Here is a 456748-nt window from a genome sequence, read left to right as displayed (position 1 = left end):
GAGGCCGAGCAGCACGTAACCGATCTGACTGACCATGTGGAACGAGAGGATCCGGCGCATGCTGTGCTCGCCCACCGCCCCCAGGACGCCGACGACCATGGACACCAACGCCACGACGCCGATGATCCACAGGTAGTCCGCCGCGCCGCCGTACAGGACCGCGAACACGCGGATGAGCGCGTACAGCCCCACCTTGGTGAGCAGTCCGGAGAAGAGCGCGACCACCACCGGCGGCGCATCCGAGTAGCTGCGCGGAAGCCAGGCGTGCACCGGCACGACGGCGCTCTTCACCGCCAGCGCCACCAGGACGAGCCCACCCGCCACGGCCGCCGGGGACGATTCCCGGCCGGCACCGACGAGCTCGGCGAGCTGAACGGAGCCCGACACCCCGTACAGGAGACCGACGCCGGTCAGCAGCAGCGTGGAGGCGAGCAGGTTGGTGGCGACGTACACCCGGCTCGCCTTCAGGTCCCGGGCCTCGCCGCGCAGGGCGAGGAGCACGTAGGACGGCACGAGCATGACCTCGATCAGCACGAAGAGGTTGAACAGGTCGACGGTCAGCAGGGCGCCGTTGCCGCCGGCCGCGAGCACCAGGGCCAACGGCACGAAGAACGGGTGACCGTCCTGCCCGGTGGCCGCGGCCGAGGCCAGGCAGACCAGCACCACCAGCGCGGCGGCGCAGAGCATGAGGGCCGTGAACGTGTCGACCGCGAAGCCGATGGCCACCACCGGCGCCCACCCGCCGATCCGCACGGCGAGCACCGAGCCGTCCCGGACCATGACCAGTAGGCACACCGCGGCGACCAGCACGACGCCCGACACCACCAGGCCGGCCACGCGGCGCAACGCTCGACGCCTCGCGAACGCCAGCAACACCGCAGCGGTGGCCAGCGGCGCCACCACCGGTACCACGGCCAGGGATCCGATCACAGCTCGTCCTGCTCGCGTCCGTCGCCCGGCCGGGTCTCCGCCCGGTCGTCGGCCGGGTCTCGGCCGGTCCTGGCCAGCAGCCCCAGCAGGTAGATGGTGATGCCGAAGGTGATCACGATGGCGGTCAGGGCGAACGCCTGAGGCAGCGGGTCGGTGCGTCCCGGTCCGTCACCGGCGAAGGCAGGGGCCCGCCACCGTAGCCCACCGGCGGACAGCAACACCACGTTCACGGCGTGACCGAGCAGGATGAAGCCGATGATGAGCCGGAGTTGTGCCCCCCGGAGAAGCATGAACGTGCCGGCCGCGGCGAGCAGGCCGGCAAGGAGCGCCGCCGCGCTCACGGCTCTGCCCCGGCGGCCCGGCTGTCGACCGTGGACGCACCGAGCCGGCGTACCGCAGACACGGCGAGCGCCAGGACCATGAGGTAGACGCCCAGGTCGAACAGGGTCGCCGAGGAGAGCGACAGTGGTCCGGGCAACGGCAGGGTTGCAGGGCTGAGAAGCGGCCGGCCCGACCCCATCGGCGCCAGGCCGACGACAAGGCTCAGGAGCAGCCCTGACACGAGCAGTGGCCGGGCCCGCAGCCAGCCGAGCGGTGGCGGCACCGACCCGGTGTGGGCGATGTGCCCGAGCCCTACTGCGGTGCCCGCGACCAGGGCTCCGATGAACCCCCCACCCACTTCCTCGTGCCCGCGAGCGAACAGATGCGCCGAGACCACCAGCATCACCGGGCTGAGCACCCGGTAGGCGAAGCGGAAGACCAGATCCCGGCGGGGCGGAGCGGATCCCGCCCGCAAGGCCGGCGGGCCGAGCCGCAGCAGGGCGGCCAGGCCGAGCGCGACGACCGTGAGGACGACCGCCTCACCGAGTGTGTCCAACGCACGGAAATCGACCAGGATCACGTTGACGACATTGTGACCGCCGGTGATCTCCTCGGCCCGCTCCAGGTAGTAGCGCCCGGGCGGGGACGTCTCCCGGCGTCCGGTGAGGGCGGCCGTGGCGGCGGCGGCCACCACGCCGACTCCGACGGCGAGGACGGCGGCACCGGCCGAGCCCCGGAGTCGGGGACGGTGCAGTTCCCTGGGCCGCCGGCGCAGTGCGAGCATCATCACGATGGTCGTCAGCACCTCCACCAGCAACAGGGTCACCGCGACGTCCGGCGCGCCGAGGGTCACGAACCAGGCCGACAGGATCAGCCCGACGACGCCGGTCAGACTGATCGCCGCCAGCACCGAACGTGCGCCGACCAGCCCTGCTGTCACCAGCACGAGCAGCGCGAGCACGACCACGTCACCGAACTGCGTGAGGTTTCCCGTCGATGCCGGCAGGGGTCCGGCCAACGCGAGACCCGCCGCACCGAGCGCGACCACCAGCAGCAGGGGAACTGCCAGGAAGGGCCCGACTCGGCTGGTGCGGGCCGGGGCTGCGACCCACTCGCCGACGCGCAACAGCCACTGGTAACCGCGGTCGAACTGCCACCCGAACGGGCGCGGGGTGGGGGTGCGGAGGAGTCGCCGGTCGACGCGCCGTCGAAGCGCGAAGATCACCGTGCCGAGGACGAAGGTCAGCACCGAGAGCAGCAACGCAACAGTGACACCGTGCCAGAACGCGAGGTCGGCCGGTTCGCCCTGCGGTCGGGCGTTGTTCGCGGCGCGGACGACGAGCGGGCTGATCAGGCCGACCAGGGGCCCTGCCACGGTTGCCGCCACGGCCGCCACGGCCGCGGGTGCCAGAAAGGACCAGGAGGGCTCGTAGAGCGCCCGCTGACGGGACGGGCCGGCGAAGAGACCGTGTACGAGCCGCGCCGCGTAGGCGAAGGTGAGCACGGATGCGAGGACCGCCAGCCCCACGGCGGTCCACGCCGGCCAGGGAATGCCCGGTGCCTTGCCGAACGCCTCGAAGATCGCCTCCTTCCCGACGAACCCGATGGTCGGCGGCAGCCCGGCGAGGGACATGGCCGCCAGTGCGGTGATCATTGTCGTGACCGGCATCTTCCGGCGGAGGCCGGACAACTCGCGAAGGTCGCGGCTGCCCGCCTCGTGGTCGATGATGCCGACGAGCATGAACAGCGTCGCCTTGAACAGTGCGTGGGCGACGGTGTAAAGGATGGCTGCCGCGTCGGATTCCGGGGTTCCCAGCCCGATCACGCCGATCAGCAGCCCGAGCTGGCTCACCGTGGAGTAGGCCAGCATCGCCTTCAGGTCGTACTGACGCAGTGCGAGGAAGGCGCCGAGCACCGCGGTCACGAGACCGACGCCGACGAGGGTCACCCGCCAGGGCCAGTAGCCGCCGAACAGGGCGGAGAAACGCATGGCCAGATAGATTCCCGCCTTGACCATCGTGGCCGCGTGCAGGTAGGCGCTGACCGGGGTGATCGCGATCATGGCGCCGGGGAGCCAGAAGTGGAACGGCATCTGCGCCGACTTTGTGAAGACCCCCACCAGGATCAGCGCCCCGGCCGCCGCGGCGGGCCCGGAGGCCACCCGATCGGGCTCGGCGAGGATGCGCGTGAGATCACTTGTGCCGAGGCTGACCATCAGCACCACGAAGCCGGCGAGCAGGGCGAGGCCGCCACCGGATGTGACCAACAGCGCGTGCGCCGCAGGACGGGTCGCCGAGGGCTGGTTCTGGCCGATGAGGACGAACGACAAGATGGACGTGAGCTCCCAGAAGACGAACAGCACCAGGAGGTCGTTCGCGAGCACCAGGCCCAGCATCGCGGCCGCGAACAGGGTCAGGGTGACGTACAGGGTGGCGTGTCGGCCGGAGGCGCTCAGGTAGCGCGGCGTGTACGTCATGATCAGTGCACCGACCGCGAGGACCAGGAGCGCGAAGACCAGCGCGAGCGCGTCCATCCGGAAGGTGACGGAGATGTCCATGGCCGGCAACCAGCGCCACGAGATCTCCACAGCCTCGTCGCGCAGGATGGTGGGGAGGTGGCTGAGCAGCAGAGCGGCCCCGGCCAGGTAACCGACGGCAAGGAGGTAGCCGACATTACGTCCCAGCGGTCGGATGAGGGCGGGCACCGCCGCGGCCAGCCCGACCTGCCAGGCCAGGGCGAGCAGCAGGATCATGCGGGAGTGCCCGGGCCGTGCCCTGCGCCGAGCCTCGGCACCCGCGGATGCCGAGGACGACAGGGAAGGGACATGATTCCTTGATACAGGACAAAGGCGCCTTAAGGCCGTGAAAGTGGCAGGCGGTCCAGCCCATATCTCGGAGACGTCAGCGCCGGCCCGCCTGGCGCTCGGCCGTCAGGTCGGCACACCCCAGCTGACTCGCCGCCCGGTCGGCCGCTCGCTGCGCCGCAGCGAGGGAGCGGACCGGCAGGCGGGCATCGCGGGTCTCCCGGCGCTGGACGAAGTAGTGCACAGCGGCCCGGACACGCGCCCGGTCGGCGGCGCTGGAACGGGCGGTGGCCAGGATCATCTCACGCAGCCGCCGGGCCAGTTCCTCGGCCAGTTCGAGGTCGGGACCGTGCAGCCCGGCGCGGAGCGCGGTCAGCCGGCTGTCGACCTTTCGGAGGAGCAGGTCGGTGCCGGGCCCGAAGCCTCGTTCCTCGACGGTCATCCAAGCCTCCAGCCCACGCCGCATCGCGAGTGAAGTTACTTTATGTTGCACTGCACAAGCAAGCAGTTAAGTGAGACTTAACGGAAGAAACGCGCATTCCATAATCTGGCACCGTCGCCGGGACAGAACGCTCCGGCGATCGGCCGGATGTCACACCGGCGCGGCAGGATGGGATCGTGGCGGACGAGGTGACCCGGTCAGGCGGGGTGCTCAAGGAGTTCGGCGCGGCGACCCGGGAGTGGTTCACCGCGGCGTTCGCCGCGCCCACCCCGGCCCAGGAGGGCGCCTGGCGCTCGGTGGCCGCCGCTCGCAGTGCCCTCGTCGTCGCGCCGACCGGCTCCGGCAAGACGCTCGCAGCGTTCCTCTGGTCGCTCGACCGGCTCGCCAAGGAGCCGCCGCCGGCCGATCCCCGTCGCCGCTGCCGGGTGCTCTACGTCAGCCCGCTCAAGGCGCTCGCGGTCGACGTGGAACGCAACCTGCGCGCCCCGCTCACCGGCATCCGCCAGGCCGCCTCCCGGCTCGGCCTGGTCCCGCCGGACATCACCGTCGGGATGCGAACCGGCGACACCCCGGCCGACGAGCGCCGGGCGTTCGCCCGCACCCCGCCGGACATCCTCATCACCACGCCCGAGTCTCTGTTCCTGCTGCTCACCTCCGCCGCCCGCGACTCGCTGCGCGGCGTCGACACGGTGATCGTGGACGAGGTGCACGCGGTCGCGGGCACCAAGCGCGGCGCCCACCTGGCGCTGTCCCTGGAACGGCTCGACGCGCTGCTGGAGCGTCCCGCGCAGCGGATCGGGCTGTCCGCCACCGTCCGGCCGATCGACGTGTGCGCCCGCTTCCTCGGCGGCGCGCGCCCGGTCGACGTGGTGCAGCCGCCGGCGGACAAGACCATCGAGGTCAGCGTCCAGGTTCCGGTGGAGGACATGACGCGCCTCGACGAGCAGGAGCCGCCGGAGGACGACCTCGGCGGCCTCGCCCCCCGCCGCCCGTCGATCTGGCCGGCGGTCGAGGAACGCGTGTTCGCGCTGATCCGCGCACACCGGTCCACGATCGTGTTCACCAACTCCCGGCGCAGCGCCGAACGCCTCTGCGCCCGCCTCAACGAGCTGGCCGCCGAGGAAATGGAGGCGGCGTCCGCCCCGGAGGGCAGCCGCGTGGCCCGGGGCGGGGAGCCGGTGCGCGTATCCGATCTGCTGCCCGGCCCCGACGGCCCGCCGGCCGGCGACGGGCTCGACGACGCCGACGGGCTCGGCCCGCTGCGCGGCGGCGAACCGGTCGACGAGGGCCGGGCTCGGCGAGGGGCGCAGGCGTTCGGCGGGCCGGTGGGGCCGGTGCGCGCGCCGCGCCAGCCCGCGGAGGTGATGGCGCAGTCCGGCGCGGCGGCCGGGGCGCCGGCGGTGATCGCCCGGGCACACCACGGCAGCGTGTCCCGCGAGGAGCGCAAGCAGATCGAGGAGGCGCTCAAGTCCGGCCGGTTGCCCGCCGTGGTCGCCACGTCCAGCCTGGAGCTGGGCATCGACATGGGCGCCGTCGACCTGGTGGTGCAGATCGAGGCGCCGCCGAGCGTGGCGGCCGGGCTGCAACGGGTGGGACGGGCCGGGCACCAGGTCGGCGCGGTCTCGCGCGGCGTCGTCTTCCCCAAGCACCGGGGCGACCTGCTCTCCTGCACCGTGGTGGCCGAACGGATGGGTGTCGGGGCGATCGAGGAGCTGCACTACCCGCGCAATCCGCTCGACGTGCTGGCCCAGCAGATCGTCGCGATGGTGGCGCTGGAGCCGTGGCGGCTCGGCGACCTGGCGGTGCTGGTCCGCCGGGCGGCGCCGTTCGCGGAGCTGCCCGACTCGGCGCTGCACGCGGTGCTCGACATGCTCTCCGGGCGCTACCCGTCCACCGCGTTCGCCGAGCTGCGGCCGCGGCTGGTCTGGGACCGCGCCACCGACGTGCTGACCGGCCGGCCCGGCGCGCAGCGGCTCGCCGTGACCAGCGGCGGCACCATCCCCGACCGAGGTTTGTTCGGCGTGTTCCTGGCCGGCGCCGAGCGGGCCGCGCGGGTCGGTGAGCTGGACGAGGAGATGGTCTACGAGTCCCGGGTGGGTGACGTGTTCCTGCTCGGGTCGTCGTCCTGGCGGATCGAGGAGATCACCCCCGACCGGGTGCTCGTCTCCCCCGCGCCCGGCCAGGCGGCCCGGATGCCGTTCTGGAAGGGCGACCAGCTCGGCCGCCCGGTCGAACTGGGCCGGGCGATCGGCGCCCGGGTCCGGGCGCTGCTGCGGCAGTCCGACGCCGACGCGGTCGCGGCGCTGCGCGCGGGCGGACTGGACGACTGGGCCGCCGGCAACCTGATGAACTACCTGCGCGAGCAGAAGGCGGCCACCCGGTCGCTGCCGGACGACCGGACGGTGGTGGTCGAACGGTTCCGCGACGAGCTGGGCGACTGGCGGCTCGCCGTGCACTCGGTGCTCGGCGCGCGCGTCAACGGGCCGTGGGCGCTGGCGATCGGTCGGCGGCTGGCCGAGCGGTACGGCGTGGACGCCCAGGTCATGCCCTCCGACGACGGCATCGTGGTACGCCTGCCGGACACCGCCGAGACCCCGCCCGGCGCCGACGTGGTGGTGTTCGAGCCGGACGAGATCGCCCAGCTCGTCGAGGAGTCCGTCGGCACGTCGGCGCTGTTCGCGTCCCGGTTCCGCGAGTGCGCGGCCCGGTCGCTGCTGCTGCCCCGCCGTGACCCCCGCCGGCGGCAGCCGCTGTGGCAGCAACGCCAGCGCGCCGCGCAACTGCTCGACGTGGCCCGCGAGTACGCCGACTTCCCGGTCACGCTGGAGGCCGCCCGCGAGTGCCTCCAGGACGTCTTCGACCAGCCGGCGCTGGGCGAGCTCATGCGCGACCTGGCCGCACGCAAGGTACGCCTGGTCGAGGTGGAGTCCGAGCGCCCGTCGCCGTTCGCGAGGTCGCTGCTGTTCGGGTACGTCGGCGCGTTCCTCTACGAGGGCGACGCCCCACTGGCCGAGCGGCGGGCCGCCGCGCTGGCGCTCGACTCCGGGCTGCTCGGCGAGCTGCTCGGCCGGGTCGACCTGCGGGAGTTGCTCGACCCGGAGGTGCTCGCCGAGACCGCACGTCAGCTGCGCTGGCGCACCGAGCAGCGGCGGCCCCGCGACCCGGAGGACGTCGTCGAACTGCTGCGCGTGGTCGGTGACCTGAGCAGCGCCGAGCTGGCCGAGCGGGGCGTCCCGGAGTCCTGGACCGACGAGCTGGCGGCGGCCCGGCGGGTGCTGCGGGTCCGCATCGCCGGCGAGGACCGGTGGGTGGTCGTCGAGGACGCCGCCCGGCTGCGCGACGCGCTCGGGGTGGCGCTGCCCGTCGGGGTCGCCGAGGCGTACCTCGCACCGGTGGCCGATCCGCTCGCCGACCTGGTCGCCCGGTACGCCCGCACGCACGGCCCGTTCGCAGCCGCCACCTGCGCGGCCCGGTTCGGACTCGGCGTGTTCGTGGTGGAGCAGGCGCTGCGGCGGCTCGCTTCGGGCGGCCGGGTGGTCTCGGGCGAGTTCGCTCCGGACAGTGTGGGCACCCAGTGGTGCGACGCCGAGGTGCTGCGCCTGCTGCGCCGCCGCTCGCTGGCGGCCCTGCGCCGCGAGATCGAGCCGGTGCCGCCGCGCGCGCTCGCCGCGTTCCTGCCCCGCTGGCAGCAGGTCGGCTCGTCGGCCCGGGGCGTCGAGGCGGTCGCCGCCACCGTCGAGCAGTTGCAGGGCGTGAGCGTGCCGGCGTCCGCGCTGGAACGGCTGGTGCTGCCCGCCCGGGTCGCCGACTACTCCCCCGCCCAGCTCGACGAGCTGTGCGCCAGTGGCGAGGTGGTGTGGGCCGGCGCGGGCGCGATCTCCGGCGGCGACGGGTGGGTGACACTCGCGTACGCCGACGTCGCGCCGCTGCTGCTCCCGCCGCCGGACGAGGCGCTGACGCTGACCCCGCTGCACGAGTCAGTGCTCGACGCGCTCGCCGACGGGCAGGCGCTGTTCTTCCGCTTGCTGTCCGACCGGGTCGGCGCCACCGACGACGCCGGCCTGTCGGGCGCGGTGTGGGATCTGGTCTGGGCCGGTCACCTCACCAACGACACGCTCGCCCCGCTGCGGGCCGCGCTCGGCGCGGGCGGGGCGCACCGGTCCCGGCCCTCGGCGCCGCGCACCCGCTACCGCCGGCCGGGCCGGGTGGCGCTGCCCAGCCGGGGCGGTCCGCCCACCATGGCCGGTCGGTGGTCCCGGCTGCCCGAACGCGACCTCGACCCCACCCGCCGGGCCGCCGCCCTGGCCGATCTGCTGCTGGAGCGGCACGGCGTGGTGACCCGGGGCGCGGTCGTGGCCGAGCAGGTCACCGGTGGCTTCGCCGGGGTCTACCCGGTGCTGTCCGCGATGGAGGAACGCGGGGCGGCCCGGCGCGGCTACTTCGTCGAAGGGCTCGGCGCGGCGCAGTTCGCGGTGCCCGGCGCGGTGGACCGCATCCGCGCGCTCGCCGACGACACGCAGGGCGGGGGCGGGCCGACGGTCGTGCTCGCGGCCACCGACCCGGCGAACCCGTACGGCGCGGCGCTGCCCTGGCCGGAACGCGTGGTCGACTCCGGCGACGGCGCGGCACCGGCCACCGGCCACCGGGCCGGGCGCAAGGCGGGTGCGCTGGTCGTGCTCGTCGGCGGTGACCTGGTGCTCTACGTGGAACGGGGCGGCCGGACGATCCTCTCCTTCACCGACGACACCGACACGCTCGGCGCCGCCGGCAAGGCGCTCGCCGACGCGGTGCACTCGGGTGCGCTCGGCGCGATCTCGGTGGAGCGCGCCGACGGCGAGGCCGTGCACGCTTCCCCGCTGCGCGACGCGCTGACCGCCGCCGGTTTCCGCGCCACCCCGCGCGGCCTGCGCCTGCGCGGCTGACCGACCGGAGTTCCGGGAGCGGGAACGTAGGGTGTGCCGGTGGCCTCGATTCGGGTACGACAGGCGCGCGACGGGGACCGCGACGCGCTGACGGCGTTGCACGAGCGGGAGTGGGGCGGGCCGATCGTGGTGGTCCACGACACCCGCTACGACCTGCGGGACCTGCCCGCACTGGTGGCGGTCGACGACGACGGCGCGTTCGCCGGGGCGCTGGTGTACCGGGTCGACGCCGACGGGCTGGAAGTGGTGAGCCTGGCCGCGTCGGCATCCGGCAACGGCGCGGGCACCGCCCTGCTGACTGCCGCCGACGAGGTGGCCGTCGCTGCCGGGGCGGACCGGATCTGGCTGGTCACCACCAACGACAACCTGGGCGCGCTGCGCTTCTACCAGCGCCGGGGACTGCGGATCGTCGCGGTGGACGCGGGCGCGGCGGACCGGGCCCGCGCGGTCAAGCCGACGATCCCGCACGTCGGCGCGGACGGGATCCCGCTGCACGACGAGCTGCGCCTGGCGCGGCACCTGACCGGGGCGGGCAACCGGTGAGCGGCAACCCTCGGTGTGTCTCACTGACCACCGACTACGGCCTGGCCGACGGGTTCGTGGCGGCGTGCCACGGGGTGCTGGCCCGGCTCGCCCCGGCTGTCCGGGTGATCGATGTGACGCACCTGATCCCACCGGCCGACGTGCGCCGGGGCGCGGCGGTGCTCGCGCAGACAGTGCCGTACCTGCCGTGGGGCGTGCACGTCGCGGTGGTCGATCCGGGTGTCGGCACCGCGCGGCGCGGGATCGCGCTCGCCGCGTCCGGCGGGCTGCTGGTCGGGCCGGACAACGGGCTTCTGGTCCCGGCCGCGGAGGCGCTCGGCGGGGTGACCGACGCGGTGGAGCTGACCAACCCGGACTGGCTCGGCCCGGTCGTGTCCCGCACGTTCCACGGGCGGGACGTGTTCGCGCCGGTGGCCGCCCGGCTGGCGCTCGGCGCGCCGCTGGCCGGGGCCGGACCGCCCGTCGACCCGGGCGCGCTGGTCCGGCTGCCGGAACCGGTGGTGCGTGCCGAGCCCGGCGGCCTCAGCGCCGAGGTGCTGACCGTCGACCACTTCGGCAACGTCCAGCTCGCCGCGCCGGGCGCGCTGCTCGACGGCCTGCCGTCCCGGGTGCTGGTGAACGGCCACGAGGCGGTGCACGGCCGCACGTTCGGCGACGCCGAACCCGGCACCCTGGTGGTCTACGTCGACTCGGCCGCCCAGGTCGCCATAGCGGTGAACACCGGCCGAGCCGCCGACACCCTCCGAGCCACCCCAGGCAAGGTCATAACCATCACCCGCCCCTGACCCCTCCCCCTCCCCCTCCCCCTCCCTCCCGCGATCTTGCACTTGGTGCCCCGGCACAACGGGCGAATGCCGCCGAGGCAGGGCCGAAACTGCAAGATCGCGGAGGAGGGACGAGAGAGGGAGGACGGTGCCGTCAGCAGCGCGGGACCGTGCCGCCGTAGATCGAGGACAGGTACGCGTGGCTGACGTAGTTGCCGCCGACCAGGCGGTACCACCTCGTCGTGGTGCGGTACGTACCGGCGATCCGTTGCCCGGTCACGTAGCACTGCACCGGCACGTGGGCGTACGTGGCGGCCAGGCCCCGGCTCGCGTACGAGGTGCTCGCCCCGGCGCGCAGGTTCAGCGGCCCGGAGCCGACCACGGCCCGCGCCCCGCCACCGGTCCACAGCAGCGTCACGTCCACCCACGCGTTGTCGGTGAGCCGCAGCCCGTCCCAGAACGTCCCGTCGGCCAGGTCCAGCCCGGCCGGGTTGCGCACGGTACGGCCGAACTGGTCGCGCCCGCCGTTGTAGCCGTTCTGGTACGCCGCCTGCGCCTCCGGCAACCCGCGCGGCAGGTCCTTCCAGTTCTCCCGGACCGACGCCGGGTTCCACCAGTCGTCCCGGGTGTTCCACGGGCCGACGTCCCACACCGGGGCGTACTCGCAGCGGCTGCCGTTCGTCGTGCAGACCTTGACCGTGTAGTCGCCGGTGCCGCGCGGGGACAGGCCGCGCCGGGTGGGCAGCGCCGCGAAGTGGTCCCGGGTACGCACCGTGTGCCCGTTGGCGGTGGTGCCGCCGACCAGGCCGATCCGGGTCGCGTACACCCGGTACTTGAGCGCGGCGGCCGGCTGGACCGCTGTGGTGGCGACCCGGTCGGCGGCCAGGGTCAGGCCGGTGACGGTGGCCTCCGACGCGGCGTCGCTGGTGGTGAGCACGACGCGGGCCTGGACCCGGGTGACCGGTGCGTCGAAGACCGCCTCGGTGGCGTCGCGCCACTCGGTCCAGCCGCGGGCCCGCCAGCCGCGTACCTGGGCCACCGCCGTACCTCCGTCGCCGGTGCGGGCGGCGAACTGTGCGCGTACCCGGGTCGCGGGCCGGTCCAGGGTGCGCGGCGCGGAGATCAGGATGCCCTCGGCGACCGGTCCGCCGACGGCGGCCGGGCGGGTGCGCGCGGTGGGCCGGGGGTCGGCGAGCCGCAGGCGGCCGGACCGCCAGGCGACGTTGACGTCGTCGCCGTCGGCGACGGCGAGGTCGACGGACCAGCGTTCGGGGCCGGGCGCGGCGGCGCGGGACGGTAGGGCGGCTGGCGGGGGCGCGGCCGGCGCGGGTGTGCCGGGCAGTCCGGCGGCCACGGTGAGCAGGGCGGTCAGGGCGACGACGGTACGACGTCGTGAATGGGCCATCAGCATTCTCCTCAGAACCCCCTGATCGTGTCGTTTCCGCAGATCAAGTGGAACCTCAGTACAAATAGCGACACATGCGAATTCCGCTCGGACGGGGGACAATGGCCGGGTGCCCGAAGGCGACACCGTCTGGAACACCGCGCGCGTCCTGCAACGCGCGCTCGCCGGGGCCCGGCTCACCGGGTCCGACTTCCGCGTGCCGCAGCTCGCCGCCACCGACCTGACCGGCTGGACCGTGCGTGAGTCGGCCAGCCGGGGCAAGCACCTGCTGCTGCGCCTGACCCGCACCGACGCCGCTCCCTGGACGCTGCACTCGCACCTGCGGATGGACGGTGCCTGGCGGGCGTACGCCCCGGGTGAGCGCTGGAGCGGACGGCCGGCACACCTGATCCGTGCGGTGCTGCGCTCCCCCGCCGCGGTCGCTGTCGGCTATCACCTGCACGAGCTGGCGCTGGTGCCGACCGCCGAGGAGGAGTCGCTCGTCGGCCACCTCGGTCCGGACCTGCTCGGCCCGGACTGGGACGCCGGCGAGGCGGTCCGCCGGCTGGCGGCCGACCCTGAGCGCACCATCGGCGAGGCGCTGCTCGACCAGCGCAACCTGGCCGGGGTGGGCAACCTCTACAAGTGCGAGGTGCTGTTCCTGCGCGGCCTGTCGCCGTGGACGCCGGTGGGCGCGGTGCCGGACCTGCCCGGCACCGTCACGCTGGCCCAGCGGCTGCTGGCGGCCAACCGGGGCCGCTGGACGCAGAGCACCACGGGGGTGCTGCACCGGGGCGGGACCAGCTACGTCTACGGCCGCCGGGCCCAGCCGTGCCGCCGCTGCGGGACCGCCATCCGCAAGGAGGAGCTGGGCGAACGGGTCACGTACTGGTGCCCGGCATGCCAACCCGGCGTGGAACTTCCACGAAACGCCCAAGATCGGCCGAGATAGGGACGATTGGGTACTTCCGCCTCACCCCTGTGACGTCGCATGCTGCGGTGGACCGCTCACGGATCGTCAGTAGCGCGTACGCCCGCCACGCCGGGGTGTCGGCCGGCGCGCCCCGACCCGGGGAGAGCCATGGTGCTGTTCCGCCGCAGCCGGCCCGGACGCCCGGACCGCGCCGCCATCGCCGCCATCGCCGCCGAGGAAGCCGCGCCTGCCGGTTCCGTCGCAGCCGCCGTTCCGGCCGCCCGGGACGGCGGCGACGAGCACAGCCCGGCGCCGGCGAGCCTGGACCCGGCCGCCGTCCCGCGCCTGTTCGGCCCGGTGCCGAACACCGCCGCCAGCCCGCTGCCCACACTCGACCCGGACGGCCACCCGGTACCCGGCACCGGCATCCGTAAGTTCGTCGACCCGCTGCCGCTACCAGGGCAACCCGCCACCGCCGGGGTCGGCGCGCGCCTGCCCGTCGCCGTCCCCGACACCATCACCTGGCCGGGCTGCGACTACTACGAGATCGGCCTCCAGGAGTACGCGCAACGCCTGCACCGCGACCTGCCGGCCACCCGGCTGCGCGGCTACCGCCAGCTCAACCTGGGCACCGACGCGTCCGGGCACAACACGGTCAGCCCGCCCGGCCGCCCCTGGCACCTCGGCCCGATGATCGTGGCCCGGCGGGGCCGCCCGGTGCGGATCAAGTTCATCAACCAGCTCCCCACCGGACGGGCCGGCGAGCTGTTCCTGCCGGTCGACGAGACTGTCGACGGCGCCGGAACCGGGCCGCTGGACGGTCCCGCGCCGTACCCGCAGAACCGGGCCGTGCCGCACCTGTCCGGCGCGCAGACCGGGTGGATCAGCGCCGGCAACCCGTGGCAGTGGGTGACCCCGGCCGGTGAGATCACCCCGTACCCGGTCGGTGTGGGCGTGACGCCGGTGCCGGACATGCCGCCGCCCGGAGCGGGGGCCACCACGCTGTACTTCCCGAACGACCAGAGCGGCCGGCTCATGTGGCTGCACGACAACACGCTCGGCCTGTCCCGGCTCACCGTCTACTCCGGGCAGATCGCGCTCTACCTGCTCACCGACCCGGCCGAGGAACGGCTCGTCGACGACGGCGTGCTGCCCGCCGACCAGCTCCCGCTGGTGATCGAGGACAAGACGTTCGTCCCCGACGACACGCAGCTCGCCGCCCAGGACCCCACCTGGGACCGGGACCGCTGGGGCGCGAAGGGCAGCCTGTGGCACCCGCACGTCTACCAGCCGCGGCAGAACCCGTACCGGCTCACCGGCACCAACCCGACCGGGCGCTGGGACTACGGGCCGTGGACCCACGACCCGGACGGCGGCCACAGCCCGTGGGTCGCGCCGGTGCCGAACCCCCACCACGACCCCGACACCGACCCCGACGAGCCGCCGCTGGTACCGGGCGTGCCGCACCCGTCGGCGGTGCCCGACGCGTACGGCGACACCCCGCTGGTGAACGGCGTGGCCTACCCGTACCTGGAGGTCGCGCCGCGGGCGTACCGGTTCCGGATCCTCAACGCCTGCGCGGACCGCGCGCTCAACCTCCAGCTCTACCGGGCCGCCTCCGACGCGCCGATGTGGTCCGAGGACGGCAGCCCGTCCGACCCGGACGCCGGTGAGGTGCCGATGGTCGAGGCGGTACGCGCGCCGGGACGACCCGCGTACTGGCCGGTGGACGGACGCGACGGCGGGGTGCCCGACCCGGCCGCCGCCGGACCCGAGATGATCCAGATCGGCAACGAGGGCGGCCTGCTCCCCGCCCCGGTGGTGCTGACCAACCGGCCGGTGGACTACCGGTACGACAGGCTGGACCCGACGGTGCTCAACGTGGACGGGCACGCGCTGCTGCTCGCCCCCGGCGAACGGGCCGACGTGGTGGTGGACTTGTCCACTGTGCCGCCGGGCAGCACGCTCATCCTCTACAACGACTGCCCCGCGCCGCTGCCCCGGTTCGACACGCGCTACGACCACCACACCGGCGCGCCGGACCGGACCGGCGCCGGGGGCCTGCCGCCGACCCGCCCGGGGTACGGCCCGAACACCCGTACCCTGCTCCAGATCCGGGTCACCGGCACCCCGGCCGAACCGTACGACACGCGGCGGCTCGCCGACCGGCTACCAGGGGCGTACGCGCGCAGCCAGCCGCCGCCGATCGTGCCGCAACCCGCGTACGACGCCGCGATCGGCACCTCCACCCCGCGCCCCACCCTCATCCCCGCGCGGGCCGTCTCCGTCACGTTCACCCCGGCCGGCGCGACCGCCCCGGTCACGCTGCCGCTGGCCGTGAAGTCGGTCGGGCAGGTGTTCGAGGCCCGGCACGGCCGCGCGGTGGGACGGCTCGGCGTCGGCCACCCGGTCGGCGGGCCGCTCGCCCCGGCCACCCTGCCGCTGGGGCCGGCCGACCCGGCCACCGAGGTGCTGCACGCCACCGACCCGGCTGTGGCGGTCGGCGCGCCCGGCGACGGCACGCAGCTCTGGCGGATCGTCGGCGACGCCCCGCGTACCCACCCGGTCCACATCGAGGGCTGCGACGTGCAACTGGTCAACCGGGTCGGCTGGGACGGCACGGTCCGCCCGCCGGACCCGGGCGAGCTGGGCTGGAAGGACACGGTCCGGGTCAACCCCCGGGAGGACGTGGTGGTGGCGCTGCGTCCCGTCCCGCCCGCCCTGCCGTTCAAGATCGGCGACAGCGTCCGGCTGCTCGACCCGGCCCGTCCGGCCGGCGCACGGCTGGACGCCGGTCCGGTCTGTCCGGTCGACGGCCGCCCTGCCGTCGTGGTCAACCAGCTTGTCAACCTCGGCTGGGAGTACCGCTGGCAGACCCGCTCGGCCGGACTGCGCGACCAGGGCATGAGCCGTCCGCTGGTGCTGCGCGTGGCGCCCAGGGCGCCGACCGGGCTCACCGCCACCCCGGCGCCGGGCAGCGCCACCGCGCTCCCCGCCATCGCGCTGACCTGGACCGGCAACGGCAGCCGTCCCGTACCGACCAGCCACCGGCTGCAACGCGCCACCGACAGTGCCTTCACCAACGGGCTGACCGAGATCACTGTGGCCGCGACCGCCACCCGGTACACCGACGCCACTGTCACTCCCGGCGTCACCTACCACTACCGGATCCGGGCCGAGAACGCGGTGAGCTGCTCGTCCTGGTCCAACGCCGTACCGGCGGCGGTGCACCTGGCCGCGCCGGACCGGCTCACCGCGGTGCTGCCGCCGACCGCGCCGCTGCGGGTGGCGCTGCGCTGGGCCAACCATTCCTTCGCCACCGGGGTGGACGTGCAGCGCGCCACGAACCCGACGTTCACCAGCGGTCCGGGCACCACTGCCATCGCCGTGGGCGAGGTCCACGTGGACCCGGCCGTCACGCCGGACACCACGTACTACTACCGGGTGCGCACGACGTACCTGGGGGCCGCCTCCCCCTGGTCGACGGTGGCCACCGTGACCACCCCGGCCCGGCCGGTCGCGCCCACCGAGGTGAGCGTCACCGCGAGCGTGTCCGGGCCGGACACCGCCACCGTGACGGTGAGCTGGTCGGCGCCGACGCCGGCCGGGCCGGGTGCCGGGTTCATCGTGCAGCGCGCCACCGACGCCGCCTTCACCCGGGAACCGGTGACGTTCCACGTAACGGGCCGCGGCTTCACGAATACCGGCCTGGCCCGCGGCGCCACCTACCACTACCGGGTACGAGCCACAAACGTCGTAGGCACCTCCCCCTGGACCCCCCCAACCCGCACCACAACCCCCACCTGACCCCTCCACCCCCGCGCCCTCCCCCTTTCCCTCCCTCCCCGTTGATCATGAAGTTAGCGGCAGTTTCGGAGATCAACATCCCCGCCAACCTCATGATCGCTCCGGCCAGGTCGGCGCCGCCCTCTCCCCGCCGACGGGGTGAGGCGGGACGGGGGACCGTCAGGGGGCGCGGAGGGGGGTGCGGAGTTCGGCCAGGGCGGAGGCTACGCCGTGCAGCAGGTCGGTGGCCTCGGTCAGGCGCGCGGCGGCCGGGTGCTCGGTGTTCGGGCGGGCGTCCTCGGCCACGTAACCGGCGGCGGCCACCACCAGCCGCTCGTAGGCGGCCACCCCGTCCTCCAACTGGGCCACGAGCGTGGCGTGCACCTCGTTCAGCGGGCTCTGCGGGGTCAGCCTCGCCGCGCGCTCCACGCCCGCGAGCCGGGTCGCCAGCTCGCGCAGGGACCGGTCCGCTTCGGCCGCCTCCCGGACCGCCGGCTCGGCCAGCCCGGTCAGCCGCCCGGCCAGCCCGGCCAGGGTGAGCGCGGCCCGGTCCAGCCGGGCCCACGGCTCGGCCGCGGCGGTGCCGCGTAGCGCGAGGCGGGAGCGGACCCGGCGTACCTCGGCCACGACGCCCGGGCCGACTGGCAGCCGCTCGACGGCGGCGACCAGCCGGGCGCGGGAGCGGGCGGCGGCCTCGGCCGGGTCCAGGGCGGGCGGGGGCGGAACGGCGGCCAGCGCGCGGTGGTCGACCCAGCGCCAGGCGGCCACCGCGATCGCGCTGCCCGCGGCGCCGGCCCAGGCCGCGTCCGCCAGGCCCAGTCCGGCGTACGGGGTCAGCACCGCGGCGGCACCGCCGAGCCCTCCGGCCAGCACGCTCCACCGTCGCGCCGAGTTACGGAGCCTGCGCAGCCTGCGGAAGTGCCGGGCCCGTTCGTCCGCCATCGTGTCCGCCCCTCCGTCAGCCGGTCGTGGTCTCCCCGGTGCCGCGTTCCCGGCTCATGCTGGCCCGGATCTCGTCGAGCCGGGCGGCGGCGGCCGGGTCGGCCGGCTGCCCCACGGCGGGGGTCTCGGACCGGCTGCCGAGCTGCTCGCCGGCCATGCTCGACCGGATCTGCTCCAGTCTCGCCGAACCGGCCGAGTCGAGAGTGGCCTTCTGGACCTCCAGCATCCGGCCCTCGACCGAGTTGCCGGCCAGTTCGGCCCGGCCCATGGCGGTGGCGTAGCGGCGTTCGATCCGGTCACGGACCTCGTCCAGCGAGGGGGTGTTGGCGGGCGCGGTGAGCGACGACATCGACTCCAGCGAGCGGGCCACGCTCTCCTGCATCTTGGCCTGCTCCAGCTGGCTGAGCAGCTTGGTGCGCTCGGCCAGCTTCTGCTGGAGGATCATCGAGTTGTTCTCGACCGCCTTACGGGCCTGCGCGGCCGCTCCGAGCGCCTGGTCGTGCAGCGTCTTGAGGTCTTCCAGTGCCTGCTCGGCGGAGACCAGCTGGGTGGCCAGCATCTGGGCGGTCTGCTCGTAGCGACCGGCCTCGACCTCGTCGCCCTTGCCACGGGCCTGGTCGGCCACTGCGAGCGCCTGCCGCGCGTTGCCCTGGAGCTGTTCCACCTCGGTCATCTGCCGGGACAGCTTCATCTCCAGCTGGCGCTGGTTGCCGATCACCGCCGCCGCCTGCTGGACCAGCGCCTGGTGCTGGCGCTGCGCCTCCTCGACGGCCTGCTGGATCTGCACCTTCGGATCGGCGTGCTCGTCGATCTTGGCGCCGAAGAGCGCCATCAGGTACTTCCAACCCTTGACGAACGGGTTAGCCATCTCCGCCTCGTCCCCTCAGTAGCGTCGCGTCTACATCGTCCCAGCCGGACGCCACTCCGGCACCCGTACGCTCCTGATCAACAGTACGACGCGGACGCCAGCGTTGCCCATGACGCGACGGGCCGGGTCAGGCGGCGCAGACCACATCCCGCTCGGCGGGGCGTACGCGGGTGCTGCGCAGCGTGGCCTTGAGCGGCGAGTCCTGCCGGACCTGGACGGCGACGCCGCCGTCGGAGGTGACCTGCCGGACACCCCTGTTCGTCGCCTTGCGCACGGCGGCCGGGGCCACCGGGGCCGGCTCGTCGGCCACCGGCACCAGCACGCCGGGCATCTGCTCGGCCAGGGCGACCGTGTCGCTCACCTCGCGCAGCAGCTCGGACAGGCGGGCGCCGAGCGCGTCGCAGATCGCGGCCAGCAGCTCGCTGGAGGGTTCCTTCTGGCCGCGTTCGATCTCGGAGAGGTAGCCGAGGCTGACGTTGGCGGCGGAGGAGACCTCGCGGAGGGTGCGGTGCTGCCCCTGCCTGCGTGCTCGCAGCGCGTCACCGATCACCCGGCGTAGCAGGACCATCGCACCTCCCCCTGAGCGGGACCACCATCCCCGGCCGTCCGCGTCGCGCCGGACGCGGCGGACCGCTCCGGCGCCGACGGCGACCGCCGGAGCCTTCCCGCAACCGTACCCGTTGGTCGCCACGACGACATCCCACCCCGCCTCGGAAATCCGGGCGGATCGGCCGGTCCGGCGGTCCCGCCGCCGGGCGTGTCGGCGGGACGCCGGCTCACCGGTGGCCGGCGCCCGCCGCCTCGGCGGCGTCGGCGTCCTCGGGAAGCCGGATGCGGTCGGCGAGCAGGCGCAGCGCCTCGATCACCGCGGCCGAGCGGATGTGGTCGCGACCGCCGTCGAGGTCGAGCCGGCGCACCTGTGTGCCGTCCGGCCCGGCGACCGCCACGTAGACCAGGCCGACCGGCTTGTCGCCCTGCGGCTCCGGCCCGGCCACACCGGTGGTGGCCAGGCCCCAGTCCGCGCCGCACCGCTGCCGTCCGCCCTCGGCCAGCGCCGCCGCCACGTCCGGGTCGACCGGGCCGCGGTCGGCCAGCAGATCCTCCGGTACTCCGGCCAGCGTCGCCTTGAGTTCGGTGGCGTAGACCACCATGCCGCCCCGGTAGATCGAACTGACCCCGGCGATCTCCACGATCGCGGCGGCGAGCAGGCCGCCGGTCAGCGACTCGACGGTGGCCAGCGTCTCGCCGCACTCGTGCAGCCGGTGCACCACGGCAGCCGCCGGGCTGCCGGCGGGCCGGTGGTCTCTCGCGTCGGTGTCCATGCCCGCCCCCATTTCCCGCACCGCGCCGGCTTACGCGTCGGCCGACCGCATCGCCGGACCCGCCGACCGGATCGCCGGACCCGCCGACCGGCTCAACGGGCCGGACGGCGCAGCCGCAACGCCTGGGCGATGTAGTCGAACCCGGTGACCACGGTGACCACGACGGCCGCTCCCATGATCCACGGCCCGATCGCGGCGAGCGCCTCCGGCATCGGCCAGAGGTACCAGGTGATGGCCAGGATCTGCAGCGCCGTCTTGACCTTGCCGCCCCGGCTGGCCGCGATCACGCCGTGCCGGATCACCCAGAAGCGAAGCGCGGTGATGCCCAACTCGCGGGCCAGGATCACCACAGTCACCCACCAGGGCAGCCGGTCGTAGAAGGAGAGCAGCACCAGGGCGGCGCCGGTGAGCGCCTTGTCGGCGATCGGGTCGGCGACCTTGCCCAGCGAGGTGACGAGTTCGTACCGGCGGGCGATCCAGCCGTCGACCAGGTCGGTCGCGGAGGCCACCACGAAGATCACGCAGGCGGCCGTACGCCAGCCCGCGTGGCTCATGCCGGAGGCGACCACGGTGGCCACGAAGACCGGCACCAGCACCAGGCGGGCGGCGGTGAGCAGGTTCGCCGCGTTGAGCAGCGGTACGGGGGCAGCCGCCGTCGACTCAGCTCCCGTCATGTCCCGCATCGCCCCACGTGGCTTCCCCGCTCCATCAGGGCCCGCCGTCACCGTACCGCGCCGGGCGCCGCCGAGATCATCTCATCCGGCACGGCGATCAGGTCCACGCCCTCGGTCGCGGTGACCGTGGCCCGGACCAGGTCGCCGGGGCGCAGCGCGGCCAGATCCACGCCGCCGCCGACGGGCGCGACGAGCGTGGTCGAGCCGTCGACCTCGGGCGCCTGGTGGGCGGCCCGCCCCTCCACCACACCGTCGGCGGTCGAGTCCACGAGCACCTCCACCGTCGCGCCGAGGCGCTCCTCGGCGCGCTGCGAGCAGAGTTCGTCGGCCAGCGCGCTGAGCTTGTCGTACCGCCGCTTCACAGTGGCGGCGGAGACCTTGCCGGTCAGCCCCGCGGCCTCGGTGCCGTCCTCGTCGCTGTAGTCGAACATGCCGATCGCGTCCAGCCGGGCCTCGGTGAGGAACCGGACCAGCTCGGCCACGTCCTGCTTCGTCTCGCCGGGGAAGCCGACGATGAAGTTGCTGCGCGCGCCGGCGTCCGGCGCCAGCGCGCGGGCCGACGCCAGCAGCTCCAGGAACCGGTCGGTGGAGCCGAAGCGCCGCATCCGGCGCAGCACCGGCTCGCTGGAGTGCTGGAACGACAGGTCGAAGTACGCGGCGACACCCGGCGTGGTGGCGATCACCTCGACCAGGCCGGGCCGGGTCTCGGCGGGCTGGAGGTAGCTGGCCCGCACCCGCACGATCCCGTCGATCGCGGCGAGCTGCGGCAGCAGCTTCTCCAGCGCGCGGGGGTCGCCCAGGTCCTTGCCGTACGAGGTGGAGTTCTCGCTGACCAGCACCAGCTCGCGGACGCCGGTCTTGGCCAGCCACTCGGCCTCGGCGAGCAGCTCGTCCGGGGTACGCGAGACGAACGCGCCGCGGAACGCCGGGATGGCGCAGAAGGCGCAGCGCCGGTCACAGCCACTGGCGAGCTTCAGCGAGGCCACCGGGCCGGTGTCGAGCCGGTGCCGGAGCACCTGCCGCAGGTGCGCCGGGGTGTGCGCGTCGGTCTCCGGGGCGACCCGGGCCGGGGTGCCGTGCCCGGGTAGCGACACCGCCGCGTCGCGGCGCTGCACCGGGGTCAGCGGCAGCAGCTCCCGCCGGTCGCGGGGGGTGTGCGCACCGATCGCCTCGCCCGCCAGCACCGAGTCGAGCCGGGAGGCGATGTCCGGGTAGTCGTCGAAGCTGAGCACCGCCTGCGCCTCGGGGAGACTGTCGGCAAGCTCACGGCCGTACCGCTCCGCCATGCATCCGGCGGCGACCACCTTGGCCCCGGTGTCGGCCGCGGCCAGCAGCGTCTGGATCGAGTCCTGCTTGGCCTTCTCGACGAACCCGCAGGTGTTCACCACCACCACGTCGGCACCCTCACCGTCGGTGGTGACCTGCCATCCGTCGGCGTGCAGCCGGGCGGCCAGCTCCTCCGAGTCGACCTCGTTGCGGGCGCAGCCGAGGGTCAGCAGGGCGACGCGGCGCCCGTCGGATCGCGGGGTGGAGGAGGAGGCAGACACCATCCGAGGGTACAGGTGCAAGGAAGGGCCCCTTGTTAACGCCTGCGGTAGAGAAGGGTTCCCCTCTCACCGCCCCAGACGTGAGTGCGCCGGGGTGCGGGCCAGCCGGTCGAGGAGGAACACCTCGGTACCGGCCAGGCCGGTGGAGCAGAAGACCGAGATCTGGTCCGCGCCGGTCCGGCCGGGGACCGCGCCGGCCAGCACCGCGCCCAGGTCGCGCAACCGCCCGGCGTACGGCTCGACGGCGGCGAGCATCGGCGGGACGTACGCGGCGGCCTGCCCGGGTGAGTCGGTGACCAGCAGGTCGGCGGCGTCGAGCAGGTCGGTGCCGAACTCGTGCCGGTCGGCCTGCTTGAAGCCGACCGTGTTGACGTGGGTGCCGGGGGCCAGGTCGGCGGCGTCGAGGACCGGGACGGTGCTGGTGGTGGCGAGCACGACGACATCGCGGTCGCGTACCGCGGCGGCGGCCGAGCCGACGGCGCGGGCCGGCACGCCCAGCTCGGCGCGGACCCGCGCGGCGAACGCCTCCCGCCGGGCCGCCGAGCGGCTGTACACGGTCACCTCGCGCAGCGGCCGGACCGCCGCCGCGGCCCACACCTGGGTCCACGCCTGCCGCCCGGACCCCACCACGCCGAGGGTGGTGGCGTCCGCACGGGCCAGGGCGTCCACCGCCACGCCACCGAGTCCTCCGGTACGCCGGGAGCCGAGTTCCTCGCCGACGGCGATGGCGCGTACCGCGCCGGTGGTCGCGTCGTGCAGCACGACGAGCTGACCGCTCTCCGGGTGGCCGAACGTGTCGTACGAGCGGAAGCCGTACCACTGCCCGGTGAGGTGCCCGGCGGTGAGCACCATCCGGCCCCCGCCCAGCGGCGCGGACGCCCGGGGCGGGGCGACGAGCCGCCCGGCGTGCGCGGCCAGCAGCGCGTCCCGCATGGCCGCGACGGTGAGCGGGGCGTCCACGGCGGCCGCGACGTCGTCGTCGGAGAAGAGCAGGGTCATGGCATCCATCCTGCAACTTGAAGTTGACGTCAACTCCACCCGTGGTGGGCTTTCTCACCTCGCCGACGGCCCGGCCGGGGCGGTGCTACCGTCGGCCACGACGGCCCGCGGGCCGTCCCGGACGAGTGGTGGGCGTACCCGGTCAGGCCAAGACGCCCCGCGTGACCTAACCGTCGCCCGGCCCGCTCCCGCGCCGGGCCCGCCCGTCAGAGGTGATACCCATGGCCTGGATCGTGCTGGTGATCTCCGGACTCCTGGAGACCGCGTGGGCGATCGCGCTGGACCGCAGCGCCGGCTTCACCCGTCCGCTCCCCTCCGCCGTCTTCGCCGTCACGCTCGTCGGCAGCATGGCCGGCCTGGCGTACGCGCTGCGCGACATCCCGGTCGGCACCGGCTACGCGGTGTGGGTCGGCATCGGCGCGGTCGGTACCGCGCTGGTCGGCATGCTCGCGCTCGGCGAGCCGGTCAACCTGCCGCGCGTGGCCTGCCTGCTGCTGGTGGTCGCAGGCGTGATCGGGCTGAAGTTGTTCGCCTGATCGATGCCCCATCCGGTTTGGACGGTACGGCCCCCGGGGTACCGGATCTTCCGTTGACCGGTAGCGAGATCACACACGGAGGAACCCCATGGCCGACATCCACGCCAGCGCCCGTCCGCGCAGCAACGCCGCCCGGATCTGCACGATCATCGCGTTCGTCTTCGCCGCCCTCGCGATCTTCCTGTCCCCGCTGATCTTCGGGGTTCTCGGCCTGATCCTCGGCATCGTCGGCGCCGTCCTCGGCGACAAGCCGCTGGGCTGGTACGCCGCCGCCGCGAGCGTGGTCGGCGCGGTGATCGGCGCCGTGCTCGTCGCCTCGCTGCTGAACTGATCCGGAACCGCCGACGGCGGCCACCACCCTCGGGTGGGGCCGCCGTCGTCCGTTGCCGGGCCGTCAGTCCCCGTCGCCGCGCAGGCCGGCCAGGACCTCCTCCAGCTCGTCCGGCTTGACCAGCACGTCGCGGGCCTTGGAGCCCTCGGACGGGCCGACCACGCCCCGGGTCTCCATCAGGTCCATCAGGCGGCCCGCCTTGGCGAAGCCGACCCGCAGCTTGCGCTGGAGCATCGAGGTCGACCCGAACTGCGAGGTGACCACCAGCTCGACCGCCTGCACGAGCAGATCCAGGTCGTCGCCGATGTCCTCGTCGATCTTCTTCTTGCTGTCCTGCGCCGGGGTGAGCACGTCCGGGCGGAACTCCGGCTCGCGCTGGTCCTTGCAGAACTTCACCACGTCGGCGATCTCGCGCTCGGTCACCCAGGCGCCCTGGATGCGCTGCGGCTTCGACGCGCCCATCGGCAGGAACAGGCCGTCGCCGCGGCCGAGCAGCTTCTCCGCGCCGGGCTGGTCCAGGATGACCCGGGAGTCGGCGAGCGAGGACGTGGCGAACGCGAGCCGGGACGGCACGTTCGCCTTGATCAGGCCGGTGACCACGTCGACGGAGGGGCGCTGGGTGGCGAGGACCAGGTGGATGCCGGCGGCCCGGGCGAGCTGGGTGATCCGGACGATGGAGTCCTCCACGTCGCGCGGCGCGACCATCATCAGGTCGGCCAGCTCGTCCACGATCACCAGCAGGTACGGGTACGGCCGCATCTCCCGCTCGCTGCCCGGCGGCGCCTTGATCTCGCCGTTGCGCACCTTGCGGTTGAAGTCGTCGATGTGCCGGACCCCGTTGGCGGCGAGGTCGTCGTAGCGCATGTCCATCTCGCGGACGACCCACTCCAGCGAGTCGGCCGCCTTCTTCGGGTTGGTCACGATCGGCGTGACCAGGTGCGGGATGCCCTCGTAGCCGGTCATCTCGACCCGCTTCGGGTCGATCAGCAGCAACCGCACCTCGTCCGGCGTGGCTCTGGTCAAGATGGACACGAGCAGACTGTTCAGGCAACTCGACTTGCCCGCGCCGGTGGCGCCCGCGATCAGGATGTGCGGCATCTTCGCGAGATTGGCCACCACATAGCCGCCCTCGATGTCCTTGCCGAGCGCCACCACCATCGGGTGGTGGTCGCTCGTCGCCTCGCGGGAGCGCAGCACGTCGCCGAGCGACACGTTCTCCGGGTCGGTGTTCGGGATCTCCACGCCGACCGCGCTCTTGCCCGGGATCGGGCTGAGGATGCGCACGTCCGGCGACTTCACCGCGTACGCGATGTTGCGGGAGAGCTGGGTGATCCGCTCGACCTTGACGCCCGGGCCCAGCTCCACCTCGTACCGGGTGACGGTCGGGCCGCGGGTGAAGCCGGTGACGGCGGCGTCCACGTCGAACTGCTCGAAGACGCCTGTGAGCGCGGCGATCACCTCGTCGTTGGCCTTGCTGCGGCTCTTCGGCTTGGCGCCGCTGCCGAGCAGGTTGGCCGGTGGCAGCGTGTAGTCGCCGGCGAGCCCGGTGAGCGCGAGCTGCTCGGCGCGGGTGGGCAGCGGCGAGTGCTCCGGCGGCTCGACCGGCTTGCGGTTCGCCGGCACCTTCGGCGGCTTGCGCGGCAGCACCAGGGTCTCCTGGAGGTCGACGCCTGCGAGCTCGTCGTCCGGGTCCAGCGGCTCCAGCGGCGGCGGCATCCGCTTCGCCGGCCGCTTGCGGGCCGGCTTCGCCGGCGCCTCGTCCTCGGCGAACTCCTCGTCGGCGTCCGCCCCGGCCTGGTCGGCGCGCAGGCCGAGCCGCTCCGGGATCTTGTTGATCGGCGTCGCGGTGACCACCAGCAGGCCGAACACCAGCAGCAGGAGCAGCAGCGGCATGGCCACCCAGGCGGTCACCGCCGACTTCAGCAGGTCGCCCACGCCCGCGCCGATCAGGCCGCCGGCGAAGTCACGCTGGACCTCGTCGACCGGGTTCTGCCCGATGTGCAGCATCGCGGCGGTGGCCAGCATCATCGAGCCCCAGCCGACCAGGCCGCGACCGCGGTGCTCCGGGTCGGCCGGGGTCCGCATGAGCCGCCACGCGCCGACCATGAACAGCACCGGAAGGATTATCGAAATGGCGCCGATGAACAGGCGCACGGTGTCGGCCAGGTGCCGGCCCACCGGCCCGGCCCCGCCGCCCCAGATGCCCACCGCGCTGAGGATGGCCAGGCCGAACAGCAGCAGCCCGGCGCCGTCGCGGCGGTGCTCCGGATCCAGCTCCCGGGTGGACGCCGCCTGCCGCCCGGCCGCCCGGAACGTCCAGCCGACAGTGTGGGCCAGTCCCATCCAGACGGCGCCGGCCGCCCGGCCGACGAACGCGGCAGGGCTCGGCCCGGCGGCCGGGCGCCGCCGCGCCGGTTTCCGCGCCGCCGCCTTCTTCGCCGGTTGCCGGGCGCGGTTGTTCGTGGTGCCACGCGGCGACGCGCCGCGCCGCCGGCTCGCCTGAGAGGTACGGCCCGCCATAGAGTCACGGTAACGGCGGCACCCGGTGGATCGCCGCTTTTCCGGGTCGTGTCCGCGCGTCGCAGCACGGGTCGGACCGTCGTTTGTGTTATTCGCCTCAGAAGGGATGCCCGATGGCGTCGCCGGAGATCGAGGACGGTCCGGACGGTCCGCTGGCCGGACACCCGCAGGAGCTGCGCCCGCTGACCGGTGAGCTGATCGCCGCCGTGCTCGGCCACCGGGGGTACGCGGTGGCCGAGGAACCCGACGGCGCGCTGGTGGGCCGCTGGGAGCGGAACCTGATCTGGTTCCACCGCCGGGGCGCGGCCGGTGAACTGCTCCAGGTACGCACAGTCGTCGCGCACCACTTCGGCATCGAGCGCGTGCCCGAGCTGCACGCCTTCTGCAACAGGTGGAACCACGACCGGCTCTGGCCGAAGGCGTACGTGCACGTCGCCGACGACGGGTCGGCCCAGGTGTGCGGCGAGGTCACCACCGACCTGGAACGCGGGGTGACGCCGCACCAGCTCGACCGGCTCGTCGACTGCGGCGTGACCACCGGCTGCCAGCTCGCCGCCGCCGTCGACGAGCTGGCCGGCGGGACGCTCCGGTGACCACGGCACGCGACCGGGGGCTCGCCGCCGCGCTCGCTGACGCCCGGGACCGGCCCGACGGCGCGGAGCGCTGCGCCGAGCTGGAGCGGATCGCGTCCCGGGCGGACGCCACCGGCGACCCTCGTACCGCCCTGTCGGCGCGGTTCGCGCTGGTCGAGGCGTACCTGCACCGGGGTGAGCGGTGGCGTGCGGTGGAGCCGGTCCGGCGGATGCGTGCCACGCTGGCCCGGCACCCCGGGCTGCTGGACGCCCGCCCGGACGAGCTGACCCGGCTGCGCCGCCACCAGCGGCAGGCGGTGGAGGCGTCGTTCGGCACGCCCCGGGTGGGCCTGGACCAGGCCCGGTCCCTGTTGGACGCGCTCGCCGCCGAGCTGGGCGAGGACGCGACGCCGGTGGCGGAGCTGCGCTGCCGGCTCGCCGACCACCTCGGCGACGAGCCGGCCGCCCGGCGCGGGTACGAACGCTGGTCGGCGGCGGACGCGACGGACCCGGTGGGCGGCTGTCCGGGGTGCGCCCCGGCGCGGCGGGCCGACCTGCTGGCCGGCTGGGGCGAGCCGGACGCGGCACTGGCGGCGCTGGCACCGGCGCTGACCGGCTGGACCGAGCCGCAGGCGCCACCCACCCGGCGAGGGGAACGGCAGGCGGCCGAGGCCGGCGCGACGGCCTGCACCGACCAGCCCGAACGGGCGCTCGCCGTGGGGCTGTTGCCGTGGCTGCGTACCGGCGCGGTGACCCGGGCGGCCCGGGCGCACGTGCACGCGTACCGCCGGCACCGCAGTGAACGGACGGCGTTCCCGCTGCTCGCCGCGCACCTGCGCTTCTGCGCGCTGGGCGGCTACCTGCACCGCGGGCTGGAGATCCTGACCGAGCAACTGCCCGAGCTGGACCGCCCGGCCGACGACCTGTCCGCGATGGAGTTCGCCGCCGCGGGCGCGCTGCTGTGCGGCCTGTCCACCGAGGCCGGGTTGGGTGGGCGGCGCATCCACCGCCCCGGGCACGGCTCCCGGCCCGCGGCCGAGGTGGACGTGGCGACGCTCGGTACGCAGTTGCAGGCGCTGGCGACAGCGCTCGCCGGCAGCTTCGACGCCCGCAACGGCACCGGGCACCAGTCCGGCCGGATCGCCTCCTGGCTGGCCGAGCGGCCGCTGGCCGCGCCGGTGCCGCTGGCCGCCGAGAGCGAGTTCGACGAGGAGCCGGACGCCGATCCGGCCGAGCCCGGGCCGCCCGGGCCGGAGGAACCGGCACCGCTGGACGCGGCGCTGCTCGCCGCCGCGCTCGAAGCCCGGGGCGAGCCGTACACGGTGGAGGCGGACGGCACACTCGCCGGGCGGTGGGGCGAGGCCACGATCCAGTTCCGCCTCCTCGGCCGGCACGGCGACGTGCTGCACGCCCGGGTGGTGGCGGAGCGGCGGCTGCCGGTCGGGCGGCGCGCCGAGGTGTACGCGTTCTGCAACGCCTGGAACCACGACCGGCTGCTGCCCGCCGCGTACGTGCACGAGCCCGGCGACGGGACGCTCGTGCTGGCCGCGGGCGTCTCCACCGACCTGTCCTGCGGGGTGGCCCCGGCGCAGCTCGCGGTGCTGATGGCCGCCGCGATCCGCACCGGCGCCGCGTACGCCGAAGCGGTCGCCGCGCTGCCCTGAACCGCCGCACCGATCGACGGTGCCGCGGACGCGGCGCGGCCCCGACCACCGGGCGGTGGTGGTCGGGGGCCGCGGACCGGGGGCGGCGGTCAGCGGGCGGAGAACGCCAGCGTGTACTCGCCGGAGCCGGACAGCCCGACGACGCGGTACCGGTAGGCGCCGGCCTGGGTCTCGGCGGTCAGCCGGGCCGTGCCGGCGGCGGTGACCGCGCGGGCCACGGTGCGGAACGCGCCGCCGGTGAAGCGTTGCAGCTCCAGCACCACCCTCGCGCCGTCCGGCGCGGACAGGCAGGCCTCCTGAGTGCCGTCGGGCACCCGGTAGAAGCGCCCGTCCGGCTGGACCTGGGTCCGTCCGGCAGCGATCCGGCCGGTCCGGCTCACCTGGCCGGAGCACTCGGTGCCGTCGGCCGGCGGGGTGGGCTCGGCGGTCACCGGCGGCGTGGTCTCGCCGCCGCCGGCCGGTGGCTGGGTGGGCGCGGGCTGGTCACCGGCGGTGACGAGCGTCAGGTTGTTGCGCTGGAGGATCTCGTTGACCGGCTGGAAGAACGTGGTGCCGCCCCGGGTGCAGTCGCCGGAGCCACCGGAGGTGACGCCCTGCGCCTGGTCGCCGGAGAGCCACGCGCCGCCGGAGTCACCCGGCTCGGCTCAGACGTTCGTACGGGTCAGCCCGGTGACGGTCCCCTCGGCGTAGTTGACTGTGGCGTTCTTCGCCTGGATCAGGCCGCAGCGGGTGCCCGTGGTGGAGCCGGACCGGCAGATCGACGCGCCGACCGGCGCCTCGGTGGAGCCGTTCACCGCCACCGTGCCGCCGTCGGCGAAGTCGGTGATCACACCCTGCGGCGTCCAGTCGGCGTTCACCCGCACGAACGCCCAGTCGTCACCGGGGAACGAGGAGGCGGCGAACGTGCCCTGGGCGACCCGGTTCGATCCGGTGGTGCGGTCCCCCGGCCGGCCGCAGTGCCCGGCCGTGACGAACCCGCCGACCACGGAGAAGCCGACCGAGCAGCGGCCCGCGTTGTTGATCAGGTAGGCGTCGCCGCCCCGCACGTCGAACAGCGGGCGCGGGGCCTCGTCGGCGGTACGTACCCGGACCATCCCGGCCTTCGACCCCGCGGCGGCGGCGAACCGGCGGCCGTCGGCCTCCGCGCCCGGCCGGGCGATCACGACCACCGCGTTGCCGGCCACGTCGACGTACCAGCCGGCCACGTCCGGGCTGGCCTCGGCGCCCGCCGCGTCCAGCCGGGTCTTCACCGCGTCCAGCTCGGCGACGCCCCGGGAGACCCGCTTCGGGACCGCGCCCGCGGCCCGTACCCGCGCCTCGCCGGCCGGGTCGGCCACCGCCACGGTGAGCGTGGCGCCGTCCTCGCTGAGCCAGCTGCCGCCGTAACCGGCGCCGAGTTCCCCGCGCAGTCGGGTGACGGTGCCGGCCGCCCACCGCTCGGTCCGCAGCCGCGCGACCGCCTGGTCACGGGTCAGCGCCAGGTCGCGGCCCATCGCATCAAGGACCTCCGGGGCGACGCCGCCGGCCGCCGGGGCGGCCCGCCGGGGTTCCTCACCGGCGAACGACGGTACGGTCACCGCCGCCGTCAATCCGGCCGCCGCCACCAGTACGCCGATGGCTGTCATCCGTCTGCGGTCCATCCGCCACGCTCCTCCCGACCGGCGCAGGGGCACGCCGGCCATCGGGAGGTACGGAGACGGACGCCGATCGGATGAGTACGGTCACCACGTTTCGACGCGCCGTGTCGGGGCGTACCCGCAAAGCGACGGCGCCGGCCCACCGCGGACGGTGGACCGGCGCGCGGCGCGGTCGGGTCAGACCTCGACGACGGTCGGGACGATCATGGGCCGACGACGGTACGCGTCGTTGACCCAGCGGCCCACCGTGCGGCGGACGATCTGCTGGAGCTGGTGCGGATCGGTGATGCCGTCCGCGGCGGCCCGGTTCAGCGCCTCGGTGACCAGCGGGACCACCGGGTTGAACGCGGCCGGATCCTCGGAGAAGCCCTTCGCCGAGACGGTCGGCCCGGCGACCACCTTGCCGGTGACCGAGTCGACCACGACCGTCGCGGCGATGAACCCGCCGTCGCCGAGGATCCGGCGTTCGGTGAGCAGCGACTCGCTGACGTCGCCGACGGCGAGACCGTCGACGTAGACGTACCGGCTCTTGACCCGGCCGACCAGGCTGGCGCGGCCCTCGACCAGGTCGACCACGTCGCCGTCCTCGCACAGCACGACCCGGTCCGGCGCGACGCCGGACTCGATGCCGAGGCGGGCGTGCGCCCGCAGGTGCCGCCACTCGCCGTGCACCGGCATCAGGTTGCTCGGGCGGACGACGTTGAGCAGGTAGAGCAGCTCGCCGGCCGGGGCGTGGCCGGACACGTGCACCTTCGCGACGTCCTTGTGCACCACCACGGCACCGGCCCGGGCCAGCCGGTTGATCACCCGGTAGACCGAGGTCTCGTTGCCGGGTACCAGTGACGACGCCAGCACCACGGTGTCGCCGGGCGCGATGGTGATGTGCCGGTGGTCGCCGCTGGCCATCCGGCCCAGCGCGCTCATCGGCTCACCCTGCGAACCGGTGGACATCAGCACGATCTGCTCGGGCGGCAGGTTCGTGGCCTCCTCGATCCCGACCACCAGGCCGGCCGGGATGTTGAGCAGGCCCAGGTCGCGGGCGATGCCCATGTTGCGGACCATGGACCGGCCGATCAGCGCCACCTTGCGGCCGTGCTCGACCGCCGAGTCGAAGACCTGCTGCACCCGGTGCACGTGCGAGGCGAACGAGGCGACGATGATCCGCCCCTTGGCCTTCGCGAAGATCGAGTCGAGGACCGGGCCGATCTCCCGCTCCGGCGTGACGAACCCGGGGATCTCCGCGTTCGTCGAGTCGGACAGCAGCAGGTCGACGCCCTCGGCGCCGAGCCGGGCGAACCCGGCCAGGTCGGTGATCCGCCCGTCGAGCGGGAGCTGGTCCATCTTGAAGTCGCCGGTGTGCAGCACCAGGCCGGCCGGGGTACGGATGGCCACCGCCAGCGCGTCCGGGATCGAGTGGTTCACCGCGAAGAACTCGCACTCGAACGGGCCCAGCCGTTCCCGGCCGCCCTCCCGCACGGTCAGCGAGTACGGCTGGATCCGCCGCTCGGCCAGCTTCGCCTCGACGAGCGAGAGCGTGAACTGCGAGCCCACCAGCGGAATGTCCGGCTTGTGGGCGAGCAGGTACGGCACCGCGCCGATGTGGTCCTCGTGGCCGTGCGTGAGCACGATCGCCTGCACGTCGGCCAGCCGGTCCAGGATCGGGCCGAAGTCGGGCAGGATCAGGTCCACACCCGGCTGCTCGACGTCGGGGAACAGCACCCCGCAGTCGACGATGAGCAGCTTGCCGTCGTACTCGAAGACGGTCATGTTCCGGCCGATGGCGCCGAGTCCGCCGAGCGGGATGATCCGCAGGCCGCCCTCGGGCAGCGGCGGGGGCAGTTCACCCTCGATGTGCGCCTCGGTCACGCGTCACCTCATTCTGCGACGCCGTCGCGCGGCGTCCGTCGTGTCGTTGATTTCATTCGGGCAGGGGCAGGCCCGCCGCGGCGCAGTCGGCACGCAGCTGGGCCAGTTCGTCACCGGTGGCGTCGACGAGCGGCGGTCGCACCGGGCCGGCCGGGCGACCCTGCGCCCCCAGGCCGGCCTTGACCAGGATCGTGCCCTGGGTGCGGAAGATGCCGGTGTAGAGCGGCAGCAACTGCCGGTGCAGGGTGAGCGCCCGGGCGTTGTCGCCCGCCTCGAACGCCTCGATCATCTGCTTGGTCAGCGCGCCGGTGAAGTGCGTCGAGGTGCCGACCACGCCGACCGCGCCGATCGACAGCATCGGCAGGGTGAGCGCGTCCTCGCCGCTGTAGTAGGCCAGGTCGGTGCGGCTGAGCACCTCCGACGTGGCGAACAGGTCGCCCTTGGCGTCCTTCACCGCGACGATCCGACCGTGCTCGGCCAGCTTCACGAGCGTCTCGGTGGCGATCGCCACTCCCGCGCGGTGCGGGATGTCGTAGAGCATGACCGGCAGGCCGGTGGCGTCCGCGACGGTGGTGAAGTGACGCAGCAGCCCGGCCTGCGGCGGCTTGTTGTAGTACGGCGTGACCACCAGCAGGCCGTGCGCACCGGCCTTCTCGGCCTGCGACGCCAGCTCGACGGTGTGCCGGGTGTCGTTCGTGCCCACCCCGGCGACGATCCGGGCCCGGTCGCCGACCGCCTCGACCACGGCGCGGATCAGCGACTCCTTCTCCGCCTCCGTGGTGGTCGGGGACTCGCCGGTGGTGCCGTTGAGCACCAGCGCGTCGTTGCCCTGCTCGTCGACGAGATATTCGGCCAGCCGGGCGGCGCCGTCGAGATCCAGGCTGCCGTCCGGCGTGAACGGGGTCACCATGGCCGTCATCACTCGCCCGAACGGGCGCGACGCGCCCCGGCTCGGGGCGGCGGAGTGGTCGTGCGTCATGCTCACAACCTAGCGGACGGCCGCCGGTGGCCCGGCGGCGAAGGGCGAGGAGTCACTCCGCGTGCGGCGACGCTGCCACCTCGGTGCCGTCGGGCAGGGTGGAGATCACGAAGTCGGCGAAGACGTTCGGCGCGACACCCTTGAGCTGGCGCAGGCACTCGACGGCCAGCTCGCGGATCTCCACGTCGGCGTGCTCGGTGGCGCGCATCTTGACGAAGTGGCGCCAGGCCCGGTAGTTGCCGGTCACCACGATCCGCGTCTCGGTGGCGTTCGGCAGCACCGCCCGGGCCGCCTGGCGGGCCTGCTTGCGGCGCAGCGTCGGGTTGGGCTCGTCGGTGAAGCGGGCCTCCAGCCCCTCCAGCAACTCGGTGTACGCCCGCACCGCCGCGTCGGTTGCCTCGACGAACTTCTTGTGCAGCTCCGGGTCGTCGGCGATCACCGACGGCTCGACCATCGCCGCGTCCCGCTCGGGCACGTAGCGCTGGGAGAGCTGCGAGTAGGAGAAGTGCCGGTGCCGGATCAGCTCGTGGGTGAACGAGCGGGAGACGCCGCTGAAGTAAAAGCTCACCGAGCCGTGCTCCAGCACGCTCAGGTGGCCGACCTCCAGGATGTGCGCCAGGTAACCGGCGTTTGTGGCGGTGGCCGGGTTCGGCTTCTTCCAGCTCTGGTAGCAGGCCCGGCCGGCGAACTCGGCGAGCGCCTGCCCGCCGTCGGCGTCGGTGGACCAGGGCACCTCTTCGGGCGCCTGGAACTGGGTCCACGCGATCAACTTGACCTGGGGCTGCACCATCTCCGGCATTCCTGCGACTGTAGTGGCCGCCCGCCCGGCGGGGAAAGTCGGCCACGCTGACGTGACTCCCGGCACCGACAGCCGGACGAACACGGACCACGAGCAGATCTTGGAAGGAAAGCGCCCCCATAGGGGCCGTTTCATACCAAGATCTCGGAGCGCTCGGGTCAGATCAGACGTAGAGCGAGGTGAAGGGTTCCCACGGGAGGTTGCGGGCCACCGAGAAGACCCCCCAGGCGGCCAGGAACAGGCCGATGACCTTGGGGCTGAACCGCGCCTCGGGCAGCTTCCAGCCGAACGCCCGGTTGCCGGCCCAGGCGACGAAGAGCCAGGCCAGGAACGGCAGCGCGAAGACGAACAGGAAGTGGTGCCGGGCGGCGGCGGGCAGGTCGCCGTGCAGCACGAACCAGAGCGCGCGGGTGCCGCCGCAACCCGGGCAGTCCAACCCGGTGGTCAGCTTGAGCAGGCAGGTCGGCGCGGCGTCCGGGTCGCTGCGGGTCGGGTCGCTGATCAGCGCGTACGCGATGCCGAGGCCGACGCAGCCGAGCGCGGCCAGCGGCACCGCCCAGCGCGGGGCGCGGGCGTGCAGGCGCAGCACCATCCGGGTGAACCGGTCGGGCTCGACCGGCTGGTAGGCCACCGGGTGACCCCCCGGCCACGGCGCTCCAGGCGCTCCAGGCGGAGTGTGTGCCCCGTCGTGCGCGAACGAGAGCGCCGGGGCGTGCTCGTGCGCCTCCGCGTGCAAAGGCGTCCCGGCGTGCGCGTGGGCCTGCGCCTGTGCCGTCGGCTGCGGCCCGGCATACGGGTGCGGCTCGGCGTGCGGGTCGGGCGCGGTGGCAGGCCGGTCAACGCTCGTCACGCGCTCACCGTACACCGGCCACGCCCACCAGCGCGGCGGCCAGCGGCCCCGCCAGGTCGCCCGCGGCGGGCGGGGCGACCGCGTCCAGGCCGAGCCAACCGGCCAGCCGGTACAGCTCGGCGGCGAGCGCCACCGCGGTCTCCCCCGGGTCGGCGCCCGGCTCGACCCAGGCGGCGGGCACCAGCAGCGTCCCGGCCTTCCGGTCGGCCTTCAGGTCGACGCGGGCGGTGAAACGCTCGCCCTGGCGGAAGGGCAGCACGTAGTAGCCGTACACCCGCTGGGGCGCCGGGACGTAGATCTCGATCCGGTAGGTGAAGCCGAACAGCCGCTCGGTGCGCGCCCGCTCCCAGACCAGCGGGTCGAACGGGCTGACCAGCGTGTTGCCGCGGACCCAGCGGGGCAGCCGGGCGTCGGTGTGCAGGTAGGCGGGATGCCGCCAGCCCTGCACGGTGACCGGGGTCAGCTCACCCGCCTCGACCAGGTCGGCCACCGCCTGCCGCGCCCCGGCGACCGGGAGCCGGAAGTAGTCGCGCAGCTCCGGCTCGGCGGCCACACCCAGCGAGCGGGCGGCGATCGAGACGAGCGCCCGGTACGCCTCGGCGTCGCTCGGGGTGGGCGCGTCCAGCACGGCGGCCGGAAGAACCCGCTCGGGCAGGTCGTAGCGGCGGGCGAACGAGTTGGTGCGGTCGGCGGCGCTGACCTCCCCGGCCCAGAACAGGAACTCCAGCGCCCGCTTCACGGCCGACCAGTTCCAGCCCCAGTTGCCGGTCTCCCGTGGCGCGTCGTGCTCGATCTCGGCCGCGGTCAGCGGCCCCCGGGTGGCCACCTCGTCGCGGACCCAGGCGACCAGTCCGGGCTGCTCCTCGGCGATCCGGCGCATCCCGCCCCACGCCTCGTCGCGGGCCTTGGCCATCCGCCAGCGCAACGCGGGGTGCAGCCCCACCGGGACCAGCGACGCCTCGTGCGCCCAGTATTCGAACAGCTCACGCGGGCGGCGGTAGGCGGCGGTGTCCAGCAGGGCGGTCGGGTACGGCCCGAGCCGGCTGTAGAGCGGCAGGTAGTGCGCGCGCTGGAGCACGTTCACCGAGTCCATCTGGATGAGCCCGACCCGGTCGAGCACCCGACGCAGGTGCCGCCGGGTGGGCACGCCGGCAGGCGCCGGGTCGGCGAAGCCCTGGGCGGCCAGGGCGATCCGGCGGGCCTGGGCGAGGGAGAGCGATTCCGGTACGGCCATCGTCGGCGACCCTAATCGACAGGTACGACACCGGGAGCGGCGGCTGGACCGATCGCCCGTCGGGGCATAGAACGGACAGGTGCTCACCATCCGCCGGGAGGAACCGGACGACGCCGAGGCGATCGCCCGGGTGCACGTCCACGGCTGGCAGGCCGGTTACGCCGGGATCATGCCCGCGGAGGTGCTGACCCGGCTGAACCCCCGCGCCTGGGCGCAGCGCCGCCGCGACCTCGGCACCGCCGACCCGGAACACCCGTTCACCACGCTCGTCGCCGAGGACGGCGGCACGGTAGTCGGGTTCACCACGTTCGGGCCGTACCGGAACAACCAGGACCGCGGCGACCTCGACCCGGCGCACGGCGAACTGCTGGCGATCTACCTGGAACCGGCGCACTGGGGCTCGGGCGCCGCCCGGACGCTGCTCGCGGCGGCCCGCGACGGCCTGGCCGAACGGGGCTGGACCACGTACCGGCTCTGGGTGCTCGCCGACAACGTCCGGGCCCGCCGCTTCTACGAGCGGGCCGGGCACTCACCGGACGGCGAGGAGTCCACCTACCCGGTGCCGCTGTCCGGTGGCCGCACCCCGATCCTGCTCCGCGAGCTGCGGTACACCGCCGGAAGCTGACCCGGCCGGGGCCTCCCCGCCGAGCCGCTCGCCACCGGCCGGCGTGAGCCAGCGCCGGATCGGCAGCCCGAGCAGCAGCGCCAGGCTGATCCACACGTACGTGTTGCTGCCGAGGAATCCGTCCACGCCGGTGAAGTCCTTCTCCCAGGACCAGACGATCCGGCTGCACAGCAGCGCGTACCCGATCGACGCGGCGGCCAGCAGCAGACGGCGCCGGCGGCTGCGCGCGGGCGCCGCCATGCCGTTGTCGACGAGCAGGATCAACCCGGGCAGCAGCCAGACCAGGTGGTGCACCCAGGTGACCGGGCTGACCAGGCACATCACGGCGCCGGTCAGAGCCAGGCCGGTGGCCTCGTCGCCGGCGGCCACCGCCGCCCGCGACCGCCACGCCCACACCACGAGCGTCAGGAGTACGAGCACCAGCCAGGCGATCGTGCTCGGGTGCTGCGGGTCGAGCCGGGCCACCACCCCGCGCAGCGACTGGTTGGAGACGAACGCCAGCTCACCGACCCGGTCGGTGTTCCACAGCGCCTCGGTCCAGAACTCCCGGGAGGCGTCGGGAAAGAGACCGGCGGCCACCAGCGTGGCGACGGCGGCGGTGCCGACAGTGGTCAGCGCGGCCCGCCAGCGGCCGGTGACCAGCAGGTAGACGATGAAGATGCCGGGCGTCAGCTTGATCGCGGTGGCCAGGCCGATGCCCACCCCCGCCCAGCGGCTGCGCGCCGGCAGCAGCCACAGCAGGTCCACCGCCACCAGGAACAGCAGCAGCATGTTGACCTGGCCGAAGTTGACCGTCTCCCGCATCGGCTCGTACGCGGCGGCCAGGCAGAGCGCGACCGCGAGCGCGAACCAGCGGGTCCAGCCGGACCGGCGGGCCACCGGGTCCAGCAGCCGCCAGATCACCACGGCGCTCGTCACCACCGTCAGGGTCACGCTCACCACGATCGCGGCGTTCCACGGCAGGTACGCCATCGGCAGCATCACCAGCGCGGCGAACGGCGGGTAGGTGAAGCCGTACTGCGTGCCGGCACGCAGGAAGTCGTAGATCTCCCCGCCGTCACGCGCCCAGTACGTCAGCGCGCCGTAGTAGACCTGCAGGTCGAAGAAGCCGTGCCGCACCGCCGCCACGGAGAGGAACACGGTGACCGCCGCGGCGAGCGCCACCACGGCGACGACCTGCGCGACCGTCCGCCCGGCACCCTGCGCCACCGTCACCCTCCTCGCCCTGCGTAGGCTCACGTGCCATGGCTGCAGGCTACGTCCGTCCCGCGCGTCCCTCCGACGTCGGCGAGATCGCGCGCATCCAGCTCGCGACCTGGCGGGTCGCGTACCGCCGGATCCTGCCCCGGCACGTGCTCGACAACCTCGACGAGGCGTACCTCGCGCGGCGGTGGAGTGCGGCGGTGCAGGAGCCGCCCTCGGGCGCGCACCGGGTGCTGGTCGCCGTCGAACAGGCGGCGCAATCCTATCTGGTGGGGTTCGTCGCCTCCGGTCCGGCCGACGCCGACGCGCTCGCCCCGGACGAGCCGGCCGAGGCCCTCGGCTCGGACGTCGCGGCGGTCACGGATCTGCTGGTCGAACCCCGGTGGGGGCGGCGCGGGCACGGCAGCCGGCTGCTCACCGCGGCCGTCGACCACTGGCGCGCCGACGGTCTGACCCGGGCGGTGGCGTGGGCGTTCGACGCCGACGCGGCGACCCGCAAGTTCCTCGGCTCGACCGGCTGGGAGCCGGACGGCGCGGCCCGAGCGCTGGACGTGGACGACATGCTGGTCCCCCAGCTCCGGTTGCACGTGGCCGTCCCCGAGGACGCGGCGGCGGACCCGGAAGCGCCTCCCGCCGACCGATGAGTTTCCGCCCCCGCACCGGTCCGACCCTGGTAGGCACGACACAGGCCAGAGTGAGGAGCGGATCATGTTCGGCGACACGAAGGCGTTCAGCGGGTTCTCGGTGGACGACCCGGACCGGGCGCAGCGGTTCTACGCCGACGTGCTGGGGCTACGGGTTACCCGGGACGACGCGATGGGCGGGGTCCTGACGCTGCACCTGGCCGGCGATCGGCCGGTGCTCGTCTACCCGAAGCCCGACCACCGCCCGGCGAGCTACACCGTGCTCAACTTCCCCGTCCCGGACGTCGACCGGGCGGTCGACGAGCTGGTCGCGCGTGGCGTACGGCTCGAGCGGTACGACGGCATGCCGCAGGACGACAAGGGGATCATGCGCGACAACGGCCCCACCATCGCCTGGTTCACCGACCCGGCCGGCAACGTCATGTCGGTCATCGCGGAGGACTGAGCCGGTGAGCCGGCGGTCCCGGCACGGGGCGGGACCGCCGGCCGCCGCTCACTCCTTGTCCGCGCCCTCGTCGGCGCCCCGGACGAAGTAGCGCTGGAAGATCAAGAACAGTACCGCCACCGGGATGGTGGCCAGCAGCGCCGCACCGAGCTTCAGCGGATACTGGGTGCCCTTGCCGAGCGAGCCGCTGACCAGAACGTACGGAAGACGCCGGCGCCGTCGCGGCGCTGCTCGCCACCGAGGCGATGGCCGGCGGCTTCGGGCTGCGCACCATGTCCACCGACGACGCCGGGTTCAGCGCGCTGTCGTACCACTGCGGTTCGATCTGGGCGCACGACACCGCGATCGTGCTCGCCGGGCTGGCCCGCGACGGGCACCGCGCGGCGGCGCTCCGCCTCGCCGACGGCCTGCTCGCCGCCGAGGCGTTCGACTACCGCCTCCCCGAGCTGTACGGCGGCGACGACCCCACCCTGAAGGACCTGCCCACCCCCTGCAGACCACTCACCTCCCCCAGATCCCCAGATCCCCTTCCCCCGCACCCCGTCCCCCGTGCCCCCACCGCTCGAACGCGCTGATCATGAGGTTGACGGCCTCGTGGATCTCCCGGAATGCCGCCAACCTCATGATCGGCAGCTCGGTCGGTCACCGGAGTTCGGCCACCAGTTCGTCGTCCTCCATGGCGCCGGTGGGGTGGAAGCCGAGCGAGGTGTAGAGGGCGGCGGCGGGCTTGTTGTCGGGGTGGTAGCTCAGGCGGATCGGCTCACCCGCCTCGGCGAGCCGATCCGTGAGCGTCCGTACGGTGGCGCGGCCCAGGCCCCGGCCCTGCTCGGCGGCGTCGATCACCATGCCGCCGATCCAGCGCGACCCGTCGTCGTCCACGCCCCACATGACGTGGCCGACGACCGTCTCGTCGGCGTGGACGGCCAGCGAGTTCCAGACGTCCGAGCGCTCGGTGAGAAGCAGGTAGCGGGCGGCCAGCGCGGCCACGAAGGCGCGCTGGTCGTCGTGCGGCGCGACGTCCGCCACGGCCCGCCAGTTGTCGTCGTCCACCGGGCGCAGCGTCACCCGGCGGCCGGTGCGGTCGGAATGTCCGTAATCGATCATGGAGACAGCCTAGGTTCACGCCTCCGACCAGGCGAAACGGTTTCCGCGGAGGCCGGAGCAGGCCCGCGACGGGTCAGTCGAGCAGGGCGTCCAGGCCGACTGTCAGACCGGGGCGACGGCCGACCTCCCGGACCGCGAGCAGCACGCCGGGCATGAACGACACCCGGTCGTACGAGTCGTGCCGGATGGTGAGCGTCTCCCCGGTGGTGCCGAACAGCACCTCCTGGTGGGCGACCAGGCCCGTGGCGCGGACGGCGTGCACGCGTACCCCGTCGATGTCGGCGCCGCGAGCACCGGGCACCTCGTCGCGGGTCGCGTCCGGCGCGGGCCCCAGGCCGGCGTCGGCGCGGGCGGCGGCGATCAGCCGGGCCGTGTGGATGGCGGTGCCGCTCGGCGCGTCCAGCTTGCGCGGGTGGTGCTGCTCGACGATCTCGACCGACTCGAAGTAGCGGGCGGCGCGCGCCGCGAACTGCATCATCAGCACCGCGCCGATGCCGAAGTTGGGGGCGATCACCACGCCCACGCCGGGCCGGTCCGCGAGCCGGCCCCGCACCTCGGCGAGCCGTTGCTCGGTGAAGCCGGTGGTACCGACCACCGCGTGCACGCCGTTCTCGACGCACCAGCGCAGGTTGTCCATGACCGCGTCGGGGGTGGTGAAGTCGACGACCACACCGGCGCCCGCCCGCGCCACCGCGTCCAGGTCGTCGCCCTGGTCGACGGCCGCGACCAGCTCCAGGTCGGCGGCGGCCTCGACCGCCTTGCAGACCTCCGTGCCCATCCGGCCCCGGGCACCCAGCACACCGACCCGGGCCGCCGTCTTCTGCTGCTCAGTCACGGGCCACAACCTATCCCAGCGCCCGGCGCGTGGTCCGGCGGACCGGCGGGCCGCTCAGCTGGTGGCCGCGAAGCTGCCGGAGTCGAACGGGCCGACCACGGCCAGCGACATGGGCCGGCCGAGCAGGTCGGCGGCGAGGGTGTTCACGTCGTCGAGCGTCACCGCGTCCACCCGGGCCAGCAGGTCGTCCACCGGCATCAGGTTTCCGTAGAGCAGCTCCCCCTTGGCGAGCCGGCTCATCCGCGAGCCGGTGTCCTCCAGCCCGAGCACGAACGAGCCCTTGCTCATCCCCTTGCCCCGGGCCAGCTCGGCCTCGGTGATCCCCTCGGCGGCCACCCGCGCCAGCTCCGCGCGGGTCAGGTCAAGCACCTCGTCCACCTTGCCCGGCGCGCAGCCGGCGTAGACGGCGAACACGCCGCTGTCGGCGTACTGGCTGGCGTACGAGTAGACCGAGTACGCCAGGCCGCGCTGCTCCCGGATCTCCTGGAACAGGCGGCTGGACATGCCGCCGCCGAGCACGTTGTTCAGCACGCCGAGGGCGAACCGCCGGTCGTCGGTGCGGTCGATCCCCGGGCAGCCGAGGATGACGTGCGCCTGCTCGCTCTCCTTCGGCTCGACGAGCGTGGTGGCCGGCTTGGTGCGTACCGCCGGGGTGGCAAGGCGTTGCGGCGCCGGTGACGCCGGATCGGTGTCCAGCGGGGTGCCGCGCACCGCCTGCCGGACCAGCTTGACCACGGCGGTGTGGTCGAGGTTCCCGGCGGCGGCGATCACGATCTGCGGCGCGGTGTAGCGGCGGCGGTAGAAGCCCTGGATCTGCCGCCGGGTCATCGGCGTGACAGTCTCCTCGGTGCCGGAGATGAGCCTGCCCAGCGGGTGGTCGCCGTAGACGGCGCGGGCGAACAGGTCGTGCACCTCGTCGCCGGGCTCGTCGTCGTGCATGGCGATCTCTTCGAGGATGACGCCGCGTTCGGTCTCCACGTCGGCGGGGGCCAGCACCGAGTCGGCGACCAGGTCGCACATGACGTCGATGGCCAGCGGCAGGTCCTCGTCCAGCACCCGGGCGTAGTAGCAGGTGTATTCCTTCGTGGTGAAGGCGTTCGTCTCGCCGCCCACCGCCTCGATCTGCGCCGAGATCTCCAGCGCGCTGCGCTTGTTGGTGCCCTTGAACAGCAGGTGCTCCAGGAAGTGCGCGGCACCGGCCTGCGTGCCGGTCTCGTCACGCGAGCCGACCGCCACCCAGATGCCGAACGACACGCTGCGCATCGCCGGGACCGCCTCGGTGAGCACGCGCAGCCCGCTGGGCAGCACGGTACGGCGGACGGTGCCGCCGAGCGGGTCGTCGCTGAGCGTCCGGGTGACCGCGCGGGCCGCCGAACCGGTCGGCGCCACCCCCCGTCCCGTCGAGGCGACTGACGAACTCACGAGAACCTGCTCTCCGGGGTGACGAGGATCGGCGGGACGTACGACGGCTCCAGTTCGCGCAGGCGACCTGGAGCCGTGGGCCGGCCCGGGTGACGCGGACGTCACCCGGGCCGGTCGGTGGATCAGCTGTGCCGGGTCCGGCGGCGCGGACGGGACTCGCCGCCGCCCTCGCCACCCTCGGAGCGGCGCTCGCCACCCTCGGAGCGGCGCTCGCCACCCTCGGAGCGGCGCTCGCCACCCTCGGAGCGGCGCTCCCGGTCACCCCGGTCACGCGGGCCGCGGTCGCCGCCGCGGTCCCGGCCGGACGGACGGTCGCCACCCTCGGCGGCGGCCGGCGCCTCGGCGCCCTCCGGGCGGACCTTGTCCAGGTAGATCTTGCCGCGGGCGTCGATGTCCGCGATCTCGACCTCGACCTTGTCGCCGACGTTGAGGAAGTCCTCGACCTTCTCGACCCGCTTGCCGTCGCCCACCTTGGAGATGTGCAGCAGGCCGTCGCGGCCCGGCAGCAGCGAGATGAAGGCGCCGAACGCGGCGGTCTTCACCACGGTGCCGAGGAACCGCTCGCCGGCCTTCGGCAGCGTCGGGTTGGCGATCCCGTTGATCCGGTCCACCGCGGCCTGGGCGGACGGGCCGTTCGTGGCGCCGACGTAGATCGTGCCGTCGTCCTCGATGGAGATCTCGGCGCCGGTCTCGTCCTGGATCGCGTTGATGGTCTGGCCCTTCGGGCCGATCACCATGCCGATCTTGTCGACCGGGATCTTGACGGTGGTCACCCGCGGGGCGTAGTCCGACATCTCGGCCGGCGCCTCGATGGCCCGCTGCATCACGTCGAGGATGGTCTGCCGGGCCTCGTGCGCCTGCTGGAGCGCGGCGGCCAGCACGTCCGACGGGATGCCGTCCAGCTTGGTGTCGAGCTGGAGCGCGGTGACGAAGTCACGGGTGCCGGCGACCTTGAAGTCCATGTCGCCGAACGCGTCCTCGGCACCGAGGATGTCGGTCAGCGTCACGTACTGGGTCTTGCCGTCGACCTCGTCGGAGATGAGGCCCATGGCGATGCCGGCGACCGGCGCCTTCAGCGGCACACCGGCCGAGAGCAGGCCCAGCGTCGAGGCGCAGACCGAACCCATCGAGGTGGAGCCGTTGGAGCCGAGCGCCTCGGAGACCTGCCGGATGGCGTACGGGAACTCCTCGCGCGAGGGCAGCACCGGGATCAGCGCCCGCTCGGCGAGCGCGCCGTGGCCGATCTCGCGCCGCTTCGGCGAGCCGACCCGGCCGGTCTCACCGGTCGAGTACGGCGGGAAGTTGTAGTTGTGCATGTAGCGCTTGCGGTTCTCCGGGGACAGCGTGTCCACCATCTGCTCCATGCGCAGCATGTTCAGCGTGGTGACGCCCAGGATCTGGGTCTCGCCGCGCTCGAACAGCGCCGAGCCGTGCACCCGCGGCAGCACGCCGACCTCGGCGGTCAGCGGACGGATGTCGCGCGGGCCGCGGCCGTCGATGCGGACCTGCTCGCGCAGCACCCGGTTGCGGACCTCGGACTTGGTCAGCGAACGGAACGCGGCGGAGAGCTCCTTCTCGCGGCCCTCGAACCGGCCGGTCAGCTCCTCGGCGACCTTGGCCTTGATCCGGTCCAGGGCCTCCTCGCGGTCGGCCTTGCCGGCGATCTTCAGCGCCTCGGTGACGTCGGCGCGGGCCACGTCGGCCACCGCGTCGTACGCGTCGTCGGAGTAGTCCAGGAAGACCGGGAACTCGGCGACCGGCTTCGCGGCCACCTCGGCCAGCTCGCTCTGCGCCCGGCACAGCTCGCGGATGGCCGGCTTGGCGGCCTCCAGGCCGCTGGCCACGATCTCCTCGGTCGGCGCGGTGGCGCCGCCCGAGATCAGGGTCACGGCGTTCGGGGTGGCCTCGGCCTCGACCATCATGATCGCGACCTCGCCGTCCGGCAGGGTGCGGCCGGCCACGACCATGTCGAAGGTGGCCCGCTCCAGCTCCTCCAGGGTCGGGAAGGCGACCCACTGGCCGTCGACGTGCGCGACCCGGGTCGCGCCGATCGGGCCGGAGAACGGCAGGCCGGAGAGCTTGGTCGACATCGACGCGGCGTTGATCGCCACCACGTCGTACGGGTGCTGCGGGTCGAGCGCCAGCACGGTCTCGACGACCTGGACCTCGTTGCGCAGGCCCTTGACGAACGACGGGCGCAGCGGCCGGTCGATCAGCCGGCAGGTGAGGATCGCGTCCTCGCTGGGCCGGCCCTCGCGGCGGAAGAACGAGCCGGGGATGCGGCCCGCGGCGTACATCCGCTCCTCGACGTCGACGGTCAGCGGGAAGAAGTCGAACGACTCCCGCGGCTGCTTGCCGGCGGTGGTGGCGGAGAGGACGACCGTCTCGCCGAGCTGGGCGACGACGGAGCCGGCGGCCTGGCGGGCCAGACGGCCGGTGGAGAAGGTGATCTCGCGGGTGCCGAAGGCCCCGTTGTCGATCACCGCGGTGCGGGATTCGGTGCCGAGGTTGGTCTCGGTCATGTGCTGTGGTGCTCCTTCGCGTCGTCGGCCGACGACACGGGAACTGCTCAGGCGGCCGGTCTTCGATCGAAGCGCCCGGGGTGGCCGGCGTCGTGCCGGGATTCCCGGGGGCCACTACCGGAGACCGGTGCTGACCGGCTCCCTCTCGGGTGTCGCGCGGCCGGGTTCTTCGGTGGTACCGGAACGGGGGAGCGGCCAGGCGGCCACTCCCCCGTCAGGTCATCGGCGCAGGCCGAGCCGCTCGATGAGCGACCGGTAGCGGTTGATGTCCTTCTTCTGGACGTAGTTCAGCAGCCGGCGGCGCCGGCCGACCAGCAGCAGCAGCCCACGGCGGCTGTGGTGGTCGTGCTTGTGCACCTTCAGGTGCTCGGTGAGCTCCGCGATCCGCTTGGTCAGGACCGCGACCTGCACCTCGGGCGAGCCGGTGTCGCCCTCGGCGGTCGCGTACTCCTGGCGGATCTTGGCCTTGGCTTCCTGGTCGAGCGCCATGTTCTCCCTGTTTCGTGGGTCATTCGATGAGGTCCGGAGCGGTCGTGGTGACCGGTGCAACGGACCGGTTCCTCGCACCCGCGGCGTCGTGCAGGCACGCGAGGCCCCCGTCGGTCAGCCGACGTCTCCGCCAGCCTACCAGCCCTCGGGCCGGACGGCCGGTCAAGGTCGCCCCCGCGGGTCAGAGCACCGCCCGGCGGGTGCGCTCCACGTCCTCGGCGATCTGGGCCACCAGCGGCTCGATCGCGTCGTACGTCCGCTGCTCACGCAGGTGCGCCACGAAGTCCAGGGCCAGCCGCTCGCCGTACAGGTCGCCGGTGAAGTCCAGCGCGTACGCCTCCACCCGCCGCTCCCGGCCGGAGAACGTCGGGTTGGTGCCGATCGACACCGCCGCCGCCAGCGGTTCGCCGTCGCGGCGCACCAGGCGGGCCGCGTACACGCCGTCGGCGGGCACCGCCGCGTACCTGTGGGTCAGCAGGTTGGCGGTGGGGTAACCCAGCTCACGTCCGCGCTGGTCGCCGCGGACCACCACGCCCTCCACCCGGTGCGGGCGGCCGAGCGCCGCCGCCGCCGCGCCCACGTCGCCCGCGTCGACGCAGGACCTGATGTACGTGGAGGAGAAGACGGTCCCCGCCTCGGCGACCAGCGGCGCCCCCTCGACCGCGAACCCGAAGGTGCGGCCCAGCCGCTCCAGCAGCGGCACGTCACCCGCGGCCCGGTGCCCGAAGCGGAAGTTGTCGCCGACCACCACCAGCGCGGCGTGCAGGTGCGCGACCAGGACGTCGTGCACGAACGCCTCGGGTGGGAGCCGGGAGAACTCGACTGTGAACGGCACCACGCAGAGCACGTCCACGCCGAGCGCCTCGATCAGCTCGGCCTTGCGGGCCGGCTCGGTCAGCACCGCCGGGTGCGAGCCGGGGCGTACCACCTCGGCCGGGTGCGGGTCGAACGTCACCACCACCGACTTGACGCCCAGCTCCCGGGCGCGCGCCACGGCGTGACCGATGGTCGCCTGGTGCCCCCGGTGCACACCGTCGAAGACGCCGATGGTGACCACCGAGCGTCCCCAGCCGCCGGGTGCCGCCTCGTACCCCCGCCACCGCTGCATGCCGCTCCTCCCCCTGTCCGCCCGCGCGCCGTTCAGGCCGGGGCCAGCACGATCTCCGCGCGGGCCCGGCCGTCCCGCTCGCTGACGATAGCGATCAGCCCGCCCGCCGGGTCGAAGACGGCGTACGGTCCGGTGATGCCGGCCGGCGACAGCGGCCCGCCGTGGGACAGCACCCGGGTCTCGTCGGCGGTGGCGTCCCGGCGCGGGAAGAACCGCTCGGCGGCGGCGTCCAGCGGCAGGTTCACCACGTCCGGCGCGCGTTCCTCGAGCTGGTCGAGCGTGGCCGCCTCGGCCAGCGTGAAGCCGCCCACGGCGGTCCGGCGCAGCGCGGTGAGGTGACCACCGACGCCGAGGGCCGCGCCCGCGTCGCGGGCCAGCGCCCGGATGTACGTCCCGGACGAGCAGGTCACGTCCACGTCCACGTCCACCACGTCCGGGCTGTCCCGGCGGATGGCCAGCACGTCCAGCCGGGAGACGGTGACCCGGCGCGCGGGCAGGTCGACCGCCTCGCCGTCGCGGACCCGCTTGTACGCCCGCCGCCCGTCGATCTTGATGGCGCTGACCGCGCTCGGCACCTGGTCGATCTCCCCGGTGAGGGCGGCCAGCGCGGCGCGAATCCCGTCGTCGGTGACCGCGCCGGCCGGGGTGGTCGCGACCACCTCGCCCTCGGCGTCGTCGGTGACGGTGGACTGACCCAGCCGGATCGTCGCGGCGTAGCTCTTGCCGGCGCCGATCACGTACGTGAGCAGCCGGGTCGCCCGGCCCACCCCGATCACCAGGACGCCGGTGGCCATCGGGTCGAGCGTGCCGCCGTGGCCGACGCGGCGGGTACGGGCCAGCCGCCGGATGCGGGCCACGACGTCGTGCGACGTCATGCCGCCGGGCTTGTCGACCACGATCAGACCGTCTGTGCTCACGACCGCCAAGCCTGCCAGACGGCGGTGATCGGCCCTGCGGGGGATACCGTCCAGCTTCGGCCGGGTGTCAAGATCGTGCGCCAGCGCCCCGTCTGCCCGGGAAGTCCGATGACCGATCACCGTTCCGTCCCCGACCCCTACTCCGCCGCCCGGCCGCCGGAGGACACGCTGGGACGGGTGCCCGAGTGGCTGCGGCAGCCCGCGCCCGAGGTGCCGCCCGGCCGCGCGGACCGGCTGCGGATCGCGCTCGGGGGGCACTCCGGCAAGCTGCTCGGCGGCGCGGTCGTGGTGACGCTGCTCGCGTTCTTCGGGCTCGTCGGCGGCCTCGGCTACCAGGGCTTCCAGCGCTGGCGCGAGCCGGCCGCCGAACACCCCACGGTGAGCCTGCCGGTCGGTGAGCAGGCGTCCTCGTCGGCGTCTCCGCCGCCGGCGGCCGGTCCGTTCGACGGCACCCCGGCGGCCGGCTTCCCGGAGGGTGCGGCGGGGATCGCGCTGCCCCGGGCCAAGCGGACCGGCCCGTTCACCGAGAAGCAGGTGGCCGACACGCTGGCCAAGGTTCGCAAGGCCCTGGTCACCGCCCGGCTGGACCGGACGTTCTTCACCGCGAAGGATCCGGAGCGGCTGGTCCGGCAGTTCGCCCCGGACGCGCGGGCCGGTGTGCGCGACGACTTCCCCACCGGCGAGGCGGGCACCTACGCGACCCGGCTCGCCCCCGGCGCCCGGCTGACCGCCGACCAGCCCCGGGTCAAGGGCCGGATCAGCTACCGCGCGACGAAGGACCGGGACGGCATCCGCATCCTGGAGGTGACCACCAACTTCGTCTGGGCGTACGCGTTCCCCACCACCAGCCCCGCGCCGGGCGACGGCGTCGTGGTGGTGCACGACACGGTGAGGTGGAGCATCCCGCACCCGGCCGACGTGACCACCGCCTCCGCCGGGCTGTGGATCGAGCGGGCCGACTCGTACTCCTCCAACATCGACTGCGCCGCGCTGGACAAGGGCCTGCTCGCGCTCGGCAAGCCGTCGTTCGGCGGGCCGGCCGACCCGGACCCGGACGCGGTCTTCGACCCGGACAAGACGGTCGACCTGCCGGACACCTGCTGACCCGCCTGCCTCACCACGCCGCCCCGCTGTAGGAGCCTTCGATGAGCGACGCCCCGCCCCCGCCACCCCACCGTGCCCGGGTGGACCTGCCGGACTGGATGCGCAATCCGGAGCCGCCCCGCCGTACTCTCGGCCGCCGCCTGTCCGGCCTCGTCGACGGCGTACCGGCGCTGGCGGCGGCGCGGCGCCGGATGTGGGCCTGGCAGGGCCGGACCCGGTTCGGCGAGCGGCACCCGACGGTGGCCGCGATCGGGTCGTTCGTGTTCGTCGCGGTGACGGCGGCGCTGCTCGTGGTCGGCATGCTCTACCTCGCCTGGGCGATCCGGCAGGGGCGGATCTGACCGGCGCAGGCACGGGGCAGCGCGCCAGCCCTCCGGGTGCGATGATCATGCGCTGCCCGCCCCCTGCACTCCCTGGGACGCCTCATGAGCACCGAGAACGGAACCTCTCCCCCCGGCCCGGACCCCTACGCCGTCGCCACCCGGGGTGAGCAGGTCCAGCTACCGAGCTGGATGACAGGCGCGGACGCGCAGGTGCCGCTGACCCGGGCCGAGCGGTTCCGCCTGGTCTGGTCCCGGCAGCGCGGCAAGCGCCACGTCGCGCTCGTGGTGGTGCTCGCGCTGGCGCTGATCGGCGGCACGGCCGTGCTCGGCCGGGTCACGGTCGACCGGGTGCGGGGCGGCACCGCCGCCGCGGCCTCGGCCGAGGCCAGCCCGTCGCCGGTCCCGCTCAGCCGGGTGGGCGAGCCGCGCAACCTCTTCGCGGGCACCCTCGGCGCGGACTTCGCGGTCGGCGAGGCCGGGATCGTGCTACCGCAGGCCGCGGCGCGACCGCCGTTCACCGCCCGCGAGGTGGGCGCGGCGCTGACCCAGGTCCGGGCCGCGGTGATCCAGGCCCGGCTCGACCTGTCCATGATTCTCGGCGACACGGAACCGTTCCTGGCGCTTCTTGCGCCTGCCTCGCGCGCTCAGCTGCGTACCGACTTCGAGGACTCGTCGTTCCTGAACTACGCCACCCGGATCGGCTCGCAGGACAGCGCCGACGAGATCCGGGTCCGGGGTGAGATGCGCTACCGGACCGTCACCGGCGACGACGGCCGGCCGATCCTGCGGATCACCACCGAGTACGTCTGGATGTACGCGTTCGACGTGCCGCGGACGACGCCCGGCCGGGCCGGGATCGCCACCATCCGCGACCGGGTCGTCTGGGAGGTTCCCCACTCCGAAGGGCTGCCGGCGGCGAAGCGCGGGCTCTGGCTCGTCTCCGCGCAGGCGAGCACGAACAACGTCGACTGCGCCCGGCTGGGCGAGGGCTTCTTCGTGGTCGAGCCGTGGATGGGTGGCGCCGGTTCGTTCCAGCCCTGCTGACCGGCGTCAGCGCACCGCGCCGACCACCGCCCACGCGCCGGAGCGCGTCCGCAGCAGCAGGCCGGCCAGCCGCAGCACCACGAACAGCGTCAGCCCGGCCCAGATCCCGCCCAGCCCGAGGTCGAACGCGTAGGCCAGCCAGATCGCCGGCAGGAACCCGCCGAACGCGCACACGATGGTGAGGTTGCGCAGGTAGCGCACGTCGCCCGCGCCGATCAGCACCCCGTCGAGGGCGAACACCACACCGCCGATCGGCTGGAGCGCGACGAACCAGGGCCAGGCGGTCATGGCCTGCTCGCGTACCTGCGGATCGGAGCTGAACCACGACGGCACCAGCCCGGCGCCGGCGGCGATCAGCACCGCGAAGGCCACGCCGCACAGGCCGCCGAGCAGCGCGATGCGGCGGGCCAGGAACCGTGCGCCTGGCGCGTCGCCGCCACCGAGCGCGGCGCCGACCAGCGACTGCGCGGCGATGGCCAGGGCGTCGAGCACCAGCACCGTGAAGAACCACAGCTGTACGGCGATCTGGTGCGCGCCCACCGCGGCGGCGCCGAAGCGGGCCGCGACGGCGGTGGCGGACAGGAAGCTGGCCTGGAACGCGACGCCCCGCACGAGCAGGTCACGGCTGAGCACTAGCTGCTGACCGATCACCCGGGGCCGGGGCCGCAGCGAGACCCGCTCCCGCACGAGCGCCGCCGCGAACAGGACACCGGAGAGCGTCTGCGCGATCGCGTTCGCCACCGCCGAGCCGACCAGGCCGAGCCCGGCCGGATAGACCAGCAGCGGGCAGAGCACCGCGGAGAGCAGGTTCGGGCCGAGCACGAACAGCAGCGGGCGGCGGGTGTCCTGGATGCCGCGCAGCCAGCCGTTGCCGGCGGCGGCGAGCAGCAGGCCGGGCGCGCCCAGCGCCGCGACCCGCAGCCATCCGGCGGCGGCGTCGGCCACCTCGCCGGGGCCGCCGACGAGGGTACGCGCCAGCGCGCCGCCGCCGATGCCGATGGCGACCGCCACCAGCACTCCGGTGGCGAGGGCGAGCCAGGACGCCTGGACGCCCTCGGCCACCGCGGCGGCCCGGTCCCCCGCCCCGAAGCGGCGGGCCGAGCGGCCGGTGGTGCCGTACGCGACGACGGTGCCGACCCAGGCGGTGAGCGTCATGACCGTGCCGCCGACTGCGAGCGCGGCCAGCGGCACCCGGCCGAGGTGGCCGACCACCGCGGTGTCGACCAGGACGTAGAGCGGCTCGGCGGCCAGCACCACGAGGGCGGGTAGCGCGAGCGCGGCGATCCGCCGCGGCGAGGCGGTGACGGCGGGGGCGGCAGTGGTGCTCATCGCCGCCGATCCTGGCACGCTCTCAGTAAGGTCCGCAAGGCGGGCGACTACTTACCCGCACCGGCCAGGAAGCGGGCCGTGTCACGCCGCCCGCGCAGACGGCGTACCGGCAGCTCGGGGGCGTGCTCGGCGAGCGCGGCGAAGACCCGGGGCCGGGAGTCTCGGGGGTAGCGCCAGACGTGGCGCAGGGAGCCGAGATCGAGGCGTTCCGGGCAGCCCTCGGGCAGGTCGGGACGGGGTGCGGCGCGGTGCGCCCACCGGCGGCGCACGATCCGGGTCAGGCAGCGCGGCCGGGAGGTGTCGCAGAGCACCAGCAGGTCGGCGCGGGGCAGCCGCAGGTCGAGCGTGCTCGCGTAGTTGCCGTCCATCACCCAGGCCGGGCGGGCGGCGAGCGCGGCCACCGCGGCGCGGAAGTCGTCGACGGCGGGGGCGACCCAGCCGGAACGCCAGTGGTGCCGGTCGAGGTGGATCAGCGGCAGATCGAGTCGCCGGGCCAGTTCACCGGCAAGCGTGCTCTTGCCGGCACCGGAGCTGCCGACCACGAGAATGCGTCGCACCGGGCGACGGTAGCGCGGGAGCGGGTTCCCGCGCGGCGGTGACGTCGACGGCGGACCGCGCGCGCGGCCCGGCCGGCGTCACCGCCGAACGGCGTCCGTCACTGACGGGTGTCCATCGAGGTCTGCAGCGCGCGGCGCATCTGCTCGCGCGCTTCGTCGGTGGTGGTCTCGTTCTGCGGCTTGCGCTTGCTGGGCATCTGAGGTCCTTCCAGGGTGCGGACCGCCGGACGTGGCGGTCCTACGGGCGCCCGGCGCTCCGGCTCGGCGCGACAGCGAGTCGCGCCCGACCGGAGGTCGTCGGCGGCTGAGCGCCCGGCAGCGGTCCGGGATCACCGGAGCGGCTCGCCTGGCAGCGGGAGCCCGGGTCGGTCTGACCCTGGAGGGAGGCGGAGCCGGGTGCGGCACCACCGCCCGTGACCAGCGCCGCGAAGCGCCGGTCCCGCACCCAAATTAACGTTCACTTTCCAGATACTGCCCACTGTTCCCGAAATGCGGAAAGATCAACGTCGTCGTCCCGGCTCGGCGAGGGCGGTCAGCGGGCCAGGAAGTGCCAGCCCAGCCACCACCAGAAGCCGAACAGCCCGATCCGGCCGACCGGCACCGGACCCACCTCGTACCGCATCACGAACGCGCAGATGTCGGCCAGCGACGGGATCCGCGACCCCTCCCGGCGCGCGGCCCACTCGATCACGGCGAACAGCACGATCGAGACTGCGAACCCGCCGATCGCCAGAGCCCGCATCATCGGCGCACCAGTCCCCAGAACGCGGACAGCCACGCGAACCAGGCCGCCGAGCGGGCCAGGTTGTCCTCCAGCAGCGGATCGGCCAGCCGGGAGAAGGTGGGGAAGTCGTCACCCGCCGCCATCACGAACGTCGCCCCCTCGAAGACACCGAAGACGGTCACCGGGACCAGCCACCACAGCGCGACCGACGGCAGCCGGCGCGGCGCCGGGCGCCGGGGCACCCGGTTGTTCAGGCCGACCCAGATCAACCCCCCGCCGGTGGTGAGGATGTAGAGGTTCGCCGCGGTCGAGAAGGACGGCAACTGGCCGCCGACCAGGGAGAGGCAGATCAGCACCGGCACGGAGACGACCGGCCGGTCCCAGGCCCGGGGCGCCTCGACGGTGAGCTCGCGGGGATGATCCATCACCCGATTGTCCCCAGGGTGACGCACCGCGGAAAGCCCGGCACGCGTCGTGATCCCCCGAAAACGCGCCGATCGGCTCACACTTCCGATCGTCGCCGCACCGGATCGACCGGACCAGAAGGACAAATCGCCTTAACCGGGCGCCTCACGCCATCGGGGTCACCGCGCCGGTCGCCAGCTCGGCACGGATCCACCCGACCACCTCGTCGAGGGAACCCCGGCCGGTGAAACCGGCGGCGAACCGGTGCCCGCCGCCGCCGAGCGCCACCGCCACCCGGCTCACGTCCACAGCGCCCTTGCTGCGCAGCGACACCGCCCACTCGGCGTCGCCCGCCTGCTTGACCACGCAGCTCACGTCCGCCTCGGCGGTGCAGCGCACCGAGTCGATCAGCGCCTCCAGCACGTACGCGGGCTGGTCGTGGCGGACCAGGTCGTCGCGGGTGGCGTACGTCCAGACGAGGCCGTGCCCGGCGGCGGCCGCGGGTTCCAGCGTGGCCCGGCCGAGCACCTCGCCGAAGAGGCGGACGGCGCCGAACGGGCGGGTGTCGAAGACCCGCCGGGAGATGTCACCGGGCCGGATGCCGGTGGCGACCAGGCGCGCGGCCGTCTCGTGCACGGCCGGCGTGGTCGCCTCGAAGCGGAACGAGCCGGTGTCGGTGGCCAGCGCGACGTACAGCCCGGTCGCCATCTCCGCGTCCAGCGTCACACCGAGCCGGTCCAGCAGCTCCAGCGCGACCACGGAGGTGGCGGCGGCGTGCGGGTCGACCAGGCTGATCCGGCCGAACCCGCTGTTCGAGGCGTGATGGTCGAGCACGAGCGACGTGCCCGCCGTGTCCAGCCGGTCGGCCAGGTCGCCCAGCCGGGACTCGCTCGCCGCGTCGAAGCAGATCACCAGGTCCGGCGCCGGGTACGCCTCGTCCTGCGGCACCAGCAGGTCCACCCCGGGCATCCACCGGAACGGCTCGGGCACCTCCGGCGGGCCGGGGAAGGTGGCCTGGAGATCGCGTACGCCCAGCCGGCGCAGGCCCAGCCCGAAGCCCAGCATGCTGCCCAGCGCGTCCCCGTCCGGGTTCACGTGGCAGATCAGCAGCACCCGCGCGCCGGCGGGAAGATCGCGTACCGCCGCGACGGCGGCCGCCCACGCGGTCTCGGTGGGCCCGGCGGCCTCGGTCACCGGCGCTCGCCGGCGCGCGGCTCGTCGTCGCCCTCGTCGTCGGCCGAGGCGTCCTCGCCCTCCTCGTCGTCCTCCTCGACCCGGTACGGCTGGGCGTCGCCCGCGTACGAGGACGTGGCGGCCAGCCGCTGCACCTCGGCGTCGGCGGTACGCGCGGCGGCCAGCAGGTCGTCGATGTGCTTGACCTGGTCCTGCACGTCGTCCAGGACGAAGGTCAGCGTCGGCGAGTGCCGCAGCCCGAGCGCCTTGCCGACGGTGCTGCGCAGCATGCCCTTGGCGCTCTCCAGCGCCGCGGCGGTGCTCGCCTGGGCCGCCGCGTCGCCGAGCACCGTGTAGAAGACGGTGGCGTCACGCAGGTCGGCGGTGATCCGGGCGTCGGTGATCGTGATCATGCCGAGCCGGGGGTCCTTGATCTGGCTGCGCACCACCGACGCGACGAGTTCCCGGATGCGCTCCGCGTGCCTGCGTACCTTGGCCGGATCCGACATGTCCCCCACCTCCGGGATCACCTTTACCGATGACGACGCCGGATCACCAGGCGATCCGGGCCGTCGGCCGGAGACGGCGGGCGCGTGGGCGCCGCCGGGTCCGACCGCTCAACGCTGAAGAACACTACCCGCGCCCGGCCGGGCGTCGCGCGGCACGGCCGGGAGTGCCGCGCGACGCGCCGTCAGTCGTCCGCGCCGTGCAGACGGCGGCGGACCGACAGCAGCTCGGTCTCCGGGCGGGCGGCGACCAGCCGCTCACAGGAGTCGAGCACCTCGCGGACGTGAGCCGGCTCGGCGGCCACCACCGCCACCCCGATCTCGGCCCGGCCGTGCAGGTCCAGCGCCCCCACCTCGGCGGCGGAGACCTCGAACTTGCGCAGCGCGGCGACGATCGGCCGGACGTAGGACCGCTTGGCCTTCAGGGACCGGGAGTCACCCGGGAGCAACAGGTCGAACAGTGCGGTTCCGGTATACACGGCGAGCAACGGTACGCCGGGCGGCGCGCCCCGGCACGCGATTAAGGCGCCACCGCCACCAGCACGTCCCGCTCGATCGCCTGGTCGACCCGGTGCGCGAAGTCACCGAAGCCCGGACCGTCGAGCACCCGCAGCCCGGCGTCGGCCAGCACCGCCTCCGCCTGCGCCCGCGGCGCCACGTGCGTGTTCCAGGACAGCCCGAGGGCGCCACCCGGGCGCAGCAGCTCCCGCCACACCGGCACGGCGGCGGTGAGCAGCTCCAGCGGGCTGCGGGACAACCCCTGGTCGGTACGGCTGCCGTGCGCCACCCCGTACGGCACGTCGGTGACGATCACGTCGGCGCACCGGGGACGCAACGCCTCGCGGGCCCGGGTGGTGTCGGTGTGCAGCACCGTCACCCGTTGGGTGGCACCGGCCCGGTGCTCGTCCCGCGACGGCGCGAGCACCGCCTCGAACCGGCGGGCCACCAGCTTGCGGTCCCGGCGCACCGACGTCGAGTCGGTGGTGTGCTTGAGCCGCTTGCGGCGCAGCCAGGTACGCAGGAACGCCGCGTACGCGTCCACGTCCTTGCCGTCGCGCTCGATGCCGATGCCGTCGTAGCCGTACATCAGCGCCTGGTTGAGCGTGGTGCCCCGGCCGCAGAGCGGGTCCAGCACCACCACCGGCCCGTCCAGCATCCGCGGCGCGGCGGCGGAGGCGAGCACCGTGACGTTGAGCAGCAGCCGGGTGAACTGCTCGTTGGTCTTGCCGGAGTACTTCGGAATGGTGATCAGGTCGGAGTCGTACCGGGCCAGCGGGCGCAGCGGCACCGGCCGGAGCAGGTCGTCGCCGACCCGTTCGAACAGCGCGTACGCCGCCGACAGGTTCGCCAGGTGGGCCAGGTCCCGCTCGCCCAGCCCGGGTTCGGCGGTGGTGAACGTCAGGTACTCCACCCCGCCGATCCCGGTCACCTCCGGACCGGCCGGTACGACGCCGAGCACGCCGGAACCGGCGAACACGGCCAGTTCGGCACGGGCCAGCCGGGCCGCCGCGCCGGCGTAGACGCGGTTGGCGGACGGGGCGAGGAGCAGTGCGTACCGGATCACGCCGGAGATTGTCGCAGCCTGCGGAAACGGCGACGGCCGGGGCCCGAGGGCCCCGGCCGCCGGCCGGTCGTACGCGTGGTCGTCAGGCGCGCGGCTTCTCGCGCATCTCGAACGTCTCGATGACGTCGCCGACCTGGACGTTGTTGTAGCCGCCCAGCGTCAGACCACACTCGAAGCCCTCGCGGACCTCGGTCGCGTCGTCCTTGAACCGCTTCAAGGAGCTGATCGTGAGGTTGTCCGCCACGACCGCCCCGTCCCGCAGCAGCCGCGCCTTGGCGTTGCGGCGGATGAGGCCGGACCGGACGATACAGCCGGAGATGTTGCCGATCTTGGACGAGCGGAAGACGTCGCGGATCTCCGCGGTGCCCAGCTCGACCTCCTCGTACTCCGGCTTGAGCAGGCCCTTGAGCGCGGCGTCGATCTCCTCGATGGCCTGGTAGATGACGGTGTAGTACCGGATCTCCACGCCCTCGCGGTCGGCCATCTCGCGGACCTTGTTCGAGGCCCGCACGTTGAAGCCGATGATCGTGACCGCCTCGGACGAGGCGCTCGCGAGCATGACGTCGCTCTCGGTGATCGCGCCCACGCCCCGGTGGATGATCCGAAGCTGGACCTCCTCCGGGATGTCGAGGTTGAACAGCGCGTCCTCGAGCGCCTCCACCGAACCGGAGACGTCGCCCTTGAGCACCAGGTTGAGCGAGGTCTTCTCGCCCTCCTTGAGCTGCTCCATGAGCGTCTCGAGAGTGGCCCGGCCACGGGAGTTGGCGAACGACGCCGCCCGCCTCCGTGCCTGCCGCTGCTCGGCGATCTGCCGCACGGTGCGGTCGTCCTCGGCCGCCAGGAAGGTGTCACCCGCACCCGGCACCGTGGTCAGACCCAGCACCATGACCGGACGGGCCGGACCGGCCTCGTCGACCGGCTTGCCGTTCTCGTCCAGCATGGCCCGGACGCGGCCGTGCGCCCCACCGGCGACGATCGAGTCACCGGCACGCAGGGTGCCCTTCTGCACCAGCACGGTCGCCACCGCGCCACGGCCCTTGTCCAGGTGCGCCTCGATCGCGACACCCTGCGCCGGCCCGTCGATCGGAGCGGTCAGCTCCAGCGACGCGTCGGCGGTCAGCAGCACGGCCTCGAGCAGCTCCTCGATGCCGATGCCGGGCTTGGCCGCCACGTTGACGAACATGGTCTCGCCGCCGTACTCCTCGGCGACCAGGCCGTACTCGGTCAGCTGCTGGCGGACCTTGTCCGGGTTCGCCTCGGGCTTGTCGACCTTGTTGACCGCGACCACGATCGGCACCTCGGCCGCCTTGGCGTGGTTGAGCGCCTCGATGGTCTGCGGCATGACGCCGTCGTCGGCCGCGACCACCAGGATCACGATGTCCGTGACCTGGGCACCACGGGCACGCATGGCGGTGAACGCCTCGTGACCCGGGGTGTCGATGAACGTCACCGCCCGGTCCTCGCCCTCGTGCGGGACGTGGACCTGGTAGGCGCCGATGTGCTGGGTGATGCCACCCGCCTCGCCGGCCACCACGTTCGCCTTGCGGATCGCGTCGAGCAGCTTGGTCTTACCGTGGTCGACGTGACCCATGACGGTCACGACCGGCGCACGGCTGACCAGGCGGTCCGCCGCGACCTCGGCGTCGAGGTCGATGTTGAACTGCGCGAGCAGCTCGCGGTCCTCGTCCTCCGGGCTGACGATCTGCACGTCGAAGCCGAGGTGCTCACCCAGCAGCTGCAGGGTCTCGTCGGAGCACGACTGGGTCGCCGTCACCATCTCGCCCAGGTTGAACATCTCCTGGACCAGCGAACCCGGGTTGGCGTTGATCTTGTCGGCGAAGTCCGACAGCGAGGCGCCACGGGACAACCGGACGACCTGACCCTGACCTCGGGGCGCGCCCGAGGACATGGTCGGGGCCGACAGGTTGTCGAACTCCTGTCTGCGCTGCTTCTTGGACTTGCGACCGCGCGTCGGCCGGCCGCCGGGACGCCCGAAGGCACCCGCCGCGCCACCGCCACGGCCACGGCCGCCACCGCCGGGACGGCCACCGCCGCCGACCGGACCACCCGGACGGAAACCACCGCCGGGAGCACCGCCACCGCCGCCGGGGCCGCCGCGGTAGCCACCGCCACCGCCGCCACCACCGGGACCGCCGCGGTAGCCACCGCCACCGCCGCCACCACCGGGTCCACCGCGGTAGCCACCGCCACCGCCACCGGGACGACCGGCGCCGCCGCCGGGGCCGCCACGACCGCCACCGGGGCCGCCGGGACGGCCGGTGGTCGGACGCTGGCTCGGCATCGAGGCCGGGCTCGGCCGCGGCGGCATCGACGCCGGGCTGGGCCGCGGCGGCATGCCGGCCGGGCTGGGACGGGGACCGCCCGCACCGGCGGCCGGGGGCCGCTGCTGCTGGCCGCCCTGGATGCCGAACGGGTTGTTACCGGCGCCACGCGCCGGCGGACGACCGCCGGGCCGGGCACCGGGGCCCTGACCCTGACCCGGACCGCCGGGACGACCGGCGGCCGGGGAACCCGGACGCGGCGGCATGGCGTTCGGGCCGGGACGCGGACCCGGGCGAGCACCGCCCTCGGCCGGGGGCTCCCGGCGTACGGTCTCGCGCTGCTGCTGACGGGCGGCCTGGGCGGCCTTGACCGCGGCCTCCTGCTCAGCCTTGAGCGCGGCGGCACGCGCCTCGGCGGCCGCCACTTCGATGTCGTGCGCGCTCGCCGGCTTGGCGACCGGAGTCGCCGGCTGCGGCGGGCCGGGGACCGGGCCCTTGGGCTTCGGTCCAGGGGTCGGCGCGGCCGGACGCCGGGGCGGCATCGGCTTGGCCGAGACCCGGGGGGCACCCGGGGTCGGGGTGGGCGTCGGGGTCGGTGCCGGGCCACTGGGCGCGGCAGCCGGCGGGCCGGCGGGCGCCGACGAACCGGCTACGAACGCGCTACGCAGCCGCCGGGCGACAGGCGCCTCGACGGTGCTGGACGCGGACTTCACGAACTCGCCCATCTCCTTGAGCTTGGCGAGAACGGTCTTGCTTTCGACCCCGAGCTCCTTGGCAAGCTCGTGTACGCGGGCCTTTCCTGCCACTGCACTCCTCACTCCGAGGTCGTGCGGGCAGCACCCGCAGCGACCTCACTCGTGCACTTGAAGCCTGGTCATTTCTGGGACTTCATCGTGTGCTCATGTCGGTCGTCCTACCTTGCTAGCGACCCTCGACCGGTCGGGTTGACCGGTCGTCGGGGGTTGCGCGTCGACGTGCTCCGCAAGCGCACCGTGGTCGGGGACCTCGGTGAGGCGCAGTGCCCGCCCGAAGGCGCGGCGTCGCACCGCCTGCGCGAAGCAGGCCGGATCAGGGTGCATGTTCGCTCCCCGACCCGGCAGTCTGCGGGCCGGGTCGGGCCGGAGACTGGTGTGACCAGCCTCGTCACCAACCGCGACGATCCGCAACAACTCGCTGGCCGGCGCTCGTTTCCGGCAGCCCACACAGGTGCGCTCCGGCAGCGCGCGTCGTACCACTGAGAAAGTCTACCCCTAGCTTCCCGAGATCGCGCCGCCCGGCTCCGGTACGTGATCAGCTCCGCCCCGGCTCTGCGGTGGCGTGGCCTCCGCGTCGGACCGGATGTCGATGCGCCAACCGGTCAGGCGGGCCGCGAGGCGGGCGTTCTGCCCCTCCCGACCGATCGCGAGCGAGAGCTGGAAGTCCGGGACGGTCACCCGGGCGGTACGGGAGGCCAGGTCGACCACCTCGACCCGCAGCGCCTTGGCCGGCGACAACGCGTTGCCGACGAAGGTGGCCGGGTCGTCCGACCAGTCGATGATGTCGATCTTCTCGCCGTGCAGCTCGCTCATCACGGCGCGGACCCGCTGGCCCATCGGGCCGATGCAGGCGCCCTTGGCGTTGACGCCGGACGTGGTCGAACGCACCGCGATCTTCGTACGGTGACCTGCCTCACGCGCGATCGCGCCGATCTCCACGGTGCCGTCGGCGATCTCCGGCACCTCCAGCGCGAACAGCTTCTTCACCAGCCCGGGATGCGAGCGGGACAGCGTGATCTGTGGGCCGCGCATGCCCTTGGCGACGTGCACGACCACGCAGCGGATCCGCTCACCGTGCTCGTACCGCTCGCCGGGAACCTGCTCGGACTGCGGCAGGACGCCCTCCAGCTTGCCCAGGTCGACGCTGACGATGCCCTTCTCCCGGCGGGTCTCGTGCGCCTGCACCACGCCGGTGACCAGGTCACCGTCGCGGCCGACGTACTCGCCGAAGTGCACCTCGTCGGTGGCCTCCCGCAGCCGCTGGAGGATCACCTGCTTGGCCGTCATGGCGGCGATCCGCCCGAAGTCGTGCGGAGTGTCGTCCCACTCCCGGGTCACCGTGCCGTCGGCGTCCAGCTCCTGCGCGTAGACCGAGGCGGCCCCGCTCTTGCGGTCGATCTCCACCCGGGCGTGCGCCTCGGCGCCGTCGGTGTGCCGGTAGGCGGTCAGCAGCGCGGTCTCGATCGCCGCGAGGATCGTGTCGAACGGGATCTCCCGCTCGCGCTCCAGGGCGCGCAGCGCCGCGAGGTCGATGTTCACCTCTCCTCGTCCTCCAGATCTTCGTCGTCGTCGGTGTCGTCACCGAGGTCCTCGTCGGCCAGGTCGTCCAGGCGGTTGAACTCCACCTGGACCCGGCCGGGCCCGAGTTCGGCGTACGGGTGTTCGGCGGGGCCGGCGTCGGTCTCCAGCACCACGCGTTCGTCGTCGGCGGCCGTGATCCGGCCGGTGAGCTGGCGGTCCCCCGCGTCGCCGCGGACGGTGACCTTGACCAGCCGTCCGGCGTTGCGCCGCCAGTGCCGGGGCAGGGTGAGCGGGCGGTCCACGCCGGGCGAGCTGACCTCCAGCTGGTACTCGCCGGCCACGATGTCGCCGCCGGCCTCCTCGGCCGCGTCAAGCGCCGCCGAGACCGCGCGGGAGACGTCCGCCACGGCGTCCAGGTTGATCCCGCCGTCGGCGTCCACGATCACGCGGACCACGTGCCGCCGGCCGGCGCGGGAGACGGAGAGGTCCTCCAGGTCGTAACCGGCAGCGGTGACGACCGGTTCGATCACCTCGCGCAGCCGGTTGCGGCGGGCGGCGAGGTCGCCGCGGGGTGCGCCGCTCCGGTCCGTGCCGCGGGGCCCGTCGGACCGGCGGGGCCGCCCGGCGGGCCCCGTCGACCGGGTGGCACGGCCACGCTGCGTCATTGCGCGCACCTCTCCTGCTGTTGCCACGACCCGCGGGCCGTGTTGTCCCGGGCCGGTGCGGGCGATCGGCCCGCCATACCGGCGCGCCACCGGGGCGTCCGCGCCCGGTGGTTGCGCAGAGCGTAACGCTTGTGGCCGTCGACGGGCCCGGCGGCGCACCGAGACCCTGCTCCACGAGGCGGCGCGGATGGTGTTGACTCTGTCAGGTGGGGATCGGCAGAACACCATCCGACCAGGTCAGAACGGGGCATTCCCGGCGCTGGCTGCTGCGTGTCGGCGGGCTCGTGGCGCTCGGCGGTGCGACAGTGCCGCTGACCGGTTGTGATCTTTTCGACCGCGACAAGGAGCCGCCGGAGCCGGACGCGCTGGAGCCGCTCGCCGCCGAGGCGCTCGCGCTGGAGGCCCGCTACCGGGCCGCCGCCACCGCCGCTCCGGCGCTGGCCGACCGGCTCACCCCGATTGCCGACGCGCACCGGGCGCACGCCGAGGAGCTACGCCGCGTGATCGGCCGGCCGGCACCCTCCGGCGCTCCGGAGTCCGCCGGCTCGGCGAGCGCGCCCGCACCCGACGCCGCGCTCACCGAGCTGCGCCGGGCCGAGCAGGAGGGCCGGACGAACGCGGCCAGGGCGTGCGCCGCCGCGCCGGCCGAGCGGGCCGCGCTGCTCGGCTCGATCGCCGCCGCGCGGGCCACCCACGTGGAGGCCCTCAAATGAACGAACGCACCGAGCGGAGCGAGGGCCGTGAGTTCATGCCCGGTTGGCTCAGCGCGAACCCGACGACCGGCCCGGCCTCGGCGCTCGCCGACGCGCTCGCCGCCGAGTACGCGGCGATCTGGGCGTACGGGGTGATCGGTGTGCACCTGACCGAGGCGGCACGTACGGCCGCCCGTGCCGCCGAGGCGGCCCACCGGTCCCGCCGCGACGCGCTGCTGCTCCAGCTCGCGGAGGGTTCCGGGCAGGTGCCCGCCGACCGGGCCGGGTACGCGCTGCCCTACCCGGTGACGGACCGGGCGAGCGCGCTGCGCCTGGCGGTGGAGATCGAGGAGCGGACGGCCGGGCACTGGCGGTCCGCGCTGGCGCACACCACGGGCGCGGACCGGAACACGGCGCTCGCCGCGCTCACCGACTGCGCGTTGCGCGCCACCCGCTGGCGGCGTACGGCGGGCGTGACGCCGGTCACCGTTCCGTTCCCGGGCCGCCCGGCCTGAGCGCGACGCCGGTCACCCGGCGGAACCCTCCGGTTGCATAGCGCATACCAGGTATGCATACTCGCGGTCATGTCCATCCGTCACGGCCTGCTCGCCCTGCTCGAACGCGGCCAGATGTACGGCTACCAGCTCCGTGCCGCGTTCGAGGAGTCCACCGGGTCGACCTGGCCGTTGAACATCGGACAGGTCTACACCACGCTGGCGCGGCTGGAACGTGACGGCCTGGTCCGCCCGCTGCCGGAGAACGAGAGCGGGCAGCGGCCGTACGAGATCACCGACGCCGGACGGGCGGACCTGGCGCTGTGGTTCGCCACGCCGATCAGCCGCGCCGACCGGCCCCGTGACGAGCTGTCGATCAAGCTGGCGCTGGCGCTGACCACCCCGGGCGTCGACGTGCGGTCGGTGGTGCAGACCCAGCGCACCGCCACCATGCGCGCGCTCCAGGAGTTCACCCGGTTGAAGTACACGAGCGACAAGCCGGAGGATCTACCCTGGCGGCTGGTGCTGGACGCGATGATCTTCCAGACCGAGGCCGAGGTGCGGTGGCTCGACCACTGTGAGACGAGCCTGGTCCGGCACCGCCCGGCGCCGATCCGGGCGGTCGACCACCCCGAGGCGGTGGACCGGGCCGGCGACGAAGCCCGCCGGTGACCCGGAACGGGAGGCGCTGATGGACCCGATCGACGGGGTGCTGGAACTACGGGACGTACGCCGGACCCACGGCGCCGGTGAGGCCGCCGTGCACGCGCTGCGCGGCGTGAGCCTGACCGTGCGGGCCGGTGAGCTGGTGGCGGTGATGGGCCCCTCCGGGTCCGGCAAGTCCACGCTGCTGGCGCTGGCCGGCGGCCTGGACCGGCCCACCGGCGGCGAGGTGGTGGTCGAGGGCGAGGCGCTGGCCGGACTGTCCGCCCGCGGGCTGGCCCGGCTGCGCCGCCGCCGGATCGGGTACGTCTTCCAGGATCTGAACCTGCTGGGCAGCCTGACCGCCGTGGAGAACGTGGCGCTCCCGCTGGAACTGGACGGCACCGGCGTGCGGGCGGCCCGCCAGCTGGCGCTGGCCGCGCTGCGCGAGGTCGACCTGGAGGATCTGGCCGACCGCTTCCCGGACCAGATGTCGGGCGGCCAGCAGCAACGGGTCGCCATCGCCCGGGCTCTCGTCGGCGAACGCCGCCTGGTCCTCGCCGACGAGCCGACCGGAGCACTGGACTCCCAGACCGGCGAGGCGGTGCTGCATCTGCTGCGGCGCCGGGTGGACGCCGGAGCAGCAGGGGTGCTGGTCACCCACGAGGCCCGGCACGCCGGCTGGGCGGACCGGGTGGTCTTCCTGCGCGACGGGGTGATGGTCGACTCGACCGCCCCGCTGATCGGCGTCGAGCACCTGCTCAGCGGCAGCAGCCGGTGAGCGGCGGCCGCCTCGCCGCCGTACGCGGATCGTGGCGGACCGCGCTGCGGATCGCCCGCCGGGAGGCGCGGCGGTCCCGGCGGCGCACGCTGCTGGTGCTGGTCATGATCGCGCTGCCGGTGTTCGGCCTCAGCTTCGCCGCGGTCAGCTACGACATGGGTGACCTGACCCGCGCCGAGCGCATCGAGCGCCAGCTCGGCGGTGGCGACGTCGCGCTGCGCTGGGACAGCCTGACGCCGGTGACGCAGGACGCCTGGGGCGAGTCGGCCTGGCCGGTCGAGGGCGACTGGATCTCCCGGACCCGTCCGGCGGCCGCCGAGGAGGTTCGCGCGCTGCTGCCCGAGGGCAGCCGAACCGCCCGCACGCGTTGGTGGATGACGTTCTCGACCCGGGTCGGCCGGCACGTCGAGACGCTCGACGCGCGCGCCGTGGACCTGACCGACCCGCTCACCCGGCCGCTGGCGCGGGTCCGCGACGGCCGCCCGCCGGTACGCCCCGACGAGATCGCGGTCAGCCCGCCGGCGTTGCGCCGGCTGGAGACCCGCATCGGCGACCCGGTACGCGGCATCGACGGCACCACGTACCGCGTGGTCGGCGTGGTGGAGTATCCGGACAACCTCGGGGACGTGGTCACGCTGCCCGGGGTGACCCCGGACGGCGCGGGCGGCAGCGACACCTGGCTGGTGGACCTGCCCGGCCCGCTGGACCCGGGGCTCGTCGACCGGCTGAACACGCAGGGCGTCCAGGTCGTCGTCCGCGACCCGCTGCCGGGACGGCAGGAGTTCTCCCGCGGCATGAACATGCCGGACGCCGACGAGGCCGGCGTCGTCGGGGTGGTCGGCGGGCTGGGCCTGCTGGAGGTGGTGCTGCTGGTCGGCCCGGCCTTCGCGGTGAGCGTCCGGCGCCGGCGGCGGGATCTCGCGCTCGTCGCGGTGGCCGGTGGCGACGCCGCCCACCTGCGCCGGATCGTGCTCGCCGACGGGGTGGTGCTCGGCGCCGGCGGGGCCGCCCTCGGCCTGGTGCTCGGCATCGGCGCCGCGTTCGCGGGCCGGCCGCTCGTGGAGCAGTACCTGGTCGGGGCACGCCTCGGGGCGTACCGGATCTTCCCGGCCGCGCTGGTGGCGATCGCCGCGACGGCGGTGCTGGCCGGGGTGCTGGCGGCGATGGCCCCGGCCTGGACGGCGGCCCGGCAGGACGTGGCGACCGGCCTGGCCGGCCGGCGCGACGCGGCCCGGCCCCGCCGCCGCTGGCTGCTGGCCGGGGTGGCGCTCACCGCCGCCGGGACCGCGATCGCCGCGTTCGCCGCGGGCCGCACCTCGCAGACCGGCGTGCTGGCCGGCGTCGCCCTGGGCGAGCTGGGGCTGGTGTTGTGCACCCCGACGCTGGTCGGCGTCCTGGGCCGGGCCGGCCGGTTGCTGCCGCTTACCCCGCGGCTCGCGTTGCGCGACGCCAGCCGCAACCGGTCCTCGGCCGCGCCCGCCATCTCGGCGGTGATGGCGGCGGTCGCCGGAAGCGTCGCGCTCGGCGTCTACGTGGCGAGCGACGAGACCCGGTCGCGGGAGCTCTGGCAGCCCGGCCTTCCGCCGGGGAACGTGCTGCTCACCTACTCCGGTGACACCCCGGCGGTCCCGCCGCCGGCCGGGGTCGTCGCCGACCGGGCCCGCACGGTCCTGCCGGACGCCACCGTGGCATCCGTCGCCGTCCCCGGCTGCGCCGGCACCGTCCGGGACAAGAACGACTGCACCGCGTACGCGCTCGTTCCGCCCGAGCAGCGCTGCCCGTACACCTCCTCCGAGCAGGCCGTCCCCGACTCGGCCCGGCGGGATCCGCGCTGCGTCAGCCCTTTTCAGGAGCCGGTCGACGTCTACCTGCCGGCGCTCGTGGACAACGGCGGCGCGCTGGCCGCGCTCACCGGCGCGCCGGACGACGAGCTGGCCGCCGCGCGCCGGACGCTCGCCACCGGTGGCGTGGTGGTCACCGACCCCCGGCGGGTGGTGGACGGGCAGGTCCGGGTGGAGGTGAACGACAACTCCGGCGGCCCGCCGACCGGGCGGCTCCTGCCCGCGTACGTGCTGCACGGCGGTCTTCCGGTCGACCGGCTGGTCCTCTCCCCCGTCGCCGCGGGCACGCTCGGCCTGACCGCCGTGCCGATGGGGTACCTGCTGGACACCGCCGGCTCGCCCACCGACCGGCAGATCGAGCTGCTGACCGACGAGCTGTTCGACATCGTGCCCGTGTCGGCGCAGGTGGCGACCGCCGACCCGCCGTCGGACCAGCGCCCGATGCTGCTCCTGCTCGCAGTGGCCTCCGGGGTGATCACGCTGGGCGCCGCCGCGGTCGCCACCGGCCTCGCCGCGGCCGAGGGCCGCCGGGACCTGTCCACGCTCGCGGCGGTCGGCGCCGATCCCCGGGTACGCCGCCTGCTGTCCCTCTGCCAGGCCGGGGTCATCGCGGTGCTCGGCTCGGCGCTGGGCATCGTCGCCGGGCTCGGCTCCGCCGTGGTCGTCCTGGCCGCGCTCAACCAGCGGTACGCGGAGTCCTGGCCGGTGCAGCCGCCGTACCCGGTGACGGTGCCCGGCGTGACGCTCGCCGCGCTGGTGGTGGTGCCGCTGGTGGCGATGGGCGGCGCGGCGCTGTTCACCCGGTCCCGCCTGCCGATCGAACGCCGGCTCGACTGAGCCGGCCCGCCCGGCGCCCGGCCATGATCGACACCATTTCGCCGGAGTGGCGGCATCACGGTGGGGTGGATGCCACCACTTCGGCGAGATGGAGTCGACCTTGGGGCGGACTGACCGGACGAGGGGTGACGGGGCGCGGTATGGGCGGCACACTGGTCGGGTGTCCGCCCTGGGATCCCTCACCCGCCGTCTCGGTCACCAGCGTTGGTTCGGCGCCACCATGCGCCTGCTCGTCCCCGCCGACCGCCTGGTCGGCCGGATGACGAAGGGTCGCGTGGTCGCCTTCGGGCTCGTGCCCACACTGGTGCTCACCTCCACCGGCCGCCGCTCTGGCAAGCCCCGCAGCAACCCCCTCGTGTACGTCCCCGACGGCGACGCCTACGTGGTGATCGGCTCGAACTGGGGGCAGCAGCACCAGCCGTCCTGGACGTTCAACCTGATGGCCGACCCGGCCGCCAAGGTGGACGTCAAGGGACGCCGGATTCCGGTCACCGCCGAGCAGGTCGCCGGCGAGGAACGGGAACGGCTGTTCCAGCGGCTGGTGCAGGAGTGGCCCGCGTACCGCACGTACGTCGAGCGGGCCGGTGGCCGCGAGATCCGCGTGTTCCGCCTGGTCCCGAAGAGCGAATCGGCCACCTGAGCGCTCGCCGCGCCCCGCTAGAGCTAGAGCGCGTCGTAGACGTCGCTGCGGTGGCCGAGCTGCACGACCAGCACGATCAGTTCCTCGTCGCGGACTGTGTACACCACGCGGTAGGAGCCGACGCGGATGCGTAGGAGGCCCGGATGCCCGGCGAGCGCTTTGACACCGGCGGGCCGGGGTTCGGCCGCGAGATCGGCGATCGCGCCGACGAGGCGAGCCTGCACCGGACGGTCGAGCTTGCGGAGGAGCTTGGCGGCGGCGCGCTCAATTCTGACCGTGTAGCTGGACGGTGTACGCCCGCTCACAGGCCCAGCTCTTTCCGTAGGTCAGTGAGAGAGACCGGCGACTCACCAGCATCCAGACGGGCCAGGGCGGCTCGCGCGGCCTCTACGTCGATCGCGTCCTCGGCGCGTTCGATCGCCTCGGCGATGTCCGCCGGGACAATGGCAGCCAGCCGCTGCCCGCGACGAGTGACGTAGGTGATGCGGCCGGCGTAGTGAGCACGTGATACGACATCTGCGAGATTCTCGCGAGCGTCGGAGATCGGAAGCTCGGCAGCAGGCTCGGTCATACCTGAAGCGTACAGCTCGTACGAGTCGTACAACTGGAACTGACGACATTGCGGATTGGCGGTGGCCTTGGCCGGCGAACGAGACGCCGAGCGGCGTCCGGACGACCCACGGTGGCAGGTGGCCGAGCGGGTCGGTGACGCCGTCCTGCGGCGGTTCCCGGCCGACGTGCTGGCGGTCGCCGTACACGGTCCGCTCGCGCACGGCGACGACGACGGCGGGGACCGCGAGGTCGGCCTGCTGGTCGTCACCTACCGGCCGGGCGCCGGACCGCCGCCCGCCACCCGGCGGGTCGACGGGGTGCTCGTCGACCTCACGGTGGCCGCGGCGGACGACTACCTGCGCCGGGCGACGACGATCACGTCCCGCTGGCCGCTGGCCGCGGACCGGTACGTCACCACCCGTGCCCTGCACGACCCGACCGGATGGCTGCCGAAACTGCGCGACGAGCACCTGGCGCGGCTGGCACGGGCCCGGCCGGCGGAGTTCACCGGGGCAGCCCGGCAGGCGTGGTACCGGGGCAGCGCGGCGCACGCCCGCGCGTTGCGGCTGGCCGAGTGGTACGAGACGGATCAGGCGCTGCTCATGCTCGGCGAGGCGCGGCTGGCCGCCGCCACAGTGCAGGGGCTGTTCAGCCGCACCTACTTCCGCGACCCGGGGGACGCGGTGCGGCGTACCGGGCTGGCCGGGGCGGACATGACCGAGGTGGGCGCGGCGCTCACCCGCCAGGCCGAGGAACTGGCCGCCCGGGGGCGGCCGGTCGACGGCACCATCGACGACCTGCTGTCCGGCTGACAGCTCGCCGACGGCTGACGGTCGCGGACGGTTCAGCGTCAGCCGATGCCGCCGCCGACGCCGATCAGCGCGCCGATCAGGTAGGTCGCGCCGGCCGCCAGCGCGCCGAGCAGCAACTGCCGCAGGCCGCTGCGCCACCAGGCGCGGTTGGTGAACCGGGCCACGATCGCCCCGGCGACGAAAAGTCCCACGCCGCCGACGGCGAGCGCCAGCCAGAGGCTGGTGAAGCCGAGCAGGTACGGCAGCAGCGGCACCAGCGCGCCGACGGAGAAGCAGACGAACGACGAGATCGCGGCGGCCCACGGGCTGGGCTGGTCGTCGGGGTCGACGCCCAGTTCCTCCCGGACGTGTACGCGCAGCGCCTCCTCCGGGTTGGCGCGTACCGCCTCGGCGACCTGCGTGGCCAGCTCGCGGGGCAGTCCGCGGGCGACCCAGGCGTCGGCGAGTTCGCGGGCCTCGGCCTCCGGGTGGCGTTCCAGCTCGCGCCGCTCCTTGGCCACCTCGGCGGCGACCTGCTCGTTCGCGGACCGGACGCTCGTGTATTCGCCGAGGCCCATCGAGATGGCGCCGGCCACCAGGCCGGCCGTACCGGTGAGCACCACGCTGCGCGGGGACACCCCGCCGCCGCCCACACCGGCAATCAGCGCGATGTTGGTGACCAGCCCGTCCATCGCGCCGAAGACGGCCGGACGCAGCCAGCCGCCGGAGACGTCCGCGTGGTGCGCCTCGCGCAGCGCCGCCGGGGTCTCGGTCACGGCAGCGTCAGGATCTCGTAGCCGTCGTCGGTCACGACGATGGTGTGCTCGAACTGGGCCGTCCACCTGCGGTCCTTGGTGACCACCGTCCAACCGTCGTCCCACATGTCGTACTGGTAGGTGCCGAGCGTGATCATCGGCTCGACGGTGAACGTCATGCCGGGCTCCATCACGTCGGTGGGGCGCGGGCTGTCGTAGTGCGGCACGTAGAGGCCACTGTGGAACGCCTCGCCGATACCGTGCCCGGTGAAGTCGCGGACCACGCCGTAGCCGAAGCGCTTCGCGTACGACTCGATCACCCGGCCGATGACGTTGATCTGCCGCCCCGGGGCGATGGCCTTGATGCCGCGCATCATCGCCGTGTGGGTCCGCTCGACCAGCAGGCGGGCCTCCTCGCTCACCTCGCCCACGCAGAACGTGGCGTCGGTGTCGCCGTGCACGCCGTTCAGGAACGCGGTCACGTCGACGTTGATGATGTCGCCGTCCTGGAGCACGGTGGTGTCGGGGATGCCGTGGCAGATCACCTCGTTGATGCTGGTGCAGCACGACTTGGGAAAGCCCCGGTAGCCGAGCGTCGACGGGTAGGCGCCGTGGTCGCAGAGGAACTCGTGCACCACCCTGTCGATCTCGTCGGTGGTCACCCCGGGCTTGCAGTGCTCACCGGCGAGCTGGGTGGCCTGGGCGGCGAGACGCCCCGCCACGCGCATCTTCTCGATGGTCTCCGGCGTCTGCACGTGCGAGCCGCGCCACTGGAGCGGGCGCTTCTTACCCACGTACTCCGGACGCGGGATGTGGGCGGGAACCGCTCGCCACGGGGAGAGCGTGCCGGGGGTCAGCGGCGCACGGACGGTCATGGCGCAAGCCTATCGCCGGGGCCGGTGTGCCCCCCGCCACAGGCCCGCCGGGCAGGTTGTTGCCGCGCCGCAAACGCTGTGCCATTGTTGCTCCGTGGATCAAGGGGGCGCGGCGCCCGTCTTCTCCGTGACCGCGCAGGTCGACGGCGACCATCTGCGCGTCCAGGTGACCGGGGAGGTCGACATGGCGACCGCCGACACCATGTTCCAGACCGCGCTCCGCGAGCCCGCCAAGCGGCTCACGCTCGACCTGCGGGCGGTCACCTTCTTCGACTCGGCCGCCATCCACGCGGTGGTCCGGCTCGCCCAGCGGTTCCCGGACGCGTTGACAGTGCTGCCGTCCCCGCAGGTCCGCCGCGTGCTGGACATCTCCGGCCTGGGCGAACAGGACTGGCTGGCCGGCTAGTCGGTCAGCCGGCGGCGCAGCGTCAGTTCGGTGCCGTTCGCGGTACGGGTCACTGTCATCTCCCCCAGCGCCTGGATCAGCGCCAGCCCGCGTCCCCGGAAGCTCGACCCGCTCGACTCCCGCCAGCGTCCGCTGTCCCGGATCGTCGCGGTGACCGTACGGCCGGCGATCGTCACCTCGACCTCGATCGTCGGGTCCATCGGGTCGACCGGGTGCTCGATCGCGTTCGCCGCCGCCTCGGAGACCGCCACCGTCAGGTCGAACAGGTCGGTCTCGCCGACGTGGTGGGCGACGAGGAAGTCCTCCAGCCGCTTGCGCAGCACACTGAGCCGGGTCGGGTCGGCGGGCAGGCGCAGCGCGAAGCGGTTCAGCTCGGCCGCCTCCAGCGCGAGCACCGCCACGTCGTCGTGCCGGGACCGCCCGGCCACCCGCGCCATGACGGCGTCGACCAGGTCGGCCACGTGCCCGGCGCGCGCCGTCGCGTCCGCCCGCAACTGGCCCAGCCCGGCGTCGATGCCCGCGGACCGGTCCTCGATCAGGCCGTCGGTGTAGAGCAGGAGCCGGCTGCCCGGCGCGAGTTCCCCCTCGGCGGTCGGATAGGCCGTGCCGGGAATCGCCCCGATCGGCGGTCCGAGGGCCCGGTCGTGCAGGAACGCCACGTCGTTTCCTCGGATCAGCAGGGGTGAGGGGTGACCCGCGCTGGCGTACCGGATCCGGCCGGTGCGCGGGGAGAAGCCGAGGCAGACCACTGTGGCGAAGGAGCCGCTGCCGACGGAGTGGACCAGCCGGTTGAGCCGGGTCAGCGCCTCGCCCGGGTCGTAGCCCTCCAGGACGTACGCCCGCAGCGCGTTGCGGAGCTGGCCCATCGCCGCGGCGGCCCGCACACCCTTGCCCACCACGTCGCCGATGACCAGCACCAGGTCGTCGTCGGTGGTGGCCATCACGTCGTACCAGTCGCCGCCGACCTCCACGTCGGCGCTGCCGGGCAGGTAGCGGCTGGCCACCACCGCGCCGGGCAACTGCGGCAGCGTACGCGGCAGCAGGCTGTGCTGGAGCGTGGTGGCGATGTGGTGCTCGGCCTCGTAGAGCTGGGCGTTCTCCAGCCGTACGCCGATCAGCCGGGCCAGTTCGGCCAGCGCCGCCTCCTCGGTGCCGCCGCCCTCCCGGCGCCACACCCGCAGCTCGCCGAGCTGCTCGCCGGACGTGCCGGTGAGCGGCAGCACCACAGTCGGCTCGGCGGGCAGGTCGCCGCCGGCGTCCTCCTCGTGGCGTGCCCCGGTGGCGGTGACCCGGACGCGTCCGGCCTCGGCCAGGCGCAGCGCGTGCCGCGCGGCCACCCGGACCACCTCGGCGGTGGACCGGGCGGTGTTGATCTCCACGGCGGCGTCGGCGAGTGCCCGCAGCCGGCGGATGATCTGCCCGCGCAACTGACCCAGTTCGACGTTGGCCCGGACCCGGGCCACCAGCTCCTGGCTGGAGAAGGGCTTGGTCAGATAGTCGTCGGCCCCGGTGGACAGGCCGGCGACCTCCTCGGCGGCGCCGGCCCGCGCGGAGAGCAGCACGATCGGCACGTACCGGGTGGCCGGCGCGGCCCGCAGCGCGGTGACCAGCCCGAAGCCGTCCAGCCGGGGCATCATCACGTCGGTCAGCACCAGGTCGAACGGGGTCTCGACGGCCAGCCGCAACGCCTCCACGCCGTCCGGCACGGCCACCACCTCGTACGCCGGGGAGAGTAGCCGGACGACGTGTTCACGCAGGTCGGGGTTGTCGTCGGCGAACAGGACGCGGCCGGAGCCACCCGGCGTGCCGGACGGCTCCGGCAGCCCGGCGGGGCGGGCCACCTCGTCAGTCCAGAGCGCCGTCTCGGCGACGTACAGCCGGGCCTGTTCCGGTTCGCTCGGCGGCACCGGGGACAGCGCGGCCACGTGGTCGGCGGGCAGGTGCGCGTACCCGAACGGCAAGGTCACCGTGAACGTGGTGCCCCGCTCGACGACGCTGTGCGCGGTCACCGTGCCGCCGTGCATCTCGACCAGCTCGCGGACCAGGGCGAGCCCGATTCCGGTGCCCTCGTGGGTACGCGAGCGCGTACCGGCCACCCGGTGGAACCGCTCGAAGACCTGCGGCAGTTCCTCCGGCGCGATGCCGACGCCGGTGTCGGTGACCTCCAGCACGGCGGCCCCGTCGGCGGCACGCGTCCGGACCCGGATCTCGCCGTCGAAGGTGAACTTCACCGCGTTCGACACCAGGTTGAGGACGATCTTCTCCCACATGTCCCGGTCGGCGTAGACCGGTGCGGGCAGCGGCGGGCAGTCCACCACCAGGCGCAGCCCGGCCCGCTCGGTGGCCGAGCGGAACGTGCTGGCCAGGCGGGAGGTGTAGTCGGACAGGTCGGTGGGCTGGTAGCGGGCGGCCAGCCGACCGGACTCCAGCCGGGAGAAGTCGAGCACCGTGTTGACGAGCTTGAGCAGGCGCAGCCCGTTGCGGTGCATGACGGTCAACCGGTCGAGGTAGCGCTCGGGCAGCTCCCGGTCGGCGAGCATCTCCTCCAGCGGGCCGAGGACCAGCGTCAGCGGGGTACGGAACTCGTGGCTGACGTTGGCGAAGAAGTTGGTCTTGGCGCGGTCCAGCGCGGCCAGCTCGGCGGCCCGGGCGCGTTCGTGCTCGTACGCCCGCTGCTTGCCCACCGCGCGGGAGACCTGCGCGGCGACCAGGTCGACGAAGTCGCGGTAGTCGTCGGTGAACGGCAGCCGGCGGGACATCCCGAGCAGCAGCACTCCCGCCGGCTCGTTGGTGGCGGTCAGCGGCAGCAGGAGCGCCTGATCGGCGGCGTCCGGCGGCACCGCGCCGGGCAGGTCGGCGGTGGCGATCCAGCGCGGCTCGGTGAGCGGCCCGTCGCCGGGCGGTCCGGGCGGCGGGCCGGCGACGGTGGCCGGGTCCACCCCGGTGCAGCCGGCCGGCACCAGCGTCCCGTCCTCACCCTGGAACCAGACCGCGCTGAACGGCACGTCGGCGCGGTGGGCGTCGAGCACCCGGGCGACGGCGCCGCCCAGTTCGATCAGGCCCGGCACGTCGCCCAGCTCGTTGCCCAGCTCCGCGAGGACGCGCAGCCGGCGTTCGCCGAGCACCCGGCCGGTGGTCTCGTTGACGAAGCAGAAGATCCCGCTGACGGTGCCGTCGGCGTCGCGGATCGGGTCGTACGAGACGTCGAAGTAGACGTCCTCCAGGAAGCCGTGCCGGTTGATCACGAAGGGGTGGTTCTCGCCCCGGTACGGCACGCCGGTGCGGCGTACCCCGTCCAGCAGCGGGCCGAGCACCTCCCAGGTCTCCGCCCAGTGCCGGCGTGCGGCCTGCCCGATCACGGCCGGGTGCTTGTCGCCGATGGTCGGCCGGTAGGCGTCGTTGTAGAAGGCCAGATGGTCCTCGCCCCAGAACACCACCATCTGCGCGCGGGACGACAGCATGGTGCTCACCGCGTGGCAGAGCGCGGCGGGCCAGCTGTCCGGTGTACCGAGGGCGGTGGTCGACCAGTCGAACCCGCGCAGCCGCTCGCCCATCTCGCCACCGGCGGCGAACGCCGCGGTCAGCAGCGGTGGGAATGACGCCTCGCCGGCCGACGGGGACGAACGACCGTCCTCCCCGTCCCCCAGGGCCGAGCCCATGTAGCCTCCCGCTCCGGCCATGATCACGACGGTCGGCGATCTCCGCCGACCGTCCCCGCGTACTACCCCGACGGAGGAGCAACGTAACGCACCCGTACCGTTCGACGCTGCTTACCTCCGCCTCATCCTGGCGTAACCGACGCCGTGGGGCGACTCGGGCGGTCCTCGCCGGGTCGGCGGGACCGCCGATTCGGCTGCCCTCACCTACGGAACGCGGGTGTGTGATCTGGCCGACATCGCGGCCCGGACCAGCGCGGCCACCGGCCGCGGGTCGGCCTCGTTCTCCGGATGCCACTGCACCCCGAGCACGAAGCGCCGCGCCGGGTCCTCCACCGCCTCGATCACCCCGTCGTCGGCCCAGCCGGTGACCGACAGGCCGCCGGGGTCGGCCACCGCCTGATGGTGGTACGAGTTGACCCGGTCCACCCCGGCCATCACCTCGGCGGCCCGGCTGCCGGCGGCGAAGCGCACCGGGTGCGACCCGTACACGCCCGGCGCGGGGCGGTGCCCGTCGTGCCCGACCACGTCCGGCAGGTGCTGGTGCAACAGGCCGCCGTACGCCACCGCGAGCAGTTGCATCCCCCGGCACACGCCCAGCACGGGCAGGTCCGCGGCGAGCGCGGCGGTCAGCAGCGTCGTCTCCCCGGCGTCACGCTCCGGGCGGCTCTCGGTACGCGGGTCCGGCGGCTCGCCGTACCGCTCCGGGCCGACGTCCGCGCCGCCGGCCAGCAGCAGCCCGTCCAGCAGCCCCAGCACGTCCGCGTCCGCGTCGTCGGGGGGCAGCACCACGGCCCGGCCGCCCGCCGCGGTGACCGACCGGACGTACGCGTGCGGCACGAGCGTCGCCGGCACGTCCCGCCACACCGCCCAGCCGGCCGGTTCGACGTACGCGGTGATGCCGATGACGGGCCTCACAGTGCAGGCCTGGTTCGCGACTGCGGGGCTCGCAACCCCGGCTCACTCCTCGCGCTCACAGTGCAGGCCTGGTTCGCGACTGCGGGGCTCGCAACCCCGGCTCACTCCTCGCGCTCACAGTGCAGGCCTGGTTCGCGACTGCGGGGCTCGCAACCCCGGCTCACTCCTCGCGCTCACAGTGCAGGCCTGGTTCGCGACTGCGGGGCTCGCAACCCCGGCTCACTCCTCGCGCTCACAGCGGAGTGACGTACGCGCCGGTGATGCCGCCGTCGACGACGAACTGCGCGGCGGTCATGAACGAGGCGTCGTCGCTGGCGAGGAACGCCACCGCGGCGGCGATCTCGGTGGGATCGCCGAACCGGCCCATCGGCACGTGCACCAGCCGCCGGGCGGCCCGCTCCGGGTCCTTGGCGAACAGCTCCAGCAGCAGCGGCGTGGCCACCGGCCCGGGGCACAGCGCGTTTACCCGGATGCCCTCGCGGGCGAACTGCACGCCCAGCTCCCGGGTCATCGCCAGCACGCCGCCCTTGCTCGCCGTGTACGCGATCTGCGAAGTGGCCGCGCCCATCAGCGCCACGAACGAGGCGGTGTTGATGATCGAGCCCTTGCCCTGCCGGCGCATGTGCGGGATGACGTACTTGCAGCACAGGTACACGCTCGTGGTGTTGACCCGCAGCACCCGTTCCCAGGCGTCCAGGCCGGTCTCCAGGATGGAGTCGTCGTCCGGGGGCGAGATGCCGGCGTTGTGGAACGACACGTCCACCCGGCCGTGCCGCCGCACCACCCCGTCGAACAGGTCGCGGACCGCCGTCTCGTCGGCCACGTCGGCGGCGACGAACTCGCCGTCCACCTCCTGCGCGGCCCGGGTGCCGGCGTCGGCGTCGATGTCCACGCAGACCACCCGGGCGCCCTCGGCGGCGAAGCGCCGCACGGTGGCCAGCCCGATGCCGCTGCCCGCGCCGGTCACCACCGCCACCCGGTCGGAAAGCCGTCCCTGCACTGTGATCACTCCTCGGTGCCGATGAACACGTTCTTGACGTCGGTGAAGGCGTGCAGCGCGTCCGGACCCAGCTCCCGGCCCAGGCCGGAGCGTTTCATCCCGCCGAACGGGGTCCAGTAGCGCACCGAGGAGTGCGAGTTGACGCTCAGGTTGCCGGACTCGACCGCGCGGGCCACCCGAACCGCGCGCCCGACGTCCCGGGTCCAGATCGAGCCGGACAGGCCGTACTCGGTGTCGTTGGCGAGCCGGATCGCGTCCGCCTCGTCGTCGAACGGCAGCACCGAGACGACCGGGCCGAAGACCTCCTCCCGCCAGTGCCGGTCCGCCGGGGAGCCGGCGAGCAGCACGGTCGGGGCGTACCAGAAGCCGGGGCCCTCGGGGCACGAGCCGGTGAAGGCGACGTCCGCCCCGTCGACGTACCCGGCGACCCGGTCCCGGTGCGCGGCGGAGATCAGCGGGCCCATCTCGGCCGTCTCCCGGGCCGGGTTCTCCACCCGAACCGCCCGTACGGCCGGTTCGAGCAGTTCCAGGAAGCGGTCGTACACCCGGCGCTGGACCAGGATCCGGGAGCGGGCGCAGCAGTCCTGGCCGGCGTTGTCGAAGACCGCGTACGGCGCGGTGGCCGCCGCCTTCTCCAGGTCCGCGTCGGCGAAGACGATGTTTGCCGACTTGCCGCCCAGCTCCAGCGTCACCCGCTTCACCTGGTTCGCGCAGCCGGCCATGATCCGGGTGCCGACCTCGGTCGAGCCGGTGAAGCAGATCTTGCGGACCGCCGGGTGGGTGACGAACCGCTCGCCGACCACGCTGCCCTGGCCGGGCAGCACTGTGAACACGCCGTCGGGCAGGCCGGCGTCGCGGGCCAGTTCGGCCAGGCGCAGCGCGGTCAGCGGGGTCAGCTCGGCCGGCTTCAGCACCACCGTGTTGCCGGCGGCGAGCGCCGGGGCGAAGCCCCAGCCGGCGATCGGCATCGGGAAGTTCCACGGCACGATCACGCCGACCACGCCCAGCGGCTCGTGGAACGTGACGTCGAGCCCGCCGGGCACCGGGATCTGCTGGCCGGTCAGCCGTTCCGGCGCGCCCGCGTAGTAGTCGAGCACGTCGCGGACGTTGCCCGCCTCCCAGCGCGCGTTGCCGATGGTGTGCCCGGCGTTGCGCACCTCCAGGAGAGCCAGCTCCTCCAGGTGCGCGTCGACCTGGGCGGCGAACCGCCGCAGCAGCCGCCCCCGATCCCCCGGGGCCACCCGACGCCACGACTCGAACGCCACGGCGGCACGCGCGACAGCCGCATCCACGTCCGCCACGGAGTACCCCGGAACAACCCCGATCCCCGCCCCGTCAACCGGCGAGATCACCTCACCCACGCGCCCCCCTCCCCCTCTCACCTCGGCGATCTTGCAGTTGCCGCCCCGGCAAAAGCCGCGTATCGCCCGCACCGAGGGCCGCAAGTGCAAGATCGCGCGGGCTGGAGGGAAGGCGGCGGGCGTCAGAGACGTTCGAAGCCACGGGTCAGCTCCCAGTCCGTCACCGCGGCGTCGAAGGCGGTCAGCTCGACCTTCGCCTGGTTGGCATAGTGGTCGGCCACCTCGTCGCCGAACGCCGCCCGGGCCACCTCCGAGCGCTGCCACAGGTCGAGCGCGTCACGCAACGTAGTGGGCACCCGCTCGGCGTCCGGGTCGTCGTACGCGTTGCCGGTGCACTCGTCGGCCAGCTCCAGCTCGTTCTCGATGCCGTGCACCGCCCCGGCCACCAGCGCGGCGATCGCCAGGTACGGGTTGACGTCGGCCCCCGGCACCCGGTTCTCCACCCGCATCCCCTGCCCGTGCCCGACCAGCCGCAACGCGCAGGTGCGGTTGTCGGTGCCCCAGCGCAGCGCGGTCGGCGCGAACGAGCCGGGCTGGTAGCGCTTGTACGAGTTGATGTTCGGCGCGAAGAACAGGCTGAACTCGCGCATGGTGGCGAGCAGCCCGGCCAGCACCCGCTGACCGGTGACGCTCAGGTGCGCCGGCCCGTCCCCCAGCATCGCCGACGAGCCGGAGGCGTCGCGCAGCGAGAAGTGGATGTGGCAGGAGTTGCCCTCCCGCTCGTTCGGCTTCGCCATGAACGTGATCGACATGCCCTCCTGGGCGGCGATCTCCTTCGCGCCGTTCTTGTAGATGACGTGGTGGTCGGCGCAGCGCACCGCCTCGTCGTACCGGAAGGCGATCTCGTGCTGGCCGAGGTTGCACTCGCCCTTCGCGCTCTCCGGGGTGAGCCCGGCGCCGGCCATCTCGGTGCGGATGCGGCGCAGCAGCGGCTCGACCCGGGCGGTGCCGAGCAGCGAGTAGTCGACGTTGTACTGGTTGGCCGGGGTCAGGTCACGGTAGCCGCGCCGCCACGCCTCCTCGTACGAGTCGCGGTAGAGCACGAACTCCAGTTCGGTGCCGGCGTACGCGGTCAGCCCGTGCGCGGCCAGCCGGTCGAGCTGGCGGCGCAGGATCTGCCGGGGCGAGGCGACCACCGGGCCGGAGCCGTCCAGCCACTCCAGGTCGGCCAGCAGCAGCGCGGACCCGGGCTGCCAGGGCATCCGGCGCAGCGTGTCCAGGTCGGGGCGCATGGCGAAGTCGCCGTAGCCGCGTTCCCAGCTCGACATCGCGTACCCGTCGACGGTGTTCATGTCGACGTCCACGGCGAGCAGGTAGTTGCAGCCCTCGCTGCCGTGCGTGACCACCTGGTCGAGGAAGAAGGGCGCGTGGAACCGCTTGCCCTGCAATCGGCCCTGCATGTCGGTGAGGGCGAGCACCACCGTGTCGATCTCACCCTCGGTGACGGCGACCCGCAACTGTTCCAGCGAGAGCGGCGTTTGCTTCATCAGGGGCCTCCATCACCAAGGTCTACTGGCAAACCGGATCACCGTCAATGCCCCGGCGAGGCCGGGTGCGAAACCGAGGAGCGCACATGCGCCGTCGTACCGTCGCGGTCGTCGCCGCCGTCCTCGCGATCGTGCTGGCCGCGACCGACGCCCACGCCGACCGCCGGCCGACCGGCCGCCCGGCCGCGGACGGCCCGAACCTGCCGGTCCCCGCCGACGCGCACCAGCGCCCGGTCGCGCTCGACCTGCACGCCGGCTGGTCCGGCTACGACCTGACCCGTCCCCGCGTCGTCGCGACCGGGCTGGAAGCGCCGTGGGGGCTGGACTTCCTGCCCGACGGCAGCGCCCTGGTCGCGCAGCGGGACGACGGCACGATCCTGCGCGTACGCCCGGGTCGCCCGGCCCGGCAGGTGGCCCGCATCGCCGACGTGGCCGCGGGCGGCGAGGCGGGTCTGCTCGGCCTGGCGGTCTCCCCCGGGTACCGCCGCGACCGGTGGGTCTACGCCGCCTACACCACCGCTGCCGACATCCGGATCGTCAGGTTCCGCCTCGGCTCGTCGCGGCCGCCGCAGGTGCTGGTGAGCGGCATCGCCCGCAGCCCCGTCCACGACGGCGGCCGGATCGCGTTCGGCCCCGACGGCATGCTCTACGCCGGGATCGGCGACGCCGGGGTGGCCGCCCGCGCGCAGAACCTGACCAGCCGCAACGGCAAGATCCTGCGGATCCGCCCGGACGGCGGCGTGCCCGCCGGCAACCCGTTCCCCGGCTCACTCGTCTACAGCTACGGCCACCGCAACGTGCAGGGCCTCGCCTGGGACCGGCAGGGGCGGCTGTTCGCCACCGAGTTCGGGCAGAGCACCTGGGACGAGGTGAACCGGATCGTGCCCGGCGGCAACTACGGCTGGCCGCTGGCCGAGGGCGTCGCCGGTGACCCCCGGTTCCGCGACCCGGTCGTCGTCTGGCCGCCCGCGCAGGCGTCCCCGAGCGGCGCCGCGTTCACCAGGGGCACGCTCTACGTCGCCGCGCTGCGCGGCGCCCGGCTCTGGGCGGTGCCCGTCGACGCCGCCGGCCGCGTCGGCGTACCGGTGGCGGAGCTGGCCGGCACCTACGGCCGCCTGCGTACCGTCGAGGTCGCGCCCGACGGCGCGCTGTGGGTCGCGACCAGCAACCGCGACGGCCGCGGCACCCCGGCGGCCGGCGACGACCGCATCCTCCGCTTCCCGCTCACCCACCGCCGCCCCACGATCTGACCCCTGGGGTACGCGGACAGCCCGGCGACTCACATCGGCTGGACCCAGGCGGATCGCCACTGCGGGGACGGGTCCGCTCCGAGGCTCGTCCAGTACTCCCGCCCCTCGACGATCCGCCCGTCGCGCACGGTCCAGAACGACGCGACCCGGTGCACGCCCATTCCCTCGTGCGGCACCTCCACCTCGGACACCACAGTGTCGCCCGCTGCCACCACCCGCAGCACCCGGATCGACCAACCTTCCGGGTACTCGGCGTTGACCTTCACGTAGTTGTCGCGGCCGACGATCCGCTCGGCGCTGACCGGCCACTCGACCACCACGTCGTCGGCCAGCACCTCGCCGACGCCGGCCCAGTCCCGGGCCTGCATGCGATCCCACAACGCGCGTACCACAGCTTCCGCCTCCATGGCCGGATCATGGCAGCCTACACCGACAGCTACGACGGCTCGGCGGGCTCGGGCTCGGGCTGATCGACGGTGCGGCGCGGGCCGGTGAACCACTTGCGGGCCGAGGCGTACCACCAGATGGCGACGCCGAGCAGCACGCCGCCGACCGCGATGGGCGCGTAGTTCACCGCCGTCCAGCTGAAATCCGGGTTGCCGGGCACACCCGCCGGGACGATCGGCAGCACGAAGTAGACCGAGATGACGGCGATCTCGACCACCGCGATCCAGCCGAGCAGCTTGTAGCGCCGGCCGAGCGTCCAGGGGCCCGGGGTGAACCGGTCGCCCATCCGCAGCCGCAGGAAGATCGGGATGATGAAGGACAGGTAGAGCCCGATCACCGCGACCGACACCACCGCGTAGAACGCGACCGGGATGCCGCCGCGCTGGTAGAGCGCGGGCAACGTGAGCACCAGCCCGGCCAGCGTCGCGCCGATGATGGCGTTGACGGGCGTGCCGTTGCGGTTCACCCTCGACCACAGCCGCCAGCCGGGCACCGCGCGGTCCCGGCTGAAGGCGTACGCCATCCGCGACATCGACGTCACGCAGCTCATCCCGCAGAAGAACTGCCCGATGGTGGAGATGATGATGACGGCCTTGAAGAAGAACGGCGTCAGCGCCGACTCGAAGATCGCCCCGGAGAAGCCGCCCGCCTCGTTGATCGCGTCCACGTCGGTGGCCGCGAACAGGAACGCCAGCAGCAGGATCCAGCCGCCCACCGCGGAGTAGAAGATCGACCGCCACAGCCCCTGGGCGGCGGCCTTGGACGCGCCCCGGGTCTCCTCGGAGACATGCGCGCAGGCGTCGAAGCCGGTGATCGTGTACTGCGTGAGCAGGAAGCCCAGCGGCAGCACGTAGAACCAGAACGCCAGCCCGCCGGTGTCGCCGTCACCGAAGCCGGAGTTGTTGAACCGCTCGGTGAACACGAACTTGAAGCTCTGGTGGTCGTCCGGGACCAGAACCAGGATCAGCACCACAGCGGCCGCGCCTGCCACGTGCCACCAGACCGAGACGTTCTGGAGTACGTCGATGATGCGGTGCCCGTAGATGTTGATCAGCCCGTGCAGCGCGAGGATCACCACGAACAGCCCGAACGTCTGGTGCCCGGTGCCGGCCCAGCCGTCGAACAGCGCCGACAGCGTCAGGTTGAGGAACGTGGCGCAGCCGTAGTCGACCGACGCGGTCACCGCGACCAGCCCGATCAGGTTGAGCCAGCCGGTGAACCAGCCGTGCACCGGCCGGCCCATCTTCGCCGCCCACCAGTAGATCCCGCCCGCTGTCGGGTACGCCGACACCAGCTCGGCCAGGCAGAAGCCGATGATCAGGATGAACAGCGAGATCAGCGGCCAGCCCCAGGAGACCGCCACCGGGCCGCCGTTGTTCCACGCCTGGCCGAACGTGGTGAAGCAGCCGGCCAGGATCGAGATGATGGAGAACGAGATCGCGAAGTTGGAGAAGCCGCTCCACTTGCGGCGCAGCTCCTGCTTGTAGCCGAGTTCGGCGAGTCGTCGGGCGTCGTCGTCCATCGGCTGCTCGGCGGTCGGCGCGGGCGTCGTGGCCACTGCACACCTCCTCGAGGCGATGCTCGTGCGAGTGCTCGCAGTCTGCTCCCGGCCGATCAAGGCGGTCAATACGTACCCCGGTAATTGCGTTGTCGTCCGATCCCGCCCGAGGCATCATTGTGGGCGTGACCAGGCCCGACCCGACGGGCCGGCACCGGGCGCTCGGCAACGCCCGGTCCGCGGCGGCGCGCGGCGTCCACCTCTCTCTCACTGATGTACGGCGATCGGCCGTACCCTCCGGACGCCCCGCGCCGCCGCTCCCTACCGGCCGACGGTCACCGTCAGCCCGGGCGCGGCCACCTCCACCGGTCCGGCGAACCCGCGCCGCACGGCGGCCAGCGCCTCCCGCGGCTCCGTTCCCGGCCACAGGTGGGTGAGCAGCAGACGCCGCACCCCGGCCTCGGCGGCGTACCGGCCGACCTCGGCGGCGCTGGACAGGTTGCCCGCGTGCCGCTGCGGGATCTCGTCGGGATAGGTCGCCTCGGCGATCAGCAGGTCCGCGTCGCGGGCCAGCTCCACCAGCGCCGGGCTGTGTCCGGTGTCGCCGGTGTAGGCGAGCACCAGGCCCGCCGCCGAGAACCGGGCCCCGGCGTTCGGCACCCAGTGCGGCAACGCGAACGTCCGCACCTCGTACGGCCCCAGGCCCAGCGTCTCCCCCGGGGTGAATCCGGTCAGCCGGTGTCCGGGTTCGAGCAGGCCCGGCTCGTCGATCGCGAGCAGTCCGGCCAGGCTGCCCGTGGGGGCGTACACCGGCAGGGGCGGCCCGGACCGGTTCGCCAGCACCCGGGCGCGGACCAGCGGTTGCAGGTCCGCGCAGTGGTCGGGGTGGCCGTGGCTGACGTAGACGGCGTCGACGTGCTCCGTCCTCGTGAGCGCCAGCAACGGTTGCAGCGTCGCGTATCCGGGGTCGATCAGCAGCCGGAAGCCGTCGTGTTCGACGAGGAAGCCGGCGCAGGCCTGGTGGGCGGTGGGGTAGGCGCCGAGGCCGCCCAGGACGGTTGTCCGCATCCGGTCGACCGTACCGGCCGGGCGGTCGCCGGGTGGCCCGGCGACGGTCAGGCGAACAGCAGCCCTGCGACCCACAGCGCGGCGATCATCAGGCCGGCGGTGAACTCCAGGACCATCGACAGACCAGCCGCCTTGAGTGCCTGCACCGTGGCCGGCCAGGCGAGCCGGGTGTCGCCGAGCCGCAGCCGTTCGGCGCCGAAGATGCCGCCGACGAAGCCGATCGGCAGCCCGACCACCGGGATCACGAAGAACCCGACCACGCCGAGCAGCCCGCCTGCCAGCAGCGACGTGGTGGGCACCCCGGTCCGCTTCAGGTTGCGCCCCGGCCAGAGGTACTTGAGCACCGTGCCGCCGGCGGCGATCACCGTGGCGGCCGCGAGCACCGCCCAGCGGCCCGGCCCGGCGTCGCCGAACAGCGTCCACACCAGCACGCCGCCCCAGCACAGCGGCAACGCCGGCAGCCCCGGCACCACCACCCCGGCCAGGCCGGCGACGATCGCCAGCGCGGCGACCACCGACACCACGGCCTGCGAATCGGTGAGGCTCAACCGGTTCTCCCTTCCTCGCCTGCCGCGTCTGCGCGGGAGGTGTTAAGCGGGGCCCCCTCCTCTACCGGAGGCGTTAAGAGGGGGCCCTTCCTTACCCGCCCAGGCGGGCGCGGATGCCGTCGGCGGGCATGGGCGCGCCGAACAGCCGGCCCTGCCCGGTGTCGCAGCGCAGCGCCCGCAGCCGTTCGGCCTGCACCTCGGTCTCCACCGCCTCGGCCGTCACCGACAGCTCCAGCGCGTGCGCCAGCCGGACCAGCGCGTCCACGATCCGCTCGTCCCGGTGGTCGGCGACCGTGTCGGCGCCGTCGCCGCGTATCCCCTCGACGAACGGGCCGGCCAGCTTCACGCAGTGGATCGGCAGCCGCCGCAGGTATGCCAGGTTCGAGTAGCCGGTGCCGAAGTCGTCGATGGCCAGCCGCAGCCCGAGGTCGGCGAGCTGGTGCAGCGTCCGCAGCGGCTCCCCGGCGCTGCCCATGACGGCGCTCTCGGTCAGTTCCAGCTGCAACAGCTCGGCCGGCAGGCCGGTGTGCTGCAACGCCTCGGCCACCGTCTCCACGATCGCCGGGTCGTCGGCCTGCCGGGCGGCCAGGTTGACGCTCACCACGGGCGTGGTGTCCGGGTACGCGCGCCGCCACGACTCGGCGTCGCGGCACGCCTGGCGCAGCACCCAGGCGCCGAGCCGGACGATCAGGCCGGTCTCCTCGGCCAGCCCGATGAACCGGTCCGGCCCGATCAGCCCCAGCTCCGGGTGCTGCCAGCGCACCAGCGCCTCGACCGCCACCATCGTGCCGTCCAGCAGCGACACGATCGGCTGGTAGTGCAGCACGAACTCGCCCCGGTCCAGCGCGGCGGGCAGGTTCGCGGCCAGCGCGGAGCGGGCGATGTCGGCGGCGCTGCGCTCCGGGTCGTACACCGCCCAGCGGCCCCGGCCCTCCGCCTTGGCCCAGTAGAGCGTGGTGTCGGCGGCCTTCATCAGGTCGCCGACGCTCGTCTCCGCCGCCGGGCACTCCACGATGCCGATGCTCGCCGACACGGCGAGCTGCTGGTCACCGACGTGCACCGGCGCGGACACCGCGGCCAGGGCCAGCTCGGCGACCTCCACCGCGTCGTCGATGCCACCGTCGGAGTCGACCAGGATGACGAACTCGTCGCCGCCCATCCGGGCCACCAGGTGACCGCGCCCGGCCACGCAGTCGCTGAGCCGCCGGGCGATCACCTTGAGCAGCCGGTCGCCCAGGTCGTGACCGAGGCTGTCGTTGACCGCCTTGAAGCCGTCCAGGTCGATGAAGCAGAGCCCGACGCGCTGGTCCGGGCCGGCGCCGTCGAAGACGTCGCCGAGCGTCTCGAAGAACAGCGTCCGGTTGGGCAGGCCGGTCAGCGGGTCGTGCAGCGCCTGGAAGCGCAGCCGCTGCTGCAACTCGTACCGCTGGGTGATGTCCTCCACCATCGCCACGGTGAACCGGGGCCGGCCGTCGTCGTGCCGGATCAGCGACACCGCGAGATCGGTCCAGACCACGCTGCCGTCCTTGCGGTAGTAGCGCTTCTCCACCCGGGCGCTGTCCCGCTTGCCCTCGATCAGCTCCTTGTACAGCTCCCACATCCCGGCCGCGTCGTCGGCATAGGCCAGCGCCGACACGTTCATCCGCCGCATCTCCGCGACGGTGTAGCCGAGCATGTCCGCGAAGGACTGGTTGACCTCGATGATCTGCCCGTCCACCCCGGCGATGCCGATACCGATGGCGGCGCCGGTGAAGACCGCCCGGAAACGCGCCTCGCTGTCCCGCAGCGCCTGCTCGACGGTGTCCCGGGCCTGCCACGCGGACCGGGCGATCCGCTCCTGCTGGCTGAAGACCCGGTCGCGCAGCGCGCGGGCGAACCCGGCCGCGAACGCGCCCTGGAGCAGCGCGACCCGCTCGCGCAGCTCCGGTGACTCCGTCCGCGACGGCAGCACCCACTGCAGGAACCGGTCGCCGAGCGCCTGCACCGACCAGTCGAGCACGCCGGGCTCGGTGAGGTGCGCCTCGACCAGGGCACGCCCCACCTCCTCCGCCGGGCGGGCGGAGAAGGTGGGAGCGACCAGGGTCTCGCCGAGCCGCTCGGTGAGCGGCACCAGCAGGCGCTCGGTCTCGGCCGCGCTCAGCGGCACGAACCCGATGCGGCGCACCGCCCGAGCCCACTCGGCGGCGTACGCGGCGGCGCCGGGCCGGCTGACGTCTCCCCCGTCGCTGTCCGGGGTGCGCATGGGCTCAGCCGGCGGCGCGGTCGTGCCGGGCGACGCCGCCGAAGGCTCCGAACCGCTCCGGGTGCTCGTCCACGTCCGACGGGGAGTCGGGCCGCCACAGCGGCATGTGCACCACGCCCGGTTCGAGGATCGTCCAGTCACCGAAGAAGCCGGTGATCTCGGCCCGCGAGCGCAAGGTGATCTCGGTGGCGGTGCGCGCCGACAGCCGCTGCGCGTCCAACATCTCCTGCGGCTGGTCCTCGAACGTGGAGTGGGAGATGACCAGGTAGCTGCCGGGCGCGGCGGCGGCGCGCAGCGTGGCCAGGATGTCGGCCGGGCGGTCGGCGTCCGGCACGAAGTGCACCACGCCGGCGAGCAGGATGCCCAGCGGCCGGTCGAAGTCGATCAGGCCGCTGGCGCGGGCGTGGTCCAGGATCAGCTTCGGCTCGCGCAGGTCGGCCAGGATCGCGGTGGCCCGGTCGTTGCCGGCGAGCAGTTCGTGGCTGTGCGCCACGGCGACCGGGTCGGTGTCGACGTACACGATGCGGGCGCCCGGATCGGCGGCCTGGGCGACCTCGTGCACGTTGCCGACGGTGGGGATGCCGGAGCCGATGTCGAGGAACTGGTCGATGCCGGCGTCGAGCAGCACCCGTACGGCCCGGCGCAGGAACTCCCGCCCGGAACGCATGGTGGCGGCCAGGTTCGGCGTCATGGCTGCGATCTGCTCGGCGAGCTGCCGGTCGATCTCGAAGTTGTGCGCCCCACCGAGGAAGTAGTCGTAGACCCGGGCGGCGCTCGGCCGGCTCAGGTCGATCTCGGTGGGCAGGCTCTCCGGCGTCTGCATCGCTCGGTCCCCCAGGTCGTCGTCCGCCGTCGACGGCGGATCATGTGGTCCAGACCACTCTAGGCCGGTACGGCCAGGTACGGGAGATCCACCGGAGGCGATGCCGGCGGCCCGGGGTCAGTCGGCCGATTCCAGCAGCAGCGAGATGCCCTGGCCGACGCCGATGCACATGGTGGCGAGCGCCCGCCGGCCGCCGCGTCGGCGCAGTTCCAGCGCGGCTGTCAACGCCAGCCGGGCGCCGCTGGCGCCGAGCGGGTGACCCAGCGCGATCGCCCCGCCGCCGGGGTTGACGTGCTCGGCGTCCTCCGGCAGGCCCAGCTCGCGCAGCACCGCCACCGACTGCGCGGCGAATGCCTCGTTCAGCTCGATCACGTCGACGTCGGCGAGCGACAGGCCCGTCCGGTCGAGCAGCTTCCGGGTCGCCGGGACCGGGCCGATGCCCATGATCCGCGGCGGTACGCCGGCCGACGCGGCACCGCGTACCCGGGCCAGCGGGGTGAGACCGTAGCGTTCGACGGCGGCCGCGGAGGCGACGAGCAGCGCGACGGCGCCGTCGTTGACGCCGGAGGAGTTGCCGGCGGTCACAGTGCCGCCCTCGCGGAACGGGGTGGGCAGCGCGGCGAGCTTCGCAAGCGTCGTCTCGCGCGGGTGCTCGTCGGCCTCGACCAGCTTCGTCTCGCGCTTGCCCGCGGGCACCGTCACCGGGACGATCTCCTCGGCCAACCGGCCGTCGGCCTGCGCCTTGGCGGCCCGCTGCTGCGACCGGTAGGCGAAGGCGTCCTGCGCGGCCCGGTCCACGCCGAACTCCGCTGCCACGTTCTCCGCCGTCTCCGGCATCGAGTCGATGCCCCAGCCCTTGCGCATCAGCGGGTTGATCAGCCGCCAGCCGATCGTGGTGTCGTACACCTCGGCGGTGCGGGCGAACGGCGTGGCCGCCTTCGGCATGACGAACGGCGCGCGGCTCATGCTCTCCACGCCGCCGGCCACCACCAGGTCGGCCTCCCCGGCGACGATCGCGCGGGCGGCGGAGGCGAGCGCGTCCAGGCCGGAGCCGCAGAGCCGGTTGACGGTGCTGCCCGGCACCTCCTCGGGCAGGCCACCGAGCAGCGCGGCCATCCGGGCCACGTTGCGGTTGTCCTCGCCGGCCTGGTTGGCGCAGCCGAGGATCACGTCGTCGGTGCGCGCCCAGTCGACCGACGGGTGGCGGGCCACCAGCTCGCGGACGACGTGCGCGGCCAGGTCGTCGGGGCGGACCCCGGCCAGCGCGCCGGCGTACCGGCCGATCGGGGTGCGGACTCCGGCAACGAGATAGGCCACTGTCATCGCGCGTACGTCCTTCGGGGGTGGGAAGGGTCGGGGCGGGTCGCGGGGGTACCCGGGCGCCAGGATATCCGCGACCGGACCGGATAGGTTTGCCGCATGTCCGGGGCCCAGTTCAGCGCAGAGACCAGTGGCGGCGGCGCGTTCGTCCGCCAGCCCAACCGGTTCACCGGCCGGGTCACCCCGCACTCCACCTCACCCGAGGGCGGCGGGCCGGACGAGCAGGGACGCTGGCCGCTGGAAGCCGGCCGGTACCGGCTGGTCTGGTGCCGGGCCTGCCCGTGGGCGCACCGCGCCCGGATCGTGCGCGGCCTGCTCGGGCTGGACGAGGTGATCTCGCTGGGCACCGTCGACCCGATCCGGGACGAGCGGGGCTGGCGGTTCGCGCTCGACCCGGACGGCTTCGACCCGGTGCTCGGCATCGGCTTCCTGTCCGACGCGTACCTGTCCACCGACCCCGACTACACCGGCCGGGTGACAGTGCCGGCGCTCGTGGACACGCTCACCGGACGGGTTGTCACCAACGACTATCCGCAGCTCACGCTGGACTTCTCCACCGAGTGGCGGCGCTTCCACGCGCCGGGCGCCCCGGATCTGTACCCGGTCGAGCTGCGCCCGGAGATGGACACGCTGATGGCGGAGATCCACCGGGACGTCAACAACGGCGTCTACCGGTGCGGCTTCGCCACCTCCCAGGAGGCGTACGACGAGGCGTTCACCGCGCTGTTCGCCCGCCTCGACGCGCTCAGCGAGCGGCTGGCCGGGCGGCGCTACCTGATGGGCGACGCGATCACCGAGGCGGACGTACGCCTGTTCACCACGCTGGTGCGCTTCGACGTGGCGTACCACGGGCACTTCAAGTGCAACGAGCGCAAGCTCACCGAGATGCCGGTGCTGTGGGCGTACGCGCGGGACCTGTTCCAGACGCCGGGCTTCGGCGAGACGGTGGACTTCGACCACATCAAGCGGCACTACTACGCCACCCACGACATGATCAACCCGAGCCGGATCGTGCCGCTGGGCCCGGATCTGTCCGGCTGGACCACAGCGCACGGACGTGGCTGAGGGAACAGCCCGCCGGATCGCCGCCGCGTTCGCCGCCGTCTGCCTGACTGCCGGCGTGACCGCGGTGACGGTCGCGGTGGTCGCCGGTCCCGGTCCCGGCCCGGCCGGGTACGTGAGTGAGGCGGGCATCACGGACAGCGGGTACGCCGGGGCGTACCGGATGGGGATCTTCTCGGTGGCCGCGTCGCTGCTGCTGCTCGCCGGGGCGCTGCCACCGGGGTTGCGCGCGGCGGCCGGGCTGCTCGGCGCCGGCGCGGTGGCCACGGTGCTCTCCGGCGCGGTGACGTGCAGCGAGGGCTGCCCGCTTCCGCCGTTCGAGGCACCCACGGTGGCCGACCTGGTGCACGGCGGGGCCAGCATCGCGGCGACCGCCGCGGTGGTGCTCGCGATGCTCGTGCTGCTGTTCTCCCCGGGGGTGGACCGGGGGCTGCGGCGGATCGCCGCGATCGGCGCGGCGCTGGCGCTGCCGGTGGCCGCCGTGGTCGCTGCGGCGCTGCTGCTGGTCGGGCGCAGCACGCTGCTCGGGGTGTCGGAGCGGGTGCTGCTGGTCGTGGTCGCCGCCTGGGGACTGGCCTCCTCCGGCTACCTGGCTGTAAGGAGCCTCACCGGCAGCGGTCCTTCCGTCCGGACGCCGGACGGGAGTAGCGTGTCGCGACGATGACCAATGTCTGGTGCCTCACCGAGCGCCTGTACGTCGATCTGCGACGGCAGGCCAGCGGCGTCTGTCCGGCGTAGCTCCACGCCCCGACGCCCGCCTTCCCTCTCCAGACCTTGGACTCGTCCCCATGACCTCCGCCCTGCGCAGAATCCCCTTCTCCGTCCAGATCCTGCTCGGCCTCGTGCTCGGCGTGGCGCTCGGTTTCCTCGCCCGCGCCGCCGGCCTCGCCTGGCTGACCAGCACGCTCGACACCGTCGGCGGCCTCTTCGTCCAGCTGCTCAAGCTGGCCGTGCCGCCGCTGGTCTTCACCGCCATCGTGGTCAGCGTGGTCAGCCTGCGCGGCGTCGCCAACGCCGCCCGGCTGGCAGTCAAGACGCTGCTCTGGTTCGGCGTCACCGCGCTGATCGCGGTGAGCATCGGCATCGGCCTCGGCCTGCTCACCGACCCCGGCCGGGGCGTCAACCTGGACCCGGCCGGCGCCACCGCGCCGAAGACCACCGGCTCCTGGATCGACTTCCTCACCGGCATCGTCCCGACCAACCCGGTCGGCGCGTTCGTCGAGGGCAACGTCCTCCAGATCGTCTTCCTCGCCCTGGTGGTGGGCGCCGCCGCGCTGCTGGTCGGCGACGCCGCCGAGCCGTTCGTGGCGCTCAACCGCTCGCTGCTGTCGATCGTGCAGAAGGCGCTCTGGTGGGTCATCCGGCTCGCCCCGATCGGCACGCTCGGCCTGATCGGCAACGCCGTCGCCTCGTACGGCTGGGACCTGCTCGCCCCGCTCGCGAAGTTCACCACGGCCGTCTACGTCGGCTGCGCGCTCGTGCTGTTCGTGGTCTACCCGGTGCTGCTCGCGGTGGCCGGCAAGCTCAACCCGCTGCGCTTCTTCGCCGGCGCCTGGCCCGCCATCGAGCTGGCCTTCGTGTCCCGCTCCTCGGTGGGCACCATGCCGGTGACCCAGCGTTCGGTCGAGCGTCTCGGCGTCCCCCGCGAGTACGCCTCCTTCGCGGTGCCGTTCGGCGCCACCACGAAGATGGACGGCTGCGCCGCCGTCTACCCGGCGCTCGCCGCGATCTTCGTGGCGCAGGTGTTCGGCGTGAACCTGGGCGTCACCGACTACCTGCTGATCGCGTTCGTCTCGGTGGTCGGCTCGGCCGCGACCGCCGGCCTGACCGGCGCGATCGTCATGCTGACGCTGACCCTGAGCACGCTGGGCCTGCCGCTGGCCGGGGCCGGTCTGCTGCTGGCCATCGACCCGATCCTGGACATGATCCGTACCGCCACGAACGTGGCCGGGCAGGCCGTGGTGCCGACCATCGTGGCCGCCCGGGAGGGCACCCTCGACCGGGCCGCGTACGACTCGGCCGGCAAGCGCGACCTGATCGAGCCGGTCGAGACCGCGCGGCTCGACCCCGTACCCGCCTGATCCACACTCCAACGGGTGCGCCTGCCGAGAAGGAGGCGCACCCGTTGCCCCGACCGGAGGATCTTCGACAATGAGCGCCCTGTTCACCCCGCTCGCCCTGCGCGGCGTCACACTGCCCAACCGGATCGCGCTGGCGCCCATGTGCCAGTACAGCGCCGGGCCCGACGGCCTGCCCACCGACTGGCACCGCGTCCACCTCGGCTCGCGCGCCGTCGGCGGGGCCGGCCTCGTCATCACCGAGGCGACAGCTGTGGTGCCGGAGGGCCGGATCAGCCCGCAGGACACCGGCCTCTGGTCCGGCGCGCACGTCGACGCGTGGCGGCCGATCACCGCGTTCGTCACCGCCCACGGCGCGGTGCCGGCCGTGCAGCTCGCGCACGCCGGGTTCAAGGCGTCCACGTACCGGCCGTGGGCGCCGGCCCGCGGCGGCGTGCCGGACGCCGAGGGCGGCTGGACCCCGGTCGGCCCGGGTGACCAGCCGTTCGTGCCGGACTACCGCACACCCACCGCGCTCGACGAGGCGGGTATCGCGGCCGTGGTGGACGCCTTCGCCACCGCCGCCGGGCGGGCGCTCGACGCCGGGTTCGCCGCCGTGGAGATCCACGCCGCGCACGGCTACCTGCTGCACGAGTTCCTGTCCCCGCTGACCAACCGGCGCAACGACGGCTACGGCGGTGACCGGGCCGCCCGGATGCGGCTCACCCTCGACGTGGCCCGCGCGGTACGCGCCGCCGTCGGCGAGTCGGTGCCGGTGCTGACCCGGATCTCCGCCACCGACTGGACCGACGGCGGCTGGACCGCCGAGGACAGCGTGGTGCTCGCCGGGGAACTGGCCGCCGCCGGAGTCGACCTGGTCGACACGTCCTCCGGCGGCGCGGCGGTCCAGGCCTCCATCCCGGTCGGGCCGGGCTACCAGGTGCCACTGGCCGCCCGGATCCGCCGCGACGCCGGGGTGCCGACCGGCGCCGTCGGCCTGATCGTCGAGCCCGAGCAGGCCGAGCAGATCGTGGCCGGCGGCGAGGCGGACCTGGTGCTACTGGGCCGGGAGCTGCTGCGCGACCCGTACTGGCCCCACCGCGCGGCAGCCAAGCTGGGCGCCACCCCAACTTGGCCCGCCCAGTACACCCGAGCCTTCTGACCTTGCGCGTCGATCATGAGGTTGGCGGCGTTCTGCGTCCGATTTGTCGCCGCCAACTTCATGATCGACGGGGGAGTCCCGAGCGGTCAGCCGGCCAGGTGGTTCCAGCGCGGTTCCAGGTCGGTCCAGGCGCCCTGGTCGGCCACCGTGCCGTCGATCAGCACCACCACCCGGTCGGCCCGCACCAGCGCGGCCCGCTTCGCGGTCGAGCCGACCACTGTGACCCCGTGCTCGCGCAACGCCGCCCACAGCGCCAGCTCCGTGCCCACGTCCAGCGCCGACGACACGTCGTCGGCCACCAGCAGCTCGGTACGCCGGGCGAGCGCCCGGGCCAGCGCCAGCCGCTGGAGCTGACCGCCTGACAACCGGGTGCCCTTGTGCCCGATCAGCAGCCCGAGCCCGCCCCCGGCCGCGGCCAGGTCGTGTTCGAGCTGGGCGGTCGAGACCGCCCCCGCGGCGTCCACCTGGTGGCCGAGCGCGATGTTGTCGGCCACCGTGCCGGAGAGCACCCGTGGTAGCTGACCCACGTACCCGACCTGGTTGGGGCGCAGGAACATCTCCGGTTCGGTGACCGGGTCGCCGTTCCAGCGCAGCTCGCCCACGTGGTGCACGATCCCGGCGAGCGCCCGCAGCAGCGACGACTTGCCGGACCCGACCGGGCCGACGACCAGCACCAGCTGCCCGCGCTCGACGACCAGGTCGACGTCGCGGACGGCGAGCGTGCCGTCGGAGTGCAGCGCGCCGAAGCCGGCCAGCTCCAGGCGGCACAGCGGGCGCCGGGGCGGCGGCTCGGGCGCGGGCGCGGTGCCGGCGACCAGATCGAGGCCGGGCACCGGCGCCGCGTACACGGCCTCGCCGGTCATCGCCACCGTCCGCCTGGTCCACACCCGCGCCGACGGGTACTGCGACACCAGTGACGCGGTGGTCCACGCGAACCAGCGGGCCGCGCCGAGCGTGGAGACGGCCACGAGCGTGGCGCCGGCGGACAGCTCACCGGCCAGGTAGAGCGCCCACGCGCCGATCGGCAGCAGTCCGCTGGCGACCGACGGGGTGGACCGCGCCCACACCTGCATGGCGATCTCGCGCCGCTGCCGCTCGCTGCGGACCTCGTCCAGCCGGGCGAGGTGGCGCAGCACCGGGCGGGTCGCGCCGGCCAGCTTCACCGTACGGGCGGCGGACAGCGCGGAGACCAGCGCGGTGGCGAACGCGGCGCGCGCCTTCACCGTGCCGGCCGCGGTACGTTCCAGCCGGGGCCCGAACAGCGTCGCCGCCAGCCCGGAGACCACCATCGTGCCGACGAAGAACAACGCCGGTACGAGACTGCCCGTCACCAGCGTCATGGCGACCACGACGACCAGCGAGATGAACTGGTCCATCAGGTTGTCGGCCAGGCGCACCACCCGGTCGGTGTCGCCGCCCTGGGCCACCACCTCGGCCGGGGTGTGCCCGCTGACCCGGCGCGCGCCGGTCTGCCCGTGCACCAGCCGGGCGCTGATCCGCAGCATCTGCCGGATCCACCACTGCGGGAACCACAGGTTCGTCAGGTACGGCAGCGGCAGCACCACCAGCAGCGCGGCCACGATGCCCAAGGCCGGCAACCACGGGTCGCCGCCGCCGACCAGGTCGGCCCAGAGCCAGGGCAGGACCGCGCCGTCCAGGCCGAGCACCGTCATCACGGCGAACAGGCCGACCGAGAGCAGGCCGTACCGCGGGTCGTTGGTGCCCAGCCGGAAGATCTCCCGCATGGTCCGCGCGGGCGGCGACGGCGGCGCCGGTGGCGGGTCGGCGCGCGGCACGGCCGCCGGCCGGGTCGCGGGCGCGGCCGGGGTGGCGGGCGCGTCGTCCCAGGCGGGCACGTCGAGCAGGTCCACGCCGCCGCGCCGGGCACCCACCCCGGCGTACGCCCCGGCGTGGCTGGTGGCGAGCAGCTCGGCGAAACGGGCCGACTCACGCAGCGGACCGGCCTCCAGCACCGCGCCGTCGGCCATCACCACCACCTCGTCGCAGCGGCGCACCGAGGAGAGCCGGTGCGCGATGACGATGCCGATCCGGTCGGTGAGCAGCCGTTCGGTGGCCTCTCGTACCCGGTTCTCGGTGACCGGGTCGAGCCGCGCGGTGGCCTCGTCGAGGATCACCACGTGCGGGTCGCGGACCAGGATGCGGGCGAACGCGACCAGCTGCTCCTGCCCGGCGGAGAGCACGTGACCGCCGTCGCCGAGCCGGGTGTGCACACCGTCGGGCAGCTCGGCGATCCAGCCGGCCAGGCCCAGTTCGCCCAGCGCCCGCTCGGCCGCGGCCAGCAGCTCCGGATCGAACAGCGCCACGTTCTCGGCGAGCGTGCCGGCCAGGATCTCGGTGCGCTGCGGCACCACGGCGATCCACCGGCGCAGCTCCTCCACGTCCAGGTCGACCAGGTCGGTGCCGGCGAGGAACACCGTGCCGCGCGGTACCTCCACCGCCCGGGTGAGCACCTTGGCCAGCGTCGACTTGCCCGAGCCGGTCCGCCCGACGAGCGCGTACGAGCGCCCGCGGACGAAGTCGAGACGCACGTCGCGCAGCGCCGGCCCGCGGTCGTCCCCGCCGGCCGGGTAGCGGTAGGTGAGCCCGCGCACGGTCAGGTCGCCGTCGACCGGGGCGGCCCCGCCGTCCGGCTCCTGCGGCGATCCGGCAAGCAGTTGCACCCGGCCCCAGGCGCCGAACGCCTGTTGCAGGTGCGGCACCCAGCGGGCGATCTGCTCGACAGTCGCGCCGAACGCGACGGCCAGCAGCCAGATCGCGGTGAGCCGCGCGGCGTCCACCCGGCCGGTGGCCAGCGCCCACGCGCCGCCCAGCACCACGCCCACGACGCCGAGCCCGACCGCGCCGGCGGCGATCGCGGTGACCCGCGCGGAGAGCCGGAAGACCCGGACGCACCTGGCGATCACCTCGGCCGCGCGGCGGGCATAGAGGCGCAGCACGTACGGCCGGGCGAGGCTGGTGCGCACGTCGTCCTGCCCGTGCACCGCCTCCTCCATCACGGCCGCGAGGTCGGACCACGCCTCCTCCTCGGCCATCCGGGCCGGGGCGATCCGGGCGGTCGGGCGGCGCAGCGTCGCCGCGAGCAGCGCGGTGAGCAGGATCATGCCGATGCCCGCGGGCCACCAGACGATCAGCGCGCTCACCAGTGACAGGGCGCAGACCGCGAGACCCTGCGCCAGCCGTACGCCGGTGTTCCGCATCTCGGCGGCGACCTGGTAGACGTCGTTGTCGATCCGGTCGAGCAGTTCGCCGACCGGCGTGGTCTCCAGGGTGGGCAGGTCCTGGCCGAGCGCGACCCGGCAGAGCCGCCGCCGCACGTCGGCCGACCAGTCGGCGGTGAGCCGAGCCATGATCAGACCGATCAGCAGGTCGGTGACGACAGCGGCGACGAGCGCCACGGCCAGCGCGACGAACCAGCCGGACGAGCGGTGCACCAGCACCGGCCCGGCCAGCGCGGCGGCGGCCGCCTGGCCACCGGCGCCGAGCACGATCAGCAGCAGGACCGCCGCCATCCGCCGGGGCGCCGTGGCCCAGAGATCTCGGAGCAGGCGCATGGAGGGTCCTCCGGACTCGGATCGGTGGGGGCGGTGTCCCCAGCCTCGTCCTCACGGCAGCCCGGATTCAACCGAATTACCGGCCCTTGGTCAGGTCCGGGCGACCCGCCTGACGATGCCGAGCAGCGACTCCTGCACCTCGTCGATCGGCCGCTCCGGCGAGAAGACCAGCCAGTCCACGGCCACCACCAGCCCGACGCCGAACAGCGCCGAACTCGCGGTACGCACGTCCAGGTCGGCGGGCAGGTCACCGCTGTCCACCCCGGCCTGCACCGTCTCCGCGATCACCGCGATGGCCTCGCCGCGCAGCAGCCGCAGCGTCTGCTGCCACTCCCGGTTGGTCCGCCACATCTCCGAGAGCAGCAGCTGGGCGAAGGCGCGGTAGCGGCGGATGTACTCCAGCTGGGCACGGACCAGCGCGCCGAGCGCCTCCAGCGGCGGCAGCCCGTCGACGGCGGCCCGGAACTCGGCGGTGAGCAGGCCGATGCCGTGCCGCAGCAGTTCCTCGAACAGGACGGTCTTGGACTCGAAGTTGTAGTAGACGGTCCCCTTGGCCACGCCGGCCCGGGCCGCGATGTCGTCCACGGTGGTGGCCGAGAAGCCCTGCTCGGCGATGAGGTCCACCGCCGCCACGAAGAGGCGCTGGCGGGTGTCCTCGCGCCGGCGCGTCCGTCCGTCCGTCACCGGCTCATCCTCACATGGTCAGTTCGGGGTGCAGCTTGGCCGGGGTCAGGCGGCGGGACCGGCGGGCCGCGCCGACTGTCAGCGCCGTCGCGCCCAGCCCGAACGCGAGCAGCACCAGCGCCGCGGTGACGACCGGGGCGGTCGTACCGCCGTTGACGGTGTGCCGCAGGCCGTCCACCACGTACGTCATCGGCAGCCAGGGGTGGACCGCCTGGAAGAAGCCGGGCGAGGTCTGCACCGGGTAGGTGCCGCCGGACGAGGTGAGCTGGAGCATCAGCAGCGCCAGGGCGGCCAGCCGCCCGGCCGGGCCGAGCGCCACGCCGAGCAGTTGCATGATCGCGGTGAACGCCAGCGAGGTGAGAGCGAGCAGCCCGAACGTGGCCGGCCCGTGCCGCGGGTCGAGCCCGAGCGCCAGCGTCACCACCGTGTAGAGCACCGCGACCTGGGCCAGGCCGATCGCCGCGGCCGGGAGCCACCCGGCGAGCACGACCCGCCAGCCGGGCGCGCCGGACATCACGTGCCGCCGGTTGACCGGCCGCAACAGCATGTACGTGATCATCGCGCCGACCCAGAGCGCCAGCGACAGGAAGTACGGGGCGAAGCCGACACCGTACGAGCCGGCCGGGTTCTGCGAGTCGCGGATCAGGCCGACCGGGTCACCGAGGACGCCGGCGCGAGTGGCCGCGTCGTCGTACCCGGGGAGTTTCCGCTCCCCGGCGGCGAGCCCGTCGGCGAGGTCGCCGGCGCCGCCCTCCAGCCGGGTCAGCCCGTCGACCAGGCGGTTGCTGCCGCTGCCGAGCTGGGCCAGGCCGCCGTCGAGCTGGCGGGCACCGGTGGCGAGCCGGTAGAGGCCGCCGCGCAGCTCGTTCGCGCCGGTCGACGCGTCGCCCAGCCCGTCGCGGAGCTCGGCGCTGCCCCTGGCCAGCGTGGCGAGCCCGCCGGCCAGCTCGTTGACCTTCGCGCGGGCGGAGGCGACGTCGTCGGCCAGGTGCGGCGCGGCGGCGGCGACCTCGCGGGCGGTCCTCGCCACGTCGGTCATCTGCTTGCGCAACGTGGCCATGTCGGTCTCCTCCAGCGCGGCCACCACGGAGCGGGCCTGCGTGACGGCCCGCTCGGCGGCCTTGCGGGCGGCGGCGAAGTCCGGGTCGTCGGCCAGTTCGGGGTGTTCCTTCGCGACCGCGTCGAGCCGGTCGCGGACCTCCTCGGCGGTGGCGACCACCTCGGCGGCCTTGCCCGGCAGCGCGTCCAGGCCGGCGGCGAGCTGCTGCGCGCCGTCGGCGACCAGCGTGGCCGCCTTCTCGATCCTGTCGGCGTTGCGGCGCAGCACCGGCTCGTACGTGTCGGCGGCGGCGTTCACGGTGGCCGCCGCGGCCTTGGTCTCGGTGGCCGCGCGCCCGGCGCCGTCGGCGAGCTGGGCGGCGCCGGTACGCAGCTGGTCGAGGCCCTTGGCGAGCTTGTCCGCGCCCTGGACCGACTGGTTCAGCCCACCGGCGAGCTGCCCGGCGCCGTTCCCGGCGTCACCGAGCCCGTCGGCGAGCTTGTCCGCGCCCTGCTGGGAGCTGCCGAGCCCGTCGGCGATCCGCCCGGCGCCGTCGGCGGCGCGCCCGGTCTCGGCCTTGGCGTCGGTGAAGCCGATCAGCATCCGGTCGAAGTACGTGGCGGCGGTGCTCTGCGCGGCGGCGGCCCGGATCTCGCTGAACGCCGACCGGGCGAGCAGGCCGGAGAGGTAGTTGGTGGCGTCGTCGTTGACGACCTTCAGCTCACCCTGGCGGGCTGGGCGGTCCGGTTCCGGGCCGGCGGCGAGGCTGGCGGAGAAGTCCTCCGGAATGGAGAAGATCAGGTGGTAGCGCCCGTCGCGCAGCCCCTTCGAGGCGTCGGCCTGGTCGGTGACGGTCCAGCCGAACACCTTGCGGTCGAGCAGCTTCTCGGTCAGGTCGCGGCCGGCGTGCACCTCGCTGCCGTCACCGGCGGTGGCCGGGCGGTCGGCGTCGACCAGGGCGACCGGAATCCGGTCCATCTTCCCGTAGGGATCCCAGAACGCGTACAGGTAGAGCGCGCCGTAGAGCAGCGGGACGACGGTGAGCACGGCGAGGGCGGCGCGCGGCAGCCGGCCCCGGGTCATCCGGCGCAGCTCGAACAGGGCCAGTCGCAGGACACTCATGCGGGCACCTCGGCGGGCTCGGTGGGGACGGTCAGGGCGGGGACGGGCAGGGCCGGGTCGCCGATGCGGTGCACGGTGGCGGCGACTCCGGGTTCGACGGCGCGGGCGCTGGCGACCACCGCGTACCCCTGGCCGGCGAGGCGTTCCAGCGCGCCCCACATCCACTCCCGCTCGGGGCGGTCGGCACCGGCGTCCACGTCGTCGGCGACGATCAGGCCGGGGCCGCCGAGGCTGGCGAGCACCAGCCCGAGCACCTGCCGCTCGACCGGCGTGAGGTCGCGGCCGTACCGGTCGGGGTCCAGCGGCTCGTCGGTGAGCCCGGCGCCGGCGATGGCGGCGGCGTAGGCGTCGCGGCGGTCGGCCCGGCGGGCCCGGATCGCGGCGACCGGGACGAGCCGGCGCCGGCGGCGCGGCACCGGGCCGAGCAGCAGCAGCCGTTCGGTGATGTGCTCGGCGACGGTGAGTGTCGGGTCGGGCTCGTGCACGCCCGCCACCTGCCCGAGCGCGGCCGGGCCGCGGCGGCGCAGCTCACCGTGGTTGTGCGGGAAGCGCCCGGCCAGCGCGAGCAGCAGCGAGGTGCGTCCGCTGCCGGGCGGGCCGGTGACGGCGTGCAGCTCACCGCTCGCGGCGGCGAGGTCGACATCCCGGTAGACCCAGCCCCGGCGGGTACGCAGACCCAGGCCGCAGGCCTCGACGATGTTCATCACGACCCCGAATTCCGAACTGACTAGTCAGTATAAAAACATGCACAGCATAACGCCGCCTGTCCGGTTCGGGACGTCGGACGGGAGTGATCCTCAGAACAGCACTGTGGCGAGCGTGCCGACCGGGCGGAAGCCGCAGCGCTCGTAGACCCGGCGGGCAGGCAGGTTGAAGTCGTTGACGTAGAGGCTCACTGTGGGCGCGACCCGGGCCAGCGCGTCGCGGACCACGGCGGCCATCGCGGCGGTGGCGATGCCCCGGCCACGCCACTCCGGTGCCACCCAGACGCCCTGCACCTGCGCGGTCCGCCGGGTCACCACTGCCAGCTCCGCCTTGAAGACCACCCGCCCGTCGACGAAGCGGGCGTAGGCGCGGCCGGCGCGCACCAGCTCGGTCACCCGCCGCCGGTAGCCGCGCCCGCCGTCCTCGGCCAGCGGCGACACCCCGACCTCCTCGGTGTACATCGCCACCGCCGCCGGGAACAGCCGGTCGACCTCGTTGCCGCGCACCCGCCGCACCTGCGGGTCGGGCGCCACGGCGGGCAGCGCGTCCGTGGCCAGCAGCGGCTGGTTCGGGCGTACGTCCCGAGCCGGCCCCCAGTAGGCGGAGAGGCGGTCCCAGAGCCCGAGCACGGCGTCGGCGCGGCCCACGATCGAGGAACAGAGCCGCTCCTCGGCGCTCAGCTGGTCGGCGAAAGCGGTCACCGCCGACTCGGACGCGAGCACCGGGGTGAGGTTGCCGCCCAGCCAGCAGATCGACTCCAGGTGCCGGCGGGAGCCGTACCCGAGGATCCGTGCCTCGGCCCGCCACCACGCCAGCCCGCGTGCCGCGACCCGCTCGGCGACCTGCGCGCCGGCGTACGGGTCGAGATCGAGCAGCCGCTCGACCGCGCGGCGCTCCGACTCCCCCAGTTGGCGTACCGGCACCGTGAGCACGGCTACCAGCCTGCCAGATCCACCCCGGCGCGCGCGGGCCGACCGCGCACCTCCCGCACGGCGCTCAGCCCGCAGCCGCCGGCACCGGTTCGGGCACCGGCGGCCGGGTCCGGGCGGCCCACCGCACCACCGGCGGCACCAGCGCGCCGAGCAGCAGGAACACCACGCCGAGCACCAGCCAGCCGGGGACGCCCCACCCGATCGCGAGCGTGGTCACCACCACCGGGGCGACCATCGAGCCGAGTTGCATGCCCATCCCGTACGCGCCCTGGTACTGCCCGTGCGCGTGCGCCGGGGCCAGGCCGAAGGAGATGCCCCAGCCGGCCGCCGCGTGCCACAGCTCCCCCACGACGTGCACCAGCGCACCGGCCAGCAGCAGCGGCACCGCCACCGCGACCGACACCCCGCCACCGGCCGCGAACAGCACGCACGCGACCGCGAGCAGGCCGCCCGCCCGCCGGGCGGCCCGGCCCGCGCAGGCCAGGTCCTCGGTGCCCCGCGAGGCGCGCACCTGGAACAGGATCACCACCACGGTGTTGACGAGCAGGCAGGCGGAGATCAGCCACTTCGGGGCGGTGGTGTGCCCGGCGATCCACAGCGGCAGGGCGATGTTGATCAGCGAGAAGTGCATGGACATGAGCCCGTCCAGCACGGTGAAGGCGAGGAAGGGGCGGTCCCGCAGCGCGATCAGCCGCGGCCCGTGCGCCGGGGCGGGCATCGGCGGCACCGGCGGGAGCCGCAGCAGCACCGCTGCCGCCAGCAGGTACGTGGCGGCGTCGAGCAGGATCAGCGTGACGTACGCGCCACGGGTGTCGGCGGCGAGCGCGAACCCGGCCAGCACCGTGCCCACCGAGATCCCGACGTTGGTGACCGCGCGCAGGTAGGCACGGGTGCGGACCCGCTGGTCGGGCGGGACGGCACCGGCGATCAGCGCGCCCCGGGCGCCACGGGTGCCCGCGTCGGCGACCGCCATCAGCACGCCGACCACCAGGAAGCTGGTGAACGAGCGCACCGCGACCAGGGCGGCCGTGCACCCGGCCGAGGCGAGCAGAGCGGCCAGCTGGAGGCCGCGCGGGCCGAGGCGGTCGGCGAGGTAGCCCATCGGCGCGCTCGCCACGAGGCTGACCAGCGCGGTGAGCGTGAGCGCCACGCCGACCTGGGTCACCGAGAGCCCCACCGACCGGGTGAGGAACAGCGCGCTGGCGGTGAGCCAGGTGCCCCGCCCGACGGTGTTGACGAGCGTGGAGAGGGCGAGGGTCCGGGACGGGCCCGGTTCGGGAAGCAGGCGCACTCCGGCACCATAGCAAGACGTACGTACGGTTTTCAGCCCCGTTTACGTAATGTCTTGTCGGCGATGCATTGCCGATATATCGTTGATGCATCAGCGATACACCAACAGAAGGAGAACGACTGATGGGTTTCCATCGACGCATGCACGCCGTGCACGACGAGATGCGCCGCCACGGCGGCTTCGGATTCCCGCCCGTACCCCCGGGCCCGCCGCCCTTCTCCCCCGGACCGCACGGTCGCGGGCGGGGCCGTGGCGGCCGGGGACGCGGACGGCGGCCGAACGTGCGCGGCGCCGTGCTGGCCCTGCTCACCGAGCGGCCGATGCACGGCTACGAGATGATCCAGGAGATCGACTCCCGCACCGGCGGGGCCTGGCGGCCCAGCCCCGGCTCGATCTACCCGACGCTGCAACTGCTGGAGGACGAGGGCGTCATCGCGACCGCCGCCGACTCCGAGGGCGGGCGCAAGCGGTTCGCACTGACCGAGGCGGGGCAGGCCGAGGCGACCGGCGCGGCGCAGACCCCGCCGTGGGCGGAGTTCGCCGAGCAGACCGTCAACAGCTGGCACGACATCCGCGACGCCGGCGCGCAGGCCATGCAGGCGCTGCGGCAGGTGATGACCACCGGCACCGACGACCAGCGCGCCCGCGCAGCGCAGGTGCTCGACGAGACCCGGCGCAAGCTCTACGCCATCCTCGCCGAGTCCGAGTGAGCACCGGGCGGCGCGCCCCGGTCACAGCCGGCGCGCGGTGACGCCGTGCGCACCGGTCCGCGAACGCGCGTGCGGCCGCCCCCGATGCCGGGGACGGCCGCACGGCGACGCGGAGAGCGGATCAGTGCACTGTGACAGTGGCGCCACCCGGCACCAGGTCGCGCAGCTCCTCGGGGATCTCGGCGCCCATCTCGTCGGCGATCCGCAGCGCCTCCTCGATCAGCGTCTCCACGATCTGCGCCTCGGGCACCGTCTTGACGACCTTGCCCTTGACGAAGATCTGGCCCTTGCCGTTGCCGGAGGCCACGCCCAGGTCGGCCTCGCGGGCCTCACCCGGGCCGTTCACCACACAGCCCATGACCGCGACGCGCAGCGGCACCGGCAGGCCCTCCAGGCCGGCGGTGACCTCCTCGGCCAGCTTGTAGACGTCGACCTGGGCCCGGCCGCAGGACGGGCAGGAGACGATCTCCAGGCCACGCTCGCGCAGGCCCAGCGACTCCAGGATCGCGGCGCCGACCTTGATCTCCTCGACCGGCGGGGCGGACAGCGAGACCCGGATGGTGTCACCGATGCCCTCGGCCAGCAGCGCGCCGAACGCCACCGCCGACTTGATCGTGCCCTGGAACGCCGGGCCCGCCTCGGTGACGCCGAGGTGCAGCGGGTAGTCGCACTTCTCGGCCAGCAGCCGGTACGCGCGGATCATCACGACCGGGTCGTTGTGCTTGACCGAGATCTTGATGTCCCGGAAGCCGTGCTCCTCGAACAGCGAGCACTCCCACAGCGCCGACTCCACCAGGGCCTCGGCGGTGGCCTTGCCGTACTTGGCCAGCAGGCGCTTGTCCAGCGAGCCCGCGTTGACGCCGATCCGGATCGGCACGCCCGCGTCGCCGGCGGCCCGCGCGATCTCCTTGACCTTGTCGTCGAACTGCCGGATGTTGCCCGGGTTCACCCGCACCGCGGCGCAGCCGGCGTCGATCGCGGCGAAGACGTACTTCGGCTGGAAGTGGATGTCGGCGATCACCGGGATCTGCGACTTCCTGGCGATCGCGGGCAGCGCCTCCACGTCGTCCTGCGACGGCACGGCGACCCGGACGATCTGGCAGCCGGACGCGGTCAGCTCGGCGATCTGCTGGAGCGTGGCGTTGACGTCGGCGGTGAGGGTGGTGGTCATGGACTGCACCGAGACCGGCGCGCCACCACCGACCGGCACCGAACCGACCATGATCTGGCGGCTGGCCCGGCGCGGGGCCAGCGGCGGCGGCGGTACGGGGGGCATACCGAGACTGACAGCGGTCACTTCAGGCACTCACCTTGAGAAGAGCGTGATGGGGTTGATGACATCAGCGGTGACGGTCAGCAGCGTGAACGCGCCACCGATCAGGATCACCGCGTACGTGAACGGCATGAGCTTGAGGTAGTCGACGCGGCCCGGGTCGGCGCGGCCGATGCGCGCGTAGAGCCAGGACCGCGCCCGTTCGAACCAGGCGATGGCGATGTGGCCGCCGTCCAGCGGGAGCAGCGGCAGCAGGTTGAACACGCCGATGAAGAAGTTCAGCGACACGAAGAGCATGAAGAACACCAGCCAGGCGTTGTTCTCCACGGCCTCGCCGCCGAGCCGGCTGGCGCCGACCACGCTGATCGGGGTGTCCACGTCGCGCTCGCCGCCGGTGATCGCGTCCCACAACGCCGGCACCTTCTGCGGGATGCGCTGCATGGCCTTCGCGGTCTGCACGGCCATGTTGCCGGTGAAGTCGGCGGTGGCGCCGAACGCGGCGACCGGGCCGTACTCGACCCGGGTCGGGGTGGTGGGCGAGAGCACCACGCCGAGCGCGGAGACCGGCGAGGTGGCGCCCTGCGGGTCGTCGAGCGGCGGACGCTGCACCGCGGCCAGGTCGATCTTGGCGTCCTGCGACGTGCCGTCGCGCAGGTAGGTGACGGTGACCGTGCCGGGCGGGGTGGCGCGGACCACGTCGAGCATGTCGCCCCAGGTGGAGACCGGCTTGCCGTTCACCGCGGTGATCCGGTCGCCCTCCTTGAGCTGGGCCTTCTCGGCCGGGCTGGCCGGGTCGCCGGGCTGGCAGGCGCGGACCTTGTCCACAGTGACGCACGAGACGGGAGCGATCACCGCCGGTTCGGCCCGGTAGCCGGCCTCGGTGGTGGGGAACTTCGGGTTCGGCAGCCCGACCGACACCGCGATGATCCAGAGGGCGACCAGAGCCAGGGCGAAGTGGGTGATCGAACCCGCGGACATCACGATCGTCCGCTTCCACACCGGGTAGCGCCACATGGCGCGCTTCTCGTCCCCCGGCTCGACGTCGTCGTCCTGCGGGGTCATGCCGACGATCTTGCAGAAGCCGCCGAGCGGGATGCCCTTGATGCCGTACTCGGTCTCGCCCCGCTTGAACGACCAGAGCGTCGGGCCGAAGCCGACGAAGTAGCGGGTGACCTTCATCCCGAACGCCTTGGCGGTCAGCATGTGCCCCGCCTCGTGCAGGCTCACCGAGATGAGGATCGCCAGGGCGAACAGCACCACCCCGAGCAGATAGCTCATCGAGCTCCTTCCACCGACCCGACGATGATCTCCTGGGCGTGCGCCCGTGCCCACGACTCGGCGGCGAGCACGTCCTCGACGGTACCTGGTTCGCCGAAATCGGGAGCGTCCTCCAGCACCCGCTGGAGGGTGTCGACGATGCCGAGGAACGGCAGCCGGCCCGCGACGAACGCCGCCACGCACTCCTCGTTCGCCGCGTTGTAGATCGCCGGGCGGCAGCGCCCCGCCTCACCCGCCGCCTTGGCCAGCGCCACCGCCGGGAACGCCGCGTCGTCGAGCGGGAAGAACTCCCAGGTGTGCGCGCCGGTCCAGTCGACCGCCGCGGCGGCGGCGGGCACGCGGTCCGGCCAGCCGATGCCCAGCGCGATGGGCAGCCGCATGTCCGGCGGGCTGGCCTGGGCGAGCGTGGAGCCGTCGGTGAACTCGACCATCGAGTGGATCACCGACTGCGGGTGCACCATCACCTCGATGTCGGCGTACGGCACGTCGAACAGCTCGTGCGCCTCGATCACCTCCAGCGCCTTGTTGACCATCGTGGCGGAGTTGATCGTGACGACCGGGCCCATGTTCCAGGTGGGGTGCGCCAGCGCCTGCTCCGGCGTGACGGCGGTCAGCTCGTCGCGCCGCCGTCCCCGGAACGGGCCGCCGCTGGCGGTGACCACCAGCCGCCGTACCTCGCCCCGGGCGCCGCCGCGCAGGCACTGTGCCAGCGCCGAGTGCTCGGAGTCGACCGGGACGATCTGCCCCGGTCGTGCGACAGCGGCCTTGACCAGCGGGCCGCCGGCCACGAGGGACTCCTTGTTGGCCAGCGCGAGGGTACGCCCGGCGTGCAGCGCGGCCAGCGTCGGCGGCAGGCCCAGCGAGCCGACCACGCCGTTGAGCACCACGTCGCACGGCCACTGCGCCAGCTCGGTCATCGCGTCCGGCCCGGCCACGATCTTCGGCAGCTTGAAGTCGCCGGTGGCCCAGCCGCGCCGGCTCGCCTCCGCGTAGAACGCCAGCTGGAGATCCTGCGCGGCGGACGCGCGGGCCACACCGACCGCCTCCACGCCCAGCTCCAGCGCCTGCGTGGCGAGCAGGTCCACGTTGCCGCCACCCGCGCCCAGCGCCACCACCCGGAAGCGGTCCGGGTTGCGCTTGACGATGTCGATGGCCTGGGTGCCGATCGAGCCGGTCGAGCCGAGCAGCACGAGGTCTCGGGGAGTGGTCACCGGACCATTGTTCCCCAGCGCCCCACCACGGTTCGTCCCGGAGTGCCCGGCGGCATGATCCACTCCACTTCGCCGAGGTGGCGGCATCACAGGCGCCGCGATGCCACCACTTCGGCGAACTGGTGTCGATCACGCCTGCGGCGCCTCCTCGTCGAGCAGGTCGGCCGGGTCGACGCTGAACTCGAACGGCTCCCGCATCACGAACGTCGTACCGGCTGCCGCGGCGGCCAGCGGCCGGTACTCGCCCTCGACCAGTCCGTCGAGGGCGAGCGCGGGCACCCGGTTACGCAGGTCGACCCGGAGGAAGTAGGGCACCCCGGCGGCGGCGTACTCCTGCGGCCGGTCGATCACGCCCTTGCGCCGGTTGCCGGGCGACAGGATCTCACCGAGGAGCACAGCCTGGCCGATGTCGGCAGCGGATCGACCACGGCCCGAGGAGCGCAGCACGGCGATGTCGGGGATGAACAGATCCTTGCCGGAGACCAGGTTGATCCCGGGGTCCGGCTGCCCCGCTCGACCCTGCTCGCACACGTTGTCCGTCCCCACCACTGGGCCCCGTTGATCATGAGGTTGGCGGCGTCGGCGGTCCGATTTGTCGCCGCCAACCTCATGATCGCCGGAGCGGGAGCAGTTCCGCCGAACGGTCAGGCGGGGCGCTCCAGGACGAAGGTCTCCAGCTCGGCGCCGCCGTACCAGTCGGTGCGCATGCCTGCGTGCGTCATGCCGAGGCGCCGGGCCACCGCCATCGACGGGTCGTTCCCGGCCATCACCACCGCGTACACCCTCGGGGTGCCGGTGGCGAACTCGCGGGCCAGCACCGCGCGGGCCGCCTCGGTGGCGTAGCCGCGGCCCTGGGCGTCGGGGTGCAGGTGCCAGCCGACCTCGATGTCGTCGGTCAGGGTGACCCCGTCGCGTCCCGGTAGCGGCTTGAGCAGGATGCTCCCGGCCGCCGGTCCGCCGTCGCGCGGCTCGATCGCCCACAGACCCCAGCGGCCGGCGTACGGCGCCCAGCGTTCGTGCCACATCCGGACCCGTTCGAGCGCCTCGGACGGGTCGGTCATCCGCCCCTTGCCGCCGCCCAGCCAGCGCATCACCTCGTCCCGGGAGTAGATGTCGTAGATCCGGGCCAGGTCGTCGGGAGCCTCGGTCCAGTCCCGCAGCACCAGCCGGTCGGTCGTGGCGATCGTCATGCCGCCGGATCGTAATGCGTGGCGCGGGGTCGTACGGGGAACGAGAGGGCGATGGGCGACGGGTGGGAGCGGACCAAGCGGATCACGGCTGCGGCGTTCCGGCCGGTCCGCGGCCGGGACCTGTCGCTGCACGCCGCCGCGATCACCTTCTACAGCGCGATCGCCGTGGTGCCGGTGGCGCTGCTGGCGATCTGGCTGACCGGGCTGCTCGCCGGGGCGGACCGGGTACGGCGGCTGACCGGGTACGCGATCGACACGCTGCCCACGGAGATCGGCGCGCACCGGGCGGCGGCCGCGCTCGTCGAGGCCGGGCTGGGGCTGACCCCGCTGCTGGCACTGGCCTCGTTGCTGCCCGCCTCCCTGTACGGCGAAGGGCTGCGCCGCGCGTTCGTGTCGGTGGCCGAGCCGCGCGCCGAGTCCGGCGCGCTGGTCGGCTGGCGGGGCCGCCTGCTGCTGCTCCCGCTGCTGGCGCCGGCCCCGGCGCTGCTGCTGTCGATCCTGCTCGGGCTGCCGATGACCACCCGGCTGGTGCGCCAGGGCGGCTGGGTCGGCGCGCTCGGCGTGGTGCTGTCGTTCCTGGCGGTGTGGCTGGTGCTCACGCCGGTGCTGATCTGGGTGTTCCGGGTGGTCGGCCCGGCCTCCCCGGACTGGCTCGTCACGGTGGGCCTGGGTTCGTTCACGGCGGCGAACCTGTCCGGCTTCCTGCACGGTTTCGTGCTGTTCTGCTCGCTGCCGCTGGACCTGGGCGTGCCGTTCGGCGGCTTCGACGAGATCGGCGGCGGCGTGGCGGTGCTGCTCTGGCTGTACCTGTTCCACGTGATCGTGCTGTCCGGCTACTCGGCCACGCTGGCAGCGAGCCGGTGGCGGGCCGCCCGGGAGGCGGCCCGCGCCTGACGGCGGTCAGCGCCGGAAGGGGCCACGCACCTCGTACGTGATGCCCCCGGTGCCGGCCCGGGAACCGCTGGTGCCGCGCTGCGAGGAGAAGTAGAGGCGGCTGCCGTCCGGGGAGAACGCCGGCCCGGTGAGCTCCGACTCGGCCTGCCCGAGCAGCCGCAGGAACGGGGTCACCACACCGGCCGGCGTGATCACGTTGATCTCCATGTTGCCGCCGTCCTCGGCCACGTAGAGGTCGCCGCCCGGGGTGCCGGTGATGTTGTCGACGCCGGTCAGCGGCGCGGCTCCGGCCGGCACCAGCGAGTCGTCGTACGCGAGGTCGAGCCGCTGGTTCACCGCGTCGTACGCCCACACCCGGTTGTCGCCCTTGGTGGTGAACCAGCAGGTGTCGTCGGCGTACCAGCAGCCCTCGCCGCCGTCGAACGTCTGCGCCGCGCCCACCTGGTAGCGGGTGGGCACCGGGAACCCGTCGCGGTCCGGCAGGTCCCGCCAGGTCACCGGCCCGGTCACCTGACCGTCCGGGGCGCACAGCACCTGGACCTTGCCGGTACGCAGGTCGCCCCAGGCGTCCGGGACGAACCGGTAGAAGCAGCCGTCCCCCTCGTCCTCGGTCAGGTAGACCACCCGCCGCACCGGGTCGCAGGCCGCCGCCTCGTGCTTGAAGCGGCCCATCCGGGTCCGCTCCTCGCCGGACCGGCCGCCCTCGGGCCAGGTCTCGAAGACCCGGCCCAGCGGCACCTCCTCGCAGGACAGCCACGTCCCCCACGGGGTCGGCCCGCCCGCGCAGTTGACGTTCGTGCCGCCGAGGATCCGGTACGCGGCGGCGATGGCGCCGTCGGCGGCGAATCGCACCGCCGAGGCGCCGCCGATGAGCGGAACCTCCGAGTTGGAGACGTAGATCCAGCCGGCGCCGGACGGGAAGCAGGCGCCGCCGTCCGGCGCCGGGTGCCAGGTGTACGAGGTGCCGGCGACCCGCTGCCCGGAACGCGCGATCACCCGGCTGGTGAAGCCGGCCGGCAACTGGAGGCCGTTGGCGTCGGCGGCCAGCAGGTCGCCGTACGGGCCGGGGCCGGGCTGGGCGGGCTGGGCCGGGGCGGCTGCGGCGGCCCAGAGACCACCGGCGAAAGCGGCGGCGCCACCGGCGGCGGTGACGCGCAGGACGGTACGACGATCCATCGGGGATTACCTCCCGGAGGCGGTGGGTGTCCCGTCGACGGTAGGACGGAAAAGCATCGACAACTGCCACTATAGGGTGAACGCCCGGTGACGGCCGTCCGGCGTCAGAGCCCCTCGACGTACCGCTTGGCGTCGGCGAGCGACATCGACGTGTGCTCCCGCACCACCTTGATCGCCTGGATCTTCCGGCCCCGGTGCAGCAGCCGCGCGGCCTCGGCCCGCACCGCGTCGTCGACGCCCCGTCCCGGCACGGGGGCGCCGGAAGACCAGGATCCGCCGGCCGCCAGCGCGTCCACCGCCCGCTTCGCGTCCAGCAGCGACAGCCCGGTCTGTTGGCGGAGCACCTTGACCGCCTCGACCGTACGCCCCGCGCGGGCCAGCCGGAGCACCTCGGCCTGCCCGTCGCCGGCCGGGCGATCAGGGGCGACCAGGTCCCGGGGACGGTCGCGCCGCAGCGCGAGCACGAGGAGGAGCACCGCCACGACGAGCGTCACCGCGAGCGCGATCTGGACAGCCGGGGACATGCCCGGAACGGTAGCGCCCCGCCGCGAACCCTCCCGCCGGGGCCCGGCCGCGGATAGGCTGCGCGAGCATGAGCGAACGCACCGAGCGAAGCGAGGGCCGTGAGCGCATGCCCAGCCCGCACAGCATGAGCGAACGCACCGAGCGAAGCGAGGGCCGTGAGCGCATGCCCAGCCGGCACAGCATGAGCGGCGCGAGTGAGCTTCCGTCCCGCGCCGACGTCGTGATCGTCGGCGCCGGGCACAACGGCCTGGTCTCGGCGATCCTACTGGCCCGCGCCGGCCTGGACGTGCTGGTGCTGGAGGCATCCGGCGTGATCGGCGGGGCGACCCGCACCGAGAACCCGTTCCCGAAGGTGCCCGGGCTGCGTCACTCCACCGGGTCGTACCTGCTCGGGCTGATGCCGCCGGAGCTGCTGGCCACGCTCGACGTGACCATCCCGGTGCTGCGCCGCGACCCGCACTACTTCCTGCCCACCCCGGGCGGGCTCGGCTCGCCGTACCTGCTGGCCGGCAGCGACGTCGCCGCCGGCCGGCGGCAGCTCGCGGAGATGTTCTCCCCCGCCGACGTCGCCGCCGACGACGCGCTGCACGCCGAGCTGGCCCAGCTGCGGGAGGATCTCGCCCCGGCGTGGCTGGCCGAGCCGATGCCGGTCGAGGAGACCGCGGAACGCTACGTGCGGCCCGCGCTTCGGCAGGTCTTCGCCGACCTGGTACGCGGCTCGGTGGCCGACCACCTGGCCCGCTTCGACTTCCGTTCCGAGCTGCTGGTCAGCATGTACGCGGTCACCGACGGCCTGTCCGGGCTCAACGCCGGCCCGGACGACCCCGGAACGGGCCACAACTTCCTGGTGCACAACATGTGCCGGCTGCCGGGCGCCGACGGCACCTGGATGATCACCCGGGGCGGCATGGGCACCGTGTCCCGCACGTTCGCCGAGGCCGCCGAGCGCGCCGGGGCGCGGATCGTCGCCGACGCGCCGGTCACCGGGATCCGGCTGGCCTCCGGCGCCGCGGCCGGGGTGACGCTCGCCGGCGGCCGGGAGGTGGACGCCCCGGTGGTGCTCGGCGCCTGCGACCCGTACCGGCTGATGGAGCTGCTGCCCGACGGCGCGCTCCCGGCGGAGCTGGGCGCACGGATGGCGGCGGTCCGCCGCCCCGGCACCACGCTCAAGCTCAACCTGGCGCTGACCGGGCTGCCGCGCTTCTCCTGCCTGCCTGACGACGCGCCGAGCCCGTTCGGCTCGACCATCCACCTGCTGCCCGGCTCGGCCTCGCTGGTCGGCGACGGCGGCGAGTCGCCGATGGCGGCGCTGCGCGGCATGTGGGCGGACGTGCGGGCCGGGCGGCTGCCGGACGAGCCGACCATCGAGTGGTACCTGCACACCACAGTCGACCCGTCACTGTCCGACGAGGCGGGCCACCACTCGTCGGCGCTGTTCGTGCAGTCGGTCCCCTACGAGCCGGCCGGCACCACCTGGGACGCGGCGCTGCCCCGCTACGTGGAGCGGCTGATCGCGATCTGCGAGCGGTACGCCCCGGGCGCCGGTGACCTGGTCGCGGACGCGGTGCCGCTGCCGCCGCCCGGCATCGAGGCGCACTTCGGCATCACCGGCGGGCACATCCACCACGTCGACAACACCGTGTCGTTCACCGACCGGATGCCGTACGCGACGGGGGTGGACGGCGTGTACGCGGGCAGCGCCGGCTGCCACCCGGCAGGCAGCGTGATCGGCGCGGCCGGGCACAACGCAGCCCGGCGCATCCTCGCCGACCTGTAAGGAAGGGCCCCCTCTTAACGCCTCCGGTAGAGGAAGGGCCCCTTCTTAACAACCGCCTCAACAGCCGCTCACGGTGTCTCGGGCGACTCCTGGCCCGCGGGCGGAAGGTCGCCCGGCCCACGCACCAGGTAGACGCCGACCAGCAGCAGGTACGCCAGCAGGCTGAGCACCGGGTCGACGAACACGATCGCGAACGCGACCAGGTACAGCAGCGGACCGACGCGGAACCGGCGCGCCACCGCCCGCGCCAGCCTCGGGTCCAGGCCCGGTTGCAGCAGCCCGCGGCGGCGCGCCCACCACCAGCTCAGGTTGAAGAACAGCGCCTCACCGAGCACCACGCCCGCGTACAGCGCGGCGGTCAGCCGCTGGTCACCGACGGTGCCGCGCAGGTTGTCCGCCAGCAGGTCGGCGGTGAACGGGATCGCCGCCACGAACATCAGCAGCAGCAGGTTCAGCACCAGCAGCATCTGGTCGACCCGGCGGACGTAACGCCACATGTTGTGGTGGGTCAGCCAGACCTGACCGACGATGGCGAAGGTGATCACGTACGCCAGGTAGGCGCGCCACTCGTGCAGCAGCGCGGCCGGCAGCCCGTCGTCCTGCGGGGTGTTCGGGCTGAACGACAGCAGCTCGACGGCCATCAGGGTGAGCACGATGGCGATCACCGCGTCGCTGAACGCCTCCACCCGGGAGGCGTCGCGCGCCATCTCGTTGCCGCGCCCGAACCGGTACGCCGGTTCCCTGTCCGCACCCGTCACGCCGCCCCCTCACGACCGATGGTCGCGTGGCGGGGGCGGCGGACGGGGCGAAACCGTCAGATGGCCGCTTCTCCGGCCGGCGCCGGGTTCTCCGCGTCGGCGCGGTGCGCGCGGATCTTGTGCCCGACGCTGGTCAGGCAGCGCCCGCTGGCCAGGTCGAACTTCCAGCCGTGCAGCTGGCAGGTGAGCTGGTCGCCGTCGACGATGCCGAACCGGCTCAGGTCCGCCTTCAGGTGCGGGCAGCGCCGCTGCACCACCCAGCCGTCGAGCGTGATGTCCTCGGCGTCGACCGCCCGCTCGTGCTCGTCGTACCAGCCCTCGGCGTACTGGAGGCGCTCCTCGGACAGGCACTTGAAGAAGGCGTAGACGAACTCGTTGTACTGGCCGATGCGGGCGGCGGAGAAACGGCAGGAGAGGAAGAGGGAGTTGACCCAGTCCACCTCGCCGATGTGCAGCAGGTGCTCGATCAGCGCCCGCTCGGTGCGGAACCGGTAGCGGACCTTCTCGTCCGCGTACGGCCGGACCTCCTTGCCGGGGAAGTCCACCACGATTGATTCGACCTCGGCGCCGTCGTAGCCGACCAGGTCGAAGCGGACCGGACCGCCGACGCCCTTGGCCAGGTAGATCGACTCGTCCAGCAGCGGCTCGATCCGGCGCTTCATCTCGCCCAGCACGTCGACCTCGGGGTGCCGCCAGGACGCCTTCTCGGCCTCGATGACCGGGCGCTTGCGCTCCCGCATCTCCTCCAGGTGGGCGACCTTGTTCGCGAAGAACTCCTCCACCGGCACCGGGTGGGTGGTCGTCGCGCCCTCGGTGGTGACCTCGGCGACGCTGCCCGGCAGCAGGACGATGCCGTTGGTGCCGCCGACCTTCGCGTACTCGGCCAGAAACACCGACTGGTCGGGGAAGATGTTGCCCTCGTCGCCGAAGATGTCGTTGAACTGCCACAGCTCGTCGTCGAGGAAGCACGGCGGGCCGGCGATCGGGAAGACGTGGTCGGCCTTCAGGTCGTCGATGTAGCGCCAGGTGCGGTCGAACTGCCGGTCCCGCTTCTGCTTGCCGAACGCGGTCTTCGCCGCCTGCGGCAGCTCGTAGACCATCGGGTACCAGATCGCGCCGGAGAACTGGAGCATGTGCGCGTGCACGTGGCCCAGCTCGGCGAACACGCTGAGGTCGGTCGGGCGGGCGTCGTTCTGGTTGAGCAGCCGCACGCCGTCGTACTCGACCCAGAGCGAGGAGTCGCCGATCGGGCCGTCGGTCGGGCTGGTCAGCGCCTGGATCATGATCTTCAGACCGCCGGGCAGCTCCACCACCTGCTCGTTCGGGGCCTTGAGGAACTTGGTGAAGCCCAGCTCCCGGAACTCGTCCTCCATCTCCGAGGTGGGGAACTCGGGCAGCAGAACGGTGGCGTCCTTCGACACGAAGTCACGCAGGTGCTTCGCGTCGAAGTGGTCCCGGTGCAGGTGCGACACGTACAGGTAGTCGACCTGGCCGAGAGTCGCCCAGTCGAGCAGCGAGTTGTCCGGAAAGGGGAACCACGAGGCGAAGTAGGCGGGGTTGACCCACGGGTCGCACAGGATGCTGCCCGCGGGCGTGTCGATCCGCATGCTGGCATGCCCCGTACCGGTCACTCGCACCGCAGTCCTCCTCAAAAAGGCATCAAGGTGTACGTCAAGACGCTACCGGAGGCAGTGTGCTCGCCGTCCCGCGACGCCGGTAGTGGTCATCCGCCCCGACCGGTACGGGACCATCGACCCGGGCCGGGCGGGCCCGCCTGCTGTCGCCCGCCCGGGTCGTCCCCGGCACCGGAGGCCGGACCCTGCGCCGGGCCCGGTTGGGGGCGTGCCAGACTGATCGGAGATCCGATCGCGAGGGAAGGACCGACAGTGGCAGGAGACGAGCCGGTAACCGCGCCAGATCAGCACAAGCCCGGACACCGCAAGTCCGGACGGATCGGTGCGGTGCTGTCGGCGTTGGCCTTGGTTCTGATGGCGTTCTGCGGGATCGAGGAGGGCCGGGTGGAGCACATCTGGCTGTTCGGGATCGCCGGACTGCTGATCGCCATCGTCATCGGCGACGCCGTGCTGCGCCGCAACGGCCTGCGGTCCTGACGCGCGGCGCCCACGGTGGTGCGCGAAGGGCCCGCCCCCCTGGTGAGGGGGCGGGCCCTTCGTCGTCTCGCGGCCGGGGTCAGCGGCCGAGCAGGATGTCCTGCACGTCCTTGAGCGCGGCGTCGACCTCGGCCTCGAAGTAGCCGCCGGGCACCAGCCCGAAGCGCAGCGTGTCGAGTTCCTTCGGGTTCACCGGCATCGCGTTGCGCCCCTGCATGCCGCCGAGCAGCGTCTCGAAGAACCGGTCGACCTGGTCCGGGTCGTACCCGCTGCCGAACCGGCGGACCTGGAAGCTGCGGCGGATCTGGTCGACCCGGTGCAGGTCGCTGCCGGGCGGGCCGGCCATCGGCGGTCCCACCATCGGCGGACCGGCGACCGGCGGACCCACGAGCGGCGGGCCGGTCATCGAGGGGCCCGGGCCGTAGCCCTGGTCCGGCGGACCGTAGCCCTGGTCCGGCGGGCCGTAACCCGGGTCGGGCGGGCCGTAGCCGGGCTCCGGCGCGCCGTAGCCCTGCTGCGGCAGCGCCGGCGGACCGCCGGGGCCACGACCACGCAGCTCACGCTCGGGCATGCGGATCTCGGCGGTCATGTCGGCACGCCCGCGCCGACCGGCCTCGAACCCGTCGAACCGCTCCTCCTGGCCGTACCCACCGGGGCCGCTGTCCGGCGGACCGTAACCACCCGGGCCACTGTCCGGCGGGCCGTAGCCACCGGGACCGCTGTCCTGGCCGTACCCACCGGGACCGCCGTCCTGGCCGTAGCCACCGGGGCCGGGCGGCAGGCCGCGCGGGGGCGGGCCGCCGTGCCCCATCGGTGCGCCCGGGCCCATCGGGCCGGGGCCCCCCGGGCCGCGGGGACCGTCGTAGCCACCGCGCGGACCGTCGTAGCCACCGGCGAACGCGCCGGTCGGCTCGTCGTAGCGGTTGCCGTAGCGGTCGGCGGGCGGGCCGGGCTGGGCGGGCATCTGCCGGGGCGGCATCGGCGGCTGCGGGACCGGCGACATGCCCCGGTCGTCGCGCATCGGCGGGCCGAGCCGGTCGGCCATCCGGGGATCGCCACCGCGCCCGGCCGGTGCGCCACCGCGCTCCTCCAGCTCGGCGAGTTGCCGCTCGACCCGGTCGAGGTGCAGGTCGACCTGCCACTCGTCGTAGCCGTTGAACCGGACCCGGAAGACGACGTCGTGGACCTCCTGGGAGGCCACGGGCGCGCCGACCGGCTGGCCGTCGAGTGTCGCCTCGACCCGGTCCAGGAAGGCGTCGACCTCGTCGACCTTGTAGCCCCGGCGGAGCGCCTTACGCCGGAAACGCTGACCCTGACTCGCCACTATGTCTCCTGGTCTCGTACCGCTACGCCGTTGCCGCGCGTGAGTCGCCGTCCGTGTCCGCGGCGGCGGCGAGCTGCCCACAGGCCCCGTCGATCTCGCGTCCCCGGGTGTCGCGCACCGTTGTCGACACCCCGGCGTCGCGCAACCGCCGGACGAACTCCCGCTCGACCGGCTTCGGGCTGGCGTCCCAGCGGCTGCCCGGAGTCGGGTTGAGCGGGATCAGGTTCACGTGGGCCAGCTTGCCGGCCAGTAGCCGCCCGAGCAGATCGGCTCTCCACGGCTGATCGTTCACGTCCTTGATCATCGCGTATTCGATGGACACGCGACGCCCCGTCGTGGCCGCGTAGTCCCACGCCGCGTCCAGCACCTCGGACACCTTCCAGCGCTGGTTGACCGGGACGAGTTCGTCGCGCAGCTCATCATCGGGGGCATGCAGCGACAACGCAAGGGTCACCGAGAGGTCTTCGCTGGCCAGTCGGCGGATCGCCGGCACCAGACCGACAGTCGAGACGGTGATGTGCCGCTGCGACAGGCCCAGCCCCTCCGGCGCCGGTGCCACCAGCCGGCGGATCGCCGCCACCACCCGCGAGTAGTTGGCGAGCGGCTCGCCCATGCCCATGAACACCACGTGCGACAGCCTCGGCGGCGAGCCGGCCACCGCGCCGGAGGCGGCCACCCCGGCCAGGTAGACCGCCTGGTCGACGATCTCGGCGGTGGACAGGTTGCGGGTCAGCCCGGCCTGGCCGGTGGCGCAGAACGGGCACGCCATGCCACAGCCGGCCTGGCTGGAGATGCATACGGTCACCCGGTCCGGGTAGCCCATCAGCACGCTCTCCACCAGCGAGCCGTCGTGCAGCCGCCAGAGCGCCTTTCGGGTCGCGCCGTCGTCGCAGGCCAGCTCGCGGACCGGGGTCAGCAGCGTGGGCAGCAGCTCACCCGCCAGCCGCTCCCGGGCCGCCGCCGGCAGGTCGGTCATCCGCTCCGGGTCGCGCACCAGGCGGCCGAAGTAGTGGTTGGAGACCTGCTTGGCGCGGAACGCGGGCTCACCCAGCTCGGTGACGAGCGCCTGCCGGCCCGGCAGGTCCAGGTCGGCGAGGTGGCGGGGAGGCATCGCGGGCCGACGGCCGCGGGCGTCGGGGTCTACGGAGATCAGCGGGAGACTCGTCATGGCGCGTCCAGTCTGACACGCTCCCGGCCGGACGCACCCGGCCGTACGTGTCGAATCGCCCCCGGCCACCCGGCCCGCAGCAGGTCGCCGCCGTGACGCATGCCTCAGCTCACCACCGGGACGAGGACGGCGAGCAGCAGGTACGCCGCCGGCACGGCGAACAGGATCGAGTCGAGCCGGTCCATCAGGCCGCCGTGCCCCGGTAGCAGGTTGCTCATGTCCTTGACGCCGAGATCCCGCTTGATCATCGACTCGGCGAGGTCACCGAGCACCGCCGAGACCGAGATCGCCATCCCGAACAGCGCCCCCCACCAGGGGGCCACGTCGAACAGCGCCCACAGCAGCGCCGCGCTGCCCGCCGCCGCGGCCGTCACCGAACCGGCGAAGCCCTCCCAGGACTTCTTCGGGCTGATCGTGGGCGCCATCGGGTGCTTGCCGAACGACACGCCCGCGGCGTACCCGCCGGTGTCGGAGAGCACCACCGCCGCCAGCGTCACCAGCACCCGCAGGTGCCCGTCGTCGGGCGCCGCAGCGAGCATGGCCGCGAACCCGGCGAGGAACGGCACGTACACCGCGATCAGGGTGGCCGCGGTCAGGTCGCGCTGGTAGTTGCCGGGCCCGTCGCCCAGCCGCCAGATCATCGTGCCCAGCACCGTGACCAGCAGCCCGAGGCAGAGCGCGTCGGGGCCCGCGTACCAGGCCAGGCCCACGGTGATCACGCCACCGGCGACGAGCGGCGCCAGCGGCGGGTGGGCGCCGCTGCGGCGTACCGCGCGGGCCATCTCCCAGATGCCGATCCCCACAGCGGTCGCCAGCACGGCGAGGAACGCGGGCATGAAGAAGAACAGCGGCACCACGACCGCCGCGCCGAGAGCCACCCCGACGCCGATCGCGGCCGGCAGGTTGCGCCCCGCCCGGGACGCCTTCGGCGCGGTGGTCGGCGGACGCTCCGCGGTCGCCCGTCGCCGTCCCGGCCCGCGCCGGCCGGCCGGCGACTCGGGCGCGGGCGCCGGTTCGTCGCCTACCGCCGGGATCTGGTCGGTGGGCTCGTCCCGCACCGGCGCGATCTGCGCGGTCGGGTACTCGTCGTCGCGGGCGGGCTCACCCCACGGGCCATGGTGCTCCGCCCCGCCGCGCTCGCCGGCGGGCGGTCCGTCGTACCGGCCCGGGCCGTCGTGGTGCCGCGAGGTCGTCGGGTACGGCCCGGCGTAGGTGTCCGGACCGGCGTACGCGTCCGGGCGTGCCCCGGGACGCGCGTAGGTGTCCGGCTCGGCGGGGTGGGTGTGCGCGGCCGGGCCGGGCCGCCAGGGGCCGGGCTCCAGATCGGTGTCCGGCCAGGGCAGGGCCGGGGCGGCCGGGCGCTCCCAGCCACGCGGCTCGGTGTTGCCGTAGGGGTCGGGGTGGGACATCACGCACCGGCAGCCGGTACGAGAGCCACCACATGACGCAAGACCAAGACCATCCCCTACCGGCGTGAGACTTCCTGTTTACCGACCGAGGGCCGGGCGACTCCCGCCGTTCACCCCGTGGTGGTCGGGAATCGTGCCGAGCCTACTGCACCCGCCGCAGCGCCGAGGGTGGTGCGCCGCCGGGCACGACGACGGCACCGGGCCGCCGCCCGGACGGGCGACGGCGGCGCGGTGCCGTGCGGGGTACGCGCGTGCTCAGACCTCGAGCAGCTCGCTCTCCTTGTGCTTGACCAGCTCGTCGACGGCCGCGACGAAGCGCTGGGTCAGGTCGTCCAGCTCCTTCTCCGCGCGCCGGCCCTCGTCCTCGCCGACCTCGCCGTCCTTGACCAGGCGGTCCAGCTCCTCCTTGGCCTTGCGGCGGATGTTGCGGACGGCGACCTTGGCCTCCTCGCCCTTCTGCCGGGCGACCTTGATCATGTCGCGGCGCCGCTCCTCGGTCATCTGCGGCAGGACGATGCGGAGCTGGTTGCCCTCGTTGTTCGGGTTGGCCCCGAGGTCCGAGTCGCGGATCGCCTTCTCCATGGCGCCCAGCTGCGAGTTGTCGTACGGCTTGATGATCACCATGCGCGGCTCGGGCACCGCGATGGACGCCATCTGCGGCAGCGGGGTCGGGCTGCCGTAGTAGTCGATGACGATCCGGGAGAACATGGCGGCGTTGGCGCGTCCGGTACGGATGCCGCCGAACTCCTCCTTGGCGTGCTCGATGGCACGCTCCATCTTCTCCTCCGCCTCGAGGAGGGTGTCGTCGATCACCGGTCTCCTCGCCTCCTTCTGTCGCTCGTCGTGTGTGGTGCGGGTGCTGCCGTGGCAGAGGGACCGCTGCCGGTCCGGCGGGCCGGTCAGGCGGTGATCAGGGTGCCGATCTTCTCGCCCCCGACGGCCCGGACGATGGTGTCGTCGCCCTGGGCGCCGAAGACCAGCATCGGCAGGCCGTTCTCCATGCAGAGGCTGAACGCGGCGGCGTCGGCCACCCGCAGGTTACGGCGCAGCACCTCGGAGAAGGTGATCGAGTCGAGCTTGCTCGCGGTCGGGTCGATCCGGGGGTCGGCGGTGTAGACCGCGTCCACGCCGTTCTTGCTCATCAGCACCACGTCCGCGCGGATCTCCAGCGCCCGCTGGGCGGCCACCGTGTCGGTGGAGAAGTACGGCATGCCGGCGCCCGCGCCGAAGATGACCACGCGGCCCTTCTCCAGGTGGCGGATCGCGCGCAGCGGGATGTACGGCTCGGCGACCTGGGCCATCGTGATCGCGCTCTGCACCCGGGTCTCGATGCCCTCCTTCTCCAGGAAGTCCTGGAGGGCCAGGCAGTTCATGACCGTGCCGAGCATGCCCATGTAGTCGGCGCGGGCGCGGTCCATGCCGCGCTTCTGCAGCTCGGCGCCGCGGAAGAAGTTGCCGCCGCCGACCACCACTGACACCTGCACGCCACGGCGTACCACTGTGGCGATCTGGCGGGCGATGCCCTGCACGACGTCGGGGTCAACGCCGATCGCGCCGCCGCCGAAGACCTCACCGGAGAGCTTCAGCACCACCCGGCGGGACCGACCGGGCGGAGGGGCGGTCGGATCCTCCACCGCCAGGCTCCGGTCACTCACAACCTGCGTCATCCGCCCCGCCCCTTCTCCCCGCGCATCGCGCGAGCGTCGCGTACGTGCCCCTGCCGACCCTATGTGACGAGGAGGCCGCGGTGCCTGTCGCGTACACCGGCGGCCTCCTCGTCGACGTTCTCCCCTGTGCCCGGGCCGGACGGCCCGGTGCGGCGGCTCAGGCCTGGCCGACCTCGAACCGCAGGAAGCGGGTCACCTCGATGCCGGCGTCGGCCAGCACCTGCTTGACGGTCTTCTTGTTGTCGGCGACCGACGCCTGCTCCAGCAGGACGAAGTCCTTGAAGAAGGCGTTGACCCGGCCCTCGACGATCTTCGGCAGCGCCGCCTCGGGCTTGTTCTCCTCGCGGGCGGTCTGCTCGGCGATGCGCCGCTCGGACTCGACGGTCTCGGCCGGCACCTCGTCGCGGGTGAGGTACTTCGGCCGCATCGCGGCGATCTGCATGGCCACGGCGCGGGCGTCGGCGTCAGCCGCCTCGTCCGTCTTGCCGGCGAACTCGACCAGCACGCCGACCGCCGGGGGCAGGTCCTGGCTCTTGCGGTGCATGTAGACGGCGGTGGTGCCGTCCAGCTTGGCGAAGCGGTTGAGCACCAGCTTCTCGCCGATCTTGGCGGACTGCTCCTGGATCAGGTCGGCCACGCTCTTGCCGTCGATGCTGCTGGCGAGCAGCTCCTCGGCGTTGGTGGCGCCGCTGGCCACGCCGTGCTCGACGAGCTGCTGGGCCAGCGCGATGAAGGCGTCGTTCTTGGCGACGAAGTCGGTCTCGCAGTTGAGCTCGAGCAGCGCCTGGCCGGAGTGGGCGATCAGGCCGTTGGCGGCGGTGCGCCCGGCCCGCTTGCCGACGTCCTTGGCACCCTTGACGCGCAGGATCTCGACGGCCTTGTCGAAGTCGCCCTCGGCCTCGGTCAGCGCCTTCTTGGAGTCCATCATGCCGGCGCCGGTGAGGTCGCGGAGCTTCTTGACGTCCGCGGCGGTGAAGTTGGACATGACTCTCTCTTCGGTGTCAGTGAGGTGGTCTGGGGTGCTGGTTACCCGGTTCCGGGCCGGTTCTGCCCGGCGTACCCGTCGCGCCCCACCGCCGGGAACCGCCGGCGGTGGGGACGCGACGGCGAGATCACTCCGCGGAGGCGGTCGCCGGCTGCTCGGCGGCCGGCGCGGCCTGCTCGGCGGCGGCGGGCTGCTCGTCGGCCTTCTTCGGCTCCTCGAGCAGCTCGCGCTCCCACTCGGCCAGCGGCTCGTCGGCACCGACCTGGCCGGCCTCGGGCTTCTCGTCCGCGCCCCGGTTACGGCCGGAACGGGCGATCAGACCGTCGGCGACGGCGGCGGCGACGACCTTGGTCAGCAGCTCGGCCGAGCGGATGGCGTCGTCGTTGCCCGGGATCGGGAAGTCGACCTCGTCCGGGTCGCAGTTGGTGTCGAGCACCGCGATCACCGGGATGCCCAGCTTGCGGGCCTCGTCGACGGCGATGTGCTCCTTCTTGGTGTCGACGATCCACACCGCGGCCGGGAGCTTCTGCATGTCCCGCAGACCACCGAGGGTCTTGGTGAGCTTGATCTTCTCGCGGGAGAGCTGGAGCGTCTCCTTCTTGGTGTAACCGGCGGCGGTGCCGCTCAGGTCACCCAGGGCCTCCAGCTCCTTCATCCGCTGCAGCCGCTTGTACACGGTCTGGAAGTTGGTCAGCATGCCACCGAGCCAGCGGTGGTTGACGTACGGCTGGCCGACCCGGGTCGCCTGCTCGGCGATGGCCTCCTGGGCCTGCTTCTTGGTGCCGACGAACAGGATGCTGCCGCCACCGGCGACGGTGGTGCGGACGAACTCGTACGCCTTCTCGATGTAGTCGAGCGTCTGGCGCAGGTCGATGATGTAGATACCGTTGCGCTCGGTGAAGATGAAGCGCTTCATCTTCGGGTTCCAGCGCCGGGTCTGGTGCCCGAAGTGCACACCGCTTTCCAGCAGCTGACGCATGGTCACGACGGCCATGGTGGGTTACTCCTACGTTGTCCCTGGTTGTCCGTCCAGCCGGCGGCCGGACGCCTGGCGCCCGGTCGCCGGCCAGGGTGGGCCCGGTGATCAGACCGGGACCAGGGAGGCCGTCGCCCCACGGAGGAGACCGTGGAGAGGGCACGCGAGGTCGACCGCACGAGGCGGTCGCCAGTCGACCAGTGTACGCGCCCTCTCCGCTGCCCGGCCCCCGGGTGCGGAAGGCCAGCCCGATCCTTGATCGACACCAGTACGGCGAAGTGGCGGTGTCAACCTGTCGGTGACCCCGCCACTTCGGCGTAGTGGTTCAGCGGTCGTTCACCCGCTCAACCCGCCGCGAGCGCTGCGGCGAGGAAGAGGACCAGGCCGACGGTCAGGTACGCCGTCGGCGGGCGCAGCCAGCCCCGGCTGCCGTCGGCGAGCGCCAGCCCGCCGGTGCGCAGCCCGTACAGGCCGGTGCCGAAGATCGGCAGCCCGACCACCAGGAAGACGCCCACCACGACGTGCGACGTCGACACCGGGTCGCCGAACAGGCCGTGCAGCAACACCCGTACGGCCGGCACCTCCAGCACCAGCACCATCACCGCCAGCAGCACCGCCAGCGCGGGGCGCCGGGTCCGATAGACGCCGTCACCCGGCGGCGGACCGTCCGGTCGGGGCATGAGTGCCGGCATCGGGCCGGTCGGCATCTCCAGCGGATTCGGGGCCGCCGCCGGCTGGGCCGGGCCGCCCGGCCGCTCGCCGATCCGCAGCGACGTCGCCTCGCCGGGATTGAGCCGCGCCGCGGCCGACGGGTCCGCCCCACCACCGGTCGCCGGCGGCTCGCCCGAACGGCCGGTGTCCACGATCGGGTAACCGCCGAGCGGCCCCGGACGAGCCTGGCCGGCAGCGGCGCCGAGGGCCAGCGCGTTACCGCCACCGCGCGGGTCGGCGTTGTGAGCGGCCAGGCCGTACGGGTCGCCGCCGGTACGGGACACGTCGTCGGAGGCCGGGGCGCCGAGCGGGCTCGCTGGCACCGTGCTCAGCGGGTTGCCGCGCGCGGCGGTGCCGAGCGCGTCCACACCGCTGCGGGACACCGCGGCGAGCGAATCGTCTGCGGACTCGCGGGCCGCCCGCCGCCCGGCACGTGACCCGGGCAGCTCACCGGAGACCTCCGGGTCGTCCGGCCGCTGCGACCGCCAACTGCTCGTGTCGTCCACCAGCGGGTCGGCGGCGGAGTACCGGCCCGGCTCGGCGTACCGGCTCTCACCGGCGCGCTGCTCCGGCGTGCGGTAGTCGTCGTCGCGGTAGCGGGGCTCACCCGCGGCGCGCCAGTCCGACTCGTATCCGCGGTCGCCCCATCGCGACCCCTGCTCATCCTCGGGATAGCTCCGTCGTCCGTCCACGACCGGCACGGTATGCGACCGGCTCCAGCCGCGCCATTCGGGTCGGGCCGGGCCGCAACGCAGGTCACGACGGTGGCCGTCTCGTTGGGTGACGTTTACTCAGCGCACCGTCCCGGGGTCGTACGGCGTGAACGTCGGGGCAGCGTCGGGATAGGGGAAGTCGTCGGCGAACGCGGGCACCACCAACTCGCGGTTCAGCACCGCGAGCAGGAAGTGCGCCAGGCCGCCGTCGAACAGGTGCCACTCGCCGAAGTCCCTGGCGCCGTTTACCGCTGTACGCCATTGCTCCGGCGAGCCATCCGGTCCGCGAACCCAGTAGACCGTGTCGCCGTTGTCGGTCAGGGCGACCGCCAGCAACTGCTCGACCGACGCGGGTAGTGACTCGCCGCTCGACAGGTACTCCCGTAGCACGTCGGCGGCCTCGGCGATGCCGTACGACAGATCCAGCCGCGGGACCGGATGACCGGGCGTGAGCACCGCCAGGAAGTCGTCGAACTTGCCTGGACCGTACTGATCGACGAGATCCTTATAGTCACCCGGCAGTTCGAAGCCCAGCGACCGCTCCACCGCCGGCCAGTCCTGCGGGACCCGCCGGGCGGGAGGCGGGACCGATTGCACGAGCTGCTCGACATACCGATTCATCGGCGTCATACCTTCCCCATGAACCCCGCCTCACCGACCGCCGGGATTGATGAGGCTGACGTCCAACTCGAACCCCTTGTTGCCGTACGCCTCCACGCGAAGTCCGATCGGCGCGGTCTTTCCCGGACCGTAGATCCCTGTGACCGTGTACTGAACGATCTCCTTGTTCGCAAGCACGTGGTCGTGCACCATCTTCTCGATCTGGTCGCGCATGTACGGGCTGTTCAGCGGCTTCTGTTGAAGTGTGACGATGTTGTGCCTCTTCGCATGTCCAGTTCCCAGGCCGCCGAGCTTGTTACCAAGTAGATGGCCACGAGCCTCGTTGAAGGCGACGCCGTCGCCCGACCAACCCGGCGGCTCCCAGTCCCGGGACGCGGGCGTTCCCCGGCGAATCCCATCGGGATGCAGGACTGTGGACGCGAACGTCGCGCGACCCTGACCGTCCAGAGCACCGTAACGCGTGGTGCCGTCGTGGTCGTAGAGGTCCTCACCGCAGTTGTGTACGAGAACCGGCTCGTCATCGGCGAGCACGTAGTACGTGTGGATGTCGGCGACCGTCAGGTCGCGCATCTCCTCGTCGCCGGCGAAGTTGTCGACAGCGACGACGGTGACCTCGCGTCCAGGTCCACCACCACCCACGCCCGCGCCGGTGCCGTCACCCTCCAGCCGCTTGTCGTCGTGGACGAGCAGCCGGTGGCCCACGGCGAGCTTTGCGGCGTCCACCCAGGCGCCGTCGGTCGCGTCCCAGAACGGGTGGTGCTGCGTGGTCTTCAGCACCGTCGTCTTGCCGGTGCCGTCCTTGACGGTGACGTCGGTGAGGTCGCGGTCCCGGTTCTGGTGCAGGGCGGTGACCGGCTTCGCCGCCGTCCGCCCGCCCTCGGGATCGGTCGCCGCGACCTTGTCCCCCAGGGCGACGTCCTTGATCGCCTTGCTGGACCCGTCGGCCATCAGCACCCGGGTCTCCGGGTCGAAGCTGTGCCGAGTCCGACAGCCCGGCGACCCACCGGACGACGAAGCCCGCTCCTCCGCGCTCGAGCGCGGCCGCGCGGCCGGGTTCGGTCCGCCCGCGCCGTGCAGGTCATTGCCGCGACCCAGCGACGGCAGCTTCCCGCCGAGTCCCGGAGCCCGGCTGGCCCCGCCGGCGAGCATCTTGCTCGCGCCGCCGGTGAACTTGCTGATGCCGGCCGACAGCGCGCCGTCCAGGCCGCCCTCGATCATGGTGCCGGCCAGCCCGCTCCAGGAGAACTTCTCGTCACCCCGGGCGACGTCGACCATGTAGCCGGCGCCGGAGGACATGGCACCGGCGACCGCACCGGCCAGGATCAGGCAGCCGACGCCGGTGGCGCAGAGCGCGCCGACCGCGACAGTGGCGGCGACCGCCACCGCTGCCGTGGCGACGAACTTCCAGGGGTCCTTCTTGATCGCCGCCACTGTGGATTTCACGCTCGCCGCGGCGCGTTTGACCGTCTTCTTGGCGGCCTCCCGCACACACTTGGAGGTGCCCTTCTTCAAACAGCTCTTCGTGGCGTTGTAGGCGTCGGCGACCTTCTGGACCTTCTTCTTCGCCCAGCGTTTGGTCGAGTCCCAGGCGACCCGGCCGGCCTTCTTGATCTTTTTCTGGACCTTCTTGGCGCCCTTCTTGACGTCCTTCCAGGCCTTACCCGAGGCGACGTAGTGGTAGGTGTTCACCGTCGCGCGGTACGTACTGACGGCCGCCTTGTAGGTGTAGTTGACGACCTGTTGCGCGGCCGCGACCGGGCGGGTCACCACGTTGACGACGGATTTCCAACTCGGCAGGCCCCAGTGCCCGGTCGGGTCGGTGGTGGTGAGCGGGTTCCCGTCGCCGTACTGGAAGCGGTTCGCAGCGATGGAGTCCGGCACCGGGTCGTTCGCCGCGGTGTCCCGGGTGTCGAACTGCCCGGTCGCCGGGTTGTACCAGCGGGCCAGCATGTTGACCCGGCCCGTGGCCGAGTCGGTCCACTCGGACTGGTAGCCGAGGTTGCCGATCAACCCGGAGCCGGCGACGACGTTGCCCAGGGGGTCGTAGGTCCGGGAGCCGCTCAGCCCCGTGCCTGTGGCGGTGAACTGCCCCACCACGTCGTCGTGCTGGTCGGTCCAGGTGTAGACCGAGTTCGCGCCGTTTCCGGCGCCGGTGGCCAGCAGCTCGCCGTTCGTTCCGCGGGTGTAGGTGGTGCCGGAGTCCTGGGCCAGGTCGTTGCCGAGGCCGCTGTAGCGGAAACCGGGCTGGATCGCCCGGCCCAGCGCGTCGTAGGTGTAGGTGCTGGTGCCGGTCGCGGATTGCTGCGACAGCACCTGTCCGAACGCGTCGGCGACTGTGGTGAGGACGCCGCCGCCGGATGACGTCTGCCGGAGGGTGCCCCGCGCGGTGTAGGCGTACGTCACACCGTCGCTGGCCGTCGCCAGTTGGTTGCGGGCGTCGTACGTGAAGGTCCGGGAACCGGCCTGGGTCCGGTTGCCGGCGCCGTCGTAGGCGTACCCGATGGTGGTGCTGCCGTTGTTCCAGGACGTCAGCCGGTCGGCCAGGTCGTAGGTGTAGGTGTTCGAACCCGATCCGGCGAAGCCGGTGGTGACCTTCGACGTCTCGTTGCCGTTGTTGTCGTAGCCGTACGTGATGGAGGCCAGCGTCGTGGTGCCCGCGGCGTTCTTGAGTGTGTCGGTCTTGAGCCGTTGCAGGTAGTCGTAGCCGAGCGTCCGCACGTTGCCGGACCCGTAGGTCATGGTGGCGATCTGCGACATGACGTTGTAGCCGACCGTCAGGTTGACGCCCGTCGTGGTGTTGGCGGCGGTCCGCAGCCGGCCCGCCCCGTCGTAGCCGAACGTGGTGGCGCCGGCCGCGTCGCTCCGCGAGGTGACGTTGCCGTCGCGGTTGTACGCATACGAGACGTCGTCCTGCGGGCCGCTGATGGACAACGGGAGGCCGCGGTCGTCGTACGTGATGGTGTTGGTGCCGGCGGGAACCGACAGCGACGTGATCCGGCCCGCGTCGTCGTAGTCGAAGCTGCGGCTCGCGGTGGCCGCCTCGGCGCCGCTGCCGGTCTGATCGGTCAGCCGGCCGAGGTCGTCGTAGTCGTTGTGCACCCGCACACCGCCCGGCGCAAGCTGGTCGGTTACCCGGCCGGCCGCGTCGTAGACCAGGCTGAAGGTGCGGTCGGCCGCGTTCGGGAACGCCGAAGTGGCCGGCTCGATCTGGGACTCCGGCTTGCCCCACGAGTTGTACGTGGTCCAGAACGCCAGTGCCCGGCCGTTTGTGAACCTGGTGCGGTTGCCGGCCGCGTCGTAGCCGAACGAGGTCTGGATCGACGTGGTGGGTGTGGTCGGCTGGGTCTCGCCGGTCATCCGGCCCATAGCGTCGTACGTGAACGTGGTCGTGGTGGTGCGGGCGTCGGTGGCCGAGGTGAGGTTGCCGTTGTCGTCGTAGCCCGCCGACTGGGTGGTGAGCACCGCGTTGGCCGGATCGAGCCGCTGCACTCGGGTCTGCCGGCCCGCACCGTCGTACGTGACGACCTGCTTCGTCGAGTCCGGGTTGGTGGTCTTGACGACCTGCCCGAGACCGTCGTACTCCAGCAGGGTGACGTTGTTCGCGCCGTCCTTGACGCTGATCGTCTCGCCGGCGGAGTTGTAGCCGTACGAGGTGACCACGCCCTCGGGGGTGGTGGTCTTCTGCAGCCAGGGACCGGTGCCGTACGCGCCGGTGCCGTAGTCGTAGACGCTGGTGTTGGTGGCCGGGGTGGGCTGGCGGACCACCTCGCTGCTGGTCAGCGTGCGACCGAGCATGTCGTAGGTGGCGGTGGTCTTCGCACCAGTCGCGTCGACCGATTCGAGCAGGTCACCGACCTTGTCGTAGAGAGCGGTCGCGGAGCGGCCGGTCGGCCCGGTCACCTTCGTGACGTTGCCGAACATGTCGTACTCGAAGGCGGTGGTCTTGTCGAGCGGATCGGTGCTGGCGACGACCTGGCCCAGCTTGTCGTAGGTGGTCACGGTGCGGGCGCCCACGATCGGCGCACCGCCGCCGGGCGGCGTGTAGTCGGGCAGGATCATCTGGTGCGGGCGGCCCAGCGCGTCGACCCGGCTCTGGGTGACGTTGCCGAGCGGGTCCTGCACCTCGACCTGCTCGCCGAAGGTGTTGTAGCCGATCCGGCTCACCGGGCGGGAGTTGACCGTCTCGGCGCCGTACGACTCGGTGGTGACGGTGGGCGCGACAGTCTGGACGGCCTGGTCCGCCTCGTCGTAGTCGTAGTTGGTGACGTTGTTGAGCGGATCCTTGACAGCTGTGGTGAGACCACGTTTGTCCACCGTGTTGACTGTGGTCATCTCGTTGGTCCACAGCGCCGCAGCGGTCCGGCCGTTGCCGCCGTTGTAGAGGGTGGACACCTCGGCGGTCGACAGCGCCCGCTGGTACGCCTGCACGTTGTCGACCGAGCCGACGAACGTGCTGCCGCCGGTGCTCCACGAGTTGCCACCGATGGTCATTCCGGTGGCCGAGGCGAACGGGGTGGGATTGGTGACCGAGGTGCCGGCGACGTTGTTGACGTACAGCGACATCCGCTTGGTCGGGGCGTCGAACACCGCCACCATGTGCACCCAGGTGTTCGCGGCGACAGCGGTCGCCGACGTCGCCGAGTAGGTGGTCGACGGCGAGGCGACGTCGGTGGCCGGAGCGCTGAACGCCCACTTCGCGAGGCTGCTGTTGTACTGGAGGGAGAACGCGGCGTTCTTGGTGCCGCCCTGCCCGAGCGCGGTCTGGGTGGCGGTCAGGTTTCCGGCCCGGACCCAGGCCGACACCGAGTACGAGGCCGTGGTGTCGAGCACCTTGTTCGGGGTCTGCATGTATCCGGCGGTGGTGAACGTCGCCACGCCGCCGCTCGTGGTCACCTCGGATGCGCGGAACTCCATGTCGTTGTGCGACGGGGAGGAGTCGTAGCTGATGAACGGGCGTAGGGCGAGGAAGCCGGCGTTGTCGTCGTAGCTGGTCTCGTCGAGCTTCCACCAGCCGGCCGGGCCGCTGTCGGCGCTGCGGCCCACGCTGCTCGACGTGGGCCGGCCCATCGGGTCGTAGCCGGTGCGGGTGGTGCTCAGCACCGTGCGCTTCGCACCCGACATGGTGCGCGTCGCGGTGACGCGGTCGTCGCCGTCGTAGGCGTACGTGCTGACCCGGTCGACCCCGTCCGGGCTGACGGTCGACGAGACCACCCGGCTGGCCGGGTCGTAGAGGTAGCTGGTGGTGGTCGCGCCGTTGTTCTCCTTCTTGACGGCGAGGTTGCCGGCCTCGTCGTAGGTGTTCTCCTCCAGCACCTGGGTGGTGGTGCCGTCGGTCCGGCTGACCTTCTTCAGCTTGCCGTCGGTGTAGTAGTCGTACTTCGTGGTCCAGTTCATCGCGTCCGTCTCGGACGCCAGGTCGCCGTTGGCGTAGTAGGCGCGGGACAGGATCTGCGTGGTGGTGCCGTCCTTGCCGGTCAGCGTGGCGGTGAGGACCTGTCCCTCGCCGTCGTACGTGGTGCGCAGCCGCCTCAGCACGTCACCGCTCGGGCAGGGAGACGACGGCCCGGGGTCGGTGTCACAGGTCGTCTCGGTGGTCTGGTTGCCGTAGGCGTCGTACTCCTGGAGCGTGACGACGCCGACCGGGTCGACCACCTTGACCAGCCGGCCGCGCTCGTCGTAGCTGTTCGTCACGGTCCGGCTGGCGTCGCCGCCGGTGAGGTCCTGCTGCGTGCGGGTCAGCACGTTGCCATCGGCATCGAACGTGTCGAGGGTGCGCAGCGTGTGCACCGCGCCGGTCACCCGGTTGGTCACCGCCGGCTCGGTGGACTCCGTCACCTGCCCGTCGGCGTCGTAGCGGAACGTGGTGACCAGCCCGGCCGGGTAGGCGTCCGAGATCACCTTGCGGCTCGTCGCACGCCCCAGACCGTCGTACGCGAACTCGGTGACCAACCCTGCCGCATCGGTGATCTTGACGGCGTCGCCGGCGGCGTTGTAGTCGGTCCGCTGGACCGCCCCGGCGGCCGAGGTGGTGGTGAGCGGCAGTCCGGGCGGGGTGACGCCGCCGCCCACGGCGGGCGTGGTAGCCGTCGTGTACGTCATCGACACGGTACGACCGGCCGGGAAGTCGGCCACCGGCGGCGACACCATCGAGGTGCGGTTACCGGCGGTGTCGTAGGTGAACTTCGTGCGGTAGCGCTCGTCCTTGTCGTTGCGCGAGCGCGGATCCCTGATGTCGGTGATCTGGTCGTTGCGCGCGTCCGGCGTGAGCTGGGTGGTGGTCGCGTCGGGCCAGTAGCTGTAGTAGGTGGTGTCGCACTCGCTGAGCCAGTCGTCGTGCGGTCGCGCGCAGGTGGTCGAGCGGATCGTGTTGCCCCGCACGTCCTTGCCCGACTCGGTGAGCTGACCCAGCGGGTCGTACTCGACGGAGGCGAACCCGCCCACGTCGTAGCCGTAGCTCGTGGTGTTGCCGAGCACGTCGGTCTCGGCGATCAGCCGGTTGCCGTTGACCAGGTCAAAGTAGCGGGTGGAGACCTTGTTGCCCGGGTCCGTCACGGTCACCTTGGAGACCGGAGTGAGGGTCGGGCCGGTGGTGTCCGCCGTCGGCGAACCGACCGCCTTCGACGCCTCGTAGTGCGCGTTGACCTGGGCGGCGGTGAGCAGCTTGTCGTAGAACGCGAACTCGGCGATCTCCCCGGTGAAGTAGCTCGTCGCGCCGGACGATCCGGGCAGCCCCGAGGTGTAGCCGGTGCCGATGTAGGCCGGCCCACCGATTCCCTGGTATGCCTCGTTCTTGGTCGCCATGAGCTTGTTGTCCAGGAACAGCGCCTGCCCGCTGGGCCAGTGCTTGCCCAGCACGACGTGGTGCCACTTGCCGTCGTTGACCTTCGTGGAGCCCGAGGTCATCGTGATGGCGGCTCCGGTTTGCTCCAGGCCGCCGCGCAGCACACCGTCCGACCCGACGTACAACGCGGGGACGTTCGACGAGCCGGTCGGCGTGCTCTTGAGGCTGTACAGCACGCCGCTCTTGGTGGTACCCGCGGGAATCCGGAACCACATCTCCACCGAAGCGGGGAACTCCACAGTTCCGGCCGCGGTAGTGCCGGTGCCGCTGAGGTACGACGAGGTGCCGTTGAACCTCGCGCCGAACCGGTCCGGGAACGGGCTCGTGGTGTTCGGCTGCGAGGTGTCGAATGTGACGTTGTGGTACTGCATCGAGCCGCCGACGACCTCGTTCACCGCCTGGGCCGGGGCGTCGATGTCACCGAGGCGGAAGTAGTCGCGCGGGCGGGTGCCGAGGACGGCGGAGACGTAGCCCTGGCTGGACGAGATGCCCTGCGGCACACCGATCTTCCAGGTGCCGCCGTTCTCGTCGGTGACCTGGCCGACCCGGCCGGAAACCGGGTCGTACGTCACCTCCGCCTGCACCCGGCCGGCCTCACTGGTGATCTTCGACAGCGAGGGGGCGGCGGTACGGCCGCTGTTCCACATCGCGGCCACGGTGCTCACGGTCACGGCGGTGTTGAACATCGCCACCTCGGCGATCGACCCGTTGAAGAACGAGGCCGTCCCGGTGGTGTTCGGCTGCGCGGGCCACGCGCCGCCGAGGAACCCGGCGCCGACGTAGACGTTCGGCACGCCGCTGAAAGCCATGTTGATGGCGCCGGTCAGCGTGCCGGCAACCGCGCCGTCGAGGTACAGCGTCTGGCTGCCGCCGTTGCCGGCGAGCACCACGTGGTGCCAGCGGTCGTCGGTGACCACCGCCGCCGAGGCCACTGCCGACGCAGGGCTCACCAGGTACTCGCCGCGCAGCTTGCCGTCGGTGCCGATGTACAGCGCCGGGACGTACGCCTTCGTCGTCGTGGCGCCCGGCGTGACCAGATCGTCGGAGTAGCCGAGCAGCACCCCACCGGCTGTGCTGGTCTTGAACCAGAGGCTGACCGACTGGTACGACGCCTCGTTGATCGCTTTCTGCCGCAACTGCACGCTGGAGGTGGTGCCGTTGAACCCGGCCGCCGTCGCCGACGAACCCGCGAGCGGGCCCGGCGAGCCGAGGGTGACGTTCGTGTACGCGGCGTTGTCCGCACCGTCGTTCGACAGCACCGTGCTCATCGCGCTGGTCGCGCCGGCCGGCTCGTTCAGTCTCCAGTACGAGTACGGCCCGGCGTTGAGCGTGGTCGCCTCGTACTGGGAGGAGGTGGTGTAGTCGTACCGGGTGCAGTCGGTTGTCGTGCCCGGCGGGCACACCGCCGTCAGCAGATCCTTGTCATAGCTGTACCGCCAGGTCAGGCGGGTGGCCGCGTCACCGGCGGTCACCGGGTCGGAGGTCACCTGCGTGACGTGCGGATATCCCGCGTCGGCCGGGGTCGACCAGCTGACCGCGAGCGTCCGGCCGGACGAGACGGAGGTGAGCAGGTCGACCAGCCCGTTCGCGTCGTACCGCAGGGTCTCCGCCCGGCCGGACGCATCCGCGATCCGGGTCAGCCGGTAGACGCCACCGCCGACCGATCGGGTGAACTCGTACGCGGTGGCGTCCTTGTCGGTCAGCGAGTAGCCGCCGGTGATCGGCTTGAACACCGAGAATCGGCCGGACGGGGAGACGAAGACGCCGTTCGCGTTGCGCCCGAACGCGACCTCCTCACCGGAGGGATAGCGGACCGCGACGGTCTGCACCGCGCCGGAGGCGTCCGGTTGCTCCCGCACCTGCATGTCCAGCAGCGACGACCAGCCCTGACCGAACGCGCTGTCGGCCCGTACGTCCCGGCTGTTGTAGTCCCGGGTGATCGACAGTGCCGGGCCGGCGGTGGCGACCTCGGCGTCGCTGTCCGAGGTGGTGTAGTTTCCGGTGCTCGGCTCGAACCCCTTGCCGCCGTTCTGGCCGAGGTCCGCGCTGATCATCGGCTGCGGGACGGCCGTGGTGAACGCGTACGCCACCGGCGTGGCCGGCGCCGTGGAGGACCAGTCGTTGACCTGGACCGTGTAGGTGTAGGTCTTGCCCCAGGACAGCGCGCCGGCGGGTATCCTCCACACCCCGCTCGTCACCCACCCCGAGGCGGCCACCTGCGTGCCGGCGGAGTCCTTGACCACGAACGTGTAGCGCAGCCCCTTGTTCGGCCAGGCATCCGAGTCACGGCCGCTCGCGGCCAGCTCCGGGGTCAGCGTGGAGACCGTGTAGTTGTCCGCCGGGTACCGCACGTCGATCTGCGGCGCGACGTTGTCGGTGTAGGTGACGTCGATGAACGGCGTACAGGAGATCGTCCCGTAGGTGGAGTGCGCGCAGTTCAACGGCGAGTTCGCCGAGGTGAACCGCTTCCAGGCCGTGGAGTCGGTCTCGCTGGCCTTGATCGCCAGACCGTAGGTGCCGGCGCCGGTCACCCACTCGTTGATCTCGGTGGCGTTCAGCGGCACCGAGACCCACGTACCCACGTTCCGGATCTTGGCAGTGTTCCCGCAGGCAGCCGTGTTCGAGGGTGAGGCGTTGCCGATCGAGGCGGACAGGGTGGGAAACGTGCCGAACTTGACGGTGGAGGCGGCCCAGTTCTGCGTCACCCGGTAGACGTCGAACCGGCGGGCGACACAGCCGGTGCCGACGCCCTGGTAGCTCATGAAGACATTCAGGTCGGCCGCGCTGAGCCTCTTGCCCGCGTAGGTGCTGCCGAAGGTCGAGAACGGCAGCAGGGCCCGCGCCTTGCCGGTGGCGGTGCCGTTGAAGGTGCCGGCGGCCACGTTGTCCTCGCCGGAGCGCTGGGTCTCGGTGACGTCGGACTGCACGTACGTGTCGCCGGTCGCCGTCTTGATCGTGCCGGTGGACGGGTCGAGCAGCACCGGGAACTTCCGCTTCGGGTCGCGCAGCCACGCCTCGTCGATCGTGACCTTCAGCGCCTGCCCGGTGCCGTGCGGGACGAGGGTGTAGCGCACCGAGTGCGAGATCGCACCCGTGCCGGATGCGTCCACGCTCGCGTCCTCGAGGTAGCCGACCGGCATCCGGGCCGCCTCGGTGCCGTCCGCCCGGAGGAACACCGCGTCGCCGTCCTTGTCGATACCGGCGGTCAACCCACGCAGGCGCAGCGGGTAGACGTACTCGGTCGGCGCCTTCGCCGAGTGCAGGACCAGCGTTTCCTTGACGTCGGTTCCGGTCACGGCCATCGTGACGTCCACGTCCGGCAACGCGCGTTCGTAGGTGAGTTCGTTGCCGTTCACCCGGGCGGTGGGCGCGACGGCGCCGGCCAGGTCGAAGCCGAGGCTGCGATCGTCGTCGAGCGTCAGGTCGACAAGGGGTTGCCCGGGCTCACCGGCGGCGGCGAAGGTGACGCCGAGAGGGTGCGCCTTGACGGTGAAGCGCCCGTCGGGCCGCCGGACGATCGTCGGGTCGATGGAGCGCCAGGTGCCGTCGGCGTCGCGCCAGTTGACCGGCCGCTGGTAGACGCGCCGGGTGACCGACCCGTCGGCGTTCTGGAAGACGTCTGACGTGGTGGTCGACGCTGCAGGCAACCGCTTGCTGGTGCGGGGCTGGTAACCCTGCCGTCCGGGACCGGTCTGGCGCACCTGTCCGGCCGGCCGGTGGGGCTGGAAGCGGGGCAACTCCCCCTTGGCCCGCTCGCCGCTGGGCCGGGCGCGCTCGCGCGCCGTGGCGACGTAGTGCCCGCCGGGCGCGCGGCCCGCTTTCTGCTTCGGGGTGGGCGGCTCGGCGCCCCACGACGGACGCAGCGACAGCATGTCGGTGAGCCAACTGGTCGGCCATCCGTCTCCGGCGACCGGCGGCAGCGGCTCACGTGGTGCCGCGGTGAGCAGCGCCAGCGCCAGGACCAGCACTGTCGCGACCCGGCGCACGCCGTTTCGCACCGAGATCTGCCTGGCCGCCGTCGGGCGCAGGGCAGGATCGTACTGACCGCCCATGGCAGCCTCCCCCGTGGTCATCGAACCCAGCGGAAGCTTCCTGGACGTTCACTGAAAAAGCAATGGTCAATCTGGAAGATCATCGATCGGCGGCGGAGACCACCTGGCGCTCCACGCCCGCCGCCAGATCCTCGGCCGATTCGCCGGACACCGCCGGAACGGCCGGGTCCGGCGACACGCCGACCACGAGGTAATGCACGTCGGGGAAGCGCTTGTGCCCCGCGACCAGGGCCGCGACCGGCGCTGCACCCACCGCGACCACCATCCGGCAGCGCTGGACGCCGAGCGTGTTGAAGAACCCCTCGGCATTCTCCGGCGTCTGCTTTCCGACCACCGCCAGGTGCTGGATTTTGATCGAGGTGGCCGACGACGCCCGTTGCATCCCCTGCCAGCTGGCCGCCGCCTCGGGCCCTGCCAGACCCCGGTCGTCGGTCAGCATGCAGGCTGTGAACGCCCGGTACTGCCGTTCCCGGGGCGGCGGGGCGGGCTCGGGCCAGAGCAGCCACGCAAGCGCCGCGACGGCCAACAGGCCTGCCGTCACCACCGCGACCAACCGCCACCGTCTGTCCACTGCGAACACCGCGAGACTCCCTCCGCCGCGCCGGCTGCGACACCCGGCGGGAGCAAGATACGGCTCGCGGCCCCGGGCCGGGGCCCGGTCGCCCAGGAACAGGACCGTCGGTAACCTGGCGGCAGCGGGTCGCAGCCGCAGCCGTAGCACGTCGGGCGCATGATCGTGAGCCCGTCCACAGAACGGTCCTCGTCCACAGGCCGAACCCGCGCGTCCCCTCCGCCGGACCCCGCCGCACGCATCCTGGCCGGCATGACGAACCGGAACCGAGCCGTCGGGGCGTACGGCGAGCGGTGCGCGCTACGGCACCTGATCGAGACGGGCCTGCGCCCGGTCGCCCGCAACTGGCGCTGCCCCGACGGGGAGATCGACATCATCGCCTGGGAGGGCCCGGTCCTCGCCGTCTGCGAGGTCAAGACCCGCCGGAGCGAGCAGTTCGGCTCCCCCGCCGAGGCGGTCGTACCGGCCAAGGCCCGCCGGCTGCGCGGCCTGGCCGCCCGCTGGCTCGCCGAGACCGGCACCACCGCCGACGAGGTCCGCTTCGACGTGCTCTCCGTCCGGCTCCCGCTCACCGGCCCCGCCCGCGTCGAGCACCTCCGCGGCGCGTTCTGACATGGGGTACGCGAAAGTGCTGAGCGTCGGCCTGGCCGGAGTCGCCGGGCATCTCGTCGAGGTCGAGGCCGACCTGGCTCCCGGGCTGCCCGCCGTGATCATCTCCGGCCTGCCGGACACTGCGCTGCACGAGGCGCGCGACCGGGTCCGCGCCGCGATCGTGAACTCCGGCCAGAAATGGCCCAACCGGCGCATCACGCTCAACCTGCTCCCCGCCACCCTGCCCAAGTACGGCTCGGCGTTCGACCTCGCCATCGCGCTCGCCGTCCTGGCCGGCTCGGGTGAGCTGCCACCGGTCGCCCTGGACGCCACGGTCGTGCTCGGCGAACTCGGCCTCGACGGCACCGTACGCCCCGTCCGCGGCACGCTGCCCATGGTCGCCGCCGCCGCCCGCGCCGGGCACACCCGCGTCGTCGTACCCGCCGGCAACGCCGCCGAGGCGGCAGTCATCCCGGGCGTACGCGTGCACGCGGTCGACACCCTGCACCGGCTCGTCGCCCACGTCCGCGACGGCAGTCCGCTGCTCGCCCCAACCGCCCACGTCCCGGCCGGCGGCCCGGCCGGGCCCGACCTCGCCGACGTCGCCGGGCAACCGCTCGGGCGGCGCGCCCTGGAGATCGCCGCCGCCGGGGGCCATCACCTCGCGCTGCTCGGCCCGCCCGGTGCCGGCAAGACCATGCTCGCCGAGCGACTGCCGTCGATCCTGCCCGAACTGGACGACGAGGCAGCCCTGGAGGTCACCGCGCTGCACTCGATCGCCGGCCTGCTGCCACCCGGCGGCGGTCTGCTGCGCCGGCCCCCGTTCCAGGCGCCGCACCACTCGGCCACGGTGCCCGCGCTCGTCGGAGGCGGTTCCGGGCTGGCCCGGCCCGGCGCGGTGTCGCTCGCCCACCGCGGGGTCCTGTTCCTGGACGAGGCGCCCGAGTTCAGCAAGGGCGCGCTGGAGGCGTTGCGGCAGCCGCTGGAGAGCGGCCGGGTGCGGGTGGCGCGTACCCGCGGCGCCACCGAGTACCCGGCCCGCACCCAACTGGTGCTGGCCGCCAATCCCTGCCCGTGTGCGAAACCCTCAGGCGACGTGGACTGCGAGTGCCCGCCGCTGGCGCGACGACGCTACCTGGGACGGTTGTCGGGTCCGCTGCTCGACCGGGTCGACGTGCAGGTCCGGCTGACGGCGGTACGCGCGGCGGAACTGCTGAGCACCGGCGCCGCGCAGGAGTCCTCGGCCCGCGTCGCCGCCCGGGTCGTCGCCGCGCGGCATGCCGCCGCCGAGCGCTGGGCGGCCACCGGGCACCGGGTGAACGCCGACGTCCCCGGCCCGTACCTGCGCCGGCCGCCGTGGCACCTGCCCGCCCGGGTCACCACGGATCTACGCCGCCGGCTCGACACCGGTTCGCTGTCCGCGCGCGGCTACGACCGCGTACTCCGTCTCGCCTGGACCATCGCGGACCTGGACGGGCGGGACCGGCCCGGCCACCACGACGTCGCGGAGGCCATCCAGCTCAGGACCGGTGAGGTCGGGTGAGCGCCGACGACCGCCGGCTGGCGCGGGTCGCGCTCACCTGGCTCGCCGAGCCCGGCACCCGGTCGGTGCACGCCATGGTCCAGCGGATCGGCCCGGTCGCCGCACTCGACCTGCTGCTGTCCGGCGAGGCGCCGGAACGGACACTGCGGTCGGCCGTCGCGGCGCGCGCCGCCTTCGCCGACGCCCGGGCGGTCGCCGCGGAGGCGCTGGCCCGCGGCGAACGGCTCGGCGCCCGGCTGGTCACACCGGAGGACGACGAGTGGCCGGCCCAGGTCGGGGATCTGCGCCGGCTCGCGCTGTCCGGAGCCACCCGGCGGGTCGACGTGGAGACCGACCCTCCGCTCTGCTTCTGGGTCCGCGGGGCGTGGCCGCTCGGTGAGGCGCTGGCGCGCTCGGTGGCGGTGGTCGGCGCCCGCGCGGCCACCCCCTACGGCGCGCACGTCGCCACCGAGCTGGGCTACGGCCTCGCCGACCGGGAGTGGACAGTGGTCTCCGGTGGGGCTTTCGGCATCGACGCCGCCGCGCATCGCGGGGCGCTGACAGCGGGCGGGCGGACCGTCGCCGTGCTCGCCTGCGGGCTGGACCGCCCGTACCCGGTGGGCAACGCCGCGCTGTTCGACCGGATCGCCGAGACCGGCCTGCTGGTGAGCGAGTGGATTCCGGGCGCGGAGCCGCTGCGGCCCCGGTTCCTCATCCGCAACCGGGTGATCGCGGCGGCGACGAGCGGCACGGTCCTCGTCGAGGCCGCCGCGCGCAGCGGCGCCACCCAGACGCTCAACCGGGCGCTCGGCCTGCACCGCCCGGCGATGGTGGTTCCCGGGCCGGTGACCTCCGCGATGTCCGTCGGTGGGCACGAGGTGCTGCGGGAACGGCCGGAGGCCCGGCTGGTCACGAACGTCGCGCACGTGCTGGAGGAGGTGGGCCGGATCGGGTACGACCTGGCCCCGCCCGCCCGGGCACCGGAGCGCCCCCGGGACCGGCTCGACGAGGAGGCCACCCAGGTGCTGGAGGCGCTGCCGCGCCGCCGAACGCTCGACCTGGAGAGCGTCGCGGCGCGGGCGGGAGTGGACCTGCGTACCGCCATGCGCAAGCTGTCCATGCTGGAGGAACTGGCGATGGTGGTACGCCGCGACGGCGGTTACGCGCTCGCGCCGCCGCCGGCCACACGCACGTGAGCCCGTGTCAGTCGCCCTCGAACCGGATCTCGGCGTCGCGGCGGTCCGCACATCGGCGGACGAGCCGGGCCAGCCGGTGGACGTGGTCGACCTCGGCCGGCGCCCGGGCCACCTCGGCCAGGCACCGCAGCTCGGCGAGCAGTTGCGGCATCCGCCCGGCGCCCACGGCCAGCTCGCCGAGCGGGTCGACACGGTCCAGCAACGGGGTGCGGCCTCCGCCGCGTACCCGCTTGAGCAGGTCGAGCAGCACGTCCTGCGGGTCCGTCACGGCCTCGATCGAGGCGTACGCGGGCCGGCGACCACCGGTGCCCGCCGATATCTGCCGGTAGAGGACGGCGTCCACTCCCACTCTCGGCCCTCCTCGAACCGGCGTCACCGTCACGGGGACGCGTTCGCCTGATCGCGGCCGGATCGACTCCGTCGGGGCCGGCTCGGCCGCGCTGCCTGCCGGTCGCCGCACCGCAAGCGTGCCGCAGCACGAGTTTCCCCTGTCCAGAGCCGCTTCTGCCACCCCTCTCAGCGCGTCGGCGCGTATCCCACGCCGGAAGGACGCGGGCGACGTGGCGGACGGCACAACCCACGGACGACGGCCGACCCGCCGCGAAGGCGGGCGCGACGGCCGGGCGGCACGGCGAAGCGGCGGGCGGCGGCACGGCGACGGGCGGCGCTCCGGCCTTACGCTGGGACGGTGATCGCTGTCCGCCTCCGCCGCCACGACCGCGTGCGCCCGGACCGGGTGCCGCGGTGAGTCAGCGGCGGCGCGGCACCCGGGACGCGCACGAGGAACTGCCCGCGTCGATGCGCGAGGCGGTCGACGAATTCGCCGATCACCTGTCGCGGGTGCGCAACCGCTCCGTCCACACCGTCCGGGCGTACGTCACGGATCTCGTGTCGCTGCTGGACCACGCCGTCCGGATGGGCTGCGCCGAGCTGCCGGAGCTGGACCTCGCCGTGGTGCGCAGCTGGCTGGCGAAGCAGCTGACCATGGGGGCGGCGCGGACGACGATGGCGCGGCGCGCCGCGGCGGCCCGGACGTTCAGCGCCTGGGCGCACCGGACCGGCCTGCTCGCCGATGACGTGGCGGCCCCGCTGGCCAGCCCACGCGCACGGCGGGAGCTGCCCACCGTGCTGCGCGCGGACCAGGCCGCCGCCCTGGTGGAGGCCCCGTCGCGGCAGCGGCCGGGCCCGCCCGGGGCCGACCGCTCGACGGTCCACCCCGACGGTGCCGGGCTCGGACACGACCACGGAACGGCCGCCGAGGCGGTCGGCGACGGACCGTCCGACGCGGTGCTGCTGCGCGACCGGCTGCTGCTGGAGCTGCTCTACGGAACCGGGGTACGCATCAGCGAGGCGTGCGGCCTCGACGTCACCGACGTCGACCAGGGCCGCCGGGTCGTACGCGTACTGGGCAAGGGCGGGCGGGAGCGGTCGGTGCCCTACGGAGTGCCGGCCCAGCGGGCGCTCGACGCCTGGCTGCGCGACGGCCGCCCCGCGCTGCTGACCCCGGGCTCGGGCCGGGCGCTTCTGCTCGGGGCGCGGGGTGGACGGCTCAACCCGACCACCGCGCGGCGGATCGTTGCCGCGTGGGCCGGTGCCGCCGGGGTGCCGCGGGTGACGCCGCACGGGCTGCGCCACTCGGCCGCGACGCACCTGCTCGAAGGCGGCGCGGACCTGCGCGCCGTGCAGGAGTTGCTGGGGCACTCGTCGCTCGCCAGCACCCAGATCTACACGCACGTCTCGGTGGAGCGGCTCCGCGCCGCGTACCGGCAGGCGCACCCCCGCGCCTGACCCCCGACGGCGCGCGGGCGGCGTCGGCGAGCCCGGTCAGCGGGCCGAATCCGGCCGGCGCATGATCCATCTCGGGCTAGGATCGACGGATGACGGTGCCGCAGCCACCCGAGCCGATTCCCGGGGCTCGGCTGCTCTTCTCCCTCGATCCCTCCGTCAGCCACCTCAACCACGGCTCCTTCGGCGCCGTACCGATTGCCGTGCAGCGCGCCCAGCAGCGCCTGCGCGACGAGATGGAGGCCAACCCGCTGCGGTTCTTCACGCAGGGCCTGGTCGACCGGATCGCCCACGCCCGGCGGCACCTGGCCGCGTTCCTCGGCGCCGACCCGGACGGCACCACGCTCGTCGGCAACGCCACAGCGGGCGCGGCCGTGGTGTTGCAGTCGCTGGCGTTGCGCCCCGGCGACGAGGTCGTGACCACCGACCACGGGTACGGGGCGGTGGCGCTGTCGGTCGCCCGGGAGTGCGCCCGTACCGGGGCGGTGTCCCGCACCCTTCCGGTGCCGTTGACCGCCACCGACGAGGAGGTGGTCGAGATCGTCCGCGACGGGCTGCGCCCCGGGCGTACCAAGCTGCTGATCGTCGACCAGCTCACCTCGCCGACCGCGCGGCTGTTCCCCGCCGCGGCGATCGTCGCGGTGGCCCGGGAGCAGGGCGTTCCGGTCCTGGTGGACGCCGCGCACGCGCCGGGCATGCTGCCGGCCACCGTCGCGTCCGTCGGCGCCGACTTCTGGGTCGGCAACCTGCACAAATGGGCGTACGCGCCGCGCGGCACCGCCGTGCTCGTGGTGGCGCCGCAGTGGCGGGAGAGGATCCAGCCGCTCGTCGTGTCGTGGGAACAGGACAGCGGCTTCCCGATCCGGGTGGAGTGGCAGGCGACGCTCGACTACACCGGCTGGCTGGCCGCCCCGGTGGGCCTGTTCACGTTGCGCAGCCTCGGCGTGGACCGGGTACGCGCGCACAACGCGGCGCTGGCCGCGTACGGGCAACGGGTCGTCGGGGACGCGCTCGGTGTGGCGCCCGAGCGGCTGCCGGAGCCCGGCGGACCGGCGGTCGCCATGCGGCTGGTGCCGCTGCCGCCCGGTGTCGCGACGACGCTGGACGCGGCCCGGGAGCTGCGGACCCGGATCGCCGACCGGCTCTCGGCCGAGGTGTCGACCGCCGGCTGGAACGGGCGCGGCTACCTGCGGCTGTGCGGCCAGGTCTACAACACCCCCGACGAGTACGACCGGCTGGCCGTCCGGCTGCCCACGCTGCTTGCGCAGGGCTGAGCAACACACCCGGTCAGCCGTCGGCGGGAACGGCGTGCAGCGGCAGCAGCCGGACGCGGCCGAGCCCGAGCAGGGCCAGCGGATCGAGGTACTCCGTGTCGCGTCGCAGTCCCCAGTGCAGGCAGGCCGCCTCGGCGCAACCGGGATGCCCGGCGAGCAGGTCGCCGACCGGCGTGCCGGCTTCGACCGGGGTGCCGGCGGTGAGGCGGGAGCGGACCGGTTCGTACGTGGTGCGCAGCCCGCCGGAGTGGCCGACGGTCAGCACCGGCCGGCCGGCGACGGTGCCGGCGAAGAGGACGATCCCGGCTCCGGCCGCCAGCACCGACGCCCCGGGTGCGGCGGCGAGGTCGACGCCCCGGTGCCCGGACAGCCAGGGCTGCGGCGGCGGGTCGAAGCGACGCACCATCCGGGGCGCACCCGGCAGCGGCCACCGGAACCGCCCATCGGGCCCGCCCGGAAGTCCCGCAGCCGAGCCGCCCGCCGCCGAAGCACCAGAAGCCGGGGCACCCGCTGATGCGGAAGCATCCCGCCCGCGCGCAGGTACGGCCGGAGGCGGCCCGGCCGCGAGCGAGTGGACCCCGACCCGGGACGACGGCGGCGAGGGCCCGGCCGAGGACGACGGCACCACGGCCCGGGACGGCGTGAGGGCGCCGGGCAGGCAGCCGACGAGGAACAACACCACTGCGAAAGAGATCGAGGAACGCACGCGAGCACCCTGCCCACTCCGGGCACCGTCCCGCGTACCGCACGCGGCCGTCCTGTGGACGACGCACCGACTGTGGACGAGCGCCGGAATCGGGGCGGATCTGCTACGGCCCGGACGCCTATGCTGGCCGGGTGACGAAGGACTGGTACGCCTGGCACAACGACTACGACCAGCCCGAGTCCGCACTGGCCCGGCGGCTCGCCGAGGTGCGGCAGCGTGTCTCCGACGCACTGGACGCGGCGCCGCCCGGTCCGCTGCGCGCGCTGAGTCTGTGCGCGGGTCAGGGCCGCGACCTGATCCCGGTGCTGGCCACCCATCCCCGGGGCGCCGACGTGACCGCCCGCCTGGTCGAGCTGGATCCGCGCAACGCCGATCTGGCCCGCCGCGCCGCCGCCGGCGCCGGGCTCACCGGTGTGGAGGTGGTGACCGGGGACGCCTCGCTGACCGACGGATACGCCGATCTGGCCCCGGCGGATCTCGTGCTGGCCTGCGGCATCTTCGGCAACATCACCGACGACGACATCCGGGCCACGGTGCGGCACTGCGCCTCGCTCTGCGCCACCGGCGGCACGGTGCTGTGGACGCGGCACCGGCGCGAGCCGGACCTGGTGCCGGTCATCTGCGAATGGTTCGCCGAGGAGGGCTTCGAGCCGGTCGCGGTGAACAGCCCGGCCGACGGGGTGGGCGTCGGCGCGCACCGGTTCACCGGCACGCCCCGCCCGTTGGCGCCGGGCGAGCGGATGTTCGCGTTCGTGGGCTACGACGTGCTGGAGCGGACGGAGCAGCGGTGACCACAGTGGACGACGTCAGCCGTCCCTCCCGGGTGGCCGGGCCGGACGAGGCGATCAGCGCCGAGGAGCTTCAGCTCGCCGCGCGCAACCACGGCATCCCGCTGGAGGCGTTGCGGTACGACGTGACCCCGGCGGGCCTGCACTACCTGCTCATCCACTACGACATCCCGGACGTCGACCCGGCCGCGTACGCGCTGAGCGTGTCCGGCGCCATCGAGCGTCCACTGCGGCTGGACCTGGCGGCGCTGCGCGACCGGCCCCGGGTGACCCATCGGGTCACGCTGGAGTGCGCGGGCAACGGCCGGGCGCTGCTGCATCCCCGTCCGGTCAGCCAGCCCTGGCTGGTGGAGGCGGTGGGCAACGCCGAGTGGACCGGCACGCCGCTGGCCCCGCTGCTGCGCGAGGCCGGCCTGTCCGGCGACGCGGTGGACGTGGTGTTCACCGGCGCGGACCACGGGGTGGAGCGCGGCGTCGAGCAGGACTACCAGCGGGCGTTGCCGGTGGCTGACGCGCTGCGCGAGGAGGTGCTCCTGGCGTACGAGATGAACGGCGCTCCCCTGCTGCCGCAGCACGGCGCGCCGCTGCGCCTGATCGTGCCCGGCTGGTACGGCATGGCGCACGTGAAGTGGCTGCGCGACATCACTGTGACGACCGAGCCGTTCGACGGCTACCAGAACGCGGTGGCCTACCGGCTGCGGCGCGACGCCGACGACCCGGGCGTGCCGGTGACCCGGATCGAGCCGCGTGCGCTGGTGCGTCCGCCCGGGTTCCCGGATTTCATGTCCCGTACCCGGGTGCTGCGGCCCGGAGCGTGCACTCTGGACGGCCGGGCCTGGTCCGGCCACGCGCCGGTGACCTCGGTCGAGGTGACGACAGACGGTGGCGGGACGTGGGCACCGGCGGTCCTGGACGAGCCGTCCGGGGGCGAGTGGGCGTGGCGCCGGTGGACGATGAGCTGGGCGGCGACGCCAGGGCGGTACGTGCTGGGCGCCCGGGCGACCGACGCGTCGGGGCGCACCCAGCCGGTCGAGCAGCCGTGGAACCGGGGCGGGTTCGCGAACAACCTGGTGCAGCGGGTCGAGGTGGTCGTGCCGGCACAGTGATCCGGCGCTGGATCAGCTCCCGAACCCGGAATCTGCGGGAAGCGAGATGTCGGGCTTTTCGAGCTCTTCCACATTGACGTCCTTGAACGTCATTACTCGAACATTCTTGACGAAACGGGCAGGACGGTACATGTCCCACACCCAGGCGTCGTGCATCTCGACCTCGAAGTAGACCTCGCCGTCGGAGTTGCGCACGTGCAGGTCGACCTGGTTGGCCAGGTAGAAACGGCGCTCGGTCTCCACCACGTAGGAGAACTGACGGACGATGTCGCGGTACTCCCGGTAGAGCTGAAGCTCCATCTCGGTCTCGTACTTCTCGAGATCTTCCGCGCTCATCGCACTCCGCCTTCCATGACCACATCTTCCCCCACCGACGCCGGAGGTCGCGGCTGCTCGCCCAACGCCACGCCGACGGTACCCCCTGACGCGCCGCAGTGCCCCATCGGCTCGTCCGGGCGGCCGGCGAACGCGCCGGGCCCGAGACCCGGCAGCCCGGCCGCGGGCTCGGGCGGCGCCACGCCGGCGCCGTCGCCCGCCGGGCGGCGGGCGCGGGGAGGCCGGCCGTCCCGTCCGGAGACGGCGGCCACGTTCACGTACGAGAAGCGGTGTTCCCGGCAGGGCCCGAGCGCGCGCAGGGCGGCGCTGTGCTCGGCGGTGATGTAGCCCTTGTGCTCGGCGAAGCCGTAGCCGGGGAACCGCCCGTCCAGGTCCACCATGATCCGATCCCGGGTGACCTTGGCCAGCACGCTCGCCGCCGCCACACACGCGGCCACCCGGTCACCCTTCCAGACCGCCAGGCCCGGCACGTCCAGCCCGTCGACGCCGAAGCCGTCGGTCAGCACGTACTCCGGGCGGGTGGTGAGCGAGGCCAGCGCCCGGCGCATCGCGGCGAGGTTGCACACGTGCAGCCCGCGGGCGTCGACCTCCTCGGCCGGGATGACCACCACGGCGTACGCCAGGGCCCGCGCCACCACCTCGTCGTGGACCCGCTCGCGGGCGACGGGGGTGAGCAGCTTCGAGTCGGCCAGCTCGTCGATCTCGCCGCGCCGGCCCTCGGGCAGGATCGCGGCGGCGGCCACGAGCGGCCCGGCGCAGGCGCCCCGACCGGCCTCGTCGGCGCCCGCCACGTGCCGGAAGCCACGCCGTTGCAGGGCGCGTTCCAGCGCGTAGAGGCCACCGTCGCGGCGGACCACGGTGCGCGGCGGGGTCAGCATGCGCCGCCTCCCGCCAGCACGGCGCCGAGCCGGCCGGGCAGGTCCGGCGGGTAGTAACGCTCGGCGGAGGCGGCCAGTTCGGCGACCGGCCACCAGCGGTGCCCGTGCACGCTCGCCCGCTCGACGTCGTCGAAGCCGGCCGTGTCGACCTCCCAGCCCGTCACCCGGACCAGGTAGAACTGCTGCTCCTGGCGGTACCAGACGCCGTCGAACGGGAACTCGACCGTGTCCGACCAGACCGGCGCGCCCAGCTCGGCCGGGGCCATCCGCAGGCCGGTCTCCTCGGCCAGCTCCCGGGCGGCGCCGTCGGCCGGGGACTCCCCCGGGTCGAGCCCACCGCCGGGGGTGAACCAGTAGCGGTGACCCGGCCGGGCGGGATCACTGCCCTCGAAGAGCAGCACCCGGTCGGACGCGTCGACCAGCAGCACCCGGGCCGCGCGACGAGGGGTGTAGACGGTCACCGCACCAGCCTGCCAGACGCCTGCGACGAACGACCACGCTGTCCCGCCGCCGAGGCCGGGCCGGCGTGCCGGAGCGTGACGCGGGCCTGCTCAGGGATTGGGGATCCCGTCGAACTGCTCGGGGACGCTGAGCCAGGTCGCGCGGCTGACCGGCCAGAAGATGGTGAAGGCCCGGCCGACGACCTCGCCCTCGGGGATGGTGGCGACGTTGATGTCCTCGCCCGACTGCTGCCAGTGCTCCAGCGAGTCGCCGGACGCCTCCCGGTGGTCACCCATGACCCACAGGCGCCCCTTCGGCACGGTGATGTCGAAGTCCTGGTCGGCGGGCTTGTTGCCGGGGAAGACGAACGGCTCGTCGATCGGCTTGCCGTTGATGACCAGCCGGTCCTGCCCGCCGGTGCGGTCGCAGCAGACCACGTGATCACCGCCGACGCCGATGACCCGCTTGATGAAGTCCTCACCGTCGGGGTTGCCGCTCCACTCGGTGGGCGCCTTGAAGACGATCACCTCGCCCCGGTGCGGCGAGCGGAAGTCGTAGACCAGCTTGTTGACAAGCACCCGATCGTCGATCTTGAGAGTGTTCTCCATGGACGGCGACGGGATGAAGAAGGTCTGCAGCACGAAGGCACGCACCAGCACCGCGACCAGGATCGCCACGCCCAGGAGGATGGGCAGCTCCTTCCAGAAGGAGCTGCGGGGCTTCTCGGTCTGCTCGTCGATCACGGGAGGAGCCTACGTCGAAGGGTGCGGCGCGGTCGCCCCGAACCCGCCAGAACGGTGAGCGTCGCCGCGAGCGGAAGGATCAGGACGACGCCGCCGACCGGGTCGGGATCCACCGGCACCGGCCCCGCCGCCGGCGCGGCGTCCGCCCGGGGCACGCTCGTGAACGTCTCCGGTACGGGCAGGCCGGTCCACCGCTGCGACGGCCAAACGATCATGAAGGCGCGGCCGACCACGTTCTCGATCGGCACCGGCCCCTGACATCGGGCGTCCTGCGAGACCAGCCGGTGGTCACCCATCACGAAGATCTGCCCCGGCGGCACCACCACCTCGGTGAACTGCCGGGACCGGCACTCCTTCGGATTGGGCGGCAGCTCGGCCGGGGAGTCCTCGAAGACGTACGCCTGCTCGTCCAGCGGCACCCCGTTGACGACCACCCGGCCGTCGTCGCAGCACCAGATCTTGTCGCCCGGCACCCCGATGACGCGCTTGATGAAGTCCTTCTCGCCGGGGCGGCTGACGCCCACCAGGTCGCCGAGCGTCCGGCCGACCCGGCCGGCGAAGTCGGCCGGCGGCGCGGGCGCCTCCTGGGCGACCCAGCGGTCGGTGCCCCGGAACACCACCACCTCGCCGCGGACCGGGTCGCGAACGTCGTAGACGACCTTGTTGACGAGCACCCGGTCGCCGACGAGCAGGGTGTTCTCCATCGACCCGGAGGGGATGAAGAACGCCTGGAGCAGGAACGTGCGGATCAGCACGGCGAGGCAGAACGCCACGATCAGCAGCAGCGGCAACTCCTGCCAGAGCGGCATCTGGCGGCGGCCGCGACGGGCCCGCCGGCGCCAGGGATCGACGGTGCCGTCCTCGTCAACCATCTGCACCATGCCACTCTCCGGTCCGCGGAAACGACACTACCGCCCGGGAGCCTCCTCGGAGACCCCACGGGCGGTAGTGGACCGTTTCGCACCGTCCGGCTGCGCCCGTATCGACCAGGGTAATGCGGTCTGGTCGATACGACATCCGCGCAGCTCGGGCGGCGTGGCGTACGGGATTCAGTTCGCCGGCTGCTTCTCCCGCAGCTCCTTGATCTTGGCCTTCTTGCCGCGCAGCTCACGCAGGTAGTAGAGCTTGGCGCGACGCACGTCACCGCGGGTCACGACCTCGATCCGGTCGATGCCCGGGCCGTTGAGCGGGTAGGTCCGCTCCACGCCGACACCGAAGCTGACCTTGCGGACCGAGAAGGTCTCGCGCAGACCGTCACCCTGGCGGCGGATGACGACGCCCTGGAAGATCTGGACCCGGGACCGGTTGCCCTCGACGACCCGCGCGTGCACCTTGACGGTGTCACCGGCACGGAAGTCGGGCAGGTCGGTACGCTTCGACTGGGCGTCAAGGGCGTCCAGGATGTTCATCGCTGCGTCCTCGTGAGGCTCACGGCGCATCGTCAGTCGATGCGCGAACGGGTGATTCTGACCCCCGGGTGGTGACCGGCGAGGCCGGCCCCGGTCGAGGGTCCTCGCAACCGCCCACGGCGTGGACGGATGCGGCAACCCCTCTACTTTGCCACATGCCCCGGTGGCGAGGAAAATCCGCCCCGGTCCAGCGTCGCCCGGTCCCGCTTGCCGAGCGCCTCCGGGGCCAGTGCGCCGATCATGTCGGGGCGCCGGGCCGCGGTCCGCAGCAGTGACTCGTCCCGCCGCCAGCGGTCGATCCGGGCGTGGTCGCCGGAGCGCAGCACCTCGGGCACGTCCAGCCCGCGCCAGCTCGCCGGCTTCGTGTAGAGCGGGGCCTCCAGCAGGCCGTGCGCGTGCGACTCCTCGTCCAGCGACCCGGCGTTGCCGAGCACACCGGGCAGCAGCCGGGTGACCGCCTCCAGGATCACCAGCACCGCCACCTCGCCGCCGAACAGCACGTAGTCACCGAGGGAGACCTCGGTCACCGGCATCCGGGTCGCGGCGTGATCCAGCACCCGCTGGTCGATGCCCTCGTACCGGCCGCAGGCGAACAGCAGGTGCGACTCGGTGGCCAGTTCGTGCGCCAGGGCCTGGGTGAACGGGACGCCCGCGGGCGACGGCACGAGCAGCCGGGGCAGCGTGTGACCGTCCGGGCTCAGCTCGCCCGGCGCCAGCGCGTCCAGCGCCTCACCCCACGGCTCCGGGCGCATGACCATGCCCGGACCGCCGCCGTAGGGCGTGTCGTCGACGGTGCGGTGCACGTCGTGGGTCCAGGTCCGCAGATCGTGTACGGCCAGCCGCAGCGTGCCGTTCGCCCGGGCCTTGCCGATGAGCGACAGATCCAGCGGGGCGAAGTACTCGGGGAAGATCGACACGATGTCGACGCGCATGCGGTGGGCTCCAGCTAGAGGTCGAGCAGTCCGCCGGGCAGGTCGACGACGACGCGACCGCCGGCCAGATCCACCTCGGGCACGATCGCCTTGACGAACGGGACCAGCGCGGTACGCCCCTCCGGGCGCCGCAGCACCAGCATGTCGGACGCGGGCGCGTGGTCGATGCGGGCGACCTCGCCCACGTGCTCGCCGTCACGGGTGACCACGGCGAGCCCGACCAGCTGGTGGTCGTGGAACTCCTCCGGGTCCTCCGGCGGGGCGACGTCGGCGCTGTCCACGCCGAGCAACGTGTTGCGCAACGCCTCGGCGACGTCACGGTCCAGCACGCCCTCGAAGGCGACCAGCAGGCGGCCCTGATGCCAGCGGGCCGACTCGACGGTGAGTGCCGGCGGCACCCGCCAGGCGCCGGGCTCCGACGGGGTGACCCCCGGCTCGGTGGTCAACACCGAACCGGGGGCGAACCGTGCTTCGGGCTCGTCGGTACGCACCTCCACGGTGACCTCACCGCGGATGCCGTGCGGCTTACCGATCCGGCCGACGACGAGAAGCATCAGTACGAGTCGACGATGTCGACGCGTACCCCACGCCCGCCGATGGAGCCGATCACCTGGCGCAGCGCCTTGGCGGTCCGGCCGGACCGCCCGATCACCGTGCCGAGGTCCTCGGGGTGCACGCGGACTTCGAGGCGCTTGCCCCGACGGGAGTCGACCATGCGCACCCGGACGTCGTCCGGGTGGTCGACGATGCCCTTGACCAGGTGCTCCAGAGCGGGACGCAGCGGCATGTCAGGCCTGCTCGCCGGACTCGGCACCGGTCTGCTCCTCGGCCTTGGGGGCCTCGGCCTTCGGCTCCTCCGCCTTGGCGGCGGCCTTCTTGGCCGGCTTGGCCGGGGTGTCCGCCACGCCGGCGGCGGCCTTCGCCTCGGCCTCGTACGCCGCCTTGCGGTCGGCCCGCTCGGGGGCGACCTTCAGCGGCGGCGGGGCCGGCAGGCCCTTGAACTTCTGCCAGTCACCGGTCAGCTCCAGCAGGCGCTGCACGGCCTCGCTCGGCTGGGCGCCGACCGAGAGCCAGTACTGGACCCGCTCCGACTTGACCTCGATCACCGAAGGGTCTTCCTTCGGCTGGTACACACCGACGAACTCGATCGCGCGACCGTCACGCTTGGTGCGCGAGTCGGCGATGACGATGCGGTACTGCGGGTTGCGGATCTTGCCCATCCGCAGGAGCCGGATCTTTACGGCCACAGTTGTTTCGCTCCTGTTGCGATCTCACCGGCCCGTACGGGCGGTGTGGCGGGTGAGCGCCGACCGGCACAGTGGGGTTTGGGCCGGAGACTGCTCGGTGAACTGGCGACGCGCCCGGGTTAGAGGGCGCCGGACGCGCGCCGGATACCAGCGACCCATTCTGCCAGATCCAGCCCGGAACTCTCACACCGGACCCGGACATGACGCCCGGGGCGGGGCGGGCCGTGACGCAGGACACCGGTTCAGCGCACCGGCGGACGGTCCCATCCCGGCGGAAGTTCGTCCGGCGCGTCCCATTCGGCGGGCGGGGTGAAGTCGCACCAGGTGCCGTCGAACGGGAACTCCCCGGCCTCGGCGATCCGGATCACCCGCTCGCCCTCGGCGCGTACCGCCTTCTCGTCGGCCACCCAGTAGTGCTCCGGGAACGCCAGCCGCTCGGCGAACTCGTCCTCGTCCTTCCACTCCCAGCTCAGGTCCGGATGGACCACGACGTCGAGATCCTGGTCGACCATGTCGACCCCGGCCACCGCGCCGTCGTCCCAGCGGACGCCGGGCTCCTCCAGGTTCACGTACCAGTTCTGGAAGCGGCCCGCCGCGTCGCGGAACCACCAGACCGAGTGGGCCGCGCCGACGGGCAGGAACTTCAGCACCGGCGGGCCGTTCCACCGCCCCTGCGCGAGCCGGTAGGACGACGTCACCCACTCCGCGAACGGCACGGCCCGCATGCCCAGGCCGGCGGCGTTCACCTCGTGCGCGACCGCCGCCTCCCGCGCCACCCAGAGCACCAGGCCGCGCTCGTCGTCGGAGACCACACGGGCCGACCGGACCCACCCGATGCGGCCGTTGCGCACATTCCGGTGCATGATCAGCCGCCCCGGCTCGAACCGCACGCCCACCCCCGCCGTCGTGTTAACAAGGGCCCCCGCCTATGCAGAATGCGTTAAGAAGGGGCCCTTCCTTGCACCTCAGTACGCGCGGGCGAGGATCGCCACCAGGTCGGGCTCGTCCTCCGAGTCCGGCACCGAGCCGTCGGCGCGGACCAGGCAGCGGACCGTCACGCCCTGACCGTTCGCCTCGGCCTCGCCCTCGACGCCGACCGCCGACCACGGCACCCGCGCCCAGCCGGTGGCGGACGCCTCGATCGCCTCGGCCAGCGTCGACACCTCGACGGTGCGGGACCGGCGGAACTCCAGCGCCTGGTCGTGCAGCGCCCGCTGGTCGGCATCCAGCGCGGCCAGGACCGCGCCGACCACGTCGGCGACGGGCGTCGGGGCCTTCGAGCCGTCCGTACGCCGGACCACCACGGCGTTGCCGGCGGCCAGGTCACGCGGGCCGACCTCGACGCGGACCGGGTAGCCGCGCAGCTCGGCGTCGACGGCGCGGCGGCCGAACGCGGTGTCGGTCCGGTCGTCCAGCGCCACCCGCACCCCGGCGTCACGCAGCGCGTCGCACAGCTTGCCCGCCGCCTCGCTGACGCCCTCGCCGTCCTTGACGATCATCACGTACGCCTGGACCGGCGCCAGCTTCGGCGGTACCCGCAGCCCGTTGTCGTCGCCGTGACACATGATCAGGCCGCCGAGCATCCGGGTGGAGGTGCCCCAGGAGGTCGTCCACGCGTGCTCCCGGCCGCCCTCGGCCGAGGAGTAGCTGATGTCGAACGCCTTGGCGAAGTTCTGGCCCAGCTCGTGGCTGGTGCCCAGCTGGAGCGCCTTGCCGTCGCCCATCATGCCCTCGCACGTGTACGTGGCGGTGGCGCCGGCGAAGCGCTCCCGGGCGGTCTTGAGGCCGACCACCACCGGGATGCCGAGCACGTTGACCATCAGATCCTCGTACGCCTCGTGCAGGATCCGCCGCGCGTAGGCGCGGGCGTCGTCCCGGGTGGCGTGCGCGGTGTGCCCCTCCTGCCAGAGGAACTCGCTGGTGCGCAGGAAGATCCGCGGGCGCAGCTCCCACCGGACCACGTTGGCCCACTGGTTGAGCAGCAGCGGCAGGTCGCGGTACGAGTCGATCCACTTGGCCATGAACTCGCCGATGACCGTCTCGCTCGTGGGGCGCACCACCACCGGCTCGGCGAGCTGCTTGCCGCCACCGTGCGTGACCACCGCCAGCTCCGGCGAGAAGCCCTCGACGTGCTCAGCCTCCCGCTTGAGGTAACTCTCCGGGATGAACAGCGGGAAGTACGCGTTCTCCGCGCCGGCCGCCTTGATCCGGGCGTCCATCTCGGCCTGCATCCGCTCCCAGATGGCGTAGCCGGCCGGTCGGATCACCATGGTCCCCCGGACCGGGCCGTTGTCGGCCAGCTTCGCCTTGGCGATCAGATCCTGGTACCAGCGGGGAAAGTCCTCCGCACGGGGAGTGAGCACGCGTGCCATGACCGCACATCCTATGCGTCCCGTGACGAGCCGGCGCAGCCGGGCGCGCCCGCACTACCATCTGCCGTCATGCTCACTCCCGGCACCGGCCCGGCACCGGCGCTCGCCCCGCTCGCCGCCCGCTGGGTGGCCTGGGTGGCCGCCCACCGGCAGCCGGTCAACCCGCTCAAGGACACCACCGGCCGGCACGGCGGGCGTCACCAGCCCGACGACGTGTGGTTCCTCGCGGGCACGCAGGGCGGTGGGGTCAGCAGGCGTTGCGTGGTGCGGGCCGGCCACGACGGCGGGCGGTTCTGGGTCGAGGCGGACTACGAACTCGAGGTGCGCTGAACAGCGCCCGTAGACTTCGATCACCATGCCTAGGCCGAGGAATCTCACTCCGGTGCGCGAGTCGATCGTCGACGCCGCCCGTACGCTGACCGTCACGACCGGCTGGGCCGGGGTCCGGATGGGCGCCGTCGCGAACGCGGCCGGAGTGAGCCGGCAGACGGTCTACAACGAGTTCGGCACCAAGGCGGGCCTGGGCGAGGCGCTGGCCCGGCACGAGGTGGACCGGTTCGTCGGCCAGGTCCGGTCCGCGCTCGGCGAGCACGACTCCGACGTCCGCGCGGCCGCGTACGCGGCGATCCACCGCACCCTCGCCTCGGCCGCCGAGAACCCACTGGTCCGGGCGGTGCTGACCAGCACCAGGGGCGGCTCGGAGGAACTGCTGCCGTACCTGACCACCCGGTCCGAGCTGGTGCTCGCCGAGGCCGCGGCGGCGCTGCTGGAGTGGACCGGCGAGCGCCTGCCCGGCGCCGATCCGGCGGCGCTGGCGTTCGCGGCGGACAGCGTCGTCCGCCTGGTGGTGAGCCACATCGTGCTGCCCGGAGGCCCGGTGGACGAGACCGCCGACCGGCTGGCCGACCTGGCGGTGCGGCTGTTCCTGACGGCGGCGACGACGCGCTAGGCCGACGGCCCGCCAGGCCGGCCGCCCGCGACGACGACGGCCGGTCAGCGAGCGGACCGGCCCGTCAGCGGACGACCCGGCCGCGCAGCACGATCCGGCTGGGCGCCCGGACCACGCGCAGGTCGAGGCGCGGATCCTCCGGGTAGACCACCAGGTCGGCGAGGCCGCCCTCGACCAGCCCGGGGAAGCCGAGCCACTCCCGGGCCCGCCAGGAGGCGGCGGCGAGCACCTCCGAGGCGGACATGCCGGCCTGCTCGTGCAGCAGCAGCATCTCCTCGGCCGCCAGGCCGTGGTCGATGCCGCCGCCCGCGTCGGTGCCGACGTAGATCGGCACGCCCGCCTCGTGCGCGGCGCGCACCACCTCGGGGAAGCGGTCACGCAGGGCGAGCATGTGGTCGGCGTAGCCGGGGAACTTCGGCCGGGCCTGCTCCGCGATGTGGCCGAACGTCCGAATGTTGATCATCGTGGGGACCAGCGCAGTGCCCTGCCGGGCCATCAGGTCGATCAGGTCGAGGCTCAGTCCGGTGCCGTGCTCCACCGAGTCCACCCCGGCCCGCACCATGATCTCCACCGCCGACTCGGAGAACGTGTGCACCGCCGCGCGTACCCCGGCGGCGTGCGCGGCGGCGACCGCCGCGGTCATCGTGCCGGCGTCCCAGGCCGGCGCCAGGTCGCCCACTCCCCGATCGATCCAGTCGCCGACCAGCTTGACCCAGCCGTTGCCGGCCGCGGCCTGCGCGGCCACCGTCGCGGCGACCTCCGCCGCGCCGACCTCCACGCCGATGTCGCGCAGGTAGCGCTTCGGCGGGGCGACGTGCCGGCCCGCGCGGGCCAGTCGCGGCAGGTCCGGCTCGTCCTCCAGTTCGGGGTACGGGTACGGCGACCCGGCGTCCCGGATCGTCAGCACGCCCGCGTCCCGGTCGATCCTGGCCAGTTCCCGGGCCTGGTCGAGCGAGGTGATCGGGCTGCCACCGCGGGCGATGCCGATGTGGCAGTGCGCATCGGTCAGGCCGGGCAGCACGAAGCCGCCGTCGGCCACCGTCTCGGCGCCGGGCACCGGTTCGAAGGTGACCCGGTCACCGACCAGCCAGGCGTCCCGGACCTCGTCGTCGGGAAGGAACACACCACGCACGTGCAGAGCCATGTGCACAGTCCTACCCGATCAGTCCTCCTCGCCGGCGAGCAGGTCGTTGCGGCGCGCGGTCAGCGCCGCAGGTCGACCGAGACCTTCCAGGGCCGCTCGGCGACGAACAGGTCCTCGGTGTGCGCCAGTTCCTGGTACTCGCGGGCGGCGCCGTCGAGCGTGTACTCGGTGAGTGCGACCCGCTCGTGCTGCGGATCCACCACCAAGTAGGAGCGGACCCCGGAGCGGGCGTAGACCTTCGCCTTGTCGTACAGGTCGCGGAAGTGCGACGTCGGCGAGACGACCTCGACGGCGAGCAGCGCGTCCTCGACCGGGACCGGCGGCCGGCCGGCGTGCTTGCGCCGGATCACCACCACGTCCGGGCGCGGCTCGTTGCGGCGGTCGACCCGCATGGACAGGTCGATGCTCACCAGGAACTCCGGCGGGGCAGTTGACCTCAAGCGCGAGCAGGAGACGGACACACAGGTCCTGGTGCAGGGCGGTGGGCGACCGCACGATCAACCTTCCGTTGATCAGTTCGTACGGAAGGTCCTTGGGCAGTTCGCCCAGGTCGTCGACCGTCCACTCGTGCCGCTCCGGCAGGATCGGGGTGGCGGTCATTGACAGCTCCTCCCAGGGGGCGGCATCGCCCTAAGAGACTGCAATGTCGCCCGCCGTCACCGACACGCTAGCGAGGACCCTTGTCGCCGCCCTTGCCGAGCTTGTTGAAGTCGATCTTCGGGAGCTTGAACCCCGGCGGCAGGCCCTGCCCACCGGCCAGGTCACCCGGGTCCAGGCCCGGCGGGAGCTGCGGCATCCCGCCCGGGAAGCCGCCCGGCATACCGGCGCCGGTACGCGGCCGCCCGCCGCCCTTGGTGCCCTTGCGCTTGTTCTTCGGCGACTTGGTCGCCTTGCGCCGGCCACCACCGGGCAGACCCATCATGCCGCCCATCTGCTTCATCATCTTCTGCGCGTCGGCGAAGCGGTTGAGCAGCTGGTTGACGTCCATGACGGTGACACCGGAACCGCCCGCGATCCGGGCCCGGCGGGAGCCGTTGATGATCTTCGGGTTGGTGCGCTCGGCCGGGGTCATCGACCGGATGATCGCGGTGACCCGGTCGAAGTGCTTGTCGTCCAGCTCGGCGAGCTGGTCCTTCATCTGCCCCATGCCCGGCATCATGGCCAGCACGTTGGCGATCGGGCCCATCCGCCGGACCGCGATGAGCTGATCGAGGAAGTCCTCCAGCGTGAAGGTCTCCCCGCCCATCAGCTTGGCGGTCATCTTCTCCTTCTGATCGGTGTCGAAGGCCGCCTCGGCCTGCTCGATCAGAGTGAGGACGTCGCCCATGCCGAGGATCCGGCTGGCCATCCGGTCCGGGTGGAAGACGTCGAAGTCCTCCAGCTTCTCGCCGGTGGAGGCGAACAGGATCGGCTGGCCGGTCACCTCGCGGACGGAGAGCGCGGCACCGCCGCGGGCGTCGCCGTCGAGCTTGGACAGCACCACGCCGGTGATGCCCACGCCGTCGCGGAACGCCTCGGCGGTGCGCACCGCGTCCTGGCCGACCATGGCGTCGATGACGAAGATGACCTCGTCGGGCTGGACCGCGTCGCGGATGTTCGCGGCCTGCTGCATCATCTCGGTGTCGATACCGAGCCGGCCGGCGGTGTCGACGATGACGATGTCCCGGGCGGCGCGGCGCGCGTGCTCGATCGAGTCGCGGGCCACCTGGACCGGGTCGCCGACGCCGTTGCCGGGCGCCGGGGCGTACACCTCGACGCCGGCCCGGCCACCGAGCACCTGGAGCTGCCCGACGGCGTTGGGACGCTGGAGGTCGGCGGCGACGAGCAGCGGCTGGTGGCCCTGGCTCTTGAGCCAGCGGGCCAGCTTGCCGGCGAGCGTCGTCTTGCCGGAACCCTGGAGGCCGGCCAGCATGATCACGGTCGGCGGGTGCTTGGCGAACTGGAGCCGCCGCCCCTCGCCGCCGAGGATGTTGATCAGCTCCTCGTTGACGATCTTGACGATCTGCTGCGCCGGGTTGAGCGCCTGGGAGACCTCGGCGCCGCGCGCCCGCTCCTTGACGTTCGCGATGAAGCCCTTGACCACCGGCAGGGCGACGTCGGCCTCCAGCAACGCCATCCGGATCTCGCGCGCGGTGGCGTCGATGTCGGCGTCGGTGAGCCGGCCCTTGCCGCGGAGCTTGGTGAAGATCCCGGACAGGCGGTCACTCAAGGTGTCAAACACGCGAACATCCCGTTTGTCGTTTTCGGCGGGCACATGCTGCCGGGCCGGCGGTCCAGCCCACCGTTAGGGTAGCCCGCCGCCCGCACCCCCGCTCCGGCCCGCCGCCCACGCGCCCGCTCCGGGCGGGCGTAGCTCGTGGACGGGGCGCGTTAACAAGGGGCCCTTCCTCTACCGGAGACGTTAAGAGGGGGCCCTTCCTTACACGGCGGCGAGCGCGGCGGCCTCGATCCGGGCCCGTTCCTCGTCCGACGGCCAGCCGCCGACCAGATAGAACGCGTCCACCACGTCGCCGCCCAGCGTCGAGATCCGGGCCGCCCGCACCTGGGCGCCCGCCTCGTCCAGCGCGCAGGTGACCCGGTACAGCAGTCCGGCCGCGTCGGCCGCCCGCAGCTCCAGCAGCACCGCGTCGGTGGCCGCCTCCCGGTGCCAGACCACCCGCGGCGCGGCGCCCCGGCTGCGGGCGGCCAGGGCCCGGCCGCGCAGCCGCTGGGTGACCGAGACGTCGCCGCCGACGGCTCGGCGCAGGTCGGCGCTGAGCGCGATCGGGTCCGGGGCCAGCCCGTAGCGCGGCTGCACCCGGCACTCGACCAGGGCCCGGCCGTCGACGGTGGCGGCGTCCGCGGAGATCACCTCCAGGCGGTGCAGGGCCAGGCAACCGGCGACGGTGGCGAGCAGCCCGCGCCGGTCGGCGGCGGCCACCGACACCCGGTCCTCCCCCAGGTGTACGACCGGCAGCGGCCCGGCCACGAGCGCCGGGTCCGGGGCCGGCGGGGCGGGCACCACGCCGGTGTCCAGCGTGGTGCGTACCCGGCTCACCAGCTCGGCGATCAGCCGACCCTTCCAGCCGGACCAGGCGGCCGGGCCGGTGGCGGCGGCGTCGGCGCGGACCAGGGCGTGCAGCAGGTCCAGCGTGGTGGTGTCGCCGACCCGCTCGGCGACACCCGCGACGGTCTTCGGGTCGGACAGGTCGCGCCGGGTGGCCACGTCGGGCAGCAGCAGGTGCAGCCGGACCAGCGTGCCGATCAGCGCCGCCTCGGCCGGCGGCAGCCCGATCCGGGTGGCGACCGCCTCGGCCAGCGGCGCGCCCACCGTCGAGTGGTCCCCGGGCAGCCCTTTGCCGATGTCGTGCAGGAACGCGCCGAGCAGCAGCAGGTCCGGCCGTTCCACGTCGCGGGTGTGCCGGCTCGCCTCGTACGCGGTCTGGACCAGGTGCCGGTCGAGCGTGAACCGGTGCACCGGATTGTGCTGGGGCAGGCTGCGCATCCGGGTCCACTCGGGCAGCCAGCGGTCGATCAGCCCGTACCTGTCGCAGGTCTCCCACGCGGGCACCAGGCCGGGACCGGCGCCGAGCAGGGTGATCAGCGCGTCGCGGGCCGCCGCCGGCCAGGGCGCGGGCAGCGGCGGGCAGTACGCGGCCAGCCACTCGCAGGTGGCCCGCGCGATCGGCAGCCGGGTGGTGGCGGCAGCGGCGGCCACCCGCAACGACAGGCTCGGGTCGGGGCGGGCCCCGATGGCGGTGCGGGCGAGCACCAGTTCGCCGTCCTGCTCCACCACGTCCCGGGCGACCGGGCGGCGCAGCGGACGGCCGGGCGCGGCGCGGTGGCGGCCGGAGCGGAGCCGGTCGGCGGCCCGCCAGGCGTCGTCCAGGGCGTGGCTCACCGTGCGGGCGTCGCCTGCCACCAGCCGCAGCAGCGCGTCACCGTCCTCGGCGCCGAGCAGCCGCGCCACGCCGTCGCGTTCCTGGGCGACCAGGCGGTCGACCCGGCGGCCCACCTGCTGGTGCAGCGCGTCGCGGGTGTCCAGCAGCCGCCGGTGTGCCGCGTGCACGGCCGGCCGGAGCGCGTCGGTGACCCCGGCGGTGGCGATGGCGCGCAGGATGCCCACGTCACGCAGCCCGCCGGCCGCCTCCTTGAGGTCGCCTTCGAGCAGGAAGGCCAGTTCGCCGTGCGCCTCCCAGCGGGCGGCGGTGATCTCGCGCAGGCCGGGGAGCTGGCGGATCGCGGTGCGCCGCCAGTGGTCGGTGGCGGTACGCGAGAGCTGGTCGGTGAGCGCCGGGTCGCCCGCCACGTGCCGGGCGTCGAGCAGGCCGAGGGCGACCTTGACGTCGTCCTGGGCCACCGACAGCGCCTCGGCGACCGTGCGCACCGAGTGGTCCAGCCGTAGCCCGGCGTCCCAGATCGGATACCACAGCGACGCGGCCAGCTCGTCGATGCCGGGCACCCCGGCGTGCAGCAGCACCAGGTCGAGGTCGCCGTAGGGGGCGCACTGGCGGCGGCCCAGCCCGCCCACCGCGACGAGCGCGACCCCGTCCCGGTCCGGGAAGGCCCGGCACAGCCAGGCGTCGAGCGCGCCGGCCCGCGCGGCCCGGGCCGCCGCGCCGATCCCTGCGGGTACGCCGGCGACCTCGTTGACCACGGGCGCGCCGTCCCCGGTGGGTGCGGCGGCCGTGGTCAACGAGGTCACGTCGGCGGATCCGGCGATCAGAGGGCGTCGAGCCCGCGCTCGCCGGTACGCACCCGGACGACCTCCTCGACGCCGGTCACCCAGACCTTGCCGTCGCCGATCTTGCCGGTCCGGGCGGCGCCGACGATCGCGTCCACGACCTTGTCGACGTCCATCTCGTCGGTGAGCACCTCGACCCGGATCTTGGGCAGGAACTCGACCGTGTACTCGGCACCCCGGTAGACCTCGGTGTGCCCCTTCTGCCGGCCGTAGCCCTGGACCTCGCTGACGGTCAGCCCGGCCACGCCGAGGGCGTGCAGGGCCTCCTTCACCGCGTCCAGCTGGTACGGCTTGATGACCGCGGTCACCAGCTTCATGTCCAACCCCTCCATCCCAGGAACGTTAACCGGCGACCTTCTCGCTGACCGGCGCGGACTCGTCGGACTCGACGGCGGGCTTGCCGGCGCCGATCCCGGCCATCGCGAACGCGCCACCGCTGCTGCCCGTGGCGGGCGACAGGTCGTAGCCGCTCTCCGCGTGCTCGGCGATGTCGATCCCGTCGACCTCGGCCTCGGCGGAGACCCGGAAGCCGATCGTCTTGTCGATCACGAAGCCGAGGGCGTAGGCGACCACGAAGGAGTAGACGGTCACGATCAGCGCGCTCAGCGCCTGCTTGCCGAGCAGCGTCGCGTCGCCGCCGACGAGCAGGCCGTCGGTCTCCACGAGCGAGCTGACCGAGGCGGTGCCGAACAGGCCGATCCAGAGGCAGCCGATCCAGCCGCCGACGAAGTGCACGCCCACCACGTCGAGGGAGTCGTCGTAGCCGAGCCGGTACTTCAGGCCCACGGCGAGGGCGCAGACCGCACCGGCGACCACACCCAGCAGCACCGCTGCGGCCGGGGTGACGAAGGCACAGGCCGGGGTGATCGCGACCAGGCCGGCGATGGCGCCGGACGAGGCGCCGACCAGGGTCGGCTTGCCGTCGCGCACCCACTCCACCACGATCCAGCCGAGCAGCGCCGCGGCGGTCGCGACCTGGGTGTTGATGAACGCCAGCGCGGTGACCCCGTCGGCGGTCAGCTCGGAGCCGGCGTTGAAGCCGAACCAGCCGAACCACAGCAGCCCGGCGCCGAGGGCGACCATCGGGACGTTGTGCGGCTTCATGCTCTCGCGCGGCCAGCCGACCCGCTTCCCGAGCACCAGCACCAGCGCGAGCGCCGCCGCACCGGCGTTGATGTGCACCGCGGTACCACCGGCGAAGTCCAGCGCGCCGATGTCGCCGCCGATCAGCCCGCCGCCCCAGACCATGTGGGCGACGGGGAAGTAGACCAGGGTGGCCCAGCCGAACGCGAACAGCAGCCAGCCGGCGAACTTCACCCGGTCGGACAGCGCGCCGCTGATCAGCGCCACGGTGATGATCGCGAACATCATCTGGAAGGCGATGAACACGTAGATCGGGATGCCGGTCTCGCCCCACAGGTCGTTCTCGCCGACGAAGGTCTTGGTGCCCAGATACTGGCCCAGGTCACCCCAGAACCTGCCGCCCTCGCCGAAGGCGACGGTGAAGCCGTAGAAGAGCCACAGGATGCTGACGAGCCCGATGGACGAGAAGCTCATCATCATCATGTTCAGAACGCCCTTGGACCGGTTCAGCCCGCCGTAGAACAGCGCGAGACCGGGGGTCATGAGCAGCACGAGGGCAGTCGAGACAAGCAACCAGGCAGTGTTCCCGGTGTCGATCTCCACGCTGCCTCCTCTCGTTGTCGTATTCCTCCCTCCGACTGAGTCCTGGCAGCATCGCCCGTCAGCCGGTTGCGCGGAAGCTTTGTCGCCGGCTGTTTCCTTCAGCGACACCGCGCGATTTCCGACGCGTGACGGGTTGTTTCCGGCGTGTGAAGAACGCCGATCTTGGTCAGCGCAGCGCGTACTCCAGCTGGTGCCGCTCGTAGTCGAGCAGCCGCAGGTCACGCATAGGGCGACGCAGGTGGCCCTTGTGGACGATCCGGACGAACGCCGGCTCACCGGCGGCGGCCATCCGCCGGATGCCCTCGACGTGGTCGACGATGCGCTTGCGGATGGTCCGGATGAGCCGGTGCCGGTCGCGCGGGATCAGCCCGTAGGCGTCGGCGAAAAGCCGCAGCCGGCGCGGCCGGTCGGGGTGCTTCCAGCCGAGCGTGATCGAGTCCCGGTCGGAGAAGATCGGCACCCAGGTCCAGGCCGCGTACGCCACGTCGTAGATGCGGGCGCCGGGCGAGGCGAGGTCGAAGTCGATCAGCCCGAGCGTGCCGTCCGGCCGCCAGATCACGTTGTGCGGCGCGGCGTCGTGGTGGCAGATGACCTCGGTGTCCGGCGGGGGCGGGCCGAACGAGCGCCAGACCGCGCCGGGCGGCGGGGTGAAGCCGTACTGCGCGTCGTGGAACATCCGCAGCATGGTGGCCACCGTCACCAGGGCCTCGTCGGTGACCCAGTGCGGGGCCAGCGGGTACTCCCCGCACTCCCCCTCCAGGTACGACAGGACCTCCCGGTTGCGCTCGTCCATGCCGAGCGCCCGGGGCGCGCCGGTGAATCCGACGTACTCCAGGTGGCGCAGCAGCGCGTGCACGGAGGGCGTCCACGGGCCGGCGTTGCGCCGGACCGTGTCTCCCACACGGACCACGGTGCTCACGTTCCCGCCGTGCAGCGGGATCTCCTGCGAAGTCACGTACGGTCTCCCGAGGCGTGGCGACGGGTGGCTGGGGTCGCGCCACCCCGCGTAGGCGCGATCGTCAGTCGTCACGGGAGAGGCTACGCGTCCCGGGCGAGCGGCTCGGTGCCGAGCAACGCGTCGACGAACTGTGCCGGGTCGAACGGGGCCAGGTCGTCCTTGCCCTCGCCGAGGCCGACGAGCTTGACCGGGATGCCGAGCTTGCGCTGCACGGCGATCACGATGCCGCCCTTGGCCGTCCCGTCGAGCTTGGTCAGCACCACGCCCGTGACGTTCACCGCCTCGGTGAAGACCCGCGCCTGCTCCAGGCCGTTCTGGCCGGTGGTGGCGTCGAGGATCAGCAGCGTCTCGTCGATCGGGCCGTGCTTCTCCACCACCCGCTTGACCTTGCCCAGCTCGTCCATCAGGCCGATCTTGTTCTGCAGCCGGCCGGCGGTGTCGATGAGTACGGTGTCCACGCCGGTGTCGATGCCGCGCTTGACCGCGTCGAACGCGACGCTCGCCGGGTCGGCGGCCTCTGGCCCGCGGACCGTCTCGGCGCCCACCCGGCCGCCCCAGGTCTCCAGCTGGTCGGCGGCGGCGGCCCGGAACGTGTCGGCCGCGCCGAGCAGCACGCTGCGGCCGTCCGCGACGAGCACCCGGGCGATCTTGCCGCAGGTGGTGGTCTTGCCGGCGCCGTTGACGCCGACCACGAGCACCACCGCCGGGACGCCCTCCTTCGGCGCGGTGCGCAGTGCGCGGTCCAGGCCCGGGTCGAGCGCGTTGACCAGCTCGGCGGCGAGCAGCGCACGCAGCTCGTCCCCGGTCCGGGTGCCGAGCACCCGGGTCCGCTCGCGCAGCCGGTCGACGATCTCCCGGGTGGCGTCGATGCCGACGTCGGCGGTGATCAGGCTGTCCTCGATCTCCTCCCAGGTGTCCTCGTCCAGCCGGTCGCGACTGAGCAGGCCGAGCAGGCCCTTGCCGAAGACGTTCTGCGAGCGGGACAGCCGCGAGCGCAACCGGACCAGCCGGCCGGCCGTGGGCTCCGGCACCTCGACCTGCGGCACCTCGACCGGAGGGGCCGGCGGCGCCTCGACCACCACGCCTGTGGTGAGTTCCGCCTCCGGGGCCTCGACCGGCGGGCCGGCCAGGTCCTCCTCCGTCCGGGTGTCGACCTCCGTGCGCGGCAGCGGCGGCTGCGGGCGCCGGCGCAGCCGGGGCACCACGAGGCTCAGGCCGCCGATGATCAGCACGCCGAGCAGGGCGAGAGCGACGAGGAGGTATTCCGTCATGCCCGAAATCCTGTCAGATGCCGGCGACGGCGTCCCACTCACCGCCTCGGCACGCGAACAACCTGCGGGTACGCTCGCACCGGAAGGCGTACCGCAACCGCCGGCCGGGTAGGAAAGAGCCGCAAACGATCTTGTCGGAGGTGCGTCGTGCCCGGTTCCCGCCTGCTCATCGGCCCGCTGTTGCGCCGGGTCGTCGACACGCGGGCGACCGTCTGGGTGGAGACCAGCTCGCCCGCCGTGGTCACCGTCCGCACCGCCGACGGCGCCACCGGCAGCGCGCCCACCTTCTCCGCGTACGACCACCACTACGCGATCGTCGTGGTGACCGGGCTCACCCCGGACAGCCGTACGACATACGAGGTGCTGATCGACGACGAGGTGGCGTGGCCGCTGCCCGACTCGTCGTTCCCGCCCAGCGTGATCCGGACCCGCGCGCTCGACGACGCCGACCAGCCGGTGCGGCTGCTGTTCGGCTCGTGCCGGGAGACCACCCAGCACTCCACCGCCCGGAAACTGCCGCCGGACGCGCTGGACGCGTACGCCCGGCGAGTGATGGCCGCGCCCGGCGAGGCCACGCTGCCCGACCTGCTGGTGCTGCTCGGCGACCAGGTGTACGCGGACGAGACGTCGCCGACCGTGCGACGGCTGCTCAAGCGGCGCCGGAAGCGGCCGAAGGACGCCCCGGCGACGCAGGTGGTCAGCTTCGACGAGTACACCAAGCTCTACCTGGAGTCGTGGCGCGACCCGGAGATCCGCTGGCTGTTCTCCACCGTGCCGAGCGTGATGATCTTCGACGACCACGAGGTGATCGACGACTGGAACACCTCGCAGTCGTGGCGCGCGGCCATGCGCGAGCAGCCGTGGTGGGCCGAGCGGATCCGCAGCGGCCTCGCCTCCTACTGGGTCTACCAGCACCTGGGCAACCTGAGCCCGGACGAGATCGCCGCCGACCCGGTGTACGCGAAGGTGATGGCCGCCGAGGACGCCACCGGCGTGCTGCACGAGTTCGGCGATCGGGTCGACAAGGAGGCCGACCTGGCGCACGACACCGAGCGCTGGCGGGCCGTGCAGTACCAGTGGAGCTACGCGCTCGATCTCGGCCGCACCCGCCTGGTCATGCTGGACAACCGGTCGAGCCGGGTGCTCCAGCCGGGCAACCGGGCGATGCTGCCGCCGGGCGAGTGGTCGTGGTTCCTCGACCAGGCGCACGGCATCTACGACCATCTGGTGGTGGGCAGCTCGCTGCCGTGGCTGCTGCCGCCGGGCATCCACCACGTCGAGGCGTGGAACGAGCGCCTGGCCGACTCCGGCCGGCCCTGGGTGGCCCGGCTCTCCGAGCAGATCCGCCGGGCGCTGGACCTGGAGCACTGGGGGGCGTTCCGGCGCTCGTTCGAGGCGCTGGGCGAGCTGTTCGCGCGGCTGGGCAGCGGCACCGCACCGCGCACCGGGGCGCGGGTGGGTGCCGGGCCGGCGTACGCGCGACCGGCGTCGATCAGCGTGCTCTCCGGAGACGTGCACCACTCGTACGTGGCCCGGGCCCGGTTCGCCGACCGCGACGTCCGCACGCCCGTGTACCAGCTCACGTGTTCGCCGATCCACAACCAGGTGCCGGCCGTCATGCGCCCGCTGATGACGCTGGGCTGGAATCCCGGCCCGGCCGGGGCGACCCGGGCGCTGGCCCGCTCGGCCGGCGTACGCCGCCCCCCGGTGCGGTGGCGGAAGCTGGCCGGGCCCTATTTCGGCAACGCGGTGGCCACGCTCACCCATCAGGGCCGCCGGGCCGCGGTGGTGATCGAGGGGACGACCCGCGAGGGCGAGCTGCGACCGGTGGCACGACAGCAACTCAGCGACGACCACTGAGTACCCTCTGAGCGTGGACGAGACGCTGCGCGCCGTGGAGCACGAGTTGACCGCGTTGCTGCGCCGCGGCCGGGCGCTGTCCTGGGAGATCGCCCGCGAGGTCCACCCGAACCTGGAGCCCAACGCGTACGGCCTGCTGCTCTGGCTGCGCCGCTCGGGCTCGATCCGGCTCACCGACCTGGCGGTGAAGCTGGGCATCGGCAAGGGCACGTTGAGCCGGCAGATCGGCGGCCTGGAGGCGTTGGGCCTGGTCCGCCGCGACCCGGACCCGACCGACCGGCGGGCGGCCCAGCTCAGCCTCACCGAGGAGGGCACCCGGCGGTTCGACGCGGCCCGGGCGGCTCGGCTCGGACAGATAAGGCGTTCCCTCGAAAGCTGGCCACAGGAGGACGTCGCGGACCTCGCCCGGCTGATGCACCGCTTCAACGAGTCCTTCTGAGATGTAAGGAAGGGCCCCTTGTTAACGCCTCGCGAGGTGAAGGGGCCCCCGCTTAACATCTGCGCCCATGACCTGGACCGTGCCCGAGATCGACCGCCGCCACGAGCCCTTCGTCGCCGACGAGCGCACCATGCTCGAAGGCTGGCTGAATTACCACCGCGACACCCTGGTGCACAAGTGCGCCGGGTTGACCGCCGAGCAGTTGCGTACCCGCAGCGTCGAACCCTCCGGGCTGACCCTGCTCGGCCTCGTCCGGCACATGGCCGACGTGGAGCGCTGGTGGTTCCGCCACCACGCCGCCGCCCTGGACCTGCCCGACCTCTTCGACTACAGCGCCGACCCGGACGCGGACCACAACGACATCGCCGACGCCGACCCCGCCGAGGCGTTCGCCACGCTGCGCGCGGAGATCGAGGCGGGCCGGGAGGCGGTGGCGGACCTGCCGCTGGAGCACACCTTCGTCCACCGCCGGGGCGACACCCTCAACGAGATCAGCCTCCGCTGGGTGTACGTCCACATGATCGAGGAATACGCCCGGCACAACGGCCACGCCGACCTGCTCCGCGAGCGCATCGACGGCGTCACCGGGGCCTGACCCCGGCCGGGGCACCCGCCCGCAGCACCTGCTCGCCCAGCGGGGTGAGGCAGTGCCGCACCGCCGCGCCGTCCCGCCGCGTGGTGATCAGCCCGGCGGCCCGCAGGGTCGCCGCGTGCTCGCTGGCGGTGGCGGCGGAGACGCCGACCCGACGGGCGAGCTGGGAGGTGCCGAGGGCGTCGGCGGTCGCCGCCAGCACGGCCGCCCGGGTACGTCCGAGCAGGTCGGCCAACGGCGCCCCGGCCCCCAGCTCACGCCGTCCCGGCCGGATCGGGTAGACCAGCACCAGCGGGCCGCCCGGGTCCGCCAGCAGGTACGGCTGCGGGGCCAGGTGACAGGGCAGCAGGGTCAGGCCCCGGCCGCCCGCGGCCACCTCGACGTCGTCGGCGACCGCGCACCGGTAGGACAGCGCGTAGTGCTCCCCCGTCTCGGTCCAGGCGAGGTACGGGCTGAGGTCGCGCAACACCCGGTCGAGACCGCCGGCCGCCAGCGTGTGGCCGCGTACCGCCCGGTCGGCCCGTACCGCTGCCCCGATCTCCGACCAGTAGGGCGCGAGCGCCACGCCGTGGAAGGCGAGCATCGCGGCCCGCAGCCCGGCCCGGGCGGTGGGCTCCCCGGCGGCCAGCGGCGCCACCCGGGCGGGCAGCGCGCCGGACGCCACCAGCGGGCCCAGCTCGGCGGCGAGCACCTCGTCCGGGGTACCGGCGACCCGGTCCAGCAGGGCGTCGAGGTCGCCGTCGAACACCGGCGGGGTCACGAAGTCCGGCACCAGGTACGGCGTGCGGCACAGGTCCAGGTAGGGACGCATCTCGGGGCGCAACGCCGCCCGGGTCCGGGACCGCCACCCGGCGAGGCGCTCCGGTACGTCGGCCAGGACCAGCCGCTGGGCGGCCATCGCCAGCTCGACCAGCGCCGCCGGATCCGACCGCAGGACGGTGCGGCTCAGGTCGGCGGCGTTGAGCCGCAAGGTGGTCACCGGCGCACGGTAGCCACCTTTCGGCCCGTACCGAAAGGGGCTTCCGGGCGGGCCGGCACCGCCGAACGCTGCGTCGGGTGAAGACACTCCTCGCGGCGGCCGCCGCGGTCCTGACGGCGGTGACCGTCGGCGCGCCCCGGCCCGCCCCCACCAGCGTCCGTCCCGACACCTACGTCGTCTCCCGCCTCCCGGGCGTGCTGCCGGAGGGCCTCGCGGTCACCCCGTCCGGCACGATGTACGTCACGAGTTCGGCCACCGGCGCGGTCTACCGCGGCGACACCCGCCGGGCCGGGCTGCGCCCGTTCCTCGCCCCCGGCGCCGACGGCCGGACCAGCGCCGCCGGGGTCCGGGTGGACCGCCGGGGCCGGGTCCTCGTCGCCGGCTGGACCACCGGCACGCTCTTCGTGTACGCGCCGGACGGCACCCTGCTGGCCCGCCGCGCCGCCGCACCCGGCGCGGCCCTCAACGACCTGGCGGTCACCCGCGACGCCGTCTACGTCACGGACTCCGCCACCGGCACCCTGTGGCGCGCCGGGCTCGACGGCGGGCGCGTCGGCGACCTGGTCCCGTGGGTGCGCCCGAACGACTTCCCGGCCGACCCGGTCTTCCTCAACGGCATCGTGGTCGAGCCGTCGGGCCGGGTCGCCCTCGTCGCGGAGCAGGGCGGCGAGCGCCTGTTCCGGGTCGACCTGGCCGCCCGGTCCGTGACCGAGGTCGAGGTGAGCGGCGGCCGGATGGGCGCGGACGGCCTGCTGCTGGAGGGGGGCCGGCTCTACGGGGTGGTCAACGAACCGGACGGCACCGGCGGCACCCGGTTCGTGGTGAACCTGGCCCGGCTCGACGGCCGACTGCGCACCGCCCGGGTGGTCGACCGGTCCCGCCCGGTCGGCACGGAGCGGTCGCCGACCTCGGTGGCGCGCGACGCCGGCCGACTGCTCTGGGTGGACAGCCAGCTCTTCGCGCCCACACCCACCCCGCCGTTCACGGTCACCGAGGTGCCCGGCCTGCGGTGAGCGGCGCACCAGCCGGGCGGGACACGGGGCCCGTCCGGCTCAGTACGCCAGCGCCGCCCGCAGGTACCGCAGGTCGGCCGGGCCGCTCCAGCGGTGCGCGGACAGGCCCGCCACCCGGGCGCCGGCCACCGCCCGGTCCTCGTCGTCGACGAACAGCACCCGCCCCGGCGGCGTCCCCAGCGCCTCACAGGCGGCCTGGAAGTACTCCTTCGCCGGCTTGTGCACCCCGATGACCGAGGAGTTGACGATCACGTCCAGCTCCTCGGTCAGGCCCAGCGCGGCCAGATCGGCGTCGAGCAGGTCGGTGGCGTTGGTGCCCAGCCCCACCCGGATGCCCGCCGCCCGCACCTCGCGGACGAACGCCAGCACGTCCGGGTCGACCTCGCCGCGGTAGCTCTGCCACTCCTGGACGGCCGCACGCGCCCGATCCGCGCCGACCGCGGGGGTCAGCGCGTCGGCCACACTCATCATCCACTGGGCGTGGCTGACCTGGCCGGTCAGCACCGGCTGGAGCAGTCCCCAGGACATCGCGATCTCACCGAGGACACCCCCGGTCAGCCCGTACTCCCGCTCGACACCTGCGGCCACCGCAGGATCCCAGCGGCGCAGTACGCCGTCGAAGTCCACCAGGAGCGCCGTGGCGCGTTCCCGACTCACTCGCTCGTCACCTGTTCCTCGTCGTCGGCCCGGTTGAGCCGCTGGCTGATCACCTGGGTCACACCGGCGCGCATGGTCACCCCGTAGAGCGCGTCGGCGATCTCCATGGTCCGCTTCTGGTGCGTGATCACGATGAGCTGGCTCTTCTCCCGCAACTGCGCCAGCAGCGTGATCAGGCGGCCCAGGTTCACGTCGTCGAGCGCCGCCTCCACCTCGTCCATGATGTAGAACGGGCTGGGCCGGGCGCGGAAGATCGCCACGAGCATCGCCACCGCGGTCAGCGACCGCTCCCCGCCGGAGAGCAGCGAGAGCCGCTTGATCTTCTTCCCCGGCGGGCGGGCCTCGACCTCCACACCGGTGGTGAGCAGATCCTCCGGGTCGGTGAGCACCAGCCGGCCCTCGCCGCCGGGGAACAGCACCGTGAAGACCTGCTCGAACTCCCGGGCGGTGTCTTCGAACGCGCTGGCGAAGACCTCCAGGATCCGGTCGTCCACGTCCTTGACCACGGTGAGCAGGTCGCGCCGGGTGGCCTTGAGATCCTCCAGCTGCTCGGAGAGGAACTTGTACCGCTCCTCCAGCGCCGCGAACTCCTCCAGCGCGAGCGGGTTCACCTTGCCCAGCAGGGCCAGTTCCCGCTCCGCCTTGGCCGCCCGCTTCTCCTGCACCGGGCGCTCGTAGCGGACCGGCTCCGGCACCGGCCGGCCGTCCTTCTCGGCGAGCGCCACGTCCGCGTCGGTGGGCGGGACCAGCCGGTCCGGGCCGTACTCGGCGACGAGCGTGGCCACGTCCAGCCCGAAGTCCTCGGCGGCCTTGGCCTCCAACTGCTCGATGCGCATCCGCTGCTCGGCGCGGGCCACCTCGTCGCGGTGGACCTGGCTGGTGAGCCGTTCCAGCTCGGCGGCGAGGCGTTTGGCCGCGCCGCGTACCTCGGACAACTCGGCCTCGCGCGCGGCGCGCTCGCGGGCGACGGCGTCCCGGTGCTCCTCGGCCCGGCCGATGGAGACGGTGAGCCGGGTGAGCGCCTCGCGGGCGCCGCCCACCACGGCCCGGGCGATCTGGGCGCCGCGGGTGCGGGCCGCGCGCCGGGCCACGGCGCGCTCCCGCGCCGCCCGTTCGGCGGTGGCCTGCCGGGCCAGCGAGTCGGCCCGCCCGGCGATCGAGGCCACCCGCTCCTCGGCGGTACGCACCGCGAGCCGGACCTCCATCTCGTTCTGCCGTGCCTGCGGCACCATGGCGGCGAGCTGGTCCCGCTCCTCGGTGGAGGGTTCGGCGTCGATCGGGGTGGCCTCGGCCAGCCGCAGCCGTTCCTCCAGCTCGGCCAGCGCCGCGAGGTCCCGTTCCCGGGCCGCCTCGGCGCGTGCCCGGGACTCGCCGAGCCGATCGGTCTCCGCCTTCGCCGAGCGGGCGGCGGCGCCCAGTTCGGCGAGGCGGCGCGCGGCGGCGTTGCGGTGGCTCTCCGCCTCCCGCTTGGCGGCGGCGGCGTACTGCACGGCCTCCTTGGCGGCGGCCACCTCGGCGCGCGCCTCGGCCAGCTGTTCCCGCAGCTCGGCTGCGGTGCGTTCGGCGGTGGCCCGGTTGGCCCGCGCCTCCTCGACGGCGGCCTGCACCTCGATGAAGCTCGGCGCCTTGGCCGACCCGCCCGCCGCCGCGTACGCCCCGACCACGTCGCCGTCGGGGGTGACCGCGCGCAGCTCCGGATTCGCGGCGACGAGGGCGGACGCGGCGGCCAGGTCGTCGACGAGCGCCACGTCGCGCAGCGCCCGGTGCACGGCAGGGCGGATCTCGGCCGAGCACTCCACCAGGTCCGGGGCCCAGCGGGCGCCCTCGGGCAGCTTCGGGCGCAGCGCGTCGGCGGAGCCGTCCATGCCCGGTCCGGCGGGGCTGCCGACCAGCAGCCCGGCCCGTCCGGCGTCGGAGATCTTGAGCAGCCGCATCGCCTCGACTGCCTCGTCCACGCCGCTGACCGCCACCGCGTCGGCCAGGCCGCCGAGCGCGGCGGCGAGCGCCGCCTCGTCACCGGGGGCGACGGTCAGCAGCCCGGCGAGACTGCCGAGCAGGCCGGGCACCTGGTCGGCGCGGGCCAGCAGCTCCCCGGCGCCGTCCTTGCGGCGCAGGCCCATGGCGAGCGCCTCCTCGCGGGCCTTCCAGGTGGCAGCGTCCTTCTCGGCGGCGCGCTCACCGTCGGCCAGGCTGCGCACTGCCGCCTGGGCCCGCTCGTGCACGGCCACCGCCTCGTCGTGCCGCGCGTCCAGGTCGGCGTTGTCCCGGTCCGCCTCGGTCGACTGCTCGGCGACCGCGTCCAGGTCGGCCTGCGCCTTCTCGGCCCGGCCCAGAGCGTCGGTGTGCGCGGCGGCGAGGCGTTCGATCTCCTCACCCGCGCTGGTGGTCCGCGCCCGGGCGGAGTTGACCTGGCCGGTCAGGCGGGCCAGGCCCTCCCGCCGGTCGGCGATCGCCTTGGCGGCGGCGACCAGTTCCCGTTCGGCGGCGGCGAGCTGCCGTTCCAGCTCCTGCCGGTGCTCGACCGCCTCGGCCAGCCGGATCTGGTCCTCGGTGAGCGCCGCGCGCAGCTCCTCCTCCTGCTCGCGGACACGCCGCGACTCCGCCTCCAACTGCTCGGGGTCGCGCCCGGGGCGCTCGTCGTCGCCGGCGGCACTGAGGTGACGCAGCCGTTCCCGGGCCAGTTGCTCGATCGAGCGGAACCGCTCCTGGAGCGCGGAGAGGCGGTACCAGGTGTCCTGCGCCGCCGCGAGCAGCGGGGCGTCCTCGGCCAGCGCCGCCTCCAGCTCGCCGAGACGGCCCTGCACCTCGCCGTGCTCGCCCTCGATCAGCTCGCGCCGCTCGCGCAGCGCGGTCTCGTCGGCGATCTCCTTGTCCAGTGTGGTCCGCAGCGTGTGCAGGTCGTCGGCGAGCAGCCGCAGCCGGGCGTCGCGCAGGTTGGCCTGGATGCCGGCGGCGCGGCGGGCCACCTCGGCCTGCCGGCCCAGCGGCTTGAGCTGGCGGCGCAGCTCAGTGGTCAGGTCGGCCAAGCGGTTGAGATTCACCTGCATCGCGTCGAGCTTCCGCAGCGCCTTCTCCTTGCGCTTGCGGTGCTTGAGGACGCCCGCCGCCTCCTCGATGAACGCCCGCCGGTCCTCCGGCTTGGCGTGCAGCATGCCGTCGAGCCGGCCCTGCCCGACGATGATGTGCATCTCGCGGCCGATGCCCGAGTCGGACAGCAGCTCCTGGATGTCCAGCAGGCGGCAGGAGTCGCCGTTGATCTCGTACTCGCTCTCGCCGGAGCGGAACATCCGGCGGGTGATGGAGACCTCGGTGTACTCGATCGGCAGCGCGCCGTCGGTGTTGTCGATGGTGAGGGTGACCTCGGCCCGGCCCAGCGGCGCGCGCCCGGCGGTACCGGCGAAGATGACGTCCTCCATCTTGCCGCCGCGCAGCGCCTTGGCGCCCTGCTCGCCGAGCACCCAGGCGATGGCGTCGACGACGTTGGACTTGCCGGAGCCGTTCGGGCCCACCACGCAGGTGATCCCGGGCTCCAGCTTCAGCGTCGTGGCGGAGGCGAAGGACTTGAAGCCCTTCACCGTCAGGCTCTTGAGATGCACCTTCTCGATCCTCGTCCGGTGGCCGCCGTACCGTCGCCGGCTGCGCGGACCTGGTGAACCCGCAGACTAACCCGGGACCGGGGCGCCGCCGCCACGCGACCCACCCGCCGCACCGGCTGTCCGCATTCCACCCGGCCGTCGTGGGTGGAGCGGAAATACATGATCACAATTACCGGGCGCAATTCCAACCGGTTCCGCAAGATCGAGAATTGCGGCGGCGGCGACGAAAAGGGTCCGCACATGGCTGCGCGCCGGCACTTGAGTGTCGGCGCGCTTTTCGGTGTGGTGCGATTCAGTTTTCCGACAACTGGAGATCAGGTCAGCGCGGGCTCGGCCAGACGGAGGAGGTCATCGGCCTCCGCCGCTGCCGCCGCAAGCCGATCGTTGTCGGCGCGCAGACGCGTGATCTCGAACTCCAGTGCCTGAACCCTGGCACGCAGTCGGGTGACCTCGTCGAGCAGACGCCGGTCGGGCGCTGCACTTACGTGGCCGTAGAGGGCCTTCGCCATGCTGACTCCTTGATGTGCGCTGCCGGAAAGGCCGGCCAACGCGCGCCCATGATGTTCGCGGCTGCCATTCCCCCTGCATCGGGGCATGACTGGGCGCGACTGGCGACACCTACATATTGAGCCGAAACCCCCTCCTTCGTCAAGTTGACCAAGGCCGTAGATCATCTCCACGTCGGCCGGTCCACTCGCCGGGGGCTGCCACAAGGCGCGGACACGCTCTGTCCGGACACCTTTACTGTACGCCGGAAATGTGTGAACGACTCACCCTTGCCGCCGGCTTCGCCTTAACTCTTTCTTAGCCACGTTGCCGCAGCTTGGAGCACGCCCGTAGCGTCACTCCGGCCCGCAACCGACCCGTGGAGGGGACAGGCGTGTACCGCTGGAACGACCCGATCGAACCGGAGGACGCCCGCCGGCGTCCCGAGCCGCCGACCGACGAGGGTCCGGCGTGGCTCAGCGACCGGCCCGAACCGCGGTCGTCGTACCTGTACGGGGACGCCGCGCAGCAGTCGCCCGCCGGCCAGGCCGGCTACCACGGCCCGGCCGGATACGACGCCCAGCCGGGCTACCGCCCGGAGAGCGCCCCGCCCGCCTACGGAACGGCCGGCGCCTACCCGCCGCCCCACGACCGGTGGAACGGCCAGGAGCAGCCGGCCGGCGGCTGGGAGCAGCCCGCCGCGACCTGGCAGCCGGCGACCGACACCCCGGCCGACGACCGGCGGCGTCCGAAGCGGCGCCTGTCCCGGCCGCTCGTGATCGGCGGGGCCGCCGCCGCGGCGACGCTCGTGGTGAGCCTCGGCGTGGGCGCCGTCCTGCTGCCCGGAGACGACCAGGGCACGAAGCGCACCTCCGCCGACGCGCCGGTCGCCGCCGCGCCGCAGGCCCCCGGCGGGACCGACGAGGCGCCCGCCGACGCGCTCGCGCCCGAGTCGGCGAGCCCGTCCGCCGTACCGACCACCGCCGCGCCGAGCCCGACGAAGAAGGCCACCCCGAAGCCGAACCGCAGCACCGCCCCGTCGCGGCAGCAGGAGCGCAGCAGCGCCCCGAGCGGTGGCTCCGGGAGCACCAAAGCCACCGCCACGACCGGGCTCAGCGCCGAACTCCAGAAGGTCGTGACGATCGTCAACCAGGAGCGGGCGAAGGCCGGCTGCAAGGCGCTCACCGTCAACGCCAAACTGAACCTGGCCGCCCAGCGGCACAGCCAGGATCAGGCCGACCACCAGAAGATGGACCACAAGGGCAGCGACGGCAGCCAGCCCTGGGACCGGGTCAAGCGTGCCGGCTACAGCTACCGCATGGTGGGCGAGAACGTGGCCTGGGGTTACGAGACGGCGGCCAAGGTCATGGCCGGCTGGATGAATTCCGAAGGACACCGGAAGAACATCCTCAACTGCGGGTACACCCAGATCGGGATGGGTCTGGCGCGCAGCAACGGGCCGTACTGGACACAGGTCTTCGCCACCCCGAGCTGACCGCGCGTCGCGATCGGCCCGGCGCTCGTTGACCGGTCGGGGGCGGCGTCGGGCCGCCCGCGTCCGGGGAGCTGTCGATGCGGATCCGGCCGGTGTGGGCCGTGCCGCGCTCCCGGTCGGCCCGCGTCCGCCGACGTGGCCCGCGCCGGGGCGTGGCGCTCGCGCTGACCGCGCTGCTGCTCGCCCCGGTGCCGGCCTGCCGTCGGCCGGTCACGCCGCCCGGCGCGCCCACGCCCTGGCCGGCGGCGCAGGCCGACCGCTGGCGGTGGCAGTGGCAGCTCACCACCCCGGTGGACGTGACTGTCGACGCCGACGTCTTCCTCCTCGACCCGGTGGCGACCACCTCGGCCGAGACCGCCGCGCTGCGCGAGCGGGGCCGCCGCCTGGTCTGCCACGTCCGGGTCGGCACGTACGCCGCCGGTGACCCGGACGCCACCCGCTTCCCTGCCGCCGTGCGCGGCGCGGCGGTGCCGGGGCGGCCGGGGAGCCGCTTCCTGGACGTACGGAGCTGGGACGCGCTCGCGCCGGTGCTGGCCGACCGGTTCCGGCTGTGCCGGGGCAAGGGCTTCGGCGCGGTGGCGCTCGCCGACGCGGACGGCTACCGGCACCGCTCCGGCTTCCCCCTTCACTTCGACGACCAGCTGCTGTTCAACCGCCGGCTGGCGGGGCTGGCCCGCAAGCTGGACCTCTCCCCCGGACTGGTCGACGACGTGGCGCAGGTGGCCGCGCTGGCCCCCGACTTCGACTTCGCGGTCAACCAGGAGTGCGTACGCCGCCGCGAGTGCGCGAAGCTGCTGCCGTTCGTCGACGCCGGCAAGCCGGTCTTCCACGTCGAGTACACAGGTGATCCGGCGGACTTCTGCGTTACCTCGGTCGGCTACGGCTTCGCCTCGATCCGCAAGGACCGGCAGCTGGACGCCGGGCGGGAGCCGTGCGCGCTGCCGTGACGCCCCGGCGCCTGCTCCGCACGCACTGGTGCCGGGCAATCATGGCGTTGCCGATACGCTGCGTAACCGCCACGGCCAAGCAGATGACCCAGGAGCGTTATACCTGAGAGTCATCATTATGACTCTCAGGTATAACGATGAAGAGTGGATGCCGTCTCGGCGGCCGGCACAGGCGGTACCCGGATGTCAAGCCGCGACGGGCCTGCAGACGACACCGGGAGCGGACCGGACCGAGCCCCGGCCGGAGCCGGCCGGGGCGGGTCCGATCCGGCCTGGTCAGCGGATGCCGACCAGCTCCGGCGCCGGGGCGGGCGGCGGCTCGACCGCCGGGGCGGGCCGACGGCGGCGCATGAACCGCGGCGCCCACCAGTTCGCGTCACCCAGCAGCGTCATCACCGATGGGAGCACGACCGCGCGGATGATCGTGGCGTCCAGCAGGATCGCCGCCGCCAGGCCGATGCCGAGCTGCTTGAAGTCGATCATGCTGAGCGTGGCGAAGATGGAGAACACCGCCACCATCACCACCGCCGCGCTGGTCACCACCCCGGCCGACGAGGTGATGCCGTGCGCCACCGCCTCCCGGGTGGGCATCCCCCGGTCGACCGCCTCGCGGATCCGGCTGACCACGAAGACGTGGTAGTCCATCGACAGTCCGAACAGCACCACGAACAGGAACAGCGGCAGCCAGGTGACGATCGCGTCCATCGAGGTGAAGCCGAGCAGCCCTTCCGCCCAGGTGCTCTGGAAGACCAGCACCAGCAGCCCGTACGCGGCGCCGGCGGAGAGCAGGTTCAGCACGATCGAGGTCAGCGCCACCACGACCGACCGGAACGTCCACGCCATCACCAGGAACGTCAGCGCCAGCACGAACGCCGCGACGATCGGCAGCTTCGCCCAGATGTGGGCCGCATAGTCCTCGCTGGCGGCCACGCCGCCGCCCACCGCGTACTCCACGCCCGGGACGCCGCCGAGGGTGGCCGGGACCAGGTCGTCGCGCAGCTCGTGCAGCGACCGGGACGCCTCGTCGGAGCGGCTGGCGTGCGGCGTGGCCACCTCCAGCACCGACACCCGCCGGTCCGCCGACACCTGGATCTCCGGGCCGTCCCCCTCGGCCGGCGCGAAGAGCGGGTCGGCGGCGGTACGGCCGGCCAGGTCGGTGAGCGCGGCCCGCACCCGGTCGGCCTGCTCGGCGGGTGCCCGCACGGCGACCGTGTGGCTGGTGCCGTTGCTCGGGAAGGCGGCGGTGAGCCGGTCGTACGCCTGCATGGCCGCTGTGGTGCGCGGCACGTCCTCCGGGCCGGGGAACTTCAGCTTCATGCCGAGCACGGGCGCGGCGAGCGCGAGCAGCAGCGCGACCGAGATCAGCAGCGTGGCCACCGGCGCGCGCAGCGCCGGCTTGAGCACCGCCGGCCAGAACCGGGGCCGGGCCGGCTGCCCGTGGCGCGGAGCGGTGAGGCGCCACAGCAGCGGCACCCGCGGCCGGTCCACCCAGCGGCCCAGCTTCGCCAGCAACGCCGGCAGCACGGTGAGCGAGCCGATCACGGCGACCGCCACCACCAGGATCGAGCCGACCGCCAGCGAGGAGAAGATCGCGTCCTGGGCGAGCAGCAGACCGCCCATCGAGATGATCACGGCGGTGCCGGAGACCACCACTGCGTGCCCGGAGGTCTCCGCCGCGATCTCCACCGCGTCCAGGCCGGATCGGCCCTTGGCCCGCTCCTCCCGCTCCCGCCGCACGTAGAACAGCGAGTAGTCCACGCCGACCGCCATGCCGATCAGCAGGATGACGCTGGCGGTGGTGTCGGTGGCCGGTACCAGGTGCGAGGCGAGTGTGGAGAGACCCATCGCGGCGGCCACCGAGGAGAGCGCCAGCAGCACCGGCACCCCGGCGGCGATCAGCGCGCCGAACGCGATGATCAGGATGGCCAGCGTCACCGGCAGGCTGAGCAGCTCGGCGCGCTTGAAGTCCTTGCCGAGCGTGTCGTCGAGCGCCTTGTCGATCGACGGGCCGCCGACCTGCTCCACCCGGAGCTGCGGGTGCGCGTCCTGCACCTTCGCGGTGGTGTCCCGCAGCGGCTGCACCCGGTCCCCGGCGGTGCCCGGGTCGCCCGACATGGTGATCGGCACCAGCAGCGCGCTGCCGTCGCGCGACGGCATCGGCGTACCGATCGAGGCCACGCCGTCAACCTGCCGCAGCCGGTCCGCCGCGTCCTGGGCCGCGGCCTTCGCGGCGGCCTGGTCGAGCGAGCCCGAACGGGCGGTGATCAGCACGTTCTCGGTGGCCGGCTGGTCGAAGCCGCCACTGTCGACGATCAGCTGCGCCCGCCCGAACTCGCCGATCGCCTGGTCCTCGTCGGTGGCCTCGTTCAGGCCGGCGGCGCTGCCGCCCACGAAGCACACCGCCACGAAGACCACCCACAACGCGATCGCGCGCCACGGATGCTCCGCACTCCACCGTGCCAGCCGCACGGTCACCGGTCGCCTGCCCATGTCCCGGGTTCCACCCCCCTGAGGCCGGCCCCGTGCCGACCTCAGATGACGCTAGGCAGCAGGCGGGGCCCCGGCATCGGGGAACGGCCCCCGCTCGTCCCCGATCCGGCCGGCGGGGTCCGCGCGGCCGGAACCGGCCGCGCGGACCGGGCGGAAGAGGGCATCTCCGGGTACGCTCCGGCGCGTCTCCGGGGACCGTCCGGCGATGCACACCGGCGCAACCCCGAACCGGCTCGGGGTCATCCCCGGAGGGTGCCCCGGGGCCGCGGCTGGCATCGCGGGCAACTGTAGGACGACCGGTTCATGAACGCCTCGCGCCGGATCGGCGCGCCGCAGCGCGGGCAGGGCTCCCCCTCCCGGCCGTACGCGTTCAGCGACCGGTCGAAGTAGCCGCTCTCGCCGTTGACGTTGACGTACAGCTCGTCGAAGCTGGTGCCGCCCTGCTTGATCGCCTCGCCGAGCACGTCCCGGACGTGGCCGAGCAGCCGCAGCGCGGCCGGACGGGTCAGCGCGTCGGCGGGGCGGGCGCCGTGCAGCTTCGCCCGCCACAGCGCCTCGTCGGCGTAGATGTTGCCCACCCCGGAGATCAGTGTCTGGTCGAGCAGCGCGCGTTTGATCTCCGTACGCTTGCGGCGCAGCGCCGTTACGAACCCCTCGTCGGAGAACTCCGGGTCCATCGGATCGCGGGCGATGTGGGCGATCTCGGCGGGCAGCTCCGCCCCACCCGCGGACACGGACAGCCCGCCGAACGTGCGCTGGTCGACGAAGCGCAGCTCCGGCCCGTCGTCGGCGAACCGGAACCGGACCCGCAGGTGCAGTTCGTCGGCCGCGCCGACCGGCTGCAACAACAGCTGGCCGGACATGCCGAGGTGGCCGATCACCGCGTCGCCGCTGTCCAGCGGCAGCCAGAGGTACTTGCCCCGGCGCTGCACGCCGGTGATCGTCCGGCCGGCGAGCACGTCGGCGAAGTGCGCGCCGCCGGGCGCGTGCCGGCGTACCGCCCTGGGGTGGCGCACCTCGACCGCGGCGATCCGGCGGCCGATCACCCACTGCGCGAGTCCCACCCGGACGGTCTCGACCTCGGGCAGCTCAGGCACGGCCGGCGCCCGCCTCGACGTCCGTGGTGTCGGCCAGCGGGCTCGCCTCCTCCCGGGCCTCCGCCGCCGCCTGCGCCTCGGCCTGCTCGGTGAGCGTCCGCCAGGCCGACTCGGCCGCGCGCTGCTCGGCCTCCTTCTTGCTGCGCCCCTCCGCGCCGCCGTAGCGGTTGCCGGCCACCACCACCCAGGCGGTGAACGTCTTGAGGTGGTCCGGCCCGGTGCCCTCGATCCGGTACTCGGGCACGCCGAGCCCGAGCGCGGCGGTCAGCTCCTGGAGACTGGTCTTCCAGTCCAGCGCCGCGCCCCGGCCCGCCGACTCGGCCATCAGCGGATCGAAGAGCCGGTGGATGACGATGGCGGCGGTGTCCAGGCCGTACTGGAGGTAGATCGCGCCCAGCAGCGCCTCCAGCGTGTCGGCCAGGATGCTCGCCTTGTCCCGCCCGCCGGTGGCCTCCTCACCCTTGCCCAGCAGCAGGTACGCGCCCAGCCCGTCCGGCCCGAGGCCACGCGCCACGTCGGCGAGCGCCCGCATGTTCACCACACTGGCGCGCAGCTTCGCCAGCTGCCCCTCGGGCAGGTCGGGGTGGTTGTGGAACAGCGCTGTGGTGATCACCACGCCGAGGACCGAGTCGCCCAGGAACTCCAGCCGCTCGTTCGTGGGCAGGCCGCCGTTCTCGTACGCGTACGAGCGGTGGGTCAGCGCGCGCTCCAGCAGTTCCGGGTCGAGCGACACCCCGAAGGCCGCCTCCAGGTGGCCGACGGGAGCACGCCGCCGCTTGTCGTTGGTCATGGTGCTACCTCGGTGTCGTGTCGGTCAGGTGCGGGATCGTGCGGGATGTCGGCGAGCAGGTCGCGGGCCGTCCCGGCGGCGTCGCGGCGCCACAGGTGGGCGGCGAGCGCGATACCGGAGGCGACGTCCTCGGGGCCGGCCGCGCCGTGGCACACCACCACCGTGCCGCCCACTCCGAGCAGGGCGGCGGCACGCGGGGCGCCGCCGCGTGCCGGTGGACCGCCGGCCATGGCGTACGCGCCCTCGATGGCCTTCAGCAGGACGTTTCCGGTGAAGCCGTCGGTCACCACGACGTCGGCGCGGGCGCCGAGCGAGATGTCGTACCCCTCGACCAGGCCGACGTAGCGGCCGTCGCAGGGCAGCGGCGCGGCGGCGAGCGCGGGCGCGGCGGCGCGGCGCAGCCGGTCGCCCTTGCCCGTCTCATGACCGACGGAGAGCAGCCCGACGCGGGGTGCGGTGACGGCGTGGGCCACCGACGCGTAGGCGGCACCGAGGAGGGCGTGCCGGGCCAGCGTGGCCGGGCCGGGTTCGAGCGTGCCGCCGACGTCGAGCAGCACCACCGGCCCCTCGACGGCGGGCAGCGTGGCGGCGAGCGCCGGGCGGCGTATCCCGGTCCAGCGGCCGAGGCCGAGCGCGGCGGCGGTGACCGTGGCGCCGGTCGAGCCGGCGGAGACGACCGCGTCGGCGAGTCCGTCGCGGACGGCCTGCACGGCGGTGCGTACCGTGCTCTCGCCGCGGGCAGCGGTGGGATGGTCGGCCATGCCGACGGCGGTCCGCACCGGGCGGACCGTGACCCGGGCGCGCTGGGCCGGGTCGAGCGCACCGATCAGCTCGTCGGCCACCTCGATCGGGCCGACGAGCAGCAGGTGCAGGGCGGGATCCGTGCGTACCGCTCGCAGAGCGCCGTCAACCACGACGGCGGGAGCATCGTCCCCGCCGAGGAGGTCGACGGCGATCCGCGCGGTGCCCGGCTCCGACGGTCCGCCGGCCGTGAGCCGGTCGGCGGTGGCGGGAGCCGGGGCACCGGGCGAGAGCCTTGGTGCGCGCGTCACCCGACCGGTGGTCGGGGACGTCACTCGGCAGCCGGGTCAGACCTCGAGGACCTGACGGCCGTTGTAGGTGCCGCAGACGGAGCAGGCGGCGTGCGGCAGCTTGGCCGACTTGCACTGCGGGCAGGCCACGGTCGCCACCGCCGAGGCCTTCCAGTTCGCCCGGCGGGCGCGGGTGTTGCTGCGCGACATCTTGCGCTTGGGGACGGCCACGGTTCTTACTCCTCTGTACGGGTCAGTTGCGTCAGGCTCGCCCAACGCGGGTCGACCTGCTGATGGCTGTGGTCGGCCGGCAGATCGTCCCAGTGCACCCCACACTCGGGGCACAGGCCTGGGCAGTCCTCCCGGCAGAGCGGATTCGTCGGCAGCGCCAGCACCACCGCGTCCCGCAACGCCGGCTCCAGGTCGATCAGATCGCCCTGCATCCGGCCCACCTCGTCCTCCTCGGTCGTGTCGTCCGTGGTGCTGTTCTCGTACGCGTACAGCTCCTGGATCGTCACGGCCAACGAGTCGTCGATCTCGCGCAGGCAGCGCCCGCACTCGCCCTTGACGGGACCGGTGACGGTCCCGGAGACGAGTACGCCCTCGGACACCGACTCCAACCTCAGGTCGAGGTCGAGGTCCGCGCCCTCCGGCACGCCGATCAACTCCACGCCGAGGTCCGCCGGTGCCGGCACGACCCGCTTGTGCGTACGCAACGCGCCAGGTCGGCGCGGCAGTTCCCTCGTGTCGAGGACCAGCGGCGACCTGGGGTCGAGTGTGCTTGGCGAGTGTTTGGGCATAGTCAGACTCCGGCCGATGAGAGGCCGACAAAGAAGGTTACCTGCCTGGCGGCGGACCGTCGAACCGGGGGCGGACCTCCGGCTCGGCGGCAGCCGGCTGTCGGCGACCGGCCCGCGCGCCGCTCAGAAGGGTAGCGGGCGGTCCGCCTCGTCCCCGGCGAAGGTGCCGATCTCGCGCAGCGCGTGCATCTTGTCCCGGCCGCGCTCTATCGAGGCCAGCGCCCGGGTGAGGAACTGCTCGAAGTTCGCCAGCGCGGTGTCGACGTAGTCGTCCACCTCCTCGCGGAGACGCTGCGCCTCGGCCCGCGCCTCGGCGACGATCCGCGCGCCCTCGTGCTCGGCCGAGACGGTGATCTCGTTGACCGAGACCAGCCGGGCGTGTTCCGCCTCACCCTCGCTGATGATCCGGTCGGCCTCGCGCTTGCCGGCCTCCATGATCTTGTCCCGCTCCTCCAGCAGCGCGGCGGCCCGGCGCAGGTCCGCGGGAAGCTCCACGCGCAGCTCGTCGAGCGCGGCGATCATCTCGCCCCGGTCGACCATGCAGTTGTTGCGCGACATCGGGACGGAGCGGGCCTGCTCCACCATGGCGATCAGTTCGTCGATGCGATCGAGCGGGTCCACCGGTACCTCACTCCTGTCTTCGTCGGCCGCCCTCCATCATGCGGCCTGCGCCCGGTTCTCGGCGCTGCAGACATCATGTCGCGCCCGAGCCACAAGCACCTCACCCGCCCCACCCGGCGCGTCGCCTCCCCGGGACAGAGGTCAGGGGCGGAGGCGGGTGGAGAGCTGGGCTCGGACCAGGTCGGGGACGTGGGCGGAGATGTCGCCGCCCCACTTCGCCACGTCCTTGATCAGGCTGGAGGAGATGAACGAGTACAGCGGGTTGGTCGGCATGAACAACGTCTCCACGCCGGCCAGACCGATGTTCATCTGGGCCATCTGCAGCTCGTAGTCGAAGTCGCTCACCGCACGCAGGCCCTTGATCAGCACGCTCGCCTGCTGCGCGCGGCAGAAGTCGACGAGCAGGCCGCGGAACGACTCAACCCGGACGTTGTCGTACGAGGCGGTCACCTCGCGGAGCATGGCGATCCGCTCCTCGACGGTGAACAGACCCTGCTTCGACTGGTTGACCAGCACTCCGACGATCACCTCGTCGAACAGCCGGCTGGCCCGGCCGATGATGTCGAGGTGTCCGTTGGTGACCGGGTCGAACGAGCCCGGGCAGACCGCACGTCTCATGATCGGCGACCGTACCAAAGAGTGGTCTCGCCGTAACGTCTGCTGCGCTCGGGAGTGACACCTTCCACCCACGTGACCGGTCCGGTACGGCTGGACCGCTCGACGACCACCAGGGCGTCCGGGGCGAGCCAGCCGCCGTCGACCAGCGCCGCCAGCATCGCGGTGATCTCGGCGTCCGGCACCGCGTACGGCGGATCGGCGAACACCACGTCGTACGGCCCGTCGGTGGGCCCGGCCGCCAGCACGCCGGCGACCTTGCCGGTGACCAGGCGCGCGGCCGGCGCGGCCCGGAGCGCGGCGATGTTCTCCCGGATCACCCGCGCGGCCCGCGCGTCCGACTCGACGAGCAGCACGTGGGCCGCGCCCCGGGACAGCGCCTCCAGACCGACCGCGCCGGAACCGGCGTACAGGTCGGCGAAGCGCGCCCCGTCCAGGTCGACGTGGGAGTGCACAGCGCTGAACAGCGCCTCGCGGACCCGGTCCGAGGTGGGCCGGGTGCCTGCACCTGGTGGCGCGGCGATCCGCCGGCCGCCGAGCGTGCCGGCCACGATCCGGGTCACCGTCGCTCCCTGCGCATGCCCCGACGCTACGCGACGCCCGGCCCGGTGACGCGTCGGCCACCCGGCCGCGCGGCCCTCCCGCGTCAGCCCTCGCGCGTCAGCCTTTCTCCAGGTATTCGGCGCGCTCCTCGTCGACCAGCGCGGCGACCGACGCCGCCAGCGCCGGATGCCGGGCCAGATCCGGATCCTCCTCGACCAGTTCGATCGCCTCGGCCCGCGCGTCGCGGATCAGCTCCGTGTCGCGTCTCAGCGACAGCAGCCGCAGGTGCGAGCGCCGGCCGGACTGGGTCGCGCCCAGCACGTCGCCCTCCCGGCGCTGTTCCAGGTCGAGTTCGGCGAGCTTGAAGCCGTCGGTGGTGGAGGCGACCGCGTCCAGCCGCTCCCGCGCGGAGGAGCCCTCGGCCGCCTCGGTGACCAGCAGGCAGAGACCGGCGGCCGAGCCCCGGCCGACCCGGCCCCGCAGCTGGTGGAGCTGGGAGACACCGAACCGGTCGGCGTCCAGCACGATCATCACCGTCGCGTTCGGCACGTTCACGCCGACCTCGACCACTGTGGTCGCGACCAGCACGTCCAGCTCCCCGTCGGCGAACGCGCGCATCACCGCGTCCTTCTCGTCGGCGGGCAGGCGTCCGTGCAGTACCCCGATCCGCAGCCCGTGCAGCGGCCCCTCGGCCAGCAGCGGGGCCACCTCGGTCACCGCCAGCGGCGGGCGGCGGCCGTTGTCGTCCTCCCGCGGCGCCTCCTCGTCCGACACCGGCCCCTCACCGATCCGCGGGCACACCACGTACGCCTGGTGGCCCTTCGTGACCTCCTCGCGCAGCCGGCGCCAGGCCCGGTCGAGGAACGCCGGCTTCTCGGCGGCCGGGACCACGTGCGAGGCGATCGGCGAGCGGCCCTGCGGAAGCTGGGACAGCGTGGAGGTCTCCAGATCGCCGTAGACGGTCATGGCCACCGTGCGCGGGATCGGGGTCGCGGTCATCACCAGCACGTGCGGCGGCTGCTCGGCCTTGGCGCGCAGCGCGTCGCGCTGCTCCACGCCGAAGCGGTGCTGCTCGTCCACCACCACCAGGCCGAGGTCGTGGAAGTCGACGCCCTCGTAGAGCAGGGCGTGTGTGCCGAGCACGATGCCGGCGCGCCCCTCGGCCACCTCGGCCAGCGCCCGGCGGCGGGCCGCCGCGCCGAGCGAACCGGTGACCAGCTCCACCCGTGTGGCGTCGTCGGCGGCACCCAGCTCACCGGCCCGGCCGAGCGGGCCGAGCAGGTCGAGGATGCCCCGGTGGTGCTGGGCGGCGAGCACCTCGGTCGGGGCCAGCAGCGCGGCCTGCCCACCGGCGTCGACCACCTGGAGCATGGCGCGCAGCGCCACCACCGTCTTGCCGGAGCCCACCTCGCCCTGGAGCAGCCGGTGCATCGGGTGCGGACGGGCCAGGTCGGCGGCGATCTCCCGCCCGACGACCTGCTGGCCGGAGGTCAGCTCGTACGGCAGCCGGGCGTCGAACGCGTCCAGCAGGCCGCCCGCCGTCGCGGGCCGGGCCAGGGCCGGCGACGCCGCCGCCCGGTGCTTGCGCTGCACCAGCGTGAGCTGCACGGCGAACGCCTCGTCCCACTTCAGCCGGCGGCGGGCCCGGTAGAGCGCCTCCTTGCTGGTCGGACGGTGGATCTCGCGCAGCGCGGTGCCGATGTCGGCCAGGTTGCGGGTGGCCCGCACGGTGGCCGGCAGCGGATCCTCGGGCGGGGTGAACGTGTCGAGCACGACGCGGACGCAGCGGGCGATCACCCACGTCGGCACCGCCGCCGCCGCCGGGTAGACCGGGATCAGCGCCCCGGCGAACTCCTCGACCTCCTCGTTGGCCGCCGCCTCGCCCTCGCCGCCATCACCGAGCAGAACGTACTCCGGGCCGTTGAGCTGGCGCTTGCCCCGGAACTCGGTCACCTTGCCGGCGAACAGCCCCCACCGGCCGGGCCGCAGCTCCCGTTCCCGCCACGCCTGGTTGCCGAAGAACGTGCAGGTGAGCACGCCGCCGGAGCCGTCGCCGACGGTGACCTCCAGCAGGTTGCCGCGCCGCTGGCGCATCGGGCGGACCGCGGTGCGCTGCACCTGGGCGAGCACTGTGACCTGCTCTCCCACGTCGAGCGAGCGGATGTCGGTGTGCTCGCCGCGCTCGTCGTACCGGCGCGGGAAGTGGTAGATCAGGTCGCCCGCGGTGTGCAGGTCGAGATGCCCGGCCAGCGCCTTCGCGGTGCGCTCGCCGACCAGCTTCTTCAGCGGCGTGTCCACAGTGGCCGCCTCACCAGTCATTCGACCCCCACCAGGAGCGGATAGTGCGGCTGCCCGCCCTCGTACGCCTGCACCTCGACGAACGGCCAGGCACCCTCGACGTGTGTGCGGACCCGGTCGGCCAGCCCGGCCGGCGCGTCCGCGCCGCAGAGCAGCGTGACCAGTTCGCCGCCACCGCCGAGCATCCGGTCCACCACGGCGGTGCAGGTGTCGACCAGATCCTGCCCGATCAGGTGCACCTCGCCCTCGACCAGGGCCAGCACGTCACCCGGGCGGGCCGGGCCGGCGACGGTGAGCGCCTCCCGGGCGGCGTGACAGACCTCGGCGTACCGGCAGGCGCCGGCCGCCTCGGCCATCGCGATCACGTCGTCCTCGAAGCGCCGCTTCGGATCGCGTACGGCCAGCGCCGCGAGCGCCTGCACCGGCGAACGGGTCGGCACCACGCTCACCTTCACGCCGAGGCCGTGCGCCTCCCTGGCCGCCGCGCTCGCCACCGACTGGGTGTTCGGATCGTTGGGCAGCACCACCACCCGGGCGGCGCCGGTGGCCCGGATCGCGTCGAGCAGCTCGCCCGTGGACGGGTTGGCGGGCACCACCACGGCGCCCTCGGCGGCGAACAGCTCAGCGATGCCCGCGCCGGTGGCCACCACCACGGCGGCCCGTCCCTCGGACGCCCGTGCCTGCGGCCCCGGCGCCGGGGCGCCCTGGTCGGCGAAACGGGTCACGGTGATCCGGTGCGGGCGGCCGGCGACCACGCCCGCCTCGACCGCCGCCCCGATGTCGTTGACGTGCACGTGCACGTTCCAGGTGCCGGCGCCGTCCCCGACGACCGCCAGCGAGTCGCCCAGCGTGGACAGCTCGGCGCGCAGCCGGGCCACCGCCTCGTCGTCTGCGTCGAGCAGGTACTGCACCTCGTAGGCGTACGCGTCGGAGCCGCTCTCCCGCACGGCGGTGACCGGCGGGCGGCGGGCGGGCGGCGCGGGCGGCGCGGGCGGCGCGGGCGCCGGCTGCGCCGGGCTCTCCCCGGTGATTACCTCGACCAGCGCGTCCAGCAGCAGGCACAGGCCGCGCCCGCCGGCGTCGACCACGCCCGCGCGGGCCAGCTCCGGCAACTGCTCGGGGGTACGCGCCAGCGCGTGCGCCGCCGCCTCGGCCGCGGCCCGGGCCACGGCGCGCAGGTCGTCGCTGTCCGCCCGGCGGGCCGCGTGCGCCGCGGCGGCGACCACGCTCAGCAGCGTGCCCTCGACCGGCCGGGCGACAGCGGCGTAGGCGGCGGTGGTGGCGTCGGCCAGCGCGTCGGCGAGCTGCCGGCCGCGCACCGCGGGCGCGGCGGCGAGCGTGTCGGCGAGAGCGCGCAGGATCTGCGAGAGGATCACGCCGGAGTTGCCGCGCGCCCCGAGCAGCGCGCCCCGGGCCATCAGCCGCAACGCGTGCCCGTGCGGGGTGTGCCCGTCGTCGGGGAGGGTGCCGAGGTCCATGGCCAGGGCCTGCTGGGCCGAGGTGAACGTGAGCACCAGGTTGGTGCCGGTGTCGCCGTCGGGCACCGGATAGACGTTCAGCTCGTCGATCTCGCCCTGGTGGGCCCGGAGGGCGGTCAGCCCGCTCGCGCACCAGCGGCGCACCGCTGCGGCGTCGAGGGTCTCCAGCACGTCGGGAAGCCTACTGGCGCGCACCGACACGCGCCGGGGTCGTCCGCCGCGTGTCCGCCCCGGCCGACGGCCCGGCCGGCCCGCCGGTACGCTGGGTGGGCTCGCGAAAGGGCCGGTTGGGCGTACCGACTGTCATCGGGTAACCTGACCAGGTTGCCCGGGCAGCGCCTGGCGGCGACCTCATGAACGTTTCAATCCCAGGAGTATCCCGTGGCTAGCGTGTGCGACGTCTGTGGCAAGGGGCCGGGCTTCGGCCACAACGTGTCCCACTCGCACCGGCGGACCAACCGCCGCTGGAACCCGAACATCCAGTCGGTGCGTACCCCGGCCGGTGGTGGCACCACCAAGAAGTTGCAGGTCTGCACCTCGTGCATCAAGGCCGGCAAGGTCACCCGCGCCTGACGCGGCAGCGCCACCGCAACATCGTCGGTCGCCGGCGGATCCCTTCGGGGTCCGCCGGCTTCTGTCGTGCCCGGCTCCTGTCGCACCCGGCGACCCGCCGCACACCGGCTCGGTATCGGCCGACCCGCCCCCGCACCCCTGACCGACCGTACGGCGACCGGCTGGTACCGGCCGGTTAGGGTGCTGCTGCGCCGGCCGTCCGGTTCCGGCGCGAGCCGTGGGGAGGGTGACCGGTGGACCTCGATCTGGGTCGCGAGCAACTGGTGGTGGTGGGCGCGTCGTTCGGCTCGCTGAGCTGGTTCGACCAGGAGCTGCCGCCCGGCAGCGTGGTGCTGGTCGAGGAGCCGGACGTGATCGCCCGCCGCGACCTGGCCCGGTTCGCCGAGCGGCTGCCGATGATCGGGCGACTCGTCGCGGCCGAGTACCAGACCGGCTTCGACCCGGACGCCCTGCTCGCCCGCGAACCCGGCCTCGCCGACGCCCGGCTGGTCCTGCCCGGCCTGGAGTACGCGGTCGGCGCCACCGCCCGGCTCGCCGAGCGCCTCGGGCTGCCGGGCGCCGGGGCGGAGGCCGCCGACGTCTTCTCCGACAAGCACCGGATGCGGCTGCTCGCCGACCGGATCGGGCTGGCGAACCCGGCGTACGAGCTGGTCGACGACCCGGCCCGGGCGGTGGAGTTCGCGCAGGCGCACGGCGGCCGGTGCGTGCTGAAACCCACCCGCCGCTCGGGCAGCCTGGGCGTGCAGCTGATCACCGACCCGGCCGAGGTGCCGGCCCGCTGGGCGGCCAGCGCCGCCCCGCCCGACCCGGCCGAGGCCACCGAGCGCGGCCTGCCCACCGGCGTGCTGGTCGAGGAACTGCTCGTCGGCTCCGAGCACAGCGTCGAGCTGCTCGTCGCCGACAGCGAGGTGATCTTCGCCAACGTCACCGACAAGCGGATCGCCGGCGGGCGCTACCCGGTCGAGACCGGCCACACCGTGCCGTCCGCGCTGCCCGCCGAGGTGCACGACGCGCTGCGCGCCGCCGCGGTTCGCCTCGCCGAGGCGGCGGGCTTCCGCAGCGGCATGCTGCACAGCGAATGGATCCTCGCCGGCGGCGTGCCGACGCTGGTGGAGTGCGCGGCCCGGATGCCCGGCGACATGATCACCGCGCTCATCTCGATCGCCTACGAGCGGGACGTCATCGAGGCGTACCTGCGGATCCTGCGCGGCGAACGGCCGGCGCTGCCGGCGCGGGCGACCGGCGCTGCGGCGATCGAGTTCCTGATCGCGCCGCCGGGCCGGGTCACCGCCGTGGACGGCAGGCGCGACGCGCTGCGCGTGCCGGGCGTGCTCGACGTGCAGGTGGAGACGAAGGTCGGTCAGACCGTGCCGGAGCTGCTCTCCTCGGCGCACCGCAGCGGGCACCTGATGGCCTGGGGCGCCACCCCGGACGAGGCCGCGGACGCCGCGCGCCGCGCCGCGGACGCGATCCGCATCTCGGTGGGCTAGAGGGTACGGCCGTACGACAGGCAGCCCGGGGCGTCCTTGTAGAAGCCGAAGTTCGGGATCCGCTCGTAGCCCGCCGAGGTGTACATGGCGATCGCCTCGGGCTGCTTGTCGCCGCACTCCAGCACGATCCGCTTGCGGCCGTGGTCGCGGGCGGACCGTTCGACCGCGGCGAGCACCGAACGGGCCACGCCCCGGCCCCGGACCGCCGGGTCGGTGTACATCCGCTTCAACTCGGCCGTGTCGCCGTCCTCGCCGTGGCTGCGCCAGCCACCGCAGCCCACCGGCCGCCCGTCCAGGTACGCGACGAGGAACACGCCGTCCGGCGGGGTGAACTCGGCCGCGTCGACCGGGGTCTCGTCGCCGCTGCCGCCGTACCGGGCGCCGAGGTCGGCCAGCGCCGCCCGGATCAGCGCCTGCGACTCGGGCGCGTCGAAGCGCCGCTCCCGGATCTCGATCTCGCTCACCGTGCCAGGTTACGACCGGCTCCGGGCCCGGCCCGGCCCGGCGGCCGGGGTTCGGACGCAGATCACTCCGCTCTCCTGCTGTGCCTGCTACTCCGCTCTGCGGAAGTGGTCCCAGCCGCGCGGGCCGCTGTAGGCGGCGCCGTCGACGGTGACCCCGGCGCCGGCCGCCACCCGCCCCACCGGCTGCCAGCCGTCCGGCAGCGCGGCGTCCGCCGGGAACGTCGCCGCCAGCGCGTGGTCCTCGCCGCCGCCCAGGATCCAGGTGTACGGGTCGACGCCGAGCGCCTGCGCCGCGTCCCGCATCTGCCGGGGTACCTCGAACGCGTCCCGGCTCAGGTCGATCGCCACACCGCTGGCCGTGGCCACGTGCCCCAGGTCGGCCAGCAGCCCGTCCGACACGTCGATCATGGCGGTGGCTCCGGCAGCGGCGGCAGCGGGTCCGGCGGCGTACGGCACCTCGGGGCGGCGGAACGCCTCGACCAGCAGCCTCGGCGTGCGGAAACCCCGGGACAGCACGGTGTAGCCCGCCGCCGACCAGCCGGTACGCCCGGCCAGCGCCACCACGTCGCCGGGGCGGGCCCCGGAGCGGACCACCGGGGCGCGGCCGGCCAGGTCACCGAGCGCTGTCACCGCGATGGTGAGCGTCGGGCTGCCGGACATGTCCCCGCCCACCACGCTCGCGCCGACGAGCGCCGCCTCCGTGCCCAGCCCGTCGGCCAGTTCCTCGGCCCAGGCCGGGTCCAGCTCGGCCGGCATGCAGAGCGCGACGAGCAGCGCGGTCGGGGTGGCGCCCATGGCGGCGATGTCGGCGAGGTTCGCCGCCGCCGCCCGGTGCCCCACGTCCTGCGCCGACGACCAGTCCCGGCGGAAGTGCCGTCCCTCCACCAGCACGTCGGTCGAGGCGACCACCCGCCGGTCCGGCGCCGCCACCACCGCGCCGTCGTCGCCGGGGCCGAGCAGGCAGCTCTGCCCCTGTGCCAGCCGGGCGGTCACCCGGTCGATCAGGCCGAACTCGCCGACATCAGTGACAGTCATTCCGTCCCCTCGCTCCGCTGCGTCGTTCCGCACGTCCCACCCCTGTCCGCACCGGCGTGTGCTCGCTCACCGCGTCCGACCGGCGACCGATAGGGATCACGGCCGCTCAGTACGGTAGTTTCACCCTTCGGGTCGCCCGGAGGCGACGGACGGAGGTCGAGTCGTGGTACAGGCGTACATCCTCATCCAGACCGAGGTCGGCCGGGCGCGTGACGTGGCCGGTCAGATCGCGGACCTGGCCGGCGTGGTACGGGTCGACGCCGTCACCGGGCCGTACGACGTGGTAGTGCTCACCGAGGCGAACACCGTCGACGAGCTCGGCAAACTCATCGTCAGCAACGTGCAGATGGTGCCCGGCATCACCCGCACCCTCACGTGTTCGGTGGTGCGGCTGTAAGTGGACGAGAAGGACACCTCCCCCCGCCGGGACGGCGCCAGCCGCCGTGCCGCGCTCTGGGCGACGCTCGTCGCGGTGCCGGTGACAGTTGCGGTCGCCGGGTTCACGTTCGCCAAGCTGGCCCCGGAGCCGCCGGACGCCGAGCCGAGCGCGTCGGCGAGTCCCCGGGCGCAGTCCAGCGCGCCGGTCGAGATGCCCGCCCCCGCGCTGGCCGAACGCCCGACCGTGCTCTGCCGTGCCCTGATGTCGCAGCTCCCGGACAGCGTGCGTGACCTGCCGCAGCGCCCGGTCACCGCGGGCCCGGAGCAGAACGCCGCGTACGGCGAACCGGCGCTGACCGTGGCCTGCGGCGGCAGCCCGGCGGAGTTCCCGCCCACCGACGAGGTGTGGAAGGTCAACCAGGTCTGCTGGCACGCGGCCGAGGAGGCCGGCGCCACGGTGCTGACCACCGTCGACCGGGAGACCCCGATCCGGGTCCGGGTGCCGAAGTCGTACGAGCCGCCGCTGCAGTGGGTGACCTCGATCTCCGACACGATCGTCAGCTCGGTCCCCTCGGCGAAGCAGGTTCCCTCGGGCTGCTCCGCCTGAGGTCCGGCCCCCGGTCGGGGACCGGCGCGGCGGTGCAGGCGGTCAGCGGCCGGCGCGGCGGTGCAGGGCGGTCCGGATCAGGCGGTTGACCAGCTTCGGGTACTCCAGCCCGCTGGCCGACCACATCCGCGGGAACATCGACGTCGGGGTGAAGCCCGGCATCGTGTTGATCTCGTTGAGGTAGACGTCCATCTGCGGGGTCACGAAGAAGTCGACCCGGGCCAGGCCGGAGCAGTCGAGCGCGGTGAAGGCCCGGGTGGCGTAGTCGCGCACCTGCCGGGCCACCGGCTCGGGCAGGTCCGCCGGTACGTCGTACTCGCAGACCTCGTCGGCGAAGATGTACTTGGCCTCGAAGTCGTACCAGTCGCGGTCGCCGATCATCCGCACCTCGGCGAGCACCGAGGCCTCGGGCGCGCCACCGGCCTCGCCCTCCAGCACGCCGCACTCGATCTCGCGGCCGACCACCGCACCCTCGACGAGCACCTTGCTGTCGATCTCCCGGGCGGTGACGAGCGCGGCGTCCAGGTCGGCCCAGTCGTCGACCTTGGTGATGCCGAACGACGAGCCGGCCCGGGACGGCTTGACGAAGACGGGCAGCCCGAGGCGCTCCTTGTCCTCCTCGCTCAGCGACATCCCGGCGCGCAGCACCGCGTACGGGCCGACCGGGATGCCCTCGGCGGCGCAGAGCTTCTTGGTGAACTCCTTGTCCATCGCCGCGGCGGAGGCGAAGACGTTAGCGCCGACGTAGGGGATGTCGGCCATCTCCAGCATGCCCTGGATCGTGCCGTCCTCGCCGTACGCGCCGTGCAGCACCGGGAAGACCACGTCCACGTCGGCCAGCGCGACCGGCCCCTGGGCCGGGTCGAGAACCATCAGGCCACCGGCGGCGGGGTCGGCGCGCAGCACCAGTTCGGCGCCGGAGCCGGCGGTGATCTCGGGCAGCTTGCGGTCGGCGATGGCGAGCCGGCTCGGGTCGCCGCTGGCGAGCACCCACTGGCCCTGCCGGGTGATGCCGACCGGGACCACCTCGAACTCGTCCGGGTCGAGGGCGGCCAGCACGCTGCCGGCGCTGACGCAGGAGATGCCGTGCTCGGGGCTGCGCCCGCCGAAGACGATCGCCACACGGGTCTTGCCTGGGGTGGTCATGGTCACCTCATCGTTCGCGACTGCGGCTGGCCGTGCTCGCCGGTGGCGCTCACCCGAATGACCTTACTGTGCGTTGCCGCAAGCGGTGGCCGTTACCCGGGGAGACGCGGAGTCGCGTGGCAAACGGTCAATGTGGCATCTACGGGGAGTAACGGAACGGCGTGCCTCAGAAGGCCGGGTGCCGGGGCCGGCGGCCGACCGCGATGACCTTCACCCGCTGCCGGCCGGCCCGCACCATGCCCAGCGCCATGAAGGCGCCGGCGATCCGGTCGGCGGCCTCCCGACTGCTCGCGCCCACCACCTGGCGGCGGCGTTCCGGGCTGGTCCGTTCGTCACGCCGGGTGCCGTCCGGTGGACGCACGTCGGTCAGGACCACGAGGAACCTGGTCACCGCGGAACCCCTCCCCGTCTCGTGGACCGGCAGGGGCACGCGGCGGTCGGATCGTGGGGGAGTGAAGAATCCGACCACCGCGCGCCCCATCCCCTCCGGTCACTCACCACCACCGTCGCCACGACAACCGGCGGTGAGGACGCCGTCACACATTGACAGGTTCACCGGCGTGAATGCAACTCTCATCGACTTTCTCTCACGCCCGATTTCCCGCGGGATGTGCGACCATCGATGCATGGCGCCGAAGACCGCCCGGGCCCGACGGCTCGGCATCGCCCTGCGGACCCACCGGGAGGCCGCCGGCCTCACCCTCGAGACCGCGGCCGACGAGATCAACAGCACCCGGAGCACCCTGTCCCGCTACGAGAACGCGCAGACGCTCGTCAGTCCCGCCACCGTGCGCGCACTGCTGACCAGCTACGGCGTGGACCCGGCCGACATCGCCGCGGCGGTGCAACTCGCGAAGGACGCCCGCAAGCCGGGCTGGTGGGTGTCCTACTCGTACCTGCTGGACCAGCGCACCATCGACTTCATCGCGCTGGAGGCCGAGGCCACCGGCATCGCGAACTTCGAACCGTCGGTGGTGCCCGGTCTGCTCCAGACCGCCGACTACATCCGCGGGGTGATGCGCGGCGGGCCGCACACGCTCACCGACGAGCAGGTGGAGCAGCGGGTCCAGCTACGGCTGGACCGCCAGCAGCGGCTCTCCGGCGCCGAGCCGCCGATCCTCGACGCCATCATCGACGAGGGCGCGCTGCTGCGCCCGGTCGGTGACCGCTCGGTCATGTCCGGCCAGCTCCAGCACCTGCTGAAGATGGCCGAGCTGCCGAACGTCACGGTGCAGGTGATCCCGCTGGCCGCCGGCTACCACCGGGGCACCCGGGGATCGCTGCACATCCTGGAGTTCGCCGACCCGGAGGACCCGATCATCGCCTCGGTGGAGACCGTCGCCGGCCAGATGGTTCTCGACCGGCCGGGTGACCTGCGTACCTGCGCCAAGATCATGGAGCACCTGCGGACCGTGGCCCTGAACCCGGCGGCCAGTCGGGACCAGCTCCTCCGCCTGCTGAACGAGAGGTGACCAGATGAACGGCACGAACCGCACGAACCCCGCACCGGCCCGCTGGCGCAAGAGCAGCCACAGCGGTGACGAGGGCGCGTGCGTGGAGATGGCGCCGCTGCCCGGCGCGGTGGCGGTCCGCGACTCGAAGGACCCGGCCGGCCCGGTGCTGGTCTTCCCCCCGCACGCCTGGGCGGCGTTCACCGCGGCGCCGCCGCGCCCCTGAGCGGCTCGACCGGCGCCCGCCGGAACGGCCCGACCGGCGTCAGCCGAGCGGGGCGGCGGCAGCGGTGACGGTGCCGCGTACCGCCTCCAGCGCCGCGATGGCCACCCCCCGCGCCCCGGCCATGTCCCGGTCCGGCACCAGCGCGAAGGTGGCCACCGCCCGCTGCTCCTCCCGGAGCACCGTGTGCTCGGCGACGGCGGCGAGGAACCAGTCCCGGAACTCCGGCGCCGCCTCCACCACGCCCCCGCCGACGAAGTACGCGTGCGGGTCGGTGAAGTTGGCCGCGATGGTGAACAACCGGCCCAGCGCCTTGGCCTGCTGGGTGAACACCAGGCGGGCCAGCGGGTCACCGCGTTCGCCGTAGCCGCGCAGCAGCTTCGCCGCCCGGTCCGGCTCCTCCGCCGCGAGCGGGTGCTCCGGATGCCGCGCCAGCCAGTACGGCAGCAGGTTGCGCCGGATCGCGGTGAGCGAAGCGACGCTCTCCGCGTCCCCGGTGAAGCCGCAGGCGCAGACCGGCGCCGCCTGGTCCGGCTCGACCAGGCCGTCCAGCGGGATGTGCACGTGCCCGAACTCGCCCGCCATACCGGCCGCGCCGCCGACCACCCGCCCGGACTCCACCACGCCCCCGCCGAGCCCGGTGCCGACGATCGCGGACACCGACGACCGGGCCATCGCCTCGGCGCCGAAGTGCACGTGGTGGGCGTAGAGCGCGGCGGCGTTGCCGTCGTTGGCGTACACCACGGGCAGGCCCAGCCGCCGCTCCAGCGCGGTGCGCACGTCGAAGCCCCGCCAGGCGGGCTGGGAGAAGTTCGTCGAGCCGCGGGACGAGATCACACCGGTGGCGCTGGCCGGGCCGGGCGTGTCCAGCCCGACCGCACGGACCAGCTCACGCGGCACGCCGGTGTGGGCCAGGACGCCGTCGAACGCCCGCGCGAGCGCCTCCACCGCCGCCTCCGGCCCGGCGCCGACCTCGCTCGGGATCTCCAGCAGCCCGTCCACCAGGAACCGGCCGTCGACTGTGAGCACCGTGGCGTTGTCGCTCGTGCCCCCGTTGTCCAGCCCCACCACCACCGGCACACCTGCGCTGCCCACCGCCACCGCCTCCCGCCGCGCCTGATCCGAGGCTAGTTCCCGCCCGGCCCAGTCGCCACGCCCCCGGCGCGGACTCCCCCGCCGTGATCAGCCGGGACGGCGGGCGGTGACCGCTGTGGCCTCCCGCTCCTCGTCGCGGACCACCGCCGGCTCCAGCCCGGCTGCGGTGAACACGCCGCACAGCTCTGCGGCCTGCGCGGCGCTCGACTCGACCACGACGTGCCCGCCCGGGGCGAGCCACTCGGCCGCGCCGGAGGCGACCCGGCGCAGCACCGCCAGGCCGTCAGTGCCGCCGTCCAGCGCCACCGGCGCCTCGTACAGCCGTGCCTCGGCCGGCAGCGAGGCCACCGCGGCACTCGGCACGTACGGCGCGTTCGCCACCACCAGGTCCAGTTTCCCGCGCCGGCCCGCCGGCAGCGCGTCGAACAGGTCGCCCTGGTAGACCGGGACGCCGAGCGGTTCCAGGTTGCGCCGGGCGCAGGCCACCGCCACCGGGTCGATGTCGGCGGCGGCCAGCCAGCCGGGCGCCAGCCGCTCGTGCAGCACCACGGCGGCGGCACCGGAGCCGCAGCACAGGTCGAGCACCGCCGGGGCCGGCCCGGCCAGCGCCGTCGCCACGTCGACGAGCAGCGCGGTCCGGCCGCGCGGCACGAAGACCCCCGGGTGGACGGCGATCCGCCGGTCGCAGAACTCGGCCCAGCCGAGCAGATGCTCCAGCGGCAGGCCGGCGACGCGACGGTCGACCAGCCGGGTCAGCGACTGCGTCGAGTCGGCGGCGGCGATCAGCAGGTCCGCCTCGTCCTCGGCGAAGACGCAACCGGCGGCGCGCAGCCGCTGGACGAGGGCCGGACGGTCGGGGGTGAAGACGGTGGATGCCATGGCAGACCTTTCGGGAAGCGCTCGTCGGCGCCCCCGGCGTCGCCTCAGCCCTGAAGCGACGCGCACTCGGAGGGAGCGCCGGTCCTCTGCTGGTGGATCGGACTCACCTCCTCGGGTCGGGGCCGCACGGGCCGTGGCTGCCCGTCACCTTAGCCCAGCGGCGACGCGCCGTCAGCCCGCCGTGTCCAGCGCCGCCGTCACGTCGGCGAGCAGGTCGGCGGTGTCCTCGATGCCGCAGGAGAACCGCACGAAGCCCGGCGTCGTGTCGTCGCCCCACTGGGCCCGCCGGTCGGCCGTGGTGTGCAGGCCGCCGAACGAGGTGGCGGCGGCCACCAGCCGGGAGGCGCCGAGAAACCGGGCCACCCGGCGCTCGTCGCCCAGGTCGAACGAGAGCACGCCCGGTACGCGCCGCATCTGGGCCGACGCGACCGGATACGCCGGGTCGTCCGGCCGTCCGGGCCAGCGCAGCCCGGTGACGTCCGGGCGGCCCGCGAGCAGCTCGGCCAGCGCCCGCGCGTTGGCGGTCTGCCGGGCCAGCCGCAGGTCGAGCGTGGCCAGCGAGCGGTGGGCCAGCCAGCAGTCGAACGCGCCGGGCACCCCGCCGGTGGCGTTGCGCCAGGTGGTCGCCGCGTCCCGCAGCCCGGCGTCCCGGGTGGCCAGGTAGCCCAGCAGCAGGTCCGAGTGGCCGGTCAGCGCCTTCGTGCCGGAGGCGACCACCACGTCCGCGCCGAGGTCCAGCGGGCGCTGACCGAGCGGCGTGGCGGTGGTGTTGTCCACCGCCACCAGCGCACCGGCGGCGTGCGCGGCGGCGGCCACCGCCGCGACGTCGGCGACGTCCAGGCCGGGGTTCGCCGGGGTCTCCAGCAGCACCAGCCGCACGCCGTCGAACGACGGGTACGGTCCGGCCGTCGGCGCGAGCACCACGCGTACGCCGAGCTGCCCCAGCGTGTCCGAGGCGAACGAGCGCACCGAGAAGTAACCGTCGGCGGGCAGCAGCACGGTGTCGCCGGGGCGCAGCAGTGTCAGCAGCAGCCCGGTGATGGCCGCCTGGCCGCTGGCGAAGACCCGGCAGTCGCCGCCCTCCAGCTCACCGATTGCCGTCTCCAGCAGCCGGCGGGTGGGGTTGTCGGGCCGCCCGTACCCGTCGACCGCCGCCGCCGGGCCGCGCTCCGGGTCCAGGTGGTACGGCGCGGCGAAGACCGGGCCGGGCAGGAACGGCTGCCCGGGTACCGCGTCCGGCAGGCCGGCGTGCACGCTGCGCGTGCCGTCGCCCCAGTCCTCGCCGCTCATCCCCGCTCCGCTCACTCGTACGACTCGGGCTTGGCGGTGCGGCTCATCAGCGCGTCCACCGCCAGGCGCGGATCCATCCCCTCGTGGCAGATCCGCTCGATCTGCTCGGTGATCGGCATCTCCACGCCGTGCGCCCGCGCCAGGTCGCGGATGGCCAGGCAGCTCTTGACGCCCTCGGCGGTCTGCCGGGTGGCCGCCTGGGCCTGCTCCAGCGTCTCGCCCCGGCCCAGGTGCTCGCCGAAGGTGCGGTTGCGGGCCATCGGCGACGAGCAGGAGGCGACCAGGTCACCCATACCGGCCAGCCCGGCGAACGTGATCGGGTCGGCGCCGAGCGCCACGCCCAGCCGGGCGGTCTCGGCCAGGCCGCGGGTCATCAGCATGGCCCGGGTGTTGTCGCCGAAGCCCATCGCGGTGGCGATGCCGTACGCCAGCGCGATCACGTTCTTCACCGCGCCGCCCAGCTCGCAGCCGATCACGTCGTCGTTCGTGTACGGGCGGAAGTACGGCGTCCGGATGGACGCCTGCACCAGCGCGGTCCGCCGGCTGTCGGTGCCCGCGACCACGGTGGCGGCCGGCTGCTCGGCGGCGATCTCCGGGGCCAGGTTGGGCCCGGAGACGACCACCACCCGGTCGGCGGGCACCCCGGCGGTCTCCGTGATCACCTGGCTCATCCGCTTGGTGGTGCCCAGCTCGATGCCCTTCATCAGCGACACCAGCGTGGCGTCCGGAGCCAGGTACGGCGTCCAGTCGGCGAGGTTGCCGCGCAGCGTCTGCGAGGGCACCGACAGCACCACCACCTCGGCCCCCTCGATCGCCTCAGCGGCGTCACCGGTGGCGGTCACCCGCTCGGGCAGGCGCACGCCCGGCAGATACTCCGGGTTGTGCCGCCCGGTCCGGATCGCCTCGGCCACGGCGGCCCGGCGGGCCAGGACCGTCACGTCCCGCCCGGCGTCGGCGAGGATCTTGGCGAACGCGGTCCCCCAGGAACCGGCGCCCAACACGGCGACGTGCCCGCTCATTCGGTGACCTCCCGGGCGCCGGTGCGGGCGGGTCGCTGCCAGAGCGGCGGTGGTGTGCCGCCGCGGATCTCCGCGACCAGATCTCGGATGCGCAGCATGATGGTGTCCGTCATCTCCTCCAGGATCGGCCGGGTCGGCGTGGCGCCGGCCCAGCGGCTCAGGTCCACCGGCGGCCCGGCGACGACAGTCACCGGGGTGCGCGGGCGCAGCCCGAACCGGGCCGTACGCGGGTCGAACATCCGTTCCGGGCCGACCATGGCGATCGGAACCACCGGGGCGCCGGTCGCCAGCGCCAGCCGGGCCGCGCCGGTCTTGCCCTTCATCGGCCACAGGTCCGGCTCCCGGGTGGTGGTGCCCTCCGGGTAGATCACCACCGCGCCCCCCTCGGCCAGCGCGGCGACCAGCTTGTCCAGGGACTTGACCGCCTCGACGGTGCCTCGCTCGACCGGGATCTGCCGACACCGGTGCAGGATCCAGCCGACCACCGGCACCCGGAACACGCTGGCCTTGCCGAGGAAGCGCGGCCAGCGCCCGGCGTCGTAGATGTAGTGCGCGACCACGAGCGGGTCGGCGTGCGAGATGTGGTTCGGCACGAGGATCACGCCGCCGTCGGGGCGCAGGTGCTCCATGCCCCGCCAGGTGCGCCGGGTCCAGACGGTCATCAGCGGCTTCACCAGCACCACGGCGAGCCGTCGCCAGAACCCCAGCCTGCGCCGTGCCACAGTGCCTCCTCGATCCGCCCTCGCGCCCCGGCACAGAATCATGCCTGTTCGGCCCCGCTGCGGCCAGTGCGGGTACCGGCGCCCTCGCTGGCAGGATGGTCGGCGTGTCTGAGGCCCGCTGGACCGTGGTGATGCCGGTGAAGCGCCTTCCGGCGGCGAAGAGCCGTCTGCGGGGCGCGCTGCCCGGCGTACCCCACGAGGAGCTGGCGCTGGCCCTGGCGGCCGACACCCTGCGCGCGGTGCGGGCGTGCCCGGCGGTCGCCGGGGTGCTCGTGGTCACCGACGACCCGCGGGTGACCGCGGCGGCCGGCGCGGCGGGCGCCCGCGTCGCCGGCGACCCCGGCGGCGGGCTGAACGCGGCGTTCCGGCACGGCGCGGCCGTCGCCGGGCCGCGCGCCGCGGTGGCGGGCCTGACCGCCGACCTGCCGGCGCTGCGACCGGTCGAGCTGGCCGCCGCGCTGCGGGCCACCCGCGGGGTACGCGGGTTCGTGGCTGATGCCCCGGGCGGAGGCACGGTGCTGCTCGCCGCGCCGGCCGGTGCGCCGCTGGCGCCGCGGTTCGGGCCCGGCTCGGCCGCGGCGCACGCGGCGGGCGGGGCGCTGCCGCTCGCCGGGGACTGGCCCAGCCTGCGCCGCGACGTGGACACCCCGGCGGACCTGGCCGACGCCGCCGGGCTGGGTGTGGGGCCGCGCACCGCCGCGCTGCTGGCCCGGGTCGGCGGGGCGGTCCGGTACGGTGCTGGCATGCAGGGGACGGTGGCGACCTACGACGCGTCGACCCGCAGCGGCGTGCTGCTGCTCGACGACGGCACCGAGCTGGCGTTCCCGGCCCGCGCGTTCGACGCCTCCGGGCTGCGGTTGCTCCGATTGGGGCAGCGTGTCCGGATCGAGCGGGACGCCGACGGCGAGGTGGTCCGGGTGACCTTGCCGACGATGGCGTGAACAACCTGGCCCGAGTTCATTTTCCGTTCACCCTTATCGGGGAATCATGAGGTGGTGAGCACCCCTCGCGAGCACCCCGACGGTCCGCCGCCGATCCTCGACCCCGGCACCCCCCGCAACGGCCGCCGCACCCGCGGCCCGGACGGGCGGTTCCGCCAGACCCGGCCGCCGGAGGAGCGCCTCGGCGCCGACCCGGACGCGGCCGGCTCGACCGGACTGGACGAGCCGCTCGACCCGGTGGAGGGCCCCGGCCCGGCCGACGAGACGCCTGCGGACGCGGGCCCGCCGTCCGCGCCGCCGCTGCCGGAGGACCGCTTCCTCAACCGGGAGCTGTCCTGGCTCGACTTCAACGCCCGGGTGCTGGCGCTCGCCGAGGATCCGCGCGTCCCGCTGCTGGAGCGGGCGAAGTTCCTGGCGATCTTCGCCAGCAACCTGGACGAGTTCTACATGGTCCGGGTCGCCGGGCTGAAGCGTCGGCTCTCCGCCGGGCTGCCGGTACGCGGCGGTGACCGGCTGCCACTGCGCACCCAGCTCGACCTCATCACCGGCAAGGCGGCCGGCCTGGTCGCCCGGCACGCCGCCTGCCTGGTCGACGACGTGCTGCCGAAGCTCGCCGCCGAGGACATCCGCATACTGCGCTGGAGCGACCTGGACGACGCCGAGCGCGAGCGGCTGCGCACCTGGTTCCGGGAGCACATCTTCCCGGTGCTCACCCCCCTGGCGGTCGACCCGGCGCACCCGTTCCCGTACATCTCCGGCCGGTCGCTGAACCTGGCCGTCTCGGTACGCGACCCGGACGGCGGCTCGGAGCTGTTCGCCCGGGTGAAGGTGCCGAACAACGTGCCCCGGTTCGTCCGGGTGCACCACGACCAGCCGGGCGTGCGGTTCCTGCCGGTCGAGGATCTCATCTCGGTGCACCTCGGCCAGTTGTTCTCCGGCATGCAGGTGGTCGAGTGCCACCTGTTCCGGGTGACCCGCAACGCCGAGGTGGAGGTGGACGAGGACCGCGACGAGGACCTGCTCCAGGCGCTGGAGCGGGAGCTGGCCCGGCGCCGGTTCGGCCCGCCGGTACGCCTGGAGGTCGCCGCGTCCATCTCCGACCACATGCTGGAGCTGCTGGTCCGCGAGCTGGACATGGACGGCCACGACGTGCTGCGGGTACGCGGACTGCTCGACCTGTCCGCGCTCTGGCAGGTCTACGGCGAGGCCGACCGGCCCGACCTGAAGGACCCGCCGTTCGTGCCGGCCACCCATCCGCGGCTGGCCGAGGGTGAGGTGCCGCGCAGCGTCTTCGCCACGCTGCGCGACGGCGACGTGCTGGTGCACCACCCGTACCACTCGTTCGCGACCAGCGTGCAGCGCTTCGTCGAGCAGGCCGCCGCCGACCCGAACGTGCTCGCCATCAAGCAGACGCTCTACCGCACCAGCGGCGACTCCCCGATCGTGGACGCGCTCGTCGACGCGGCCGCCGCCGGCAAGCAGGTGGTGGTGCTGGTCGAGCTGAAGGCACGGTTCGACGAGGTGGCGAACATCGGCTGGGCCCGCACGCTGGAACGGGCCGGCTGCCACGTGGTCTACGGCCTGGTGGGACTCAAGACGCACTGCAAGACCGCGCTGGTGGTACGCCAGGAGGGCAACCAGATCCGCCGTTACTGCCACATCGGCACCGGCAACTACCACCCGAAGACGGCCCGGCTCTACGAGGACTTCGGCATGCTCACCGCCGACCCGGAGATCGGCGCCGACCTGACCGACCTGTTCAACGTGCTCACCGGCTACAGCCGGCAGACCGCGTTCCGGCGGCTGCTGGTGGCGCCGCAGGGCATCCGCAGCGGCCTGATCGAACGCATCGACCGGGAGATCGAGCACGTCCGGCTGGGCATGCCGGGGCTCGTGCAGTTCAAGGTGAACTCCCTGGTGGACGAGGAGATCACCGACGCGCTCTACCGGGCGTCGCGAGCCGGCGTGCACGTGGACCTGCTGATCCGGGGCATGTGCACGCTGCGGCCGGGCGTGCCGGGGCTGTCGGAGAACATCCGGGTCCGCTCGATCCTCGGCCGGTTCCTGGAACACTCCCGGATCTTCCGGTTCGGCAACAACGGCGACGCCGAGTTCTGGATGGGTTCGGCCGACCTGATGCACCGCAACCTGGACCGCCGGGTGGAGGCGCTGGTGCAGGTGAGCGACCCGGTGGCCCGGGCCGAACTGGACCACGTCCTCACCGCCGCGTTCGATCCCGACGTGGACGCGTTCGAGCTGGCCGCGGACGGCACCTGGCACCGGCGTACCGGGGACGGCGACGTGCCGCTCGCCCACCTCCAGGATCTGTTGCTGCGCCGGGTGGGCGGCCGGGCGGACTGACCGGGCCGTGGCGCGTGCCGGGCGGGCATACGGTGAGCGGGTGAGCGACGACGAACCGGTGCGGATCCGGGCCGCGGGGGGCGTGGTGTGGCGCCCGGGTCCGGCCGGCGTCGAGGTCTGCCTGGTGCACCGCCCCCGCTACGGCGACTGGTCGCTGCCGAAGGGCAAGCTGGACCGCGGCGAGCATCCGCTCGTGGCAGCCGTCCGCGAGGTGGCCGAGGAGACCGACGTACGCGGGGTGCCGCAGGTACGCCTGCCCACCGTCCGTTACCGCAGCGAGGGTCTCGCCAAGGCGGTCGACTACTGGTCCATGCGGGCGGCCGGCACCGGCGGTTTCCAGCCCGGCACCGAGGTCGACGACGTGGGCTGGTTCCCGGTCGACGACGCGGTACGCCGGGTCAGCTACCCGCACGACGCCGAGGTGATCGCCGCGTTCGCGGCGCTGCCGCCGGTCACCGCGACGGTGCTGCTGGTCCGGCACGCGCACGCCGGCAAGCGCGGCACCTGGACCGGCCCGGACCACGGCCGCCCACTCGACGAACAGGGGTGGGCGCAGGCGCGGGCGCTGGTCCCGCTCGTCGCGCTGGTCCGCCCGGGCCGCCTGTTCTCCGCCTCGGCCTGGCGCTGCGTGCAGACGCTGGACCCGGCGGCGGCCCGGCTGGACCTGCCGATCGAGGTCTGCGGGGACTTCGACGAGCCGGCGCCGGGCCAACAGGTCGAGGAGTGCGCGCTCGCCGCCGCGGCCCGGCTGACCGTGCTGGCCCAGGCCGTCGGGACGGTCGCGGTGTGCAGCCAGGGCAAGGTGATCCCGGGCGCGCTGGAGCGGCTCACCGGCCGCGTGGACGAGGACTTCACCACCGCGAAGGGCGGCGGCTGGCTGCTGTCGTTCGCCGGTGACCGGTTGGTCGCCGCCGATCGCCTGTGAGACGGTTCAGGGCAGCGTCACGGTGAGCGTCACCGGGAGGTGGTCACTGGCCTCGGTGCGCGGCGCGTGTACCTCGCCCGCGGTCAGGCCCGGTGAGACGAAGACGTGGTCGATCTGGGTGCGCGGATCGTCGGCCGGGCTGGTTCGCAGTGGCCGGGCCGCAGCCAGCGCGTCCACCAGGCCCGTGCGGGTGAACTCGGCGAACGCCGGGTCGTCCGGCTCGGTGTTCAGGTCGCCGCCGAGCACCAGTGGACGGCCGTTCGCGTACCGCCGGGCGAACGCGGCCACCTCACCCGCCTGCTCGACCGGATCCCGGCCGGGCGGCGGTTGCAGGTGCGTGGCCACCACCGCCAGTTCCCGGCCGCCGAGGTCGAGCGTGACGCCGAGGGCCTGCGCCCCGGTCGGCGCGCCGTGCGCGGTCAGCCGCCGGGTCTGCCCGGAGCGCATCGGGAACCGGCTGAGCACCGCGTCGCCCCAGACCGGGTCGGCGGCGGGCGCGAACACGTACGGCATCTCCAGCCGCCCGGCCAGCAGCGCCAGCGTGTCGTGGCCGCCGTTGAGCCACCAGCCCCGGTCGACCTCGCTCAGCAGCACCACGTCCGCGCCGCGCAGCTCCCGCGCCACGGCGTCCAGGTCCAGCCGGCCGTCCAGGCCGAACCCCATCCGGATGTTGTACGCCGCCACCCGTACCGTCGCCGTGGCGGTCGTGGCCCGGGCGTTCGTGGCCGGCACGTGCAGCACGGCGGCGAGCCCGGCCAGGGCGGTCAGGCCCGCCAGGGCAGCGACCCGGACCGGGGCGGGCAGCACCGGCCCGGGTGACGCCGCGCCGGACGGCGCCGGGCCGGGGGCCGCCGGGGCGGGCCGGAGAGGCGCGGTAGCGGCCACCAGAGCCATCAGGACGGCCGTGGCGACCGGAGCCCAGCCGTTGGGGTACCCCAGGTCGTAGGCGGCGTAGTAGGCCACCGTGGCCACCGCGAACACCAGCATCCCGAGCGCCGCCGCCCGGCCGCGCCGCGCCCCCGCCCGCCCGTCGTCGTCGGCCCGGTCGTCAGTCGCGGCGGCTTGGTCGTCAGTCGCGGCGGCCCGGTCGCCGCCGGCGGCCGTGTCGGTGAGCGCCAGGCAGCCGCCGAGCCCGACGGCGGTGAGCAGGTACGCCGGCACGAGACGCCCGGTCACGAACAGCACCGACCCGGCGAGCAGCGCCGACGGCCACAGCAGCCGGGCCAGGCGCACCGGCACCCGGAACAACGCCGCCGCGAGGAACAGCAGCACCGCGAGGGCGCCCAGCGGGGATCCGCCGGCCGGGCGGGCGAGGCCGGGGAAGCCGGGCGATCCGGTGCCGGCGGCGGCGCTCCAGATCGCCGGGGCGAGCGCCACCTGACCGGCGAGCAGCAGCGCCGGTCCGCACAGCAACCAGGCCCGGCGTCCCGGCGTGCGCGTCCGGCGCAAACCGGCGTCGCCGTCGCCCGCCACATCGGCGGTGCGCCAGTTGCCCGCCGCCACGGCTGGGCGACCGCTGCCCGCCGTGGAGGCGGAGCGCCCGTCATCCGCCGTCGAGGGAGACCGCCCTCGCCCGTGTGCGGCCGCCGACGTCGCCAGAAACCCCAGCGCCAGCAGGGCGCTCAGCGTCCACCCCAGCACGCCGCCGCGCCACACCAGATCCTCGGTGCCGAGCAGGGCGTGCCCGACCGCGTTCCCGGCCAGGCCGAGCGCCAGCCCGGCGACCGGCCGGGGCACCGAGGCGGCGACGGCGGCGAGCCAGATCAGGCCGGCGAGCAGCCCGGCGCACGCCGACCAGAGCTGGGCCGGGCCGCCGGGTTGCGCGGTGAGCGCCAGCCGGGCCACCGCCAGCACACCGGCGGCGGCGAGTCCGACCGGGGCGGCGCCGACGCGGCGTACGAGCGTGGGCGCGGCGAGGGCGAGCACGAACCAGCCGAGCGCGAACGCGCCGAGCAGCTCGGCGGGCGTCTCGGCGGCCCGGCCGAACAGGGTGATGACCGACGGCAGCCAGACCCGCAACACGTCCAGCAGGACCGCGACACCGAGCGCGAGCGTGAGGGTGGAGAGGTGACGGTGCCGCACGGGCGCCTCTTCTCGTGACCGACGGGGGTTTTCGGCACGGCGATTCTGCGGGGCGCGACGGCGGGCGGTCAACGCGTACCCATGCGAAAGGGCGCCCACCGCGAACGGTGGGCGCCCTTTCGTGGGCCGTCCGGTCAGCGCCGGGTGGCGGCCTTCTTGGCCGGCGCCTTCTTCGCGGGCGCCTTCTTCGCCGCCGTGGTCTTCTTCGCCGCGGTGGACTTCGCCGCGGTCGTCTTCTTGGCGGTGGTGGTCTTCTTCGCCGCGGCGGACTTCGCCGCGGTCGTCTTCTTCGCCGCCGTGGTCTTGGTCGCGGCGGCCTTCTTCGCCGGCGCGGCCTTCTTGGTCGCGGTGGTCTTGGTGGCCTTCGCCGCCGTGGTCTTCTTGGCGGCGGCGGTGGTCCGGCCGCCGGTGGCCTTGGCGGCCCCGGTGGTCTTCTTCGCGGCGGCGGTGTCCTTGGGCACCTTGCCGCTGGCCACCATCTCCTTGAAGCCCGCGCCCGCACGGAACGTCGGGACGGAGGTCTTCTTGACCTTCACCGCCTCGCCGGTCCGCGGATTGCGCGCTGTTCGGGCTCCCCGGACGCGCTTCTCGAACGCTCCGAAACCGGTGATCGCCACCTTCTCGCCCTTGGTGACCGCCGCCTGGACCTCAGCGAGAACCGCGTCGAGCGCGGCCGTCGCCGTCTTCCGGTCCCCCAGGCGAACGGCGAGCGCCTCGATGAGCTCGGCCTTGTTCACGACTTCCTCCCGATTGTGCAACTGACTCGACGCGAGCCATTCTGCGCGCACGGTATGCCCTGTGCTGCCTGGACACAAACATTCGGTGGAAAAAAGCCCTTGTGTCGCAACGGATTCGCCCCCACCGGATGCATCCGGTGGGGGCGAATGGCGCTGGAGATCAGGCGATCGAGGGCAGGAACGCCGGCCGGCCGGCCTCGTACGCGCCGATCTCGGCCTCGTGCCGGAGGGTGAGTCCAATGTCGTCCAAGCCCTCCATCAGCCGCCAACGGCTGTGGTCGTCCAGCGGGAACGCCCAGGTGGCGTCACCGGCGTGGACCTGCCGGGCGGCGAGGTCGACGGTGATCGGCGTGGTCGGCTCGGATTCCACGAGATCCCACAGTTCTTCCACGGCTTTCAATTCCAGCTCGACCGGAAGGAGACCCTCCTTGAGCGCGTTGCCACGGAAGATGTCGCCGAAGCGAGGCGAGATGACGGCCCGGAAGCCCCAGTCCCGCAGCGCCCAGACGGCGTGCTCCCGGGAGGATCCGGTGCCGAGCTCGGGGCCGGCGATCAGAATCGACGCACCCGAATGGACGGGATCGTTGAGGACGAATGACGGATCCTCCCGCCACGCGTTGAACAGACCGTCCGCGAACCCGGTCCGGGTCACCCGCTTGAGGTACACGGCGGGGATGATCTGGTCGGTGTCCACGTTGGATCGGCGCAGCGGCACGGCCGTGCCGGTGTGAGTGGTGAACTTGTCCATCTGTCGCTGCCCTTCTACAGGTCGGCGGGGGCGGCCAGCCGACCGGCCACGGCGGTGGCGGCGGCGACCGGCGGGGACACCAGGTGGGTACGCCCGCCCCGGCCCTGGCGGCCCTCGAAGTTGCGGTTGGAGGTCGAGGCGGAGCGCTCGCCGGGCTTCAGCGTGTCCGGGTTCATGCCCAGGCACATGGAGCAGCCGGCGAAGCGCCACTCGGCGCCCGCGTCGGTGAAGGCCTTGTCCAGCCCTTCGATCTCGGCGGCCTCGCGGACGGCGGCGGAGCCGGGGACCACGAGCATGCGTACGCCGTCGGCGACCCGGCGCCCGCGCAGCACCTCGGCGGCGGCCCGCAGGTCCTCCAGCCGGCCGTTGGTGCACGAGCCGACGAACACCACGTCCACGGCGAGGTCGCGCAGCGGGGTGCCCGGGGTGAGGTCCATGTACTCCAGCGCCCGGCGGGCGGCGACCCGCTCCGGCTCGGTGACGAACTCCTCCGGGTCCGGCACGGTGGCGCCCAGCGGCACGCCCTGCCCGGGGTTGGTGCCCCAGGTGACGAACGGCGTGATCCGGCTCGCGTCCAGCGTGACCTCGGTGTCGAAGGTCGCGCCCTCGTCGGTGGGCAGCGTCCGCCAGTACTCCAGCGCCGCGTCCCAGTCGTCGCCCTGGGGCGCGTTGGGCCGCCCCTTCAGGTACGCGAACGTGGTCTCGTCCGGCGCGATCATGCCGGCCTTGGCGCCCCACTCGATGGACATGTTCGCGATCGTCATCCGCCCCTCCATCGAGAGATCGCGGATCGCCTCGCCCCGGTACTCGACGATGTGACCGCGCCCCCCGCCGGTGCCGACCTGCGCGATGAGCGCGAGCACCAGGTCCTTGGCGGTGACGCCGGGCGCCAGCTCGCCGACGACGTTCACCGCCATGGTCTTCGGGCGGGCCTGCGGCAGCGTCTGCGTGGCCAGCACGTGTTCGACCTCACTGGTGCCGATGCCGAACGCCAGCGCCCCGAACGCGCCGTGGGTGGCGGTGTGCGAGTCCCCGCACACGATCGTCATGCCGGGCTGGGTGAGGCCGAGCTGCGGGCCGATGACGTGCACGATGCCCTGGTTCTCGTCGCCCAGCGGGTGCAGGCGGACACCGAACTCGGCGCAGTTGCGACGCAGCGTCTCGATCTGGGTGCGGGAGGTGGGGTCCGCGATCGTGAGCAGGTCGCCGCGCCGGGAACGGAAGGCCGGGTCGTCGTACCCGGTCGGGGTGTTGTGGTCCTCGGTCGCGATCGTCAGGTCGGTACGGCGCACCCCGCGCCCGGCCAGGCGCAGCCCGTCGAACGCCTGCGGGCTGGTCACCTCGTGCAGCAGGTGCAGGTCGATGAAGAGCAGGTCGGGCTCGCCGTCGGCGGAGCGGACCACGTGCGCGTCCCAGACCTTCTCGGCCAGGGTTCTCGGTCGAGTGACTCCCACCATCTGGACATCCTAAATTCTGGGAGGTAAATTTCGGCTTGTGGGACACAGTATGAGCGGTGTCGGCGTTCTCGACAAGGCGGTGGTCATCCTGGCCGCCTGTGTCGACGGCGCCAGCCTGGCCGAACTCGTTGAACGCACCAAGCTGCCCCGGGCCACCGCGCACCGGCTGGCACAGGCGCTGGAGATCCACCGGATGCTCGTCCGGGACACCCAGGGGCGCTGGCGCCCGGGTCCACGCCTGGGCGAGCTGGCCAACGCGGCCCCGGACGTGCTCCTGACCGCCGCCGAGCCGCTGCTCGCCGCGCTACGGGACGCCACCGGCGAAAGCGCCCAGCTCTACCTGCGCCGCGCCGACGAGCGGATCTGCGTGGCCGCCGCCGAGCGCGCCAGCGGCCTGCGGGACACCGTCCCGGTCGGCTCGGTGCTGCCGATGACCGCCGGATCGGCGGCGCAGATCCTGCTCGCCTGGGAGCCGCCGGAGGCGGTCATGCCGCTGCTCCCCCGCTCCAAGTTCACCGGCCGCACGCTGGCCGAGGTGCGGCGGCGCGGCTGGGCGCAGAGCGTCGCCGAGCGGGAGGCGGGTGTGGCGAGCGTCTCGGCGCCGATCCGCGACCGCACCGGGCGGGTGATCGCCGCGATCAGCATCTCCGGCCCGATCGAGCGCCTCGGCCGCCGCCCCGGCGAACGCCACGCCATGGCCGTCGTCCGGGCCGGCCAGCGCCTCTCCGGCCTCTGACGCCCACCCCCCGCCTCCCCCTCCCTCCCCCTCCCACCCACTCCCTCCCACCCGCCCGCCCGCCCACCAGGTCGATCATGAAGTTGGCGGCAGTCAGGGAGATCGAAAACGCCGCCAACTTCATGATCAACGTGGCGGGCCGGGGGCCGGGGGCCGAGGGCGGGAGGGGGCAGGTGGGATGCGGAACGGCCCGCCTCGCGGGACGCGAGACGGGCCGTTCGTGGGTTGTAGCCCCGACCGGATTCGAACCGGCGCTACCGCCTTGAGAGGGCGGCGTCCTGGGCCGCTAGACGACGGGGCCAGGCACTTTTCGTGCTTCACCACCCTGCCGGGCGGTGTGACAGTAGTCTAGCGGCATCCCGTCCGGCACCACGAGGGGGGTCATCCCCTGCGCACGTGGGCCGGACAGCAGGAAGCCCGCCCCGGAAAACGGGACGGGCTGTCGGTGCTGTAGCCCCGACCGGATTCGAACCGGCGCTACCGCCTTGAGAGGGCGGCGTCCTGGGCCGCTAGACGACGGGGCCAGAACCTTCGTTGCACTCCGCCAGCGTGAACTGCCGGAATCCAGCGTCCGAGGGTTCTCGCGAACCCGCGGCTGCGCTGGGGTACCAGGACTCGAACCTAGACTAACTGAACCAGAATCAGTCGGGCTGCCAATTACCCCATACCCCATTGGCCCCTTGCGGCGCCGGGAATGAACTTTACCCTCCCGGTGCCGACAGGCCAAATCCAACCCCTCGAAACCCACCTGACCAGCGGAAACGAGGCATCGGAGCGAATCAGGCGACAGGCACCACCGGGTTGCTCAGCTCCCCGATCCCCTGGATCCGCACGGTGACCGTATCCCCCTCGGTGAGCGGACTAACCCCCGCCGGAGTGCCGGTCAGGACCACGTCGCCGGGCAGCAGCGTCATCACGTGCGAGATGTACGACACCAGGCCGGGCACGTCGAAGACCATGTCCTTGGTCCGGCCGAGCTGGCGTACCTCCATCTCCTCCGGGTCGCGGCCCACCTCACACCGGATCTCCAGGTCGCTGACGTCGAGCCCGGTGGTGATCCACGGCCCGATCGGGCAGAACGAGTCGAAGCCCTTGGCGCGGGTCCACTGCCCGTCGGAGCGCTGGAGATCCCGCGCGGTGACGTCGTTGGCGCAGGTGTAGCCGAGGATGGCCCGCTCGGCGGCGGCCCGGTCGGCCCGGCGGGCGCCCGGGGCGCCGATCACCACCGCGAGTTCCGCCTCGTGCTCGACCTGCTTGGAGAAGATCGGCAGCCGGATGGCGTCGCGCGGGCCGATCACCGAGGTGGACGGCTTGAGGAAGAGCAGCGGCTCCTTCGGCACCTCGCTGCCGTGCTCGGCGGCGTGTTCGGCGTAGTTACGGCCGACACAGACCACCTTGCTGGGCAGGATCGGCGACAGCAGCCGGACGTCGGAGAGCGCCCAGCGGGCGCCGGAGAACTGGATCTGCCCGAACGGGTGGCCCTCGATCTCGGCGATGGTCAGGCCCTGCGGCCCGGCCTCCGGCTCGCCCTCGACGACCCCGAACGACATTCCCTTGGCATGAGCGAAACGAGCGATACGCACCCGGCCAATCTATCCCCGCCCGCGGGCCGCCCGGCGGACACCGGCCGGGCCGCGCGCCGCCCCCTCGCCGGCGGCCGGCGGCACCGGACCGGCAAGAGCCGCCCAGGGTACGCGTGATCGCGCCGGGCGGGGCGGGAATCGCGGCTTCGTACCCGCCCGGCGGGCCCCGGCCCATAGCTTCGGGTCCGGAGGTTCGTTGGTATGCCTGCATCGAGACGACACCAGAGGGCCCTGGCAGTGTTCGTGAACTGCCTCGGCGTCATCGCCGCCGTACCGGCGCTGTCCCCGGCGGCACCCCGCGCGGAAGCCGCCCCCGCCCGTCCGGCCCCACCACCGGCGGTCATCCCCGGTGCCGCGGCCACCCCGATCCCGACCGGCGTGCCGGCGGTGCCCCCGGCGGTGCCGACCACCGGCCCGGCCCCGGTCCGGCCGTCGATGCCCCCGGTCAGCGTGGCGGTGGGCGCGTCGGGCACACCGGCGCCGGGCTACCGGATCGAGGTCCGCAACGCCGGCTCGGCACCCGTCGACACGATGGTCCGGCAGGAGCTGCCGAACGGGTCACGGGCCACCACGGTGACCGGCGGTGGCCGGACCAGCCGGCCGGCCGGGGCGAGCGCCGGTGAGGTGACCTGGCGGCTGCGGCTGCCGGCGAAGAGCACCACCACGCTGCACACGGCGTTGTCGGTCCCCGGCCCGGGCCGCTCGGTGACCGCGCCCACCTGCGTCTACGGCTCGGACGGCACCCGCCCGATCGACTGCGCCACGGCGACCTGGGTGGGCGCCGCTACGGCCCCGGCGGCGCAGGTCACCGCCGCCCCGGCCTGGCGGCGGCCGCCGGTGCTGCTCGGCGCGTTCACGGCGCTGCTCGTGGTCACCGCCGGTGTGGTGTGGTGGGCGGTGTGGCGCCGCCGCCGGCGCACGGCCGCGGGAAGCGCCTCGACGCCCACCGGTACGCCCGGCGGCGGCGCCGTGCACACCGGTGTCCCCGAAGGCGGCGTGCCCGGCGCCGGCATGCCGCGCGGAGCCGGGCACGGCCAGGGCGGCCCTGGCCACGGCATACCGGGCCGAAGCGGGCCGGTTGAGCGCGGCACCGTCTATCCGCGTACGGCCGTGCCGTCGCCCGCGAGCCGTCGTCGCCGGCCGCCGGTCTGGCTCGTGGTCGGCGTGGCGGCGGCGGTGCTCGCCGGTGTGGTGGGGGTGGCGGCCTGGTCGGCCACGCAGCGGGTGGCCGCGATCGACACCGCCAAGCAGCCGACGAGCGGCGCGTGGGTGGGCAGCAGCGTCACCGGCGCGCTGGGCCAGCCGCTGCGCGAGACCGCGTTCGAGTTCACCGTCTACCGGGTGAGCTGCGGCGCCGCCGTCCTGCCACCGGCGCCCGGCGGCGGCCGGCCGTGCCTGGCCACGGTCGGGGTGCGCAACCTCACCAACGAGGACCAGACCTGGCACGGGCAGTTGCAGCGGGCGTACCTGCCCAGCGGCAACTGGGTCGCCGCCGACGAGGACGCGACCCGGGTGGCGAACCTGGGCCGGGACGTCTTCTCCCAGCCGGTGGCCGCCGGGCGGCGGGTGCTGCTGCCGCTGGTGTTCACCATGCGCGGCGACGAGCCGCCGGAACGGTTGGAGCTGCGCAGCGGCGTCTTCTCGGCGGGCGTGCGGGTGGACGTGGCGTGAACCGGGCGGGGGCGGCGGTCGTACCCTGGGGTGTGTGACCGCCGCCCTCGCTCCCGCGCTCGACCTGGCCGACTGGCAGGCGCGCCGGCAGGCCCACGAGGCGCGGGTGGACGCCTGGCTGACGCCGCACCTGGCCCGCCGCCGCACCGGGGTGAAGCACCCGGTGGAGGACTTCCTGTTCACCTACTACTCGCACCGCCCGGCGCAGCTGCGCCGCTGGCACCCGGGTGCGGGCGTGGTGCTGCGCGACGCCGACCCGGGCGATTTCGGCCCGGACTACACCGCGAGCACCGCCGGGCTCGCCCTCGACACCGATCGGGTACGCGCGCGGCGCGCCGAGTCGATCGCCTGGATCCGTACGCTGCTCGCGGCGACCGCCGGACGTCCGGCGCAGTTCGGCTGTTTCGGCATGCACGAGTGGGCGATGGTCTACCGGCAGACGCAGGAGCAGGTACGGCACAACGCCTGGCCGTTGCGGCTGAGCCCGGCGGCGACGGCGGCGGTGGTCGAGGAGCGCGGCGTGCGGTGCAGCCACTTCGACGCGTTCCGGTTCTTCACCGCGCCGGCCCGGCCGCTGAACGTGCTCCAGCCCACCCGGGAGGGCCAGCACGCGCTGGAGCAGCCGGGCTGCCTGCACGCCAACATGGATCTCTACAAGTGGGCGTACAAGCTGTCGCCGCTGGTGCCGTCGGAGCTGGTGGCGGACTGCTTCGCGCTCGCCCGGGAGATCCGGGCGCTGGACATGCGGGCCAGTCCGTACGACCTGGCGGACCTGGGCTACCCGCCGGTGCCTGTGGAGACGCCGGAGGGCCGGGCCGAGTACGCCGCCGCCCAGCGCGGGTTCGCGGAGCGGGCCGCCGGGTTGCGCGCCCGGCTGCTGGCGGCGCTGGACCGGGCCGTGCCGGCCGACCGACGCTGAGCGCCGGGCCGCCCTCGGCTCAACCCTCCGGGTGCCCCCGATGCCGGTTCCACTCCGGGGCGAGGATCGACATGACAGTGGCGTCCACCCAGTCGTCGCCGTCGCGCAGCACCTGGCGCAGCGTCCCCTCCGTGACGAAGCCCACCTTCTCGTAGGCGCGCCGGGCACGCGGGTTGAACGCGAACACCTCCAGGCCGATGCGGTGCAGGCCGAGCTGCTCGAAGCCGTACCCGACGATCAGCCGGACCGCCTCGGTGCCGAGGCCGCGGTCGCGGCCGCGGGGCCCGATCAGCGTGCGGAAGTTGCAGCTCGCGTTGGCCCGGTCCCACTCGTTGAGGACCACCTCGCCGACGCAGGCGCCGCCGGCCCGGTCCACCACCGCGAGGTCGAGCCGGTCGTCCTGGCTGTTGCGGGTGCCGTACCAGGCCCGCAGGCGGGACGGCTCGAACGTCTCGCCTGCCGGGCTGCCGGTCAGCCGGGCCACCTCCGGGTCGGCCAGGATCTCGGCCAGCGCCGGCAGGTCGTCGTCGTGGAACGGGCGCAGCACCACCCGCTCGCCGGTGAGGGTGGGCTTGACGGAGAAGTCGATCACGGGGCGAAATTCTCCGGGCGGCGCGCTCGGCGGCTCAACGGGTTTTCGGTCAGTCGCCGTCCACCCGGCGGTCGCGTTTGCGCTGGGACTGACGCTTCTTCTCGGCCAGGCGACGCTCCTTGGCGCCCCGGGAGGGGCGGGTCGCCCGGCGCGGCTTCGGCGGCGGGGCGACGGCTTCGCGCAGCAGCGCGGCCATCCGCTCGCGGGCCGCCTCCCGGTTGGCCAGCTGGGCGCGGTGCTCGCTGGCGGTGACCGTCAGCACGCCGCCGACCAGGCGGCCGGCGAGCCGGGCCAGCGCCCGTTCCCGCAGCGTCTCCGGCACGCTCGGCGAGCCGCCCAGGTCGAAGCTCAGCTCCACCCGGGAGTCGGTGGTGTTGACTCCCTGGCCACCCGGCCCCGACGAACGGGAGAACCGTTCCCGCAGCTCGGCGGCGGGCACCACGAGCCGATCGGTGACCCGCAGTCCGTCGTCCACTCTCCGAGGCTAGCGCCCGGCGCGGTTACTCGGGGTGGGGGTGGCCCCCGGGGTGGGATCGGCTCGTTCCTCGTCGCCGCCGGACGCCGCGTAGGCGGCCGCGCCGACGAGCAGCAGGGCGATCACCGCGAGCTTGACGGCCACGCCCCGAATCGCGAGCCAGGCGTTGCGCCGGGCACCGGGGACGCTGGTCCGGATGGTCCGGTAGTCCGTCCAGCCGCGTTTCGCACGTGCGTAGGAGGCGCCGACACCGGCGCCGATGATCAGGCCCACCACGAGGAGGGCCGCAACGACAGCTTGCTCCACCTCCGCCAGTATTCATACTCAGCGTAATATTTCTATGCCCCAATGATCCCACGCCGGATATCCGACACTTCGCACCGTTCTTGCGGCTCCTGTGCAGGTCAGCGCCGGATCAGCTCCGCGGGGGCGACCGCGCCCGGCGGCTCAGCCGCCCTTGCCGATGATGGTGTCGGCGGTCTGCTGGACCTGGTCGATCGGGATGGCGAAGCCGATGCCGATCGAGCCGTTGCCGTCGATGGTCGCGATCGCTGTGTTCACGCCGACCACCTCACCGCGCGCGTTCACCAGCGGACCACCGGAGTTGCCCGGGTTGATGGAGGCGTCGGTCTGCACCGCTGTGTGCCGGCCGTTGCCGATCCGTACCTGCCGGTTGAGCGCGCTGACGATGCCCGCGGTGACCGTCCCGGCGAGCCCGAGCGGCGACCCGACCGCGAGCACCGGCTCCCCCACCCTCGTGGAGTTCGCCTTGGCCAGCGGCAACGGCGGCAACCCGGCCGACGCGGGCACCTTCAGCACGGCGAGGTCGCTGGCCGGTTCCCGGCCCACCACCTCGGCCGGGAACCGCCGCCCGTCCGAGGTCTCCACCATGACCGCGCCGGAACCGCCCCGGGCCAGGATGTGGTCGTTGGTGACGATGTGCTGCTCGTTGTCGATGGCGAACCCGGAGCCGGACGCGGACGCGCCGGAGCGGCCCCCGACCAACACCGAGACCACCCCGGGCACCGTCTTGCCGGCGGCGGTGACCAGCTCGGCCGGCACCGGCGCGGCAGACGCCGCTTCCGGTCCCGGCGCGCCCCGGTCGGCCGCCCAGGTGCCGGCCGCCGCGCCGGAGACGGTGGAGAGCGCCACCACCGCCGCCACGCTCAGCAGCCGGTGCCGCAGGCTCTGCCGCCCGGCTTCCGGCCCACCGCCGGGTACGTCCCGGTGACCGCGCCCGTCCGGGTCCAGCTCCGGCGAGACGAACCACGGTCCGCGTGGCTCGCCGAGTCCGGTCTGCACTGCCATTCCTGGCTCCTCACATGTCGTGCGGTAGTGGTGGGCGGATCAGGGCAGCCGGGAGAACCACCGCAGCGAGCCGGCCGCGGCGCCCATCGCCAGGACCAGCCCGAGGCCGATGAAGCGGGCCGAGACGTCCTGCCGCTCGGTGCGGTAGCCGACCGAGGTGCCGATGTCCTCGTAGACGTCCTTCAGCTCGGCGGTGGTGGACGCCTCGTGGAAGCCGCCGCCGGTCTGCTCGGCGACCGCCCGCAGCGTCTGGCCGTCCACCGGCACCTGGATCGCCCGGCCGCCCCGGTCGACCGAGCCGCCGGGTGTGCCGAACGAGATGGTGTGTACCGGCACCTTCGCGGCGACCGCCTGGTCGGCGGCCTCCATCGGGTCCATGCCGGAGGTGTTCGCGCCGTCGGACAGGATGATGATCCGGGCCGGCGGCGGATCCTTGGCGGCGGTGGCGTCCAGGCTCTTGACCGCGCCCAGAGAGGTGCTGATCGCCTCGCCGATGGCGGTGCCCTGCACGCCGGTGATGCCCTCGGCCAGCCGCCCGATGCCGTCGTGCAGGGCCTCCCGGTCGGTGCTCGGCGGCACCAGCACGGCCGCGCTGCCGGCGAACGCGACCAGGCCGACGTTGAACTCGTCCGGCAGCCCGTCGGCGAACCGCCGGCCCGCCTCCTTGGCCGCGGTCAGCCGGTCCGGGTCCACGTCCCCGGCGAGCATCGAGGTGGAGACGTCCACCGCGACCATCACCGTGGCCCGCTCCCGGGGCACCCGCACCTCCGCCTCGGGCCGGGCGAACCCGACCACGAGCAACGCCAGCATGGCGAGGAACAGGCCCGCCGGGACGTGCCGCCGCCAGGCCGGCCGCCGCGGGGCGACGCGATCGAGCAGGCGCAGGTTGGTGAAACGCACCGCGTACCGGCTCTGCCGCCGTTGCAGCACCAGATAGCCGGCGACCAGCGCGACGACGGCGAGCAGCAGCCAGAGGCGGGCGGGTGACTGCCAGGTCATGCGACACCTCCGCGGGCCGCGGCCGGCACGGTGGCCAGCCGGCGCTGCTCGTGCACGTACCGGACGACGTCCGCGCACCAGTCCCGGTCGGTGCGCAGCGCCAGGTGGGTCGCGCCGGCCCGGCGCAGTGTGCGGCGTACCTGGTCGCGCTGCTCGGCGGCGGCGCGCGCGTACCGCTCGCGCAGGGCCGGGTCGCCGGTCCACACCTCACGGTGCCGGCCGCTCTCCGGGTCGACGAGCGTGACCAGGCCGACGTCCGGCAGTTCCAGCTCGCGCGGGTCGGTCACCTCGACCGCGAGCACCTGGTGCCGTACCGCGAGGCGGCGCAGCGCGGCGGCCCACGGCGGCGGCGCGGCGTCCGGGTCGTCGGGCAGTTCGTCGAGGAAGTCGGAGACGATCACCACGAGCCCGCGCCGGGTGGCGACGCGCTGAAGCCCGTCCAGCCCGTCGGCCAGGCCCGGCGCCGCGTCCCGCGGGCCCGCGCCGGTCGCGCCCGGGCCGCCGGGGTCCGGCAGGTCTGCGGTACGCGGGGCGCCGAGCAGCGCGCGGAGCAGCCCGAGCAGATGGGTACGCCCGCTGCGGGCCGGGAACCGGCGCAGCCCGTCCGGGGTGAGCACCTGGGCGCCGAGCCGGTTGCCGACTCCGGCGGTGAGGAAGCCGACAGCCGCCACGGCGGCCACCGCCAGTTCCCGTTTGTCCAGCGTGGACGTGCCGTACTCCATGCTGGGGCTGGCGTCGACGAGCAGCCAGGTGGTCAGTTCCCGGTCGGCGTCGACCTCGCGGACGTGCGGGACGGTGGTCCGGGCGGTGACCGCCCAGTCCATCCGGCGTACCTCGTCCTCGCCGGGGCGGTACTCGCGGCTGCCGGCCGCCTCGCTGCCGGGACCGGGCAGCAGGCCGCGGTACCGGCCGTGCAGCAGGCCGTCGAGCCGTCGGGTCACGGTCAGCTCCAGCCGGCGCAGCCGCTGGTCCGGGGCGAGATCGGCGAGCCCGGGTTCGGCTGCGCCGGTCATGCCGCCGCCAGGTCGTTCACCGTCTCCGTGGGCCCGTTCACCAGCCGGGGCGGCGGCACCGCTTCGATCACGCGGCGCACCACGTCCTCGCCGGAGATCCCGTCGGCGATCGCGTCGAAGGAGAGCACGAGCCGGTGGGCCAGCACGTCCACCGCCAGTTCCCGGATGTCCTCGGGGAGCACGTAGTCCCGGCCGTGGATGAGCGCCTGGGCGCGGGCGGCGGCCACGAGGCCGAGCGTGGCCCGGGGGCTGGCCCCGTACGCCAGCAGGGGCGCGACGTCGGGCAGGCCGAAGCGCTCCGGGTCGCGGGTGGCGAGGATGAGGCGGACCACGTACTCGGCCAGCGCGTGGTGGACGAACACGTCTCTGGCGCGGCGCTGGAGTTCGCGCAGCCGGTTCGGGTCGAGCACGGTGTGCGCGGCGGGGCGCTCGGTGCTCATCCGGTAGAGGATGGCCAGCTCGTCGGCGTCGCTCGGGTAGTCGACCACGACCTTCATCAGGAAGCGGTCGCGCTGCGCCTCGGGGAGCTGGTAGACGCCCTCGGACTCGATCGGGTTCTGGGTGGCCAGGACGAGGAACGGGTCCGGTACCGGCCAGCTCCGGCCGGCGATGGAGACCTGCCGCTCGGCCATCGCCTCGAGCAGCGCCGACTGCACCTTGGCCGGAGCCCGGTTGATCTCGTCGGCGAGCACCAGGTTCGCCATGATCGGCCCCAGCTCCACGTCGAACTGCTCGGTGGAGGCGCGGTAGATGCGGGTGCCGACGATGTCGGAGGGGACCAGGTCGGGGGTGAACTGGATCCGGGAGAACGTGCCACCGACCACTGTGGCAAGTGTCTGCGCCGCCAGCGTCTTGGCGACCCCCGGTACGCCCTCCAGCAGGCAGTGCCCGTCGGCGATCAGGGCGGTGAGCAGGCGGTCGACGAGCCGATCCTGCCCGACGATCACGCGTTTGACCTCGACGAGGGTCTGTTCCAGCTCGACGCCGCTCGCGTCGGCGTCGACCGGGCTGAGCACGCTGGCCGGGGTGTCCGAGATGTCCGTCACGGTGCTTGCTTCCCGTGCCGGACCGGCGACAAACGTCGGATTATCGGCCCCTGGGGGGTGGTCGGCGGGCCGCACCGGCAGCATCTCCCCGGCCGGGCGGGAACGGCACGAAGCGGCGCGGCACCGGCCGGACCGGCACGGAACACGACACCGGCCCCCGCCGGAGCGGGGGCCGGTGCGGGGCCGGACGGGTCAGTTGGCGACCAGGATGTGGAACGGCCGGTCCGAGGCGCCGCCGGTGGAGTTGCGGGTCTGCACGAAGACCGCGTTCGGGGTCAGCGTGCGGGGCGCGGCCGAGATCTCGCCGCCCGGCGGGACGTTCGCCGAGTCGTTCGTGCCGATGGACACGTGGTACGCCTTGGCGGACACGTTGTAGTCGAACAGCACCTGGTACTGCCCGGCGGTCACGCCCGGGCCGGGGGTGAACCGGAACGAGGACACCACGTTGCCGGAGTGCTGCAACAGCGTGCCGTTGGCCGCGACGACCGCCCAGGCGACCTGACCGGCGGCCGGTGGGGCCAGGGTGGCCCGCATGGCGGTGCGGGCGGCCTGCCGCTCGGCGGCGGTCACCGGCGGCTGCGTCGTGGAGTGCCGGGGGCCGGGCTGCGGCCTCGCCTCCGACTGGGCGGCCGCGGCGATTCCGCCGCCGGCCAGGGTGAGCGACAGCGCGGCGAGCGCCACCACCGTCGCCTTCCGCTTGAGGAATGTGGCCATGAGTTTCTCCCTTGGTAGACCGTGGTGATACGGCGACTGCGCGCGTCGAATTGCGGATCATCGGGTATCCGCCGGGAGCGCACCGCTCGCGAGCTGGCCTTACTACAGAGAGTCGCGACTTCTCAACCAGGTTGAACCTAGCACCGGAAAAAGTGGGCGGTCAATAGGTTCATTGCGTGTCCGGCCGATCCGAAAAGGTGCCAGAAAATTGTGAGGAACAATTCACGAAATTGTTTCGGGGGCATCGCGCCGCCCCTGATCCGGGTAGCCTGACCATCATGATCACCATGCCGGTCCTGCCCCGGGCGGGCACCCGGGGCGGGCGCCCGGCCACCGTCGCGTGCTGGCTCGCGGTCGCGCCGGTCGCCGCGTGGGCGCTGGTACGCCTGACCGGGCTGGAACGCGGCCCGCTGGTGCTGGCGATCGCGTTCACGCCGTACGTCGCCGCCGTGGCCCCGGTGGTGGCGGTGGCCGCGCTCGCCCTGCGGCGCCGCGCCCCGGCGGCGGTCGCGGCCCTCGCCGCGGTGGCGCTGATCGGCGCGGTGGTGCCCCGCGCGATTCCCGGCGACCGGCCCGCCGCGGACGGGCCGGTGCTGCGCCTGCTCACCGCCAACCTGCTCCTCGGCTCGGCCGACCCGGCGGCGCTGGTGGACCTGGTCCGGACCCGCCGGGTCGACGTGCTCACGGTGCAGGAACTCACCGTTACCTTTCAGTGGGCTCTAGCGAGCACACAGTTGGTAGTCCTGCCTTGCGGCAGGACGGTCCCGGTCTGACCGGCGGATGCCGTGCCGGGTTCACGCTTCACGGCCACCTGCCCGCGTGGGCGGGTCTTCTGGTCGGCTCCACGTGCTGCCACCGGGCCACTCCCGGTGGTGTCGAACTCAGCCGCCAAAGCGGCCAGATTGAGCGCGGCGTTGCGGTCGCGGTCGAGGACCAGACCGCACGCCTCGCAAACGTAGGTGCGCTCGGACAGGGCGAGCTTGGCTTTCACCGCGCCGCAGCCCGAGCAGGTCTTCGAGGACGGATACCAGCGGTCGGCCACCAGCAGCCGGCCACCGTTCCACGAAATCTTGTACGTCAACTGGCAGCGGATCTCCGCGAATCCGGCGTCGGCGATGTGCCGGGCCAGCCTGCGGTTACGCAGCATGCCTGCGACGTTGAGGTCTTCCACCACGATCGTGCCGTGCTCGCGGGCGAGGCGGGTGGTGAGCTTGTGCAGGCCGTCACGGCGCAGGTTCGTCACCCGGGCGTGGGCCCGGCCGAGCCGGGCCGCTGCTCGTTCCCACCGCTTCGACGCGCGGCGGCCAGTGCGCCGGTCCGGGCCGGTCTTGCGTGACAGCGCCCGGCCCAACGCGCGCATCCGATGCTGCGCGGCGACCAGGTGGCGCGGGTTGTCGACCAACTCGCCGGTGGACAGCACCGCAAGGTGCTTGATCCCGACGTCCACACCCACCACCGACTGCGGCCGGGCAGGGCGGTGTTCGGCCCGCTCGACCTCGACGGTGAACGCGACGTGCCAGCGTCCGCCATCCCGCCGCACGGTCGCGGACATGATCCGCGCCGTGCCCGTTTCGAGGCGGCGGGCGAGCTTACGGGCCGACTCGTGCAGCTTCAACCGGCCCAGGCGGGGCAGCACGACATGCATCCGGTCAGGCTCGACCCGGATCGCGCCGGTGGTGAATCGCACGGACGGTGTGGTGCGGCGGCGGGACCTGAACCTGGGGAAGCCGACCGGCCGCCCGGCGCGTGCGCCCTTGCGGGAGTCGGCCCAGTTCTTTAACCCGCGAGCGAGGGCGTCCAGCCCGGTGTTGAACGCCTCCTTCGACACCTCGCCCCACCACGGGGACACACCGGGTTTCGCGGCGTTCCACGCCTTGCGCAGCCCAGCGAGGGACCAGGACAGCGACGGCGTCAGCAGATCCTCGGGCACGCCGTAAGAGCGTTCGGCGGTCCGCTGGTCCATGACCGCCTTCACCCGGGCGAGTGCCCAGTTGTGCGCGACCCGGGCCGCCCCGGCATGGGCGAGCACGTCGCGTTCCTGGCCCGCAGTGAGGTCGAGGGCGAACCGGTACGCCTGGATCGTCTTCACGCCATACCGCTTTCGGTGGCGGCCTCGACCGCGCGGCGAGCACGGTTCGCGGCGGCACGGCGGCCGTACAGGCGGGCGCACAACGACGTCAGGATCTCGGTCACGTCCCGGACCAGGTCGTCATCAACCTCAGCCGGATCCACCACGAGCAGCCGACGGCCCTGCGCGGACAGGGCGGCCTCGACGTACTCGGCACCGAAACGGGCGAACCGGTCACGGTGCTCCACCACGATCGTCGACACGGCAGGGTCGCGCAACAGCGCGAGGAACTCCTTACGGTGCCCGTTCAGCGCGGACCCGACCTCGGTCACCACCCGGTCCACGCCAAGTCTCTACCCGGTGGCCCACACGGTGACCCGGGCGACCTGCCGGTCCAAGTCTGCCTTCTGATCTGCTGACGACACCCGGGCATACACCACGGTCTGCCCGGCCCCAGCCGACGTTGCGGTGACCGGCTCCCCGACCATGATCAGGCGCCCGATCCGGTAGGTGGGAACAGGCAGCGTCCCGGACTCGTACCGCCGTCGTGCCGTCGCGTACGAGATCCCGGTAGCCGCTGCCCATTCCTTCAAATTCACAGCGCTCACTATAGGCGACTACTGAACACTAATGACGACCGAAACGCCGGTAGTTGTTAACCCCGCCGCTGGCGGCCGAGCTGGACCGGCTCGGCCTGGCCACGCTGCTGCCGCATCGGGTGCTGACCCCCGAGGTCGGCTCGACCGGTTCCGGCGTGTACGCCCGGCACCCGCTGCGCGACACCGGCCGCCGGCCACCCCGGACGGCGGGCTGAGCGTGCTGGCCGGCGACTTCAACGCCACGCTCGACCACGCGGCGTTGCGGGCCCTGATCGCCACCGGTTACACCGACGCGGCGGACGTCACGGGAGCCGGGCTCGGCGGCACCTGGGGCCCGTACGACGGCGACCCCATCCCGCCGGTCACCATCGACCACGTGCTCGTCGACCGGCGCATCGCGGTGCGCTCCGCCGGCACCCACCCGGTGCCGGGCAGCGACCACCGCGCGCTGCTGGCCGAGCTGCGGCTGCCCGCCGGCTGAGTCAGGCCGCGCTCGCGTCCGCCACCCGGGCCCGGTCCAGTCCGTAGGTGAGCGCGTCGACCAGGGCGTGCCAGCTCGCCTCGACCACGTTCGGGTGCACGCCCACTGTGGTCCAGTCGCGGCCGGCGCCGGCGGTCTCCACCAGCACGCGCGTGACCGCGCCGGTGCCGTGGCTGCCCTCCAGGATGCGGACCTTGTAGTCGGCCAGCTCGAAGTCGCGCAGCTCCGGGTAGTGCCGGGCCAGGCCCACCCGCAGCGCCTCGTCCAGCGCGTTGACCGGGCCGTTGCCCTCGGCGGTGGCGATCACCCGCTCGCCGCGTACCCGGATCTTCACCGTCGCCTCGGAGACCACGGCGCCGTCCTCGCGGTGCTCGACGATCACGCGGTACGACTCCAGCGTGAACGGCCGGGCCGGCGCGGCATCAGGCAGCTCGGAGCGGACCAGCAGCTCGAACGAGGCGTCGGCGGCCTCGAACGACCAGCCGTCGGCCTCCAGCTCCTTGACCCGCCCGGTGACCCGGGACAGGGCGTCCGGATGGCCGGCCAGGTCCAGACCGAGCTCGCGGCTCTTGAGCTCGATGCTGGCCCGGCCGGCCATCTCGGTCACCAGGATCCGCATGTCGTTGCCCACCACGGCGGGTTCCACGTGGTTGTAGAGCAACGGGTCGACCTTGATCGCGCTCGCGTGCAGCCCCGCCTTGTGGGCGAAGGCGGCGGCCCCGACGTAGGCCTGGTGGGTGTCGGGGGCGATGTTGGCGATCTCGGAGATGGCGTGCGAGACCCGCACCATCTGTTCCAGGCAGCCCTCCGGTAGGACGGGCATGCCCAGCTTGAGCTGGAGGTTCGCGACGATCGCGAAGATGTCGGCGTTGCCGGGGCGCTCGCCGTACCCGTTGGCGGTGCCCTGCACGTGCCGGACGCCCGCCTCGACCGCGGCGATCGTGTTCGCGACCGCGCAGGCCGTGTCGTTCTGCGCGTGCATGCCGAGCCGTTCCCGCGCGATCCCGGTCCGTGCCACCAGGCTCTCGATCACGGCGACGACCTGGGAGGGCAGCATGCCGCCGTTGGTGTCGCAGAGCACGAACCGCTCGGCGCCGGCGGCCAGCGCGGTCTCCGCGACGGCGGAGGTGTAGCCGCTGTCGAACCGGAACCCGTCGAAGCAGTGCTCCCCGTCGACGAAGACACGCCGCCCCTGCGCCACGAGGTACGAGACGGTGTCGCGGATCATGGCGAGGTTCTCCTCGGCGGTGGTGCGCAGCGCCCGCTCCACGTGCCGCAGGTCCGCCTTGGCGACCAGGGCCACGGCCGGGGTCTGTGCGTCGAGCAGGCCGCGCACCTGCGGGTCGTCCTCGACCGCGAGGCCGGCCTTGCGGGTGGACCCGAAGGCGACCAGGATCGCGTGCCGCAGCTCCAGTTCGGTGCGGGCGCGGCGGAAGAACTCGGTGTCCTTGGGTACCGCGCCCGGCCAGCCGCCCTCGATGAAGCCGACTCCGAGGTCGTCCAGCAGGCGGGCCACCGCCAGCTTGTCGACCACCGAGTACGTGAGCCCTTCGCGCTGCGCGCCGTCGCGCAGCGTCGTGTCGTACACCTGGAACGTCATCGGAGTCCTCTTCTCGTGCCCTGGGGGAGCAAACAAAAAGACCCCCCGCGGATGCGGGAGGTCTGCGCGCTCGGCGAGGGAAGGGCCGGCGCGCTAGCTGCTAATGATCAGGACGAAGCTGGTCATGACCTGCACTCTGCCACTCCGCCCCCGGTTTTGGGAGACGAAACCCATATTCCGGGACGGCGGCCCGCCCGGTGATCGCCTTCACACCCGGGCACGCCCGCCACGAGCGCAAACGGGGCTACGGAAGAATCTTGAACAGATCCAGTTACTGGCCCGGCGGTGCTGCCGGGTCACGCTCAAGGAGGACCCGTGCTCACTGTCGGTGACCACTTCCCCGAGTACGAACTCACCGCCTGCGTGTCGCTCGACGCCGACAAGGCGTTCGAGACGATCAACCACAAGTCCCACGAGGGCCAGTGGCGCGTCGTGTTCTTCTGGCCGAAGGACTTCACCTTCGTCTGCCCGACCGAGATCGCCGAGTTCGGCCGCCTCAACGGCGAGTTCGCCGACCGGGACGCCCAGGTGCTCGGCGTCTCCGTCGACAACGAGTTCGTCCACTACGCCTGGCGCAAGGACCACCCGGACCTGCGCGAGCTGCCCTTCCCGATGCTCAGCGACATCAAGCGCGAGCTGACCGCCGCCTGCGGCGTGCTCGGCGCCGACGGTGTCGCGCAGCGGGCCACCTTCATCGTGGACCCGAACAACGAGATCCAGTTCGTCATGGTGACCGCCGGTTCGGTCGGCCGCAACGTCTCCGAGGTGCTGCGGGTGCTCGACGCGCTCCAGACCGACGAGCTGTGCCCGTGCAACTGGAACAAGGGTGCGGCGACGCTCGACGCCAACGCGCTCCTCGCCGGCGCCGGGGCCTGACCGTGGGCCTGGACGCGATCAAGGCGGGCCTGCCCGGGTACGCCAAGGACATCCGGCTCAACCTCGGCTCCACCATCACCACCTCGACGCTGAAGCCGGAGCAGGCGTGGGGAACCGCCCTGGCCTGCGCGGTGGCGGCCCGCAACCCGGTGGTGCTGCGGGAGATCGCCGCCGAGGCGGCCGGTCACCTCACGCCCGAGGCGGTCGAGGCGGCAAGGGGCGCGGCTGCGGTCATGGCGATGAACAACGTCTACTACCGGGCCAAGCACCTGATCGGCGACGAGCAGTACGCGTCGCTGCCGGCCCGGCTGCGGATGCAGATCATCGCCCGCCCCGGCGTGGAGAAGACCGACTTCGAGCTGTGGTGCCTCGCCGTCTCGGCGATCACCGGCTGCGGCGTCTGCCTGGAGTCGCACGAGAAGACGCTGCGCGCGGCCGGGTTCAGCCGTGAGCAGGTGCACGAGGGGCTGCGGATCGCCGCCGTCGTCCACGCCGCCGCGGTGACCCTGGACGCGGAGGCCGCACTGGCCTGATCCACCGGCCCGCGCGCGCCCGACCGGCACCGCGCGGGCCGACGACCCGAGGGGCCGGCGTCACCACCGTGGCGCCGGCCCTCCGGCGTCGGCGGGCCGCCCTTCGACGGGTTGGTGCCCGGCCAGGGTGGGTAACCCTCCCGACTGACGACGGCGCCGCGACGGCCGCGGCCCTGGAGGACGGGAGGCCGCACATGGACGGACTGGACCCGCGCGCCACGCACGGCGGCACCGAGCCGATCCTCGACGACGGCCGGGGCACGGTCGCCGGCGGCGCTCCCGGGGGCGCCTTCGACCCTTGGCGCTACCGGGACGAGGCAGGCGTCGCGAGCGCCGACCTGACCGGATACAAGGTCGAGGCCACCGACGGCGCCATCGGCAAGATCGACCGGGCGAGCCACGAGGTGGACGACAGCTACCTGGTCGTGGACACCGGGCCGTGGATCTTCGGCAAGAAGGTGATGCTCCCGGCCGGGACCGTCAACCACGTCGACCACGACGCCCGCACCGTGCACGTCGACCGGGAGAAGGACCAGATCAAGGCCGCCCCGGAGTACGACGAGTCCAGCCACGCCGACCCGGGTTACCGGGACCGGCTCGGCGGCTACTACGGCGAGAAGCACTCGGCGCTGCCGCCGGACGTACCGCCGCGCATCTGACACCTCGGCGACGGCCGGCGGGGACGTGCGAACGCCCCGCCGGCCGTTACCGTGTCAGCTGTGGACGCCCCGGAGAGCCCCTTCCCCGCCCTGTTCAACTTCCGCGACGTCGGCGGGTACCCCGCTCGCGACGGGCGCACCGTCCGCCGCGGCCGGCTCTACCGCTCCGACTCGCTGCACCGCATCGACGACACCGACCGGGCGGCGTTCACCGCGCTCGGCATCCGTACCGTCATCGACCTGCGCCGGCCGTCCGAGGTGGAACGCGACGGGCGGGTGCCCGACTACGACGGCCTGACCTACCGGCACATCCACCCCGAGCACGCCGACTGGGGCGCCAACCGGTTCGACTCCTCAAGCGTCAGCCTGGCCCGCTACCTGGCCGACCGCTACGCCGACCTGGCGCGTACCGGCACCGCCGGGCTCGCCGAGGCGGTCGGGCTGATCGCGGACAGCGCCAACGCTCCGGTGGTGGTGCACTGCGTCGCCGGCAAGGACCGCACCGGCATCGTCTGCGCGCTCACGCTGACCGTGCTCGGGGTGCCCGACGAGGACGTGGTCGCCGACTACGCGCTCAGCACCGCCGCGTCGCAGCGCTTCGCCGCCTGGGTACGCGCCACGCTGCCGGACGCGGAGGAACCGCCGCCGCCGTTCCTGGAATCACCGGCCGAGGCGATGGAGCTGTTCCTCGCCGAGCTGCGCACCGGCTACGGCTCGATCGAGGGATACCTGACCCACGCCGGCGTCACCGAGGCGCAGCTGGAGTCCCTCCGCACCCACCTCCTGGACTGATCCGGCCCCGTCCCGCCCCGCCCTGGCCCTGCCTGGCGGTGATCAAGGAGTTTGTGTCCTCGTCCACGCCGGAACCGGACGCAAACTCCTTGATCACCGCGGGAGGGCGTCAGAGGACTCGGGTGACCCAGCCGTGCGAGTCGGCGGCGCGGCCACGCTGGATGTCGACGAGCTTCTGCCGCAACGCCATGGTGGCCTGACCCGGCTCGCCGCCACCGATGAGGAACTCGCCGTCGGGGAAGCGCACGCCGCCGATCGGGGTGATCACCGCTGCGGTGCCGCAGGCGAACACCTCGCGCAGCCGCCCGCTCGCCGCGTCGGCCCGCCAGTCGTCGAAGCTGACCGGCGCCTCCCGCACCTCGTGCCCGGCCTCGGCGGCCAGCGTGAGGATCGCGTCACGGGTGATGCCCGGCAGGATCGTGCCGCCCAGCGGCGGGGTGACGATGCTGCCGTCGTCGTAGACGAAGAAGACGTTCATGCCGCCCAGCTCGTCGACGTACCGCCGCTGCACCGCGTCCAGGAACACCACCTGGTCGCAGCCGGCCTCGATCGCCTCGGCCTGGGCCGCCAGCGAGGCGGCGTAGTTGCCGCCGCACTTCGCCGCGCCGGTGCCGCCGGGCGCGGCCCGGGTGTAGTCCGGCGAGACCCACACCGTCACCGGCTTCACGCCGCCGGCGAAGTACGCACCGGCGGGCGAGGCGATCACGCAGTAGAGGTATTCGTTGGCCGGGCGGACCCCGAGGAAGACCTCGCTGGCGAACATGAACGGACGCAGGTAGAGGCTGGCGTCCTCGTGCTCGGGGATCCACGCCTGGTCGATCTCGACCAGCCGGCGCAGCGACTCCACGAACGTCTCCTCCGGCAGCTCCGGCATGGCCAGCCGGCGGGCCGACGCGTTGAACCGGGCCGCGTTGGCCTCCGGGCGGAACATCGTCACCGCGTCACCGGTGCGATACGCCTTCAGCCCCTCGAAGATCTCCTGCGCGTAGTGCAGCACCGCCGCGGCCGGGTCCATCGGGATCGGCGCCCGCGCCTCCAGGCGGGCGTCGTACCAGCCCTTGCCCTCGGCGTAGCGGATCGTGACCATGTGATCGGTGAAGACCCGGCCGAAGCCCGGGTTCGCCAGCAGGGCGGCCCGGTCGGCGGCGGTTACCGGCGCGGGATTCGGACGGATCTCGAAATCGAGCTTGTCACCACCGCTCATCGCGCTGACCTCCCTGCGGGTTCACGGCGCGCGGGATCGCACGCCGACGTCACTGGTGCCAGAAACTTACCCCGAACGGTCGTTCAGCGGATAGCTCCGCTCCGGCGGATGCGACGCGCCGGACGGTCGGGTGGGCCCGGTGACGGGTCTGGCGGCCCGGTACCGGGCCGCCAGGGAGGTCGGCCCGGTCAGGCTACGGAGAGCGCGGCGAGCCGGTCGCCGACCTCCTCGGTGCGCACCGGCGCGCCCGGCGTACGCCCGGCCAGCTCGGTGCCGACCGCGGCGGTGACCCGGGCGGCGGCGTCGGCGTGGCCGAGCTGGTCCAGCAGCAGCGCGGCGGACAGCACGGCGGCGACCGGGTCGGCGACGCCCTGGCCGGCGATGTCCGGCGCGGAACCGTGCACCGGCTCGAACATCGACGGGTAGCGCCCCTCGGGGTTGATGCAGCCGCTGGCCGCCAGCCCGATGCCACCGGTCACGGCGGCGGCGATGTCGGTGAGGATGTCGCCGAACAGGTTGTCGGTGACCACCACGTCGTACCGGGACGGGTTGGTCACCAGGAACATCGCGGCGGCGTCGACGTGCTGGTACTCGGTGGTCACGTCCGGGTGCTCGGCGGCCACCGCGGCGAAGGCGCGCGCCCAGAGCGACCCGGCGTGGGTGAGCACGTTCGTCTTGTGCACGAGCGTGACCTTGCGCCGCTCCCGGCGGCCGGCCCGGGCGAACGCGTCGCGGATCACCCGCTCGACGCCGTGCCGGGTGTTCAGGCTCTCCTCGGTGGCCACCTCGGCCGGGGTGTCCCGGTGCAGCGCGCCGCCGGCGCCCGCGTACAGCCCCTCGGTGCCCTCGCGGACCACCACGAGGTCGACCTCGCCGGGCTTGACCGCGGCGAGCGGACCGGCCACGCCGGGCCAGAGCCGGGACGGGCGCAGGTTGACGTACTGGTCGAAGGCGAACCGGAGCTTGAGCAGCAGACCGCGCTCCAGCACCCCCGGCGGCACGGTCGGGTCGCCCACCGCGCCGAGCAGGATGGCGTCGTGACCGGCCAGCTCGTCGAGGACGGAGCCGGGCAGCACCTCGCCGGTGCGGTGATAGCGCGCCGCGCCCAGGTCGTACTCGGTGGCCTCGATCCCGGGCACCACCGCGTCGAGGACCTTGCGGGCCTGCGCGACCACCTCGGGTCCGATGCCGTCACCGGCCACCACCGCGATGTGTGCCACCTGAGGCTCCTCGTCTCGTCGTCAGGCGCAACCGTACGTCGCCGTCCCGGCCTCCGGTACGAATCTTCCATAATCTGGGACGATGAATCACAGGAGGCTCCCAGCCGACATTCATGGCGCGGTCATCTCCACTGCTTAGGGTCGAGGTAACGGGTCGACGGGGGCCCGGAATCCGGCACCGCCGCGACGCAGCGGCGGCCACCGAGGGGGCAGGTGTCATGCGGATCGAGCACCGGCGGGCCCACTGGGCTGACGAACAGCCGCGTACCCGATGGGTCGACCAGTCCGCGTTCCGCCCGGCCCGGCCGGACCTGCACCTGGGCGCCACGAACCACCGCGTCGAGCGGTCCGGCGCCGCGGCGTCCGGCCGGATCAGCGTCCGGCACACAGTCGCCACCTCGACCGCCGACTACACGGTGCTGCTCAACGCACCGGAGTGGTTCGGCCACCGGGCGGTCAGCGAGGCGCTGCGCGACGCCGTCGCCGAGCTGCGCGCCGTCGACCTCACCTACGGCCCGAACCGGCCGGACAGCCTCGTCTCCCGGCTGCGCCGCGACGAGATCAGCCCCGACTCGTACCCCCCGCTGGCCGATCTGATCGACCTCTGCGCCGCGATGCGGGCGGCCACCGACGGCTGGTTCGACGCCTGGGCCGTGCCCGGCGGGTTCGACCCCGGCGGCCTGCTCGGCGGCTGGGCGGTGGAGCGGGCCGCGGCGCGGTTGCGCGCCGCCGGCATCCACGACTACGCCGTGCTCAGCGGCGCCGACCTGACGGTACGCGGACACGCGGCGCACGGCGGACCGTGGCGCGTCGCTGTGCACCACCCCACCGACACCCGCCGGACACCTGTGGTGCTGGAGATGACGACGGGCGCGGTCGGCACGTCCGGCGTCACCGGCCGGCGCGGGCACGTCATCGACCCGCACACCGGCGAGCCGACCGACCGGCTGGTGGCCGCCACCGTGCTCGGCCCGAACCTCGCGGTCGCCGACGCCTACGCCACCGCCCTGTACGCCGCCGGACCGGCCGGGCTGGCCTGGTTCCGCCACGACGCGGACTACCGCCCCCTGTTCGCGCACCACCGGCGCTGAGTCGCCCCCTGTTCGCGCACCACCGGCGCTGATCTGCGGCTCGGCGGGGAGCGCGATCGGCCCCCACGGTCTCGGCAACGACCGTGAGGGCCGGTCAGCGACGAGTGCGCGTGGCTCGCGCAATCGAGGGGTGCGGGCCGAGGGGCCGTGTGCCCGACCGCGCCACCCGAAGACGGGCCGGGGATCGACTCAGCGGAAACCGCATCGGTACGCTAGCGAATCGACGCAACTCGACGCAAGAGTCTCCACAGCGGACGCCGGGTGAACGATGTCGGCAATCAGCGGTGAACGCCCGGTGGGGCAGAGGTGACGGGCCGGGCCCGAGATGGCACGCTGTCCGCCGTGAGTTTCGATCTGAGCGTGTGGGCCCTGCCGAACGGGGCGGCACCGGAGCAGGTGCGGGCGGCGGTGCAGCAGTGCCGCGAGGGCCGGCACGGCGAGCAGCACCCCGACCCGCGACTCGTCGCCTTCTACCGGGCGATCACGGCGACCTACCCGGACCGCCCGGCCCGGCCCGGTACGCCGTGGGAGGTGGCGCCGCTGCACACGGCCGCCGACCACATCGAGATGAAGCTGCATCCGACCTGCCCGGACCAGGTTCTGCTGGACATCGAGCGGCTGGCGGGCGAGCACGACCTGATGCTCTTCGACGGCAGCTCGGTCTACCCGCCACCGGCCCGCGTCCGCTCCTGACCCACCGGGGACGGCGAAGGGCCCGGCCGAAACCGGCCGGGCCCCGATGTGTCCTGTCCGGACTACACGTCGCGCAGGTCGGCCGCGCTGGCCGCGACCGCACCGATCGAGTCGGCGGCGGAGGTGAGCAGGTCGGCGCCGAGCGCCTGGTCGACGGTGAGCGTCATCAGCGTCTCGCCCCCGGCCTCGCGGCGGGCCACCTGCATGGCGGCGATGTTGACGCCGGCCTCGCCGAGCAGCGTGCCGACGGTGCCGACCACGCCGGGCCGGTCGGCGTAGCGCAGGAAGAGCAGGATGCCCTCCGCGCCGATCTCCACGTCGAAACCGTCCACCTCGGTCAGCTTGAACACGTCGCGGGTGCCGGTGTGCGCCACGGTGCCGGAGACGCGGACGGTACGCCCGTCCGGCAGCGCCCCGCGCACCGTCACCAGGTTCGGGTGGTCGACGGTCTCGCCCGGCGTGGCGAGCGTGACCTCGACGCCCCGCTCGGCGGCCAGGTGCGGCGCGTTGACGTAGGTGACCTGCTCCTCGACCACGGAACTGAACAGCCCCTTGGTCGCGGCGAGCTTGAGCACCGACACGTCGTGGGCGGCGATCTCGCCCCGCACCTCGACGGTGACGCTGGCGGCCACCCCGCCGGCCAGGGCGGTGAACGCCCGGCCCAGCCGCTCGGCCAGCGGCAGCAGCGGACGGACGTCCTCGGCGACCACACCGCCGGCCTGCACGTTCACCGCGTCCGGGACGAACTCGCCCTGGAGCGCCAGCTTGACGCTCTTGGCCACCGCGAGACCGGCCTTGTCCTGCGCCTCGTTGGTGGAGGCGCCCAGGTGCGGGGTGGCCACCACGTTGTCGAAGGCGAACAGCGGCGAGGAGGTGCACGGCTCCTTGGCGTACACGTCGACGCCGGCGCCGGCGACCCGGCCCTCCGCGATCGCGTCGGCGAGCGCCTGCTCGTCGACCAGGCCGCCGCGGGCGGCGTTGACGATCCGGACGCCCGGCTTGACGATCGCCAGCTCCTTCTCGCCGATCAGGCCGACCGTCTCCGGCGTCTTCGGCAGGTGGATCGAGATGAAGTCGCTCTCCCGCAGCAGCTCCTCCAGCCCGACCAGGCGGACGCCGAGCTGCGCGGCACGGGCCGGCTGGATGTACGGGTCGTACGCGATCAGCCGGGTGCCGAACGCGGCGATGCGGGACGCGAAGAGCACGCCGATGCGGCCGAGGCCGACCACGCCCACGGTCTTGCCCTGGATCTCCACGCCGGTGTACTTGGACCGCTTCCACTCGCCGGCCTTGAGCGCGGCGCTGGCGCTGGCGGTGTTGCGAGCCACGGCCAGCAGCAGCGCGACGGCCTGCTCGGCGGCGGAGACGATGTTCGAGGTGGGCGCGTTGACGACCATGACGCCCCGGGCGGTGGCGGCCGGCACCTCGACGTTGTCCAGGCCGACGCCGGCCCGGGCGACCACCTTCAGCCGCGGCGCGGCGGCGATCGCCTCGGCGTCGATCTGGGTGGCGCTGCGTACGATCACCGCGTCGGCCTCGGAGAGTGCGGAGAGCAGAGCGGGGCGGTCGGTGCCGTCCACGTGGCGCACGTCGAAGTCGTGCGCGAGCACCTCGATGGCGGCGGGGGCGAGTTCTTCGGCGATCAGTACGACAGGATTCATCGGTCCTCGTAGACGCTCGGTAATGGTTCGGCCTGGGACGCCGGGGCGCCGCGCTGCGCCCTGCGCCGATCCGTGCCACGGCCGTCGGGTGCGCTCGGGCACCACACCAAGGATGGTAGGGGGCCGTCCGCCCGGCGTGTCCCGGACTGCGGGGTGAGGGCCCTCACACAGGCCCGTCGCACGCCCGACATCCCCCGTTCACCGGGCGCCGCGGGACGAGGCGTTACTCACCGTGTCCCAGCACGTGAACGGACGGCGGCCCGCGGCCCGACGCCGGGGAGAGCGTCGGGTCGCGGGCCGCACGCGGGGAGGCTCAGGCGGTCTCGGTGATCGGCCGGTCGACCCAGCTCATCATGGCGCGCAGCTTCTGCCCGGTCTCCTCGATCGGGTGCGCCGCGCCCTCGGCCCGCCACTTGGCGAAGTTCGGCCGGCCGGCCTCGTCCTCGGCCACCCACTCGCGGGCGAACTCGCCGGACTGGATCTCGCCGAGGATCTTGCGCATCTCCTCCTTGACGCGGGAGTCGATGACGCGCGGGCCGCGGGACAGGTCGCCGTACTCGGCGGTGTCGGAGATGCTGTAGCGCATCCGGGCGATGCCGCCCTCGTACATCAGGTCGACGATCAACTTCAGCTCGTGCAGGCACTCGAAGTAGGCCACCTCGGGCGCGTAGCCGGCCTCGGTGAGCACCTCGAAACCGGTCTGCACCAGCGCCGCAGCGCCACCGCACAGCACCGCCTGCTCGCCGAACAGGTCGGTCTCGGTCTCCTCGGTGAACGTGGTCCGGATCGCGCCGGCCCGGGTGCCGCCGATCGCCTTGGCGTACGCCAGGGCCAGGCCGAACGCGTTGCCGCTGGCGTCCTGCTCGACGGCGACCAGGCAGGGCACGCCCTTGCCGTCGACGTACTGGCGGCGGACCAGGTGACCGGGGCCCTTCGGGGCGACCATCGCCACGTCCACGTCGGCCGGGGGCTTGATCAGGCCGTACCGGATGTTGAAGCCGTGCCCGAAGAACAACGCCTTGCCCGCGGCCAGGTTCGGCGCGATGGCCTCGGCGTAGAGGCCACGCTGGGCGGTGTCCGGCGCCAGGATCATGATCACGTCGGCCTCGGCGGCCGCCTCGGCGGGCGTGAGCACGCGCAGGCCCTGCTCCTCGGCCTTCGGCCGGCTCTTCGACCCGGCGGGCAGGCCGATCACCACGTCGACGCCGGAGTCGCGCAGCGACAGCGCGTGCGCGTGGCCCTGGCTGCCGTACCCGATCACGGCGACCGTGCGGCCCTGGATCAGGCCCAGGTCGGCGTCGTCGTCGTAGAACACCTCAACGCTCATTGACTTCCCTTTCGTACGGCGGTGCCCGTCGGCCCGTCGAAAAACATGTGGGTACGGATCAGGCGGCGCGCAGGGCCGGGCCGGCGGTGATGGCCCGGGAACCCCGCCCGATGGCCACGGTGCCGGACTGGACCATCTCCTTGATGCCGAACGGCTCCAGGTCGCGCAGCAGCGCGTCGAGCTTGTCCGGCGTGCCGGTGGCCTCGATGGTCAGCGTGTCCGGCGCGACGTCGACCACCCGGGCGCGGAACAGGCCGACCGTCTCCAGCACCTGGGCGCGGGCCGTGCGGTCCGCGCGGACCTTGACCAGGAGCAGCTCCCGCGCCACCGACACCTGCGGGTCCAGCTCCACGATCTTGAGTACGTTGACCAGCTTGTTGAGCTGCTTGGTCACCTGCTCCAGCGGCGAGGACTCGGCGTTGACCACGATGGTGATGCGGGAGACGTCCGGGTTCTCCGTCTCGCCCACGGCGAGGCTGTCGATGTTGAACCCGCGCCGGGAGAACAGCCCGGAGACCCGGGCCAGGACACCCGGCTTGTTCTCCACCAGCACGGACAGCGTGTGCATCGTCATTTAGAGCTCGTCCTCGTCGAAGGCGGGACGCACGCCCCGCGCGAACATGATCTCGTCGTTGCTGGTGCCGGCGGCGACCATCGGCCAGACCATCGCGTCCTTGCCGACCACGAAGTCGATGACCACCGGCGCGTCGTCGATCGCCATGGCCGCCTCGATGGTCTTGTCCACGTCGGCGGCGTTCTCGCAGCGCAGCCCGACGCAGCCGAGCGCCTCGGCGAGCTTGACGAAGTCCGGGATGCGGTGCTTGTGCGTACCCAGCTCGGTGTTGGAGTAGCGCTCCCCGTAGAACAGGGTCTGCCACTGCCGCACCATGCCCAGGTTGCCGTTGTTGATCACGGCGACCTTGATCGGGATACCCTCCAGCGCGCAGGTCGCCAGCTCCTGGTTGGTCATCTGGAAACAACCGTCGCCGTCGACCGCCCACACAGTGGTGTCCGGCTTGCCGACCTTGGCGCCCATCGCAGCCGGGACGGCGTAGCCCATGGTGCCCAGGCCGCCGGAGTTGAGCCAGGTGTGCGGCTTCTCGTACGAGATGAACTGGCTGGCCCACATCTGGTGCTGGCCGACGCCCGCCACGTAGACGGCGTCCGGGCCGGCGATCTCGCCCAGCCGCTTGATCACGTACTGCGGGGAGAGCGTGCCGTCGGCCGGCTCCTCGAAGCCCAGCGGGTACCGCTCGCGCAGGTCGTCGAGCTGGGCCCACCAGTCGGTCAGGTCGGCCGCCGGGTGGGCGGCCTGCTCGGCGGTGACGGCGGCGATCAGCTCGTCGATCACATGCCGCGCGTCACCCACGATCGGGACGTCGGCGTGCCGGTTCTTGCCGATCTCGGCCGGGTCGATGTCGGCGTGCACGACTGTCGCGTCCGGCGCGAACGAGTCGAGCCGGCCGGTCACCCGGTCGTCGAAGCGGGCGCCCAGCGCCACGATCAGGTCGGCCTTCTGGAGGCCGTACACCGCGGCGACGGTGCCGTGCATGCCGGGCATGCCGAGGTGCTGGCGGTGCGAGTCGGGGAACGCGCCCAGCGCCATCAGCGTGGTGACCACGGGGATGCCGGTCTGCTCGGCCAGCTTGCGCAGCCCCTCGGTGGCGCCGGCCTTGAGCACGCCGCCGCCGACGTAGAGGACCGGGCGGCGGGCGCCGGTCATCAGCCGGGCCGCCTCGCGGATCTGCTTGCCGTGCGGGTGCAGCGTCGGCCGGTAGCCGGGCAGGTCGAGCGTGGGCGGCCAGGAGAAGGTCGCCGGCGCCTGGAGCACGTCCTTCGGGATGTCGACGAGCACCGGGCCGGGCCGGCCGGTCGCGGCCAGGTGGAACGCCTCGGCCAGCACGCGAGGGATCTCGTCGGCGGTCTGCACCAGGAAGTTGTGCTTGGTGATGGGCAGCGTGATGCCCTGGATGTCGGCCTCCTGGAAGGCGTCGGTGCCGATCGACGGCCGCGCCACCTGCCCGGTGATCGCCACCATCGGGACGGAGTCCATGTACGCGTCGGCGATCGGGGTCACCAGGTTCGTCGCGCCCGGCCCGGAGGTGGCGATGCAGACGCCGACCCGGCCGGTGGCCTGCGCGTAGCCGGTGGCCGCGTGCCCCGCGCCCTGCTCGTGGCGGACCAGGATGTGCCGGACCGAGGAGTCGTAGAGCGGGTCGTAGGCGGGCAGGATCGCGCCGCCCGGGATGCCGAAGACCACGTCGACGCCGAGCGCCTCGAGCGACCGCACGAGCGAACCGGCGCCCGAGACCTGCGCGGTGGCGGCCTCCCGTACGGGCGTCTCGGTGGAGGCGGCCCCCGGAACGGTACGGCCGGGGCGGGCGGCGGGGTCGGAGTCACCGGCCGCGCCGGTGCCGGAGCGGGCACGGCGGGCGGAGTGGGCGAGGGTCTCTGGCGTGGGTCTCGTCATGGCGGTTCAAGCCTTCGGAAGTGAGTGGGTGACGCGCTTCTCAGGATGGGACGGGGAGGTCCCGGCGATGGTCCGACGGCAACAAAAAAGCCCACGTGCAGGATGCACGGGGCCAGCGCACTCTCGGTGGAAGAGTGCGCTCAGGTAAGTACTCGCGGCGACCGGTTCGACGACATGCGGCTAAGCCTGACGCATCTCACGCGATGAGTCAACTGATCCCACATTCTGGTTCACGGACGTGGGCGTGTCGGCCGCCGGCACCCCCTGGGCGCCCGGCGCCACCTGCGAAGATCCCTCCATCGAGGGACGCGGGGCGGGCGGGTTGTTGCGCAGCCGGTGCAGCAGCGGCGACGGGGCGCGCGCCGGCGCGGGCGGCGGCACCGGCGGCATCGCGGTGTGCCGGTTGCCGGGTGCCGTGGCCGCCTCCAGCATCGCCTCCAGGTGCTCGGCCGGTACGCCCCAGCCGAACAGCGCGCCCTGGCCGAACCGGCAGCCGGCGGCCACCACGGCGGCCAGCTCGGCCGGGTTGGTGACGCCCTCGGCGATCACCTCCAGCCCCAGCTGGTGGCCCAGGCGCATGACGATGTCGACCATCGGGGCGAACGCCGGGCCGTCCCGTCCGATCGGCCGTACCGGCTCGTGCTCGGCGACCAGACTGTGGTCGATCTTGAGGATGTCGATCGGCAGCCGCCGGAGCTGGCCGAGCGACGAGTAGCCGGCGCCGAAGTCGTCGAGCGCGATCCGGACGCCGGTCAGCCGCAGCGCGGTGAGCCGCCGGATCAGCTCGTCCAGGTCGGTGGCGACCGCGTGCTCGGTCACCTCCAGCACCAGCCGCTGCGGCGGCACGTGGTGCGCGCGCAGCGCCTCGGCGACCTGGACCACGTACTCCGGGGCGTGCAGCTCGCGCGGCGACACGTTCACCGACACCCAGACGTCGTGCCCGTCGGCCAGCCAGCGGGAGAGCTGGTAGCAGGCCTGGTGCAGCACCCACGCGCCGAGCTTGGCGATCATCCCGCACTCCTCGGCGAGCGGGATGAACTCGTCCGGCCGGACGTTGCCCAGCTCCGGGTGCCGCCACCGCAGCAGCGCCTCCGCGCCGACCGGCCGCACCGACGGCAGCGAGGCCACCGGCTGGAAGACCAGCCGCAACTCGTCGCGCTCGATCGCGCCGCGCAGCTCGTGCTCCATCCGGGTCCGCCGGCTCAGCAACTGGTCGTACGTGGCGTCGTAGCGCTCGATCCGGTTCTTGCCCCGCTGCTTGGCGTAGCGCAGCGCCAGGTCGGCGTTGCGCAGCAGCAGCTCGACGTCCTGCTCCCCCTGCCCGGCGGCCACCCCGATGCTCACCGACAGGAAGACCGGACCGTCCCCCTGCTCGTACGGGCGGCCGAGCACCCCGAGCAGGCGGTCGGCGACCGGGCCGGGCTCGGCCGATCCGTGCATCAGCACCGCGAACTCGTCGCCGCCGAGCCGGGCCGCCAGGTCACCCGGGCGCAGGTTGCCCCGCAGCCGCCGCCCCACCTCGATCAGCACCGCGTCGCCGACGTCGTGCCCACGCATGTCGTTGACGTTCTTGAAGCCGTCGAGGTCGAGCCCGAGCAGCACGCACGGCATGCCCGACTCGGCACTGCGGTGCAGGGCACGCAGCAGCCCGCGCCGGTTCGCCAGCCCGGTCAGCGGGTCGGTGTGCGCCAGCTCGCGGAAGTGTGCCTCCCGCTCGGCCAGCCGGATCGCGTAGCCGCGGACGTCGTTGAGGGCCAGATATTGCCGGGTCACCAGGGCGAACCCCTCGACGGTGCCGGCCACGATCGCGTACCCGTCGAACCCGCCGCCCTGCACCAGGTGGTAGATCGCGGAGGCGGCCATGGCGAACATCGGCACGAAGGCGTACTCGCCGTCGCGGCGGATGAAGTCGACGTCGAGCTGTGTCAGGTCGGCGCGGCGCCCGGCCACGGCGGTGGCCAGCAGGCCGGCGGCGGTCAGCACCGCGCCGGTGAGCACCATGCCCGGGCCGGCCTGACAGAGCCCTGCCGACACGCCCAGCCCGCCGGCCGTCACCGCTACCGCGCCGGCGGCGAGCAGCGTGAGCCACCCGCGCGGCGGCGCGACCCGGAGCACGACGATCACGGTGAGCCCGGTGGTGAGCGCCGCGCTCACGGTGGCCAGCACGATCGGCAGGCAGGCGACGGGGGTGGCGTCGCCGAGCAGCCGGGTCGGCTCGCTGAACGCCACCCAGCCGACGAACCAGAGCGCGCTGCCCATGATCAGGCCGTCGAGCAGCAGCCGGGCGGTGGCGGCCCGGGTCGCGGCCGCGCCGGGCAGGCGCAGCACGGCGGCGCCGAGGCCGAGCGCGGCGAGCGTCGTACCGGCGGCGACGAGGACCGCCCACCCGGTCCGCTGGCCCTGCCGGTGCGCCCAGTGGTCACCGGCGGCCAGCAGGCCGCCGAGACCGACCAGGAGGCTGAACAGGGCGGCACCGGCGGCGACCGCGAGCAGCAGGTGGGCCGGGCGGCGAGGGCCGGTGCGGTGACGCACCGACGCGGCGAGCAGCACGGCGGCACCAGCCGCGGCGATCCCGCTCAACACCGCGACGGTGACCATCCCCGGGGACGACTGCACGCGTCAACTCTGCCGGATGAGCGCCCCCCGTGGGGCACCGGGTGTGCAACTGTTGGGACACAGGGTGCGCGCCGGGGGATCGCGGCGCGGATGGTGTCAGACTGGTTGTCATGCCTGAGCTGCGGTCGAGGACCTCCACCCACGGTCGGACGATGGCCGGTGCCCGGGCCCTGTGGCGGGCCACCGGGATGACCGACGACGACTTCGGCAAGCCGATCGTCGCCATCGCCAACAGTTTCACCCAGTTCGTACCCGGTCACGTCCACCTCAAGGACCTCGGCGGCCTGGTCGCCGACGCGGTGGCCGAGGCCGGCGGCGTCGGCCGGGAGTTCAACACGATCGCCGTGGACGACGGCATCGCCATGGGCCACGGCGGCATGCTCTACTCGCTGCCCAGCCGGGAGTTGATCGCCGACGCGGTGGAGTACATGGTCAACGCGCACTGCGCGGACGCCCTGGTCTGCATCTCCAACTGCGACAAGATCACCCCGGGGATGCTGCTGGCCGCGCTGCGGCTCAACATCCCGACCGTCTTCGTCTCCGGCGGCCCGATGGAGGCCGGCAAGACGGTGGCGATCGAGGGCGTGGTGCACAGCAAGATCGACCTGATCGACGCCATGATCGCCTCCTCGAACGAGGCGGTCAGCGACGACCAGCTCCGCGAGATCGAGCGCTCCGCGTGCCCGACCTGCGGCTCCTGCTCCGGCATGTTCACCGCCAACTCGATGAACTGCCTCACCGAGGCGATCGGCCTGGCGCTGCCCGGCAACGGGTCGACGCTCGCCACCCACGCCGCGCGGCGGTCGCTGTTCGTCGAGGCCGGGCGCACCGTCGTGGAGATCGCCAAGCAGTGGTACGAGAACGACGACACCTCGGTGCTACCGCGCTCGATCGCCGGCCGGGCGGCGTTCGAGAACGCGATCGCCCTCGACGTGGCGATGGGCGGCTCCACGAACACCGTGCTGCACCTGCTCGCCGCCGCCCGCGAGGCGGAACTGGACTTCGGCGTCGCCGACATCGACGCGATCTCCCGCCGGGTGCCCTGCCTGGCCAAGGTCGCCCCGAACTCGCCCCAGTACCACATGGAGGACGTGCACCGGGCCGGCGGCATCCCGGCCATCCTCGGCGAACTGGACCGCGCCGGGCTGCTGCACCGCGACGTGCGCGCGGTGCACTCCCCCACCCTGGACAGATGGCTGGCCGACTGGGACGTCCGGGGCGGCTCGGCCAACCCAGAGGCGGTCGAGCTGTTCCACGCCGCGCCGGGCGGGGTGCGCACCACCGAGCCGTTCTCCACCACCAACCGCTGGTCGTCGCTGGACACCGACGCGGCCGGCGGCTGCATCAGGGACCGGGAGCACGCGTACAGCGCGGACGGCGGACTGGCCATCCTGCACGGCAACCTCGCGCCGGCCGGCTGCGTGGTGAAGGCCGCCGGTGTGCCCGAGGAGTGCCTGACGTTCCGCGGACCGGCCAAGGTCTACGAGTCGCAGGACGACGCGGTGACCGCGATCCTCGCCAAGGAGATCGTCGCCGGGGACGTGGTGGTGATCCGGTACGAGGGCCCGAAGGGCGGCCCCGGCATGCAGGAGATGCTCTACCCCACCTCGTTCCTCAAGGGCCGTGGGCTGGGCCGTTCCTGCGCGCTGCTGACCGACGGCCGGTTCTCCGGCGGCACCTCCGGCCTGTCCATCGGGCACGTCTCCCCGGAGGCGGCCTCCGGCGGACTGATCGCGCTGGTCCGCGACGGCGACGAGATCGTCATCGACATTCCGGGCCGGTCGATCGAGCTGAACGTGCCCGCCGACGAGCTGGAGGCGCGCCGGGTGGCCGAGGAGAAGCGGGACCGCCCGTACACCCCTGTCGACCGGCAGCGTCCGGTGTCGGCGGCGCTGCGCGCGTACGCGTCGATGGCGACCTCGGCCAGCGACGGCGCCTACCGCCGCGTCCCCGAGTGACGTAAGGAAGGGCCCCTTCTTAACGCCTCCGGTAGAGGAGGGGGCCCTTCTTAACACCCCCGCGTCGGTAGGGTCCGTCGGCGTGGAGACGACGGTGAGCTACGCGCGACTGGTCCGCCCGGCGATCGACCGGGTCTACGTGGGCGCCCGCTGGGGAGCCCGCGCCCGGATGGAGGCGTTCTACGCCGAACGCGGCTGCACACTCGGCGCGGAGAACAGCTTCTTTTCCGGTGTGCTGGCCCGGCCGATGCCCGCCGAGGCGCTGGCCGACGGCCTGGTCTACACGTCCGGCAGCATGGCCGAGGAGCTGGAGCAGGGTGTCGTCGTCCGGGACACCGAGGGCGCCTGGCACCTCACCGACCTGGGCCGCGAGCTGACGCTGTTCGCCCAGCGGGCCACCGGTGAGGCCGCCGAGGAACAGTGGACCATGCTGCCCGGGCTGAGCATCGTGCCCCGCCTCGCCGACCTGGTCGGCCGGGTGCTGACGCACGCGCAGGCCACCGGCGGGCCGGTGTTCCGGGCGATGTCCCCGCCGTACGAGCCGGCGGGCGCCTCCCCGGCGCTGCTGCTCGTCACCCGGCTGGGCTCGCTGCGGCATCACCGCGCCGACGCGCACCGGGCCGCGTGGCGGGCCGCCGGGCTGACCGCCGACGAGATCCGCACGCTGCCGGACGGCCCGCAACGCGCGGCGATCGAGGCGGACACCGACCGCCGCGACGAACCGGCGTACGCGGCGCTGACCGAGGCCGAGCGGTGGGAACTGCTGGCCGGCCTCGCCGCCCTGCCCAACTAGCGCTCGGCCTTTGCCGCCCTCGGATGGAACGCCATGGGTGTCTCCGCACCCGTTTGACACCCATGACGTTCCACTCACCGCTGGGCGGGGTTCTCCTCGGCCGGTGCCGTGCCGTCGATGGGTAGGCCGAACTCCGCTGGTGAGTTCTCGTCGGTGCCGTCCAGGTGGGCGTGCGGCTCGTCCGGGGTGACGTCGTCGGGGTCGGCGCCTCCGGCGTGCAGTTCGGACAGCTCAACCGGGTCAGTCATGCCGTTCTGGTACCCGGCGTGCGCCGCCCGAATCCGCCGGTGCGTCAGCTCGGCAGGTGTCGCTCCAGGCCGTCGAAGAGCAGGTCGAGGGTGAACTCGAACTCGGTCTGGCTGTCGCACCACCCGAGCGTCGGGTCCGCCGCGTCGTGCGTCTCGGCGGCGACCATGGCGGCCAGGTGCGGCAGCCGTTCGGCCAGCGCCACCATCTCGGCCTCCGCGGCCTCCGCGTCGGTCTCCTCACCCGCCGACGGCTGGAACACCTCCTGCGAGAAGCCGAGCGCCAGGCTGCCGAAGGCGTGCAGCGCCCGGTGGGCGATCCGGTACGAGAAGCCGCCGTCGACGAGTGTGGCGACGATGCCGTCGTAGTAGACGTACAACCCGGCAGGGACGGCCGGACGGCCGGTGAGCAGCGCGGGGGCCCACGGGTGCCGCAGCATGACCGCCCGCGCGCCGAGGAAGCGCAGCCGCAGCCGGGCTCGCCAGTCCGCGCGGGCCGCGTCCGCCTCGGCCCGGTCGGCGGCTGAGGTGATCTCGGCGACGACAGCGTCCACGAGGCCGTCGAGCAGCCCGCCCTTGCCGGGCAGGTGGTGGTAGAGCGACATCGCCTCGACACCGAGTTCGGCGGCGAGCCGGCGCATCGTGAGCGCCGCCATCCCCTCGGCGTCGACCAGGGCGATCGCGCTGACCAGGACGCGCTCGCGGCTGAGCGGGTTCCGCGGTTTCCGCGTTCCCATCCGGCTCCCCATCTCCTCTTGACCTTACAACGTATGGTCAGCCTTACGACGTAAGGCAGCCGTCCCCCCGGCGACGGCGCGTCGCGCACCCCTAGGAGCCGCCATGCCACAGCTGATCCGTACCGCCCGCGCGACCGGGCTGTTCTACCTCGGGCTCGCCGTCACCGGCGCCCTGGGGTTCCTCACCGCCCGGTCCATGATCTTCGACGCCGACGACGCCGCCACGACGCTCGCCAACCTGGTGGCCCACGAGTCGCTGGCCCGCGCCGGCATCGCCCTCGAACTGCTCGTCGTCCTCACCCAGACGCTCACCGCCGTCTGGTTCTACCGCCTGTTCCGCACGGTCGACGGCACCGCCGCCGGCAGCATCGCCGCCTTCGGGATCGTCAACGCCGTCGCGATCCTCGGCAGCGCGGCCATGCTCGCGACGGCCCTGCGGGTCGCGACCGACGGGCCGGGCGACGCCGACACCGTCCAGCTGCTCTACCTGGTCAGCGAGAACCTGTGGGAGGTGGGCGGGCTCTTCTTCGGCCTCTGGCTGATGCCGATGGGCTGGTGCGTGCTCCGGTCGGGCTGGCTGCCCCGGCCGCTGGGCTGGATCCTCGTCGCCGGTGGCGCCGGCTACGTCCTCATGACGTTCGTCGCGTACCTCGCCCCCGGCGCCGGCATCGCCGGCGACCTGCTGGTGGTCCCCGCCACCGTGGGCGAGTTGTGGATCCTCGGCTATTTGATCGTCTTCGGCGTGCGGAAGCAGGCCGAAGCAGGCCCGGGCGCACGGAAGCGCGCGGCGGCGGACGCGGTGACCGGCGCATAGGCCGGGCTCGCGGCGAGGGCGACACCACGGGCATACCGGATCGCGGCCGGGGTGTCCGAAAGACCAGGCCCTCGCCGCGCAGCTCGTCGGCGACGCCGAGGGTGCTGAGCACCTGGTCGTGGCCCGAGGTGATGCCGGAGAGCACCGGCATGGCCCCGGTGGGACCGGAGACCTGGAGGTTGGAGCCGCCGAAGATCGCCGCGACGGCCCCGGCGACCCCTCAGATCAGGTCGTTGACGCAGCGCAGCACCGGGCGGGAGGTGAGCGCGTCGGCGTCGAGCGGGCGCGTGGCGCTCACCGTGAAGACAGCGCTCTCCCCCGGCAGCAGGGTCACCAACGCCCGGTCCGCCTGCGCGGCCGGATCGAGGCGGTCCGGGAACAGCGTCAGGTCGCGCAGCACGGTCCGTGCGGTCACCCGGATCCGCTGTCCGCCGTCCGCCGGCTCGACGGTCGCGTCCCACCGCGCCGCCGGCCACCGCACGTCGCGGTCCTCGGCGAAGAACCACAGCGCGCGCTCCGCGGTGTCCCCGGTGTCCGCGACGAGCAGTTCGGCGCGGCCGTCGTCCGGCCGCGCCAGCTCCGCCGGCAGCGCCAGCACGACCGAGGAGTACGCGGGGACGTCGAGGTCGACCGAGGTCTTCGCCCTCGGCTCCCCGGTGAGTGCCAGCCGGGTGACGGTGGCCGGCCCGCGCCACGCCCGGGCGGTCTCGTTCACCGCCACCAGCGCCAGCCCGCCGTCGCGCGGCTGCACGGTGAGCAGCCGGTCGGCGTAGGCGCGGCGCAGCGCGTACCACAGGGGTTTGGGTCGGCCGTCGCCGTCGACGGCCGACCAGGACGTGACCGGCCAGCAGTCGTTGAGCTGCCACACGACGGTGCCGGTGCAGACCGGCCGGTGCGAGCGGAAGTGCTCGACGCCGAGCTGGATGGCACGGGCCTGGTTGAGCTGGGTGAGGTAGTGCCAGTCGTCGAAGTCGGTGGGCGGCGGCAGGTGCGCGTCGAGTCCGCGCCGGAGCTTGCGGTCCCCGTCGGCCGCCTTCTGGTGGTGTGCCATCCCCGGCGAGTCGTGCGCGAGCGGGTCGTCGGAGAGGGCCCGGCGCAGCGTCGCGTACGCGGGCGGCGCCTGGTAGCCGAACTCCGCGACGAACCGGGGCACGTAGTCCCGGTAGCGCGTGTAGTCGTCGGTGTTCCACACGTCCCAGATGTGCGTGGTGCCGTGCGCCGGGTCGTTGGGGTGGATGTCCTCACTGCCGGACCAGGGGCTGCCCGGCCAGTACGGGACGGTCGGGTCCAGCTCGCCGACGATCGCCGGCAGCAGGTCCAGGTAGTAGCCGCGTCCCCAGGTGCGCCCGGCGAGCGGCTCCTGCCAGTCCCAGTCGTGCCAGCCCCAGATGTTCTCGTTGTTGCCGGTCCACAGCACCAGCGACGGGTGCCCGGCCAGGCGGGTCACCTGCTCCCGCGCCTCCGCCTCGACCTCGGTGCGGAACGGCTCCTCCTCCGGGTACGCGGCGCAGGCGAACAGGAAGTCCTGCTGCACCAGCAGCCCGAGGGAGTCGGCCAGCTCGTAGAAGTCGTCCGACTCGTACCGGCCGCCGCCCCAGACGCGCAGCAGGTTGACGTTCGCGCCGGCCGCCTGCGCGAACCGCTGCGCGAGGCGCTCCCGGGTGACCCGGTTGGGGAACGCGTCGTCGGGGATCCAGTTGACGCCCCTGACGAACACCGGGACGTCGTTGACGTGCAGCGTGAACGGGGTGCCGTGGGCGTCGGGCGTGGTGTCCAGCCGCACCGAGCGGAACCCGACCCGCCGGGACGTGCCGTCCAGTTCCCGGCCGTCGGCGCCGTGCAGTGTGACGTCGAAGTCGTACCGGGGCTGGTCGCCGTACCCGATCGGCCACCACAGCGCGGGGTCCGCGACGGTGAGCGTCACGACGGCGGTCCGCTCCCCCGCCGGTAGGGCGACGTCGGCGGTGACCCCGGCGACCGCGGCGCGTACGGTCAGCGGCTCGTCGGCGGCCCGCTCGACCTCGGCGCGGAGCTCGACCCGGCCGGTGCCGTCGACCACCGTGACCAGCGGCCGGACCGACGCGAGCCGGGCGGTGGACCAGGCGTGCAGGCCGATGTCCTGCCAGATGCCGGCGGTGACGAGCGTCGGTCCCCAGTCCCAGCCGAAGTTGCAGGCGGTCTTGCGGATGAAGTGGAACGGCTCCTGGTACGCGTTCGGCCGGTCACCGAGCCGGTCCCGGTGCGCCTCGGCGTACCGGTACGGGGAGTCGAAGCGTACGGCCAGGGTGTTGCCGTCCGGGCGCAGCAGCGCGCGGACGTCGAAGCGGTACGAGCGGTGCTGGTTCTCGGTGCGGCCGACCTCGACGCCGTTGAGCGTCACGGTGGCGACCGTGTCGAGGCCGGCGCAGAACAGATCGACCCGGTCGTCGTCACCGGGCTGCCCGGCGAACGTGGTCTCGTAGAGCCAGTCGGTGCGGCCGATCCAGGCGAGGCGGTTCTCGTTGTCGTCCAGGTGCGGGTCGGGAATGAGGCCGGCCACCAGCAGGTCGGTGTGGACACAGCCCGGGACTGTCGCCGGCACCGCCGTCCCGGCGATCTCCGGCGGCACCTCCGGACCGGGCGCGGCCCGCAGCGTCCACCCCTCGTGCAGCAGGGTTCGACGGCTCACGACTTCACCGCGCCTTCGGGAGCACGATCGTCGCGTACACGCCGAACGCGGTGACCAGGCCGGGCGCGATGATCGCGAGCAGTGTGGCGTTCCAGCCGAGTTTGCCCATCACGATGTAGAGCGCGACGACGCCGAGCTTCCCATGTCGTCCTCCGCACCGAGTGGGATCGCTCCCGGTATCAGGGAACGTCGACTGAACCGGATAAGTAAGGCCACCGTACGGTTCGCCTTCTGGACTGTCAACGGGCGGCCACCGATATGCCCGTCCGGCAGAATCGCCGCCGCTCACGACTGCCGTCAACGGCTGTCCGGGGCAGGTGCCGGGCGGTCGGCGCTCTAAGCTGAACCGCACCAGAGACGGCCGCCGGAACCCGTCCGCCACCACAGCCGGTGACACCCGGCGCCGGCGCGGGGTGCAGTAGCGTCACCAGACGCCGGTGATCCGGCGAACGAGAGCGCCCGCGAGGGCCGGACACAGTGGAGGAACGCTTCGGTGAAGCGGCCGACCATCGCCGACGTCGCGCGGCGCGCCGGGGTCTCCAAGGGTGCGGTCTCGTACGCGCTCAACGGGCAGCCCGGGGTCTCCGAGGCGACCCGCCGGCGGATCCTCGCCATCGCCGCCGAGATCGGGTTCCGTCCGAGCAGCGCCGCCCGCGCGCTGTCCGGCGCCACCGCCAAGGCGATCGGCCTGGCGCTGTGCCGCCCCGCCCGGATACTCGGCATCGAGCCGTTCTTCATGGGGCTGATCAGCGGCGTCGAGGCCGAACTGTCGGCCCGCTCGTACGCGCTCACGCTCCAGGTGGTCAGCGACCAGGAGGCCGAGATCGCGGTCTACCGGCGGTGGTGGGCCGAACGCCGGGTCGACGGCGTGCTCGTCTGCGACCTGCGCATCGACGACCGGCGCGTGCCGGCGCTGGAGGAACTGCAACTGCCGGCGGTGGTGATCGGCGGGCCCGGGCACACCGGCGGCCTGGCGAGCATCTGGGCCGACGACGCGGCGGCCCTGGTCGAGACCGTGGAATACCTGGTCGCGCTCGGCCACCGCCGCATCGCCCGGGTCGGCGGGCTGCCCTCGCTGCTGCACACCGAGATCCGCACCGAGGCGTTCACCGGCGTGTGCCGGCGGCTCGGGCTGGACGAGGCGACCACCGTCTGGTCCGACTACACCGGCGAGGAGGGCGCGCGCGCCACCCGCCGGCTGCTCAGTTCCGCCGGCCGCCCGACCGCGGTGATCTACGACAACGACGTGATGGCGATCGCCGGGCTCTCGGTGGCCCAGGAGATGGGCCTGACCGTGCCCGGCGACCTGTCCATCGTGGCCTGGGACGACTCACCGCTCTGCCGCCTGGTGCACCCGCCGCTGACCGCGCTGGGCCGGGACATCCCGGCGTACGGCGCGCACGCCGCCCGGCAGCTCCTGGCCGTGATCGCGGGCGAGCCGGCCGCCGTCGTGCAGGACGAGACCGCGCACCTGACGCCACGCGGCAGCACCGCGCCACCTCGTGCAACGGTCCACTGAACCGGTTCAGCTCACCGGGCGGTGGACGGGTACTCCTCGAACCACGCCTCCACCCGCTCGGCGGTCGCCGGCCGGGCCAGCGCGAAGCCCTGGCCGTACCGGCAGCCGGCCCGCCGCGCGCCGGCCACCTGCCCCTCCGACTCCAGCTCCTCGACCACCAGCTCCACGCCGAGCCGGTCGGCCAGGTTCGCCACCACGTCGATCAGCGGGCGCTGCCCGTCCCCGCCCGGGCCGACCAGGTGCGGGCCCACCTTGAGCAGGTCGATCGGCAGTCGGCGGAGCTGCGCGAGCGAGGCGTGCTCGGCCCGGAAGTCGTCGAGCGCGATCCGCACCCCGACCGACCGCAGACCGGCCAGCCGAGCCACCACTGTGGACGGCTTCGCGCCCACCACCGGCTCGGCCACCTCCACCACCAGCCGTTCCGGTGCCACACCGTACGCGGCCAGCGCGGTCGCGGTCCGCGCCACGAAGTCCGGCGCGGCCAGCTCGCGCGGCGTCACGTTGACCGCCATCCACAGCTCGCGACCGCCCTCCGACCACGCAGCGAGCTGGCGGCAGGCCCGGTCCAGCACCCACCGCCCGATCTCGCCGGTCAGGTCGAGGTCGGCCGCCACCGGCAGCAACTCGGCCGGGAGCACCGTGCCCAGCGCCGGGCTGCGCCAGCGCAGCAACGCCTCGGTTCCCACCGGCATCCGGTCGGCGAGCGCCACCACCGGCTGGTAGACCAGGTCCAGCTCACCGCGCGCCACCGCGCCCGGTAGCTCCCGCTCCAGATCCAGGCGGCGGACCAGCTGCTCCTCGAGGTAGGCGTCGTACCACTCGACGCGGTCCCGGCCGAGCTGCACGGCCCGGCGGCGGGCCAGGTCCGCCTGCCGCAGCACGTCCTCCGGGTCGCCGCCGCCGGTCTCGGCCAGTCCGACGCTCACCCCGAGCCGGGCGACGCCTCCGGGCCCTGGGTACGGCTCGGCCAGCGCCGCCAGCAGCCGCAGGCCGAGCGCGTACGCGAGCACCGGCCCGACGTCGGTGAGGACGGCGTACTCGGAGTCGCCGAGCCGGGCGACCAGATCGCGCGTCTCGGAGCCCGCCCGCAGCCGACGGGCGGCCTCGGCCAGCACCGGCCCCTCCGCCGCGGCGCCGCCCATCCCGTGCAGGTCGACGACGAGCAGCGCGCCACCACTGCGCTCCGCCATCGCCCGGACCAGATCCGCGCGCGTCAGGGGCCCGGGCCCGGCCGACCGGGTGTCCGGTCCGAGCCGGCGCCGCAACCACGCCTCACGGGCCGCGAGCCGCTGCACGCGGCGGCGCTGGTCGGCGGCGGCGAGCAGCTCACCCACCATGACCGGCGGAATGACGGCCAGGCCCAGGGCCATCGCGCCGGTGCTGAACTCGCCCGCCGTGCCCAGGTGGATTCCGGCGGCCAGCGCGGCGATCCCGGCCGGCGCGGTGAGACGGGGCCAGGCGGCCGGCGCCACGTCCCGGCCCGGCCGTTCGCCGCCCGAGGTACGCCGGGCGCCGGCGGCGGTGAGCAGCGCCCCGGCCACCAGCGGCGCCGCGACGAGCGGCAGCGCCCGGTCCGGCGCGTCGTACGCCAGCAGCACCACCAGCAGCGTCAGCCCGCCGAGCGTCAGTGCGGCCCCGGCGTGGCAGCGCGCCGCGCCCGGCCGACGGCGGCGTTCGGCGACGGCCGCCACCGCGAGCACGGCGAGCACCACCGCGCCGCCCGCCGCGACGACCCCGGCGACAGCCGGGACCGGGCCGCCCGGCAGCAGCATCCAGCCCGCGAAGACCAGACTGACGCCGAGCGCCAGCACGTCGACGGTACGGCGCACCAGTTCCGGGCCGGACAGCCGCGACCGGCCCGGCAGGCGCAGCAGGCCCGTCACGTGCAGCGGTCCGGTGAGGCACAGCCCGGCCAGCGCGATCGGCAGCCGGTGGGCGGTGTCGCTCAGCGGCAGCACCGCGACGGTGAGCCCGGCGACCAGGACGGCGCTGTCCAGGATGGCCGCCACCCGGCGGGACAGCGCAGCCCGGCGAGCCCGCCGCCCGGTCCGCGGGTCGAGCGCCGCCGCGTCGTGCGTGCCGGCGAGGTCGGGCGCTTCGTCTGCCGGTGCGGGACGGGCCGTCGGCGCGGGACGGTCCGTCGGCGCGGGACGGTCCGTCGGCGCGGGACGGTCGGGCGGGGTGGCGGCGCCGGCCAGCCAGGCGAGCCGGACACAGGCGAGAGCGAAGCCTCCGGCGACGGCGAGCGCGGCGGCGGAGGGGCCGGGCAGGGCACCGGCGACGCCGGCCAGGAGGAAGGCCGCGCCGGTGAGCGACACGACGACATCGGGCACGGCTGATCGCCGACGGGGAGCGGCGGGAGGGGGGACGGGCACGGCGGTCGCCTTCGTGAGGGGGCACGGGGGCGGTGCGGTTGCGGTGCGCGGTACGACGTGCGGAGTCGGGGCGGGGCGGGGCGGGAACGCATCGGCGGGGACCGCTGCGGCCACGCCTAGAAACGATCCCGGAAGCGCCCGGTGACGTCACCGGGCCAGTGACGTCCGTCACACCATAGACGCCGCCGGGTTCGCGCCGTCTGCCGACACGAGATCTTGGAAGAAAGCGGGCCCTCAGGAGGGCCCAACGCTTCCAAGATCTCCAGCCGGGGTGATCTTGGTACCGAACCGCCCCGCGAGGGGCGGGGCCGTACCAAGATCTGCGGCGGGCAGCCTGCGGCGAAGTGGGGCGCGGGAAGGGCGGGCGCGGCGGGTGGCTCGACCCGGGGAGTGGGGACGCCCGCGGGCGGCGTGAACCGGCCGGGTGGGATCATCGGAGGGTGAGCCGCGCCGATACCGTCCGTTTCCGCCACAACCAGGCCATCCTGGTCGCCGCGCTCGTCGCCTTCATCGGCGCGCTGCCGCTGGCCGCCGCCCGCTGGTGGCTGCTCTGGGTGCTGCTCGTACCGCTCGCCGTCGCGGTCTGGGCGTGGCGCGCCGGCACCGACGCCGACGCCCGGGAGCTGCGGCTGCGGGCGCTCGTCGGGCAGCGCCGGGTGCCGTGGAACCGGGTCACCGAACTCGCCGGTGACCCCAGGGGCCGGGCGGTGGCCCGGCTCGACGACGGCGAGGTGGTGATGCTGCCGGCGGTACGCGCCACCGAACTGCCCCGGCTGATCGCCGTCACCGGGCAGGAGCTACCAGGCACCGGCAGCGATCAGTGAAGCCGCCGGCGACCAGCAGCGCCACCGGCGATCAGTAGCCGTCGACCACCCGGTTCGTCAGCTCCTTCCCGGCGGCGTACCGGCGCAGCTGCTCGCCCACCAGGCGGTACGCGCGGGGCAGCAGCCCGCGTACCGAGCCGGCGACATGTGGAGTGAGCAGCACGTTCGGCAGCTCCCACAGGGGATGGTCCGCGGGCAGCGGCTCCGGGTCGGTGACGTCCATCGCCGCGCGCAGGCGGCCCGAGGTCAGCTCGGCGACCAGCGCCGGGGTACGGGCCACCGGCCCCCGGGCGGCGTTGACCAGCAGCGCGCCGTCGGGCATCGCGGCGAGGAAACGCTCGTCCACCATGCCCCGGGTCTGCTCGGTCAGCGGCACCAGCAGCACCACCACGTCCGCCTCCGGCAGCAGCGCGGGCAGCTCGTCCACCCCGTGCACGCCCTGGTCGGGGCGGGCCGTACGGGCCACGAGCGTGAAGCTCACCTCGAACGGGGCGAGCCGGTCGCGGACCGCGGTGCCGATCGAGCCGGCACCGACGATCAGCACCCGCTTGCCGGAAAGTTCGTCGGTGGGCGCCACCTCGTCGTACGCCCACTCGCGCCGCGCCTGCGCCCGGGCCAGCGGCGCGAACCCGCGCAGCGAGGCGAGGATCGCGGCGACCACCCATTCGGCGGTGGGCGAGTCGTGCACGCCCCGGGCGTCGCAGAGCGTCACGCCGTCGGGGATCCGTCCCACCCAGGCGTCCGCCCCGGCGGAGAGCAGTTGCACCACCTCGACGTCGGGCAGCTCGGCCAGGAGCGCGCCGGCGTCCGGGCCGGACAGGAACGGCGGCACCCAGAACCGCACCCCGGCCGGGGACGACGGAAGCCGCCGCGGGTCGTCCAGCAGCTCCACGGTGACGCCGGGCGGTGGCTCGCCGAGCAGCCGGCGGCCCTCGGAGTGCGGGATCCATGCCTTCACGACGGCCGACGATATCCGCCCCGACCGGCGGGCGCGGCGTGACCCGTGACGAACACCCCGCGAGGCATGTCGTGACGGCCCGGCGGGGTATAACCGAGGGCGGGACGCCGGTCGGGTGTTCCGCTTGCTGAGGGCGGTGGCGATGAGCGAGGACGGCCCGGGGCGAAGGTCCGTGCCGATTCCGGCGCTCGCCGACCCGGACCGGTTGCGCTCACTCGACGAGACGCGGCTCGACGCCGTACCGGACGAGGCGTTCGACAGGTTCGCGCGGCTGGTCGGCGACCTGCTCGACGTACCCGTCGCGCTCGTCTCCCTGGTCGACGCCGACCGCCAGTTCTTCCCCGGCGCCACCGGGCTGCCGGAACCGTGGGCGGCCCGCCGGGAGACGCCGCTGAGCCATTCGTTCTGCCAGCACGTCGTCGACATCGAGATGCCGCTGGTGCTGCCCGACGCCCGCCTCTACCCCCGGGTACGCCTCAACCTGGCGATCGAGGATCTCGGCGTGGTCGCGTACGCGGGCATGCCGCTGACCGACCTCGACGGGCGGGTGCTCGGCTCGCTCTGCGCGATCGACAGCAAACCCCGGGCCTGGACGAAGGAGCAGCTGCGTACGCTCGCCGACCTGGCCGCCGCGTGCTCCTCGGAACTGCGGCTGCGCATCGCGGTCCGCGGAGCCGAGCAGGCCCGCCGCCGCGCGGAGGAGGCGCACGACCGGCTCGCCATGCTGGCCGGGATGAGCGAGATGCTCGGCGGCACACTCGACGTGGCCACTGCGGTCGACCGGCTCGGGCACGCGATGGTGCCGCTGCTCGCCGACTGGTGCCTGATCACGCTCGTCGACCCGGCCGGCCGGCCGCGCACCGTCACCGGCGTGCACCGGGACGCCGAGCGCGAGGCCGACCTGGCGCGCTTCGCCGGGCTGCTGACCACCGGGCTCAGCGCGGAGTCGCAGATCCGGTCGGTCCTGCGTACCGGACGGCCGGTGGTGCGCGCCGAGGCCGGCCTGGACGACGTGGCGCGCGGCACCATGCACCCGGAGCTGGTGCCGCTCGCCGAACGGCTCGGCGTCGGTTCCCACCTGACCGTGCCGATCACCGCCGCCGGGGACCGGGTGATCGGAGCCGTCACGCTGGTCAACCGTCACGGACGGCGCGGTTTCGACGCCAGCGACCTGCGCACCGCTCAGGACATCGGGGTACGCGCCGGACAGGCGGTCGGCAACAGCCGCCTCTACGGCGAGCAGCGGCACGTCGCCGAGGTGCTCCAGCACAGCATGCTGCCGAGCCTGCCGGCCGTGCCCGGGATCGAGCTGGCCGCCCGCTACCTGCCGGCCGCCGACCGGGTGGAGGTGGGCGGCGACTGGTACGACGCCTTCGTCCAGCCCGACGGCGAGCTGATCGCCGCGATCGGCGACGTCGCGGGGCACGACATCGAGGCGGCGGCCACCATGGGCCAGTTGCGCAACCTGGTGCGGGGCAACGCGTACGGGCGGGACGATCCGGTGGAGGATCTGGTGGCCCACCTCGACCGGGCGATGGGCGGGCTGCGGGTGCCCACTGTCGCCACCGCCGTGCTGGCCCGGATCCGCCCGGCCGGCTGCGGGCTGCGCGTCTCCTGGTGCAACGCGGGGCACCCGCCGCCGCTGCTGGTCCGCGCCGACGGCACGGTCTCGGTGGCGGACGGTCGCGGGCCGCTGCTCGGCCTGGCCCGGCCGCCCCGGCGCACCGGCCGGACGCTGACCCTCGCCCCGGGCGACACGCTGCTGCTGCACACCGACGGGCTGATCGAGCGCCGGGACCAGCCGATCGACGAGGGACAGGCCGACCTGATCACGCACCTCGGCGCCGGCGGGCCGGGCGTACCGCTGGATCTGCTCTGCGACCGGCTGCTCGCCGCCGCGCAGCAGTGGGAGGACGACGTCGCCCTGCTCGCGCTGCGGGCCGGCTGAACCGGCACTCCCCCGAACGGCCGGACGCGGACAGGCGCGCGCGTGACGTGCCCGGTTCGCCGGTCCGCCCGGCTAGGCTGGGGCGGGTGAGCCCGCGTCTTGCGTACCCCCGTGTCCGCCGCCTCCGGACGGCGCTGGCGGCGTCCTGCGCGGCGCTGCTGCTCGGCACCGCCGGCTGCGCCCTCGGCGAGCCCGAGCCTGATCCGGCCGGCGCGCCGCCCAATCTGCCGACACCGTCGAGCACCGCGAGTCCCGGCGGGGCCGGCCAGCAGGTGGTGGCCACCGTGCTGGCCAAGGGGCTGGAGGTGCCGTGGGGTATTGCGTTCCTGCCCGACGGCGGGGCGCTGGTGACCGAGCGGGACAAGGGGCGGATCCTTCAGGTCGGCCCGGAGTCCGGCCCGGACGGGCTGGCCGTGCGGCCGGTGCAGACCGTGCCGGACGTGGCCGCCGGTGGCGAGGGCGGCCTGCTCGGCATCGCTGTCTCCCCCGCGTACGCCCGGGACCGCACGGTCTTCGTCTACTACACGGCCGAGGACGACAACCGGATCGCGAAGATGCAGCTCGGGCAGGCGCCGAAGCCGATCCTGACCGGCATCCCGAAGTCCGGCACGCACAACGGGGGCGGGCTGGGCTTCGGGCCGGACGGCCACCTCTACGCCAGCACCGGGGACGCAGGGCGAACCGAGAACGCGCAGGACGCCAAGAGCCTCGGCGGCAAGATCCTCCGGATCACCCCGGACGGCAAGCCCGCGCCGGGCAACCCCACCGCCGGGTCGCCGGTCTGGTCGACCGGTCACCGCAACGTCCAGGGCTTCGCCTGGACGTCGGACAAGAAGATGTACGCGGTGGAGTTCGGTCAGAACACCTGGGACGAGATCAACCAGATCAACAAGGGCGGCAACTACGGCTGGCCCCGGGTCGAGGGGCGCGGCGACGACAAGCGCTACGTGAACCCGATCACGCAGTGGCCCACGGGTGACGCCTCCTGCTCCGGCCTGGCGGCTGCGGACCGCCAGCTCGTCGCCGCCTGCCTTCGCGGCCAGCGGCTCTGGCTGGTGGAGCTGGCCGGCAACGGCACCGTCCTCGGTCAGCCGCGTGACCTGCTCACCGGCCGGTACGGTCGGCTCCGGGCCGCCGCGACGGCGCCGGACGGCTCGCTCTGGGTCAGCACCTCGAACCGGGACGGGCGGGGTACGCCCACCGCCGAGGACGACCGCATCCTGCGGCTGGTCTTCGCCGACGGGGGCGCCGGCCGGAGCTGATCCGGCCCACCGGGTTTGCCAAGATCGCTCAAGGGGCAGGTCAGAATCTCAATATGGACGGTCACGAGAACGAAGAGCACCGCACCGGGGACGAGACGTCTCCGGAGCGCGGGGGCGCCCGCCGCTGGACGGTGTGGCGGCCGGGTCACCGGCTGCGCCGGCTCGGTGTCGTGCTGGCTGTGCTCGCGGTCACGCTCGGCGGCATCGTGGTCGGCACGTACGCGGGCGGCCACGTCGGCACCGACATCGGCCCGTTCCGGGCCGAGCTGAGGCTCAGCCCGTCGCTCAGCGGCGGCACCACCGTCGACATCCCGCCGCTGGGCGCGCTGCTGCTGGACAGCCACGACGGCCCGGCGTACCTGACCGTCGAGGTGGGCTCGCTGGACCAGGGGCGCACCGAGGCGCTCATCGGCGACCCGGCCAGCATCAGCCGGGCCAGCCAGTCGGCGGTCCAGGACGTCCGCGACGGCGTGATGCGGCTCGGGCTGCGTACGCTCGCCTCGGTCGTGCTGGCCACGCTGCTGCTGGGCGCGCTCGTCTTCCGGGACGTCCGGCGCACCGCCTGGGCCGGCGGCCTGGCGCTGGTCGTGACCGCCGGCAGCCTCGGTGCCGCCGCGAGCACTCTGCGCCCGCAGGCGATCGAGGAGCCGCGGTACGAGGGCCTGCTGGTCAACGCACCGGCGATCGTCGGTGACGCGCGGCGGATCGCGAACGACTACACCAAGTACGCCGAGCAGCTCCAACGGTTGGTCGGCAACGTCAGCAAGCTCTACACCACCGTCTCCTCCCTGCCGGTGGTGCAGCCGTCGCCCGGCACCACCCGGGTGCTGCACGTGTCGGACATGCACCTCAACCCGACCGGCTGGCAGCTGATCCGTACCGTGGTCGAGCAGTTCGGCATCGACGTGGTGATCGACACCGGCGACATGACCGACTGGGGCAGCGAGCCGGAGGCGTCTTTCGTCGGCTCGATCGGCCTACTCAAGAAGCCGTACGTGTTCATCCGCGGCAACCACGACTCGCCGCGCACCGCCGCGGCGGTGGCGCAGCAGCCAAACGCGATCGTGCTGAACAACTCGGTCACGACAGTGGGCGGGCTGACCATCGCCGGTATCGGCGACCCCCGCTTCACCCCGGACAAGGAGACCTCACCCGCCGGCAGCGGCCTCACCTCGGCCGTCGCCGACCAGGTGATCGGCACCGGCGAGAAGCTCGCCGCCACGATCGAGAAGTCGCCACGCAAGGTCGACATCGCGCTCGTCCACGATCCCGCCTCGGCCGGCCCGCTCTCGGGCGCCTGTCCGCTGGTGCTCTCCGGGCACACCCACTCGCGGCAGGTGTCGAAGCTGCCGCAGGTCGAGGACAAGCAGCCGACCACGCTGATGGTGCAGGGTTCCACCGGCGGGGCCGGGCTGCGCGGCCTGGAGGGCGAGAAGCCGACCCCGCTGACCATGACGGTGCTCTACTTCGACCAGCAGAAGCTGCTCCAGGCGTACGACGACATCACCGTGGGCGGCACCGGGCAGTCGCAGGTCAACCTGGAACGGCACGTCATCCGCGACCCGGCCAAGGGCGACCAGGTGCCGGTCACCCCGACCCCGACCCGCGGGCCCTCCGAGTCGCCATCGCCGGGTACGACCACGCTGAGCCCCACCCCCACCAGCTGACCGTCCCGTTTCTGCCGCCCTCCCTCGCGGTCGAGCCCGCCGCTCTGCCGCACTGACAACCGGTTACTCCGCGTCATGAAGCCGTCCAGTGCCGGGATCCCGCGCTGCCGACTTTGCTCTGCACCCATCGGCGCAGCAGACACCGAGAGTCACCGCGTGGGTGGGTGCAGAGCGGCGAGCCGTCCACTCCGCCCCAGCTCAGAGCAATGCTGCGGATATGGCTGCAGAGCAAAGGGGCCGACTGGTGCTCCCTGGGGCCGCCACAGGCGATTACTCCCTGCGACCGGGCCAGCAGTGACGTTCCGTGAGGAGACCGTCGGCCGCGCCACCCGGGTCGGCCGGGACGACCGCCGAGCCGGGAGCCGCTCCGGGAGAGCCGGAAGGCCGGCGAGCCGAGCGGCCGAGGCACCCACGGAGGCCGCACCGCCACCGCGCGAGGCCCCCCGGGCCGCCCGGCTCCCGGCAAAAAGCGGTCAACGCAGCGGAAGCGGAGGCGCCTCAGCGCAGCGCGATCGCGGCCAGCGCGGCGTTGACGATGCTGCCGGGCAGCAGGTCGTGCAGCTCGTACAGATCCCGGACGCTGCCGGACTGGCCGAACTCGTCCACGCCGAGCGGCACCGCCGGGGCGCCGACCGCCGAGCCGAGCCAGGCCATCGCGTGTGAGGCCGCGTCGTGCACGGTGACCACCGGCACCCGGTCGGCGAACGCCGACCGCAGCGCGCCGGGCACGCTCGGCACGGTCGCGGTCCGCACGCCCTGGCGCAGCGTCCGCTGCCACGCCCGGTAGAGCCGGTCCAGGCTGGTCACGTCCACCACGTGCGCGGCCACGCCCTCCTCCGCCAGCTCCGCGGCGGCCGCGAGCACCTCCGGCAGCACCGCACCGGAGGCGGCGAGCTGCACGACCGGGGCATCAGCCAGATCGGGGTACGCCTGGTGCGCGTCGACGAGCCGGTACGCGCCGGCCACCACCTGCCGCCGCAGCACGGCGTCCCCGAGTCGCGCCCGGGCGGCCTCGAACGGCGCCTGGTCGATCGGCCGGGTGCTGAGCCGGAAGTAGTACGCCCCGTCCTCGGCCGGCGCGGCGGTCGCGGCCGGAGCGGAGCCACCGGCGATCTGCCCGAGCGCGTCGCAGAGCAGCCAGTCGAGACTGCCGGCGTACGCGGGCTCCAGGAACGTCACCCCGGGCAGCTCCAGGCCGACCGAGGCGGTGATGGTGGACTGGTGCGCCCCGCCCTCGGGGGCGAGCGTGATGCCGGACGGGGTGCCGGCCACCACGAACCGTGAGCCGGAGTACGTGCCGTAGAGGAACGCGTCGAGACCGCGCAGCACGAACGGGTCGTAGACGGTGCCCACCGGCAGCAGCGGCTGACCGGACAGGTCCCACGACAGGCCGAGCTGGCCCAGCAGCAGGAACAGGTTCATCTCCGAGATGCCCAGCTCGATGTGCTGCCCGGCCGGGCTCTCGGTCCAGCGCAGCATCCGGTCCTCGGTCCAGGAACGCTGCTCGGTCGGGGCGAAGACACCCGTCTTGTTGATGAACCCGGCCAGGTTGGTCGAGGTGGCCACGTCCGGCGCGGTGGTGACCAGGTAGGGCGCCACCTGCGGATCGCGGGCCAGGTCGACGAGCACCCGGCCGAACACCTCCTGGGTGGAGACCGGCTTGTTCGCGCGTACCCGCGTGGTCTCCGGAACGGTGACGCCCAGCGCACGCTCGCGCGGCGCGCGGGACAGCGCCTCCCGGCGCTCGCCGGCCCGGATGCCGGCCGGGGACGCCGGGTCGAGCCGGTCCCACTCGGTCTCGGCGGTCAGGCCCTGCGCGGCGCGCAGCGCGCCGACCTGCTCGGTGGTGAGCAGCGCCGAGTGGTTGCGCGGGTTGCCGGCGATCGGCAGGCCCCAGCCCTTGACCGTGTACGCGAACACGACGCTGGGCCGGTCGGTGACGGCGTCGCACTGGGCGTACGCGTCGAGCATGGCCTGCGCGTCGTGCCCGCCCAGGTCGGTGACGAGCGGGCCCAGCTCGTCGTCGCCGATGTCGGCGACGAACGCGGCCACCTCGGCCGGCGCGCCGTCCAGGAACTGCTTGCGCAGCGCCGGTCCGGCCAGCCCGAACAGCGACTGGTACTGCTCGTTGGGCATCCGGTCGATCCAGTCGCGCAGCGTCTCACCGCCCGGCCGGGCGTACGCCTCGGCCAGCTTGCGGCCGTACTTGACCTCCACGACGTGCCAACCGGCCGCCTCGAACTGGCCGCGCCACTGGTTGATCCGGATGCCGGGGACGACTCGGTCCAGCGACTGGCGGTTGAAGTCGACGAGCCACATCACGTTGCCGAGCCCGGTGGTGGCCGGGTCGGCGACCGCCTCCCAGATGTTTCCCTCGTCCAGCTCGGCGTCGCCGATGATGGCGACGAACCGGGAGTGCGGGCGCGGCCCGAAGTGCGCGTCGACGTAGCGGCGGGTGACAGCGGCGAACAGCGGCGCGGCGGCGCCCAGGCCGACCGAGCCGGTGGAGAAGTCCACCTCGTCCGGATCCTTGGTGCGCGACGGGTACGACTGGAGCCCGCCGCGCGCCCGCAGCTGCGGCAGGTACGACTTGTCGAGGTTGCCGAGCAGGTACTGGATCGCGTGGAACACCGGCGAGGCGTGCGGCTTCACCGCGACGCGGTCCTCGGCGTCCAGGTGGTGGAACCAGAGCGCTGTCATCGCGGTCACCAGGGAGGCGCTGGATGCCTGGTGGCCGCCGACCTTCACCCCGTCACCGGTGTCGCGGTCGTGGTTGGCCGCGTCGACGATGCGGGTGGCGAGCCAGAGCACCCGGCGCTGGATCTCGTCGAGGACGTCGAGGTCGTGCTGGTTCACGGTGACTCCATCCGGGCGTCGCCGTTGACGCCCTGTCCGGGAAGGGGGTGGCGAGGCGTTAGGAAGGGCCCCTTCCCATGCACCAGGCGTTAAGAAGGGGCCCTTCCTTACACGTCAGGCGCCGAGGCGGGCCAGGATCAGCTCGCGGACGGTCTTCGCGTCCGCCTGGCCGCGGGTGGTCTTCATGACCGCGCCGACGAGCGCGCCGGCCGCCGCGACCTTGCCGCTGCGGATCTTGTCGGCGACGTCCGGGTTGGCGGCGATCGCCTCGTCCACGGCGGCGGTGAGCGCGCCGGTGTCCGAGACGACCTCCAGGTTGCGGTTGGTCATGATCTCGGTCGGCGAGCCCTCGCCGGCCACCACGCCCTCCAGCACGGTACGGGCCAGCTTGTCGTTGAGCTTGCCTGCGTCGACCAGGCCCTGCAGCTCGGCGACCTGGGCCGGGGTCGCACCGACGTCGGCCAGCTCCACGCCGGTCTCGTTGGCGCGGCGGGACAGCTCGCCCAGCCACCACTTACGGGCGGCGGCCGGGGTGGCGCCGGAGGCCACCGTCGCCTCGATCAGCTCGACCGCGCCGGCGTTGACCACCGACTGCATGTCGAGGTCGGACAGGCCCCACTCCTGCTGGATCCGCATGCGGCGCAGCCGCGGCAGCTCCGGCAGGGCGGCCTTCAGCTCGGCCACCCACGCGGTGTCCGGGGCCAGCGGCACCAGGTCCGGCTCCGGGAAGTACCGGTAGTCGGTGGCGGTCTCCTTGGACCGGCCCGACGTGGTGTCGCCGGTGTCCTCGTGGAAGTGCCGGGTCTCCTGCGTGATCCGGCCGCCGGCCTCCAGCACCGACGCCTGGCGCAGCATCTCCGAGCGCACCGCCCGCTCGACCGAGCGCAGCGAGTTGACGTTCTTGGTCTCGGTGCGGGTGCCCCACTCCTCGCCCGGCCGGTTCAGCGACGTGTTGACGTCGCAGCGCAGCGAGCCCTCCTCCATCCGCACGTCGGAGACGCCGAGCGAGCGGATGACGTCACGCAGCTCGGCGACGTACGCGCGGGCAACCTCGGGCGCGAGCGCTCCGGTGCCGGGGATGGGCTTGGTGACGATCTCGACGAGCGGGATGCCGGCCCGGTTGTAGTCGACCAGCGACTCGGTGGCGCCGTGGATGCGGCCGGTGGCACCGCCGACGTGCAGCGTCTTGCCGGTGTCCTCCTCCAGGTGCACCCGCTCGATGCCGATGCGGACCAGCTCGCCGTTCACCTCGACGTCCAGGTAGCCGTCGAAGCACAGCGGCTCGTCGTACTGGCTGATCTGGAAGTTCTTCGGCATGTCCGGGTAGAAGTAGTTCTTCCGGGCGAATCGGCACCACTCGGCGATCGAGCAGTTCAGCGCCAGCCCGATCCGGATGGTCGCCTCGATGGCGGCCTTGTTCGCCACCGGCAGCGATCCGGGCAGGCCGAGGCAGACCGGGCAGACCCGGGTGTTCGGCTCGCCGCCGAAGTCGGTCGGGCAGCCGCACCACATCTTGGTGTTCGTGCCCAGCTCGACGTGGGTCTCCAGGCCGATCACCGGTTCGAAGCGCGCGACGACCTCGTCGTACGCGGGCAGTGTCGTCGTCATCTGAGCTCCAGGCGCGATCCGGACAGAACCGTTCCAGCCTAATCGGCTGGCCCGGCCACCCCGCTGCCGGGCTTCGAGATCAGCGCGCGGACCTCGCCGCGCCGGCATGCGAAGAGCACCGCGGGGGTACGTGTCGACGATGACGAATGCGGGGGACGACGCGGCGGCAGTGAACCGGGCGGCTCCGCGCAGAGGCGGTCCGGTAACGACGGGCGTGGTGCTGGTGGCCGGGGTGGTGGCGCTCGGCGTGCCCGCGCTGGCGGTCGGGATGTGGGCGACCGAAGGCGAGCGCGACTTCCAGGACGTGGTGGGCCTGTTCCTCGTCACGGCCGTGCCCGCACTCGTCGGTGCAGGTGCGGCGCTGCTGCTCGGCCGGCGGCTGGTGCCGCGGATGCGTCCCTCCCCCGCAAGCCCGGCCGCCGCCGTGCGGGACGCGCTACGCGCGGGCCGGGCCACCGATCCGGCCGTGGACGCCGCCGCCCGCCGGGAGGCCCGCCGCCGGCTCGGGCAACGTTGGCAGTTGTGGCTCTACCTGGGCTTGGCGGCGCTGCAGACGCTGCTGCTCGCGGGCGGCACCCGGTGGTCCACCCGGCTGGTCGCCAGCGTCCTCATCGCGTTGTGGTCGGGCACCGCGTGGCTGCGGTGGCGCGAACTCCGGGAGGCGCGCCGCTACCTGGCGGTGACGGAACACTCCGACACGACCGGGCCCGGGACGGGCGTCACTCGGGTGCGGTGAAGCGCCGCCGCCGGTTGTACGCCAGCACGAGCAGGATGCCGCCGACCGAGAAGGCCACGACGCTCAACAGCAGCAGTACGAGCGGCGAACCCGGCCCGGTGATCGGCAGCCACGCGCCGCTCACAGTCGACGGCGAGGCGGTCGGCTGAGGCGTCGCCGGGAGGCTGCTCTCCGACGGCGTGGCGGCCGGATCACTGGCGGTCGGCGTGGCCGCCGGGGCGGTGGGAGTGGGCGTCGAGCCGGTCGGGGTCGCCGTGGGGGTGCCCGGGGTCCGGGCGGCGACGGTCAGCGAGACCTGCTTCGTGGCGCTGGTGCTGTATCCCTTCGCCGCGACGGTGAAGGCGAACGTGCCGGCCATGCTCGGGGTGCCGCTGAGCTTGCCCTCCTCGTCGAGGGTGAGACCGCCCGGCAGGGCACCGGCGGCCACGGCGAACGCGATGTCCGAGTCACCGTCGGCGGTGAAGCGGAAGGAGTAGGGCTTCCCGACGGCGGCGGCGGGCGGTTCGCCGGAGGTGAAGGCGGTCGCTGCCACGGCGACGACGACGGTGGCGTCCTGCTCGTCGAAGAGGTCGTTCTGGTCGGTCATCCGCAGGGTGAACGGGTACGTGCCAGGGGTGGTCGGCGCGCCCCCGAGCGACGTCCCCACCACGAGCATCCCCGGCGGCAGACTCCCCGAGGTCACCGACAACCGGTACGGCTCGGTGCCACCTGCCGCCTCGACGGTGTGGATCGCGTAGACCTGCCCGATGTACATGACCGGCCGGGGCTTGCCCGAGGTGATGGTGACCGTCTCGGTGGTGGCGGTGGCGGGCTGCGCGATGGCGGGCTGCGCGGCGCCCAGCAGCAACGCCGCAACCATCGTCAGGGCCATGACCGGGCGAAGTGTCCCCATCGCACATCCAGGTCTCGGTCGGAACCGCTCGCGTCCGCCAGCGGGGCAGGATCCAGTCGATTCAGCAGACTCGGAGTCTATTCAACCGGTGCCAGTGATCCGGCACAATCCGCTTACCGGCGTGCGTCGTGTCGCCGCGACGACAGCCGCGCCCGGCGCGGTAGTGGTGACCGCACCGGGCGCGGGACATCTTCCGGTACGGAGGCGGACGGCCCGCCTCCGTACCCCTGGGGTCAGAGCGTCGGCGGGGTGAGCGTGCCGACGGCGCCCTCCAACGCGGCGGCGACCCGGTACATCCGGTCGTCGGCCAGGGTCGGCGCCATGATCTGGAAGCCGACCGGAAGCCCGTCGGACAGGCCGCACGGCACGGAGATGGCCGGGCCGCCGTACAGGTTCGCCGGGATGGTGAACAGGTCGGCCAGGTACATCTGGTACGGGTCGGCGGTGCGCGACCCGATCGGGAACGCCACGAACGGCGTGGTCGGCGAGATCAGCGCGTCGACCTGCTCGAACGCGCTGGTGAAGTCCCGCGTGATCAGCGTGCGGACCTTCTGCGCCTGGCCGTAGTAGGCGTCGTAGTAGCCCGAGGAGAGCGCGTACGTGCCGATCATGATGCGCCGCTTGACCTCGGGACCGAAGCCGGCCTCGCGGGTCAGCGACATGACCTCCTCCAGCGACCGGTTGCCGTCGTCGCCGACCCGCAGGCCGAACCGGACGCCGTCGAACCGGGCCAGGTTGGAGGAGCACTCGCTGGGCGCGATCAGGTAGTACGCCGGCAGCGCGTACTTGAAGTGCGGGCAGGAGACCTCGACGATCTCCGCGCCGAGCTTCGCCAGCGCCTCGGCGGCGTCACGGAACGCGGCCATCACGCCCGGCTCCGCGCCCTCACCGGTGAACTCGGTGACCACGCCGAGCTTGACGCCGGTCAGGTCGCCGGAGGCGCCGCGCCGCGCCGCGGCCACCACGTCCGGCACCGGGGCCGGGATCGAGGTGGAGTCGCGCGGGTCGTGACCGCCGATCACCTGGTGCAGCAACGCGGCGTCGAGCACGGTACGCGCACACGGGCCGGGCGTGTCCAGCGACGAGGAGAACGCGACCAGGCCGTAGCGGGAGGTGCCGCCGTAGGTGGGCTTCGCGCCGACCGTGCCGGTGACCGCACCGGGCTGGCGGATCGAGCCGCCGGTGTCCGAGCCGATCGACAGCGGCGCCTCGTACGCGGCCAGCGCCGCCGCGCTGCCACCACCGGAGCCGCCCGGGATCCGCTCCAGGTCCCACGGGTTACGGCTCGGTCCGTACGCCGAGTATTCGGTGGAGGAGCCCATCGCGAACTCGTCCATGTTCGTCTTGCCGAGCATCACCGTGCCGGCGTCGCGCAGCCGCTCGACGATCGTCGAGTCGTACGGCGGGCGCCAGCCCTCCAGGATCTTCGAACCGACAGTGGTCGGCACACCCTTGGTGGTCAGGACGTCCTTCACCGCGACCGGCACCCCGGCGAGCGGGCCCAGCTCCGCACCGGCGGCGCGGCGCTCGTCCACGGCACGCGCGGCGGCGAGGGCCCCCTCGGTGTCGACGTGCAGGAACGCGTGCACCCGGTCGTCGACGGCGCCGATGCGGTCCAGGTGGGCCTGGGTGACCTCGACAGCGGAGGTCTCGCCGCCCGCCACCAGTCCGGCGATCTCGACGGCGGTCAGCTTCGTCAGGTCGGTCATGCCGGCACTCCGCTTCGCTCCGTGCCGTCACGACCGACAGCCACGCTGAGCCTGATGATTCGCTCGCTGCGCTCGCTCATGAGGCCACATCCTCGTCCAGGATCCGCGGTACGCGGAACCGCTGCTCCTCGGCGTCGGGGGCGCCCGACAGCGCCTCCTGCGGGGTCAGGCCCGGCCGCACCACGTCCTCGCGGAGGACGTTCGTCAGCGGCACGGAGTGGGACGTCGGCGGGATGTCCGCCGCGGCGACCTCGCCGACCTGCGCGACCGACTGGAGGATCACATCCAGCTGGCCGGCGAAGGTGTCCAGTTCCTCCTCCGTGACGGCGAGCCGCGACAGTCGCGCGAGGTGCGCGACCTCCTCGCGGGAGATGGCGGCCATCAGTGCCCCCTTCGTGGCTGTCCTGAGACGTCTGCGGTGGGCCGGCCGCGCGTACGGGCGTACTCGATGACGCGCGGTGACCGGAGCGAGTCTATTGTCCCGCCGTCAGGACGACGCCTTCGACTCCCCCTCCGGGGCCGGACCGCTGCGGCTGCCCGCCTCCGCCGGACGCACCGGACGGTAGCGGGACAGCCAGGCCACCAGGTCCTCGGCCGGCATCGGCCGGGCGTGGAACCAGCCCTGCGCCACGTCGCACCCGGCGGCGTGCAGCATCCGCCAGGTGCGCTCGTCCTCCACCCCCTCGGCCACCACCCGCAGCCCGAGCGCACCGGCCAGCTCGATCGTCGAGCGGACGATCGCCGCGTCGTCCGGGTCGTCGGCCATTCCCAGGACGAACGACCGGTCCACCTTCACCTCGGACAGCGGAAGCCGGCGCAGGTGTTGAAGCGACGAGTAGCCGGTGCCGAAGTCGTCGAGCGCGATGCCGACGCCGATCCGGTGCAACTGGGTGATGCTGGCGAGCACCCGCCGCGGGTCGGCCATCAGCGCGCCCTCGGTGATCTCCACCTGGAGGCGCTCCGGCGGCACGCCGTACCGGGTCAGCCGGTCGGCGATCTGGTCGGCGATCTCACCGGTGTGCAGGTCACGGACACTGACGTTGAGCGCGGCCCGCAGCGTGAGCCCGGCCGCCGACCACTTGGCGAGCTGCTCCACCACGTCGTCCACCACCCGGCGGGTGAGCAGCCGCATCACCGCGCTCTGCTCGGCGACCTGGATCAGCTCGCCCGGGTCGACCATGCCCCGGCGCGGGTGCCGCCAGCGCAGCAGCGCCTCGACGCCCACCACCTCGCCGGTGGCGATGGCGATCTGCGGCTGGTAGTACATGGTGATCTCGCCCGGGTGCCCGGCTTGCTCGTCCGGCTCGGCCGTGGTGCTCCCGTCGGCGGTCGGCCCGATGACCCCCGGCGCGCCGGTGCTCACGGCGGCCTCCGCATCCTGGGTGACGTCGGCGTCGGCGGTCGCCGTCTCCGGCGCGAACTCCGCGCCGCCGACCACCAGCGGACCCGCGACCGGCCCGGCACCGCCGCGGGCGGCGCGGCGGCGGATCGGGTCGGCACCGGTGAGGATCCGCTCGATCAGGTCGTCGTCGTGCCGCTCCTCGACGCGCTCGCGGCGCCGCCGCAGCCACCGGTTCGGCCGATCGCCGGACCGCCGGCCGCCCCGGCCTCCGTCGCGCGCCGGACGCTGGTTGCGGGCCGGGCGGTCGGCCCGGACCGGCAGCGCCGCCTCCAGGGCGGCGCCGTCACCCCCGCGTACGCCGACCGTCTCCCCGCCCTGCGCGGACGGGCCGGACTCCAGCACCCGGCGCAGGTCGGCCAGCAGGCTCAGCCGCTCGGCCGAGTTGTGGTCGGACTCCGGCGCGTAGACCGCCACGGTGTCGTTGCGGTGCTTCGCGTCGTACATGGCCACGTCGGCGTGGCGCATCAGGGTGGCGAAGTCCTCGCCGTGGTCGGGGTAGAGCGCGATGCCGATGGCGCCGCCCACGTCCAGCGGCAGCCCGTCCAGCGGCACCGGCTCGGCGAGCGCGGCGACCACCCGGTCGGCCCGCTCGCGGGCCTGGTCGATGTCGGTGAGCCGGGGTACGACGATGGCGAACTCGTCGCCGCCGAGCCGCGCCACCATGTCACCGGCGCCCACGGCGCCCATCAGCCGGGCGCTCACCTCGACCAGCAGGCGGTCCCCCACCGCGTGGCCGAGCGCGTCGTTGACGTGCTTGAACCGGTCGAGGTCGAGCAGCAGCAGCGCCAGGTGCGCGTCCGGCGCGCCCCGGGCGGCCCGGTCGCCGTGCAGGTGCACCTGCTCGGCCACCTCGGTCAGCAGAGCCTTGCGGTTGGGCAGCCCGGTGAGCGGGTCCACGTCGGCGAGCTGTTCCCGTTCGGCGGAGAGCCGGGCCATCCGGTAGACCGCGAACAGCGGCACCAGCACCAGCGGGATCAGCGCCGCGCTGGCCCGGGCGGCGGCCACCAGCACCGGCGCGAGCAGCAGCAGCGAACCGGTGGCGAGCAGTTCGTAGGCCAGACCGCTGCGGACACTCGGCCACCACCTGTCGCCGAAGCGTAACCGGACCGCGGAGCTGACCAGTCCGTAGTTGACCACGAACCAGGCGAGCGTCGCGCCGCCCACCGCCGCCACGTCGGTCCAGTGCAGACGGCCGCCGTCGAACAGCTCACCCGGGCCGAGCCGGGCGACCGCGTACGCGGCGGCGAGCGCCCACGCGTACTGCGCGGCGTTGAATCCGGTGCGCCAGGGGGCGTACCCGAGCCGCCAGCCGCTGACCGCGACCGCCACCGCCTGCACGGCGACGGCCGGACCGAAACCCCAGCCGAGCAGGATGGCGAAGGTGAAGCAGGTCGACGGGAACACCGCCGACGTCTGCCGGCGGCCGGGTGGGACGAACGGGCGGGCGTCGCAGGCGACGGCGAGCGCCGCCATGGTCCAGAACGCGGCCGGCAGTTCGCTCCACCTGTCGGCGAGCGCGACGAGCGGGCCGGCCGAGACCACCAGGGCGACCACGCCGATCGCGCCGACGAAACCGAAGAACGGCCCGCTCCGCCCGGGCGGGACGGAGTTACGCGGGTCGCCGGTCTCCATCGCACCTCCCGGGGAACGTCCTGGCGCGCGCCGTCACGCGTCGTACGCCAATGAAACGCCCTCCGAGGCGATTTCCCCGACACGACAGTCACGAATCGGTCGTAGTCGTAATTAACTTGGTATCCGCCGGACGATCGCTGTGACCAGCCTGTCAGTCCTCCACCCGGGCCACCTCGCGGGCCGCCTCCGGGCCGGAGTCCAGCAGCACGCGGAATCCGTCCTCGTCGAGGATCGGCAGTTTCAGCGTGGCGGCCTTGTCGGCCTTGGAGCCGGGATTGTCGCCGACCACCACGAAGCCCGTCTTCTTGGAGACCGAGCCGGTCACCTTGCCGCCCCGGGCCTGGATCGCCTCGGCCGCCTGGTCGCGGCTGAACCCGCTGAGCGTGCCGGTGACCACCACCGTGACGCCGTCGAGCGGTCGCGGTCCCTCGTCGGCGGCCTCCTCGGCCATCCGTACGCCCGCCTCGGCCCACTTGCGCACCACGTCGCGGTGCCAGTCGACGGCGAACCACTCCTTCACGCTCGCCGCGATGGTCGGGCCGACGCCGTCCACCGAGGACAGCTCCTCCTCACCGGCGGCCTCGATCGCGGCGACCGAGCGGAAGTGCCGGGCGAGCGCCTGGGCGGCGGTCGGGCCGACGTGCCGGATGGACAGCGCCACCAGCACCCGCCACAGGTCGCGTTCCTTGGCCTCGGCGAGGTTGTCGAGCAGCTTGGTGGCGTTGCTGCCCAGGCTGCCGTCCTTGTTGACGAAGAACGGTGACCGGCTCAACTGCTCGGCGTCGAGCTGGAACAGGTCGCCCTCGTTGGTGATGATCTGGGCGTCGAGCAGCGCCGCCGCGCCCTTCTCGCCGAGCACCTCGATGTCGAGCACCTTGCGGCTGGCCAGGTAGAAGACCCGCTCGCGGATCTGACCGGGGCAGGCCCGCCCGTTGGGGCAGCGGATGTCGACGTCGCTCTCCTTGGCCGGCGCGAGCGGCGTGCCGCAGGCCGGGCAGGTGGTCGGCATGACGAACGGGCGGGCGTCGGCCGGCCGCAGATCGACCACCGGTCCGAGCACCTCGGGGATCACGTCGCCGGCCTTGCGCAGCACCACAGTGTCACCGATGAGCACACCCTTGCGCTCGACCTCGCGGGCGTTGTGCAGGGTCGCCAGCGCGACTGTGGAGCCCGCCACCCGGACCGGTTCGAGGACGGCGAACGGGGTGACCCGGCCGGTGCGCCCGACGTTGACGTCGATGTCGAGCAGCTTGGTGTTGACCTCCTCCGGCGGGTATTTGAAGGCGATGGCCCAGCGGGGTGCCCGGCTGGTCGAGCCGAGGCGGCCCTGGATGGAGACCGGGTCGACCTTGACCACCACACCGTCGATCTCGTGCTCGACGTCGTGCCGGTGCTTGCCGTAGTAGGCGATGTAGTCCGCGACGCCGGCCAGGTCGTCCACCACCCGCCACCGGTCGCTGGTGGGCAGCCCCCACGCCTTGAGCGCGGCGTACGACTCGGACTGCGCGGCCGGCCGGAACCCGGTGCGCGCGCCGATGCCGTGCACCACCAGGCGCAGCGGGCGGGAGGCGGTCACCCGCGGGTCCTTCTGCCGCAGGCTGCCGGCGGCGGCGTTGCGCGGGTTGGCGAACGGCGCCTTGCCCTGCTCGACCAGGCTCGCGTTCAGGTCGGCGAACGCGGCCACCGGGAAGTAGATCTCGCCGCGCACCTCGATCAGATCCGGCACGTCGGGGAAGTCGTCGGCCGGGGTCAGCCGGGCCGGCACGCCCTTGATGCTGCGCACGTTGGCGGTGACGTCCTCGCCGGTGCGGCCGTCGCCCCGGGTGGCGGCGCGCACCAGCCGGCCCTTCTCGTAGGTCAGGTTGATGGCGAGCCCGTCGACCTTCAGCTCGCACAGGTAGGGCACCGGGCCGCCCGCGTCGCGCTCGACCCGCTCGGACCAGGCGGCCAGCTCCTCGTCGGCGAAGGCGTTGTCGAGCGAGAGCATCCGCTCGGCGTGCGCGACCGGCGTGAAGTCGGTGGAGAAGGTGCCGCCGACCCGCTGGGTGGGCGAGTCGGGGGTGCGCAACGCCGGGTATTCCGCCTCCAGCGCCTCAAGCTCCCGCAGCTGCCTGTCGAACTCGACGTCGGTGACGGTCGGCGCGTCGAGGACGTAGTAGCGGTACTGGTGTTCGGTCAGCTCCTGGCTGAGCGTGGCGTGCCGCTCCCGGGCCGCCGGGGTCGGCTCGGCGCCCGCCGCCGCGTCCTGGGCCGCGTCGACCGCTGGGGGAACCGCTTCTTCGGACACGCCGCCGCCTTCGGACACCGCTGTCGACCTCCCGTGCTCGTGCTACCCGAGAACCGTAGCGGTCGGCTGTGACAGTCGTCCGGTCACCCGCGCCGAGCAGGGCGAACCGGTGCCCGTCGCGCCATTCGGGCGGCCCGGCCCCGGCCGTGCGACGATCGCGTCGGCGGTAGTGGTCGACAACGGTCGGAAGGCGGGCGACGGATGCGCGACGGGGTGATCTGGGCGCTGGTGATCGTGGCCTGCGTCGCGGCCGGCTGGCTGTGGAACGAGTGGCGGCGCCGGGCGGCCGAGCGCGCCGGCGGGACGCGCGACCGGGCCGGCGGCCGGCGGCCGCGCTCCGGTCGTGGCAGCCGGACCGGCGGGCCGGGCACCGACCGGCCCGGTCGCGGGCGTGGCGACGAGCGGACCGGCGGTGGACGCCGCGATGACCGGGCCGGCACCGGGCCTCGGGGTGACCGCACCACGACGCCGCCGAGGCCGCGCGGCGCCGGGCGGACCGGCCGGGCCGAGCCCCGGCCCGGCGAGATCTGGTGGGCCGACGTGCCCTACGCCGACGGGACCGGCTCGAAGGTGCGTCCCTGTCTGGTGCTGCGGGTCGACGGCCCGGACGCCGAGGTGCTGAAGATCACCAGCCAGGACAAGTCGGACCGGGACGACCACCTGCCGATCCCGACCCGGGACTGGGATCCGGACGCCGGCCACGACAGCTACCTCGACGTGAGCGAGCCGATCCCGGTTGCGCTGGACGCGTTCGCCGACCGGGCCGGCACCTGCGACCCGGACCTGTGGCGGGGCGTCCGGCGGCTGAGCCACCTCACCGGCTGACGCCGCCTCGGCCCGGCCTCACCCGGGCGGCGGGTCACGCCGCCGGTCCCCGGCCGTCACCGGGTGAGCCGGCGCCGGACGCCTCCCCGTCGTACGCGGCGCCGAGCCCGTCGAACGCGGCGGCGAGCGCGGTGAGCTGCCCGGCGTACTCGATCCGGCCGGCCCATGCGGCGGGCCAGGCGGCCATGCCGTACGCGGCCCCGACGAACGCGCCGGCCAGCGCGGCGATGGAGTCCGAGTCACCGGCCGTGGCGGCGCCCCGGGCCAGCGCGCCGACCGGGTCGTCGGGATGGCGCAGTGCGCAGAGCAGCGCGGTGGCGAGCGCCTCCTCGGCGATCCACCCCTCGCCGGTGAGCCGGCACGGGTCGCCGCCGTCGTCCGGGCGGGTCAGCGCCGCCTCCAGCCGGTCGAGCACGCGCAGGCAGTCGTCCCAGCCGCGGGCGACGAACTCGGCGGCGCTTCGCTCGCCGGGCCGCTGCCACAGGTCACCGAGCCAGTCCTCCCGGTAGACGGTGCGCTGCTCCCGGGCCCGCTCGGTGAGCAGGCCGGGCAGCTCCGGCAGCGCCGCGCCGTCGCGCAGCAGCCGGACCGCGTACGCGGTCAGCTCGCTGGCCGCCAGCCCGGTCGGGTGGCCGTGGGTGAGACCGGCCTGGAACTGGGCCAGCCCGGCCATCGTGTCCAGGTCGACGTCGAGCAGCCCGACCGGCGTGACGCGCATGTTCGCGCCGCAGCCCTTCGAACCGGCGACGGTGGCCTCCTGCCAGCGGGCGCCGCGGGCCAGCTCGGCGCAGGCCCGCAGGCAGGTCATGCCGGGGGCGCGGTTGTTCTCCGGGCTGACCGACCAGTCGACGAAGCGCTGCCGCAGCAGCGGCTCCACCGCCCCGGCCGTGTACGCGGGCGCGTCGTGCAGCGCCCACGCCACTGCGAGCGCCATCTGCGTGTCGTCGGTGACCAGGGCCGGGTCGCCGGTCAGCTCACGCGGACCGGCCGGGCCGTAGCGCCGGACGATCTCGGTGACGGTGAGGAACTCGGTCGGCTTGCCCAGGGCGTCGCCGTAGGCCAGGCCGAACAGCGAACCGGCGGCGCGGCCGGTGGCGGTGGAGGGGGTCACGGTGGCGATCATGCCCCCGCCGCGCAAGTGGCGGAAGATCAGTCCCAGCAGAGGCAGAACGGATGACCGGCCGGGTCGGCGTAGACCCGGAAGCCCTCCCCCTCGCCGGGGAGCCGCCGCGCGCCGAGTGCCAGCACCGCCTTCTCGGCCGCCTCGATGTCGTCGACTGTCACGTCCAGGTGGAACTGCTGCGGCCGGGCCGGGTCGGGCCAGTCGGGGGCGCGCAGGCCGGGCGCCCGCTGGAAGGCCACCCGCGGCTGGTGCCCGGGTGGGCCTCCGAGCACCACCCACTCGTCGCCGTCGGAGTTCTCCTCCACCAGGGGCAGGCCGAGCAGCTCGGAGTAGAAGGCGGCGAGCGCGTGCGGATCGGGGCAGTCGATCACTGTGGAACGCAGTCGTCCAATCATGCCGGCCATCGTGCCCGGCGGGTACGACGGAAACGTCAGTCCTCGGCGAGCCGCCGGCCCGCGTCGCGGCAGGCGGTGAGCACCGCGCGGGCGTACTCCGGGGTGGCCCCGGCCAGGCCGCACGCGGGGGTGACCACCACCTGCTCGGCCAGCCGGCGGCGGGGGAAGCCGAGCCGGTCCCAGACCCGCCGGACCCGGTCGGCGACCTCGGCCGACGTCGGCGCCCGGCCGGACGGCGGCGGCAGCGTCGGCGCGGCCCCGGCCAGCAGCCCGAGCCCGGCGTCGATCGCCTCGCCGAGCGGGTCGAGGTCGGTGACCAGCGACAGGTCGAGCGCGACACCTGCCGCCCCGGCGGTCCGGATCAGCTCCAGCGGCGCGTCCGGCGCGCAGCAGTGCACGAGCGCCGGTACGCCGGCCGCCTCGATCACGTCGCGCAGCAGCGCCCGCGCCACCTCGGTCTCCACCGGACGGTGGGTGCCGAAGCCGCTCTCGGTGGGCACCCGGCCGGCCAGCACCGCCGGCAGGGACGGCTCGTCGAGCTGGAGCAGCACCGAGGCGCGGGGCAGCCGCCGGGTCACCGCCTCGACGTGCCCGCGCAGCCCTTCGCCGAGCGAACCGGCGAGGTCGCGTACCGCACCCGGGTCGCGCAGCATCCGGCCGCCGATCGGCAGCTCCAGCACGGCGGCGAGGGTGAACGGGCCGGCGGCCTGGACCTTGACCGGCCCGGTGTACTCCTCGGCCTGCTCGGCGAGCTGGTCGAGGTCGCGTTCCATCAGGTCACGGGCGCGGCGCAGATCCCGGCCGGGGCGCGGGGCGATCCGCCAGCGGGCCGCGTACAGCTCGACCGGGAGTTCGACGAGCAGACCGGCGGTGCGGCCGACGATGTCCGCGCCCGGCCCACGGGCGGGCAGCTCGGGCAGGTGCGGCAGGGCGGGCAGCTCGCCGAGCACGATCCGCTGCGCCTCGGCGATGTCGGTGCCGGGCAGTGACCCGATCCCCGTCGCCGCACCGGTGGGCCATGGCCACGCCTGCTCAGTCACCGCCGCAGCCTATCCGCTGCCCGCCGGAGGGCGGACGGGGACGCGGCCCGGTGTCAGCCGGTGATGGTGGCGGAACCGAGGACCACGTCGCCGGCCGGGTCCGGCCGGTAGGCCACGATCGCCTGGCCGGCGGCCACGCCCCGGACCGGGCGGCGCAGCGACGCCCGCAGTCCGTCGGCGCCCACCTCGACGGCGGCCGGCACCACGTCGCCGTGCGCCCGGAGCTGCACCTCGCACTCGACCGGCCCGTCCGGGCGCGGACCGCCGGTCCACACCGGCCGGGTGGCGCGCACGTCGGAGACCTCCAGCGCCTCGGCCGGGCCGACCGTCACCGTGTTCGTCGTCGGCGTGATGGACAGCACGTAGCGGGGGCGTCCGTCCGGCGCCGGGCGGTCCAGGTGCAGGCCGCGCCGCTGCCCGACGGTGTACTGGTAGGCGCCGCTGTGGCTGCCCACCACCGCGCCGGTGAGCGCGTCCACCACCTGGCCCGGCGCCTCGCCGAGCCGCTCGGCGAGGAAGCCGCGGGTGTCGCCGTCGGCGATGAAGCAGATGTCGTGCGAGTCCGGCTTGTCGGCCACGGCGAGACCGCGCCGGGCGGCCTCCGCGCGCACCTCGGCCTTGGTCGAGTCGCCGAGCGGGAAGACCGACCGGTCGAGCTGCGCGCGGGTCAGCACCGCCAGCACGTACGACTGGTCCTTGGCCGCGTCGACGCTGCGCCGCAGCAGGCCGTCCGCGCCGAGTCGGGCGTGGTGGCCGGTCACCACCGCGTCGAAGCCCAGGGCGACGGCCCGGTCCAGCACCGCCGCGAACTTGATCTTCTCGTTGCAGCGCAGGCAGGGATTCGGGGTACGCCCGGCGGCGTACTCGGCCACGAAGTCGTCCACCACGTCGTCGTGGAACCGGTCGGCCATGTCCCACACGTAGAAGGGGATGCCGAGCACGTCGGCGGCCCGCCGGGCGTCCCGGGAGTCCTCCAGCGTGCAGCAGCCCCGGGCGCCGGTGCGGTACGTCTGCGGGTTACGGGCCAGGGCCAGGTGCACGCCCGTCACGTCGTGCCCGGCCTCCACCGCCCGTGCCGCCGCGACGGCGGAGTCCACCCCGCCCGACATCGCCGCCAGAACCCTCACCGGCCCACTCCCCTCGTCCTCACCGAGGGTATCCGGATCAGCGGGGCGTCCGGAGGGCGGCCGCGCGGCGGGCCCGCTCCACCGCGGCCGGCAGCGCGGCGATCAGCGCGTCCACGTCCGCGCCGGTGCTCGTGTGCCCGAGCGTGAAGCGCAGCGAGGACCGGGCCCGGTCGTCGTCGGCGCCCATGGCCAGCAGCACGTGCGAGGGCTGGGCCACCCCGGCGGAGCAGGCCGACCCGGTCGAGCAGGCGATGCCCTGGGCGTCCAGGAGCAGCAGCAGCGCGTCCCCCTCGCAGCCCGGGAAGGAGAAGTGCGCGTTGCCGGGGAGCCGGTCGGCCGGGTCGCCGTTGAAGATCACCTCGGGGACGGCCTGCCGGACCCGCTCGACCAGCTCGTCGCGGAGCGCGGCGACCCGGGCGGCGTACTCCTGCTGCCCCTTGACCGCGCTCTCCACGGCGACCGCGAACGCCACGATGCCCGCGGTGTCCAGCGTCCCGGAGCGGACGTCGCGCTCCTGGCCGCCGCCGTGCAGCAGCGGGGTGGCCGCCACGTCGCGGGCCAGCAGCAGCGCGCCCACGCCGGCCGGGCCGCCGAGCTTGTGCCCGGTCACGGTGAGCGCCGACACGCCGCTGGCGGCGAAGTCGACAGGCACCTGCCCGACCGCCTGGATGGCGTCGGTGTGGAACGGCACCCCGTGCTCGGCGGCGACGGTGGCCAGCTCGGCCACCGGCTGCACGGTGCCCACCTCGTTGTTCGCCCACATGGCGGTGACCACCGCGACGTGCTCGCCGTGCTCGGCCAGCTCGGCGCGTAGGCGCTGCGGATCGAGCCGCCCGGCCGCGTCGACCGGAAGCCGGCCGGCCTGCGCGCCCTCGTGCTCGACCAGCCAGTCCACCGCGTCGAGGACGGCGTGGTGCTCGACCGCGCTGGAGACCACCCGGACCCGGTCGGCGCGGGCGGCGCGACGAGCCCAGAAGACGCCCTTCACGGCGAGGTTGTCGCTCTCCGTGCCGCCGCCGGTGAAGATCACCTCGGAGGGGCGGGCGCCCAGCGCGGCGGCCACCCGCTCGCGGGACTCCTCCACCCGCCGCCGGGCCCGGCGACCCGCCGCGTGCAGCGACGAGGCGTTGCCGACCTCGCGGGCGACAGCGACGTACGCCTCGAGTGCCTCGTCCAGCATCGGGGTCGTCGCCGCGTGATCAAGATATGCCATCACGGTTCAGCCTAACGGCCTGCGTACCCGGCACCGGGGGCCGGACCGCCCCGTCCCACCCGGGGCGGTCCGGCCCGCTCACGCGGCACCGCCACGATCACGCGGGAACGGCCGTGACCACGATGTTGTCCCGGTAGCTACGGGTCTTCGCGTCGAACGGCCCGCCGCAGGTGATAAGCGTGAGGCGGGGCTTGCCGTCGCGCGCGAAGTACCGCTCCAGCGGGATCTTCGACTTCCGGTACTCCTCCCGGGCCACCACCCGGTAGGAGCGCTCGCGGCCGTCCGAGCCGGTGGCGGTGAGCTTGTCCCCCTGGCCCAGCTCACGCAGCCGGAAGAACGCCCCCTTGCCCTGCTCGGCGCTGTCCACGTGCCCGGCGATCACCACCGAGCCGGTGTCGGTCTCCAGGCCCGGGCCGTAGCGGTACCAGCCGACCTGGTCCACGCTGGGCGGCACCTCGAACTCGTCGGTGCGCTCGTTGACGCCCACCGGGTTGACGGTGGCGGTCACCCGGATCGGCGGGATGCTCAGCTTCACCGGCGGCACGATCTCGCTGTCGGCCGGCAGCGTGCCCGGGTTCACCGGGACCACGCCGCGGCCGGTCGCCGACGGCGCCGCCGTGGGCGTGGCGCCGGACAGGGCCGCCACCTCGTCGCCGCCGACGTCCTCGGCGGGCTCGGAGCCGCACGCCACCACAGTCGCCAGGGTGAGCGCGGCGGCGCCGGCGGCCATCGCCGCCAGCGCCCCGCGGTTGCGCACCGTCACCGGCGACCGGCCCGGGCGGTTGCCGCCACCCGCGCCCCGCCGCCGACCAGGAGCAGCACGCCGGCCCCGGCCAGCACGTACCACCAGGTGTCCACGCCGGTGCCGGCCTGGCCGCCGGTGCCGCTGGGCACGCCGCCCGGCGCCGAGTGCAGGCCGCTGATGGTCTGGGCGACCACGCTCAGGTTCTCGGCCTCGGCCGAGCCGATCGCGTAGACGATGGTGGCGGTGCCCTCCTTCAGGTTCAGGTCGGCCGGGCCGATGGCGACGGTGTCGGTACCGGCGAGCACCACGTCCGCCTTGACCGAGCCGGCGGCCACGTCCGCCTTGGCCTCCTTCGGGTTGGTCAGGTTCTCGAAGACCGGCTTGCCGCCGGCCCGCACGTCGACGGCCGGGGCCGCGGCGGTGTGCCGGACGATCAGCCGGGCCTTGCCGGCGCCCACCTTGGACACGTCGTTGACGAACGGGGTGATCTGCGGGTTGCCGTCGGCGCTCAGGTGGGCGGCGAGGCTGATGTTCGCCCCGCCCGGCACCGCGGCGTCGTCCACCTTCAGGATCGCCTTGTCGATCGCCTCACCCGGCTTGGTCAGGGCGATGTCGTAGTCCCCCTCGGGCAGGGTGAGCGGGCCGGCGACGTCGCCGGGCTTGAAGTTGTTCAGCGTCTTCTCGCCGTTGACGTACACGTCGACCGGGGTGTCCGGAATGCCGTGGACCACGGAGACCTTCGACGAGGCGGCGTAGGCCGGGCTCATGGTGGCGGCGCCGACGCCGGCGAAGGTGAGGGCGGCCACCGCGCCGCCCGCGGCGACCCGACGGAACATCGCGTACTGCATTGTCTGCCTCCTGGTGGTTGATGCTGATTCGTCAGGCCTGGCTTGCAGAACGGGTTACGCCGGCTCCGTCGCCCCCGGATGCGCCCGGATCGGATTTCTTTTCCCCGTCTCCGGGCGCATCCGCCGGCGGCTCCGGCGACGAAGGAGAGGTGACGAGGGTCGTGACGGACACACCGGGAGAGTGGGGCGGTGGCTGTGGGAGTTACAGTCGGGCATGCCCCACGGAAGGCGAGCCGCCCGGTGACGGCGGCGAGGCAGGGCCCCGAACCGCCGGGCGAGGACGACCTCGCCACCCGGTTCCGCGACGGCGACGAGGCGGCCCTGCGAGAGGCGTACGACAGGTTCGGCCGAGCGGTGCTGCACCTGGCCACCACGACGCTCGTGAACCGCAGCGACGCCGAGGACGTGACCCAGGCGACGTTCGTCGCCGCCTGGCTCGGCCGGGAGACGTTCGACCCGGCGAAAGGCTCACTGGTCGGCTGGCTGCTCGGGATCGGGCGGCGCAAGGTGGTCGACCGGATCCGGGCCACGGCCCGGGAGACCCGGGTGGTCGAGACGGTGAAGCAACTGCCGGAACCGGTCTCCACCGGCCCCGACCCGGACACCGTGGTCGACCGGCTGGTGGTCGCCGACGAGCTGGCCCGGCTCCCCGACGAACAGCGCCGGATGCTCGAGCTGGCGTTCTACGACGACCTGACACACCAGCAGATCGCCGCGGTGACCGGAGTGCCGCTCGGCACGGTCAAGAGTCACATCAGACGCGGCATGCAGAGCCTGAAACGCAGATGGGAGGTGGACGGTGCAGCACCTGGACCACGACCGGCTGGTCTTTCTGGCGCTCGGTGAGAGCGAGGCGGCTGACGGCGAGGCCACCCATCTGGACACCTGCGACCACTGCCGGAGCGAGATGGAGACGCTCCAGCACGTCGCCGGGCTCGGCGCGGGCACCCAGGGCCTGGCCGAGCTGCCCGACCCGCCGGAGCACATCTGGCAGGGCATCGTGGCCGAGATCCGGGCCGCCGAGGAGCTGCCGGCGCTGACCGACAGGCGCCTGCCGCGCCCGGCCGACCCGGTGGAGCCGGCCGCCGTACCCGTCGTGACACGTCGTCCGCGTCGGAGCCGGCGCTGGCCGGGGTGGGCGACCACTGCGGTCACCGCCACCGCCGCCGCGGTGATCGGCGTGGCCGGCACCGCCGCGGTGCTCGGCGGTGGCGGCGGCGAGCCGGCCGATCCGCAGCCACCGGTGCTGGCCACCGCGCCGCTCGCCGCGTTCGGTACGACGCCGAAGGACGCCTCCGGCGACGCCCGGGTGCTCGGCGACCACCGATTGCATCTGCACGTGGCGAATCTCCCGACCGTTCCGGGGTACTACGAGGTCTGGCTGATCGATCCGAACACGATGGATATGTTCTCCGTGGGTACGCTGAGCAACGGATCAGGGGACGCGCTGCTGCCGATTCCCCCGAACGTCGACCTGCGTACCTACACCGTGGTCGACGTCAGCGCGGAGCAGTACGACAACAAGCCCGGCCACTCCGGCGACAGCCTGCTGAGGGGCACCCTGACGGGCTGATCGGCGGGCCGGCTCAGCTCCCCGGCCCGCCGATCAGCTCCCTACGAGAAAGGCCGCCGCCCGGTGCACCGGGCGGCGGCCTTCTTCACGCGACACTCACTTGCGCTTGCGGATCTCCTCGGCGGCCTGCGGAACGACCTTGAACAGGTCGCCGACCACGCCGTAGTCGGCCAGCTCGAAGATCGGCGCCTCGGCGTCCTTGTTCACCGCGACGATGGTCTTCGAGGTCTGCATACCGGCCCGGTGCTGGATCGCACCGGAGATGCCCAGCGCGACGTAGAGCTGCGGGGAGACCGTCTTGCCGGTCTGGCCCACCTGGAACTGGTGCGGGTAGTAGCCGGAGTCGACTGCCGCGCGGGACGCGCCGACCGCGCCACCGAGCAGGTCGGCCATCTCCTCGACCAGCTTGAAGTTGTCGGCGTTGCCGACACCGCGACCGCCGGAGACGACCACCGACGCCTCGGTCAGCTCGGGGCGGGAGCCCTTCTGCTCGGCGACCCGCTCGACGACCTTGGCGAGCTTGTCCGCGTCGGTGACCGACACGGTGAGCTGCTCGACCGCCGGGGTGGCCGCGGCCGGGGCCGGGTTGAGCGAGTTCGGCCGGACGGTGACCAGCGGCAGGCCCTTGGTGACCTTGGACTTGACGATGGTGGAGCCGGCGAACGCCACCTGGGTGGCGGTGCCGTCGGCGGCCAGGCCGACCACGTCGGTCAGGATGCCGTTGTCCAGCTTGACCGCGAGGCGGGCGGCGATCTCCTTGCCCTCCTGCGAGGAGGCCAGCAGCACGGCGGCGGGCTGGATGCGCTTGACCAGCTCGGCGACCACAGTCGCCTTGGGGGCCACCAGGTAGCCGTCGATCTCCTCGCCCTCGGCGGCGTAGATCTTTTCCGCGCCGTACTCGCCGAGCTTGGCGCTCAGCGCCTCGGCGGCGCCGGCGCCACCGAGGACGACGGCGCTCGGGGTGCCCAGCTCGCGGGCGAGGGTGAGCATCTCGAGGGTGACCTTCTTGACGCCGAACTCCCGGGTGGCTTCGACGACGACGAGAACCTCAGACATGTCAGTGACCTCTCACACGAACTTCTCGGTGGCGAGGAACTCGACCAGCTTCACGCCGCCCTCGCCCTCGTCGGTGATCTTCTCGCCGCCGGAGCGCGGCGGGCGCTTGGAGTGCTCCACCACGGCGCTGGTGGCGCCGTCGAAGCCCACCTCGGCCGGGGCCACGCCCAGGTCGCCCAGGGAGAGCGTCTGCACCGGCTTCTTCTTGGCGGCCATGATGCCCTTGAAGGACGGGTAGCGCGGCTCGTTGATGGTGTCCCAGACGGAGACCACGGCCGGGGTCGAGGCGGTGACCACCTCGTAGCCCTCCTCGGTCTGCCGCTCGACGGTCAGGGCGGACCCGTCGACGGTGAGCTTGCGCGCGCCGGTCAGGGCGGCCACGCCCAGCCGCTCGGCGATCATGTGCGGCATGACCTGGACCCGGCCGTCGGTCGACTCGGCGCCGCAGATGACCAGGTCGGCGCCCAGCTGCCCGAGGGCGGCGGCGAGCACCTTCGAGGTGGCCACCGCGCAGGAGCCGTGCAGGGCGTCGTCCACCACGTGGACGGCCTTGTCCGGGCCCATGGAGAGCGCCTTGCGGATCGACTCGGTCGCCCGGTCCGGACCCATGGTCAGGATGGTGACCTCGCCGCCGTGCGCCTCCTTGATCTTCAACGCCTCTTCGATGGCGTACTCGTCCATCTCGTTGATGACGTTGTTCGCCGAGCCGCGGTCGACGGTGTTGTCGTCAGAACGCAGGTTGCGGTCCGCGCCCGAATCGGGCACCTGCTTGACGAGTACGACGATGTTCATCGCGCTTCGACGACCCTCCTGTTTGGTGTAGCGATCACTCGCCCGGTCACGGGCGCAGCCTCCCGCGTGACGCAACGTGGGTCAACCGCGGGTTGCTGTGCACTTCCCCACGGGGCAATGTTACCCGCAAGTAGCATGGTCACCCCGGCGGCCCGGAGTGACCCAACTCACCACCGTCACGACGCCTCGGCCAGCGCATGCCGGATCTTCTCGATCGCCGCCGCCTCGGCCGGCTCGATCCCCCGGTGCGCCTGCGCCACCCGCTCCGCCGCGGCCAGCACCACCGACCGGTACGTCCCGACGTCGCCCGGCGACTTGGCGCGCAGGATCTCCACCGACCGGGCCAGCGCGGGCAGCACCATCGACTCGACCTCCAGGACCGAGTCCCGGGGGAGTTGCGGCAGCGGCCCGGTGGTCAGCGCCTCCTTCACCACGCCCCCAACCTCGGCGAGCGCGCCGGAGGCGGCGAAGCTCTCCCGCACCATGGCCAGCACCCCGGGTACGGCGTTGGAGACCAGGAACACGGCACCGAACGCGCCGGTCTTCAGGGTGAGCCGCTCGTCCGCCGTCAACCGTTCCATGATCACGGAGTGTAGACGTAGGCCGTGGCGGTGGTGACCGCAACGAGCCCGAGCCGCTCCAGGATGGGGCGGCTGTCCGGCGAGCAGTCCACCTGTAGCAACGTCTTGCCGCGCTGCTGCGCCAGCCGCGCCCGGTAGGCCACGAGCGCCCGGTAGACGCCCTTCCGGCGCCACTGCGGCAGCGTCGAGCCGCCCCAGAGGCTGGCGAAGCCGGTGCCCCGCTGGTAGCGGATCCAACCGGCGCTGATCACCGTCTCCCCCGCCTCCGCCACCACGATCGTGATCGACTGCGGGTCCGCCTCGATCTCGCGGAGCAGCCCGTACACCAGGTGGCTGCGGTCGTCGTGCCAGACCTCCTCCTCCATCGCGGCGATCCGCTCCAGGTCGGCCCGGCTGGTGACCTCGCGCAGGCGCACCCCCTCGGGGAGCACCGGGACGGCGGCGGCGAGCGGCGCGACCGGGCCGACCACGACGGTCTCCTGGTCCTCCGGCACGAACCCGGCGGCGCGCAGCCGGTCGCCCAGGTCGGCCGGCTCGTCGTGACCGGCCGCCTTCCACTCGACCGACTCGCCCCGGGCCCGGAAGACCTCGACCTGCCGGGCGATCAGCGCGTCCAGCTCGGCGCCGGCCAGACCGTCGAGCGTCCGGTACGTCAGGAAGCCGCGGTGGTCGAGCCCGAGCACACGGAACAGCGGACCGTCGCGCTCCACTGTCACCCCGGCCGGCAGCGGGTCCGGCAGCTCCGGTCGGATCTGGCTGTCGTAGGCGTCGCGCAGCCCGCGCGCGTCAAGATCGGTCATCCCCCCAGGCTAGGCGCGGGGCAAAGCGGATAATCGGCAGCGTGTGGGAGTCGATCAAAAACTGGTTCGACCCGCGTGAGCTGCGTTCGGTCGGCACCCCGCCGGACTACCGCTTCTCGCTGGCGAACGAACGGACGTTCCTGGCCTGGCTGCGAACAGGTCTCGCGCTGGTGGCGGGCGGGCTGGCCGCGGCGCAGTTCCTCCCGCCGCTGCGCCTGGCCCACCTGCGTGAGGTGCTCGCGGTCGCGCTGCTGCTGCTCGGCGCCGCCGTCTCGATCCGGGCGGTCGACCACTGGGCGCGCACCGAACGCGCCATGCGGCTGAACGAGGAGTTGCCCGCGTCCCGCTTCCCGGCCGTCCTCGCGCTCGTCGTCGCGGTCGGCGCGCTGCTGCTGGTGGCCGCCGTGCTGCTGGGCGGCGCGCGGTGACCCGTGACCCCGGCCTGCAACCCGAGCGCACCCGGCTGGCCTGGCGGCGGACGCTGCTCACGTTCACCGCGGTGCTGCTGCTCCAGCTCCGGCCCGCGTTCGGCGGCCGGGCCGCGGACGCGGCGACGGCCGGCGTCGCGGTACTGGTCTGGCTCGCCGTGCTGGTGGTGGCGTGGCACCGGGCCACCGGCACGGGATCGCGCCGGCTCGACCGCTGGTCGGTGCCGCTGACCGCGCTCGGCGCGGCCGGACTGGCGGTGCTCGGTGTGGCGCACGTGCTCGGCGGGGTGCGCTGACGTGCGGCGGTGCGCCATCATGAGTCATGGCCCGCCTCTACGTGCTGCTCTTCCTGGTCCAGATCGTCCTCGCCGTGTTCGCGCTGATCAGCTGCCTCTCCGCCGACGAGGAGAAGGTCAGGGCGCTGCCCCGGATGATCTGGGTGCTGATCATTCTCTTCTTCCCGCTGATCGGCTCGATCGCCTGGTTCCTCGTGGGCCGCGAGCGCCCGGCCGGGACCGCCGGCGTCACCGGCACGACCCGGCCCACCGCTCCGGCCCGCCGCCCGCTCGCACCGGACGACGACCCGGACTTCCTCGCCTCGATCGACGAGCGCTCCCGCCGCGAGGACCAGGAACGCCTGCGCCTGTGGGAGGAGGACCTGCGCCGCCGCGAGGAGGATCTACGCGACCGCCCCGACGACCGGGACCGCCCCGAGGTCTGAGACGCGCCACGGGCCGCGCTCAGGCCAGGTTCGACGAACGGGGGTACGCGTCCGCGGGGTCGGTCAACACGTTCACCAGGTACGGCACGCCCGAGTCGAACGCGCGCGCCAGCGCGGGCCCGAGGTCGGTGGCCTTCTCCACCGTCTCGCCCGCGCCGCCGAGCGCCTCGACCACCTTGTCGTAGCGCAGGCCGGGCTGGAGGTCGGCGGCCACGTCGTAGCCGTACATCGCCCGCATCGGGTGCTTCTCCAGCCCCCAGATGCCGTTGTTGCCGACCACGATCACCACCGGCAGCTTCTGCCGGACCAGCGACTCCACGTCCATCAGCGAGAAGCCGGCCGCGCCGTCGCCCATCAGCACGCAGATCTGCCGGTCCGGGTGGCTGACCCGGGCGCCCATGGCATAGCCCATGCCGGTGCCGAGGCACCCGTACGGGCCGGGGTCGAGCCAGGTGCCGGGCTGGGCCGGCTCCAGGTACCGTCCGGCGTACGACACGAAGTCGCCGCCGTCGCCGATGGTGATGGCGTCCGGGGCGAGCACCCTGCGCAGCTCGCCGTAGATGCGGGCCGGGCGGATCGGGTCGCTCTCGGCCGCCATCTCCTCCGCGTCGCGGGTCTTCGCCGCGTCCTCGGCGGTCCGCAGCTCGGCGATCCAGTCGGCGTGGTCGGCCCGGTCACCGGTGTGGTCGGCGAACGCGCCGAGGATCAGCCGCAGGTCACCGGCCGGCGCGGCGGCCGGCTGCACGTGCCCGGCGCGCTGGCTGGGCGCGTCCACGACGTGCACCACCTGCGCGTCGCCGAAGTCGCCGAAGGAGAGCCGGAAGTCCAGCGGGGTGCCGATCACCACGACCACGTCGGCGCCCTTGAGCGCGACGCGGCGGGCCTTGGCGAAGGCGAGCGGATGATCCGGCGGCAGCGCACCCCGGCCCATGCCGTTGGTGAACACCGGCACCCGCAGCGACTCGGCGGCGGCGCGCAGCGCCTCGACGGCGTCGCCCGCGTACACGTCGGAGCCGGCGATGATCACCGGCCGGGACGCGCCCGCGATCAGCCCGGCCGCCTTCGCCACCTCGTCCGGGTCCGGCTCGATCGGCGCCGGCGGCGTGACCGCCGGCAGGCCGGTGGCACCGACGGAGAAGACCGCCTCCAGCGGGAAGTCCAGGAAGACCGGGCCGCGGTGGGGGGTGAGCGCGGTGGTCAGCGCCGCCGACACCGCGCGCGGGATGTCGTCGGCGCTGAACACCGTCTCGGCGTGCTTGGTCACCGGCGCGACGAGCGGCAGGTGGTCCATCTCCTGGAGGCTGCCCGAGCCCCAGCGGAACTGCGGTGCCCGCCCACCGAGCACCAGCACCGGCGAGGCGTTGAAGAACGCGCTGGTCAGGCCGGAGACCCCGTTGGTGACGCCGGGCCCGGCGGTGAGCACGGCCAGGCCCGGGCGGCGCTGGAGCTTGGCCACCGCCTCGGCGGCGAACACGGCGGACTGCTCGTGCCGCACGTCGTAGAGGGGGAAACCCTCCTTGTGCGCGGCGTCGTAGAGCGGGAAGACGTGCCCGCCGGAGAGCGTGAACATCTCCCGTACGCCGTGCGCGCGTAGTGCCGCGAGTGCCAGATCGCCGCCGTGGCCCTCGATCCGCTCCGTCATGCCATTCCCCTTCGTCGACCGACCGGGGTCACGCTACTGGCCGGTACAGCGGATGTGAACAGCCCTCGCGTCAGCGGCCGGTGAAGCCCGGCTTGCGCTTCTCCACGAACGCGGCCATGCCCTCGCGCCGGTCGTCGGTGGCGAACAGCGCCGCGAAGAGCTGACTCTCCCAGGCCAGGCCGGAGGTGAGGTCCATGTCCAGACCGCCGTCGACGGCCACCTTCGCCGCGCGCAGCGCCTGCACCGGCCCGGTCAGGAACGGCTTCACGTACGCCACCGCGGCGTCGTAGACCTCGGCGGCCGGGACCACCCGGTCGGCCAGGCCGATCCGCAGCGCCTCGGCGGCGTCCACCATCCGCCCGGTCATGATCAGATCCTTGGCGCGGGCCGGGCCGACCAGACGGGCCAGCCGCTGGGTGCCACCGGCACCCGGGATGATGCCGAGCTTGATCTCCGGCTGGCCGAGCTTGGCGTCCTCGGCGACGATCCGCCAGTCGCAGGCCAGCGCCAGCTCGCAACCGCCGCCGAGCGCGTACCCGGTGATCGCGGCGACGACCGGCTTGGGGATGCGGGCGATCGCGCCGAGCGCGCTGGACAGATCGGCCGCACGCTCCGCCATGTCCACGTAGGACATGTCGGCCATCTCCTTGATGTCCGCGCCGGCCGCGAAGACCTTCTCGCCGCCGTACACGATCACGGCGCGGACCTCGGCGTCGGCGGTGGCCGCCGACGCGGCGGCGCGCAACTCCTCCTGCACCTGGGTGTTGAGCGCGTTCATCGGCGGCCGCTCCAGCCGGATGGTGCCGACGCCGTCCTTCACTTCCAGCCTGACGAACTCGCCCACGCTGCCCTCACTTCCTCGTCGAAGTCGCGTGCCAACCTTACGACTCGCCTCGTTGGGGTAGACAGTGTGGTGTCGGCGACTCCCCGGGTCGCCGCCGGAGTCGCCGCCGCCCCGCCACCGGGAGTGAGGCCATGATCACCTACTACGACGACCGCTCCGTCCAGGTCACCTCCACCGCGATACGGGTGGACGGGCGCAGCTACCCGCTGACCGAGCTGACCAGTGTGTGGCACCGGCGGGGCGACCGCTCCTGGCGGGTGCTCGCCGGACGCGGCGCGATCGGGGCCGCGCTCGCCGGGCCGCTGGTGGCCGCCGTGCTGGGCATCGCGCTGGCCGTGTGGCTCCAGCGCTCGGCGGTGGTCACCATCGCCATCGTCGGGGTCTCGGTGCTGGCCGGCCTCGCGGTCGGGCCGCTCGCGGACTTCCTCTTCGAGCACCTGGACCGCTCCTACGCCCGGGGCAGCCGGGAGATGGAGATGTGGGCGCAGTGGCGGGGCCGGCCGGTGCGGCTGCTGCACACCCGCGACGCGATGCGTTTCGGCCAGGTCTACCGGGCGGTGCAGCGGGCGATGGAGAGCCTGTCGTCCGCGCCGGGTCGTCCGGCGCCCCGGCCGGGTCGTCCCGGGCCCGCTCAGAACGTGATCGGCTCGTCCGGCAGCAGGCCGAGCCCGCGCAACAGGCCGTAGGTGTCCTGCTCACCCCAGAACTGCACGATCCGGCCACCGGCCAGGCGGTACATCTTGCAGGCGCTCTGCACCGCCGTCGCCCCGGTCGCGTCCCGCCGGTACGTCTGCGCCAGCGACACCACCACCCGGTCGCCGGCCGCGAAGATCTCCCGGATCTCCTGGTCGAGCACTGTGAGGCCGGGTGCGGAGACGGCTGCCTCGGGGTAGCGCCGGCCGCGTACCGCCGTGCCGGAGCCGTAGACCTCCACGTCCTCGTCGACCACGTCGGCCAGCTCGGTCAGGTCCTTCGTGACGAAGGTGCGCAGATAGCGCTTGACCACCTCGACGTTGCGCGCCTGCTCGTCGCCGGCCTTCCGCGCCCCGCTCCGGTCCGTCATGCCCGCCACCCTACCGGCGCGCGATCGCCGACGCCGCCCCGCGCGGTTAGGCTGATTCATGGTCCTCTATTACCGGGACGACGCCGTGCAGGTCACCTCGGAGGCGATCCACGCGGGCGGCCAGGCCGTCGCGCTCGCCGACGTCACGTACGTCTGGCACGCGCGCGGCACCACCACACTCGCCGTCCGGGGACGGGTGCTGGGCCGCGGGGTGCTGGTCCTGCTGCTGTCGCTGCCACCGCTCGTCGCGGTGGTCTGCGTGCTCTCGCTGGCCTGGTCCGCGCAGGACCGGGGCGAGTGGAAGCTCGCTCTGATCATCCTGGCCGCGTTCGTGGTGGCGGGGCTGGCGCTCACCCCGTTCCTGGAGGTGCCGCTCGGCTGGCTGGACCGCTCCTACGAGCGCGGCAACCGGGTGCACGAACTGTGGGTGCAGCACCACGGCCGGGAGACGATGCTGGTCCGTACGCCCGACGCGCTACGGTTTGGGCAGATCTACCGGGCCGTGCAACGCGCCGTCGAGCAGCAGGGAGACAGACGATGACCCACCGCGACGGCGAGGCACTGGCGCTGGCCGGGCTACTCGCCACCGCCGGCGTCACCCACCTGGTCCGGCCCGGCCTCTACGACCCGATCGTGCCGCGTGCGCTACCCGGCCCGGCCCGCTTCTGGACGTACGCCTCGGGTGCCGCCGAGCTTGCCGTGGCAGCCGCGGTGGCGCATCCGGCCACCCGCCGGCGCGGTGGCCTGGCCGCGGCGGCCCTGTTCGTCGCGGTGCTGCCGGCCAACGTGCAGATGGCCTGGGACTGGCGTCGTCGCCGGCCGGCCCGGCGGGCGATCGCCTACGGACGGCTGCCGATGCAGGTGCCGCTGATCTGGTGGGCGCTGCGGGTGGCCCGGTCCTAGCACCGGGACCGGCGTGGACGGCGCCGCGCCGCCGTCGCTCGGCGGCACTGGCCGGCACGCCGCACACTGGTCCTCATGGCGATCCCACTCCCCCGGCCCGGCGCCGTGCTCGGCCTCACCCGTTCCGCACTGGATCAGGCGCTCGGCTCGGCCGTCACGGTGGCCTCGGTGCCCGCTCGTGCCTTCGCCGTCCTCGACCAGGTGGAGGCGCTGGTGCGGCGGATCGACGGGGTGGTGGACCGGATCGAGGGCACGCTCGACCGCACCGACCGGGTGCTCACCGACGCGGAGACGGCGGTGGCCGAGGTGGCGGTTCTCAGCGCCGCCGCCACCGCGGCGATCGACACGGCGACCGAGGTGGCCGCCGCGGCCGCGGTCGTGGTCGGCGAGGCGCAGCGGGTCTCCGAGGCGGCGGCCACAGTCGTGGTGGAGGCCGACCGGGTGGCCCGGACGGCGGCCGGCGTGGTGATCGAGGCGGAGACGGTGACCACGCGGGCGGCGGGCACGCTGGCGACCGCCGAGAAGGCGACGGGCGTCGCGAACGAGCTGCTGGCCGCGTACGAGGCGACGCTGCGCCGGGCCGCGCCGATGGCGGCCCGTTTCGTGGAGCAGCTCAGCCCGGAGGAGGTGACCGCCGCGATCCGGCTCGTGGACGAGTTGCCGAAGCTCAAGGACCATCTCACCTCGGACGTGCTGCCGATCCTGGCCACGCTGGACCGGGTCGGCCCGGACCTGCACGACCTGCTGGACGTCACGCGCGACCTCAAGCTAGCCGTCGCCGGCATCCCCGGGCTCGGCATGCTGCGCCGACGCGGCGAGCGCCTCACCGACGAGGTGTAAGGAAGGGCACCTTCTTAACGCCTCCGGTAGTGGAAGGGGCCCTTCTTAACCGCCGGGGTACAGCTCGTCGATCTCCGCGCGGTGCGGCAGCGCCACCGAGGCGCCGAGTTTGCGCACGCATGCCGCACCGGCGGCCGCCGCCCAGCGCACCGCGTCGGCCAGGTTCCGCCCCTCGCCCCAGGCCACGGCGAGCGCGGCGGTGAACGCGTCCCCGGCGGCGGTCGAGTCGACCACGTCCACCGGCACCGCGGGCACGTGCGCCGGCGGCCGCTCCCGGTCGACGTACCAGGCGCCGTCGCCGCCGAGCGTGAGCACCGCCCGGGGCACCAGGTCGAGCAGCGCCGCCGGCTCGTCCCGGCCGCGGCCGGTCAGCGCCTGCGCCTCCGGCTCGTTCACCACGAGCAGGTCGGTGGCCGCCAGCAGCTCGGCCGGCACCGGCCGGGCCGGCGCGGCGTTGAGCACCACCCGGGTGCCCGCGGACCGGGCCGCCAGCGCCGCCTCGGTCACCGTCTCGACCGGCACCTCCAGCTGCGCGACCAGCACATCCGCATCGCGTACGGCGGACAGCTCGTCCGCGGTCGGCGACGTGAACGCGGCGTTCGCCCCGGGGGTGACCAGGATGGCGTTCTCTCCCGCACCGCCGACCATCACGAGCGCGACGCCGGACGGGCCGTAGACCACCCGCAGGTGGCCGGTGTCCACGCCGGCCGCTGTCATCCGGGCCCGCAGCGTCACGCCGAACGAGTCCGAGCCGATCGCGCCGAGGAAGACGCAGGACGCGCCGGCGCGTACCGCGGCGACCGCCTGGTTGGCGCCCTTGCCGCCGGGCAGCATGACGAAGTCGTCGCCCAGCACCGTCTCACCGGGCCGGGGCAGCGCGGCGCCGATGCCGACCAGGTCCATGTTGGCGCTGCCGACGACGGCGATCCGGGTCTGCGGCACGGTGTGGTCCCGTCGCTCAGGCCGCGCGGGCGGCCCAGCGGTCGCCGGACCGCGTCACCACCAGCGGCAGGCCGAACGCCTTCGACAGGTTGTCGGCGGTGAGCACGTCGGCGAGCAGGCCCTGCGCCACCACGCCACCCTCGCGCAGCAGCAGCGCGTGGGTGAAGCCCGGTGGGATCTCCTCGACGTGGTGCGTGACCAGCACCATGGCCGGCGCGTCCGGGTCGTACGCCAGCTCGGCCAGCCGGGCCACCAGGTCCTCGCGCCCGCCCAGGTCGAGCCCGGCGGCGGGCTCGTCGAGCAGCAGCAGCTCCGGGTCGGTCATCAGGGCGCGGGCGATCTGGACGCGCTTGCGCTCACCCTCGGACAGCGTGCCGTACGCGCGGTCGGTGAGGTGGCCGACGCCGAGCTGGCGCAGCAGCGCGGCGGCGCGTGCCTCGTCGGTGCGGTCGTAGCTCTCCCGCCAGCGGCCGACCACCGACCAGGCCGCGGTCACCACCACGTCGACGACCCGCTCGTCGGCGGGGATCCGCTCGGCGAGCGTCGCGGTGGACAGGCCGATGCGGGTACGCAGCTCGTTGACGTCGGTACGGCCGATGCGCTCGCCGAGCACGTGCGCGACGCCGCTGGTCGGGTGCAGCCGGCCGGCGGCCAGGTTGAGCAGCGTGGTCTTGCCCGCGCCGTTCGGCCCGAGCACCACCCACCGTTCGTCCAGCTCGACCCGCCAGTCGACGTCGTGCACCAGCGCGGTACCGGAACGCTTGACGCCCACCCCGTCGAGGCTGACCACCAGATCCGCGTCCACGGTCGAGGGGGCGGGGGCGCCCGGGGCGCCGGGGATCAGGTCACCAGTCACCGCTCCATCCAATCACGCACCCGGCCGGGCGCCCCCCACGGGCGGCGCCGCCGCCATAGGGTGGGGCGCCGTGTCGTTGGTCACCGCTTCCGGAAGGACACCCATGCCCGACCGCTGCCGGGAGGCGCGCGGATGAGCGCGGTCATCGAGATCGCCGGCCTCCGCAAGACGTTCCACACGCTGCGCCAGGGGCGCCGGGTCGCCGTCGACGGCTTCGACATGCTGGTCGAGGCGGGTCAGGTGCACGGTTTCCTGGGGCCGAACGGGTCCGGGAAGACCACCACGCTGCGTGCGCTGCTGGGGCTGGTCCGGCCGGACGCCGGGCGGATGCGCGTGCTGGGTGCCGAGTCACCCGAGCACCTGCCGGACGTGGCCGGCCGGGTCGGCGCGATCGTGGAGAGCCCGCAGTTCTTCGCCAACTTCACCGCGCACCGGACGCTGCGGCTGCTGGCGCTGGCCGGGGGTGTGCCGACCGCCCGGGTGGACGAGGTGCTGGAACAGGTCGGGCTGCGCGACCGGGGCGACGAGCGGGTCAAGGGCTACTCGCTGGGCATGAAGCAGCGGCTGGCGGTCGCGTCGGCCCTGCTGAAGAACCCGGAGCTGCTGATCCTGGACGAACCGGCGAACGGGCTGGACCCGGCCGGCATCCGGGAGATGCGTGATCTGACCCGGTCGCTGGCCGAGGCCGGGGTGACGGTGCTGCTGTCCAGCCACATCCTCGCCGAGATCCAGTTGATCTGTGACCACGTGACGATCGTGAGCCGGGGCCGGCGGGTCGCATACGGGCCGGTGGAGGAGGTGCTGGCCGGCTTCGACCAGCACCAGTGGCGGGTCCGGGTGGCCGACCCGGAGCAGGCCGGGCAGCTGCTGGGCCGGGCCGGCCTGTCGGTGGCGGCCGCGCCGGACCACCTGGTGGTGACCGGTGTGGAGGATCCGGAGACGATCAGCCGGACGCTCGGCGAGCAGGGCTTGTGGGTACGCGAGCTGGTCCCGCTCCGGCCGGACCTGGAGAGCGTCTTCCTGGAGCTGACCGGCGGCCACGAGCACGTGGCGGTGCCGCGGCAGGTCGACGGGGCGCCGCCGAGCGACGGAGTGATCGATCTCGACGTCCGGGAGAGCCGGGGGGTGGACGCGTGAACCTGGTCCGTGCCGAGCTGGAGCGGCTGGCCGCCCGGCGCTTCGTGCAGCTCATGGTGGTGCTGCTGGCTGCCGCCTTCGCGGTGACGGTGGTGACCACGCTCGCCGGTTCGCACCGGCCCGGCCCCGCGGAGCTGAGCCGGGCGCAGGCCCAGGCGGCGGAGAACGTGCGCCAGATGGAGATGACGTACGACCGCTGCCTGCGGATCCGCGAGGGCTCGCTCCCGCCGGGCGAGAACGACTACCTGCCGCGTGACTGCGCCCAGATCGACCCGGCCCAGATCGAGGATCTGCCGAGCGCGGCCGACTACCTCAGCGGCGTGTTCGTCTTCGCCAAGGAGGCCGAGCCGCTGCTCTACTTCCTGATCGCGTTCCTGACGCTGTTCGGGTTCCTGGTCGGCGCCTCCTACATCGGGGCCGACCTCAACTCGGGTGGCGTGGTCAACCTGCTGCTGTGGCGGCCCCGGCGGCCGGCAGTGCTCGCCGCGAAGCTGGGCACGCTGCTGGGTGGCCTGCTCGGCCTGTCGGTGCTGGCGTCGGCGGCGTACCTCGGGGCGTTCTGGTTGATCGGCCAGGCGTCCGGCCTGGTCGGGCGGACCGGCGGCGACTTCTGGCCGTCGCTGGCGGCGATCTGGGTACGCGGGCTGATGCTGGTGCTGCTCGCCGCGGCGCTGGGGTTCGCCGTCGCCACGCTGGGCCGGCACACGTCGGCGGCGCTCGGCACGGTGGCCGCGTACGTGGTGGTGTGGGAGCTGGGGGCGCGGCTGGTGTTCCAGATCCTGGAGGTCGGCCGGCCGGACCGGTACATGCTGTCCAGCTATCTGGCGGCCTGGCTGTCCGGTGAGGTGCGGCTGTGGGACAGCAACGCCTGCGGCCCCGGGATCTCCGGCTTCTGCGACGGCTCCTACACGCTGACCTGGATGTCGGGCCTGGTGGTGCTGCTCGGGCTCACCGGCGCGCTGGTGGCCGCCGCGTTCACCGTGTTCCGCCGCCGCGACCTGATCTGACCGGAGTCACGTTCCGGCAACTCCTTGCGAACCCTGGCGCCATGATGAAGGATTCCTTCACATGGCGCCAGGGTTCAGGACGCGGTCAGCCGACCGTCGAGCCGAACACCTCGTCGCGTACGGCGTCCAGCGCGGTCCGCAGCGCGCCGCGCAGGATCGGCTCCTCGGTAAGCCCGGTGGTCACCACCCGGGGCCGCACGAGCGTGATCGCGGCGACCTCGTGCTGCACCCGTTCGGCCAGCGCCGCCCCGCCCGCCTGCCCGACCGCCCCGGCGAGCACCACGAGTGGCGGGTCCAGCACCACGCAGGTGCTCGCCACACCGAGCGCCAGCCGCCGCGCCAGCTCGTCGAGCATCGGCCCGCCGGCGGTGCCGGCGGCGATGGCAGCGCGTACCACCTCGGCGGCCCGGGCCGCCGCGACGCCCTGCTCGGCCGTCTCCGGGCTGGCGAAGCCGTGCTCGGCGGCCACCGCGCGCACCGCGTCGGCGCCGACGAGCTGCTGGAACGCCGGTTTGGCCCGCTTGGACACGTCGCGCGGGATGGGCGCGCCGGGCACCGGCAGGTAGCCGATCTCGCCGGCCGCGCCGCTGCTCCCGTGGTGCAGCCGGCCGCCCAGCATGATCGCCAGGCCGACGCCCGCGTCCACCCAGACCAGCACGAAGTCGGCGGTGCCGCGGGCGGCACCGGACTGCGCCTCGGCCACCGCCGCGAGGTTCACGTCGTTCTCGAACACCACAGGGGTGTCGAGATCCTCGCGCAGCGCGGCGAGCAGGCCGCTGTGCCAGCGCGGCAGGTTGAACGCGAAGGTGATGTCGCCGGTCTGCGGGTCGACCAGGCCGGGGGTGCCGAGCACGACCCGCCGGACGGCGGACAGCTCCGCCCCGGCGCTGCTGGCCGCCTGGACCACCGCGTTGTGCACCACGCCGACCGGGTCGTCGGTGTCCTTCGTGGACTGCTCGACCCGGCCGGCCACCGTGCCGGTGATGTCGGCGCAAGCCGCCACCACCCGTTCCGCGCCCACCTCCACGCCGACCACGTACGCACTGCTCGGCCGGACGGCGTAGAGCTGCGCGTTCGGGCCCCGCCCGCCGGCCTGCTCACCGACCCGGGCGACCAGGCCGCGCTCCTCCAGCCGCTCGACGAGCTGGGACGCGGTGACCTTGGACAGCCCGGTCAGCTCACCGATCCGGGCCCGGGTCAGCGGGCCGCGTTCGAGCAGCAGCTCCAGCGCCGCACGATCGTTGAGCGCCCGCAGGAGTCGGGGGGTGCCGGGCAGCCGGGTCGCACTCATGCCAACGTCCTCAATTTTCAGTAAAGTTTTCTAACCACAAAACGCCTGCCGAGGGGTGCCCGTTAGCGTATCGGCCACCCCCATCCGCAGAGGTCGGACGACCCGGCAGGGAAAGGGGATACTCGTGGGTCTGGATCCAGGACTGCGCCGGCTCGCGCTGGGCACGCTGCTGGCCGCGTACCCGGGACCGGTCCCGCCGGACTGGGCGGTCGACCTGCTCGCCGAAGGGCTCGCCGGGCACACCCTGTTCGGCACCAACATCCACGACCCGGCCCAGGTGGCGGCGTCCACGGCGGCGCTGCGCGCCGGCCGCCCCGACGTGATCGTCGCGATCGACGAGGAGGGCGGCGACGTCACCCGGCTGGCGCACGCCACCGGAAGCCCGTACCCCGGAAACGCCGCGCTCGGCGCGGTGGACGACCCCGGCCTCACCCGTCAGGTGTACGCGGCGATCGGCGCGGAGCTGGCCGCCCTCGGCGTCACAGTCGACCTGGCGCCCACCGTCGACGTGAACACCGCCGACGAGAACCCGGTGATCGGCACCCGCTCGTTCGGGGCGGACCCGAAGCGGGTCGCCGTCCACTCGGCCGCCGCCGTCGCCGGTCTCCAGTCGACCGGCGTGGCCGCCTGCGCCAAGCACTTCCCCGGGCACGGCGCCACCGTCGCCGACTCCCACCACGAGCTGCCCACCGTCGACGTGCCGCCGGCCGTCCTGCGGGACCGTGACCTGCCGCCGTTCGCCGCAGTCGTCGACGCGGGCGTCCGCGCGGTGATGACCGCGCACATCCGGGTGCCGGCACTGACCGGCGACGGCCCGGCCACGTTCAGCCGCGCGGTCCTGCACGACCTGCTGCGCGGAGAGTACGGGTTCACCGGAGCGATCGTCACCGACGCGCTGGAGATGAAGGGCGCGGTGCTCGCCGCCGGCGGCGTCGGCGCGGGCGCGGTCCGGGCCCTGGCCGCCGGCGCGGACCTGCTGTGCATCGGTGCCCGGGTCGACGCCGAGCTGGTCGAGTCGGTCGCGGCCGAGATCGTCGCGGCGATCGCCGACGGCCGGCTGGCGCGCGAGCGGGTCGAGGAGGCCGCCGGCCGCACCGCCGCGCTCGCGGCCGCCACCGGCCCCGCCGACGCCCCGCGCCCAGCCGTCGACGGCCTCGGCTACGCCGCCGCGCTGCGGGCGGTACGCGTCGAGGGCGACCTCACCCGCGACACCGCGCCCCTCGTGGTGCAGGTGCACGCCACCTCCACCATCGCCGAGGGGCGGGTGCCCTGGGGGCTCGGCCCGCACCTGGCCGGCGGGGTCGAGCAGGCCCGTGCCGTGGCGGGCGAGACCGACCCGGAGGAGTTGCGGCGGCTCGCCGGAGACCGCCCGGTCGTGCTGGTCGGACGGCATCTGCACCGGCTGCCCGGCGCGCGCGAGCTGGTCGAGGCGCTGGCCGCCACGCATCAGGTGATGGTGGTCGAGATGGGCTGGCCGGGCGTCTGGCGGCCGGCGGGCGCGGGGGCCTTCGTGGCCACCCACGGCGCCAGCCACGCCAACGGGCGGGCCGCGGCCGAGGTGCTCGGCCTGACCGCCTGACCGCACGCCCGATCCGGCCCGCTGCCCCGACGGGCGGCGGGCCGGTCTCTTGAACGCGTTCAAATTCTGTCGTACGCTCAGCGCGTCCGGGATTTGAACATGTTCAAGAGAGGCGACGGGGATGGACGTGAAGGTCTGGATGTACCTGGCCTACCTGACGGTGAGCATCGGCCTCACCATCTGGGTGGCGCGGGCGTTGTCCCGCAACGGCCTGGTGTTTCTCGAGGAGGTGTTCGCGGACAGCCGGCTGGCCGAGGCGGTCAACAGCCTGCTGGTGGTCGGCTTCTACCTGCTCAACCTCGGCTACGTCACGGTGGCGATGAAGGAGTCCGATCCGGTCGGCGACACCAGCCAGGCCCTGGAGCAGCTCTCCATGAAGGTGGGGCTGGTCCTGCTGGTGCTGGGTGCGCTGCACTTCTTCAACGTCTTCGCGCTCGGCCGCTACCGGCGCGGCCGCCTGCGCCAGCAGGCCGTCCACCCGCCGCTGCCGCCGGTCGGAATGCTCCCGCCGCAGGGCGGGCCCGTACCGGCGGCTGGTCCGAACCCGCCGGCCCGGTGACGTCGGCCCCGGGCGGGCGCCGACCGGATCCCACCGGGCACGGGGCCGGTGGGATCCGCGGGTTCACCGTCCTGTTCGACGCGGACTGCCCGATGTGCCGGGCCGCCCGGCGGTGGCTCGCCTCCCGCGCCCAGCTCGTACCGCTGGAGTTCGTGCCGGCCGGGTCCGCCGAGGCCCGGCGGCGCTTCCCCGGGCTGGACCACGACGCCACACTGCGCGACCTCACAGTGGTGGCCGACACCGGCGCGGTCTACCGCGGCGACGGCGCCTGGTTCGCCTGCCTCTGGGCGCTCGCCGAGCACCGCGGTACTGCCGAACGGCTGGCCCGCCCGCACCTGCTGCCGCTGGCCCGGCGGGTGGTGGCGGCGGCCTCCGCGGTCCGCGAGCGGATCCGGGAACCGGGATACGGTGACGACGATGACCGAGCAGAGTGCGCCGACGACCGCTGCGGGTGGGCAGGGGTCGACGGCCCGGGGTGAGCAGACCCGCCAGCTGATCCTGGACACCGCGATGCGGCTGTTCCGCGAGCGTGGATACGCGCGGACGACGATGCGCGCGGTCGCCCAGGAGGCGGGCGTGGCGGTGGGCAACGCCTACTACTACTTCGGTTCCAAGGAGCACCTGGTCCAGGAGTTCTACGCGGGCACCCAGCGCGAGCACCGGGAGGCGGCCGCGCCGGTGCTCGCCCGGGAACGGGACTTCGGCGCGCGACTGGCCGGGGTGCTGCACGCGGGCGTCGACGTGCTGAGCCCGTACCACACGTTCGCGGGCGCCTTCTTCAAGACGGCGGCCGAGCCGACCTCGCCGCTCAGCCCGTTCTCCGCCGAGTCGTCGGCGCCCCGGGACATGTCGATCGCGCTGTTCCGCGAGGCGCTCACCGGCTCCACCGTCAAGCTCGACGACGAGCTGCGCGAGGCACTGCCCGAGCTGCTCTGGCTCGGCTACATGGGTGTGGTGCTCTACTGGGTGCACGACCGCTCGGAGGGGCAGGTCAAGACCCGGCAGCTCATCGACGGCGTGGTGCCGCTCGTGGACCGGCTGGTGGGGCTGTCCCGGCTGCGCGCGCTGCGGCCGGTCACCCGGCAGGCGCTCGCCCTGATCCACACACTGCGTCACTGACTCCGGTAACGCACAGCCGTGCGATTGCGCAGGTGAGAGTCCGTAACCGGACAGTAACCCACCCCTTGTTCACCATCGGACTAACACATAGCGTTACCGATGTCGGGGCCTGGGGGAGAGCTGCGGACCGTGGATCCGGCCCGGGATCCACGGTCCGCGCCAGGCCGGGATCCGGTCGGCTCAGCGGGGGAAGACGCCGAACGCGGTGAAGCCCCGATCCGGGAACCCGGCCGCCTCGGCCACCCGCGCGGACGCGGCGTTGCCGGGGTCGTGCAGGTAGGTGGGGACCGCCCCCTCGTCCAGCACCCGGCGGGCCGCCTGCGCGACCAGCCGCCGGGCCAGGCCACGTCCGCGCGCCGTCGGCACCGTGCCCACCGCCAGTTCGTGTCCGTACGCGTCGTGCCGCTTGATCCCCACGCCGGCCCGGTACGCGCCGTCGGCGCCCCGGACCACGAGCACCTCCCGGTCGAACAGCCGCAGCCACGGCGGCAGTCCGGGCAGCGTGGGCGGCACCCACTCCCCCGCCTCGGGCAGCGCCGCCGGGCCGGTGCACCAGCGGAAGACCGAGGTGTGCGCGATGAACTCCGGCGCGCCGACCGTGTCCGGCAGGGCGGGCAGCCACTCGCCGATCGGCCGGTCGCGCACCAGCGCCCGGACCGCCTCCACGCGGTCGGCGGCCACCGAGAGGACGGTGCTGCCGCCGGCGGTCACCGCGACGGCCGGGCGCAGCCGCCCGTCCCAGGCCGGACGGGCGCGGCGGTACGACCGGACCACGTGCAGTCCGGGGCCCGCCGGCCACTGTCCCAACCAGGTCGCCAGATGGAGGAAGACCCGCCGGTCGAGCACGTGATCATGGTACGCCGGCACGCCGCGCCCGTGCCCGCGGAATTCGCCGATCGTGGCGCGGTTGAGACGCCCGGCAGAAGGGTAGAGGGTCGGCACGCCAGCGACGGATGCCGATTCCTGGTCCCGCCACCGGCCGCAGGAGTTCCGGCGCTGCACGGAACCGAAGGCATCGCCCCTGCGTCATATTCATTTCCATACATGGACAAGTTTCTCTGGGACGGTAGTGGTCATGCCTCACGAACCGAATGACCGATTCCAGCAGGACGCGGAGCGCGGCTGGCGGGCCGCCGCAGACGCCGGACGGTTCCCGGCGCAGCCGGCGTACCGCGAGGCCCGCGACCGAGGGCCCTCCTGGGCCGAACTGAACGCGCAACCGGCCGGCACCGCCGCCTGGCGCGGCCTCTCACCCCTCTAGGAACGCGGGCGGCGACACACCGGCCGGGCGGGCGTACCGGCCTTCGCACACCTGTGCGGTAGCGTCTTGTGGTCCGATTTCCGGCCTACGACAGGAGAAGCTCCGCGCATGGGCAAGAAGACGATCCACGTCTCCGACTTCACCGGTCAGGTGCTCGGCCCCGACGACGAGGTGGTCAAGGTCGTCGTCCTGGAGCACCCGGACCTGGTCGCCGGGCCCGTGCAGCTGGACGCCACCCCGGTCGACGTGGAGAGCATCGACGACGCGGCGCTCGATGTCGCGGTGGTGGAGATCCACGACCGCCACGGTCACGGCGAGCCGCGCCGGGTGGTGCTGACCGCCAGCGAGTTCGACGCGATGGCGACCGACGTGCCGATGGCGCAGCTGCTGCGTACCGCCGAGCGGGTCAAGCCGCCCAAGGCCCGCCGCGCCACCGAGAAGATCGACTACGGCACCATCGAGCACGCCGGGCGCCCGCACCGCGGCCGGGTCACCGAGGAGGAGGCCCGGCTGGTCCGGGAGCACCTCGACGAGGTGAACAAGCGCCTCGCCGACGCCGGCATCCGCCAGGTCGACCCCGCCGACCCGGAGCACGCTGCCCGGTACGGCTTCCCCGTCGCCGGCTGACGGCCCGTACGCCGGGCACGCGCCCCCGTGACGCGTGCCCGGCGCGGCGTCAGGCCCCCTTCCGGGTGATCTCGGCCAGCGCCGCCTCGAACGCCGACTCCAGCGCGGCCTTTTCCAGGCCGAGGCCGCGCAGTACGCCGTCGTCGCCCTCCTCCTCCAGCAGGGCGAGCAGGATGTGCTCCGTACCGATGTAGTTGTGTCCCATCCGCAGCGCCTCCCGGAACGTCAGCTCCAGCACCTTCTTGGCCCGCGCGTCGTAGGGGATCAGGTCCGGAACCTGGCCGGCCTTCGCCGGCAGCGTCGCGGTGACGACCTCCCGCAGCCGCTCCAGGGGTACGCCCCGAGCCACGATCGCCGCAGCCGCGAGTCCTTCCGGCTCGGCGAGCAGCCCGAGCGCGACGTGCCCCGGAGTGATCTCGGCGTTGCCCGCGGTCCGCGCCTCCTCCTGCGAGGCGAGCACCACGTTGCGGGCGCGCGGGGTGAACCGGCCGAACCCGGAGTTCGGGTCGAGTGCGGCGGCGGTCTCCGCCTTGGCGGCGGAACGCTTCTGGGCGGCCTGTTTGGTCACGCCCATGCTGCGGCCGATCTCCGTCCACGAGGCGCCGGAGCGGCGCGCCTGGTCGACGAAGTGCCCGATCAGGTGGTCGGCGACGTCGCCCAGGTGGTCGGCGACGAGGACGGCGTCGGCCAGCTGGTCGAGCGCGTCGGTGTGTGCCTTCTTGATGCCGTCGATGAGGTCGTCGAGGCGTACCGGATGGGTCATCTTGAGCGGTTCGGTCTCCTCCATGCGTCAACCATAGGTTGACGCATGGAGCCCGTCAACCCTCGGTTGACGATGCCGTCGGCGTCGTACGGTCAGCATTTTGTGTGACCTGAGCGCGTACCGGACAGTCTCCACCGTGTACGAGATCGTTCCGTGAAGGCGAGGTGGTGAGCGTGTCCTCTCACGCGTACCCGGGCAGGGCCGGCATGCCGGCGGTGGTGGACGCGGCACGCCGCGGGGACCGGGCGGCGATGGACGAGCTGGTCTCGCACTGTCTGCCGCTGGTCTACAACATCGTGGGCCGGGCGCTGAACCGGTCGGCCGACGTCGACGACGTGGTGCAGAACACGATGCTCAACGTCGTGCGCGGCCTGCCGGGCGTCCGCGAGCCGCAGCTTTTCCGCTCGTGGCTGGTCGCCGTCACCATGAACGAGATCCGCACCCACACGCAGCGCCGGCCCACCACACCGGCGCCGCCGGAGGACATCGACAACGTGATCGACCCGCGCGCGGACTTCGAGGATCTGACCCTGACCCAGCTCGGCCTCGCCGACCAGCGCCGGGAAGTCGTCCTGGCCACACGCTGGCTGGACGACGACCACCGCCACCTGCTGTCCCTGTGGTGGCTGGTCGAGGCCGGTCACCTCACCCGCGCCGACCTGGTCGACGCCCTGAACCTGGCCCCGCACCACGTGACCGTGCGGGTGTCCCGGATGAAGGCGCAGCTGGACACCGCCCGGCTGGTGGTGCGGGCCCTCACCGCCCGGCCCGGTTGCGCCGCCCTGGCCGACACGGCCACCGGCTGGGACCGCCGGCCGGCACCGGTGTGGCGCAAGCGGTTCGCCCGGCACATCCGGCACTGCCCGCACTGCCCGGACGCGACGAACGACCTGGTTCCGGCCGAGCGGCTGCTGGCCAATCTGGCGCTCACGCCGCCACCGGCCGCACTCGCCTCCGACGTCACCCACACGATGCACACCGTCGCCGCCGGGTCGCAGGGCTCCCCGCCCGGCGTCCACGCCGTGACCGCCGGAGCGCGGTCGGGGCTCTCGTTGTCCAAGACCCTGGTCGGCGTCGCCGCCGCCGCCGCCGTCGCCGTGCTCGGCGGGGGCGGGCTCGTTCTCGCCAACTACCCGGAGGAGCCGGGCCGGCAGCCGGCGAGCGCGGCAGCCGCGCAGCCCTCGGCCGCGACCACCGCACCGGCGCTCACGCCCTCTTCGACCACCGTGAAGCCGTCCCCGACCACCGTGCGCCCGAGCCCGGCCCCCAGCCGGTCGGTGAAGCCCGGCAAGTCGCCGAAGCCGACCCCGTCGTCGTCACCGACCAGGTCGGCCGGTACGTCCACCGGCCTGTCCGCCGCGGAACGACGGCTGCTGGTACTGCTCAACGAGCGGCGTCGCGCGCTCGGCCTGACCGAGGTCAAGCTGGGTACGACACAACACCGGGCCGCGGAGTCCTGCGTGCGGCAGAACCTGAACGCCGGCAGCGGGTTGACGCACTGCGGACACGAGGTGCTGTTCGCGTCGTCCGGCACCGCCACACCCGAGCAGATGATCGAGGCGTGGTTCAACAGCCCCGGCCACAAGACGGCGTTGACGTACACCGGTTCCCGCTTCGCCGGCCCGGCCATCGTCTCCAACGGCAGCCGCCAGGTCGCCGCCATCAACATCGACTACTGAGAAGGGCGAACTGGTCCGCCACGAACTCCATCGCGATCCGCTTCTGCCTGATCGACTCGGCCATCACCAGTGAGCCGTGGCCCGCGTCATACCGGTAGAAGGTCACCTCGCCGCCGCGCTGTTCGACTCGCCGTACGTAGTTCTCCACCTGCCGGATGGGACACCGCGGGTCGTTCTCCCCGGCGATGACGAGGAGCGGTGTGGTGACCGCGTCGACGTAGGTGATCGGCGAGGCCCTCCGATACCGATCCGGCACCTCGGCCGGCGAGCCGCCGAACAGAGAGCGGTCGAACGCCTGGAGCGCGGCCATTTCGTCCTCGTACGCCGCCACGTAGTCGGCGACCGGCATCGAGCTGACCGCCACCGCCCAGTCGTCCGGCTGCCGGCCGATGCCGAGAAGGGTCAGGTACCCGCCCCAGGAACGACCGGTGAGCACCAGACGCCGCGGATCGGCCAGTCCTTCCGCCACCGCCCAGTCCCGTACGGCCTGAATGTCCGCGAGCTCCGTCAGACCGGGATCGCCCTCGATGGCGTCGCGCCAGTCGAGACCGTAGCCGGTGGAACCGCGGTAGTTGACCTGGATCACCGCGTATCCCTGGTCCACCCACGCGGCCACCGACGGGTCGAACGCGTCGTCGTCGTACCCGATGGGCCCGCCGTGCACCTCGAATACGCACGGCAGTGGCCGCTGTGGATCCTCCGGCAGCGAGATGAGCGCGTGGATCGGGCCGCCGGGGCCGGGGATCCACGCGTCGTGCACCGGTACCGACTCCGGTGCGGGCGGGCCGGGCGCGGTCAGTACGACCTCGCCCGTCGTGGAGCGGATACTCAGGGGCGCCGCCGCCGAGGTCCAGGCGAACTCCACCGTGCCGTCCGAGCGCGCCTCGGCGCCCCGGATGACTCCGCGCGGCGTGTCCAGCCGCGTCAGTGTGCCGGCGTCGAGGTCGTACCGGTACAGCTCGTCGCGGGCATGGTGGGCATGGGCCACCAGCACCGCGCCGCCGTCCGGGTACCACCGCCCGGACACCTCACCCGGCAGACCCAGCAGGATCTCCCGGACGGTTCCGTCCACCGGATCCCAGATCAACAGCTCGCCGCGGTCACGCCGCTCGTGCCGGATCAGGAGCCGGGGGTCTCCGGCCAGCGGCCCGAACGACACGCCGGGCAAGCCCTTGTCCGGACCGCCCCACATCCCGCCGAGGCCCCGCCCTTGCCCTTCCCACAGATCGGCGAGCGTCGTGCCGTCCGGCCTCACCACCCGCAGCGCACGGTGTCGGCTGTCCCCGTGCTCGCTGTGCGCGATCGCGACGAACTCGCCGTCCGCCGACACGTCGGCCACGTGCGCGTCCTGCTCGTGCGCGTAGATGAGCGTCGCCGTACCATCCACACCGACGCGGTGCACCACGGATCCGCCGGCGCCGGACTCGCTGGGTGCCGTGGCATGTCCCACCACTGCGACGTCCTGGGCGAACGCGATCCCCGCCGGATAACCCGCCGGCACCGAAGAGGCCGGCACGTCCGGGCCGCCGTGGAACGCCTGCCGACGCCAGACGCCGAACTCGTTGCCGTCCCGGTCGTCGAACCACCAGATCCACTCGCCGTCGGCGGACAGCTCCGCGTGTACGGTGCCGCCCGGCCGGTCGGTCACCTGGCGGCGTTCGCCGGTCGTCCGGTCGTACGCGTATATCTGCCATCGGCCGGTCGCGTTCGAGCGGAAGATCGCCCGTTCCGGCACGCGGCGCGCGGAGCGGAGCATGGTCAGGTGAGCGGCGAGGTATCGCTGCACCCAACGTTCACTGCTCACTGTGTGCCACCTCCGGTACGGGAATCGGACCCGGCGTCCGGCGCCGGGACGCCACGGCGACGAACAGGGCGAACCCGATGCCGATCACCGCCGCCAGGAAGATGACCAGGCCCGGCGCCAGCAGCTCGGCCGCGGCACCGGCACACGCGAAGCCCACTCCCTGCCAGAACATCAGACCCGCCGACTGGATGCTGAGCGCCCGGCCCCGCAGATGCTCGGGAGCCGCGTCCAGGACGCGGCGGTCCTGCCCGAGGTGGAACCAGGCGAACGTTCCGGACACGAACAACGCGAGGACCGCCAGCCAGAGCACCGGACGTGCGACGAAGATCAGCAGCGGCACGAAGACACCGATGATCGCCGGATAGATCAGCCGGATCTGCCACCTGGCGGGAAGCATGTTGCTGGCGGCGATCTCGCCCAGCAACGTGCCGATCGGGATCGCGGACATCAACAGGCCGGCGGCGAGGGTGCTGGCCTGCCAGCTCGCGGCGTAGGGCACGGCCAGCGCCTCGGGCGCCACTGCCAATGCGGGCACCGCCCAGCCCAGGACCAGGATGTCGCGCAGCGCCGGCACCCGCATCACCTGGCCGAGCCCCGACAGGGAGTCGCGCAGCAGCGAGTGCTGGGAGCCACGGCCCGGTGCCCCCCGTTCCCGGGTGCCGACCCGCAGGACGAGGGCCGACACGACGAAACAGCCGGCGTTGAGCAGCAGCACCTGCGCCGGGCTCAACGCCGTCATGAGCAGACCGCTGAGCGCGTACCCGACGGTCTGCGCGCCCTGGGAGACCACCCGCATCAGGCTGCGGCCCGGCACGTACACGTCGCCGGGCAGCACGTCGGGCAGAGTCGCCGCCCGGGCACCGATGAAGATGGTCTCCACCATGCCGAGCGCGAGCGCCATCACCAGCAGCACCGCGATGGGCATTCCCGGTGTCGCCATGGTCGCCGCCAGCGCGGCGGAGATCAGGTTGCAGGCGACGAGCAACCGGCGGGCCGGAATGCGGTCGACCAGCGCCGAGAGGAACGTCCCGCCGATGAGGTGCGGGGCGAGGACGATGGTGAAGACAAGTCCGGACAGGAGCGGCGACTGGGTTCGGGTGTAGACGAGCACCGTGAGGGCGAAGTTCGCCATCACCGTTCCCGCCATCGCGACAACGTGCGACGCGAAGACCGCCCGAAACTCGGGTACGCGTAGAGCCGCTCGATATCCGCTCTCAGTCATTCCTTCAACTCCGCGCGCAGCGTGTCCAGTGTCCGCACGGTCGCGAGGCGCTTGTAGACGCCCGGGCGATCGAGGCACACCATTAGCTTCCGGTCAGCGAGCACTGAGATTACCTCCCGGAGCAGGAGCGCCGCGAGGATCGAACCGGTACACGCGTGGGCGCCGTAGCCGAATGCGAGGTGCGGGTTGGGCCATCGATCCGGAATGATGAGGCCGGGATTCTCGAACACCTGCGGATCATGGTTAGCGGCAGCGAAGAGCATCAACACCCCCTGGCCGCGCCTCACCGGCGCACCGAAGAGATCGGTGTCGGCGACCGCGAGCCGCGTCGTACCCTGAATGGCCGCCTCGTACCGGAAGAACTCGTGCGCGGTCCGCGTGAGTTCGGCGGGCCTGGTGCATTCCGCGAGCCGGATCCGGTGACGCCCCACCGCGTGCAAGGCATTGCCCAGTGAGGCGGGGATCGCGGTGAAGCCGTTGACGACCAGCGTGCGCATCGAGTTCATGATGATGTGCCGCGGCACGCCCGCCTCGGTGGCCCGGCTCACGAGCATCGGCAGGTGCTGATCGGCCGGCAGGTCGGCGACCCACTCCTCGATGAGGGAGGCCAGGGCGCCCTGCGCGGCGACACCCGGCTCGCGGGCGGCGGGATTGAGGCCCGAGTCCATCGCCTCGGTGATCGCGTCGGCGATCGGGGCCACGACCTGGAGGTCGAAGGGTGGAAGTCCGATCGCCCGGGGGATGAACCAGCGGGCGAGCGGCTCGGTGAACTCCCGGATGAGGTTCACCGGACCTGGCGGCAGGTCGTCGATCAGGGCCGTCACCTTGTTGCGGACGTCGATCGAGAGCTCCGGCGTGACCATCCCGTTGATCACGCTACCCATCACCGAGTAGATGGCGGTGTGCTCGGGTGGGTCGATCGTGTGCACGTCGAGGCCGACGTCGTCCACCGTCTCGCCCGCCCGCCGGAAGTCGGCGGCGAACGTGACCGGGTCGCTCAGCACCTCGCGGCAGTGGGTGTACGAGGTGAGCACCCAGCTGTCCAGCGCCTGATTCCACACCGGGCGCCCCTGCTCGCGCATCGCGCGGTAGACCGGGTACGGGTCGTCGAGCGTCTGCGGGTCGAGCGGATGATAGGACGGCGCGGTCATGGGTCAGGACCTCTCTCGGGGCGGAACGGCCAGGGGTAGGTGGTCCGGGTATCGCAGGGTGGCTCGGGGCGTGCGGACCACCGCACCGGCCTGCACCGGCACGGCCGGCAACTCGACGAGGCTGCGGAGAACCGCCGTCATGATGAGCCGGGCGAGGATCGCGCCGGTGCAGGCGTGTGGTCCCCAGCCCATCCCCAGGTGCCGGTTGGGACTGCGGGCCGGCAGGAGTTCGTCCGGCCGGTCGAACTGAGCCGGGTCGCGGTTGGCCGCGGCGAACAACATCAGCACGCTGTCGCCCCGCCTCAGCCGTACGCCCGCCAGTTCCGTGTCCACCACGACGGCGCGGCTGGTCCCCTGGACCGGACCGTCGAAGCGCATGAACTCGTCGGCCGCGGTGTGCAGCGTGGACGACTCACGCAGCACATCGACCAACTCCGGATGCTCCGCCATGGCGAGGACCGCGTTCACCACCGCACCCACTGTGGTGCTGAAGCCGGCCAGGAACATCACCCGGATGGTGTTCCAGACGACCTGCTCCGACACACCCGCCGCGCGTGCGCCGGCGAGGACGTCGGCGAGCAGACCCTCTCCCCCGGCCTCCCGGTGCCACGAAGCGATCAACTCGTTGATCTCCGCGCGCGCCGCGACCGCCGGCTCCCGCAGTTCGGGCAGCAGCCCGGCGTCCATGCCGCGGTTGAGCGCGTCGACCTGTGCCGCGAACGTCTCGACCTTCGGTTCGGGTACGCCCAGTAGCCGGCAGACCGCGAACAACGCGACCGGCTGGGCGACCTCGGTGGTGAAGTCGAACCGCGGCCACCCGCTTACCGTGCGCAGGATGTCCCGGCTGACCTCGTACGCGGCCTCCCCGATCCCGGCCAGATCCTGCCGTCGGAAGACCGTGGTGAAGAGGCGGCGGATCGGCCCGTGCTCGGGCAGGTCGAGTTCCTGCATGCTGAGGACCGCGTCCGGCGCATCCTCTCCGACCCGGCGCCAGTCGCTGGCGAACCGGGCCGTGTCGCTGAGCACCGTCCGACAGTCGTCGTACCCGGGGACCAGCCACGACCGGAGCCGCTCGCTGTACCGGACCCGCCCGGCCTGCCGCAGCTCGGCGTACCAGGGGTACGGGTCGGCGACCATGGCGGGTGAGAGGGGGTCGTAGTCGAACATCCGCGCTTCCTCACATCGTCGGACGGGCGCCGGGCCCACGCCGTGGCGTGGGCCCGGCCTGCGATCTCAGTAGGCGTAGCGCATGACGGTCTCCTTCCGGTCGGTGTGGTCGAACGACCTGTCAGAGGTCGCTCCCAAGGACGCGGAGTTCCCGCACGGCGGGGCCGGTCCTTGTGCGCAGGGCGAGGTACGCCTGGCCGTCGATCCGCTCGACGCGGATGGTCCGTTCGTCGGTCCACCCCACGAAGCGGAACTCGTCGTTGCTCACGGGCACCAACGCGATGGTGGGAACGTCGTCGACGGACAGCACCAGCCGGCCGTCCTGGACGTCGAGCGTCACGTCCCGACGCGGGTCCTCGGGACGCTGGAAGTCGCCGTCCTCCTCGGTCCAGTCGAGGAACGAGGCCGGCATGGCGCAGCGCAGCCGGTACGCCGACAACTCGGTGGCGCTGAGACCGACCGGCCACCGGTTCACGAGAGCGGCATCGAGGAACTGCTCCCGCTGTTCCGCGGGGAAGAGGTCCAGCAACTGGCGAGAGACGAGGGTGTCGATGACGAGGTGCACCCGCGGCACGTCATCCTCGTTCTGCACCCGGTGCGTCCGGCTGAAGTCGCCGAACCACAGAGTGCCCGGCTGCCACTGATGTGGCGTGCCCTCCAGGTGAAGTTTCGCCCCAGGAGTCGTCGTGATGGGGACGTGCAGCCGGGCGGTACCCCAGAGCGGGCCGTACTTGTAGTCGCTGTGCTCCCCGCTGTCCACCCCTGGTCCCAGCGCCATCAGCCGGGCGCTGCGCAGTTGTGCGGGAATGCTGTCCAGCACGTGCGCGAGGTACGGCGCACCCGCCAGCCAGGAGGTGCCAGCGAACTCCTGGAGCCCGGGACCGCCCGGGTCCGTACGCTCGTGGTCACCGCCGACGCTGCGCAGCGACAGCACCCGCCAGTCGACAGTGGCAGCCTCGCCGGTACCTCCGTAACGGCGTTGGTGCTTCCACTGAGCCTTTTCCAAGCTGATCTTGCAGCTCAGGGCGGTTGCGGTAGGCCCGGTGATCGATGGGTGCGAGGCTCCAGGTAGGACAGCTGTCGACCAAGACTCGAAGCCCCGACCGGGAGCCTCGCCATGCTGTCCTACCCCGCCACGATTCCGTTGTCCAGCCGCACCCTGAACCACCTCGCCGAACGCATCCGCGGCCACCGTAAGCAGCGCCGATCCCGGTGGCGGCGTCTCGAACCCGGCCGGCAGGCGCTGCTCGCTCTCGCCCATCTGCGCAACGGCGACACCTACACCCGACTCGCGGCCGGATTCGAGATCGGCGTCGCCACTGCTTGGCGCTACGTCCAGGAAGCGATCGCCCTGCTCAGCTCGGCAGCCGATGACCTGGACACCGCGATGCGACGCATCCGGCTGCTGGCGTACGCGATCCTGGACGGCACGCTCATCCCGATCGACCGAGTCGCCGATCAGAGGCTCTACTACAGCGGCAAGCACAAACGCCACGGCGTGAACGTGCAGGTCATCGCGGACGCCGCCGGCCGGCTCGTGTGGGCATCACCGGCACTGCCCGGGTCGGTACACGACCTGACCGCCGCCCGCCATCACGGCATCATCGATGCTCTGACCCGCGCGGATGTGATGACCTTCGCCGATAAGGGCTACCAGGGCGCCCGTGGCAGCGTGCGCACCCCGTTCAAGCGACGCCGCTTCCGCCCGAAGCTGTCACGCCGGCAAAAGGCCGTGAACCGGGCCAACGCCAAGATCCGCGCCCGCGGAGAACGAGCGATCGCCACGCTCAAGACCTGGAAAATTCTGGTCAAGCTGCGCTGCTGCCCACGCCGAGCCACCGCGATCGTCCAGGCCATCCTCGCCCTGCACCACGTCGAAGCGAACCGCTACGCAGGATGAAAATGGCTCACTGGTGGTCGGTGAGCCGGGCCAGGTCGGCACGCAGGCGGTCGACGTCGAAGGTCGGGCTGAGCTGCGAAGCGGCCGGCGTCCGCGTGACGAGTGTTGGGGTGGTCATGCTCGGAAGAACCTCCTGATAATCGCGTCACGTGCACACCGAGCCGGCTCTGCCACGCACTCGATCGGCCTTCTCTTGGGGCCGGCATCATCAGTTTCGGGCAATTAGTGGCTGGGCAGGGGCGAAGGAATCAGAGTGTCGAAAGTAGTGGCACAGAAGCCCGATTAATGCGACGTAAATGGTAGGTGACCGCGGCATTCAGAGCGGCGTGCCTCATCATGGTTGCCCCTCCGCACACTGGTTGATCACGTGGTGGACATTCGACGGGGCCTTCCCAATCCGAACTCGCCCCCCATCGGCCGGCAACCCACAACGATCACCAGCCGCTGTTCGTGGGTAAGCTTGCCTTGCGAAGCTGAAGGCGATGCATATAAATTCTTAATCGTCGATCAGGAGTGATGCGACTGCAGGCTTGTGGAACGGGGGCTCCATGCTGTTGCGACTACTCGGTGTCGTTCAAGTCGACATCGCTGACCAGGTACTGGATGTGGGACCGGCGCAGCAGAGGCTGGTCCTGGCGATCCTCGCCTTGAACGCCGATTCTCCGGTTCCCTCCGAGTCGTTGATCGACTGCGTGTGGGACCAGGCGCCGCACGGTGCCCGCCGCACCCTGCACGTGCTGATCAGCCGGATCCGGCGACTGATGAACTCCGTACCGGAGCGCGAGGGCGTCCAGCTGCTGCGCCGCTCGGGTGGCTACGTGCTGAGGATCGCTCCGGACCAGGTGGACGCACTCCGCTTCAGCCGGCTGACCACCGAGGCCGCCGCGCCGGGCCTCGACCCGGGCGAACGGGCCGTGCTGCTGCGCGAGTCGCTCCAGCTCTGGCGCGGCGAGCCGCTGGCCGGGCTGCCGGGCGAATGGGCCGTCCGAACTCGCCAGGAGTGGCGGCAACGGCACATCGGCGCGGCCGTGGACTGGGCCGGACACGAACTGGCGGCGGGCCGCGCGAGCGAGGTCGTCGGCCCACTGGCCGCTCTCACCGGGGAGTACCCGCTGGTGGAGCCGCTGACGGAGACCCTGATGAGGGCCCTGTGCGCCGCCGGACGCAGCGCCGAGGCGGTCCAGTCGTACACCCGCTTCCAGGCGAGGCTGGCCGCCGAACTGGGTATCGATCCCGGCCCTCGGCTCCAGTCGCTGTATCTCGCGGCGCTGCGAGGCGAGGTCGACGACGGATACGCGCTGACGTCCCACGGCCGCGGCGTCAGTTGAAGCCGCCTGAGGCACGCGACCAGTAGCGCGAGAGAAGGCCGCTGAGGGCCACCGCGTGGAACGAGAAAGGCTCCGGTCGGGTGGACCGGAGCCTGCTCGTCGGTGCGCCGCCAGGGACTCGAACCCCGAACCCGCGGATTAAGAGCTTGATCTTGGTCGAGTCAACCGGTCCAACCGGGTCGCGTGAATCCATCTGCTCGCGGTCATGGCCCGATTCGGTCGAGTCAGCGTCCCAGTCAGTCCACCCGACCACGGACCCTTCCACGGCGCCCGAGCACCCGTTGAGCACCAATGTGCCCGCAACCTGATCTGTTGATCCGGGGCTAGGTAGACAGCGGCCTCGAACTGGCCGATGTATGGGGCGCCCCGACGAGGTGAGGGAGGCGGTGCGTTGGCCGCTATCTTAAGCAGATGCGGCGGGGAGGCAGTGGCGGAGCGGCGACCAACGCCGGCATCGATTTTCAACAGCGTGTCGCTGCGTCGATCATGGCCTTCATGGTGTCTGATCAGCCGGATCTCACGATGCTCGGCGAGATGTGGCACGGCTGTTCGGTGACGTCGCTCCGGTTCGAGACCGGCGACCTGATCGACGACTTGGTCGTCGTCACCGATGGGCCAACAGCCTACATTCAGGCGAAGCGAACGTTGAGCCTGTCCGATGCCCCGGCATCGGACTACTCGTCGGTGTTAGCGCAATTCGTCGGCCAGTTCCTCGCTTCCGCCAACTCAGATGGGGAGCGATACGTCATTGCCACCACGCACGATGCGTCAAGCAAGATCCGCACTACGCTTCGCAAGCTCGTCAAGGCGGCACGCTCGAACGCCGACGGGTATGCCGCCAACCCACTGACCAAGGTCGAGACCGAGGTCCAGCGGACCACCGAGATGCTCCTCAACCGTCACTGCCAGGCGCAGACCGGACGCCCGCTGACGAACGACGAACGCGTGCGGTTTTGGCGCCTCATGGATGTGACGGTGCTGGACGTGGCCGCCGGTGGCGTCTCGGAGGCTGCCGCGATCGCCGCGCTCGGGCCAGGTGGGCGCCGTGCTTGGAGCACACTGGTGGCGCTTGGGCTGGAATTGGCCACGGAGCGCCTGTCGATTGACCGGGCAACCATCCGGCGGCGGGCCGTCATCAAGCCTTCAGCCCGGGGCCAGCCGCTGCCGTGGGACACCCCTCATCTGGGCGCGCTGGTGGCGCGCGATGGTCTGGCGGCGGAGTTGAGAGACGCGCTCCTATCTACCGAGCCGCTCGGCATCACGATGGTGACCGGCGTGCACGGCGCAGGTGGTTTCGGCAAGAGCACGCTGGTCGCCCAGGTCTGCCGGATGCCGGAGATCAGAGCGCGGTACGGCGGCCACCTCTGGACTACGGTGGGCGCGGACGTGCACGGTCCGGCGCTCGCTTCACAGCTGAATGACTTAACCGAACGGCTCACCTGTACGCGACCCGGCCTGAGCGATCCCCAGCAGGCCGGTTTCCTGCTCGGCCGAGCCATCGAGGACTCACCCGGCAAGATCCTGCTGGTCGTCGATGATGTGTGGCAGTCCACCCAGCTGGCACCGTTCCTAACCGGCCCCGCGAACTGCACCACGATCGTCACCACCCGTAACGCCGCGCTGCTCGCCGACGCGTCATCGGTTGTTCTGGTCGATCGGATGAGCGATGCCGAAGCCGCTGACGTGCTGACCCACGGGATTACCGACGCCCCCACCGCCGCGGTCGACGCGCTCTGCACGGTGACCGGCCACTGGCCGGTTCTGCTCAGCATCGCCAACCGGATCCTGCGCCGGGTGATCCGCTCCGGCATGAACTCGGCCTCCGCCATCGCTCTGCTGACCGACCGGTTGCGGCGAGACGGACCAGCCGCGCTCGACATCGCCAGCTCCAGGTCGCGGGCCGAGGCGGTCGCCGTAACCGTCGAGGTCGGCCTCGATCAAGTGCCGCCCGGCACCCGCGCCCGCTATTTGGAGCTGGCCGTATTTGCCGAAGACAGCGAGATCCCGTTGGACCTACTCGAGCACTACTGGCGAGAGACCAGCGGCCTCGACCGGGCGGCCGTCGAACAGGCATGCATCGCCATGGCCGACCTGTCATTGGTGACCGATCTTCGCTTTGACCAGCGCACCCTGCGGCTCCACGATGTGCTCCGCGCCTACCTCCGACAGCGTGTCGGCACCGAAGGCATACGCACGTCAAATGCGCACTTCCTCGCCGGCGTCGGCCGCGACGGACCCTGGTGGGAGATGGCGGAAAAGCACCGCTACCTGTCCGAGCACCTGATCGAGCATCTGCCCGCCGACGACGCCTCCCGCCTTGTCGAGGACCTCCGGTGGACCCGGGCGCAGATCGCGACCCGTGGGACCGCCGCCATCGAGGCCGACCTGACCCGGGTCAACTCGCCAGTCGCCGCCCGGCTGGCCGCCGCGATCCGGCAGCACGCCCACCTGTTCGAGCGGGTGGAACCGGCTGCGTCCCTCGGCGCCGTGCTCGTCACCCGGCTGGCGGGCACCCCCGGCTTGGACAAAACAGTTGATGAGTTTCGGCCGCACCTGACGGGCCCGCAGCTGACGAACCGCTGGCCCTTACCCGACCCACCGCACCCTGCGGCGCGACGGGTGATCGGCGGCTACGTGGACGGCATCCGCCGCCTCGCGATCTCGCCCGACGGCAAGTGGTTCGCCTCGCTCGCGGGCTACGACACGGTGACGGTTCGGGACGCCGTCACGACTGCGATGGTTGCGACCTTCCACAACGAGGCTTTTTGCATGATCGACGAGGTGTTGCCCTGTCACGACGGCGCCCGGCTCATCACGACGGAAACCGCAGGAGCCGACCGGGGCCGCGTCCGAATCTGGGAGGCGCACACCGGCACGTTGCAGTACACCTTCGACACGGCATTCGTCCTGTACCACTCCGAGAGGGTGCAGGGGGCGGTCAGCCTGGATGATCGCTGGTTGGCCCTCGTCGACTACGACCCGGACCAGGAACGCACCGTGGTCAGAATCTGGTGCCTCGCCACCGGCGAGCTACTCCGGACCTTGGCGGACGAGGACGCCTGGCCGCAGACGGTGGCGTTCTCACCGGACGGTGGTTGGCTGGTCGCCGGCGACGGCGCCTCGGCGGATGACGAGCCCTGTGAAGTCCAGATCTGGAACACGGCGGACGGCCGCTGCATCCGGCGGGTCGCTGGTCCGATCGGCGGCGTAGACCAGGTGACGGTCGCCCCGGACGGGAGCTGGTTCGGCGCTGTCGACCGCGCTCGCACGGTCTGGCTATGGAATACGGACGGCACGCTCCGCCACACCTTCCCGACATCCATGACATGGCCGACCATCACGGTCGCGGCCGACGGGACATGGCTCACCTGTCACGACTACACGGGCTCGGTACTCGTTTGGGATGTGGTCAGTGGTACGGAACGCTTCCAGCTGGCAGGTCAAGCCGATCTGGCCCAGCTGGCAGTCGCCCCGAACGGTTCCTGGCTCGCGATCACCGCCGACGGACCCGACGGATCTATGGTCCGCATCCATGACACACGCGACGGCCGGCTCCGTGACCAACTCCAGGGGCACAGCAGCAGTGTCGGAGCCCTGACGGTCGCACCCGACGGCACCTGGCTCGTGACCGGAGACCGCGCTAGCGACGTACGCCAGGACAGCGACATGACAGTGCGGATCTGGGCCACGGAATGGCGCGACCACACCGTGCCGGCGATGGCGTACCCCGCCTTCGACCTGTTACCCGACGGCACTGAGGTGGCCTTCGTCGCCGCCGAAGGGCCCCGGCTCGCCAGCCTCGATACCGGCGTGTCACGCCCGGTCATCGGACCGGCCATGGCCACGACCCTGGTCGCAGGTCCAAGCTGGCTCGCCGTCTCCGACGGGCAGCGCATCGAGGCCGTGACTCTCCCGGACGGGAACCGCCGCTGGACGACGCGCAGGTGCGACGGCGTCCTCGAATCGGTGGCCGCCGTCAGCCCGGACGGCGCGTGGCTCCTGACCAGGGAGTCGGCCGCCCATGTCACGTCGTTGCCCCATTTGTACGCGGCGTTCATCCGTGACGCCGCGACCGGTGTAGCTCGGCAAGTGCTGCGGCTGGACGACTACCCCTTCGGTGCCGGGGCGACCGCAGTAGCTCCGGACGGCACTTTCCTCGCCGTCACGAGATCGGGCCGCTCTCGCGACAAGGAGTTTCCGGTCACCCTCTGGGATGTGCGCGACGGGGTGGTACGGCACGTGCTTCCCGGACACCGCGAGGGGGTCGAGGCGATCACTATCGCCCCCGACAGCGCCTGGCTGGTGACCGGCGAGGCGCTGATGAACGAACACGAAAGCTGTGACGCACGGGTCTGGGACGCGCGGACCGGTGTACTCCGCCTGATACTTCCGAATCATCGTGGCGCGGTATCCGACATCGCGATCGCCGATGACGGCGCCTGGATCGTCACCGGCGACGAGGCCGGAGCAGTGCGGATCTGGGACCCCGACACCGGCGTCCTACTGCGCAAGTTCAGCGGCACCGCTCCGGTCACGGCCATAGCTATCTCACCCGGCAACGACTGGATCGCGGTGGCCGACGGCGCAGGCGGAATGGGCACCGTTCGGATCTGGAGCCGCATCGGCGAGCCACTGGCGGCGATGCGGGTAGACGGGCCGCTGACCAACTGCCGGTGGATTCCCGACCGTTCGGGGCTTTGTCTCAGCGGCAGCCGTGGGTTCTATGTGTTTGATTGGCGATCGTAAATCTATGCAACGGTACCCAGACCCGGTGCGGCTGGTGCTGCAGTGCCCCGGCCGGATCGGCAGCCGCGCTCCCGCATCAGGGCGGCCCGGCTGGGAATCATCGCCACACCGTGCGACGCCTGCCGGACTGGCGCGGCTTTGGTCTTGACCGTCGGCTTGGGCCCCGGCTTGGCCGGCTCGTCGCCGATGTCCTTGGTCGGCTTGAGGACTCGTACGTCGAGCATCCGGGCACGCAGGGCCATGCTCGTGTCCATGGTCAGCAGCCGGACGGGGAGCGTTCGAGTGTAGGGCTGCAGCGCGAGTGTCCTGTCGATGATCTCGTCGTCGCTGTCGGTCAGCCGAACGTGGTACGCATCGTCGAACAGCACCTCGATGGTGACCTTGTCGTGGGGACACCGCCGGTCTCGATGACCTCTTTGTGGTTGTCGGCCTCGCGGATCGTCACGCGTGATCGCGGGTGCTCCAGCAGCTCGTCCAGAACGCCTAGGGTGTGCGCGGCACGCCATCGGCTCTGCTGGTTGCCCGACTCCTTGAGCCGGTCCAACTCGTCGATCACCACCCGGGGCACCACGAGGCGTACCTCTTCGCGATGTTGAGCAGATCCGCGTACGCGATGTCGCGAATCTTGTCTGGGTGGTGGATGAAGACGCTGGTGTCCACCACTATCACGTAGGTGTCGGAGCTCCACCTATCGATCTCGGCCTTGAGCGCTGACCATGCCTGTTCCCACACGTCGGCCCACTCGGTGAGCTCGGCGCTGAGCAGGTCCTGGGTGAACCGGTCACGGCGGTCGCCGAACTCGGCCAGGCGCCAGAACCGTGGCGTGAAGATGAGCCGGTCGATGTCGGTGGGCCGGATCTGGTTGCGCAGGACCCGGGCGTTCTCGTTCGCCCAGTCCAGGTACTTGGTCAGGTCACCGTGCTTATTCCCGATCGTGGCCTTGGCCCGGAACAGCAGGTCAAGCACGTGGGATGTCTGGGCGCCGGGCGACAGAGTGACGAGCATGACGACGATCTTGCCAGCGCTGTCCACCCCAGCAGCAGTGACGATCGGCGGCAATCGCAACTGACTTTCGGACAGCATTCAACATCCGGACAGCGCACGTGGCAAAGCCAGCCCTCACGAGCCGGAGCGAGCACAATGGTCAGATGAGTGCAGAACCCGGGGTGTCGATCCCCTACCGCGCTGCATGGGTGCCGGACGACGATCCGGAACGAGATTGGGACACCGCCTCAGCGCTGGCCCTGCGGTGGCTGGATGCGGAAGCATCCCACTCGGGCGGCACTGTCGTTCTGGTGACCCACTCGTTCGACAACGGTGCGGGCAGCCAGGTGCTCAGCCGGTTCACCCGCGGCCGCAACCACCTGACCACGCGGTCCAGCTCGGTGCCCGGCGTCCGCGGCCCGGTCCTGGCGTACGTTCCCACTAGTGAGGTGCTCGCCCTGGCGATCGCCAGGGCGCAGGGGGCGGCGCTGTGTGTGGTGGAGAGCGTCTCCAATCCTATGCGCGGCTGGGCGATGGTCACCGGTGCCGTCAACTTGATCACCGGGGAGACCGAGGTACTCGACGAACGGCTGCGCGAGCACCTGGACCGCTTGAAGTTCTACGGCAACAACGGCTACGGCCCGAAGTTCGATCAGGATCGCGCCCGCAATGTGTTGGACGACCTCAGAACCGATGGCCTGCTCAACGTCGATGTCATCGTAAGCGCGCTCGCCGCGCTGAACGTCTCCGTGCGGGGGCAGGAGAAGATCCGCGAACTGGCGAAGAGGTAGAGGCTCCGACTCGCGCGGAAGGTAGGGGCAGCAGGCAGCACGGGATGCTCCTGCTGCCCCTACCTCGGCCGGATGTGGCGCGAAGACCTTGTCGTCTATGTTGCGGCCGGTCTGGTGCGGGAGCCCAACTGAATACCAGCTGATGCGGTAATGGTGGTCACCGCACGGTCTGAGCTACAGAACGTCGAGTCAGCAAAGGCTAGCGATGAGGGGAGATCGGGGTTTCCATCCTGGCGAGCCTGCGAGAAGGCCAGGTCGGCAGCGACTTCCTAGCACTGTTGACCAAGGTCATGCGGACGCAGTTGAAACGTCTTCCGATCCTGCACAACGGTCGGCGCATGGATGATGATCTTGTGGTTGACTTTGTGCAGGACTTTGCCGAGCAACGCTGGGAACGCACGGTCACGGCGATCCTTACAGGGGCAAGCGACGATGAGTCCATGCAGCCGCTGCTGTCCAAGATCGTATATAACTGGCTAGTTGACCAGGTCCGCAAGACCGACGTCGGATCGGTGCTGCGCCGACTCCGAGAGCACTTGGCCGAGGACTCGACGTTCGAGATGGTTGCCGAAGGCGAGCCGGGCGCGGGGCGGTGGCGCTTGTCAGACACCGACGGGCCGCCCTGGGGTGGGCGCATCGAGGACCTAGTTGCCGCTGCCTATCGGGTGCCTGCCCGAGCGGTTCGCTGGAGTGATCCGACTCGGCGACCTCCGATCGCCCACGCTGCTGATTTGACGGCCATATTGCGGGAGGTGCTTGAAGCCGCCGGTGGTCAGAGTGTCGAGCTGCATCAGCTCGTAGTGGTGATCGTGCAGCGCTTCCCTGCGACGCTCGACCCGGAGTCCCGTGCGATCGACGAGGAGCGCCACCCGGTCCAGGCCACCGAGCTGCCTCCGGACCTTGCATGGGAGGTTCAGCTGGAGGCGTCCGAGCAGATCGACCTCGCAGCCAGCATCTTCGCCCAGCTCACGTCCCAGGAGCGGCAGCTACTCCCTCTGCTTGTCGACGTTTCGGCCGTTCAGGCGCATCTGGGCTGTGGACGCAGCACCGCCTACACCAGGATCAAGAAGTTGAAGGTCCTGATTCAGGAGCTTACCGGCGCCTGTGACGACCCCGAACAGGTCGGGCGGGAGGTACTGGTGCTGTGTACCGGCTAATAGGTGCCCTAGAGGGGCACGCCAGCGCCGCCCGCTTGCTGGGATTGGACAATCTGGCTGGTGTGCCGTCAGTTCCTGGTAGAGCGTGCCCCAGCGCCAGAGGAGGTTCATGGTGATGGCCGAGCTGCCTGACCGTCTGCGCCGCCTCGCGGAGTCGCTACAGGTCCCCCGCACACTGACCACTGCGGCTTTGTGTGACCGGCTCGGCGATCCCTGCCAGGTCGAACCAGCAACCGGACAGGTGTGGCGGGCCGAATGGGACAACGTCTCGCAGCTGGTACTGCTCCTCTCTACGGAGGGGCGGCACTGGCACGTCGTGCCGGTGTCGGTCGAGCCGACCGGGGAAGACGAGCAAAGTCTCCTCGTTAGCCCGGAATGCACAACGCTTCCAGTTGAGGTCACAGCATGGGCAGGGCTGGCCACCTCGATTCCAACCGGGACGCTTAGCCGCGCTATCGACAACTGGTCCGCCAATATCACCGCCTGGTGCGCCGACACCTCAGCCGGCACCATCCGCACACCCCCTCCAGGTACCCGTCGAGGACGGCCGGCTGTCGATCCTTTCGACAGCAGTATCACGGTCCGCGCCAGCCTGTCGGACGATCTTGAGGTCCTAGGAGCCGCGCCGCTGGTCCCGGTACAAGCAGCGCAGGCCGTGAACCTCAAGTCGGCTGCCGCCCGTGTAGGACTACCTGCCGTGATCACCGCTCTCGGGCTCCCACAGCCCACCGTGATGAAGATTGTGCAGGGTAAGCAGCCGGTGACCCGGCAGCAGGCCGAGGTCCTGGCTCAACTGCTTGGCTACGCCGCCGAGGAAATCATGGCGACGACGGGCGGGCTGCCTGCTGACCTTGCGGTGGAATTGGAGCAGCCGCGGTGGCGGACAGCATGGCGGTCGATCGCCCGTCGTTTGGACGTTTCAGAAGACATCGCACGGCTTCGAGCCGGGACTGGAACGTTCGCGATGGCGTTTCGTCAGACTGGCGGCGCCGCCCCGGACTGGCGCAGGCGGATCGGCCAATGGCTCGCGGCCTACGAAACCAAGACAAGCGGAGCCGAGCATGGCGAGTAGGGCAACATCGGCCGCCGTAAAGACGCAGGCTATGGCCATGCTGGACCGGGTGGAACAGCGCCAGCCCGGCGTACTTGACCGGCTGCGCGTCGATGCGCTCGCCGAGGTGCAGACCTGGCCGGACGTGCAGGTGCGGCTGGTTGATGAGACCCCGTCGACCGCCGTGGGGTGCTCGGTGGCGGGCAGCTACAACGACGAAACTCAGCCGCCAACGCTCTGCGTGGCCGTGTCGGCCTCACCAGGTCGTCGTCAGTTCACCGCGCTGCACGAGCTCGGCCACCATCTTCAGAACACCGACACAGATCTCGGCACCAGGATCCTGATGGCCGCCGACGACCGTTTCGAGGACGACGCCTGCGACCTGTTCGCTGCCCGAGTGCTGCTGCCCGACGCGGTGGTGTCCGGCTGCTTGGGCGACCAGACGCCCACGGCCGGCGACATCGTCGCGCTCTACCGCAAGTCCAGCGCGTCGCGCGCCGCTTGCGTCGTCCGTGCGGCCGAACACCTTGCCAGCTTCGGCGCGGTCGCGCTCTACGACGCAGACGGCGCCGTGTCGTTCGCCACGGCCAAGGGCATCTACCCGCCGGCTCGCGGCAGCGACCAGTCCCGGACAGCGCTGGTCGCCGCCGCATTGCGCGACCCGCGGCGTGCCGACGGCGCGGCGTTCACCGCCGACAGCACCACGATCCGCTACCGCTCAGGACACAGCAGCGACCCGCTCTACGGGCAGGCCGCGTGGTGCGACGGCTATCTGATCGCCGTCCTGGTGACGGACCACGCCCCGTGGCAGACGTTCTCCCCACCCCGGCCCGGCGTGCCAGCCCAGCGGCAGCCGACCGAGGCCGAGTGCGAGGTGTGCGGCAACCTCTTCGAGGTGGCCGGCCTTTGCGCCACCTGCAGCGAGCCCCGCTGTCCCTCCGGACACTGCACGTGCACGCTGAAACGCGAGCGCCGCTGCGAGCGATGCATGTTGACGTACGGGCTGGCGATGTTCCCGGCCGGCGGAACGGTTTGCCGGGACTGCCTCTGACCTGCGCCTCATCGCAGGTTGGACGAATCTCGGGATGCGTCGTCAGAGGTGGTTGAGGGTCACCGATGGCCCTTCAGCACCCGACCGGGGTGCTGCCGACGAAGCGCTGCGCCGCGATGCAGCGCGGATTGGGGGCCACCATATGGGTTACACCGCTGAATTCCTGTCCACCGTCCGTCTTCAGATCGACGCCAGCGACGTCCCGCTGAAGGAGGCCCGCGTCCGGCTGCAGCTGGTGCGGGACCTCGCGATGGGGTTGCCCGGCTCGCTCCGGACCTACGCCAGCGGGTCTCTGGCGCACCACACCATGAACCACCCGGTGACCGACGGCGACGGCGGGCTCGTGCTCGACCGCCGCTGCTACCCCAACCTCGGCCCGGAGGGCGGGGGTGAGACGCCGACCAGGGTGGCTGAGCAGCTGTGTGCGCTCCTCGGTCCGGGAGTCCGCAAGACGTACCCGAAGGCACGCTGCGGCACCTCGAAGCGTGGGCCGAAGTTGTCGTTCAACGCCCCGGTCGATGGCCAGGACCCGACGGTCGACCTGGTCGTGGCACTGACCCGCCGCGGCGGCGACGGCCTGTGGATCCCGAACCTGGAGAAGGACCGCTGGGAGGCCTCGCACCCCGAGGGCCATGTCGAGCTGTTCAACGCCGGCCCGGCCTCGCTGCGCACGACCCGCCGGATCGTGATCCGGCTCCTCAAGGCCTGGAACAAGCAGTACACGACCCCGGGCATGTCGTCGTTCCACCTGTCCACGCTCGCGTGGGAGTTCGTCGACACCGGCATGGGCGTGCCGACCGCCCTGCACACGGTGCTCGACTTCGCGGCCACCCGGATCAGCCGCGGGTACGCCACGCCCGACCCCGCCGGGGTGTCCGCACCGTTGAAGCTGCTGCTCGACCGCACGGTCGTGGCGACCCGGCTGCGCAAGGCCGCCGACGCGGTCGCCGAGGCCCTCGCGGACGACACCGACGAGATGGCGGTGCAGGCGGCGCTGCACAAGATGTTCTGGAAGTACATCGACGACCCGAACAACAACGGGCTGGCCGCCGCAGCCGACCTGCTGCGCCAGCGCCAGCCGGTGCCCACCACCGCGCTGGGGCTCGTCGGGCCGGCAGCGCTGGTGGTCCCGACCCGCGCCTACGGCGGCCGGTCGCCGCGGTGAGCCGGAGGCCCTGGCGGGAGCCGGCCTGGTTCGCCAGGCCGGCTCCACGGCTACGGTTCGCTGCTGAGCTCGCCGCCACCGGCGTGCCAGTCCGGGTAGTTCGCCCACCTCGGCGGTTCCGGGGCGGGTACGCCGCGCGGTGCACCGTGTTCCCGCCGGGTATTGAACCGAGGCAGGTGACCATCGTGTTCTCCACCGGCTCGCCGGAGGTGCCACGGGTGTTCGTAGACGGACCCACTGAGTCCCCGCACCGCTACAACGGTGGGGAGCTGTGCATGTGGTGGCCGTTCGACGGCCCGGAGCAGCGGTGGCTGCGTCGAGATGGCGCTGCGGCGCTGCTCGGGCATGTCGTCGCGCATCTGGTTCGGGAAGAATGGTGGCGAAGGACCGGCGAGTGGGTTGGCGACGAGGCACCCCACAACCGTTAGGAGAACGTGTGCCCTCTACCCCACCGCCGACGGCACCGGCCGGCCTCGTGCCGGCCGTCTCCAGCGCCGCTCCCCCGGTACCGCTGTCGAGCACTAGCGCGATCGTCGTGGCGACGGTAGGGACCGGGCCGCCGCCCCAGGCCCCGCAGCCGCAAGCGGCCTCAACCTTGGCCGTGGCCGGCGTACTGTCCGGGGCGGTGTTCGCTGCCGTCCTGACCGCCTGTATTACGGTGTGGACCTCGCGGCGCAAGAGCCGTGAGGAGGAACGCGCCCGGCAACGTGACCTGTTCGCCAGCGCCTTTCAGGCGTACGCGGCATACAAGGAGCCTTTTCCAAGCTGATCTTGCAGCTCAGGGCGGTTGCGGTAGGCCCGGTGATCGATGGGTGCGAGGCTCCAGGTAGGACAGCTGTCGACCAAGACTCGAAGCCCCGACCGGGAGCCTCGCCATGCTGTCCTACCCCGCCACGATTCCGTTGTCCAGCCGCACCCTGAACCACCTCGCCGAACGCATCCGCGGCCACCGTAAGCAGCGCCGATCCCGGTGGCGGCGTCTCGAACCCGGCCGGCAGGCGCTGCTCGCTCTCGCCCATCTGCGCAACGGCGACACCTACACCCGACTCGCGGCCGGATTCGAGATCGGCGTCGCCACTGCTTGGCGCTACGTCCAGGAAGCGATCGCCCTGCTCAGCTCGGCAGCCGATGACCTGGACACCGCGATGCGACGCATCCGGCTGCTGGCGTACGCGATCCTGGACGGCACGCTCATCCCGATCGACCGAGTCGCCGATCAGAGGCTCTACTACAGCGGCAAGCACAAACGCCACGGCGTGAACGTGCAGGTCATCGCGGACGCCGCCGGCCGGCTCGTGTGGGCATCACCGGCACTGCCCGGGTCGGTACACGACCTGACCGCCGCCCGCCATCACGGCATCATCGATGCTCTGACCCGCGCGGATGTGATGACCTTCGCCGATAAGGGCTACCAGGGCGCCCGTGGCAGCGTGCGCACCCCGTTCAAGCGACGCCGCTTCCGCCCGAAGCTGTCACGCCGGCAAAAGGCCGTGAACCGGGCCAACGCCAAGATCCGCGCCCGCGGAGAACGAGCGATCGCCACGCTCAAGACCTGGAAAATTCTGGTCAAGCTGCGCTGCTGCCCACGCCGAGCCACCGCGATCGTCCAGGCCATCCTCGCCCTGCACCACGTCGAAGCGAACCGCTACGCAGGATGAAAATGGCTCAAGGAGATGCCGTACGCGATTCGTCGACGCCGCCACGACGACGGTGCCGCCGAACGTGTCCGATTGTCCGAAGCAACGCGGGAGATCCAAAGCAAACTGAGCTACTTCACCGCCTGGACCGCCGCCGAGTCCAGCACAGTGGGCGAGGCGTACACCGCCCTCGTGCGCGAACTGCGCAAGGTCGCCGGGGGCGCGATGCGCGAGGCATGGCGAGCCACGCCAATCACCGAAGACCAGGCGATGAACATCCCGCCGACAGTCATCGACCTATCGTCGCTGCTCCCGCTGGAGACCGCCTTCACCGATGCCGTACGCGCCCACCTCGCCGCGCTTGCTCCCTGGTGGGCCAGGTAGGCGGCGCCTTTCAGGCCAACTTGGAGAAGCGCTCGAAGTATTCGGTCAGCTTCGCGATGACGCGCTCCTTCTTGGCGCCGAGGTTGTTGTCCTTTGCGAAGCGCGAGACCGGCGGCAGGACCTGAGTGATCGCTGTTCCGTTGGTTGCGATCGCGCCGTCGCGGAAGGCCGCTTCAATAAACGACTTCGTTTGCTCGGGCCGAAGGCGCTCGGCGTCGATGATCTCGGCGAGTTCGACTTCTCGTCGTTCGGTGACGAATTCGCGCCAGTCGTTGTTGACCTCGCCGGCGACCGACATGGAGTCAACAAATTCCATGATCAGGTCCTTCTTGTTTCGCAGCGATGGACTGGCATCGATGGCCTCCTCGATGGCACGCAGTGGCATCCTGCCTTCCTCGCCCAAATTGGCCTGGCCCTCATCACGCCACCTCTGTACCAGCATCAGGATGTAGTCGAAGTTGACCTCAACCTGCTTGATGAGCTCGATCTCGAAGACGACATCGTCGAGGATCGACTCCTTCTCACGGGTGTCGCGCTTGCGGTGCTTCTCCCACAGCGCGTTGTAGACGCTCGTGTAGTTCTGCAATTGCCTCGGTGGCAGCGACTCGTCGTGAGCGAACTCGTCGAAGGAGGTCAGGATGTTGCGCAGTCTGAGGATACGGCCGAAGAGAACGACGAACGCCTTCTCCTGAGCCTCCCCGGATAGCTCGGTTCCGGGTGGGCACTGCTCCAGGAGTTGCCCAACCAGGCTGATGTACACGGCGTGGTAGTAGGTGTACGGCTTGAGCAGGACCACTTCATTGGCCTCGGAGTTGCCGAAGAGCACCAGGGCATCGTCGACTGCCTTCTCCAGATTGCGGAAGCAGACGATGTTGCCGTAGGCCTTGACCGAGTTGAGGATTCGGTTGGTGCGGGAGAACGCTTGGATCAGCCCGTGGGACTTGAGGTTCTTGTCCACCCACAGCGTGTTCAGTGTGGTTGCGTTGAACCCCGTCAGGAACATGTTGACCACGATGACCAGGTCGACCTCACGATCCTTCACCCGCCGCGCGAGGTCCTTGTAGTAGTTCTCGAACTTCGCCGCCGAGGTGTCGTACGCCGTGCCGAAGGCGGCGTTGTAGTCGCTGATCGCGCGTTCGAGGAAGTCGCGGGAGGAGGCGTCGAGCTGGTCCGCGTCCATCGCCTCGTCATCGAGGATGCCGCCGATCTCCTCGTCCTCGTTGACGGCGTAGCTGAAGATCGTGGCGATCTTCAGCGGCTGGTGGGACGGGTCCGCGGCCGTACGTTCGGTCTGCTGCCGACCGAACTCGTCGTAATAGATCTTCAAGGCGGGGATTGACGCGGTCGCCAGCATCGAGTTGAAGCCACGTACCCGCTTCTCACCCAGGCTGTACCCTTGGGTGCGCATGGTCTTGGTATCGAAGTGGTCGAGGATATACGCCACGATCTTCCGAATTCGCTCGGGATGGCGCAGCACTTCTTCGGTGTCGATTCCGGCGACCCGCTTGTCTTCGACGTCGTCCGCTGCCCGCACGGTGTTTTGGTACGAGACGCGGAAGGGCAGCACGTTTCCGTCGTTGATCGCGTCCAGGATCGTGTAGCTGTGTAGTCGGTCGCCGAAGATCTTTTCGGTAGTGTCCTTTGTCGCCCCGCCGGCGTTCTGCGGGAAGATCGGGGTGCCGGTGAACCCGAAGAGGTGGGAGCGGCGAAACGCCTTGCGCACCGCGGTCCCCATGCCCCCGAACTGGCTCCGGTGGCACTCGTCGAAGATCAACACCACGTGACCCTCGGTGATCTCGTGGCCCTTGTTTTGCTCGATGAACCGCGACAGCTTCTGAATCGTGGTGACGATGATCGAGGCGTTCTGGTCTTGGAGTTGCCGCTTGAGCTCGGCGGTCGAGCGTGACCCGTTGACCGAGTCCTTCTCGAAGCGGTTGTACTCCAGCATCGTCTGGTAGTCGAGGTCCTTGCGGTCGACTACGAAGAGAACCTTGTCGATACCCTCCATCTTCGACGCAAGCTGCGCGGTCTTGAACGATGTCAGCGTCTTTCCCGACCCGGTGGTATGCCAGATGTAGCCGCCGGCCTTCGGCCCGGTCGCCTTCGCCGAACACCCCACTCGCCGCAGGATCCGCTCAGCCGCCACGATCTGGTAAGGCCGCATCACCAGCAGGGTACGGGAGACGTCGAAGACGCAGTACTTCGTCAAGACGTTCAGCAGCGTGTGCTTGGAAAAGAATGTCCGCGTGAACGCGGTGAGGTCGCCGATGCGCCGGTTTTCCGCGTCGGTCCACCACGAGGTGAACTCGAACGAGTTTGATGTCTGCTTCCGCCTACGCTTACCGCCCTCGGACTCAGCCACCTTTCGGGCACGAGTCGTGTTCGCGTAGTACTTGGTGTGCGTGCCATTGGAGATTACGAAGAGCTGGATGTACTCGAACAGTCCGGCATCGGCCCAGAACGACTCCCGCTGGTAGCGGTTGATCTGGTTGAACGCCTCCTTCAAGGGCACCCCGCGCCGCTTCAGCTCGATATGCACCAGCGGCAGCCCGTTGACCAGGATCGTCACGTCATAGCGGTGCTTGCGAGCCGTCCCGGCACCCTCACTGACCGTCTCGTACTGGTTGATCACCTGGAGCCGGTTGGCATGGATGTTCGACTTGTCGATCAGCTTGATGTTTTTGCTCGTGCCGTCGTCACGCGCGAGGACCTGGATCGGGTCCTCCTGGATGCGCGCCGTCTTCTCAACGATGCCCTCATTCTTCGAGGCAATCTTTTTGGCAAAGAACCATTTCCACTCGTCGTCACTGAAGATTACATTGTTCAACAGTTCCAGCTGACGCCGAAGGTTTACCTCCAGGTCAGCCGACGACTTAATGTGGAGACGCTCGTACGCCTGCTGCCCCAGCATCTCGACAAACTTGGCCTCAAGCTCTGCCTCAGACTGGTAACCTTGATCTCTGCCGCCGTCCGGTTCGTACGTCGCGACCACCGTCGCCTCGTCGCTCACTACGATCGGCTCGTACCGCAGCCCCGAATCCGGTGCCTCCGCACCGCCGCCCTGACTCACGCCACCCGCTCCTGGAACGTCAGCAACTTGTCCCGGTAGTACTCATACTGCTTCCGTCGAGCGTTGATCTCCGCCGGCAGGCCAACTGATAGGCCAACTAGGGCGTTAAACTTGTCCAAGAGCTGGACAATCCGTTCCTGCTCGTCAAGGGTTGGGAGTGCAATCGGGTAGCGCTTAATAATTCCAACGTTCAAGTCCGACCGGTTGCCGTGCCCGCGAGACCGAAGGTCGTCATAGTGCTTCAGCAACCAGTAGTAGACGTACCGAAAGTGCGCTTGACTCTCGTCGACCTCCAGATTGCAGCAGTGCTGGTTGGTTGTGAGCGAGATTCTGTTAACGGCGACGCGCCCTCTCGTAACCCCGGCGCCAGAAATCGCGACAATCACGCTGTTCGGGCGAACCCACTTGGCCGATGAGCTCTCCAAACCCTCCCGCGTGATCTTCACTGCAGTGTCGTAGATATCGGCGTAGTTAACCTCTTGGGTGCGAAGCCAGGGAATGTCGCCGTCGTAGAAGTCTCGGTTCGTAGCAAGAGGGGTCCCACCACTGAACACCGACGTGCACACCTCACTCAACGCCGCCCACCTGACCTCCTCTGTCTCAGCAAATGTGAGGAGTTGGTCACGGTAGTGCTCGTACTGGCGGGAGCGGGCTAGCAGCTCGGCCTGCAGCCCAGCCTGCAGCTCAGCCATCTTGTCGAGGATCCGTACAATCTCGTGTTGCACCTCAGGTGGAGGGACCGGGATTGTTACCCTGCTCAGGCCACTGCTGGAAAGTCTCTTCATCTTGGCACGCGAGACGTGCTGTTCCTTTTCAGCCTGGAAGGTGCTGGTCTGGAAGTAGTAGGAGACATAGGTCGGATCGAGTTCGCTCCGGAACAGGAACGAGTCATCGTGTATCGCGACCTCTCCTTCACCGAGCCATGCCACGGCCTTACCCACATCCTCAACCGTCTCCCCGACACCAGCGACGATCACATCCCCCGGCTGGGCGTAACGCAGATGATTGTGCAGATCCTCCCGCACATACGAGACGGTGGTGCGCGTTGACACGCCATATTCTGTGTAGATCTCCCCGTAATGGATACAGGGGATTCCAGCCTCAACCATGTCAGCTTTGGTAAAGCGACGTCCGCGGACAAGGGTTCCGATCTCGCCGAGCCTCATGACCTCAACGCCATCGGGGCAGTGTTCGGCGAGCAGCCTATCAATCTCGCTCATGGTGCCATCACCCCACTCGAAGGAACGCTTACCCTGCCAACATTCCAACCGAGTGCATCGATAGCCCGCTTCATCTCCTGATCGCTGGCGACATTCTGGATGATTCCGATGACCAAGCTTCGGCAGGGGTGGTACTTCTGCAGGGCCACTTCCTCACTTGAATTTCCGTGGACGATCTCACTCAGCTCGCTGAACAACTTGTATCCGTCGCTGGAGAATGCCAACGGAATGATGTGATGCTGCGCATCCACCTCTCGCAGGAGGTTGCGGAACGGCTTACGGCCGCCATTGTTGCCAATAGTCGGTATGCCTGCAATATCGGCAACCTGATTGGTGATCGCTTCGAAGATCTTCCGTAGGTAAACCATAGACCCCGCGCCGAGCTGTACTTCGTAGGCAAGCTGCGCACGCTCCAGCAGATCATCGAAATCACCGGCGCCGACTCCGACCCTACTCGCCATGCCGCGCCGGTTGTCTACATAGCGCTCCAACCGGACGGTTGGTGCCGGTCCGTCCAGTTCATCCCTGGACACTACGAGGAACCAGGCTTCTATGGCCGCTTGGCAGACTGGGCATTTGAGGCACGCGTCGATGCTCACCACTCGATCACCAACGCCGAGGAGCAGCGAACCCGAGCCGCAGGCGGGATCGTAGACCTTGTTCACCTCGGTCTTGCCGACCACCGTGATCCTGGCGAGCAGCTCGGAGACCTCCTGCGGTGTGTAGTACTCCCCGCCAGACTTGCCGGCCGAGGATGCGTACATCTGCATCAGGTACTCGTACGCGTCACCGAACAGGTCGATGGTGTTCTCGTTGAACTCGCCGTTGCCGAAGTTCAACGATCCAATCGCGTCGAGGAGCTTGACCAGCCTCTCGTTGCGCTTCGCTACGGTAGGGCCGAGCTTGCTGCTGTTGACGTCGAGGTCGGCGAAAAGGCCCTTGATGTCGTCCTCGGACGGGGTGCCGACCGAGCTGGCTTCGATGTTGGTGAAGACCCGCGTCAGAGTCTCGTTGAGGTTCTCATCCTTGCTGGCCCGCTCACGCACGTTCGCGAAGAGGTCCTGGGGCAGGATGAAGAAGCCCTTCTCCTTGACCGTCTCCTCGCGCCCGAGCTCGGCGTCGGCGTTGGACAGGTAGCGGTAATCGAAGTCCTCGTTGCCTGCGCTGCGCTCGGCCTCGTTGAGGTAGGCCGTCAGGTTCTCGGAGACGAATCGATAGAAGAGCGTCCCCAGCACATACGCCTTGAAGTCCCAGCCATCCACGCTTCCACGCAGGTCGTGGGCGATCTTCCAGATCACCCGGTGAAGTTCAGCTCGCTCCCGCTCCTTCTTGCGGTCCTCAGCAGCGGTGGTCCAGGCCGGCTCTGTCGTCACAGGGTGAAGTCTTACCAGAGCTCGTCGGCGCGACAAGGGAGTGGCCTCGCCGAAACATCCAGTAATCCATCTGCTAAGTAACTCAAGGTCATTTACCCGTCACGCTTGGCGAGCGCGTGTTTGCCGTCGAACTGGGTCAGCCAGGTCAAAGCTGGTCTTGATCTGCCGGTCTGTCGGCTGCCATCGCATGGCGTCCCCACCGATGCCCATCCGGTCCAACGGCTCCCGAGCACCCATCGAGCCCACCCACCACCGGCATACACGAGAAGGCCCTGACCTGGCGGAGATCTACCAGACCAGGGCCCTAATCGTTGGTGCGCGTCGTCAGCGGCGGCGGGGCACCGCTGAACGCCCTTCAGATCGCCTTCGAGGCCCGCTACCCCTGTCGACCGCTGGCCCCCCAAAACCAAGATCAGCCGCGAAGGTGGGTGGCGACCTCTGGGCTACGCCGACCTTTAGCGGCGCGCTGGCGCGGGACGATCGACGCGGTTGCTTCGGCGGCAGCGTGGGACAGCTCGGGTAGGACGTCGCCGTAGAACTTGGCGGTGAAGTGTGGGCTGGAGTGGCGGAGTCGGTTGGAGATGACTTTCATTTGGACGCCGGCGGCGAGGCCCATGGTCGCGGCGCCGTGGCGGAGGTCGTGAAGTCGGATGGGTGGTAACCCGGCTTGGTTGGCGAGGTGGTGGAAGTGGTCGGTGACGTCGGCAGGGTGGAGCCGACCGCCGGTGAGGCTGGTGAAGACAAGTCCGGTCTTTATCCAGGCGGCACCGGCGGCGAGGCGTTCGCGCTGCTGCCGGGTGCGGTGGACGCGCAGCATCGCTACGGTCTCGGTGTCGAGGGCGACTGCGGCTTCGCTCTCGGTGGTTTTGGGGGTGTCGATGGCGGTGGTCCAGCCGTGTTGGACGAGTTGCCAGCGGACGGTGAGGGTGGCTGCGTCGAGGTCGAGGTCGTCCCAGTGCAGGCCACAGGCTTCGCCTCGGCGGAGGCCGGTGAAGGTGATGAGGTGGTAGAGGGCGTAGAGCCGGTCGTTGGCGTCGTGGGTGTGGTCGAGGAATCTGCCGGTGTGTTCGGGTGTCCAGATCATGACCGGGCTGGGGGTTTTGCCGGTGTCGCGCCAGGTGCGGATGCGTTGGTCGGTCCAGATGGTGGGCTTGGGTGGTCGGGCGGTGGGTAGTTCGATCATGAGGGCGGGGTTGGTGTCGATGTAGCGGTGGCGGCGCATCGCGTCGTTGAGGGCTTTGCGCAGGGTGGCGTGGATGACATGCAGGGTTCTGGGGCTGACGATCCGCTGGTTCTTGACCTGGTCGCGCTTGGCGGGGTCGCGGCTGGCGCGCAGGGTGGCGATGGTGGTGTTGCGTTCGGCGATGGCGTCGTACATGGCGTCGATGTGGCCGGGGCGGAGCCGGTCGATGCGTAGGTGGCCGAGGTGCGGGATCAGGTACAGCCGGATGTGTCCTTCGTAGGAGCGCAGGGTTCCTGTCTTGATGTTCTTGCGTCCGGCGAGCCAGTCGGTCAGGTACGCCTGCATCGTGGGCAGCTCGGTGGGGGTGATGTCCAGGTGCAGCGCCCGCCGGACCTGTTCCGGGGTGGGGATGGGCGCGCCGGTCTTGACGGCAGTTTCGATCAGGTCGCCGGTTTTGACGGTGGTGTGCGGGTCGGTGGGGTCGGGGACGGCGAGCGCAGCGCGGATGCGGTCTAGGACGGCGTCCGCATCGGCCTGGGTGGCGTAGGGGCCGTGGCGCAGGGGGCGGCGGGTGCCGTCGGCACGGGCGGGGATTTCAATCTGCCAGTGCCAGTGGCCGTGGGTGCGGGACCAGCCGCCGCCGGGCCGGCGAAGCTCGGGACAGGATCGTCCCAGTCGCCGGCCCGTGGTGGTGTCGCGGCAGCCGCAGCGTTTGAAGGTGGATCCCTTCACTCATCGTCTCCTGGATGCTTCGTATGGTGCCGCCAGCGGTGTCGGGTGGAATCCGCTGGTGGCGGGGTCATCGCATCCACGCTCACCTTCGCGTCGGCATCAAGTCGTCGTTCGTCATCGGTCGGAGCAGGGTCGTTGATCAGCAGGAGCTGGAGGAGGCCGGCGACGGGGACGATGATGCGGCTGCCGGCCCGGATCAGCGGTATGGGGAACTGGTTGGTGGCGGCGAGTCGGTATGCCTGGGATCGGCTGATCCCGAGCACGGAGGCGGTGGTGGCGAGGGTGGTGGTGACGCCGAGGGCACAGATGCGCTCGACCGTCCACACCTCCCCGGCGGTGGGCGTCGGCGCATTGGTGGTGTTGTCGGTCGTGGTGCGGGTGGTCTGGTCAGCGTGATTCGTTGGGCTGTTCATGATCAGGGTTCTCCTGGTTATGAGAGGGATGACTGTGCGGTAGGAGCGGGGTGGCCCCGTCGGGGTCGACCGGCGCAGGGGTGGCTGCTCCGCCACCGTTGCGCCGCTTCGGTGACAGAGGCGGTGGCGTCGGGTTGGTCGGCATGACCGGGCTCACGATCAGCTCGGGTGGTGCCGAGGACTCGACCTTGAGGGTCTTGAGGAGTTCGGATACTCGGGTGTTGGACACGGTGTGACCGGCTGCGCGCAGCGCTTCGGCGAGCGCCGCGCGGGTCAGTGCCTGTCCGTCCGCGGCGAGCCGGACCCGAACCTTTCGCGCCGCCGGCAGCAGCTCGGCAACGTCGCCGGATGGCTGCCCGGACCGTCCCCGGTCCGCTCGCTGCCGGTTCCGTCCGCCGTGCCGGCGACGAGCATCCGGTGAGCGGACGGTCCGGGTCCAGGACCGCCGCTCCCCCGCCGTGACAGCGGACTGGGTCGCCTCGTCGAGTCCGCTGTCCGGAACGGTCCGCCCGGCCTCGTCCGGTCGGCAGTCCGCCACCGTCCCGGCGGTGTTGGCGGGCGTGGTGGTGCTGGTACGGCCGAGGGCGATCTTGACCATGACGAGGAATCCGAGCGCGGGTACGGCGGCGGCGACCCAGCCGATGATCGAGGGTTCGGCCTCGACGACCTGCGCTGCCAGGGACAGGGTGACCGCGCAGGCCAGCACGGTGGCCGGGAAGACGGTGGAGGTGTGGGCGCGTTTGCGGCGGCGCAGTTCCAGGCCGGAGGCGATGGACATCAGTTCCAGGACGATCGCGTCGGCCCAGGCCAGCCAGCCGGGTTGGCCGTGCGCGGCGGCTACGTTGTGGACGTGGGTGAAGCTCGCCGCCCCGGCCGCGCCGCCGATGGCCAGCATGATGACGACCTGGACGACGCCCTCGACGCGGCTGCCGCGCGGACTGGTGTCCGGGTCAGGGATCGATGCTGTCGTGGCCCATCACCTCCCCGACCCTGGACAGGGGTTCCGGTCCGTCCGTCAGTCGCGGGAGGCGGGACCGGAGGGCGGACCGACTCGGCGTGGGACAACAGTCGGGACGGGGACCGGACACCGGTCGCGGACCGCCCGACGCGGACGCCGGACCGAGAAGTGGTCCGCCGCTGTGGGAGCGGACGGCTGGTGCTCTCGCGGATCTGTCAGCGCGGACCGCGCTGCTCACGACAGATCCGGGACAGACGCCGGCCGTTGGTGTGCGCTCCGCCGCGGAGGTACTGTCCACGGCCGTTGTGCCGTCGCCGATCACGCGGCCTCACCCGCCCGGCTGGAGACGTCAACGGCGTACCCGGCCAGACCTGCCAGCCGCAGCCGCTGCCCTTCCCTGCCGGCCATGGCCCACACCGCCTCTGCCGGGCTCAGGCCCGCCGTTGCGGCGTGGTCGCGGGCACCGGTGGCGACCGGCACCGCCAGCGGCACGTCGGCCAGCACGCGGCGTAGGTTGCGCTCGCGGGCGGCCGAGGGCAGCCAGAACAGCACCGGCCACGCCCGCTCGAGCGTGCCGAACAGCTCCTGATAGCCGTCCACCTTGCCGGCCAGGATCGACAACTGCTCGGCGCCGGTGTCGTACTCGACGAAGAACGGCACCTCGACACCGTTCTCGACCCACCGGCCGTAGCCGTCCGGGCGAACCCTCGGCTGATACGCCCGCACCAGCCCCGGATCCTGCCGGCTGGTGAACGTCCCGGCACGCTGGCACACCACCTCCGGCAACCACTCCACCAGCCCGATGCCCAGATGAGTACGGGCGTGCCCGGCCAGGTCGGTGAAGAACCCGTTCACCCCGAGGCGGTGAGAGAGGCTGCGGGTCGAGGTCCAGCGCCGCCGCTCCACCCGGGCATGGTCCCGCCGGGGTGGGCGTTCGTCACGGCTGGCCGCGACGACCTCGGCGCCGAGCTGGTCGATGACGTAGTGGTACGGGTACGAGCCACCGTCGGCCCGCTGCGGCCGGAACCGGGCCACCAGCCGCAGCCGGTACAGGGTCCGCAGCCGCCGCTGACAGAAATCGAGGGACGGGAACAGGGCGTGCGCGAGCTGGAACGACGTCAACACGCCGTGGTCGTACAACCAGCCCAGCAGCACACGGTCACGGCTGGTCAGCTGGGACTGGACCCGCAGAACCGGATCATCCACCGGCTACCACCTCCTTCTCGGTAGGGCATGCCACCCCAGGGGGAGAGACCCGAGACCAGCAGGGGTCTGTCGCAGGACAAGCCGACTGCGCTGACAGACGCGCTGACCTGCGGTGTGAGAGGGAACAGGGGGTCGGTTCGGGGGTCCGGCTGAAGACTGACGTCAACGCTGACGCCAAGCCCGACCCCCGAACGGGGATCAAGCCGGAACTCATCACTGCCAATGCCTACGGCAGTAGGTGAAGGTTTCGACGAAAGCACGAGAACTCCTTGGTTGAGGATGTGGGATGTGGTGCTGGTGGCCTGGTCCGGGCACGACAGCGCCGCCGAAGCGGAAGGGCCTGGTGGGATGCATCCGGCGCCAGCCCTGTCGTGGTCGCCGTCAGCGGCGCGTGAGTGCCGACCGCCGGGAGCACCGGCGCGACGAATGGCTTTGGGGCAAGCGCGTGGAGGTAGCCCTTGGCGGAGCGGGGGCTAGCCTCTCGGTCATGTCCGACCCTGCGCCGCGTCCCTTGCTGTTCCTCGACGTGGACGGCACCCTCATCCCGCTCGGAACACCCACGGCCGCTCAGCCGGACATGCCGCATGGCCACACCCAGGCACCGGCCCTAACGGCCGACGCCCATCCCCTGCTGCACAAGGTCAATCCGGAACACGGCCGCCGGCTGGAGGCCCTCACGTGTGATCTCGTATGGGCGACGACCTGGATGAACGACGCGAACGACGTACTCGCGCCCCTGCTCGGGCTACCGCCCCTACCCGTCGTCGACTGGCCCGACTCCGACGAGGTCGGCGTCCTGCACTGGAAGATCCGTGGGCTCGTCGAGTGGGCGCAGGGCCGCCCCTTCATCTGGGTCGACGACGAGATCTCCTACGCTGATCAACGGTGGGTTTCGATTCATCACCCTGGCCCGGCCCTGCTGCATCGGGTCGATCCCCGTCGTGGTCTGACCGAAGACGACTTCGCTGCCATAGAAAGCTGGCTCGTGCAGGCGCGGTAGGGCCAGCTTTCAGCCGTCGCGGGTGCTGCGCTGAATGTCTGCCTGCCAGTGGGGACCGCGGCTGGTGAGGTCCCGCACCATCACGCTGGCGTCGGCGGAGGGCCGGGAATCGTGACGTGGTGCGGTCAGGATCCGACCTCGATGAGGCGACGCCTGCCATTCTCGCCCGGTACCTGCCACACCTGGTCGTCCGGCCAGTGGCGGTACAACAACTGCTGCGTGGTCGTGGCGACAGCGTTCTGCAGCGGCTCGCGGAGCAGGTCGACCCGCAGTCGTTCCTCTCGCTCGGCGTCCTGAGCAATCAGCAGAACCGCCCCGACCGGTACCAGCCGGTCCGCGCGCCGGTAGCCGGCCAACAATCCACCCAGACCTGACGTCGCTCGCTCGTGCTCGGCGACGGCGCCGCCGCTCGGGCCACGGTCGACGTGGACCAGGAACCGCAGGCACCGTCCGTCCTGCAGCCAGACGCCGTAGCCGTCGGCCCGCACCTGCGCCAGGTCGTGCTGACGCAACCACGCCGAGGTCTCCATCGTCGCCAGCCACTGGAACAGCTCGCACCGCCCCGGGTGGCGCCGCGACACCTCGATAAGCGGCAGGAACAGCAGGGCATCCGCCCGACCGGAGGGCCGCTGCCCCAGCCGCAGTGGAACCGGTAGCCCCGACGCTGTCAGGGCTCGCCGGAGCACGTCGGTCCCCTCGGGTGTGACCTCGTACCACCAGGTGTGGGTCCGGTCCTCCGCGGAGCGGTCGCGGCGCACCAGTCCCGCCTCGTGCAGCCACACCAGGTCCCGGTGAGCCGTCAGCCGCGCTACTCGGCAGACAAGCGCCACGTCCAGTGTCGTCGCAGAACCATGCTGCGCCAGGTACGACAGGATCCGCCACCGCCGCGGGGACAACCGCCGCGTGGCACCCTGGTCGCCCATCCCCTGATGATCCTCCTGGCGTCGACGGTCCGACATCCGGTCCCTGACAGCCGTAACAGGGAGTGGTCAATGCGCCGACGGGAACATCGGAAGCCGGGACCGCCGTGACCGGAGACAGCGCTCGCCGTCGGCCATCGACCGGGGCGTCGGCGGGCCGTGCGAGCACCCACATTTACAAACCGGGGTTTTGGGGCCGATTTTGGTGATCACTGTTCAGCGAATCAGCCGAAGAGCTGAGGACAGAAGGGTGCGGTACGGTCAAATCAGACCGCCGTTAGTTGATCTCCACGAAAGGCGCTCTGTTACAGCGCTGATCTCTCACAGGCCCGAGACAAGGCCATGCCGACTTGACGGTGCAACGCCTCGCACAGATGCGATGGTTACTCGCCGTAACAACGTCCGGGGGAGCGTTGCCGCGTCGTCCTTCGGGAACGGCGATGCACCGAGGGCGAGCCCGTAGGGTCGGTCGCGTGGCCGAGACGCAGACCGAACCGGACCTGTCCTACATCGCCAGCGTGACGCGGGTCCGCGCGGCGGCCGGTGTGATCCTTCGCGACCAGGCCGGCAGGGTGCTGCTGGTCCACCCGGTCTACAAGGACGTGTGGGAAGTTCCCGGCGGGACCGTGGAGCCGGACGAGTCCCCGGCAGACGCCTGCACCCGCGAGATCCGAGAGGAGCTGGGCCTGCCGATACCCACAGGAACGCTGCTGTGCGTCGACTGGGTGCCGGCGAACCCACCGTGGGACGGCGGACTCATGTTCGTCTTCGACGGCGGGGTGCTGACGGCGGACCAAGTCGCGGCGATGCGACTGTGCCCGGACGAGCTCGACCGGTTTGAGTTCGTCGAGCCGGAACGCCTGGGCGCGGTGTTGATCCCTCGCCTGGCTCGGCGGGTTGCTGCGGCTCTCGCCGCTATCGGCCGTGGCGGTGTCTACCTCGAGGATGGAGTCGCGGCCTCGAACAGTTAGTCGTCAACGCGGACCTTCGGCCGCAGCCCGGTACCGGGACATAGAGGTCGGCCCCTGCACACGAAGCCGGTGAGTCTCCTCACGCCACCGGCGTCATCGCCGACGACCGGCTCCGAACCACTCACCGGTCGACAAGATCTTCCCCGCCGTGCACACCCCACCAACTCGGCGCGTGCCTGCGCAGCGTTCCCGAGAAGCGGGTCAGTAGCAGCCAGTCGGCGTCGACGATCAGCGCGGCGTCCTCCGACCGCTCGCCCAGGACCCGGGCCACGGACGCCAGCATTTCCCGCGTCGCCCGCTCGGAGGACTCGTCCTTGCGCAGCCGGAAGCTGGTGGTGACGTACCGCTCCGGTTCCCACTCCCACATCGAGCCGTCACCGTCCTCGGCCTCGAAGTAGCCGTGGGACCCGGCGTAAATGCTCACCGTGTAGCCGCACCGATCGCTGAGGTCCGCACTCAACACCCGGGGCCTGCCATCCACCGCCGACTCGTCAACACCCTCGGGAGCGACGACGCCGGCCAGCACATCGAGAGGAATATCGCCAGCCAGCGTCAAGCGGTACTCGGTCGCCATGGATAGCCCTTCAGTCTCGTCGCAGGATCTGGATTATCGCCCCGCTGCGCGTCACCACCACCAGTTCCTTCAACCCTGCGATCGGCCAGTCGTCGAACTGCTTCTGCAACGCCCCGAGATCGCCACGCCAGTCGTGCAGGTTCACCACCACTCGTTGGGTCTGCTCGCTGTCGATCTTGTCGGCTACCCCGCTCCACACGCCTCGCACGCTCTTCGCCGGCGTCGGGGAGTAACAGTCGAAGACGTGTCCCTCGACCAGGTAGTCGGGATCCTTACCCGGCTTGCCGGAATCGCCGGTACCGAGACGGGCGTCAGCGACCTCCTGCCGGGTCGGGTTCTGATGGAGTCGGTATCCCTCCGCAGCGACGGTATCGGCACACTGGTTCTCCAGCTCCAGGGAGCGCCGCACGCGTTCGTCCTCCTTCGGAGGTATCCGGGTACGCCGACCGGTCGGCGAACCTCCGAGCTCTCCAGTGGGCTTGCGCGTCCACGGCGTCGCCACTGGCGTGCCAGCGGACGGTGTGGGAACCGAGGCAGGGCTGGTCGGTACGGCACCGCCAGCCCCGCTCAGTTTCCCAACTGGCGTGCCTCGGCGATCGCCGCGTCAACCGCCTGGCGGGTCGTGGCGGTGCGCTGAACCAGCATGACGAGCACCTGTTTGATGCTCTCCAGGGCCTGCAGCAGCGGCCCTGGCTGCCCACCCTGCAGAACCCCGACAACAAGCTGCTGCGCCTCACCGACCTGGGTGATCGTGGCGGCAGTCTGGTCACGGATGCCGTCGACCGCACTCTGCACCGGAGTCAGCCCGCTGATCGTCTCCCCCGGACTGGCCTGCTGCGGGACACCAGCGGCCACCTTCGCGGCATCACCGACAGCCCCGGCGAGACCACCCAGTCCACCCCGGATCGTGGCGATGGCTCCGCGAACCCGCGCCACACCGGCAGCGACCGCGGCGAACCCGGCACCCGCCGCGCGCAGCCCGATCTCCTGCGCCTGCTGATCAGCAGCGGCAGCCAGACCCTGCGCGCGCTCGACCCCGGCGGACAGCGTACGTAGCTCCGTAGTGATCTTCTCGACGTGCGACACGCTGCCGGATCCCTCCACCTGGCCACGAGAGCTCTCAGGAGGGTTGAACCTACCGGCACGACACCGACGCCACCAGACGTCGTAGAGCAAGTACGCGATCAGTGGTCGCGGCCGAGAAGCATGTGCGGGTACCCCTTGTTGATCTGCTCGCCGAGCTCGATGCCGAGGGCGACGATGAACGCGTCGAGGCGTTGGATGGCGTCGCTCACGTCCTCGGCTTCGCCCTTGAACTCGAACTCGACGAAGTCGCCCGCGTCCACGACGTGGTCGAGGACGATCTCGACGTCCGGCAGAGTCCAGGCCTGTCGGGTCTTGTCGACCGTCACCAAGGGCTGAAAATCGAGGGATTCCAGCAGGAGGCGGACGGCCCCGGCGTCCCCGACGGCGGTTTCGTACTCGTCGGCGTGGGTCTTGACCACGGCGTCAACGGGGTGCCAGCGCTTGAAGTTGATCGACGCTCCGTGGTCTTCCGTACGGAGACGCAGCCAGTCGGAGATCACGTCGGAGGCAAGGAAGTCGCGGTGCGGGGCGTTGTAGTAGGCGTCGACCTGCCGGGTGGGCTCGCCGGGTTTCGCGCCGAGTTCGGCGAGCCTGGCCCTGAGAACCTCGGCATCGGACAGGCGGTACTTCTTCTCGACCTCGATGTAGCGCACAGTGTTGTTCCTATCAGTCGGTGTACGGCTTGCCGTGCAGCACGGCGCGGATCTGCGTGATGTCCTCGGCCAGGAGGGGATGGTCGAGTGCCGCGATGGTGGCGTCGATCTGGTTGGCGTTGCGGAAGCCGGCGAGGATCGCGGCGCCGGGTGCGGGGTGCAGGGCGTACTGCACGCAGAGGCGGACCATGGCGCTGGTGCTGTGTCCGTACCGGTCGCGCACGGGCGCGAGTCGGCCGTGGACGTGGCGGCGGTGGTCCGGCGTGAAGGCCGGATCGGTGCTGCGGTGGTCGGCGGCGCTGTACCGCCGCTGATCGGGGCCAGATCCGGTCTGAAGCAGAAGGCCCTTCCCGAAGACCTGCTTGATCAGAACCCCGACGCCGTTGCGACGGGCGAAGCGGAAAATGTCGGTCTCGTGGTCGCCGCACGGCCGGCTCAGCAGGTTGTAGCGGGCGGTGAGCACGTCGGGGCGTACCTGGTCGAACAGGTACAGCCAGCGGCGTGTCTCAACCGCCTCCGGTCCGTCCGCAGCGGCCCATTCCTCGGCGAACCGGTGTGGTGCCCGCATGCCGACCGCGCGAATGACCCCCTGGTCGCGCCAGGTGTGCATGAGGTCGACCGCCTCGGGCAGGTACCGGTCGTCGGGGCCGAAGTCACTGCTGTGGAGAAAGTAGATGTCGAGGTGGTCGGTGCCGAGGTTGTCCAGGGTGGTGGCGAGTTGCGCGCGCATCTGCGCGGGGTGGTAGGCGTGGCGGGCGGTGCCGGCGAAGTAGCCGACCTTGCTGGAGATCGCCAGGTCCTGCCGTGGGGCGAGGCGGAGGAGCCGGCCGAGGAGGCGTTCGGAGTGGCCGAGGCCGTAGACGTCGGCGGTGTCGTAGAGCGTGACGCCCCGTTCGAGGGCGCGTACGAGTCCGGCGAAGGCTGCGTCGGGGTCGACGTCGTCCCAGCCGATCGGAGTGCCTCGGTTGGTGGCATGGCCGCCGATGGTCCAGCAGCCGGCTCCGATGACGGAGACATCAGCGTTGAGGCCGACGAGATGGCGGCGTGGCAGATGGCTCATGGGGTCGGGTCCGTTCAGGTGCCGCAAGGGTCCGCCGCGTTGATCAACTGCCAGCCGTGGGCGGCGGCCCATCTTCTGTGTTCTTGCCGGAGGATGTCACGGCGGTCGGCCGGCAGGGCCGCGGTGACCGTAGCGACGACCGGTGCCAGGTCACTGCGCAGCTGGATCAGGAGGGCGTTGGCCGCGTCCTGGCATCGCGCGTCGAGGCCACCGTCGTCCGTTGCGCTCGGATCGGTGCGGGAGAGTTCGTCGAGCATCGTGCCGAACAATTGGTAGGCGGTGTCCTTCAGCAGCCGACGCAGGTCGCGGACCATGGCGTACGGCCGGCCGCTGAGGATCTTCTCCAGCGACTTGAGGGTGTAGTCCAGCGCGAAGTTCCGGTCGATCCACAGCTGGGAGCGGCGGGCGAGGACCCCGATGCGCCAGTCCGCGTAGCGGGCCTCGACCCTTCCCATCGACGGGTCGGCCCGCCCGGTGAGTCCGGCCGCTTCAGCGCGGCGGGTGTAGGCGGCACCGATCAGGCATTCCATGCCGACGAGCAGGTAGCTGATGCCGGTGTAGAAGGGACGTCCTGCGGTGTGGGCGGCGACCCACCGCTCGTCGTGGACCCCGTCGATGATTTCGGCGACGCTCAGCTGGGGTTGTGGTTGCAGCAACAGGTCGGTGCGGCCCTGAAAGGCGTACGTCTGGCGTAGCTCGGCTGCGGTCATCAACTGGTCGAAGGTGATGTAGGTGAATCGCGGCGGCACGCCCAATGCGGTGAGGGTGCGGATGGCCAGGGCGTTCTGCTCGCCGGTGGTTTCCTTGTTGAAGCGGTCCAGGATCGAGGTCACCCCGACTCCACGCCGAACAGGCAGCGCCGCAGCTTCCGGTCGACCAGGCCCCGCCAGAGGTGACCGCGGTCGAGGTGCCAAGTTCGGTCTCGGTCGGGACGGACGACCTGGTCGACCCGGCAGCTCGTCTCCCAGGTGAAGCCCGCCTGGGCGAGGGTGTCCGCGACCTGCAGGGCGCGGGTGGCAGCGTCATCGCCGCGTCCGATGAACTCCTCGTCGACCAGGTAGATCGTCCTGTTCAGATCCGGGTGTCGGTCAAACACCGCGCCCATCTGACGAAGGAGCCAGGGCAAGGCGTCGGGACGCGCCCCCGCCCATTGCCCCTTGTGCCCGCGGGGGCAGAACGAGCAGTAGTTGGTGCAGCCCCTCGACGACTCGAGTTGGGCGACCCCACGGTGCGCGAAGGTGCGGTCAAGCAGATCCAGCTCCGGCCACATGTCGGTCTGCGACCGGTTAGCCACTGTCGCGGTCCGGCGGGGAAGGTTGATCGGCAGCACGGTGTGCGACCGCGCGGTGCCCCGGAAACCAAGGCCGCGGATCTGCCCGACGTCCAGATCGCCATGCCAATGAGCCAGCACGTCGGTGATCGTCGGTTCTCCCGCTCCCCTGCAGATGAGCAGGTTCGGATAGCGGTCCAGCAGGATCTGCTCGTTGCGGACGGTCAGCGAGCCGCCGGCGACCACCAGGGGCCGCCGATCGAGGGCCGTGACCGCGTCCAGCAGGCGGACGGCGAGGTCATGCTGGCCGAAGGTCACCGACACTCCCAGCACTTCCACCCCGTCGCGGACCCGATTGACGATGTCGTTCAGCCCGAAACCGAGCTGCATATCCATCAGTTCGACCTGCCCAAGCAGGGTCGACCGGGCAGCTCGGGCCAGATCGGAGATCGCCAACGGAAACCGGGGCAGTGGGAAATGCTCCGGGTGGTACAGCGACGCCAACAGCAACCTCGGCCGCAGCAGCCGTCGCTGACCCTCTGGAGTGAGTTGCGCGTCGGACAGCCAACTGGCCGGTTCGACCACCGTCAAATGACCAGCGGTCCACGCGGGCCATGCCCGGCTGTGGTGCGGCTGCCCGGAAAGGTCGGCGGCCGTCCATTGCCCTGACGGCTGTTGGATGAGGACCAGCCTGCGATCCAGGGTTCCGGTCACCACCACCGTCCGCTCCTCCCCCAATGTCACGCTCAGGGCGGTGCGTAGGGCGTTCGGATCCTCCAGCGGCACCGCCGCCAACGGCTCGCGACGGGGCGGCATGCAGCCGGTGGCGTGCGCGCAGGCGTACAACAGCCGGTCGTGGACGGACGAGAGCAGGTCACGCATGGAACACCTCCATGACGAACAGGGGCGAGGGCATGGGCGTGCATCGCCGCCCCTGCGGCAGCGGCAGAAGAAGAGCGGTGAGAGGGCGGGGTGGCCCGCTCAGCGCGGCGTCGTGGATCCAGCCCCGCCGCGGTGACGGGCGGGCCAGCCGAGGAACCGGTCGAACAGGTCCGTGACCTCGCCGGTAGGGCTCGGGTTGAGCCGATGCAGGTCCTCGATGGCCTCATGGAGAAGACCGGCCAGGTAGACGAAGAGGCCGACTCGGTTGTCGCGGTATTCGGCCAGCAGGGCGAGCCGTGCCCTTCCGCAGGGCCAGGGCTGCCCGCAGCGGCGGCACAGCCAGAGCGGACGCAGCGGCGGATGCTCCGGCGGTACCGCCCGGCCCAGCGCCGCCGGGCTTGCCCCGTTGCCGCTCATCGGCGGTCGCACTTCCGCGCCTGCTGCTCGAACACGATTCGCCAGACGTGCGTCAGCAGCGGCAGATCGGCCACCGGCCGTTCCACCGGTTGAGCGCGATCCGTGAGGTCCCGGGGCAGTTCACCGGTCGCGGCGTACCGCGAGACATAAACGGTCATGGCTGACCCCGGACCGGCGCTGGCGTCGGTGCGCGGTGGGCTTGCCGGCGCGCCGGCAAGCCCACCGCCGTCGGCCAGCGGCAGGGAGCGGACCGCCGGTCACCAGCCCTCGCAGCCTTGATGGCGGTACGCGAGCGGGGAGTCGCCCGTGCGGCCGACGGGGTGCCGGGCGTGAGCACTTGCCGGTGCGTCGGGTCGCCTTCCGACCTGCCGCCCAATGGCACGTCCATCTGGATCTCCCTGGCGTGTGGGTGCCGCTGGCCCGTCGGCGTGCCATGGAGTCGAGGTGAACCTGGACCGGCCCGCCGACGTGTTCTGGCGTTCACGATCGCTGGAATGACGGGGCGGAGATAGACGCACGGTGGTGGGCCACGGTGCACCTCACCGTGTCTGAACTGGGCGGACGCCTAGTGACGGGCGGCGCCCGCCCCTCAGAAGGCTCGGTTCAGAGGATTCGCCACCGGCGCAAGTCCGCCCCGTCGTCAGCGAGGCCGGCAATCCGGCGATGCACTTCGTCGGCGGCCTCGGTCCCGGGGCGGGACTTTCGGGCGTTGGTAGCGATCATCTGCAGCTCGCGTAGCTGGCACAGCTTCTCGAACTGGGACCAAGAGGTGACATCCCAGCCGTAGGCGGCGGTGAAATCGGCGAAGGCTCCCGGGCCGGGCGGGTCGAATCGGCGGCAGTGGACAGCGACCGTGGCGATGTCCCACTCTCGAGGCCCGATGGCGGCGCCGTCCCAGTCGGCCAGTACGGGCGTACCGTCGAAGCGCCGGAGCGCGTTGCGGATCTGCGGATCGGACTGGATCAAGCTCGTGCCGCAGGGAAACCGCATCACTTCCCAGCCAGCGGCCAGCGTCTCGAGCCGGCTCATCAGCAGATCCTGTTCCTTGCCGTTCAGGATCTCCGAACGGGTCACGGATCGCTCGATGCCGTGGATCGGCCGTAGTACCGGCAATCGCACCGGCGGAGCCGGCAAGGCGTGTAGGTCCCGGAGAAGGCTTCCGAGTTCGGAAACGGTGATGGGACGGTCGTGTGCGGGGTCCAGACGCTGCCAGACCGTAACGGCGTGTCCGCCCACCTCCAACGGCTGGGACAGGCCCGGGTGAAGGCCGACCGTGGGGAAATCTAGGTCCACCAGCCAGTCGACCACGGCCACCATCGCGCGCACCCGGTCCAGGTCCTGGTCACCAGGGGCGATCTTGATGACGACGTCCCCAACGGCGTAGACGGCGTTGGTGTGATGCCGCAGCAGAGCCGCGTCCGAGTCGGGGTAGCCGAGGAGACGACATACCTCGGCGAGCACCGGGCGGGTGCGCGCCTCGACGAACATGGGGCTCCTAGGGACCGAGTGCGGCTGTGGTCCCAAGCCTACGGGCGCGCTCGCGGCAGGCCCGTACGTAGTCCGTCAAGGTGGCGACCTCACCCCGCTGGCTCTCTTCGGGGATCGCCGTGGCCACGTCGGTCGCGCGGGTCAGAATGATCTCCGTCCGCTGCGCCTCGGGCAGGGCCACGACGGCGTCACGCGCGGTCGCCGCCGCCTCGGTCGCCCGCCGGTCCCGCGCGAGGCACATCGACCGGTCCAGGGCGATGAGCGCCACGTCGATCGGTACGGCTGGAGCCGTGCCGTAGAGCCGCAACGCCTCGTCCTGGACCCGGTACGCCTCCACCGTGTCACCGAGCCAGGTGTACGCGCCGGAGAGGTAGAGCAGCAGCCGCTTCGCCGGAAACCTGAACGCCACGTCGGTGTCCTCGTCGCCAGCCTGATCGAACAGCCGGCGTGCCTGATCGACGGCCGACCGCGCCTGCTCGGTGGCACCGATTCTGGCCAGGGCACGCGCCCGGCCCGCCGCCGCCAGGGCACCCGACGACGACGCGACCGACGTGACCGCCAGAGCCGCATCAGCCAGAGCTACGGTCCGGGCGGGATCTCCGAAGTAGTACGGCAGCATCGCCGCCTGGGCCCGCACGAGCACCCTTAACCGAGCCTCCCCGCTGTCGTCCGCCGCGTGGATCGCCGTGCCGTACCACCGTCGAGCCTCGGCGACGTCGCCGAGCCTCATCAACGCGTCAGCGCACATCGTGGCGAGCAGCGCCGCCACCCCGGACAGCCGGGCCTGGACCGCCGCCGGCTGGCGCCGAAGCGACAGCACCTGCACCTCTCGGCAGTCGGCGGCCAGCAGCGACAGCATGATCTGCGGCGAAGCCGAGGGATAGACCCGCAGGTGCTCGCCAGCAGCCTGCTCGACCAGCTCAAGCTGTCGAGGGGCGACACTCGACGCCGCCAGCGCCTCGTCCAGTCCCAGACGGAGTCTGACCAGACCTCCGACCTCGCTGCTCCCCATTCGGGCAGGCGATCGATCCGTTCCGCCGGCCACGGCCTCGATGCTGACGTCACGCGGCATAATGCTGTCCTCGTCGCGGCCGAGCCCCATGACCGGACGCGGAATGTGAAGACCCACGGCGATCCGTTCCAGCACCTCGTACGCCGTGACCTGCCGGACGCCCTTGGCGATCTCAGTAGCGCGGTGGGGCGAGAGGCCAACGAGAGCCGCGATCCTGCCGTAGGACACGCCCCGGGCGTGAAGAAAGCGGAAGACCACAGTGATGTCGCGTTGTCGCAGGAACTCAGTGATCGGTCGGCCGTTCCACAGCCCCGAACTCCACCACTCGGGATCCACCTGCGCGGCCACGATCACCTCCGATCGAATGACGACCACCTGCCAGCACAGCGCATCCGCGACGTCACATCAAGTCAACGGCGGTCGAGTCGACAGCCCGTCCAGAGTCGACGCTCGGGGTGGCATCCGGAAGACCCACGATGAGCCCTCAGCGTGTCCCCTCCTGGGATCAGCGCAGGCTCCGGAGCGCCATGACCTGTCCAGCCGAGCCTTGGTCGCCGGTCTGGACGGAAGCGAGTGAATGCAGATGAGGGAAGAGCCGTCTATCAATAATCCGTCGCAGCCCAGCGGAAGAAGCAGATCTATAGGCACCCACCAGGCAGAACGCCCGCAGTAGGTGGAGGCCCAGAGTCGAGCTGCCCCGACCCAGACACGCCCATTGGCATCCATCGTTGCCTGACATAGAGTCACTGGCTAGTCACATTGAGCGCAAACGACCGGGCGGCGACTTGCGGATGATGACCAACACCCACAGAGCCAACTGCGCAAATGCCCAGAGGCCGGGCTGCACATGCTCCGGCTGCGGGGGCTCACAACACGGCTGGAAGGGATGGACAAGTCTGGCCGCCGACCGGCCAGAGAAGCGCGACGACCGGCGGCGCGAACTCAAGGAGAAGGTAGAGGCGGACCAACGATCCGGACGCCGGAGTTTCAACGCCCACAACCGCCAGGTCTACTTCGACCTCGCACGCCTGGACATCGCCGACTACCTGTGGGCCGCCGACGACCGAACCATGACCAACGGCCGACTACCACGCGATGGTGAACCACCATCGACGTCATCAGACCTTGGCCGGATGGACACCGTCGCCCGAGAGGTCATGGAGGACACGTGGCCCGAGATCTCAGCCGGCATAGACAGCCTCGTCCGGAACAAGGCTGACGCCAGGGAGGTCAAGAAGCGCCTGGCCGATCACACGTGGTGCAGCCTGCTGGTGGCCCTGATCCAGTTGATCGAGAAGATCAACAAGACCGTCGAACTGCTGACGGATACCGCCAAGCAGTTCATCACCGGCGCGTTGTCGCGGCGGTTCGATTCGGGGCTGCCCCGGCTGGTGACCGACGCCGTCATCCGCCTTGTCGTGGACAAGGTGTGGTCAGCCCTGGCGAGGCTGCTGGAGGCTCACTTTCCCCTCCTCGGAACAGACACCCTGCGCGCCCTGAGGATGCTGGCCATCTTCACCTGCCCCTCGGTCGAACACCACCCAGAGGTCTACAAGCACGCCGTCCGGCCGCTCATGGGCGACGCGCACGCGATCATCACGGACGAGATCAAGACGCACGTGATCACCCCCTTCAGCGCGTGGTGGCGGCGGCGCGCCCCGGAAGCTCTGGCCTGACGCGCCCCGGACACGCCCGGCCCATCAACCCCGGAAAGAACCAGCGGTGCGCGCCGGACGTACACGAGACCCGCGTTCAGTCCGGGCAACACCGGCCCGGTCCAACGGCTCCCGAGCACCCACCGAGCGACCACCCACCACCGCCGGAAACGAAAAAGGCCCCGACCCAGTGAGAACCACCAGGTCAGAGCCTTGATCGTTGGTGCGCCGCCAGGGACTCGAACCCCGAACCCGCGGATTAAGAGTCCGCTGCTCTGCCAGTTGAGCTAGCGGCGCTCGCTGACAACGGGACGAGACGTTAGCACGCCTGCGGACCACCCCGGAGAGGCAGGGTCGGCCTCACCGCAACGCCGGCATGACCTGCCGGTCGCCGCCCCGGACGGGTGCGGGCCGTAGAAGCGGACGCCGGTTTCCGCGGTCTGTCGGGGACGGGCTGGCGCCGTATCCTGCTGGTGATGGATGTCTTCGGCACGGTGGCCGACCTGTACGAGCGCGCGCGGCCCGGATATCCGCCCGGGATCGCCGAGGCGGTCCTCGCGTACCACGGCGGCGCACCGGGTTCGGTGGCCGAGGTCGGCGCGGGCACCGGGAAGGGCACCGATGTGCTGGCCCGCCTCGGTGCGCCCCTGACCTGTGTGGAGCCCGACGCGCTGATGGCCGCCCGGCTGGCCGAGCGGTTCCCGGACGCCCGTGTCGAGGTGACCACGTTCGAGCGGTGGTCGCCTCCGGCCGGCGGAGTGGACGTGCTCGGCTGCGCGATGGCCTGGCACTGGCTGGACGGGGCCACCCGCAACGCCCTGGCCCGGCGCGCCCTGGCGCCCGGCGGCACGCTCACCGTCTTCGGGCACCGGTACGACTACGCCGACGCCGCCCAGCAGGCCGCCGTCCGGGCCGCGCTGCGGTCCGTCGACCCCACCGCCCGGGAGCGGCCCGTCGACTGGTTCCACCGGGACGTCGCCGACAGCGGGCAGTTCGACGACGTACGCCGGGAGGTGTTCCGCCGGGAGCTGCCGCTGGACAAGGAGCGGTACCTGGCGCTGATGCGCACGTTCGGGCCGTACCTGTCCCGCACGCCGGAGCAGCAGCGACGCGGGATCGCCGCGCTCGACCGGCTGGTCGACGAGTTCGGCGGCACCGTCGTGCTCGACCTGCGGACCACGCTGGTGCTGGGCCGGGCCGATGCTCGGTGACCGGTGGGCGTGTCCGACGCCGAGACACGTCGCCGGTATCCGTGCGACGACTTCGTGCCCGCGCCGACGCTGCGGGCGTGGCGCGGGGTGAGCGTTGACGCGCCGCCTTCCACCGTGTGGCGGTGGGTCGCCCAGATCCGGCTCGCGCCGTACTCGTACGACTGGATCGACAACCTCGGCCGGCGCTCACCGCAGCGGTTGGTGGACCTGCCCGAGCCGGTGGCAGGCGAGGCGTTCACCACCGCAGGCGGGCGGCGGCGGGGCCGGATCCTCGCGGTCGAACCGGGACGTCACCTCACCGGCCGGATCATGGGCGCGGTCCTGTCGTACGTCCTGGTGCCGGACGGCGGGAACACCACCCGCCTGCTGCTCAAGGTCGTGATGCGGACGAACCCGGTGATCGCCCTCGGTGGATGCCTCGGTGACCTGGTGATGGCCCGCCGGCAGTTGCTGAACCTCAAGCGGCTCGCCGAGCAGGGCGCGGGCCGCTGACCGTGCACGCGGCGTGGCGAGAATCCGGCGGACCCTGGCATTTTCGCCCCTCGTCCCGGATCGCCTGCCTTCCTAAGCTCCTTTCCCTACACGTTTTCCGCGAACGGGAACGAGGGCTGAGGTCGTGCTGCGCTATGTCATGCCCGTCGTGATCGGGTTGGTCTACGTCGGGCTCAACTCCCTCGTACCCGAGCCGCACCGACGACGGCTGAACGCGCTGGTAGTCACCGGGGCCGGTGCCGCCTACATCAGCGGCGGCGGATTCGGACTGTGGGAACTGGCCTTCTGCGTCCTGCTCGTCGTGGTCGGCTACGCCGGGCTCACCTCGTACACCTGCATCGGTCTGGGATGGCTGCTGCACACGGCCTGGGACGTGATGCACCACCGCCGGGGCACCCCGATCATCCCGTCAGTGCACGACTCGTCGTTCGGCTGCGCCCTCTGCGATCCGGTCATCGCGCTCTGGTGCTTCGCCGGTGGCCTGTCGGTCAAGGATCTCTACCACCGGCTCAGGCGGCCGGCGGCCGACACGTGCACGCCGGTCCCGGCTGGTTGAATCCCGCCATGCACACGATGGCCGTGCTTGCCCTGGACAGCGTCGTACCGTTCGACCTGGCCACCCCGATCGAGGTCTTCAGCCGTACCCGCCTGCCCGACGGCCGTCCCGGCTACCGCGTGGTCGTCTGCGCCGCGACCCCGACTGTCACCACGGGCGCGTTCAGCATCGCGGTGCCGAACGGCCTGGACGTCCTCGCCGAAGCCGGCACCGTCGTCGTACCCGGTGTCTCCGACCCTGCCGCCGCGACGCCCGCAGCGGTCCTCGACGCGCTGCGGGCCGCGGCGGCGAACGGCGCGCGGATCGCCTCGATCTGCGGCGGCGCGTTCACCCTCGCGGCCACCGGCCTGCTCGACGGGCACCGCGCCACGACGCACTGGGTCGCCACCGACCGGCTCGCCGCCAGGCATCCGCGGATCCGAGTCGACCCCAATGTCCTGTACGTGGACAACGGCCAGTTTCTGACCTCCGCAGGCGCCGCCGCCGGGCTCGACCTGTGCCTGCACCTGGTGCGGCGCGACCACGGCGCCGCCGTTGCCGCCGACGCGGCGCGTCTGTCCGTCATGCCGCTGGAACGCGCGGGCGGACAGGCGCAGTTCATCACGCACGAGCCGCCGGCCCCCGAGGGGGCGACGCTGGAGCCGCTGATGGCCTGGATGCGCGACAACGCGCACCGCGCGCTGACCCTCGCCGAGATCGCCCGGCACGCCGGGCTGAGCACCCGCACGCTGAACCGCCGGTTCCGGGATCAGACCGGCACCACCCCGTTGCGGTGGCTGCATCGGGTACGCGTGCACCAGGCCCAGCACCTGCTGGAGACCACGACCCATTCCGTCGACCGCGTGGCGAGCCAGGTCGGCTTCGGCTCCACCACCGCCTTTCGCGATCGCTTCAAGCGGATCACGGGCACCAGTCCGCAGGCGTACCGCCGCAGTTTCCGGGGCGGCTGACGGAGGGACCGGCCCGGTCGGTCACGCCGATCGACGTTCGACGGGCGCGCTGCTCAGCACGCCGTCGGGCCTGACCTCCTGACGCAGGCGCGCCAGGTTGACGAACCGGTCGCCGTCGACGGGGGCGGCGTCGAGCAGGCGCAGGACCACCGTGCAGTACTTGGCCATCGTGTTGCGGCCCGGCATGAAGATCGACAACTCGTCGTGGGCCTCGTGTGTCTGCACGTTCAGGTCGGCAGGCAGGGACGGCAGCCTTTCCGGGGTGCCCGCCACCGCGACCTTGACCGTCCAGAACGGCCCGGTGCCGTCGAGTACGCGCCGGTCCTGTTCCGGCGTCTCCAGCGCCAGCGTCCGCCACGGCTCACCCAGGCAGGTGACGCCTGCGTGCCGCAACGTGGTGACCAGTTCGGCCGCCGCCGCCATGATGATCTCCTCGGCACGGTCCCACTCGTGCGCGTCACGGCCCAGCGGTGTGCCGGGTACGGGCCGCGCCACCACCGTCGTGGCCGGCACGTGCTGTAACCGCGGTTCGGGCTGCGCCTCGAAGACGGCGCGGGCAGCCGCGATCGCGTCCGCCTGGGCCCGCCGTTGCCGGTCGACCTCGTCGCTGTGCCGATCGAGCAGGGCGACCGCCTGGTCCGGTTCGTCGAGGGCACGCCGGACGAGCTTGACGCTCATCCCGGTGTCCCGCAGCAGGGTGATCAGCATGGCGCGCTCCACCTGGTCGAAGGCGTATGAGCGATGGCCGGTCCGGTCGTCGACCTCGGCGGGCACGAGCAGCCCCTCGGCGTGGTAGAAGCGCAGCGCCTGCGGAGACAGGTGGCACATCTGGCTGAACTCGCTGATCGACAACATGACCCCAGCCTGCCCCCTGCAGTAACCGCAAGGGCAAGTGACGCCCGCTAGCGCCTGTCGTCGTCGCGCCCGGTCTGGGGCAGCCCGGCTGCGGCCGCGATCGTCTCGACCGCCTCGTCGAGTCCGGTGGTCTCCGGGAGGACGAGTTCGCCGGGCCAGCCCAGGGCGTCGTGTGCGGCGTACCAGCCGCTCATCTGCTCGGCGGTGAGTCACCTGCCTGCGGGCGGGTCAGATGCCGGCGCAGCGTCTCGGCCAGCGACACGTCGAGGTAGCAGAACAACGACCGCCCCCGGTGGCCGTCCCGCAGCGAGGTCAGCATGTCGCGGTAGCGGCCGGTGTAGAGGATGCCTTCGAGGACCATGTGGTAGCCGTGGTCGAGGGCGAACCGGGTCGTCTGCTCGATCAGGGCGGGTGCCACGCCGCCGGGCTTGTCCCGTTCGAGCAGGACGACGCGGCGCAGGTAGTCCTGTTCGACGAAGGCGCAGCCCCGGCCGTGCCGACGTCGCAGCTCGCGGGCGACGCTGCTCTTTCCCGAGCCGGAGTTGCCGCGGATGCAGACGAGGATCGTGGAGCCCGGGGAATTGCGTCCGATGCAAGAAGTGTCGGCGTGCTGGCCCTCTGGCATGGGGAACTTTAGCAGTCACACCCACCCTTCCCGGCGACGCTCCGAGCTGCATGTTTGCCGCAAAGATTGCATGTGATGCAGGATTCACGCATCGAGCGGAGGGGTGCGTGGCTAGGGATGGATGATCATCCGGATGGTGCGGCGCAGCTGGAGTTGGCTGCTGGGGTGCGGTTGTTGCATCCGGAGGACGCGGTGTTGCGGGCGATGTTGTCGGGGTGGGCGAAGCAGCAGCTGGGTGGTCGGCGGCTGGATCGGCGGACGATCGCGGCGCGCGAGCGGGTCATCGACGGGTTCGTGGCGTTTACGAATGAGTACCCGTGGCGGTGGACGGCGGCGCTGGTGGATGAGTGGACGACGCATCTGATGGCGGAGCGGCGTCTGGCTCGCTCGACGATCCGCGGGTATCAGGGGGCGTTGCGGCTGTTCTGCGACTACTTGGTGTCGCCGTACTACGGGTGGGCGCAGGAGTGCCTGCAGCGGTTCGGTACGCATCCGACGCAGGTGTGCCATGAGTGGAACACCGCGGCGCATCTGGTGGAGTACGAGGGCCGTCCGGGCCGGCGCCCGTTGACGCGGGAAGAGGTACAGCGGCTGTTCGACTATGCCGATGATCGGGTGGAGCGGGCGGTGCGGCTGGGCCGCAAGGGGGCGCTGGCTGCGTACCGGGACGCGACGGTGTTGAAGACGATCTACGGATGGGGGTTGCGCTGCACGGAGGTGTCCCGGCTGGATCTGGTCGACTTCTACCGCAATCCGCAGGCGCCGGCGTTAGGCCGGTTCGGGATGGTGCACGTGCGTTACGGCAAGGGCACGCGCGGGTCTGGGCCGAGGCGGCGGATGGTGGCCAGTTTGATGCCCTGGGCGGTGGAGGCGCTGGAGGACTACGTGGTCAATATCCGGCCCCGGTTCGGGTTGGGCGAGCATCCGGCGGTGTGGGTGACGGAGCGGGGCGGGCGGTTGCGGCCGCGGGAGATCGAGGAGCGGTTCGCCGCCTACCGTGACGCCCTCGGCTTGGACGGGAACCTGTCGCCGCACTGCCTGCGGCACTCGTACGTGACGCATCTGATCGAGGACGGGGTGGACCCGAAGTTCGTGCAGGAGCAGGTCGGGCACGTGTTCGCTTCGACCACCGGCCTCTACACGCAGATCAGCGCGGCGGCGATGAACACGATGATGGACCGGGCGTTGCACTTGGTGTTGACGGTGGAAGGGGCGGCGCGGTGACGGCGAAGCTGGACTACCGGTGGCGGCTGCGGGAGGTGATGGCCGAGCGGGGCATGTTCTCCACCACGGACCTTCGCGGGCCGCTGACCGAGCGGGGGATCGACCTGTCGGCGAGCCAGGTCTACCGACTGGTGGTGGAGAAGCCGGAACGGTTGAGCCTTCGCACGTTGATGGCGTTGCTGGACATCCTCGGCTGCCAGATGACCGATCTGATTGTTCCGTTCGCCGCTGCGGGATCCGGCCGGGCCCGCAAGGCAACTGCGGGCGACGGGGCGCCGGCCGGTGGCCGCGGCGCTGAGGCGGGCGTGGGTGAGCTGCGGCCCCGGCGGGCTCGGATCACGCCCACCCAGCCGTGACAGCCGGGGCACCACCACGGTTTCTGACCGAACCCCGTGCCCTCATCGTCGAGGTCGTCGCGGATGCGGAACCGCTGCTGGATCCGGCCGGGATCGGCTCGGTGATCGATCAGGTGGCGCCGACGCGGGCCGAACTGCGGCGCCTGGCCCGGGCGCTGCACGCGGATCCGGGGTTGTTGACCTCGGGTGAGCCGGACGGGCCCCGGCTGTTGCAGGATCTGATCGGCGCGCTGCTCACCGCTGGCGCGCGTCACGTTCGATCGGCGTGTTGCGCCCGCTGCCGTCGGATGCGGCCGCTGCGGCGTCGCATCGAGGACCGGTTGGTCTGCGCGCCGTGCGCGAATGCGGCAGCCGTGCGCCGGGAGGCGTGCTCTCGCTGTCAGCGAGAGCTGCGGGTGGACGGCCGGGACGGGGCCGGGGCGCCGTTGTGTGCGGCGTGCACCCGGCAGCAGCGCGGCGCGGATCCCCTCGGTGAGCTTGTCGATGGCCTCGACCGGCTCGGCACGGGCCTGCCGCCCTCCGCGTTGCGTGAGCTGATCCTCGCAGCGTTGCCGCGGCCGCACCAGCAGCGCACGGTCGCCGCGGACCTTGCCGCCCGTCCGACCGCGCTGGCCGACAACGCCGCGCACGGCTCGCATCACCTGGTTCTGCTGGCCGAGGCGTTGATCGCAGCCGGCGCTACCGGCGTCGCCCCACCGGCCTGCCCGTTCTGCCGGCAGCGGGCGAAGATCCGGCTCCGTCGCGACGGGCTGCGCTGCTGCAAGCGCTGTTACGAGGCGAGCAGGTCGCGGCCGTGCACGCGGTGCGGGCAGGTCAAACCTGTGGCTGAGCGCACGGCGGACGGTGCCGCGTTGTGCAAGGCCTGCGGCCAGCGCGACCCGGTGAACTTCGACGTCTGCGCCCGGTGCGGGCAGCACGCCCGGCTGGTCCCGACCGACAGCGGTGAACGCTGCTGCCGGGCCTGCTGGCGGGCACCGATAGCGACCTGCTCGATCTGCGGACGCCGGCGGCCTTGCCACGGCGCCAGCGGGCCGAGCCCGCGCTGCGAGACCTGCGTCAAGCGGTTGAACACCGCTGCCTGCCAGCGCTGCGGCATCACCCGAGTCGTCTTCGCCCGCACGGCACAGGGTCAGCCGCTGTGCCAACGCTGCGCCGGACCCCGCGAGCGGTGCGTCCGCTGTCACCGGGTCCGGCCGGTGGTGGGCCGCCCACCGGACGGCCCGGTCTGCGGGACCTGCTGGCGCCGCGACCCCGCCGCCACGCACCCGTGCCAACGTTGTGGCACCGTCACCTGGCTGCACCACTTCGGACTGTGCGCGGCATGCGCCTGCCCCGGAGTGCTGCGCGAGTTGCTCACCGCCGCCGACGGCACCCTGCGACCGGCCGCTGCAGCGGTGCTCGACGTGCTGGCTGGCGACGACGACCCGGCGGCCGTGCTCAAATGGCTGCAGGCCCCCACACCCCGAGCTCTGCTGGGCGCCCTCGCCGAACAGGCCGGGCCGCTGCAGCACACGACCCTGGACCGGCTGCGCCCGACGAAGGCCGCTGACCGGCTCCGCGCGCTGTTGGTGGCCCGCGGCGCCCTTCCGGCCCGAGACGAGCACCTCGTCCTGCTCGAGCGCTGGATCGACACCGCGACCGCCGCCATCACCGACGTCAACGACCGTCGGCTCGCACGCCGCTTCGCCACCTGGCACCACCTGCGCCGGCTACGCCAGCTCTCCGCATCCGGCCGGCCAACCGGCTACGGCCAGATCAGCGCGGCACGCGGCGATCTGGCCGCCGCCATCGCGTTCCTGGCCTGGCTGCGCACACAGGGCACGAGCATCGCTACCGCCCAGCAGGCCGACGTCGACGACTGGCTCGCCAGCGGCCCCAGCAGCCGCCACAACGCCAGCGCGTTCGTCAGCTGGGTTGTGCGCCGCCGCCACGCGCACGACATCAACCTGCCCGCACGATCGAGCACCACGCACCGGCGAGTCCTGCCGCAACGCGATCAACGCTGGCAACTCGCGCGGCGGCTGCTCCACGACAACGACCTCCACGCGGTCGATCGGGTCGCCGGGCTCCTCGTGCTCCTGCACGCCCAACCCGTCAGCCGCATCGCCGGCCTCACCGTAGAGCACGTCGAGGCCACCGCCGACGGCACTCACCTGCGCCTGGGCAGCACACCCATCCGGCTCCCGCCGCCCCTGGACCACCTGGTGGCCGAGCTCCTCGATCGCCGTGCCGGGCACACTGCCGTGGGCCGCACTGCAGCGAACCGCTGGCTGTTCCCCGGCGCCGCACCAGGCCAGCCGCTCAGCGCGCAACAACTCGGCGCGCGGCTACGACGCCTCGGCGTCCCCGCCCGCGTGAGCCGCAACACCACCCTCATGGACCTCGCCGGGCAGCTACCCGCCGCAGTGCTCAGCCAACTCCTCGGCCTGCACCTCCAGACCGCGACGAACTGGACCCAGGACGCCGGCAACACCCGACCGCGCTATGCCGCAGCCGTCACGACCCGCACCGCACCAGAGCGACACTCGTCCCGACCAGACCCGCGGTGAACCCGAGTGAAGTCCCGGCCGGAGCCATGAGTCAGCAGCAGTCGGCCACCGCAGCCGCCGGCACGCACCTGCGCGGTGGCCCCGGCCCCGCCGCAGCACGCGCTACCTGACCGGACCGATCGCAGCCCCCGAGCCGTCGCGCACATCAGGGCAGAACAGCAAAAATTTCCGCAGCATGACGTAAGGCTGCGAAGGCTGCTGGACAGTTCTAAGTGTGAGACGAGAACCATCCATGGGAACGCCGGATCATGAGGGACGCGCGTTCACCGCGATGTGGGAGCAGTACGCGCCGAGAATCATGGCCTACGCTCTTCGCCATGTCGACCCCGACATTGCTCAGGAGGTGCTGTCGGAGACCTTCCTGGTCGCCTGGCGGCGTCTAGCTGACGTGCCCGGCCAGCCGTTGCCCTGGCTGCTTGTCGTCGCCCGGAACACCATCGCCAACCACCGCCGCTCCGGCTACCGCCGAGCTGCATTGCAGAAGGAACTAGAGCGACTCGAACGCATCGCCGAGCCGGCCTCCGCAGCTGAAGTAACCGCTGTGCAACGCGCCGAGGTCCTGGCCGTACTTGCGACCTTGAGCCCCGCCGAGCGCGAGGCGCTGCTGCTCATCGCTTGGGACGGGCTCACGCCGACTCAGGCCGCACGCGTCGCCGGCTGCACGACCGCAGCGTTCCACCTGCGGCTTTTCCGAGCGCGCCGGCGGCTGCGTGCCGCAACCGCCCCCGATGACCAGCCCGTCGGACACACCACCCCATCCACCCAACCCGCAAGGGAATCGGCATGACCACGTCCCGCGATCCGCTCGTAACCCTCACCGCGCTTCGTCCGCATGCCGCCGTCGACCAAGCCATGCTTGCGGTCAGCCGTACTGCCACCTACGGAGCAGTCACCGCCACGACGCGCTCGGCGACCGAGGCGACGTCAAGGCGGCGTCGGGCGCCACGTGTGGTCGCAATAGCGCTTCTCGCGGGTCTGGGGGTCGCGGCCGGGATGGGAGCCGCCGGTGCCACCGGACTGCTGCCCGACGCCTTCATCCGCAACTACGCCAGCTGGAGGCAGGACACCGGCGTCGACCCGGCCACGGCGACCCGCGTCGCCGCCGCACCAGGCCCCGACGGGACCATCTTCACCATTTGGACCGCGAAGGGCCCCAACGGAACAGTTTGCATCGCTCCGTTGTTCGAGACAGCAAACAGCGCGAAGTCCCCGCAGCCGTCGGCGTTCCACGAAAACGGCAGCACCTGCCAGCCGCCCGAACGGCACGAGTCCTTCGGCGCCAGCAGCGGGATCAACGCCGACGACAAGAACCACACGTACAACGTCTCCGCGGGCGACACCGCGCGCGCTGAACTCCGCCTGCACGACGGCACCGTGCTGCCGGCCATCCGCGTCGAAGGCAACTACCTCGGCTGGTACCCGACCGCCCACGGCCAGACGGCACCCGTCCTCACGGCCTACGACATCGCCGGCAATGTCGTCGCTAGGCTGCAGCTCAAGTACCTGCCGTAGTCCAGCAGCATGTCCCGCGCGGCCCCCATGCAGGCGCTGACGAGCGGCCCTCAACTCGGACGCGCCACGTGGTCAATGCCGAGTCGGTGGTGATGGATCGTTACGACGGCCGACCCGTTCCTGTGAGTCTCGCTGAGTCCACTGGTCGGCTCGCGGAGGTTGACGGGTCGGATCTACACCCGGTCGTCCCGTCGTCCGTCTGCACGACGCTGTGCAGGTTTGTCTGTACCTACCAGTGCACATCGGCCCGTACGCCGACAGCTGCGGCATTGCGCACCTTCTGATATCCGACTCTCCCAATATCCGGGCTGCCGGCGGGTGCAGCGCTCACGGTCCCCTCCCGGGCGGCCACTCCGGCGTACACCGGGCACCGTACGCGAAAAGACCCCAACCCGGTGTGAACCACCAGGTCAGGGCCTTGATCGTTGGTGCGCCGCCAGGGACTCGAACCCCGAACCCGCGGATTAAGAGTCCGCTGCTCTGCCAGTTGAGCTAGCGGCGCTCGCTGACAACGGGAAGAAGATTAGCACGCCCGCCGAGGCGGGTTCCAATCCGATACCGGGGTCCACCCTTCGGACGAGCTTAACCGGCGAAAGATGACAAAACGACCATCTGATCCGGCGCGGGGACGGGGGCGCGAGCGTCGATACGGCACGATGTCCGCCAGGCACGCGAGGACAGGGGTGGGCATGGGCAGGTTCGCGCGGGCCGGGGCGACGGTGGGCGCCCTGGTCCTGACGGCGTCGCTGGCACTGACCGGATGCGGCGGCGACGAGGGGAAGAAGCCGGAGTTCGTGCCCGGCCAGCAGCAGGTCGGCGGCGTCTCGTCCGCCGCGCCCGACCCGAGCGTCGCACCCAGCGACAGCGCCGCCGCGCCGCCGCTGACGGTGAGCCCGGCCGACGGCGCGAGCGCCCGGCCGGTCAGCACCGAGATCAGCGCCCGCATCCCCGGCGGCGGCACCGTGTCGAAGGTGGCGCTCGCCACCGCCGACGGGGCCGACGTCGCCGGGCGGATGCGGCGCGACGGCTCCAGCTGGGTGCCGTCGGCGGCACTGAAGTACGGCACCAGGTACACCGCCACCGTCACCGGCGCCGGCAAGGACGGCAAGACCTACCAGGGCACCAGCACGTTCACCACGATGGCCAAGCCCAAGTCGATGATCGGCTCCGGCCTCTACATGTTCAGCGGCAAGACGTACGGGGTGGCCATGCCCGTGGTCGCCGAGTTCTCGCCGGGCATCCCGAAGAAGGACCGGGCCGCGGTGCAGAAGCGGATGTTCGTGCAGACCGACCCGCCGCAGCCCGGCGCCTGGCACTGGGTCGGCAACGGCACCCAGGCGTACTACCGCGCCCCGGAGTACTGGAAGACCGGGACCACGATCACGGTCCGGCTGGCGCTGGCCGGGATCCCGCTGAGCAACGGCCGGTACGGCAACATCGACCGCAGCGCCACCGCCAAGATCGGGCGCGCGTTCGAGATGACAGTGGACAACGCGACCAAGCAGATGACGGTGTCCGAGAACGGCAGGGTGATCCGTACGCTGCCGGTGAGCCTGGGCAAGAAGAGCACCCCCTCCTCCAGCGGCACGATGGTGGTGATGGAGAAGAAGGAGGCCACCGTCTTCGACACCCGCAGCGAGCCGGACCCGGCCAACCGCTACGTCACCGAGATCGACTTCGCCCAGCGGATCACCTGGGGCGGCGAGTACATCCACGCCGCGCCCTGGTCCGAGGGTGTGCAGGGGCGCCGCAACGTCTCGCACGGCTGCGTCAACGTGTCGATGGCCAACGGCCGGTGGCTGTTCGGCAAGACGCTGGTGGGCGACCCGATCACGGTGAAGGGCACCGAACGCCGCCTGGCTCCGGGCAACGGCTGGACGGCGTGGAGCCTGAGCTGGTCGCAGTTCGTCGCCGGCAGCGCGCTGCCGGTTCCGCAGGGCGGGCAGCCGTCGCCGTTCTGACGGGCGTAACGTGGTCGGACACGCCACCTCCGACGAAGCGCCGGACGACAGCGGAATCGTTACATCCCGTGGGGGTGTTCCGTTTCACGTCCGGCAACGCGTACCCGCTCCGGCGCGTCTGACCTGAGACGACGGGGAACGGCATCACCTTGTGAGGGAGTCATGCGAGCTGGCCAGGACGAACCGATCCGGGGCGCGAGCGCCCGCCGCGTCGGCCGCCGCCGTGCGCTGGCGGCCGGGCTGCTCGCCGCCGCGATGGCCCTGACCGCCTGCACCAGCGGCGGCGGCGACAAGCCGTCGAGCTGGCAGGGCGGCGGCGACGGGGGCGAGCAGGCCCCGAAGGCGGCGGCCACCATCAGCGAGCCCGCCGCCGACGCCAAGGACGTGCCCGCGTCCACCGCCATCACCTTCACCACGAAGGAGGCGCAGGACACCACGGTCGAGCTGAAGGACGCCGCCGGCAAGGTCGTCGACGGCACGCTCGCGGCGGACGGCGGAAGCTGGCTGCCGTCCTCGGCCCTGGAGTACGGGCAGACGTACACGGCGACCGTCACCGCGACCGGCGACGACGGCAAGGCCGCCACCGCCACCAGCACGTTCACCACGATGGCGAAGCCGGCCAAGCAGATCCGGATCACCAGCTTCCTCGGCGACGACCAGGTCGTGGGCGTGGGCATGCCGCTGATCGTGAAGTTCGGCCGGGCCATCCCGGAGGACTACCGCGACGACATCCAGCGCCGGATGACGGTCACGTCGAAGCCGGCCCAGGAGGGCATCTGGCACTGGGTGAGCCCGACCGAGGTGCGCTACCGGCCCAAGACGTTCTGGAAGGCCAACAGCACCGTCAGCTACAAGGTGCAGGCGGGCGGGCTACCGCTGGGCGGCGGCTGGTACGGCCGCGCCGACCTCAGCGTCGACATCAAGATCGGCCCGGCGCTCGTGATGACTGTCGACAACCGCACCAAGCGGATGACAGTCACCCGCGACGGCAAGGTGGTCAAGACCATCCCGGTGAGCCTGGGCAAGAAGAGCACCCCCTCCTCCAGCGGCACCATGGTGGTGATCGAGAAGCTCCGGCACACGGTCTTCGACACCATGGAGGAGCTGGGCCCGGAGGAGGGCTACCGCACCGAGATCGACTACGCCCAGCGGCTCACCTGGGGCGGCGAGTTCATCCATGCCGCGCCCTGGTCCGAGGGCGTGCAGGGCCGCACCAACGTGTCGCACGGCTGCGTCAACGTCTCGATGAAGGAAGGCAACTGGCTGTTCGCCAACACCCGCATCGGTGACCCGATCACCGTCAAGGGCACCGAGCGCAAGCTCCAGAACGGCAACGGCTGGACCGACTGGAACATGAGCTGGGACGAATACGTCAAGGGCAGTGCCCTGCCCTACGAGGCGCCGGCCGCCGACACCACCCCGGACGCCGGTACGCCCAGCGTCGAGCCGACCCCCTGACCCCCGGACACGACGAAGCCCCCTCCCGGAGGAGGGGGCTTCGTCGTTGGGGTGACTGATGGGAATTGAACCCACGACAACCGGGACCACAACCCGGTGCTCTGCCAACTGAGCTACAGCCACCATGCTCGCCGCTCCGGTCACCCGGGGCGGTGCGCGGACTAATCATAGCCACACTCCGGCCTGCCCCGTCCACCGGGTTCGGCGCGGGCGTCAGAGCTGGGCGGCGATCGCCTTGGCGGCCTCGACGTCCGGCCCCGGCAGCGGCACGAACACGGTCCGCCGGTAGTACTCCAGCTCGCGGATGCTCTCCCGGATGTCGGCGAGGGCCCGGTGGGCCAGGCCCTTCTGCGGCTGCCCGAAGTACACCCGCGGGTACCAGCGCCGGCACAGTTCCTTGATCGACGAGACGTCGATCATCCGGTAGTGCAGGTGCGCGTCGAGCCGGGTCATGTCGCGGGCCAGGAAGCCCCGGTCGGTGGCGATCGAGTTGCCGCACAGCGGGGCCGTGCGCGGATCCTTCACGTAGCTGGTCACGTAGTCGAGCACCATGTCCTCGGCCTCGGCCAGCGTCACCGTGGAGCGCCGTACCTCATCGGTGAGCCCGGACTTGGCGTGCATGCTGCGCACGATCTCCGGCATGGCGTCGAGCGCCTCGTCGTCAGCGTGGATCACCACGTCGACACCGTCACCGAGCACGTTGAGATCGGGATCGGTGACCAGCGCCGCGACCTCGATCAGCGCGTCCCGCCGCAGGTCCAGCCCGGTCATCTCACAGTCGATCCAGACGAGAAGATCAGCCACCGGAACAGACTACGCGCCGATGACCCGCCCGCGCCTCGGCACGGTGGCCGAGGTGGACCGCTAGGGTTTCCTGCGTGCCAGCTGAACCCGTCGACCCACCCGCCGTCGCCCGTGACGACGCGGGCGCGCGTACGGTCCGGCGGGTGGTCGCGGTGCTGGCGCTGATCGCGATCCTGCCGGCGCCCTACCTGCGCAACCTGCGGCACGACTACTACGACCAGAAGATCTACATGTCGGCGATGGACTGGTGGGCGGCCGGGCACCCGCTCTACGACTACGTCCAGCCGGACCGGGTGCAGGGCGCGCTCTACTTCACCTATCCCCCGTTCACGGCGCTGCTCCTGGCGCCGTTCGGGCACCTGCGGCTCGGGGTGGCCATCGTCGTCTTCGCGGTGCTGACCCTCGCCGCCGTGGTGCTGACCACCCGCTGGCTGGTGCTGCCGGTGCTGCGGCGGCACGACCTGCCGCGCGGGTTCGGACTGACCGTCGCCGTGCTGCTGGTGCTGGCGGTGGAGAGCACCCGGGAGACGCTCACGCTCGGGCAGATCAACATGCTGCTGGTGGTGCTGATCCTGGCCGACCTGCTGTTCGCCGTACCGCAGGGGCGGCGCTGGGCCGGCGTCGGCGTCGGACTGGCCGCGGCGCTCAAGCTCTTCCCCGGCATCTTCGTCCTCTACCTGCTGGTCGCCCGGAAGTGGCGGGCGGCGGCGGTGGCGGCGGCGACCGCGGCGGCGGCCACGTTGCTGGCGGCGGCGGTCGCGCCCGGCGACTCGTGGCGGTTCTGGACCCACGAGCTGTGGGCCACCGACCGGGTGGGCCGTACCGACTACACCGGGAACCAGTCACTGTTCGGGCTGCTCAGCCGCCTCGCCGCGTCGGCCGAGCCGGACCGACTGTTGTGGCTGCTGCTCGCGGTGGCGGTGGCCGCGTTCGGCCTGTGGCGGGCCGCGCGGGCGGCGCGGGCGGGGGACGCGCTCGTGGGTCTCACCCTGACCGGCCTGGTGGGCGGCCTGGTCAGCCCGATCACGTGGATCCACCACCTGTACTGGTTCATCCCCGCGCTGGTGGTGCTCGTCGATGCCGCGCTGGACGCCGATCCGGTGACGCCCGCCGGGGCCCGCCGTCGCGGCGGCCTTTTCGCGCTGGCCGCCGTCGTGGGTCTGCCGATCGTGTACGGGTTGGTGACGTTCCAGGACTGGGGTACCGCCGTCGTGCACACGGACGACCCGGTCGACTTCGTGGTCCGGAACGTGTACGTGCTGCTCAGCCTGCTCCTGCTGGCCGTACTGCCGATCCGTCGGCACGCGGACGAGGAACCGATTAACCGGACTGAACGGACACACCTCGCAAGAAACGGCGATCAGCGCTAATCTGGTCGCAACTACCTCAGTTTTCTCCCAGGTAGCACCGATCCCCCGGTGAAGAACGGCCCTCCGCGTCGGCAGCGCGGAGGGCCGTTCGGGTTCTCGTCGTCAGTCCTGGTCGTCGGGGCACCGGCTGGGCGGCGCAGCGATCGCCGCGCGGGTCCGCCCGGCTCCGGAACCCACTGCCACCAGGTGCCGCTCGGGTCGCGACGCCGGGCCCGGCTGGCGGCCCAGCCCGCTCAGCGAGGTGACGCCGAGACGCCCGGCCAGCACCGGCACCTGGTCCGGCTCGACCACGAAGACCACCTCACGGGGCCGCAGCGGGCGAAGCAGCACCACCACGGCGAGGACCACCAGCAGCGTCCCGCCGGCCAGCAGCGCCCACGCCAGCCCGGGGAACCACCCGGCCCGCAACTCGGCGCGCATCCGCAGGTCGAGCCCCTCCGCGCCGTCCACGCGCATGACGACCAGGCTCAGCGACCGGCCGGACAGCTCCGCCGGGCTCCACTCCAGGGAGCCGACGCCCTCGCGTACCCAGAAGGGCTGAGCCAGCGGCGCGGCGGCGCCGGCGCCGGCGGTGGCCGGGTCGAGGTCGACCGGCAGCGGGCCCCGGGTGACCGCCACGCGGCGCACGGTGCTGTGCGGAACGTCGGCCAGCCACCCTCGCACCTGGTCGGCCGGGGCGAGGCCGAGGAAGACCGGGCCGTCGTCGTCCCGGGCGGTCAGGCGCAGCCGGGCCTGACCGGTACGCGCCAGCGGCAGGTCGGCGCGCAGCAACGCGTCCACGTCGGTCACCAGCACCACGGAGGCGGGCGTGCGGACCGGCTCGAACCGGGCGTCGAAGCCGCCGTCCGGGCCGGCCTGCCGGGCCGCGAGCCACAGACCTCCGCCCGCCAGCAGCGCCGGAATCCCCAACGCCAGCAGCACCATACCGGCGATCGTGCGTACGAAACGCATTCGCGTCGTCCCTCTCGGTAGCCGATTACCCGGCCGACCTTACCGACGCGCGTCGGCCGATCGCCGGATATCGGCGGCACCCGTCCACCGACGGCGACCGGCCCGGCGGATCGTCCCGCCGGGCCGGTGCGTCGCTCACGTTCAGGACTTCGCGGCGGGCTCCCGCCGGGTACGCGCGAACGCCAGGCCACCGAGGGCCAGGCCGCCCAGTCCGGCGACCAGGCCGGCCACGCCGAGGGCGGTGGCCGCGCCGGACCCGGCGTCGTCGTCATCGTCGTCGTCGGCCGCGGCGGCCGGCGCGCTCGCGCCCGGCGAGGCGGGCGCCGCCGCGGCCAGCTCGAGCACCGGCGCCGGGTTCTCCGGCTCCTCCGCGCCCGGCGTCGGCTCCTCGATCCACCGGGAGACGTTGCCGTCGGAGTACGTCTGGAGCACCTTGAACACCATCGTGTCGGCCTGCGGCAGCGGGCCCATCGACACCGGGAACTCCTGGAACTCGCCCGGCTTCACACCGCCGTTCGGCGCGGCGGTGAAGGTCAGCTTGGAGACCGCCTCGGTGATCTGGCTGCCGTGCACCTCGATCGGCGGGTCGACCTTGCGCTTCTCCACGGCGACCGTCCAGCCCGCCACCGGCATGGTGGAGACCGAGCCGACCGGGGCGTTCTCCGGCAGGTTCACCTCGACCTTGACGGTGGACGCCGTGTCGCTCTCGTTCGGCACCCGGAACGCGAACCGGCCGTAGCCGCCCTGCGTACCCTCGGCCGGGTTGATCGTGACGTGCGCCGAAGCCGGACCGGCCAGGCCGAGAACGGCCGCGGCGACGGCGGTGAGGGTCAGCGCGGCGACTGTCGCGGGGCGCCGGAGACGGATCATCAGATGGAACCTTCCGTTACTTGATCGGCACGGTGGCGGTCACCGTGGCCTGGTCGATGTCGGACGTGCGGACGGTGATGCGCACCTGCCAGTCACCCCGGGCCGGCAGGTTGACCTCACCGGTGGCGTGGTTGTCGCTCAGCGGCAGCAGCGGGACGGTGATCGGCTCGATCCCGGCCGACGGCAGCGCGGCGGTGACCTTCCACTCCTGCACCGGCTGGGGGCGGCTGTCCTTGGTGTAGGCGTACAGGTGGATCGAGTTGTTGCCGGTCTCGGCCGGGTCCAGCTGGACCTCCAGCGAGTAGATCGGGCTGCTCAGCGTGGCGGAGAAGTAGCCCTGTTCGGTTCCGGCGACGTCCGCGGCGGCGGTCCGCGCCGGAGTGGTCTGCACGAGCGTCGCCGACACGCCCAGCACCACCGCCGTGATCACCAGCTCGGCCACCACGGCCCGCCGCATCGAGCCCGGCCGCCCGGCGGCGACCCGCCGCCGCACCAGCGCCCGGGAGTACGCCGCCACGCCGATCACCAGCGCGAACAGCACGATCTTGGCGAGCAGGAGGCGGCCGTACGTGGTCTCGAACAGCGCCTGCACGCCGGCCACCTCGATCAGGCCCTGCACGGTGCCGGCCAGCAGCAGCGCGGCCACCGCGAGCGCGGCCCAGCGGGACCAGATCGGCAGGATCGCGTCCAGCTCACGCTCGTCGGCCCGGCGCAGCAGGAACACCGCGAGCATGACCAGGCCACCCAGCCAGACCGCCATGCCGCCCAGGTGCACCGCGTCCACCACCACCGACACCGCGGGCGCGGGCGAGGCCGCCGCGTGCCCGGCCAGCGGCCAGGTGAACAGCGCCGCGCCGCCGAGGGCCGCCAGGATGATCCCGTCGGTACGGCCGATCGGACCGGCGAACAGCGGCCGGAGCAGAAACGCCGCCGCGGCGAGCAGGCCCAGCCGGACCAGGTGGGTGGTGCCGTAGGCGCTGCCCAGCACGTCACTCAGGCCGGAACCGGTCACGTCGAACAGGCCGCCCCCGTTGACGTACGGCACCTGGAGCCACACCTCGGCGAGCGTCGCCGCCGCCAGCACGCCGAGCCCGGTCCAGGCCAGCCGCGCCGGTCCCCGGCGGGACAGCCGGCGCGGCCAGAGCGCGGCCAGCACCAGCGCCGGGCCGACGAGCAGCAGCAGACCGGTGTATCCGGCGAACTTCGCCACCTTCACCGCGTTCTCGGTGATCGGGTTCGCCCGGTTGTCCGAGCCGCTGTCGGTCGGCGGCTCGGACGGCGCGCCGACCGAGTAGGTGAAGGCACCGGAGACCGGGTGGCTGTCGGCCGAGATCACCCGGTAGCTCACCAGGTAGGTGCCGCGCGCCCCGGCGGGATCCACCGGGATGGTGACCTCGGCGCCCTGGAACGTCGGCTCGCCCCGGTCGGCGCGCGAGCCGTCGGGGGCGATGACCCGAACCTTTCCGGGCACCTTCCGGACGCTCTCACTGAACGTGATCACCACCTGCGCGGGCGCCTCGGGCACCACGGCGGAGGCGGCCGGGCTGCTGCTCACCAGCACCGCGTGGGCGGCGGCCGGGGTGGCCGGGACGAGCAGCAGGGCGACCAGCAGGAGCAGCAGCCCGGCGACGGCCCCGGAGCGGGCGGCGACGACCCGGGACGGGCGGCGTACGGCAGCAGTCATGACCGCCATGGTTCCCGAACCGGGGCGGGTCCGGCGAGCCGGTGCCCGGCGGGCGTGACCGAGCGCCCACCCGCACCGCGGCGCGCACCACGCCGGGCCTGCTCGGAGGTCATAGGAGGGTAGTCGGAGGGCGGGCGGGAAAAGTTCCCGGAGTGTGCGGGACCACGGAATGGGTCGAAGGGCCCTGTCCCGTTCAGGTACGCCGCGTAACCTCGGGTGACGTGATCCCCGGCCCGCGCGACACCGCCGCCGACCGCCCCGAGTCGGCGCTCGACGCTGCCACCGGCTGGGCGCTGGCCGCCCGCGACGGGGACCGCGACGCGCAGGCCGCCTTAGTCCGGGCCACCCAGGCCGAGGTGTGGCGCTTCGCCGCCGCGCTCGTGGACCCGGACACCGCTGACGACCTGACCCAGGAGACGTACCTGCGGGCGTTCCGGGCGCTGCCCGGCTTCGAGGGGCGTTCCAGCGTGCGTACCTGGCTGCTCGGGATCGCCCGCCGGGCCTGCGCCGACCACCTGCGCACGGTGGTGCGCCGCCGCCGGCTCGACGCCCGGCTCGCCGCCCAGGCCGCCACCGACCGCCCGTACCCGGACCCGGCCGGCCAGCTCGGCGCCACCGACCTGGTCCGCCGGCTGCCGGCCGAACGGCGCTCCGCGTTCGTGCTCACCCAGCTGCTCGGCCTGTCGTACGCCGAGGCCGCCGACGTGGAGGGGGTGCCGGTGGGCACCATCCGCTCCCGGGTGGCCCGCGCCCGCGACGAACTGGTCGACGCCGTCGGCGACACGCTGGCCGGATAGCGGGAACCTTTCGTGGCGCTCGGACGACGAATGACTGTGACCCCCTCCCCCTCCCGGGCCGGCCGCTGGCAGACCCTGCGGCCCTGGCTCGGCGTCGCGGCCCGCCTCGGACTCGCAGCCGTGTGGCTGATCGCCGGCGGCACCAAGATCGGCGACCTGGCCGCCTCCGGCCGGGCCGTGAACGCCTACCAGGTGATGCCGTACGACGTGGCCACGGTGATCGGCGCGGCGCTGCCGTTCGTCGAGCTGGCCCTGGGCGTCCTGCTGCTCGTCGGGCTCGCCACCCGGGTCAGCGCCGGTGTGTCGGCGGCGCTGCTCGTGGTCTTCATCGCCGGCATCGCCTCGGCCTGGGCCCGTGGCCTGGCCATCGACTGCGGGTGCTTCGGCAGCGGCGGGCAGCTCGCCGCCGGCCAGACGCCCAGCTATCTCCCGGAGATCCTCCGGGACCTCGGGTTCCTGGTACTCGCCGGGTTCCTGCTGATCTGGCCCCGCACCCCGTTCTCCGTGGACGGGTGGCTGGCGGGCGACGACACCGTGGAGGACGACGATGAGTAGTCGCAAGGGGCGCAAGGACGCAGCCCGGGTCGTACGCGAGCAGATCGCCCGGGAGAAGCGGCGCAAGCGCACGCTCTGGACCTCGATCGCCGCGGTGCTGGTGCTCGTCATCGCCGGTGGCATCGGCTGGGCCGTGTACTCCAGCCAGAAGTCCGACGAGTTCACCGCACCGCCCGGGGCCAACGACGCCGGCACCGGCATCGTGCTGGGCACCGGCCCGGTCACCATCGACCTGTACGAGGACTACCTCTGCCCCGCCTGCAAGCAGTTCCAGCAGGTCAACGGCGAGACGCTCAACCAGCTCGTCGACGAGGGCAAGGTGAAGCTGGTGTTCCACCCGGTGGCGTTCCTGAACCGCTTCTCCACCACCGAGTACTCGACCCGGTCGTCGGCCGCCTCCGGCTGCGCGGCGGAGGGCGGCAAGTTCCGCGAGTTCACCGAGCAGCTCTTCGACAGGCAGCCGCCGGAGGGCGGCGCCGGGCTCAGCAACGACGAGCTCGTCGACATCGGCGCGGGCGTCGGGCTGAACCGGGACGAGTTCGCCTCCTGCGTCTCCGACGGCACGTACCGGCCGTGGACCGAGCACGTCACCGACGAGGCGAGCAAGGCCGGCGTGACCGGCACCCCGACCATCAAGGTCAACGGCAGCGAGCTCCAGGACCGCAGCCCCGAGGGGATCAGGTCGGCGGTGGAGGCGGCCGGCAAGTGACAGCGCCCCTGCGCCGGGTCGCGCTGGTGCTCGCCGTCGCGGCCACCGCGTTGCTCACGCTCGCCGCGCCGGCCGCCGCACACGGCGCCGACGCGCCCGACGGCACCGACTACCGCGCCACCATCAGCGGCGTCGACCCGGACCGCCCCGGGCTCGCCGCCCGGATGGTGGAGGCCGGCGCGCGGCTGGAGCTGACGAACGCCACCGGCGCGGAGGTGACGGTGCTCGGCTACTCCGGCGAGCCGTACCTGCGCGTCGGGCCGGGCGGCGTGTACGAGAACCTCCACTCCCCCGCCACGTACCTGAACCGGACGCTGGCCGGGGAGACCCGGCTGCCCGCCGAGGCGAACCCGGCCGCCGCGCCCGACTGGCGGCGGATCGACGACGGACCCACCGCCCGCTGGCACGACCAGCGCACGCTGTGGCGGGAGGACGCCCCGCCGGTCGCCGTCGCCGCCGCCCCGGACCGGGAACACCGGGTACGCGACTGGACCGTCCCGCTGCGCGCAGGCGACACCACCGGAGCCGTACGCGGCACGCTCGACTGGGTGCCGCCGCCCGACCCGTACCCCTGGTGGGTGGCCGCCACGCTGGGCTTCCTGCTGATCGGCGCGGCCGGGCTGGCGCCGGGCGGCACCGCCGCCGGGGTGCGGGCGCTGCGTGCGGCCGGCGCGCTGCTCGCCCTGGGCGGCGCCGCCACGGTGGCGCTGACGGTCGCCCGCGCGCTGGACACCGGCGCCCCCGGCGTCGGCGGAACGCTCGCCGAGCTGGTCACCGGTCAGGTCTGGACGCTGCTCACCGGGCTCGGCGCGCTCGCCGCCGGTGGGTACGCGCTGGCCCGCCGCCCGGCCGCCGACTTCGCGCTCGCGCTGGCCGGTGCCTGCCTCACGCTGTTCGCCGGAGTGACGAACCTCGCCGCGCTGTCCCGCTCGATCCCCCCGGCCGCCGGCCCGGCCGTGCTGGTCCGGGTGCTCGTGGTGGTCGGCCTGGCGACAGGCGCCGGTGCGGTGGCTGCGGGCCTGCTGCGCCTGCGCACCGCCGCAAGAGCGGCCCGGCCCACCCCCCACCCAACCCCCACGCCCTGACCCGCCCCGCCCCGGCGATCGATGAATGGAGCGTCCCCCCGGCCCCCGTGGCGATCTTGGTACCAAACGGCCCCCATAGGGGCTGTTCAGTCCCATGACATCTGTCAGTGTTGAAGTCCCGATACATGTGTCAGGTGGTAGGGATCTTGGGTCGGGTGGTATGTGCTGCCGGGCATGGCTTCACGGCGGCATGTGATGAACCTGCTGGACGCGCAGCTGGCGGCGGGGGTCCGGGTGAACGCGGCCGAGTTCGCGCGTGAGCACGGGGTGTCGGTGCGCACGGTGTACCGGCACCGCGCACGTATCCGGGCCGAGGGTCAGTGGCAGGAACGATCCCGGCGTCCGCGTAGTAGTCCGCGGGTCACGCCGCCGGAGGTGGACGCGTGGATCTGCAAACTGCGCGTTGAACTGGGCCCGGACAACGGGGCGGACTTCATCCGAGACGCGTTGGGCGATGTGCGCCGGCGCATCGACGCGTCCTGGTCGGTGCCGTCACGCTCGACGGTCAACCGGGTGCTGGCCCGACATGACCTGCTCGTGGTTACTCCGGCTAAACGACCGCGTAGTTCGTGGCGGCGTTTCAGCTATGCCCGGCCCCGCGACTGCTATCAGATCGACGCCACCGAAGTGAAACTCGCCGACGGCCGCACTGTCGTCGTCTTCGACGTCTTGGACGACTGCACCCGCACCCTGGTCGCCTGCCACGCCGCCGCCGCGGAGACCGCCCGAGCCGCGATCACCGCGATCAGACAGGCGTTCACCGCCTACGGCGTGCCAGCCATCGTGCTCAGCGACAACGGCATCGCGTTCACCAGCCGCCGGACCCGACCCGGATCAATCTCCACCTTCGTGCAGACCCTGATCGACCACGGCGCCCGCCCGATCAACTCCAGCCCCTACCACCCACAAACCTGCGGCAAGGTCGAACGCCACCACCAAACCCTCAAAAAATGGCTGAGCACCCAACCCCCACCGCAGACCCTCACCGCCCTGCAAGCACTCCTGGATACCTACCGCCGCTACTACAACACCCAACGCCGTCACAGCGCCCTACCCCGCCGCACCACACCCGCCCACGCCTGGACCCACGCACCCACCCTCGGCGGACCCACCAGCGCACCCCTGCAAACCGACGCCACCCTGCACCACTGCCCCGTGGCCAGCAACGGCGCCATCGCCATCGCCGGACACCGCACCAGCGTCGGCGCCACCCACACCGGCACCACCGTCACCGCCATCCGCGACAACAACCACGTCACCATCTACCACCCCGACGGCCAGCCCATCGGCTATCTCCACCTCGACCCCGACAAGAACTACATCCCCCTCACCCCCACCCCATGATCCACAACCCATGACACATCTATCGGGACTTCCCATTGACACATGTCCCGGGACATGACAGCCCCCACAGGGGCACTTTCCCACCAAGATCTCCACCGCTCCCACCAAGCGGAACGCCAATCTCGCTTAACGGGAGGCTCGCCGCAGCAACCAGCCGAACGAGGAACTCCTGCCCACACCCCAAACTTCCGCCCCGACATCAATGGCATTCAGGACATCTCCGGGGCCGCAACCGCAAGATCACCGAGAGCTGCGGGCGCCGGGCACGCACGAGTGGAACACCACGGGTGCCAACCCGCCCCCGACACACCCATCACGCTCCACTCCCGCTGCACTCGCCCCCGAGACGGCGTGATCTTGCAGTTGCCGCCCCGAGCGTGCGGCTTTTGCCCGAAATGCCCGGACAGGAAGTGCAAGATCGCGGCGATGGAGTGCGGGAGGGGGAGGGCCGGGTCAGGTCGGGCGGGGGGCGAAGCCGTAGGGAAGCTCCAGGCGGTGGGCGGTCAGCAGCGCCTCGTCGGACAGCAGGTCCGCGGTGGGGGCGTCGGCCACGATCCGGCCGCCGTCCAGGATCACCGAACGGGGGCACAGCTCGGCCGCGTACGGCAGGTCGTGCGTGACCATGAGCAGCGTCACCGGCAGGGCGCGCAGGATCTCCGCCAGCTCCCGCCGGGCGGCCGGGTCGAGGTTCGACGACGGCTCGTCCAACACCAGGATCTCCGGGCGCATGGCCAGCACGGTCGCCACCGCCACCCGGCGCCGCTGCCCGAACGACAGGTGGTGCGGCGCCCGGTCCCGGTGCTCGCTCATGCCGACCGCCGCGAGCGCCTCGTCGACCCGGGCGGCCAGCTCGGCCCCGCGCAGGCCCAGGTTGGCCGGGCCGAACGCGACGTCCTCGGCGACGGTGGGCAGGAACAGCTGGTCGTCCGGGTCCTGGAAGACGATGCCGACGCGGCGGCGTACCTCGGCCAGCGTGTCCCGGTCGCGGCCGACCGTCAGGCCGCCGACGCTCACCGTGCCCTCGGTCGGGGTGAGGATGCCGTTGAGGTGCAGCACGAGCGTGGTCTTGCCGGCGCCGTTGGGCCCGAGCAGCGCCACCCGCTCGCCGCGCGGCACGGTCAGGTCCACCCCGTGCAGGGCGACGTGACCGTCCGGGTACGCGTACCGGACGCCACTGACGTCGAGGGAGGGCGGCTGCTGCACGTACCCGATCATTGCAGGACGAGCGCGGCGGCGGCGATGGTGGCCGCGATCGCCGGCACCGTCGCGGCGGCCGCCCACTGGCCGGCGGTGGCCGCGCCGGCCCCCTGCCACACCGCCGGCATCCGGCCGGTGTAGCCGCGGGAGAGCATCGCCAGGTAGACCCGCTCGCCGCGTTCGAAGGCGCGCAGGAACAGCGCGCCGACCCCGGCCGCGAAGCCGCGCAACTGCCACAGGAACCGCGGGTCGTCCCCGCGGGACACCCGCGCCACGCGCATCCGGCGGGCCTCGCCGACGAGCACCTCCAGGTAGCGCAGCATGAACGTGGCGATCTGGGTGAGGATCTGCGGGCAGCGCAGCCGGTCCAGGCCGAGCAGCAGGTCACGCGTAGTCGTGGTCGCCGCCAGCAGGAGCGACGCGAGTACGCCGAGCGTGCCCTTGGCGAGGATGTTGAACGCGCCGTGCAGCCCGTCGACGGACAGGGCGAGCCCGGCCACCTCGACCCGCTCCCCCGCGCCGAGGAACGGCAGGGCGAACGCGAACAGCACGAACGGCAGCTCGATCAGGGCCCGGCTGAGCAGCCAGCGCGGGCCGACCCGGGCGAGCGCGGCCACCACGGCGACCAGGAGCGCGTACCCGCCGAAGGCCCAGTACGCCTCTCGCGGCGTGGCCACCACCGCGACGGTGAACAGCACCATCGCGGCGATCTTCACCTCCGGCGGGAGGCGGTGCACCGGCGAGCCGGACTCGCGGTAGAGCACGTGCGCGTGCCCGGCGCCCACGGTCAGCGGGTGCCGCTGGACGGAGTCGCGGCCTCGTCCGCCGGGTCGGCGGTCGCGGTGGGCGTGGCCGGTGCGGCGGGCGTCGCCGGGCCGCGACGGCGGGCCAACCAGAACAGGCCGCCGCCGACCGCGAAGGTGAGCAGCACACCGAGTACGCCGGACAGGCCGGTGGAGACGAAGTCGTTGCCGATCCCGCGTACGCCGTAGTCGGCGAGCGGGCTGTCCGCCAGCTCGTGGTCCTTGGCCTGCTGGGCCGGGCAGCTACCGCCGGTGATCTCGTCGTCGGCGTTGACCGTGCAGCCCTCGAGCAGCGACGAGTCGAGCCCGTCCGGGTGCGAGGAGGCGTAGTTGCTGACCACGCCGGCCAGCAGCAGGGCCACCAGCAGGCCGCCGAGCAGGAACGGCCAGTGACGCTTGCTCATCGGGCACCTCCGGCGACCGGGACGGCGGGAGCCGGCGTGGCCGGCTTGAGGGCGCGCAGCGCGTACACCAGGTCGGGCCGGACCTTGGCGACGGTGACCACTGTGGTCGCGGTGATCAGGCCCTCGCCGATGCCGATCAGCAGGTGGGCGAAGGCCATGGTGCCGGCCAGGCCGGTGAGGTTGCCGCCGAGGTCGGTGGTGCCGCCCAGCCAGTACTGGAGGACGAAGCCCTGGGACGCGACCACCACGCTGACCAGCGCGGAGACGAACGCGGTCACCGCCAGCCCGGCCGGGCTACGCGGCAGCACGCGCAGCAGGAGCGCGATCAGCAGGTACGCGGCGGCGGTGCCGAGCAACGCCATGTTGGTGATGTTGAGGCCGAGCATTGCCACCCCGCCGTCACCGAAGACCAGCGCCTGCACGATCAGCACCACGGCGACGCAGAGCGCGCCCACCCAGGGGCCGACGAGCATCGCGGCCAGCGCGCCGCCGAGCAGGTGACCGCTGACTCCGGCGGTGAAGATCGGGAAGTTGAGCATCTGCACGGCGAAGATGAACGCCGCCACCAGACCGGCCATGGGGGCCAGCCGGTCGTCGAGGTCGGCCCGGCCCCGCAGTACGCAGAAGGCGAGCGCGGCCAGCGCGAAGGCCGCGAAGATCGCGGCGACCGGACCGTTGATGATCCCGTTGGAGATGTGCATCGCCAGGGTGTCCACGCGCTCAGCGTATTTCCAGCAAGGCACTGTTGCCAATATCTGGCAACAACCTCATGATGGCCGTCACCATGCCCGCGCGTCGCCGTCCGCCGGCCGTACCGGCCCGGCGGTATCGTCACCGCCATGACCGACCGCCTCAAGCCCGGCGACCCCGCCCCCGAGTTCACCCTCCCCACCGACGACGGCGGCACGCTGTCCCTGGCCGGACTGCGCGGCCGCAAGGTCATCCTGTACGCGTACCCGGCCGCCATGACGCCCGGCTGCACGAAGCAGGCATGTGACTTCCGGGACTCACTCGCCTCGCTCCAGGCCGCCGGCTACGAGGTGGTGGGCATCTCGCCGGACAAGCCGGCGAAGCTCGCCAAGTTCCGCGACCGGGACGCCATCACGTTCCCGCTGGTCTCCGACGAGGACAAGGCGGTGCTGACCGCGTACGGCGCGTTCGGCGAGAAGCAGATGTACGGCCGCACGGTCACCGGCGTGATCCGCTCGACGTTCGTGGTGGACGAGGACGGCAGGATCGAGCAGGCGTTCTACAACGTGCGGGCCACCGGCCACGTCGCCAAGCTGCGCCGGGACCTCGGCCTCGACTGAGGTCGCCGCCCGGCCCGGATCGGCACCGCCGGTGCCGCCACACCGGCGCCCGTCCGGCGGCAGTGGCGGCGCCGGATGTGGTCTACGATCCGGAGGCTGTGGCACCGGTCCGCAGGCGCCTGCGACGGCGGCCGGTGTGCAGCGTGGAGGGGCCGTAGCCCAACGGCAGAGGCATGCGGTTTAGGTCCGCACCAGTGCGGGTTCGAATCCCGCCGGCCCTACCATTCGTCCGTTCGGTGCCACCCGGCGCCGGCGACTGTCGGGAACGTCACGAACACGGGTTCGGGCCACGTTGCCACCCGCAGGATGGCGTCGTGGACCTGCGTTTCGTACTCGACCCCGACCTGACCCCCGAGCTGCGCGAACAGATCGTCGCGCTCTGGGTGGACGTGACGAACGCCGGTGGCGCCGTCGGCTTCGTCGCCCCGGTGACCCCGGACGAGGTACGCCCGGTCGCCACCTCGACGCTCGGCGAGGTGGCGGACGGACCGGACCGGCTGCTCGTCGGCTACGAGGGTGAGCGCCTGGTCGCCGTCCTGGTCATCGCCGACAACCGGTTCCGCCTCAAGACGCACTGGCGGGTGCTCAAGCGCGTCATGGTGCACCCCGACACGCAGGGACGCGGCCACGGCGCGGCGCTGATGCGCGAGGCCGAGCGGATCGCCCGCGGGCTCGGCCTGGCGGCGCTGCACGTGACGGTCCGAGACGGCCTGGGGCTGGACCGCTTCTACAAGCGCCTCGGCTACCGCGAGATCGGCCGCCTCCCCGCCGCGCTGCGCCTGTCCCCCACCGACGCCCGCGACGAGATCCTCATGTGGCTCGACCTCCCCACCCCGACCTGACCCCGCCCCGCCCCGTCCCGCCCCGCCCCGCCGATCTTGCACTTTCCGCCCCCGCAAAAGCCGCATCCAGGTCAGGCCCGGGGCCGCAAGTGCAAGATCGCCGCTGCGGGCTGGCCTGGAGGCGCTCACCCTCGCCCGCCACCGGCGATCTTGCGGTTGCGGCCCGGGCGCAAGGTACGTAAGCGGCAACAGAGGGGCCGCGAGTGCAAGATCGGCGAGCTGAGGGCTCGGCAGGAGCCCTGGGCGGGTCAGGAACAGGGCGCCTGGGTGGGAGCGGCGGCGGCTGCCTGCACCAGGGGTTCCGTGAGGGCTGGGGTGAGGGTGGGCGACGGCGTGAGGGAGGTCGGAGGGCTGGGGGTGCGACTCGGGGGTGTGGGGGCCGGCTTCTTCGGGGCGGGTTTCGCGGCGGCGGGGTCGGCGCCGTACATGCGGGTCGTGCTGCGCTGCACCTGGCCGGGGAGCATCCGGATGCCGGTGACGGTCGCGCGGTGGCCGTACACGTCGGTGACCCGGATCTCGTACGGGCCGGGACCGGCCCCGGATCCGATCAGCCAGTAGTTGTAGTCCTGCCGCTGCGCCGCCCGCCACGACCCGTTCTGCCGCACCTCGACCGAGCGCAGCGGGTTGCCGTGGTCACCGACCAGGACGGCGAACCACCACCGCGACGACCCCTCCTTCATCCGGAAGGTCAGCGGACCGGACAACCTCGGGTTCACCACCGCGCGGTAGCTCACCTTCACCACCCCCTGCACCGGATCGGCGATCCGGGCGAACGCCTCGGCGGACAGGTCGAGGTGACCGGGCGCGCACTCCGGGCACTGGTCCATCACCAGCACCCGCACGGTGCCGCGCGGACCGGTGACGTCGAGGAAGCCGCCGCAGGAGGCGCCGGAGGCGTACTCGCCCGGGCCGAGCGCGACGTACCTCCGGTCGGCGGGCGCGGCCGGCCGCGAGCAGTTGCCGCCGGCGCCCTCGGAGTCGTAGAAGGTCGCCTTGCCACTGCGCGTCGCGCCGCCGACGGGCGGGGCGGCAGCCGCCGGCAGGGCGGCGCCGGGCGGGAGGGCGGCCACGGGCGGGAGGGCGGCCACGGGCGGGAGGGCGGCCACGGGCGGCAGGGCGGCCACGGGCGGCAGAACGGCGGGTACGGGTGCCACGGCGCCGCGCGGAGGCGGGGCGGCGCAGGCCGGGGCGGCGCCGCCGCGTACCGCGAGGGTCACCGCGACCGCGGCGGCGACGGTGACCAGGCCGGCGGCGGCCAGGCGGCGACGGCGCGTGGCGGCGCGGCGACGACCGTCCGAGGTGGCGGGTCCGGGCGCGTCGCCGGCGGTCGGCGGGTGGGGTGCGGTGCCGTCGGTCACGCCGGTCGATGCTGCCGGACCGGCGTGCCGCCGGACAAGCGAGCTAAGCGAAAGCTAAACCGGCCGCAGCGCGCGGGCGGTGGAGACGACACCGGCCAGCCCGCCGGCCAGGTCGGGGTGCTGCCGCAGCGAGTCCTCCAGGCGGACTCGCCACACGCCGGTCTCGACCGGCAGCCGGGCATCGCCGGCCCAGCGGACCCGGTCACGGGTCTCGTCGAGGGCCGCTGCCGTGGCGGGGCCCATCAGGGCGCCGAGTTCGCCGCGCAGCCAGCCGAACAGGTGCTCGTCGTGGATCGCCCTGCCGATGACCCGGGCGGCGTCCCACGCCACCCGCGGCTGGTGGATAACCTGCATCTCGACTCCTCGGTCGACCCGGCCTTCCGCACCATCATCGATCCGTCGGATGCCCGGCGGCAAGACCCGGAGCGGTCACCTGGCTCCGGCGCCGCGTGCCGCCGGGGGCGTCAGGCGTCCGGGCGCGGGTCCACACGGTGCGACGCGAATCAGTAGCATCGCGGCATGTCAGATCGCCACCAGCTCACCGATTCCGACCCGCGCGCGCAGGGCTCCGATGTGGAGCCGGGCGGGCCCGTGGCGGAGAAGCGGCCGCGGCGCCGCCGGGGCCGGCGGATCGCCCTGGTCGTGCTGCTGGTGGTCGTGCTGCTCACCGGCGGCGGCACCCTGGCCGGTGGCCTCTACTACCGCTCGGTCGACAAGTCCATCGAGCGGGTCGACGCCTTCGAGGGCGTGCCGGAGGAGTCGCGCCCACAGGTCGAGGCCAAGGGCGCCATGAACATCATGATCCTGGGCAGCGACACCCGAGACCCGGAGAGCACGGGCGGCTCGCGCAGCGACACGATCATCCTGGCCCACCTGCCGAAGGACCGGTCGAGCGCCCAGCTCATCTCGATCCCCCGCGACACCTGGACGGCCATCCCGAAGTCGAAGGAGGGCCGCGGCGGTCGCGACGCGAAGATCAATGCCGCGTACGCCTGGGGTGGCGTGCCGCTGATGGTGCAGACGGTGGAGAAGTTCAGCGGCGTACGGGTGGACAACGTGGCGATGGTCGACTTCGCCGGCTTCAAGGAGATCATCGACGCGCTCGGCGGTGTCGAGATCGACGTGGAGAAGGGCTTCACCACGAAGTACTCGCTGATCGGCACCCGGACCTTCGAGAAGGGCCGGCAGACCATGGACGGGGCCGCCGCGCTGGACTACGCGCGGGAGCGGCACGCCTTCCCCGACGGCGACTTCGCGCGGATCCGGCACCAGCAGCAGGTGATCAAGGCCATTCTGGACAAGGCCGCCTCGGGCGGGGTGCTGACCAACCCGGCCAAGCTCAACTCGTTCGTCCGCGCCACGTCCGACTCGGTGGCTGTCGACAAGTCACTGTCGCTTGTGGATCTCGCGATGGAGATGCGTGGCCTGCGCGGCGGCAACCTGACGTTCTTCACCTGCCCGGTGAAGGGCACCGGCCGGGTCGGCAGTGAGAGCGTCGTGTTCCCCGACCCGGCGCGCTCGAAGACGCTGTTCGACGCGGTGCGCCGCGACTCGGTCCCCGAGATCCTCGCCATCAGCGGGAAGTAGGACGTCGATCTGTCATGCCGGTGCTGGCGGCGGGGCGGGGCCGCTCGTATCCTGCGATCGCCGTCGGTCTCCGCATCCGGGCCGGGGGCGTCACGGGGAAGGATCGGCCATGCCACGCCTGCCGGCGTTCGAGCATCCGTCCGCGCCACCGTCCGGTGTGGCCATGAACACGCCGATGGACAGTGGCCTGGACACGACGACGGTACTGCCGTACGCGGGATCGCGCGCGTCGACGCGTACCCGGCGGTTGCGGGCCTGGATGGTGACCGCGCCCATCGACGTCGCGGCGCTGCTCGCGCCGCTGCTGCTGACCCAGGACTACTGGCGTGGCACGTTGTTCAACGCCGCGCTCACCGTGGGGCTGTTCGCCGCGGGCGGGCTCTACCGGCCGCGCCGGCACATCAGCATCCTGGACGAACTGCCGACCCTCGGCGGCCGGCTGCTGGCCTCCGGCGCGGTGGGGGCGATCATCGCGGCGTTGCGGCACGACTCGGTGCCGCACGTCAGCGGTTTCATGCGCGGCGTCGCGCTCTCCGCCGGCCTGGTGATCGTCGGGCGTGCGCTGAACAGCCGGCTCATCCTGCTGGCCCGTAAGCGCCGGTGGGTCGAGCACAACGCGATAGTCATCGGCGGCGGGCCGATCGGTGCCGAGCTGGCCCGGCTGCTGCGCCGCTACCCGCAGTACGGGCTGCGGTTCGTCGGCGCTGTCGACGCCCCGTCGCGGCCGCGCCTCGGCGCTGCGCCGCTCATCGGCACCATCGACGACCTGGAGAAGCTCGCCGAGATGCTGGAGTGCGAGGTCCTGGTCATCGCGGACCCGGACTGCTCCGAGGCCGACCTGATGGAGTCGCTGCTGCGCCCGGCCAGTTCCCGCTGTGACCTGTGGGCGGTGCCGCGCCTGTGGGGGTCGCGGTCGCAGGGCGGCTACCCCGACCACATCGGCGCCATCCCGATCATCAAGATCGGCGACACCACGCTCACCGGCCCCCGGTGGCGGCTCAAGCGCGCCTCCGACGTGGTGTTCGCGGTGACCGCCCTGGTGGTGCTGAGCCCGCTGCTGCTGCTCTGCGCCGTCGCCACGTTCCTCGACGGCGGCCGGGGCGTGTTCTTCCGCCAGGAACGCATCGGCCGGTACGGCAAGCCGTTCCACGTCGTCAAGTTCCGGTCCATGCGTCCGGCCGACGAGTACGAGTCGCAGACCACCTGGTCCATCGCGCATGACGAGCGGGTCGGCCCGATCGGCCGGTTCATGCGGCGCACGTCGCTGGACGAGCTGCCGCAGCTGTGGAACATCCTGCGCGGCGAGATGAGCGTGGTGGGGCCCCGGCCGGAGCGGCCGTACTTCGTGGAGAAGTTCTCCATGGAGTACCCGAGGTACGCCATGCGGCACCGGGTGCCGGTCGGGCTCACCGGGCTGGCGCAGGTCAGCGGCCTGCGCGGGGACACGCCGATCTCGGACCGGGCACGGTTCGACAACTACTACGTCGAGAACTGGTCGCTCTGGCTCGACATCAAGATCGTGCTGCGTACCGTCACCGAGGTCTTCCGGGGCGGGGGCCGCTGAGCGCCTCGGTCAGGTCCGCGTGCCAGTGGCCCGGCGGCGGCAGCTTCGCCGCCGCCCACCGGCCGTGCGCCAGCACGCTGTAGTGAGGGCGCGGCGCCGGGCGCGGGAAGCGGTCGCTCGTGGTCGGCCGGACCCGGTCCGGGTCGAGACCACGCAGGGCGAAGACGGCGCGGGCCAGGCCGCACCAGGTCGTCTCGCCGGCGGCGGTGCCGTGGTACGTCCCGGGCGCCGCGTCGCCGGCCAGCGCCGCGTCGGCGAGCGCCACGAGACGCTCCGCGAGCCGGTACGACCAGGTGGGCTGCCCGCGCTGGTCGTCCACCACGTCGAGCCGGTCGCGTTCGGCCGCCAGCCGCAGCATCGTGGTGACGAAGTTGCGTCCGTGGGTGGCGTACAGCCAGGCGGTACGCACCACGTATCCGGTCTCGGGCAGCAGCCGGGCCACCGCCTGCTCTCCGGCGAGCTTGCTGCGCCCGTACGCGTTGACCGGGCCGGTCGGGGCGTCCTCCGGGTACGGCTCGGTGGCGTCGCCTGCGAACACGTAGTCGGTGGAGACGTGCACGAGCCGCGCACCGGACCCGGCACAGGCGCCGGCCAGCGCGGCGACCGCGTCGCCGTTGACGGCTGTGGCATCCCGCTCGCGTGTCTCGGCGCCGTCCACGTCGGTCCACGCGGCGGCGTTGAGCACCACGTCGTGCCCGCCGACCGCGTCCCGGACCGCGTGCGCGTCGGTGACGTCGAGGTCGGCGCGAGCGGCGGCGGTGACCGACAGGTCCGGCCGGGTCCGCAGCACGGCGAGCAGATCCCGCCCGAGCGTCCCGCCCGCGCCGGTGACCAGCACCCGGGTCATCGGTGGCCGGCCGTCTTCAGCGGTTCCCACCAGGCTCGGTTGTCCCGGTACCAGCGGACCGTCTCGGCCAGGCCCCGGTCGAGGTCGATGCTCGGGGCGTACCCCAGCTCGCTGCTGATCTTGCTGATGTCCAGCGAGTAGCGGCGGTCGTGGCCCTTGCGGTCGGTGACCGGCACGACCCGGTCCCAGCCGGCCCCGCACGCCGCCAGGAGCCGCTCGGTGAGCTGCCGGTTGGTCAGCTCGGTGCCGCCGCCGATGTGGTAGACCTCGCCGGCCCGCCCCTTCTCCTGCACCATCGCCACGCCCCGGCAGTGGTCGTGCACGTGCAGCCAGTCCCGGACGTTGCCGCCGTCGCCGTAGAGCGGCACGGTGCCGCCGTCGAGCAGGTTGGTCACGAACAGCGGAACGACCTTCTCCGGGAACTGGTGCGGCCCGTAGTTGTTGGAGCAGCGGGTCACCACGACGTCCAGGCCGTGGGTGCGGTGGTAGGACAACGCCAGCAGATCCGACCCGGCCTTCGAGGCCGAGTACGGCGAGTTCGGCGCCAGCGGCCAGCTCTCCGTCCACGAACCGGAGTCGATCGAGCCGTACACCTCGTCGGTGGAGACGTGCACGAACCGGCTGATGCCGTGCCGCAGCGCGGCGTCCAGCAGCGTCTGGGTGCCGAGCACGTTCGTGGTGACGAACGGGGCGGCGCTCGTGATCGAGCGGTCCACGTGCGACTCGGCGGCGAAGTGGACGATCACGTCGTGCCCGGGCACCACGTCGTCGACCAGCACCGGGTCGCAGATGTCGCCGTTGACGAAGCGCAGCCGGGGATCGTCGCGGACCGGCGCGAGGTTCGCCAGGTTGCCGGAGTAGGTCAGCTTGTCCAGCACGGTGAGCGCGGCCGGGCCCTCGACCGGCACACCGGCCGCGTCACCGGCGGGCACGCCCAGCAGCATCCGCACGTACTCCGACCCGATGAAGCCGGCGCCGCCGGTGACGAGGATCCTCACAGGTCGTGGAGTCTACGCCGTACCGGCAGCGCGGGCCGGACGTCGACGGGCCACGGGGACGGCGGTGCCGCGGGTAGTCTCCGCGGGTGCGTGGAATCCTTCTCGCCGGTGGCACCGGATCCCGGCTCTGGCCGATCACCCGGGCCGTCTCCAAGCAGCTCATGCCGGTGTTCGACAAGCCGATGATCTACTATCCACTCTCCACTCTGGTGATGGCCGGGGTACGGGAGATCCTGGTGGTGACCACGCCGGACGACCGCGCCCAGTTCGAGCGGCTGCTGGGCGACGGCAGCCAGTGGGGGCTGCGCCTGGCGTACACCGAGCAGCCCCGCCCGGAGGGCATAGCGCAGGCGTTCCTGCTCGGCGCCGACTTCATCGGCGACGAGTCGGTGGCACTGGTCCTCGGCGACAACATCTTCCACGGCGCCGGGCTCGGCCGGCAGCTCGCCCAGCACGGCGAGCCGGACGGCGGGCGCGTCTTCGCGTACCCGGTCGCCAACCCGCAGGACTACGGCGTGGTCGAGTTCGACGACGCCGGCCGGGTGCTGTCGATCGAGGAGAAGCCGGCCCGCCCCCGCTCCCGGTACGCGGTGCCGGGCCTCTACTTCTACGACCACCGGGTGGTCGACATCGCCCGCAAGCTCACCCCGAGCGCCCGGGGCGAGCTGGAGATCACCGCGATCAACGAGACGTACCGGGCGTGGGGCGAACTGACGGTGACGGTGCTCGACCGGGGCACCGCGTGGCTGGACACCGGCACGTTCACGTCGATGATGCAGGCCGCCGAGTTCGTCCGGGTGATCGAGGAACGCCAGGGCATGAAGATCGGCTGTGTCGAGGAGGTCGCCTGGCGGTCCGGGCTGATCGACGACGAGCGGCTGCGGCTGCTGGCCCACCCGCTGACGCGCAGCGGTTACGGTGAATACCTGCTGGGCCTGCTGGCCGAGCGGCCCGGTTCGGGGAGCGCGTCGTGAAGATCCGTCCGCTGAGCATCGAGGGCGCCTGGGAGGTGACCCCGCGTCAGCACGGCGATTCCCGGGGCCTGTTCCTGGAGTGGTACCGCTTCGACCGGCTCGCCGAGGCGGTCGGGCATCCGCTGCGGCTCGCGCAGGCCAACCTGTCCGTCTCCGCGCGGGACGTGGTGCGCGGCATCCACTTCGCCGACGTACCGCCCGGCCAGGCCAAGTACGTCACGTGCGTACGCGGGGCGGTGCTGGACGTGGTGGTGGACGTGCGGGCCGGCTCGCCGACGTACGGCCGGTGGGAGGCGGTACGCCTCGACGACACCGACCGGCGGGCCGTCTACCTGGCCGAAGGACTGGGGCACGGGTTCTGCGCGCTCACCGACGACGCGACGCTCAGTTACCTCTGCTCCGCCACGTACAACCCGGCGGCCGAGCACACCGTGCATCCGCTGGACCCGGAGCTCGGGATCGACTGGCCCGCGGCGACGCCGCTGCTGTCCGAGCGGGACGCGGCGGCACCGCGCCTGGCGCAGGCGCGCTCGGCGGGCCTGCTGCCCGGCTACGACGCCTGCCGCTCCCTCACTGAGGCGTCGGCCACCCGGCCGTCGCTCTGACCCGGCACCGCAGCCGGGTGATCAGCCGCGTCCGGTTCGGCGGCGGCGTCGTCCGGGACGGGCGATGCCGGTCCCGGCGACTCCGAGTCCGCCGGAGCGGCCGGGCGGCGGCGCACCGTCGTCGCCCAGAGCGTCCGCACGTCCGCGCTCACCGGCGTACCCGCCCGGCGGTAGCCGAGCACCAGCGCGATGCCGGCCCCGACGGCGAGGCCGCCGAGCGCGCCGCCGGCCGCGTACCACTGCCACCGCACCGGCTCGGGACGCGGCGGCGGCGCGGCGGCCCGGACCACCGCGACCTGGGCCTTGAGCCCGAGCCCGGCGGGCGGCAGGTCGCGTCCGGCGATCCGTTGCAGTTCGGCGGCGAGCGCGGCGGCGATCGCCGCGGCCATGTCGGCGGACCGGTCGGTGACCGCCACGTCGATCGCCAGCGAGTCCACGGTGGACGAGGCGACGACGCGGCCGGCGAGGTCGTCGGTGGTGTACGGCAGTCCGAGCGAGTCGATCACCGGACGGGTCAGCCGGGGCGTGTTCATCATCGTGGCGTACGTCTTCACCCGCCGCTGCATCAGCCGGCCCGCCTCGTCGGCCGGCGGGCGGGGCTGGGGCGCGGCCGGCTTCTCGGCGGCGAACGTGACGAGCATCTGGGTCTCGGCCCGGTAGACCGGCGGCCGGCGTTCGGCGAGAACCCCGGTGAACGCGCCGCACAGCAGCGTCGACGCCAGCACGATCGGCCACCGCCTGCCGATCGTGTCGCGGAAGTGGGCGAGGTCCACGACGCGTCACCCTACCGGCGGTACGCGGCGGCGGGCGTACCCGCCCGCCGGATCGATTGCGCAGCGGCGCTCATGTCGGGTACAACAGGCCCGCACACATCCGCGCATCTTGGGGGAAGACGAGTGGATTCCGCGTGGCCGGCTCGCGGCCGGCGCCGTCGCCTGGGCGCCGGGTGCTAGGCCGGGTCCGGCGGATCGTCTCCCCCGAGCGTCTCTATCTGGTCGCCCTGGGCCTGACCGGGCTCGCCGCGCTGGTGTCGGTGACGCTGCCGGCTGCCGAACGCGGCGAACTCGCGGCGAACATGGTGAGCGCCACAGTGGGGGCGGCCCTCGGCGGCCTGTCCGTCGACACGTTCCTGCTGTCCCGCCCGGCCGGCTGGATCATGTCGCGCGGTCGTCTGTGGATCGCCGGCATCCTCACCGTGTCGCTCGGCCTCACCGCGCTGGCCGCGGCGCTGCTGACCACGCTGGCCGGGCTGGGCAGCCACCTCGTGGGCATCGGGGCGGGCTGCGCGCTCACCGTGTTCAACACGGCCGCCGCGCTCGGCCTGCGCCTGAAGCGGTTCTGGTTCGTCTACACCATGCGGGCGCTCGGCGGTGCGGTCCTGGTGGCCGGGTACGGGTTGCTCTGGCTGGGCCACCGGCTCGACGGTGGCCTGTGGAGCGTGCTCTGGCTGGGCGTGCAGGTCGCCACCGCCACTGTGCTCGGGGTGGCGGTGCTGGGCTGGGCGCGGTGGTTCGGGGCGGTGCCGGCGGCGACGGCGGGGCGTACGGAGTACCGCGCCGACCTGCTTGCGGTGGGCCGGCTGCACGTCGGGGTGTGCGCGCAGATGCTTACGTACCGGCTGAGCCAGGTCCTGGTGGCCCGCTTCGCCGGCGCGGGCGCGCTCGGTGTCTTCGCGCTGGCGGTGGCGGCGCTGGAGTTCGCGCAGTCCGGCGCGGTGGTACGGGCGCAGCGGATCCTGGCCGAGCGTGACCCGGACGCGATCGGCGACCACGGCCGGGACGTCGTCAGGTCGGCGCTGCCGATCGCCGCGCTCGCCGTGATCGGCCTGGCGGTGCTCGGCGTGCTGGCGCCCGACTACCGCGACGCCTGGATCTTCGGGCTGATCCTGCTGCCCGGGACGCTGGCGTTGTCGGCCGGCAAGACGTGGAGCGCGGCGCTGCTCAAGCGCGCGGGCGAGCAGGCCACCACCGCCGTGGCCCTCGTCACCGTGTCGGTGTCGGTGGTGCTGTACGTTCTGCTCATCCCGTGGGCCGGCGCGCTCGGCGCCGCGGTCGCGTCGTCGGTCGCCTACGGCGTCTACGCGTTGCGCACCCGGCAGCGACTCCAGCGGTCCACGCACCTCCTCGTCAATCGGATGGCCTAGCGGTGGACGTCTCAATCGTCGTTTTGACCTGGGAAGACTTCGAGCGCACCGACGGCTGCGTCCGTTCGTTGCCCGAGGGCGTGGAAGCCGTCGTGGTGGACAACGGCAGTGCCGCCGAGATCAGCGACAGGCTGCGGGCCATGTGCGCCGAGACCGGCGCCCGGTACGCGCGCTCGGAGACGAACCTCGGCTACGCCAAGGGCATGAACCTCGGCGTCCGGCACAGCACCCGGTCCCGGGTGGTCCTGTCCAACAACGACATCCTGGTGCGGCCGGGCGCGATCGAACGGCTCGTGGCCGAGTTGGACGACCCGGCTGTGGGTGCGGCGTTCCCGAAGGTGCTCGACGCGACCGGCCGGGACCAGACCGCCGCCGGCCGCTTCCTGACAGTGGGCACCGGCGTCGCGCACGCCACCGGGCTCAGCCTGGTGTTCCCGCGGCTGCGGATCGTGGCCCCGCCGGAGCGCGGCGACTGGCTCTCCGGACCGTTCGTGGCGATCCGGCGGGAGACGCTGGACCGGATCGGCGGGGTGGACGAGTCGTCGTTCTTCTACTCCGAGGACCTGCGGCTGTGCTGGGCGGTGCGCCGGCTCGGGCTGCGCCTGGCGTACCTGCCGGACGCCGTGGTCACGCACGAGGACGACGCGAGCGCGAAGCGCCGGTGGGCGGCCGAGGAGATCTCCCGCCGGCAGACCCGGGAGTTCATCCGGGCCAGCCGTGAGCTGGCCGGGTGGCGGGGCACAGTGGCCTGCTCCGCGTACACCCTGGGGGTGCTCGCCCGGGCGGCGGTGGGTGGCGGGGCGGCACGGCGGGCGGTCGCCCGCGGCGCCCTGGAAGGCATGGGCGTCCGATGAGGGTGCTGTTCGTCTGCACCACCGGCGGGTCGGGGCGGCGACAGCTCGGCGGCGCGGAGCGCTTCCTGATCGAGATGCTGCCGGCGCTCGCGTCCCGCGGTGCCGACGTGGTCGCCGCCACCCCTGACGACGAGGTCGCGGCGGCGTTGCGGGACGCGGGCGTGCCGTGGCGTCCGCTGGGCGCGGCCAAGCGGGTGGACCTGGGGTACGCGCGCGGCATCCGCGCCCTGGTCGAGGAGCTGCGGCCGGGCGTGGTGAGCGCGCACCTGCTCTCCGCCGCGATGCACGCCCGCGCCGGGCTGGGTGTGCGGGGGCGTCGCACGCCGCTGGTGGTGACGCTGCACAACAGCCTCTGGCAGTACCGCGACACGGCGCAGACGTTGCGCGCGAAGGCGGCGGTGCAGGCCAACATCAGCACCGACCTGCTGTTCCGGCGGCTGCGGCCGCACGCGACGGTAGCGGTCTCCGGCTTCGAGGCCCACGAGCTCCGGGTACGCGGGCGGATCCGCGACGTGCGGGTGATCCCGAACCCGCTACCAGCCATCTGGCCGGAGGTGACCGACGGCGGCGTCGCCTCGGACGGCCCGGTCCGGGTCGGTTTCCTCGGCCGGCTGGAACGGGAGAAGGGCGCCGACCTGCTCGCCGGCGTCGCCGCGGAGCTGCCGGACGTGGAGTTCCTGGTCGCCGGCGCGGGCACCGTCGAGGTCGCGGAGCGGCCGAACCTGCACCTGGTCGGCCGGGTCGACGCCGCGCCGTTCCTGCAACGGCTGCACTGCCTGCTGGTGCCGTCGCGGGTGGAGGCGTTCGGGCGCAGCGCGCTGGAGGCGATGTCGCTGGGCGTGCCGGTGGTGCACTCCGGCGCGGGCGGCCTGACCGAGGTGACCGCCGCCGGTGACGGCGTGCTCGCGTACCGGGCGGAGCTGACGCCGCAGGCGCTGGCCGCCGCCGTACGGACCGCTGTGGATCCGGCCGCGTGGGACGAGCGGCGGCGCGAACTGGCCCGGCAGTACGCGGAGCGGCACTCGTTCGACGGATGCGTGGACCGCTGGCACGACCTGTACCGGACGGTCGCCCGTGACTCCCGCTGAGCGCCGCCTCTGGTCGGTCGGGATCCCGTTCGCGCTGGGCGCGGCGGTGCTGCTGGCGACGGTCGACGCCGGGTTCGCGGTCGCGCTCGCGCTGGCGGCCGGCACGCTGCTCGCCGCGCGCCTGCGGATGTGGGCGCTCGCCGCCTGCGCCGCCGTCTGGACCGCCGCGCTGCTCGCCGTCCGGGTGCTACCAGGCCCGTACGACTCCTGGGCCGGTCGCGGCGTGCTGCCGGTGCTCGCCGGATACGTGACGGTCTTCCTGCTGGCCTGGGCGGTCGGGCGGCGGCTGATCGACAGGCGGGACGAGGACGGCGACCGGTCCCGTCCGGCGCTGTCCTGGCCGTCCGAGCGGCGGCTGCTGACGTACCTGTTCGTGCTGCTCGGCGTCGCCGTGGTGACCGCGGCGATCCGGTTCCGGGGGACGGTGCCGCCGCTGCTGGCCGACAACCCGGACGCCGCCCGGCAGGTGCTGCGCGAGCAGTCGAACCTGGTCATCGGGTTGCTGTCCGAGGCGTGGACGCTCGGCATGGCGGTGTCGCTGCTGCGCGCGTTGTCCGCCCGCGGCCGGGCGCTGCCGGTCTACTACGCGCTGACCGCCGTCTTCACCGTCGGGGCGGCGCTCGGCGCGAGCAAGAACTCGGTGCTGGTGGGCATCGCGCCCGCGCTCATCGCGGCGCTGTCGGTCCGGCGTACCCGGGGGCGGGCCGCGTCGTTCCTGGCCGCGCGGACGCCGGTGGTGCTGCTGATCGGCGCGGTGGCGCTCGGCGCGGCGGTGTTCCTCGGCGGGCAGCGTACCATGGCCGGCACCGGCGCGTTCGAGACCGAGTTCCGGGCCCGCTACGGCAGCAACGCGCTGACCAGCAGCGCCGGCTCGCTGGACCTGTCGTTGAGTTCGTCCACCGAGACGTTCGGGCGGGTCTGGTCGCAGCGGGAGCACCTGGAGCCCCGGTACGGCACGTACTCGCTGACGTTCCTCGGCTCCCGGGTCGAGCCGATCGTCGGCAAGGCGGACCTGTACGGGATGACGTCCCAGCTCAGCCAGCCGTACCTGATGAACACCGCGACGTTCGTGGCCATCCCGCTGCTCGACTACGGCCCGCTGGGCGCGGTGTTCTTCCTGGCCGCGATGGGGCTGGCGGTGGGCGCGACCGAGCGGTGGTTCGAGTTCTCCCGCGCCCCGGCCGGGCAGCTGGCGCGGGCGTTCGTCGTCTACTTCGCGCTGTTCGGCGTCTACGAGCTGTATCCGCTGATCTATCCGACGTGGCTGAGCCTGGTGCCCGGCCTCTGGGTGCTGCACCGGCTGGGCAGGAGCGCGGCATGACGTTCGACGGCCTCACCGTGGTCACCGTCCTCTACCGGTCCGCCGGCATGCTCGCCGAGACGCTGCCGACCTGGGTCCGCAACGCCGGTGACCTGCCGGTCCGGTTCGTCTTCGCGGACAACTGGCCCTCCGACGGGTGCGCCGAGGTGGTCGCCGCGAACCTGCCCGCCGACCGGTACGCGTACCTGCCCGACGCCTCGAACCCGGGTTTCGCGGCCGGCTGCAACCGGGCGGCGACGACTGTCACCACGAGCCACCTGCTGCTGCTGAACCCGGACGTGTGGCTGCCCGACGACGCGCTGGCCCGGATCTGCGCCGCCGTCGCCGCCGACCCGGACGCCCCCGTCGCGGTCGGGCTGGCCATGCACGGCGGCGAGTACGTCGGCATCGACCTGAACCCGGTGTCGCTGTTCATCGACCGGCGAGCCACCGCGGGCGGCGCCCCGCTCGGCCCGTCCGGCGGCGCGGCGGTCTTCCCGGCCGCGCTGTACCGCCGGTTCGGCGGCTTCGACGAGCACCTGTTCGCCTGGGGCGAGGACGCCGACCTGGCGTTCCGGCTCTACGCCTCCGGGCTGCGCACGCGCGGGCTGGACGTGGTGCTGCCGCACGCGGGCGGGCACAGCGTGGACGGCGACGACCGGTTGCAGGGGTTCCGGGCGTTCCTGCTGGCCCGCAACCGGCTGCTGGTCGCGTCCCGCACGTTCACCTGGCCGCTGCTGCTCGTGGCGGTGCCGGTGCTGGCGCTGGCGCACCTCGCGCTGGCCGCCCGGCGCATCCGGCAGGGCCTGCTGCGCCCGTTCCTGCGCGGCATCGGACGCGGGCTGGCCGAGGGGCCGGCCGCCCGCCGCCGCTGGACCGGGCCGCGGTTCGGGTTCGCGTCCCTGCTCGGCTACCTGACCGCTCGGAGGGCGTGATGACGGCACAGCCGTGGACCGTGGTGACTGTCACCTACCACTCGGCGGAGACGCTGCGCCGCTGCTGGCGCGGCCCGAAGCCGTACGAGTGGCTGGTGGTCGACAACGCCTCGGCCGACGACTCGGCGGCGGTCGCCGAGGAACTGGGCGCGCGGGTGATCCGGCTGCCGGAGAACGTCGGCTTCTCCCGCGCCAACAACGTCGCGTTGCGCCAGGCGACCGGCCGGTACGTGCTGTTCGCCAACCCGGACCTGGAGGTGCGCCCGGACGGCCTGGACGCGCTGGCCCGGCACCTGGACACGCACGGCGGGCTGGTCGCGCCGCAACTGCTCGGCACCGACGGCACACCGCAGGCCAACGGGCGCGGCTTCCCGTACGCGACGGCGAAGCTCGGCAACCGGAAGGTGTGGCCGCTGTCCCGGCTGCACGCCTCGTACCGGCTGGTGGCCGCGCCGGGCGAGACGCGCCACGTCGCCTGGGTGATGGGCGCGGCGGTGGCCGGCCGGACCGCCGACGTCACCGGGCTGGGCGGGTGGAACGAGCGGTTCTTCCTCTACTACGAGGACCACGAGCTGGGGCTGCGCGCCTGGCGGCACGGGATGCCGGTGGCGGTGCTGGGTGACGTGCGGTGGACCCACCACTGGGCCCGCGCGACCAACTCGGTGCGCTGGTCCCGGGCGCACACGCTGGAGCTGCGCAGCGCCCGGACGTTCTTCGGCATGTTCCCGGAGTTCCTGGTCGGCCTGCCGCGACCGGCGCGCCGGCACCGCCGGGCCGCCGGGCTGGTCGGTAGCCCGGTTGCGTCCACCCGGGGCCCCAGCGGGTGATCGGAGCCGGTCGCGGGGCCGCTGACGTGAATGACGCTTTGATACCGTCTCGCCGTGTCCGTGACACGCCCGGCCTTCTCCCCCTCGACGGCGCCCGCGTCGGCGACGCCGGTGCCGTCGCGGCCGGGCACGCCGGCGGCGTTCGTCGCGCTCACGTGGGAGCGGCTGAGCCGGTCCCCGTACTGGTCCGTCGCGGGCCTGCTGGTCGCGTTCGGTGCCGTGCTACGGGTCCGGCAGTGGGCGTACGCGCGCAGCTTCTGGAGCGACGAGCTGTACGTGGCGCACAACATCCGGGAGCGCGGCTACCTGGACCTGTTGCAGCCGCTGGCGTTCAGCCAGTCGGCGCCGCCCGGCTGGCTGTGGCTGGAACGGTTCGCGTTCGAGCAGTTCGGCGACGGTGAGCGGGCGCTCCGGCTGGTGCCGCTGCTGTTCGGGCTGGCGCTGCTGCCGCTCGTGGCGTGGCTCGGCCGGGCACTCCTGCCGCCGCTCGCCGCGCTGGCGGCGCTGCTGCTGGTCGCCGTCGCGCCCTTCCTGATCGGCTACTCCAACGAGCTGAAGCAGTACAGCGCCGAGGCGTTCGGCGTCACGCTCGTGGTCGGGCTGGCGCTGCTGCTCGTGCGGACCGGCCCGACCTGGGCCGGGTCGGCGGTGTTCTGGTCGGCGGCGGCGGTCATGGCGTTCGTCAGCACCCTGTCCATTCCGGTCACCGGCGCGCTCGGCGCGCTGCTGGCCGGGTACGTGCTGTCCCGTTCGGACCGTCCACCGGCGAGCAGGTGGCGTGAGGCCGGCCGGTTCGTCGCCCCGGCGCCGGCCTGGGGCGTGGTCGCGCTCGTGGTGTACGTGCTGTTCCTGGCGCCGGGACTCGCCGATCCGCAGCTCGCCGCGTACTGGCGGGCGAAGTCGATCTACCCGGCGCATTCGCTCACCGACCTGGCCGCCACTGTGGAATGGCTCGTGGCGACGTACCGGAGTCTCGCCACCGTGCCGTTCGTCGCCTGGTCGGCGTGGGTCGCCGTGCCGCTGCTGGTGCTGGGCACGGCCGCCGGGCTGCGGCGGCTCTCCACAGTGGCGGTGCTGGTGCTGCTCACGCCGCTGGCGGCCGGGCTGGCCGGCGCGGCCGTGTCGGTCTATCCGTTCAACGGCCGGCTGGCGCTCTACGCGGTGCCCGCGTGCCTGCTGCTCGCCGCGCTCGCCGTCGCGCCGCCACCGATGCGGGCCGGCCTGCCCGCCCGGATCAGGTGGGTGGTCGGGGTGGTGCTGCTGCTGGCGCTCGCCGTTCCGCAGCTGGCGACCGCAGTGGTGGCGACAGTGCAACCGGCGCGGGCCTTCGCCCAGGGCGGCGGCGCGAACGCCGTCGACTACCGGGGCGCGCTGCGCCACCTGGACGACAAGCGCCGCCCGGGTGACCTGGTGCTGGCCACCACCGTCTCGTGGAACGCCCAGGCCTGGTACGGCCCGGCGGCGGACGCCTACGTGGTCGCGGCCGGCCCCGGCGGGTGTCCGAAGCAGACGGTGTCGACGCTGCTGCCCGGACGGTCCCGGGTCTGGTTGTTCCAGGCCACCGACTGGGCCGACGGGGCGAACCGGGACGTCATCGTCCGGCTGGGCGGCAGCGGCGTTGCGGTCACCGAGCGGCAGTTCAGCGGGGCGCGCGTGGTCCGCTTCGACCTGGCCGCGGGCGTCACCAAGGGCAGCGACGTCTGCCTGGTGCCGCCACCGAACGGCGCCCGCCTCCGCTAGCGGGCGCGCGGCGTCCTAGCTGTGGCGCTGCCAGAGGTCGCGCAGCGCATCCCAGTTGCCGCCGAGCCCGGCGCCGCAGGGCGTCTCCATGTAGATCGCGCTGGTGTTGTCGTCGCGGCCCCACCAGATGCCGCAGACCGGGCGGCCGTCCTGGCCGTTGCCGGCGTACTCGACGTAGCTGCCCTGTGCCCCGCTGACGCCGCCGGTGGCCGGGCCGGCCTCGCGCATGCCCGGCGCGAGCGCGCGGCCGATGATGCCCATCTGCTGCCGGAAGGCGCGCGCCGCCTCCTTCTTCTCGGCCGACTCGTACTCGGCGAAGTGCAGCGACACACCCAGGTAGCGGCAGAAGACGTGCTGCTTCTCGCCCGCGGCGAGCCCGGGGCCGCTCTTCTCGGTGTTGATCGCGCAGCCGCCTACCGCGTCGAGCCACGGCTCGGCGATCGGCATGAGCGCGGCGTCGAACTTCGCCTTGTTCAGCGACTGCTGGGTGGCCTCGTAGAGCGCCGGGGAGGCGCTGGCCGCCGGAGTGGACGGTTCGCCACCGTCGGCGAGCGACCGCCCGGCCAGCAGACCGGCGCCACCGGCCAGCACCGCCGCCATGACCACGCCACCGATCCACAGGCCGGTACGGCTCCTGGGCGGGCGGGCGACCGGCGCGATCCGGGGGCCGCCGGTCGGCACGAGCGGATCCGGGGCGGTGGCCTGGGCCGGGATCGCCGGCACCGGCATGCCCGGCGACACCGGCAGGCCGGGTGACACGGGCGCGCCCGACGAGACGGGCGCGCCGGAGACCGGCTGCTGCGGCGTCATCGCCCACGGCTGCGGGCTCCACGGCAGCTGCGGCGGCGAGGAGACCTGCTGCGGCGGCGCGGACACCGGCGGGGGCGGCGGCAGGAGATCGGCGGTGGCGGTGCGCTGGTAGTCCATGCCCAGGCTGCGGAACAGCCGCTCGGCCGCGCCGTCCTCGTCGGACGGGTACGCCACCCAGGGCTGGCCGGCGGCGAAGTCGGAGTTGACGTACCGGTGGCCGCCGGGCGTCTGGGCCAGCACGTTCGCCGCGTTTGTGAACGCCTCGCGCCAGCGCTGGTCCCCGGCCGCGGCACCGTCCAGGACGGCCACGGTCAGCGCACGGTCCTGCCCGTCGAGCGCGGCCCAGGCCCTGCCGACCTGGCACTCGCCCAGCACCTCGGTGAACCTGTACGGACCTTCCGGCTGCATGCCCCACTCCTCTGCTCACCCGCCGTGCGGATAGTACAGAGAGCACGCTCACCGGATCTCCCTGCGGTCGAGGCACCCTTGCGTTCTGAAAGTTTTCATGCATAGAGTCAGCCCGTGAATGAAAGCGGTGCGGCCTCCCCCGACCGCCTGCTCGACCTGTTCCACGGCGTACGGCTCACCCCGACCCAGCGCCGCATCGCCCACTGCCTGGTGCGGCACGCGGGCGCGGCGGCGTACCTGTCCGCAGCCGAGGTGGCCGAGCTGGCCGGCGTCAGCCAGCCGTCGGTGACCCGGTTCGCCATGGCGCTCGGGCACGACGGCTACCCCGCGCTGCGCCGCCGCCTGCGGGAACTCACTGTGACCGGGTCGGCCGGACCGGCCGCCGGCAATGCATTGCAACGGGCGGTGCACGCCGAGCGGGACAACCTCGACCGGCTCGCCGCGCAGCTCGCCGACGCGGGCCGGGTCGCCGAGGTGGGGAAACTGCTCGCGGCCAGCCGTCCGCTGCCGGTGCTCGGGCTGCGCGCCGCCGCACCGCTCGCCGCGTACTTCGCGTACTTCGCCGCGAAGGTGCTCCCCGACGTGCGCGTCCTCGACGACGGCGGCAGCATGCTGGTCGACCGCCTGGACCAGGCGGCAGCGGCCGGCGCCACGGCGCTGCTCGCATTCGTGCTGCCCCGCTACCCCCGCGAGACCCTGGACGCGCTGCGCGAGGCCCGGGACGCCGGCCTGACCGTCGTGGCGATCACCGACTCGCCGGTGAGCCCGGCCACCGAGCACGCCGAGGTGGTGCTGCCCGCCGCCGTCGGCGCCGACCTGGTCTTCGACCTGCACACCGCCCCGATGACGCTGGCCATGGTGGTGCTCCAGGCGATCTGCGACGCCGCACCGGCCGACACCCAGAACCGGCTCGAGGCGTTCGAGTCGTCCGCCGCCCGCCGCCAGTTGTTCCTCGGCTGAGAGGAGTACGAGATGCACCAGCCCGTCCGCGCCGCCCGCGGCACCGCACGCACCGCGAAGGGGTGGCCGCAGGAGGCCGCCCTGCGAATGCTGATGAACAATCTCGACCCGGAGGTGGCCGAGCGCCCCGAGGACCTTGTGGTCTACGGGGGCACCGGCAAGGCGGCCCGGGACTGGCCCTCGTACCACGCGCTGGTGCGCACGCTGACCGAGCTGCGCGACGACGAGACGATGCTCGTGCAGTCCGGCCGCCCGGTCGGGGTGATGCGCACCCACGAGTGGGCGCCGCGCGTACTGCTGGCCAACTCCAACCTGGTCGGCGACTGGGCCACCTGGCCGGAGTTCCGCCGCCTGGAGTCGCTCGGCCTGACCATGTACGGGCAGATGACCGCCGGTTCCTGGATCTACATCGGCACCCAGGGCATCCTCCAGGGCACGTACGAGACGTTCGCCGCCGTCGCCGCCAAGCGCTTCGAGGGCACGCTCGCCGGGACGTTGACGCTCACCGCCGGGTGCGGCGGCATGGGCGGGGCGCAGCCGCTCGCGGTCACCATGAACGGCGGCGTCTGCCTGATCGTGGACGTGGACCGGTCCCGGCTGGAGCGGCGGGCCCACGACCGCTACCTCGACGAGATCGCCGACTCGCTGGACGACGCGGTCGAGCGGGCGCTCACGGCGAAGCGGGACCGGCGGGCCCTGAGCGTCGGGGTGGTCGGCAACGCCGCCATCGTCTTCCCCGAGCTGCTGCGCCGAGGTGTCGAGATCGACATCGTGACCGACCAGACCAGCGCGCACGACCCGCTGTCGTACCTGCCGGAGGGCGTGGACCCGGGCGACGCGCGGGACTACGCGGCGGCCGAGCCGGCCGAGTTCACCGACCGGGCCCGGGCGTCGATGGCGAAGCACGTGGCGGCGATGGTCGGCTTCCTGGACGCGGGCGCGGAGGTCTTCGACTACGGCAACTCGATCCGGGGCGAGGCCGAGCTCGGCGGGTACGAGCGGGCGTTCGACTTCCCCGGCTTCGTGCCCGCGTACATCAGGCCGTTGTTCTGCGAGGGCAAGGGCCCGTTCCGCTGGGCCGCGCTCTCCGGCGACCCGCGCGACATCGCGGCCACCGACCGGGCCATCCTCGACCTGTTCCCGGAGAACGAGTCCCTCGCCCGGTGGATCCGGATGGCCGGCGAGCGGGTGGCGTTCCAGGGGCTGCCGGCGCGGATCTGCTGGCTCGGCTACGGCGAGCGCGACCGCGCCGGGGTGCGGTTCAACGAGATGGTCGCCTCCGGCGAGCTCAGCGCGCCGGTGGTGATCGGCCGGGACCACCTGGACTGCGGCAGCGTGGCCAGCCCCTACCGGGAGACCGAGGCGATGGCCGACGGCTCCGACGCGATCGCCGACTGGCCGCTGCTGAACGCGCTCGTCAACACCGCCAGCGGCGCGTCCTGGGTGTCCATCCACCACGGCGGCGGCGTCGGGATCGGCCGGTCCATCCACGCCGGCCAGGTCTGCGTGGCCGACGGCAGTGAGCTGGCCGGGCAGAAGATCGAGCGGGTGCTCACGAACGACCCGGCGATGGGCGTGATCCGGCACGTCGACGCCGGCTACGACGACGCCCGCGAGGTCGCCGAGCGCACCGGCGTCCGCGTCCCGATGACCGAAGCGTAAGGAAGGGCCCCTTGTTAACGCATTCTGCATTGAAAGGGCCCCTTCCTCACCGGTTCCGGGAGCTGTGGGACGAGATCGCCCCGGTCGGGCGGGACGCCGGCAGCGGCGGCTACCTGCGCTACGCGCTGACCGAGCCGGAGCGCACGCTGCGCGCCTGGTTCCGGGAGCAGGCCGACCGGCGGGGCATGCCGGTCGCGCAGGACGGCAACGGCAACCTGTTCGCCTGGTGGGGCGACCCGGCCGCCGGCGACGCCGTGCTGACCGGCAGCCACTTCGACTCGGTGCCGCACGGCGGCGCGTACGACGGTCCGCTCGGCATCGTCAGCGCGTTCCTCGCCGTGGACGAGCTGCGGGCCGCCGGCGTCAACCCGGACCGGCCGGTGGTGGTGGCCGCGTTCGTGGAGGAGGAGGGCGCACGGTTCGGCGTACCCTGCCTGGGGTCGCGGCTGCTCACCGGCGAGATCGACGTCGACCGCGCGGCCGGGCTGCGCGACCAGGCCGGGACGACCTTCGCCGAGGCGTTGGGCGAGCGGCCCGCGGGCGCCGATCCGGCGCTGCTCGGCCGCTTCGCGGCCTTCGTGGAGCTGCACGTCGAGCAGGGCCGCGCGCTGGTCGACCTGGACGCGCCGGTCGCGGTGGCCTCCGCGATCTGGCCGCACGGCCGGTGGCGGTTCGACTTCACCGGCGAGGGCAACCACGCGGGTACGACCCGGATGGCCGACCGCCGCGACCCGATGCTCACCTACGCGTTCACCGTGCTGGCGGCGAACAAGGAGGCCCGGCTGCGCGACGCGCACGCCACAGTGGGCCGGGTGTCGGTCGAGCCGAACGCCACGAACGCGATCCCGTCCCGGGTCACCGGCTGGCTGGACGCGCGGGCGGCCGAGGCGGAGACGCTGTACGGTCTGGTCGAGGCGGTACGCGCCAAGGCGGCCGACCGGGCCGGCCGCGACGGGACCGCGCTGACCTGCACCCAGGAGTCGGCGACCCCGCTCGTCGCGTTCGACGGCGGGCTGGCCGACCGGCTGGCCGCGCTGCTCGGCGCGCCGGTGCTGCCCACCGGCGCCGGGCACGACGCGGGGGTGCTGGCGGCGCACCTGCCCACCGCGATGCTGTTCGTGCGCAACCCGACCGGGGTGTCGCACTCCCCGGCCGAGGCGGCCACCGACGCCGACTGCGCCGCCGGGGTGGTCGCCCTGGCCCGGGTGCTGGAGGAGCTGGCATGCCGCTGACCCGCTGGCTGGCCGAGTACGCCTGGCTGCCCGACCGCGCCGAGCCCACCCGGGACGTGCTGATCGAGGCGACCGACGGGCGGCTCACAACTGTCACCCCGCTGACCGCGGACGGGCCGCCGACCGCCGGGGTCGAGGTGCTCGCCGACGCGATCCGGCTGCCCGGCCTGACGCTGCCCGGCCTCGCAAACGCCCACTCGCACGCGTTCCACCGGGCGCTGCGCGGGCGCACCCACGACGGGCGCGGCGACTTCTGGTCCTGGCGCAGCCTGATGTACGCCGTCGCGATCCGGCTCGACCCGGACACCTACCTCGCGCTGGCCCGCGCCGTGTACGCGGAGATGGCGCTGTCCGGGATCACCTGCGTCGGCGAGTTCCACTACCTGCACCACGGTCCCGGCGGCACCCCGTACGACGACCCGAACGCCATGTCCGCCGCGCTCGTGGAGGCCGCCGCGCACGCCGGGGTCCGGCTCACGCTGCTGGACACCGCGTACCTGGCCGGAGGCGTGGACGGCGCGCCGCTGGCCGGGCCGCAACGGCGGTTCGGTGACGGTGACGCGCTGCGCTGGGCGCAGCGGGTGGACGCGTTCCGCCCGGCCGACGAGCACGTCCGGCTCGGCGCGGCCGTCCACTCGGTGCGCGCGGTCCCGGCCGAGCAGCTCGCCACGGTGGCCGGCTGGGCCGACCGCAACGGCCTGCCGCTGCACGTGCACCTGTCCGAGCAGCCGGCCGAGAACGACGCCTGCCGGGCCGTGCACGGGTGCACCCCGACCCGGCTGCTGGCCGACCACGGCGTGCTCGGCCCGCACACCACAGCCGTGCACGCCACCCACCCGACCGCCACCGACGTGGCGCTGCTCGGCGACAGCCGTACCCGGGTCTGCGTCTGCCCCACCACCGAACGCGACCTGGCCGACGGGGTCGGCCCGGTGCGCCGGATGGCCGACGCGGGCAGCCCGCTGAGCCTCGGCAGCGACAGTCACGCCGTGGTGGACCTGTTCGAGGAGGCCCGCGCGCTGGAGATGGACGAGCGGCTGCGTACCCGCAGGCGGGGGCACTTCACCCCGGCCGAGCTGGTCGGCGCCGCCACCGTCGGCGGGCACGCAGCGCTGGGCTGGGGCGACGCCGGCCGGCTCGCCGTCGGGCAGCGGGCGGACCTGGTCACGGTACGGCTGGACAGCGCCCGCACCGCCGGGGTGCCGCCGGTCGGCGCGTTCTTCGCGGCCACCGCCGCCGACGTGACGAGCGTGATCGTGGACGGGAGGCCCGTGGTGGACGGCGGCCGGCACCTGACCGTGGACGTGCCCACCGAGCTGCGGGACGCGATCGCTGCGGTCACCGCCAAGGAGGACTCGTGATGCGCGGCAGCCTGCTCGTCGACCACATCGGCGAGCTGGTCACGAACGAGGGCCGGCCCGGCGACCCGCTGGGCATCCGGCGCGAGGCCGCCCTGCTGATCGAGGACGGGCAGGTGGCCTGGGTCGGATCGGCCCGCGACGCGCCGGCCGCCGACCGGCGCATCGACGCCGGCGGGGCGGCGGTGCTGCCCGGCTTCGTGGACAGCCACGCCCACCTGGTCTTCGCCGGTGACCGGGCCGCCGAGTTCGCCGCCCGGATGGCCGGCGAGCCCTACACCGGGGGCGGCATCCGCACCACTGTCGGCGCCACCCGCGCGGCCTCCGACGACGACCTGCGCGCCACTGTGGGCCGGCTGCGCGCCGAGATGCTGCGGCAGGGCACCACCACCGTCGAGATCAAGAGCGGGTACGGCCTGAACGTCGCCGACGAGGCCCGCTCGCTGCGGATCGCCGCCGAGTTCACCGAGGACACCACGTTCCTCGGCGCGCACGTCGTCCCCGCCGAGTACGCCGACCGCCCGGACGACTACGTCGGCATGGTGTGCGGGCCGATGCTGGCCGCCGCCGCGCCGTACGCCCGCTGGATCGACGTGTTCTGCGAGCGGGGCGCGTTCGACGCCGACCACGCGCGGGCGATCCTCGCCTGCGGGCAGGCGGCAGGTCTGGGCGTGCGGCTGCACGCCAACCAGCTCGGCCCCGGCCCGGGCGTGCGGCTCGGGGTGGAGCTGGGCGCGGCCAGCGTGGACCACTGCACCCACCTGACCGACGCCGACATCGACGCGCTCGCCGGTTCGGAGACGGTCGCCACGCTGCTACCAGGCGCCGAGTTCTCCACCCGGTCGCCGTATCCGGACGCCCGGCGGCTGCTCGACGCGGGCGTCACGGTCGCGCTGGCCACCGACTGCAACCCCGGGTCGTCGTACACGTCGTCGATGCCGTTCTGCGTCGCGCTCGCCGTACGCGAGATGCGGATGACCCCGGCGGAGGCGGTGTGGGCCGCGACCGCCGGCGGGGCGGCGGCGCTGCGGCGCACCGACGTGGGCCGGCTGACCCAGGGCGCGCGGGCCGACCTGATCATCCTCGACGCGCCGTCCCACCTGCACCTGGCCTACCGGCCGGGGGTGCCACTGATCCGCCAGGTCCTGCACAACGGAGTACCGCGATGACCACAGTGACCATCCTGTCCACCGGCGTCACAGCCGCCGACGTGCTCGCGGTGGCCCGCGGCACCACCAAGGTCGTGCTCGACCCGGCCGCCACCGAGGCCATGGCGACCTCCCGGTCCATCGTGGACGGCATCGAGGCGGCCGGCCGCCCGGTGTACGGCGTCTCCACCGGCTTCGGCGCGCTCGCGAACACGTTCGTCGCGCCGGAACGCCGGGCCGAGCTCCAGCACGCGCTGATCCGCTCGCACGCCGCCGGGGTGGGCGCGCCGATGCCGCGCGAGGTGGTACGCGCCATGATGCTGCTGCGGGTCCGCTCGCTGGCGCTCGGGCGCTCCGGGGTCCGTCCGCTGGTCGCCGAGGCGCTCGTGGACCTGCTCAACCACGACGTCACCCCGTGGGTGCCCGAGCACGGCTCGCTCGGCGCATCAGGTGACCTGGCGCCGCTGGCGCACTGCGCGCTGGTGCTGCTCGGCGAGGGCTGGGTGCTCGGCCCGGCCGGTGACCGCGTCCCGGCCGCCGACGCGCTGCGCCGGGCCGGGCTGAGGCCGGTGTCGCTCGCCGCCAAGGAAGGGCTGGCGCTGATCAACGGCACCGACGGCATGCTCGGCATGCTGCTGCTCGCCGTCTCCGACGCCCGGCACCTGTTCGCCATGGCGGACGTGACTGCCGCGCTGGCCATCGAGGCGATGCTCGGCTCGGAGCGGCCGTTCCTGCCGGAGCTGCACGCCATCCGACCGCATCCGGGGCAGGCCGCGTCGGCGGCGAACATCCACCGGCTGTTGCAGGGCTCGGCGGTGATGGACTCGCACCGCGACGACCTGGCGCACGCGGTGCAGGACGCGTACTCGATGCGCTGCGCCCCGCAGGTGGCCGGCGCGGCCCGGGACACGCTCGACTTCGTCGAGGTGGTGGCCGGCCGGGAACTGTTGTCGGTGGTCGACAACCCGGTGGTGCTGCCGGACGGGCGGGTCGAGTCGACCGGGAACTTCCACGGCGCGCCGCTCGGCTTCGCCGCCGACTACCTGGCCATCGCCGCGGCCGAGGTGGGCGCCATCGCCGAGCGCCGGGTGGACCGGCTGCTGGACGTCACCCGTTCCCGGGATCTGCCCGCGTTCCTGTCGCCGGACCCCGGAGTGAACTCGGGCCTGATGATCGCCCAGTACACCGCCGCCGGGATCGTCGCGGAGAACCGCCGGCTCGCCGCGCCCGCCTCGATCGATTCGCTGCCCACCAGCGGCATGCAGGAGGACCACGTCTCGATGGGCTGGGCGGCCACCAAGAAGCTGCGCACCGTGCTGGACAACCTGACCAGCCTGCTCGCGGTGGAGCTGCTGTCGGCCGTACGCGGGCTCCAGCTCCGCGCGCCGCTGACCCCGTCGCCGGCCGGGCGGGCGGCGCTGCACGCGCTCGGCGACGCCATCGGGGAACCGGGACCGGACGTGTTCCTCGCGCCGCTGATGGAGGCCGCACGCGAGGTGGTGCGCGGCCCGGAGCTGCGCGCCGCGATCGAACGGGAGATCGGCCCGCTCGGCTGATCTCAGGCGGCGGGCGGGAGCACCTTCGCGACCAGCTTGGCCAGCTCCCGCAGCGCCTTGCCGCGGTGGCTGACCGCGTCCTTCTCCTCGGGCGTCAGCTCCGCGTTCGTCCGCTCCTGCCCGTCGCCCAGGAAGACCGGGTCGTAGCCGAAGCCGCCGTCGCCGCGCGGCGCGCGCAGCAGCCGGCCGGACTGGCGGCCGTCGACCAGGTGCTCCTTTCCGCCGGGCAGCACCAGCGCCACGGTGCAGACGAACGCGGCGCCCCGGTGCTCGTCCGGCACGTCGGCGACCTGGTCCAGCACGAGCTGGAGGTTGGCGTGGTCGTCGCCGTGCCGGCCGGACCAGCGGGCGCTGAACACACCCGGCATGCCGTTGAGGGCGTCCACCGCCAGACCGGAGTCGTCGGCGATGGTGGGCAGGCCGGTACGCCGGCAGCCCTCCCGCGCCTTGATCAGCGCGTTCTCCCCGAAGGTGAGGCCGGTCTCCGGCAGCTCCGGATACTCCTCGACGTCGTCGAGGCCGAGCAGGGCGATCCGGTGCGCGCCGAGCGCGCCGTCCAGGATCCGCTGGAGTTCGACCAGCTTCTTCCGGTTCCGGGTGGCGAGCAGGACCTTGTTCATGACGAGAGCGCCTTCCGCTGCGCGTCGGCCAGTTCCAGACAGCCCGCCACGCCCAGGTCGAGCAGCGCGTCGAGCTGGTCGCGGGCGAAGACGCCCGCCTCACCGGTGCCCTGCACCTCGACGAAGTCGCCGGTGCCGGTGCAGACCACGTTCATGTCGACCTCGGCGGTGACGTCCTCGGCGTAGCAGAGGTCGAGCATCGCCTCGCCGCCGATCACCCCGACGCTCACCGCCGCCACCGAGCGGTGCATCACCTTCTCCACCTTGCCGGCCAGCGCCTTGCGCTCGGCCAGCCAGGTCACCGCGTCGTGCAGCGCGACGTAGGCGCCGGTGATCGCCGCGGTACGGGTGCCGCCGTCGGCCTGGAGCACGTCGCAGTCCAGCACGATCGAGTTCTCGCCGAGTGCCTTGAGGTCGACGCAGGCGCGCAGGCTGCGGCCGATCAGCCGGGAGATCTCGTGGGTCCGGCCACCGACCTTGCCGCGGACGCTCTCCCGGTCCGAGCGGGTGTTCGTGGCCCGGGGCAGCATCGCGTACTCGGCGGTCACCCAGCCCAGCCCGGAACCCTTGCGCCAGCGGGGCACGCCCTCGGTGACGCTCGCCGTGCAGAGGACCCGGGTCGCGCCGAACTCGACGAGCACCGAGCCCTCCGGGTGGGTGCTCCAGCCCCGGGTCAGGGTCACCGGTCGGAGTTGGTCGGGCTGCCGCCCGTCAGGTCGCGCCATGTCTGCACCCTATGCGGTGCGGTGATCGCACCGACCGCGGGTGCCACCGGCCGGTCAGCACGCCGGCGCATCGACCCCGTGCGCGTGGAGGAAACCCGCGACGGCGGCCGGCCAGCCGAACTCCTCGGCGCGGGCCCGCGCGGCCGCGCGACGCTCTGCCTCCGGCCGGTCCAGCAGCCGGCGGACCGCGACGGCGAACGCCGCCGGGGTGCCGTACGCGGCGAGCCCGCCCGGCCCGATCACCTCGGGCAGGGCGCTCGCCGCGTTCGCCACCACCGGCGTGCCGGATGCGAGCGCCTCCAGGCCGGCCAGGCCGAACGTCTCCACCGGCCCGGGCGCGAGCACCACGTCCGCGCCGGCCAGCAGCGCGGCCACCGACAGCTGGTCCGGCAGGAACCCGGTGAAGTGCACCGGCAGGCCCGCTGCCCGCCGGGCCAACGCCGGCCGCAGCGGCCCGTCCCCGACCAGCACCAGGACCGCCGGTACGCCGGCGCGGCGCAGCCGGGCCAGCGTGGTCAGCGCCAGGTCGGGGCGTTTCTCCACGGAGAGCCGGGCGCAGTGCACCAGCAGCACCTCCGAGTCGTCGGCGTACCGCTCCCGCAGCGCCGGGTCGGCGCGACGGGGGTGGAACGTGTCCAGGTCGACGCCGAGCGGCACCCGCTCGACCGGCGGTCCGTCCAGCCGGCCGAACTCCTCCGCGGCCCAGCGGGTGGTGCAGACGATCCGGTCGAACCGGCGTACCGTCTCGCGGTTCAGCCGGTCGGCGGTCCGCCGGGCCAGCCCGGTCGGCACCCCCCACTGGCCGAGCAGCCCGGTCAGGCTCTCGTGCGAGACCATCGTCGAGCGCACCCCGTGCTCCCGTGCCCAGCGGCCGGTCCAGCGCAGCGTGCTGCGATCGGAGACCTCGATCCGGTCCGGGGCCAGGTCGCCGAGGAGCCGGGCCAATCGCCGCCGGTCCCACAGCACCCGATAGCCGCCGGTGCCGGGCAGCTCCGGTCCGGGCAGGGTGATCTCCCGCCCCCACGGCCGCACCTTGTCCGACGGGCGCGCACCGGGGATCACCAGCACCGGTTCGTGACCGGCGGACAGATACCCGGCGCCCAGTTGGCGCAGCGCCGTCCGCAGCCCGCCGGACCGCGCCGTCACGAAGTTGGCAAGCCGGACGATCCGTACCGGACGGGCGGCGGCCCCGGTCACGCAGCGAGCCGTCCGGCGGCGGGCGAACCGGCCAGCACTGCCTGGTAGTGCCCGATCAGCTCGTCCCCGACCGCGTCCCAGCTCCGCCGGGCCACCGCCGCGCGGGCCGCCGCGCCGTACCGGGCCCGCCGGGACGGGTCGGCGGCCAGCTCGGCGACGGCGGCGGCCAGCGCGGCGCCGTCGTCCGGCGGCACCAGCAGCCCGGTCACCCCCGACTCGACCAGGTCCACCGGACCACCGCTGGCCGGCGCCACCACCGGTACGCCGCTCGCCGCGGCCTCCTGGAGCGTCTGCCCGAACGTCTCGTGCGGTCCGGTGTGGACGAACACGTCGAGGCTGGCGTACAGCTCGGCCAGTGCGTCGTCGCGTCGCACGCCGAGGAACCGCACCGCCGGCAGCGCCCGTTCGAGCTGACGCCGGGCCGGCCCGTCGCCGACCACCACCACCCGCACGCCGGGCAGGTCGGTGACCGGCGCCAACAGGTCCACCCGCTTCTCCGGGGCGAGCCGGCCGACGTACCCGACAAGCAGTTCGCCGCCGGTTGCGAGCGTCGCGCGGAGCTGTTCGCTGCGCCGCGCCGGGTGGAACCGGACGGCGTCCACGCCGCGCCGCCACAGCCAGATCCGGCGTACCCCGTGATTGATCAGGTCCGACGCGGCGCGGGTGGACGGCGCGAGGGTGCGCTGCGCGGAGTTGTGGATCTCGCGGATCCGCCGCCACGCGGCGGCCTCGCCCCATCCCACCCGGTACGCCCGGGCGTAGGCCGCCACATCGGTCTGGTAGACCGCGACGGCGGGCAGGCCGTGGCGGGCCGCCACCGACGCGCCGGCCGCGCCCAGCACGAAGGGACTGGCCAGGTGGACCACGTCGGGCCGGTGCCCGAGCAGCGCGCCGGTCAGTCCGACGCTCGGCACGGCGAGCCGGAAGCCCTGATAGCGGGGCAGGGGCACGCTCGGCAGGCGCACCACCGGATAGGCGTGGTGGTCGACCCGGCGGCGGCGGCCCCCGGCCGGGGCGGGCGCGACGACGAGGGGCTCGTGACCCCGGGCGACCAGGTGCTCGGCGGCCCGGACGACCGAGTGCGCCACGCCGTTGACGTCCGGCGGAAACGACTCGGTGACGATGGCGATCCGCATGGCCCGAGGGTGCGGGCGGCACGGATGCGGCAGGCGACGGCACGCTGACCGGCCGGCGAACACTGCGACAACGCCCGGCCCGGGCGCCGGTCAGATGTCGTAGCTGGCGCCCGCCCGGACCACTTCGAGCGGCCCGGTGTACGCCCCGGCCGCCGCCTCCACGGTCTGCGACTCGCTGCCCCAGGCCGGTACGAGGTGGGTGAGCAGGAGCCGCCCCACTCCCGCCTTGGTGGCCGCCTCGCCCGCCTCCCGGCCGGTCAGGTGCAGGTCCGGCGGGTTCTCCACGCCGTCCATGTAGCTCGCCTCGCAGAGGAACACGTCGGCGTCCTGGGCCAGTCGCAGCAGCGCCTCGCAGGGCGCGGTGTCGGCGGAGTAGCAGAACACCCTGCCGCCGTGCTCCAGCCGCACCCCGTACGTCTCGACCGGGTGGTTCATCCGGTCGACGGTGACGGTGAACGGGCCGATCGGGAACGTGCCCGGCTGCAGGCCGTAGAACTGGTAGACGTCCTCCACCGAGCCCTCCTCCTGCCCGTACGCGGTGGCCAGCCGGTCGGGCGCGCCGGAGGGGGCGTACATCGGCAGGGGCGGGTACGGGCCGTCCGGCGCGTACCGGCGTACCACTACGTAGGACACGGCGTCGAACATGTGGTCGCAGTGCAGGTGGGTGAGGAGGATGGCGTCGGGGGCGTGCAGCCCGACGTAGCGCTGGAGCGTGGAGAGCGAGCCCACGCCGAAGTCGATCAGGAGGCGGAAGCCCTCGGCTTCCATGAGATAGGCCGAGCAGGGGGATTCGGGGCCCGGGAAGCTGCCCGCGCAGCCGAGGACGGTCAGTCTCATCCGGTGGCCTCGATCTCACCATGAGTAGTCGATGCGCCGGCGGCGGCGCCGCCGATGATCTCTACCGACGCGCTCGCCACGCTGCGCAGCCTACGCGTCGCCCCGGTCGGGCAAGAATCATCTGCCGGAAGTTGTCATCAACGTGACACCCATACACGTCCCGTCCGGACGAGACCGGCGGTCCGGCCGGCGGGCACGCCACCGACCGGACCGGCCACCGGTCCGTCAGGCCCAGAGCTGACCGTCCAGGGACTCCTCCGCGTCGGCGAGGGTGCCGCCGTACGCGCCGGTCGACAGGTATTTCCAGCCGCCGTCGCAGACCACGAACGCCACGTCCGCGCGCCGGCCGTCGCGGACCGCCTCGTGCGCCACCGCGAGCGCGGCGTGCAGGATGGCGCCGGTGGAGAACCCGGCGAAGACGCCTTCCACCTCGACGAGCTGCCGGGTCCGCAGCACCGCGTCCCGGGTGCCCACGGAGAAGCGGCGGGACAGCACCCCGGCGTCGTACAGCTCGGGCACGTAACCCTCGTCGATGTTGCGCAGACCGTAGACCAGCTCGCCGTAGCGCGGCTCGGCCGCCACGATCTGGATGCCCTCGACCTTCTCCCGCAGGTAGCGCCCGGTGCCCATGAGCGTGCCGGTGGTGCCCAGCCCTGCTACGAAGTGGGTGATGCCCGGCAGGTCCTGGAGCAGTTCCGGCCCGGTCGTCTCGTAGTGCGCCCGGGCGTTCGCCTCGTTGCCGTACTGGTAGAGCATCACCCAGTCCGGGTGCTCGGCGGAGATCTGCTTGGCGGTCGCGACCGCCTGGTTCGAGCCACCCGCGGCCGGCGAGAAGATGATCTCCGCGCCGTACATCCGGAGCAGTTGCACCCGCTCGGTGGAGACGTTCTCCGGCATCACACAGACCAGCCGGTAGCCGCGCAGCTTCGCCACCATGGCCAGCGAGATGCCGGTGTTGCCGCTGGTCGGCTCCAGGATCGTGTCACCCGGACGCAGCCGGCCGGCCTCCTCGGCCGCGCGGACCATGAACAGGGCCGCGCGGTCCTTGATGCTGCCGGTCGGGTTCCGGTCCTCCAGCTTGGCCCAGAGCCGCACCGGCGGCGCCCCGGCCGGGACCGTCGGCGAGAGCCGGGGCAACCCGACCAGCGGTGTGCCGCCGCAGGCGTCGAGGAGGCTGTCGTACCGCGCCATCGCGGGCCCCCTCAGCGGGCGGCGCGCGTGGAGACCGCGTGCGAGGCGATCGCCGCGGCGGCCGCGAAGCCGAACGCGCCACCGGCCACGGCCGGCAGGATGGTCACGCTGTCGCCGTCGTTGAGCTTGGCGTCGAGCGCGCCGAGGAAGCGGACGTCCTCGTCGTTGACGTAGACGTTGACGAACCGGTGCAGCGCGCCCGCGTCGGTGACCAGGCGGGCCTTCAGGCCGCCGTGCCGGGAGTCCAGGTCGGCGAGCAGGTCGGCGAGCGTGTCGCCGCTGCCCTCGACGACCTTCGCGCCGCCGGTGTAGCTGCGCAGGATGGTGGGGATGCGAACCTCGATGGCCATGATGTCTCGTGCTCCTCGTTCGGGGTCGTGCCAGGTGACGGGAAAAGGAAGGTGCCGGCGCTGAAGGTCAGCGGCCGGAACACTCGTAGTCGACCGTCGCCGGGCTCTGCCCGAACATGTAGGACTGGACGGCGTTCGGGTCCACGGCGGCATCCACGATCTCCACCGGTTCCTCGGTGACCACGCCGTCGACGATCCGGAAGGAGCGGATCTCCTCGGTGTCGGGCTCGCGGGTCGAGACGAGCAGGTAGTGCGCGCCCGGCTCGCCGGCGAAGGAGACGTCCGTACGCGACGGGTAGGCCTCCGTCGCGGTGTGCGAGTGGTAGATGACGACCGGTTCCTCGTCGCGGTCGTCCATCTCGCGCCACACCCGCAACTGCTCCATCGAGTCGAACTCGTAGAACGTCATGGAGCGGGCGGCGTTGTCCATCGGGATGTGCCGGGTCGGGGTGTCGCTGCCGACGGGGCCGGCGACCACGCCGCACGCCTCGTCCGGGTGGTCCCGACGCGCGTGGGCGACGATCGCGTCGATGATCGACCGGTCGATGCTCAGCACGCCGCCAAGCCTAGCGCCTGGCCCTCCCGGGCGGCGAGGTGGCAACCGTCACCACTCAGTCGATCAGCGCGTTGAGCAGGGACTCCTGGAGATATCCGAGATAGGCGTAGACCGACAGTTGGAACACCCGGGACGAACCCGGGTCCGCGGCCACCGCGTCGTCGAGCTCCTCACCCAGGTCGGTGCCGTCCTTGATCTCCAGGCGTACGCCCATCGCCAGCCGGGCGTCGTTCAGCGCCCGAAGCCACGCCTCGGCCGCCTCCGCGTCCAGCCGCACCTCGCCACCGGCGTCCCCGTCGGGCAGCGCGGCGAGCACGGCACCCGCCTGGTCGATCTTGCCGGTCTTCAGATCACCCTCGGTGTAGCGGCGGAACTCGGCGGTGCCGGCGTCGTCGTCCGGGTAGACGTCGGGGAAGAGCCGCCCGACCACCGGGTCGCCGTGGTCGAAGCCGTCGGTCAGCAGGCCGACCACCTCGCCTGCGACCTTGCGCAGCACCCGGACCTCGTCGACCGCGAACGTGGCCACGTAGTGGTCGCCCCGGCGGCGGAACATACTCATGATCGATCCACCGTCGCCCAGAGGCCGTACGCGTGCAGTTGCGCCGCGTCGTGCTCCATCCGCTCCCGGGCGCCGCTGGAGACCACGGCCTTGCCCTTGTGGTGCACGTCCAGCATGAGCCGCTCCGCCTTCTCCCGGCTGTACCCGAAGAGCTTCTGGAAAACCCAGGTCACATACGTCATCAGGTTGACCGGATCGTCCCAGACGATGGTCACCCATGGCCGGTCGGAGACCGGCACCTCTTCGGTGTCCGGCGTCTCGACCGGCGCAACCTGTGGAGCCGCCATGCCCCCCATCGTGCCACCGGATCCGGGGAACCGATGAACCGGAACGGCGCGCGGGTCGTCGTCACCGGCCCGGGCCGCGTACGCGAGCCCGGGTCGCCGCCTGCCGGCCCCGTGGTCAGGCAAGCAGGATGCCGTGGTCGACCGCATCGGCCAGCACCGCGCCCAGCGAGAGACGGATCACCTCGAAGCGGCGGGACACCTCGCGGGACAGTTCGAGTTCGACCTCGCGCAGCGCGCGCTGAGCCCAGGAGCGCGCGGCGTTCGGGTCGTTGTTGCCGGGCGCCCGCCAGTGCTGCCAGCAGCCGCCGTTGAGGGCGACGCCGACCGGCGGGAGCACCTCGTCCCGCTGCGCGCCGGGCAGGCCGGCCAGCGCGTCCAGGGCTCCCGCCCCGGTCAGCCCGGCGACCCCGGCCGTGCTGGTCACCAGGAGCACCCGGTCCAGCTCGGGCGCGCCCGGGTGGTCGGCCAGGCCCCAGCGCACCGCGTGGGTGATCCGCCGGCGTACGCCCTCGGCCAGCGGCGCGCCGAACACCCGGGCGGCGGCCTCGTCGACCAGGCCCCGCACGGCCTCGTCGCACTGGGCGGTGGCGAGCAGCGACAACGCCTCCAGTTCCCGGTCGAGCATCTGCGGCAGGCCGGTGCAGCCGACCCCGAAGACGATCTCCTGCACCACCCGCAGGTGGATGTTGGCCAGCTCCAGAGCGAGGTGCTGGCGGATCCGGCGGGCGCAGGCGCGGGCCTGGCGGTCGATCCGGTCGGCCAGATCACCCGGATCCACGCCGGCGAGCACCGGCACCCGGCCGTGCGCACCGGCCGGCACCGGCGGGCACGCGCTGCCGCGACGCAGCACCTCGTCGGCGGCCCAGCCGACCAGCGCGCGGCGCAGCTGCGGCAGCTCGGCGCGGCGGGCCGGGAACCACCGGGCCGGGGTGAGTGCCGGCACCGCGGCCAGTAGCGCCGCGCGGTGCGCCTCGATGGAGACCGACACCGGGTCGAGCCGGCGGGTGGACCCGGGACCGGACGCCGCCCGGTCCTGGGCCCGCGCTCCGTCGCCCGGCGCGGCCGGCCCGGTCACGCCGGGCGTGACGGCGAAGAACACTTCGACCCGGGTACGCGCCACCTCGGCGAGCAGGTGCATCTCGGCCGCGCTGAACGCCTGGTCGGCGGAGATCACGAAGAGCAGCGCGCCGGCCCGGCCGACGGCGTCGCGCAGCACCCGGCCACCGGCGACGCCGAGCGTGCCGGTATCAGGCGTGTCGACCACCGCGAAATGCCGCAGCAGCGGATCGGGCAGGCTCAGCTCGACCCGGCGCGGCGGCCGGGCCAGCGCCGGGCCGGCGGCGATCGGGTCGGCGCCGTAGGCGTGCGGCTGGCGGTAGCCCGGGACGTACGCGGCGCGGGTGGCGGTGGCGGCGTGCTGGACCAGCAGATTGCTTCCCGGCGGCACGGCGAGCGTCGCGGCCTCGACCCCGAGCAGGCCGGCGATCAGCTCACGCCGGTTCGCGCCGGCCGGACCGGCGACGACCACCGCCATCGGCTCGTCCGGTCCGGGCGCGGTCACCCCGATCCGGGCCGGCAGCGGGGCACATCCGGGGGGCCCGGCCTGCCGGCGCGGGTCGGGCACGTCGACCGAAGGGAGCGAACCTGGCGTCATCAGGTGGGCCTCCCGGTCGGGCGACCGGGGTAGCGGTCGCGGATTCTCCCTGGTTGCAGGGACTGCCGGAAGAGTACGGGTGTCGGCCATCCGACAACCAACAACGCCGGTACTCACCGGTAATGAACAGATTACTCAACTTCACTGCGTGACGGTACGCACGCGGACGGAACACGGTCGATATGCTGCGTCGATGAGCAGGTGGGAGTTCGTCGGCCGTACTGATGAACTCAACCGTCTGTTGTCGGCGGTCGGTGGCCCGGAGGGTCGCGGGTTGCTCTTCAGCGGAGACGCCGGGGTCGGCAAGAGCCGGCTGCTGCGCGAGGGGGTGGCCGCGCTCTCCCCCGAGCGGTACGCGATCTGGTCCATCGCGGCCAGCGCCACCACCGCCGCGTTGCCGTTCGGCGGGCTGGTCCAGGTGCTGCCCGCCACCCAACCGCAGGGCCTCTCCCCCGCCGGGATCCTGCGCTGGGCCGTGGACGTGCTCCAGGAGCAGGCCGCCGGGCGGCCCATCGTGCTGGCCGTCGACGACGCTCATCTGCTCGACCCGCCGTCGGCGGCGCTCGTGCATCTGGTCGCCCGCTCGGCGAACGCGTACGTCATCGGGACGCTGCGCAACGGCGAGCAGATCCCGCTGCCGATCCGCGCACTCTGGACCGACGACCTGGCCGACCTGGCCGAGCTGAGCCCGCTGTGCCGCAGCGAGACCACCGGGCTGCTCGCGGCCATCCTGGGCGGTCCGGTCGACGCGGGCTCCTCGGACCGGCTGTTCCAGCTCTCCGCCGGCAACCCGCTGCTGCTGCGGGAGCTGGTGCTGGCCGCCGACGACGAGCTGGACCGCAGATACGGCATCTGGACCTGGACCGGCCGGCTGGAGCTGGCGCCCAGCCTCACCGACCTGATCGACACCCGGATCGGCCAGCTCACCCCCGGCGTACGGGCGGTCGTCGAGCTGGCCGCCTTCGGCGAGCCGCTGGGCCTGCAACTGCTGGAACGCGCGGTCGACCCGGCGGACGTGGAGACCGCCGAGGAACGCGGGCTCATCACACTGGTCCACGACGACCGGCGGCTCAACGTCCGCCTGGCGCACCCGCTCTACGGCGAGGTGATGCGCCGGCACTGCCCGGTCAGCCGCACCCGCCGGCTCCAGGCCACGCTCGCCGGGCTGCTGGAGCAGGTGGGCAAGCGCCGCCGGGACGACCTGCTGCGCATCGCGGTGTGGCGGCTCGACTCGGGTACGGCGCAGGACGTGGCCCTGTTGCTCGAAGCGGCGATGCAGGCGTTCGGCCGGTACGACGTGCCGCTTGCGACCCGGCTGGCCCGGGCCGCGCTGGAAGCCGGTGGCGGCACCGACGCGGCGGAACTGCTGGCCACCATCCTGATGTTCGGCGACCGGCCGGACGAGGCGCTCGGCGTGCTCGACCAGGTCGCCGGTGAGATCCGCGACGACCGGCGGCGCAGCCGGTGGCTGACGGTCCGGGGCATGGTCAGCTACTGGGGGCTCAACCGCGAGTCCACGGTGGAGGAGATCGCTGCGCGCGGCGGAGAGCTGAGCGACCCCGCCGACCGGGCCCGCGTACGCGCGTTCGAGGCCATCATGCGGCTGCACCGGCTCGACGTCGACGTCGCGGTACGGCTGGCCCAGGAGGTGCTGGACCGGCCCGCCGCCCCGATGGCCGCCCGGGAGCTGGCCCGCTGCACGCTCGCCCACCTCCAGGCAGCGCAGGGGCAATACCAGCTCAGCGCCACAGCGGTCGCCCGGGTGCAGGCCGAGGCGGCGTGCTGGCGGGCCGACATGCCCTACCTCCAGCTCGCGATGGAACTGGCCCGGGGCACCCGGCTGACGCTCTCCGGCGACCTGCCCGGCATCGACGCCATCGTCGCCGACGAGTTCGCCGACCTGGCCGGGGCCGGCGACTTCCGGCTCGGCACCGGCTACCTGGCGATCCTCCAGGCGTACGCGGCGCGGCTGCGCGGACGCGGCGACGACGCGCTGCGGACCAGTCTGGAGGCGTGCGCGGTGCTCGCCACCAGCCGGGTGTACGCGGGCCTCGCGCACGCCGAGCGCGCCCAGGCCGCCGCGCTGCGCGGGGACGCGACGCACGCGGCGGAGGCGATGGCCGAGGCGGACCGGACGCACGCGCCCGGCATGGCAGTGCTCTACCCGTGGCTGGAGCAGGCCCGGGGCGCGGTCCAGGCCGCGACGGGCGACCTGCCGGCGGCCGTCAAGCACCTGTGCGCGCTCGCCGACCGGCTGCGCGAGGACGGCCTGGCCGGGCACGAGCTGCTCGTCCTGCTCGACCTGGTCCGGCTCGACGAGGCCGCCGCGCCGGTCGGCCCGACCTGCACCGACGGTGGCCGCCGCACCGTGGCGCAACGCCTGGCCGAACTCTCCGAGCAGGTCGACGGCGTGTTGCCGCCGCTCGTCGCCCGGTTCGGCCGGGCCGCCGTCGACGGCTCACCGGACGCGCTCCTCGCAGTCGCCGACGATTTCGCCGGCCGGGAGCTGACCGTGTACGCGGCCGAGGCGACCGCGCTGGCCCTGCACCGGACGCGACACCTCCGCGCGGGCGCCACCGGGCCGATCCGGGAACGCCTCGCCGATCTGCTGCGCCGCTGCGACGAGATCTCCACCCCGGCGCTGCGGCTGCTGCGCCCGACGCTCAGCGACCGGGAGTGGGAGATCGCCCGCCTCGCCGCCGACGGCGTGACCAGCCGCGCCATCGCCGAGCGGCTGTTCCTGTCCACGCGCACGGTGGAGAACCACCTCCAGCGCGTCTACAGCAAACTCGGCGTCGCCGGGCGCGGTGAGTTGCGGGCCGCACTGCGGTCGATGCCGGGGCACGACGGCGCGGACCCGGGCTGAACTCTAGGCTGGGGCGGTGAGCACCCTTCGCCCCGCGCTGCTGACCGACCACTACGAGCTGACCATGGTCAGCGCGGCCCTGCGTGACGGCACGGCCGACCGACGCTGCGTCTTCGAGGTGTTCAGCCGGCGGCTGCCGGCCGGGCGCCGGTACGGCGTGGTCGCCGGGACCGGCCGGCTGGTCGAGATGATCCGCGACTTCCGGTTCGACCCGGCGGAGATCGACTTCCTGCGCCGTACCGGAGTGGTGGACGACCGGGCCGCCCAGTGGCTGGCCGGCTACCGGTTCACCGGCGACATCGACGGCTACGCCGAGGGCGAGCTGTTCTTCCCCGGCTCCCCGATCCTCACCGTCTCGGGCACGTTCGCCGAGTGCGTGGTGCTGGAGACGCTCGTGCTGTCAGTACTCAACCACGACTGTGCGGTCGCCGCCGCGGCCGCCCGGATGGTCACCGCGGCCCGGGGCCGGGCGCTGATCGAGATGGGCTCCCGCCGGGCGCACGAGGAGGCCGCCGTCGCCGCGGCGCGGTCCGCGTACCTGGCCGGGTTCCGGTTCACCTCCAACCTGGCCGCCGGGCAGCGCTACGGCATCCCCACCGCGGGCACCGCCGCGCACGCCTTCACGCTGCTGCACGACGACGAGCGGGCCGCGTTCGCCTCCCAGGTCGCCACGCTGGGCAAGGACACCACGCTGCTGGTCGACACGTACGACATCGCCCAGGGCATCCGCAACGCGATCGCGGTGGCCGGGCCGGAGCTGCGGGCGGTCCGGATCGACTCCGGCGACCTCGCGGTGATCGCCCAGCAGTCCCGCGAGCTGCTCGACTCGCTGGGCGCCACCGAGACGAAGATCATCGTCTCCGGCGACCTCGACGAGTACGCCATCGCCGCGCTCGCCGCCGAACCGGTGGACATGTACGGCGCCGGCACCGCTGTGGTGACCGGCTCCGGCGCGCCCACCGCCGGCCTGGTCTACAAGCTGGTCGAGGTGGAGGGGCGGCCGGTGGTCAAGCGCTCCGAGCACAAGGCCACCATCGGCGGCCGGAAGGTAGCGGTCCGCCGGCACAAGCCGACCGGCACCGCCACCGAGGAGGTCATCGTGCCGCAGGGCGTGCCGGACCGGCAGTCCAACGACCGGCTGCTCCAGCACTCGTACGTGGTGTCGGGCGAGCCGGAGACGCTGCCCACGCTGGCGGAGTCCCGCGACCACCTGCGCCAGTGCCTGATCTCGATCCCGTGGGAAGGGCTCAAGCTTTCCGCCGGGGATCCCGCAGTACCGGTTACCGTCCTACCCGCGAGCTGAGGAGGAACGTTCAGATGGCGAACGCCCTGATCATCGTGGACGTGCAGAACGACTTCTGCGAGGGCGGCTCCCTCGCGGTCGGCGGCGGAGCCGGCGTGGCCGCCGGCATCTCCCGGCTGCTCGCCGCCGAGCCGGGCCGGTGGGACCACGTGGTCGCGACGAAGGACTACCACGTCGACCCGGGCGCGCACTTCGGCGACCCGCCGGACTACGTCGACTCCTGGCCCCGGCACTGCGTGGTCGGCACCTCCGGTTCCGAGTTCCACCCCGAGCTGGCGACCGACCGGGTGGAGGTGATCTTCCACAAGGGCGAGCACGCGGCCGCGTACTCCGGTTTCGAGGGGCACGCCCCCGACGGCGAGTGCCTGGCCGACTGGCTGCGCCGGCACGACGTGGACCGGGTCGACGTGGTCGGCATCGCCACCGACCACTGCGTGCGCGCGACCGCGCTGGACGCCGCCCGCGAGGGCTTCCGGACCACTGTGCTGCTCGACCTGACCGCCGCTGTCGCGCCGGACACGCTCGACGTGGCGCTGCGGGCACTCGACGGTGCCGGGGTGACAATGGTGGGCGAGCCTGTGATCACCGCCGCTTGACCGGGTAATCGCTTGCGGGTGTCGCACCCCGGCCCCAGGATGGCGCCGGAGGTACGGACCGTCGTGAACCTGAAGCCTTACCGGGAGGCACTCGCCCTACCCGGTCTCCGATCGTTGCTGCTGGTGTCGGTGCTGGCCCGTGTGCCGCTGACCGCCACCGGGGTGACGCTCACCTTCCACGTGGTGCTCGACCTGGGCCGCGGCTACGGCGCCGCCGGCCTGGTCGGTGCCGCGTCGACAGTCGGCGCGGCGGTCGGCGCCCCGCTGCTCGGGCGGCTCATCGACCGCCGAGGGCTCCGGCCGGTGCTGGTGCTCACCACCGTCGCCGAGGCGCTGTTCTGGTCCGCCGCGCCCACGCTGCCGTACCCGGTGCTGCTGCCCGCCGCGTTCCTCGCCGGGCTGCTCGCCCTGCCGATCTTCTCGATGGTCCGCCAGTCGATCGCCGCGCTCGTGCCGGTGGAGAAGCGCCGCCCCGCGTACGCGCTGGACTCGATGGCCGTGGAGTTGTCGTTCATGGTCGGCCCCGCGCTCGCCGTGGCACTGGCCACCGCCGTCACGCCGCGCCTGACGCTCTGGGCGGTCGGCGCCGGGATCGTCGCCTCCGGCATCTGCTTCTGGCTGCTCGACCCGCCGATCCGGGCCGCCGGTGAGCCGGCCGGTCCGCCGCGCCCGGTGCACCGCCGCGAGTGGCTCACCCCGCGCCTGCTCGCCGTACTGGCGGTCAGCCTCGCCGCCACGCTGGTGCTCGGCGGCACCGACGTCGCGGTGGTCGCCGTGCTCCGCTCCGGTGGCGAGGTCGGCTGGACCGGTGCCGTGCTGGCCGCCTGGGCGGTCGCCTCGCTGGCCGGTGGCTTCGCGTACGGCGCGGTACGCCGCTCGTTCTCCCCGCTGGCGCTGATGGCCGCGCTGAGCCTCACCACCATCCCGGTCGGGCTGGGCGGGTCGCACTGGTGGCTGCTCAGCCTCGCGCTGATCCCGGCCGGTGCGCTCTGCGCCCCCACCATCGCGTCCACCTCCGACGCGGTCAGCCGGCTGGCCCCGCCCTCCGTACGGGGTGTGGCCATGGGCCTGCACGGCTCCGCCGTCACGGTCGGCATCGCGCTCGGCGCACCGCTGGCCGGAGCGGTGATCGACGCCTCCGCGCCCGTGTGGGGCTTCGTTGTCCCTGGTGCGATCGGTGCGCTGGTGGCGCTGGCGGTGCTCCCGATCGAGCTCCGCCACCGCCGCGCCCGGGTCGCCACCCCGACCGTGGACCGCGACCTGGTCCTCGCCTCCCGCTAGCCCTCGGCCGAAGATCCCGCCCTCCGCCCGCCCCGCCAGCAGTTCGTGCCCGCCACAGGCCGGGGGCGAGCCAGAACGGGGAAGTGGCTGGGTCCAGGCACCCCGGACACCACCACTCCCCCGAACTGGTGCCGCGCCCCCGCCCCCGCCCCCGCCCCCGTCCCGGGATCATGAGGTTGGCGGCGACAAATCGGACACGAACTGGTGCCAACTTCATGATCAACGGGGACAGGCGGGCGGGGACGGGACGGGGACGGGGAGTGCGGGCGGAAAGGGGCGGGCGCCGCACCCCTGTGAGGGGTGCGGCGCCCGGCCTTGAACTGCGTCAGCGCTGGTCGAGGTTGCCTGCGGTGTCCTCCTGGTAGCTGGCGCCACCGTTTACCTCGCTGGTCAGCGGCTTCGCGCCACCCTCCGGCGGACCGGCCAGGCTCTGCCCGGCGGCCAGCTCGGGGAACTTCGCGTCGAACGCCGGCCGCTCGGAGCGGATGCGCGGCATCCGGTCGAAGTTGCGCAGCGGCGGCGGGGAGCTGGTGGCCCACTCCAGCGAGTTGCCGTGACCCCACGGGTCGTCGACCTCGACCACCGGGCCGGTCTTGTACGACTTCCAGCAGTTCCAGATGAACGGCAGCGTCGAGATACCGGTGATGAACGCGCCGATCGTGGAGATCGTGTTCAGTGTGGTGAAGCCGTCGGCGGCCTGGTAGTCGGCATACCGGCGCGGCATGCCCTCGTTGCCCAGCCAGTGCTGCACCAGGAACGTGGTGTGGAAACCGATCATGGTCAGCCAGAAGTGGATCTTGCCGAGCCGCTCGTCGAGCATCCGGCCGAACATCTTCGGGAACCAGAAGTAGATGCCGGCGAACACGGCGAACACGATGGTCCCGAAGAGCACGTAGTGGAAGTGCGCCACCACGAAGTACGAGTCGTGCAGGTGGAAGTCGAGCGGCGGGCTGGCCAGCAGCACACCGGTGAGACCACCGAAGAGGAAGGTCACCAGGAAGCCGATGGAGAACAGCATCGGCGTCTCGAACGTGATCTGGCCCCGCCACAAGGTGCCGATCCAGTTGAAGAACTTCATACCGGTGGGCACGGCGATCAGGTAGCTCAGGAAGCTGAAGAACGGCAGCAGCACCTGGCCGGTGGCGAACATGTGGTGCGCCCAGACGCTCATCGACAGGGCGGCGATGGCGATGGTGGCGGCCACCAGGCCCTTGTAGCCGAAGATCGGCTTCCGGGAGAACACCGGGATGATCTCGCTGATGATGCCGAAGAACGGCAGCGCGATGATGTACACCTCGGGGTGACCGAAGAACCAGAACAGGTGCTGCCACAGCATCGGGCCGCCGGTCGCCGGGTCGTACACGTGGGCGCCCATCAGGCGGTCCGCGGCGAGCGCGAACAGCGCGGCGGCCAGCAGCGGGAAGACCAGGATCGCCAGCAGGCTGGTGACCAGCATGTTCCAGGTGAAGATCGGCATCCGGAACATCGTCATGCCGGGCGCGCGCAGGGTCAGGATCGTGGTGATCAGGTTGACCGCGCCGAGGATCGTGCCCAGACCGGAGATGGCCAGGCCGACGACCCACATGTTGGCGCCGACGCCGGGCGAGTGCTCGACCGTGCTCAGCGGCGTGTAGGCGGTCCAGCCGAAGTCGGCCGCGCCGCCCGGGGCGATGAAGCCGGCGGTCGCGAGCGTGCCGCCGAACAGGTACAGCCAGTACGCGAACGCGTTGAGCCGGGGGAACGACACGTCCGGCGCGCCGATCTGCAGCGGCACCACGTAGTTCGCGAAGGCGAACACGATCGGCGTCGCGAAGAACAGCAGCATGATCGTGCCGTGCATCGTGAAGAGCTGGTTGTACTGCTCGGGCGACAGGAACTGCAGGCCCGGTCGCGCGAGTTCGGCGCGCATGATCAGGGCCATCAGGCCACCGATCATGAAGAACACGAACGCGGTGACCATGTACATGATCCCGATCTGCTTCGCGTCCGTGGTGCGCAGCAGCCGCGCGATGGCCGACCCCTTGACCGGCTCGCGGACCGGCCAGGGCCGGGTCACGACCGGCTTGGGTGCGACGGTGGTCACGAGTGGCCTCCGGTTCTGGTTGTCCCGCTCGGCGCGCTGGTCATCGGCGCAGCCGTCATCCGCAAGGAGGATAGTCCCCGGTAGGTGGCCCTGCCGCGTGGGGTGGGCGGCTACGATCTCCCGCCCGTCAGAGCGGGCCGGTCAGGAGCCGGTAGTGCTCCCGGAAGATCCGCCCGCCGCGTCCGCGCAGCAACGGGTCGCGCAGCGCCGGCGGCACGTCGCGGGTGCGGTTGCGGTCCCGGGTCCGGTCCCGCACCCAGCGGGTACGCGGCCGGCGACGGCTCTCGTACGCGATCAGCGCGGCGTCGACGCTGCCTGCGGCGCGCAGCGACTCGGCGAGGACGACGGCGTCCTCCAGCGCCATGGCGGCGCCCTGGGACAGCGTCGGCGCGGTGGCGTGAGCGGCGTCACCGACGAGCAGCACCCGGCCGTGGAACCAGCGACCCAGTTCGACCTCCTCGGTGCACTCCACCGACACGGTCTCCAGCGCGGCCAGCACCTCGGGCACCGGGCCGCCGTAGCTGCCGAACAGTTCGTGCAGGCGGGCGACCGGGTCGGCGGGCAGGTCGGTGCCGGCCTCGTCGGCGTAGCAGTAGAGCCGTCCGGCGCCGAGCGGCACCACCAGGAACCCGGCCCGCTGGCCGAGCAGGGCGGTCCAGTCCGCGATGCGGGGGCCGCCGCGCACCAGGGCCCGGTAGACCACCTGCCCGGCGGGGCGTGGTGGTCCGCCGAGCGCGGCGAGCGTCCGTACCGCCGAGCGGGGCCCGTCGGCGCCGACGACCAGGTCGTACTCGCCGCTGGTGCCGTCGGTGAAGCCGACGTCGACCCGCCCGGGCAGCAGGTCGACGGTGCTCACCTCGGCGCCGTGGCGGACCGCGCCGCCGGCGCCGGTGAGCAGCACCCGGTGCAGTTCGGCCCGGGGCAGCGCCCGGCACTCCCCCACGCCGGTCCAGAGCGCGTCGAGGTCGACCTCGCACAGCGGCGCTCCGGCGGCGTCGAGGAAGCGCTGCCGGTGGATCACTTGACCGAGCGGGCGCAGCGGCCCGTCGAGGTCGAGCCGGCGCATCGCCCGGGCGGCGTTGCCGGGCAGGTAGAGGCCGGAGTCGATCATCTCGGTGGGTGGCAGCCGCTCGGTGACGTCGGGCCGGAACCCCGCCAGGCGCAACGCCCGGGCCACGGCGAGGCCGGCGATGCCCGCGCCGACGACGAGGATGCGCAGGGGGGAACCACCCATCACGGGGTACGCCTCCGGAGGGGGATCGGAACGCGTTGGAGGCAAGACATTACTCGCCGCAACCAGGCGGCGGAAGTGCCCATGCGCCCTGGTGCGGGCCGCCGGTCGGCGGCACACCCCGTCCCACCGGCAGGAATCCCGCCTCCATCTGGGGGAAGGGTGCGGCCGGGGTCCGCCCCCGCGCCACCGGCCGGACGCGGAGCGTTAACGAGCCCGGCGCATTTGCGCAATGATTTCAGACATGTAAATGTATTCCTTGCACCGTGGGAGCGCTCCCGCTCGTATCACCGACCGAACCGGCGCCGTCCCGCGCCGAGCCAAGGAGCATCATGAAGCGTCCACTCAGGGCCCTCGCGGCAGCCGGACTGCTGGCCGCCGGCACCCTCGTCGCCGTCGCGCTCGGCGGCACCGCCTCCGCCGACACCCAGATCTGCGAGCAGTACGGCTCGACCACCATCGGCGGCAAGTACGTGGTGCAGAACAACCGCTGGGGCACCAGTGCCCAGCAGTGCATCAACGTCACCTCGACCGGCTTCTCCATCACCCGCGCGGACGGCTCCGCGCCGACAAACGGGGCGCCGGTCTCCTACCCGTCGATCTTCGTGGGCTGCCACTACACCAACTGCTCACCCGGCACGAACCTGCCGGTGCAGGTGAAGAACATCAGCAGCGCACCGTCCAGCATCAGCTACAACTACGTCAGCGGCGCGACCTTCAACGCGTCGTACGACATCTGGCTCGACCCGTCGCCCAAGCGCGACGGCGTGAACCAGATGGAGATCATGATCTGGCTCAACCGGCAGGGCTCGATCCAGCCCATCGGCTCGCCGGTCGGCACCGCCAGCATCGCCGGCCGCACCTGGGAGGTCTGGCGCGGCAGCAACGGCTCCAACAACGTCATCTCGTACCTGTCGCCGTCGGCCATCCCCAGCTTCAGCTTCGACGCGATGGCGTTCATCAACGACACCCGCAACCGGGGCGCGATCACCAATGACTGGTACCTGACCAGCATCCAGGCCGGCTTCGAGCCGTGGCAGGGCGGCGTCGGGCTCGCGGTGAACTCGTTCTCGCAGAGCGTCAACACCGGCTCGAACCCGCCGCCGACCACGTCGGCGCCGACCACGCCCCCGCCGTCGGGCGGCGCGTCCTGCACCGTCACCTACCGGGCGGCGAACGTGTGGAACAACGGCTTCACCGCCGACGTGACGGTCAAGAACACCGGCTCCGGCACGATCAACGGCTGGACGCTGAACTACAACCTGCCCTCCGGGCAGACCGTCACCAACGCGTGGAACGCCACCGTGAGCCAGAGCGGCTCGGCGGTGACCGCCCGCAACGTCGGCTACAACGGCACGCTGGCACCCGGGGCGTCGACCAGCTTCGGCTACCAGGCGACGCTGAACGGCAGCTACTCCGCGCCGAGCAGCTTCACGCTCAACGGCTCCACCTGCGCCCGGGGCTGACCACCGCACACGACGAAGGGGCGCGGTCCGTCGCGGACCGCGCCCCTTCGCGGGTACGCCTCAGCCGGCGAGGGCGTCGACGTCGCGCATCTCCTCGGCGGTGAGCGAGAACCCGAACACGTCGGCGTTGGCGCGGATGCGCTCCGGCGTGACCGACTTCGGGATGACGATGATCTCGTGGTCGATGTGCCAGCGCAGCACCACCTGCGCCGGCGACACGTCGTGCGCCTGGGCGATGCGGACCAGCACCGGATCGGAGAGGTCGCTGGCCTTGAACGGGCTGTACCCCTCCAGCGCCACGCCCCGGTCCCGGTGGGCGGCGTGCGTCTGCCTGTCGTACAGCGACGGGCTCCAGCGGATCTGGTTGACCGCGGGCGTCTCCTCGGTGGCCTGGATCAGCTCGTCGATCTGCCCGATCGAGTAGTTGCTCACCCCGACCGTGCGCGCCATGTTCTCGTCCCGCGCGGCGAGCATCTCCCGCCACACCGGGATGCTGTCGCCGGGCGCGGACGGCGGCCAGTGCACCAGCCACAGGTCGACGTAGTCGGTGTCCAGGGCGGCCAGGCTGGCCTCGATGGTCTCCCGCTCCCGGCCCACCCGGTCCGGCGGCAGCTTGGTGGTGATGAAGAGGTCCTCGCGACGCAGCCCGCTCTCCTTGACCGCCCGTCCGACCTCCTTCTCGTTGCCGTACATGGTGGCCGTGTCGATGTGCCGGTAGCCGGCGTCCAGCGCGGCGAGCACCGCCTGGCACCCGGCCTCGCCGGTGGCCTGCCAGGTGCCGAAGCCGAGCAGCGGGATCCGGGCGTCGCCGGTGAGCGGGAGGGTGGGCTGGTCGCTGTCCATGTCCCCCGTTCTACCCCGGTTCGCCGCGCACACACCGGCATCCGCGCGCGGACGGCGGGTCTGGGGGAGGATGCGGGGATGGCGGACCGGCTGGACGAGTACCGGCGGAAACGGGACGCCGCGCGTACCCCGGAACCGGTGCCCGAGCGGGCGTCCGGGCGGAAGCGGTCCGCGCGGCGCGCACCTCGCTTCGTCATCCAGCAGCACCACGCCCGGAGCCTGCACTGGGACCTGCGGCTGGAGCACGACGGCGTGCTGGCCTCCTGGGCGGTGCCACGCGGCCTGCCCCGCGACCCGGGCCGCAACCACCTGGCCGTGCACACCGAGGACCACCCGATGGAGTACCTGACGTTCTCCGGGGAGATCCCCGCCGGGGAGTACGGCGGCGGCCGGATGATCGTGCACGACACCGGCACCTACCGGGCGGAGAAGTGGCGCGACGACGAGGTGATCGTGGTGCTCGACGGCGAGCGCACGAAGGGCCGGTACGTGCTGTTCGCCACCGGCGGCCGGGGCCGGGACTGGATGATCAGGCGAACCGATCCGGCGCCGGAGGGCTGGACGCCGATGCCCGAGCTGGTCCGCCCGATGCGGCCCGCCGAAGGCGGGCGGCTGCCGCGCGACGCCGCCGCCTGGGGGTACGAACTGCGCTGGGCGGGCGTGCGCGCGATGGCGTACGTCTCGGGCGGCCGGCTGCGGCTGCTCGACGGCGACGACGCGGAGATCACCGGGGAGTACCCGTGGGCGCGGGCGATGGCCGAGGCGCTGGCCCCGGCCGAGGCGGTGCTCGACGGGGTGCTGGTGCGGATCGACCCCGCCGGGCGGGTCCGTGCGCCGACCCGGCGCGACGGGCAGTTCCTCGCCGTCGACCTGCTCTGGCTGGAGGGCGTGCCCAGCCTCGACGTGCCGTACGGGCAGCGCCGTGACCTGCTCGACGGTCTGGCGCTCACCGGGCCGCACTGGCAGACTCCGCCGTGGTTCCCGGGAGTCGGCGCGGACGCCCTACGGGCCGCCCGTGAGCAGGGGCTCCCGGGAGTGGTGGCGAAACGCCTCGACTCCCCGTACGAGCCGGGCCGGCGCAGCCGGCACTGGCTGAGCATCGACGCGAGCTGAGGACCACCGTGCACCTGACGCACCTGGAGTGCCCGCGCTGCGGCCGTGAACATCCCGCCGACGTGTTGCAGAACCTGTGCGGCTGCGGTTCGCCGCTGCTGGCCCGCTACGACCTCGCCGCGGTGGCCGCCACCGTCGCGCCGGAGCGGTTCGGGCTGCGCCCGGCCGACCTGTGGCGCTACCGGGAGCTGCTGCCGGTGGCCGATCCCCGGTGCGTCACCACGCTGGGCGAGGGCTGGACGCCGATGTGGCGCGCGCCGGCGTACGGCCACGAGATCGGCGTCTCGGATCTGATCGTCAAGGACGAGGGGCTGACCCCGACCGGGTCGTTCAAGGCGCGCGGCGCGTCGGTCGGCGTCAGCCGGGCCCGGGAGCTGGGCGTACGGCGGATCGCCATGCCCACGAACGGCAACGCCGGAGCGGCCTGGGCCACGTACGCTGCGCGGGCCGGGATGGGCGCGACGATCGCCATGCCGCTGGCCGCGCCGACGATCTGCCGCGAGGAGTGCCTCGCCGCCGGCGCCGACCTGCGGCTGATCGACGGCCTGATCAACGACGCGGGCCGGGACGTCGCAGAGCTGATCGCCGGGTCGGACGGAGGGATCTTCGACGCCGGCACGCTGCGCGAGCCGTACCGGCTCGAAGGCAAGAAGACCATGGGGTACGAGATCGTCGAGCAGCTCGGCTGGCAGGTGCCGGACGTGATCATCTATCCGACCGGCGGTGGCGTCGGGCTGATCGGCATCCACAAGGCGCTGCACGAGCTGCGCGAGCTGGGCTGGGTCGAGGACCGGCTGCCCCGGCTGGTCGCGGTGCAGTCCACCGGGTGCGCGCCGATCGTACGGGCGTTCGCGGCCGGCCAGGAGCGCGTCACCCCGTGGGAGGACGCGCACACCGTCGCGTTCGGCATCACCGTGCCCGCGCCGCTCGGCGACGAGTTGATCCTGTCCGCGCTGCGGGACAGCGCCGGCACCGCGATCGCGGTCGACGACGCGGAGATCCTCACCGACCTGCGCGACTTCGCCGCCCGGGAAGGGCTGCTGCTCTGCCCGGAGGGCGCGGCCTGCCTGACCGCCGCCCGGCACCTGCGGGCGGGCGGGTGGATCCGGCCCGGGGAGCGCGTGGTGGTGCTCAACACCGGTGCCGGCCTGAAATACCCCGGCCTGGTGCAAGGAGGGGCCCCTTCTTAACGTCTCCGGTAGGGCAGGGGCCCCTGCTTAACACGTGCGCGCCGGGCCTCAGGAGGTGGGCGGCTCGTCCTCGCCCGCCTCCTCGGCGGCGTCCGCCTCCTCCTTCGTCTTGTGCACCGCGCCGTCGGCGTGCTCCGGCGGCCCGTAGACGGTGTAGAGCACCAGCGGGTTCGGCCCGGTGTTGACGAAGTTGTGCTTCGTGCCGGCCGGCACGACCACCAGGTCGCCGGAGACGACCTCCTTCTTCTCCCCCGCCACCCGCGCCTCGCCGGTGCCGCTGACGAACGTGAGGATCTGGTCGATGTCCTCGTGGACCTCCTCGCCGATCTCGCCGCCCGGCGGGATGGTCATGATGACCAGCTGGGTGTGCTCCCCGGTCCAGAGCACGCGGCGGAAGTCGGGACTCTTCTCGGCGACTGTCGCGATCGTGAAATGCTCCATGGCCCGCTCATACCCCGATCACACGCCCGCCACGCCGGGAGTCACAGATGGTGGAATTCCCCACGCCGATCCGGTTTGGATCCCCTCGGAAGGGGCATGTGCTGCCCACAAGACCGGTGCGGGCTGGCCGGTCGAGCCAAGTCCCCGCCGGCGTACCGCCGTACGGCTGCGGTGGTGGGAGACGGCCGGAGCGCGGCGACGTTACGACCGGACAGGTCGTGCGGCGCCGTGCGCTCGTCTGCGGCTCCGGTCAGGCCAGCACGGCCAGGTGAAACGGCCGGTCCGCGTGCCCGCCCGGGCCGCGCGTCTCGACGAACACGGCGTTGGCGATGCCCGAGCGCGGCGCCACCGTGATGACACCTTGCGGGACCAAGCCGTTGGCCGTCGCGGGGCCGACCGTCCCGACGTACGCCGCTCCGGCCACGTCCTGGTCGAACGCGACCTGGTACATCCCGGCGGCGAGCCGGGTGGACGAGGTGGCGCCGAGGCCGCGGACGAGCCGTCCGCTGGCGTCGACCACTGCGAACAGCATGCGCGCGGTGGGCGGCAGTCCGACCGGTGAACACGAGTTGATCTCGGTGTCGGCGCGCGCGGCCTCCCGCATGCTCGGGATCGGCTGGCCGGTGGTGTCCCTCCTAGCTCTACGGCTGGGCATGGTGATCCTCTCTCCCGCCGGTACGCCGGCAGGAGGCGTTCGTACGCGTCCGGGCGATCGTCGGCGGTCCCCCTCGATGATCCGACGCTATGTCGGTCGACCGCCCGGCAACCAGCCGAAGAACTGTCCGATCACTGACAGTGGACAGCCCTGAGCTGCGGAAACGTCAGTCAGGGCGGCGATCGGCGGCCGGATCGACCGCCCGTTGCGGCACCGGGTCCGATCGGAAATCCTGACGCAGTGCAACCTTCTGGCTACATTGAAGTATGGTGCAGCCGCCCCGGGGTCGACCGACGGTCTACCGCCCGGTGCTGGCCGCACGGCGCGGGGAATTGGAGGCGCTGACCCGGCTCGACGACGCCTCCGCCGCGTTGCTCGCACCGATCCTCGACGTCCCGGCGGACGGTACCTCCATCATGGACACCCTCACCCGGCTGCCCGCCGGGCTGCTGCCCGCCGTCGACGTGTCGGCGCTGCCGGACGCCGCGGAACACGATCCGGTCCGCTGGGGCGTACCGCTGGTTCCGGTGATCGGCCTCGCGGACAGCGACCGGCGGCTGGCCGCGCACGGGGCGGCGGCCCGGGCCTGGGCGCACCACGCGGTCGTCCGGTTGCGGGTCGGACCGGACCGGGCCGGACCGGACGCGACCACGGCGGCGGCGGAACGGGTGTGGCGGGCGACGGGCCTGCTGCCCGAGCAGTGCGACCTGCTGCTCGACGCCGGCGACGTGTGCTGCCGGGCCGACGTCCGGCTGGCCGAGCCGAGGCTCCGCCGGGCAGCGCAGTGGGCCCGGCGGCACGCCTGGCGCTCGGTGACAGTGGCGGCCGGCGGGATGCCGCCGGCGCTGTCCCGGCTGCCGGTGGACGAACCGGTACGCCTGGAACGGTACGACTGGTCGCTCTGGCGGCGCCTGGCCGACCTGCGCCTCGGGTACGGCGACTACGGCGTGGGCTGCGCGGTACGCGACGCGGACGAGCCGGGCGACCGGACCCCGACGCTGCGCTGGGCCGCCGACGACGCGTGGTGGGTCTACCGCTGGTCGCGGCGGGGCGGGCGGGGCGACGACCGCTTCGCCGACCTGTGCCGCACGCTCACGGCCGCGCCGCACTGGTCGCCGGCCGGGGCCGGCTTCTCCTGGGGCGACCACGAGATCGTCCGGCGGGCCCGTCGGGGCGCCGGCGCGGGCTCACCCGCCAACTGGATCGCGTGGAGCACCTCGCACCACCTGGCGCACGTCCTCGCCGCGCTGGTCCGGCCGGAACCGGACCAGCGCGCCGGCTGAGCTCACTCCTTCTCGGTGAACCCGAACTGGACCACGCCCTCCTCGTCGACCATCGCGTCCACCGAGGTGTCGTTGAGCAGTTCGGCCGCGTCCGAGTCGAGGAAGATGCGCGCGCCCTCGGTGTCCACCACCTGGTCGCCCTGCACCGGCTGCGGCACCAGCTCGATCGAGAGCGAACCGGCGTCGGTGTCGGCGGCGATGCGCAGCCCACCGGCGTCGGCGACGTCCTGCTGGGCGGCGAGGTCGCGGATCACCAGGACGGCGTTGTCGGTCATGGTCAGCATGGCTGAACTCCTCATGGCTGGGTGTCGGGTTTCGCGGGCGACACGGCCCACGCGGTCGGCTCGCGACCCGGAAGCGGGCGAGACACGATCTCGCCGCGCTGGAAGCAGGGCGGTTCCACCGCCCTCACCCCCACCGTGCCCGGTGCCCGGTCATCCGTCAAACGGAACCCGGCGATCGGCCGCTCCCCGGTGAACAGGTGTTTTCCCCGATCCCGACCGGGAACACCAGGGGCCCGGGGGCGGTGCCCGCGCCCCGGCTCGCAAATAACCTTTTGCCTCGGAGTCTTTTCCGCAGGAAATCTCCGTGGCAGCATCTTTCCATGCATCGTCGCCTATTTCCCCGGGCGCTGGCGGTGCTGGCGCTGGTCGCCACCGCAGCCACCGCCGGCACCACCACCGCCACCGCCGAAGCGCCCACCCCCGCGCAGACCCGGCTGAACGCCACCATCGACGCGGTCCTCGCCGACAGCCGGCTCTCCGGGGCTCAGGCGGGCGTGGTCGTCGTCGACACCACCACCGGCCGCACGCTCTACGACCGCAACGGCACCCGGCGGCTCATTCCCGCCTCCAACACCAAGCTGCTCACCTCGGCGGCGGCGATGGAACTGCTCGGACCAGGCCACCGCTTCACCACCGAGGTCAGCGCCGACGGCCCGCGCCGCGCCGGGATGCTCCGTGGCGACCTCTACCTTCGCGGCGGGGGCGACCCCACCATCCTCGCCGCCGACTACGACCAGCTCGCGCAGCAGATCGCCGCGACGGGCGTACGGGTGGTCGCGGGCGATCTGGTCGCCGACGACACCCGGTACGACAGCGACCGGCTCGGTCCGGACTGGACCTGGGACGACGAGCCCTACTACTACGCCGCCCAGGTGTCGGCGCTGACAGTGGCCCCGGACACCGACTACGACGCCGGCACCGTCATCGTGCACGCCGCGCCGGGCACCCGGGCCGGCGCCCGGCCGAAGATCACCATGACCCCGGAGAACAGTTGGTTGCGGATCGACAACCGGGCCGAGACGGTCGCCGACGGCGAGACGAGCATCTCGTTCGAACGCGAGCACGGCGGCAACACGGTGGTCGTGACCGGCCAGATCGCGGTCGGCCAGGCCGCCGAGAGCGACTGGGTGACCGTGTGGGAGCCGACCGGGTACGCCGCCGACGTGTTCCGCTCCGCGCTGCGGCGGCACGGCGTACGGGTGCTCGGCCGGACCGTGCTCGGTGGCGCCACGCCGGACACCGCCAAGCCGCTCGCCCGGCACGACTCGATGCCGCTGGCCGACCTGATGGTGCCGTTCCTCAAACTCTCCAACAACGGTCACGCCGAGGTGCTGACAAAGGAACTGGGCCGGCAGCTCTCCGGTTCCGGCACCTGGGCCGCCGGGCTGTCCGCGATCAGCGGGTACGTGGGCGACGCCGGAGTGGACACCGGCACGCTGCGCCAGCGCGACGGGTCCGGCCTGTCCCGGCGTAACCTCGTCCCGCCGGCCCAGTTCGTCACGCTGCTCTCGGCGGTCCGCACCGAACCGTGGTTCGACACCTGGTACGCCGCGCTGCCGGTGGCCGGCAACCCGGACCGGTTCGTGGGCGGGACGCTGCGCAGCCGGATGGGCGGCACGGCCGCCGCGAACAACGTGCACGCCAAGACCGGCAGCCTGACCGGCGCGTCGGCGCTGTCCGGCTATGTCACCGACGCCGACGGGCGGCTGCTCGCCTTCTCGATCGTGCTGAACAACTACCTCACCTCGTCGGTGAAGGGGCTGGAGGACCAGATCGCGATCGCGCTCGCCTCGTACACCGAGAAGGAGACGGCGACCGTCCGGCGGACCGTGCCGGCGGCGCCCGAGTCGCCGCGCGTACCGGAGGGGCGGGAGTGCTCGTGGGTGAAGCCCGCGCTCTGCTGACCGGTCCGGCCGCCCCGGCGCTCAGGCGCCGGGGCGGTACGGCCGCGGGCCGGCCGTCGGATCGCCTCGCTCGACCAGCGCGTCGATCTCGGCCGACGGCAGCCCGCGCAGCGTGAGCACCCGGCGGCCCCACACGTGCAGCCGGCACGGATGCGGGCTGGCGTCGTTGCGGCAGATGGTCCCGCCCGACCAGACCCGCGGCGCGTGCACCACCACCGCCCGCACCGCGAACTGGACGTCCTCGACCGTCACGTACGGCGGCATCGGGATCTCGCGCAGCACGTCACCGTCGGTGCGCGGACGGGCGGGGGCGACGGGGGCAGGGCCGGTCATCGGTCGGGCCTCCACAGAGGATGGTCGGACGGGACAACCGAAACGTACGACGCCCGGCCGGGCCCGCGACGGACAAACTGTCCCGCTCAGCGCAGCGCCACCGCCTGGAGGCTGACGTTGCCGCAGTCGCCCAGTGACTCCTCCACCGTCCAGTTCAGCAGCAGCTTCGCGCCGCGCGGGGCGCGGAACCTGATCGTGAACTCGGTGGTGAGCGCGGTGTGCGGATCCTCCATCCGGAGTGTGGTCACCGGGCCGCCGGGGACGCGCACGTCGAGGCGGCCACGGGCCATCCAGAGGCCGGCGTACAGACGCACCGTGCGCTGCTGCCCGTCAGCGGCCACCGCCAGGTTGAACCCGCTGCCCCGGTGGCAGGTGTAGACGCCGGACATGGTGCCGCTCGCCGACGCGACCGGGTTGCCGTCACGCCAGGCGTACGCCTCGGGGTTGTTGCTGAAGCTCTCCCGCCGCCCCCGGCCGCCCTCGTCGCGGATCTCGCCGGAGCCACCCCGCTTGCGGACCGTCCGGTCGGCACCGGTCAGCCCCCAGTGGACCCAGTCGGTGGGACCGGCGGCGGTGAGGTCGACCGTGGCGGGCACGTCTGCGCGGGTGACGGCGACGGCCGGCGGCAGCGCGGGCGTCGGCGACGGCGTGGACGGCGACGGGCTCGGCGACGGCGGCCGCTGCCGGGGACGCAACCCCGGGTTGACCACCGTGTCGTCGGCCTCGTTCGGCAGCCCGGCCGGGCCGGGCGGCGCCACTGGCACTCCGGCCTGCTCCTCGCGTGGCGTGTCGTGCCGTTCGACGCCGAGGTAGACCGCCAGCGCCGCCAGGCAGAGGAACGCGGCCAGCCCTTCCAGCACCAGCCGGCGCCGGCGGCGCAGCCGGCGCAGCGCGGATCGGGTACGCGGAAGGCCGTGCCGATGCGAGCCGGGGCCGGTACGCGGACGGTCCTCCTGACCCACCACACCCTCCACTTCGGTCACGAAACCGCCGGAGCCCGACCGGAGCGCGACGGGCTTCACGGTGTCACCGGACGGCTCTTTGCGCCATATGTCGAGTGACGGGCGTTTCCAGTTCGTTATTCGACGACCGCTCGCCGGACCGGCCGCTCAGCTTACCGTGATCGCCTGCAACGCCACCCCGTCGTTCTGCCCGCCGGTCACGGCGACGGCGCGCCACCTGATCAGCAGCCGCTCCCCGGGGCCGCCCGGAAGCGGATGACGTACTGGTCGAGATCTCGGACGCTCTACGCCCCCATAGGGGCCACTCCGTACCAAGATCTCCCGCGACCGGGGCACACCGCACCACGCACACCGCCGCCGCCTGATCGATCATGAGGTTGGCGGCGGCAAATCACGCACCCAGTGCCGCTGACTTCATGATCGACACGTGCCGGCCGGCGGGGGCGGGAGGCGGGGAGGGCGGGCACCCGCGCCGCGAACTCGGGCTCGGCCGCCACCAGATCGGACCACCATGTCATGCGCCCGATTCTGTCCGCGAAACCTGACAGCCCGCGGCAGTTTTTCAGCCCACCTGGAAACCGAGCGCCTGGGCCAGCACCACCGCCTGCTCGGCGTCGACCCGCGCGCCGGAACGCTGCACCGCCGTCGGGTCGAGCGCGGACAGGTCACTGCCGCGCAGGTCGGCCCGGATCAGCTTGGCGGCGTGCAACTGGGCGCCGGAGAGGTCCACGCCGGTCAGCGTCGCGCCGGTGAGGTCGGCGCCGGTCAGGTCGACCTCCCGCATCCGTACGTCGGTGATCCGCGCCCCGCGCAGGTCGGCGCCGGCGAGCGTGACGAAGGACCAGTCGCCCCGGTCGACCCGCAGTGGGCGCAGGTCGCAGCGGTCGAACGTGCTGCCGACCAGCTTGCAGCCGGTGAACTCGGCCTCGAAGAGGTTGCACTTGCTGAACGAGCACCTGGTGAACGCCGAGTCGGTGTGCCGGGAGGCGTTGAACGCCACGTTGCCGAACACGCAGTCGGTGAAGACCGCGCCCCGGCTGACCGCCTCGGTCAGGTCGACGTGGAAGAACTCGCATCGCACGAAGTGCCGGTCGGCCAGTTCCTCGGCGTACCAGTCCTCCTGGCGGTAGGTGACGTCCTCGACCGGCTCCGGCATGGCACCGACCCTAGTGACACTTCCCGGCCGCGGTACCTGCGGGTAGGTTCGCGTCGTGAGTGTCGCAGTGAGCACCGACCCCGGCAGTGTCGGCTTCGATCCCGCCCGGCTGGCGCGGATCGACGAGCATTTCGCCCGGTACGTCGACGACGGCCGGCTCGCCGGCTGGCAGATCGTCGTCAGCCGCCGGGGCGAGATCGCCCACTCCTCGACGTACGGGCTGCGGGACCGGGAGGCGGGTACGCCGGTCGAGCCGGACACACTGTGGCGCATCTACTCGATGACCAAGCCGATCACCTCGGTCGCCGCGATGATGCTCTGGGAGGAGGGCCGGTTCGAGCTGAACGACCCGGTCAGCCGCTGGCTGCCGGAGTTCGCCGACGTACGCGTCTACGACCGGGGTTCGGTGCTCAAGCCGTACACCGTGCCGGCGGTCGAGCCGATCCGGATCTGGCACCTGCTCACCCACACCGCCGGCCTGACGTACGGCTTCGCCCAGGTCTCGGTGGTCGACGGCCTGTACCGGGCGGCCGGCTTCGACCTGGGCGTGCCGGCGGGCGCGGACCTGGCGGCGGCCTCGGCCGGGCTGGCCCGGCTGCCGCTGCTGTTCCAGCCCGGCACGAGCTGGAACTACGGCGTCTCCACCGACGTGCTGGGCCGCCTGGTCGAGGTGATCTCCGGGCAGTCGCTGGACGCGTTCTTCGCCGAGCGCATCCTGGGCCCGCTGGGGATGACGGACACCCGCTGGTGGGTGGACGCGGCGGACGCGAAGCGACTGGCCGCGCTCTACGCCCCGCACCCGGCCACCGGCCAGGCGGTACGCGCCGACGGGGTGGGCCGGGCCGCGCTGGCGGAGCCGACCTGGCACTCCGGTGGCGGCGGGCTGGTCTCCACGGCGGCCGACTACCACCGGTTCACCCAGTTCCTGCTGCGCGGCGGCGAGTTGGACGGGGTCCGCCTGCTCGGCCCTCGCACGGTGCGCTTCATGACCCGCAACCACCTGCCCGGCGACCGGGATCTGGCCTCGTTCTCGCCGGAGGGCTTCGCCGAGACGATCCTCGACGGGATCGGCTTCGGGCTGGGCTTCGCCGTCGTGCTGGACCCGGTCCCGTCGCGGGTGCCGAGCAGCGTCGGCGAGTTCTACTGGGGCGGACTGGCCAGCACCGCGTTCTGGGTGGACCCGGTGGAGGAGGTCACCGCGCTGCTGTTCACCCAGCTGATGCCGTCGAGCACGTACCCGCTGCGCGGTCAGTTGCGCCAGCTCGTCTACTCGGCGATCGTCGACTGAGCCGGTTCGGCGGAACTTCCCGCCGCCCGCCGGTGGGCTGCCTAGCCTGTGAGGCATGAGCGACATCGTCGTGTTCGGCGCCGGCGGGACGGCGGGCTCACGGATCGCGGCCGAGGCGGTCGAGCGGGGGCACCGGGTGACAGCGGCGGTGCGGCGTCCGGAGGCGGTCGGCTACCTACCGCCGGGCGTACGCACGGTGACCGGTGATGCCACATCGGCGCGGAGCGTACGCGAGCTGGCCGAGGAGGCGGACGTGCTGGTGGTGGCCATCGGCGGCGGCGAGCGGGATCTGTGGCGCGACGCCGCGCGGACGCTGGTCGACACGCTGCGTGAGGTGCCGGATCCGCCCCGGGTGATCCACGTCGGCGGCGGCTCGACGCTGCTCACCCCTGCGGGCACCCGCTTCCTGGACGAGCCGGACTTCCCGGAGGAGTACCGGGACTCGGCGCACGGCCAGGCGGACGCCCTGGAGTTCTACCGCACCGGCGCCGGCGGGGTGACCTGGACGTACGTCTCACCGCCGCCGCTGGAGTTCCACCCGGGCGAGCGGACCGGGCACTACCGCACCGGCACCGACCACCCGGTGACCGACGCGCAGGGCCGTTCGGTGCTCACCTACGAGGACCTGGCGGTGGCGATCGTCGACGAGATCGAGAATCCCCGGTTCGCCAACGCCCGGTTCACCGTCGCGTACTGATTCAGCCGGCCAGCCGGGCGGGGAAGCCGCCGGTGGCGATCGGACCCCAGGACTCGATCGTGACGCGGATCAGCGACTTGCCCTGCGCGGCCATCGCCGACCGGTACTCGTCCCAGTCCGGGTGCTCGCCGGAGATGCTGCGGAAGTACTCGACGAGCGGCTCCAGCGCCTCGGGCAGGTCGAGCACCTCGGCCACGCCGTCGACCTGTACCCACGGGCCGTTCCAGTCGTCGGAGAGCACGCACGCGGACACGCGCGGGTCGCGGCGGATGTTCGTCACCTTGGCCCGCTCCGGATAGGTGGAGATCACCAGCCGTCCCTCGGCGTCGACCCCGCAGGACACCGGGGAGGACTGCGGGCGCCCGTCGGCGCGGGTGGTCATGAGCACGACGCGGTGCCGGGGGCGGAGGAACTCGAGGAGGGCGTCCCGGTCGACCCGGGTGTTCGTCGCGATGCTGCGTGCCATGCCCTCGGTTCTACCAGGCGCCGCGATCTTTCTCAGCGCGGACGCCCGGCGGCCCGCTGCGCGTTGACCTGCTCCGGCACGCGAGGGCGGGCCGAGGGCCGCCAGGCACGGCCGTTGGCGTAGATCACCCGGAAACCGAGGTACGCGGCGAGCGGCGCCCAGTGCGCCGAGCGCATCCGCACCTCGGCGGCGTTGTGCCGCTGCCCGTTGGCGAGCACGTCGAGCAGCACGGTCTCGAAGGCGGCCGACTCGACCCAGTCCACCTCGCGGGTGAAGCCGCAGATCAGCGCCGCGCCGGTGATCTCGAGGAACTCGCGCAGCGTGGCGTCGGAGGCGCGCAGCACCGAGCAGCTGCCGAAGTAGAGGCGGCGGCCCTCGCAGCGGCCGGCCATCCGCTCGGCCACGTCCGCCAGCTCGACCGAGTCCCAGTCGGTGAGGCAGAGCCGGCTCGGCTCGCCGTGCATGGCGAAGAAGCCCACCCGGTGGTCCGCGTACTGCTTGAGCAGCCACCTGTCGACGAAGTAGAACAACTCGTCGCGGGTCGCCGCGTCCTTGTGGATGTAGCGGATGCGGCCGAGCCGTTCGAGCAGGTCGAGCGTGGGCAGGACGGATCCTCGTTCGTTGAGGTCGCGGTGCCACTGCCCCTCGACGCAGAACACGCCGCCACGCGCCAACGCCCACCTCCCCGCCCGTCGAGGTCGCCGCCCGGATCCGGGAGCAGACGTTACCGGTCGCCTCCGACGGGCGACACCCGGCGGCGCATTCGCAAACAGGCACTATTCACAGCCGATATCCAGCAACCGCCTGATGTGAGAACAATTTCCGCTAAACACCACGAAGAATCCTCACACCTGTCACGGTGAGAGAGACGGGACGTACCGGTCGATGTGCCCGTCCAACCCCAGTTCCGCTCTGACATCGGGAGGACTCTGTGCGCGTCAACACCCTGAAGCGGGCGGCGGTCGCGTTCGCGCTGGCCCTGCCCGGGGCCGCCGTGGCGACCGTCGTGGCCGCGCCACCGGCGCACGCCGACGGCTGCTACACCTGGAACCGGACCTTGTCCCAGGGAAGCTCCGGCGCCGAGGTCCGGCAGCTCCAGATCCGGGTGGCCGGCTGGTCCGCGTACGGCGGCATCGTCCGGATCGACGGCGTGTACGGCCCGGAGACGGCCGCCGCGGTCAAGCGTTTCCAGGCCGCGTACGGGCTGCGCGCCGACGGCGTGGCCGGGCCGAGGACGTTCGCCAAGATCTACGAGCTGCAGAAGGACAAGGACTGCACGCCGAAGCACTTCAGCTACGCCGAACTGGACAACGGCTGCGGCAAGGGCGGGTGGACCGGGGGTCCGCTCTCGTCGGCGGCCACCCGGGAGAACGCGCTGCGAACCATGTGGAAGCTGGAGGCGCTGCGGCGCAGCCTCGGCGACAAGCCGCTCTACGTGACCAGCGGATTCCGCAGCATCGCCTGCAACCGGCAGGTCGGCGGCGCCGCGGACAGCCAGCACCTCTACGGCAACGCGGCCGACCTGATCGCCAAGCACCGCAGCCTCTGCGACATCGCCCGATCCGCCCGTGACAAGGGCTTCAGCGGTATCTACGGGCCCGGTTACCCGGACCACGGTGACCACACGCATGTGGACTCGCGGCGGGAGAACACGCGGGACAAGACGCCGAACACCAGGGACTGGTCCGCCCCGGACTGCGGCGTCGAGTGACGCGGTGACGGCGGCCCGGCACGGGGGTGGGGGCTCCCCGGCCGGGCCGCCGTCGGCATGCTCCGGTACGACCGACGCCACTCCGCGACGGGGCGTCGGCACGACCGGAACCAGGGCGCCGGGCGCCGGCCGGCCCGGGCCGGGCTGGCCCGAGGGTCGGCTCGCCCCGGGCCGGGCGGGCCCGGGGTCGACGTGCCCGGAACCGGGCGAGGGCTCTGCGCCGGCTCGCCCGGGGACTGGCGGCGGGAGTCAGCTGGCCCGGGGCCAGCGGGGCCGGGTGGCGGGAGCCGGCCGACCGGCGACGGGCCGCAGACCGGGCCGCACCGGCGGCGCGGCGACCCGCGGAACCGGACCGCGCGCCGCCTGGGCCGCGGCGGCGGGGCGGGCGGCCTGACCGGCCGGACGGGCGACCGGTCCGGGTGTCGGACGGGCGCCGGACGTCCCGGTCAGCACGAACGGGAAGGGTACGTGCACGAACGGGTTGCCGTGCCGGATCAGCGCGTCGATCTGACGGTCGTTGAGACCGTGTGTCTCCAGTACGCGCCGGCCCCAGCGATGCAACCGGCAGGGGAACGACGACCCGTCGTTGCGGCACTTGGGCCCCGCGGGCCACTCCTCGGCGGCGTGCACCACCACCGCCCGGACCGCGAGGCGGACGTCCTCGGGGGTCAACGATGCCGGCACCGGCACCTCGCCCAGGATCTGGTCGATGGGATCCGTCGACTGCTCACCAACTCGCACGGCAGGCCTCCCGCAGCTCGGCAGCGGTACGGCGGAACGGCCGCACCACATCCTCGACCACTGGTACGGCCGGGAAACGGCAGCAGTTCAATCCCGCCACGCGGCGAGCAGTCCGGCCGGCCCGATTGCCGTGACACCGTTCCCGCCTTGTCGGTCGGCAGGAGACGCACGCGTTGGAGCCGACACTCTCCTTCTTGGAACTATCACGAATGAGAGCCTCTGCGCGTCAGACCAGGCCGGCGTCCTGGACCAGCAGGGCCACCTGCACGCGGTTGTTCAGCTCCAGCTTCGTCAGCAGCCGCGACACGTACGCCTTCACCGTGGCCACGCTCATGAACAACTCGGCCGAGATCTCCGCGTTGGTCCGGCCCCGCCCGAGCAGCACCGCGACCTCCCGTTCCCGCTCGGAGAGGCCGTCGAGCAGGCGTACCGCCCGCTCCCGCTTCGGATCCGGGCCGGGCACCGGCGCGGTGCCGGTGACGTGCGCGATGAGCTTGCGGGTCACCGCCGGGGACAGCGTCGCCTCCCCCGCCGCGACCCGGCGTACCGCGGCCACGATCTCGGCCGGCGGGGTGTCCTTGAGCAGGAAGCCGCTCGCCCCGGCGCGCAGCGCCCGCAGCACCTGCTCGTCGGCGTCGAAGGTGGTGAGCACCAGCACCTCGGGCGGTTCCGCGGTGGCACGCAGCGCCTCGGTGGCGGCCAGCCCGTCGACCCGGGGCATGCGGATGTCCATCAGCACGACGTCCGGGGCGTACGCGGCGACGGCTGCCGGCACCTCGGCGCCGTCGGTGGCCTCGCCGACCACCGCAAGATCGGGCACGCCGCCCAGGATCATCGACAGCGCGCCGCGGACCAGCGGGTCGTCGTCGACGATGAGCACCCGCACCGGCGCGCTCACCGGGCCGCCCAGGGCAGCCAGGCGGTCAGCCGGAAACCACCGTCGGCGTCCCGCCCGTGTTCGAGGCGACCACCGGCGAGCGTGACGCGCTCCGCGATCCCGACGAGCCCGGTGCCGGCGCCCGGGATGGCGGTGGGCGACGAGCCGACCGGCCACGGGTTGTGGATCTCCACCGCCAGCCCGTCCCCCGGGCCGCCGGCGAGCCGGACCGTCACCACCGCGCCGGGTGCGTGCTTGCGGGCGTTGGTCAGCCCCTCCTGCACGATCCGGTACGCGCTGCGTCCGATCGCCGCCGGTACCGCCTCCGGCTCGGCCACCTCGTCGACCACGGCGACCCGTACCTCGGCGTCGCGGCTCTCGGCGACGAGTGCCGGCACGTCGGCCAGCGTCGGCTGCGGCCGTTCCGGCGTGGCCTCGGAGCCGACCTCGGCCCGCAGCACGCCGATCACCTCGCGCAGATCCTGGAGCGCGGCGTGCGCGCTGGCCCGGATCACGCCGGCCGCCCGCGCCACCTCCTCCGGCGGCGCGTCCGGCCGGAACTCCAGCGCGCCCGCGTGCAGGCTGAGCAGGGAGATCCGGTGGGCGAGCACGTCGTGCATCTCCCGGGCGATTCGGCCGCGTTCGAGCTGCCGGGCCTGGTCGAGCCGGAGCTGCTGCTCGGCCTCGGCCCGCTCGGCGCGGTCGCGCAGCGACAGCACGAGCTGGCGGCGGGCCCGGACGAACAGCGCCCACGCCACCACCACGCAGATGAACAGCGCGGTCCACACGGCCGAGGCCCAGACCGGCATCGTCGGGTCGGGCCGGATCGCGAGGTAGACCGGCAGGCTCAGCAGTTGCCAGGCCAGCAGCGCCAGGCCCACCGGCAGCGGCCGGTGGACCAGGACGGTGAACATGATGATCAGCAACGCGACGCCGGCGGTCACCGAGAAGAACATGAGCGGCGCGGTGGCCACCGCCAGTCCGACCGGCCAGCGCCGGCGCAGCCAGAGCGCGCCGCTGACGAGCAGGCCGATGAGCAGGTCGGCCTCCTCCAGCCAGGCCGGACCGGCGTTGAGCCCGAACTCCGGGGTGGCGCTGGTGACGTCGCCGTGGGCGATGAGCACCCAGAGCAGCGAGGCCACGAACAGCAGGCTGTCCACGAACCAGTCCCGCGGGGTCCGCCGCCGGGAGGCTCGGGCGGGCACCAGGGAGCCCGGCAGGAGCCAGGGATGATCGGGTACGACGGCGCTGCTCACCCACCCATGCTAGGAAGCCGTCCGGACCGGCGACCAGCTACCAAAGTCGACGCCTGCGGTGAACCGAGGTCGACGGCGGTGCCGACCGTCGGCCGCAGCGGGTGACCGGGTGGCCCCGGCAGGCTCGACGGCATGATCGAAGTCGACCAGCTCACCAAGCGGTACGGCCCGCACACCGCCGTCGAGGACGTCACGTTCCGGTGCGAACCGGGCTCGGTGACCGGTTTCCTCGGGCCGAACGGCGCCGGGAAGTCCACCACGATGCGGATGATCTGCGGGATGACGCCGCCCACCTCGGGCGGCGCCACAGTCGGCGGCCGCCCCTACCGGCACCTGCCCAACCCGGGGCGGGAGATCGGTGTGCTGCTCGACGCCTCGGCGCAGCACTCCGGGCGGACCGGGCGGGAGACGCTCACGCTCGCCGCTCGCACCATGGGCGTCGGCCGGGAGCGGGTGGCGGCGGTACTCGGCCAGGTCGGGCTGAACGACACCGCCGCCCGGCGCAGGGTCGGCGCGTACTCCCTGGGCATGCGGCAGCGGCTCGGCCTGGCGCTGGCGCTGCTGGGCGACCCCCGGGTGCTGATCCTGGACGAGCCGGCCAACGGCCTCGACCCGGAGGGGATCTTCTGGATGCGCGGCCTGCTGCGCGAGTTCGCCGACCGGGGCGGCACGGTGCTGCTCTCCTCGCACCTGCTGCGCGAGGTGGAGGCGGTGGCCGACCGGCTGGTGGTGATCGGCGGCGGCCGGGTGGTCGCCCAGGGCGGCAAGGACGAGCTGCTCGCCGGTGCCGGCACGCTCGTGCGGGCCCGCGACGCGCAGGCGCTGCGCCTGACGCTGGACCGGGCCGCGCTGCCCGCCACCGCCGGCACCGACGGCGGCTTCGTCGTCCGGGCCGAGCCGGGCGAGGTCGGTCAGGCCGCGGCGGAGGCCGGACTGGTCCTCACCGAGCTGCGGCCGGCCGGCAGCGGCGGCCTGGAACAACTCTTCCTCACCCTCACCGCCGGCGCGTCGACCAAGGAGGCCGTCCGATGACCACCACTGCCGTTCCGACCGCCCCGCCGCGGCACGAGCCGGCCGTCGCCGGCCCCTCGCTGGCCCGGCTGACCGCCGTGGAGCTGCGCAAGCTCGCCGACACCCGGGCCGGACGCTGGTTGCTGATCACGATCGGCCTGATCGCGGCCGTGATCGTGGTGGTGCAGCTGTTCGTCCTCGACGCGCCGGATCAGACGTTCACCGCCTTCTTCACGCCGTCGCTGCTGCCGGTCGGGCTGCTGCTGCCGGTGCTCGGCATCCTCTCGATCACCGGCGAGTGGTCGCAGCGCAGCGCGCTCACCACGTTCGCGCTGGTGCCCCGCCGAGAGCGGGTGATCGTCGCCAAACTCGCCGCGGTGGTGCTCGCCGCGCTCGCCTCGGTGGTGGTCAGCCTGGCGGTCGCCGCCGCGGGCACGCTCGCCGCCTCGGCCACCGGCGGGGCCGGCACCTGGACGTTCGACTGGCAACTGCTGCCGCACGCGGCCGTGTTCCAGGTGGCGAACGTGCTGATGGGCGCCGGTTTCGGTCTGCTGTTGCTGAACACGCCGCTGGCGATCGTCGCCTACCTGCTGCTGCCCACCGTGTGGAGCCTGCTGTCCGCGATGATCTCCGCGCTGCGCGAGCCGGCCCGCTGGCTGGACACCTCGCTCACCATGGAGCCGCTGCTCGGCGCCGAGATGACCGGCGGGCAGTGGGGCCGGCTTGGCGTGTCACTCGCCGTCTGGATGCTCCTGCCGCTTGCCGCCGGCCTGGTCCGCACGATGCGCCGGGAGGTGTCCTGACCGTGGCCGCCTGGCAGACCGGCGAGGACGTCGTGGTCGACGGCGGACGCGGCGAGCTGATGCTGATGTGGGCGGGCTTCCCGCTGTTCGGGGCGGGGCTGGGCGCCGGGCTGACCGCGCTGTCCGGCTGGATCGCCGGGCTGGCCTGGTTCCCGTTCCAGGGCCTGTTCGAGCTGCTCGACCGGTGGCCGGACGATCGGGCGTACCCGATCGGGGCCGGGGTGGGCCTGCTCGGCGGCCTGTTCCTGGCGGTGGTGGCGGTCCGCGAGCGGCTGACCGTCACGGTCGGGCACCGATCGGTACGGCTGCACCGCGACGGACACGGCCGGGACCTGGCGCGCGCCGACGTGGCGGGTGTGTTCGTCGACGGCAAGGCGCTGGTGCTGCTGGACACCGCCGGTGGCGAGCTGGCCCGGGAGAAGTCCGACCTGGACGCGGAGCGGTTGCGCGCGGCGTTCACCCGGCAGGGCTGGCCGTGGACCGGGCAGGATCCGCACCGGGACGCGTACCGGCGCTGGGTGGAGGGGCTGCCCGGCCTGCCACCCGGCGCGGACGCCCTGCTGCGTGCCCGGCAGCGGGCGCTCGACGGCGGTCACGACGCCGAGACCCGGGAGCTGCACGGGGAGTTGGCCCGGCTCGGCGTCGTGGTCCGCGACGAGGGCAAGCGGCAGTACTGGCGGCTGGCCGGCGGCCCGCCGCCGGGGTGACCGCCGCCGCAGGCTGCGGGCTCAGGCGACGATGACCACCACGGCCAGCGCGGCGAAGACGGCGGACAGCGCCGCGCCGGTCCAGCGCCGCCACGGTGGTGCCCCGGCCACGAGGGGCAACCCGCGCCACCGCTGCACGGCGGGCACCACGGCGGCCCCGGCGAGCGCGGCGCCGAGCGGCCAGAGCCAGCCCGGCACCACCGACCAGTCGCCGAGCCGATGGCCGAGGCCGAGCGAGACCACCGCCCAGATCCCGTCGGAGAGCACCGTCACCCGGTCCTTTCCGCGCTGCGCGGTGCTCCACAGGGACATCCCGCCGAGGAACGTGAACGCCAGCGCGAGCGCCGCGCCGATCCATCCGTCCAGGCCGGTCGACTCGTCCGCCGCGTCACCGCGGACGTCGAGCAGCCGCAGGCCGATCGGATCGACATCGCGTGTGGTGTTGCCGAGTACCACCACGCCCCGGTCGGCGGCCCGGTCGAAGCCCAGGTACGCCCGGAAGCCGCCGGTGCCCCCGTTGTGCCAGACGATTTCCCGGTCGCCGTGGCGGCTGGTGAACCAGCCGTACCCGATCCGCCGGTCGTCCCCGGCATCGAAGCGGGGCGTGGCGGCGTCGGCGCCGGGGGCCGTGCCGGCGAGCATCGCGGCGGTGAGCCGGGCCAGGTCCTCGGCAGTGGACCACACTCCGATGCCGGCCGGGGCGTATCCCACGCCCAGCCAGGGATCGGCGCCCCGGCCGGCGGCGGTGGAGCCCTCGGCACGCCCGGGCGGTAGGTCCCCGGCGTCGGTGGCGACCAGGGTGCCGGCCATGCCGAGGGGATCCAGCACGTCCCGCCGGAGCAGTGCCGGATAGTCGGCACCGGCCCGGGCCGCCAGCGCCCGGCCGAGCAGAGCGGCGCCGAAGTTCGAGTAGGACACGGTGCCCCGGTCGCCGGGGTCGGCGCTCCCGGCGGCGGCGACGATCCGCTCCACGTCGTAGCCGGTGTACGCGTTCCCGGCGGTTGCCGCCGCCCACCACGTGCTGATCATCGCGCCCGGTGAGTCGAGTGCCAGCCGGGGCAGCCCGGACCGGTGACTGGCCAGCTCGGCGAGTGTGACCTCACCGGCCGGACCGGTCACCCCGGGCAGGACGGCGCCCAGCCGGTCGTCGGGACCGATCGCGCCGGACGCCGCCTGCCGGGCGAGGAGCATGCCGGTGAGCGGCTTGGCGATCGAGCCGATCTCGAACGGCGTGCCCGGTTCGACGGCCGGCCCGCCCGGAGCCCGCTCGCCGAGGCCCGCGACGCGGACCCGGCCGCCCTCGATCACCGCCACCGCGAGCCCGCGCAGGCCCTCGGTGTCGTCGACGGCGGCGCGGACGGTCGCGGCCAGATCCGGGTCGCCGGTCCGCTCCGGGCCGAGGTGCGGGGCCACGGGCATCAGGACCGTCGCCGCAGCCGCCGCGACGAGTCCGGCGGCGGCGAGAACGATCGGGGTACGCATGGTGCTGCCTTTCGTCGGGGTGGATGGCCGGGTCAGCGGCGGGCGGCGGTGAGGACGGCCAGCAGTGGCACCACCCGCTCGGGCGGGATGTCGTAGCGCCCGCGGGCGCCGCTGCGCAGCCAGCCCGCGGCGGCGAGCTGCCGCAGGTGGTGGTGGAGCTGACCGGTGGTGCCGATCCCGTCGAGGCCGGCCAGTTCGGCGGTGCCGTGCCGCCCGCCGAGGATCTCGCGCAGCAGCCGCAGCCGCACCGGATGTGCCAGCGCTGTGAGCGTGCCGGCCAGTGCGGGCCAGTCGTCGTCGAGCAGGTCGTCGACTGTGGCGCCGTACTGCCAGTCGTAGTGCCGGTCCCCGGTGCGGACGGTGCCGGTGTAGAGCACCGCGCCGGCGCCGTCGTCGGGAATCCGCCGCTTCAGGCCGTCGAGTGCCCAGAAGACGTCCTCCGGTGTGACCTCGGTCTCCGTGCGGGTGACGGCCCGCTCGCCGGCGAGCCGGCCCACCTGCGCCTCCAGGACCGCCAGCCGTTCCTCCACGCTTGCCACGACAGCCACGGTACGGAAGTACGTACTTACGTGCAAACGAACAAACGCGCGGAGCTGCCGATTCCGTGACTTCCGCTGGCGCGTTTCCGGCATCAGAGCGAACCGTTCGGGCATGTTCTCCGTACACAGGTGTGGTTCGTGACGTCTACCTCGGAGGCATGGTGTCCGCACTTCGAACTGATCCATTCGCGGGGGCGATTCTCCAGGTCGGCGTACTGGCGGCCCTGGCCGGCACGGTCGGCCTGAGCGCGTACGGCCGGCTGGCCGGTCTGCTCTTCGGGGTGGTGACGGTCGCGGCACTCGGCTACGGGCTGCGCCGCTCGGGCGCGGACCGGCTCGGGCCGGCCGACTGGGTGACGCTCACCCGGGCGACGCTGACCGGTGGGGTGTTCGCGTTGACAGTCGACTCGTTCCGCGAGCCGATCGTGGTGCCGGTGCTGGTCGTGCTGAGCGCCGTGGCGCTCTCCCTCGACTGGGTCGACGGGCAGGTGGCCCGGCGCACCGGCACAGCGAGCGCGCTGGGCGCCCGGTTCGACATGGAGGTCGACTCCTTCCTCGTCCTGGTCCTCTGCGGGTACGTCGCCGACCAGGTGGGCGCGTGGGTGCTGGTGATCGGCGCGATGCGGTACGTCTTCGTCGCCGCCGGCTGGGTGCTGCCGTGGATGCGCGGCTCGCTGCCACCGCGCTACTGGCGCAAGGTGGTGGCCGCCACGCAGGGCATCGCGCTGGCGGTGGTGGCGGCGGGTGTCCTGCCCCGCCTGCTGGCCGTCGCGGTGCTCCTCGGCGCGCTCGCGCTGCTCGTCGAGTCGTTCGGCCGTGACGTCGGCTGGCTGAGGCGGCACCGCGCCCGGCCGGCACCGCGCCCGGTGGCGCTCCCGGCCGCGCCGGTCTCCCCCGCGCCGGTGCATCACCGGTCCGAGTGGACGCCGGGCGTGCGGATCACGCGCCAGCCCGCCGAGGTCGGCGGGCGGCGCCGGTGACCGCCCTGTCCCGCCGGGCGGACGGCGACGACGCTCCGAACGGCACCGCGAACAACGGCACCGCGAACGACGACACCGCGAACGACGACACGACGACCGACGGCACGACGACCGACGGCACGACGACCGACGGCATGACGGCCGGGACCGACGGCGCCACGAGCGACCCGGGCGACCGTGCCACGTCCGAGGCCGGTCCGGTCGACCGCGTCCCCCACGACACAGTGGCCGGCGACGACGGCATCGTGGCGTCCGGCGGACGGCGGTTCCGGCGGGTGCTCACCGCCACGGTCACCGCGCTGGCCGCCGTGCTCGTGCTGGTGGCACTCGTCGCGCCGAGCGACGTCAACCGGTTCAGCCCCGGCGCGTTCCTGCGCATCCCGGTGGAAGGGCTGATCGCCGTCGCCCTGCTGCTGGTCCTGCCGGCACGTCCGCGCCGCGTGGTGGCCACGATCCTCGGCGCGCTGCTCGGCCTGGTCCTCGTCCTCAAGGTCGCCGACCTGGGGTTCTCGCTGGTCCTGGACCGCCCCTTCGACCTGATCGCCGACTGGACGTTCCTCGGCGCGGGCGCGGAGTTCCTGTCCGAGTCGTACGGTCGCGCCGCCGAGGTGGGCGCGGTGGCGCTGGCGGTGGCCGCCGCTCTCGCCGTACCGCTGCTGGTGACGCTTTCGGTGCGGCGGCTGACCCGGGTCGTGGTCGCCCACCGGACGGTGACCGCGCGCGCGACCACGGCGTTCGCCGCCGCCTGGGTGGTCTGCGCCGTGCTCGGCGCGCAGATCGTGCCGGGCGTCCCGGTCGCCGCCGACACGGTGGCGGCCGGTCTCTACGACCGGGCCCGGCAGGTACGGGCGGGCCTCAACGACCAGGAGACCCTGAACACGCAGCTCGCCGGAGACCAGTTCCAGAACGTGCCGGGCGACGAGCTGCTGACCGCCCTGCGCGGCAAGGACGTCCTGTTCACGTTCGTGGAGAGCTACGGCCGGGTCGCGCTGGAGGATCCGGACCTCGCGCCGGAGGTGGACGCCGTCCTGGACGAGGGAACGCGGCAGTTGCGAGCGGCCGGCTACGGCAGCCGCAGCGCGTTCCTCACCTCCTCCACCACCGGCGGCGGGAGCTGGCTCGCGCACGCCACGCTGATGAGCGGCATCCGGGCGGACAACCAGTTGCGCTACACAAACCTCGTGCGCAGCGACCGCCTGACCCTCAACGGCGCGTTCAAGCGGGCCGGCTGGCGGACCTCGCTCGTCATGCCGGCGCTCACCCGGGCGTGGCCGGAGGCCGAGTTCTTCTCCCCCGACCAGGTGTACGGCGCCAGGGAACTCGGCTACCGGGGACCGCTGTTCAGCTTCTCCTCGCCACCTGACCAGTACACGCTCTCGGCGTTCCAGCGCATCGAGCGCACGCCCGGTCACCCCCCGGTGATGGCCGAGATCCCGCTGCTGTCCAGCCACGTGCCGTGGACGCCGATACCGCCGCTGGTCGACTGGGACGACGTCGGCGACGGCTCGGTGTACAAGGGGACGGCGCGCGCCGACCGCTCGGCGGAGGGCACCCGGGAGGGGTACCGGCGGGCGGTGGTCTACTCGCTACGCACGCTGATCTCCTACGTGCAGCGGTACGGCGACGAGAACCTGGTGCTCGTGTTCCTCGGCGACCACCAGCCGGCCAGGGCGGTCACCGGTGAGGGCGCCGGCAAGGACGTGCCGATCACCGTCGTCGCGAAGGACCCGGCGGTGCTCGACCGCATCGCCGGGTGGGGCTGGCAGGACGGCCTCAACCCCGACCCGCAGGCCCCGGTCTGGCCGATGGAGTCCTTCCGCGACCGGTTCCTGAACGCGTTCGGGCCGAAGCCCACCACTCACAGTTAGGGATGTCGTGACGATGCTCGCTCGGGCCTGGGGGATCACCCGTTCCCTGGCCGTCTACCACGGTCAGCCGGCCAAGCACCGGCGCGCCCGGCAGCTCTACGGGCAGTTCCTCTCCCCCGGCGACCTCGGCTTCGACATCGGTGCCCACGTCGGCGGCCGGGTGCGTACCTGGCGGCGGTTGGGTGCGCGCGTGGTCGCGGTGGAGCCGCAGCCGGACTGCCTGCGGGTGCTGCGCCTGGGCTTCGGGCGGGACGCCGACGTGATGATCGAGCCGACAGCCGTCGGGGCGCGGTCCGGGAGCGCGCGGCTGGAGCTGTCCAGCGCGACGCCGACGGTCTCCACCATGTCGTCCTCGTGGATCGAGTCGGTCACCGCCGATCCGAGCTTCGCCGGCGTCCGGTGGGACCGGTCGGTCGAGGTGCCGGTGGTGACGCTGGACGACCTGATCGCGCGGCACGGCGTACCGGCGTTCTGCAAGGTCGACGTCGAGGGCTTCGAGGTCGACGTGCTGGCCGGGCTCAGCCGTCCGGTGCGCGGGCTGTCCTTCGAGTACCTGCCGCCCGCGCACGACGCCGCGCTGGCCGCGCTGGATCTGGTGGAACGGCTCGGCGCGACGGCGGGCGGCTACCGCTACAACTACTCGCCGGTGGAGACCATGCGGTTCGCGAGTGACAGGTGGCTGGACGCGGCCGGGCTGGTGCGCCTGCTGGAGACGTATCGCCCGGCCGGTCGTTCCGGCGACGTCTACGCCCGGCTGGCGTCCTCCTGAGCGCCACCGCGCCACCGGCCACCGCGCCCGGCTGGCACGAACACCTGCTGACCGTGTGCCGGCAGCACGGTTTCGTCCCGGCCCGGGTCCGCCCCGCGCGCCACCCGGAGTTCCTGTTCGGCCTGCTCCTCGTCGGCGGCGCGGTCGCCGTCGAGCCCGCCGCGCTGGCCCGCCGGGAACCACGTGTCGCCCGGCGACCGATCACCGGCACGCCGTTGGTCCGGCGGGTCTCCGCGGCCGGCCGGGACGAAAAGTTGGCCCGGTGACCTCCCGCAGTTCACCGCATTCCGACTAGCATCGCTGATCATGAATATCAAGCGCGTCACCCGCTCGCGACCCGGGCGGTTGGTCGCGGCGGTCGTGCTCGCCGTCGCGGTCGGGATCCCACTCGGCGTGACCGGCGCCGCGTCGGCCGCGACGCCCCTGACCGTGGCGCAGGCGCTCGCCGCCCAGGACGGCCGGACGGCCACCGTCACCGGCTACGTCATCGGCCAGCCCACCGCCACCGCCACGGTGCTCACCTCCGGCTTCACCGCCGATACCGCTATCGCCCTCGCCGACCAGGCGGGCGAGACCGGCACCGCCCGGATGCTGTACGTGCAGGTGACGGCCGCCTGGCGGAGCACCTTCGGGCTGCTCACCAACCCGTCGCTGCGGGGACGGCAGGTGACAGCCACCGGCACGCTCACCGCGTACTTCAGCCATGGCGGGCTGAAGAACCCGACCGCGATGAGCCTCGGCGGCGGCACCACGCCGAGTCCCGCGCCGACCCCGGGCCCGACCGGCACCGCCGGGCCGGACGCGTACTACGCGAGCGCGGCCGGCAGGACCGGGCCGGCGCTGCGCACCGCGCTGCACGGCATCATCAGGGTGCAGACGAAACTCAGCTACGACCAGGTGTGGGACGCGCTCAAGGACACCGACCAGGATCCGGCCAACCCGGCCAACGTGATCCTGCTCTACAGCGGACGCTCGCAGAGCAAGACCAGCAACGGCGGCGGCGCGGACGACTGGAACCGGGAGCACGTCTGGGCCAAGTCGCACGGCGACTTCGGCACCGCCACCGGCCCCGGCACCGACGTGCACCACCTGCGGCCGGAGGACGTGTCGGTCAACTCGTTGCGCGGCAACAAGGACTTCGACGCGGGCGGCGGCGCGGTGGCCGAGGCGCCCGGCTGCCACACCGACTCCGACTCGTTCGAGCCGCGCGACGCGGTGAAGGGCGACGTGGCCCGCATGATCCTCTACATGGCGATCCGGTACGAGGGCGGCGACGGCTGGCCGGACCTGGAACCGAACGACTCGGTCTCCAACGGCTCCGCGCCCCGGCTCGGGCGGCTGTCGAAGCTGCTGGCCTGGAACGACCAGGATCCGCCGGACGCCTTCGAGAAGCGCCGCAACCAGCGCATCTACGAGCGCTGGCAGGGCAACCGGAACCCGTTCGTCGACCACCCCGAGTGGGCGCGCTCGATCTGGGGTTGACGCTCGTCCCCGATGTGAAGAAGCGTGGCCAGCGGGTAGAGACATCCGGTTGGCACGGCCGGGGGCGGTCGGCACGGACGCGCCCGGGCACCGCACGATCGGAGATGAGGCTCTCATGGCCCAGAACGGCATTCCCGACATCGCACTCAACGACGGCAACACCATCCCGCAACTCGGCTTCGGTGTCTTCCAGATCGAGCCGAAGGACACCGCCCGGGCGGTCGGCGCCGCGCTGGAGGTCGGCTACCGGCACATCGACACCGCCCAGATGTACGGCAACGAGGCCGAGGTGGGTCAGGCGCTGCGCGCCTCCGGGCTGGACCGCGGCGAGGTCTTCGTCACCAGCAAGCTGAACAACGGCTTCCACCGCCCGGACGACGCCCGCAAGGCGTTCGAGCAGTCACTGCGGGAGCTGAAGTTCGACTACCTCGACCTGTTCCTGATCCACTGGCCGCTACCCACCCGCTACGACGGCGACTTCGTATCCACCTGGAAGGTGCTGGAGGAGCTGCGTGACGCGGGCACGGTCCGGTCGATCGGCGTGTCCAACTTCCAGGTCGCGCACCTGGAGCGGCTGGCCGCCGAGGCGGACGTGGTGCCGGCGGTCAACCAGATCGAGGCGCACCCCTATTTCGGCAACGAGGAGGTGCGGGCGTACGACAGGGCGCACGGCATCGCCACCGAGGCGTGGTCGCCGATCGCGCAGGGCAAGGTGCTCGGCGACCCGACAGTCGTCGACGTCGCCGAGCAGGTCGGCCGGACCCCGGCCCAGGTGGTGCTGCGCTGGCACGTGCAGCGCGGCGACATCGTCTTCCCGAAGTCGACCACCCCGAAGCGGATCGAGGAGAACTTCGCGATCTTCGACTTCACGCTCGACGACGCCGCGATGGAGCGGCTCACCTCGCTGGACCGGGGCGAGGCCGGCCGGACCGGCCCGAACCCGGACGAGTTCGACTACATCCCGAGCTGAGCGTCACGCGTCGGAGGGGCCCCGGAATCCCGGGGCCCCTCCGTTGTTGACTTCGCGCGCACTCGAAGGGGCAGGGTGACCGGCAAAGCTCCGACGGGGAGGAAGACATGCGCTACCGCACCATCGGCACGGACCCGGCCACCCGCCGCGAGGTCAGCGTGCTCAGCCTCGGCGCGATGCTGTTCGGCACCGCCACCGACGAGGCCACCTCGTTCGCCATCCTCGACCGGTACGTCGAGGCGGGCGGCACCTTCATCGACACCTCGGACAACTACGCCTTCTGGCACAACGGGGGCCAGGGTGGCGAGAGCGAGGAGCTGCTCGGCCGCTGGCGGCGCAGCCGCGGCATCGGCGGCGAGGTGGTCATCGCCACGAAGCTCGGTGCCCGTCCGCTCGCGCCCGGCACCAGCTACGTCGACAACCCGGAGGGGCTGTCGGCCAAGGTGATCCGCGAGTCCGCCGAGCGCAGCCGGGAGCGCCTCGGCGTCGAGCGGATCGACCTGCTCTACGCCCACATCGAGGACCGGACGATCCCGATGCGGGAGACGGTGGAGGGCTTCGCCGAGCTGGTCGCCGAGGGCACCGTCGGGTTGCTGGGCGCCAGCAACCACCGCGCCTGGCGGGTCGAGCGGGCCCGCGCGCTCGCCGCCGGGGCCGGCCTGCCCGGGTACGAGGTGCTCCAGTACCACCGCAGCTACCTGCCCCGGCGCCTGGACGTGCCGAGCGAGCTGGACCCGGACGGCGACGTCGGCTGGGTCGGCCCCGACCTGCTCAGCTACCTGCGCACGGAGCCGCAGCTCACGCTGGTCGCGTACTCGCCGCTGCTGAAGGGCGCGTACGTCCGGCCGGAGCGGCTCGGCGAGGAGTACGTGCTGCCCGCCACCCCGGCCCGGCTGGCGGCGCTGCGGGCGGTGGCCGACGAGACCGGCGCCACCGTGAACCAGGTGGTGCTGGCCTGGCTGATGGGCGGGGAGCAGCCGTCCGTCCCGCTCGTCGGCTTCTCGTCGGTGGCGCAGCTGGAGGAGAGCCTGGCCGCCGTCGACCTGGAGCTGACCGCCGAGCAGCGGACCCGGCTGGACTCGGCACGCTGACCGGCGCCGAGCCGGGCGGCCGACACGCCGCCGGGCCCGGCCGGTCAACGGAATCGCCACCGCCAGATCGGATCTGGCGGGCCGTCTGGCGCCCTTAGGGTGAGGCCGGCACACCACCACAGCTTCCCGGCCTCGTTGAAACAGGCGATCGGTCTGGCGGCACGCCGCCTGTCGAGGACATCGACGACGAGAGGTAGCGATTCATGAGCAACCGGAACACCGGCCTGGCCGTCGAGGCCGAGGGCCTGGTCCGGTCCTTCGGTTCGACCCGGGCACTCGACGGGCTGGACCTGCGGGTTCCCGCCGGCACCGTGTACGGCGTGCTGGGCCCGAACGGCGCCGGGAAGACCACCGCCGTACGGGTGCTGGCGACGCTGTTGCGCCCGGACGGCGGCACGGCCCGGGTCTTCGGGCACGACGTGGTGCGTGACGCCGACGCGGTGCGCTCCCGGGTGAGCCTGACCGGCCAGTACGCCTCGCTGGACGAGGACCTGACCGGGGCGGAGAACCTGGTCCTGCTGGGCCGGCTGCTCGGGCTGGGCCGGGCGGGCGCCCGGGTCCGGGCCGAGCAGTTGCTCGCCGCGTTCGGGCTGACCGATGCGGCGGGACGGCAGGTGAAGAAGTACTCCGGCGGGATGCGGCGGCGCATCGACATCGCCGCGAGCATCCTCAACACCCCGGATCTGCTGTTCCTCGACGAGCCCACCACCGGGCTGGACCCGCGCAGTCGCAACCAGGTGTGGGCGATCGTGCGGGCGGTGGTGGCGTACGGCACGACGGTGCTGCTGACCACGCAGTACCTGGACGAGGCGGATCAGCTCGCCGGCCGGATCGCTGTGGTCGACCACGGCCGGGTGATCGCGGAGGGCACCCCGGGCGAGTTGAAGGCGTCGATCGGCGCGGGCAGCGTCCACATCCGGCTGCGCGATCCGGAGCAGCGGCCGCAGGCCGAGCAGGTGCTGCGGGCGTCGCTCGGCGTACCGGTGCAGCTGGCCGCGGACCCGGCGGCGCTGACCGCCCGCGTCGGCGAGGACGGCACCGACCTGGAGGCCGGTACGCAGGCGGCGCGGGCGCTCGGTGAGCTGGCCGCCGCCGGCATCGTGGTGGACGACTTCTCCCTCGGCCAGCCCAGCCTGGACGAGGTCTTCCTGGCCCTGACCGACCACCCGGCCGTCCCGGCGGACGAGCGGGACGACGAACTGGAGGCGGCGCGATGAGCGACACCGCGATCACCACCGGGCGGGCGCCGTCCGTCTACATGCCGTCCACCGAGGCGCTGGCCACGGTGCTCGCTCCGGCCGAGCGGCCGGCCCGGCCCAGCGCGCTGTCGGCGTCGCTGACGTTCGGCTGGCGCGCGCTGCTGAGGATCAAGCACGTGCCGGAGCAGCTGTTCGACGTGACCGCGTTCCCGATCATCATGGTGCTGATGTTCACGTACCTGTTCGGTGGCGCGCTCGCCGACAGCCCGCGTGCGTACCTCCAGTTCTTCCTGCCCGGCATCATGGTCACGAGCGTCGTGATGATCACCATGTACACCGGGATCGGGCTGAACAGCGACATCGAGAAGGGCGTCTTCGACCGGATCCGTACGCTGCCGGTCTGGCGGCCGGCGGCGCTCGTCGGGATGATCTTCGGTGACGTGCTGCGCTACGTCCTGGCCGCCGTGGTCATCCTCACCGTGGGCGTGGTGCTCGGCTTCCGTCCCGACGGCGGGCTGCTCGGGGTGCTGGCCGGGATCGGGCTGCTGGTGGTCTTCTCGTTCGCGTTCTCCTGGGTGTGGACGTTCTTCGGCCTGGTGCTGCGCAGCGAGAAGTCGGTGATGGGGACCAGCATGATGGTGCTGTTCCCGCTGACGTTCCTGAGCAACGTGTTCGTCGACCCGTCCACCATGCCCGGCTGGCTGCAGGCGTTCGTCAAGGTCAACCCGATCACCCAGCTCGTCACCTCGGTCCGTGCCGCGATGGCCGGCACGATGGACGGCCCGAGCACCATGTGGATGCTGCTCTGGAGCGCCCTCTTCGTGGTCGTGTTCGGCACGCTGACCATGTACCGCTACAACCGGCGCTGACGTGACACGGTGGCGGGGTCCACGCGGCCCCGCCACCTCGTCGGTCAGAGCCGCCAGGGCACCGGCTCGGCCGGCCGGTAGCGGCAGGCGCCGCCGGTGGTGACCGACTCACGCAGGTGGGCGGCGAGCGCCGGATGCCGCTCGCCGATGCGGCGCAGCGTGTCCCGGATCCGCCCGGTCACCGCCTTGCGCGCCCGTTCCGCCTGGTCGCCGAGACGCCGGCTGCGCCCGGCCAGGCCGGCGGCGGCCCGCAACTGGTCGAGCAGCGCCGCGCGCTCGGCGTCCAGCTCGGCCAGCCGCCGCCCGTCGTCGCGCGCCGCCGCCCGGTCGATCTCGTCGTCGAGCCGCCGCAGGTGCCGGCGGTAGCGGGCCTTCGCCTCGTCGTCGAGCACCGGATCGGCGCCGAGGCGGCGCGCGGCGACGAGTTCCGGGCCCGCCGCCGGGTCGAGCAACTCGACGGCGGGCACGTCCATGCCGGGCCGGCTCAGCAGCAGCCGCAGGTCGTGCAGCCCTTTGGCGTCGGGCAGGTGCACCACGACGCCGTCGTACGCGAGGCGCCACACCGGCCCGTCCGGCCGGAACTCCGGCCGGACCACGGCCGCGCCTGCCACGACGGGGTCCGGCGGCCGCGCTTTCCCATGGACCACACCTGCCCGGGACAGACCCGACGCGGCGCGGCGGCCCGCCTGCGACGACGCGGCGACCAGAGCCGGCGCGCCCGCGCCGAGCCGGGCCGCCACCGGCGCGACCACTGTGGAGGCCGCCGCCGGGGCGGGCTCCGTCGCGCCCAGCCGGTCCACCACCTGGGCCATGCCCAGCGCCCGCGCCTCGGCCACCGTCTCGGTCCGCAGCCGCCACGCCTCGGCCGCGTCGCCCGGCCCGTCGCGCCCGGCGAGCGCGCCCACCAGCCCGGCCCGGGCCAGCACCGACCAGGGCCGGGCGCCCAGGCGGTCCGCGGCCTCCCGCGCCGCCGTGTAACAGTCGATCGCGTCGTCCCACCGGCCCGCGGCCGCGTCCACCACGGCCAGCCACAGGTCGACCGGGCCGCCGATGTCGCACCCGAACAACGCCGCCGTCCACTGCCCGCGGTGCGGGGCCAGAGCGGCCCGCACCTCCGCGCACCGGACCGGGTCGCCGTCCACGGCCGCCGCCTGCGACCGCAGGCGCAGCCACAGCGGCGACACCGACCGGGGGTACGCGGTGCCGGCGGCCTCGATCGCGGCGGTGAGCCGCAGCACCGTGGCCGCGTCGCCGCGCTCGGCGGCGGTGATCGCCCGGAGCAGCTCGGCCTGCGGGTGCGCGGCACCCATCCGGTCGAGCACCGCCTCGGCCTCGGTGACGCGGCCGTACAACAGCAGCACCGACCAGCGCATGTGGTGCGTCATGAACGCGTGGTCGGAGTGCGCCGACTCGCGGTAGCTCTCCGCCTCGGCGAAGCACGCCTCGGCGGCGGCGAGGTCACCCTGGAACGCCGCGATGATCGCGCTGTCCGCTGTCGCCGCCACCCGCTGCCGGGCCACGTCACCGCGTTGCGCACCGGTCACGAACGCGGCCAGCTCGTGCCGGTAGCCCGGATCACCGAGCTCCAGCAACGCGACCCAGCGCAGCGCCGTGGCCCACAGCTCGGTCTCCCGGTCGCCGCCGCGGCGGGCCACCTCCCGGATCTCGGCGGTGACCACGGCCCGTTCCTGCGCGGTGCCGAGCCCCCAGGTGGTGTCGTGGCGGGCCCACAGGCTGAAGGTGAGCGCCTCGTCGTCGCGGCCGTGCCGGGCGAGCGTCTCGGTGGCCGTGATCAGGTCGGTGACCAGCGCGCGTACCGGCCGCTCCGGCTCCGGGTCCGCGATCAACCGCCGGTACGCCTCGCGGACCAGTTCGGCGGCGTCGAGCCGGCGGCGGGTGGCGGAGTGCTGCCGGTGCGCGATGAGCGCCACCCGGGTCAGCACGCCGGGATCGGGCAGCTCCCGGGCCAGCGCGGCGGCCTCGGCCAGCAGCCGCTCGACCTCGGCGGGCGGGCCGGCGTGGTGCAGCAGCCCGGCCAGTTCCAGCAGTACCCGGACCCGCCGGCCGGGCTCGCCGGTCAGTTCCAGCGCGCGCCGGTAGTGGCGTACCGACTCGTCCACGGCGATCCGGCCCCCGGCATCGCGGGCGGCGGCCAGCAGCAGGTCACCGGCGCGTTGCGACGTCAGCTCGGCGCCGGCCAGCCAGGCGTGCCGGGCCAGGTGGGCCGGGCTGAGCGTGCCGGCCAGCGCGTCCGACCGGTCGACGGCCCGGACCACAGCCGCGTGTCGGGCCCGCCGTTCACCGTCGGCCAGTCCGTCGTAGAGGGTCTCGCGGACCAGGTCGTGCACGAAGACGAATCGTCCGCCGTCGCGGGGCAGCACCAGCCGGGCCGCGGCGGCGCGGCCGAGCAGCCGGTCGACCTGTGCGACCGGAGCGGGTACGCAGGCGGCGAGCGTCCCTGTGTCGAACTCGCGGCCGAGCACCGCGGCCACTGTGAGCGCTTCGACCACTCCGGCGGGCAGTTGGTCGAGCCGGCGGCGCACCACCTCCCGTACGCCGGGAGCGACGGTGTCGGTGAGGCCGTGGGTGTGCCACAGCCGGGCGGTCTGCTCCACGAAGAACGGGTTCCCGCCGGTGCGCCGGTGCACCTCGTCGACCAGGCTCGCGGCGGGCTCCCGGCCGGCGGTACGGGCCATCAGTGCGGCCACCTCGGCGCGGTCGAGCCCGGCGAGCGTGACGGTGGTGGCCTTGGCGGTGAGCGGCAGCAGCCACGGCCGCAGCGGGTGCTCGACCGACTCGACTTCGGCGTCCCGGTAGGTGCCGATCAGCAGCAGCCGCTCGAACCAGGCGTGCTGGGTGACGAACTGGAGCAGCCGCAGCGACGCCGGGTCGGCCCAGTGCAGGTCGTCGAGGACCACGGTGACCGGCCGGTGCTGGGCGACGGCGACCAGGGCGGCGGTCACCGCGTCGTGCCTGTCGAACTCGGCCCGCCCGGCGTCACCCGGCTCGGTCGTGTCGCCGGCCGCGTGCTCGCCCAGCAGTGCCGCCAGGCCGGCGCCGGCCGCCTCCCGCACGCCGCGCGGGTCGTCGGCGGACCGGGCCAGCCGCCGCAACACCTGCACCCAGGGCCAGTAGTCGGGGGCGGTGTCGGAGTCCCAGCAGGCGGCGCCGAGCACCAGTGCTCCGGCGCGGCGGGCCTCGTCGGCGGCGGCCGAGACCAGCGTGGTCTTGCCGATGCCCGGCTCGCCGGTGACCAGGACGAGACCGCCGTGGCTGTCGACCAGCCGGGCCACCTCGGCGCGCAGCAGCGCGGCGGGATGCTCCCGCCCGATGATCTCCGGCCCGAACCGCGGCTCCATGACCTCACGACGCTAGTCGAAAGGTCTGACAAAGAGGGGGCCGCTCAGAGCCGCGCGTCGGTGACGACGTGCGCGCACGCCGGGCAGGCGGCCGGTCCCTGCTCGGCGAACCACCGGCAGGTACGCCGGATCGCGCACTTCGGCAGCGTCTCCTCCGCGGGCGGCGCGGTCTCGGCGTACGAGGCGGCCATCCGGGCGCCCAGCCCGCAGTGCGAGCCGGTCCAGAAGCCGCAGGACGAGGTGACGCACGGGCCGGCGAGCCGGGCGCGCGACTCGATCGGCTCGTCGGAGCCGCCGAGCCCGGCGAGCGCCACCTCGGCCGGTGCGGCCGGGGTCACGTAGGCCACCCGGCCCGCCGGAGTGATCATGCCGAGGAACACAGTGGCGTTCGACGCCGGGGTGCTCGGGCACATCCGCTCCGGCGTGCCGGCCGGCCGGGTGGTGTCGGTCACCGCTGGATCCAGAACCCGATGTCGTTGATCTTCTGGCCGAGCTCCTGGGCGAACGGGCCGTCGATGACCCAGAGGCCGTACCACTCGGGGCGCAGCTTGATGTTGCCGTGGCCGACGGTCAGCGGGTTGGTCAGCTTGGCGTCGGCGGTACGCAGCGCGGCCAGGCCGGCCTTCTGGATCTCCGCGGCGATCAGTGTCTGCTGCTCGGGGCTCAGGTCGACGCCGTCGACCACGAAGCGGAACTCGTTGCGGGCCATGTGCTTCCTCCGGTCACTCGTACGATTCGGTGCCCA

At 72.9% G+C, this 456748-nt stretch carries 419 protein-coding genes, 7 tRNA genes, 9 pseudogenes and 1 riboswitch (2 of these 436 only partly in view); of the genes and pseudogenes, 172 read left to right on the top strand and 263 right to left on the bottom strand.

Annotated elements, in window-relative coordinates:
• From KSK32_RS20140 to KSK32_RS20125, 4 genes are all read right to left on the bottom strand, one after another.
• Positions 1-927, bottom strand: partial view of a proton-conducting transporter membrane subunit gene (locus KSK32_RS20140; RefSeq protein ID WP_216936240.1) — the 5' portion only. It extends 537 nt beyond the left edge of the window; only the first 927 of its 1464 coding nucleotides appear in the window; the start codon lies at positions 925-927; its stop codon lies off the left edge, out of view.
• Positions 927-1271, bottom strand: coding sequence for a sodium:proton antiporter (locus KSK32_RS20135; RefSeq protein ID WP_216932597.1), 345 nt, complete (start codon positions 1269-1271; stop codon positions 927-929). Before KSK32_RS20135 ends, KSK32_RS20140 begins: the two co-directional genes overlap by 1 nt.
• Entirely contained in the window at positions 1268-4003 is a 2736-nt protein-coding gene (gene mbhE, locus KSK32_RS20130; RefSeq protein WP_216932596.1) for a hydrogen gas-evolving membrane-bound hydrogenase subunit E, read from the bottom strand. The genes KSK32_RS20135 and mbhE overlap by 4 nt, the downstream gene beginning before the upstream one ends.
• A gap of 148 nt (positions 4004-4151) precedes the next feature.
• Positions 4152-4496, bottom strand: coding sequence for a hypothetical protein (locus KSK32_RS20125; RefSeq protein WP_216932595.1), 345 nt, complete (start codon positions 4494-4496; stop codon positions 4152-4154).
• Between the two features lie 173 nt (positions 4497-4669).
• Here KSK32_RS20125 and KSK32_RS20120 point away from each other — a divergent pair, with 173 nt between their 5' ends.
• The 3 genes from KSK32_RS20120 to KSK32_RS20110 are packed head-to-tail and all read left to right on the top strand — an operon-like array spanning position 4670 to position 10746.
• Entirely contained in the window at positions 4670-9418 is a 4749-nt protein-coding gene (locus KSK32_RS20120) for a DEAD/DEAH box helicase (protein ID WP_308163803.1), read from the top strand.
• A 39-nt stretch (positions 9419-9457) separates the two neighbouring features.
• Positions 9458-9961, top strand: coding sequence for a GNAT family N-acetyltransferase (locus KSK32_RS20115; protein ID WP_216932593.1), 504 nt, complete (start codon positions 9458-9460; stop codon positions 9959-9961).
• Positions 9958-10746, top strand: coding sequence for an S-adenosyl-l-methionine hydroxide adenosyltransferase family protein (locus KSK32_RS20110; RefSeq protein WP_216932592.1), 789 nt, complete (start codon positions 9958-9960; stop codon positions 10744-10746). Before KSK32_RS20115 ends, KSK32_RS20110 begins: the two co-directional genes overlap by 4 nt.
• Before the next feature lie 133 nt (positions 10747-10879).
• On the opposite strand, the gene KSK32_RS20105 is transcribed toward KSK32_RS20110, so the two are convergent.
• Positions 10880-12130 (bottom strand): hypothetical protein, encoded by a 1251-nt coding sequence (locus KSK32_RS20105; RefSeq protein ID WP_216932591.1) that lies wholly within the window; start codon positions 12128-12130, stop codon positions 10880-10882.
• A gap of 109 nt (positions 12131-12239) precedes the next feature.
• On the opposite strand from KSK32_RS20105, the gene KSK32_RS20100 reads away from it, so the two are divergent.
• Positions 12240-13061 (top strand): DNA-formamidopyrimidine glycosylase family protein, encoded by an 822-nt coding sequence (locus KSK32_RS20100; RefSeq protein ID WP_216932590.1) that lies wholly within the window; start codon positions 12240-12242, stop codon positions 13059-13061.
• A 39-nt stretch (positions 13062-13100) separates the two neighbouring features.
• Positions 13101-16829, top strand: a complete 3729-nt coding sequence (locus KSK32_RS20095; protein ID WP_216932589.1) for a fibronectin type III domain-containing protein — start codon at positions 13101-13103, stop codon at positions 16827-16829.
• A gap of 159 nt (positions 16830-16988) precedes the next feature.
• Here the strand turns inward: KSK32_RS20095 and KSK32_RS20090 are convergent, their stop codons facing one another.
• The 7 genes from KSK32_RS20090 to KSK32_RS20060 form a co-directional block, all read right to left on the bottom strand.
• Positions 16989-17750 carry a hypothetical protein gene (locus KSK32_RS20090; protein ID WP_216932588.1) on the bottom strand — a complete coding sequence of 254 codons (762 nt, stop codon included), beginning with the start codon at positions 17748-17750 and terminating at the stop codon, positions 16989-16991.
• A 16-nt stretch (positions 17751-17766) separates the two neighbouring features.
• The gene (locus KSK32_RS20085) at positions 17767-18618 is read right to left on the bottom strand and encodes a PspA/IM30 family protein (protein WP_216932587.1); all 852 of its coding nucleotides are present in this window, start codon (positions 18616-18618) and stop codon (positions 17767-17769) included.
• A gap of 127 nt (positions 18619-18745) precedes the next feature.
• Positions 18746-19186 (bottom strand): helix-turn-helix domain-containing protein, encoded by a 441-nt coding sequence (locus tag KSK32_RS20080; RefSeq protein WP_121684125.1) that lies wholly within the window; start codon positions 19184-19186, stop codon positions 18746-18748.
• 208 nt (positions 19187-19394) lie between these two features.
• A complete protein-coding gene (locus tag KSK32_RS20075; protein ID WP_216936239.1) occupies positions 19395-19952 on the bottom strand; it encodes a CinA family protein in 558 nt (185 codons plus the stop codon).
• Positions 19953-20032: 80 nt separating this feature from the next.
• Positions 20033-20614 carry a CDP-diacylglycerol--glycerol-3-phosphate 3-phosphatidyltransferase gene (gene pgsA / locus KSK32_RS20070; protein ID WP_216932586.1) on the bottom strand — a complete coding sequence of 194 codons (582 nt, stop codon included), beginning with the start codon at positions 20612-20614 and terminating at the stop codon, positions 20033-20035.
• A gap of 47 nt (positions 20615-20661) precedes the next feature.
• A complete protein-coding gene (gene rimO / locus KSK32_RS20065; protein ID WP_216932585.1) occupies positions 20662-22164 on the bottom strand; it encodes a 30S ribosomal protein S12 methylthiotransferase RimO in 1503 nt (500 codons plus the stop codon).
• A 63-nt stretch (positions 22165-22227) separates the two neighbouring features.
• The gene (locus KSK32_RS20060; protein WP_216932584.1) at positions 22228-23160 is read right to left on the bottom strand and encodes an ornithine cyclodeaminase family protein; all 933 of its coding nucleotides are present in this window, start codon (positions 23158-23160) and stop codon (positions 22228-22230) included.
• A 96-nt stretch (positions 23161-23256) separates the two neighbouring features.
• Positions 23257-23322, top strand: a riboswitch (guanidine-III (ykkC-III) riboswitch).
• Positions 23323-23381: 59 nt separating this feature from the next.
• Here KSK32_RS20060 and KSK32_RS20055 point away from each other — a divergent pair.
• Both KSK32_RS20055 and KSK32_RS20050 read left to right on the top strand, forming a co-directional pair.
• Positions 23382-23696 (top strand): multidrug efflux SMR transporter, encoded by a 315-nt coding sequence (locus tag KSK32_RS20055; protein ID WP_013284696.1) that lies wholly within the window; start codon positions 23382-23384, stop codon positions 23694-23696.
• Between the two features lie 88 nt (positions 23697-23784).
• On the top strand, positions 23785-24027 hold the full coding sequence (locus KSK32_RS20050; protein WP_216932583.1) for a hypothetical protein: 243 nt from the start codon (positions 23785-23787) through the stop codon (positions 24025-24027).
• Between the two features lie 63 nt (positions 24028-24090).
• Here KSK32_RS20050 and KSK32_RS20045 read toward each other — a convergent pair whose 3' ends face one another.
• A complete protein-coding gene (locus tag KSK32_RS20045; protein ID WP_216932582.1) occupies positions 24091-26547 on the bottom strand; it encodes a DNA translocase FtsK in 2457 nt (818 codons plus the stop codon).
• Positions 26548-26660: 113 nt separating this feature from the next.
• On the opposite strand from KSK32_RS20045, the gene KSK32_RS20040 reads away from it, so the two are divergent.
• Positions 26661-27140: a YbjN domain-containing protein gene (locus KSK32_RS20040; protein WP_216932581.1), complete on the top strand. Its 480-nt coding sequence runs from the start codon at positions 26661-26663 to the stop codon at positions 27138-27140.
• Positions 27137-28783, top strand: a complete 1647-nt coding sequence (locus tag KSK32_RS20035; protein WP_216932580.1) for a YbjN domain-containing protein — start codon at positions 27137-27139, stop codon at positions 28781-28783. Before KSK32_RS20040 ends, KSK32_RS20035 begins: the two co-directional genes overlap by 4 nt.
• An 89-nt stretch (positions 28784-28872) precedes the next feature.
• Here KSK32_RS20035 and KSK32_RS34995 read toward each other — a convergent pair.
• From KSK32_RS34995 to KSK32_RS20005, 6 genes and pseudogenes are all read right to left on the bottom strand, one after another.
• A pseudogene (locus tag KSK32_RS34995) lies at positions 28873-30423 on the bottom strand (S1 family peptidase).
• A gap of 174 nt (positions 30424-30597) precedes the next feature.
• Entirely contained in the window at positions 30598-32286 is a 1689-nt protein-coding gene (locus KSK32_RS20025; protein WP_216932579.1) for a ribonuclease J, read from the bottom strand.
• A 52-nt stretch (positions 32287-32338) separates the two neighbouring features.
• Positions 32339-33265 (bottom strand): 4-hydroxy-tetrahydrodipicolinate synthase, encoded by a 927-nt coding sequence (gene dapA / locus KSK32_RS20020; protein WP_216932578.1) that lies wholly within the window; start codon positions 33263-33265, stop codon positions 32339-32341.
• Between the two features lie 52 nt (positions 33266-33317).
• On the bottom strand, positions 33318-34055 hold the full coding sequence (gene thyX, locus KSK32_RS20015) for an FAD-dependent thymidylate synthase (RefSeq protein WP_120573916.1): 738 nt from the start codon (positions 34053-34055) through the stop codon (positions 33318-33320).
• 172 nt (positions 34056-34227) lie between these two features.
• Positions 34228-34929: a DUF2752 domain-containing protein gene (locus KSK32_RS20010; protein ID WP_216932577.1), complete on the bottom strand. Its 702-nt coding sequence runs from the start codon at positions 34927-34929 to the stop codon at positions 34228-34230.
• Positions 34919-36148 (bottom strand): winged helix-turn-helix domain-containing protein, encoded by a 1230-nt coding sequence (locus tag KSK32_RS20005; RefSeq protein WP_216932576.1) that lies wholly within the window; start codon positions 36146-36148, stop codon positions 34919-34921. Before KSK32_RS20005 ends, KSK32_RS20010 begins: the two co-directional genes overlap by 11 nt.
• A 79-nt stretch (positions 36149-36227) precedes the next feature.
• Between KSK32_RS20005 and KSK32_RS20000 the strand changes: the two genes are divergently transcribed.
• Positions 36228-36773, top strand: a complete 546-nt coding sequence (locus KSK32_RS20000) for a GNAT family N-acetyltransferase (protein WP_216932575.1) — start codon at positions 36228-36230, stop codon at positions 36771-36773.
• On the opposite strand, the gene KSK32_RS19995 is transcribed toward KSK32_RS20000, so the two are convergent.
• A complete protein-coding gene (locus KSK32_RS19995) occupies positions 36678-37982 on the bottom strand; it encodes a glycosyltransferase family 87 protein (protein ID WP_216932574.1) in 1305 nt (434 codons plus the stop codon). The two genes, KSK32_RS20000 and KSK32_RS19995, sit on opposite strands and share 96 nt — an antisense overlap.
• Positions 37983-38017: 35 nt before the next feature.
• Between KSK32_RS19995 and KSK32_RS19990 the strand changes: the two genes are divergently transcribed.
• The 3 genes and pseudogenes from KSK32_RS19990 to KSK32_RS19980 form a co-directional block, all read left to right on the top strand.
• Positions 38018-38620 carry a GNAT family N-acetyltransferase gene (locus tag KSK32_RS19990; protein WP_216932573.1) on the top strand — a complete coding sequence of 201 codons (603 nt, stop codon included), beginning with the start codon at positions 38018-38020 and terminating at the stop codon, positions 38618-38620.
• Positions 38621-38684: 64 nt separating this feature from the next.
• A complete protein-coding gene (locus tag KSK32_RS19985) occupies positions 38685-39065 on the top strand; it encodes a VOC family protein (protein ID WP_216932572.1) in 381 nt (126 codons plus the stop codon).
• Positions 39066-39280: 215 nt separating this feature from the next.
• Positions 39281-39640, top strand: a pseudogene (locus tag KSK32_RS19980) (amylo-alpha-1,6-glucosidase); the annotation flags it as partial.
• A gap of 67 nt (positions 39641-39707) precedes the next feature.
• Here the strand turns inward: KSK32_RS19980 and KSK32_RS19975 are convergent.
• The 7 genes from KSK32_RS19975 to truB all read right to left on the bottom strand — a co-directional run bounded on the left by KSK32_RS19975 (position 39708) and on the right by truB (position 47462).
• Complete coding sequence (locus KSK32_RS19975; RefSeq protein WP_216932571.1) at positions 39708-40169, bottom strand: GNAT family N-acetyltransferase; 462 nt, start codon at positions 40167-40169, stop codon at positions 39708-39710.
• A gap of 73 nt (positions 40170-40242) precedes the next feature.
• Entirely contained in the window at positions 40243-41004 is a 762-nt protein-coding gene (gene dapB, locus KSK32_RS19970) for a 4-hydroxy-tetrahydrodipicolinate reductase (protein WP_216932570.1), read from the bottom strand.
• Positions 41005-41058: 54 nt separating this feature from the next.
• Positions 41059-42426, bottom strand: coding sequence for a pitrilysin family protein (locus tag KSK32_RS19965; protein ID WP_289256338.1), 1368 nt, complete (start codon positions 42424-42426; stop codon positions 41059-41061).
• 122 nt (positions 42427-42548) lie between these two features.
• The gene (locus KSK32_RS19960; RefSeq protein WP_216932569.1) at positions 42549-44948 is read right to left on the bottom strand and encodes a polyribonucleotide nucleotidyltransferase; all 2400 of its coding nucleotides are present in this window, start codon (positions 44946-44948) and stop codon (positions 42549-42551) included.
• A gap of 219 nt (positions 44949-45167) precedes the next feature.
• Positions 45168-45437: a 30S ribosomal protein S15 gene (gene rpsO, locus KSK32_RS19955; protein WP_013284678.1), complete on the bottom strand. Its 270-nt coding sequence runs from the start codon at positions 45435-45437 to the stop codon at positions 45168-45170.
• Between the two features lie 181 nt (positions 45438-45618).
• Positions 45619-46545, bottom strand: a complete 927-nt coding sequence (locus KSK32_RS19950; protein WP_018785906.1) for a bifunctional riboflavin kinase/FAD synthetase — start codon at positions 46543-46545, stop codon at positions 45619-45621.
• A gap of 32 nt (positions 46546-46577) precedes the next feature.
• Complete coding sequence (gene truB / locus KSK32_RS19945; RefSeq protein WP_216932568.1) at positions 46578-47462, bottom strand: tRNA pseudouridine(55) synthase TruB; 885 nt, start codon at positions 47460-47462, stop codon at positions 46578-46580.
• A gap of 108 nt (positions 47463-47570) precedes the next feature.
• On the opposite strand from truB, the gene KSK32_RS19940 reads away from it, so the two are divergent.
• The 3 genes from KSK32_RS19940 (at position 47571) to KSK32_RS19930 (ending at position 49933) form a co-directional block, all read left to right on the top strand.
• A complete protein-coding gene (locus KSK32_RS19940; protein WP_216932567.1) occupies positions 47571-48566 on the top strand; it encodes a hypothetical protein in 996 nt (331 codons plus the stop codon).
• A 41-nt stretch (positions 48567-48607) separates the two neighbouring features.
• A complete protein-coding gene (locus KSK32_RS19935; protein WP_216932566.1) occupies positions 48608-48907 on the top strand; it encodes a hypothetical protein in 300 nt (99 codons plus the stop codon).
• Between the two features lie 84 nt (positions 48908-48991).
• A complete protein-coding gene (locus tag KSK32_RS19930) occupies positions 48992-49933 on the top strand; it encodes a hypothetical protein (RefSeq protein WP_216932565.1) in 942 nt (313 codons plus the stop codon).
• 6 nt (positions 49934-49939) lie between these two features.
• Here the strand turns inward: KSK32_RS19930 and KSK32_RS19925 are convergent, their stop codons facing one another.
• The 12 genes from KSK32_RS19925 to rimP form a co-directional block, all read right to left on the bottom strand.
• The gene (locus KSK32_RS19925; protein ID WP_216932564.1) at positions 49940-51262 is read right to left on the bottom strand and encodes an MATE family efflux transporter; all 1323 of its coding nucleotides are present in this window, start codon (positions 51260-51262) and stop codon (positions 49940-49942) included.
• A 47-nt stretch (positions 51263-51309) separates the two neighbouring features.
• The gene (locus KSK32_RS19920; protein WP_289256166.1) at positions 51310-51819 is read right to left on the bottom strand and encodes an adenylate kinase; all 510 of its coding nucleotides are present in this window, start codon (positions 51817-51819) and stop codon (positions 51310-51312) included.
• 532 nt (positions 51820-52351) lie between these two features.
• A complete protein-coding gene (locus KSK32_RS19915; protein WP_216936236.1) occupies positions 52352-52561 on the bottom strand; it encodes a DUF6186 family protein in 210 nt (69 codons plus the stop codon).
• Positions 52561-52968, bottom strand: a complete 408-nt coding sequence (locus KSK32_RS19910) for a hypothetical protein (RefSeq protein ID WP_018785896.1) — start codon at positions 52966-52968, stop codon at positions 52561-52563. Before KSK32_RS19910 ends, KSK32_RS19915 begins: the two co-directional genes overlap by 1 nt.
• Positions 52969-53113: 145 nt before the next feature.
• Positions 53114-54142 (bottom strand): bifunctional oligoribonuclease/PAP phosphatase NrnA, encoded by a 1029-nt coding sequence (locus KSK32_RS19905; RefSeq protein WP_216932563.1) that lies wholly within the window; start codon positions 54140-54142, stop codon positions 53114-53116.
• On the bottom strand, positions 54139-54630 hold the full coding sequence (rbfA, locus tag KSK32_RS19900; RefSeq protein WP_216932562.1) for a 30S ribosome-binding factor RbfA: 492 nt from the start codon (positions 54628-54630) through the stop codon (positions 54139-54141). Before rbfA ends, KSK32_RS19905 begins: the two co-directional genes overlap by 4 nt.
• Positions 54631-54812: 182 nt before the next feature.
• On the bottom strand, positions 54813-55106 hold the full coding sequence (locus KSK32_RS19895; protein ID WP_013284668.1) for a DUF503 domain-containing protein: 294 nt from the start codon (positions 55104-55106) through the stop codon (positions 54813-54815).
• Positions 55107-55147: 41 nt separating this feature from the next.
• Complete coding sequence (locus tag KSK32_RS19890; protein WP_216932561.1) at positions 55148-56191, bottom strand: TRM11 family methyltransferase; 1044 nt, start codon at positions 56189-56191, stop codon at positions 55148-55150.
• Between the two features lie 82 nt (positions 56192-56273).
• Entirely contained in the window at positions 56274-59279 is a 3006-nt protein-coding gene (infB, locus tag KSK32_RS19885) for a translation initiation factor IF-2 (RefSeq protein ID WP_216932560.1), read from the bottom strand.
• 93 nt (positions 59280-59372) lie between these two features.
• Entirely contained in the window at positions 59373-59708 is a 336-nt protein-coding gene (locus KSK32_RS19880; RefSeq protein ID WP_216932559.1) for a YlxR family protein, read from the bottom strand.
• 15 nt (positions 59709-59723) lie between these two features.
• On the bottom strand, positions 59724-60767 hold the full coding sequence (gene nusA, locus KSK32_RS19875) for a transcription termination factor NusA (protein ID WP_216932558.1): 1044 nt from the start codon (positions 60765-60767) through the stop codon (positions 59724-59726).
• Positions 60764-61414 (bottom strand): ribosome maturation factor RimP, encoded by a 651-nt coding sequence (gene rimP, locus KSK32_RS19870; protein ID WP_216932557.1) that lies wholly within the window; start codon positions 61412-61414, stop codon positions 60764-60766. Before rimP ends, nusA begins: the two co-directional genes overlap by 4 nt.
• Before the next feature lie 263 nt (positions 61415-61677).
• On the opposite strand from rimP, the gene KSK32_RS19865 reads away from it, so the two are divergent.
• The 6 genes from KSK32_RS19865 (at position 61678) to KSK32_RS19840 (ending at position 67341) form a co-directional block, all read left to right on the top strand.
• Complete coding sequence (locus tag KSK32_RS19865) at positions 61678-62127, top strand: hypothetical protein (RefSeq protein WP_216936235.1); 450 nt, start codon at positions 61678-61680, stop codon at positions 62125-62127.
• 35 nt (positions 62128-62162) lie between these two features.
• Positions 62163-62621, top strand: a complete 459-nt coding sequence (locus KSK32_RS19860; RefSeq protein ID WP_216936234.1) for a ferritin-like domain-containing protein — start codon at positions 62163-62165, stop codon at positions 62619-62621.
• A 69-nt stretch (positions 62622-62690) separates the two neighbouring features.
• Positions 62691-63272, top strand: coding sequence for a PadR family transcriptional regulator (locus KSK32_RS19855; RefSeq protein ID WP_013284661.1), 582 nt, complete (start codon positions 62691-62693; stop codon positions 63270-63272).
• A gap of 19 nt (positions 63273-63291) precedes the next feature.
• Positions 63292-64023 (top strand): ABC transporter ATP-binding protein, encoded by a 732-nt coding sequence (locus KSK32_RS19850; RefSeq protein ID WP_216932556.1) that lies wholly within the window; start codon positions 63292-63294, stop codon positions 64021-64023.
• Positions 64020-66701, top strand: coding sequence for an FtsX-like permease family protein (locus tag KSK32_RS19845; protein WP_216932555.1), 2682 nt, complete (start codon positions 64020-64022; stop codon positions 66699-66701). The genes KSK32_RS19850 and KSK32_RS19845 overlap by 4 nt, the downstream gene beginning before the upstream one ends.
• A 160-nt stretch (positions 66702-66861) precedes the next feature.
• Complete coding sequence (locus KSK32_RS19840; RefSeq protein ID WP_216932554.1) at positions 66862-67341, top strand: nitroreductase family deazaflavin-dependent oxidoreductase; 480 nt, start codon at positions 66862-66864, stop codon at positions 67339-67341.
• Positions 67342-67364: 23 nt separating this feature from the next.
• Here the strand turns inward: KSK32_RS19840 and KSK32_RS19835 are convergent, their stop codons facing one another.
• Complete coding sequence (locus KSK32_RS19835; RefSeq protein ID WP_308163801.1) at positions 67365-67610, bottom strand: type II toxin-antitoxin system RelE/ParE family toxin; 246 nt, start codon at positions 67608-67610, stop codon at positions 67365-67367.
• Positions 67611-67642: 32 nt separating this feature from the next.
• Positions 67643-67912 carry a type II toxin-antitoxin system prevent-host-death family antitoxin gene (locus tag KSK32_RS19830; protein ID WP_216932552.1) on the bottom strand — a complete coding sequence of 90 codons (270 nt, stop codon included), beginning with the start codon at positions 67910-67912 and terminating at the stop codon, positions 67643-67645.
• A 67-nt stretch (positions 67913-67979) separates the two neighbouring features.
• On the opposite strand from KSK32_RS19830, the gene KSK32_RS19825 reads away from it, so the two are divergent.
• Positions 67980-68705 carry a nucleotidyltransferase domain-containing protein gene (locus KSK32_RS19825; protein WP_216936233.1) on the top strand — a complete coding sequence of 242 codons (726 nt, stop codon included), beginning with the start codon at positions 67980-67982 and terminating at the stop codon, positions 68703-68705.
• A gap of 38 nt (positions 68706-68743) precedes the next feature.
• On the opposite strand, the gene KSK32_RS19820 is transcribed toward KSK32_RS19825, so the two are convergent.
• A complete protein-coding gene (locus tag KSK32_RS19820; protein ID WP_216932551.1) occupies positions 68744-69460 on the bottom strand; it encodes a VIT1/CCC1 transporter family protein in 717 nt (238 codons plus the stop codon).
• On the bottom strand, positions 69457-70314 hold the full coding sequence (map, locus tag KSK32_RS19815) for a type I methionyl aminopeptidase (RefSeq protein ID WP_216932550.1): 858 nt from the start codon (positions 70312-70314) through the stop codon (positions 69457-69459). Before map ends, KSK32_RS19820 begins: the two co-directional genes overlap by 4 nt.
• Before the next feature lie 94 nt (positions 70315-70408).
• Here map and KSK32_RS19810 point away from each other — a divergent pair, with 94 nt between their 5' ends.
• Entirely contained in the window at positions 70409-70720 is a 312-nt protein-coding gene (locus KSK32_RS19810) for an STAS domain-containing protein (protein ID WP_216932549.1), read from the top strand.
• Here the strand turns inward: KSK32_RS19810 and KSK32_RS19805 are convergent.
• The 5 genes from KSK32_RS19805 to KSK32_RS19785 form a co-directional block, all read right to left on the bottom strand.
• Entirely contained in the window at positions 70717-74379 is a 3663-nt protein-coding gene (locus KSK32_RS19805; protein WP_216936232.1) for a SpoIIE family protein phosphatase, read from the bottom strand. The genes KSK32_RS19810 and KSK32_RS19805 overlap by 4 nt on opposite strands.
• A 204-nt stretch (positions 74380-74583) precedes the next feature.
• Positions 74584-75294: a gamma-glutamyl-gamma-aminobutyrate hydrolase family protein gene (locus KSK32_RS19800; RefSeq protein ID WP_216932548.1), complete on the bottom strand. Its 711-nt coding sequence runs from the start codon at positions 75292-75294 to the stop codon at positions 74584-74586.
• Between the two features lie 232 nt (positions 75295-75526).
• Positions 75527-76294, bottom strand: a complete 768-nt coding sequence (locus KSK32_RS19795; protein WP_216932547.1) for a 3-oxoacyl-ACP reductase — start codon at positions 76292-76294, stop codon at positions 75527-75529.
• Positions 76295-76299: 5 nt separating this feature from the next.
• Positions 76300-77646, bottom strand: a complete 1347-nt coding sequence (locus tag KSK32_RS19790) for an aldehyde dehydrogenase (protein WP_374226753.1) — start codon at positions 77644-77646, stop codon at positions 76300-76302.
• 131 nt (positions 77647-77777) lie between these two features.
• Complete coding sequence (locus KSK32_RS19785; RefSeq protein WP_289256337.1) at positions 77778-79142, bottom strand: glutamine synthetase family protein; 1365 nt, start codon at positions 79140-79142, stop codon at positions 77778-77780.
• Positions 79143-79228: 86 nt separating this feature from the next.
• Here KSK32_RS19785 and KSK32_RS19780 point away from each other — a divergent pair, with 86 nt between their 5' ends.
• Positions 79229-80392, top strand: coding sequence for a sorbosone dehydrogenase family protein (locus KSK32_RS19780; RefSeq protein ID WP_216932545.1), 1164 nt, complete (start codon positions 79229-79231; stop codon positions 80390-80392).
• A gap of 29 nt (positions 80393-80421) precedes the next feature.
• On the opposite strand, the gene KSK32_RS19775 is transcribed toward KSK32_RS19780, so the two are convergent.
• From KSK32_RS19775 to pcaF, 7 genes are all read right to left on the bottom strand, one after another.
• Complete coding sequence (locus KSK32_RS19775) at positions 80422-80799, bottom strand: nuclear transport factor 2 family protein (protein ID WP_216932544.1); 378 nt, start codon at positions 80797-80799, stop codon at positions 80422-80424.
• 29 nt (positions 80800-80828) lie between these two features.
• Complete coding sequence (locus KSK32_RS19770) at positions 80829-82397, bottom strand: amino acid permease (RefSeq protein ID WP_216932543.1); 1569 nt, start codon at positions 82395-82397, stop codon at positions 80829-80831.
• Between the two features lie 261 nt (positions 82398-82658).
• A complete protein-coding gene (locus tag KSK32_RS19765; RefSeq protein ID WP_216932542.1) occupies positions 82659-83405 on the bottom strand; it encodes an MBL fold metallo-hydrolase in 747 nt (248 codons plus the stop codon).
• Positions 83406-83452: 47 nt separating this feature from the next.
• Positions 83453-83953, bottom strand: coding sequence for a DUF456 domain-containing protein (locus KSK32_RS19760; RefSeq protein WP_216932541.1), 501 nt, complete (start codon positions 83951-83953; stop codon positions 83453-83455).
• 91 nt (positions 83954-84044) lie between these two features.
• The gene (locus KSK32_RS19755; protein WP_216932540.1) at positions 84045-86195 is read right to left on the bottom strand and encodes a bifunctional diguanylate cyclase/phosphodiesterase; all 2151 of its coding nucleotides are present in this window, start codon (positions 86193-86195) and stop codon (positions 84045-84047) included.
• Between the two features lie 4 nt (positions 86196-86199).
• The gene (locus KSK32_RS19750) at positions 86200-87018 is read right to left on the bottom strand and encodes an SAM-dependent methyltransferase (RefSeq protein ID WP_216932539.1); all 819 of its coding nucleotides are present in this window, start codon (positions 87016-87018) and stop codon (positions 86200-86202) included.
• 117 nt (positions 87019-87135) lie between these two features.
• Positions 87136-88341 carry a 3-oxoadipyl-CoA thiolase gene (pcaF, locus tag KSK32_RS19745; RefSeq protein ID WP_216932538.1) on the bottom strand — a complete coding sequence of 402 codons (1206 nt, stop codon included), beginning with the start codon at positions 88339-88341 and terminating at the stop codon, positions 87136-87138.
• Between the two features lie 96 nt (positions 88342-88437).
• Between pcaF and KSK32_RS19740 the strand changes: the two genes are divergently transcribed.
• From KSK32_RS19740 to KSK32_RS19725, 4 genes are all read left to right on the top strand, one after another.
• Positions 88438-89403, top strand: coding sequence for a glutathione S-transferase family protein (locus KSK32_RS19740; RefSeq protein WP_216932537.1), 966 nt, complete (start codon positions 88438-88440; stop codon positions 89401-89403).
• Positions 89396-90064, top strand: coding sequence for a DUF998 domain-containing protein (locus KSK32_RS19735; RefSeq protein WP_216932536.1), 669 nt, complete (start codon positions 89396-89398; stop codon positions 90062-90064). Before KSK32_RS19740 ends, KSK32_RS19735 begins: the two co-directional genes overlap by 8 nt.
• Positions 90065-90200: 136 nt before the next feature.
• Positions 90201-91481, top strand: coding sequence for a dicarboxylate/amino acid:cation symporter (locus tag KSK32_RS19730; RefSeq protein ID WP_216936230.1), 1281 nt, complete (start codon positions 90201-90203; stop codon positions 91479-91481).
• A 70-nt stretch (positions 91482-91551) separates the two neighbouring features.
• A complete protein-coding gene (locus KSK32_RS19725; protein ID WP_216932535.1) occupies positions 91552-92619 on the top strand; it encodes an NADH:flavin oxidoreductase/NADH oxidase in 1068 nt (355 codons plus the stop codon).
• A gap of 86 nt (positions 92620-92705) precedes the next feature.
• Here KSK32_RS19725 and KSK32_RS19720 read toward each other — a convergent pair whose 3' ends face one another.
• The 6 genes from KSK32_RS19720 to KSK32_RS19695 all read right to left on the bottom strand — a co-directional run bounded on the left by KSK32_RS19720 (position 92706) and on the right by KSK32_RS19695 (position 101964).
• Positions 92706-96191, bottom strand: coding sequence for an ABC transporter ATP-binding protein (locus tag KSK32_RS19720; RefSeq protein WP_216932534.1), 3486 nt, complete (start codon positions 96189-96191; stop codon positions 92706-92708).
• Positions 96192-96281: 90 nt separating this feature from the next.
• A complete protein-coding gene (locus KSK32_RS19715; protein ID WP_216932533.1) occupies positions 96282-96875 on the bottom strand; it encodes a TetR/AcrR family transcriptional regulator in 594 nt (197 codons plus the stop codon).
• A 10-nt stretch (positions 96876-96885) separates the two neighbouring features.
• Positions 96886-99036: a YhgE/Pip family protein gene (locus KSK32_RS19710; protein ID WP_216932532.1), complete on the bottom strand. Its 2151-nt coding sequence runs from the start codon at positions 99034-99036 to the stop codon at positions 96886-96888.
• Entirely contained in the window at positions 99033-99740 is a 708-nt protein-coding gene (locus KSK32_RS19705; protein WP_216932531.1) for an ATP-binding cassette domain-containing protein, read from the bottom strand. Before KSK32_RS19705 ends, KSK32_RS19710 begins: the two co-directional genes overlap by 4 nt.
• Before the next feature lie 93 nt (positions 99741-99833).
• A complete protein-coding gene (locus KSK32_RS19700) occupies positions 99834-100673 on the bottom strand; it encodes a DUF4081 domain-containing GNAT family N-acetyltransferase (protein ID WP_216932530.1) in 840 nt (279 codons plus the stop codon).
• A 64-nt stretch (positions 100674-100737) separates the two neighbouring features.
• Positions 100738-101964, bottom strand: a complete 1227-nt coding sequence (locus tag KSK32_RS19695; protein WP_216932529.1) for an MFS transporter — start codon at positions 101962-101964, stop codon at positions 100738-100740.
• Positions 101965-102086: 122 nt separating this feature from the next.
• Between KSK32_RS19695 and KSK32_RS19690 the strand changes: the two genes are divergently transcribed.
• The gene (locus tag KSK32_RS19690) at positions 102087-102674 is read left to right on the top strand and encodes a PadR family transcriptional regulator (RefSeq protein WP_216932528.1); all 588 of its coding nucleotides are present in this window, start codon (positions 102087-102089) and stop codon (positions 102672-102674) included.
• Between the two features lie 121 nt (positions 102675-102795).
• Here the strand turns inward: KSK32_RS19690 and ispG are convergent, their stop codons facing one another.
• The 5 genes from ispG to KSK32_RS19665 form a co-directional block, all read right to left on the bottom strand.
• Positions 102796-103971 carry a flavodoxin-dependent (E)-4-hydroxy-3-methylbut-2-enyl-diphosphate synthase gene (gene ispG / locus KSK32_RS19685; protein WP_216932527.1) on the bottom strand — a complete coding sequence of 392 codons (1176 nt, stop codon included), beginning with the start codon at positions 103969-103971 and terminating at the stop codon, positions 102796-102798.
• A gap of 9 nt (positions 103972-103980) precedes the next feature.
• Entirely contained in the window at positions 103981-105225 is a 1245-nt protein-coding gene (locus tag KSK32_RS19680; RefSeq protein WP_216932526.1) for an RIP metalloprotease, read from the bottom strand.
• Positions 105222-106436, bottom strand: coding sequence for a 1-deoxy-D-xylulose-5-phosphate reductoisomerase (gene dxr, locus KSK32_RS19675; protein WP_216932525.1), 1215 nt, complete (start codon positions 106434-106436; stop codon positions 105222-105224). The genes KSK32_RS19680 and dxr overlap by 4 nt, the downstream gene beginning before the upstream one ends.
• A gap of 129 nt (positions 106437-106565) precedes the next feature.
• Positions 106566-106982 (bottom strand): Uma2 family endonuclease, encoded by a 417-nt coding sequence (locus tag KSK32_RS19670; RefSeq protein WP_216932524.1) that lies wholly within the window; start codon positions 106980-106982, stop codon positions 106566-106568.
• A gap of 98 nt (positions 106983-107080) precedes the next feature.
• The gene (locus KSK32_RS19665) at positions 107081-107626 is read right to left on the bottom strand and encodes a GNAT family N-acetyltransferase (RefSeq protein ID WP_216932523.1); all 546 of its coding nucleotides are present in this window, start codon (positions 107624-107626) and stop codon (positions 107081-107083) included.
• Positions 107627-107677: 51 nt separating this feature from the next.
• Here KSK32_RS19665 and KSK32_RS19660 point away from each other — a divergent pair, with 51 nt between their 5' ends.
• A complete protein-coding gene (locus tag KSK32_RS19660) occupies positions 107678-108520 on the top strand; it encodes a YhjD/YihY/BrkB family envelope integrity protein (protein WP_216932522.1) in 843 nt (280 codons plus the stop codon).
• Positions 108521-108526: 6 nt separating this feature from the next.
• Here the strand turns inward: KSK32_RS19660 and KSK32_RS19655 are convergent, their stop codons facing one another.
• Positions 108527-109696, bottom strand: coding sequence for an alkaline phosphatase PhoX (locus KSK32_RS19655; RefSeq protein WP_216932521.1), 1170 nt, complete (start codon positions 109694-109696; stop codon positions 108527-108529).
• A 104-nt stretch (positions 109697-109800) separates the two neighbouring features.
• Complete coding sequence (locus tag KSK32_RS19650; protein WP_216932520.1) at positions 109801-110220, bottom strand: 50S ribosomal protein L7/L12; 420 nt, start codon at positions 110218-110220, stop codon at positions 109801-109803.
• A 182-nt stretch (positions 110221-110402) separates the two neighbouring features.
• On the opposite strand from KSK32_RS19650, the gene KSK32_RS19645 reads away from it, so the two are divergent.
• Complete coding sequence (locus KSK32_RS19645) at positions 110403-111998, top strand: NAD(P)/FAD-dependent oxidoreductase (RefSeq protein ID WP_216936228.1); 1596 nt, start codon at positions 110403-110405, stop codon at positions 111996-111998.
• 68 nt (positions 111999-112066) lie between these two features.
• Here the strand turns inward: KSK32_RS19645 and KSK32_RS19640 are convergent, their stop codons facing one another.
• Both KSK32_RS19640 and KSK32_RS19635 read right to left on the bottom strand, forming a co-directional pair.
• Complete coding sequence (locus KSK32_RS19640; RefSeq protein ID WP_216936226.1) at positions 112067-112705, bottom strand: TMEM175 family protein; 639 nt, start codon at positions 112703-112705, stop codon at positions 112067-112069.
• 107 nt (positions 112706-112812) lie between these two features.
• Positions 112813-114393 (bottom strand): Rieske 2Fe-2S domain-containing protein, encoded by a 1581-nt coding sequence (locus tag KSK32_RS19635; protein WP_216932519.1) that lies wholly within the window; start codon positions 114391-114393, stop codon positions 112813-112815.
• 249 nt (positions 114394-114642) lie between these two features.
• Here KSK32_RS19635 and KSK32_RS19630 point away from each other — a divergent pair, with 249 nt between their 5' ends.
• Positions 114643-114867: a hypothetical protein gene (locus KSK32_RS19630; protein WP_081635946.1), complete on the top strand. Its 225-nt coding sequence runs from the start codon at positions 114643-114645 to the stop codon at positions 114865-114867.
• Between the two features lie 79 nt (positions 114868-114946).
• Here KSK32_RS19630 and KSK32_RS19625 read toward each other — a convergent pair whose 3' ends face one another.
• The 11 genes from KSK32_RS19625 to KSK32_RS19575 form a co-directional block, all read right to left on the bottom strand.
• Positions 114947-116191: a DivIVA domain-containing protein gene (locus KSK32_RS19625; RefSeq protein WP_216932518.1), complete on the bottom strand. Its 1245-nt coding sequence runs from the start codon at positions 116189-116191 to the stop codon at positions 114947-114949.
• 22 nt (positions 116192-116213) lie between these two features.
• Positions 116214-117359: a 23S rRNA (adenine(2503)-C(2))-methyltransferase RlmN gene (gene rlmN / locus KSK32_RS19620; protein ID WP_216932517.1), complete on the bottom strand. Its 1146-nt coding sequence runs from the start codon at positions 117357-117359 to the stop codon at positions 116214-116216.
• A 104-nt stretch (positions 117360-117463) separates the two neighbouring features.
• Positions 117464-118768 carry a phosphatidate cytidylyltransferase gene (locus KSK32_RS19615; protein WP_216932516.1) on the bottom strand — a complete coding sequence of 435 codons (1305 nt, stop codon included), beginning with the start codon at positions 118766-118768 and terminating at the stop codon, positions 117464-117466.
• A 255-nt stretch (positions 118769-119023) separates the two neighbouring features.
• Positions 119024-119581 carry a ribosome recycling factor gene (gene frr, locus KSK32_RS19610; protein ID WP_216932515.1) on the bottom strand — a complete coding sequence of 186 codons (558 nt, stop codon included), beginning with the start codon at positions 119579-119581 and terminating at the stop codon, positions 119024-119026.
• Between the two features lie 86 nt (positions 119582-119667).
• Positions 119668-120435: a UMP kinase gene (pyrH, locus tag KSK32_RS19605; protein ID WP_216932514.1), complete on the bottom strand. Its 768-nt coding sequence runs from the start codon at positions 120433-120435 to the stop codon at positions 119668-119670.
• A gap of 157 nt (positions 120436-120592) precedes the next feature.
• Positions 120593-121420: a translation elongation factor Ts gene (tsf, locus tag KSK32_RS19600; RefSeq protein ID WP_018786349.1), complete on the bottom strand. Its 828-nt coding sequence runs from the start codon at positions 121418-121420 to the stop codon at positions 120593-120595.
• Positions 121421-121547: 127 nt separating this feature from the next.
• Entirely contained in the window at positions 121548-122414 is an 867-nt protein-coding gene (gene rpsB / locus KSK32_RS19595; RefSeq protein ID WP_216932513.1) for a 30S ribosomal protein S2, read from the bottom strand.
• 326 nt (positions 122415-122740) lie between these two features.
• On the bottom strand, positions 122741-123808 hold the full coding sequence (locus KSK32_RS19590; RefSeq protein WP_216932512.1) for a hypothetical protein: 1068 nt from the start codon (positions 123806-123808) through the stop codon (positions 122741-122743).
• A 90-nt stretch (positions 123809-123898) separates the two neighbouring features.
• Positions 123899-124441, bottom strand: coding sequence for an SMI1/KNR4 family protein (locus KSK32_RS19585; protein WP_216932511.1), 543 nt, complete (start codon positions 124439-124441; stop codon positions 123899-123901).
• Between the two features lie 30 nt (positions 124442-124471).
• Positions 124472-135334, bottom strand: a complete 10863-nt coding sequence (locus KSK32_RS19580; RefSeq protein WP_216932510.1) for a LamG-like jellyroll fold domain-containing protein — start codon at positions 135332-135334, stop codon at positions 124472-124474.
• Between the two features lie 79 nt (positions 135335-135413).
• Positions 135414-135887 (bottom strand): hypothetical protein, encoded by a 474-nt coding sequence (locus KSK32_RS19575; protein ID WP_216932509.1) that lies wholly within the window; start codon positions 135885-135887, stop codon positions 135414-135416.
• 270 nt (positions 135888-136157) lie between these two features.
• Between KSK32_RS19575 and KSK32_RS19570 the strand changes: the two genes are divergently transcribed.
• Genes KSK32_RS19570 through KSK32_RS19560 form a run of 3 tightly spaced genes read left to right on the top strand, consistent with a single transcriptional unit; the run spans position 136158 to position 139214 of the window.
• Positions 136158-136517, top strand: a complete 360-nt coding sequence (locus tag KSK32_RS19570; protein ID WP_216932508.1) for a YraN family protein — start codon at positions 136158-136160, stop codon at positions 136515-136517.
• Position 136518: 1 nt separating this feature from the next.
• Positions 136519-138039 carry a YifB family Mg chelatase-like AAA ATPase gene (locus KSK32_RS19565; protein ID WP_216932507.1) on the top strand — a complete coding sequence of 507 codons (1521 nt, stop codon included), beginning with the start codon at positions 136519-136521 and terminating at the stop codon, positions 138037-138039.
• A complete protein-coding gene (locus KSK32_RS19560) occupies positions 138036-139214 on the top strand; it encodes a DNA-processing protein DprA (protein WP_216932506.1) in 1179 nt (392 codons plus the stop codon). The genes KSK32_RS19565 and KSK32_RS19560 overlap by 4 nt, the downstream gene beginning before the upstream one ends.
• Positions 139215-139221: 7 nt before the next feature.
• On the opposite strand, the gene KSK32_RS19555 is transcribed toward KSK32_RS19560, so the two are convergent.
• The gene (locus KSK32_RS19555) at positions 139222-139563 is read right to left on the bottom strand and encodes a hypothetical protein (protein ID WP_216932505.1); all 342 of its coding nucleotides are present in this window, start codon (positions 139561-139563) and stop codon (positions 139222-139224) included.
• A 449-nt stretch (positions 139564-140012) separates the two neighbouring features.
• Between KSK32_RS19555 and KSK32_RS19550 the strand changes: the two genes are divergently transcribed.
• Together KSK32_RS19550 and KSK32_RS19545 are read left to right on the top strand one after the other, a co-directional pair.
• Complete coding sequence (locus tag KSK32_RS19550) at positions 140013-141002, top strand: tyrosine-type recombinase/integrase (protein ID WP_216936225.1); 990 nt, start codon at positions 140013-140015, stop codon at positions 141000-141002.
• Positions 141003-141091: 89 nt separating this feature from the next.
• On the top strand, positions 141092-142273 hold the full coding sequence (locus KSK32_RS19545) for an aminotransferase class V-fold PLP-dependent enzyme (RefSeq protein WP_216932504.1): 1182 nt from the start codon (positions 141092-141094) through the stop codon (positions 142271-142273).
• Between the two features lie 13 nt (positions 142274-142286).
• Here the strand turns inward: KSK32_RS19545 and KSK32_RS19540 are convergent, their stop codons facing one another.
• Positions 142287-142901 carry a murein hydrolase activator EnvC gene (locus KSK32_RS19540; protein ID WP_289256625.1) on the bottom strand — a complete coding sequence of 205 codons (615 nt, stop codon included), beginning with the start codon at positions 142899-142901 and terminating at the stop codon, positions 142287-142289.
• 209 nt (positions 142902-143110) lie between these two features.
• Between KSK32_RS19540 and KSK32_RS19535 the strand changes: the two genes are divergently transcribed.
• The gene (locus tag KSK32_RS19535) at positions 143111-143770 is read left to right on the top strand and encodes a methyltransferase domain-containing protein (RefSeq protein WP_216932503.1); all 660 of its coding nucleotides are present in this window, start codon (positions 143111-143113) and stop codon (positions 143768-143770) included.
• On the top strand, positions 143767-144873 hold the full coding sequence (locus KSK32_RS19530; protein ID WP_216932502.1) for a sulfite oxidase: 1107 nt from the start codon (positions 143767-143769) through the stop codon (positions 144871-144873). The genes KSK32_RS19535 and KSK32_RS19530 overlap by 4 nt, the downstream gene beginning before the upstream one ends.
• 12 nt (positions 144874-144885) lie before the next feature.
• Here the strand turns inward: KSK32_RS19530 and KSK32_RS19525 are convergent, their stop codons facing one another.
• From KSK32_RS19525 to proS, 12 genes are all read right to left on the bottom strand, one after another.
• Positions 144886-145209: a DUF2469 domain-containing protein gene (locus KSK32_RS19525; RefSeq protein ID WP_011905215.1), complete on the bottom strand. Its 324-nt coding sequence runs from the start codon at positions 145207-145209 to the stop codon at positions 144886-144888.
• Positions 145206-146087: a ribonuclease HII gene (locus KSK32_RS19520; RefSeq protein ID WP_216932501.1), complete on the bottom strand. Its 882-nt coding sequence runs from the start codon at positions 146085-146087 to the stop codon at positions 145206-145208. The genes KSK32_RS19525 and KSK32_RS19520 overlap by 4 nt, the downstream gene beginning before the upstream one ends.
• The gene (locus KSK32_RS19515) at positions 146081-146548 is read right to left on the bottom strand and encodes an NUDIX hydrolase (protein ID WP_216932500.1); all 468 of its coding nucleotides are present in this window, start codon (positions 146546-146548) and stop codon (positions 146081-146083) included. The genes KSK32_RS19520 and KSK32_RS19515 overlap by 7 nt, the downstream gene beginning before the upstream one ends.
• Positions 146549-146638: 90 nt before the next feature.
• Entirely contained in the window at positions 146639-147271 is a 633-nt protein-coding gene (lepB, locus tag KSK32_RS19510; RefSeq protein ID WP_216932499.1) for a signal peptidase I, read from the bottom strand.
• Entirely contained in the window at positions 147268-148152 is an 885-nt protein-coding gene (gene lepB, locus KSK32_RS19505; protein ID WP_216932498.1) for a signal peptidase I, read from the bottom strand. The genes lepB (KSK32_RS19510) and lepB (KSK32_RS19505) overlap by 4 nt, the downstream gene beginning before the upstream one ends.
• 168 nt (positions 148153-148320) lie before the next feature.
• A complete protein-coding gene (gene rplS, locus KSK32_RS19500; protein WP_013284591.1) occupies positions 148321-148680 on the bottom strand; it encodes a 50S ribosomal protein L19 in 360 nt (119 codons plus the stop codon).
• A gap of 143 nt (positions 148681-148823) precedes the next feature.
• Positions 148824-149612: a tRNA (guanosine(37)-N1)-methyltransferase TrmD gene (gene trmD / locus KSK32_RS19495; protein WP_216932497.1), complete on the bottom strand. Its 789-nt coding sequence runs from the start codon at positions 149610-149612 to the stop codon at positions 148824-148826.
• Positions 149613-149626: 14 nt separating this feature from the next.
• Entirely contained in the window at positions 149627-150166 is a 540-nt protein-coding gene (gene rimM, locus KSK32_RS19490) for a ribosome maturation factor RimM (RefSeq protein WP_216932496.1), read from the bottom strand.
• Complete coding sequence (locus KSK32_RS19485) at positions 150166-150426, bottom strand: RNA-binding protein (RefSeq protein ID WP_026268109.1); 261 nt, start codon at positions 150424-150426, stop codon at positions 150166-150168. The genes rimM and KSK32_RS19485 overlap by 1 nt, the downstream gene beginning before the upstream one ends.
• Entirely contained in the window at positions 150401-150859 is a 459-nt protein-coding gene (rpsP, locus tag KSK32_RS19480; protein ID WP_018786330.1) for a 30S ribosomal protein S16, read from the bottom strand. The genes KSK32_RS19485 and rpsP overlap by 26 nt, the downstream gene beginning before the upstream one ends.
• A 242-nt stretch (positions 150860-151101) precedes the next feature.
• Positions 151102-151749 carry a DUF402 domain-containing protein gene (locus KSK32_RS19475; protein WP_216936220.1) on the bottom strand — a complete coding sequence of 216 codons (648 nt, stop codon included), beginning with the start codon at positions 151747-151749 and terminating at the stop codon, positions 151102-151104.
• 75 nt (positions 151750-151824) lie between these two features.
• A complete protein-coding gene (gene proS, locus KSK32_RS19470; protein WP_216932495.1) occupies positions 151825-153231 on the bottom strand; it encodes a proline--tRNA ligase in 1407 nt (468 codons plus the stop codon).
• Between the two features lie 69 nt (positions 153232-153300).
• Here proS and KSK32_RS19465 point away from each other — a divergent pair, with 69 nt between their 5' ends.
• On the top strand, positions 153301-153561 hold the full coding sequence (locus KSK32_RS19465) for a hypothetical protein (RefSeq protein ID WP_216932494.1): 261 nt from the start codon (positions 153301-153303) through the stop codon (positions 153559-153561).
• Between the two features lie 25 nt (positions 153562-153586).
• Entirely contained in the window at positions 153587-154180 is a 594-nt protein-coding gene (locus KSK32_RS19460; protein WP_216932493.1) for a TetR/AcrR family transcriptional regulator, read from the top strand.
• A gap of 64 nt (positions 154181-154244) precedes the next feature.
• Here KSK32_RS19460 and KSK32_RS19455 read toward each other — a convergent pair whose 3' ends face one another.
• The 8 genes from KSK32_RS19455 to ftsY all read right to left on the bottom strand — a co-directional run bounded on the left by KSK32_RS19455 (position 154245) and on the right by ftsY (position 163962).
• Positions 154245-155324, bottom strand: a complete 1080-nt coding sequence (locus tag KSK32_RS19455) for an amidohydrolase family protein (RefSeq protein WP_216932492.1) — start codon at positions 155322-155324, stop codon at positions 154245-154247.
• Positions 155325-155383: 59 nt separating this feature from the next.
• The gene (locus tag KSK32_RS33510) at positions 155384-155734 is read right to left on the bottom strand and encodes a Uma2 family endonuclease (RefSeq protein WP_289256334.1); all 351 of its coding nucleotides are present in this window, start codon (positions 155732-155734) and stop codon (positions 155384-155386) included.
• Positions 155735-155991: 257 nt separating this feature from the next.
• The gene (gene ffh / locus KSK32_RS19445; protein ID WP_216932491.1) at positions 155992-157545 is read right to left on the bottom strand and encodes a signal recognition particle protein; all 1554 of its coding nucleotides are present in this window, start codon (positions 157543-157545) and stop codon (positions 155992-155994) included.
• 198 nt (positions 157546-157743) lie between these two features.
• A complete protein-coding gene (locus tag KSK32_RS19440; RefSeq protein WP_216932490.1) occupies positions 157744-160008 on the bottom strand; it encodes a [protein-PII] uridylyltransferase in 2265 nt (754 codons plus the stop codon).
• Between the two features lie 17 nt (positions 160009-160025).
• Entirely contained in the window at positions 160026-160364 is a 339-nt protein-coding gene (locus tag KSK32_RS19435) for a P-II family nitrogen regulator (protein WP_018786322.1), read from the bottom strand.
• Between the two features lie 25 nt (positions 160365-160389).
• Positions 160390-161733, bottom strand: a complete 1344-nt coding sequence (locus KSK32_RS19430; protein WP_216932489.1) for an ammonium transporter — start codon at positions 161731-161733, stop codon at positions 160390-160392.
• Positions 161734-161899: 166 nt separating this feature from the next.
• Positions 161900-162763 carry an aminoglycoside phosphotransferase family protein gene (locus KSK32_RS19425; protein ID WP_174361701.1) on the bottom strand — a complete coding sequence of 288 codons (864 nt, stop codon included), beginning with the start codon at positions 162761-162763 and terminating at the stop codon, positions 161900-161902.
• A gap of 8 nt (positions 162764-162771) precedes the next feature.
• Entirely contained in the window at positions 162772-163962 is a 1191-nt protein-coding gene (gene ftsY, locus KSK32_RS19420) for a signal recognition particle-docking protein FtsY (RefSeq protein WP_216932488.1), read from the bottom strand.
• Positions 163963-164109: 147 nt separating this feature from the next.
• Between ftsY and KSK32_RS19415 the strand changes: the two genes are divergently transcribed.
• The 3 genes from KSK32_RS19415 to KSK32_RS19405 all read left to right on the top strand — a co-directional run bounded on the left by KSK32_RS19415 (position 164110) and on the right by KSK32_RS19405 (position 166856).
• Positions 164110-165822, top strand: coding sequence for an alkaline phosphatase D family protein (locus KSK32_RS19415; RefSeq protein ID WP_216932487.1), 1713 nt, complete (start codon positions 164110-164112; stop codon positions 165820-165822).
• 13 nt (positions 165823-165835) lie between these two features.
• Positions 165836-166261, top strand: a complete 426-nt coding sequence (locus KSK32_RS19410) for a MarR family winged helix-turn-helix transcriptional regulator (RefSeq protein ID WP_216932486.1) — start codon at positions 165836-165838, stop codon at positions 166259-166261.
• A gap of 67 nt (positions 166262-166328) precedes the next feature.
• Positions 166329-166856 carry a DinB family protein gene (locus KSK32_RS19405; protein WP_216932485.1) on the top strand — a complete coding sequence of 176 codons (528 nt, stop codon included), beginning with the start codon at positions 166329-166331 and terminating at the stop codon, positions 166854-166856.
• Here KSK32_RS19405 and KSK32_RS19400 read toward each other — a convergent pair.
• Positions 166843-167832, bottom strand: coding sequence for a helix-turn-helix domain-containing protein (locus tag KSK32_RS19400; protein ID WP_216932484.1), 990 nt, complete (start codon positions 167830-167832; stop codon positions 166843-166845). The genes KSK32_RS19405 and KSK32_RS19400 overlap by 14 nt on opposite strands.
• Positions 167833-167909: 77 nt before the next feature.
• Between KSK32_RS19400 and KSK32_RS19395 the strand changes: the two genes are divergently transcribed.
• Positions 167910-168845 (top strand): SMP-30/gluconolactonase/LRE family protein, encoded by a 936-nt coding sequence (locus KSK32_RS19395; RefSeq protein ID WP_216932483.1) that lies wholly within the window; start codon positions 167910-167912, stop codon positions 168843-168845.
• A 39-nt stretch (positions 168846-168884) separates the two neighbouring features.
• On the opposite strand, the gene KSK32_RS19390 is transcribed toward KSK32_RS19395, so the two are convergent.
• The 3 genes from KSK32_RS19390 to KSK32_RS19380 all read right to left on the bottom strand — a co-directional run bounded on the left by KSK32_RS19390 (position 168885) and on the right by KSK32_RS19380 (position 173607).
• Complete coding sequence (locus KSK32_RS19390; RefSeq protein ID WP_216932482.1) at positions 168885-169502, bottom strand: HAD family hydrolase; 618 nt, start codon at positions 169500-169502, stop codon at positions 168885-168887.
• Positions 169499-173098, bottom strand: a complete 3600-nt coding sequence (gene smc, locus KSK32_RS19385; protein ID WP_216932481.1) for a chromosome segregation protein SMC — start codon at positions 173096-173098, stop codon at positions 169499-169501. Before smc ends, KSK32_RS19390 begins: the two co-directional genes overlap by 4 nt.
• Positions 173099-173412: 314 nt before the next feature.
• Complete coding sequence (locus tag KSK32_RS19380) at positions 173413-173607, bottom strand: hypothetical protein (protein ID WP_013284566.1); 195 nt, start codon at positions 173605-173607, stop codon at positions 173413-173415.
• A gap of 371 nt (positions 173608-173978) precedes the next feature.
• On the opposite strand from KSK32_RS19380, the gene KSK32_RS19375 reads away from it, so the two are divergent.
• Together KSK32_RS19375 and KSK32_RS19370 are read left to right on the top strand one after the other, a co-directional pair.
• Positions 173979-175079: a CAP domain-containing protein gene (locus KSK32_RS19375; RefSeq protein WP_216932480.1), complete on the top strand. Its 1101-nt coding sequence runs from the start codon at positions 173979-173981 to the stop codon at positions 175077-175079.
• 77 nt (positions 175080-175156) lie between these two features.
• On the top strand, positions 175157-176026 hold the full coding sequence (locus KSK32_RS19370) for an endo alpha-1,4 polygalactosaminidase (protein WP_216932479.1): 870 nt from the start codon (positions 175157-175159) through the stop codon (positions 176024-176026).
• A 276-nt stretch (positions 176027-176302) separates the two neighbouring features.
• On the opposite strand, the gene KSK32_RS19365 is transcribed toward KSK32_RS19370, so the two are convergent.
• From KSK32_RS19365 to KSK32_RS19315, 11 genes are all read right to left on the bottom strand, one after another.
• The gene (locus KSK32_RS19365; protein ID WP_216932478.1) at positions 176303-178516 is read right to left on the bottom strand and encodes an MMPL family transporter; all 2214 of its coding nucleotides are present in this window, start codon (positions 178514-178516) and stop codon (positions 176303-176305) included.
• Positions 178517-178755: 239 nt separating this feature from the next.
• Positions 178756-179613, bottom strand: a complete 858-nt coding sequence (gene mutM / locus KSK32_RS19360) for a bifunctional DNA-formamidopyrimidine glycosylase/DNA-(apurinic or apyrimidinic site) lyase (protein WP_216932477.1) — start codon at positions 179611-179613, stop codon at positions 178756-178758.
• Positions 179606-180403: a ribonuclease III gene (gene rnc, locus KSK32_RS19355; protein ID WP_216932476.1), complete on the bottom strand. Its 798-nt coding sequence runs from the start codon at positions 180401-180403 to the stop codon at positions 179606-179608. Before rnc ends, mutM begins: the two co-directional genes overlap by 8 nt.
• Positions 180400-181359, bottom strand: a complete 960-nt coding sequence (locus tag KSK32_RS19350) for a phosphate acyltransferase PlsX (RefSeq protein ID WP_216936218.1) — start codon at positions 181357-181359, stop codon at positions 180400-180402. Before KSK32_RS19350 ends, rnc begins: the two co-directional genes overlap by 4 nt.
• Before the next feature lie 132 nt (positions 181360-181491).
• A complete protein-coding gene (rpmF, locus tag KSK32_RS19345) occupies positions 181492-181665 on the bottom strand; it encodes a 50S ribosomal protein L32 (RefSeq protein ID WP_030500827.1) in 174 nt (57 codons plus the stop codon).
• 5 nt (positions 181666-181670) lie between these two features.
• Entirely contained in the window at positions 181671-182234 is a 564-nt protein-coding gene (locus tag KSK32_RS19340) for a DUF177 domain-containing protein (protein WP_216932475.1), read from the bottom strand.
• Positions 182235-182357: 123 nt separating this feature from the next.
• Positions 182358-182855: a hypothetical protein gene (locus KSK32_RS19335; protein WP_216932474.1), complete on the bottom strand. Its 498-nt coding sequence runs from the start codon at positions 182853-182855 to the stop codon at positions 182358-182360.
• Positions 182856-182996: 141 nt separating this feature from the next.
• Positions 182997-183473 carry a pantetheine-phosphate adenylyltransferase gene (gene coaD / locus KSK32_RS19330; protein ID WP_216932473.1) on the bottom strand — a complete coding sequence of 159 codons (477 nt, stop codon included), beginning with the start codon at positions 183471-183473 and terminating at the stop codon, positions 182997-182999.
• On the bottom strand, positions 183470-184033 hold the full coding sequence (gene rsmD, locus KSK32_RS19325; protein WP_216932472.1) for a 16S rRNA (guanine(966)-N(2))-methyltransferase RsmD: 564 nt from the start codon (positions 184031-184033) through the stop codon (positions 183470-183472). Before rsmD ends, coaD begins: the two co-directional genes overlap by 4 nt.
• Positions 184034-184130: 97 nt before the next feature.
• Positions 184131-186332 carry an ATP-dependent DNA helicase RecG gene (recG, locus tag KSK32_RS19320; protein ID WP_216932471.1) on the bottom strand — a complete coding sequence of 734 codons (2202 nt, stop codon included), beginning with the start codon at positions 186330-186332 and terminating at the stop codon, positions 184131-184133.
• The gene (locus KSK32_RS19315) at positions 186329-187960 is read right to left on the bottom strand and encodes a DAK2 domain-containing protein (RefSeq protein ID WP_216932470.1); all 1632 of its coding nucleotides are present in this window, start codon (positions 187958-187960) and stop codon (positions 186329-186331) included. The genes recG and KSK32_RS19315 overlap by 4 nt, the downstream gene beginning before the upstream one ends.
• 210 nt (positions 187961-188170) lie before the next feature.
• Between KSK32_RS19315 and rpmB the strand changes: the two genes are divergently transcribed.
• Positions 188171-188362: a 50S ribosomal protein L28 gene (rpmB, locus tag KSK32_RS19310; RefSeq protein ID WP_013284551.1), complete on the top strand. Its 192-nt coding sequence runs from the start codon at positions 188171-188173 to the stop codon at positions 188360-188362.
• 233 nt (positions 188363-188595) lie between these two features.
• Complete coding sequence (locus tag KSK32_RS19305) at positions 188596-189852, top strand: ATP-grasp domain-containing protein (RefSeq protein WP_216932469.1); 1257 nt, start codon at positions 188596-188598, stop codon at positions 189850-189852.
• Here KSK32_RS19305 and KSK32_RS19300 read toward each other — a convergent pair.
• Positions 189849-190316, bottom strand: coding sequence for a GNAT family N-acetyltransferase (locus KSK32_RS19300; RefSeq protein ID WP_216932468.1), 468 nt, complete (start codon positions 190314-190316; stop codon positions 189849-189851). The genes KSK32_RS19305 and KSK32_RS19300 overlap by 4 nt on opposite strands.
• A gap of 87 nt (positions 190317-190403) precedes the next feature.
• Positions 190404-191351 (bottom strand): thiamine-phosphate kinase, encoded by a 948-nt coding sequence (locus tag KSK32_RS19295; protein WP_216932467.1) that lies wholly within the window; start codon positions 191349-191351, stop codon positions 190404-190406.
• Positions 191352-191514: 163 nt separating this feature from the next.
• On the opposite strand from KSK32_RS19295, the gene KSK32_RS19290 reads away from it, so the two are divergent.
• Both KSK32_RS19290 and KSK32_RS19285 read left to right on the top strand, forming a co-directional pair.
• A complete protein-coding gene (locus KSK32_RS19290) occupies positions 191515-191748 on the top strand; it encodes an Lrp/AsnC ligand binding domain-containing protein (protein ID WP_216932466.1) in 234 nt (77 codons plus the stop codon).
• A complete protein-coding gene (locus KSK32_RS19285; protein ID WP_216932465.1) occupies positions 191749-192336 on the top strand; it encodes a DUF3515 family protein in 588 nt (195 codons plus the stop codon).
• 42 nt (positions 192337-192378) lie between these two features.
• Here the strand turns inward: KSK32_RS19285 and KSK32_RS19280 are convergent, their stop codons facing one another.
• Together KSK32_RS19280 and KSK32_RS19275 are read right to left on the bottom strand one after the other, a co-directional pair.
• On the bottom strand, positions 192379-193482 hold the full coding sequence (locus tag KSK32_RS19280) for a D-alanine--D-alanine ligase family protein (RefSeq protein WP_216932464.1): 1104 nt from the start codon (positions 193480-193482) through the stop codon (positions 192379-192381).
• Positions 193483-193648: 166 nt separating this feature from the next.
• Positions 193649-193873 (bottom strand): hypothetical protein, encoded by a 225-nt coding sequence (locus KSK32_RS19275; protein ID WP_216932463.1) that lies wholly within the window; start codon positions 193871-193873, stop codon positions 193649-193651.
• A gap of 235 nt (positions 193874-194108) precedes the next feature.
• On the opposite strand from KSK32_RS19275, the gene KSK32_RS19270 reads away from it, so the two are divergent.
• The gene (locus KSK32_RS19270) at positions 194109-194954 is read left to right on the top strand and encodes a helix-turn-helix transcriptional regulator (protein WP_216932462.1); all 846 of its coding nucleotides are present in this window, start codon (positions 194109-194111) and stop codon (positions 194952-194954) included.
• A 4-nt stretch (positions 194955-194958) separates the two neighbouring features.
• Complete coding sequence (locus tag KSK32_RS19265; RefSeq protein ID WP_216932461.1) at positions 194959-195159, top strand: DUF397 domain-containing protein; 201 nt, start codon at positions 194959-194961, stop codon at positions 195157-195159.
• Between the two features lie 39 nt (positions 195160-195198).
• Here KSK32_RS19265 and KSK32_RS19260 read toward each other — a convergent pair whose 3' ends face one another.
• The 5 genes from KSK32_RS19260 to KSK32_RS19240 form a co-directional block, all read right to left on the bottom strand.
• A complete protein-coding gene (locus KSK32_RS19260) occupies positions 195199-196251 on the bottom strand; it encodes an ROK family protein (RefSeq protein WP_216932460.1) in 1053 nt (350 codons plus the stop codon).
• An 87-nt stretch (positions 196252-196338) separates the two neighbouring features.
• Positions 196339-197130: a putative protein N(5)-glutamine methyltransferase gene (locus KSK32_RS19255; protein WP_216932459.1), complete on the bottom strand. Its 792-nt coding sequence runs from the start codon at positions 197128-197130 to the stop codon at positions 196339-196341.
• A gap of 171 nt (positions 197131-197301) precedes the next feature.
• Positions 197302-198420 (bottom strand): cystathionine gamma-lyase, encoded by a 1119-nt coding sequence (locus tag KSK32_RS19250; RefSeq protein WP_216932458.1) that lies wholly within the window; start codon positions 198418-198420, stop codon positions 197302-197304.
• An 11-nt stretch (positions 198421-198431) separates the two neighbouring features.
• On the bottom strand, positions 198432-199439 hold the full coding sequence (locus tag KSK32_RS19245) for an NAD(P)H-dependent glycerol-3-phosphate dehydrogenase (RefSeq protein WP_120571211.1): 1008 nt from the start codon (positions 199437-199439) through the stop codon (positions 198432-198434).
• Positions 199436-200161 (bottom strand): 1-acyl-sn-glycerol-3-phosphate acyltransferase, encoded by a 726-nt coding sequence (locus KSK32_RS19240; RefSeq protein WP_216932457.1) that lies wholly within the window; start codon positions 200159-200161, stop codon positions 199436-199438. Before KSK32_RS19240 ends, KSK32_RS19245 begins: the two co-directional genes overlap by 4 nt.
• 95 nt (positions 200162-200256) lie before the next feature.
• Here KSK32_RS19240 and cofC point away from each other — a divergent pair.
• The 4 genes and pseudogenes from cofC to KSK32_RS19225 all read left to right on the top strand — a co-directional run.
• Positions 200257-200865: pseudogene (cofC, locus tag KSK32_RS33505) on the top strand (2-phospho-L-lactate guanylyltransferase); the annotation flags it as partial.
• A 39-nt stretch (positions 200866-200904) separates the two neighbouring features.
• Positions 200905-201102 (top strand): cold-shock protein, encoded by a 198-nt coding sequence (locus tag KSK32_RS33500; RefSeq protein ID WP_043330566.1) that lies wholly within the window; start codon positions 200905-200907, stop codon positions 201100-201102.
• A 54-nt stretch (positions 201103-201156) separates the two neighbouring features.
• The gene (locus KSK32_RS19230) at positions 201157-203463 is read left to right on the top strand and encodes an RNA degradosome polyphosphate kinase (protein ID WP_216932455.1); all 2307 of its coding nucleotides are present in this window, start codon (positions 201157-201159) and stop codon (positions 203461-203463) included.
• Positions 203464-203470: 7 nt separating this feature from the next.
• Positions 203471-204388, top strand: coding sequence for an NUDIX hydrolase (locus KSK32_RS19225; protein ID WP_216932454.1), 918 nt, complete (start codon positions 203471-203473; stop codon positions 204386-204388).
• 6 nt (positions 204389-204394) lie between these two features.
• Here KSK32_RS19225 and KSK32_RS19220 read toward each other — a convergent pair whose 3' ends face one another.
• The 4 genes from KSK32_RS19220 to leuC form a co-directional block, all read right to left on the bottom strand.
• Positions 204395-206470, bottom strand: coding sequence for an endonuclease/exonuclease/phosphatase family protein (locus KSK32_RS19220; protein ID WP_216932453.1), 2076 nt, complete (start codon positions 206468-206470; stop codon positions 204395-204397).
• Positions 206471-206604: 134 nt separating this feature from the next.
• Positions 206605-207207, bottom strand: a complete 603-nt coding sequence (locus KSK32_RS19215; RefSeq protein WP_018786283.1) for an HU family DNA-binding protein — start codon at positions 207205-207207, stop codon at positions 206605-206607.
• A 160-nt stretch (positions 207208-207367) separates the two neighbouring features.
• Complete coding sequence (gene leuD, locus KSK32_RS19210; RefSeq protein WP_216932452.1) at positions 207368-207955, bottom strand: 3-isopropylmalate dehydratase small subunit; 588 nt, start codon at positions 207953-207955, stop codon at positions 207368-207370.
• Between the two features lie 14 nt (positions 207956-207969).
• Complete coding sequence (leuC, locus tag KSK32_RS19205) at positions 207970-209412, bottom strand: 3-isopropylmalate dehydratase large subunit (RefSeq protein ID WP_216932451.1); 1443 nt, start codon at positions 209410-209412, stop codon at positions 207970-207972.
• Positions 209413-209461: 49 nt separating this feature from the next.
• Here leuC and KSK32_RS19200 point away from each other — a divergent pair, with 49 nt between their 5' ends.
• A complete protein-coding gene (locus KSK32_RS19200; RefSeq protein ID WP_013284529.1) occupies positions 209462-210148 on the top strand; it encodes an IclR family transcriptional regulator in 687 nt (228 codons plus the stop codon).
• Between the two features lie 228 nt (positions 210149-210376).
• On the opposite strand, the gene KSK32_RS19195 is transcribed toward KSK32_RS19200, so the two are convergent.
• The 4 genes from KSK32_RS19195 to KSK32_RS19180 form a co-directional block, all read right to left on the bottom strand.
• Positions 210377-210449, bottom strand: a tRNA-Glu gene (locus tag KSK32_RS19195).
• Between the two features lie 150 nt (positions 210450-210599).
• Positions 210600-210672: transfer RNA gene (locus KSK32_RS19190), tRNA-Glu, on the bottom strand.
• A gap of 76 nt (positions 210673-210748) precedes the next feature.
• Positions 210749-210820 (bottom strand) — tRNA-Gln (locus tag KSK32_RS19185).
• Between the two features lie 107 nt (positions 210821-210927).
• Positions 210928-211731 (bottom strand): fumarylacetoacetate hydrolase family protein, encoded by an 804-nt coding sequence (locus KSK32_RS19180; protein ID WP_216932450.1) that lies wholly within the window; start codon positions 211729-211731, stop codon positions 210928-210930.
• A gap of 201 nt (positions 211732-211932) precedes the next feature.
• On the opposite strand from KSK32_RS19180, the gene KSK32_RS19175 reads away from it, so the two are divergent.
• Both KSK32_RS19175 and KSK32_RS19170 read left to right on the top strand, forming a co-directional pair.
• Positions 211933-213402 carry a hypothetical protein gene (locus KSK32_RS19175; protein ID WP_216932449.1) on the top strand — a complete coding sequence of 490 codons (1470 nt, stop codon included), beginning with the start codon at positions 211933-211935 and terminating at the stop codon, positions 213400-213402.
• A 34-nt stretch (positions 213403-213436) separates the two neighbouring features.
• Positions 213437-214321: a 3-methyladenine DNA glycosylase gene (locus KSK32_RS19170; RefSeq protein ID WP_216932448.1), complete on the top strand. Its 885-nt coding sequence runs from the start codon at positions 213437-213439 to the stop codon at positions 214319-214321.
• Between the two features lie 19 nt (positions 214322-214340).
• Here the strand turns inward: KSK32_RS19170 and KSK32_RS19165 are convergent, their stop codons facing one another.
• The 8 genes from KSK32_RS19165 to KSK32_RS19130 all read right to left on the bottom strand — a co-directional run bounded on the left by KSK32_RS19165 (position 214341) and on the right by KSK32_RS19130 (position 220468).
• Positions 214341-214913 carry a GNAT family N-acetyltransferase gene (locus tag KSK32_RS19165; protein ID WP_216932447.1) on the bottom strand — a complete coding sequence of 191 codons (573 nt, stop codon included), beginning with the start codon at positions 214911-214913 and terminating at the stop codon, positions 214341-214343.
• 49 nt (positions 214914-214962) lie between these two features.
• Positions 214963-215388, bottom strand: coding sequence for an alternative ribosome rescue aminoacyl-tRNA hydrolase ArfB (gene arfB, locus KSK32_RS19160; protein ID WP_216932446.1), 426 nt, complete (start codon positions 215386-215388; stop codon positions 214963-214965).
• Between the two features lie 9 nt (positions 215389-215397).
• Positions 215398-215694, bottom strand: coding sequence for a hypothetical protein (locus tag KSK32_RS19155; RefSeq protein WP_216932445.1), 297 nt, complete (start codon positions 215692-215694; stop codon positions 215398-215400).
• 141 nt (positions 215695-215835) lie between these two features.
• Positions 215836-216696: a S1C family serine protease gene (locus KSK32_RS19150; protein WP_216932444.1), complete on the bottom strand. Its 861-nt coding sequence runs from the start codon at positions 216694-216696 to the stop codon at positions 215836-215838.
• 39 nt (positions 216697-216735) lie between these two features.
• Entirely contained in the window at positions 216736-217695 is a 960-nt protein-coding gene (locus KSK32_RS19145; protein WP_216932443.1) for a VWA domain-containing protein, read from the bottom strand.
• A complete protein-coding gene (locus tag KSK32_RS19140) occupies positions 217692-218708 on the bottom strand; it encodes a DUF58 domain-containing protein (RefSeq protein WP_216932442.1) in 1017 nt (338 codons plus the stop codon). The genes KSK32_RS19145 and KSK32_RS19140 overlap by 4 nt, the downstream gene beginning before the upstream one ends.
• Positions 218705-219754, bottom strand: a complete 1050-nt coding sequence (locus KSK32_RS19135; protein ID WP_216932441.1) for a MoxR family ATPase — start codon at positions 219752-219754, stop codon at positions 218705-218707. The genes KSK32_RS19140 and KSK32_RS19135 overlap by 4 nt, the downstream gene beginning before the upstream one ends.
• Before the next feature lie 192 nt (positions 219755-219946).
• The gene (locus KSK32_RS19130) at positions 219947-220468 is read right to left on the bottom strand and encodes a hypothetical protein (protein ID WP_216932440.1); all 522 of its coding nucleotides are present in this window, start codon (positions 220466-220468) and stop codon (positions 219947-219949) included.
• 287 nt (positions 220469-220755) lie between these two features.
• On the opposite strand from KSK32_RS19130, the pseudogene KSK32_RS19125 reads away from it, so the two are divergent.
• Positions 220756-221169: pseudogene (locus KSK32_RS19125) on the top strand (endonuclease/exonuclease/phosphatase family protein); the annotation flags it as partial.
• Positions 221170-221177: 8 nt separating this feature from the next.
• On the opposite strand, the gene tnpB reads toward KSK32_RS19125, so the two are convergent.
• Both tnpB and KSK32_RS19115 read right to left on the bottom strand, forming a co-directional pair.
• Positions 221178-222557 (bottom strand): IS607 family element RNA-guided endonuclease TnpB, encoded by a 1380-nt coding sequence (gene tnpB, locus KSK32_RS19120; protein ID WP_216932439.1) that lies wholly within the window; start codon positions 222555-222557, stop codon positions 221178-221180.
• Positions 222554-223135, bottom strand: a pseudogene (locus tag KSK32_RS19115) (IS607 family transposase). The gene tnpB and the pseudogene KSK32_RS19115 overlap by 4 nt, the downstream one beginning before the upstream one ends.
• A 59-nt stretch (positions 223136-223194) precedes the next feature.
• Between KSK32_RS19115 and KSK32_RS19110 the strand changes: the two are divergent.
• A pseudogene (locus KSK32_RS19110) lies at positions 223195-223616 on the top strand (endonuclease/exonuclease/phosphatase family protein); the annotation flags it as partial.
• A gap of 1 nt (position 223617) precedes the next feature.
• On the opposite strand, the gene cimA reads toward KSK32_RS19110, so the two are convergent.
• Positions 223618-225216, bottom strand: coding sequence for a citramalate synthase (gene cimA / locus KSK32_RS19105; RefSeq protein WP_216932438.1), 1599 nt, complete (start codon positions 225214-225216; stop codon positions 223618-223620).
• A 315-nt stretch (positions 225217-225531) separates the two neighbouring features.
• Here cimA and KSK32_RS19100 point away from each other — a divergent pair, with 315 nt between their 5' ends.
• The 4 genes from KSK32_RS19100 (at position 225532) to KSK32_RS19085 (ending at position 228076) form a co-directional block, all read left to right on the top strand.
• A complete protein-coding gene (locus KSK32_RS19100; protein WP_216932437.1) occupies positions 225532-226092 on the top strand; it encodes a peroxiredoxin in 561 nt (186 codons plus the stop codon).
• Between the two features lie 2 nt (positions 226093-226094).
• Positions 226095-226625 (top strand): carboxymuconolactone decarboxylase family protein, encoded by a 531-nt coding sequence (locus KSK32_RS19095; protein WP_216932436.1) that lies wholly within the window; start codon positions 226095-226097, stop codon positions 226623-226625.
• A gap of 194 nt (positions 226626-226819) precedes the next feature.
• Positions 226820-227284 (top strand): PRC-barrel domain containing protein, encoded by a 465-nt coding sequence (locus KSK32_RS19090; RefSeq protein ID WP_216932435.1) that lies wholly within the window; start codon positions 226820-226822, stop codon positions 227282-227284.
• A 51-nt stretch (positions 227285-227335) separates the two neighbouring features.
• Entirely contained in the window at positions 227336-228076 is a 741-nt protein-coding gene (locus KSK32_RS19085) for a tyrosine-protein phosphatase (RefSeq protein WP_216932434.1), read from the top strand.
• Positions 228077-228185: 109 nt separating this feature from the next.
• On the opposite strand, the gene KSK32_RS19080 is transcribed toward KSK32_RS19085, so the two are convergent.
• Together KSK32_RS19080 and KSK32_RS19075 are read right to left on the bottom strand one after the other, a co-directional pair.
• A complete protein-coding gene (locus KSK32_RS19080) occupies positions 228186-229280 on the bottom strand; it encodes a branched-chain amino acid aminotransferase (protein WP_216932433.1) in 1095 nt (364 codons plus the stop codon).
• Positions 229281-229468: 188 nt separating this feature from the next.
• Positions 229469-230500 (bottom strand): 3-isopropylmalate dehydrogenase, encoded by a 1032-nt coding sequence (locus KSK32_RS19075; protein ID WP_216932432.1) that lies wholly within the window; start codon positions 230498-230500, stop codon positions 229469-229471.
• A gap of 218 nt (positions 230501-230718) precedes the next feature.
• Here KSK32_RS19075 and KSK32_RS19070 point away from each other — a divergent pair, with 218 nt between their 5' ends.
• Complete coding sequence (locus tag KSK32_RS19070; RefSeq protein WP_216932431.1) at positions 230719-231591, top strand: FAD:protein FMN transferase; 873 nt, start codon at positions 230719-230721, stop codon at positions 231589-231591.
• A 342-nt stretch (positions 231592-231933) separates the two neighbouring features.
• Positions 231934-232284, top strand: coding sequence for a hypothetical protein (locus KSK32_RS19065; protein ID WP_216932430.1), 351 nt, complete (start codon positions 231934-231936; stop codon positions 232282-232284).
• Between the two features lie 62 nt (positions 232285-232346).
• Here the strand turns inward: KSK32_RS19065 and serA are convergent, their stop codons facing one another.
• The 5 genes from serA to KSK32_RS19040 form a co-directional block, all read right to left on the bottom strand.
• Entirely contained in the window at positions 232347-233945 is a 1599-nt protein-coding gene (gene serA, locus KSK32_RS19060; RefSeq protein WP_091046870.1) for a phosphoglycerate dehydrogenase, read from the bottom strand.
• 313 nt (positions 233946-234258) lie between these two features.
• On the bottom strand, positions 234259-235272 hold the full coding sequence (ilvC, locus tag KSK32_RS19055) for a ketol-acid reductoisomerase (RefSeq protein ID WP_216932429.1): 1014 nt from the start codon (positions 235270-235272) through the stop codon (positions 234259-234261).
• 58 nt (positions 235273-235330) lie between these two features.
• A complete protein-coding gene (gene ilvN, locus KSK32_RS19050) occupies positions 235331-235846 on the bottom strand; it encodes an acetolactate synthase small subunit (protein WP_018786257.1) in 516 nt (171 codons plus the stop codon).
• Positions 235847-237742, bottom strand: a complete 1896-nt coding sequence (locus KSK32_RS19045; RefSeq protein WP_216932428.1) for an acetolactate synthase large subunit — start codon at positions 237740-237742, stop codon at positions 235847-235849.
• 180 nt (positions 237743-237922) lie between these two features.
• Positions 237923-240358, bottom strand: coding sequence for a bifunctional diguanylate cyclase/phosphodiesterase (locus KSK32_RS19040; protein ID WP_216932427.1), 2436 nt, complete (start codon positions 240356-240358; stop codon positions 237923-237925).
• A 110-nt stretch (positions 240359-240468) separates the two neighbouring features.
• Between KSK32_RS19040 and ilvD the strand changes: the two genes are divergently transcribed.
• Together ilvD and KSK32_RS19030 are read left to right on the top strand one after the other, a co-directional pair.
• A complete protein-coding gene (gene ilvD, locus KSK32_RS19035; RefSeq protein WP_216932426.1) occupies positions 240469-242316 on the top strand; it encodes a dihydroxy-acid dehydratase in 1848 nt (615 codons plus the stop codon).
• A gap of 82 nt (positions 242317-242398) precedes the next feature.
• Positions 242399-243109: a hypothetical protein gene (locus KSK32_RS19030; protein WP_289256333.1), complete on the top strand. Its 711-nt coding sequence runs from the start codon at positions 242399-242401 to the stop codon at positions 243107-243109.
• Between the two features lie 74 nt (positions 243110-243183).
• Here the strand turns inward: KSK32_RS19030 and KSK32_RS19025 are convergent, their stop codons facing one another.
• Both KSK32_RS19025 and KSK32_RS19020 read right to left on the bottom strand, forming a co-directional pair.
• Positions 243184-243357, bottom strand: coding sequence for a hypothetical protein (locus KSK32_RS19025; protein ID WP_216932425.1), 174 nt, complete (start codon positions 243355-243357; stop codon positions 243184-243186).
• Positions 243358-243401: 44 nt separating this feature from the next.
• On the bottom strand, positions 243402-244103 hold the full coding sequence (locus tag KSK32_RS19020; RefSeq protein ID WP_216932424.1) for a TetR/AcrR family transcriptional regulator: 702 nt from the start codon (positions 244101-244103) through the stop codon (positions 243402-243404).
• Positions 244104-244194: 91 nt separating this feature from the next.
• Here KSK32_RS19020 and KSK32_RS19015 point away from each other — a divergent pair, with 91 nt between their 5' ends.
• Entirely contained in the window at positions 244195-244905 is a 711-nt protein-coding gene (locus tag KSK32_RS19015) for a DUF4386 domain-containing protein (protein WP_216932423.1), read from the top strand.
• On the opposite strand, the pseudogene KSK32_RS34990 reads toward KSK32_RS19015, so the two are convergent.
• The 3 genes and pseudogenes from KSK32_RS34990 to KSK32_RS34985 all read right to left on the bottom strand — a co-directional run.
• Positions 244815-245122: pseudogene (locus KSK32_RS34990) on the bottom strand (hypothetical protein); the annotation flags it as partial. The gene KSK32_RS19015 and the pseudogene KSK32_RS34990 sit on opposite strands and share 91 nt — an antisense overlap.
• A 3-nt stretch (positions 245123-245125) precedes the next feature.
• The gene (locus KSK32_RS19010) at positions 245126-247573 is read right to left on the bottom strand and encodes a glycoside hydrolase family 2 protein (protein WP_216932422.1); all 2448 of its coding nucleotides are present in this window, start codon (positions 247571-247573) and stop codon (positions 245126-245128) included.
• A gap of 34 nt (positions 247574-247607) precedes the next feature.
• A pseudogene (locus KSK32_RS34985) lies at positions 247608-247712 on the bottom strand (carbohydrate ABC transporter permease); the annotation flags it as partial.
• Between the two features lie 354 nt (positions 247713-248066).
• Here KSK32_RS34985 and KSK32_RS19000 point away from each other — a divergent pair.
• On the top strand, positions 248067-249092 hold the full coding sequence (locus KSK32_RS19000; protein WP_216932421.1) for a LacI family DNA-binding transcriptional regulator: 1026 nt from the start codon (positions 248067-248069) through the stop codon (positions 249090-249092).
• Between the two features lie 11 nt (positions 249093-249103).
• Here KSK32_RS19000 and KSK32_RS18995 read toward each other — a convergent pair whose 3' ends face one another.
• Positions 249104-251425, bottom strand: a complete 2322-nt coding sequence (locus KSK32_RS18995; RefSeq protein WP_289256332.1) for a GGDEF domain-containing protein — start codon at positions 251423-251425, stop codon at positions 249104-249106.
• Positions 251426-251907: 482 nt separating this feature from the next.
• On the opposite strand from KSK32_RS18995, the gene KSK32_RS18990 reads away from it, so the two are divergent.
• Positions 251908-252291 (top strand): PH domain-containing protein, encoded by a 384-nt coding sequence (locus KSK32_RS18990; RefSeq protein ID WP_216932420.1) that lies wholly within the window; start codon positions 251908-251910, stop codon positions 252289-252291.
• Positions 252292-252322: 31 nt separating this feature from the next.
• Here KSK32_RS18990 and KSK32_RS18985 read toward each other — a convergent pair whose 3' ends face one another.
• Positions 252323-253249: a 2-hydroxyacid dehydrogenase gene (locus KSK32_RS18985; protein ID WP_216932419.1), complete on the bottom strand. Its 927-nt coding sequence runs from the start codon at positions 253247-253249 to the stop codon at positions 252323-252325.
• Between the two features lie 142 nt (positions 253250-253391).
• Between KSK32_RS18985 and KSK32_RS18980 the strand changes: the two genes are divergently transcribed.
• The 3 genes from KSK32_RS18980 to KSK32_RS18970 all read left to right on the top strand — a co-directional run bounded on the left by KSK32_RS18980 (position 253392) and on the right by KSK32_RS18970 (position 258126).
• Positions 253392-255197, top strand: coding sequence for a SpoIIE family protein phosphatase (locus KSK32_RS18980; protein ID WP_216932418.1), 1806 nt, complete (start codon positions 253392-253394; stop codon positions 255195-255197).
• 86 nt (positions 255198-255283) lie between these two features.
• The gene (locus KSK32_RS18975) at positions 255284-256459 is read left to right on the top strand and encodes a sorbosone dehydrogenase family protein (protein WP_216932417.1); all 1176 of its coding nucleotides are present in this window, start codon (positions 255284-255286) and stop codon (positions 256457-256459) included.
• Between the two features lie 53 nt (positions 256460-256512).
• The gene (locus KSK32_RS18970; protein ID WP_216932416.1) at positions 256513-258126 is read left to right on the top strand and encodes a metallophosphoesterase; all 1614 of its coding nucleotides are present in this window, start codon (positions 256513-256515) and stop codon (positions 258124-258126) included.
• Positions 258127-258624: 498 nt separating this feature from the next.
• Here KSK32_RS18970 and KSK32_RS18965 read toward each other — a convergent pair whose 3' ends face one another.
• Together KSK32_RS18965 and gatB are read right to left on the bottom strand one after the other, a co-directional pair.
• Positions 258625-260982: a pyruvate dehydrogenase gene (locus KSK32_RS18965; RefSeq protein ID WP_216932415.1), complete on the bottom strand. Its 2358-nt coding sequence runs from the start codon at positions 260980-260982 to the stop codon at positions 258625-258627.
• Positions 260983-261096: 114 nt separating this feature from the next.
• The gene (gene gatB / locus KSK32_RS18960; protein ID WP_216932414.1) at positions 261097-262590 is read right to left on the bottom strand and encodes an Asp-tRNA(Asn)/Glu-tRNA(Gln) amidotransferase subunit GatB; all 1494 of its coding nucleotides are present in this window, start codon (positions 262588-262590) and stop codon (positions 261097-261099) included.
• A gap of 139 nt (positions 262591-262729) precedes the next feature.
• Between gatB and KSK32_RS18955 the strand changes: the two genes are divergently transcribed.
• Complete coding sequence (locus KSK32_RS18955; protein ID WP_216932413.1) at positions 262730-263326, top strand: hypothetical protein; 597 nt, start codon at positions 262730-262732, stop codon at positions 263324-263326.
• Here KSK32_RS18955 and KSK32_RS34380 read toward each other — a convergent pair.
• The 5 genes from KSK32_RS34380 to ligA form a co-directional block, all read right to left on the bottom strand.
• Positions 263310-264197 (bottom strand): putative Ig domain-containing protein, encoded by an 888-nt coding sequence (locus tag KSK32_RS34380; RefSeq protein ID WP_289256331.1) that lies wholly within the window; start codon positions 264195-264197, stop codon positions 263310-263312. The two genes, KSK32_RS18955 and KSK32_RS34380, sit on opposite strands and share 17 nt — an antisense overlap.
• Positions 264198-264451: 254 nt before the next feature.
• Entirely contained in the window at positions 264452-265927 is a 1476-nt protein-coding gene (gene gatA, locus KSK32_RS18945) for an Asp-tRNA(Asn)/Glu-tRNA(Gln) amidotransferase subunit GatA (protein WP_216932411.1), read from the bottom strand.
• A gap of 76 nt (positions 265928-266003) precedes the next feature.
• On the bottom strand, positions 266004-266309 hold the full coding sequence (gene gatC / locus KSK32_RS18940; RefSeq protein WP_013284468.1) for an Asp-tRNA(Asn)/Glu-tRNA(Gln) amidotransferase subunit GatC: 306 nt from the start codon (positions 266307-266309) through the stop codon (positions 266004-266006).
• A gap of 105 nt (positions 266310-266414) precedes the next feature.
• Positions 266415-268961, bottom strand: coding sequence for a bifunctional diguanylate cyclase/phosphodiesterase (locus KSK32_RS18935; protein ID WP_216932410.1), 2547 nt, complete (start codon positions 268959-268961; stop codon positions 266415-266417).
• A gap of 151 nt (positions 268962-269112) precedes the next feature.
• A complete protein-coding gene (gene ligA / locus KSK32_RS18930) occupies positions 269113-271266 on the bottom strand; it encodes an NAD-dependent DNA ligase LigA (RefSeq protein ID WP_374226718.1) in 2154 nt (717 codons plus the stop codon).
• Positions 271267-271449: 183 nt separating this feature from the next.
• Between ligA and KSK32_RS18925 the strand changes: the two genes are divergently transcribed.
• Entirely contained in the window at positions 271450-272073 is a 624-nt protein-coding gene (locus tag KSK32_RS18925) for a type II toxin-antitoxin system PemK/MazF family toxin (RefSeq protein WP_216932408.1), read from the top strand.
• Positions 272074-272107: 34 nt separating this feature from the next.
• Here KSK32_RS18925 and KSK32_RS18920 read toward each other — a convergent pair whose 3' ends face one another.
• The 7 genes from KSK32_RS18920 to KSK32_RS18890 all read right to left on the bottom strand — a co-directional run bounded on the left by KSK32_RS18920 (position 272108) and on the right by KSK32_RS18890 (position 278564).
• Complete coding sequence (locus KSK32_RS18920) at positions 272108-273196, bottom strand: ADP-ribosylglycohydrolase family protein (RefSeq protein WP_216932407.1); 1089 nt, start codon at positions 273194-273196, stop codon at positions 272108-272110.
• Positions 273197-273222: 26 nt separating this feature from the next.
• Positions 273223-273591, bottom strand: a complete 369-nt coding sequence (locus KSK32_RS18915) for a VOC family protein (protein ID WP_216932406.1) — start codon at positions 273589-273591, stop codon at positions 273223-273225.
• A gap of 35 nt (positions 273592-273626) precedes the next feature.
• The gene (locus KSK32_RS18910; protein WP_216932405.1) at positions 273627-274631 is read right to left on the bottom strand and encodes a methionine synthase; all 1005 of its coding nucleotides are present in this window, start codon (positions 274629-274631) and stop codon (positions 273627-273629) included.
• Positions 274632-274684: 53 nt separating this feature from the next.
• Complete coding sequence (gene mnmA / locus KSK32_RS18905) at positions 274685-275758, bottom strand: tRNA 2-thiouridine(34) synthase MnmA (RefSeq protein WP_216932404.1); 1074 nt, start codon at positions 275756-275758, stop codon at positions 274685-274687.
• 37 nt (positions 275759-275795) lie between these two features.
• On the bottom strand, positions 275796-276971 hold the full coding sequence (locus tag KSK32_RS18900) for a cysteine desulfurase family protein (protein ID WP_216932403.1): 1176 nt from the start codon (positions 276969-276971) through the stop codon (positions 275796-275798).
• Between the two features lie 97 nt (positions 276972-277068).
• Positions 277069-277734, bottom strand: a complete 666-nt coding sequence (locus KSK32_RS18895; protein ID WP_216932402.1) for a class F sortase — start codon at positions 277732-277734, stop codon at positions 277069-277071.
• The gene (locus KSK32_RS18890; RefSeq protein WP_216932401.1) at positions 277731-278564 is read right to left on the bottom strand and encodes a DUF4397 domain-containing protein; all 834 of its coding nucleotides are present in this window, start codon (positions 278562-278564) and stop codon (positions 277731-277733) included. The genes KSK32_RS18895 and KSK32_RS18890 overlap by 4 nt, the downstream gene beginning before the upstream one ends.
• A gap of 240 nt (positions 278565-278804) precedes the next feature.
• Between KSK32_RS18890 and KSK32_RS18885 the strand changes: the two genes are divergently transcribed.
• Both KSK32_RS18885 and KSK32_RS18880 read left to right on the top strand, forming a co-directional pair.
• Positions 278805-279410 (top strand): RNA polymerase sigma factor, encoded by a 606-nt coding sequence (locus KSK32_RS18885; RefSeq protein WP_216932400.1) that lies wholly within the window; start codon positions 278805-278807, stop codon positions 279408-279410.
• On the top strand, positions 279364-280137 hold the full coding sequence (locus KSK32_RS18880) for an anti-sigma factor (RefSeq protein ID WP_216932399.1): 774 nt from the start codon (positions 279364-279366) through the stop codon (positions 280135-280137). The genes KSK32_RS18885 and KSK32_RS18880 overlap by 47 nt, the downstream gene beginning before the upstream one ends.
• Positions 280138-280233: 96 nt before the next feature.
• Here the strand turns inward: KSK32_RS18880 and KSK32_RS18875 are convergent, their stop codons facing one another.
• From KSK32_RS18875 to KSK32_RS18860, 4 genes are all read right to left on the bottom strand, one after another.
• Positions 280234-281193: an electron transfer flavoprotein subunit alpha/FixB family protein gene (locus tag KSK32_RS18875; protein WP_216932398.1), complete on the bottom strand. Its 960-nt coding sequence runs from the start codon at positions 281191-281193 to the stop codon at positions 280234-280236.
• 12 nt (positions 281194-281205) lie between these two features.
• Entirely contained in the window at positions 281206-281985 is a 780-nt protein-coding gene (locus KSK32_RS18870; protein WP_018786224.1) for an electron transfer flavoprotein subunit beta/FixA family protein, read from the bottom strand.
• A gap of 176 nt (positions 281986-282161) precedes the next feature.
• The gene (locus KSK32_RS18865) at positions 282162-282566 is read right to left on the bottom strand and encodes a hypothetical protein (protein WP_216932397.1); all 405 of its coding nucleotides are present in this window, start codon (positions 282564-282566) and stop codon (positions 282162-282164) included.
• Positions 282567-282568: 2 nt separating this feature from the next.
• On the bottom strand, positions 282569-283366 hold the full coding sequence (locus tag KSK32_RS18860; RefSeq protein ID WP_216932396.1) for a GNAT family N-acetyltransferase: 798 nt from the start codon (positions 283364-283366) through the stop codon (positions 282569-282571).
• Positions 283367-283407: 41 nt separating this feature from the next.
• Here KSK32_RS18860 and KSK32_RS18855 point away from each other — a divergent pair, with 41 nt between their 5' ends.
• Genes KSK32_RS18855 through KSK32_RS18845 form a run of 3 tightly spaced genes read left to right on the top strand, consistent with a single transcriptional unit; the run spans position 283408 to position 284515 of the window.
• Positions 283408-283794 carry a YidH family protein gene (locus KSK32_RS18855; RefSeq protein ID WP_216932395.1) on the top strand — a complete coding sequence of 129 codons (387 nt, stop codon included), beginning with the start codon at positions 283408-283410 and terminating at the stop codon, positions 283792-283794.
• Positions 283791-284090: a DUF202 domain-containing protein gene (locus KSK32_RS18850; protein ID WP_216932394.1), complete on the top strand. Its 300-nt coding sequence runs from the start codon at positions 283791-283793 to the stop codon at positions 284088-284090. The genes KSK32_RS18855 and KSK32_RS18850 overlap by 4 nt, the downstream gene beginning before the upstream one ends.
• A 26-nt stretch (positions 284091-284116) precedes the next feature.
• Positions 284117-284515 carry a PLD nuclease N-terminal domain-containing protein gene (locus KSK32_RS18845; protein WP_216932393.1) on the top strand — a complete coding sequence of 133 codons (399 nt, stop codon included), beginning with the start codon at positions 284117-284119 and terminating at the stop codon, positions 284513-284515.
• Positions 284516-284534: 19 nt separating this feature from the next.
• Here the strand turns inward: KSK32_RS18845 and KSK32_RS18840 are convergent, their stop codons facing one another.
• Together KSK32_RS18840 and KSK32_RS18835 are read right to left on the bottom strand one after the other, a co-directional pair.
• The gene (locus tag KSK32_RS18840) at positions 284535-286157 is read right to left on the bottom strand and encodes an acetolactate synthase (protein ID WP_216932392.1); all 1623 of its coding nucleotides are present in this window, start codon (positions 286155-286157) and stop codon (positions 284535-284537) included.
• A gap of 70 nt (positions 286158-286227) precedes the next feature.
• Complete coding sequence (locus KSK32_RS18835) at positions 286228-287001, bottom strand: enoyl-CoA hydratase-related protein (protein ID WP_216932391.1); 774 nt, start codon at positions 286999-287001, stop codon at positions 286228-286230.
• 131 nt (positions 287002-287132) lie between these two features.
• Here KSK32_RS18835 and KSK32_RS18830 point away from each other — a divergent pair, with 131 nt between their 5' ends.
• Entirely contained in the window at positions 287133-287687 is a 555-nt protein-coding gene (locus tag KSK32_RS18830; protein ID WP_216932390.1) for a DUF6232 family protein, read from the top strand.
• Here KSK32_RS18830 and KSK32_RS18825 read toward each other — a convergent pair.
• Entirely contained in the window at positions 287633-288064 is a 432-nt protein-coding gene (locus tag KSK32_RS18825; protein ID WP_216932389.1) for a nuclear transport factor 2 family protein, read from the bottom strand. The genes KSK32_RS18830 and KSK32_RS18825 overlap by 55 nt on opposite strands.
• Before the next feature lie 58 nt (positions 288065-288122).
• Between KSK32_RS18825 and KSK32_RS18820 the strand changes: the two genes are divergently transcribed.
• The 3 genes from KSK32_RS18820 to KSK32_RS18810 all read left to right on the top strand — a co-directional run bounded on the left by KSK32_RS18820 (position 288123) and on the right by KSK32_RS18810 (position 289807).
• Positions 288123-288605: a DUF6232 family protein gene (locus KSK32_RS18820; protein ID WP_216932388.1), complete on the top strand. Its 483-nt coding sequence runs from the start codon at positions 288123-288125 to the stop codon at positions 288603-288605.
• A complete protein-coding gene (locus tag KSK32_RS18815; RefSeq protein WP_216932387.1) occupies positions 288602-288967 on the top strand; it encodes a hypothetical protein in 366 nt (121 codons plus the stop codon). Before KSK32_RS18820 ends, KSK32_RS18815 begins: the two co-directional genes overlap by 4 nt.
• Before the next feature lie 75 nt (positions 288968-289042).
• Positions 289043-289807, top strand: a complete 765-nt coding sequence (locus KSK32_RS18810; protein WP_216932386.1) for a hypothetical protein — start codon at positions 289043-289045, stop codon at positions 289805-289807.
• A gap of 45 nt (positions 289808-289852) precedes the next feature.
• Here the strand turns inward: KSK32_RS18810 and KSK32_RS18805 are convergent, their stop codons facing one another.
• Both KSK32_RS18805 and KSK32_RS18800 read right to left on the bottom strand, forming a co-directional pair.
• Positions 289853-290749 carry a ribokinase gene (locus KSK32_RS18805; RefSeq protein WP_216932385.1) on the bottom strand — a complete coding sequence of 299 codons (897 nt, stop codon included), beginning with the start codon at positions 290747-290749 and terminating at the stop codon, positions 289853-289855.
• A gap of 16 nt (positions 290750-290765) precedes the next feature.
• Positions 290766-291605 carry an ABC transporter ATP-binding protein gene (locus KSK32_RS18800; protein ID WP_216932384.1) on the bottom strand — a complete coding sequence of 280 codons (840 nt, stop codon included), beginning with the start codon at positions 291603-291605 and terminating at the stop codon, positions 290766-290768.
• A gap of 132 nt (positions 291606-291737) precedes the next feature.
• Between KSK32_RS18800 and KSK32_RS18795 the strand changes: the two genes are divergently transcribed.
• Both KSK32_RS18795 and KSK32_RS18790 read left to right on the top strand, forming a co-directional pair.
• Positions 291738-292742, top strand: a complete 1005-nt coding sequence (locus KSK32_RS18795; RefSeq protein WP_216932383.1) for an ABC transporter ATP-binding protein — start codon at positions 291738-291740, stop codon at positions 292740-292742.
• A complete protein-coding gene (locus tag KSK32_RS18790; RefSeq protein WP_216932382.1) occupies positions 292739-293749 on the top strand; it encodes an ABC transporter permease subunit in 1011 nt (336 codons plus the stop codon). The genes KSK32_RS18795 and KSK32_RS18790 overlap by 4 nt, the downstream gene beginning before the upstream one ends.
• A gap of 85 nt (positions 293750-293834) precedes the next feature.
• Here the strand turns inward: KSK32_RS18790 and KSK32_RS18785 are convergent, their stop codons facing one another.
• A complete protein-coding gene (locus tag KSK32_RS18785) occupies positions 293835-295040 on the bottom strand; it encodes an ROK family transcriptional regulator (protein WP_216932381.1) in 1206 nt (401 codons plus the stop codon).
• Positions 295041-295164: 124 nt separating this feature from the next.
• On the opposite strand from KSK32_RS18785, the gene KSK32_RS18780 reads away from it, so the two are divergent.
• The 4 genes from KSK32_RS18780 to KSK32_RS18765 all read left to right on the top strand — a co-directional run bounded on the left by KSK32_RS18780 (position 295165) and on the right by KSK32_RS18765 (position 298297).
• Positions 295165-296619, top strand: a complete 1455-nt coding sequence (locus KSK32_RS18780) for a glycoside hydrolase family 3 protein (protein WP_216932380.1) — start codon at positions 295165-295167, stop codon at positions 296617-296619.
• A gap of 121 nt (positions 296620-296740) precedes the next feature.
• A complete protein-coding gene (locus tag KSK32_RS18775) occupies positions 296741-297178 on the top strand; it encodes a hypothetical protein (RefSeq protein ID WP_216932379.1) in 438 nt (145 codons plus the stop codon).
• A complete protein-coding gene (locus tag KSK32_RS18770; protein WP_216932378.1) occupies positions 297175-297657 on the top strand; it encodes a thiol-disulfide oxidoreductase DCC family protein in 483 nt (160 codons plus the stop codon). Before KSK32_RS18775 ends, KSK32_RS18770 begins: the two co-directional genes overlap by 4 nt.
• Positions 297596-298297, top strand: coding sequence for a TetR family transcriptional regulator (locus KSK32_RS18765; protein ID WP_216932377.1), 702 nt, complete (start codon positions 297596-297598; stop codon positions 298295-298297). The genes KSK32_RS18770 and KSK32_RS18765 overlap by 62 nt, the downstream gene beginning before the upstream one ends.
• Positions 298298-298477: 180 nt before the next feature.
• On the opposite strand, the gene KSK32_RS18760 is transcribed toward KSK32_RS18765, so the two are convergent.
• On the bottom strand, positions 298478-299143 hold the full coding sequence (locus KSK32_RS18760; RefSeq protein ID WP_216932376.1) for a GNAT family N-acetyltransferase: 666 nt from the start codon (positions 299141-299143) through the stop codon (positions 298478-298480).
• A 229-nt stretch (positions 299144-299372) separates the two neighbouring features.
• On the opposite strand from KSK32_RS18760, the gene KSK32_RS18755 reads away from it, so the two are divergent.
• Both KSK32_RS18755 and KSK32_RS18750 read left to right on the top strand, forming a co-directional pair.
• The gene (locus tag KSK32_RS18755; RefSeq protein WP_091047011.1) at positions 299373-299558 is read left to right on the top strand and encodes a DNA repair protein; all 186 of its coding nucleotides are present in this window, start codon (positions 299373-299375) and stop codon (positions 299556-299558) included.
• A 108-nt stretch (positions 299559-299666) separates the two neighbouring features.
• Positions 299667-300185, top strand: a complete 519-nt coding sequence (locus KSK32_RS18750) for a hypothetical protein (RefSeq protein WP_216932375.1) — start codon at positions 299667-299669, stop codon at positions 300183-300185.
• 49 nt (positions 300186-300234) lie between these two features.
• On the opposite strand, the gene KSK32_RS18745 is transcribed toward KSK32_RS18750, so the two are convergent.
• The gene (locus KSK32_RS18745; RefSeq protein WP_216932374.1) at positions 300235-300972 is read right to left on the bottom strand and encodes a Clp protease N-terminal domain-containing protein; all 738 of its coding nucleotides are present in this window, start codon (positions 300970-300972) and stop codon (positions 300235-300237) included.
• Positions 300973-301121: 149 nt separating this feature from the next.
• Here KSK32_RS18745 and KSK32_RS18740 point away from each other — a divergent pair, with 149 nt between their 5' ends.
• A complete protein-coding gene (locus tag KSK32_RS18740) occupies positions 301122-302627 on the top strand; it encodes a sigma-70 family RNA polymerase sigma factor (RefSeq protein ID WP_289256329.1) in 1506 nt (501 codons plus the stop codon).
• Here KSK32_RS18740 and KSK32_RS18735 read toward each other — a convergent pair.
• From KSK32_RS18735 to KSK32_RS18715, 5 genes are all read right to left on the bottom strand, one after another.
• On the bottom strand, positions 302611-304431 hold the full coding sequence (locus KSK32_RS18735; RefSeq protein WP_289256328.1) for a prolyl oligopeptidase family serine peptidase: 1821 nt from the start codon (positions 304429-304431) through the stop codon (positions 302611-302613). The genes KSK32_RS18740 and KSK32_RS18735 overlap by 17 nt on opposite strands.
• Positions 304421-305653 (bottom strand): MFS transporter, encoded by a 1233-nt coding sequence (locus KSK32_RS18730; RefSeq protein WP_216932372.1) that lies wholly within the window; start codon positions 305651-305653, stop codon positions 304421-304423. The genes KSK32_RS18735 and KSK32_RS18730 overlap by 11 nt, the downstream gene beginning before the upstream one ends.
• Positions 305650-306804 (bottom strand): cytochrome P450, encoded by a 1155-nt coding sequence (locus KSK32_RS18725; protein WP_216932371.1) that lies wholly within the window; start codon positions 306802-306804, stop codon positions 305650-305652. Before KSK32_RS18725 ends, KSK32_RS18730 begins: the two co-directional genes overlap by 4 nt.
• 3 nt (positions 306805-306807) lie before the next feature.
• The gene (locus tag KSK32_RS18720; protein ID WP_216932370.1) at positions 306808-307971 is read right to left on the bottom strand and encodes a cytochrome P450; all 1164 of its coding nucleotides are present in this window, start codon (positions 307969-307971) and stop codon (positions 306808-306810) included.
• A gap of 121 nt (positions 307972-308092) precedes the next feature.
• Entirely contained in the window at positions 308093-309139 is a 1047-nt protein-coding gene (locus KSK32_RS18715) for an aspartyl/asparaginyl beta-hydroxylase domain-containing protein (protein WP_289256327.1), read from the bottom strand.
• On the opposite strand from KSK32_RS18715, the gene KSK32_RS18710 reads away from it, so the two are divergent.
• The 3 genes from KSK32_RS18710 to KSK32_RS18700 all read left to right on the top strand — a co-directional run bounded on the left by KSK32_RS18710 (position 309089) and on the right by KSK32_RS18700 (position 315945).
• A complete protein-coding gene (locus KSK32_RS18710) occupies positions 309089-309871 on the top strand; it encodes a transposase family protein (protein WP_216930649.1) in 783 nt (260 codons plus the stop codon). The genes KSK32_RS18715 and KSK32_RS18710 overlap by 51 nt on opposite strands.
• A 548-nt stretch (positions 309872-310419) precedes the next feature.
• Positions 310420-311199, top strand: a complete 780-nt coding sequence (locus tag KSK32_RS18705) for a BTAD domain-containing putative transcriptional regulator (RefSeq protein ID WP_216932368.1) — start codon at positions 310420-310422, stop codon at positions 311197-311199.
• A gap of 411 nt (positions 311200-311610) precedes the next feature.
• A complete protein-coding gene (locus KSK32_RS18700; protein ID WP_216932367.1) occupies positions 311611-315945 on the top strand; it encodes an NB-ARC domain-containing protein in 4335 nt (1444 codons plus the stop codon).
• Between the two features lie 2 nt (positions 315946-315947).
• Here the strand turns inward: KSK32_RS18700 and KSK32_RS18695 are convergent, their stop codons facing one another.
• Genes KSK32_RS18695 through KSK32_RS18685 form a run of 3 tightly spaced genes read right to left on the bottom strand, consistent with a single transcriptional unit; the run spans position 315948 to position 316950 of the window.
• Positions 315948-316313: a hypothetical protein gene (locus KSK32_RS18695; protein WP_216932366.1), complete on the bottom strand. Its 366-nt coding sequence runs from the start codon at positions 316311-316313 to the stop codon at positions 315948-315950.
• On the bottom strand, positions 316280-316504 hold the full coding sequence (locus KSK32_RS18690) for a hypothetical protein (RefSeq protein WP_216932365.1): 225 nt from the start codon (positions 316502-316504) through the stop codon (positions 316280-316282). The genes KSK32_RS18695 and KSK32_RS18690 overlap by 34 nt, the downstream gene beginning before the upstream one ends.
• The gene (locus KSK32_RS18685; protein WP_216932364.1) at positions 316498-316950 is read right to left on the bottom strand and encodes a hypothetical protein; all 453 of its coding nucleotides are present in this window, start codon (positions 316948-316950) and stop codon (positions 316498-316500) included. Before KSK32_RS18685 ends, KSK32_RS18690 begins: the two co-directional genes overlap by 7 nt.
• A 143-nt stretch (positions 316951-317093) precedes the next feature.
• Here KSK32_RS18685 and KSK32_RS18680 point away from each other — a divergent pair, with 143 nt between their 5' ends.
• From KSK32_RS18680 to KSK32_RS18645, 8 genes are all read left to right on the top strand, one after another.
• Positions 317094-317720, top strand: a complete 627-nt coding sequence (locus KSK32_RS18680; protein WP_216932363.1) for a hypothetical protein — start codon at positions 317094-317096, stop codon at positions 317718-317720.
• Between the two features lie 278 nt (positions 317721-317998).
• Positions 317999-318877 carry a hypothetical protein gene (locus KSK32_RS18675; protein WP_216932362.1) on the top strand — a complete coding sequence of 293 codons (879 nt, stop codon included), beginning with the start codon at positions 317999-318001 and terminating at the stop codon, positions 318875-318877.
• Positions 318878-318986: 109 nt separating this feature from the next.
• Positions 318987-319949, top strand: a complete 963-nt coding sequence (locus KSK32_RS18670; RefSeq protein WP_216932361.1) for a hypothetical protein — start codon at positions 318987-318989, stop codon at positions 319947-319949.
• A gap of 37 nt (positions 319950-319986) precedes the next feature.
• Positions 319987-320979, top strand: a complete 993-nt coding sequence (locus KSK32_RS18665) for an ImmA/IrrE family metallo-endopeptidase (RefSeq protein ID WP_216932360.1) — start codon at positions 319987-319989, stop codon at positions 320977-320979.
• Positions 320980-321121: 142 nt separating this feature from the next.
• On the top strand, positions 321122-322144 hold the full coding sequence (locus KSK32_RS18660; RefSeq protein WP_216932359.1) for a hypothetical protein: 1023 nt from the start codon (positions 321122-321124) through the stop codon (positions 322142-322144).
• A 176-nt stretch (positions 322145-322320) separates the two neighbouring features.
• Positions 322321-322572, top strand: a complete 252-nt coding sequence (locus tag KSK32_RS18655) for a hypothetical protein (protein WP_216932358.1) — start codon at positions 322321-322323, stop codon at positions 322570-322572.
• A gap of 447 nt (positions 322573-323019) precedes the next feature.
• The gene (locus KSK32_RS18650) at positions 323020-323802 is read left to right on the top strand and encodes a transposase family protein (RefSeq protein ID WP_216930649.1); all 783 of its coding nucleotides are present in this window, start codon (positions 323020-323022) and stop codon (positions 323800-323802) included.
• A 72-nt stretch (positions 323803-323874) separates the two neighbouring features.
• The gene (locus KSK32_RS18645) at positions 323875-324165 is read left to right on the top strand and encodes a hypothetical protein (protein ID WP_216932357.1); all 291 of its coding nucleotides are present in this window, start codon (positions 323875-323877) and stop codon (positions 324163-324165) included.
• 10 nt (positions 324166-324175) lie between these two features.
• Here KSK32_RS18645 and KSK32_RS18640 read toward each other — a convergent pair whose 3' ends face one another.
• From KSK32_RS18640 to KSK32_RS18610, 7 genes are all read right to left on the bottom strand, one after another.
• On the bottom strand, positions 324176-327235 hold the full coding sequence (locus KSK32_RS18640; protein ID WP_289256322.1) for a type I restriction endonuclease subunit R: 3060 nt from the start codon (positions 327233-327235) through the stop codon (positions 324176-324178).
• Positions 327232-328455, bottom strand: coding sequence for a restriction endonuclease subunit S (locus KSK32_RS18635; RefSeq protein WP_216932356.1), 1224 nt, complete (start codon positions 328453-328455; stop codon positions 327232-327234). Before KSK32_RS18635 ends, KSK32_RS18640 begins: the two co-directional genes overlap by 4 nt.
• Positions 328452-329828, bottom strand: coding sequence for a type I restriction-modification system subunit M (locus tag KSK32_RS18630; protein WP_216932355.1), 1377 nt, complete (start codon positions 329826-329828; stop codon positions 328452-328454). The genes KSK32_RS18635 and KSK32_RS18630 overlap by 4 nt, the downstream gene beginning before the upstream one ends.
• 412 nt (positions 329829-330240) lie before the next feature.
• On the bottom strand, positions 330241-331743 hold the full coding sequence (locus KSK32_RS18625) for a tyrosine-type recombinase/integrase (RefSeq protein ID WP_216932354.1): 1503 nt from the start codon (positions 331741-331743) through the stop codon (positions 330241-330243).
• The gene (locus KSK32_RS18620) at positions 331740-332156 is read right to left on the bottom strand and encodes an AlpA family transcriptional regulator (protein ID WP_216932353.1); all 417 of its coding nucleotides are present in this window, start codon (positions 332154-332156) and stop codon (positions 331740-331742) included. The genes KSK32_RS18625 and KSK32_RS18620 overlap by 4 nt, the downstream gene beginning before the upstream one ends.
• Positions 332131-333054 (bottom strand): DUF2637 domain-containing protein, encoded by a 924-nt coding sequence (locus KSK32_RS18615; RefSeq protein WP_353939632.1) that lies wholly within the window; start codon positions 333052-333054, stop codon positions 332131-332133. Before KSK32_RS18615 ends, KSK32_RS18620 begins: the two co-directional genes overlap by 26 nt.
• Before the next feature lie 378 nt (positions 333055-333432).
• On the bottom strand, positions 333433-334320 hold the full coding sequence (locus KSK32_RS18610) for a replication-relaxation family protein (protein ID WP_216932351.1): 888 nt from the start codon (positions 334318-334320) through the stop codon (positions 333433-333435).
• A 487-nt stretch (positions 334321-334807) separates the two neighbouring features.
• Here KSK32_RS18610 and KSK32_RS18605 point away from each other — a divergent pair, with 487 nt between their 5' ends.
• Positions 334808-335320 (top strand): HAD domain-containing protein, encoded by a 513-nt coding sequence (locus KSK32_RS18605; RefSeq protein ID WP_216932350.1) that lies wholly within the window; start codon positions 334808-334810, stop codon positions 335318-335320.
• Between the two features lie 125 nt (positions 335321-335445).
• Here the strand turns inward: KSK32_RS18605 and KSK32_RS18600 are convergent, their stop codons facing one another.
• A complete protein-coding gene (locus tag KSK32_RS18600; RefSeq protein WP_254187113.1) occupies positions 335446-336243 on the bottom strand; it encodes a DeoR family transcriptional regulator in 798 nt (265 codons plus the stop codon).
• A 470-nt stretch (positions 336244-336713) separates the two neighbouring features.
• Here KSK32_RS18600 and KSK32_RS18595 point away from each other — a divergent pair, with 470 nt between their 5' ends.
• Positions 336714-337211, top strand: coding sequence for an NUDIX hydrolase (locus tag KSK32_RS18595; RefSeq protein ID WP_289256321.1), 498 nt, complete (start codon positions 336714-336716; stop codon positions 337209-337211).
• A gap of 121 nt (positions 337212-337332) precedes the next feature.
• On the opposite strand, the gene KSK32_RS18590 is transcribed toward KSK32_RS18595, so the two are convergent.
• From KSK32_RS18590 to KSK32_RS18545, 11 genes are all read right to left on the bottom strand, one after another.
• On the bottom strand, positions 337333-337785 hold the full coding sequence (locus tag KSK32_RS18590) for a SitI3 family protein (protein ID WP_216932348.1): 453 nt from the start codon (positions 337783-337785) through the stop codon (positions 337333-337335).
• Between the two features lie 10 nt (positions 337786-337795).
• A complete protein-coding gene (locus tag KSK32_RS18585) occupies positions 337796-338194 on the bottom strand; it encodes a hypothetical protein (RefSeq protein WP_289256320.1) in 399 nt (132 codons plus the stop codon).
• A gap of 158 nt (positions 338195-338352) precedes the next feature.
• The gene (locus tag KSK32_RS18580) at positions 338353-338871 is read right to left on the bottom strand and encodes a DUF6244 family protein (RefSeq protein ID WP_216932347.1); all 519 of its coding nucleotides are present in this window, start codon (positions 338869-338871) and stop codon (positions 338353-338355) included.
• Positions 338872-338969: 98 nt separating this feature from the next.
• Complete coding sequence (gene cyaB / locus KSK32_RS18575; RefSeq protein ID WP_216932346.1) at positions 338970-339524, bottom strand: class IV adenylate cyclase; 555 nt, start codon at positions 339522-339524, stop codon at positions 338970-338972.
• Positions 339525-339537: 13 nt separating this feature from the next.
• Positions 339538-340584 carry an aldo/keto reductase gene (locus KSK32_RS18570; RefSeq protein ID WP_216932345.1) on the bottom strand — a complete coding sequence of 349 codons (1047 nt, stop codon included), beginning with the start codon at positions 340582-340584 and terminating at the stop codon, positions 339538-339540.
• A 14-nt stretch (positions 340585-340598) separates the two neighbouring features.
• Positions 340599-341417: a hypothetical protein gene (locus KSK32_RS33485; protein WP_254187112.1), complete on the bottom strand. Its 819-nt coding sequence runs from the start codon at positions 341415-341417 to the stop codon at positions 340599-340601.
• Complete coding sequence (locus tag KSK32_RS33480) at positions 341414-342736, bottom strand: hypothetical protein (protein ID WP_254187111.1); 1323 nt, start codon at positions 342734-342736, stop codon at positions 341414-341416. Before KSK32_RS33480 ends, KSK32_RS33485 begins: the two co-directional genes overlap by 4 nt.
• 99 nt (positions 342737-342835) lie before the next feature.
• A complete protein-coding gene (locus tag KSK32_RS18560; protein ID WP_216932344.1) occupies positions 342836-343153 on the bottom strand; it encodes a hypothetical protein in 318 nt (105 codons plus the stop codon).
• Positions 343150-343311 carry a multiple cyclophane-containing RiPP AmcA gene (gene amcA / locus KSK32_RS18555; protein ID WP_216932343.1) on the bottom strand — a complete coding sequence of 54 codons (162 nt, stop codon included), beginning with the start codon at positions 343309-343311 and terminating at the stop codon, positions 343150-343152. The genes KSK32_RS18560 and amcA overlap by 4 nt, the downstream gene beginning before the upstream one ends.
• A gap of 445 nt (positions 343312-343756) precedes the next feature.
• On the bottom strand, positions 343757-344641 hold the full coding sequence (locus tag KSK32_RS18550) for a phosphotransferase (protein ID WP_216932342.1): 885 nt from the start codon (positions 344639-344641) through the stop codon (positions 343757-343759).
• 7 nt (positions 344642-344648) lie between these two features.
• Positions 344649-346007, bottom strand: coding sequence for a hypothetical protein (locus tag KSK32_RS18545; RefSeq protein ID WP_308163799.1), 1359 nt, complete (start codon positions 346005-346007; stop codon positions 344649-344651).
• 437 nt (positions 346008-346444) lie between these two features.
• On the opposite strand from KSK32_RS18545, the gene KSK32_RS18540 reads away from it, so the two are divergent.
• Entirely contained in the window at positions 346445-347329 is an 885-nt protein-coding gene (locus KSK32_RS18540) for a hypothetical protein (protein ID WP_216932340.1), read from the top strand.
• A 200-nt stretch (positions 347330-347529) separates the two neighbouring features.
• Here KSK32_RS18540 and KSK32_RS18535 read toward each other — a convergent pair.
• Positions 347530-347605: transfer RNA gene (locus KSK32_RS18535), tRNA-Lys, on the bottom strand.
• Positions 347606-347784: 179 nt separating this feature from the next.
• Here KSK32_RS18535 and KSK32_RS18530 point away from each other — a divergent pair.
• The 4 genes from KSK32_RS18530 (at position 347785) to KSK32_RS18515 (ending at position 350517) form a co-directional block, all read left to right on the top strand.
• Positions 347785-348519 (top strand): trans-aconitate 2-methyltransferase, encoded by a 735-nt coding sequence (locus tag KSK32_RS18530; protein WP_216932339.1) that lies wholly within the window; start codon positions 347785-347787, stop codon positions 348517-348519.
• 3 nt (positions 348520-348522) lie between these two features.
• Positions 348523-349011, top strand: a complete 489-nt coding sequence (locus tag KSK32_RS18525) for an SRPBCC family protein (protein WP_308163687.1) — start codon at positions 348523-348525, stop codon at positions 349009-349011.
• A gap of 124 nt (positions 349012-349135) precedes the next feature.
• On the top strand, positions 349136-349567 hold the full coding sequence (locus KSK32_RS18520) for a DUF6010 family protein (RefSeq protein WP_308163686.1): 432 nt from the start codon (positions 349136-349138) through the stop codon (positions 349565-349567).
• An 8-nt stretch (positions 349568-349575) separates the two neighbouring features.
• Positions 349576-350517: a GlxA family transcriptional regulator gene (locus tag KSK32_RS18515; RefSeq protein ID WP_216932338.1), complete on the top strand. Its 942-nt coding sequence runs from the start codon at positions 349576-349578 to the stop codon at positions 350515-350517.
• A gap of 21 nt (positions 350518-350538) precedes the next feature.
• Here KSK32_RS18515 and KSK32_RS18510 read toward each other — a convergent pair whose 3' ends face one another.
• On the bottom strand, positions 350539-351372 hold the full coding sequence (locus KSK32_RS18510; RefSeq protein ID WP_216932337.1) for a MerR family transcriptional regulator: 834 nt from the start codon (positions 351370-351372) through the stop codon (positions 350539-350541).
• A gap of 47 nt (positions 351373-351419) precedes the next feature.
• Positions 351420-351997, bottom strand: a pseudogene (locus KSK32_RS18505) (kinase).
• Between the two features lie 117 nt (positions 351998-352114).
• Here KSK32_RS18505 and KSK32_RS18500 point away from each other — a divergent pair.
• The 5 genes from KSK32_RS18500 (at position 352115) to KSK32_RS18480 (ending at position 357638) form a co-directional block, all read left to right on the top strand.
• Positions 352115-353221 (top strand): tyrosine-type recombinase/integrase, encoded by a 1107-nt coding sequence (locus KSK32_RS18500; RefSeq protein WP_216930842.1) that lies wholly within the window; start codon positions 352115-352117, stop codon positions 353219-353221.
• Positions 353218-353577: a helix-turn-helix transcriptional regulator gene (locus KSK32_RS18495; RefSeq protein ID WP_289256319.1), complete on the top strand. Its 360-nt coding sequence runs from the start codon at positions 353218-353220 to the stop codon at positions 353575-353577. Before KSK32_RS18500 ends, KSK32_RS18495 begins: the two co-directional genes overlap by 4 nt.
• A 101-nt stretch (positions 353578-353678) precedes the next feature.
• Positions 353679-356126 carry a hypothetical protein gene (locus tag KSK32_RS18490; RefSeq protein ID WP_216930840.1) on the top strand — a complete coding sequence of 816 codons (2448 nt, stop codon included), beginning with the start codon at positions 353679-353681 and terminating at the stop codon, positions 356124-356126.
• Positions 356127-356358: 232 nt separating this feature from the next.
• The gene (locus KSK32_RS18485; protein ID WP_216930838.1) at positions 356359-356913 is read left to right on the top strand and encodes an RNA polymerase sigma factor; all 555 of its coding nucleotides are present in this window, start codon (positions 356359-356361) and stop codon (positions 356911-356913) included.
• Positions 356910-357638 (top strand): hypothetical protein, encoded by a 729-nt coding sequence (locus tag KSK32_RS18480; protein ID WP_216930836.1) that lies wholly within the window; start codon positions 356910-356912, stop codon positions 357636-357638. The genes KSK32_RS18485 and KSK32_RS18480 overlap by 4 nt, the downstream gene beginning before the upstream one ends.
• A 426-nt stretch (positions 357639-358064) precedes the next feature.
• On the opposite strand, the gene KSK32_RS18475 is transcribed toward KSK32_RS18480, so the two are convergent.
• Positions 358065-358140 (bottom strand) — tRNA-Lys (locus KSK32_RS18475).
• 187 nt (positions 358141-358327) lie between these two features.
• Here KSK32_RS18475 and KSK32_RS18470 point away from each other — a divergent pair.
• The gene (locus KSK32_RS18470; RefSeq protein WP_216932336.1) at positions 358328-359599 is read left to right on the top strand and encodes an Ig-like domain-containing protein; all 1272 of its coding nucleotides are present in this window, start codon (positions 358328-358330) and stop codon (positions 359597-359599) included.
• A 162-nt stretch (positions 359600-359761) separates the two neighbouring features.
• Positions 359762-361057, top strand: a complete 1296-nt coding sequence (locus KSK32_RS18465) for an Ig-like domain-containing protein (RefSeq protein WP_216932335.1) — start codon at positions 359762-359764, stop codon at positions 361055-361057.
• Between the two features lie 47 nt (positions 361058-361104).
• On the opposite strand, the gene KSK32_RS18460 is transcribed toward KSK32_RS18465, so the two are convergent.
• A tRNA-His gene (locus tag KSK32_RS18460) sits at positions 361105-361180 on the bottom strand.
• 90 nt (positions 361181-361270) lie between these two features.
• A complete protein-coding gene (gene orn / locus KSK32_RS18455) occupies positions 361271-361861 on the bottom strand; it encodes an oligoribonuclease (protein WP_216932334.1) in 591 nt (196 codons plus the stop codon).
• Between the two features lie 74 nt (positions 361862-361935).
• Here orn and KSK32_RS18450 point away from each other — a divergent pair, with 74 nt between their 5' ends.
• Positions 361936-363231 (top strand): glycosyltransferase 87 family protein, encoded by a 1296-nt coding sequence (locus KSK32_RS18450; protein WP_216932333.1) that lies wholly within the window; start codon positions 361936-361938, stop codon positions 363229-363231.
• A gap of 102 nt (positions 363232-363333) precedes the next feature.
• Here KSK32_RS18450 and KSK32_RS18445 read toward each other — a convergent pair whose 3' ends face one another.
• The 3 genes from KSK32_RS18445 to KSK32_RS18435 all read right to left on the bottom strand — a co-directional run bounded on the left by KSK32_RS18445 (position 363334) and on the right by KSK32_RS18435 (position 366736).
• Entirely contained in the window at positions 363334-364182 is an 849-nt protein-coding gene (locus KSK32_RS18445; protein ID WP_216932332.1) for a hypothetical protein, read from the bottom strand.
• 141 nt (positions 364183-364323) lie between these two features.
• Positions 364324-365052, bottom strand: coding sequence for a YcnI family protein (locus KSK32_RS18440; protein ID WP_216932331.1), 729 nt, complete (start codon positions 365050-365052; stop codon positions 364324-364326).
• A 16-nt stretch (positions 365053-365068) separates the two neighbouring features.
• The gene (locus KSK32_RS18435; RefSeq protein WP_374226717.1) at positions 365069-366736 is read right to left on the bottom strand and encodes a copper resistance CopC/CopD family protein; all 1668 of its coding nucleotides are present in this window, start codon (positions 366734-366736) and stop codon (positions 365069-365071) included.
• 221 nt (positions 366737-366957) lie between these two features.
• Between KSK32_RS18435 and KSK32_RS18430 the strand changes: the two genes are divergently transcribed.
• The 5 genes from KSK32_RS18430 (at position 366958) to KSK32_RS18410 (ending at position 371226) form a co-directional block, all read left to right on the top strand.
• A complete protein-coding gene (locus tag KSK32_RS18430) occupies positions 366958-367533 on the top strand; it encodes a sigma-70 family RNA polymerase sigma factor (RefSeq protein ID WP_216932329.1) in 576 nt (191 codons plus the stop codon).
• 30 nt (positions 367534-367563) lie between these two features.
• The gene (locus KSK32_RS18425) at positions 367564-368088 is read left to right on the top strand and encodes a MauE/DoxX family redox-associated membrane protein (protein WP_216932328.1); all 525 of its coding nucleotides are present in this window, start codon (positions 367564-367566) and stop codon (positions 368086-368088) included.
• Positions 368081-368797, top strand: coding sequence for a thioredoxin domain-containing protein (locus tag KSK32_RS18420; protein ID WP_216932327.1), 717 nt, complete (start codon positions 368081-368083; stop codon positions 368795-368797). The genes KSK32_RS18425 and KSK32_RS18420 overlap by 8 nt, the downstream gene beginning before the upstream one ends.
• Entirely contained in the window at positions 368794-369882 is a 1089-nt protein-coding gene (locus KSK32_RS18415; protein ID WP_216932326.1) for a hypothetical protein, read from the top strand. The genes KSK32_RS18420 and KSK32_RS18415 overlap by 4 nt, the downstream gene beginning before the upstream one ends.
• Before the next feature lie 174 nt (positions 369883-370056).
• Positions 370057-371226 (top strand): DDE-type integrase/transposase/recombinase, encoded by a 1170-nt coding sequence (locus tag KSK32_RS18410; protein ID WP_216928283.1) that lies wholly within the window; start codon positions 370057-370059, stop codon positions 371224-371226.
• A gap of 453 nt (positions 371227-371679) precedes the next feature.
• Here KSK32_RS18410 and KSK32_RS18405 read toward each other — a convergent pair whose 3' ends face one another.
• From KSK32_RS18405 to KSK32_RS18390, 4 genes are read right to left on the bottom strand one after another with little or no spacing between them, the layout of a single operon-like run.
• Complete coding sequence (locus KSK32_RS18405; protein ID WP_216932325.1) at positions 371680-372441, bottom strand: energy-coupling factor ABC transporter ATP-binding protein; 762 nt, start codon at positions 372439-372441, stop codon at positions 371680-371682.
• Positions 372438-373208 carry a cobalt ECF transporter T component CbiQ gene (gene cbiQ / locus KSK32_RS18400; RefSeq protein WP_216932324.1) on the bottom strand — a complete coding sequence of 257 codons (771 nt, stop codon included), beginning with the start codon at positions 373206-373208 and terminating at the stop codon, positions 372438-372440. The genes KSK32_RS18405 and cbiQ overlap by 4 nt, the downstream gene beginning before the upstream one ends.
• Before the next feature lie 2 nt (positions 373209-373210).
• Entirely contained in the window at positions 373211-373630 is a 420-nt protein-coding gene (locus tag KSK32_RS18395) for a PDGLE domain-containing protein (protein ID WP_216932323.1), read from the bottom strand.
• Entirely contained in the window at positions 373627-374346 is a 720-nt protein-coding gene (locus KSK32_RS18390; RefSeq protein WP_216932322.1) for an energy-coupling factor ABC transporter permease, read from the bottom strand. Before KSK32_RS18390 ends, KSK32_RS18395 begins: the two co-directional genes overlap by 4 nt.
• A gap of 123 nt (positions 374347-374469) precedes the next feature.
• Here KSK32_RS18390 and bcp point away from each other — a divergent pair, with 123 nt between their 5' ends.
• From bcp to KSK32_RS18375, 3 genes are all read left to right on the top strand, one after another.
• Positions 374470-374940 (top strand): thioredoxin-dependent thiol peroxidase, encoded by a 471-nt coding sequence (bcp, locus tag KSK32_RS18385; RefSeq protein ID WP_120571388.1) that lies wholly within the window; start codon positions 374470-374472, stop codon positions 374938-374940.
• Positions 374941-375088: 148 nt separating this feature from the next.
• A tRNA-Leu gene (locus tag KSK32_RS18380) sits at positions 375089-375164 on the top strand.
• 90 nt (positions 375165-375254) lie between these two features.
• On the top strand, positions 375255-375782 hold the full coding sequence (locus KSK32_RS18375) for a GNAT family N-acetyltransferase (RefSeq protein ID WP_216932321.1): 528 nt from the start codon (positions 375255-375257) through the stop codon (positions 375780-375782).
• Positions 375783-376030: 248 nt separating this feature from the next.
• On the opposite strand, the gene KSK32_RS18370 is transcribed toward KSK32_RS18375, so the two are convergent.
• The gene (locus KSK32_RS18370) at positions 376031-377140 is read right to left on the bottom strand and encodes an expansin EXLX1 family cellulose-binding protein (RefSeq protein ID WP_216932320.1); all 1110 of its coding nucleotides are present in this window, start codon (positions 377138-377140) and stop codon (positions 376031-376033) included.
• A gap of 54 nt (positions 377141-377194) precedes the next feature.
• On the bottom strand, positions 377195-377494 hold the full coding sequence (locus KSK32_RS18365; RefSeq protein ID WP_216932319.1) for a hypothetical protein: 300 nt from the start codon (positions 377492-377494) through the stop codon (positions 377195-377197).
• Between the two features lie 165 nt (positions 377495-377659).
• Between KSK32_RS18365 and KSK32_RS18360 the strand changes: the two genes are divergently transcribed.
• Together KSK32_RS18360 and KSK32_RS18355 are read left to right on the top strand one after the other, a co-directional pair.
• A complete protein-coding gene (locus tag KSK32_RS18360; RefSeq protein ID WP_254187110.1) occupies positions 377660-378727 on the top strand; it encodes an LCP family protein in 1068 nt (355 codons plus the stop codon).
• Between the two features lie 109 nt (positions 378728-378836).
• A complete protein-coding gene (locus KSK32_RS18355; protein WP_216932318.1) occupies positions 378837-380291 on the top strand; it encodes a sugar transferase in 1455 nt (484 codons plus the stop codon).
• Here KSK32_RS18355 and rfbD read toward each other — a convergent pair.
• Both rfbD and rfbB read right to left on the bottom strand, forming a co-directional pair.
• Positions 380260-381138 (bottom strand): dTDP-4-dehydrorhamnose reductase, encoded by an 879-nt coding sequence (rfbD, locus tag KSK32_RS18350; RefSeq protein WP_216936200.1) that lies wholly within the window; start codon positions 381136-381138, stop codon positions 380260-380262. The genes KSK32_RS18355 and rfbD overlap by 32 nt on opposite strands.
• Positions 381135-382136 (bottom strand): dTDP-glucose 4,6-dehydratase, encoded by a 1002-nt coding sequence (gene rfbB / locus KSK32_RS18345; protein ID WP_216932317.1) that lies wholly within the window; start codon positions 382134-382136, stop codon positions 381135-381137. Before rfbB ends, rfbD begins: the two co-directional genes overlap by 4 nt.
• 86 nt (positions 382137-382222) lie before the next feature.
• Between rfbB and rfbA the strand changes: the two genes are divergently transcribed.
• A complete protein-coding gene (rfbA, locus tag KSK32_RS18340; protein WP_216932316.1) occupies positions 382223-383110 on the top strand; it encodes a glucose-1-phosphate thymidylyltransferase RfbA in 888 nt (295 codons plus the stop codon).
• Positions 383107-383715 carry a dTDP-4-dehydrorhamnose 3,5-epimerase gene (gene rfbC, locus KSK32_RS18335; RefSeq protein ID WP_216932315.1) on the top strand — a complete coding sequence of 203 codons (609 nt, stop codon included), beginning with the start codon at positions 383107-383109 and terminating at the stop codon, positions 383713-383715. Before rfbA ends, rfbC begins: the two co-directional genes overlap by 4 nt.
• On the opposite strand, the gene KSK32_RS18330 is transcribed toward rfbC, so the two are convergent.
• Entirely contained in the window at positions 383661-384488 is an 828-nt protein-coding gene (locus tag KSK32_RS18330; protein ID WP_216932314.1) for a YveK family protein, read from the bottom strand. The genes rfbC and KSK32_RS18330 overlap by 55 nt on opposite strands.
• 173 nt (positions 384489-384661) lie before the next feature.
• Between KSK32_RS18330 and KSK32_RS18325 the strand changes: the two genes are divergently transcribed.
• Genes KSK32_RS18325 through KSK32_RS18295 form a run of 7 tightly spaced genes read left to right on the top strand, consistent with a single transcriptional unit; the run spans position 384662 to position 392602 of the window.
• Positions 384662-385858: a hypothetical protein gene (locus KSK32_RS18325; RefSeq protein ID WP_289256317.1), complete on the top strand. Its 1197-nt coding sequence runs from the start codon at positions 384662-384664 to the stop codon at positions 385856-385858.
• 2 nt (positions 385859-385860) lie between these two features.
• On the top strand, positions 385861-386712 hold the full coding sequence (locus KSK32_RS18320; protein WP_216932312.1) for a glycosyltransferase: 852 nt from the start codon (positions 385861-385863) through the stop codon (positions 386710-386712).
• On the top strand, positions 386709-387800 hold the full coding sequence (locus KSK32_RS18315; protein WP_216932311.1) for a glycosyltransferase family 4 protein: 1092 nt from the start codon (positions 386709-386711) through the stop codon (positions 387798-387800). Before KSK32_RS18320 ends, KSK32_RS18315 begins: the two co-directional genes overlap by 4 nt.
• Positions 387787-389121, top strand: a complete 1335-nt coding sequence (locus tag KSK32_RS18310; RefSeq protein ID WP_216932310.1) for a hypothetical protein — start codon at positions 387787-387789, stop codon at positions 389119-389121. The genes KSK32_RS18315 and KSK32_RS18310 overlap by 14 nt, the downstream gene beginning before the upstream one ends.
• On the top strand, positions 389118-390035 hold the full coding sequence (locus KSK32_RS18305; RefSeq protein WP_216932309.1) for a glycosyltransferase family 2 protein: 918 nt from the start codon (positions 389118-389120) through the stop codon (positions 390033-390035). The genes KSK32_RS18310 and KSK32_RS18305 overlap by 4 nt, the downstream gene beginning before the upstream one ends.
• On the top strand, positions 390035-390862 hold the full coding sequence (locus KSK32_RS18300; protein ID WP_216932308.1) for a glycosyltransferase: 828 nt from the start codon (positions 390035-390037) through the stop codon (positions 390860-390862). The genes KSK32_RS18305 and KSK32_RS18300 overlap by 1 nt, the downstream gene beginning before the upstream one ends.
• Positions 390863-390916: 54 nt before the next feature.
• Positions 390917-392602 carry a glycosyltransferase family 39 protein gene (locus tag KSK32_RS18295; protein WP_216932307.1) on the top strand — a complete coding sequence of 562 codons (1686 nt, stop codon included), beginning with the start codon at positions 390917-390919 and terminating at the stop codon, positions 392600-392602.
• A 15-nt stretch (positions 392603-392617) separates the two neighbouring features.
• Here the strand turns inward: KSK32_RS18295 and KSK32_RS18290 are convergent, their stop codons facing one another.
• Entirely contained in the window at positions 392618-393820 is a 1203-nt protein-coding gene (locus tag KSK32_RS18290; protein WP_216932306.1) for a hypothetical protein, read from the bottom strand.
• Positions 393821-393934: 114 nt separating this feature from the next.
• Between KSK32_RS18290 and KSK32_RS18285 the strand changes: the two genes are divergently transcribed.
• The 6 genes from KSK32_RS18285 to hutH are packed head-to-tail and all read left to right on the top strand — an operon-like array spanning position 393935 to position 401736.
• Positions 393935-394780 (top strand): MurR/RpiR family transcriptional regulator, encoded by an 846-nt coding sequence (locus KSK32_RS18285; protein ID WP_216932305.1) that lies wholly within the window; start codon positions 393935-393937, stop codon positions 394778-394780.
• A gap of 12 nt (positions 394781-394792) precedes the next feature.
• Positions 394793-396442: a urocanate hydratase gene (gene hutU, locus KSK32_RS18280; RefSeq protein ID WP_216932304.1), complete on the top strand. Its 1650-nt coding sequence runs from the start codon at positions 394793-394795 to the stop codon at positions 396440-396442.
• A gap of 11 nt (positions 396443-396453) precedes the next feature.
• A complete protein-coding gene (locus KSK32_RS18275) occupies positions 396454-397674 on the top strand; it encodes an allantoate amidohydrolase (RefSeq protein ID WP_216932303.1) in 1221 nt (406 codons plus the stop codon).
• Entirely contained in the window at positions 397671-399035 is a 1365-nt protein-coding gene (locus tag KSK32_RS18270; RefSeq protein WP_216936198.1) for a formimidoylglutamate deiminase, read from the top strand. The genes KSK32_RS18275 and KSK32_RS18270 overlap by 4 nt, the downstream gene beginning before the upstream one ends.
• Positions 399035-400201 (top strand): imidazolonepropionase, encoded by a 1167-nt coding sequence (gene hutI, locus KSK32_RS18265; RefSeq protein WP_216936196.1) that lies wholly within the window; start codon positions 399035-399037, stop codon positions 400199-400201. The genes KSK32_RS18270 and hutI overlap by 1 nt, the downstream gene beginning before the upstream one ends.
• On the top strand, positions 400198-401736 hold the full coding sequence (gene hutH, locus KSK32_RS18260) for a histidine ammonia-lyase (RefSeq protein ID WP_216932302.1): 1539 nt from the start codon (positions 400198-400200) through the stop codon (positions 401734-401736). The genes hutI and hutH overlap by 4 nt, the downstream gene beginning before the upstream one ends.
• Positions 401737-401738: 2 nt before the next feature.
• On the opposite strand, the gene rdgB is transcribed toward hutH, so the two are convergent.
• The 11 genes from rdgB to KSK32_RS18205 form a co-directional block, all read right to left on the bottom strand.
• Entirely contained in the window at positions 401739-402356 is a 618-nt protein-coding gene (gene rdgB / locus KSK32_RS18255; RefSeq protein WP_018786676.1) for an RdgB/HAM1 family non-canonical purine NTP pyrophosphatase, read from the bottom strand.
• Positions 402353-403081, bottom strand: coding sequence for a ribonuclease PH (gene rph / locus KSK32_RS18250; RefSeq protein WP_216932301.1), 729 nt, complete (start codon positions 403079-403081; stop codon positions 402353-402355). Before rph ends, rdgB begins: the two co-directional genes overlap by 4 nt.
• A gap of 54 nt (positions 403082-403135) precedes the next feature.
• Positions 403136-404278: a glycosyltransferase gene (locus KSK32_RS18245; RefSeq protein ID WP_216932300.1), complete on the bottom strand. Its 1143-nt coding sequence runs from the start codon at positions 404276-404278 to the stop codon at positions 403136-403138.
• Complete coding sequence (locus KSK32_RS18240; protein ID WP_216932299.1) at positions 404275-405414, bottom strand: glycosyltransferase family 1 protein; 1140 nt, start codon at positions 405412-405414, stop codon at positions 404275-404277. Before KSK32_RS18240 ends, KSK32_RS18245 begins: the two co-directional genes overlap by 4 nt.
• Positions 405415-405504: 90 nt before the next feature.
• Positions 405505-406251 (bottom strand): MBL fold metallo-hydrolase, encoded by a 747-nt coding sequence (locus KSK32_RS18235; protein WP_216932298.1) that lies wholly within the window; start codon positions 406249-406251, stop codon positions 405505-405507.
• A 225-nt stretch (positions 406252-406476) separates the two neighbouring features.
• Positions 406477-407442 carry a PLP-dependent cysteine synthase family protein gene (locus KSK32_RS18230; RefSeq protein WP_216932297.1) on the bottom strand — a complete coding sequence of 322 codons (966 nt, stop codon included), beginning with the start codon at positions 407440-407442 and terminating at the stop codon, positions 406477-406479.
• 11 nt (positions 407443-407453) lie between these two features.
• Positions 407454-407792 (bottom strand): MoaD family protein, encoded by a 339-nt coding sequence (locus tag KSK32_RS18225; protein WP_216932296.1) that lies wholly within the window; start codon positions 407790-407792, stop codon positions 407454-407456.
• Between the two features lie 67 nt (positions 407793-407859).
• Positions 407860-408348 carry a Mov34/MPN/PAD-1 family protein gene (locus KSK32_RS18220; protein WP_128138201.1) on the bottom strand — a complete coding sequence of 163 codons (489 nt, stop codon included), beginning with the start codon at positions 408346-408348 and terminating at the stop codon, positions 407860-407862.
• 55 nt (positions 408349-408403) lie between these two features.
• Positions 408404-408907 (bottom strand): DUF2017 domain-containing protein, encoded by a 504-nt coding sequence (locus KSK32_RS18215; RefSeq protein ID WP_216932295.1) that lies wholly within the window; start codon positions 408905-408907, stop codon positions 408404-408406.
• Positions 408904-409194, bottom strand: coding sequence for an ATP-dependent Clp protease adapter ClpS (clpS, locus tag KSK32_RS18210; protein WP_018786685.1), 291 nt, complete (start codon positions 409192-409194; stop codon positions 408904-408906). The genes KSK32_RS18215 and clpS overlap by 4 nt, the downstream gene beginning before the upstream one ends.
• A gap of 115 nt (positions 409195-409309) precedes the next feature.
• On the bottom strand, positions 409310-410848 hold the full coding sequence (locus KSK32_RS18205; protein WP_216932294.1) for a hypothetical protein: 1539 nt from the start codon (positions 410846-410848) through the stop codon (positions 409310-409312).
• A 193-nt stretch (positions 410849-411041) separates the two neighbouring features.
• On the opposite strand from KSK32_RS18205, the gene KSK32_RS18200 reads away from it, so the two are divergent.
• Genes KSK32_RS18200 through KSK32_RS18185 form a run of 4 tightly spaced genes read left to right on the top strand, consistent with a single transcriptional unit; the run spans position 411042 to position 416894 of the window.
• On the top strand, positions 411042-413714 hold the full coding sequence (locus tag KSK32_RS18200; RefSeq protein WP_216932293.1) for a LuxR family transcriptional regulator: 2673 nt from the start codon (positions 411042-411044) through the stop codon (positions 413712-413714).
• A 16-nt stretch (positions 413715-413730) separates the two neighbouring features.
• Positions 413731-415017 (top strand): nicotinate phosphoribosyltransferase, encoded by a 1287-nt coding sequence (locus tag KSK32_RS18195; RefSeq protein WP_216932292.1) that lies wholly within the window; start codon positions 413731-413733, stop codon positions 415015-415017.
• 14 nt (positions 415018-415031) lie between these two features.
• Positions 415032-415613 carry an isochorismatase family protein gene (locus tag KSK32_RS18190; RefSeq protein ID WP_216932291.1) on the top strand — a complete coding sequence of 194 codons (582 nt, stop codon included), beginning with the start codon at positions 415032-415034 and terminating at the stop codon, positions 415611-415613.
• A 39-nt stretch (positions 415614-415652) separates the two neighbouring features.
• Positions 415653-416894: an MFS transporter gene (locus KSK32_RS18185; protein ID WP_216932290.1), complete on the top strand. Its 1242-nt coding sequence runs from the start codon at positions 415653-415655 to the stop codon at positions 416892-416894.
• 325 nt (positions 416895-417219) lie between these two features.
• Here KSK32_RS18185 and ctaD read toward each other — a convergent pair whose 3' ends face one another.
• Complete coding sequence (ctaD, locus tag KSK32_RS18180) at positions 417220-418977, bottom strand: cytochrome c oxidase subunit I (RefSeq protein WP_216932289.1); 1758 nt, start codon at positions 418975-418977, stop codon at positions 417220-417222.
• A 127-nt stretch (positions 418978-419104) separates the two neighbouring features.
• Positions 419105-420211 carry an FAD-dependent monooxygenase gene (locus KSK32_RS18175; RefSeq protein WP_216932288.1) on the bottom strand — a complete coding sequence of 369 codons (1107 nt, stop codon included), beginning with the start codon at positions 420209-420211 and terminating at the stop codon, positions 419105-419107.
• Positions 420212-420540: 329 nt separating this feature from the next.
• Here KSK32_RS18175 and KSK32_RS18170 point away from each other — a divergent pair, with 329 nt between their 5' ends.
• Positions 420541-421674 carry a cellulose binding domain-containing protein gene (locus KSK32_RS18170; RefSeq protein ID WP_216932287.1) on the top strand — a complete coding sequence of 378 codons (1134 nt, stop codon included), beginning with the start codon at positions 420541-420543 and terminating at the stop codon, positions 421672-421674.
• A 60-nt stretch (positions 421675-421734) separates the two neighbouring features.
• On the opposite strand, the gene KSK32_RS18165 is transcribed toward KSK32_RS18170, so the two are convergent.
• Positions 421735-422517, bottom strand: a complete 783-nt coding sequence (locus KSK32_RS18165; protein ID WP_216932286.1) for an aldo/keto reductase — start codon at positions 422515-422517, stop codon at positions 421735-421737.
• Between the two features lie 78 nt (positions 422518-422595).
• Here KSK32_RS18165 and KSK32_RS18160 point away from each other — a divergent pair, with 78 nt between their 5' ends.
• Both KSK32_RS18160 and KSK32_RS18155 read left to right on the top strand, forming a co-directional pair.
• Positions 422596-423630, top strand: a complete 1035-nt coding sequence (locus KSK32_RS18160; RefSeq protein WP_216932285.1) for a DNA polymerase ligase N-terminal domain-containing protein — start codon at positions 422596-422598, stop codon at positions 423628-423630.
• Between the two features lie 8 nt (positions 423631-423638).
• Positions 423639-424820 carry a threonine synthase gene (locus KSK32_RS18155; protein ID WP_216932284.1) on the top strand — a complete coding sequence of 394 codons (1182 nt, stop codon included), beginning with the start codon at positions 423639-423641 and terminating at the stop codon, positions 424818-424820.
• 48 nt (positions 424821-424868) lie between these two features.
• On the opposite strand, the gene KSK32_RS18150 is transcribed toward KSK32_RS18155, so the two are convergent.
• Both KSK32_RS18150 and KSK32_RS18145 read right to left on the bottom strand, forming a co-directional pair.
• Positions 424869-425261: a cupin domain-containing protein gene (locus KSK32_RS18150; RefSeq protein ID WP_216932283.1), complete on the bottom strand. Its 393-nt coding sequence runs from the start codon at positions 425259-425261 to the stop codon at positions 424869-424871.
• A gap of 250 nt (positions 425262-425511) precedes the next feature.
• Positions 425512-425865: a hypothetical protein gene (locus tag KSK32_RS18145; RefSeq protein ID WP_254187108.1), complete on the bottom strand. Its 354-nt coding sequence runs from the start codon at positions 425863-425865 to the stop codon at positions 425512-425514.
• Positions 425866-426182: 317 nt separating this feature from the next.
• Here KSK32_RS18145 and KSK32_RS18140 point away from each other — a divergent pair, with 317 nt between their 5' ends.
• Positions 426183-427199: a beta family protein gene (locus KSK32_RS18140; protein WP_254187107.1), complete on the top strand. Its 1017-nt coding sequence runs from the start codon at positions 426183-426185 to the stop codon at positions 427197-427199.
• 2 nt (positions 427200-427201) lie between these two features.
• On the opposite strand, the gene KSK32_RS18135 is transcribed toward KSK32_RS18140, so the two are convergent.
• Positions 427202-427483 (bottom strand): iron-sulfur cluster biosynthesis family protein, encoded by a 282-nt coding sequence (locus tag KSK32_RS18135; RefSeq protein WP_013284340.1) that lies wholly within the window; start codon positions 427481-427483, stop codon positions 427202-427204.
• Positions 427484-427803: 320 nt separating this feature from the next.
• Here KSK32_RS18135 and dacB point away from each other — a divergent pair, with 320 nt between their 5' ends.
• On the top strand, positions 427804-429387 hold the full coding sequence (gene dacB, locus KSK32_RS18130) for a D-alanyl-D-alanine carboxypeptidase/D-alanyl-D-alanine-endopeptidase (RefSeq protein ID WP_216932281.1): 1584 nt from the start codon (positions 427804-427806) through the stop codon (positions 429385-429387).
• A 21-nt stretch (positions 429388-429408) separates the two neighbouring features.
• On the opposite strand, the gene KSK32_RS18125 is transcribed toward dacB, so the two are convergent.
• The 3 genes from KSK32_RS18125 to KSK32_RS18115 all read right to left on the bottom strand — a co-directional run bounded on the left by KSK32_RS18125 (position 429409) and on the right by KSK32_RS18115 (position 431838).
• Positions 429409-429720, bottom strand: coding sequence for a hypothetical protein (locus KSK32_RS18125; RefSeq protein WP_216932280.1), 312 nt, complete (start codon positions 429718-429720; stop codon positions 429409-429411).
• An 86-nt stretch (positions 429721-429806) separates the two neighbouring features.
• On the bottom strand, positions 429807-430703 hold the full coding sequence (locus KSK32_RS18120; protein WP_289256313.1) for a hypothetical protein: 897 nt from the start codon (positions 430701-430703) through the stop codon (positions 429807-429809).
• Between the two features lie 541 nt (positions 430704-431244).
• A complete protein-coding gene (locus KSK32_RS18115; protein ID WP_216932279.1) occupies positions 431245-431838 on the bottom strand; it encodes a pentapeptide repeat-containing protein in 594 nt (197 codons plus the stop codon).
• Positions 431839-431893: 55 nt separating this feature from the next.
• On the opposite strand from KSK32_RS18115, the gene KSK32_RS18110 reads away from it, so the two are divergent.
• Both KSK32_RS18110 and KSK32_RS18105 read left to right on the top strand, forming a co-directional pair.
• Positions 431894-433126 carry a serine hydrolase gene (locus tag KSK32_RS18110; protein ID WP_216932278.1) on the top strand — a complete coding sequence of 411 codons (1233 nt, stop codon included), beginning with the start codon at positions 431894-431896 and terminating at the stop codon, positions 433124-433126.
• Positions 433127-433181: 55 nt separating this feature from the next.
• Positions 433182-433823: an NAD(P)-dependent oxidoreductase gene (locus KSK32_RS18105; protein WP_216932277.1), complete on the top strand. Its 642-nt coding sequence runs from the start codon at positions 433182-433184 to the stop codon at positions 433821-433823.
• Position 433824: 1 nt separating this feature from the next.
• Here the strand turns inward: KSK32_RS18105 and KSK32_RS18100 are convergent, their stop codons facing one another.
• Together KSK32_RS18100 and KSK32_RS18095 are read right to left on the bottom strand one after the other, a co-directional pair.
• Positions 433825-434289 (bottom strand): PPOX class F420-dependent oxidoreductase, encoded by a 465-nt coding sequence (locus KSK32_RS18100; protein ID WP_216932276.1) that lies wholly within the window; start codon positions 434287-434289, stop codon positions 433825-433827.
• Positions 434290-434321: 32 nt separating this feature from the next.
• Positions 434322-434963: a DUF6642 family protein gene (locus tag KSK32_RS18095; RefSeq protein WP_216932275.1), complete on the bottom strand. Its 642-nt coding sequence runs from the start codon at positions 434961-434963 to the stop codon at positions 434322-434324.
• A 257-nt stretch (positions 434964-435220) separates the two neighbouring features.
• On the opposite strand from KSK32_RS18095, the gene KSK32_RS18090 reads away from it, so the two are divergent.
• Entirely contained in the window at positions 435221-436000 is a 780-nt protein-coding gene (locus KSK32_RS18090) for a D-Ala-D-Ala carboxypeptidase family metallohydrolase (protein ID WP_216932274.1), read from the top strand.
• 249 nt (positions 436001-436249) lie between these two features.
• On the opposite strand, the gene KSK32_RS18085 is transcribed toward KSK32_RS18090, so the two are convergent.
• From KSK32_RS18085 to KSK32_RS18075, 3 genes are all read right to left on the bottom strand, one after another.
• Complete coding sequence (locus KSK32_RS18085) at positions 436250-436741, bottom strand: hypothetical protein (RefSeq protein WP_216932273.1); 492 nt, start codon at positions 436739-436741, stop codon at positions 436250-436252.
• A gap of 226 nt (positions 436742-436967) precedes the next feature.
• Positions 436968-437660 (bottom strand): response regulator, encoded by a 693-nt coding sequence (locus KSK32_RS18080; RefSeq protein ID WP_374226752.1) that lies wholly within the window; start codon positions 437658-437660, stop codon positions 436968-436970.
• The gene (locus KSK32_RS18075; protein WP_216932271.1) at positions 437636-438874 is read right to left on the bottom strand and encodes a sensor histidine kinase; all 1239 of its coding nucleotides are present in this window, start codon (positions 438872-438874) and stop codon (positions 437636-437638) included. Before KSK32_RS18075 ends, KSK32_RS18080 begins: the two co-directional genes overlap by 25 nt.
• Before the next feature lie 132 nt (positions 438875-439006).
• Between KSK32_RS18075 and KSK32_RS18070 the strand changes: the two genes are divergently transcribed.
• The 3 genes from KSK32_RS18070 to KSK32_RS18060 are packed head-to-tail and all read left to right on the top strand — an operon-like array spanning position 439007 to position 441395.
• Positions 439007-439906, top strand: a complete 900-nt coding sequence (locus tag KSK32_RS18070) for an ABC transporter ATP-binding protein (RefSeq protein WP_216932270.1) — start codon at positions 439007-439009, stop codon at positions 439904-439906.
• Positions 439903-440688, top strand: coding sequence for an ABC transporter permease (locus KSK32_RS18065; protein WP_216932269.1), 786 nt, complete (start codon positions 439903-439905; stop codon positions 440686-440688). The genes KSK32_RS18070 and KSK32_RS18065 overlap by 4 nt, the downstream gene beginning before the upstream one ends.
• A gap of 2 nt (positions 440689-440690) precedes the next feature.
• On the top strand, positions 440691-441395 hold the full coding sequence (locus KSK32_RS18060; protein ID WP_216932268.1) for a hypothetical protein: 705 nt from the start codon (positions 440691-440693) through the stop codon (positions 441393-441395).
• 21 nt (positions 441396-441416) lie between these two features.
• Here the strand turns inward: KSK32_RS18060 and KSK32_RS18055 are convergent, their stop codons facing one another.
• A complete protein-coding gene (locus KSK32_RS18055; RefSeq protein ID WP_216932267.1) occupies positions 441417-442877 on the bottom strand; it encodes a serine hydrolase in 1461 nt (486 codons plus the stop codon).
• A gap of 32 nt (positions 442878-442909) precedes the next feature.
• Positions 442910-443416, bottom strand: coding sequence for a helix-turn-helix transcriptional regulator (locus KSK32_RS18050; RefSeq protein ID WP_289256312.1), 507 nt, complete (start codon positions 443414-443416; stop codon positions 442910-442912).
• 158 nt (positions 443417-443574) lie between these two features.
• Here KSK32_RS18050 and KSK32_RS18045 point away from each other — a divergent pair, with 158 nt between their 5' ends.
• The 9 genes from KSK32_RS18045 to KSK32_RS18005 all read left to right on the top strand — a co-directional run bounded on the left by KSK32_RS18045 (position 443575) and on the right by KSK32_RS18005 (position 452644).
• Positions 443575-444396 (top strand): CDP-alcohol phosphatidyltransferase family protein, encoded by an 822-nt coding sequence (locus KSK32_RS18045; protein WP_254187105.1) that lies wholly within the window; start codon positions 443575-443577, stop codon positions 444394-444396.
• Positions 444393-446264 carry a sulfatase gene (locus tag KSK32_RS18040; RefSeq protein ID WP_216932266.1) on the top strand — a complete coding sequence of 624 codons (1872 nt, stop codon included), beginning with the start codon at positions 444393-444395 and terminating at the stop codon, positions 446262-446264. Before KSK32_RS18045 ends, KSK32_RS18040 begins: the two co-directional genes overlap by 4 nt.
• Before the next feature lie 13 nt (positions 446265-446277).
• Positions 446278-447033, top strand: a complete 756-nt coding sequence (locus tag KSK32_RS18035; protein ID WP_216936186.1) for an FkbM family methyltransferase — start codon at positions 446278-446280, stop codon at positions 447031-447033.
• A gap of 53 nt (positions 447034-447086) precedes the next feature.
• The gene (locus KSK32_RS18030) at positions 447087-447299 is read left to right on the top strand and encodes a hypothetical protein (RefSeq protein WP_254187104.1); all 213 of its coding nucleotides are present in this window, start codon (positions 447087-447089) and stop codon (positions 447297-447299) included.
• 40 nt (positions 447300-447339) lie between these two features.
• Entirely contained in the window at positions 447340-448515 is a 1176-nt protein-coding gene (locus tag KSK32_RS18025) for an endonuclease (protein WP_216932265.1), read from the top strand.
• Between the two features lie 115 nt (positions 448516-448630).
• Positions 448631-449485: an aldo/keto reductase gene (locus KSK32_RS18020; RefSeq protein ID WP_216932264.1), complete on the top strand. Its 855-nt coding sequence runs from the start codon at positions 448631-448633 to the stop codon at positions 449483-449485.
• Positions 449486-449592: 107 nt separating this feature from the next.
• Complete coding sequence (locus KSK32_RS18015; protein ID WP_216932263.1) at positions 449593-450576, top strand: aldo/keto reductase; 984 nt, start codon at positions 449593-449595, stop codon at positions 450574-450576.
• Between the two features lie 203 nt (positions 450577-450779).
• Complete coding sequence (locus KSK32_RS18010; RefSeq protein WP_216932262.1) at positions 450780-451793, top strand: ATP-binding cassette domain-containing protein; 1014 nt, start codon at positions 450780-450782, stop codon at positions 451791-451793.
• Positions 451790-452644, top strand: coding sequence for an ABC transporter permease (locus KSK32_RS18005; protein ID WP_216932261.1), 855 nt, complete (start codon positions 451790-451792; stop codon positions 452642-452644). The genes KSK32_RS18010 and KSK32_RS18005 overlap by 4 nt, the downstream gene beginning before the upstream one ends.
• Positions 452645-452688: 44 nt before the next feature.
• Here the strand turns inward: KSK32_RS18005 and KSK32_RS18000 are convergent, their stop codons facing one another.
• The 4 genes in view from KSK32_RS18000 to KSK32_RS17985 are tightly spaced (at most 44 nt apart) and all read right to left on the bottom strand, a layout consistent with a single transcriptional unit that may run on beyond the window.
• Positions 452689-456003 carry an AAA family ATPase gene (locus KSK32_RS18000; RefSeq protein ID WP_216932260.1) on the bottom strand — a complete coding sequence of 1105 codons (3315 nt, stop codon included), beginning with the start codon at positions 456001-456003 and terminating at the stop codon, positions 452689-452691.
• 44 nt (positions 456004-456047) lie between these two features.
• Positions 456048-456455, bottom strand: coding sequence for a hypothetical protein (locus KSK32_RS17995; protein ID WP_216932259.1), 408 nt, complete (start codon positions 456453-456455; stop codon positions 456048-456050).
• Positions 456452-456712 (bottom strand): hypothetical protein, encoded by a 261-nt coding sequence (locus KSK32_RS17990; protein ID WP_216932258.1) that lies wholly within the window; start codon positions 456710-456712, stop codon positions 456452-456454. The genes KSK32_RS17995 and KSK32_RS17990 overlap by 4 nt, the downstream gene beginning before the upstream one ends.
• Positions 456713-456725: 13 nt before the next feature.
• Positions 456726-456748 carry the 3' portion of a hypothetical protein gene (locus KSK32_RS17985; protein WP_216932257.1) on the bottom strand. The gene runs 694 nt beyond the window's last position, so only the last 23 of its 717 coding nucleotides appear in the window; its start codon lies beyond the right edge, outside the window; it ends in the stop codon at positions 456726-456728.

Source organism: Micromonospora sp. WMMB482 (genome assembly GCF_019038635.1).
Taxonomy (GTDB): domain Bacteria; phylum Actinomycetota; class Actinomycetes; order Mycobacteriales; family Micromonosporaceae; genus Micromonospora; species Micromonospora marina.
Note: the sequence above shows the minus strand (reverse complement) of the source record. Positions and strands in the feature narration are given on the sequence as shown.

Bases quoted from the DNA above. Each gene is read 5' to 3' on its own strand.
- KSK32_RS18035 (WP_216936186.1), top strand. From the start codon at position 446,278: ATGCTCGCTCGGGCCTGGGGGATCACCCGTTCCCTGGCCGTCTACCAC.
- KSK32_RS18230 (WP_216932297.1), bottom strand. From the start codon at position 407,442: ATGGCGCGGTACGACAGCCTCCTCGACGCCTGCGGCGGCACACCGCTG.
- KSK32_RS18815 (WP_216932387.1), top strand. From the start codon at position 288,602: ATGACCCACCGCGACGGCGAGGCACTGGCGCTGGCCGGGCTACTCGCC.
- KSK32_RS19570 (WP_216932508.1), top strand. From the start codon at position 136,158: ATGACGAACCGGAACCGAGCCGTCGGGGCGTACGGCGAGCGGTGCGCG.
- KSK32_RS20105 (WP_216932591.1), bottom strand. From the start codon at position 12,130: ATGGCCCATTCACGACGTCGTACCGTCGTCGCCCTGACCGCCCTGCTC.
- rimO (WP_216932585.1), bottom strand. From the start codon at position 22,164: ATGGTGTCTGCCTCCTCCTCCACCCCGCGATCCGACGGGCGCCGCGTC.
- KSK32_RS18020 (WP_216932264.1), top strand. From the start codon at position 448,631: ATGGCCCAGAACGGCATTCCCGACATCGCACTCAACGACGGCAACACC.
- dacB (WP_216932281.1), top strand. From the start codon at position 427,804: ATGCATCGTCGCCTATTTCCCCGGGCGCTGGCGGTGCTGGCGCTGGTC.
- KSK32_RS19070 (WP_216932431.1), top strand. From the start codon at position 230,719: ATGCGGATCGAGCACCGGCGGGCCCACTGGGCTGACGAACAGCCGCGT.
- KSK32_RS18170 (WP_216932287.1), top strand. From the start codon at position 420,541: ATGAAGCGTCCACTCAGGGCCCTCGCGGCAGCCGGACTGCTGGCCGCC.
- rph (WP_216932301.1), bottom strand. From the start codon at position 403,081: ATGGCGCGACCTGACGGGCGGCAGCCCGACCAACTCCGACCGGTGACC.
- gatB (WP_216932414.1), bottom strand. From the start codon at position 262,590: ATGACGACGACACTGCCCGCGTACGACGAGGTCGTCGCGCGCTTCGAA.
- KSK32_RS18830 (WP_216932390.1), top strand. From the start codon at position 287,133: ATGATCACCTACTACGACGACCGCTCCGTCCAGGTCACCTCCACCGCG.
- KSK32_RS18680 (WP_216932363.1), top strand. From the start codon at position 317,094: ATGAGTGCAGAACCCGGGGTGTCGATCCCCTACCGCGCTGCATGGGTG.
- KSK32_RS19930 (WP_216932565.1), top strand. From the start codon at position 48,992: ATGAGCACCGAGAACGGAACCTCTCCCCCCGGCCCGGACCCCTACGCC.
- KSK32_RS20125 (WP_216932595.1), bottom strand. From the start codon at position 4,496: ATGACCGTCGAGGAACGAGGCTTCGGGCCCGGCACCGACCTGCTCCTC.
- KSK32_RS18540 (WP_216932340.1), top strand. From the start codon at position 346,445: ATGATGACCAACACCCACAGAGCCAACTGCGCAAATGCCCAGAGGCCG.
- KSK32_RS19525 (WP_011905215.1), bottom strand. From the start codon at position 145,209: ATGAGCGCGGAAGATCTCGAGAAGTACGAGACCGAGATGGAGCTTCAG.
- rlmN (WP_216932517.1), bottom strand. From the start codon at position 117,359: ATGACGAGTCTCCCGCTGATCTCCGTAGACCCCGACGCCCGCGGCCGT.
- KSK32_RS19925 (WP_216932564.1), bottom strand. From the start codon at position 51,262: ATGAGCACCACTGCCGCCCCCGCCGTCACCGCCTCGCCGCGGCGGATC.
- leuD (WP_216932452.1), bottom strand. From the start codon at position 207,955: ATGGACAAGTTCACCACTCACACCGGCACGGCCGTGCCGCTGCGCCGA.
- KSK32_RS18515 (WP_216932338.1), top strand. From the start codon at position 349,576: ATGCACACGATGGCCGTGCTTGCCCTGGACAGCGTCGTACCGTTCGAC.
- KSK32_RS19935 (WP_216932566.1), top strand. From the start codon at position 48,608: ATGAGCGACGCCCCGCCCCCGCCACCCCACCGTGCCCGGGTGGACCTG.
- KSK32_RS18660 (WP_216932359.1), top strand. From the start codon at position 321,122: ATGGGTTACACCGCTGAATTCCTGTCCACCGTCCGTCTTCAGATCGAC.
- KSK32_RS18865 (WP_216932397.1), bottom strand. From the start codon at position 282,566: ATGGAACGGTTGACGGCGGACGAGCGGCTCACCCTGAAGACCGGCGCG.
- KSK32_RS18685 (WP_216932364.1), bottom strand. From the start codon at position 316,950: ATGCTCGTCACTCTGTCGCCCGGCGCCCAGACATCCCACGTGCTTGAC.
- KSK32_RS18820 (WP_216932388.1), top strand. From the start codon at position 288,123: ATGGTCCTCTATTACCGGGACGACGCCGTGCAGGTCACCTCGGAGGCG.
- KSK32_RS18620 (WP_216932353.1), bottom strand. From the start codon at position 332,156: ATGAACAGCCCAACGAATCACGCTGACCAGACCACCCGCACCACGACC.
- KSK32_RS18550 (WP_216932342.1), bottom strand. From the start codon at position 344,641: ATGTTCGTCGAGGCGCGCACCCGCCCGGTGCTCGCCGAGGTATGTCGT.
- lepB (WP_216932498.1), bottom strand. From the start codon at position 148,152: ATGGTGCAGATGGTTGACGAGGACGGCACCGTCGATCCCTGGCGCCGG.
- cimA (WP_216932438.1), bottom strand. From the start codon at position 225,216: ATGACGTTCCAGGTGTACGACACGACGCTGCGCGACGGCGCGCAGCGC.
- rnc (WP_216932476.1), bottom strand. From the start codon at position 180,403: ATGACCAACGACAAGCGGCGGCGTGCTCCCGTCGGCCACCTGGAGGCG.
- rimP (WP_216932557.1), bottom strand. From the start codon at position 61,414: ATGACGCAGCGTGGCCGTGCCACCCGGTCGACGGGGCCCGCCGGGCGG.
- KSK32_RS20050 (WP_216932583.1), top strand. From the start codon at position 23,785: ATGGCCGACATCCACGCCAGCGCCCGTCCGCGCAGCAACGCCGCCCGG.
- KSK32_RS19830 (WP_216932552.1), bottom strand. From the start codon at position 67,912: ATGACCGAGCCTGCTGCCGAGCTTCCGATCTCCGACGCTCGCGAGAAT.
- KSK32_RS18200 (WP_216932293.1), top strand. From the start codon at position 411,042: ATGAGCAGGTGGGAGTTCGTCGGCCGTACTGATGAACTCAACCGTCTG.
- gatC (WP_013284468.1), bottom strand. From the start codon at position 266,309: ATGGCCGCCATCTCCCGCGAGGAGGTCGCGCACCTCGCGCGACTGTCG.
- leuC (WP_216932451.1), bottom strand. From the start codon at position 209,412: ATGGTGGGAGTCACTCGACCGAGAACCCTGGCCGAGAAGGTCTGGGAC.
- KSK32_RS18590 (WP_216932348.1), bottom strand. From the start codon at position 337,785: ATGGCGACCGAGTACCGCTTGACGCTGGCTGGCGATATTCCTCTCGAT.
- KSK32_RS19025 (WP_216932425.1), bottom strand. From the start codon at position 243,357: ATGACTGACCCGGTTGAGCTGTCCGAACTGCACGCCGGAGGCGCCGAC.
- hutU (WP_216932304.1), top strand. From the start codon at position 394,793: ATGCACCAGCCCGTCCGCGCCGCCCGCGGCACCGCACGCACCGCGAAG.
- KSK32_RS19175 (WP_216932449.1), top strand. From the start codon at position 211,933: ATGCCTGCATCGAGACGACACCAGAGGGCCCTGGCAGTGTTCGTGAAC.
- KSK32_RS18445 (WP_216932332.1), bottom strand. From the start codon at position 364,182: ATGCGTTTCGTACGCACGATCGCCGGTATGGTGCTGCTGGCGTTGGGG.
- KSK32_RS20075 (WP_216936239.1), bottom strand. From the start codon at position 19,952: ATGGGGGCGGGCATGGACACCGACGCGAGAGACCACCGGCCCGCCGGC.
- KSK32_RS18795 (WP_216932383.1), top strand. From the start codon at position 291,738: ATGAGCGCGGTCATCGAGATCGCCGGCCTCCGCAAGACGTTCCACACG.
- KSK32_RS19910 (WP_018785896.1), bottom strand. From the start codon at position 52,968: ATGGATCATCCCCGCGAGCTCACCGTCGAGGCGCCCCGGGCCTGGGAC.
- KSK32_RS18185 (WP_216932290.1), top strand. From the start codon at position 415,653: ATGGCGCCGGAGGTACGGACCGTCGTGAACCTGAAGCCTTACCGGGAG.
- KSK32_RS18665 (WP_216932360.1), top strand. From the start codon at position 319,987: ATGCTGGACCGGGTGGAACAGCGCCAGCCCGGCGTACTTGACCGGCTG.
- KSK32_RS18405 (WP_216932325.1), bottom strand. From the start codon at position 372,441: ATGATCGGGTACGTGCAGCAGCCGCCCTCCCTCGACGTCAGTGGCGTC.
- KSK32_RS18070 (WP_216932270.1), top strand. From the start codon at position 439,007: ATGATCGAAGTCGACCAGCTCACCAAGCGGTACGGCCCGCACACCGCC.
- KSK32_RS19650 (WP_216932520.1), bottom strand. From the start codon at position 110,220: ATGTCCCCGGCTGTCCAGATCGCGCTCGCGGTGACGCTCGTCGTGGCG.
- KSK32_RS19780 (WP_216932545.1), top strand. From the start codon at position 79,229: ATGCGCCGTCGTACCGTCGCGGTCGTCGCCGCCGTCCTCGCGATCGTG.
- thyX (WP_120573916.1), bottom strand. From the start codon at position 34,055: ATGGTGCAGCCCCAGGTCAAGTTGATCGCGTGGACCCAGTTCCAGGCG.
- KSK32_RS18300 (WP_216932308.1), top strand. From the start codon at position 390,035: ATGACGGCACAGCCGTGGACCGTGGTGACTGTCACCTACCACTCGGCG.
- KSK32_RS19710 (WP_216932532.1), bottom strand. From the start codon at position 99,036: ATGAGTGTCCTGCGACTGGCCCTGTTCGAGCTGCGCCGGATGACCCGG.
- KSK32_RS18100 (WP_216932276.1), bottom strand. From the start codon at position 434,289: ATGGCACGCAGCATCGCGACGAACACCCGGGTCGACCGGGACGCCCTC.
- amcA (WP_216932343.1), bottom strand. From the start codon at position 343,311: ATGACCGTTTATGTCTCGCGGTACGCCGCGACCGGTGAACTGCCCCGG.
- KSK32_RS18720 (WP_216932370.1), bottom strand. From the start codon at position 307,971: ATGTTCGACTACGACCCCCTCTCACCCGCCATGGTCGCCGACCCGTAC.
- KSK32_RS19145 (WP_216932443.1), bottom strand. From the start codon at position 217,695: ATGACCTGGCAGTCACCCGCCCGCCTCTGGCTGCTGCTCGCCGTCGTC.
- KSK32_RS19265 (WP_216932461.1), top strand. From the start codon at position 194,959: ATGAACGGCACGAACCGCACGAACCCCGCACCGGCCCGCTGGCGCAAG.
- KSK32_RS18290 (WP_216932306.1), bottom strand. From the start codon at position 393,820: ATGCAGCCGGAAGGTCCGTACAGGTTCACCGAGGTGCTGGGCGAGTGC.
- KSK32_RS18065 (WP_216932269.1), top strand. From the start codon at position 439,903: ATGACCACCACTGCCGTTCCGACCGCCCCGCCGCGGCACGAGCCGGCC.
- KSK32_RS19665 (WP_216932523.1), bottom strand. From the start codon at position 107,626: ATGACGATCGCCACGACCGACCGGCTGGTGCTGCGGGACTGGACCGAG.
- tsf (WP_018786349.1), bottom strand. From the start codon at position 121,420: ATGTCCAACTTCACCGCCGCGGACGTCAAGAAGCTCCGCGACCTCACC.
- map (WP_216932550.1), bottom strand. From the start codon at position 70,314: ATGACCGTCCGTGCGCCGCTGACCCCCGGCACGCTCTCCCCGTGGCGA.
- KSK32_RS19270 (WP_216932462.1), top strand. From the start codon at position 194,109: ATGGCGCCGAAGACCGCCCGGGCCCGACGGCTCGGCATCGCCCTGCGG.
- KSK32_RS18355 (WP_216932318.1), top strand. From the start codon at position 378,837: ATGCCACGCCTGCCGGCGTTCGAGCATCCGTCCGCGCCACCGTCCGGT.
- ilvD (WP_216932426.1), top strand. From the start codon at position 240,469: ATGCCTGAGCTGCGGTCGAGGACCTCCACCCACGGTCGGACGATGGCC.
- KSK32_RS19255 (WP_216932459.1), bottom strand. From the start codon at position 197,130: ATGGCATCCACCGTCTTCACCCCCGACCGTCCGGCCCTCGTCCAGCGG.
- bcp (WP_120571388.1), top strand. From the start codon at position 374,470: ATGACCGACCGCCTCAAGCCCGGCGACCCCGCCCCCGAGTTCACCCTC.
- KSK32_RS19725 (WP_216932535.1), top strand. From the start codon at position 91,552: ATGAGCGCCCTGTTCACCCCGCTCGCCCTGCGCGGCGTCACACTGCCC.
- KSK32_RS19960 (WP_216932569.1), bottom strand. From the start codon at position 44,948: ATGACCGAGACCAACCTCGGCACCGAATCCCGCACCGCGGTGATCGAC.
- KSK32_RS18165 (WP_216932286.1), bottom strand. From the start codon at position 422,517: ATGGACAGCGACCAGCCCACCCTCCCGCTCACCGGCGACGCCCGGATC.
- KSK32_RS19915 (WP_216936236.1), bottom strand. From the start codon at position 52,561: ATGCGGGCTCTGGCGATCGGCGGGTTCGCAGTCTCGATCGTGCTGTTC.
- KSK32_RS19565 (WP_216932507.1), top strand. From the start codon at position 136,519: ATGGGGTACGCGAAAGTGCTGAGCGTCGGCCTGGCCGGAGTCGCCGGG.
- KSK32_RS20095 (WP_216932589.1), top strand. From the start codon at position 13,101: ATGCTGCGGTGGACCGCTCACGGATCGTCAGTAGCGCGTACGCCCGCC.
- KSK32_RS18845 (WP_216932393.1), top strand. From the start codon at position 284,117: ATGGCCCGCCTCTACGTGCTGCTCTTCCTGGTCCAGATCGTCCTCGCC.
- KSK32_RS18785 (WP_216932381.1), bottom strand. From the start codon at position 295,040: ATGAGTGCGACCCGGCTGCCCGGCACCCCCCGACTCCTGCGGGCGCTC.
- KSK32_RS19080 (WP_216932433.1), bottom strand. From the start codon at position 229,280: ATGAGCGGTGGTGACAAGCTCGATTTCGAGATCCGTCCGAATCCCGCG.
- KSK32_RS18440 (WP_216932331.1), bottom strand. From the start codon at position 365,052: ATGATCCGTCTCCGGCGCCCCGCGACAGTCGCCGCGCTGACCCTCACC.
- KSK32_RS19985 (WP_216932572.1), top strand. From the start codon at position 38,685: ATGTTCGGCGACACGAAGGCGTTCAGCGGGTTCTCGGTGGACGACCCG.
- KSK32_RS19090 (WP_216932435.1), top strand. From the start codon at position 226,820: ATGGACGGACTGGACCCGCGCGCCACGCACGGCGGCACCGAGCCGATC.
- rplS (WP_013284591.1), bottom strand. From the start codon at position 148,680: ATGAACATCCTGGACGCCCTTGACGCCCAGTCGAAGCGTACCGACCTG.
- KSK32_RS19280 (WP_216932464.1), bottom strand. From the start codon at position 193,482: ATGACCACCCCAGGCAAGACCCGTGTGGCGATCGTCTTCGGCGGGCGC.
- coaD (WP_216932473.1), bottom strand. From the start codon at position 183,473: ATGAGACGTGCGGTCTGCCCGGGCTCGTTCGACCCGGTCACCAACGGA.
- KSK32_RS18235 (WP_216932298.1), bottom strand. From the start codon at position 406,251: ATGAGACTGACCGTCCTCGGCTGCGCGGGCAGCTTCCCGGGCCCCGAA.
- rimM (WP_216932496.1), bottom strand. From the start codon at position 150,166: ATGCTTCTCGTCGTCGGCCGGATCGGTAAGCCGCACGGCATCCGCGGT.
- KSK32_RS18635 (WP_216932356.1), bottom strand. From the start codon at position 328,455: ATGAGCGAGATTGATAGGCTGCTCGCCGAACACTGCCCCGATGGCGTT.
- KSK32_RS19990 (WP_216932573.1), top strand. From the start codon at position 38,018: ATGGCTGCAGGCTACGTCCGTCCCGCGCGTCCCTCCGACGTCGGCGAG.
- proS (WP_216932495.1), bottom strand. From the start codon at position 153,231: ATGGCACGCGTGCTCACTCCCCGTGCGGAGGACTTTCCCCGCTGGTAC.
- rfbD (WP_216936200.1), bottom strand. From the start codon at position 381,138: ATGACCCGGGTGCTGGTCACCGGCGCGGGCGGGACGCTCGGGCGGGAT.
- KSK32_RS18000 (WP_216932260.1), bottom strand. From the start codon at position 456,003: ATGGAGCCGCGGTTCGGGCCGGAGATCATCGGGCGGGAGCATCCCGCC.
- KSK32_RS18360 (WP_254187110.1), top strand. From the start codon at position 377,660: ATGTCAGATCGCCACCAGCTCACCGATTCCGACCCGCGCGCGCAGGGC.
- hutH (WP_216932302.1), top strand. From the start codon at position 400,198: ATGACCACAGTGACCATCCTGTCCACCGGCGTCACAGCCGCCGACGTG.
- KSK32_RS18775 (WP_216932379.1), top strand. From the start codon at position 296,741: ATGGACGTGAAGGTCTGGATGTACCTGGCCTACCTGACGGTGAGCATC.
- KSK32_RS20080 (WP_121684125.1), bottom strand. From the start codon at position 19,186: ATGGTCCTGCTACGCCGGGTGATCGGTGACGCGCTGCGAGCACGCAGG.
- KSK32_RS18560 (WP_216932344.1), bottom strand. From the start codon at position 343,153: ATGAGCGGCAACGGGGCAAGCCCGGCGGCGCTGGGCCGGGCGGTACCG.
- KSK32_RS19765 (WP_216932542.1), bottom strand. From the start codon at position 83,405: ATGCGGACAACCGTCCTGGGCGGCCTCGGCGCCTACCCCACCGCCCAC.
- mbhE (WP_216932596.1), bottom strand. From the start codon at position 4,003: ATGATCCTGCTGCTCGCCCTGGCCTGGCAGGTCGGGCTGGCCGCGGCG.
- KSK32_RS19785 (WP_289256337.1), bottom strand. From the start codon at position 79,142: ATGAAGCAAACGCCGCTCTCGCTGGAACAGTTGCGGGTCGCCGTCACC.
- KSK32_RS18305 (WP_216932309.1), top strand. From the start codon at position 389,118: ATGACGTTCGACGGCCTCACCGTGGTCACCGTCCTCTACCGGTCCGCC.
- KSK32_RS19250 (WP_216932458.1), bottom strand. From the start codon at position 198,420: ATGAGCGGCGAGGACTGGGGCGACGGCACGCGCAGCGTGCACGCCGGC.
- KSK32_RS18650 (WP_216930649.1), top strand. From the start codon at position 323,020: ATGCTGTCCTACCCCGCCACGATTCCGTTGTCCAGCCGCACCCTGAAC.
- KSK32_RS18765 (WP_216932377.1), top strand. From the start codon at position 297,596: ATGACCGAGCAGAGTGCGCCGACGACCGCTGCGGGTGGGCAGGGGTCG.
- KSK32_RS19340 (WP_216932475.1), bottom strand. From the start codon at position 182,234: ATGCCCAAACACTCGCCAAGCACACTCGACCCCAGGTCGCCGCTGGTC.
- KSK32_RS18925 (WP_216932408.1), top strand. From the start codon at position 271,450: ATGCGCGACGGGGTGATCTGGGCGCTGGTGATCGTGGCCTGCGTCGCG.
- KSK32_RS20060 (WP_216932584.1), bottom strand. From the start codon at position 23,160: ATGACCCTGCTCTTCTCCGACGACGACGTCGCGGCCGCCGTGGACGCC.
- KSK32_RS18840 (WP_216932392.1), bottom strand. From the start codon at position 286,157: ATGACGGAGCGGATCGAGGGCCACGGCGGCGATCTGGCACTCGCGGCA.
- rbfA (WP_216932562.1), bottom strand. From the start codon at position 54,630: ATGTCGGATCCGGCCAAGGTACGCAGGCACGCGGAGCGCATCCGGGAA.
- KSK32_RS19645 (WP_216936228.1), top strand. From the start codon at position 110,403: ATGAGCGGCGCGAGTGAGCTTCCGTCCCGCGCCGACGTCGTGATCGTC.
- KSK32_RS18015 (WP_216932263.1), top strand. From the start codon at position 449,593: ATGCGCTACCGCACCATCGGCACGGACCCGGCCACCCGCCGCGAGGTC.
- KSK32_RS18055 (WP_216932267.1), bottom strand. From the start codon at position 442,877: ATGCGTACCCCGATCGTTCTCGCCGCCGCCGGACTCGTCGCGGCGGCT.
- KSK32_RS18240 (WP_216932299.1), bottom strand. From the start codon at position 405,414: ATGCGGATCGCCATCGTCACCGAGTCGTTTCCGCCGGACGTCAACGGC.
- KSK32_RS18175 (WP_216932288.1), bottom strand. From the start codon at position 420,211: ATGGGTGGTTCCCCCCTGCGCATCCTCGTCGTCGGCGCGGGCATCGCC.
- trmD (WP_216932497.1), bottom strand. From the start codon at position 149,612: ATGCGCGTCGACATCGTGTCGATCTTCCCCGAGTACTTCGCCCCGCTG.
- recG (WP_216932471.1), bottom strand. From the start codon at position 186,332: ATGACTGGTGAGGCGGCCACTGTGGACACGCCGCTGAAGAAGCTGGTC.
- KSK32_RS19660 (WP_216932522.1), top strand. From the start codon at position 107,678: ATGGGCGACGGGTGGGAGCGGACCAAGCGGATCACGGCTGCGGCGTTC.
- KSK32_RS18870 (WP_018786224.1), bottom strand. From the start codon at position 281,985: ATGAACATCGTCGTACTCGTCAAGCAGGTGCCCGATTCGGGCGCGGAC.
- KSK32_RS19585 (WP_216932511.1), bottom strand. From the start codon at position 124,441: ATGAATCGGTATGTCGAGCAGCTCGTGCAATCGGTCCCGCCTCCCGCC.
- KSK32_RS18145 (WP_254187108.1), bottom strand. From the start codon at position 425,865: ATGCGGGAGGCCGCGCGCGCCGACACCGAGATCAACTCGTGTTCACCG.
- KSK32_RS19245 (WP_120571211.1), bottom strand. From the start codon at position 199,439: ATGAGCGGGCACGTCGCCGTGTTGGGCGCCGGTTCCTGGGGGACCGCG.
- KSK32_RS19855 (WP_013284661.1), top strand. From the start codon at position 62,691: ATGTCCATCCGTCACGGCCTGCTCGCCCTGCTCGAACGCGGCCAGATG.
- KSK32_RS18465 (WP_216932335.1), top strand. From the start codon at position 359,762: ATGCGAGCTGGCCAGGACGAACCGATCCGGGGCGCGAGCGCCCGCCGC.
- KSK32_RS18710 (WP_216930649.1), top strand. From the start codon at position 309,089: ATGCTGTCCTACCCCGCCACGATTCCGTTGTCCAGCCGCACCCTGAAC.
- KSK32_RS18605 (WP_216932350.1), top strand. From the start codon at position 334,808: ATGTCCGACCCTGCGCCGCGTCCCTTGCTGTTCCTCGACGTGGACGGC.
- KSK32_RS19750 (WP_216932539.1), bottom strand. From the start codon at position 87,018: ATGCAGACGCCGGAGAGCCTGCCCACCGAGATCGACCTGAGCCGGCCG.
- KSK32_RS19950 (WP_018785906.1), bottom strand. From the start codon at position 46,545: ATGCAGCGGTGGCGGGGGTACGAGGCGGCACCCGGCGGCTGGGGACGC.
- KSK32_RS18025 (WP_216932265.1), top strand. From the start codon at position 447,340: ATGAATATCAAGCGCGTCACCCGCTCGCGACCCGGGCGGTTGGTCGCG.
- dapA (WP_216932578.1), bottom strand. From the start codon at position 33,265: ATGACGCACGACCACTCCGCCGCCCCGAGCCGGGGCGCGTCGCGCCCG.
- KSK32_RS18705 (WP_216932368.1), top strand. From the start codon at position 310,420: ATGCTGTTGCGACTACTCGGTGTCGTTCAAGTCGACATCGCTGACCAG.
- KSK32_RS20085 (WP_216932587.1), bottom strand. From the start codon at position 18,618: ATGGCTAACCCGTTCGTCAAGGGTTGGAAGTACCTGATGGCGCTCTTC.
- KSK32_RS18670 (WP_216932361.1), top strand. From the start codon at position 318,987: ATGGTGATGGCCGAGCTGCCTGACCGTCTGCGCCGCCTCGCGGAGTCG.
- KSK32_RS19705 (WP_216932531.1), bottom strand. From the start codon at position 99,740: ATGAACATCGTCGAGGCCTGCGGCCTGGGTCTGCGTACCCGCCGGGGC.
- KSK32_RS18160 (WP_216932285.1), top strand. From the start codon at position 422,596: ATGGCGGACCGGCTGGACGAGTACCGGCGGAAACGGGACGCCGCGCGT.
- KSK32_RS18005 (WP_216932261.1), top strand. From the start codon at position 451,790: ATGAGCGACACCGCGATCACCACCGGGCGGGCGCCGTCCGTCTACATG.
- KSK32_RS19045 (WP_216932428.1), bottom strand. From the start codon at position 237,742: ATGACGAGACCCACGCCAGAGACCCTCGCCCACTCCGCCCGCCGTGCC.
- KSK32_RS33480 (WP_254187111.1), bottom strand. From the start codon at position 342,736: ATGCGTGACCTGCTCTCGTCCGTCCACGACCGGCTGTTGTACGCCTGC.
- KSK32_RS18920 (WP_216932407.1), bottom strand. From the start codon at position 273,196: ATGATCGCCACCGTGACCCCCTCCACCGCCACCGGCCGCGCCGCCGGT.
- KSK32_RS19850 (WP_216932556.1), top strand. From the start codon at position 63,292: ATGGACCCGATCGACGGGGTGCTGGAACTACGGGACGTACGCCGGACC.
- KSK32_RS18140 (WP_254187107.1), top strand. From the start codon at position 426,183: ATGGTGCAGCCGCCCCGGGGTCGACCGACGGTCTACCGCCCGGTGCTG.
- rpsO (WP_013284678.1), bottom strand. From the start codon at position 45,437: ATGGCGCTCGACCAGGAAGCCAAGGCCAAGATCCGCCAGGAGTACGCG.
- KSK32_RS18470 (WP_216932336.1), top strand. From the start codon at position 358,328: ATGGGCAGGTTCGCGCGGGCCGGGGCGACGGTGGGCGCCCTGGTCCTG.
- KSK32_RS18420 (WP_216932327.1), top strand. From the start codon at position 368,081: ATGAGTAGTCGCAAGGGGCGCAAGGACGCAGCCCGGGTCGTACGCGAG.
- KSK32_RS18425 (WP_216932328.1), top strand. From the start codon at position 367,564: ATGACTGTGACCCCCTCCCCCTCCCGGGCCGGCCGCTGGCAGACCCTG.
- KSK32_RS18485 (WP_216930838.1), top strand. From the start codon at position 356,359: ATGGGAACGCCGGATCATGAGGGACGCGCGTTCACCGCGATGTGGGAG.
- KSK32_RS19860 (WP_216936234.1), top strand. From the start codon at position 62,163: ATGCCCGGTTGGCTCAGCGCGAACCCGACGACCGGCCCGGCCTCGGCG.
- KSK32_RS18900 (WP_216932403.1), bottom strand. From the start codon at position 276,971: ATGGCATATCTTGATCACGCGGCGACGACCCCGATGCTGGACGAGGCA.
- KSK32_RS18135 (WP_013284340.1), bottom strand. From the start codon at position 427,483: ATGCTGACCATGACCGACAACGCCGTCCTGGTGATCCGCGACCTCGCC.
- KSK32_RS34380 (WP_289256331.1), bottom strand. From the start codon at position 264,197: ATGGCCCTGACGATGGTTGCGGCGTTGCTGCTGGGCGCCGCGCAGCCC.
- KSK32_RS18045 (WP_254187105.1), top strand. From the start codon at position 443,575: ATGGTGTCCGCACTTCGAACTGATCCATTCGCGGGGGCGATTCTCCAG.
- KSK32_RS19940 (WP_216932567.1), top strand. From the start codon at position 47,571: ATGACCGATCACCGTTCCGTCCCCGACCCCTACTCCGCCGCCCGGCCG.
- rdgB (WP_018786676.1), bottom strand. From the start codon at position 402,356: ATGAACAAGGTCCTGCTCGCCACCCGGAACCGGAAGAAGCTGGTCGAA.
- KSK32_RS18745 (WP_216932374.1), bottom strand. From the start codon at position 300,972: ATGGAGGAGACCGAACCGCTCAAGATGACCCATCCGGTACGCCTCGAC.
- KSK32_RS19455 (WP_216932492.1), bottom strand. From the start codon at position 155,324: ATGGCTCTGCACGTGCGTGGTGTGTTCCTTCCCGACGACGAGGTCCGG.
- KSK32_RS19380 (WP_013284566.1), bottom strand. From the start codon at position 173,607: ATGGCGAAGGCCCTCTACGGCCACGTAAGTGCAGCGCCCGACCGGCGT.
- KSK32_RS18700 (WP_216932367.1), top strand. From the start codon at position 311,611: ATGCGGCGGGGAGGCAGTGGCGGAGCGGCGACCAACGCCGGCATCGAT.
- KSK32_RS19805 (WP_216936232.1), bottom strand. From the start codon at position 74,379: ATGGGCTCGGCCCTGGGGGACGGGGAGGACGGTCGTTCGTCCCCGTCG.
- KSK32_RS18105 (WP_216932277.1), top strand. From the start codon at position 433,182: ATGAGCGACATCGTCGTGTTCGGCGCCGGCGGGACGGCGGGCTCACGG.
- clpS (WP_018786685.1), bottom strand. From the start codon at position 409,194: ATGGCGGCTCCACAGGTTGCGCCGGTCGAGACGCCGGACACCGAAGAG.
- KSK32_RS18125 (WP_216932280.1), bottom strand. From the start codon at position 429,720: ATGACCGGCCCTGCCCCCGTCGCCCCCGCCCGTCCGCGCACCGACGGT.
- KSK32_RS19655 (WP_216932521.1), bottom strand. From the start codon at position 109,696: ATGGATCGTCGTACCGTCCTGCGCGTCACCGCCGCCGGTGGCGCCGCC.
- KSK32_RS18860 (WP_216932396.1), bottom strand. From the start codon at position 283,366: ATGACCGATCTTGACGCGCGCGGGCTGCGCGACGCCTACGACAGCCAG.
- KSK32_RS19295 (WP_216932467.1), bottom strand. From the start codon at position 191,351: ATGACTGTCACTGATGTCGGCGAGTTCGGCCTGATCGACCGGGTGACC.
- KSK32_RS19720 (WP_216932534.1), bottom strand. From the start codon at position 96,191: ATGCGCCTGCTCCGAGATCTCTGGGCCACGGCGCCCCGGCGGATGGCG.
- KSK32_RS19975 (WP_216932571.1), bottom strand. From the start codon at position 40,169: ATGATCGATTACGGACATTCCGACCGCACCGGCCGCCGGGTGACGCTG.
- hutI (WP_216936196.1), top strand. From the start codon at position 399,035: ATGCGCGGCAGCCTGCTCGTCGACCACATCGGCGAGCTGGTCACGAAC.
- KSK32_RS19130 (WP_216932440.1), bottom strand. From the start codon at position 220,468: ATGGCCACATTCCTCAAGCGGAAGGCGACGGTGGTGGCGCTCGCCGCG.
- KSK32_RS18915 (WP_216932406.1), bottom strand. From the start codon at position 273,591: ATGATTGGACGACTGCGTTCCACAGTGATCGACTGCCCCGATCCGCAC.
- rpsB (WP_216932513.1), bottom strand. From the start codon at position 122,414: ATGGCCGTCGTGACCATGCGTCAGCTGCTGGAAAGCGGTGTGCACTTC.
- KSK32_RS19680 (WP_216932526.1), bottom strand. From the start codon at position 105,225: ATGAGCTATCTGCTCGGGGTGGTGCTGTTCGCCCTGGCGATCCTCATC.
- KSK32_RS19150 (WP_216932444.1), bottom strand. From the start codon at position 216,696: ATGGCAGTGCAGACCGGACTCGGCGAGCCACGCGGACCGTGGTTCGTC.
- KSK32_RS18730 (WP_216932372.1), bottom strand. From the start codon at position 305,653: ATGACTGAGAGCGGATATCGAGCGGCTCTACGCGTACCCGAGTTTCGG.
- ilvN (WP_018786257.1), bottom strand. From the start codon at position 235,846: ATGACGATGCACACGCTGTCCGTGCTGGTGGAGAACAAGCCGGGTGTC.
- KSK32_RS19640 (WP_216936226.1), bottom strand. From the start codon at position 112,705: ATGGCGCGCGACGCCTCCCGGGTGGAGGCGTTCAGCGACGCGGTGATC.
- KSK32_RS18395 (WP_216932323.1), bottom strand. From the start codon at position 373,630: ATGAGCAAGCGTCACTGGCCGTTCCTGCTCGGCGGCCTGCTGGTGGCC.
- gatA (WP_216932411.1), bottom strand. From the start codon at position 265,927: ATGACCGACCTGACGAAGCTGACCGCCGTCGAGATCGCCGGACTGGTG.
- KSK32_RS19200 (WP_013284529.1), top strand. From the start codon at position 209,462: ATGAGCGGTGTCGGCGTTCTCGACAAGGCGGTGGTCATCCTGGCCGCC.
- KSK32_RS20005 (WP_216932576.1), bottom strand. From the start codon at position 36,148: ATGGCCGTACCGGAATCGCTCTCCCTCGCCCAGGCCCGCCGGATCGCC.
- KSK32_RS18570 (WP_216932345.1), bottom strand. From the start codon at position 340,584: ATGAGCCATCTGCCACGCCGCCATCTCGTCGGCCTCAACGCTGATGTC.
- KSK32_RS19460 (WP_216932493.1), top strand. From the start codon at position 153,587: ATGCCTAGGCCGAGGAATCTCACTCCGGTGCGCGAGTCGATCGTCGAC.
- pcaF (WP_216932538.1), bottom strand. From the start codon at position 88,341: ATGACAGTGGCCTATCTCGTTGCCGGAGTCCGCACCCCGATCGGCCGG.
- KSK32_RS18890 (WP_216932401.1), bottom strand. From the start codon at position 278,564: ATGCAGTACGCGATGTTCCGTCGGGTCGCCGCGGGCGGCGCGGTGGCC.
- KSK32_RS18510 (WP_216932337.1), bottom strand. From the start codon at position 351,372: ATGTTGTCGATCAGCGAGTTCAGCCAGATGTGCCACCTGTCTCCGCAG.
- serA (WP_091046870.1), bottom strand. From the start codon at position 233,945: ATGAATCCTGTCGTACTGATCGCCGAAGAACTCGCCCCCGCCGCCATC.
- KSK32_RS20040 (WP_216932581.1), top strand. From the start codon at position 26,661: ATGGCGTCGCCGGAGATCGAGGACGGTCCGGACGGTCCGCTGGCCGGA.
- KSK32_RS19740 (WP_216932537.1), top strand. From the start codon at position 88,438: ATGTCCGGGGCCCAGTTCAGCGCAGAGACCAGTGGCGGCGGCGCGTTC.
- KSK32_RS19775 (WP_216932544.1), bottom strand. From the start codon at position 80,799: ATGGAGGCGGAAGCTGTGGTACGCGCGTTGTGGGATCGCATGCAGGCC.
- KSK32_RS19370 (WP_216932479.1), top strand. From the start codon at position 175,157: ATGCGGATCCGGCCGGTGTGGGCCGTGCCGCGCTCCCGGTCGGCCCGC.
- KSK32_RS19465 (WP_216932494.1), top strand. From the start codon at position 153,301: ATGCTCACTCCCGGCACCGGCCCGGCACCGGCGCTCGCCCCGCTCGCC.
- KSK32_RS19405 (WP_216932485.1), top strand. From the start codon at position 166,329: ATGACCTGGACCGTGCCCGAGATCGACCGCCGCCACGAGCCCTTCGTC.
- KSK32_RS19365 (WP_216932478.1), bottom strand. From the start codon at position 178,516: ATGGGCAGGCGACCGGTGACCGTGCGGCTGGCACGGTGGAGTGCGGAG.
- KSK32_RS18750 (WP_216932375.1), top strand. From the start codon at position 299,667: ATGGGCAAGAAGACGATCCACGTCTCCGACTTCACCGGTCAGGTGCTC.
- KSK32_RS18115 (WP_216932279.1), bottom strand. From the start codon at position 431,838: ATGCCGGAGCCGGTCGAGGACGTCACCTACCGCCAGGAGGACTGGTAC.
- pyrH (WP_216932514.1), bottom strand. From the start codon at position 120,435: ATGACGCAGGTTGTGAGTGACCGGAGCCTGGCGGTGGAGGATCCGACC.
- KSK32_RS18810 (WP_216932386.1), top strand. From the start codon at position 289,043: ATGGCGATCCCACTCCCCCGGCCCGGCGCCGTGCTCGGCCTCACCCGT.
- KSK32_RS18435 (WP_374226717.1), bottom strand. From the start codon at position 366,736: ATGACTGCTGCCGTACGCCGCCCGTCCCGGGTCGTCGCCGCCCGCTCC.
- KSK32_RS20090 (WP_216932588.1), bottom strand. From the start codon at position 17,750: ATGGCGGACGAACGGGCCCGGCACTTCCGCAGGCTGCGCAGGCTCCGT.
- KSK32_RS19690 (WP_216932528.1), top strand. From the start codon at position 102,087: ATGGGTTTCCATCGACGCATGCACGCCGTGCACGACGAGATGCGCCGC.
- KSK32_RS18955 (WP_216932413.1), top strand. From the start codon at position 262,730: ATGACGAATGCGGGGGACGACGCGGCGGCAGTGAACCGGGCGGCTCCG.
- KSK32_RS19435 (WP_018786322.1), bottom strand. From the start codon at position 160,364: ATGAAGCTGGTGACCGCGGTCATCAAGCCGTACCAGCTGGACGCGGTG.
- KSK32_RS18980 (WP_216932418.1), top strand. From the start codon at position 253,392: ATGAGCGAGGACGGCCCGGGGCGAAGGTCCGTGCCGATTCCGGCGCTC.
- KSK32_RS20045 (WP_216932582.1), bottom strand. From the start codon at position 26,547: ATGGCGGGCCGTACCTCTCAGGCGAGCCGGCGGCGCGGCGCGTCGCCG.
- KSK32_RS18150 (WP_216932283.1), bottom strand. From the start codon at position 425,261: ATGGAGCATTTCACGATCGCGACAGTCGCCGAGAAGAGTCCCGACTTC.
- KSK32_RS17990 (WP_216932258.1), bottom strand. From the start codon at position 456,712: ATGGCCCGCAACGAGTTCCGCTTCGTGGTCGACGGCGTCGACCTGAGC.
- KSK32_RS18935 (WP_216932410.1), bottom strand. From the start codon at position 268,961: ATGGAGACCGGCGACCCGCGTAACTCCGTCCCGCCCGGGCGGAGCGGG.
- KSK32_RS19615 (WP_216932516.1), bottom strand. From the start codon at position 118,768: ATGTCCCACCCCGACCCCTACGGCAACACCGAGCCGCGTGGCTGGGAG.
- KSK32_RS33500 (WP_043330566.1), top strand. From the start codon at position 200,905: ATGCAGGGGACGGTGGCGACCTACGACGCGTCGACCCGCAGCGGCGTG.
- KSK32_RS19015 (WP_216932423.1), top strand. From the start codon at position 244,195: ATGCCACAGCTGATCCGTACCGCCCGCGCGACCGGGCTGTTCTACCTC.
- KSK32_RS18725 (WP_216932371.1), bottom strand. From the start codon at position 306,804: ATGACCGCGCCGTCCTATCATCCGCTCGACCCGCAGACGCTCGACGAC.
- KSK32_RS18215 (WP_216932295.1), bottom strand. From the start codon at position 408,907: ATGAGTATGTTCCGCCGCCGGGGCGACCACTACGTGGCCACGTTCGCG.
- KSK32_RS18970 (WP_216932416.1), top strand. From the start codon at position 256,513: ATGGACGGTCACGAGAACGAAGAGCACCGCACCGGGGACGAGACGTCT.
- KSK32_RS19520 (WP_216932501.1), bottom strand. From the start codon at position 146,087: ATGCTGACCCCGCCGCGCACCGTGGTCCGCCGCGACGGTGGCCTCTAC.
- KSK32_RS18205 (WP_216932294.1), bottom strand. From the start codon at position 410,848: ATGACGCCAGGTTCGCTCCCTTCGGTCGACGTGCCCGACCCGCGCCGG.
- KSK32_RS18600 (WP_254187113.1), bottom strand. From the start codon at position 336,243: ATGGGCGACCAGGGTGCCACGCGGCGGTTGTCCCCGCGGCGGTGGCGG.
- KSK32_RS18755 (WP_091047011.1), top strand. From the start codon at position 299,373: ATGCCTCACGAACCGAATGACCGATTCCAGCAGGACGCGGAGCGCGGC.
- KSK32_RS19140 (WP_216932442.1), bottom strand. From the start codon at position 218,708: ATGACCGGCGCAGCCGAACCCGGGCTCGCCGATCTCGCCCCGGACCAG.
- KSK32_RS18190 (WP_216932291.1), top strand. From the start codon at position 415,032: ATGGCGAACGCCCTGATCATCGTGGACGTGCAGAACGACTTCTGCGAG.
- KSK32_RS18500 (WP_216930842.1), top strand. From the start codon at position 352,115: ATGGATGATCATCCGGATGGTGCGGCGCAGCTGGAGTTGGCTGCTGGG.
- KSK32_RS18315 (WP_216932311.1), top strand. From the start codon at position 386,709: ATGAGGGTGCTGTTCGTCTGCACCACCGGCGGGTCGGGGCGGCGACAG.
- KSK32_RS18875 (WP_216932398.1), bottom strand. From the start codon at position 281,193: ATGTCTGAGGTTCTCGTCGTCGTCGAAGCCACCCGGGAGTTCGGCGTC.
- KSK32_RS19580 (WP_216932510.1), bottom strand. From the start codon at position 135,334: ATGGGCGGTCAGTACGATCCTGCCCTGCGCCCGACGGCGGCCAGGCAG.
- ftsY (WP_216932488.1), bottom strand. From the start codon at position 163,962: ATGACGGAATACCTCCTCGTCGCTCTCGCCCTGCTCGGCGTGCTGATC.
- KSK32_RS19755 (WP_216932540.1), bottom strand. From the start codon at position 86,195: ATGCGCACCCCGGACAGCGACGGGGGAGACGTCAGCCGGCCCGGCGCC.
- KSK32_RS18410 (WP_216928283.1), top strand. From the start codon at position 370,057: ATGGCTTCACGGCGGCATGTGATGAACCTGCTGGACGCGCAGCTGGCG.
- KSK32_RS18530 (WP_216932339.1), top strand. From the start codon at position 347,785: ATGGATGTCTTCGGCACGGTGGCCGACCTGTACGAGCGCGCGCGGCCC.
- KSK32_RS18225 (WP_216932296.1), bottom strand. From the start codon at position 407,792: ATGGCCATCGAGGTTCGCATCCCCACCATCCTGCGCAGCTACACCGGC.
- ilvC (WP_216932429.1), bottom strand. From the start codon at position 235,272: ATGAGCGTTGAGGTGTTCTACGACGACGACGCCGACCTGGGCCTGATC.
- KSK32_RS19020 (WP_216932424.1), bottom strand. From the start codon at position 244,103: ATGGGGAGCCGGATGGGAACGCGGAAACCGCGGAACCCGCTCAGCCGC.
- KSK32_RS19550 (WP_216936225.1), top strand. From the start codon at position 140,013: ATGCGCGAGGCGGTCGACGAATTCGCCGATCACCTGTCGCGGGTGCGC.
- KSK32_RS18825 (WP_216932389.1), bottom strand. From the start codon at position 288,064: ATGACGGACCGGAGCGGGGCGCGGAAGGCCGGCGACGAGCAGGCGCGC.
- KSK32_RS20055 (WP_013284696.1), top strand. From the start codon at position 23,382: ATGGCCTGGATCGTGCTGGTGATCTCCGGACTCCTGGAGACCGCGTGG.
- KSK32_RS18365 (WP_216932319.1), bottom strand. From the start codon at position 377,494: ATGCAGGTTATCCACCAGCCGCGGGTGGCGTGGGACGCCGCCCGGGTC.
- KSK32_RS19545 (WP_216932504.1), top strand. From the start codon at position 141,092: ATGACGGTGCCGCAGCCACCCGAGCCGATTCCCGGGGCTCGGCTGCTC.
- KSK32_RS18480 (WP_216930836.1), top strand. From the start codon at position 356,910: ATGACCACGTCCCGCGATCCGCTCGTAACCCTCACCGCGCTTCGTCCG.
- pgsA (WP_216932586.1), bottom strand. From the start codon at position 20,614: ATGACGGGAGCTGAGTCGACGGCGGCTGCCCCCGTACCGCTGCTCAAC.
- KSK32_RS18010 (WP_216932262.1), top strand. From the start codon at position 450,780: ATGAGCAACCGGAACACCGGCCTGGCCGTCGAGGCCGAGGGCCTGGTC.